The organism is Myxococcales bacterium, from assembly GCA_016716835.1.
Classification (GTDB): Bacteria; Myxococcota_A; Polyangia; order Haliangiales; family Haliangiaceae; genus JADJUW01.
The window spans coordinates 2570001-3031373 of record JADJUW010000001.1 but is presented as its reverse complement, the minus strand read 5'-3'; the positions used below and the strand labels follow the sequence as shown (position 1 = coordinate 3031373).

General features: G+C 63.0%; 431 protein-coding genes, 5 tRNA genes, 1 rRNA gene, 6 pseudogenes and 1 riboswitch (2 of these 444 running past the window's edge). Of the genes and pseudogenes, 249 read left to right on the top strand and 194 right to left on the bottom strand.

Annotated elements, in window-relative coordinates; genetic code table 11:
• Positions 1 to 278, bottom strand: partial view of a hypothetical protein gene (locus IPL79_13510; GenBank protein MBK9072002.1) — the 5' portion only. Its footprint begins 445 nt before the window's first position; the window shows 278 of its 723 coding nt (coding positions 1–278); its start codon is at positions 276 to 278; the stop codon falls past the left edge of the window.
• Between the two features lie 132 nt (positions 279 to 410).
• On the opposite strand from IPL79_13510, the gene IPL79_13505 reads away from it, so the two are divergent.
• A complete protein-coding gene (locus tag IPL79_13505; protein ID MBK9072001.1) occupies positions 411 to 1496 on the top strand; it encodes a radical SAM protein in 1086 nt (361 codons plus the stop codon).
• A gap of 297 nt (positions 1497 to 1793) precedes the next feature.
• Positions 1794 to 2561 (top strand): hypothetical protein, encoded by a 768-nt coding sequence (locus tag IPL79_13500; GenBank protein ID MBK9072000.1) that lies wholly within the window; start codon positions 1794 to 1796, stop codon positions 2559 to 2561.
• 10 nt (positions 2562 to 2571) lie between these two features.
• Here the strand turns inward: IPL79_13500 and IPL79_13495 are convergent, their stop codons facing one another.
• Positions 2572 to 3768, bottom strand: coding sequence for a hypothetical protein (locus tag IPL79_13495; GenBank protein MBK9071999.1), 1197 nt, complete (start codon positions 3766 to 3768; stop codon positions 2572 to 2574).
• Between the two features lie 157 nt (positions 3769 to 3925).
• On the opposite strand from IPL79_13495, the gene IPL79_13490 reads away from it, so the two are divergent.
• Positions 3926 to 4735 (top strand): methyltransferase domain-containing protein, encoded by an 810-nt coding sequence (locus IPL79_13490; protein MBK9071998.1) that lies wholly within the window; start codon positions 3926 to 3928, stop codon positions 4733 to 4735.
• Here IPL79_13490 and IPL79_13485 read toward each other — a convergent pair.
• Entirely contained in the window at positions 4732 to 5106 is a 375-nt protein-coding gene (locus IPL79_13485; protein ID MBK9071997.1) for a hypothetical protein, read from the bottom strand. The genes IPL79_13490 and IPL79_13485 overlap by 4 nt on opposite strands.
• A 213-nt stretch (positions 5107 to 5319) precedes the next feature.
• Between IPL79_13485 and IPL79_13480 the strand changes: the two genes are divergently transcribed.
• From IPL79_13480 to IPL79_13470, 3 genes are read left to right on the top strand one after another with little or no spacing between them, the layout of a single operon-like run.
• Positions 5320 to 6786: a UDP-N-acetylmuramate--L-alanine ligase gene (locus tag IPL79_13480; GenBank protein ID MBK9071996.1), complete on the top strand. Its 1467-nt coding sequence runs from the start codon at positions 5320 to 5322 to the stop codon at positions 6784 to 6786.
• Positions 6787 to 6794: 8 nt separating this feature from the next.
• Entirely contained in the window at positions 6795 to 7823 is a 1029-nt protein-coding gene (gene murB / locus IPL79_13475) for a UDP-N-acetylmuramate dehydrogenase (protein MBK9071995.1), read from the top strand.
• Positions 7820 to 8779: a D-alanine--D-alanine ligase gene (locus tag IPL79_13470; GenBank protein ID MBK9071994.1), complete on the top strand. Its 960-nt coding sequence runs from the start codon at positions 7820 to 7822 to the stop codon at positions 8777 to 8779. The genes murB and IPL79_13470 overlap by 4 nt, the downstream gene beginning before the upstream one ends.
• Before the next feature lie 11 nt (positions 8780 to 8790).
• On the opposite strand, the gene IPL79_13465 is transcribed toward IPL79_13470, so the two are convergent.
• Positions 8791 to 9678 (bottom strand): diguanylate cyclase, encoded by an 888-nt coding sequence (locus tag IPL79_13465; GenBank protein ID MBK9071993.1) that lies wholly within the window; start codon positions 9676 to 9678, stop codon positions 8791 to 8793.
• Between the two features lie 128 nt (positions 9679 to 9806).
• Between IPL79_13465 and glpK the strand changes: the two genes are divergently transcribed.
• The 6 genes and pseudogenes from glpK to ftsA all read left to right on the top strand — a co-directional run bounded on the left by glpK (position 9807) and on the right by ftsA (position 17410).
• Entirely contained in the window at positions 9807 to 11282 is a 1476-nt protein-coding gene (gene glpK, locus IPL79_13460) for a glycerol kinase GlpK (protein ID MBK9071992.1), read from the top strand.
• A gap of 59 nt (positions 11283 to 11341) precedes the next feature.
• Positions 11342 to 11974 (top strand): sigma-70 family RNA polymerase sigma factor, encoded by a 633-nt coding sequence (locus IPL79_13455; protein MBK9071991.1) that lies wholly within the window; start codon positions 11342 to 11344, stop codon positions 11972 to 11974.
• A 176-nt stretch (positions 11975 to 12150) separates the two neighbouring features.
• Positions 12151 to 14697, top strand: coding sequence for a transglycosylase domain-containing protein (locus IPL79_13450; protein ID MBK9071990.1), 2547 nt, complete (start codon positions 12151 to 12153; stop codon positions 14695 to 14697).
• A 91-nt stretch (positions 14698 to 14788) separates the two neighbouring features.
• Positions 14789 to 15067: a hypothetical protein gene (locus IPL79_13445; protein ID MBK9071989.1), complete on the top strand. Its 279-nt coding sequence runs from the start codon at positions 14789 to 14791 to the stop codon at positions 15065 to 15067.
• Positions 15068 to 15411: 344 nt separating this feature from the next.
• Positions 15412 to 16170, top strand: a complete 759-nt coding sequence (locus IPL79_13440; protein ID MBK9071988.1) for an FtsQ-type POTRA domain-containing protein — start codon at positions 15412 to 15414, stop codon at positions 16168 to 16170.
• Between the two features lie 2 nt (positions 16171 to 16172).
• A pseudogene (ftsA, locus tag IPL79_13435) lies at positions 16173 to 17410 on the top strand (cell division protein FtsA).
• Here the strand turns inward: ftsA and IPL79_13430 are convergent.
• On the bottom strand, positions 17373 to 19409 hold the full coding sequence (locus tag IPL79_13430) for a hypothetical protein (GenBank protein ID MBK9071987.1): 2037 nt from the start codon (positions 19407 to 19409) through the stop codon (positions 17373 to 17375). The pseudogene ftsA and the gene IPL79_13430 sit on opposite strands and share 38 nt — an antisense overlap.
• A gap of 43 nt (positions 19410 to 19452) precedes the next feature.
• Positions 19453 to 19905 (bottom strand): single-stranded DNA-binding protein, encoded by a 453-nt coding sequence (locus IPL79_13425; GenBank protein MBK9071986.1) that lies wholly within the window; start codon positions 19903 to 19905, stop codon positions 19453 to 19455.
• A gap of 98 nt (positions 19906 to 20003) precedes the next feature.
• On the opposite strand from IPL79_13425, the gene IPL79_13420 reads away from it, so the two are divergent.
• From IPL79_13420 to uvrC, 5 genes are all read left to right on the top strand, one after another.
• Positions 20004 to 20747 (top strand): glycosyltransferase family 2 protein, encoded by a 744-nt coding sequence (locus IPL79_13420; protein MBK9071985.1) that lies wholly within the window; start codon positions 20004 to 20006, stop codon positions 20745 to 20747.
• An 11-nt stretch (positions 20748 to 20758) separates the two neighbouring features.
• Positions 20759 to 21997, top strand: coding sequence for a glycosyltransferase (locus IPL79_13415; protein MBK9071984.1), 1239 nt, complete (start codon positions 20759 to 20761; stop codon positions 21995 to 21997).
• 80 nt (positions 21998 to 22077) lie between these two features.
• The gene (locus tag IPL79_13410; protein ID MBK9071983.1) at positions 22078 to 22599 is read left to right on the top strand and encodes a hypothetical protein; all 522 of its coding nucleotides are present in this window, start codon (positions 22078 to 22080) and stop codon (positions 22597 to 22599) included.
• A 114-nt stretch (positions 22600 to 22713) separates the two neighbouring features.
• A complete protein-coding gene (locus IPL79_13405; protein ID MBK9071982.1) occupies positions 22714 to 23751 on the top strand; it encodes a site-2 protease family protein in 1038 nt (345 codons plus the stop codon).
• A gap of 18 nt (positions 23752 to 23769) precedes the next feature.
• Positions 23770 to 25704 carry an excinuclease ABC subunit UvrC gene (gene uvrC / locus IPL79_13400; protein ID MBK9071981.1) on the top strand — a complete coding sequence of 645 codons (1935 nt, stop codon included), beginning with the start codon at positions 23770 to 23772 and terminating at the stop codon, positions 25702 to 25704.
• A gap of 11 nt (positions 25705 to 25715) precedes the next feature.
• Here the strand turns inward: uvrC and IPL79_13395 are convergent, their stop codons facing one another.
• The 3 genes from IPL79_13395 to IPL79_13385 form a co-directional block, all read right to left on the bottom strand.
• Positions 25716 to 26678 carry a hypothetical protein gene (locus tag IPL79_13395; protein MBK9071980.1) on the bottom strand — a complete coding sequence of 321 codons (963 nt, stop codon included), beginning with the start codon at positions 26676 to 26678 and terminating at the stop codon, positions 25716 to 25718.
• Between the two features lie 244 nt (positions 26679 to 26922).
• The gene (locus IPL79_13390; GenBank protein MBK9071979.1) at positions 26923 to 28227 is read right to left on the bottom strand and encodes a trypsin-like serine protease; all 1305 of its coding nucleotides are present in this window, start codon (positions 28225 to 28227) and stop codon (positions 26923 to 26925) included.
• A gap of 223 nt (positions 28228 to 28450) precedes the next feature.
• Entirely contained in the window at positions 28451 to 29551 is a 1101-nt protein-coding gene (locus tag IPL79_13385) for a protein kinase (protein MBK9071978.1), read from the bottom strand.
• Between the two features lie 37 nt (positions 29552 to 29588).
• Here IPL79_13385 and IPL79_13380 point away from each other — a divergent pair, with 37 nt between their 5' ends.
• Positions 29589 to 30560: a hypothetical protein gene (locus IPL79_13380; protein ID MBK9071977.1), complete on the top strand. Its 972-nt coding sequence runs from the start codon at positions 29589 to 29591 to the stop codon at positions 30558 to 30560.
• 40 nt (positions 30561 to 30600) lie between these two features.
• On the opposite strand, the gene IPL79_13375 is transcribed toward IPL79_13380, so the two are convergent.
• Positions 30601 to 31662, bottom strand: a complete 1062-nt coding sequence (locus tag IPL79_13375; protein MBK9071976.1) for a hypothetical protein — start codon at positions 31660 to 31662, stop codon at positions 30601 to 30603.
• Between the two features lie 80 nt (positions 31663 to 31742).
• Here IPL79_13375 and IPL79_13370 point away from each other — a divergent pair, with 80 nt between their 5' ends.
• Entirely contained in the window at positions 31743 to 33146 is a 1404-nt protein-coding gene (locus IPL79_13370; protein MBK9071975.1) for an inner membrane CreD family protein, read from the top strand.
• On the opposite strand, the gene IPL79_13365 is transcribed toward IPL79_13370, so the two are convergent.
• Entirely contained in the window at positions 33112 to 33654 is a 543-nt protein-coding gene (locus IPL79_13365; GenBank protein ID MBK9071974.1) for a hypothetical protein, read from the bottom strand. The two genes, IPL79_13370 and IPL79_13365, sit on opposite strands and share 35 nt — an antisense overlap.
• Positions 33655 to 33794: 140 nt before the next feature.
• Here IPL79_13365 and IPL79_13360 point away from each other — a divergent pair, with 140 nt between their 5' ends.
• The 7 genes from IPL79_13360 to IPL79_13330 all read left to right on the top strand — a co-directional run bounded on the left by IPL79_13360 (position 33795) and on the right by IPL79_13330 (position 40861).
• A complete protein-coding gene (locus IPL79_13360; protein ID MBK9071973.1) occupies positions 33795 to 34649 on the top strand; it encodes a hypothetical protein in 855 nt (284 codons plus the stop codon).
• Between the two features lie 187 nt (positions 34650 to 34836).
• Positions 34837 to 35199 (top strand): integration host factor subunit beta, encoded by a 363-nt coding sequence (locus IPL79_13355; protein MBK9071972.1) that lies wholly within the window; start codon positions 34837 to 34839, stop codon positions 35197 to 35199.
• Positions 35200 to 35325: 126 nt separating this feature from the next.
• Positions 35326 to 36210, top strand: a complete 885-nt coding sequence (locus IPL79_13350) for a hypothetical protein (protein ID MBK9071971.1) — start codon at positions 35326 to 35328, stop codon at positions 36208 to 36210.
• Between the two features lie 82 nt (positions 36211 to 36292).
• Positions 36293 to 37024, top strand: a complete 732-nt coding sequence (locus IPL79_13345; GenBank protein MBK9071970.1) for a hypothetical protein — start codon at positions 36293 to 36295, stop codon at positions 37022 to 37024.
• A 124-nt stretch (positions 37025 to 37148) separates the two neighbouring features.
• A complete protein-coding gene (locus tag IPL79_13340; protein MBK9071969.1) occupies positions 37149 to 37871 on the top strand; it encodes an OmpA family protein in 723 nt (240 codons plus the stop codon).
• Between the two features lie 135 nt (positions 37872 to 38006).
• Positions 38007 to 39848, top strand: coding sequence for a 2-oxoacid:acceptor oxidoreductase subunit alpha (locus IPL79_13335; protein MBK9071968.1), 1842 nt, complete (start codon positions 38007 to 38009; stop codon positions 39846 to 39848).
• A 17-nt stretch (positions 39849 to 39865) separates the two neighbouring features.
• Positions 39866 to 40861: a 2-oxoacid:ferredoxin oxidoreductase subunit beta gene (locus tag IPL79_13330; protein MBK9071967.1), complete on the top strand. Its 996-nt coding sequence runs from the start codon at positions 39866 to 39868 to the stop codon at positions 40859 to 40861.
• Positions 40862 to 41090: 229 nt separating this feature from the next.
• On the opposite strand, the gene IPL79_13325 is transcribed toward IPL79_13330, so the two are convergent.
• On the bottom strand, positions 41091 to 41738 hold the full coding sequence (locus tag IPL79_13325; protein ID MBK9071966.1) for a hypothetical protein: 648 nt from the start codon (positions 41736 to 41738) through the stop codon (positions 41091 to 41093).
• On the opposite strand from IPL79_13325, the gene IPL79_13320 reads away from it, so the two are divergent.
• From IPL79_13320 to IPL79_13305, 4 genes are all read left to right on the top strand, one after another.
• Complete coding sequence (locus tag IPL79_13320; GenBank protein MBK9071965.1) at positions 41737 to 42480, top strand: RNA polymerase sigma factor; 744 nt, start codon at positions 41737 to 41739, stop codon at positions 42478 to 42480. The genes IPL79_13325 and IPL79_13320 overlap by 2 nt on opposite strands.
• The gene (locus IPL79_13315) at positions 42477 to 43247 is read left to right on the top strand and encodes a hypothetical protein (protein MBK9071964.1); all 771 of its coding nucleotides are present in this window, start codon (positions 42477 to 42479) and stop codon (positions 43245 to 43247) included. Before IPL79_13320 ends, IPL79_13315 begins: the two co-directional genes overlap by 4 nt.
• A gap of 87 nt (positions 43248 to 43334) precedes the next feature.
• Positions 43335 to 44945 carry a hypothetical protein gene (locus IPL79_13310; protein MBK9071963.1) on the top strand — a complete coding sequence of 537 codons (1611 nt, stop codon included), beginning with the start codon at positions 43335 to 43337 and terminating at the stop codon, positions 44943 to 44945.
• Positions 44946 to 44962: 17 nt separating this feature from the next.
• A complete protein-coding gene (locus tag IPL79_13305) occupies positions 44963 to 45622 on the top strand; it encodes a hypothetical protein (protein ID MBK9071962.1) in 660 nt (219 codons plus the stop codon).
• A 55-nt stretch (positions 45623 to 45677) separates the two neighbouring features.
• On the opposite strand, the gene IPL79_13300 is transcribed toward IPL79_13305, so the two are convergent.
• The 3 genes from IPL79_13300 to IPL79_13290 all read right to left on the bottom strand — a co-directional run bounded on the left by IPL79_13300 (position 45678) and on the right by IPL79_13290 (position 50171).
• A complete protein-coding gene (locus tag IPL79_13300) occupies positions 45678 to 46406 on the bottom strand; it encodes a trypsin-like serine protease (protein MBK9071961.1) in 729 nt (242 codons plus the stop codon).
• A 264-nt stretch (positions 46407 to 46670) separates the two neighbouring features.
• On the bottom strand, positions 46671 to 47678 hold the full coding sequence (gene recA, locus IPL79_13295; GenBank protein ID MBK9071960.1) for a recombinase RecA: 1008 nt from the start codon (positions 47676 to 47678) through the stop codon (positions 46671 to 46673).
• Positions 47679 to 47822: 144 nt separating this feature from the next.
• Positions 47823 to 50171: a rhomboid family intramembrane serine protease gene (locus IPL79_13290; protein ID MBK9071959.1), complete on the bottom strand. Its 2349-nt coding sequence runs from the start codon at positions 50169 to 50171 to the stop codon at positions 47823 to 47825.
• Between the two features lie 75 nt (positions 50172 to 50246).
• Between IPL79_13290 and IPL79_13285 the strand changes: the two genes are divergently transcribed.
• Together IPL79_13285 and IPL79_13280 are read left to right on the top strand one after the other, a co-directional pair.
• Positions 50247 to 50963, top strand: coding sequence for a queuosine precursor transporter (locus tag IPL79_13285; protein MBK9071958.1), 717 nt, complete (start codon positions 50247 to 50249; stop codon positions 50961 to 50963).
• 17 nt (positions 50964 to 50980) lie between these two features.
• Positions 50981 to 51430, top strand: a complete 450-nt coding sequence (locus IPL79_13280) for a hypothetical protein (GenBank protein MBK9071957.1) — start codon at positions 50981 to 50983, stop codon at positions 51428 to 51430.
• Between the two features lie 25 nt (positions 51431 to 51455).
• Here the strand turns inward: IPL79_13280 and IPL79_13275 are convergent, their stop codons facing one another.
• Positions 51456 to 51611 carry a hypothetical protein gene (locus IPL79_13275; protein MBK9071956.1) on the bottom strand — a complete coding sequence of 52 codons (156 nt, stop codon included), beginning with the start codon at positions 51609 to 51611 and terminating at the stop codon, positions 51456 to 51458.
• A gap of 503 nt (positions 51612 to 52114) precedes the next feature.
• Between IPL79_13275 and IPL79_13270 the strand changes: the two genes are divergently transcribed.
• The gene (locus tag IPL79_13270) at positions 52115 to 52387 is read left to right on the top strand and encodes a hypothetical protein (GenBank protein MBK9071955.1); all 273 of its coding nucleotides are present in this window, start codon (positions 52115 to 52117) and stop codon (positions 52385 to 52387) included.
• Between the two features lie 16 nt (positions 52388 to 52403).
• On the opposite strand, the gene IPL79_13265 is transcribed toward IPL79_13270, so the two are convergent.
• On the bottom strand, positions 52404 to 53696 hold the full coding sequence (locus IPL79_13265) for a hypothetical protein (protein MBK9071954.1): 1293 nt from the start codon (positions 53694 to 53696) through the stop codon (positions 52404 to 52406).
• Between the two features lie 269 nt (positions 53697 to 53965).
• Between IPL79_13265 and IPL79_13260 the strand changes: the two genes are divergently transcribed.
• Genes IPL79_13260 through IPL79_13245 form a run of 4 tightly spaced genes read left to right on the top strand, consistent with a single transcriptional unit; the run spans position 53966 to position 56452 of the window.
• Positions 53966 to 54457, top strand: coding sequence for a hypothetical protein (locus IPL79_13260; protein ID MBK9071953.1), 492 nt, complete (start codon positions 53966 to 53968; stop codon positions 54455 to 54457).
• On the top strand, positions 54457 to 55371 hold the full coding sequence (locus tag IPL79_13255; GenBank protein ID MBK9071952.1) for an ATP synthase F0 subunit B: 915 nt from the start codon (positions 54457 to 54459) through the stop codon (positions 55369 to 55371). The genes IPL79_13260 and IPL79_13255 overlap by 1 nt, the downstream gene beginning before the upstream one ends.
• Complete coding sequence (gene atpH, locus IPL79_13250; protein MBK9071951.1) at positions 55368 to 55904, top strand: ATP synthase F1 subunit delta; 537 nt, start codon at positions 55368 to 55370, stop codon at positions 55902 to 55904. Before IPL79_13255 ends, atpH begins: the two co-directional genes overlap by 4 nt.
• A gap of 53 nt (positions 55905 to 55957) precedes the next feature.
• Entirely contained in the window at positions 55958 to 56452 is a 495-nt protein-coding gene (locus tag IPL79_13245; protein MBK9071950.1) for a transcription elongation factor GreAB, read from the top strand.
• A gap of 12 nt (positions 56453 to 56464) precedes the next feature.
• Here the strand turns inward: IPL79_13245 and IPL79_13240 are convergent, their stop codons facing one another.
• Positions 56465 to 56845 (bottom strand): hypothetical protein, encoded by a 381-nt coding sequence (locus IPL79_13240; protein MBK9071949.1) that lies wholly within the window; start codon positions 56843 to 56845, stop codon positions 56465 to 56467.
• Positions 56846 to 56974: 129 nt separating this feature from the next.
• Here IPL79_13240 and IPL79_13235 point away from each other — a divergent pair, with 129 nt between their 5' ends.
• Entirely contained in the window at positions 56975 to 57673 is a 699-nt protein-coding gene (locus IPL79_13235) for a response regulator transcription factor (protein ID MBK9071948.1), read from the top strand.
• Positions 57670 to 59091: a hypothetical protein gene (locus IPL79_13230; GenBank protein MBK9071947.1), complete on the top strand. Its 1422-nt coding sequence runs from the start codon at positions 57670 to 57672 to the stop codon at positions 59089 to 59091. The genes IPL79_13235 and IPL79_13230 overlap by 4 nt, the downstream gene beginning before the upstream one ends.
• Positions 59092 to 59102: 11 nt before the next feature.
• Here the strand turns inward: IPL79_13230 and IPL79_13225 are convergent, their stop codons facing one another.
• A complete protein-coding gene (locus tag IPL79_13225) occupies positions 59103 to 59939 on the bottom strand; it encodes a hypothetical protein (GenBank protein ID MBK9071946.1) in 837 nt (278 codons plus the stop codon).
• A gap of 129 nt (positions 59940 to 60068) precedes the next feature.
• Complete coding sequence (locus IPL79_13220) at positions 60069 to 60923, bottom strand: NAD-dependent epimerase/dehydratase family protein (GenBank protein ID MBK9071945.1); 855 nt, start codon at positions 60921 to 60923, stop codon at positions 60069 to 60071.
• 36 nt (positions 60924 to 60959) lie between these two features.
• Here IPL79_13220 and IPL79_13215 point away from each other — a divergent pair, with 36 nt between their 5' ends.
• The 5 genes from IPL79_13215 (at position 60960) to IPL79_13195 (ending at position 65375) form a co-directional block, all read left to right on the top strand.
• Positions 60960 to 61721 carry an endonuclease/exonuclease/phosphatase family protein gene (locus IPL79_13215; protein ID MBK9071944.1) on the top strand — a complete coding sequence of 254 codons (762 nt, stop codon included), beginning with the start codon at positions 60960 to 60962 and terminating at the stop codon, positions 61719 to 61721.
• A gap of 131 nt (positions 61722 to 61852) precedes the next feature.
• Positions 61853 to 62704, top strand: coding sequence for a prepilin-type N-terminal cleavage/methylation domain-containing protein (locus IPL79_13210; protein MBK9071943.1), 852 nt, complete (start codon positions 61853 to 61855; stop codon positions 62702 to 62704).
• A 57-nt stretch (positions 62705 to 62761) separates the two neighbouring features.
• Positions 62762 to 63763: an SPFH domain-containing protein gene (locus tag IPL79_13205; protein MBK9071942.1), complete on the top strand. Its 1002-nt coding sequence runs from the start codon at positions 62762 to 62764 to the stop codon at positions 63761 to 63763.
• Positions 63760 to 64647 carry an SPFH/Band 7/PHB domain protein gene (locus tag IPL79_13200; GenBank protein ID MBK9071941.1) on the top strand — a complete coding sequence of 296 codons (888 nt, stop codon included), beginning with the start codon at positions 63760 to 63762 and terminating at the stop codon, positions 64645 to 64647. Before IPL79_13205 ends, IPL79_13200 begins: the two co-directional genes overlap by 4 nt.
• A 14-nt stretch (positions 64648 to 64661) precedes the next feature.
• Entirely contained in the window at positions 64662 to 65375 is a 714-nt protein-coding gene (locus tag IPL79_13195; GenBank protein ID MBK9071940.1) for a hypothetical protein, read from the top strand.
• Between the two features lie 7 nt (positions 65376 to 65382).
• Here IPL79_13195 and ggpS read toward each other — a convergent pair whose 3' ends face one another.
• From ggpS to IPL79_13165, 6 genes are all read right to left on the bottom strand, one after another.
• Positions 65383 to 67665, bottom strand: coding sequence for a glucosylglycerol-phosphate synthase (gene ggpS / locus IPL79_13190; protein ID MBK9071939.1), 2283 nt, complete (start codon positions 67663 to 67665; stop codon positions 65383 to 65385).
• 165 nt (positions 67666 to 67830) lie between these two features.
• Positions 67831 to 68334, bottom strand: a complete 504-nt coding sequence (locus tag IPL79_13185) for a hypothetical protein (protein ID MBK9071938.1) — start codon at positions 68332 to 68334, stop codon at positions 67831 to 67833.
• Positions 68331 to 68951: a YceI family protein gene (locus IPL79_13180; protein ID MBK9071937.1), complete on the bottom strand. Its 621-nt coding sequence runs from the start codon at positions 68949 to 68951 to the stop codon at positions 68331 to 68333. Before IPL79_13180 ends, IPL79_13185 begins: the two co-directional genes overlap by 4 nt.
• Positions 68952 to 69008: 57 nt before the next feature.
• On the bottom strand, positions 69009 to 69239 hold the full coding sequence (locus IPL79_13175; protein MBK9071936.1) for a zf-HC2 domain-containing protein: 231 nt from the start codon (positions 69237 to 69239) through the stop codon (positions 69009 to 69011).
• Positions 69240 to 69245: 6 nt separating this feature from the next.
• Positions 69246 to 69863: a sigma-70 family RNA polymerase sigma factor gene (locus tag IPL79_13170; GenBank protein ID MBK9071935.1), complete on the bottom strand. Its 618-nt coding sequence runs from the start codon at positions 69861 to 69863 to the stop codon at positions 69246 to 69248.
• A 49-nt stretch (positions 69864 to 69912) separates the two neighbouring features.
• Positions 69913 to 71301 carry a c-type cytochrome gene (locus IPL79_13165; protein ID MBK9071934.1) on the bottom strand — a complete coding sequence of 463 codons (1389 nt, stop codon included), beginning with the start codon at positions 71299 to 71301 and terminating at the stop codon, positions 69913 to 69915.
• 251 nt (positions 71302 to 71552) lie between these two features.
• On the opposite strand from IPL79_13165, the gene IPL79_13160 reads away from it, so the two are divergent.
• On the top strand, positions 71553 to 72389 hold the full coding sequence (locus IPL79_13160; protein ID MBK9071933.1) for a YXWGXW repeat-containing protein: 837 nt from the start codon (positions 71553 to 71555) through the stop codon (positions 72387 to 72389).
• A gap of 25 nt (positions 72390 to 72414) precedes the next feature.
• Here the strand turns inward: IPL79_13160 and IPL79_13155 are convergent, their stop codons facing one another.
• Positions 72415 to 72699: a hypothetical protein gene (locus IPL79_13155; protein MBK9071932.1), complete on the bottom strand. Its 285-nt coding sequence runs from the start codon at positions 72697 to 72699 to the stop codon at positions 72415 to 72417.
• On the opposite strand from IPL79_13155, the gene IPL79_13150 reads away from it, so the two are divergent.
• The 7 genes from IPL79_13150 to IPL79_13120 all read left to right on the top strand — a co-directional run bounded on the left by IPL79_13150 (position 72698) and on the right by IPL79_13120 (position 79001).
• Positions 72698 to 72874: a hypothetical protein gene (locus IPL79_13150; protein ID MBK9071931.1), complete on the top strand. Its 177-nt coding sequence runs from the start codon at positions 72698 to 72700 to the stop codon at positions 72872 to 72874. The two genes, IPL79_13155 and IPL79_13150, sit on opposite strands and share 2 nt — an antisense overlap.
• A gap of 240 nt (positions 72875 to 73114) precedes the next feature.
• A complete protein-coding gene (locus IPL79_13145) occupies positions 73115 to 74635 on the top strand; it encodes a F0F1 ATP synthase subunit alpha (protein ID MBK9071930.1) in 1521 nt (506 codons plus the stop codon).
• 9 nt (positions 74636 to 74644) lie between these two features.
• Positions 74645 to 75571: an ATP synthase F1 subunit gamma gene (gene atpG / locus IPL79_13140; GenBank protein MBK9071929.1), complete on the top strand. Its 927-nt coding sequence runs from the start codon at positions 74645 to 74647 to the stop codon at positions 75569 to 75571.
• Between the two features lie 3 nt (positions 75572 to 75574).
• The gene (atpD, locus tag IPL79_13135) at positions 75575 to 77023 is read left to right on the top strand and encodes a F0F1 ATP synthase subunit beta (GenBank protein ID MBK9071928.1); all 1449 of its coding nucleotides are present in this window, start codon (positions 75575 to 75577) and stop codon (positions 77021 to 77023) included.
• On the top strand, positions 77024 to 77446 hold the full coding sequence (locus IPL79_13130) for a F0F1 ATP synthase subunit epsilon (GenBank protein ID MBK9071927.1): 423 nt from the start codon (positions 77024 to 77026) through the stop codon (positions 77444 to 77446). It begins immediately after the preceding gene.
• Between the two features lie 93 nt (positions 77447 to 77539).
• Positions 77540 to 78277 (top strand): hypothetical protein, encoded by a 738-nt coding sequence (locus IPL79_13125; protein ID MBK9071926.1) that lies wholly within the window; start codon positions 77540 to 77542, stop codon positions 78275 to 78277.
• A 43-nt stretch (positions 78278 to 78320) separates the two neighbouring features.
• Positions 78321 to 79001 (top strand): hypothetical protein, encoded by a 681-nt coding sequence (locus IPL79_13120; protein MBK9071925.1) that lies wholly within the window; start codon positions 78321 to 78323, stop codon positions 78999 to 79001.
• 9 nt (positions 79002 to 79010) lie between these two features.
• Here the strand turns inward: IPL79_13120 and IPL79_13115 are convergent, their stop codons facing one another.
• The 5 genes from IPL79_13115 to uppS form a co-directional block, all read right to left on the bottom strand.
• Positions 79011 to 80252 carry a hypothetical protein gene (locus tag IPL79_13115; protein MBK9071924.1) on the bottom strand — a complete coding sequence of 414 codons (1242 nt, stop codon included), beginning with the start codon at positions 80250 to 80252 and terminating at the stop codon, positions 79011 to 79013.
• Complete coding sequence (locus tag IPL79_13110) at positions 80240 to 80779, bottom strand: hypothetical protein (protein MBK9071923.1); 540 nt, start codon at positions 80777 to 80779, stop codon at positions 80240 to 80242. Before IPL79_13110 ends, IPL79_13115 begins: the two co-directional genes overlap by 13 nt.
• Positions 80780 to 80821: 42 nt before the next feature.
• On the bottom strand, positions 80822 to 81313 hold the full coding sequence (locus tag IPL79_13105) for a hypothetical protein (GenBank protein ID MBK9071922.1): 492 nt from the start codon (positions 81311 to 81313) through the stop codon (positions 80822 to 80824).
• Positions 81314 to 81457: 144 nt separating this feature from the next.
• Positions 81458 to 81949, bottom strand: a complete 492-nt coding sequence (locus IPL79_13100) for a hypothetical protein (GenBank protein ID MBK9071921.1) — start codon at positions 81947 to 81949, stop codon at positions 81458 to 81460.
• 100 nt (positions 81950 to 82049) lie between these two features.
• Positions 82050 to 82757, bottom strand: coding sequence for a di-trans,poly-cis-decaprenylcistransferase (uppS, locus tag IPL79_13095; GenBank protein MBK9071920.1), 708 nt, complete (start codon positions 82755 to 82757; stop codon positions 82050 to 82052).
• 162 nt (positions 82758 to 82919) lie between these two features.
• On the opposite strand from uppS, the gene IPL79_13090 reads away from it, so the two are divergent.
• Positions 82920 to 83711 carry a PspA/IM30 family protein gene (locus IPL79_13090; protein ID MBK9071919.1) on the top strand — a complete coding sequence of 264 codons (792 nt, stop codon included), beginning with the start codon at positions 82920 to 82922 and terminating at the stop codon, positions 83709 to 83711.
• A 16-nt stretch (positions 83712 to 83727) separates the two neighbouring features.
• On the opposite strand, the gene IPL79_13085 is transcribed toward IPL79_13090, so the two are convergent.
• A complete protein-coding gene (locus IPL79_13085; protein MBK9071918.1) occupies positions 83728 to 84486 on the bottom strand; it encodes an outer membrane lipoprotein carrier protein LolA in 759 nt (252 codons plus the stop codon).
• A gap of 149 nt (positions 84487 to 84635) precedes the next feature.
• Between IPL79_13085 and IPL79_13080 the strand changes: the two genes are divergently transcribed.
• Entirely contained in the window at positions 84636 to 87380 is a 2745-nt protein-coding gene (locus IPL79_13080) for a DNA translocase FtsK 4TM domain-containing protein (GenBank protein ID MBK9071917.1), read from the top strand.
• A 36-nt stretch (positions 87381 to 87416) separates the two neighbouring features.
• Here the strand turns inward: IPL79_13080 and IPL79_13075 are convergent, their stop codons facing one another.
• On the bottom strand, positions 87417 to 89012 hold the full coding sequence (locus IPL79_13075; GenBank protein MBK9071916.1) for a hypothetical protein: 1596 nt from the start codon (positions 89010 to 89012) through the stop codon (positions 87417 to 87419).
• Between the two features lie 124 nt (positions 89013 to 89136).
• Complete coding sequence (locus IPL79_13070) at positions 89137 to 90705, bottom strand: hypothetical protein (GenBank protein MBK9071915.1); 1569 nt, start codon at positions 90703 to 90705, stop codon at positions 89137 to 89139.
• 263 nt (positions 90706 to 90968) lie between these two features.
• Here IPL79_13070 and ftsZ point away from each other — a divergent pair, with 263 nt between their 5' ends.
• Positions 90969 to 92426 (top strand): cell division protein FtsZ, encoded by a 1458-nt coding sequence (ftsZ, locus tag IPL79_13065; GenBank protein MBK9071914.1) that lies wholly within the window; start codon positions 90969 to 90971, stop codon positions 92424 to 92426.
• 36 nt (positions 92427 to 92462) lie between these two features.
• Here ftsZ and IPL79_13060 read toward each other — a convergent pair whose 3' ends face one another.
• Positions 92463 to 93221 (bottom strand): hypothetical protein, encoded by a 759-nt coding sequence (locus tag IPL79_13060; GenBank protein ID MBK9071913.1) that lies wholly within the window; start codon positions 93219 to 93221, stop codon positions 92463 to 92465.
• 126 nt (positions 93222 to 93347) lie between these two features.
• On the opposite strand from IPL79_13060, the gene IPL79_13055 reads away from it, so the two are divergent.
• Together IPL79_13055 and IPL79_13050 are read left to right on the top strand one after the other, a co-directional pair.
• On the top strand, positions 93348 to 93950 hold the full coding sequence (locus IPL79_13055) for a hypothetical protein (protein ID MBK9071912.1): 603 nt from the start codon (positions 93348 to 93350) through the stop codon (positions 93948 to 93950).
• Between the two features lie 100 nt (positions 93951 to 94050).
• A complete protein-coding gene (locus IPL79_13050; GenBank protein MBK9071911.1) occupies positions 94051 to 95322 on the top strand; it encodes a hypothetical protein in 1272 nt (423 codons plus the stop codon).
• 33 nt (positions 95323 to 95355) lie between these two features.
• Here the strand turns inward: IPL79_13050 and IPL79_13045 are convergent, their stop codons facing one another.
• The 6 genes from IPL79_13045 to IPL79_13020 form a co-directional block, all read right to left on the bottom strand.
• Positions 95356 to 96267 carry an ABC transporter permease gene (locus IPL79_13045; GenBank protein MBK9071910.1) on the bottom strand — a complete coding sequence of 304 codons (912 nt, stop codon included), beginning with the start codon at positions 96265 to 96267 and terminating at the stop codon, positions 95356 to 95358.
• Positions 96264 to 96656 carry an ABC transporter permease gene (locus tag IPL79_13040; GenBank protein MBK9071909.1) on the bottom strand — a complete coding sequence of 131 codons (393 nt, stop codon included), beginning with the start codon at positions 96654 to 96656 and terminating at the stop codon, positions 96264 to 96266. Before IPL79_13040 ends, IPL79_13045 begins: the two co-directional genes overlap by 4 nt.
• Before the next feature lie 57 nt (positions 96657 to 96713).
• A complete protein-coding gene (locus IPL79_13035) occupies positions 96714 to 97199 on the bottom strand; it encodes an ABC transporter permease (protein ID MBK9071908.1) in 486 nt (161 codons plus the stop codon).
• The gene (locus tag IPL79_13030; GenBank protein ID MBK9071907.1) at positions 97175 to 99412 is read right to left on the bottom strand and encodes a peptide ABC transporter substrate-binding protein; all 2238 of its coding nucleotides are present in this window, start codon (positions 99410 to 99412) and stop codon (positions 97175 to 97177) included. The genes IPL79_13035 and IPL79_13030 overlap by 25 nt, the downstream gene beginning before the upstream one ends.
• A gap of 47 nt (positions 99413 to 99459) precedes the next feature.
• Positions 99460 to 100827: a hypothetical protein gene (locus IPL79_13025; GenBank protein MBK9071906.1), complete on the bottom strand. Its 1368-nt coding sequence runs from the start codon at positions 100825 to 100827 to the stop codon at positions 99460 to 99462.
• A 124-nt stretch (positions 100828 to 100951) separates the two neighbouring features.
• Entirely contained in the window at positions 100952 to 101914 is a 963-nt protein-coding gene (locus tag IPL79_13020; protein ID MBK9071905.1) for a hypothetical protein, read from the bottom strand.
• Between the two features lie 317 nt (positions 101915 to 102231).
• Here IPL79_13020 and IPL79_13015 point away from each other — a divergent pair, with 317 nt between their 5' ends.
• Both IPL79_13015 and IPL79_13010 read left to right on the top strand, forming a co-directional pair.
• The gene (locus tag IPL79_13015) at positions 102232 to 102621 is read left to right on the top strand and encodes a DUF1801 domain-containing protein (protein MBK9071904.1); all 390 of its coding nucleotides are present in this window, start codon (positions 102232 to 102234) and stop codon (positions 102619 to 102621) included.
• Between the two features lie 106 nt (positions 102622 to 102727).
• Positions 102728 to 104197 (top strand): hypothetical protein, encoded by a 1470-nt coding sequence (locus tag IPL79_13010; GenBank protein ID MBK9071903.1) that lies wholly within the window; start codon positions 102728 to 102730, stop codon positions 104195 to 104197.
• A 3-nt stretch (positions 104198 to 104200) separates the two neighbouring features.
• Here IPL79_13010 and IPL79_13005 read toward each other — a convergent pair whose 3' ends face one another.
• A complete protein-coding gene (locus IPL79_13005; protein ID MBK9071902.1) occupies positions 104201 to 105280 on the bottom strand; it encodes a hypothetical protein in 1080 nt (359 codons plus the stop codon).
• Between the two features lie 259 nt (positions 105281 to 105539).
• On the opposite strand from IPL79_13005, the gene IPL79_13000 reads away from it, so the two are divergent.
• The gene (locus IPL79_13000; GenBank protein MBK9071901.1) at positions 105540 to 107480 is read left to right on the top strand and encodes a Zn-dependent oligopeptidase; all 1941 of its coding nucleotides are present in this window, start codon (positions 105540 to 105542) and stop codon (positions 107478 to 107480) included.
• A gap of 9 nt (positions 107481 to 107489) precedes the next feature.
• The gene (locus IPL79_12995; protein ID MBK9071900.1) at positions 107490 to 107921 is read left to right on the top strand and encodes a hypothetical protein; all 432 of its coding nucleotides are present in this window, start codon (positions 107490 to 107492) and stop codon (positions 107919 to 107921) included.
• 160 nt (positions 107922 to 108081) lie between these two features.
• Here IPL79_12995 and IPL79_12990 read toward each other — a convergent pair whose 3' ends face one another.
• The 4 genes from IPL79_12990 to IPL79_12975 all read right to left on the bottom strand — a co-directional run bounded on the left by IPL79_12990 (position 108082) and on the right by IPL79_12975 (position 112724).
• Positions 108082 to 109101: a hypothetical protein gene (locus tag IPL79_12990; protein MBK9071899.1), complete on the bottom strand. Its 1020-nt coding sequence runs from the start codon at positions 109099 to 109101 to the stop codon at positions 108082 to 108084.
• Between the two features lie 156 nt (positions 109102 to 109257).
• On the bottom strand, positions 109258 to 110268 hold the full coding sequence (locus IPL79_12985) for a hypothetical protein (protein ID MBK9071898.1): 1011 nt from the start codon (positions 110266 to 110268) through the stop codon (positions 109258 to 109260).
• 125 nt (positions 110269 to 110393) lie between these two features.
• Positions 110394 to 111566: a DUF692 family protein gene (locus IPL79_12980; protein ID MBK9071897.1), complete on the bottom strand. Its 1173-nt coding sequence runs from the start codon at positions 111564 to 111566 to the stop codon at positions 110394 to 110396.
• Positions 111567 to 112121: 555 nt separating this feature from the next.
• On the bottom strand, positions 112122 to 112724 hold the full coding sequence (locus tag IPL79_12975; protein ID MBK9071896.1) for a DUF3109 family protein: 603 nt from the start codon (positions 112722 to 112724) through the stop codon (positions 112122 to 112124).
• Between the two features lie 130 nt (positions 112725 to 112854).
• On the opposite strand from IPL79_12975, the gene IPL79_12970 reads away from it, so the two are divergent.
• From IPL79_12970 to IPL79_12955, 4 genes are read left to right on the top strand one after another with little or no spacing between them, the layout of a single operon-like run.
• Positions 112855 to 113226: an S-adenosylmethionine decarboxylase gene (locus tag IPL79_12970; GenBank protein ID MBK9071895.1), complete on the top strand. Its 372-nt coding sequence runs from the start codon at positions 112855 to 112857 to the stop codon at positions 113224 to 113226.
• Entirely contained in the window at positions 113223 to 115166 is a 1944-nt protein-coding gene (locus IPL79_12965; protein MBK9071894.1) for a DUF4178 domain-containing protein, read from the top strand. The genes IPL79_12970 and IPL79_12965 overlap by 4 nt, the downstream gene beginning before the upstream one ends.
• 14 nt (positions 115167 to 115180) lie before the next feature.
• The gene (locus IPL79_12960; GenBank protein MBK9071893.1) at positions 115181 to 115396 is read left to right on the top strand and encodes a hypothetical protein; all 216 of its coding nucleotides are present in this window, start codon (positions 115181 to 115183) and stop codon (positions 115394 to 115396) included.
• Positions 115396 to 115617, top strand: coding sequence for a DUF350 domain-containing protein (locus IPL79_12955; protein ID MBK9071892.1), 222 nt, complete (start codon positions 115396 to 115398; stop codon positions 115615 to 115617). Before IPL79_12960 ends, IPL79_12955 begins: the two co-directional genes overlap by 1 nt.
• 158 nt (positions 115618 to 115775) lie before the next feature.
• Here the strand turns inward: IPL79_12955 and IPL79_12950 are convergent, their stop codons facing one another.
• Genes IPL79_12950 through IPL79_12940 form a run of 3 tightly spaced genes read right to left on the bottom strand, consistent with a single transcriptional unit; the run spans position 115776 to position 117684 of the window.
• On the bottom strand, positions 115776 to 116534 hold the full coding sequence (locus IPL79_12950) for a putative DNA-binding domain-containing protein (GenBank protein ID MBK9071891.1): 759 nt from the start codon (positions 116532 to 116534) through the stop codon (positions 115776 to 115778).
• Positions 116531 to 117343: a DUF692 domain-containing protein gene (locus IPL79_12945; protein ID MBK9071890.1), complete on the bottom strand. Its 813-nt coding sequence runs from the start codon at positions 117341 to 117343 to the stop codon at positions 116531 to 116533. Before IPL79_12945 ends, IPL79_12950 begins: the two co-directional genes overlap by 4 nt.
• Before the next feature lie 17 nt (positions 117344 to 117360).
• Positions 117361 to 117684, bottom strand: coding sequence for a hypothetical protein (locus IPL79_12940; GenBank protein MBK9071889.1), 324 nt, complete (start codon positions 117682 to 117684; stop codon positions 117361 to 117363).
• Positions 117685 to 117841: 157 nt separating this feature from the next.
• Positions 117842 to 118064, top strand: a riboswitch (cobalamin riboswitch).
• Positions 118065 to 118163: 99 nt separating this feature from the next.
• Between IPL79_12940 and IPL79_12935 the strand changes: the two genes are divergently transcribed.
• Together IPL79_12935 and IPL79_12930 are read left to right on the top strand one after the other, a co-directional pair.
• Entirely contained in the window at positions 118164 to 120308 is a 2145-nt protein-coding gene (locus tag IPL79_12935) for a TonB-dependent receptor (GenBank protein ID MBK9071888.1), read from the top strand.
• Between the two features lie 46 nt (positions 120309 to 120354).
• Complete coding sequence (locus IPL79_12930; GenBank protein ID MBK9071887.1) at positions 120355 to 121491, top strand: hypothetical protein; 1137 nt, start codon at positions 120355 to 120357, stop codon at positions 121489 to 121491.
• 3 nt (positions 121492 to 121494) lie between these two features.
• Here IPL79_12930 and IPL79_12925 read toward each other — a convergent pair whose 3' ends face one another.
• Complete coding sequence (locus IPL79_12925; GenBank protein MBK9071886.1) at positions 121495 to 124134, bottom strand: serine/threonine protein kinase; 2640 nt, start codon at positions 124132 to 124134, stop codon at positions 121495 to 121497.
• Positions 124135 to 124172: 38 nt separating this feature from the next.
• On the opposite strand from IPL79_12925, the gene IPL79_12920 reads away from it, so the two are divergent.
• Both IPL79_12920 and IPL79_12915 read left to right on the top strand, forming a co-directional pair.
• Positions 124173 to 124991, top strand: a complete 819-nt coding sequence (locus tag IPL79_12920; GenBank protein ID MBK9071885.1) for an alpha/beta fold hydrolase — start codon at positions 124173 to 124175, stop codon at positions 124989 to 124991.
• 107 nt (positions 124992 to 125098) lie between these two features.
• Positions 125099 to 126031, top strand: a complete 933-nt coding sequence (locus IPL79_12915; GenBank protein MBK9071884.1) for a DUF4388 domain-containing protein — start codon at positions 125099 to 125101, stop codon at positions 126029 to 126031.
• Between the two features lies 1 nt (position 126032).
• Here IPL79_12915 and IPL79_12910 read toward each other — a convergent pair.
• A tRNA-Gln gene (locus IPL79_12910) sits at positions 126033 to 126106 on the bottom strand.
• A gap of 116 nt (positions 126107 to 126222) precedes the next feature.
• Positions 126223 to 126297 (bottom strand) — tRNA-Met (locus tag IPL79_12905).
• A gap of 115 nt (positions 126298 to 126412) precedes the next feature.
• Here IPL79_12905 and IPL79_12900 point away from each other — a divergent pair.
• The 8 genes from IPL79_12900 to IPL79_12865 all read left to right on the top strand — a co-directional run bounded on the left by IPL79_12900 (position 126413) and on the right by IPL79_12865 (position 134458).
• Positions 126413 to 126781, top strand: coding sequence for a hypothetical protein (locus IPL79_12900; GenBank protein MBK9071883.1), 369 nt, complete (start codon positions 126413 to 126415; stop codon positions 126779 to 126781).
• Between the two features lie 146 nt (positions 126782 to 126927).
• On the top strand, positions 126928 to 128268 hold the full coding sequence (locus IPL79_12895) for a TolC family protein (GenBank protein MBK9071882.1): 1341 nt from the start codon (positions 126928 to 126930) through the stop codon (positions 128266 to 128268).
• A 24-nt stretch (positions 128269 to 128292) separates the two neighbouring features.
• Positions 128293 to 129495 (top strand): efflux RND transporter periplasmic adaptor subunit, encoded by a 1203-nt coding sequence (locus tag IPL79_12890; protein MBK9071881.1) that lies wholly within the window; start codon positions 128293 to 128295, stop codon positions 129493 to 129495.
• A 2-nt stretch (positions 129496 to 129497) separates the two neighbouring features.
• Positions 129498 to 130940 (top strand): efflux RND transporter permease subunit, encoded by a 1443-nt coding sequence (locus tag IPL79_12885; protein MBK9071880.1) that lies wholly within the window; start codon positions 129498 to 129500, stop codon positions 130938 to 130940.
• Positions 130834 to 132690: an efflux RND transporter permease subunit gene (locus IPL79_12880; protein ID MBK9071879.1), complete on the top strand. Its 1857-nt coding sequence runs from the start codon at positions 130834 to 130836 to the stop codon at positions 132688 to 132690. Before IPL79_12885 ends, IPL79_12880 begins: the two co-directional genes overlap by 107 nt.
• A 5-nt stretch (positions 132691 to 132695) precedes the next feature.
• The gene (gene tsaA / locus IPL79_12875) at positions 132696 to 133478 is read left to right on the top strand and encodes a tRNA (N6-threonylcarbamoyladenosine(37)-N6)-methyltransferase TrmO (GenBank protein MBK9071878.1); all 783 of its coding nucleotides are present in this window, start codon (positions 132696 to 132698) and stop codon (positions 133476 to 133478) included.
• Between the two features lie 78 nt (positions 133479 to 133556).
• On the top strand, positions 133557 to 133988 hold the full coding sequence (locus tag IPL79_12870; protein ID MBK9071877.1) for a DUF3127 domain-containing protein: 432 nt from the start codon (positions 133557 to 133559) through the stop codon (positions 133986 to 133988).
• Positions 133988 to 134458: a hypothetical protein gene (locus IPL79_12865; GenBank protein ID MBK9071876.1), complete on the top strand. Its 471-nt coding sequence runs from the start codon at positions 133988 to 133990 to the stop codon at positions 134456 to 134458. The genes IPL79_12870 and IPL79_12865 overlap by 1 nt, the downstream gene beginning before the upstream one ends.
• A gap of 18 nt (positions 134459 to 134476) precedes the next feature.
• Here the strand turns inward: IPL79_12865 and IPL79_12860 are convergent, their stop codons facing one another.
• Positions 134477 to 134944, bottom strand: a complete 468-nt coding sequence (locus tag IPL79_12860; GenBank protein ID MBK9071875.1) for a VTT domain-containing protein — start codon at positions 134942 to 134944, stop codon at positions 134477 to 134479.
• Between the two features lie 130 nt (positions 134945 to 135074).
• Here IPL79_12860 and IPL79_12855 point away from each other — a divergent pair, with 130 nt between their 5' ends.
• Positions 135075 to 135545 (top strand): DUF4442 domain-containing protein, encoded by a 471-nt coding sequence (locus IPL79_12855; GenBank protein MBK9071874.1) that lies wholly within the window; start codon positions 135075 to 135077, stop codon positions 135543 to 135545.
• Here IPL79_12855 and IPL79_12850 read toward each other — a convergent pair.
• Entirely contained in the window at positions 135542 to 136450 is a 909-nt protein-coding gene (locus tag IPL79_12850) for a DUF2279 domain-containing protein (GenBank protein MBK9071873.1), read from the bottom strand. The genes IPL79_12855 and IPL79_12850 overlap by 4 nt on opposite strands.
• A 610-nt stretch (positions 136451 to 137060) precedes the next feature.
• Here IPL79_12850 and IPL79_12845 point away from each other — a divergent pair.
• The 4 genes from IPL79_12845 to IPL79_12830 are packed head-to-tail and all read left to right on the top strand — an operon-like array spanning position 137061 to position 141577.
• Positions 137061 to 138422 (top strand): glycosyltransferase, encoded by a 1362-nt coding sequence (locus IPL79_12845; protein MBK9071872.1) that lies wholly within the window; start codon positions 137061 to 137063, stop codon positions 138420 to 138422.
• A 5-nt stretch (positions 138423 to 138427) separates the two neighbouring features.
• The gene (locus IPL79_12840) at positions 138428 to 139273 is read left to right on the top strand and encodes an ABC transporter permease (GenBank protein MBK9071871.1); all 846 of its coding nucleotides are present in this window, start codon (positions 138428 to 138430) and stop codon (positions 139271 to 139273) included.
• Positions 139270 to 140028 carry an ABC transporter ATP-binding protein gene (locus IPL79_12835; GenBank protein MBK9071870.1) on the top strand — a complete coding sequence of 253 codons (759 nt, stop codon included), beginning with the start codon at positions 139270 to 139272 and terminating at the stop codon, positions 140026 to 140028. Before IPL79_12840 ends, IPL79_12835 begins: the two co-directional genes overlap by 4 nt.
• Positions 140029 to 140044: 16 nt before the next feature.
• Positions 140045 to 141577 carry a glycosyltransferase family 2 protein gene (locus tag IPL79_12830; GenBank protein MBK9071869.1) on the top strand — a complete coding sequence of 511 codons (1533 nt, stop codon included), beginning with the start codon at positions 140045 to 140047 and terminating at the stop codon, positions 141575 to 141577.
• Here IPL79_12830 and IPL79_12825 read toward each other — a convergent pair.
• Both IPL79_12825 and IPL79_12820 read right to left on the bottom strand, forming a co-directional pair.
• Complete coding sequence (locus IPL79_12825; GenBank protein ID MBK9071868.1) at positions 141566 to 142090, bottom strand: hypothetical protein; 525 nt, start codon at positions 142088 to 142090, stop codon at positions 141566 to 141568. The two genes, IPL79_12830 and IPL79_12825, sit on opposite strands and share 12 nt — an antisense overlap.
• 110 nt (positions 142091 to 142200) lie before the next feature.
• Positions 142201 to 143898 (bottom strand): glycosyltransferase, encoded by a 1698-nt coding sequence (locus IPL79_12820; protein ID MBK9071867.1) that lies wholly within the window; start codon positions 143896 to 143898, stop codon positions 142201 to 142203.
• Between the two features lie 177 nt (positions 143899 to 144075).
• On the opposite strand from IPL79_12820, the gene IPL79_12815 reads away from it, so the two are divergent.
• Complete coding sequence (locus IPL79_12815; protein ID MBK9071866.1) at positions 144076 to 144843, top strand: hypothetical protein; 768 nt, start codon at positions 144076 to 144078, stop codon at positions 144841 to 144843.
• Between the two features lie 29 nt (positions 144844 to 144872).
• Complete coding sequence (locus IPL79_12810) at positions 144873 to 146297, top strand: AMP-binding protein (GenBank protein ID MBK9071865.1); 1425 nt, start codon at positions 144873 to 144875, stop codon at positions 146295 to 146297.
• Between the two features lie 4 nt (positions 146298 to 146301).
• On the opposite strand, the gene IPL79_12805 is transcribed toward IPL79_12810, so the two are convergent.
• A complete protein-coding gene (locus IPL79_12805) occupies positions 146302 to 146772 on the bottom strand; it encodes a histidine phosphatase family protein (GenBank protein ID MBK9071864.1) in 471 nt (156 codons plus the stop codon).
• A gap of 19 nt (positions 146773 to 146791) precedes the next feature.
• Between IPL79_12805 and IPL79_12800 the strand changes: the two genes are divergently transcribed.
• Positions 146792 to 147277 (top strand): glutathione peroxidase, encoded by a 486-nt coding sequence (locus IPL79_12800; protein MBK9071863.1) that lies wholly within the window; start codon positions 146792 to 146794, stop codon positions 147275 to 147277.
• A 32-nt stretch (positions 147278 to 147309) separates the two neighbouring features.
• Positions 147310 to 147654, top strand: a complete 345-nt coding sequence (locus IPL79_12795) for a hypothetical protein (GenBank protein ID MBK9071862.1) — start codon at positions 147310 to 147312, stop codon at positions 147652 to 147654.
• Here the strand turns inward: IPL79_12795 and IPL79_12790 are convergent.
• From IPL79_12790 to IPL79_12780, 3 genes are read right to left on the bottom strand one after another with little or no spacing between them, the layout of a single operon-like run.
• Entirely contained in the window at positions 147631 to 148566 is a 936-nt protein-coding gene (locus tag IPL79_12790) for a DUF808 domain-containing protein (GenBank protein MBK9071861.1), read from the bottom strand. The genes IPL79_12795 and IPL79_12790 overlap by 24 nt on opposite strands.
• A gap of 18 nt (positions 148567 to 148584) precedes the next feature.
• Positions 148585 to 149625, bottom strand: coding sequence for an ATP-binding cassette domain-containing protein (locus tag IPL79_12785; protein MBK9071860.1), 1041 nt, complete (start codon positions 149623 to 149625; stop codon positions 148585 to 148587).
• Positions 149528 to 150385 carry a hypothetical protein gene (locus IPL79_12780; GenBank protein MBK9071859.1) on the bottom strand — a complete coding sequence of 286 codons (858 nt, stop codon included), beginning with the start codon at positions 150383 to 150385 and terminating at the stop codon, positions 149528 to 149530. The genes IPL79_12785 and IPL79_12780 overlap by 98 nt, the downstream gene beginning before the upstream one ends.
• Before the next feature lie 131 nt (positions 150386 to 150516).
• On the opposite strand from IPL79_12780, the gene IPL79_12775 reads away from it, so the two are divergent.
• Together IPL79_12775 and IPL79_12770 are read left to right on the top strand one after the other, a co-directional pair.
• Positions 150517 to 151830 carry a hypothetical protein gene (locus IPL79_12775; GenBank protein MBK9071858.1) on the top strand — a complete coding sequence of 438 codons (1314 nt, stop codon included), beginning with the start codon at positions 150517 to 150519 and terminating at the stop codon, positions 151828 to 151830.
• A gap of 401 nt (positions 151831 to 152231) precedes the next feature.
• A complete protein-coding gene (locus IPL79_12770) occupies positions 152232 to 153389 on the top strand; it encodes an HD domain-containing protein (protein ID MBK9071857.1) in 1158 nt (385 codons plus the stop codon).
• Between the two features lie 144 nt (positions 153390 to 153533).
• On the opposite strand, the gene IPL79_12765 is transcribed toward IPL79_12770, so the two are convergent.
• Positions 153534 to 154289: a VWA domain-containing protein gene (locus IPL79_12765; protein ID MBK9071856.1), complete on the bottom strand. Its 756-nt coding sequence runs from the start codon at positions 154287 to 154289 to the stop codon at positions 153534 to 153536.
• A 144-nt stretch (positions 154290 to 154433) separates the two neighbouring features.
• On the bottom strand, positions 154434 to 156158 hold the full coding sequence (locus IPL79_12760; protein MBK9071855.1) for an amidohydrolase family protein: 1725 nt from the start codon (positions 156156 to 156158) through the stop codon (positions 154434 to 154436).
• A gap of 107 nt (positions 156159 to 156265) precedes the next feature.
• On the opposite strand from IPL79_12760, the gene xseA reads away from it, so the two are divergent.
• Both xseA and IPL79_12750 read left to right on the top strand, forming a co-directional pair.
• A complete protein-coding gene (gene xseA / locus IPL79_12755; protein MBK9071854.1) occupies positions 156266 to 157621 on the top strand; it encodes an exodeoxyribonuclease VII large subunit in 1356 nt (451 codons plus the stop codon).
• Positions 157605 to 158444: a shikimate dehydrogenase gene (locus IPL79_12750; protein ID MBK9071853.1), complete on the top strand. Its 840-nt coding sequence runs from the start codon at positions 157605 to 157607 to the stop codon at positions 158442 to 158444. Before xseA ends, IPL79_12750 begins: the two co-directional genes overlap by 17 nt.
• On the opposite strand, the gene IPL79_12745 is transcribed toward IPL79_12750, so the two are convergent.
• Complete coding sequence (locus IPL79_12745) at positions 158441 to 159364, bottom strand: TIGR01777 family protein (protein ID MBK9071852.1); 924 nt, start codon at positions 159362 to 159364, stop codon at positions 158441 to 158443. The genes IPL79_12750 and IPL79_12745 overlap by 4 nt on opposite strands.
• A 96-nt stretch (positions 159365 to 159460) precedes the next feature.
• On the opposite strand from IPL79_12745, the gene IPL79_12740 reads away from it, so the two are divergent.
• From IPL79_12740 to IPL79_12720, 5 genes are all read left to right on the top strand, one after another.
• Entirely contained in the window at positions 159461 to 160933 is a 1473-nt protein-coding gene (locus tag IPL79_12740) for a M28 family peptidase (GenBank protein MBK9071851.1), read from the top strand.
• A 210-nt stretch (positions 160934 to 161143) separates the two neighbouring features.
• The gene (locus tag IPL79_12735) at positions 161144 to 161947 is read left to right on the top strand and encodes a hypothetical protein (GenBank protein ID MBK9071850.1); all 804 of its coding nucleotides are present in this window, start codon (positions 161144 to 161146) and stop codon (positions 161945 to 161947) included.
• Between the two features lie 23 nt (positions 161948 to 161970).
• A complete protein-coding gene (locus IPL79_12730) occupies positions 161971 to 162795 on the top strand; it encodes a hypothetical protein (GenBank protein MBK9071849.1) in 825 nt (274 codons plus the stop codon).
• A 117-nt stretch (positions 162796 to 162912) separates the two neighbouring features.
• Entirely contained in the window at positions 162913 to 163803 is an 891-nt protein-coding gene (locus tag IPL79_12725; GenBank protein MBK9071848.1) for a hypothetical protein, read from the top strand.
• Positions 163804 to 163825: 22 nt separating this feature from the next.
• Positions 163826 to 164272, top strand: coding sequence for a hypothetical protein (locus tag IPL79_12720; GenBank protein ID MBK9071847.1), 447 nt, complete (start codon positions 163826 to 163828; stop codon positions 164270 to 164272).
• A gap of 36 nt (positions 164273 to 164308) precedes the next feature.
• On the opposite strand, the pseudogene IPL79_12715 reads toward IPL79_12720, so the two are convergent.
• Positions 164309 to 165596, bottom strand: a pseudogene (locus IPL79_12715) (nucleotide sugar dehydrogenase).
• A gap of 79 nt (positions 165597 to 165675) precedes the next feature.
• Here IPL79_12715 and IPL79_12710 point away from each other — a divergent pair.
• Positions 165676 to 167184, top strand: coding sequence for an oligosaccharide flippase family protein (locus IPL79_12710; GenBank protein ID MBK9071846.1), 1509 nt, complete (start codon positions 165676 to 165678; stop codon positions 167182 to 167184).
• Between the two features lie 17 nt (positions 167185 to 167201).
• Here the strand turns inward: IPL79_12710 and IPL79_12705 are convergent, their stop codons facing one another.
• Together IPL79_12705 and IPL79_12700 are read right to left on the bottom strand one after the other, a co-directional pair.
• Positions 167202 to 168473, bottom strand: coding sequence for a CDP-alcohol phosphatidyltransferase family protein (locus tag IPL79_12705; protein ID MBK9071845.1), 1272 nt, complete (start codon positions 168471 to 168473; stop codon positions 167202 to 167204).
• A 12-nt stretch (positions 168474 to 168485) separates the two neighbouring features.
• A complete protein-coding gene (locus IPL79_12700; GenBank protein ID MBK9071844.1) occupies positions 168486 to 169742 on the bottom strand; it encodes a DegT/DnrJ/EryC1/StrS family aminotransferase in 1257 nt (418 codons plus the stop codon).
• 183 nt (positions 169743 to 169925) lie between these two features.
• Here IPL79_12700 and IPL79_12695 point away from each other — a divergent pair, with 183 nt between their 5' ends.
• Entirely contained in the window at positions 169926 to 170945 is a 1020-nt protein-coding gene (locus tag IPL79_12695; protein ID MBK9071843.1) for a CDP-alcohol phosphatidyltransferase family protein, read from the top strand.
• 177 nt (positions 170946 to 171122) lie between these two features.
• A complete protein-coding gene (locus IPL79_12690; protein ID MBK9071842.1) occupies positions 171123 to 171914 on the top strand; it encodes a phosphocholine cytidylyltransferase family protein in 792 nt (263 codons plus the stop codon).
• A 13-nt stretch (positions 171915 to 171927) separates the two neighbouring features.
• Here the strand turns inward: IPL79_12690 and IPL79_12685 are convergent, their stop codons facing one another.
• Positions 171928 to 174354: a hypothetical protein gene (locus IPL79_12685; protein ID MBK9071841.1), complete on the bottom strand. Its 2427-nt coding sequence runs from the start codon at positions 174352 to 174354 to the stop codon at positions 171928 to 171930.
• Between the two features lie 86 nt (positions 174355 to 174440).
• Between IPL79_12685 and IPL79_12680 the strand changes: the two genes are divergently transcribed.
• The 4 genes from IPL79_12680 (at position 174441) to IPL79_12665 (ending at position 179418) form a co-directional block, all read left to right on the top strand.
• Positions 174441 to 174803: a septum formation initiator family protein gene (locus tag IPL79_12680; GenBank protein ID MBK9071840.1), complete on the top strand. Its 363-nt coding sequence runs from the start codon at positions 174441 to 174443 to the stop codon at positions 174801 to 174803.
• Positions 174800 to 177145, top strand: coding sequence for a sensor domain-containing diguanylate cyclase (locus tag IPL79_12675; protein ID MBK9071839.1), 2346 nt, complete (start codon positions 174800 to 174802; stop codon positions 177143 to 177145). The genes IPL79_12680 and IPL79_12675 overlap by 4 nt, the downstream gene beginning before the upstream one ends.
• Before the next feature lie 175 nt (positions 177146 to 177320).
• Positions 177321 to 178469: an acyl-CoA dehydrogenase family protein gene (locus IPL79_12670; protein MBK9071838.1), complete on the top strand. Its 1149-nt coding sequence runs from the start codon at positions 177321 to 177323 to the stop codon at positions 178467 to 178469.
• A gap of 124 nt (positions 178470 to 178593) precedes the next feature.
• On the top strand, positions 178594 to 179418 hold the full coding sequence (locus tag IPL79_12665; GenBank protein ID MBK9071837.1) for a hypothetical protein: 825 nt from the start codon (positions 178594 to 178596) through the stop codon (positions 179416 to 179418).
• 18 nt (positions 179419 to 179436) lie between these two features.
• On the opposite strand, the gene IPL79_12660 is transcribed toward IPL79_12665, so the two are convergent.
• Entirely contained in the window at positions 179437 to 179736 is a 300-nt protein-coding gene (locus tag IPL79_12660; protein MBK9071836.1) for a GreA/GreB family elongation factor, read from the bottom strand.
• Positions 179737 to 179784: 48 nt separating this feature from the next.
• On the opposite strand from IPL79_12660, the gene argH reads away from it, so the two are divergent.
• The 5 genes from argH to IPL79_12635 all read left to right on the top strand — a co-directional run bounded on the left by argH (position 179785) and on the right by IPL79_12635 (position 187201).
• Complete coding sequence (gene argH / locus IPL79_12655; GenBank protein ID MBK9071835.1) at positions 179785 to 181425, top strand: argininosuccinate lyase; 1641 nt, start codon at positions 179785 to 179787, stop codon at positions 181423 to 181425.
• 148 nt (positions 181426 to 181573) lie between these two features.
• Complete coding sequence (gene lysA / locus IPL79_12650; GenBank protein MBK9071834.1) at positions 181574 to 182854, top strand: diaminopimelate decarboxylase; 1281 nt, start codon at positions 181574 to 181576, stop codon at positions 182852 to 182854.
• Between the two features lie 87 nt (positions 182855 to 182941).
• The gene (locus IPL79_12645; protein ID MBK9071833.1) at positions 182942 to 184456 is read left to right on the top strand and encodes a polyamine aminopropyltransferase; all 1515 of its coding nucleotides are present in this window, start codon (positions 182942 to 182944) and stop codon (positions 184454 to 184456) included.
• A 7-nt stretch (positions 184457 to 184463) separates the two neighbouring features.
• Positions 184464 to 186107 (top strand): FAD-dependent oxidoreductase, encoded by a 1644-nt coding sequence (locus tag IPL79_12640; GenBank protein MBK9071832.1) that lies wholly within the window; start codon positions 184464 to 184466, stop codon positions 186105 to 186107.
• Positions 186104 to 187201, top strand: coding sequence for a hypothetical protein (locus tag IPL79_12635; protein MBK9071831.1), 1098 nt, complete (start codon positions 186104 to 186106; stop codon positions 187199 to 187201). Before IPL79_12640 ends, IPL79_12635 begins: the two co-directional genes overlap by 4 nt.
• On the opposite strand, the gene IPL79_12630 is transcribed toward IPL79_12635, so the two are convergent.
• From IPL79_12630 to IPL79_12595, 8 genes are all read right to left on the bottom strand, one after another.
• Positions 187169 to 187531, bottom strand: coding sequence for a DUF423 domain-containing protein (locus IPL79_12630; GenBank protein ID MBK9071830.1), 363 nt, complete (start codon positions 187529 to 187531; stop codon positions 187169 to 187171). The genes IPL79_12635 and IPL79_12630 overlap by 33 nt on opposite strands.
• Before the next feature lie 26 nt (positions 187532 to 187557).
• Positions 187558 to 187899, bottom strand: coding sequence for a hypothetical protein (locus tag IPL79_12625; GenBank protein ID MBK9071829.1), 342 nt, complete (start codon positions 187897 to 187899; stop codon positions 187558 to 187560).
• A gap of 189 nt (positions 187900 to 188088) precedes the next feature.
• On the bottom strand, positions 188089 to 189378 hold the full coding sequence (locus IPL79_12620; GenBank protein MBK9071828.1) for an NAD(P)/FAD-dependent oxidoreductase: 1290 nt from the start codon (positions 189376 to 189378) through the stop codon (positions 188089 to 188091).
• A gap of 56 nt (positions 189379 to 189434) precedes the next feature.
• A complete protein-coding gene (ppk1, locus tag IPL79_12615) occupies positions 189435 to 191729 on the bottom strand; it encodes a polyphosphate kinase 1 (protein MBK9071827.1) in 2295 nt (764 codons plus the stop codon).
• Between the two features lie 149 nt (positions 191730 to 191878).
• Positions 191879 to 192511 carry a hypothetical protein gene (locus IPL79_12610; GenBank protein MBK9071826.1) on the bottom strand — a complete coding sequence of 211 codons (633 nt, stop codon included), beginning with the start codon at positions 192509 to 192511 and terminating at the stop codon, positions 191879 to 191881.
• A 106-nt stretch (positions 192512 to 192617) separates the two neighbouring features.
• A complete protein-coding gene (locus tag IPL79_12605; protein ID MBK9071825.1) occupies positions 192618 to 194690 on the bottom strand; it encodes a hypothetical protein in 2073 nt (690 codons plus the stop codon).
• Between the two features lie 52 nt (positions 194691 to 194742).
• The gene (locus IPL79_12600) at positions 194743 to 195258 is read right to left on the bottom strand and encodes a hypothetical protein (protein MBK9071824.1); all 516 of its coding nucleotides are present in this window, start codon (positions 195256 to 195258) and stop codon (positions 194743 to 194745) included.
• Between the two features lie 89 nt (positions 195259 to 195347).
• Entirely contained in the window at positions 195348 to 196004 is a 657-nt protein-coding gene (locus IPL79_12595) for an MBL fold metallo-hydrolase (protein MBK9071823.1), read from the bottom strand.
• A gap of 195 nt (positions 196005 to 196199) precedes the next feature.
• On the opposite strand from IPL79_12595, the gene IPL79_12590 reads away from it, so the two are divergent.
• A complete protein-coding gene (locus IPL79_12590; GenBank protein ID MBK9071822.1) occupies positions 196200 to 196853 on the top strand; it encodes a hypothetical protein in 654 nt (217 codons plus the stop codon).
• 41 nt (positions 196854 to 196894) lie between these two features.
• Here the strand turns inward: IPL79_12590 and IPL79_12585 are convergent, their stop codons facing one another.
• The gene (locus tag IPL79_12585; protein ID MBK9071821.1) at positions 196895 to 198010 is read right to left on the bottom strand and encodes a hypothetical protein; all 1116 of its coding nucleotides are present in this window, start codon (positions 198008 to 198010) and stop codon (positions 196895 to 196897) included.
• 58 nt (positions 198011 to 198068) lie between these two features.
• The gene (locus IPL79_12580) at positions 198069 to 199541 is read right to left on the bottom strand and encodes a glutamine synthetase (protein MBK9071820.1); all 1473 of its coding nucleotides are present in this window, start codon (positions 199539 to 199541) and stop codon (positions 198069 to 198071) included.
• Between the two features lie 283 nt (positions 199542 to 199824).
• On the opposite strand from IPL79_12580, the gene IPL79_12575 reads away from it, so the two are divergent.
• From IPL79_12575 to IPL79_12565, 3 genes are read left to right on the top strand one after another with little or no spacing between them, the layout of a single operon-like run.
• The gene (locus IPL79_12575) at positions 199825 to 200307 is read left to right on the top strand and encodes a macro domain-containing protein (GenBank protein ID MBK9071819.1); all 483 of its coding nucleotides are present in this window, start codon (positions 199825 to 199827) and stop codon (positions 200305 to 200307) included.
• A gap of 45 nt (positions 200308 to 200352) precedes the next feature.
• Positions 200353 to 200919, top strand: coding sequence for a universal stress protein (locus tag IPL79_12570; GenBank protein MBK9071818.1), 567 nt, complete (start codon positions 200353 to 200355; stop codon positions 200917 to 200919).
• Positions 200920 to 200952: 33 nt separating this feature from the next.
• Entirely contained in the window at positions 200953 to 201627 is a 675-nt protein-coding gene (locus IPL79_12565; GenBank protein ID MBK9071817.1) for a hypothetical protein, read from the top strand.
• Between the two features lie 16 nt (positions 201628 to 201643).
• Here IPL79_12565 and IPL79_12560 read toward each other — a convergent pair whose 3' ends face one another.
• On the bottom strand, positions 201644 to 203128 hold the full coding sequence (locus IPL79_12560; GenBank protein MBK9071816.1) for a YdiU family protein: 1485 nt from the start codon (positions 203126 to 203128) through the stop codon (positions 201644 to 201646).
• 132 nt (positions 203129 to 203260) lie between these two features.
• Here IPL79_12560 and IPL79_12555 point away from each other — a divergent pair, with 132 nt between their 5' ends.
• Entirely contained in the window at positions 203261 to 203794 is a 534-nt protein-coding gene (locus IPL79_12555) for a hypothetical protein (GenBank protein ID MBK9071815.1), read from the top strand.
• Positions 203795 to 203904: 110 nt separating this feature from the next.
• Entirely contained in the window at positions 203905 to 204591 is a 687-nt protein-coding gene (locus IPL79_12550; protein ID MBK9071814.1) for a hypothetical protein, read from the top strand.
• Here the strand turns inward: IPL79_12550 and IPL79_12545 are convergent.
• Positions 204548 to 207196, bottom strand: a complete 2649-nt coding sequence (locus IPL79_12545; GenBank protein ID MBK9071813.1) for a cation-translocating P-type ATPase — start codon at positions 207194 to 207196, stop codon at positions 204548 to 204550. The two genes, IPL79_12550 and IPL79_12545, sit on opposite strands and share 44 nt — an antisense overlap.
• A gap of 53 nt (positions 207197 to 207249) precedes the next feature.
• Complete coding sequence (locus tag IPL79_12540; GenBank protein MBK9071812.1) at positions 207250 to 207927, bottom strand: hypothetical protein; 678 nt, start codon at positions 207925 to 207927, stop codon at positions 207250 to 207252.
• A gap of 454 nt (positions 207928 to 208381) precedes the next feature.
• Between IPL79_12540 and IPL79_12535 the strand changes: the two genes are divergently transcribed.
• Entirely contained in the window at positions 208382 to 209137 is a 756-nt protein-coding gene (locus IPL79_12535) for a Crp/Fnr family transcriptional regulator (GenBank protein MBK9071811.1), read from the top strand.
• 103 nt (positions 209138 to 209240) lie between these two features.
• The gene (locus tag IPL79_12530) at positions 209241 to 210068 is read left to right on the top strand and encodes a hypothetical protein (protein ID MBK9071810.1); all 828 of its coding nucleotides are present in this window, start codon (positions 209241 to 209243) and stop codon (positions 210066 to 210068) included.
• On the opposite strand, the gene IPL79_12525 is transcribed toward IPL79_12530, so the two are convergent.
• The 3 genes from IPL79_12525 to IPL79_12515 are packed head-to-tail and all read right to left on the bottom strand — an operon-like array spanning position 210042 to position 212704.
• Complete coding sequence (locus IPL79_12525) at positions 210042 to 211088, bottom strand: iron ABC transporter permease (GenBank protein MBK9071809.1); 1047 nt, start codon at positions 211086 to 211088, stop codon at positions 210042 to 210044. The genes IPL79_12530 and IPL79_12525 overlap by 27 nt on opposite strands.
• The gene (locus tag IPL79_12520; GenBank protein MBK9071808.1) at positions 211085 to 211831 is read right to left on the bottom strand and encodes an ABC transporter ATP-binding protein; all 747 of its coding nucleotides are present in this window, start codon (positions 211829 to 211831) and stop codon (positions 211085 to 211087) included. Before IPL79_12520 ends, IPL79_12525 begins: the two co-directional genes overlap by 4 nt.
• Before the next feature lie 9 nt (positions 211832 to 211840).
• Complete coding sequence (locus IPL79_12515) at positions 211841 to 212704, bottom strand: ABC transporter substrate-binding protein (GenBank protein MBK9071807.1); 864 nt, start codon at positions 212702 to 212704, stop codon at positions 211841 to 211843.
• 967 nt (positions 212705 to 213671) lie between these two features.
• Here IPL79_12515 and IPL79_12510 point away from each other — a divergent pair.
• Together IPL79_12510 and IPL79_12505 are read left to right on the top strand one after the other, a co-directional pair.
• Positions 213672 to 216590 carry a vitamin B12-dependent ribonucleotide reductase gene (locus IPL79_12510; GenBank protein MBK9071806.1) on the top strand — a complete coding sequence of 973 codons (2919 nt, stop codon included), beginning with the start codon at positions 213672 to 213674 and terminating at the stop codon, positions 216588 to 216590.
• A gap of 337 nt (positions 216591 to 216927) precedes the next feature.
• Positions 216928 to 219531, top strand: a complete 2604-nt coding sequence (locus tag IPL79_12505; protein MBK9071805.1) for a hypothetical protein — start codon at positions 216928 to 216930, stop codon at positions 219529 to 219531.
• Between the two features lie 332 nt (positions 219532 to 219863).
• On the opposite strand, the gene IPL79_12500 is transcribed toward IPL79_12505, so the two are convergent.
• The 5 genes and pseudogenes from IPL79_12500 to IPL79_12480 all read right to left on the bottom strand — a co-directional run bounded on the left by IPL79_12500 (position 219864) and on the right by IPL79_12480 (position 224271).
• Entirely contained in the window at positions 219864 to 220784 is a 921-nt protein-coding gene (locus tag IPL79_12500) for a hypothetical protein (protein ID MBK9071804.1), read from the bottom strand.
• Between the two features lie 149 nt (positions 220785 to 220933).
• Positions 220934 to 221308, bottom strand: coding sequence for a putative addiction module antidote protein (locus IPL79_12495; GenBank protein MBK9071803.1), 375 nt, complete (start codon positions 221306 to 221308; stop codon positions 220934 to 220936).
• Between the two features lie 2 nt (positions 221309 to 221310).
• A complete protein-coding gene (locus IPL79_12490) occupies positions 221311 to 221598 on the bottom strand; it encodes a type II toxin-antitoxin system RelE/ParE family toxin (GenBank protein MBK9071802.1) in 288 nt (95 codons plus the stop codon).
• 176 nt (positions 221599 to 221774) lie between these two features.
• Positions 221775 to 222862 (bottom strand): annotated as a pseudogene (locus tag IPL79_12485) (IS3 family transposase).
• Between the two features lie 545 nt (positions 222863 to 223407).
• A complete protein-coding gene (locus tag IPL79_12480) occupies positions 223408 to 224271 on the bottom strand; it encodes a ketopantoate reductase family protein (GenBank protein MBK9071801.1) in 864 nt (287 codons plus the stop codon).
• A gap of 211 nt (positions 224272 to 224482) precedes the next feature.
• Here IPL79_12480 and IPL79_12475 point away from each other — a divergent pair, with 211 nt between their 5' ends.
• Entirely contained in the window at positions 224483 to 224794 is a 312-nt protein-coding gene (locus tag IPL79_12475) for a YdeI/OmpD-associated family protein (protein MBK9071800.1), read from the top strand.
• 63 nt (positions 224795 to 224857) lie between these two features.
• Here the strand turns inward: IPL79_12475 and IPL79_12470 are convergent, their stop codons facing one another.
• From IPL79_12470 to IPL79_12460, 3 genes are all read right to left on the bottom strand, one after another.
• Positions 224858 to 225334 (bottom strand): GNAT family N-acetyltransferase, encoded by a 477-nt coding sequence (locus tag IPL79_12470; GenBank protein ID MBK9071799.1) that lies wholly within the window; start codon positions 225332 to 225334, stop codon positions 224858 to 224860.
• A 146-nt stretch (positions 225335 to 225480) separates the two neighbouring features.
• Complete coding sequence (locus IPL79_12465; GenBank protein ID MBK9071798.1) at positions 225481 to 226065, bottom strand: nucleotidyltransferase; 585 nt, start codon at positions 226063 to 226065, stop codon at positions 225481 to 225483.
• A 362-nt stretch (positions 226066 to 226427) separates the two neighbouring features.
• The gene (locus IPL79_12460) at positions 226428 to 226892 is read right to left on the bottom strand and encodes a GNAT family N-acetyltransferase (protein MBK9071797.1); all 465 of its coding nucleotides are present in this window, start codon (positions 226890 to 226892) and stop codon (positions 226428 to 226430) included.
• Between the two features lie 572 nt (positions 226893 to 227464).
• Between IPL79_12460 and IPL79_12455 the strand changes: the two genes are divergently transcribed.
• Entirely contained in the window at positions 227465 to 227998 is a 534-nt protein-coding gene (locus IPL79_12455; GenBank protein MBK9071796.1) for a hypothetical protein, read from the top strand.
• A gap of 33 nt (positions 227999 to 228031) precedes the next feature.
• Here the strand turns inward: IPL79_12455 and IPL79_12450 are convergent, their stop codons facing one another.
• Positions 228032 to 228331, bottom strand: coding sequence for a DUF1905 domain-containing protein (locus IPL79_12450; protein MBK9071795.1), 300 nt, complete (start codon positions 228329 to 228331; stop codon positions 228032 to 228034).
• Positions 228332 to 228426: 95 nt separating this feature from the next.
• On the opposite strand from IPL79_12450, the gene IPL79_12445 reads away from it, so the two are divergent.
• The 3 genes from IPL79_12445 (at position 228427) to IPL79_12435 (ending at position 231491) form a co-directional block, all read left to right on the top strand.
• On the top strand, positions 228427 to 229488 hold the full coding sequence (locus IPL79_12445; GenBank protein ID MBK9071794.1) for a metallophosphoesterase: 1062 nt from the start codon (positions 228427 to 228429) through the stop codon (positions 229486 to 229488).
• Between the two features lie 100 nt (positions 229489 to 229588).
• Positions 229589 to 230557, top strand: coding sequence for a hypothetical protein (locus IPL79_12440; protein ID MBK9071793.1), 969 nt, complete (start codon positions 229589 to 229591; stop codon positions 230555 to 230557).
• Positions 230558 to 230624: 67 nt separating this feature from the next.
• On the top strand, positions 230625 to 231491 hold the full coding sequence (locus IPL79_12435) for a phosphatidate cytidylyltransferase (protein ID MBK9071792.1): 867 nt from the start codon (positions 230625 to 230627) through the stop codon (positions 231489 to 231491).
• Here the strand turns inward: IPL79_12435 and IPL79_12430 are convergent.
• A complete protein-coding gene (locus tag IPL79_12430; GenBank protein MBK9071791.1) occupies positions 231488 to 233425 on the bottom strand; it encodes a DUF885 domain-containing protein in 1938 nt (645 codons plus the stop codon). The two genes, IPL79_12435 and IPL79_12430, sit on opposite strands and share 4 nt — an antisense overlap.
• A 37-nt stretch (positions 233426 to 233462) precedes the next feature.
• Here IPL79_12430 and ung point away from each other — a divergent pair, with 37 nt between their 5' ends.
• From ung to IPL79_12410, 4 genes are all read left to right on the top strand, one after another.
• The gene (ung, locus tag IPL79_12425) at positions 233463 to 234140 is read left to right on the top strand and encodes a uracil-DNA glycosylase (protein MBK9071790.1); all 678 of its coding nucleotides are present in this window, start codon (positions 233463 to 233465) and stop codon (positions 234138 to 234140) included.
• Between the two features lie 144 nt (positions 234141 to 234284).
• Positions 234285 to 235223 (top strand): hypothetical protein, encoded by a 939-nt coding sequence (locus tag IPL79_12420; protein MBK9071789.1) that lies wholly within the window; start codon positions 234285 to 234287, stop codon positions 235221 to 235223.
• 107 nt (positions 235224 to 235330) lie between these two features.
• Positions 235331 to 236158 carry a hypothetical protein gene (locus IPL79_12415; GenBank protein ID MBK9071788.1) on the top strand — a complete coding sequence of 276 codons (828 nt, stop codon included), beginning with the start codon at positions 235331 to 235333 and terminating at the stop codon, positions 236156 to 236158.
• A gap of 310 nt (positions 236159 to 236468) precedes the next feature.
• Complete coding sequence (locus IPL79_12410; GenBank protein ID MBK9071787.1) at positions 236469 to 236831, top strand: DUF1428 domain-containing protein; 363 nt, start codon at positions 236469 to 236471, stop codon at positions 236829 to 236831.
• A gap of 270 nt (positions 236832 to 237101) precedes the next feature.
• On the opposite strand, the gene IPL79_12405 is transcribed toward IPL79_12410, so the two are convergent.
• The 5 genes from IPL79_12405 to IPL79_12385 form a co-directional block, all read right to left on the bottom strand.
• Positions 237102 to 237177: transfer RNA gene (locus IPL79_12405), tRNA-Gly, on the bottom strand.
• A gap of 61 nt (positions 237178 to 237238) precedes the next feature.
• Positions 237239 to 237766: a hypothetical protein gene (locus IPL79_12400; GenBank protein MBK9071786.1), complete on the bottom strand. Its 528-nt coding sequence runs from the start codon at positions 237764 to 237766 to the stop codon at positions 237239 to 237241.
• A gap of 98 nt (positions 237767 to 237864) precedes the next feature.
• Entirely contained in the window at positions 237865 to 238671 is an 807-nt protein-coding gene (tatC, locus tag IPL79_12395) for a twin-arginine translocase subunit TatC (GenBank protein MBK9071785.1), read from the bottom strand.
• A complete protein-coding gene (locus IPL79_12390; protein MBK9071784.1) occupies positions 238668 to 239138 on the bottom strand; it encodes a twin-arginine translocase TatA/TatE family subunit in 471 nt (156 codons plus the stop codon). Before IPL79_12390 ends, tatC begins: the two co-directional genes overlap by 4 nt.
• A 33-nt stretch (positions 239139 to 239171) precedes the next feature.
• Entirely contained in the window at positions 239172 to 239906 is a 735-nt protein-coding gene (locus IPL79_12385) for a sugar transferase (protein MBK9071783.1), read from the bottom strand.
• Between the two features lie 30 nt (positions 239907 to 239936).
• On the opposite strand from IPL79_12385, the gene IPL79_12380 reads away from it, so the two are divergent.
• From IPL79_12380 to IPL79_12355, 6 genes are all read left to right on the top strand, one after another.
• Positions 239937 to 240503, top strand: coding sequence for an ATP-binding protein (locus IPL79_12380; protein ID MBK9071782.1), 567 nt, complete (start codon positions 239937 to 239939; stop codon positions 240501 to 240503).
• 44 nt (positions 240504 to 240547) lie between these two features.
• The gene (locus tag IPL79_12375) at positions 240548 to 240808 is read left to right on the top strand and encodes an STAS domain-containing protein (GenBank protein MBK9071781.1); all 261 of its coding nucleotides are present in this window, start codon (positions 240548 to 240550) and stop codon (positions 240806 to 240808) included.
• Between the two features lie 20 nt (positions 240809 to 240828).
• Positions 240829 to 242004 (top strand): glycosyltransferase, encoded by a 1176-nt coding sequence (locus IPL79_12370; protein MBK9071780.1) that lies wholly within the window; start codon positions 240829 to 240831, stop codon positions 242002 to 242004.
• The gene (locus IPL79_12365; protein ID MBK9071779.1) at positions 242001 to 243032 is read left to right on the top strand and encodes a hypothetical protein; all 1032 of its coding nucleotides are present in this window, start codon (positions 242001 to 242003) and stop codon (positions 243030 to 243032) included. The genes IPL79_12370 and IPL79_12365 overlap by 4 nt, the downstream gene beginning before the upstream one ends.
• A gap of 65 nt (positions 243033 to 243097) precedes the next feature.
• Positions 243098 to 244624: a hypothetical protein gene (locus tag IPL79_12360; protein ID MBK9071778.1), complete on the top strand. Its 1527-nt coding sequence runs from the start codon at positions 243098 to 243100 to the stop codon at positions 244622 to 244624.
• A complete protein-coding gene (locus tag IPL79_12355; GenBank protein MBK9071777.1) occupies positions 244621 to 245538 on the top strand; it encodes a hypothetical protein in 918 nt (305 codons plus the stop codon). Before IPL79_12360 ends, IPL79_12355 begins: the two co-directional genes overlap by 4 nt.
• A 7-nt stretch (positions 245539 to 245545) precedes the next feature.
• Here IPL79_12355 and IPL79_12350 read toward each other — a convergent pair whose 3' ends face one another.
• Positions 245546 to 246190, bottom strand: coding sequence for a polysaccharide deacetylase family protein (locus IPL79_12350; GenBank protein MBK9071776.1), 645 nt, complete (start codon positions 246188 to 246190; stop codon positions 245546 to 245548).
• A gap of 43 nt (positions 246191 to 246233) precedes the next feature.
• Here IPL79_12350 and IPL79_12345 point away from each other — a divergent pair, with 43 nt between their 5' ends.
• The 9 genes from IPL79_12345 (at position 246234) to IPL79_12305 (ending at position 256029) form a co-directional block, all read left to right on the top strand.
• Positions 246234 to 247394: a glycosyltransferase gene (locus IPL79_12345; GenBank protein ID MBK9071775.1), complete on the top strand. Its 1161-nt coding sequence runs from the start codon at positions 246234 to 246236 to the stop codon at positions 247392 to 247394.
• A 27-nt stretch (positions 247395 to 247421) separates the two neighbouring features.
• Positions 247422 to 248324, top strand: a complete 903-nt coding sequence (locus IPL79_12340) for a fatty acid desaturase (GenBank protein ID MBK9071774.1) — start codon at positions 247422 to 247424, stop codon at positions 248322 to 248324.
• A 26-nt stretch (positions 248325 to 248350) separates the two neighbouring features.
• Entirely contained in the window at positions 248351 to 248767 is a 417-nt protein-coding gene (locus IPL79_12335; GenBank protein MBK9071773.1) for a cupin domain-containing protein, read from the top strand.
• Between the two features lie 154 nt (positions 248768 to 248921).
• Positions 248922 to 249551, top strand: a complete 630-nt coding sequence (locus IPL79_12330) for a hypothetical protein (GenBank protein MBK9071772.1) — start codon at positions 248922 to 248924, stop codon at positions 249549 to 249551.
• Between the two features lie 119 nt (positions 249552 to 249670).
• A complete protein-coding gene (locus tag IPL79_12325) occupies positions 249671 to 250558 on the top strand; it encodes a diguanylate cyclase (protein ID MBK9071771.1) in 888 nt (295 codons plus the stop codon).
• A gap of 52 nt (positions 250559 to 250610) precedes the next feature.
• On the top strand, positions 250611 to 251453 hold the full coding sequence (locus IPL79_12320) for an endonuclease/exonuclease/phosphatase family protein (GenBank protein ID MBK9071770.1): 843 nt from the start codon (positions 250611 to 250613) through the stop codon (positions 251451 to 251453).
• A gap of 57 nt (positions 251454 to 251510) precedes the next feature.
• Positions 251511 to 253574: an NAD-dependent epimerase/dehydratase family protein gene (locus tag IPL79_12315; protein MBK9071769.1), complete on the top strand. Its 2064-nt coding sequence runs from the start codon at positions 251511 to 251513 to the stop codon at positions 253572 to 253574.
• A complete protein-coding gene (locus tag IPL79_12310; GenBank protein MBK9071768.1) occupies positions 253567 to 254652 on the top strand; it encodes a hypothetical protein in 1086 nt (361 codons plus the stop codon). Before IPL79_12315 ends, IPL79_12310 begins: the two co-directional genes overlap by 8 nt.
• Before the next feature lie 66 nt (positions 254653 to 254718).
• On the top strand, positions 254719 to 256029 hold the full coding sequence (locus IPL79_12305; GenBank protein ID MBK9071767.1) for a hypothetical protein: 1311 nt from the start codon (positions 254719 to 254721) through the stop codon (positions 256027 to 256029).
• On the opposite strand, the gene IPL79_12300 is transcribed toward IPL79_12305, so the two are convergent.
• A complete protein-coding gene (locus tag IPL79_12300; protein ID MBK9071766.1) occupies positions 256004 to 257119 on the bottom strand; it encodes a GNAT family N-acetyltransferase in 1116 nt (371 codons plus the stop codon). The genes IPL79_12305 and IPL79_12300 overlap by 26 nt on opposite strands.
• 24 nt (positions 257120 to 257143) lie before the next feature.
• Positions 257144 to 257725 carry a hypothetical protein gene (locus tag IPL79_12295; protein MBK9071765.1) on the bottom strand — a complete coding sequence of 194 codons (582 nt, stop codon included), beginning with the start codon at positions 257723 to 257725 and terminating at the stop codon, positions 257144 to 257146.
• Positions 257726 to 257962: 237 nt separating this feature from the next.
• Between IPL79_12295 and IPL79_12290 the strand changes: the two genes are divergently transcribed.
• Together IPL79_12290 and IPL79_12285 are read left to right on the top strand one after the other, a co-directional pair.
• Positions 257963 to 258760 (top strand): NTP transferase domain-containing protein, encoded by a 798-nt coding sequence (locus IPL79_12290; protein MBK9071764.1) that lies wholly within the window; start codon positions 257963 to 257965, stop codon positions 258758 to 258760.
• Complete coding sequence (locus tag IPL79_12285; GenBank protein ID MBK9071763.1) at positions 258735 to 259409, top strand: TrmH family RNA methyltransferase; 675 nt, start codon at positions 258735 to 258737, stop codon at positions 259407 to 259409. The genes IPL79_12290 and IPL79_12285 overlap by 26 nt, the downstream gene beginning before the upstream one ends.
• Here IPL79_12285 and IPL79_12280 read toward each other — a convergent pair.
• The 5 genes from IPL79_12280 to IPL79_12260 are packed head-to-tail and all read right to left on the bottom strand — an operon-like array spanning position 259406 to position 265642.
• On the bottom strand, positions 259406 to 261592 hold the full coding sequence (locus IPL79_12280) for a helix-hairpin-helix domain-containing protein (protein MBK9071762.1): 2187 nt from the start codon (positions 261590 to 261592) through the stop codon (positions 259406 to 259408). The genes IPL79_12285 and IPL79_12280 overlap by 4 nt on opposite strands.
• Positions 261576 to 262040 (bottom strand): thermonuclease family protein, encoded by a 465-nt coding sequence (locus IPL79_12275; protein MBK9071761.1) that lies wholly within the window; start codon positions 262038 to 262040, stop codon positions 261576 to 261578. The genes IPL79_12280 and IPL79_12275 overlap by 17 nt, the downstream gene beginning before the upstream one ends.
• A gap of 27 nt (positions 262041 to 262067) precedes the next feature.
• Positions 262068 to 263804, bottom strand: a complete 1737-nt coding sequence (locus IPL79_12270) for a lamin tail domain-containing protein (GenBank protein MBK9071760.1) — start codon at positions 263802 to 263804, stop codon at positions 262068 to 262070.
• 15 nt (positions 263805 to 263819) lie between these two features.
• On the bottom strand, positions 263820 to 264989 hold the full coding sequence (locus tag IPL79_12265; GenBank protein ID MBK9071759.1) for a thermonuclease family protein: 1170 nt from the start codon (positions 264987 to 264989) through the stop codon (positions 263820 to 263822).
• Positions 264986 to 265642, bottom strand: coding sequence for a hypothetical protein (locus IPL79_12260; protein MBK9071758.1), 657 nt, complete (start codon positions 265640 to 265642; stop codon positions 264986 to 264988). Before IPL79_12260 ends, IPL79_12265 begins: the two co-directional genes overlap by 4 nt.
• 126 nt (positions 265643 to 265768) lie before the next feature.
• Between IPL79_12260 and IPL79_12255 the strand changes: the two genes are divergently transcribed.
• On the top strand, positions 265769 to 266890 hold the full coding sequence (locus IPL79_12255; GenBank protein ID MBK9071757.1) for an FAD-binding oxidoreductase: 1122 nt from the start codon (positions 265769 to 265771) through the stop codon (positions 266888 to 266890).
• A 3-nt stretch (positions 266891 to 266893) separates the two neighbouring features.
• On the opposite strand, the gene IPL79_12250 is transcribed toward IPL79_12255, so the two are convergent.
• From IPL79_12250 to IPL79_12240, 3 genes are all read right to left on the bottom strand, one after another.
• Positions 266894 to 268981 (bottom strand): serine/threonine protein kinase, encoded by a 2088-nt coding sequence (locus IPL79_12250; GenBank protein ID MBK9071756.1) that lies wholly within the window; start codon positions 268979 to 268981, stop codon positions 266894 to 266896.
• Positions 268982 to 269275: 294 nt separating this feature from the next.
• Positions 269276 to 269542 carry a hypothetical protein gene (locus IPL79_12245; protein MBK9071755.1) on the bottom strand — a complete coding sequence of 89 codons (267 nt, stop codon included), beginning with the start codon at positions 269540 to 269542 and terminating at the stop codon, positions 269276 to 269278.
• A 132-nt stretch (positions 269543 to 269674) separates the two neighbouring features.
• Positions 269675 to 270427 (bottom strand): helix-turn-helix domain-containing protein, encoded by a 753-nt coding sequence (locus tag IPL79_12240; protein MBK9071754.1) that lies wholly within the window; start codon positions 270425 to 270427, stop codon positions 269675 to 269677.
• Positions 270428 to 270558: 131 nt separating this feature from the next.
• Between IPL79_12240 and IPL79_12235 the strand changes: the two genes are divergently transcribed.
• The 4 genes from IPL79_12235 (at position 270559) to IPL79_12220 (ending at position 274575) form a co-directional block, all read left to right on the top strand.
• The gene (locus IPL79_12235) at positions 270559 to 272199 is read left to right on the top strand and encodes a benzoyl-CoA-dihydrodiol lyase (protein MBK9071753.1); all 1641 of its coding nucleotides are present in this window, start codon (positions 270559 to 270561) and stop codon (positions 272197 to 272199) included.
• A gap of 21 nt (positions 272200 to 272220) precedes the next feature.
• The gene (gene boxB, locus IPL79_12230; protein MBK9071752.1) at positions 272221 to 273633 is read left to right on the top strand and encodes a benzoyl-CoA 2,3-epoxidase subunit BoxB; all 1413 of its coding nucleotides are present in this window, start codon (positions 272221 to 272223) and stop codon (positions 273631 to 273633) included.
• Positions 273634 to 273642: 9 nt separating this feature from the next.
• Positions 273643 to 273978 carry a hypothetical protein gene (locus IPL79_12225; protein ID MBK9071751.1) on the top strand — a complete coding sequence of 112 codons (336 nt, stop codon included), beginning with the start codon at positions 273643 to 273645 and terminating at the stop codon, positions 273976 to 273978.
• A 291-nt stretch (positions 273979 to 274269) separates the two neighbouring features.
• Positions 274270 to 274575, top strand: a complete 306-nt coding sequence (locus tag IPL79_12220) for a hypothetical protein (protein ID MBK9071750.1) — start codon at positions 274270 to 274272, stop codon at positions 274573 to 274575.
• Positions 274576 to 274625: 50 nt separating this feature from the next.
• Here the strand turns inward: IPL79_12220 and IPL79_12215 are convergent, their stop codons facing one another.
• Complete coding sequence (locus IPL79_12215; protein MBK9071749.1) at positions 274626 to 275528, bottom strand: LysR family transcriptional regulator; 903 nt, start codon at positions 275526 to 275528, stop codon at positions 274626 to 274628.
• A 100-nt stretch (positions 275529 to 275628) separates the two neighbouring features.
• Between IPL79_12215 and IPL79_12210 the strand changes: the two genes are divergently transcribed.
• Positions 275629 to 276549, top strand: a complete 921-nt coding sequence (locus IPL79_12210) for a hypothetical protein (GenBank protein ID MBK9071748.1) — start codon at positions 275629 to 275631, stop codon at positions 276547 to 276549.
• Positions 276550 to 276576: 27 nt separating this feature from the next.
• Here the strand turns inward: IPL79_12210 and xth are convergent, their stop codons facing one another.
• Entirely contained in the window at positions 276577 to 277335 is a 759-nt protein-coding gene (xth, locus tag IPL79_12205; protein MBK9071747.1) for an exodeoxyribonuclease III, read from the bottom strand.
• Between the two features lie 117 nt (positions 277336 to 277452).
• Here xth and IPL79_12200 point away from each other — a divergent pair, with 117 nt between their 5' ends.
• Entirely contained in the window at positions 277453 to 278040 is a 588-nt protein-coding gene (locus IPL79_12200) for a hypothetical protein (protein MBK9071746.1), read from the top strand.
• Here IPL79_12200 and IPL79_12195 read toward each other — a convergent pair.
• The 3 genes from IPL79_12195 to IPL79_12185 all read right to left on the bottom strand — a co-directional run bounded on the left by IPL79_12195 (position 278037) and on the right by IPL79_12185 (position 280321).
• Positions 278037 to 279047, bottom strand: a complete 1011-nt coding sequence (locus IPL79_12195; protein ID MBK9071745.1) for a metallopeptidase family protein — start codon at positions 279045 to 279047, stop codon at positions 278037 to 278039. The two genes, IPL79_12200 and IPL79_12195, sit on opposite strands and share 4 nt — an antisense overlap.
• 134 nt (positions 279048 to 279181) lie before the next feature.
• Positions 279182 to 279343: a hypothetical protein gene (locus IPL79_12190; protein MBK9071744.1), complete on the bottom strand. Its 162-nt coding sequence runs from the start codon at positions 279341 to 279343 to the stop codon at positions 279182 to 279184.
• Between the two features lie 174 nt (positions 279344 to 279517).
• A complete protein-coding gene (locus IPL79_12185; GenBank protein MBK9071743.1) occupies positions 279518 to 280321 on the bottom strand; it encodes a hypothetical protein in 804 nt (267 codons plus the stop codon).
• A 92-nt stretch (positions 280322 to 280413) separates the two neighbouring features.
• Here IPL79_12185 and IPL79_12180 point away from each other — a divergent pair, with 92 nt between their 5' ends.
• Positions 280414 to 281229 (top strand): enoyl-CoA hydratase/isomerase family protein, encoded by an 816-nt coding sequence (locus IPL79_12180; GenBank protein ID MBK9071742.1) that lies wholly within the window; start codon positions 280414 to 280416, stop codon positions 281227 to 281229.
• Between the two features lie 184 nt (positions 281230 to 281413).
• On the opposite strand, the gene IPL79_12175 is transcribed toward IPL79_12180, so the two are convergent.
• From IPL79_12175 to IPL79_12155, 5 genes are all read right to left on the bottom strand, one after another.
• Positions 281414 to 281782, bottom strand: coding sequence for a glutaredoxin (locus IPL79_12175; GenBank protein MBK9071741.1), 369 nt, complete (start codon positions 281780 to 281782; stop codon positions 281414 to 281416).
• Positions 281783 to 281918: 136 nt separating this feature from the next.
• A complete protein-coding gene (locus tag IPL79_12170) occupies positions 281919 to 282200 on the bottom strand; it encodes a heme-binding protein (GenBank protein ID MBK9071740.1) in 282 nt (93 codons plus the stop codon).
• 20 nt (positions 282201 to 282220) lie between these two features.
• Positions 282221 to 282991, bottom strand: a complete 771-nt coding sequence (locus IPL79_12165; protein ID MBK9071739.1) for a hypothetical protein — start codon at positions 282989 to 282991, stop codon at positions 282221 to 282223.
• Positions 282992 to 283183: 192 nt separating this feature from the next.
• The gene (locus tag IPL79_12160; protein MBK9071738.1) at positions 283184 to 283984 is read right to left on the bottom strand and encodes an IS3 family transposase; all 801 of its coding nucleotides are present in this window, start codon (positions 283982 to 283984) and stop codon (positions 283184 to 283186) included.
• A complete protein-coding gene (locus tag IPL79_12155; GenBank protein ID MBK9071737.1) occupies positions 283981 to 284370 on the bottom strand; it encodes a transposase in 390 nt (129 codons plus the stop codon). Before IPL79_12155 ends, IPL79_12160 begins: the two co-directional genes overlap by 4 nt.
• 225 nt (positions 284371 to 284595) lie before the next feature.
• Between IPL79_12155 and IPL79_12150 the strand changes: the two genes are divergently transcribed.
• From IPL79_12150 to IPL79_12130, 5 genes are all read left to right on the top strand, one after another.
• Positions 284596 to 285837: a hypothetical protein gene (locus IPL79_12150; GenBank protein MBK9071736.1), complete on the top strand. Its 1242-nt coding sequence runs from the start codon at positions 284596 to 284598 to the stop codon at positions 285835 to 285837.
• Positions 285838 to 286172: 335 nt separating this feature from the next.
• On the top strand, positions 286173 to 286895 hold the full coding sequence (locus IPL79_12145; protein MBK9071735.1) for a TetR/AcrR family transcriptional regulator: 723 nt from the start codon (positions 286173 to 286175) through the stop codon (positions 286893 to 286895).
• A gap of 18 nt (positions 286896 to 286913) precedes the next feature.
• Entirely contained in the window at positions 286914 to 287216 is a 303-nt protein-coding gene (locus tag IPL79_12140; protein ID MBK9071734.1) for a hypothetical protein, read from the top strand.
• Between the two features lie 99 nt (positions 287217 to 287315).
• On the top strand, positions 287316 to 287705 hold the full coding sequence (locus IPL79_12135) for a hypothetical protein (protein MBK9071733.1): 390 nt from the start codon (positions 287316 to 287318) through the stop codon (positions 287703 to 287705).
• Positions 287706 to 287836: 131 nt separating this feature from the next.
• A complete protein-coding gene (locus IPL79_12130) occupies positions 287837 to 288430 on the top strand; it encodes a lysoplasmalogenase (protein MBK9071732.1) in 594 nt (197 codons plus the stop codon).
• Between the two features lie 34 nt (positions 288431 to 288464).
• Here the strand turns inward: IPL79_12130 and IPL79_12125 are convergent, their stop codons facing one another.
• Both IPL79_12125 and IPL79_12120 read right to left on the bottom strand, forming a co-directional pair.
• Positions 288465 to 288974, bottom strand: a complete 510-nt coding sequence (locus IPL79_12125; protein MBK9071731.1) for a hypothetical protein — start codon at positions 288972 to 288974, stop codon at positions 288465 to 288467.
• 80 nt (positions 288975 to 289054) lie between these two features.
• Positions 289055 to 290065 carry a cysteine synthase A gene (locus IPL79_12120; GenBank protein ID MBK9071730.1) on the bottom strand — a complete coding sequence of 337 codons (1011 nt, stop codon included), beginning with the start codon at positions 290063 to 290065 and terminating at the stop codon, positions 289055 to 289057.
• A gap of 205 nt (positions 290066 to 290270) precedes the next feature.
• Here IPL79_12120 and IPL79_12115 point away from each other — a divergent pair, with 205 nt between their 5' ends.
• Positions 290271 to 291071: a hypothetical protein gene (locus IPL79_12115; protein MBK9071729.1), complete on the top strand. Its 801-nt coding sequence runs from the start codon at positions 290271 to 290273 to the stop codon at positions 291069 to 291071.
• Here IPL79_12115 and IPL79_12110 read toward each other — a convergent pair.
• The 4 genes from IPL79_12110 to IPL79_12095 all read right to left on the bottom strand — a co-directional run bounded on the left by IPL79_12110 (position 291062) and on the right by IPL79_12095 (position 294006).
• On the bottom strand, positions 291062 to 291310 hold the full coding sequence (locus IPL79_12110; GenBank protein ID MBK9071728.1) for a hypothetical protein: 249 nt from the start codon (positions 291308 to 291310) through the stop codon (positions 291062 to 291064). The genes IPL79_12115 and IPL79_12110 overlap by 10 nt on opposite strands.
• A 25-nt stretch (positions 291311 to 291335) precedes the next feature.
• The gene (locus IPL79_12105; protein MBK9071727.1) at positions 291336 to 291764 is read right to left on the bottom strand and encodes a DoxX family protein; all 429 of its coding nucleotides are present in this window, start codon (positions 291762 to 291764) and stop codon (positions 291336 to 291338) included.
• Positions 291765 to 291840: 76 nt separating this feature from the next.
• Positions 291841 to 292668 (bottom strand): DUF1579 family protein, encoded by an 828-nt coding sequence (locus IPL79_12100; protein ID MBK9071726.1) that lies wholly within the window; start codon positions 292666 to 292668, stop codon positions 291841 to 291843.
• A 9-nt stretch (positions 292669 to 292677) separates the two neighbouring features.
• The gene (locus IPL79_12095; GenBank protein MBK9071725.1) at positions 292678 to 294006 is read right to left on the bottom strand and encodes a hypothetical protein; all 1329 of its coding nucleotides are present in this window, start codon (positions 294004 to 294006) and stop codon (positions 292678 to 292680) included.
• Positions 294007 to 294220: 214 nt separating this feature from the next.
• On the opposite strand from IPL79_12095, the gene IPL79_12090 reads away from it, so the two are divergent.
• Genes IPL79_12090 through IPL79_12075 form a run of 4 tightly spaced genes read left to right on the top strand, consistent with a single transcriptional unit; the run spans position 294221 to position 296986 of the window.
• Positions 294221 to 294484 carry a hypothetical protein gene (locus tag IPL79_12090; GenBank protein MBK9071724.1) on the top strand — a complete coding sequence of 88 codons (264 nt, stop codon included), beginning with the start codon at positions 294221 to 294223 and terminating at the stop codon, positions 294482 to 294484.
• A gap of 6 nt (positions 294485 to 294490) precedes the next feature.
• The gene (locus tag IPL79_12085; GenBank protein MBK9071723.1) at positions 294491 to 294991 is read left to right on the top strand and encodes a helix-hairpin-helix domain-containing protein; all 501 of its coding nucleotides are present in this window, start codon (positions 294491 to 294493) and stop codon (positions 294989 to 294991) included.
• Between the two features lie 22 nt (positions 294992 to 295013).
• On the top strand, positions 295014 to 295529 hold the full coding sequence (locus IPL79_12080; protein MBK9071722.1) for a peptidylprolyl isomerase: 516 nt from the start codon (positions 295014 to 295016) through the stop codon (positions 295527 to 295529).
• Positions 295529 to 296986 (top strand): oligosaccharide flippase family protein, encoded by a 1458-nt coding sequence (locus tag IPL79_12075; protein MBK9071721.1) that lies wholly within the window; start codon positions 295529 to 295531, stop codon positions 296984 to 296986. The genes IPL79_12080 and IPL79_12075 overlap by 1 nt, the downstream gene beginning before the upstream one ends.
• Positions 296987 to 297013: 27 nt before the next feature.
• Here the strand turns inward: IPL79_12075 and IPL79_12070 are convergent, their stop codons facing one another.
• A complete protein-coding gene (locus tag IPL79_12070) occupies positions 297014 to 297565 on the bottom strand; it encodes a hypothetical protein (protein ID MBK9071720.1) in 552 nt (183 codons plus the stop codon).
• Between the two features lie 103 nt (positions 297566 to 297668).
• Between IPL79_12070 and IPL79_12065 the strand changes: the two genes are divergently transcribed.
• The 4 genes from IPL79_12065 (at position 297669) to IPL79_12050 (ending at position 301582) form a co-directional block, all read left to right on the top strand.
• Complete coding sequence (locus IPL79_12065) at positions 297669 to 298811, top strand: WYL domain-containing protein (GenBank protein ID MBK9071719.1); 1143 nt, start codon at positions 297669 to 297671, stop codon at positions 298809 to 298811.
• A 28-nt stretch (positions 298812 to 298839) separates the two neighbouring features.
• Positions 298840 to 299811: a WYL domain-containing protein gene (locus IPL79_12060; protein MBK9071718.1), complete on the top strand. Its 972-nt coding sequence runs from the start codon at positions 298840 to 298842 to the stop codon at positions 299809 to 299811.
• Between the two features lie 93 nt (positions 299812 to 299904).
• Positions 299905 to 301005: a hypothetical protein gene (locus tag IPL79_12055; protein ID MBK9071717.1), complete on the top strand. Its 1101-nt coding sequence runs from the start codon at positions 299905 to 299907 to the stop codon at positions 301003 to 301005.
• Between the two features lie 415 nt (positions 301006 to 301420).
• Positions 301421 to 301582: a hypothetical protein gene (locus IPL79_12050; protein ID MBK9071716.1), complete on the top strand. Its 162-nt coding sequence runs from the start codon at positions 301421 to 301423 to the stop codon at positions 301580 to 301582.
• Here IPL79_12050 and IPL79_12045 read toward each other — a convergent pair.
• The 3 genes from IPL79_12045 to IPL79_12035 all read right to left on the bottom strand — a co-directional run bounded on the left by IPL79_12045 (position 301579) and on the right by IPL79_12035 (position 306611).
• On the bottom strand, positions 301579 to 302811 hold the full coding sequence (locus IPL79_12045) for an acetyl-CoA C-acetyltransferase (protein MBK9071715.1): 1233 nt from the start codon (positions 302809 to 302811) through the stop codon (positions 301579 to 301581). The genes IPL79_12050 and IPL79_12045 overlap by 4 nt on opposite strands.
• Positions 302812 to 302888: 77 nt before the next feature.
• Positions 302889 to 305471 (bottom strand): SUMF1/EgtB/PvdO family nonheme iron enzyme, encoded by a 2583-nt coding sequence (locus tag IPL79_12040; protein ID MBK9071714.1) that lies wholly within the window; start codon positions 305469 to 305471, stop codon positions 302889 to 302891.
• A gap of 123 nt (positions 305472 to 305594) precedes the next feature.
• Positions 305595 to 306611: a hypothetical protein gene (locus IPL79_12035; GenBank protein ID MBK9071713.1), complete on the bottom strand. Its 1017-nt coding sequence runs from the start codon at positions 306609 to 306611 to the stop codon at positions 305595 to 305597.
• A 67-nt stretch (positions 306612 to 306678) separates the two neighbouring features.
• Between IPL79_12035 and IPL79_12030 the strand changes: the two genes are divergently transcribed.
• A complete protein-coding gene (locus IPL79_12030) occupies positions 306679 to 307998 on the top strand; it encodes a PhoH family protein (GenBank protein MBK9071712.1) in 1320 nt (439 codons plus the stop codon).
• A gap of 119 nt (positions 307999 to 308117) precedes the next feature.
• Positions 308118 to 310514 (top strand): hypothetical protein, encoded by a 2397-nt coding sequence (locus IPL79_12025; GenBank protein ID MBK9071711.1) that lies wholly within the window; start codon positions 308118 to 308120, stop codon positions 310512 to 310514.
• 39 nt (positions 310515 to 310553) lie between these two features.
• Here the strand turns inward: IPL79_12025 and IPL79_12020 are convergent, their stop codons facing one another.
• Positions 310554 to 312218, bottom strand: a complete 1665-nt coding sequence (locus IPL79_12020; GenBank protein MBK9071710.1) for a metallophosphoesterase — start codon at positions 312216 to 312218, stop codon at positions 310554 to 310556.
• Positions 312219 to 312361: 143 nt separating this feature from the next.
• On the opposite strand from IPL79_12020, the gene IPL79_12015 reads away from it, so the two are divergent.
• Positions 312362 to 313531, top strand: a complete 1170-nt coding sequence (locus IPL79_12015; GenBank protein ID MBK9071709.1) for an ester cyclase — start codon at positions 312362 to 312364, stop codon at positions 313529 to 313531.
• Positions 313532 to 313570: 39 nt separating this feature from the next.
• Here the strand turns inward: IPL79_12015 and IPL79_12010 are convergent, their stop codons facing one another.
• The 3 genes from IPL79_12010 to IPL79_12000 are packed head-to-tail and all read right to left on the bottom strand — an operon-like array spanning position 313571 to position 315975.
• Positions 313571 to 313966 carry a hypothetical protein gene (locus tag IPL79_12010; GenBank protein MBK9071708.1) on the bottom strand — a complete coding sequence of 132 codons (396 nt, stop codon included), beginning with the start codon at positions 313964 to 313966 and terminating at the stop codon, positions 313571 to 313573.
• Complete coding sequence (locus IPL79_12005) at positions 313963 to 314652, bottom strand: hypothetical protein (GenBank protein ID MBK9071707.1); 690 nt, start codon at positions 314650 to 314652, stop codon at positions 313963 to 313965. Before IPL79_12005 ends, IPL79_12010 begins: the two co-directional genes overlap by 4 nt.
• 30 nt (positions 314653 to 314682) lie before the next feature.
• A complete protein-coding gene (locus tag IPL79_12000) occupies positions 314683 to 315975 on the bottom strand; it encodes an insulinase family protein (protein ID MBK9071706.1) in 1293 nt (430 codons plus the stop codon).
• A gap of 52 nt (positions 315976 to 316027) precedes the next feature.
• Between IPL79_12000 and IPL79_11995 the strand changes: the two genes are divergently transcribed.
• The 5 genes from IPL79_11995 to IPL79_11975 are packed head-to-tail and all read left to right on the top strand — an operon-like array spanning position 316028 to position 324262.
• Positions 316028 to 318481, top strand: coding sequence for a protein kinase (locus IPL79_11995; GenBank protein ID MBK9071705.1), 2454 nt, complete (start codon positions 316028 to 316030; stop codon positions 318479 to 318481).
• 60 nt (positions 318482 to 318541) lie between these two features.
• Positions 318542 to 320122, top strand: a complete 1581-nt coding sequence (locus IPL79_11990; GenBank protein MBK9071704.1) for a serine/threonine protein kinase — start codon at positions 318542 to 318544, stop codon at positions 320120 to 320122.
• Between the two features lie 35 nt (positions 320123 to 320157).
• On the top strand, positions 320158 to 321087 hold the full coding sequence (locus IPL79_11985; protein ID MBK9071703.1) for a LysM peptidoglycan-binding domain-containing protein: 930 nt from the start codon (positions 320158 to 320160) through the stop codon (positions 321085 to 321087).
• Complete coding sequence (locus IPL79_11980) at positions 321084 to 322127, top strand: hypothetical protein (protein MBK9071702.1); 1044 nt, start codon at positions 321084 to 321086, stop codon at positions 322125 to 322127. Before IPL79_11985 ends, IPL79_11980 begins: the two co-directional genes overlap by 4 nt.
• Positions 322124 to 324262: a protein kinase gene (locus IPL79_11975; protein MBK9071701.1), complete on the top strand. Its 2139-nt coding sequence runs from the start codon at positions 322124 to 322126 to the stop codon at positions 324260 to 324262. Before IPL79_11980 ends, IPL79_11975 begins: the two co-directional genes overlap by 4 nt.
• A 12-nt stretch (positions 324263 to 324274) precedes the next feature.
• Here the strand turns inward: IPL79_11975 and IPL79_11970 are convergent, their stop codons facing one another.
• The 3 genes from IPL79_11970 to IPL79_11960 are packed head-to-tail and all read right to left on the bottom strand — an operon-like array spanning position 324275 to position 326387.
• Positions 324275 to 324598 (bottom strand): hypothetical protein, encoded by a 324-nt coding sequence (locus IPL79_11970; protein ID MBK9071700.1) that lies wholly within the window; start codon positions 324596 to 324598, stop codon positions 324275 to 324277.
• 4 nt (positions 324599 to 324602) lie between these two features.
• Complete coding sequence (hemB, locus tag IPL79_11965) at positions 324603 to 325580, bottom strand: porphobilinogen synthase (protein ID MBK9071699.1); 978 nt, start codon at positions 325578 to 325580, stop codon at positions 324603 to 324605.
• An 18-nt stretch (positions 325581 to 325598) separates the two neighbouring features.
• Entirely contained in the window at positions 325599 to 326387 is a 789-nt protein-coding gene (locus IPL79_11960) for a uroporphyrinogen-III synthase (GenBank protein MBK9071698.1), read from the bottom strand.
• 119 nt (positions 326388 to 326506) lie between these two features.
• Between IPL79_11960 and IPL79_11955 the strand changes: the two genes are divergently transcribed.
• The 5 genes from IPL79_11955 (at position 326507) to IPL79_11935 (ending at position 331332) form a co-directional block, all read left to right on the top strand.
• Positions 326507 to 327031 (top strand): DUF192 domain-containing protein, encoded by a 525-nt coding sequence (locus IPL79_11955; GenBank protein MBK9071697.1) that lies wholly within the window; start codon positions 326507 to 326509, stop codon positions 327029 to 327031.
• Positions 327032 to 327300: 269 nt separating this feature from the next.
• Positions 327301 to 327374 (top strand) — tRNA-Asp (locus IPL79_11950).
• Positions 327375 to 327577: 203 nt separating this feature from the next.
• Complete coding sequence (locus IPL79_11945) at positions 327578 to 328390, top strand: trypsin-like serine protease (protein ID MBK9071696.1); 813 nt, start codon at positions 327578 to 327580, stop codon at positions 328388 to 328390.
• 61 nt (positions 328391 to 328451) lie between these two features.
• Positions 328452 to 330032, top strand: a complete 1581-nt coding sequence (locus IPL79_11940; protein MBK9071695.1) for a hypothetical protein — start codon at positions 328452 to 328454, stop codon at positions 330030 to 330032.
• 409 nt (positions 330033 to 330441) lie between these two features.
• On the top strand, positions 330442 to 331332 hold the full coding sequence (locus IPL79_11935) for a hypothetical protein (protein ID MBK9071694.1): 891 nt from the start codon (positions 330442 to 330444) through the stop codon (positions 331330 to 331332).
• Here IPL79_11935 and IPL79_11930 read toward each other — a convergent pair.
• Positions 331277 to 332291, bottom strand: a pseudogene (locus IPL79_11930) (IS3 family transposase). The gene IPL79_11935 and the pseudogene IPL79_11930 overlap by 56 nt on opposite strands.
• Positions 332291 to 332677, bottom strand: coding sequence for a transposase (locus IPL79_11925; GenBank protein MBK9071693.1), 387 nt, complete (start codon positions 332675 to 332677; stop codon positions 332291 to 332293). Before IPL79_11925 ends, IPL79_11930 begins: the two are co-directional and overlap by 1 nt.
• 101 nt (positions 332678 to 332778) lie before the next feature.
• On the opposite strand from IPL79_11925, the gene IPL79_11920 reads away from it, so the two are divergent.
• Together IPL79_11920 and IPL79_11915 are read left to right on the top strand one after the other, a co-directional pair.
• Positions 332779 to 333081: a hypothetical protein gene (locus tag IPL79_11920; protein ID MBK9071692.1), complete on the top strand. Its 303-nt coding sequence runs from the start codon at positions 332779 to 332781 to the stop codon at positions 333079 to 333081.
• 47 nt (positions 333082 to 333128) lie between these two features.
• Positions 333129 to 333296 carry a hypothetical protein gene (locus tag IPL79_11915; GenBank protein MBK9071691.1) on the top strand — a complete coding sequence of 56 codons (168 nt, stop codon included), beginning with the start codon at positions 333129 to 333131 and terminating at the stop codon, positions 333294 to 333296.
• 216 nt (positions 333297 to 333512) lie between these two features.
• Here IPL79_11915 and IPL79_11910 read toward each other — a convergent pair whose 3' ends face one another.
• Both IPL79_11910 and IPL79_11905 read right to left on the bottom strand, forming a co-directional pair.
• The gene (locus IPL79_11910; GenBank protein ID MBK9071690.1) at positions 333513 to 335804 is read right to left on the bottom strand and encodes a hypothetical protein; all 2292 of its coding nucleotides are present in this window, start codon (positions 335802 to 335804) and stop codon (positions 333513 to 333515) included.
• 375 nt (positions 335805 to 336179) lie between these two features.
• Positions 336180 to 336863, bottom strand: a complete 684-nt coding sequence (locus tag IPL79_11905; GenBank protein ID MBK9071689.1) for a hypothetical protein — start codon at positions 336861 to 336863, stop codon at positions 336180 to 336182.
• 72 nt (positions 336864 to 336935) lie between these two features.
• Between IPL79_11905 and IPL79_11900 the strand changes: the two genes are divergently transcribed.
• Positions 336936 to 338519: an AarF/ABC1/UbiB kinase family protein gene (locus IPL79_11900; protein MBK9071688.1), complete on the top strand. Its 1584-nt coding sequence runs from the start codon at positions 336936 to 336938 to the stop codon at positions 338517 to 338519.
• 175 nt (positions 338520 to 338694) lie between these two features.
• Here IPL79_11900 and IPL79_11895 read toward each other — a convergent pair whose 3' ends face one another.
• The 5 genes from IPL79_11895 to IPL79_11875 all read right to left on the bottom strand — a co-directional run bounded on the left by IPL79_11895 (position 338695) and on the right by IPL79_11875 (position 345072).
• On the bottom strand, positions 338695 to 339762 hold the full coding sequence (locus tag IPL79_11895; GenBank protein MBK9071687.1) for a TIGR04552 family protein: 1068 nt from the start codon (positions 339760 to 339762) through the stop codon (positions 338695 to 338697).
• A gap of 197 nt (positions 339763 to 339959) precedes the next feature.
• The gene (gene bioA / locus IPL79_11890) at positions 339960 to 341279 is read right to left on the bottom strand and encodes an adenosylmethionine--8-amino-7-oxononanoate transaminase (GenBank protein ID MBK9071686.1); all 1320 of its coding nucleotides are present in this window, start codon (positions 341277 to 341279) and stop codon (positions 339960 to 339962) included.
• Entirely contained in the window at positions 341276 to 342880 is a 1605-nt protein-coding gene (locus IPL79_11885; GenBank protein ID MBK9071685.1) for a hypothetical protein, read from the bottom strand. Before IPL79_11885 ends, bioA begins: the two co-directional genes overlap by 4 nt.
• A gap of 56 nt (positions 342881 to 342936) precedes the next feature.
• Positions 342937 to 343431, bottom strand: coding sequence for a rhodanese-like domain-containing protein (locus IPL79_11880; protein MBK9071684.1), 495 nt, complete (start codon positions 343429 to 343431; stop codon positions 342937 to 342939).
• Positions 343432 to 343521: 90 nt separating this feature from the next.
• Entirely contained in the window at positions 343522 to 345072 is a 1551-nt protein-coding gene (locus IPL79_11875) for a PilZ domain-containing protein (protein MBK9071683.1), read from the bottom strand.
• A gap of 145 nt (positions 345073 to 345217) precedes the next feature.
• Between IPL79_11875 and lon the strand changes: the two genes are divergently transcribed.
• A complete protein-coding gene (lon, locus tag IPL79_11870; GenBank protein MBK9071682.1) occupies positions 345218 to 347650 on the top strand; it encodes an endopeptidase La in 2433 nt (810 codons plus the stop codon).
• A gap of 2 nt (positions 347651 to 347652) precedes the next feature.
• Here lon and IPL79_11865 read toward each other — a convergent pair whose 3' ends face one another.
• From IPL79_11865 to IPL79_11855, 3 genes are all read right to left on the bottom strand, one after another.
• On the bottom strand, positions 347653 to 349107 hold the full coding sequence (locus IPL79_11865) for a hypothetical protein (GenBank protein ID MBK9071681.1): 1455 nt from the start codon (positions 349105 to 349107) through the stop codon (positions 347653 to 347655).
• Between the two features lie 87 nt (positions 349108 to 349194).
• A complete protein-coding gene (locus IPL79_11860) occupies positions 349195 to 350025 on the bottom strand; it encodes an aldo/keto reductase (protein MBK9071680.1) in 831 nt (276 codons plus the stop codon).
• Positions 350026 to 350051: 26 nt separating this feature from the next.
• Positions 350052 to 352040: a TonB-dependent receptor plug domain-containing protein gene (locus IPL79_11855; protein ID MBK9071679.1), complete on the bottom strand. Its 1989-nt coding sequence runs from the start codon at positions 352038 to 352040 to the stop codon at positions 350052 to 350054.
• 114 nt (positions 352041 to 352154) lie between these two features.
• On the opposite strand from IPL79_11855, the gene IPL79_11850 reads away from it, so the two are divergent.
• Entirely contained in the window at positions 352155 to 352979 is an 825-nt protein-coding gene (locus tag IPL79_11850) for a carbon-nitrogen hydrolase family protein (protein ID MBK9071678.1), read from the top strand.
• A gap of 18 nt (positions 352980 to 352997) precedes the next feature.
• Here IPL79_11850 and IPL79_11845 read toward each other — a convergent pair whose 3' ends face one another.
• The 3 genes from IPL79_11845 to IPL79_11835 are packed head-to-tail and all read right to left on the bottom strand — an operon-like array spanning position 352998 to position 355101.
• A complete protein-coding gene (locus IPL79_11845) occupies positions 352998 to 353879 on the bottom strand; it encodes a hypothetical protein (GenBank protein MBK9071677.1) in 882 nt (293 codons plus the stop codon).
• 58 nt (positions 353880 to 353937) lie between these two features.
• A complete protein-coding gene (locus IPL79_11840; GenBank protein ID MBK9071676.1) occupies positions 353938 to 354615 on the bottom strand; it encodes a deoxynucleoside kinase in 678 nt (225 codons plus the stop codon).
• Positions 354616 to 354654: 39 nt separating this feature from the next.
• Positions 354655 to 355101: a hypothetical protein gene (locus IPL79_11835; GenBank protein ID MBK9071675.1), complete on the bottom strand. Its 447-nt coding sequence runs from the start codon at positions 355099 to 355101 to the stop codon at positions 354655 to 354657.
• A gap of 71 nt (positions 355102 to 355172) precedes the next feature.
• Here IPL79_11835 and IPL79_11830 point away from each other — a divergent pair, with 71 nt between their 5' ends.
• The gene (locus tag IPL79_11830) at positions 355173 to 355808 is read left to right on the top strand and encodes an acyltransferase (protein MBK9071674.1); all 636 of its coding nucleotides are present in this window, start codon (positions 355173 to 355175) and stop codon (positions 355806 to 355808) included.
• On the opposite strand, the gene IPL79_11825 is transcribed toward IPL79_11830, so the two are convergent.
• The gene (locus IPL79_11825) at positions 355762 to 356484 is read right to left on the bottom strand and encodes a TetR/AcrR family transcriptional regulator (GenBank protein MBK9071673.1); all 723 of its coding nucleotides are present in this window, start codon (positions 356482 to 356484) and stop codon (positions 355762 to 355764) included. The genes IPL79_11830 and IPL79_11825 overlap by 47 nt on opposite strands.
• Before the next feature lie 226 nt (positions 356485 to 356710).
• Here IPL79_11825 and IPL79_11820 point away from each other — a divergent pair, with 226 nt between their 5' ends.
• The 9 genes from IPL79_11820 to IPL79_11780 all read left to right on the top strand — a co-directional run bounded on the left by IPL79_11820 (position 356711) and on the right by IPL79_11780 (position 363676).
• Positions 356711 to 357271: a MerR family transcriptional regulator gene (locus tag IPL79_11820; protein MBK9071672.1), complete on the top strand. Its 561-nt coding sequence runs from the start codon at positions 356711 to 356713 to the stop codon at positions 357269 to 357271.
• A complete protein-coding gene (locus IPL79_11815; protein ID MBK9071671.1) occupies positions 357255 to 358490 on the top strand; it encodes an IscS subfamily cysteine desulfurase in 1236 nt (411 codons plus the stop codon). The genes IPL79_11820 and IPL79_11815 overlap by 17 nt, the downstream gene beginning before the upstream one ends.
• Positions 358491 to 358544: 54 nt before the next feature.
• Complete coding sequence (gene iscU / locus IPL79_11810) at positions 358545 to 358931, top strand: Fe-S cluster assembly scaffold IscU (GenBank protein MBK9071670.1); 387 nt, start codon at positions 358545 to 358547, stop codon at positions 358929 to 358931.
• Positions 358932 to 359037: 106 nt separating this feature from the next.
• A complete protein-coding gene (locus IPL79_11805; GenBank protein MBK9071669.1) occupies positions 359038 to 359382 on the top strand; it encodes an iron-sulfur cluster assembly accessory protein in 345 nt (114 codons plus the stop codon).
• 12 nt (positions 359383 to 359394) lie between these two features.
• Entirely contained in the window at positions 359395 to 359964 is a 570-nt protein-coding gene (gene hscB / locus IPL79_11800; protein MBK9071668.1) for a Fe-S protein assembly co-chaperone HscB, read from the top strand.
• A gap of 50 nt (positions 359965 to 360014) precedes the next feature.
• Positions 360015 to 361895: a Fe-S protein assembly chaperone HscA gene (gene hscA / locus IPL79_11795; GenBank protein MBK9071667.1), complete on the top strand. Its 1881-nt coding sequence runs from the start codon at positions 360015 to 360017 to the stop codon at positions 361893 to 361895.
• Positions 361873 to 362238 carry a 2Fe-2S iron-sulfur cluster binding domain-containing protein gene (locus IPL79_11790; GenBank protein ID MBK9071666.1) on the top strand — a complete coding sequence of 122 codons (366 nt, stop codon included), beginning with the start codon at positions 361873 to 361875 and terminating at the stop codon, positions 362236 to 362238. The genes hscA and IPL79_11790 overlap by 23 nt, the downstream gene beginning before the upstream one ends.
• A gap of 2 nt (positions 362239 to 362240) precedes the next feature.
• The gene (locus IPL79_11785) at positions 362241 to 362744 is read left to right on the top strand and encodes a hypothetical protein (protein ID MBK9071665.1); all 504 of its coding nucleotides are present in this window, start codon (positions 362241 to 362243) and stop codon (positions 362742 to 362744) included.
• A 41-nt stretch (positions 362745 to 362785) separates the two neighbouring features.
• Positions 362786 to 363676 carry a hypothetical protein gene (locus IPL79_11780; protein MBK9071664.1) on the top strand — a complete coding sequence of 297 codons (891 nt, stop codon included), beginning with the start codon at positions 362786 to 362788 and terminating at the stop codon, positions 363674 to 363676.
• Positions 363677 to 363921: 245 nt separating this feature from the next.
• Here the strand turns inward: IPL79_11780 and IPL79_11775 are convergent, their stop codons facing one another.
• The 3 genes from IPL79_11775 to IPL79_11765 are packed head-to-tail and all read right to left on the bottom strand — an operon-like array spanning position 363922 to position 366500.
• On the bottom strand, positions 363922 to 364308 hold the full coding sequence (locus tag IPL79_11775) for a dihydroneopterin aldolase (protein MBK9071663.1): 387 nt from the start codon (positions 364306 to 364308) through the stop codon (positions 363922 to 363924).
• Between the two features lie 14 nt (positions 364309 to 364322).
• On the bottom strand, positions 364323 to 365369 hold the full coding sequence (locus tag IPL79_11770; GenBank protein MBK9071662.1) for a 2-dehydropantoate 2-reductase: 1047 nt from the start codon (positions 365367 to 365369) through the stop codon (positions 364323 to 364325).
• Between the two features lie 9 nt (positions 365370 to 365378).
• Entirely contained in the window at positions 365379 to 366500 is a 1122-nt protein-coding gene (locus IPL79_11765) for a PTS sugar transporter subunit IIA (protein MBK9071661.1), read from the bottom strand.
• A 66-nt stretch (positions 366501 to 366566) separates the two neighbouring features.
• Here IPL79_11765 and IPL79_11760 point away from each other — a divergent pair, with 66 nt between their 5' ends.
• The 6 genes from IPL79_11760 (at position 366567) to IPL79_11735 (ending at position 374258) form a co-directional block, all read left to right on the top strand.
• Positions 366567 to 367496, top strand: coding sequence for a PrsW family intramembrane metalloprotease (locus tag IPL79_11760; GenBank protein ID MBK9071660.1), 930 nt, complete (start codon positions 366567 to 366569; stop codon positions 367494 to 367496).
• Complete coding sequence (locus IPL79_11755; protein MBK9071659.1) at positions 367493 to 369409, top strand: trypsin-like peptidase domain-containing protein; 1917 nt, start codon at positions 367493 to 367495, stop codon at positions 369407 to 369409. The genes IPL79_11760 and IPL79_11755 overlap by 4 nt, the downstream gene beginning before the upstream one ends.
• Before the next feature lie 302 nt (positions 369410 to 369711).
• Positions 369712 to 371136 (top strand): poly(A) polymerase, encoded by a 1425-nt coding sequence (locus tag IPL79_11750; GenBank protein ID MBK9071658.1) that lies wholly within the window; start codon positions 369712 to 369714, stop codon positions 371134 to 371136.
• Positions 371136 to 371960, top strand: coding sequence for a class I SAM-dependent methyltransferase (locus IPL79_11745; GenBank protein MBK9071657.1), 825 nt, complete (start codon positions 371136 to 371138; stop codon positions 371958 to 371960). Before IPL79_11750 ends, IPL79_11745 begins: the two co-directional genes overlap by 1 nt.
• A gap of 171 nt (positions 371961 to 372131) precedes the next feature.
• Positions 372132 to 372980 carry a hypothetical protein gene (locus IPL79_11740; protein MBK9071656.1) on the top strand — a complete coding sequence of 283 codons (849 nt, stop codon included), beginning with the start codon at positions 372132 to 372134 and terminating at the stop codon, positions 372978 to 372980.
• A 21-nt stretch (positions 372981 to 373001) separates the two neighbouring features.
• The gene (locus tag IPL79_11735; GenBank protein MBK9071655.1) at positions 373002 to 374258 is read left to right on the top strand and encodes a serine/threonine protein kinase; all 1257 of its coding nucleotides are present in this window, start codon (positions 373002 to 373004) and stop codon (positions 374256 to 374258) included.
• An 816-nt stretch (positions 374259 to 375074) separates the two neighbouring features.
• On the opposite strand, the gene IPL79_11730 is transcribed toward IPL79_11735, so the two are convergent.
• The 5 genes from IPL79_11730 to IPL79_11710 all read right to left on the bottom strand — a co-directional run bounded on the left by IPL79_11730 (position 375075) and on the right by IPL79_11710 (position 378828).
• Positions 375075 to 375524 (bottom strand): four helix bundle protein, encoded by a 450-nt coding sequence (locus tag IPL79_11730; GenBank protein MBK9071654.1) that lies wholly within the window; start codon positions 375522 to 375524, stop codon positions 375075 to 375077.
• A gap of 251 nt (positions 375525 to 375775) precedes the next feature.
• The gene (locus tag IPL79_11725) at positions 375776 to 376402 is read right to left on the bottom strand and encodes an NAAT family transporter (GenBank protein ID MBK9071653.1); all 627 of its coding nucleotides are present in this window, start codon (positions 376400 to 376402) and stop codon (positions 375776 to 375778) included.
• A gap of 68 nt (positions 376403 to 376470) precedes the next feature.
• A complete protein-coding gene (locus IPL79_11720) occupies positions 376471 to 377358 on the bottom strand; it encodes a LysR family transcriptional regulator (protein MBK9071652.1) in 888 nt (295 codons plus the stop codon).
• 17 nt (positions 377359 to 377375) lie between these two features.
• Complete coding sequence (locus IPL79_11715) at positions 377376 to 378002, bottom strand: hypothetical protein (GenBank protein MBK9071651.1); 627 nt, start codon at positions 378000 to 378002, stop codon at positions 377376 to 377378.
• 94 nt (positions 378003 to 378096) lie between these two features.
• Positions 378097 to 378828, bottom strand: a complete 732-nt coding sequence (locus IPL79_11710) for a redoxin domain-containing protein (GenBank protein ID MBK9071650.1) — start codon at positions 378826 to 378828, stop codon at positions 378097 to 378099.
• A gap of 99 nt (positions 378829 to 378927) precedes the next feature.
• On the opposite strand from IPL79_11710, the gene uppP reads away from it, so the two are divergent.
• Both uppP and IPL79_11700 read left to right on the top strand, forming a co-directional pair.
• Positions 378928 to 379734, top strand: coding sequence for an undecaprenyl-diphosphatase UppP (gene uppP / locus IPL79_11705; GenBank protein MBK9071649.1), 807 nt, complete (start codon positions 378928 to 378930; stop codon positions 379732 to 379734).
• A 99-nt stretch (positions 379735 to 379833) separates the two neighbouring features.
• On the top strand, positions 379834 to 382089 hold the full coding sequence (locus IPL79_11700; protein ID MBK9071648.1) for a PEGA domain-containing protein: 2256 nt from the start codon (positions 379834 to 379836) through the stop codon (positions 382087 to 382089).
• A gap of 527 nt (positions 382090 to 382616) precedes the next feature.
• Here the strand turns inward: IPL79_11700 and IPL79_11695 are convergent.
• Positions 382617 to 383822, bottom strand: a complete 1206-nt coding sequence (locus IPL79_11695) for a hypothetical protein (GenBank protein MBK9071647.1) — start codon at positions 383820 to 383822, stop codon at positions 382617 to 382619.
• A gap of 106 nt (positions 383823 to 383928) precedes the next feature.
• Here IPL79_11695 and IPL79_11690 point away from each other — a divergent pair, with 106 nt between their 5' ends.
• Positions 383929 to 385557, top strand: a complete 1629-nt coding sequence (locus tag IPL79_11690) for a site-2 protease family protein (protein MBK9071646.1) — start codon at positions 383929 to 383931, stop codon at positions 385555 to 385557.
• A complete protein-coding gene (tsaB, locus tag IPL79_11685; GenBank protein MBK9071645.1) occupies positions 385554 to 386300 on the top strand; it encodes a tRNA (adenosine(37)-N6)-threonylcarbamoyltransferase complex dimerization subunit type 1 TsaB in 747 nt (248 codons plus the stop codon). Before IPL79_11690 ends, tsaB begins: the two co-directional genes overlap by 4 nt.
• On the opposite strand, the gene IPL79_11680 is transcribed toward tsaB, so the two are convergent.
• From IPL79_11680 to IPL79_11665, 4 genes are read right to left on the bottom strand one after another with little or no spacing between them, the layout of a single operon-like run.
• Positions 386242 to 387762 carry a HAMP domain-containing protein gene (locus IPL79_11680; protein MBK9071644.1) on the bottom strand — a complete coding sequence of 507 codons (1521 nt, stop codon included), beginning with the start codon at positions 387760 to 387762 and terminating at the stop codon, positions 386242 to 386244. The genes tsaB and IPL79_11680 overlap by 59 nt on opposite strands.
• Before the next feature lie 3 nt (positions 387763 to 387765).
• Positions 387766 to 388386, bottom strand: a complete 621-nt coding sequence (locus IPL79_11675; protein ID MBK9071643.1) for a DUF4390 domain-containing protein — start codon at positions 388384 to 388386, stop codon at positions 387766 to 387768.
• Positions 388383 to 389849 carry a BamA/TamA family outer membrane protein gene (locus tag IPL79_11670; protein MBK9071642.1) on the bottom strand — a complete coding sequence of 489 codons (1467 nt, stop codon included), beginning with the start codon at positions 389847 to 389849 and terminating at the stop codon, positions 388383 to 388385. The genes IPL79_11675 and IPL79_11670 overlap by 4 nt, the downstream gene beginning before the upstream one ends.
• Before the next feature lie 12 nt (positions 389850 to 389861).
• Positions 389862 to 390644 carry a hypothetical protein gene (locus IPL79_11665; GenBank protein ID MBK9071641.1) on the bottom strand — a complete coding sequence of 261 codons (783 nt, stop codon included), beginning with the start codon at positions 390642 to 390644 and terminating at the stop codon, positions 389862 to 389864.
• A 41-nt stretch (positions 390645 to 390685) separates the two neighbouring features.
• Between IPL79_11665 and IPL79_11660 the strand changes: the two genes are divergently transcribed.
• On the top strand, positions 390686 to 392062 hold the full coding sequence (locus IPL79_11660) for a hypothetical protein (protein ID MBK9071640.1): 1377 nt from the start codon (positions 390686 to 390688) through the stop codon (positions 392060 to 392062).
• A 20-nt stretch (positions 392063 to 392082) separates the two neighbouring features.
• Positions 392083 to 392691, top strand: a complete 609-nt coding sequence (locus IPL79_11655) for a YqgE/AlgH family protein (protein ID MBK9071639.1) — start codon at positions 392083 to 392085, stop codon at positions 392689 to 392691.
• 1 nt (position 392692) lies between these two features.
• Here the strand turns inward: IPL79_11655 and IPL79_11650 are convergent, their stop codons facing one another.
• From IPL79_11650 to IPL79_11620, 7 genes and pseudogenes are all read right to left on the bottom strand, one after another.
• Positions 392693 to 394168 carry a hypothetical protein gene (locus IPL79_11650; protein MBK9071638.1) on the bottom strand — a complete coding sequence of 492 codons (1476 nt, stop codon included), beginning with the start codon at positions 394166 to 394168 and terminating at the stop codon, positions 392693 to 392695.
• 158 nt (positions 394169 to 394326) lie between these two features.
• Positions 394327 to 395100 carry an enoyl-CoA hydratase/isomerase family protein gene (locus tag IPL79_11645; protein MBK9071637.1) on the bottom strand — a complete coding sequence of 258 codons (774 nt, stop codon included), beginning with the start codon at positions 395098 to 395100 and terminating at the stop codon, positions 394327 to 394329.
• Between the two features lie 27 nt (positions 395101 to 395127).
• On the bottom strand, positions 395128 to 395571 hold the full coding sequence (gene trxA / locus IPL79_11640) for a thioredoxin (GenBank protein ID MBK9071636.1): 444 nt from the start codon (positions 395569 to 395571) through the stop codon (positions 395128 to 395130).
• A gap of 66 nt (positions 395572 to 395637) precedes the next feature.
• Positions 395638 to 396566, bottom strand: a pseudogene (locus IPL79_11635) (hydroxymethylglutaryl-CoA lyase).
• 28 nt (positions 396567 to 396594) lie between these two features.
• On the bottom strand, positions 396595 to 397263 hold the full coding sequence (locus IPL79_11630) for an HAD family phosphatase (protein MBK9071635.1): 669 nt from the start codon (positions 397261 to 397263) through the stop codon (positions 396595 to 396597).
• A gap of 1484 nt (positions 397264 to 398747) precedes the next feature.
• Complete coding sequence (locus IPL79_11625) at positions 398748 to 399527, bottom strand: YXWGXW repeat-containing protein (protein MBK9071634.1); 780 nt, start codon at positions 399525 to 399527, stop codon at positions 398748 to 398750.
• A gap of 198 nt (positions 399528 to 399725) precedes the next feature.
• A complete protein-coding gene (locus IPL79_11620) occupies positions 399726 to 400112 on the bottom strand; it encodes a TraR/DksA C4-type zinc finger protein (GenBank protein MBK9071633.1) in 387 nt (128 codons plus the stop codon).
• Between the two features lie 266 nt (positions 400113 to 400378).
• Between IPL79_11620 and IPL79_11615 the strand changes: the two genes are divergently transcribed.
• The 13 genes from IPL79_11615 (at position 400379) to IPL79_11555 (ending at position 412407) form a co-directional block, all read left to right on the top strand.
• Positions 400379 to 400579, top strand: coding sequence for a TIGR04563 family protein (locus IPL79_11615; protein MBK9071632.1), 201 nt, complete (start codon positions 400379 to 400381; stop codon positions 400577 to 400579).
• Between the two features lie 143 nt (positions 400580 to 400722).
• On the top strand, positions 400723 to 401508 hold the full coding sequence (locus IPL79_11610; GenBank protein MBK9071631.1) for an alpha/beta hydrolase: 786 nt from the start codon (positions 400723 to 400725) through the stop codon (positions 401506 to 401508).
• A gap of 328 nt (positions 401509 to 401836) precedes the next feature.
• The gene (locus IPL79_11605; GenBank protein MBK9071630.1) at positions 401837 to 402244 is read left to right on the top strand and encodes a hypothetical protein; all 408 of its coding nucleotides are present in this window, start codon (positions 401837 to 401839) and stop codon (positions 402242 to 402244) included.
• 107 nt (positions 402245 to 402351) lie between these two features.
• Positions 402352 to 402744, top strand: a complete 393-nt coding sequence (locus IPL79_11600) for a PilZ domain-containing protein (protein ID MBK9071629.1) — start codon at positions 402352 to 402354, stop codon at positions 402742 to 402744.
• A 196-nt stretch (positions 402745 to 402940) separates the two neighbouring features.
• Complete coding sequence (locus IPL79_11595) at positions 402941 to 403150, top strand: hypothetical protein (protein MBK9071628.1); 210 nt, start codon at positions 402941 to 402943, stop codon at positions 403148 to 403150.
• A 100-nt stretch (positions 403151 to 403250) separates the two neighbouring features.
• Positions 403251 to 404255 carry a type I glyceraldehyde-3-phosphate dehydrogenase gene (gene gap / locus IPL79_11590; GenBank protein MBK9071627.1) on the top strand — a complete coding sequence of 335 codons (1005 nt, stop codon included), beginning with the start codon at positions 403251 to 403253 and terminating at the stop codon, positions 404253 to 404255.
• 39 nt (positions 404256 to 404294) lie between these two features.
• The gene (locus IPL79_11585) at positions 404295 to 405500 is read left to right on the top strand and encodes a phosphoglycerate kinase (GenBank protein ID MBK9071626.1); all 1206 of its coding nucleotides are present in this window, start codon (positions 404295 to 404297) and stop codon (positions 405498 to 405500) included.
• A 92-nt stretch (positions 405501 to 405592) separates the two neighbouring features.
• On the top strand, positions 405593 to 407365 hold the full coding sequence (locus IPL79_11580; GenBank protein MBK9071625.1) for a diguanylate cyclase: 1773 nt from the start codon (positions 405593 to 405595) through the stop codon (positions 407363 to 407365).
• Positions 407286 to 408638, top strand: a complete 1353-nt coding sequence (locus tag IPL79_11575; protein MBK9071624.1) for a serine/threonine protein kinase — start codon at positions 407286 to 407288, stop codon at positions 408636 to 408638. Before IPL79_11580 ends, IPL79_11575 begins: the two co-directional genes overlap by 80 nt.
• A gap of 94 nt (positions 408639 to 408732) precedes the next feature.
• Positions 408733 to 410013: a prepilin-type N-terminal cleavage/methylation domain-containing protein gene (locus IPL79_11570; protein ID MBK9071623.1), complete on the top strand. Its 1281-nt coding sequence runs from the start codon at positions 408733 to 408735 to the stop codon at positions 410011 to 410013.
• A gap of 23 nt (positions 410014 to 410036) precedes the next feature.
• The gene (locus IPL79_11565; GenBank protein MBK9071622.1) at positions 410037 to 410789 is read left to right on the top strand and encodes a triose-phosphate isomerase; all 753 of its coding nucleotides are present in this window, start codon (positions 410037 to 410039) and stop codon (positions 410787 to 410789) included.
• 113 nt (positions 410790 to 410902) lie between these two features.
• Positions 410903 to 411463 carry a preprotein translocase subunit SecG gene (gene secG, locus IPL79_11560; GenBank protein ID MBK9071621.1) on the top strand — a complete coding sequence of 187 codons (561 nt, stop codon included), beginning with the start codon at positions 410903 to 410905 and terminating at the stop codon, positions 411461 to 411463.
• A gap of 32 nt (positions 411464 to 411495) precedes the next feature.
• The gene (locus IPL79_11555) at positions 411496 to 412407 is read left to right on the top strand and encodes a diaminopimelate epimerase (GenBank protein ID MBK9071620.1); all 912 of its coding nucleotides are present in this window, start codon (positions 411496 to 411498) and stop codon (positions 412405 to 412407) included.
• Here IPL79_11555 and IPL79_11550 read toward each other — a convergent pair.
• Together IPL79_11550 and IPL79_11545 are read right to left on the bottom strand one after the other, a co-directional pair.
• On the bottom strand, positions 412404 to 413357 hold the full coding sequence (locus IPL79_11550) for an RluA family pseudouridine synthase (protein ID MBK9071619.1): 954 nt from the start codon (positions 413355 to 413357) through the stop codon (positions 412404 to 412406). The genes IPL79_11555 and IPL79_11550 overlap by 4 nt on opposite strands.
• Entirely contained in the window at positions 413351 to 413896 is a 546-nt protein-coding gene (locus IPL79_11545) for an RNA-binding protein (GenBank protein ID MBK9071618.1), read from the bottom strand. Before IPL79_11545 ends, IPL79_11550 begins: the two co-directional genes overlap by 7 nt.
• 291 nt (positions 413897 to 414187) lie before the next feature.
• Here IPL79_11545 and IPL79_11540 point away from each other — a divergent pair, with 291 nt between their 5' ends.
• The 12 genes from IPL79_11540 to IPL79_11485 all read left to right on the top strand — a co-directional run bounded on the left by IPL79_11540 (position 414188) and on the right by IPL79_11485 (position 428324).
• Positions 414188 to 417886 carry a hypothetical protein gene (locus IPL79_11540; GenBank protein MBK9071617.1) on the top strand — a complete coding sequence of 1233 codons (3699 nt, stop codon included), beginning with the start codon at positions 414188 to 414190 and terminating at the stop codon, positions 417884 to 417886.
• Complete coding sequence (locus tag IPL79_11535) at positions 417870 to 418613, top strand: YggS family pyridoxal phosphate-dependent enzyme (protein ID MBK9071616.1); 744 nt, start codon at positions 417870 to 417872, stop codon at positions 418611 to 418613. Before IPL79_11540 ends, IPL79_11535 begins: the two co-directional genes overlap by 17 nt.
• A gap of 7 nt (positions 418614 to 418620) precedes the next feature.
• Positions 418621 to 420003: a prolyl oligopeptidase family serine peptidase gene (locus IPL79_11530; protein ID MBK9071615.1), complete on the top strand. Its 1383-nt coding sequence runs from the start codon at positions 418621 to 418623 to the stop codon at positions 420001 to 420003.
• Positions 420004 to 420088: 85 nt separating this feature from the next.
• The gene (locus IPL79_11525) at positions 420089 to 420622 is read left to right on the top strand and encodes a hypothetical protein (protein MBK9071614.1); all 534 of its coding nucleotides are present in this window, start codon (positions 420089 to 420091) and stop codon (positions 420620 to 420622) included.
• Positions 420622 to 421920, top strand: coding sequence for a hypothetical protein (locus IPL79_11520; GenBank protein ID MBK9071613.1), 1299 nt, complete (start codon positions 420622 to 420624; stop codon positions 421918 to 421920). Before IPL79_11525 ends, IPL79_11520 begins: the two co-directional genes overlap by 1 nt.
• A 76-nt stretch (positions 421921 to 421996) precedes the next feature.
• Positions 421997 to 422542, top strand: a complete 546-nt coding sequence (ruvC, locus tag IPL79_11515; protein ID MBK9071612.1) for a crossover junction endodeoxyribonuclease RuvC — start codon at positions 421997 to 421999, stop codon at positions 422540 to 422542.
• Complete coding sequence (gene ruvA, locus IPL79_11510) at positions 422539 to 423165, top strand: Holliday junction branch migration protein RuvA (GenBank protein ID MBK9071611.1); 627 nt, start codon at positions 422539 to 422541, stop codon at positions 423163 to 423165. Before ruvC ends, ruvA begins: the two co-directional genes overlap by 4 nt.
• A gap of 11 nt (positions 423166 to 423176) precedes the next feature.
• Positions 423177 to 424319, top strand: a complete 1143-nt coding sequence (gene ruvB / locus IPL79_11505) for a Holliday junction branch migration DNA helicase RuvB (protein ID MBK9071610.1) — start codon at positions 423177 to 423179, stop codon at positions 424317 to 424319.
• 98 nt (positions 424320 to 424417) lie between these two features.
• Positions 424418 to 425974, top strand: coding sequence for an aldehyde dehydrogenase family protein (locus tag IPL79_11500; protein ID MBK9071609.1), 1557 nt, complete (start codon positions 424418 to 424420; stop codon positions 425972 to 425974).
• Positions 425971 to 427356 (top strand): GMC family oxidoreductase, encoded by a 1386-nt coding sequence (locus tag IPL79_11495; GenBank protein MBK9071608.1) that lies wholly within the window; start codon positions 425971 to 425973, stop codon positions 427354 to 427356. Before IPL79_11500 ends, IPL79_11495 begins: the two co-directional genes overlap by 4 nt.
• A gap of 20 nt (positions 427357 to 427376) precedes the next feature.
• Positions 427377 to 427769, top strand: coding sequence for a hypothetical protein (locus IPL79_11490; GenBank protein MBK9071607.1), 393 nt, complete (start codon positions 427377 to 427379; stop codon positions 427767 to 427769).
• Positions 427770 to 427775: 6 nt separating this feature from the next.
• Positions 427776 to 428324, top strand: a complete 549-nt coding sequence (locus IPL79_11485) for a GNAT family N-acetyltransferase (protein MBK9071606.1) — start codon at positions 427776 to 427778, stop codon at positions 428322 to 428324.
• 23 nt (positions 428325 to 428347) lie between these two features.
• Here the strand turns inward: IPL79_11485 and IPL79_11480 are convergent, their stop codons facing one another.
• The gene (locus IPL79_11480; protein MBK9071605.1) at positions 428348 to 428773 is read right to left on the bottom strand and encodes a VOC family protein; all 426 of its coding nucleotides are present in this window, start codon (positions 428771 to 428773) and stop codon (positions 428348 to 428350) included.
• 104 nt (positions 428774 to 428877) lie between these two features.
• On the opposite strand from IPL79_11480, the gene IPL79_11475 reads away from it, so the two are divergent.
• The gene (locus IPL79_11475; GenBank protein MBK9071604.1) at positions 428878 to 429123 is read left to right on the top strand and encodes a toxin HicA; all 246 of its coding nucleotides are present in this window, start codon (positions 428878 to 428880) and stop codon (positions 429121 to 429123) included.
• Complete coding sequence (locus tag IPL79_11470) at positions 429120 to 429455, top strand: toxin-antitoxin system HicB family antitoxin (protein ID MBK9071603.1); 336 nt, start codon at positions 429120 to 429122, stop codon at positions 429453 to 429455. Before IPL79_11475 ends, IPL79_11470 begins: the two co-directional genes overlap by 4 nt.
• Before the next feature lie 18 nt (positions 429456 to 429473).
• On the opposite strand, the gene IPL79_11465 is transcribed toward IPL79_11470, so the two are convergent.
• Positions 429474 to 430100: a hypothetical protein gene (locus tag IPL79_11465; GenBank protein ID MBK9071602.1), complete on the bottom strand. Its 627-nt coding sequence runs from the start codon at positions 430098 to 430100 to the stop codon at positions 429474 to 429476.
• A 170-nt stretch (positions 430101 to 430270) separates the two neighbouring features.
• Here IPL79_11465 and IPL79_11460 point away from each other — a divergent pair, with 170 nt between their 5' ends.
• Positions 430271 to 430807 (top strand): hypothetical protein, encoded by a 537-nt coding sequence (locus IPL79_11460; protein ID MBK9071601.1) that lies wholly within the window; start codon positions 430271 to 430273, stop codon positions 430805 to 430807.
• Between the two features lie 38 nt (positions 430808 to 430845).
• Here IPL79_11460 and IPL79_11455 read toward each other — a convergent pair whose 3' ends face one another.
• Positions 430846 to 431241 carry a hypothetical protein gene (locus IPL79_11455; GenBank protein MBK9071600.1) on the bottom strand — a complete coding sequence of 132 codons (396 nt, stop codon included), beginning with the start codon at positions 431239 to 431241 and terminating at the stop codon, positions 430846 to 430848.
• A 66-nt stretch (positions 431242 to 431307) separates the two neighbouring features.
• Between IPL79_11455 and IPL79_11450 the strand changes: the two genes are divergently transcribed.
• Positions 431308 to 431712, top strand: a complete 405-nt coding sequence (locus IPL79_11450) for a (deoxy)nucleoside triphosphate pyrophosphohydrolase (GenBank protein MBK9071599.1) — start codon at positions 431308 to 431310, stop codon at positions 431710 to 431712.
• Between the two features lie 161 nt (positions 431713 to 431873).
• Here the strand turns inward: IPL79_11450 and IPL79_11445 are convergent, their stop codons facing one another.
• Positions 431874 to 432923: a hypothetical protein gene (locus IPL79_11445; GenBank protein MBK9071598.1), complete on the bottom strand. Its 1050-nt coding sequence runs from the start codon at positions 432921 to 432923 to the stop codon at positions 431874 to 431876.
• A 119-nt stretch (positions 432924 to 433042) separates the two neighbouring features.
• On the opposite strand from IPL79_11445, the gene IPL79_11440 reads away from it, so the two are divergent.
• Genes IPL79_11440 through IPL79_11430 form a run of 3 tightly spaced genes read left to right on the top strand, consistent with a single transcriptional unit; the run spans position 433043 to position 436004 of the window.
• Positions 433043 to 434686, top strand: coding sequence for a hypothetical protein (locus tag IPL79_11440; protein MBK9071597.1), 1644 nt, complete (start codon positions 433043 to 433045; stop codon positions 434684 to 434686).
• Between the two features lie 18 nt (positions 434687 to 434704).
• Positions 434705 to 435391, top strand: a complete 687-nt coding sequence (locus IPL79_11435; GenBank protein MBK9071596.1) for a molybdopterin-dependent oxidoreductase — start codon at positions 434705 to 434707, stop codon at positions 435389 to 435391.
• Positions 435357 to 436004 (top strand): PepSY-associated TM helix domain-containing protein, encoded by a 648-nt coding sequence (locus IPL79_11430; GenBank protein ID MBK9071595.1) that lies wholly within the window; start codon positions 435357 to 435359, stop codon positions 436002 to 436004. Before IPL79_11435 ends, IPL79_11430 begins: the two co-directional genes overlap by 35 nt.
• Positions 436005 to 436008: 4 nt before the next feature.
• Here the strand turns inward: IPL79_11430 and IPL79_11425 are convergent, their stop codons facing one another.
• Together IPL79_11425 and IPL79_11420 are read right to left on the bottom strand one after the other, a co-directional pair.
• Positions 436009 to 436446, bottom strand: coding sequence for an Hsp20/alpha crystallin family protein (locus IPL79_11425; GenBank protein ID MBK9071594.1), 438 nt, complete (start codon positions 436444 to 436446; stop codon positions 436009 to 436011).
• A gap of 104 nt (positions 436447 to 436550) precedes the next feature.
• Positions 436551 to 438140, bottom strand: a complete 1590-nt coding sequence (locus IPL79_11420; protein MBK9071593.1) for a rhomboid family intramembrane serine protease — start codon at positions 438138 to 438140, stop codon at positions 436551 to 436553.
• A 93-nt stretch (positions 438141 to 438233) separates the two neighbouring features.
• Here IPL79_11420 and IPL79_11415 point away from each other — a divergent pair, with 93 nt between their 5' ends.
• Positions 438234 to 440120 carry a M48 family metallopeptidase gene (locus IPL79_11415; protein ID MBK9071592.1) on the top strand — a complete coding sequence of 629 codons (1887 nt, stop codon included), beginning with the start codon at positions 438234 to 438236 and terminating at the stop codon, positions 440118 to 440120.
• Between the two features lie 17 nt (positions 440121 to 440137).
• Here the strand turns inward: IPL79_11415 and IPL79_11410 are convergent, their stop codons facing one another.
• Together IPL79_11410 and IPL79_11405 are read right to left on the bottom strand one after the other, a co-directional pair.
• A complete protein-coding gene (locus tag IPL79_11410) occupies positions 440138 to 441487 on the bottom strand; it encodes a hypothetical protein (GenBank protein MBK9071591.1) in 1350 nt (449 codons plus the stop codon).
• 61 nt (positions 441488 to 441548) lie between these two features.
• Complete coding sequence (locus IPL79_11405; protein MBK9071590.1) at positions 441549 to 442352, bottom strand: thioesterase family protein; 804 nt, start codon at positions 442350 to 442352, stop codon at positions 441549 to 441551.
• Positions 442353 to 442423: 71 nt separating this feature from the next.
• Here IPL79_11405 and IPL79_11400 point away from each other — a divergent pair, with 71 nt between their 5' ends.
• From IPL79_11400 to IPL79_11385, 4 genes are read left to right on the top strand one after another with little or no spacing between them, the layout of a single operon-like run.
• Entirely contained in the window at positions 442424 to 443626 is a 1203-nt protein-coding gene (locus IPL79_11400; protein ID MBK9071589.1) for a saccharopine dehydrogenase NADP-binding domain-containing protein, read from the top strand.
• A 31-nt stretch (positions 443627 to 443657) separates the two neighbouring features.
• The gene (locus IPL79_11395; GenBank protein ID MBK9071588.1) at positions 443658 to 445481 is read left to right on the top strand and encodes a hypothetical protein; all 1824 of its coding nucleotides are present in this window, start codon (positions 443658 to 443660) and stop codon (positions 445479 to 445481) included.
• A gap of 33 nt (positions 445482 to 445514) precedes the next feature.
• Positions 445515 to 447344, top strand: coding sequence for a hypothetical protein (locus IPL79_11390; protein MBK9071587.1), 1830 nt, complete (start codon positions 445515 to 445517; stop codon positions 447342 to 447344).
• The gene (locus tag IPL79_11385; protein MBK9071586.1) at positions 447341 to 447955 is read left to right on the top strand and encodes a radical SAM protein; all 615 of its coding nucleotides are present in this window, start codon (positions 447341 to 447343) and stop codon (positions 447953 to 447955) included. Before IPL79_11390 ends, IPL79_11385 begins: the two co-directional genes overlap by 4 nt.
• Positions 447956 to 448111: 156 nt before the next feature.
• Here the strand turns inward: IPL79_11385 and IPL79_11380 are convergent, their stop codons facing one another.
• The gene (locus tag IPL79_11380; GenBank protein MBK9071585.1) at positions 448112 to 449764 is read right to left on the bottom strand and encodes a PAS domain S-box protein; all 1653 of its coding nucleotides are present in this window, start codon (positions 449762 to 449764) and stop codon (positions 448112 to 448114) included.
• Between the two features lie 64 nt (positions 449765 to 449828).
• Complete coding sequence (locus tag IPL79_11375) at positions 449829 to 450797, bottom strand: M48 family metallopeptidase (GenBank protein ID MBK9071584.1); 969 nt, start codon at positions 450795 to 450797, stop codon at positions 449829 to 449831.
• Positions 450798 to 450920: 123 nt separating this feature from the next.
• On the opposite strand from IPL79_11375, the gene IPL79_11370 reads away from it, so the two are divergent.
• The 4 genes from IPL79_11370 (at position 450921) to IPL79_11355 (ending at position 453916) form a co-directional block, all read left to right on the top strand.
• On the top strand, positions 450921 to 451610 hold the full coding sequence (locus tag IPL79_11370) for a TIGR00266 family protein (GenBank protein MBK9071583.1): 690 nt from the start codon (positions 450921 to 450923) through the stop codon (positions 451608 to 451610).
• 13 nt (positions 451611 to 451623) lie between these two features.
• Positions 451624 to 452301: a TIGR00266 family protein gene (locus tag IPL79_11365; GenBank protein MBK9071582.1), complete on the top strand. Its 678-nt coding sequence runs from the start codon at positions 451624 to 451626 to the stop codon at positions 452299 to 452301.
• A gap of 21 nt (positions 452302 to 452322) precedes the next feature.
• Positions 452323 to 453009 carry a TIGR00266 family protein gene (locus IPL79_11360; protein ID MBK9071581.1) on the top strand — a complete coding sequence of 229 codons (687 nt, stop codon included), beginning with the start codon at positions 452323 to 452325 and terminating at the stop codon, positions 453007 to 453009.
• Between the two features lie 118 nt (positions 453010 to 453127).
• Positions 453128 to 453916, top strand: coding sequence for a hypothetical protein (locus tag IPL79_11355; protein ID MBK9071580.1), 789 nt, complete (start codon positions 453128 to 453130; stop codon positions 453914 to 453916).
• 32 nt (positions 453917 to 453948) lie between these two features.
• Here the strand turns inward: IPL79_11355 and IPL79_11350 are convergent, their stop codons facing one another.
• Together IPL79_11350 and IPL79_11345 are read right to left on the bottom strand one after the other, a co-directional pair.
• Positions 453949 to 454611 carry a lytic polysaccharide monooxygenase gene (locus IPL79_11350; protein ID MBK9071579.1) on the bottom strand — a complete coding sequence of 221 codons (663 nt, stop codon included), beginning with the start codon at positions 454609 to 454611 and terminating at the stop codon, positions 453949 to 453951.
• A gap of 20 nt (positions 454612 to 454631) precedes the next feature.
• Positions 454632 to 455429, bottom strand: a complete 798-nt coding sequence (locus tag IPL79_11345) for a hypothetical protein (GenBank protein ID MBK9071578.1) — start codon at positions 455427 to 455429, stop codon at positions 454632 to 454634.
• A gap of 342 nt (positions 455430 to 455771) precedes the next feature.
• On the opposite strand from IPL79_11345, the gene IPL79_11340 reads away from it, so the two are divergent.
• Positions 455772 to 456767 (top strand): hypothetical protein, encoded by a 996-nt coding sequence (locus IPL79_11340; protein ID MBK9071577.1) that lies wholly within the window; start codon positions 455772 to 455774, stop codon positions 456765 to 456767.
• A 122-nt stretch (positions 456768 to 456889) separates the two neighbouring features.
• Here the strand turns inward: IPL79_11340 and IPL79_11335 are convergent.
• The 6 genes and pseudogenes from IPL79_11335 to IPL79_11310 form a co-directional block, all read right to left on the bottom strand.
• Positions 456890 to 457697 (bottom strand): annotated as a pseudogene (locus tag IPL79_11335) (IS3 family transposase).
• Positions 457698 to 457717: 20 nt separating this feature from the next.
• Complete coding sequence (locus IPL79_11330) at positions 457718 to 457888, bottom strand: hypothetical protein (protein ID MBK9071576.1); 171 nt, start codon at positions 457886 to 457888, stop codon at positions 457718 to 457720.
• Between the two features lie 55 nt (positions 457889 to 457943).
• A complete protein-coding gene (locus IPL79_11325; GenBank protein MBK9071575.1) occupies positions 457944 to 458960 on the bottom strand; it encodes an IS3 family transposase in 1017 nt (338 codons plus the stop codon).
• The gene (locus tag IPL79_11320; protein ID MBK9071574.1) at positions 458960 to 459130 is read right to left on the bottom strand and encodes a hypothetical protein; all 171 of its coding nucleotides are present in this window, start codon (positions 459128 to 459130) and stop codon (positions 458960 to 458962) included. The genes IPL79_11325 and IPL79_11320 overlap by 1 nt, the downstream gene beginning before the upstream one ends.
• On the bottom strand, positions 459102 to 459350 hold the full coding sequence (locus IPL79_11315; GenBank protein ID MBK9071573.1) for a transposase: 249 nt from the start codon (positions 459348 to 459350) through the stop codon (positions 459102 to 459104). The genes IPL79_11320 and IPL79_11315 overlap by 29 nt, the downstream gene beginning before the upstream one ends.
• A gap of 62 nt (positions 459351 to 459412) precedes the next feature.
• Positions 459413 to 459559, bottom strand: a complete 147-nt coding sequence (locus IPL79_11310; protein MBK9071572.1) for a DUF1153 domain-containing protein — start codon at positions 459557 to 459559, stop codon at positions 459413 to 459415.
• Positions 459560 to 459681: 122 nt separating this feature from the next.
• Between IPL79_11310 and IPL79_11305 the strand changes: the two genes are divergently transcribed.
• Positions 459682 to 459755, top strand: a tRNA-Ile gene (locus IPL79_11305).
• A gap of 720 nt (positions 459756 to 460475) precedes the next feature.
• Positions 460476 to 461373 (top strand): 23S ribosomal RNA (locus IPL79_11300) (it continues 2084 nt past the right edge of the window).

The window sequence follows — 461373 nt, the reverse complement described above, 5'->3', positions numbered from 1 at the left end:
AGGCCGGAGGCGCCGCCGCCCGCAGCCCTGAGATTTGCGGGGTAGCGTTGGCTGGTCACAAACACCCGCAAGTCGCCGCTATCGGGCCCGCAGGCGGCGGTCGGGATGCAGCTTGCATCGTCGCAATCCATCTCCCCGTTACCATCGTTGTCTAGGCCGTCGACGCAGGCACCCGGCGTGCTGGCCTCGGCGTCGGTGGCTGACCCGTCGCCGTCATTGCCGCATCCCGCGACTAGGAAGAAGGACGTGGCAAGGCAGCATCGGGTAGTGGCGCGCATGCCCGGGTTCATCTCACAGGGCCTAGACGGCGGCAATGATAATTATGGGAGGCGCGGGGTCCGCCCCACGCAGCAGATCTAAGCGCTTAGCCGGTCGCGTCGCGGGCGGTTGCGCGCTAGGTTCGCCGCATCGTGACTAAGTATGTTCGAGGCGCGATCACGCCGACGCAATTGGTCGCGCTTACGGGCATGACCATTGCCGAGGCGAGGCATGTAGTGCGCAGTGACTACCTAGGCCGACCGGTCGAAATTGGCGGCCACCTATCGCGCGCGAGCTTTGCGCAATTGCAGGCGCTAACCGCGGACGCGCCAGCAACTGCGGGTGCAACCGATGCGCCGATCGCGCAAGTCGCGGTGGACGGCTTTCGCAAATACCTGCGCGGTGGCGTCGAATGCGTCGCGATTCCGCTCGAAAAGCCGGGGCACTACTCGGCGTGTGTCAGCTCGCAAGGCGGCTGTGCGATGGCGTGTTCGTATTGCGCCACCGGCACCATGGGCCTGATGCGCAACCTGGGCGCGCATGAAATTCTCGATCAAGTAAAAACCATAGCGGCGGATTTGCCTGCGGGCGCGCGCGTCGCGGGCGTGGTGTTTCAAGGCATGGGCGAGCCGATGGCAAATCTCGATGCGGTGTTGCAGGCCATCGCCGTGCTCAACGATTCGTGCGCGTTTGGCATCGATGCGCGCAAGATGACGGTTTCGACATGCGGACTTCCGCGCGGGATTTTGCGCCTCGCGCAGGCCGCGCCAAAGGTTCGCCTCGGCGTTTCGGTAGGCAGCCTGCGCCCGGACATCGCCGAGACGCTATTGCCGATTCGCAAGCAATTCCCGTGGCGAGAGGTGTTTGAAGCCACCGCGTCGTGGGCGCGGCACACCGGGCATGCGCCGATGTGGGCGGTCACGTTGTTGGCTGGCAAAAACGATACGTTGGCAGACGCCGACGCGCTCGCCGCCGAGGCCTTGCGATTTCGCGAGTTGGTTGGGGTCACGCCACGGCTTTCGGTCATCGCCTTTAACCCATGGCAGGGCACGCGCTACGCCCGCAGCAGCCGCGAGGTCGAGCACGCCTTCATCGGGCGCGTCATGGGTCATGGGCTCGCGGTGCATCGCCGCTACTCAGGAGGAGGCGACATTGCCGGCGCGTGCGGGCAGCTCGCGGGCGCTGCGGTTTCCAACTTGGAAATCGGCTTTTCGAAACCACCAACGCCTGCCGGCTAAATTGGCTAGGGGTTGCGCCTTCCTCGACGTTATACGGGCGGTGGAGGAAATTCGATGAACCAACACACGGCGAAAAAAATATTCACGGCGACGCACGCTGCGCGCTCACCATGGCTGGGCACTGGCGCGCTGTTGCTAGCGATGGCTGGCGGTTGCTTGGCGGAGCGCGGGCCAGGTGAACCAGATCCCGCGCAGCCAATGCCAAGTCCAACAGAGCCAACTAGCCCAGCCGTTCCGCAAGATCCGCCTGGTCCAAATCAACCAACTGGCGTTTCTGGCGTAGCCACCGCGCGCCGCGTGCAATGGCAAGTTGACATGCCCAACGTCGAGCCGGGCATTTGGGAGTATGCCGTTCTGTCGGCGAACGTCGATACCTTACCCGCCCCTGGCATCATGCCAACGTGGGGGCCACGCGCCTCTATCGAGCTGCGCTTTCACCAAGTAAATTTTAACACGTCATCGCAAAAGGTTGCGACGTTGATTGAACGCCAGCCCGCAATGGTCACAAATGTGGCCGCCGATGGCTTCATGCTGCGGACGATCGATGGCTCCGCGGTGTGGCTTGGTCAGGAGATGGCATTCTTAAACGAGGCCAGCCCCGCAACGATGGCCGCCTTCGATGACCAAGCGGCATGGGCGCTCACCGGCCTTGGCTGGTGCAGCGCCATGGATGGCGAGGCGTACCAAAACGACGATGTCGCGTTCTACGCCCTCGCCGAGCTGAGCGGCGATGTCTATGACAAGCTAGCCGTGCCGGCGGTCGAAACGACGTATGGTCTGGTAAAAGACTTCCAAGCCGGCAATGCTCGCATCTTGTGTTCGATTGCACACGAAAGCCTGATCCGCAGCTGCCAGCTCACCGTGACGACGACTACCATGGTGTCGGTTGGCGACCTTGGCGTCGAACTGTATGCACGTGCGAGCGCCGAAACCGCGCCGGCGCTACAACACGCCTTGCTCGCGCAAGGCGAGCATGTGGCAATCTTCAACAACTTCATTTTCGCATGTGTGGACGGCGTCTGTGCGTTTAGCTGGTCACTCGACCGCGCCGAGTTGCAGCCGTAGCAACTCCGCGCTAGCGCTGCGCCACCGACCGCCGCGAAAAATACCACGCCGAAAAGGCAAAGCCGACCAGGCATAGCGCGGCGCCGCCATAGGCAAAGGCGCGCATGAACGCGACCTTTTGCATGTCAGCGTGGCCCAGATGCTTATACAGCACCAGGCCCACCGAGCCGCCATAGGCCACCGCATCGGCGACGTAGATGAGAAACACCGAGGTGCCAAGCGTGCCGGTGGCCGCGAACATGCGGTCGAACAAGACGCAGCCAAAGGGCACATAGGCGAGATACATTCCCAGGCCCAGGCCGAGCATCCAGCCATAACCCGAGAGCACGCCGTAATCCCATAGCGCCGTGCTAATAGCGATGATCGCCGCGCCGCCAAACATCATGCCGTGCGTCGCCAGCAGCGCGCCGCGATTGCTCGGGATGAGATAGATGCCGCCAAGCACCGCCATGACGCCAAAGGCGATCCACATCTCGGGCACCGCAAACACGCTGGCGTCGCCGCCATGGCCGAGCTCGCGCCAGATTTCGGCGGCGTAGTTGTCGCGAAAATCGCGCAGCGCGGTGAGCACGAGGTACAGCACTGTCAGCACCACGATGCCGGCAAAAAAGCGCGCGAGAAATTGTCGGCGCGCGGCCGCGGGCATGGGCAGCCGTGTTGTGCGCAGGCGCTGTTCCTCGGCGCTGGGCGGGGGCAGCTGCGCGAGCAACCACACCGCAAACGCAAACAGCGGCAAAAATAGCGCGCCGGTCGCCGCCGGCATCCACGCCTCGGGCACGTGCTGCGTCTGCATCAGCGTCGCGCCGGCACTTTTCACATAGCCGCTGGCGACGATGTACGAGCAGCTCAGGCCCGCGCCGAGCAGCTCGGAGGTCTTGCGACCTTCGAGAAAACTAAACACCAGGCCCCACACCGCGCCGAGCGGCAAGCCGTTGAGGAAGATGGCCGCGACGCGCCACTTCGGAGGCACCACGCCAAATAGCACCAGCGCCACCTCTGCCCACGCGATGAGTAACAGCAGCGCCACCGCGCGCCTTGCGTGTGACAATTCCGAAACAAACCGAATGCCCGCGAGCTTAGAAAGCGCATAGCCGCACACCTGCGCGATGACCAAGGCGTCCTTGAGCGACAGGCCCGCAAACGTATCGCCGGCGTAGGCGCCCGCCGCAAACGGCTTGCGAAACGCATACATCGCGAAATAGGCCATAAAGGCCGCAATCACCCCGTAGAGGCTAAATGCCAACGGCGAGGCGTTGCGCAATTTGGCGCGAATCCACCCCTCGCGCGGCGCTGGCGTGTGCCCTTGCGACATGCGGTCTTTGCTACCACGGCGCGTGCGCGTACGTGCTAACGTCGGGCACCATATGACCGAACGCGACTACGTCTTAGGCACGCACGACGACGAGGTGGAGCGGCTTTCGCTGCAGCATCAAGTGTGGCGGCCGATCGTGCTCGAGACGTGGCGGCAGGCGGGCGTCGCGCGCGGCCACCGCGTGCTCGACGTCGGTTGTGGCCCGGGTTACGCGACGACCGACCTCGCCGAGTTGGTTGGTCCGCAAGGCAGCGTACTTGGCGTCGAACGCTCGGAGCGCTTCGCCAACATCGCGCGGGCGCGTGCCGCGGGGCTTGGTCATCGCAACATCGATGTGCAATTGCTCGATCTGATGATGGACGAGCTGCCCATCGCCGAGTTCGACGCGGTGTGGTGTCGCTGGGTTGGCATCTTTGTCTCATCGCCGGCGACCTTGGTGGCCAAGATCGCGCGTGCGCTAAAGCCCGGCGGCGTCGCAATCTTTCACGAATATTACGACTATGGCACGTGGCGGGTCGCCCCTTCCAAGCCCGCGCTCGAAGAGTTCACCGAAACCGTGATGCGCAATTGGCGCGGCACTGGTGGCGATCCTAACGTCGCGCGGCAGTTGCCGTGCTTGCTGGCTGAGAACGACATGCAAATCGTCGCCGCGACGCCGCGGCTATTTTGCGTCCGCCCGGGCGAGTTGCGCTGGCAGTGGCCCGCGACCTTTGTCCGCGTCAACCTCGCGCGCATCCTCGAACTTGGCCAGATTGATCAGGCCTTCGCCGACCGCGCCAATGCAGAATTCAACGCCGCCGAGCAGGACTCAAATACCGTCCTCATCACGCCGCTGGTGCTCGAAGTCGTCGCGCGGCACTAACGACGCTTATTCCCAAGCGCTTTGAGGCCCATTAATACGAGGGTGCCGCCTTGACCATCGCTTTCTGACGCCATGATGACGCCTTTGTTAAGCGTCCATTGCTTTGACGTAATCAGCGGATCTGCTGATGGTTCTAAGCGGCTAATGATGGACCTCTCGGGATTGACGGTGTCATTGCCCTTGGTTGCGGGCTTGAAGACGAACTTGCCGCCAGGCGCCAGTTTACGGATACGGACGACGATGGGTGGCCCTTTGGCGCCAGCGACGACTTTCCACCGAGCATCACTTTTTTGTGTCGCGCCTGGCTTTCCAGCCACGGCGACCTGCGCCGAGAGGACGAGACTTAGTATGGTGATGTGTATTTTTTTCATGCAGACATGAGAAGCACGAATTGTGCCAATAGCTATTCGCCTCCCGATTCGTCTAACTATCTGAATACACTACAAGCGACAACTGAATCTTAGGCCACTGTACCCTGGTCTCAACCAAGCGAGTCCCCACCGTGACGTCTCCTGCCCCCATCGAGCCGTCGATTTACCGGATGAGTTTGCCGGGCAAACCTGTTAGGTACAGCGGGGATGCCAATGTTTCGCAAAGTAGACACCAAGATTCACTTCGTTGGCATCGGCGGCATGGGCATGTGTGGCATCGCCGAGGTGCTCGCCAACATGGGCTACAAGGTCTCGGGCTCCGACATGAATCAGACCGAAATCACGCGGCACCTCGCGGACATCGGTTGCGACGTTAAATACGGCCACAAATCCGACAACCTCGACGACGCCGACGTGGTGGTCGTCTCGAACGCGATCAAGGGCTACAATCCCGAGGTCGAGGCGGCGCGGGCGCGGCAGATTCCGGTCATCCCGCGCGCCGAGATGCTCGGCGAGCTGATGCGCATGAAATACGGCATTGCCGTGGCTGGCGCGCATGGCAAGACCACCACCACCACCATGGTGCACAGCGTCCTCATGGCCGCCGGGCTCGACCCAACCGCGGTGATCGGCGGCCGCGTCAACTCGCTTGGCCTTGCCAACGCGCGCTGGGGCAAGTCGGACTATTTGGTGGCCGAAGCCGATGAATCGGATGGCTCGTTTTTGTCGCTGACGCCGACGCTCGCGGTGGTGACCAACATCGACGCCGAGCACTTAGATCACTACGGCACCTACGACAACGTGAAGAAGGCGTTTGTCAATTTTTGCAACCGCGTGCCGTTTTACGGGCTGGCGGCGTTGTGTCTCGACAACGCAGGCGTGCAGGAAATACTGCCGCAGCTCACCAAGCGCGTCGCGACGTACGGCATCACGGGGCAGGCGCACTATCGCGCGCGGCATATCCGGCCCGACGGCCTAGTCACCAAATTTGTCGCGTGGCGCGGCGCCGAAGAGCTTGGCGAAGTGGCGCTGCCCATGCCGGGCAATCACAACGTGCTCAACGCGCTGGCGGTGCTCGTGGTCGCCGACTTTTTGGGCATCGATTTTGCGACCTATGCCAAGGCGATTGGCGCGTTCGAGGGCATCCAGCGCCGCTTTACCGTGCGTGGCCAAGTTGCGGACATTACGGTTGTCGACGACTTTGGGCATCATCCATCAGAAGTCAAGGCAACGCTCGCCGGCGCCCGTGCGGCATTTCCAGGCCGTCGCATCATTGCGGCGTTTCAACCCCATCGCTATTCGCGCACGCGCGATCAGTTCGCCGAGTTCACCAAGGCCTTTGGCGATGCCGACACCGTGATCTTGTGCGACGTGTTCCCAGCAGGCGAGAAACCCATCGAGGGCATCTCGTCTGAGACGCTGATCAAGAACATGCGCGACGCCGGCCACAAAGGCGCGCACTACGTTGGCACGCGCGATGACATCGCGCCATGGGTGGCGCAGCACGTGCAAAATGGCGATCTGGTGCTGACGCTCGGCGCCGGCAATATCCAGATGTGCTGCAACGAGATCATCGAGCTGCTCGAAAAGGCCTTCGGCCCCGCGACCAAGAAAAACCTCGTGCGCCCAAGCGCCGACTTTACGGTCGCGTCATTGGCGGCGCGGATCCCGCGCAACTAAACGCCGCGATGACTAGCTCTGGCCACGCCCCGATCGACGACGGCATCGTGCTGGTCGGCGATGAGCGCCCCGATCGCGACGAGCCTGCCTCCGCGACAGTGCCCGCCAACCCATATTCCAAGCTCAACCCCGCACAACGCGAGTCCATCGCGCAGCGGTTTGGCGCCGCCGCGCGCTTTGACGAGCCGATGCGCCGTCACACCACGCTCAAAATTGGCGGCCCGGCCGATGCCTTCGTGGCGCCGGCCAGCATCGCCGACGTGCAATGGCTGGTGGGGTTTGCGCTCGCCGAAACGCTGCCCTTTACCGTGGTCGGTGGCGGCTCCAATTTGCTCGTGCGCGACGGCGGCATTCGCGGCGTCGTGTTGTCTACGGACGGCCTTAGGGCGCTTGAGGTGCGCGAAGGCGGCGTCATGCACGTGCAGGCCGGCGTCTCCACCGGCAAGGTGCTCAGCGTCGCGCTTGCACATGACCTGGGCGGCGTCGAGTTCTTAGGTGGCGTGCCAGGCACGGTCGGCGGCGGCCTCATTATGAACGCGGGCACCTATGTCGGCGAATTCAAAGATGTCGTCGCTAGCGTCGAATCGGTGAACTTGGCCACAGGCGAGCTGGTTTGCCGCGACAACGCGGCGTGCGGCTTTGTCTATCGCAACTCAAAGCTGGGCCGCGGCGAGCTGGTTGTGGGTGCGCAGCTTGCGCTACGGCCGCGGCCTCGCGCCGAAATGGACGCCGAGATTCGTGCGCTGCGTCAGCGCCGCCACGAGCGCGAACCTAAAAAGGTTTCGAGCGCTGGGTCGATCTTTAAGAACCCTCCGGGCGATTTTGCGGGTCGCCTTATTGAGGCCTGTGGGCTCAAGGGCACGCAAATCGGCGACGCCGTGTGCTCACCGGTGCACGCCAATTGGTTGGTCAACATCGGCGGCGCGCGCGCGGCGGACTTGCTCGCGCTCATCGAGCTGGTTCGCCACGAAGTTGCGCAAACCCACGGCGTCGCCTTAGAACTAGAAGTGAAACTCGTCGGCGAGGATGCCCCATGACCAAGACCAGCGCCACTACGTCATCCGCGCCACATCCCTTTGCCGGCAAGCGCATCGGCGTCGTCATGGGCGGGTTGTCATCCGAGCGCGCGGTGTCGCTCAATAGTGGCGCCGGCGTGCTCGCGGGGCTGCAAGAACGCGGCTACGACGCAGTCGGCATCGACTGGCAACAGGGCATGTCGCTCGCCGACGCGCTCGCGGCGCAGCGGATTGAAGTGGTGTGGAACGCGCTGCACGGCACGTATGGCGAAGACGGCGCGGTGCAGGGGCTCTTGCGTTGCCTTGGCATTCCGAGCACCGGCTCGGGCATTCTGGCGAGCGCGCTGGCGATGGACAAGATCATGTCCAAACGCATTTTTGATTCGAATGGTATTCCGACCCCCAAATGGACCGTCTTAAGCGAAACCGCCGACGACGCAGAAATCGCCGACGCGCTCGCGAGTTTCACCTATCCGTTGGTGGTTAAGCCCGCCTACGAAGGCTCGAGCGTCGGTCTAACGATTGTGCAATCGCCGACCGAGTTACGGCCCGCCATCGCGTTGGCTCGTCGCCACCAAGGGCCGCCACTCATCGAAGCCTTTTTGCCGGGCGCCGAGCTGACCGTTGCCATTCTAGGCGAGCGCGCGCTTGGGTCCTGCGAAATTCGTCCGGCCACCGGGCTCTACGACTATGAGGCCAAGTATCAACGCAGCGACACGCAATACCTCGTGCCGCCCGAGGTGGCGCCGGCCATCGTAGCGGCCGCGTCAGCGATCGCGCTGCGCACGCACCAAGCGCTGGGCTGCACCGGCTATAGCCGCGTCGATCTGCGTCTTGATGCCGCCGGCGCGCCGTTTGTGCTTGAGGTCAACACGTTGCCGGGCATGACCAAGACCAGCCTGATCCCCAAGATCGCCAAGGCCGCGGGGATGGATTATCCCAGCCTGTGCGAGGCAATCTTGGCCACGGCGACGTAGCCAGGAACCGATTAGCCTATGACGCGATTTTTGCCGGTGCGCTTGGCCTGTAATAAATTTTCATCTGCCTCACCGACCAACGCCTGAATATCAATTGCCTGGCTTGTCGCCGTCGCGACGCCCACTGAGATGCTCACCGAAAAGTGCTCGCCTTCGTAGTCAAACGCCTCATCCGCGATGAGCCGTCGCACTTGTTCGCCAAAAATTAGTGCACCCTGGTGATCGGTTTCGGGCAGCACGGCGACGAATTCTTCGCCGCCATAGCGAGCTAGCAATTCTTCGCGGCGCACGCGGCCGAGCAGGCGACGCGAGGTCTCCTTAATGACGTAGTCACCGGTGAGGTGGCCAAAGCGATCGTTGACCTGTTTGAAATTGTCGATGTCGCACATGATCACCGAAAGCGGCCGGCGATAGCGCGAACAGCGCGCCGCCTCGCGTTCGAGAAACTCGACGAAGTAGCGCTTGTTGTACGCGCCGGTCAACGCGTCGATGATGGTCATCCGGTAAATTTCTTCGTGGTAGGCGGCCTCGACGCCGACGCCGGTGAGAAACTTAAAAATCACCGAGCCGATCTTGAGGAAATCGCCATCGCGCAGCAGCGCGCGCGTGATCGGCGTGTCGTTGACATATGAGCCGTTGGTGCTGCCGAGGTCCTCGCCCATCCACTGTTCGTTGACGCGAAACACCCGGGCGTGGCGGCGCGACACCGAATCGCGATCGACCTGAATATCGCAATCGGGCCCGCGCCCGAGCGTAATCTCGTCGCGCCCGAGCACGAAGCGGCGGCCCATGTCGGGGCCCGGCGGGTAGATGAGCACTAGGCAGGCCTCGCCGACCTCGGGCGTCGTCTTGACCGGCTGTACCTTCGTAACCCGGGTTTTCCACTCGTTGGCTGCCACGTATCGCTCGTCTAATATGTTGTCGTCGCCGACATGTCGCTGTCAACGCGGCTGCCAACTCGCGTCGCAGATCCGACGAGCTTTTGGCGGACCGGCGCGCCTTGTGTGTGATAAGCACCTACTAAGCTATGAGATATGTACTAGCGATTGATCAAGGCACCACCGGCAGCACCGTGCTCGTCATCGATGAGGCGTTGCAAGTGCGCGGCCGCGGCTACAGCGAGTTCCGGCAGCTCTATCCGCAGCCCGGCTGGGTCGAACACGATCCGGAAGATATTTGGCAGTCGGTGCTGGTCGCGCTTGGGCGCGCGCTCGGCGCGTCGCAGATTGATCCGGGCGCGATCGCGGCGCTTGGGATCACCAACCAACGCGAGACCAGCGTGCTGTGGGAGCGCGCCTCGGGGCGGCCGGTGCACAACGCCATCGTGTGGCAAGACCGGCGCACCACCGCGATGTGCGCGGAGCTCAAGAACGCCGGCCACGAGGCGATGGTGCGACAGCGCACCGGGCTCACGCTCGATCCGTATTTTTCGGCGACCAAGATCGCGTGGATGCTCGATCACGCCGGGCTGCGCGGGCGCGCCGAGGCCGGCGATTTGGCGTTTGGCACGATTGATAGCTTCTTGGTGTCGCGGCTAAGCAAGGGCGCGCTGCACGTCACGGATGTTACCAACGCCTCGCGCACGCTGTTATTTGATCTTCACGCGCAGGCGTTTAGCGACGAGCTGCTCGCGCTCTTTGGCGTGCCGCGCAAGCTGCTGCCAACGGTGTTGCCATCGTCGCACGTTTTCGGCGCCACGGTGGGCCTGCCGGGGTTGCCCGATGGCATCCCCATCGCGGGCATCGCGGGCGATCAACAGGCCGCGCTGTTTGGTCAGGCGTGCTTTGTCCCTGGCGCCGCAAAATGCACGTATGGCACCGGGGCGTTCATTCTGCTCAATACCGGCCATACGGCGGTGGCGTCCAAGGCTGGCCTGCTAACCACGGTGGCGTGGCAGCTTGCGGGCGAGTCGGTCACCTATGCGCTTGAGGGCTCGGCGTTCATTGCGGGTGCCGCCGTGCAATGGCTGCGCGATGGCCTAGGCTTTTTTTCCAGCGCCGCTGAGGTCGAGGCGCTCGCGGCAGCGGTGCCCGATTCGGGGGGCGTTGTCGTGGTGCCGGCTTTTGCTGGACTCGGCGCGCCGCATTGGCGACCCGAGGCACGCGGCCTCATTTCGGGCCTAACGCGCGGCACGACCAGGGCCCACATCGCACGCGCGACGCTCGAGGGCATGGCGCTGCAAAACGTCGATATCCTGCGCGCGATGAGCACGGACGCCGGCCTGGAGCTGTCGCTCTTGCGCGTTGATGGCGGCGCCGCGGCCAACGATTTGCTGATGCAATTTCAGGCCGACGTGCTCGGGGTGACGATTTCTCGCCCAGCCATGCTCGAGACCACCGCGCTTGGCGCCGCGGTCCTCGCCGGACTCGGCGTCGGCCTGTGGAAGAGCAAGGACGAGGTGGCGCATGCTTGGCGCGAGGCGCGGCGCTTTTCGCCGAGCATGCCGGCGCCCGAGGTGGCGAGCCACTTGCGTCGCTGGCACGACGCCATCGCGAAAGCCTAAGCGGCCAGGCGTGATCGAAAAATCGCGCAACACGCCCGCGGCCGCGCCGATACCAGGGCATGCCCGAAAAAATCACAACCACGGCTGCCCTCGTCCAACGCCAACGGCTAACGTCCACCAGCGCCGCCGCGCGCCAACGCGATTATATTTTTGTGACGCGCTTGCTAGCCAATGATGCCGCGGCTTGGCGAGTCCTGTGGCATGACTACCAGGGTCCGCTTAGACGACACATCCGCGCCACCGTTGGCGCGCTATGGGACGACGCCAACGACGAACTCATTGCCGATATTTTCGTCATGCTGTGTGACGATGATTTTCGGCGGCTGCGCCACTACGACCCTGCACGCGCCGCGTTTGCGACCTACCTGGCGGCGATTGCACGCAACGCGGCTAGAGACAGCCAACGCCGCCGTCGCGCGCGCATATCCTTGCGGGGGTGCGACGACGCCAGCGCACTGCCGCCCACGGACTCTTGCCATGACGTCGTAGCCGGGAGACAGGAGCTGCGGCGTCTGCGCGGCTGCCTGTCCCAGGGCGAGGCGCAGGTAATCGAGAGCTTGCTGGTCGCCGACGGCGACAGCGAGTTGGTGGCCGTGACGCTTGGGCTCGACCTGGCGGCGGTTTATTCGCGAAAACACAAGGCGATCAGGAAAATGCAACGGGCCGCTAGTGCCGTGTCCCAGATGTTATGAGCCAGGCTGCGCCGGGATGACGTCCGAGGCCAAGGCGCGAGGAGTGGAGTTTGGTGGTTCCAAACGACCGACGAGCAACGCAGGCATCGGGCGTCAGACCTAGCAGGGTGGCTCATGTTATTTGGGACACGGCACTAGTGCCGTAGGCGCGTAATATTGGCTAGACTACGCCGACCGTGAGCACCGACGCGCCGCCAGGGCCGAAAGCCGATAACGCTGCCGGCGGTGCGGCCGTCCGCGTCGTCGTGGCAAATGTCAGTGACGGTGGCGTGCTGTACTGGCTGCTGCGGTTTTATGTCTTTGCGGCCTGCGCATTGGTAGCGCTGACAATAGGTGGCAGCGCGATCGGCATTCGCCACCTCACGCGCAATGTGCCGCCGATACCTGATTTTACCAAGTACGCCCGCACCGCCGCGGCCGCGACGCGCATCGTCGCCGCCGACGGCACCTTGATCGGCGAATTCTCGCAAGAATGGCGCGAGATCGTGCCGCTGGCGGAGGTGCCGTTGCCGCTCCAGCAAGCCGTGATCGCGATCGAAGACCATCGCTTTTACGAACATGGGGGCCTCTACGTCAAAGGCATTCTGCGCGCGATTGCCGCCAATCTAACCGCCCGCGATTTCTCTCAAGGCGGCTCGACCATCACGCAGCAGGTTGCCAAACAGTTCCTTGGCAGCGAGAAATCTATTTTGCGCAAGGCCAAGGAAGCGATCTGGGCGCGGCAGCTCGAGGCGCGCTACTCCAAAAAAACCATCTTGTCGGTTTATCTCAATCACATCTATTTTGGCGCGGGTGCGTGGGGCGTCGGCGCGGCGGCCAAGCGCTACTTTCAAAAATCGCTCGCCGAGCTGTCGCTGGGCGAGATGGCCTTGCTCGCCGGGCTGCCGCAGGCGCCAAATAAATATTCGCCGCTACGCGACACCAAGCGCGCCCTCGCACGGCGCGCGCAAGTATTGGCGGCGATGGCGCGTTACGGCTATATCACCAAGGAACAGGCCCTAGCCGCCGAAAACGAGCCGTTGGCGTTACGGCCTTTTCGCGACGTTTTTGGCGACAAGCTCCCCTACTATGGCGAGCACCTGCGGCGACATGTCGTCGACACCTATGGCGAGGAGGCCCTCATGAAAGGTGGCCTGCGCGTCGAGGCCGCGGCCGAGCCGGTGTTTGAGGCCGAGGCCTATGACACCGCGGAGTTTGGCGCACGCCGGCAAGATAAGCGCCAAGGTTGGCGTGGGCCCGAGGCGAAGCTGACGCCGGCGGCTACCAAAGAATTTGTTGGGCGGCAGACGGCGCTGTATGGCGAGGGCGAGCTCGAGCTAGGCCGCCGCTATCTCGCGCTGGTCGAGAGCGTCGCGCCGAGTGTGGCGCAGCTGCGTATTGGCCCGCGCGTCGTCACGCTGCCACTGCGCAACATGGCGTGGGCGGCCAAGTGGAGCGAGCGCGAGGCGGTCAACGATCGCGTCATTAGCAGCGTCGCGTCGGCGCTGCGCGTCGGCGACGTGGTGTGGGTGCAGCGCGAGACGCATCAGCGCGGTAAGTATCGCGAGTGGCATGTGCCTGATGGCTCCAATCCGCAGTGGAAGCCGGCGCAGGACGAGGCGGCGTGGGATGCCGCCAACGCGAACGTGGTGACGCTTGAGCAGCCGCCATATCCGCAGACCGCCATCTTTTCGGCCGATCATCAAACCGGTTACGTCGCGGCGATGGTCGGCGGCAGCGACTTTTCGCGTTCGGTGTTTAATCGCGCCTATCAGGCGTGCCGCCAGCCCGGCTCGACCTACAAGCCCATCTACTACTCGCTCGCCATGGAAGAGGGCTACGGCTTTGACACCATGCTCAACGACGTGCCGGTGGCGCAAGTCGACCCGGTGACTGGCGAGGTGTGGATTCCCCTTAACTTGCATGGCACCATCGATCACGAGGTCACGCTCGAATACGCGTTGGTGTTTTCAAAAAACATTCCCTCGGTCGATATTTTTTCCAAGCTCGGTGCCAAAGAGGTCGAGGCCTGGGCGCGCAAGCTGGGCTTTACCTCCGAGATCATCGCCGACAAGGCGCTCGCGCTTGGGGCCTCGTGCACCTATCTGCATGAGATGGTGCACGCGTTCGCGCTGTTTGCGCGCAACGGACGCGCGCTGAAGTGGGTGTTCGCGCGCCGCGTGCTCGACAACCAGGGCAATGCCATCGAGGATCACACGGTGGTCGCGGATCCGTATTTGCGCGGCAGCGAGCGCCTGGATCGCATGGCGGCAGTCGGCGGCGCGCCTGCGGTTCAGGCCATTCCCGCTCGTGCGGCGTATCTAACCAGCAAGCTGCTGGCGCAAGTGGTCAGCCGTGGCTTTTCGACCGTGGTGCGGCAGACCGGCATTCCCGCGGCGGGCAAGACCGGCACCTCGAGCGATACGATGGATGTCTCATTTATTGCGTATACGTCGCGCTTTATCACGGCAGTGTGGGTGGGCGACGATGAGCGCCGGCGGCCGCTTGGCCTCGACGACGCGGCGTATTTAATTGCGGTGCCGCTGTGGGCGCGGTTTACATATGCGACCAGCGCGGGCTTTCCAAACGCAGAAATCCCGTGGCAGGTCCCGCCCGGCGTTAAAGCAACCGACCGCGGTGAGCACAGCAAGGGCCAGCGCGGCGCGCCGAGCAACTTGGTCTACACGCACGGAGTTAAGCTACGGGATTTACAAGTCGATCCGGCGACCCTGCCGCGGCGGTGACGTTGGCGCGAACAGCGGCGCCTAGCCTCACCTACATCGGCTCCTCACTCCCACATATTGGTCGCCGTGGACGTCTGGTATAATTTGCCTGATGTTTTCGAAAACCTTACTCATGGCCTTCGCGGCGGCGGCGCTCCTCTTGGCCGCAACACCCGCCGCGGCGCAAGTAATCAAGCGCAAGCCCACAGCCACCGCCGCGCCCAAGACCACCGCGACTGCGGGCGCAAAAAAGAGCACCAAACGTTCAAAACCGCGCCGCGCAAGCAAGGGCTCGGCAAGCGGCGAGGGCTCAAGCAAAAGCTCTGGGTTCAGCATTACGGTCGCCGATTTCGACGACGACGACCCGCGTGAGAAAGTCTCCAACGAATAGTCGCGCGCCTACCACCCGTGCGCGCGCATCTGCTTACATGCGGCACGCAAACGTGAGGACGTTGCAAGCGCAGCCGCTACAGGTAGTGTGACCCCGCAGGCCGCTGCTGGATGGGCTAAAAACATTTTCCGCCGAAGGCAAAAAGTTTGCGCCAAATTTGCCCGTGTGGATAGTGGCAGATGATGGCTCGCATCACCGCGCAACGGACGGATCCCCAAGTGGGCGCCGGTGCTGCGGTTCGCGCGAGGCGCCGACCGACCACCGGAAGAGCTAATCGCCGCCGGCGTTCGCTGAGGGAATTGCTTGGGGCGGCGTGGCGTCTCGTCGGCGCCGTCGTGGTCCGGATGCTGCCTGCCACGTTGGCAACGCTGGCGTTGGTGGCGCTCGGCGGCGCCCTCTTTAGCGGCTATCGATTCTTGCGCACGTCGCCGCGGTTTGCCATCGCGCGCTTCGAAGTTCACGGCACCAATCACATGGCCGAGGCGGATGTAGTTGCCGTCGCCGGCGTTAGTCTTGGCGGCAACATTTTTGCGCTCGATGTCGAGGGCGTCGAGCAACGGCTGGAGCGCTTGCCGTGGGTACGGCAGGCGTCGGTCAGCCGCCAGCTCCCGGACACGCTCGAGATTGAAGTGACCGAGCGCGTCGCCGTGGCCGCCGTAAACGCCGACGGCCTCTATCTCGTGGACGCCGACGGTCGCCTCTTTAAGCGCGGCGATACCAAGACCGGCGAGCTCATGGGCCTGCCGGTGATCTCCGGCCTCGATCGCGCGGCGTTTGGCGATGATGAAGATGTTGCGGCGGCGGCGATCGCGCGGGCATGTGCGCTCCTTGCGCGGTGGAACCAGCTCGCTTCGGCGCGCGCCGCGCACGCCGTCATAGGCGAAGTGAGGATCGAGCACGACGATGCCTACACGCTGTATACCCGCGCGGGCGGCATCGCGCTCCACGTCGGCGTGATCGACGCCGAACAGGTCGAAGCCATGCTCGCCAAGTTTACCGCTAGCTATGAAGCCGTCGCACCCGGCGAACGCGCCGCGGTGCGCGCGCTTTACCTCGATAACCAAACGCGTACCAACTACGTCACCGTTGCCTTTGCGAAATAACCATGGCGAAACCACAAAACAACCCCATCATCGTCGGCCTGGATATCGGCACCACCAAGATCGCCTGCGTCGTCGGAGAGGTAAGTGATGACGGCGTCGATATCATCGGGGTTGGCACCGCGCCGTCCAAGGGGCTGCGCCGCGGCGTGGTGGTCAATATTGATGCTACGGTGGCGGCGATTCAGCAGGCCGTCGACGAGGCCGAAAATATGGCGGGCTGCGAAATCACGTCGGTCTATGCCGGCATTTCGGGCGCGCACATTCGCGGCATGAACTCGCACGGCATCGTTGCGGTCAAGGACAAAGAGGTCCGCGACTCTGACGTCGCGCGCGTGCTCGAGGCCGCCAAGGCGGTGGCGATTCCGATGGATCGCGAGGTGCTGCACGTCTTGCCGCACCAATACGTGGTCGATGACCAAGATGGCATTCGCGATCCGCTTGGCATGGCTGGCGTGCGCCTTGAGGCGAAGGTACATATCGTCACGACGGCGGTTTCGAGCGCGCAGAACGTCGTTAAATGCGCCAATCGTTGCGGGCTGCAGGTCGCCGAGATCGTGCTCGAGCCTTACGCCTCGGCGCAAGCCGTGCTCGAAGACGACGAAAAGAACTCGGCGTCGCGCTGATCGATATTGGCGGCGGCACCTGCGACATCGTCGTGTTCTCGGATGGCGCCCTGGTGCACTCGGCGGTGCTGCCTCTCGGCGGCGGCCACATCACCAACGACATCGCGACCGTGCTGCGCACGCCGCTCGATTCTGCGGAAAAGATCAAGCGCCGCTACGGTTGCGCCAGCCGTGCGCTGGTTGACGACGGCGAGACCATGGAGGTGCCATCGGTTGGCGGCCGTGGCCCGCGCGTCCTGCCGCGCAGCCAATTGGTCAACGTCATCGAGCCGCGCGTCGAGGAGATCTTCGAACACTGCAAGCGCGAGCTGATGCGCTCGGGCTACTTCGATATTTTGGCCGCGGGCGTCGTGCTCACCGGCGGCACCACCTCGCTCGAGGGCATGTGCGACGTCGCCGAAGCGGTGCTCGGCTTGCCGACGCGCCGCGCGATGCCGACGCGCATTGGCGGGCTCATCGATCTCGTTAAGTCGCCCTCGTTTTCCGCGGGCGTTGGCCTGGTCTGCCACGGCGCCGGCCTCGAGCGCGCACCCCGCGTGCAATATCGCTCGATGTCGTCCGAGCCGCGCAACGGCGCCTTCAAGCGCGTTTGGTCGCGCCTCTCGGAAATGTTTTAAGTGGCGCTAGGCCACCACGGTCACTTCGCCGTCGGCACTGGAGTGCAACAACCGCGCCGTCGGGAATGGTGGTGCAGCCGGCGCAACCGACGATGGTTGGCATGCCGAGCTCGTGCGCGATGGCGGCGCCATGATCGAGCGGGCCGCCGGTGACCGCGACGATCGCGCGGGCGCCGGCGACGGCTAGCGCGGTGGCGGGCGTGATGTTGGCGCAGATGACAATGCGATCGGCGACATCGACAAGTGCAAGGCCATCGCGGTGCGCTAAATTTACGACGACGCCGATGAGGCCACCAGCGGGCAGCGAAATGCCGCCGACGCTGGTGCCGGCAAAGCGGTTGCGGTCCGCCGCGTTTGCCGTGGGCGCGAGGGCTTGACCATTGGCAAAGGCGAGCGGCATAGCCAGACGCGTAGCCTCGGCTTGCGCGGCGCGATGTTGTTGCGCGAGTTCGGTGAGTTCCACCGCCGTTAGCGCCGGACTAGCCAAGACCGCCCACGGCACCCACATGACGTCGGCGCCGATGCCGCGCGCGTGACCCATCGCGAGCAGCGCGCGCCGCACGATCGCTTGCGCCGCATAGAACCAATAGTCGTCGGCCTCTTCCCAATAGGCGAGCTCGGCGGCAAGTCCCTCGGTTGGTGTCTTATCGCGATGATCGCTTTCGCCGCGATAGTGCGCGACCCACGCGGCAACGCGCGCCGGCTCTTCGCCCCACGTTGGCGCCGCGACATCCCACGCCGAGGCTACGTTCGCCAGCAGCGCCATGCCGTCGGCGAGTGTGCGCTGCCCGTGAGCCATTTGCCGCAAGATCGCCGCAGGCGCGTTGGCGCGCGAGGCGCTTGCAATAGCTTGTTGTCCGTCCGCCGCGACATGCGTCCGCGCCGCGCGTAGCAGCGGCACCACGGCGGTTGTCCACCGTTGATAGAACGCGCCATAGACCGCAAGCGCTTCATGCAGTGACGGCGCCGCCGTCGGCACGGCCAAGCCAGCCTCGATGTCGGCGGCCAAGGGCGTCATCGCGGCGCGGAGTTCATCGGCGGTGCGCGGCGTTGGCGTTGCCGCGGGTTCAGCACGTTGGTTCGCATAGTACAAATATCCACCCACCACGCGCAGTGGCGTTGGCGACCATCCCGTGCGCACCACGTGATGAACCAACTCGGTTTGTGCCAGCGAAAGCGGCGCGGGATTGTGGGTGATGTCGAGCTTCCAAATCACCTCAGGCATCTCGCGCGAAAACGCGAAAATCGTTGGCTCTGGTGTGTTCGCAACTCGAACGTGCCGCGGCGGCAAGGGCCGCGCTTGCACCGCAAACACCTTGTCATCTTTCACTACCAGCTCAATATCGGTGCCGTTGGCAAACCCCATGACGTCGTGGATGGCGCGCGCCGCACGCACGGCGCCTTGCGCGTAATTCGGCGCGTTGGAAAACGTCCACGCCAACGGCGACGCCGCGCCCGGTTCGCGCCACTGCAAGACCGAGGTTGCCCCTGGCATGACATGCGCCACCACGCTGGCGCCGGCTTGAAAGCGCTGTACCACCACGCCCATGGGCGCGCCGGCGACGCCATAGGCCTTGGCGACGTCGCCGTGAGCGCTGCGCCAAATCACGGCGATGGCACCCGCCAACTCGTCTAGTCCAAGGATCTCAATGGATTCAAACACCCCGGCGCCTGTGCGCGAGGCACCATCTTCACCGCGCGACGACGACCGCACGATCCATCGCGACCCTGCCGCACCTACCAGTCCACCGGACCTAAGCGCCGCCTGCGACGTTGCCACCAGCACCGCGTCCGCAGCTCCTGGCTCCGCCAACCACGCCGCATGTGCCTCGATTGATATCGCGACACCTCTTGGCACCTCAAACTCACTTGCATGCTCACGCTGCGCGGCGCGCACGAGCCGGGCGAGGCCCGCTGCTTTATTGCCATGCGCATCGCTAGCCGCAGCAAGCGGCACAACCCAAGCGGCTGCCCGCGATGAAATGCCTGATTGACCCATAGCGCGACGCTAATCAGAAGCGTCAGGTCCTAAGCGTAACCGATCAGAACGGAATATCGTCGTCGGGCGTGCCGCCATTGTAGCCGCCAAAGGCGCCCATGTCTTCATTGGCAGGCGGGGCGTCGGTGGCCGCGCCAGCTGGGCGTGCGCCGCCGCCTTCACCCTTGCCGCCGCCAAGAAACTGGACGTCGTTGGCGATGATCTCGGTGGTGTAGCGCTTGTGGCCTTCTTTATCGTCGTAGGAGCGCGTTTGCAGCCGGCCTTCGACAAACACCTGACGACCCTTGTTGAGATATTTCGAGCAAATCTCGGCGCGCTTGCCCCACACCACCACGCGGTGCCATTCGGTGCGCTCTTGCTTTTGCCCGTTCTTGTCGTTCCACGACTCGCTGGTGGCAAGCCGCAATTCGCAGACGCCTTGGCCGCTTGGGGTGTAGCGCAATTCGGGGTCAGCGCCCAAATGCCCGACGAGGATAACTTTGTTGACGCCTGCCATAGGATTCCTTTTGTGCAGGCTGTGTAGCACCGCGCTATGACATCGTTATTGCATCGGGCGCCGCTGGCCCAGGCGCACAAAAATCGCTAGGTTGCGCCGTGTTCTTAGGTGCCAAGATTGCGGTGGTAATGCCGGCCTACAATGAGGCCGACAAGATCGCCGCGGCGATCGCGGCGGTGCCCGCGTTGGTCGACGTGCTCGTCGTCATCGACGATGCCTCGCGCGATGACACGGCATCGTGTGCTGCGATGGCACCACATCAAGTGGGCGTTTGCGAAGTGATTTCGCACGCGCAAAACGGCGGCGTCGGCGCAAGCCTTTCCACCGGCTATGCCCAGGTGTTGGCGCGCCACCCCGACGTCGACGTGATCGCGGTGATGGCCGGCGATGGCCAAATGCATGGCGATGACCTGCCGTCCTTGCTCGCGCCGGTGGTGGAGGGCGTCGCTGACTACGCCAAGGGCAATCGCTTTGAGGGCGATGCGGTGTGGCGCGAGATGCCGCGCACCCGCCAGGTGGGCAACATTGTGCTGTCGCTCGCGACGCGGGCGGCGGTGGGCTATGACGTCTTTGATTCGCAGTGTGGCTACACCGCGATCTCGCGGCGGATGCTTCAGCGCCTGCCGATCGCGCAGCTCTACCCGCGCTACGGCTATCCGGGCGACTTGCTCGGCCTGCTCGCGGCGCGGCGCGCCCGCGTCGTCGATGTGCCGGTTCGTCCGGTTTACGGACAAAACTGGCGCAGCGGCATTTCGCCAAAGGCGGCTTTGCACCCGTTGCCATTTTTACTCGCGCGCGCGGCGGTGCGGGCGCGGGCGCCGTGGCGGCGCGGCGTACGCTAGGGCTACCACGCATGCGCATCGGGGTGATCACGTCGTCGTTTCCGCGGTGGCATGGCGACGTGGCGGGCATGTTCGTGCAAGCACACGTGCGATGGCTAGAGGCGCAGGGGCACGTCGTCGACGTCATCGCGCTGCCGCGCAAAAGCGCCGCAATTGGCATTCCCGACGCGTTTGAGGCCCATCTGGCTTTGCCAGCCGTAGCGCGCGCCGCGTTAATGACTCGTGACGTCGCCGGCCTGGCGCGGGGCACGGCGACGATGATGCGGCAGGCATGGCGCGCCGCACCGCGGTGGGATGCGATATGCGCGCATTGGCTAGTGCCTGCCGCGACCGTTGGGGCGCTGGCGGCGTGGCGGGCGCGCGGAGCGCGGGGTGTACCGTTCTTGGCCATCGCTCATGGTGGCGACGTGGCTTTGCTTGCGCGCAGCGGATTGCTTCCAGCTGCCTTGGCGCGACTGGTTGCGCTTGAGGCGCGAATTGCATGGGTAAGCACGCCGCTGCGCGATCAGGCGCTGGCTGCGTGTGGGCCCGACCTTCGCGCCATCGTCAGCGCGCGATCAATCGTCAGCGCGATGGGCGTCGATGGCGATCGCTTTGCCGCCATCGCCGCGCGGCGGGCCGGCAACGCGGTAGTCGCGGCGCGCGAGCCCCTCGGCGATCGGCCATTTCGCCTGCTCGTCGTCGCGCGCTTGGTCGCGGTAAAGGGAGTCGATCAATTGTTTGCGACGCTCCGCGACGTCGCGCGGCCATGCGAGCTGACCATCGTCGGCGATGGGCCGTTGCGCTCGGCCTTGCAAGGGCAGGCCGATTCCCTTCACGCTTCCGCGCCGCAACACCGCGTGCTGTTTCGCGGCGCGCTTGACGGCGGCGCCCTAGACGACGAATACGCCGTGACCGACGCCGTGGTCTTGCCATCGCGCGTCGCGACCGCGACCTCCCGCGGCGAGGGTATGCCCGTCGTCGCCCTTGAAGCCCTCACCGCCGGCATCCCACTTATCCACAGCGGCAGCGGCGGCCTCGCCGGCTTAAGCGCAGACCCGAAACTCGCCGCCCAAGCCTATCAGGTCGTCCTCCACGATCCTGCGTCGATGTCGCAAGCCATCGAAACTATTGCACACGGCATCGCTGGGCCGCCAGTAACCTCAACCAGGGTCCGATGTTCAGGTGCGGTTGTTCAGGTAGCGACGTTGCGCGCGGACCTGGGCTGGGACGCTGTCGGACCTGCGCTGTGGTCACACTGGCATGCTTAAGTTCGAGCCTGCGACTTGATCGAAACGGCGCGCCGCGTCATTGTTAGCGAACGCCGTCGCGTGCGTCCGCCTTACCCACCATGAACGCCTCGCCGTCTTCCGCTTTGCTCGACGTCAGCGCGCTGCTGCTGTATCGCGACGACGAAGACAGCATCTTGCCGGCGGTTCAGGCGCTGCACGCGGCGTTTGCGCCCGCGGCGATTTCGCTCGAGATCATTCCGATCGATCTCGGCAGCGGCGACAACTGCAATGCGCTGATGACCTTATTGCCGCCGATGCCTGCCACGTGCGAGCTGCGGCCGCCGGTGCACGTTGCCGCCCATTCGCTATTTGCGCCTGCGCTGCAGGCCGCGCACGGCCGCGTGCTGTGCGTGCTCGATACCGCCGCCGCGATCGCCTCGCAAGCCCAGCTCGTAGACGCCTACACCCGCGTCGCCGCGCGCTCGTGCGATGCGATGCGCCTTACCGCCAACTGTCTCATGCTGCGGCGCGACCGCAACGAACGCGCGATGCGCTCGCTATTTGGCGTCGCCACCGCGATTCATCCCCGCCTCGTGCTGGCGATGAAGGCGCGCGGCCGCCACGTCGCCGCTGCCTTGTAACGCACCGCACCTCACTGAGCATGGCCGCCAACCGCAGCGTAGCGGTGTCAGCCCCAGGCTTTCCGCGCCGGCGCCTCGCCGTCCGGCCGCACCATACGTGGTACAGTTCCGCCAATGTATTGGCTCCTGGTCATCCTGGCCCTGGGCGTGCTCATTTTTGTGCACGAGCTCGGTCACTACTTGGTCGCGCGGTGGTGCGGCATGAAAGTGGACAAGTTCAGCATCGGCTTTGGCCCGGCTATCCTTAAATGGAAGGATAAAAACGGCGCGCAGTTTCAGCTGTCGCCCATTCTGTTTGGCGGCTACGTCGCCATCTCCGGCATGAATGTCGGCGACGACATTGATCCGCAAGACAAGTCCGCCTATCCCAACAAGCCGACCTGGCAGCGCATCGCCGCCATCTTCGCCGGCCCGGGCTTTAACTACCTCGGCGCGATGGTCCTGGCGTTTGTTTTATTTTTTTCCATCGGGCAACCTACCGGGCGGCTCCTCGTCGGTGCCACCGAGGCAGGCTTTGACGCTCACGGCAAGGTGTGGGTCGACGAGCCTATTATCGCGGTCAATGGCACGCGCATCGATAAGCCAGAAACGTTGATCGATCAAATCCAGGCCTCAAAGGGCCAGCCCGTCACGCTGACGGTCGAGCGCTTCGGCGCGCCCGTCGATGTTCGCGTCACCCCGCGGGAGACCAAAGACGGCGACCGCACCATCTACCGCATCGGCATGCACATGATGCGCGAGCGCGCGCCCGGCGCGGTGGGGCCGACGTTGCTCGCCGCCGTGCGCGAGCCGTATCGCCTCACCAAGGAGCAGCTCGCCGGGTTTGGCCGGCTGCTATCGGGCAAGGAAAAGCTCGACGTGCGCGGTCCCGTCGGCATTGGCTCGATGATGAAGGAAGCGGCCGAGTCGGGGTGGATCCCGTTCGTCAGCCTCCTCATGGTGCTCAACGTCTATCTCGCGGTGTTTAATCTCCTGCCGCCGCTGCCCGCGCTCGACGGTGGCCGCCTGGCGTTTCTCGGTTATGAACTCATCACGCGGCGCCGCGCCAACCAAAAGATAGAGGCCATGGTGCACATGGTCGGCATCATGTTTTTCCTGGTCGTATTTATCATCGTGATGTTTAAAGACTGCGCGCGCCTGCCTGGCAGGTAGCGCTAGGAACACACCGCGATGACCATCGCCGATAACATTCTCGATGCGCTGCCGGCTGAGCCCGGCGTGTATTTGTTTCGCGACGCCGATGGCGTAGTGATCTACGTCGGCAAGGCCAAGAGCCTGCGCGTGCGCGTGCGGCAGTATTTCCGCGGCCAGGACGAACGCTACGTGGTCGCCGCGGGCTATCTGCCACGCGCCGCCGTAAACGTCGAGACCATCGTCGTCGCCGACGAAAAAGCCGCGCTCTTGCTCGAGAACTCGCTGATTAAGCAGCACCGCCCGCGCTTTAACGTCAAATTGCGCGACGATAAGCAATATCTCGTGCTGCGCGTCGCGCCGACGGCCAAGCCAAGCGCCAGCACCTCGCTCGCGGCTGTGTTCCCGCGCGTCGAAGTCGGCCGCCACATTCGCAACGACGGCGCGCGCTACTTTGGGCCTTATCATTCCGCGAGCTCGGCACGGCACACACTCAAGCTGCTCAATCGCCACTTTCAGCTGCGCACGTGCAGCGACAACGTCTTGCAGACGCGCGGCCGCACCTGCCTGCAATATCAAATCAAGCGCTGTCCCGGACCGTGCGCGTCGTCCCTCGCGGTCGACGCCGCCGCCTACGCCGAGCAAGTCGACGACGTTGTGATGTTTCTGCAAGGCCGCGATCAAGACCTCGTCACCCGCCTGCGCGCGCGCATGGCGCAAAACGCCGAAAACGAGCAATTCGAGCAGGCCGCCGCGCTGCGCGATTCCATCGCCGCCGTCGAGCGTACGCTGGCCAAGCAGCACGTGGTGCAAGATGACTTCGTCGATCAAGACGTGTGGGGCATCGCGCGGCAAGCAGACCATGCCGAGGTGGTGGTGATGTTTATCCGCCATGGCAAGCTGCTCGGCCAACGCGCCTTTGCGCAAAAAAACCAAGAGCTGCCCGACGCCGAGGTGATTCGCGGCTGCATCGGCCAGTATTATCAACTCGACGAAGGCATGTTGGTGCCGAGCGAGGTCATCACGCCTGAGCCACTCGAAGACGCCGAGGCGCTGGGCGAATGGCTGACCGCGAGCGCCGGGCACAAGGTGCGCGTGCTGGCGCCGCAACGAGGCCAAAAAGTTCGCTTGATCGAAATGGCCACACAGAACGCCGCGGCGCAGCTCACCTCGCGTCAGCAGCGCATGCCGGAGGGCGCGGACGCCTTGCCCAAGTTGCAGGAGCGCTTGCGGCTGGCAAATGTGCCTGAACGCATCGAGTGCTACGACATCGCGCACACCCAAGGCACCGGCACCGTGGCGTCCATGGTGACCTTTATCGACGGCCTACCCGAGAAAAGCCTCTACCGCAAATTCACCATCAAGAGCGTCACCAACAACGATTTTGAGGCGATGCGCGAGGTGATCTCGCGCCGGCTCGCGCGCGCGCAAGAGGCCGAAGGCAAAGACGAAGACAAGGCCGATGGCGACCGCAACGGCAAAGCCGATGCCTGGCGCCTGCCCGATCTAATCGTCGTCGACGGCGGCAAGGGCCAACTCGGCATGGCGGTTGCCGCGATGCAGGAGCTCGGCATCGCGGTCGGCGCCGGCGGCATCGACATCGTCTCGCTCGCCAAGGAGCGCGACTTGCAAAGTGGCAACGCACCCGACCGCGTGTATCTCCACGCCGCCAAAGACGCCATCGAGCTGCGCCGCAACACCGCCGAGCTCTATCTCTTGGCACGCCTGCGCGACGAGGCGCATCGCTTTGCCAACGCGTTTCACCGCCAAACCCGCAGCAAGGCCATGCTAGGCAGCGAGCTCGACGGCATCCCAGGCGTTGGGCCGGCGCGTCGCAAGGCGCTGCTGGTGCGCTTCGGCTCCGTGCGCGGCGTCGCCGCGGCCAGCGAAGCCGACATCGCCGCCACCGCAGGTATTGGCCCCGCCTTGGCACATACCATCGCCACCGCCTTAGCCTCGCCGGAAAAAAACTAACGCCACGTTTGCTAACGTCGCCGTGCGAGTGCGGGGCGCATGGTCTTGCGCGCCAACCGTCGCCGCGAAGGGGTGCCCGCGGGTGGGCTGTCGGTGCCTTCGCCATACATGCTGTCGATGCCGCGCGCCGCGCACGCCCACATCGCGACCAAGATGGCGACGTCCGCCACCGCCCGCCTAGTCTGCGACAGCGGAATTACCAGGCCATAGGTCTCGCTGACGAAACGGAAATTTCGCAGCACGCGGGTGAGCTGCTCGCGCTCGATATCGCCATGCCAATACAGCACGCGCGACACGATAAGCTCTTGATGGCGGCGTAAAAACTCCCCCATCGATAGCGGCGACATCATGCGCACCGATGGCGGGCGACAGATCTCGAGCAAATCTTGCAGATACTCGTTCCAAAACTGCGCCAGCGCGCGGTTGGCGGGCCGCCGCAAGAACTTGACGCGTTCAACCGAGAAGTCCGCCTTCACCGCGGTGCGAAACCGCGGCGCCACCGCGAGCAAGTCGTACAAGATCGGCGGCTCGTCCTTGTCGTAGTCGACGTCGAGATAACGCCAGCGCGCGCGCAGCTGCGGCCACGTCAAGATATTGAGCACCGGGTCTTGGTTGGAATCGATGATGACGAAGCGCCCTTCGTCGGCGCGCACCACGGTGATCCAATGCGCCCAGCCATCGACGCACAACAGCACCGGCGTCTGCTCGCGGAGAAACTTGGTCAAGACCTTGCGTGCCGCGACCTCGTCGCGTCGGCGTTCGAGCACCAAGTCGCAGTCAAACTCACGGGCGGCGCGCGCGAGGCGAATCTCGTCAGTGCCCGACCACCAATGCGTGCGCGCGGTCGCAGAAATCTCGGCGGCATCGACGAGCTTGCCGAGCGCGATGAGCGCGTGCTTTAAGGCAAACGGCCCGCAGGTCCAATCGTTGGGCTGGGGATAAAACCCTGGCTTATGCTCCGTCCCCTTGGCCATGCCGGCCTGCAGCCTAACACCCCGCTTAGAGGGGAAGGGGGGCTAGTGTTGTGATTGTAAAGTTTTGAGCCATCAGACTTGGTCTGCTTCCGTGGGGCATCGTTAAAAAATGCTCACTTATTCTAATAAACTCGCATTTTTATGCCTCGCCCCACGAAACCATTCCTGCGTCTGAACGCTGGCGCTTGGCTCAGAACTATCCGATCACAACACTGGTTCGCCAACTTTTATGGCGGGGCGCTTCTTAGCGTTGTGCCCGCGCGAGGACGCTCCGCCGGCCGAGGACGGCCCACGCGAGGGCGCCAAACCCGACCACCGCAAATGGCGCGGCGGGTGCGCGGCGGCCCGCGGCTGGGCTGGCGCTGCAACCCCCGCCGTCGCCGGTATGCCAACACACGCCCTGTGCGCCTTGGCCGGTGTCGACGCATTCAAAGCTGCTTGGGCAGGCATCGGCCGCGGTGGGGCCCGCACCAACCGTGCAGTAGTCGACGCATGCCATGCCGCCGGGGCCCGAGGTGCACAACCCCGACGCGCAGTCGGTGCCAAAGGCGCAGGTGCTGCCCAGGCCGCCCGTCGAGAATGGGCTGGGCTGGCATTGCCCGGCGCCATTGCAATAGCCATCGCCGCATTCGGCGTCGGAGGCACATAGCGGGCAATCGACATCGCCCGGCAGCCCAAATGTGCCGCAGTCGGCGTTGCAGGCCCCGTTGGCGCCACACGACCAAATGCCAATCTCTTCGTCAATAAATGCTAGCTCGGCATCGACGGCGGTGTCGACGCCAAAATAACGACAGCCCTCGCCATCGCCAAACGACGTGATGCCCGCGACGCGCGTCTCGCCGCCGACGTCGATAAACGTGGGGCCGCCGCTGTCGCCTTGGCACTTGCCGGTGCCGACCGTCTGGTCCCAACAGATGTAGCGCGTTTGGTCGAGCGGCATCGAAAAGTTGTAGACATCCTCAATGATCTGTTCGACGTCGTCGCACGCCGAGATCGGCTTGCCCACGGTGTAGAGCACGCCGGCATTGCTGCCGCCGGCGACGTTAATGCCAAAGCCCGTCAGCGTGGTGGCGGTGCCCGGCGCACGCGCGGCGACGTCGCGATTGATGGCGATCGGCGTGCGATCTGTCAGCTGTTCGTCGAGAAACACTAGGGCGACGTCGTGCACCGTGCCTCCCCCGCCATTGCCATTGTAATTGGGATGCACGACGCGCTTCGCGACGCCGACGGAGCGGCCGCCCCCACCGGGCGACTGCAAGTTTTCGCGATCGATGATGACCGACAGCGAGCCTGGAGATTCATTCTGCACGCAATGCGCCGCAGTGAGCACGACGTCGGGCTCGATCAGCGTGCCGGTACACAACGAGCTTTGATTGCCGAGCATGAGCGCGACGACCGCCGGGTACTGGCCATTAGAGGCGGTGGCGCCGCCGATAATGGCGGCGTCTTGGCGCTCTGTCGACAGCGGCGTTGGCGCGTTTTGGCAGGCGGCGGCCAGCAGGGCCGCGCAGGTCGCCAGTGGCAAGGAGAGCTGCATTTTGGCACTCATGAAACGCAACGTAAGGCAGCGCTACGCGCCCGGCAATGGCAAAACGGTAGCCACCCCCTATCTTGCGCTTGCGGGTGGCTTCGACCACGGTCGCGTCGCCACCAAAGCCGCCGCGCTAACAGCCCGGTTTGGCAAAATAACGCGCGCAATTACATGCGCTTAAGCCGCGGCACCGCGGGGGCGTCGCGCAGCCGGTCGTTGTCGATAAGCCAATATCCAATCGTCACGCCGATGACAAACACGAACACCGCGAGCGCCGCGATGCGCAGCGGCGAGTGGCGGACGGCGGCGGCAAAACCGCGCAGGCGAGCCACCGTGGCTTGCGCTTGGGTTGAGGCTGCCCGCGTGCCCCGCTCGTCTTGGACGACGGTAAATTCTGACGAATCGACAGGTTTTGAGGCGATCCGCGTCGAGTCGTCGCTAGCGGGCTCCGCGACGCTTGGCTCTTTCTTTCGTTTGGGCTTAGCCGTGTGTTGCGCCAGCTCGGCAAATGGCAACAAGCGCGCCGCCACCTCGGCAGCGGTCGCGGGCCGATCTGCTGGATCTTTGGCGAGCAACGCGAGTCCGAGTTCTTCGAGGTCGCGAGGATCTTCGGATCGCGCTTGCGCAGACGCGGCGGATGTTGCGTGACGTGTAGCGCCAAGAGTTCGCCACCGCCCTCGGCGACAAACGGCGGGGTGCTGGTGAGCACCTCATACAAGATGCAACCCAGCGCATACAGATCGGCGCGGCCATCGATGGAGCGCAGGCTGCGGCACTGTTCGGGCGCCATATACGCTGGCGTACCGAGCATGACCCCGGTCGCCGTGCGCTCGCTCGACGTGTTGTCCCACATCAGCTTGGCGATGCCAAAATCGAGCAGCTTGACGCGAAAGCCGTGGGGCGCGGCGTCATCGGGTACGATGTGAATATTGTCGGGCTTCAGATCGCGGTGAATGATGCCCTCGCTGTGCGCGGCCTCAAGCGCCTTGGCCATGCACCAGCAAACGTAGGCACCTGCGGCGACCGACAGCGTTTGTTGCTTGTCGAGCAATTCGCCGAGCGTCTGGCCCGCGAGGTACTCCATCGCGATGTAGGCCGTGCCGTCGTCCATGCGGCCGGCGTCGTAGACGGCAACGATGTTGTCGTGGTCGAGCTGCGACGCGGTCTTGGCCTCATTGAAAAAGCGCCACAAAAGTTCCTTGTCGCGCGTGTGTTGGCGCAACAAGATCTTCAGCACCACGGTGAGGCCGGTTTTGCTGTTTTCGGCGCTGTAAACCGCACCCATGCCGCCTTGCCCAAGCTTGGCGATGACGCGGTATGGGCCTACCAGCGAGCCTTCCACCGCACGATCATAACATAATGAGGTAGGGTGGGGCGTCGTGGCCACTCCCCGAAGTCTTGGCGTAAGGCGCGTACGCAGGTGGGGACGCGAGGCGGTGCTCGTGGCGTGCGTCGGGCTCGGCGCGCTCGGCGCGTTGCCACCAGCGCAGGCGCAAACCACCCGCGACGATCATGGGGCCGCGCGCGATGCCGCCAAGACCAAGGCGTCAAAAGCGAAGGCGAAAAAAAGCGCTGCGGTAAAAGCAAAAGGCAAGGCAAAGGCAAAAGCAAAATCGTCGGCTCGGCGCAAGGCTAAGGCAAGGCAAGCGGCCTCGGCTCGGCGTCGTGCGGCGGCGCGTCGCAAGGCGGATCGCCGCCCGGGCGCCAACATGCCCAAGGGTTTTGTGTGGCCGCCCTCAAAGGCGATGCGTGACGCTGGCGAGCGCTGCTTAGCGGCGCTCACCGAGGCCGGCGTCGCGTTTGCCGACGCAGACAAAAAACTCGTCGAGCCCAAGGCTCGCTTGGTGACGCCCGTGGTCGTCGCCGACATGAAATTTGGCGGCGTGGTCTGGGTGCCAACGTTTCGCAAGCCGCCATTTGTCATGGACTGTCACCTCGCGCTGGCCCTGCACGGCGTCGGCCCGGCGTTGGGCCGACTAGGCGTGGATACCGTACATTTCTCGCGCATCTATGAATTTACCCGCGTGCGCACCGGTGGCCGTCAACGCCGCGCGGTATCTCGCCACGCGCTTGGGCTGGCGGTCGATATTCGCAAGTTGCAGGGCGTAATCGCCGAGCCTGCAACGCCCGCAAACGGTGGTGCCGACATCGCGGCCGCGGCTGCCGCCGCGCCACCTGGTGGCACCATCGCGGTCGTCCACACCGACTATGCAACCAGCGCATGGCTAAAAGCGATCGAGACCGCCTTCAACGAAAGCGGCCTTTTTCGCACCGTGCTCAGCCCAGCCAACGATCCGAAATCGCACTACGATCATTTTCACGTCGAGGCCGCGGCGGCGTTCGCGCCGTAAGCCTCACGGCGCGGCAGCCGCGACGGACGCGATCCGCGTGCTAGGAGCGTGTCTTAAGCGCGCGCAGCTTGAAGTAGCTGCGCAGGCCAAAGAAGGCCACCAAGGACACGCTGGCCACGGTGCCCACCACCGGCGCAAACACGCGCAGGACGTCGGCGGCGAGATGCGCCGTCGCCATCAACTTTTGGCCCGTGGTCGACGCGGGATTGGCAAACACCTTTCGCACCCGCCACAACGTATTGGCGGCAAACAGCACGTTGACCACCGGCACCGCGGCGAGCATGGTCTCGGCGATGCGCGTCGCTAGCGCGCCGGCACTGGGCAAGATCTTAGCGACGAGCGGCACCCCGAGCATCGCCAACTCGGCGAGCGTGCGCTCGGACGCCTTGATTTCGGCCGTGTACGAAACCGCCTCGTGTGCTTCCCGATCGACGAAATCGTCGGTCAGCCCCACGCCAAACAAGCGCAGGCCGAGCGGCAGGGGGCTGCTCACGTCGCTATTGAGCGCCGGCCCCTGCAATTCGATGCGGCGCGACTTGCCTTTTTTTAGCGGCCATCGCGCGAGCACGGTCTCAAAGTTCGATCGGCCATCGAGGTTCACGACATGGATCCATTCGACGCCCTTCTTCTCGGGGTCGCGCACCATGCGAAATTCCGACAGCGTCAGGCCGTACTCGAGGCCAAACGCGAACCCGCCGAATTCAAAAAACGGCCGCTCTTCGGTGATCACGGTGTTGCCGGCCGAGGTCTGCGCCTGGCGCAACTGCCCGTGCAGCGGCTTGCGCCAGAATTTGCCATGGCTGATCGCCGGCGAGGCGTCTGGTTGGGCCTCGGCCGCCGTCTCAGGTTCCGCTTTGAACGTCTTGCCAACCTCCAGCAGGCCATCAGCCGTCGGAATCTTGGCGCCCGCAGCTGGGGCCAGTTGTCGCCGCTGCCGGCTCGCCGCCTTGGCACTGCGCTGAGGCTTGTCGACCCGCGCAACCTTTGCGCCGAGAGGTTCCCGCCGCGCCGTGCGCTCGCCAGCACCCGCCACCCCAATGGGCATCAGTAGTTGCGCGATCAACGCAACCACCACCACTATCGAACTCGGTCTCGCGGGCATCGGGCGAGGTAATCTAAAGCAAGGGCCGGGCCAATCCGCGGCCCCGGGAATAATCCACCGCGGCGCGCCTTTGTGCCGCGATGAATCCAACCAATATTGTAAAATGGGCGGTGCTCGCTGGCGTGCTCATTGCCGCGATCTCGGCGCTATCTGCGGTGGGGCGACTTGGCGCCGAGCGCTCAAGCTTGCGCAACGAGGTCGCCACCGAGGTCGAGGTTGCGGCGGGTGGCTCCCACACCGTGACGACGCCTATGCTGGTTGTCGAGTTCACTGAATCGTGGCTTGACGAGGCACAAGTCGCGCAGCAACAGCGCTGGCAGTACGTGCTGATCGCGAGCGAGGTAAACGCTCGCATGACCTCGGCCGTGTCGACGCGGTATCGCGGCATTTTCCCGGCGCGCGTTGCCAACACCCGGCACGACCTGCGCGCGACCTTTGTGGCGCCAGCCGCATGGTTTTCGCCGTGGCGCGACGGCGCCCAACGCGGGCTAACGGCGGCGTACGTCGCCTTTGGCGCGAGCTCGCCGCGTGGCCTGCGCGACATCACGGGCGGCGTGCGGGCCGTAACCGATGCCGACGCGAGCGCCATGCCGCTAGCGTTTGCCGCGCGCGTTGCCAACGAGGCGACGTTGCTAAGCGGCGTAGGCGACGCCCAGCTCATCGCGTCGCTCGCACCGGCCGCGCTCGCCGCGCTGCGCGCCGGACCGCTGCGGCTCGACCTCGGGCTGACGTCTAGCGGTGGCGGGCGCGTCAACTTGGTGCCGCTGGCGCAGGCCATATCGATCGAGCACACCAGCGATTGGAGCCATCTCAAATACGCTGGGCGACTGCCCGCGGATCACGCGCTTGCACGCCGCGGCTCCACCGCGCGTTGGCAGCTCGACGGCCTTAGCGAAGGCCTTGCGGCCACCTACGATGGCAACAGCATTGCGGCGCTTGTCGCGGCGGTGAGCCAGGGCGGGGTGCAGCTTGCCTTCATCGATCCCGTCGACGTGTATGCCTCGCTCGAGCGCGCGGTCAAGCACGGCTGGCTCATCGTTCTCGTCACCCTGGCGCTCGTGCTGCTATTTGAAAGCACGCGCGGCTTGCGGCTGCATCCGGTGCAATACGGCCTCGTCGCCTTTGGCTTGGTCTTGTTCTTCTTGTTGTTGCTCTCGCTCGGGGAGCACGTCGGCTTTGCCGCCGCCTATCTCGTCGCCGCCACCGCAACCTGTGCGCTGTGCGTCGCCTACCTCATGGCGCTGTTTCGCCGCGTCGCGCTCGGCCTTAGCTTCGCGGGGTACTTTGCTGGCGTCTATCTCTCGCTCTACGTGATCTTGCGCTCCGAGGATTTCGCGCTCCTCCTCGGCGCGTGCTTGCTGCTGGTTGGCCTCGCCATCGCGATGTGGCTAACGCGGCGGTTGCACCTAATCGCCGAGATGCTGCCGCCCTCGGCTGCTAACGGCATGTCTACCGACGCGCGACGTGGCGACCCAAGTGCGTAACGAGCTCGTCGGCGATGCCGGTGGTGGCGCCCAAGGCGAGGTCGGCGATGAATTCTGGCATTAGCTTGGGATGGTAATCGGCTCGCCGCACCGGCAGGGTTACGGTCTTGCTATGTACGGAGACGATACGGCCACGCACATCTGAGAGCGAGACTTGCAGCTCCACTTCCAGATCGATCTGGCCTTCGCGAAAATGTTGCTCAAAGCGCGTCACGCCGACGTCGAGCGACCACAGCGGCAGGCGGAGGCGTTTGGCTTCCTTGGGGTTTGACGTGATCAGCGGTTGGGTTTGCAGCGCGGTGGCCATTTCGCGGCGGGCGATCGCGGCGCGGGCGTCAGCGCCAAAAGCTGACGCCGACGCGTCCGTTTTCGATCCCACCGTCGTTGAGGTCGTCGAGGCGGCTTTCGCGTCCGCCGGCGCCATCACCACCGCGACATAAAATTTTGGACGTGTCCCGGCGACAGCTAACGCGCCCCCCCACATCAAGCAACCGGCAGCAAACGCCACGACGGCGCATCGAGCGAGGGTGGTTGCGGCAGGTCGGGCCATTGCCTCAAGCGTCGCGCAGCTCCGATGTAGGGGGCAAGTCTTTGATGCGCAACTTTCGCGCGCGACGATGGTCGTGTATAATCATTTTCGGGAGTTGCGTGGAACCAAGCCGTCTATTTCAAGTGATCTCGGTGGTCATCGCGCTCGCCTTGGCAGGGCTGCTGTTCTCGATGCGCTTTTGTGTTGACCACACAATTCCGCCAAAGCCCCCGCGCCCGGTGGTGGAAATGCAGGACGTGCGCGACATGATCGATCGCAACAACGCGCTGCCGCAGACGTGGCTGACCTTTCTCGACAAAGACGCCGATGCCGCCGGGCTCAAGGCGCCGCTGGCCGCGGGCTTGCGGCCCGCCTTTCCGTATCAAATCGACGAAACCAAGCCCAACCTGACCGTAGGCGGCTCGTTTCAGGCGGCCGGCCTAACCATTTCGCGCGCGAGTCGTCCGGTCAACAATGAGCCGACCGCGGTGCTCGAGATCGCCAACGACGGCCAGGCAGCCAAGGCCTTCCGCATCTTGGCATCGAGCAATTATTCGAGCAACGAATGCAGCCGAAGCTCATCGCTCTTTGAGAGCCGCACCACGGTGCCGGCGGGAGGCAAGGTCGCGCGCAATGAGTGCACGGCGCGGCGCGATCTCGCGCTGGACATCATTAGCGTCGAATCCATGGAGGTGCCTGAGTTGTCGGCGCTTTATATAAGTAGAGTTCCGGCCGGGGTGTTTGGCCTCGATCATCGCGTCGCCCGCGACCATCGAGCGCTGTTTGGTGGCACCATGTGCATGGTGGCGCTCAGCAGCGCGGTCCGCGGCGCCTTTGAAAACGGCAAGATTACCTGGCGCGATCTAGTCGATTTCTACGCGCGCCATCGCTGCGACTCGTACCAGTTTCCGTTCGACTACCGCGCGTTCACCGGCGATGGCGAAATGGAGCTACCGGCCGTGGCGCCGCAGTAGCGCGCCCGGGGGCACCCTCGCAAACGGCCGGCATGCCGGCGTCGGGCGACCGCACGGCTCACCCACACCGCGCCCGATGTCGCACCACATATCCATTGTTTTCGATATCTTACGCTTGCGCTGCGCCGCCCTGACCACGTACGCTTATAAGTGCGAGCCAAAGCCGCGGCAGCGAGGAGCACGCCCCGTGACCAAATCAAAACTAATCGAAAAAATCTCCGAAGCCCTCAATCTCCCTGCCGGTCGCGCAGAAGTTATCGTCAACTGCATCTTCGACTCGATGGTCGAAAAGCTGGTTAGCCGCGAGGGCATTGAAATTCGCGGCTTTGGCAGTTTTACCGTCCGCGACTACAAAGCCTACGAGGGGCGCAACCCGCGGACCGGCGATCCGGTGCACGTCGGCGAAAAGCGCTTGCCGTTCTTTAAGGTCGGCAAGGAAATGCGCGAGCGCGTTAACGCCGCGGCCGCGGACAATCCGATTCGCGACGATGACGACGACGAAGATGATGACACGGGCCCCGATGAGCCCGCTCATCCCGATGATGAATAGCCGCGCGAGGTAGCTCGCTCGAGGCTACATCGACCGCGTAGGTGGTTAAAGAACCACAAAAATTGCGACGCCGTTAAATTGACCGCTCGCCACCCAAGATGGTCCCATTAATAATGGGGGTATTTCGTGAAAGCATTACTGCATAAAGCGGTGGCGGTGGCGGTGCTGGCAGCCAGCAGCGCCGGCGTTGCCGATCGTAGAGTGATCGAGAGCGGTCGGGTGTTGCAAGACGGGATGGCGATCGAGCTCGGCGCGATCAGCCACAGCGGCCTAAGCGAATACTCGACCACCGTCGGCGGCTTTGGGCCGAGCGCGCAGGGCGTGGTGTTGCGCGATCGCAATGGCCTTACGACGCGGGTGTTCTTTGGCGTGCTGGTGACGGTCGCGGGGGCGATGGCGGCCTCGGGACCAAAGTCGGTGGAGAGTAACACCTACGTCTCGGGAAACTACCTCGTCACCGAAACCACGACGACGTATTACTCCGAGGCCGAAAAGCAGGAGATGGCCGAGAATACCTCGAAGACGGTCGATGGCCTCTTCAAGGCCAAGTACACCGACTTCGAGTTGCAAATATTTTCGAAGGATCGCCTTGGCTTTGGCGACAGCAACGGACACAAGGCGACGTTCTTGATCGGCGGGGGCAAGAAGATCGGGTTTGAGATGGGTCTTGGTTGGGGCGACGTCAACTCGGATTTCATTCGCGACGGCCAACGCCAACTCATCGATCACAAGTATCTCGGCATGCCAGTTCGGCTGTCGGGCGCCGCAGGGCCGCTACGCCTCGCGCTGACGTGGGAGTGGAACTGGCTCGCGCACGGGCTCGATGACGCCGAGAAACAACCAGTCGACAACGCCGATGGCTCGCGCTCGTGGACCGTCGCGTACCATCCGCTACATTTCGACGTCCAGGCGGCGTTCTTAGGCCAAATCTACGTCACCGGCGGCGTCACCATGCCGCACGTCAAAGAAGCCGAGTTTGGCTACCACGTCGGCGCGGGATTGAGGTTTTAACATGGGGTCACTCACTACCCGTTTTTCCCGATTCGAATCGAGGGCTTGCGCCCCATACTGCGTGATTACTACGTTTGCGGCGATGGCCGTCGTGACGACGCTAGTCTTGGTATCCCTCGTCTGGGCACGCCGTGCGCATGCCGACAACAACGGCGATTGGTACGGCCGCGCCAATGCCGTCGGCATCTACCACGGCAGTCGCCTTACCCTAGGCGCTTTTCTCGGCAGCAAGCCGCTGCTCGAAAATGAGATCGATAACGGCAAGACCGAATCGGCGATGGGCCTAAACGTGACGTTCGAGGGCGGTTGGCTCGGCGCACCGTCGGCGTATGGCAATTTCCACGGCATCGAATACGGCATGGGTCTGCGGCTGAATCCCAACGATTTGTGGGGCTCGATTGGCTTTCCGGTGACGTTTCTCAACATCGGCCGCGGCGCGCCAGGCTCGTTTCGCCTCGGGGGCTCGTTTGGCACCGGCATCGGGCTGGTGCAGTCCTACGTCTATTTTCGCGGCCGTGCCGCGGCCGTGATTGTGCCCAACCTCATCGATGTCGAGGCGAGCGTGCAATGGACACCGGTCGGAGCCAGCGCCACGTGGGGCAGCGCCCCCGGCGATTTTGAAGATCTCAACGCGCGCGCCTCGCTGTGGTACCGCAAGGGCCGTAGCAAGAGGGCATATGAGGTGTACCTTGAGTACTTCGAGCGCGATCGCCGCGGTTTTGGCGCGCTGCCCGAGGGTGCGCAGCCTAGGCAAAATGAGCGCGATGGCGAGGTAAGCGGCGTTGGCGTTGGCGTCGGCATTTCGCTGAATTGACCCGCTGTGATATAGCTCGCACATGAAAGATCATGTGCCTTCACGCCCTTGGTGCTCAGTTAACTCGCGGGTATTTGCGCTGGCAGGCGTCATCTTCGCTGTGCAACTCGCAATCAGCGGCTGCGTGAAAAAGTCGACGCACGAGGCCACGCTGGCCAAGCTCGATGCAGCCGAGTCCGAGCTGGCGGTGGCGCGTGCCGCGGCGGAAGAAAAGGCCGCGGCGCTCGGCGAAAAAGAAGTGACGCTTAAGACGGTGGCCGGCGAGCTCGAGAAAGTTAAAGTCGAGGGCGGCGAAAAGGAGGCCGAACTCGGGCGCGTGCGCGGCGAGAAGGAGGCAACCGAGGCGGAACTCGCCGAGCTCAAGCGCCAGCGCGACGCGGCCGAAAAAGGCTTGGTGGCCTATCGCTCGCTGCAAGCCAAGCTGGCGCAGCTCGTCGACACCGGCCGCCTCGACGTGTCGTTTCGCAACGGCCAAATGATCATCAACTTGCCCTCGCGCGTGCTGTTTCCCAGTGGCTCGGCAGATCTCAGCGAAGAGGGCCTGGCCGCGCTTGCGGAAATCGCAAGCGTGCTGCATGAATTTCGCGACCGCCGCTTCATGATCGCTGGGCACACCGACAACGTGCCGCTGAGGCACAACAAGAAATACAAAAACAACTGGTACCTCTCCACCGCGCGCGCCATCGCCGTCGTCGAGTTTCTCGTCGACGCCGGCTTTGCGCCGACCAATCTCGCGGCCTCCGGCTACGGTGAATTCGCCCCCGTCGCCCCCAATGACATCGACAGCAACCGCGAGCAAAACCGCCGCATCGAAATCATCATCGTGCCCAACCTCGAAGCGCTATAGGGTCACTCCAGGCCCCTAAAAGATAATTAAATACAAATAGTTGAATGCCGTACTGCGTAGTTTGTCGCAGCGAGGGGGCGCCGACATAGGCCTTTTCATTGCGGGGCCGTGGGAGTAGGGTCGCCGCGTTTAGCCATGACCAAGTCTATTCAAACGCTCGATCGGGTGGTGATTCGTTTCGCGGGCGACTCGGGTGACGGGATGCAGCTCACCGGCACCGAGTTTGCCAAGGCCGCCGCTGAGGCCGGCAACGACATCGCGACGTTCCCGGATTTTCCCGCCGAAATCCGCGCGCCTGCCGGCAGCCTGCCAGGGGTGTCGGGCTTTCAGCTCCACTTTTCGTCGAGCGATATTTTCACCCCTGGCGACGCACCCGACGTCTTAGTCGTGATGAATCCCGCGGCGCTCAAGGTGAACCTCAAAGACCTGCCGGTCGGCGGCATGCTGATCATCAACGGCGGGACATTTATTGAGGCCAATCTCAAGAAGGCCGGTTACGCCGTCAACCCACTGGGAGACGGTAGCCTCGAGCCTTATAAAGTTCATACAGTGGATATCTCGGCGCTCACTACCGCCGCGCTCGATGCCACGGAGTTGTCAAATAAGGAAAAAGGCCGTTCAAAAAACTTTTTTGCGCTTGGCCTCGTGTTTTGGATGTACGGCCGCGACCTCGCGCCGGAGATTGCGCGCATCGAGGCGCAATTCGCCAAGAAGCCGCAATTTGCTGCCGCCAACATCGCGGTGCTCAAGGCCGGCTATCATTACGGCGAAACCGCCGAGCTGTTCCAGCACACGTATCACGTGCCACCGGCCAAATTTACGCCGGGCTTTTATCGCAATATTGCTGGTAACGAGGCGCTCGCGACCGGGCTCATCGCCGGCGCCGAACTAGCCGGCAAAACGCTCTATTTTAGCGGCTATCCGATCACGCCGGCCTCTGCCATCTTGCACGCGCTTGCCAAGAACAAGCACTTTGGCTGCATCACCTTTCAAGCCGAAGACGAAATCGCGGCCATCGGCGCGGCCATCGGCGCGGCATACGGAGGCGCGGTTGCGGTGACGGCGTCGTCGGGGCCGGGCATCGCGCTCAAGATGGAAGCGATGGGCCTGGCGGTGATGACCGAGCTGCCGCTGGTGATTATTAATGTGCAGCGGGGTGGGCCATCGACCGGCTTGCCGACCAAGACCGAGCAATCAGATCTTTGGCAGGCTCTTTGTGGCCGCAACGGCGAAAGCCCGGTGCCCGTATTTGCCGCCAAAACTCCAGGCGATTGCTTCTATGCCGCCATTGAGGCGATCCGCATCGCGATCAAATACATGACCCCGGTGATGTTGTTGTCGGACGGCTATATCGCCAACGGCACCGAGCCGTGGCCGGTGCCGGATGTGAAAGACCTGGCGCCGTTTCCGGTGGTGCATCGCACCGACCCAGCCGGCTACAACGTCTATGCGCGCAACGAAGACCTGGCGCGCGCGTGGGTGATTCCGGGCACGCCGGGCCTTGAGCACCGCATCGGCGGCATCGAAAAAGACGCGCTTACTGGCAACATCAGCTACGACCCCGCCAATCACGAAAAGCAAACGCATACGCGCGCGGCTAAGGTGGCGAAAATTGCGCAAGACATCGCGCCGATGGATGTCTACGGCGAGCGCAGTGGCGACGTGCTGGTAATTGGCTGGGGCGGCACGCACGGCTCGCTGCGCGCTGGCGTCGAATCCTTGCGCGCTCAAGGCAAGCGGGTGACACACGCACACGTGCGGTGGCTCAACCCGATCGAGCCCGAGCTCGCTGGGCTGGTGACCAAGTTTAAGCACGTGCTCGTCGCCGAGCTCAACATGGGCCAGTTGCGCAGCCTGATTCGCAGCGAATACTTAGTCGATGCACAAGGCCTCAACAAGATTCAAGGCCAGCCGTTTAAGGTGGCCGAAGTCGTCGACGCGGTGAACAAGCTGCTCGAAGGCAAGTCAGTCCACTAATCCCGCGAGGAAACCCCATGTCCACGCCACTCATCAAGCTGACCAAAAAAGACTTCGAGAGCAACCAAGACGTGCGCTGGTGCCCCGGCTGCGGCGATTACGCCATCTTGGCGACGGTGCAGCGCACGCTGGCGCAGCTTGGCGTCGCTCGCGAGACCACGACGTTCATCTCGGGCATCGGCTGCTCGAGCCGTTTTCCGTATTACATGAACACCTACGGCTTTCACACCATTCACGGCCGTGCGCCGGCGATCGCGACCGGCCTCAAGATGGCGCGTCCCGAGCTCGACGTGTGGGTCGTAACCGGCGACGGCGATGGTCTCTCGATCGGCGGCAATCACCTGATGCACGCGCTTCGCCGCAACGTCGGCCTGAAGATCATGTTGTTTAACAATCAGATCTACGGCCTGACCAAGGGGCAGTATTCGCCGACCTCGGCGGTGGGCACCAAGGCCGCGAGCACGCCGATGGGCTCGCTGGACTACCCAATTAATCCGCTCGCGCTGGCGCTCGCCGCCGGCGCCACGTTTGTCGCGCGCGTCGCCGACACCGATGCCAAGCTCATGGCGACGGTATTACAAGAGGCCTATCACCACCAAGGCAGCGTGTTTATCGAGATCTTGCAGAATTGCCCGGTGTTTAACGACGGCATCTGGGAGGCCATCACCGACGATGCGCCGGGACGCCAGATCGTGCTACGCGACGGCGAGCCGCTGCTATTTGCCGGTGGCACCAAAGGCGTCGCGATTGGACAAGACTTCCAGGCTGCTGTGGTCGACGCTAAGAATCCCGCTGTATCAATGCATCGCGCGCACGGCACACTCGGCTACGCGCAAATGCTCGCGAGCCTTACCGCTGCCGAGTTTCCCGTACCAGTTGGCGTGCTCTACAAAGTGGAGAAGCCGTCGTACGAAGCGATGGCTAACAGCCAGGTTGCCGACGCGATTGCCGCCAAAGGTCGCGGCAAGCTCGAAGCGTTGCTCGCCGAGGGCATGACCTGGCGCGTGAGCTAAACTGAACGCATTGGGTGGGGCCGGAGACAATAATCGACCGGTGTACGGCTTCGCGAGCCTCGTTACATCCAGACGGATGCGCCTGCCGCATCGCGCGTCCAGGGGATGGCGCGGCCTGGCTCTGACGAAACACAAGCGTACGATTCCAGCATTCGGACACTAGCGTGTCCGCGTTCAGTTCTCCGCCGTTTGGACCTTGAACCGAGCGTTGCTGGTTAGATCGACGCACCTATTGTTGCGGAGGTAGTGGCGGAGGCAGGGCCGGCGCGGCCTCGCCAAACAGTGCAGCGCCAAAGGCGTCGTCTTGGCAGAAGTCGTAGATGACTTTGTCGAGCGCTTCGGAAACAGCCTCGTTAAACACGTCCGGATCGTGGTCTCGCCCCCACTGTGAGCCGGTGCCGAGGTAGATGTGCGTCCAAACTAGTTGTTGACCGTAGAACAGCGAGAGGCGCAACGAGACGCGGGCCTCGAAGCGCTCGCTTTCGGTGACGTTTAGCTCAAGTATTTCGCTGGCGAGGACCAGTTCCTCATCGCCGGCCAACAGCTGCGCGCCAGCGCGGGTGAGGCGATCGAACAAGACGCCCTGCACAAAAGGAGCGACCGGCAGCGATCCGCGTACCACGGTCCCCGACTTCGCGATGACGCCGATTTGAAAACCGTCGGGACGCGACTCGACCGTCGGGGCTAGGCGCAAGCGGCGCTGGGCGAATCCCGCCGCCACCATGGGGGACACGGGCGGTGGAGTGTTTTCGCCGGCCCACATGAGGCGCATGCCTTGCGGATTATGCGCGCGTCCGCAGCCGATATTTGCGGAGGCGAAGAGGGCGACGGCAATCGCGCAGGGCGCGGCAATGACACGGAATTTGGCTAGTAACATGGCGGCACTATCGGGGCAGAGCATGGCCGATGGCAAGGCGAAAACATTGTTTGAACATAATCATCCGCCGCGGGCACTAGCCTATGTGTTACTGAGATTGTCGCTGTTTGAGACCGCCGGGGCGCAACTAGTGACCGACCAAGCCATTGACCAGGCCGCCGAATGCGTGATCGACGCCACAACGAGCGATCTGGTGGAGCGGGTGCGTGCGGGGGATCGCGGCGCGTTGGGCAAGCTTTACGAGGCGCATCACGCCGTGGTCCGCGGCTTTGCTCAGCGCCTCGTCGGCGACGCCGAAGTCGCAGAAGATATGGTTCACGAGACCTTCTTGTCACTTCCCAAGACGTTGAGGCATTTTCGCGGCGACGCTTCGCTGCGCAGCTTTCTAATTGGTGTGGCGCTCAACCATGCGCGTCACTATGTGCGCGCGGCGGCGCGCCGGCGTAAGGCGATGGCCAAGCTGGCGCAGCACGTGAGTGACGGCGTGGAGGGCGAGGTGGTCGCGCCTTCACCCGCGCAAGCGTTACAGCAAGGGCGGCTGGCGGCACATTTGTGGCGCGCGCTGGATGACCTATCGCTCGATCATCGAGCCGTTTTTGTCTTGTCCGAAATCGAGCAGCACAGCTGCGCTGAGGTTGCGGCGCTGGTCGGCGCCAGTGAGGGCACGGTGCGCAGCCGCCTGTTTTACGCCAAGCAGAAGTTGCGCGAACGGTTGCGCGACCTACAAGGAGAGTTGCCGTGAAGCGCGAGCCCGACGATCTTTTGGCACAAGCGATCGATGCCGTGCGAGCCGAGGTTAATCCTGACGATCAGGTGCTCGCGCGGCAAACGCGAATAAAGCTGCTCGAGGAGGTACCTCTACGGTGGTGGAACGCTACGCCGCGATTGGCTTGGGTCGTGGCGGGCGCCTGTTTTGTTATGGCGCCGCTCGGCTGGGCCGCGGCCACGGGCCGTTTGATCCCGGTATGGGATGCGCTTCTCGGGGTGGGTGGAGATGATCGCAACAAGGTGGAGCCGGCGCCGCAGGACGGCGTTCGCCACCACGATACAAGCCGCGAGGTTGCGCCGCTGGCACCGATTGCGCCTGTGGCGCAGCCGACAGTGACGAACGTGCCGGCGAAAACCTCTGCGCTTCTTACGGCGGCGGCCATGGAGGCTCAGGCGCCGCGCGCAAAGCCAGACAAGGCACAACAAATGTTCGCAGCCGCGCATGAGCTACATTTTCGCGGTGGCGAGCCAGCGCGCGCCTTGCAGGCATGGGACACCTACTTAGCATTTGCGCCAACTGGCGCGTTTGCGGTCGAGGCCCGCTACAATCGCGCGCTCGCGCTTATCCGTCTCGAACGCCGCGACGAAGCGGCCGCGGCCTTGGCGCCGTTTGCTTCCAGGCAGGTCTCGCCATCAGGGTATCGCCAACGCGAGGCCGCTGCGCTAATCGAGGCCTTGACCCGCGCTGCACCCGAGCCAGAACGTAAAAAATCGCAACCGCTTGAACAAATCGATCCGTAGCGGGCACTAGTGGTAATGGGCAACTCTCGGAGTCTAGCGATACGCGGGGCGGCGCTGCTGGCAAGCTTGGGCATAGCGGGCCATGCGATGGCTCAGCCGGCAGCGGATCAGGTGCACGCGCGCATCGTTGGGGCAGATGTAGCGGGCATGCCATCGACGACGCAGCTTGCGACGGCACTCGATGTCGAGTTGAAAACGACGATTGCGTTGGTCGCGGCCACCGCGATTTGTCCCGCGCTCTGCATCGAAATTGCGTTTGATGCAGCCGGGAAATCCGTGTTCGTACGAGTCGTCGGCACACGCGGCGAAACTCGAGAACGGCGGCTGCTCTTGCCCGATGACGCCGCGCAATGGTTGCAGGCTACCGTGTTGCTCGCCGGCAATTTGGTGCGCGATGAGGCCGCGGCGCTGATCGCCGGCTTGGCCTCACCGGCGCCCACGCCACCGGCTGTCGCCGAACCGGGCCCGCCGGCGCAGTCGTCTGCTCCAGGTGCACTAAGCCCCGTCGATGCTGCCGCCATGCCACCAGCACCAACGCTTGAGCTTGGCCTAGCCGCCTCGGTGCCGACGGCGCCGCATTCGTCAGATCACTCGCCGTTTTCGATTGGCCTAGTGCCGCCCCTTTCGATGGATTACGGGCGGACGGGCAAACGCTCGCACGATGTCTCGCTCGATCTCCTGGTCGGCGTCTCCGGTGGTTCACGGGCGTTAAGCATAAGCGGCCTGCTTGACTACGAGCGAGGCGATGTCGACGGCCTGCAACTCGCCGGGTTGGCAGCAAGAGCCGACAAACATCACGCTGCGGTTCAAGTGGCTGGGCTTGGTACGCTCGCTCGAACGGCCACGGTTCAAGTTGCGGGCCTGTTCAGCATCGCCGACCAGTCCGCTGGCTGGCAGATTTCAGGCGTTGGCAACATGGCCCGGTACGCAGGCTTGCAGCTTGCGGGCGGAGGAAACTATGCGTGGTCGGCTGATATTCAGATCGCTGGGGTTAGCAACGCTTCGTGGATCGGCTCACCAAAGCTGCAGCTGGCGGGATGGGTCAACGGCACGGCAATTGTACGAGGCGTGCAAATCGCATCGTTCAACGTCGCTGATAAGGTTGAAGGGCTACAGCTCGGTGCCGTAAATATCGCTGTAAAGTCGAACAGTGGCGTTCAAATCGGCGTCATCAATATTGCCGGCCGCGATGACGATGGCGTTTCGATTGGCGCAATCAATTTTGTTCCCGGCGGGCGCACTGAAATCGAAGCCGCCTTCGATAGCGATCAAACAGGCGCTATTATTATTCGCCACGGCTCGCGCAAATGGCACAACATCTATGGCGTCGCCGGCAATAGGGGCACAGACGAGACGACGTCGACACAAGACGATCAGATCTGGATGTACGGCGTTGGCATGGGTCGCGGCGCGCGCCTCGGCGCAGGGCAACTAGACGTTGAGCTCATGACGTGGCATGTCGGGCACGGCACGAGTTTCTCGGGCCAGCTTAGCTTGCTGCCGCAACTGCGCGTGACGTATGCACATCGCTTTGCGAGCGTCGCGCTGATCGGAGGTGTCGTCGGCAACGTCTACATTTCGGACGACGGCACGGATAGTTCATTTTCTATAGGCCGCGGCACTTACCTGTCGCGTGGCGATGGAGACATCGTTCGCGTCAGGGCGTGGCCGAGTGCGTTCTTGGGATTGCGCTTTTAGCGAAAGAGGGGGTTGGCATGTGGCAGCAGCGAGAAATCACCACGACGTTTCGAGTTTCGACGGTTGCGTTATCAATGGCCATAGCGTTTGCGGCGCCGATGGCCATTGATGGAAGCGGCAGACATGCCCATGCCGAGGTCAGCGTCGGCGCACGCCTCGGCGGCTATGGCTTTCGCGACGCGGCGAGTGCGCGCGACGGCCAAACGCAGTGGCGCGCGTGTCGCATGAACGGCATCGGCGTATTTGGCGAGTATGCGTTTAGTGACACGCTGTATGCCGAGGTCGGTCTCGACGCGTATTTTGTTGATAGCTGGCTTGCGACAGACGACGCCGACGCCAATGAATGGGCGATTGACCGGACCTCGATGCTGATCTCCGGGGCGGTGGGCGCCCGCGCGTGGTCGGGCAAACGTATCTCGCCCAACGTGCATGTCGGTCTTGGCGGCGAGTTTACCAAGGTAACCCTTGGCGACATCGTGACTAGCAGCGAGCGCTACACCAAGCCGGTCGCGTTTATTGGCTTCGGGGGTGATTTGAACCTAGGCAAGGTCCTGCTTGGCATGTCGCTGCGTATCCATTCGATGACCCTATTTGCCCCAGATCGGCGCAATGGCGGCGTCTCCGACGAGGCCGACTTTGCCGCTCAGATGCAGTTCTGGGCCAAGTATCGCCTGTAATTGAAATTGCCTGCGGAACAGGTTTGAGGCAAACCTTGCCGACCGCGTTGAACCCTTACTCAACTTCAACGTGCGCCGCGAGCAATTCCATGGCGCTCGCGATCCAAGGTCGCCAGCTTGAAACCGACACCGCGTGCGTCGAGTCACATTCTTTTTTAACGTAGGAGATGACACCGGTCTGAACAATGATGTCGTTCTCTAGCCTCAGCATGGCGCCACCTGAATCGCCGTGGCAAGCGTCAGTCATGCCCTCGGATGACGGCACGACATGTATTAGGTGTTCGTCTACCGACTCGACGATGACGCCCTTCTTGCGCTTGATGCCGCTATCGAGGCTGCCAAACGCGGTGTCGCCATAGCCGATGATTTCGACGAGATCGGCGGGTGCAGGGTTGGCATCGGCGAGGGGCATGAGCTCGACGTCGTCAATGGGTTCATCGAGCTTGACTACCATGATGTCGAATTGAAAGTTTTCAGACGATTTAATATCTGGAACATAGTTCGCATTCGCAACCAAGCTCGTGGCGCCTCGCGTGATGCGCGTGCCATCTTCTTTTTCAATAACGAAGATGCCTGCGGCAGCTTCGCAGTGGGCCGCGCTCAGTACGTAGGTCGGAGCGATGAGCACGCCAGAGCATTGGGAAACCAGCGAGCCGAAGCGACCTACAGAGGGATGTGCCAACGTAGCGGTGCCGCCATTTTTGCTGTCACCATGACCGGCAGCCCCGCGTTCGCCGCCAACCTGGTCGAGACAACCAGCCGAGCCCGCGGCCAGCAGTGCCATTGCGACGCAGCCGTGAACGGTAGAAGATCGTTTGACAGATGGTCGCATCGTTCTGTTACAGCTTTGCAAGCGGAAGGCCATTCGGTCCGGTTTTTAACTAACTGAAAACACTATAGAAAAATCGCTTCAGGCGCCATGCGCTGGCTAGTGCGGTAGCCTGTTTCCGCCGGTGTTTGTAAATCGCAAAGGGGCCAGCTGTACCCTTAATCGGGATGCCACCTCCCTGGATGCTTTGCTTGGACCTCTCCGTGCTGCGTTACGCCGCTACGCCTGCGCCACTGGGGCGCGCGACTGGGTGATGAGCAACTCTCGTAGGCGCAGCGCCAGCTCGGGGTGATCTTCGAGGTGCGCCAATACCTTTTCGCGGCCTTGGGCGAGCTTGGCCCCGTCGTACGAATACCACGTGCCGGATTTTTCGACGATGCCGAGCTTTTCCGCGGTGTCGATAAGCTCAGCGTTGCGGTTGACGCCGGTGCCAAACAAAATTTCAAACTCGGCTTCGCGAAACGGTGGCGCCATCTTGTTCTTGACGACCTTTACCTTGACCTCCGAGCCAATCACCTCGTCGCCCCGCTTGATCGGTTTCTTGCGCCGGATGTCTAAGCGAACCGAGCAATAAAACTTGAGCGCATTGCCGCCTGGCGTGGTTTCCGGATTGCCGTAGACGATGCCGATTTTCTGCCGCAGCTGATTAATAAAAATTACCACGGTCTTGGTCTTGGCGATTACCGCGGTCAGCTTGCGCAAGGCATGGCTCATCAGCCGCGCTTGCAAGGCCATATGCGTATCGCCCATGTCGCCCTCGATTTCGGCCTTAGGCGTTAACGCCGCTACCGAGTCGATGACGATCAAGTCGATTGCGCCGGTGCGCACCAGCGTGTCGGCGATCTCGAGCGCCTGCTCGCCGCAGTCCGGCTGCGACACCAATAAATCATCGAGCTGCACGCCGAGCCGCCGCGCATAGCCGGTATCGAGCGCATGCTCGGCGTCGATAAACGCGCACACGCCGCCGCGCGCTTGCGCCTCGGCAATGGTATGTAACGTCAGCGTGGTCTTGCCCGAAGACTCAGGCCCATAAATTTCAATGATGCGCCCGCGAGGTAGGCCGCCGACGCCGAGCGCGACATCTAAGGCGACCGACCCCGTTGGAATTACGTCGACCTGCACCACCTCGGTGCTATCGAGACGCATCAGCGCGCCGGCGCCAAATTGCTTTTGTACGACCTTGATGGCCTCGCTGATGACTTTGCTTTTCTTATCTGCTGCGGACATGGTGCCTCCTGGGAGCCAAATGCCATTGCACGCGCAGTGCCAGCGCGGCCGCGTAGGCATCACCGCAACTTGCGCGCGAGCGTGGTGCCCAAGTTGTCCAAGTCGGCCATTTGAATTGGCCAACGTGTCCGCTAGCCGCGCGTCCTATTTGCCTTGTGGCACGCCGTGCACAAGCAAATGAGCTGTTAGATCTGCACACGAAGGCTGCGCTGCACCAGGCGGTCGCTCATCTAGACAGATCACTTGCGTTCCATTTGATCCAGTCGCATAGATGCCCTGAACGGTCATGGTTGCGTCTGCGCGATTGACAATAGGCGATGCGGTCGCAGTGCTGTGAGGTGCCGCGAGCACAATCGGCACCGGCGATTTTGCTTCGTAGTCCTCGTCAAGAGCGAGCAGCATCTTGGCAACATTGGCCTCTCGCTCGCTCGAAGACAAAACGACATCGTCACCAGCGGGCGGAATATACTTTAGCCACACGGCACTACAGTCGAGCGCTACTTGCTCACCGAACGCTACCGTCGTCTTACACGCCTTCCAAAAGGCCGCGTCCACTACCACTTCCGCCGGCCGCACCATGGGCGCAACATCCGGCTTTAGGCTCTTGCTGATCTGGACCTTCGCGGCCTCCCATGCCTCCGGCAAATCCGTCGGCGCGTAGACGCGTACCACCAGGTTTTGGTCGCCAATAAACGTAAGCCACGCGTCGACCGTGGCCTCAGCACCAATCGTATAGCGCGCGCGCAGATACGGCCAGCCGGCAATGGTTTCGTCGGTCACCGCGCCAACAAGCTTCATGTTTGCTGGCACCCCTTGCTCAAACTGTTTACGTGAGACCTTCAGCAGCAGCGGCACGTCGTCGGCCGTATAGCTCTCGCCCACCGGCTCGGCCACCACCTCAACCGCCAGCGGAAACCGACCCAAATTGCCAAACGCCGTGATCGTCGCCTCGCCTTTAACTTCGACCACCTTTGCCGTCAAAAGCTCTACAGGGATCTCTACCGTAAGCCGCGCCTCTTTGATGTGGACCGAAGTTAGCCCAGGCTCTTCGCGCAGCGCCCACGGCTTGCCGTTCTGCATCGCGAGGCCAAGCGACGCACATGACAGTACCGCTAGCCCAATGGCGAGCTTGCCAAAAAAATCGTGTGCCGCTCCACCGGGTGCCTCACCCCCTACATCGCTGCCAACATTAGCGACGGTTGTTCCCCACAGCGGCGCAATCCCACGCGTCAACACGCCCGCTGCCATCAGTGCAAAGCCAAGCGCGCCGCCGCCAAAGTGGGCGTGCACGTCGATGCCGGGTTTGAACGAATACATTATGTTTAGCGCGAGCGGAATCATCGCCTGCTGCCGCGCCGTCGAAAGCACCTCTGCCGGCAAGAGCCCACGTGGCCACAAGGTGAGCGCAACGCCGGCGGCCATGAGCCCCCATATGGCTCCTGACGCACCCACCGACATGCCGGCGCTGCTCAGCCACGCGCTGGCGAGCGAACCGGCGAGCGCGGACGCAACATACAACACCACGTAGCGAGGCGCCCCCAGCAGCTTTTCGAGCAAAGGCCCAAACGTCAGCAAGGCAGCCATGTTGAACACTAGGTGCATGAGATTCGCGTGCAAAAACGCCGATGCCATCAGTCGCCACCACTGCCCATGCTCGCGCACGTATTCGCCGCTGTTGGCGCCCATCCGCCACAGCGCCGCCGAATCGAGGCCATCGCCCCAATATTTTCCAAGCGCAAACAGCACGACGCAAATCGCGGCAATCGCGCCCGTCACCCACGGCTTGCGCTTAAAGACCTCATGGTCCAGGTGTGGGGCCTGAGGGACGTCGTGGGCTTCATTACTTGGCGCGATCTCCGCCGCGCCGGTGGCATCACTACTGTCACCTACCGCCGCCAGGCGTTGCTTGGCCGCGTGCCTCGCTAGCACTTCGCGCTCGATCGCTGCGATCATCAGTGCCGGTGCATTCAGTTCAAGGTCAGGCCGCCGCGACCACAAATGCGCGATCGCGGCAATCGCCTCGGGACGCGCCGCGGTCACGCGCACGCCACCGATGCCAGGCGCCACCAGCCGAATCACCCACGAACCCGCGAGCGCACCACCCGCGGCGCTGCCGTCAAACGCGCGCACCTCGAGCTTGCGCAGCTTGTCGTACGACGAGGCAAACATGTGCTTGCCGTTGCCGACGGCGTAGTGATCGTCAAGTAGGTGCAACTCCGATTTGCGCACGCCAAACGGGCGACGCCGCGCCCAGAGAAAGAAAATAATTGTCAGCGCCAGGCTAACTAACATGAATGCATTGCCCACACCGTCAGACATTTTTTTATGGCTTGCGTCGACAACGGCGACGCGAACAATGGCCATGCCGAGAAATAGAAACATCCATAGGAAGAACAGCCCAAACGCGCGCCCCACCCGCGCCAATACGCGGTCGATGAACGAGGCGCGCAGCTTGATAGTTGGGGCGACGGGCTGCGAGCCGAATTCCGACATGCCGCGGTGCTAACACGGTTGCGCCGAGCAACGCCACCCATTGCACACCGTCATGCCCCCACGCTACATTGCCGCATGACCCATCCCCCCGGTCGGCTCGATCTGCGCGAGCTGGTCTTGCTCTACATCACCTGTATTTTTATCACCTGCCTGTTGCTCGGCAACCTCATCGCGAGCAAGGTCGCGGCGACCACGCTTGGCGGCTACACGTTCATCATCTCGATGGGGCAGCTGTCATTTCCGCTGACGTTTGTGATCACGGATTTACTCAACGAGTATTACGGCAAGCTGGTGGCGCGGCGCGTGACCCTCATTGGCTTTGTCATGACCGCGCTGGCCTTTGGCATCATCAGCCTGGCGACGTGGATCGACTGGGCACCCATGGCGCATGCGCCGGATTGGAAGGGCGTCACGCCCGCGGCCTATGACCAAGTGTTTGCCAGCACGCCGCGCTTTCAGATCGCTTCCATGGCGGCGTACCTCATCGCGCAATTTCTCGATATCGGCGTGTTTCACGCCCTGCGCCGGTGGACGCAAGAAAAGCACCTGTGGCTCCGCGCGACCGGAAGCACCGTGGTGTCGCAGCTCGTCGATACCTGCGTCGTGATCGGCATCGCGTTTGGCGCGACCTTGCCGGCGTCGCAGCTCACCTCGATGATCGTGGCGAGTTATATCGTCAAGGTCATCGTCGCCGTCGCCATGACGCCGCTTTTATACGCGCTACACTCGGTGATCGAGCGGCGGTACCACCTTGCGCCGTATCGCCATAAAGAACAGGATCCGGTGTTGTGAGCAAGCCGAAGGACGATATGAGCATTAGAAAATTTCGTGTTGCGCGCGGTCAGGCGATGGCGCTGGTTTTGGGCGGGATGGTTGGCGCTGCGAGTTGCGGGCCGTCATCGACAACGTCACCGCCACATCCCCCAGCGGTAAGCGCACAGCCAACTGCCGCGCCGGCGCCACCGCCGTCCGCGACCAATCAAATGCCCGGCCAAGCGCCCGTGCTCACGCCGCTTGCCGCTGACGTCGACAATATCTGCAATGTGCTTGAGCGCTCGGGCGCCATCAACGCGCCACCGGGCGAGCGCGGCGTGCACACGGCCGTATGGCTCGGAAAAAATGTTCACTCGGCCGAGGGCAAGAAGTTCTTAGAAGACATTCAGCCACTCACCGGCGTCGCCAAAGCCGACGCGCTCGACGGCATGGCGCTCGCCATGGGACTGGTCGATTGCCCGCTGTCGGCACAGTGGCGCAAGTGACGACGCAGGTGGAGCCGTGGGCGCGCTATTGCGGCGCCGCCAGCGTGTAGGCAACCTGGGCCTTCATTTCGGCGCTCGGCGCGCGCGCGGCGTTGCGCGGCGGCTCGGCCTTGAGGTCGAGCGCCGGCTTGAGTGCGGCGGCAAGCGGCGAGCGAACCGAGGACAACGATCGGGATTTCATGCGCATGGCGATAGCTAATGCAGATTCCGGGCCGTCGCTTTGCCTACGTAAAATCAGCCACTTGTCCGCAATGTACGGGCCAAATGGGAACGCGACTCACCACTGGGTGGTCATGCGGTCCCGGCCTACGTCGGGCCAATGAACGGCCGCCGAATCAACCTGCAGCCCCTCAGATTTCTATGCCAGTCGGTGAGCCTTCCGCGGAAATTCGGGATCGCGACGCGGCTGGGCTGAACAAGGCGCGACCCCATTGTTGGACTGCAATCGGTGGAAATTATGTCGGATTTGTTAATCTCAGCCGCATTTGTTGGTCTGCATCCGCAATTTGGTATGGCGCTTGCTCTGCGGCCAGGTATGTCGCGCACCAGATCTCTTGTCCTGCTCACCGCACTCATGCTCGTTCTCGGCGCCTGTGATCCGGCCGACGACACCTCCCCGCCGGGCCAACGCCACCCGGCCCCGCACCGACCGCCCCAACCCGAACCTATGTCGGCTATCGCTACGTGAACACCTTAGCGACGGGTCAGGTATGCGAAGACCTCTTAGAAAACGGCATCAATTGCACCCAATGGTTGCTGCTCGATGAGGCAGGCCGCGCGGAGATCATGGTGACGGATATCATTAATACCGGCACCTGGTTGGATCAAGCGGACACCATGGAAACGACGTGGCCAAACCCCGGGGACGTCGTCCCATCGATCGTCTTCACCAAAGTCGAGGAGACTCCCGATCTGGTCGATATGTTCGGTACGATCTGGCGGCAGAAGACGCCGTAGTCGCCGCGCGAAGACGCTACCAACGCGCGAGCACCCACAACACGCCGAGCGAGGCGGCGAGCGGCCCGACGGTGAGCGCGACGCCAACCTTAATGAACGTCGCAACGCGCACTTCGACTTGGTGTTTGCGCAAGATCTCAAACCATAGCAACGAGGCGAGCGAACCCATTGGCAATAGCCGCGGCCCCAAGTCGCCGCCGATGAGCGCGGCATAGGTGTAAACATGGTGCGCGTCGTCGAGGCCCGTGAGCGCGAGCGCATTTACCACCGACATTGGGTGGTTGTTGAGCAGCGCCGAGCCGAGCGCCGAAACCGTGCCCACCGTGGCGATGGGCGCGTCGCTGGCGGCGTAGAGCTGGCGGATCAGATCGACCGCGCCAACGCGTTCCAGCGCAATGGCGAGTATAAAGACGCCGACCAAAAATGGAAAAATCGACCACGCAACGCCATCGCCGAGCGATTTGAGTGAGCCTCCTGCGCGCAAGCTGACCGCGGCGCACACCAGGCCACCTGCCGCTGCCACCGGCCACAGCGGCGCGCCCGCATACGACATAATAGGGTAGGCGACGAGCACGGCGACGACCGCGGCGAGCACGAGCTTGGCACCCACTGAGAGCGCCGCCGGGGCGTTTGGCCACGCGCCGAGCGCCGGCGAGGTGTCAGCGAGCGCATCGCGAAACACCCAGCGCAAACAATAGTAGCTCGCGACCCAGCTCGCCAGTGCCACCGGAATCATGGTGAGCGCATAGCGATTAAAGCTCAGCCCCATATGCTCGGCAAAGATTAGATTCATCGGATTTGAAACGACCAGCGGCGCAACGCCCGCGGCGGCGAAGATCGCAAACGCAAACGGCACCAAGAACTTTGGATTGCGTTTTGGATACACGGTGCGCAGCAGCGCGATCACGGTGGGCGTCAGCAGCAGGATGGCGGCGTCGTTGGAAAATACGGCGGCGACCAGCGCGGCGATGACGAAGGTGACAAAGTACGCGTGACGTACCGGTCCGCGCGTGCGCGGCTCGATCCACGCGGCGAGGCGTTCGAGCAGGCCCATGCGTTCGGCGGTGGCCGTCATGATCATTACCGACCCCAGCGTGATGAACGCGGGCCACTGCGCGCGCAGCGCGGTCATGACGTCGGCAGCGTGAGTGGCGCCGGCGAGCGCGGCGATGCTAACGGCGGCTAGCGCGCCGAGCGCTGGACCCAGCCCGTGCGGCCGCCACGAGACGGCTGCCACCAGCACGGCGAGCGCAAATAGAACGACGAACATGAGCCGGCGGACCTTGGCACAGGCAGATCGGGTGGACAAGCGACCGTCACAAGGTTAGGCGTCACGAACTAGGTGAAATAACATCTTCATTTCAAGCACATGCGGGCCAAAGTGCTTGCTTGCAGATTTGGCCGGTCAGGCTGGGCTTGCCCAGCGGTCGCTCTAGAGGGTTGAACTGAAATCCACCACTTTCGCGTGTATCGTTTTGTAATCACGGGGTTATTTAACGTAGTACGTGACCCCATGCCGGGCGGATTGACACGTGGTTTGGCGGCGGCGTATAAGCGCGCCAGCATTTCGGAGATCTCATGACTTTACAAGCAGTTACGTCTCTGTCCGCGGCGCTGGCGGCACGCGTCGGCGATGCGCATCCACTGATGGATATCGACTGGACGATTTTCATCCAGTTCGGCATTTTTGTCGCTGTGTTTTTCGTCGCCAAGACCTTTCTGTTTACGCCGTATCTCGCGTTGCGTGCACGGCGGGAAGAGGGCATCGACGGTGCGCGCACGCAAGCGCACAACATGAGCGCCGAGGCCGACGCCAAGCTCGCCGATTACGAAAAGAAGTTGGCTGCGGCTAAGGCCAAGGCCGGCGAGGAGCAGCGCACCATTCGCGCCGCCGCCGCCGCGCACGAACGCGACGTGACGGACACCGCGCGAGCGACCTCGCAAAAAGCGTGGAACGAGGCGCAGGCGCAAGTGAGCAAAAACGTCACTGCCGCGCGCGGAGAGCTAATGACCAGCGCCGATGCGCTTGCCAAGCAAATGGCATCGCGTCTGTTAGGAAGGCAAATCTAATGCGATCGATTTTTGTCGCTGCGTTGCGCACCCCTGCGCATCGTCTTGGGCTTGCGGTTGGCATCGTTTCGCTGCTGATCGCAGGCGTTGCCATCGCGGATGAAACTGCGCCGGCGCCCGCAGCCGCGCAAGTGCGCGTCGGGGGCATCGATGTCACCGAGCCGCCCGTGGTGATCAATCCAAATCGCAAAGTCGGTACTGAACCAAACACGCCGGCACACGCCGTCGCCGCAGATCCTCATGGCGAGGCGGCACACCATGGCCACCATGACCCATCGCAGAATTTCAACTGGGTTACCGGCGGCCTCTTTGGCTACAAAAAACTCGACGCCGCGGGCGGCCCGCTCGGCGACGGCAAGATGGGTGAGGGCGACCACGCAGAGCCGCTCACCGGTGGCGAAAAAGAAACGCCGATGTCGGCGCCGTTTATTTTTGCGCTGGTCAACTTTGCGATCTTGCTGTGGATCCTCGGCGCCAAGGCGTGGCCGGTGGTGCAAAAGCTCGCCGCCGATCGCAGCGATGGCATCAAGAGCGCGCTCGATGAGGCGCGCGTGCTGCGTGAGGCCGCGCAGGCCAAGCTCGCCGAATACGACGCCAAGCTCGCGGCCTCGGCCGCCGACATGGACAAGCTCGTCGCCGACATGAAGGCCGATGCCGAAAACGAAAAACGCCGCATCCTCGCCGCCGCCGATGAACAGGCCGCCGCGATGAAGAAAGATGTCGAGCAGCGCATTGCCGCCGAGATCACGCGGGCGCGCACCGAGCTGCAGCGCGAGGTGGCGGTCGCCGCCGCCGCCGCCGCCGAAACCATGTTGCGCAGCGCCGCGTCGGCCGGTGATCAAACCGCGCTCGTGGCGCAATTTCAAAAAGACCTTGACGCCAAGCTTGGCGCCAGCAGCGGGAGGCCATCATGAGTTCCGGAAGCGTCGCGCGTCGTTATGCCAAGGCCATCGTCGATATCGGCGATGCGCAGCAGATTCTCACCGTGCTTGGCAGCGACCTCGAAAAGATCGCGCAGCTGTTTGCCAGCTCGACCGAGCTGGCGGTCAGCATGTCGAACCCCGCGTTTCCGCGCAGCGATCGCCGCAAAATCTTGACCGCGCTGCTCGAGCGCGTGCAGACCCACGCCATCACGCGCAACGTGATGAACCTTTTGCTCGACAAAGACCGCATCGGCGAGCTGGCCGCCATCGCCCGCGAGCTGCGCGCGCTGATCCAGGCGCGCTCGGGCAAGCTAACCGCGGAGATTATTTCGTTCGCGCCGCTCGCCGCCGATCAGCTTGCCGCGATCACGGCGAGCCTGGAGAAACTCACCGGCAAGCGTCTCGACGTCACCAAGCGCGAAGATGCCAGCCTGCTCGGCGGCGTCGTCGCCAAGGTCGGCGACGTCGTCTACGACGGCAGCCTCAAAACGCAATTGCGCACGCTGCGCGACCAGCTCGCGTAGGTCGGCGCGCCCGTTCACGTCACCTTGCCGTCCAGCTACCAAGGCCCCGCGCGATGAAGACCACGTTGCAGCGCGAGCTCATCGACGCCTTGACGGCGCAGCTGCACGCCTCTAAGGCCGCCTATCAGGCCTCGGTCGACGGCGCTTTTCACGACGAGGCCAAGCCCGAGAACGACAAAGATACGCGAGGCATTGAGCTCTCGTACTTGGCGCGGGGGCAGGCCAAGCGCGTGGAAGAGCTAGAAACCGCGATTGCGAAGGTTTCGCGCATGACGTTGCGCGATTTTGCTGACGATGACCCAATTAGCGCGTCGGCCGTGGTGAGCGTGGCCTTTGCGGGCCGCGTCGCCGCACAGCGCTACTTTATTGCGCCCGCCGGGGGCGGTCTTGAGCTCACCGGCGGCATCGTCGTCGTTACCCCGGGCTCGCCGCTGGGGCGGCGCCTTTGTGGCAAAGCTCGCGGCGACGAAACCGTCGATGAGACCCGCGACGAAGAAGCTAGCGAACGCGAAGCCGCCCAGGTTGGCGAAATTATCGCCGTGGTCTAGCCCGGCACGACGTTAGCGGCAAACTTGACCAGGACCATCGGCGATGGTCTTGCACGTCGGCGCGCTCGTTGGGCATTGGGCATTTGATTTGCAACGCACCTCGCAGCTATACAGCGTGCCGCCCGCCTTGCCTGCAATGCCGTAGTATTCAACGCATTCGGTGCCTTTGGCACACTCCTTGGCGCCGCACGGCGTGGTCGCGGTCGGCGTTTCGTCCGGCATCGGCGGTACGTTTTCCGGTAGCGCCTGCGCCTTGGGAATGCTGGTCGGCGTGTTTGGCTCGGGCTCGGTCACCGGGTGCGCGCCGCTGCGCGACGGCGATGAGGTAGGCGTGCAAGCGCCGACTTGGACAATGAAGGCTAGGGTCAGTGCAAGCCGTAGGATGAGTTTCATAGCAACACCTTTGCGTGGATAGGCCGCAGCGTCAAGCGGCGTGACCAGGGCCCCGGTGCGTCATTTCGCGTGTCGGCACGCGTTGGATGCGCGGAGGCGGCGTGGAATACTGCACGCAGGCCTGCATTCATGAAAATTCTACTAGTTGAAGATGAGCCGCGCTTGCTCGAGCTGCTTGCCGAGGCCTTGCGCGACGCGGGGCATGAGGTGAGGGCATGCGCCAGCGCTGAAACCGCGCTGCTCACGGTGCAGCAAGAAGGGCCATTTGCCTCCATGCTCATCGATTGGGTGCTTCCTGGGATAGACGGGCTAACCTTTTTGTCGATGCGGCGGCAGGGCGGCGACCATACGCCGGCGCTCATCATGACCGCGCGCGGTACGGTAGCCGAACGCGTCCAAGGCCTAACCCTTGGCGCCGATGACTATCTCGTCAAGCCCGTCGCCATCGAAGAATTGCTCGCGCGGATTGATGCGATCACGCGGCGCCACGCCCAACAAAGCGTAGGCGTCGCGACCATCACGACGCTGGGCGATCTGACAATTAAAGGCGAATCGCGCGCCTTGCGCGGGCCACGTGGCGAGCAGCTGCTCTCGTCGCGAGAGTTTGAACTGTTTACCGAGCTGGCGACCAAGCGGCATGAGGTAATTTCGCGGCAAGCGCTGCGCGATGCGGTGTGGGGCAAGTGGATTTCAGGATCGGCCAACGTGGTCGACGTTTATGTTGGATACGTGCGGGCCAAGATCGCATTGACGGGGAGCCGTCGCGTCGTGATTGAAACCGTACGTGGTAGCGGCTACTCCTTGCGCGTGCTCGACGAGGCGCTGTGAACGTCCGCCGACGCTTGTTGCTGTTTGGGGTCATGGTGCCCGCGGCGATGTTTTTGGTTGCCGCATTGGGAGCCGCGCGCGTGTTCGAGCGTCAGCTGCTCGCCGACGTCGACCGCGAGTTGCTCGCCAGCGCGGCCGTCGAGAGCGTGGGCGCCTTCGATGGCGAGCAAGGCAAGCCTCACCTACATCTCGGGCGCTCGTTTCTGCGCGGGCAATTGTCAGACAGCGACCCGCGGGGTGCGCTCTACGATGCCGAGTTGCGGCTGGTCACGAGCGATCCGCCGGGCGAGCCCCCCTTGGCGGTCGGCCGTTTTGCCGCGCGCGACGTCGCGGGGCTTCCGCAGTTTTGGAATAGCGTCGCGAGCACACCGAGCGGTGGCTCCGTGCAACGCCGTGAGCTCGCGATTGCCACCACCGATCTCGCGACCCAAACGCCCTATTTGCTTAGGCTCTCGCGCTCGCTGGCGCCGCGTGACCGCGCCATGGCTGCCTACTGGCGCTCCGTCGGGCTGTTCTTTGCCAGCGCGGTCGCCATCTCGTTGGCGGTGTGGTTGCTGCTAGCGAAATGGTTTAGCCAGCGCCTGCGCCGCATCACCGCGCGCCTACCAGCCCCAGAAACCGCGGCCGCGCAGCTGCCGGAATGGACCCCGCCTGGTGGTGCGCACGACGAGTTTGTCGAGCTCGAGGTGGCGCTTGGCAATGCATTTACGCGAGTGCGCGAGGCGGCACGCGCGCAAGATCAGTTCGTGGCTCATGCCGCGCACGAGCTCAAAACACCCATGGCCTTAATCCGTGGCGAAATCGACGCCGCCCTGCGCCAACCCAATTCGCCCTCAGCAGCCACAGGGGAGCGCACGGCGATGACGCGGATTCGCGACGAGATCGATCGACTGACCGCCTTGTCGCGAGGGCTGCTTGATCTGGCGGCGAGCGAACGCGTCGACATCGCGCGCCAGCCAGTGGATATGAGGCGGATGATTTTCGACGCGCTCGACCATTTTGAGGTTGCGATTGCACGCAAGGGCCTCGCGGTGGCGTTCAATGCGCCCGAGGTGATCGTCGTGAGTGACGAACGGCTCTTGCGCAGCGCGTTTGACAACCTCCTAGACAATGCGGTGGCGCACAGCCCAAACGGCGGCCACATTGAGATCGATGTCAGCCAGCGCGGCGCGAGCTGTGAGGTGCTGGTGCGCGATCATGGGTCGGGCATCGGCCCCGACGCGGCGGCGCGCGTGTTCGAGCCATTTTTTCAGGCAAGTCCTGATCGACGCGGCTCGGGTCTCGGCCTGGCGATCGCCAAGGTAGCGATGAAGCGCCTGGGCGGCGAGGTAAGCCTGCTCGACCCCGGGCTTGGCCACGGGGCGACGTTTGCCTTGCGCGTGCCGCTTAGCCGCGCGACCTTGCCGCCGCAGGCGTAACCCTGCCAAGCCTACGGCGTGGCGGGTTCCTCGGCATCTTCATCGTTGTCGAGGCCATCGCCATCGCTGTCGTCGTCATTCCAATCGGGCGAGCCGTCGTCGTCTTCGTCTTGCTCATCGTCATCGATGTCGTCGCCATTGTCGTCATCGTCGGCGTCGTCCGAGTCGCCGTCGTTGTCGTCATCAGCATCGCCATCATCGCTTACGCCATCGCCGTCTGAGTCCTGGTCGACGTCGTCGTCTTCGCCATCGCCGTCGTCATCATCGTCGGCATCGTCTTCGGTGCCATCGTTGTCGTCGTCTTCGTCGGTCTCGTCACACGAGCCGTCGTCATCCGAGTCAAGGTCTTCCTCGGCGTCGTCGGTGCCATTGCCATCGTCGTCGCTATCGTCGGCATCGTCGACGCCATCGTTGTCGTCGTCGGCATCGTCGAAGTCGCGGGTGCCGTCGTCGTCGCTATCCATCTCGCTATACGCGCTGTCGTCACTTGAGGCCTGGTCGCCATCAACCATGACCTCGCCTACGTCGGCCTCGCCGTCGACGAAGTTGCTGCTTGGCAAGCTCGCCACCGCGGCGCCGGCGGCGGACGTTTTGTGCGTTAACGTGGCGATTGGGCCGTTGGCATCGGTGAAGACCACCACGGCGCGCGAAGATGGCAGCTCAAGCGAAAAGCGGCCACCGGCCACCGTGCCCTTGGTGACGCTGCCGTCTGGCGCGCTGGCGCGAATGCCGGTGGCCCCTTGTGGCAATTGGCCGGTCAGCAGGCGTCCTTGACGCTCGGTGGGTGAGGTTCCGTTACAAGCAGCAAAGAAGAGGGCGGCGCTTAGAATGAGTACGTTTTTTAGCATTTGGCTCCTTGGATTTTTTTATCCTGCGAACACCCTAGCCCAAGCGCTTTCTTATGTTTCACTCATAAACGCGCGCGGTGCGCCAGATCACGACCACATGTGTGCATATCGCGTCAGCGCGTGCCGCCTCTAGCCCAATAGCGCGGTACGCCACGCATCGCGCCAGCTTGGATAATGAGGCGTCCAATGCGCGTCGGCCTTGAGCTTGCTGGCATCAATGCGGCGGTCGGCGAGTAGCATGGCGCTCACCTCGGATGGCACGTCGGCGGCGGCGAGCTCGGGCGGCGCGGGGCAAGGCGTTGCCGCGCAGACCGCGTCCACGACTTCCTTGGCCGATGCCGGATCGTCATCGGCGACGTTGTAGATGCCATTGCCGCCGTGTTGCCCGAGTGCCACGATCGCGCGTGCTAGATCGGTAACGTGAATGCGGCTGACCGCGGTGGTGCCGCCGTCGATCAGGCGGTACTCACCGGCCTTGACCTTGTCCCACGGGGCTCGCCCCGGGCCGTAGATGCCAGCGACCCGCGCAATCGCCAAACGCGGCGGCGGCGCGGTGGTGGCCGCGGCAATATCGCGCACCGTCGCCAAGAGGGCTTGCTCGACCGCGAGGCGCGCTTCGCCCGTGGCTGAGAGGGGCCGCGTTGGCCACGTTTCATCCACCAAGGCCCCGCTGCCCGCCGCATAGACACCGGTTGAAGACACATAGATCAGCTGCTGGGCCCCGGCCGCGACAAAGCGCTGGGCGATCTGGGTTTCCGCCAGCGTCACCGGCTTGCTTGGTGGCACGAAGATCACCGCCACGTCGCATGCGAGCTGCGTATCGAACAAGCGCGACATGTCGCTGGCGATGGCCTGCACGCCGATGTCGCGCCATTGCGAGACGTTGGGGCCGCGACCACACCCTGCGATCTCGACCCCCTTGGTGCGCAATTGGAGCGCCACCTCGCGCGCCGTATAGCCAAGTCCAGCGAGAAACCACCGCATGCGGCGCAGCCTAGCATGCTATGATCGCGTCGCCTTATGCAGCTGCGCGTGCTTTCGTACAATGTCCACAAATGCATTGGCGGCGTCGATCGACGCTATCAGCCCCAGCGGATCGCCGAAACCATTTCGCACTATGCGCCCGACATCGTCATGCTGCAAGAAGTCGACCACGGCGCCAAGCGATCTAACGGCGATCAGCAAACTCATTTGCTAGCCGACCTGTGCGGCCTCCCGCACCACACCTGGTTTCCAAATGTGCAAGTCAGCGGCGGCGGCGAGTATGGCAATGCGGTGCTTTCGCGGTGGCCCATCGTACAGACCGCCAACGTCGACCTCACCGTGCCGCTTAAAAAACGTCGCAGCGTGCTGCACGCGGAAATCCGCCTCCGCAGCGCGCAGGGGCCTGGGCCCGCGGACGATGTAGATCGCACGCTGCATGTCTTCAACATGCATCTCGGGCTCGCGCGGTACGAACGCCATTTGCAGCTCGCGCGCTTTCTCGCGTGCCAACCGTTTGCGGGCCTACATCAGCGCACCCCGCTCATCGTCGGCGGCGACTTTAACGACGTCTATGGCGGCCTCGGCAAGCTGCTAGCACCCGCGGGCTTTGTCGGCCCCGCGCGGCCACCGCGAACCTTTCCGGCGTGGGCGCCGCTGCGCGCCCTCGACAGCCTCTACGTGCGCGGCGATGCCGAGCTGCATCGCGTCTTTCGCGGCGAAATCGAGGTTGCCAAGCGTGCCAGCGATCATCTGCCGATTGTCGCCGAGCTAACGCTTGCGGCCGCCAAGGGCCTCTAGCTTTCGAGGCAGGAGGGGGTGTGCGTCGTTGTACGCTTAAGGAGATGCGTACCCTCCATAAATCTTACTGTCGGTGAAGACAAAGTTTTTTGCTGTACGACCGCCGCACAAATTCGGAGTAAATTGGAGATGTGAAGCCTTCTCATCTGCCGAAACGTCCGTCCAGCCAGGACGGGTTCACTCTTACGGAACTCGTCGTGACGGTTGCCGTCGTTGGCGTCGTAGCGGCGGTCGCCGCGATTAATACTGGCAGGCGAGATGCGCATGCGCGTACCGCCGTCTTAGATGCTGCGGCACCGGCGCTGTCCAAGGCAAGTCGGGTCGTCAACTATTCTGATGCGAGTCCGGCCGATGCCATTGCGCTGTCACTGCCGCCCGAGGTGCGCGGCCGCGTCGTGATCAACCCCGTGTTGTGCTCGGCACTTTCGGCAACCGAACGCGACTCAGCCGACGAACTGTGCGACGTCTCGTTTTCTGGCAACAGCAGCTACTACCTCTTTTATGCCGGGGCGAATCTCAAGGTTCTGGAGATCAAGGTCGAGGTGCTGCGGGCAGGCAATCCGCCCTTCTTCGAAAAGCTTGCCACCTCCTACGTGCCGCTGCTTTGGCCTACGTCAAATGGCCATAGCACGCTGGCGGTGTGCAGAGCCGCCGGCGCCAACGTTACAACGAAGTGTACGGCCGACTGCACGAGCATTCCAAAGGCCTCGCCCATCAACCTCATGAACAACTCAAGCATTGTAACTAAAGTTCAACAGGTAAGCGGCTATGTGGCGGGCGTAACCCCGCTGCCCGAATGTGACACCGTGGGCTCAGGCTGGGCCGGCCAATCGTACTGCTACTACAACGGCACCTGCGACCCGGTGACGTACTGGTTTCTGACGGCGCCGCACTCAAAAACGTGGGTGCGCACCGGCAACATCTCGCTGTCGCGCATTTCGCTCAGCTATACCGGCTCGATTGCACGTTACAACTCCTGGTAGCGTTTGCACCGCGCGGGGCATGCGGCTACCATCCGCACCCGTGAGGAGCAAAAATTCATGATAGCTTTACTGACCCAACTTGGGTCCAAGGGCGTCTTGTTCGGCGCCGCGATCTACCTGTTCGTGCGCTACGGCGTGTTCGGGTTTTTTATTGTCGATCAAAGCCAGCGCGCGGTGAAGACGCGCCTGGGCAAGGCGATTAGGCGTCCGGGATCGGGCGTCAGCCGCGGCACGCCGGGCAGCGCGGCGATGAGGCCCGATGAGCAGGCGCGCTACACCTATCCCATCGTCGACGTCTACCAGCCAGGGTTCTACTTTAAGTGGCCCTGGGAGAAAGTACACAAGGTATCGGTCGCCACGGTAACTATTAATATGGCCGTCGATCCGGAAGATCCGCGCGCCAATCGCGGCGGCCAAGTCTTGGAGGCGGTGACCAAGGATCAGCTCAATATTGGCCTCGTCGGCCAGCTGCGTTTCCGCATCGCCGAGAGCAATTTGTACGCTTATCTGTTCGGCGTCAAACGGCCGGTCGTCCACACCATGGGCTATTTCGTCTCGATCTTGCGCCAACACATCGCCAACTTTCAGGCGCCCATTCACGACGGCAGCGACGCGCAAGACAACGCCGGCGCCTCGGGCGTTTCGATCAACGATCTGCGCAAGCATCTGCGCTCGATCAATGAGACCATGGACCAAGATTGCGCGACGTCGGCGGCGCGCTACGGCATCGAGCTCGACGCCTCGTTAATTACTAGCATCGATCCCCCCGCCGAAGTTGAAAGCGCCTTGGCCGCGATTAACACGGCACACAACCACGTGTCGTCTGAGGTCAGCCTAGCGCAGGCATCGGCCGATCAAAAACTGGTGCAGTCCAAGCGCGCGGTCGAGATCGAAACGCTCAACGCGCACGCCGAGGTCGAGCCGCTGGTGCAGCTTGCCAATCAACTCACCGAGCTCAAGCGCGCGGGTGGCGCGCCGTCGATTGAGGCCTATACGCGCAACGTGCGGCTTTCGCTCTATGCGCGGGCCAAGGAAGCCATTGTGGAGGTGCAACCATGAATTTTGCCGAATCCGTCGTCGTCGGCCTCATCGCCACGCCATTTATCATCAGCGCCGTGTTGTGGTTCTTACGCATCATTGGCTTTTACGACATCGTGCCCGAGCGCACGGCGCATGCCTACGTGCTGTTTGGCAACGTGCTCGGCGTCGTCCGCGAGCCTGGGCTTACCTTGCTGTGGTTTGCGATTGGGCCGCAGGCGCTGCTCGTGCGCTTATTTGGCACGCGCCACGTGGTCGACATGCGCCTCGATCAAGAATATCTACGCAGCCAGCCGGTCAACTCCGAAGAAGGCGCGCCAATGGGCATTGGCATCTGGTACGAGATGTTCGTCAACGATCCGCTGGCATTCTTGTTTAAAAATGCTGATCCCAAGGGCTCGCTGCGCGCCAACGTCAGCAACGCCACGGTGCGCTGCCTATCGAACATGCCACTGGTAAACATGCTGGTGACACGGCACGAGATGAGCATGGCGGTGCGCGACGAGGTCAGCGCCAAGAGCAATGAGTGGGGCTATGCCACCGGCTCGGTGTATATCCGCAAGGTGCATTTTCGCGATGGCGAGATGATCCGGCAGATCGAGGAAAAGGTGGTCAACCGCCTGCGCCAAGTCACCTCAGCGATTCGCCAGGACGGCACCAACCAGGTAAATATTATTCGCAGCACCGCCGAGCGCCAGGCCGCCATCGAGTTTGCGCGCGCGGCGGCGCAGAGGCCGTACATTGTCGGCAGCGCCTTGGCCGCGATTTCGCAAGATCAGCAAATTTCCACCGCTATGTTCGAGCTGCTCGAGCTGCAAAACTTGCTCAACGGTGGCGCCAAGATCACGCTGGTGCCGGGCGGCAAGCCCATGCTGCCACAGCTGCTGGCCTCGGTGCCGCGGTAGCCTTTGACTTAGCCATGGGGTGGCCATATCGCGTCGCGTGGCTAAGTCTCGGCCTTTTCGTGGCCGCGGCGCTGGCCGCCATGCTGACCTACGGTGGCGGCCACTGGCACGACGCGAGCGCGACGCGATTCTCGCTGGCGTATAACTATTTTTGCGATCAATTCGACGCCATCTCGATCGCGGGGCGCAACAATGCCATGTCGCGCGGCTTGGCCCACTTTGCCATTTTTGCGCTTGCCGTGTGCCAAGCCGCCGTTTGGTGGCTAGTGCCTCGAGGGCTAGCCGATGTGGCGACGACGCGCCGTCGTTTGTTGCGCACCTGCCAGGTTGCGGGCGTGGCGTCGGCGGTGGCCTTGCCGTTCATCTTGGTGCCGTGGTGGTCGCTGCATAAGCTTGCGATCTTCGTGGCCGGGCCAGCCGGCGTGGCGGCGCTCATCGGCGTGAATTGGACGTTGTGGGTCATGGCGTCGCCCGCGCAGGCGGCTCTGGCGCGGCGGGCAGCGAACTTCGTGCGGGTTAGCGGGCTCGCCTTGGCGATCATCGCCACGGTAGGCCTAACGGACTATCTTGGCATCGTGTTGCTTGAGGCGCCGCGCACCATGCTGTTGCCAATCATCCAGCGACTTGGGCTGGTCGCCATGACGGCCTGGCTCGGCGGCATGCTCCTCCTAATGAACTCACTTGCGGCTCTGCCGACGACGAATCATCCCACCAACGGCGCGCGCTGACCGTCCGTCAGCTACCCGGCGGCTCATACACGCGCCGCTGCTGCGCCGCCGCGAGAAATCCCTCGCCCCACGCGGCGACGTCGTGCTCGCGCACGATGGAGGCCAGGCGCTCCGCGCGCAACCGGCGGTCGACCGGATCCAAGTGTAGCGCGGCGAATAGGGTGTCGGCGAGGTGCTTGCCATCGTAAGGATTGGTGAGCATGGCGCCGTGTAACTCGACCGCGGCACCGGCAAACTCCGATACCACCAGCACGCCGTGGCTGCCAATCGCCGCCTGCGCCGCGACGAATTCCTTGGCGACCAGGTTAAGCCCATCGCGCAGGGGCGTGACCCAGGCGACGTCGCACGCGGCATAGTAGGCGACCAGCTCCTCAAACGGCAGCGAGCGATAGAAGTAGCGAATTGGCGTCCAGCCAACGGTCGAGAACTCGCCGTTGATTTGGCCTACCAGCTCGTCTACCTGTCGCCGCGTGCCCTGATACACCTCCATGCCGGGCGCGGCGGGCGTGCAGATCGATACCAGCACCACCTTACCGTGCAGCTCGGGGTGCGCTACCAGCATGTCGCGAAATGCTCGAAGCTTTTCAATAGGGCCTTTGACGTAGTCGAGCCGCTCCACCGAAAGCACGCATTGCTTGCCGCGAAACTCCTCGCGCAGCGCCTCGACGCGCGCCTGGACGATTTGTTGTGCCAGCAAGCGTTCGATCTGGTCGACGTCGATGCCGACGGGATGCGCGCCGAGGCGCACGTCGCGTCCGGCAAAGCGCAGGGTGTGGGTCATCTCGGGGACGCCCATCGAGCAGCCGTAGGTCTTAAAGCGCGGCGCGCACGGCTGGCGGCCGATGATCTCGGCACCGGTCATGGCGCGCGCGACGTCGACAAAGTTTTCGATGTAGCGCGGGATGTGAAAACCAAGGTAGTCGCACTGCATGAGGCTAACCACGATGTCGCGCGCCCACGGCAAGATGTTGAAGATATCGGCCGCCGGGAACGCAGTGTGATGGAAAAACGCAAGCGTTAGATCCGGTCGCTGTGGGCGCAGCAGCGCGGGCACCATCCACAGATTGTAGTCGTGCAACCACACCGTGGCGCCAAACTTGGCGGTCGCGGCGGTGCGGTTGGCAAAGAGGCGATTGACCTCGACGAAGTGTGCCCAGTGGTCGTGGTCGATCGTCACCTTGCTGGGAAACGAGAACAGCACCGGCCACAGCGCCTCCTTGGCAAATTTCTTATAGTACAAATCGATGTCGGCCTTGGTCAGCGCAATGCGCTCCAGGCGCAACGGCTTGTCGACGGCGCCCGGCGTGAGATTGCCGTCGGCGTCGATCGCGAGCTCGGTGACGGGGGCGGCGGCCGAGCGGCTGGAGGCCTCGGTCCACGCCACCCATGCGCCGCGTTGGCCCTTGCGAAATAGCCCGAGCAAGGTCGGAATAATGCCGTTGGGGCTGCTATGGCGCGAAAAATGGGTGACGCCGCCGCGCGTGTGCTCTTGAAACGGCAGGCGATGATACAGCATGACTAGCTCGGCCTTGGCATCGGCATCGGTGGCGACGCGCGCGGGCACCTCGGCGAGCTCGGCTTCGCTGACCAAATCAAAATAGCGCAGCGCCTCGAGGATGCCACCGGCGCCCTCGTGCCGCGCATGATACAGCCGTTGTTGGTCCGGCGGCAGCGCCGCGATCAGCGAAGGCTCCGCATTCCCGACCACCACGCCGCGGTACGTGGTCTGCAGCAGCGCCAGGTCGTTGAGCGTATCGCCCGCGGTCAGCACGCGATTGGCGGGCAGGCCCAAATGCGCGACCACCGCATCAAGCGTGGTGCCCTTGTTGATGCCGCGCGGCAAAATATCGAGATAGCGGCCGGCCGAGAACACCAGGTCGCAGTCAAGCTCGTGCGCCCGTGTATACAAGGCCTCGTTGATGTCGGCGGCGTTGGCATAATACGAACACCGCCGCTCTTGCGGCACGTGTTGGCGGTGCAGCCCGGCAAAGGCGTCGAACGCGCGGCGCACCGCATGGGTGCCAGGCCACTGCTGTTCGATTTCGTTTTGGAGGGGCTGCAACGGCTGCAGATCTTTGCCGTACACCACGGTGGCGCCGACGTCGCAGATGATCAAATCCGGCTGCGGTAACTCGGGCATCGCGAGCAGGGGCATGACGCCCTCAAGGCCGCGCCCCGTAATGTAAATAATGACGACCTCGTGGCGATGACGTCGCAGCAAGGCATAGAGACGTTCGCGTTCCGCCGGCGAGCCGCCGAGAAACGTGCCGTCGAGGTCGGTCGCAAGCACGAAGCGCGCGGGGAGCTCGGGCTGATAGCGGCCTCCGCCCTCACTGGGCGCTCGCTGCAAGGAGACGTTAGATGCTGGAGATGCCGAAAACACCTGCTAGGGTTGCACAGGATAGCAGATGGCACAACCCGCCGGGCACGGCAAGGCTCCTAGCGCCTAGGCCGCCTAAGCATGAGCGTGCGGCTGTGCGGTGCTTTTTTTGCGGGGCCACCACGCCAGCAATAACAGCAGCGCGCCCGCAAGTGCAGCGCCGGCCGCGGCGCGCCACGCGATGAACCACACGCTCTTGGTTTGCAGCGCGTGCTCGCCAGCCTGCGCCGACACTGGATATAGCCGTAGCGTTGGATCTTCTTTGGGTACTACGATGTTCTCTTTGTCGGCAAAGGCGACGCGAATTTTTTGATCCGAAATCGTGCCATAGATATCGGCTACCGGATCCCCTGGCAGCCACAGCAAGCGATTGGCGGCAACCGCCTCGGCGGGGGCGGGCGTTAGCAAGTACACGTCGGTGCCAAACGCGCGATCGATGGTGAATGCGGTCACGAGCGCGAGCGCCGCGCCTACGAGCGCCAATACGCCGAGACGCCGCAGCCAACGCCGCCAGCCGGCGCGTGGCGGTTGACCGGCGTGCGCGTCGGCGTGCGCATGCTCCTGCGAGGCGTCGCTCATTTCGTGCTCGCCTTGGCAAACAGGCTGACCTTGACCGTCCAGGTGTTGTTCACCTTGGACGCGGTCATGCCGGGAATTTTGATGCCAAAATCTGAGAGCTGCACGGTGAACGCGCTGCGAATGCGCACCCACTTGCTGTCACCCAGGCCGAGTTTTTTGGCGTCGTCGGCGGCGATCTCGCGCACATCGGCCGTCACCGTCACCGGCTTGCTCTTGCCGCGCATGGTGAAGGTGCCGCTGACTTTATAGCTCGTGCCGCTTTTTACGATCGACGTGCCGGCGAACGAGATGGTCGGGAATTTCGCGGCATCGAGCCACGCATCCGAGCGGATGTTCTCATCGCGCAAGTCAATACCGGTGCGCAGTGAGGCGACCGGCACCTCGAGCTTAAACGCCGCGGCCTTGTCATCCAGCGTCACCGAACCGGTGGCTTGATGCGAGGTGCCGATGATGTCCTCGACCTCCATCTGCGACTCGAATTGCACCGAGATCAGCTTGGCCTCGACGCCTGCCAACGAATAGGTGTCGGCGGCGGCGGGCATAGCCGTGGTCGCCATCAAGATGAAGCTGGCAGCCAGCGTGGTGAGGGTGGAGGAGGCTAAAAATTGCTTGGACATGCCGCCTAGTCGCGGCAGCCGGCGAGACGTTACGACCAAAGTGACGGGCCAGCGGGGCTATTTTTTAAGGTCGCGCAGGCGACGCATCAACTCGGCCTTGACGTCATCGGGCATCGGCTCGGGCGGCAGCGCGCCGAGCGTCTTGACCGTGGTACGCAGCTGGCGCAAGTACGCACGGCAATGCCGACACATGCCGAGATGTAGTTGCACGCTAAACCGCTCGCGCCACGACATGCGGCCTTCGGTGTAGTCGGTGATAATTTCCGTGAGTTGTTGGCAGGTTAGCATCGCGGTTTACCTCCCCTCCACGTGTGGCTCCAAGACGGTCCGCAACGTCGCGCGGGCGCGGTGGAGTAGGACGCGTTGATTGGTCTCGGAAAGCTCGAGGATGTTACAAACTTCTTCGCTGGGCACGCCTTCAACGTCTCGCAACACCACCACGGCGCGTTGGCCGGGCGGCAGCGCATCGAGCGCGCCCTGTAAGTGTTGCATCGCGCGCTGGTTGACCAGCAAGCGCTCGGGGGTGTGGTCGTCCCAGCGTTGGGGTGGTTGTTGCCAATGGCCGCCCGCGGTGAAGCGGCCTTCGTCCACCGCGGCGAATTGATCGTCGCCCTCCGCGCCAAACGCCGAAAATGGCACCGAGCGATGTTCGCGCACGCCGCGCGTCTTGGCCTGATTGCACAGGATGCGGAAGATCCAACTTTTCAGCGAGCTGCGGCCTTCAAACCGCGGCAAGCCCTCGAGCACCGCGAGCCACGTGTCTTGGACAACCTCTTCGGCAACGCCGCGGCTGGAGACAAACGTCTGCGCTAGGCGCAGCAGCGAGCCATGGTGGCGATCGATGAGTGCCGAGAACGCCGCCTCGTCGTTGGCGAGCAGGCGTGCGATCAGCGTCGTTTCATCGGTCGTCATCGCTCACTGCGCGCAGCCTAGCCCATTTGAGAGGGCTTGGCGCCAGCGGTCATAGCGTTTTCAGGTACTCCAGCAACGCCGCGCGATCGGCCGCGCTGAGCTCATCGCCAAACGTATGGCCGCCGTTGCCGTAGCCGGGTAGCGTGGTGTTGTAGGTATTCGTCGACGTACCGTCGCTTTTTGCCTCGTAGCTCCAGCCGAGCCTCGCCTCGTCGTAATTGGAGTTGCTTAGATCGCGTTCAAAGTAGGCTGGGCGCGCGCTGCTTTGCAGCAGATCGGCCAGCGTCGGCACTGAGCCGTTATGCAAATACGGCGCCGTCGCCCAGATGCCATCGAGTGGCGGCGCGACGTAGCCCTCGTTGGGCAAGAGTTGCGCCGCGCCCTCGCCCTGCGCAAACCAGCTCTCATTATACCAAGAGTGGTACTGGGGATACTCTGCATAGAGGCTTGCGAGCAACGCGTCGGTGCCGATGGTCTCAAGCGGGACAAGCAAGTTGGGATACCCTTCGGTAGCATCGTCGTCGCCATACGTGCCGTGGCAGCGCGTGCAGGTGCGTTCAAACACCGCGGCGCCGCGCGTCGCCAACGCGTCATCGATTTCAAACGGGTATGGTGGGGCCTGCAGCGTGCGCATCCACGCCATCAAATCGGGGAACTGCGCATCGGCGGCCGCGGCATCGTCGAGGCCCGCCATGCTGAGGAGGCCCGATGCCGACGACAAGCGGCCAAAGTCGCCGCGCCCTAGGCCATTGTAATAGAGCGCATGCTTCTTCTTCATCACCCACCACGGCGGCACATCGGTTGGTACCACCGCGGTTCGCAGTTCGTAGAGCGGTTCGTCTAGCCAAGCCAGCGTCACCGGGTCGCGATGCGCCGACAGCACGGCGAAGATCTTGTCGGCCGGATTGACGCCCGGCGTCTGCGTGACAATGTAAGGCGCCATCGCCTTGTACGCGCGACTTACGGGCAGGTAGCCGCGCCATTGCGGCGAGTCTTCGCCATAGCGATCGCGCACCAGTCCATCGGCGGCGAAAAACGCGGTGCCCTGGTTTTGCGTAAAATCGCTGCTGTTGTCGCCTAGGCCAATGATTAGCTCGCCGCGCAGGCGCTCGGCGTGACACGTCAGACACGATGGCGCCACGAACTTGGCACCTTCCTTCTCGATTACGTTAAATGCATACGGGATGCCCTCGCTGTCGCCGGTGCGGTCCAAATCTTGCGGAGAGTTGCCGCCGAAGAATTCGGTGAAGACATCGAGGGGAATGCCGCTGCTGACATAGTCGCCGTAGACTAAATAGTCATAGCCCGTCACCGCGTCGCCATCGCGCTGCGGCGAGGCCGTAAGTGGCACCGGCGGCGGCAGGTCGCTGCCACATGCGGACGCCAAGGTCCAAATCAACGCAATGCGCACAACGCCTGATCTCGTCCAATACGACATGGGCGCGAGTATGCATGGAACGGCGTCGACATCAATTGCGATTATGCCGGGCGCGGGGCTGTCGCGGGCGGAATCGCCCGCTTGAGCGCGTGCGCGCATGCTCAAGCCGCCGCGCGGTCCTATGCACGCGAGGCGGCCGCGCGGGCGATGGCCCAGCCGCGCCGCGCGCTAGGTGACCGCCGCGGCACACAAGCTGCATAGAGTCATCTCCGTCGTGAGCACTTGCTCGCATTAAATCAGGAGTGAAACATATGCAGTGGAAAAAAACGTGTCGCCTGCTCATCGCGTCGTCGATGGTCATCGCAAATCTAGTAGGAGTTGCCGCCGCCGATCCCGATGGGGACAAAGGCCGCGACAAGCGTGGAGACCGTGATCGAACTCACACGCCGGGGCAAATCGGTCTTACCGGAAGCGCCCATATTACCTTAGGCACACCCAACTCGGCGCCACCCGCCGCTCGGCAAGAGCGCGCGCGAGCGCGGCGGGGCTCGGTCTGGGTGCCGGGCAGCTGGCAATGGCGCAACTCGCAATGGCGATGGCAGGCCGGCCGCTTCGAGCGCGCGCGTCGCCAGCAGCGCTGGCAGCAAGGCCAGTGGAAACAAGATGGCGCCAATTGGTCGTGGGTCGATCATCGCTGGGAGCCCGCGCCGCTAACGCCAGATCATGCGCCTCCCGCGCCTCGCGTTGAACGCACCCCGCGTGCGCGTTGGGGCAGCGTTTGGGTCGCTGGCGATTGGCGTTGGCAAAATGGCGCCTGGCAATGGCAGGCCGGCCACTTCGAGCGCCAGCGCGCCCGCCAACGCTTTGTGCCGCGGACATGGAAACAGGAAAATTCGACGTGGATCCAAACCGGCGGCTGGACCATCGCGCCGATGCAGCCCGACTTCGCGCCGCCCGCACCTCGCGTCGAAACCGCCGTGGCCGGTCGCGGCCGTATTTGGGTGAACGGCCGCTGGACGTGGAAAAATGGCGATTGGCATTGGCAGGCCGGCTTTCGCCAGCGCGCGCAACGCGACAAGACCTATGTCGCCGGTCGCTGGGAGCAACGCGGCTCCACGTGGATGTGGATCGACGCCAGCTGGCAGTAGCCGGTTTCGTCGCAGGGCCGGGAACTCACGCGTCGCGGTCGTTAAGGCGCCGCAACGTGGCGAGCAGCACGGGCAATTGCGCGTTGTCTTTGTCGCGCGGCTCAATTTGCTTAAGGCGGATAATCTCGCTTAGCTGCAGAATTGCGCATGTCGCGCCACCTACCGCAATCTGCACGGTGTGCGGCATCAGTTCGTCATAGGCCACGCCGCCCTGCAACGCGCCTTGGATGACGCAGGCGAGGCCGCCGACGACGATGAACTCGACGTTGCCCTCAACGAGGCGCTGGAGCGCGGTTAGCAACGGCTTCATGGAACGATTTTCGCAACTCGGCGACGGCATCGATGGCGTCCTGATTGCGCATGACCCGCTCGGTTGGCGAGAGCCGCAAGCACTCGTCAATCAGGGTCAGGTCTTCACCCCTGCTTGGCGTCAAATCGATTGCAATCACACCGCCAGGTTAGCACATACGAGTGATCGCCAATGAGCACAAAGAATGAGGCGAGTTCACTGTGGCGTGGCTTCATTATCCTAGGCGTTAAATGTCGCGCCAGCGGCGGGCGGACGCGTTGACACGGTTTTGGCCGCAGCGTATAAGCGCCTCGACCCGGGGACAATATCAATAAAAAGTGAGCAGAATCGGCCACTTGACTAATTGACGCAGACCCCGCAGGACAACCCCTAGGCCCTGCCTACAACGCAGAATTACGGATCAAAAGGCAACACCATGGATATTAGAGCCGCAGAGATCAGCGACATCATCCGCAAGCAAATCGAAAACTACGACAAGAAAGTCGAAGTCACCGAAACCGGCACCGTGCTCACCGCCGGCGACGGCATCGCCCGCGTTTACGGCCTGTCTAACGCCATGGCCGGTGAGCTGCTCGAACTCGAAGGCGCCGGCGGCGTCAAGGTCTCGGGCATGGTGCTCAATCTCGAGGAAGACAACGTCGGCGTCGCGCTCCTCGGCAAATACGAAGCCATCCGCGAAGGCGATATTGTTCGCCGCACCGGCCGCATCGTCGAAGTCCCGGTTGGCGAAGAACTCGTCGGCCGCGTGGTGAACGCCATTGGCGAGCCCATCGACGGCGGCAAGCCGCTGACCGGCGCCAACAAGCGCCAGGTCGAAATCAAGGCGCCCGGCATCATCGCGCGTAAGAGCGTGCACGAGCCGATGCAAACCGGCATCAAGGCGATCGACTCGATGATTCCGATTGGCCGCGGCCAACGCGAGTTCATCATTGGCGACCGCGGCACCGGCAAGACCGCGGTTGCGATCGACACCATCATCAACCAAAAAGGCCAAGACGTATTTTGCTTCTACGTCGCGATTGGCCAGAAGCAATCCACCGTGGCGACGGTCGTCGACCGCCTGCAAAAGTCGGGCGCGATGGCCTACAGCACGGTCATCGTCGCCGGCGCCTCGGAACCTGCGCCGCTGCAATTTATCGCGCCGTACACCGGCGTCACCATGGCCGAGTACTTCCGCGACACCAAGCGCCACGCGCTGATTGTCTATGATGACTTGTCCAAGCAAGCCGTCGCGTATCGCCAATTGTCGCTGCTCCTTCGCCGCCCACCAGGCCGCGAAGCCTATCCCGGCGACGTGTTCTTCTTGCACAGCCGCCTCCTCGAGCGCGCCGCCAAGCTTTCCGACAAGGAAGGCGCCGGCTCGCTCACCGCGCTGCCGATCATTGAAACCCAGGCCGGCGACGTCTCGGCGTACATTCCGACCAACGTCATTTCCATTACCGACGGCCAGATTTATCTCGAAGCCGACTTGTTCTACTCCGGCATTCGTCCGGCGGTAAACGTCGGCCTCTCGGTCTCCCGCGTCGGTGGCGCCGCGCAAACCAAGGCGATGAAAAAGGTCGCCGGTCGCCTCCGTCTCGAACTGGCGTCGTATCGCGAAAAGGCCGCGTTTGCCCAATTCGGCTCAGATCTCGACCGCGCCACCCAAATGCAGCTCGCGCGCGGCGAGCGCATGACCGAAATGCTCAAGCAGGCGCAGTACTCGCCGGTGCCGATGGAAGAGCAAGTCATCGTGCTCTACGCCGGCACCAACGGCTACGTCGACGACTTGCCGGTGGCCTCGCTTGGCCGCTACGAAGCCGAACTCATGACCTTCATGCGCTCGCGCCACGGCGCCGTCATCGAAGGCGTGCGCACCAGCGGCAAGCTCGAAGGTGACAACGAGAAGGCCCTCAAAGACGCGCTCGTCGCCTTTGGCAAGCAGTTCCAGGCCTAAGGAGCGTCCATGCCCTCATTAAAGTCAATCCGCACGCGTATCGGCTCGGTGAAAAACACCCGCAAGATCACGCGCGCGATGAAGCTGGTCGCGGCGGCGCGCCTGCGTCGTGCGCAGGAAGCGATCACGGCGGCGCGGCCGTACACCATGACGCTGACGCAAGTCGTGTCGGAGTTAGTCGCGGTCGCCGGCGAGGCAGCGCACCCGCTGTTTGTTAAGCCCACCGTCGCCGAAGGCAAAAAAGAGCGCGTCCACATCTTGGTGTTGTCGTCTGACCGCGGCCTCGCCGGCGCGTTTAACACCAACGTCATCAAGCGCGTCGAGCTGCTCATGCGCACCGAACTCGCAAACTGCGACGTCACGCTGCTGGCGATCGGCAAGAAGGCCAACGGCTATTTTGCCCGTCGCAACGCCAACATCGGCAGCTTCGACGCTGCGCCGCAATCGGCCAACGCGCTGCAAGCCTCGCGCGAACTCGCCACGCGCATCTCGGCCGATTTCTTGGCCGGCAACGTCGACCGCGTGATTTTCGTCTACAACGAATTTCACAGCGCCATCTCGCAAGTCGTGCAACACAAACAGCTGTTGCCGATCGTGCCGGAAGTGGTTGCCGCCGCCAAAGGCGATGCGCCAGCCGCACCAGCCCATGGTAGCGACGGTGCCTCGGGCGCCGGCGTCGACTACCTCTACGAACCCGGCAAGACCGAGCTCCTCGCGCGCTTGGCGCCGCTCTACGTACAGATCGTGCTCTATCGCGCCATTTTAGAATCCATCGCGTCGGAATTTGGCTCGCGCATGTCCAGCATGGAAAGCGCGACCAAGAACGCCGGCGAAATGATCAGCAAGCTCACCCTGCAATATAACCGCGCCCGTCAGGCCTCGATTACCAAGGAGCTCTTGGAAATCATTGGCGGCGCAGAAGCACTCAAAGGATAAACCATGGCTACCTCAGCAAACTCAATTGGTCGCGTTGTTCAAGTCATTGGCCCCGTCGTCGACGTGGCGTTCGATTCGGCGCAATTGCCCGAAATCAACACCGCGCTCCTCATCACCAACCCGTCGATCGACAAGCGCGCCGACAACCTCACGGTCGAAGTCGCGCAGCATCTCGGCGAGAAGATGGTGCGCTGCATCGCCATGGACAACACTGACGGCCTCGTCCGTGGCCAGGCCGTGAAAAATTCCGGATCACCCATCTCGGTGCCGGTTGGCAAAGAAGTCCTCGGCCGCATCTTGAACGTCATCGGCGAACCCGTTGACGAGCGTGGCCCCACCGGCGCGACCAAGACCTCGCCAATTCACCGCTCGGCGCCAAAGTTTGTCGACCAATCGGTTAGCGTCGAAATGTTCGAGACCGGAATTAAGGTCATCGACTTGCTCGCGCCATACCGCAAGGGCGGCAAGATCGGCCTCTTCGGCGGCGCCGGCGTCGGCAAGACGGTGCTCATCCAAGAGCTGATCAACAACGTCGCCAAGAAGTCGGGTTCGTATTCGGTGTTCGCCGGCGTCGGCGAGCGCACCCGCGAAGGCAACGACTTGATGCACGAATTGGCGGAAGCCAAGATGTCGAACGGCAACTCGGTGCTCTCCAATACCGCGCTGGTGTTCGGCCAAATGAACGAACCGCCTGGCGCCCGCGCCCGCGTCGCGCTCACCGCGCTGACCATCGCCGAATACTTCCGCGACGTCGAAAAACAAGACTTGCTCCTGTTTGTCGACAACATCTTCCGCTTCACGCAAGCCGGTTCGGAAACCTCGGCGCTCCTCGGCCGGATTCCTTCCGCCGTCGGTTATCAGCCCACGCTGTCGACCGAAATGGGCGGCCTGCAAGAGCGCATCACCTCGACCAAGGACGGTTCGATTACCTCGGTGCAGGCGATTTACGTCCCCGCCGACGACTTGACCGACCCCGCGCCCGCCACCGCGTTTGCCCACCTCGATGCCACCACGGTGCTCAACCGGGCGATTTCGGAAAAAGGCATTTACCCTGCCGTCGATCCGCTCGACTCCACCTCTACCATTCTCACCCCGGCCGTCGTCGGCGACCGCCACTACAAGGTCGCCCGCGAAGTGCAACGGATTCTGCAGCGCTACAAGGATCTACAAGACATCATCGCCATTCTCGGCATGGACGAGCTCTCCGAAGACGACAAGCAAACCGTGTCGCGCGCGCGTAAGATCGAAAAGTTCATGGGCCAGCCGTTCCACGTCGCCGAAACCTTCACCGGTCTGGCCGGCGTGTTCGTCTCCAAGGACGACACCGTGCGCTCGTTCGAGGAAATCCTCTCCGGCAAGTGCGACGACCTCCCCGAGCAAGCGTTTGAAATGGTCGGCACCATCGACGACGTGCGCGCCAAGGCCGTCGAGCTGGCGAAAAAGGCGAACTAAGTGTCTAGCGCCATCACCATCAACATCGTCACGCCACGCGGCGTGCTCGCGCAAACCGACGCGGGCTATGTCACCGCGCCTGGCGAGCTCGGCGAGTTTCAGGTGTTGCCTGGCCACTTGCCGATGCTGGTCGCGATCAAGCCCGGCGTGCTCACCTTGGGCTCGACCGGCGGCATCGTGGTCGCCGCGCGCTACGCGGTTGGCTCGGGCTATCTGCGCATCAACGAAACCGGCACCATCGAGGTGCTCGTCGAAGAGGCCGTGCACGGCAGCAACGTCGACGTCGCCACCGCGCGCGCCGAGCTCGCCGCCGCCGACGCCGAAATCGCCAAGCTGCAAGGCGCCCCGCTCGATGGCGACTGGCACGTGCTGCAAATCCGCCGCGCCTGGGCGCAGGCGCAGCTCGACGCGGTTTCGAACTAGCTCGCGTGCTCGCGGAGGCGGTCGCGTCGGTACAGGCTATAAGCCGGCTGGGGCAAATTCCCATCGGTATCGGCGACGTGATAGCCTGCCGCTATGAGATCAACGCGTTATCTATTCGTCTCGCTAGGCTTGTTCGCTGCGGCGGCCTGCTCGTCGCCTGATAAGTCCGGTGGAGGCAGCCTGACGCCACCTAAGGCGGCGTCGCTAGAGGTTGACCTCACGGTGTCGTCGGTGAATCTGGGCAGCGATTGTCCAGATCCGGTGGCTGCCAAGCCTGCCGCGCCGCCGATGGCGGACTCACCGGCTGCGCGCGCGGCCAATCAAGCGCCCAGTTCGGCGGTGCCGTCGTCGCCGCCGGCGCTTGCCGCGGAAGCCGAGAGCTCTGAGGTTTCGGCCAAGCGACGCGCGGGTTTTGCCGCAAGCGATTGTGCGGGCGAAGGTTGCGGTCGTGGCTTTGGGCCGTGCCAGCAATCGTCGATGCAGCTCGCGCTTGCGGCCAAGGGCACCGGCTCGGCAACCAAAATCGAAATCGTCAAGGTGGAATTGCTCGATGCGAGCGGCGCGGTGATTGGCGAGCTCGCGGCGCGCCGGCCGCAGCTATGGCAAGACGCCAGCGGCAACTACGGGCCATGGGATGGCAACGTAGCGACCGCGGGCGATCTCAAGGCCATGTTTTCGCTGAGCGCGCCCGACTGGTCCAAAGTGCCGGGTGGTCGTTATGGCAGCGCCGCTGGCTTGTCGGTGCGGGTGACGGTCGCAATTGGCGATCAGCGCGTCACCAAGAGCGCGACCGCGGTGTCGGTGATGGTCGACCCGCAAGTGGTGACCTAGAGATCGGTTCGCGCGACGACCGCGCTCGTGCTAAAATGGACGCATGATGCGACGGCTTGCCATGTATGGGGTTGTGATGCTGCCGCTATGGATCGCGTGCTCGTCGTTGGATAAGCCCGGCAGCAGTGGAAAGAGAACGTCAAGCTCAGCAACGCCTGGTGAGGCTATGGACGGCAAGGCAGGCGAAGTCGGCGCAACGCCCCCAGGCCGCCTAGCGACCGAATTTACAATTTCGTCGGTTGCGCTGGGCGAGGACTGCGGGCCGGCAAAAAGCAAGCGTGCTGTTAAGTCCGAGGCGTCCCTCGGCAAGAGCAATTGTGCGGGAGCCAACTGCGACAGAATTGGTCCGTGTCAACCGTCGTCGATGCAGCTCGCGCTGACGACACGCGGTCTTGGCCCGGCGATCAAGATTGAGATCGTCAAGGTCGAACTACTAGACGCCGACGGTGCGCTGCTTAGCGAGCTGGTGGCGCAAGACGCGACGAAATGGGTCGACGCCTCTAGCAGCTATCAAGCCTGGGATGGATTCGTGCCCGAGCCGGGCGAGCTAAAGGTTTCGTATGCTCTTAGCGCGCCAGATTGGGCCAAGGTGCCGGGCGGTCGCTATGGCGCGGGCGCTCGCGGAGGGCTCTCGGTGCGCGTGACAATTGCGGTTGGCGAGCAGCGCGTAACAAAAACGTCGACCGCGGTGTCGATCATTGTTGATCCGCTCGTGAAAACGTAAATGGCGCGGTTACAACCCGCATAAAAATGCGATGAGCGCGGCGCGTTCGGTGGGGCGCAAGTCAAAGCCAAATTCGTGGCCGGCGATGGCGCCAGCACCATGCGCGCCGCCGGTGTACGCGGCAAGCAAGCGACGAGGCGAGAGCAATTCGGCAAGCGAGCGCACCGAGCCATCGTGCAAGTACGGCGCGCCGTCGCAGACGCGGAGGAGCGCTGGCACGCGATAGTAGCCGGTGCCGCGTGCAGTGCCATGGGCGAGCGCGGGGTTGGTGCCGACGCGCGTGGCGGCGATGAGTGAACCGCCGTATGCCTCGTTGCGATGGCAGTGGCGGCACTCGCTTTCAAAGACGGCGGCGCCGCGGGAACGCATAGCGGGGGAGGTCGTTGTGACAGCAACCGGCGGCGGCTCGAGCTCATAGACAAACCTCGCCAAGGCCCACGCCAGCTCGCGCGGCGGGCGAATGCGTTGACGGTTCGCATGCAGCAATTGCGTTTCCTGGCGGATTGCGAGCGCTACAGGGCCAATATTAGCGATAGTGCCCGCCTGGGTAAGCGTTGTTTGGAAGCGTAGGCCCCACAGATCCGGAATGGCCACCGGATCTTCGTCGTTGTCTTCGGTGACATCGGCGCGGCCGGGGCCCCAGGTTGCGAGGCGTTTCGCCAGACCGGGTTCAATCGGTTCGCCTGTAGCGGCACCGTAGGCCAAACGAATCGCGCCGTAGTCGAGCTCGCGGCGGGCGCGGCCGACCACGACGGCACCTTGCGCACCGCGCGCGGTGTGGCAGAGCGCGCAGGTGATGCCCACGCGGGTTGTGCCGTCGACGTCGGTAAAGAGCACGACGCCGAGTGGGTTGCCGTCGCCATCGGCCTGCAGGCCAAGCTGGCGCGCGAGCTCGGGCCGCGTCAGGGCGAATTCAGGCCGCGCGCCGTCCCACAACGGCGTTGTCGCCGCGGACATGCTCGGCATGGTGCCGCGCGCTAGCTCGTCAGACATCGCGCGCGTAAGCGGCACGCTTCGTGGATTCCACACCGGGAGTGCGTCCCAGCCGCGATCGCCGAGCCCATAAAATGCGAGGCGGTGGCGCGAGTAGCTGTTACTAGGATTGGTCAGCGACGCCTCAAGCGATGCGCGCCGGTAGCTGGCGCTATCGAGATAGCAAGCAGCCTGTTCCGCCCACCAAGGCGACGACCAGGGCGCGTGCGTGCTTGCGCCAAGGCCGCACGTTAACAGAAGCGCAATTACGGCGCGCATGCCCCGCTGCGACACGAATTGTCATCAGCGCATTCGAGCGAGACCGCGCAGGCGCCGCCCTGTGCCACCGTGCCGTGGCCGAGCGCGTCGCATCTCGGATCACTGAAATTTAGCGTTATGCGTGTCGCCCACAATTCTTGGCAGGTAGCGGTGGCCGACCAGGCCGCGGCCAGCTCCGCGCAATACTCGGCATCGTCGTTGCTCCAGATGACGCGACCATTTTCGGCTGCGGTGTCGTATTGCCCCATCGCGACGCTACCGCCAATCGAGTTGAGCATGATGGTCTGGCACTCGCTTTGGGTGTCAAACGTAAAGCCCGCCGGCCGATTGGCACAGTCGACGGCGTAGGTACAAAACGAAGCGATTACGCGGCGAAACGCCTCGCTGGGCACGGCCGGTTCAGGCGTGCTTTGGCAGGCGGTAAGCAGTGACGGGTATGCCGCACCTAAGACGCCCGCGATCGCCGCGCGGGCTACCATCCCAGCGCGGTGGCGTGGGACGTCGGAGATGGCTCGATGCGCGCTCATAGTTGCGCGCACTGTAGATCAGGTTGCGCGCGTAACCAAGGCTTACAGTGGTTGGCTGCACACAAGCTCGATACAGAGTGAGCCTTCGGCGGCGCAATCGTCGTCGATGGTACAGGCGTCACCATCGGCGACCAGGCCAGTGCCCAACGCCAGGCAGCGAGGGTCCTCTGACCCCAGCGCCAGGAATGCTTGTTCGAAAAACACGCTGCATGAAAGGTCGTTTAATGCGGCATTTATCTGGACGACGCAATACGCCGCATCGTCTTCATTCCACGAAATACGGCCGGCTGCGATCGAGGCCTCGATCGCGGCTTGCTCGTCGCTTTCAAGCGCAGCCTTAAACCCCACGACGCACTCGGCAACGTTGGCGTACTCAAGCGGTTCTGGCGAATTGGCTTCGCAGTCGAACGAACGCTCGCAAAATGTCTGCGCCACTTTACCCAAGGCTTGTTCTTGAGACAGCCCGTCCTCGTCACCACCACACGCAGCTAGTGAGGAGACCACACCAATTACCAACACGTTGCTTAATTTCATGGCGGCAAACTAGGTCACCCAGGAAAGCCGGCGCAACTTAATAATTTGGCAGGCCGTGGCAGCACGACCTTAAGTAAACGTATCCGCGCGAAAAGCGGCACGGTTTCTATCGCGCGTGCGACAGTGGATCGCTTGTTACAAACATCACTCTGGCGTGCAAACGTCGTCGATGCAATCCGACCCGACGCTGGCGCAATCGTCGTCGATGGTGCAGGCGTCACCATCGGCAACGAGCCCTGCCCCAAGCGTGTCGCAGCGCGGGTCATCGACACCGAGCGCGGCTTCGTTCTCATTCCAATAGTCCTCGCACGAGAGATTGCCCAGTGCCTCGGCGACCAGGCGCGCACAATACTCGGCGTCATCTGCCTCCCAGGAGATGCGGCCGGCTTCGATCGAGGCCTCGATCGCGGCTTGGTTGGCGCCAGTGCCGGCAAGCCATTCGTCGGCGCATTCGGCCACGGTCGCATAATCTAACGGTTCCGGCGCCGAGCCGCTGCATTCGAAAGCACGCTCACATAAGGCTACGGCGATGGTCCTCATCGTCTGGGTAGGCGTCATGCCCTCTTGTTCGTCACGGCCACAAGACACCAGCGATGCAACCAACCCGGCGAGCAAACTTGCCTTAGAAACTTTCATGCGGCCAACCTAGGCCTTGCGCAACCGCTCGCCCATGGCGGGCCCCTTAAGAATGGGCTTTTGCGGCTAAGCTAGCGCCGTCCTTGCCTTGGGCTGCGACTTATGTCACCAAGCCAAAACGTCGATCGCGCCCGGCGGCCTCGTGCAGCGCGGCCAAAAACGCCGGCTTGCGGAAATCAGGCCACGGCGTGTCGACAAAGAGCAGCTCGGCGTACGCCAGCTCCCACAACAAGAAGTTCGAAATGCGAACCTCGCCCGAGGTGCGGATCATTAAATCAACCGGAGGCAAGATAGATGTCGGCAGATAGCGTGAGAGGGCGTCGACCGTGACGTCGCGCGCCGCCAATGTGCCGGCGGCGACGTCGGTGGCGAGCGCCGCAACCGCGCGCGCGATCGATTCGCGGCCGCCATACGACAACGCTAGCGTGAGTACCATGCCGGTGTTGGCTGCCGATTCGGCGCATAAGGCCAGCAGTGGCTCGCGCACGGCGCTCGGCAATAGCTCAACATCTCCGATGGCATGGAGGCGAATTTGGTTGTCCAAGATTTCCTGACGCTCCGAGCGCAGGTAGTTGGCGAGCAGCTCCATCAGCGCGGCGATTTCGGCGGGCGGTCTGCCCCAGTTTTGGCTGGAAAACGCATACAGCGTTAGCGCCGCAAGGCCATGCTCGCGCGCCGCTCGCGTGATGTCGCGAACGCTCTCGGCGCCGACGCGGTGCCCCTCCACCCGTGACATGCCGCGCGCTTCGGCCCACCGGCCATTGCCATCCATAATGATGGCGACGTGGCGGATGGCAGAACTGCTCATGAATTCAGGTGGTTACCATAAGCGCGCCGGGGGTTGTCCAGTGGTGTCGACGCAAAACGCCTGCGCCGGGCGGCGCAGACCGTAACCTCCGTCCGGCACAAGACACGTTGCCTGGCAGTGGCGGCGACGACATTTCAATCGTAGGGTACCGGCGAGGTATTCATGGGCATTTTTGAGCGATTAGGCACCTTAATTAAGAGCAATCTCAATGATCTGATCTCGTCGGCCGAAGAGCCCGAGAAGATGCTAAATCAGGTGTTGCTCGACATGCAGCAACAGCTCGCCAGCGCCAAGCAGGCGGTCGCGATCGCAATCGCGGATGAAAAGAAACTCAACCGGCAACAATTTGCCGAGCAAGAAAAGGCGCAGGACTGGGAAAAGAAAGCCATGGTCGCGGTGCGCGCTGGCGATGACAACCTAGCCAAGCAGGCCCTGGCGCGGCGGCAAGAGCACGAGGCCATTGCCGACCAGTATCAAACGCAATGGGCGCAGCAAAAGGCCGCGGTCGACAAGCTCAAGCTCGCGCTGGGCATGCTCGCCGACAAGATCGAAGAGGCCAAGCGCAAGAAAAATATTCTTATCGCGCGTAGTCGCCGTGCCGAGGCACAGCGCAGCATCGCCAACACCATGGAAGGCATTGGCGATACCTCGGCCTTTGACACCTTTAATCGCATGGCCGACAAGGTCGACGAAATTGAAGCCCAGGCCGAGGCGTCTGCCGAACTGGCGGGCGAACTAAACGGCGGCTCGCTCGATGCCAAGATCAAGCAGCTTGAAGCGCAGGGCTATGGCGGAGGTGGCGCCGATGCGGCGCTACTTGAGCTCAAGGCCAAGATGGGCGTGGCGCTGCCTGCCGGGACCGCGCCCGCCGCGTTACCCGCCGGCGACGAGCACTCGCTGAGCGCGGATGACATGAAGGAATTGGCCGCGCTCGAATTGCCGGCCAAGGCGTAGCTGCGCGCCGCTGGCGTTACTCGGCGTCGCCGCGCGAAATGCGATAGCCCTTGACGCTAGTCGGCTCGAATTCAAACCACGAGGCCTTCACGGCTTTGGTGAAATTAGGCTCGAAAAACGCGAAGCGATTTACGTTGCCGGAGGAATCGATGATGATCGACTCGCGGACGCGAAAGTTGTCTTTGGCCACGAGCAGGTAAAGCTCCTTGTATTGCGCGGACGGCTTCTTGGGCGTCAACCGCAAGACCAAGTCTTGCGCCGTACCGTACTTCTTGTTGTTTTCCAAGGTGGCATCAAACTCGCTGCGCAGGTCACCCTTGCCGTAGAGAAACGTAATCGCCACCGGCAACAAATCGCTTGCCAAGTCTTTCTCATTGACCAGCTTGTTGTCGTGATCGATCACCCACAACGTCTTGCCGTTGGAGAGAAAACTGCGGCGGACGGTAGGCGTCTTGCCTTTCGTCGATTTGCCGTAGTAGTCCCAACGCATCTTGCCGGGCTTGGAAATCCAAACCATGCCGTTGCTATCCTTGGTGTCGCCAAAGGCCGCATTGGTCACGGTCTGCTTGAACTTCGCGGTGACCCGGTCGACGCGGGCGTAAAAGGCTTGCACCTCGCCGATGATTGCGTCGGCGGTGGCCGGCACCGGCTTGACAGTGGCGGCTGCGCCCGCGGACGTTGTTGCAGGTACCGACGAAGCCGGCTTCGCCGTGCCTCCGGGTTGCGTCAGGTTTAGGAGCTGGGTGAAAAAACCAATGGTCAGCAGATTGCTCATGATGGACTCCACGGAATCTATCCGTCTGGTAGGTAGACGCCTAGCCAGACGCGTCATTCATCGCGGCGCAGTCTCTGCCACGGTCAAAAGGGAAAAAATTTGCCGCCTGTGGTCAGATGTAGGACAATTGTGCGGTTGTAGGTGTCACTATGGGGAATCCTCGAAAAACAAAAGATTTTCAAGAGCTTATAGATTCCCAGCCGCGCCGGCGCAATACGCGGGCTGAGGCGGAGCGCAGCGAATCTGGGCGAGAGATTCGCGGCATCGTCGGGCTAGGGGTCTCACTTTTTTTAATGGTAGCGCTGTGGTCGCTGCAGCTCGGCGCCGCCTGGATGGGCCCGTTTGGCACCACCGCTGCCCGCCTCGTTTATGGCTTGGCCGGCGTAGGAGCGCACGCCCTGGTGGTGCTCGCAGTGGTCGCTTCGGTGCGCGCGCTGGTGGAAAAACGACCGCTGATGCCGTGGGAAGTGGGGGTCGGGGTTGGCCTCGGGGTGCTTTGCCTTGGCGTCCTGTTGCAGCTTTTTGTCGGCGACTATCGCGTAGGCGGATTTGGCCCCGGCGGGCTCGTAGGGGAAAATATTGCCGAAGTGCTGCGCGCGGTGATCTCGACCGCCGGCACGGCGCTGCTCGCCGCAACCGGTTTGTTTATTGCGGTGGTCATTGCGACGCCGCTGCGCATGAAGCAGGTGATCTCGGCGATGGGCGACGCCATGGTGTGGCTGGGGCAGGGCACCGCCTCCGTGGCGCTAACCGCATGGTACTGGCTGACCGATGTCGCGCACGCCATGTTTCCAGGGCGCGACGAGGTCTTCGAAGACGAGGCGGCGCCAACAGATGACGAGATCATCGAGCTCTCTGGTGGTAAGCCGCGCGAGCCAGCAATCATTGTCCGAGAATCGGACGCCGACGACGCGCCGACAAAGGCTCGTCGAAGGCGTATGGCGGGCGGCACGGTGACGAGCACCGGCGATGGCGACGCCAACGCGCTTGAGCTAGGTGGCGACGATGAGACCCCGCTGTCGGCGAACGACAATGAGGCCGGCACGCTGGTAAAGGTGCCCAAGAAAAAGGCCGCACGTACCGATCTGGGCCTCGGTGAAGGCGCCATGCCCCACCCCGCGACGGGCCTTGCCGCCGCGGTTCCCCTCGCCGCGCCTGGGTCCGCCTTGGCGTTGGTTGCCAAGGGCGCACCTGCGACTCCGGCCGCGCCACCCCTCATTGTCGAGTCGCGCTTTAGTCACGCCGATCAAGAGGCGATGGCGGCCAAGGAAAAACAGGCCGAAAAAGAACGCAAGGGCTTTATCAAGCTCGGCGACGGCGCCTATCAGCTGCCGTCGATCTCGCTGTTGCACTATGACGGCGGCGGCCACAACCTGCACGACAAGCAGGCCATGCTCGAGCTCTCGGCGCGCCTGACGCAGACGCTGGAGAACTACGGCGTCAAGGGCGACGTCACGGCAATCCGACCAGGCCCGGTTGTCACCATGTATGAGTTTTCGCCAGCGCCCGGCGTGCGCGTCAACAAGATCGTCAACCTGTCCGATGACCTCGCGCTCGCGCTCGCCGCGTTGCGCGTACGGATCGTTGCGCCGATTCCTGGCAAGTCGGTGGTTGGCATCGAGGTGCCTAATAAGGCGCGCGAAAAGGTGTTTCTCAAGGAAATCCTCGCCGACGAGATGTTTCACAAGTCCAAGGCCAAGCTGCCGATGGCGCTCGGTAAAGACATCGAAGGTGGCCCCGCGGTGGTCGACTTGGCTCGCATGCCGCACTTGCTGGTTGCCGGTACCACCGGCTCGGGCAAGTCGGTGGCCGTCAACACCATGATCACCAGCCTGCTCTACAACTGCTCCCCGGACGACGTGCGGATGATCATGGTCGATCCGAAAATGCTCGAGCTGTCGATCTATGAGGGCATTCCGCATCTCTTGCTGCCCGTCGTCACCGATCCGCGCAAGGCGAATCTGGCGCTGCGATGGGCGGTGGAAGAAATGGAACGCCGCTACGACGCGCTCTCTCAAATGGGCGTGCGCGACATCGCGACGTACAATGAAAAACAGGCGCGCCTGCTAGCCAAGCACGAGGCCGACGCCTTGCGCCTGGCCGCCGATGCCGCCGCGCGCGCGCTTCATAAGACGGGGCGCCACGGCGCCGACGACGAGGTTGACGATTTGGAGGCTGGCGATGCGAGCGAGGTCGACGCGTCGTCCAAGTCGACGCCGGTGCCGCAGCGTCTGCCGTACATCGTCATTGTCATCGACGAATTCGCTGATCTGATGATGTGTGCGCCTAAAGAGGTCGAGATGTCGGTGGCGCGCATCGCGCAAAAAGCGCGCGCCGCGGGCATCCATCTCATTTTGGCGACGCAACGACCTTCGGTCGACGTGATCACCGGCCTCATCAAGGCCAACTTCCCGTCGCGCATTGCCTTCCACGTCACGTCGAAAATTGATTCGCGGACTATTCTCGATCAAAATGGCGCCGAGGCGTTGCTGGGCGCCGGCGACATGCTGTTCTCCGATCGCGGCGCGGCACCGCAGCGCCTGCACGGCTGCTATGTCGACGAAGAAGAGATCCATCAGGTGGTCAATTTCCTCAAGACGCAGGCGCGGCCGGTTTACAACCTCGACATCCTCAAGCCGCGTGACGAAGAGGGCGACGGCGGCATAGGCGGCGACGCTGGCGGCGCAGGGGGCGGCAAGGGCGAAGACGAAATGTATGACCGCGCGGTGGCGGTGGTTACGCAATCTCGCAACGCCTCCATTTCGTGGGTGCAGCGGCAACTGCGTATTGGCTACAACCGCGCGGCGCGCATCGTCGAAGAGATGGAAAAGCAAGGCGTGGTCAGCCCGCCTGATCACACCAATAAGCGCGAAGTCTTAGTAGCGGCGGCCTAAGGCAGACGCCGGCGCAGCCAAAGCGCCCCAAACGGCCTATTCCTCGCCGGTCGTATCGTCTTGCGGTAGCGGCGCGCGCAGCACGCGCTCGACGTCCGCGGCGGGCGCCATGGCGGCGGCGGTCTGCCACCTCGCGGGCAGCACCGCCGCGTCGATCAATTCAACATCGTCGTGACTATGACCAAAGTGAACTTCGTACCAATGGCCATAAACGAGAAGCCCCATATGGCCACCCTGTCCGATGACGGCGAAGGGCAGCTCGCGCGCTCGGGCAAGCGACATGCTGTCGCCGTGGGTGATCGCAAGGGCGGGGTCGACTTTGACGTCGTTCCAACTTTCTTCGCCGGCGTAGCTATTGCTAGGGTCGATCAGAAAGCCTTTCCACCCAAGGCCAACGCGTAGGCCATTGAGCACGTCGTCGTCCCACACCGTTGGTGTTTCATTTGGGCCAGCGCCCTCTTTCTTACGCCATACCTGGTGCATCGCGTTCTGAAATGCTTTGTACAACTCGGGCTGGCCAACGGCGTCCGACGTATCTGCTAGCACCTTGAACGGAAAGGTCGTGCAATCGATGGCGCGGCCACCGCGTTGCTTCATGGTCCAGGTTTTGTACTTGCGCTCGGACGTTACGGCGCCTTCGTAACGTCCCTTGCCGGTTGCCAAGATATCGCGCGAGTGTTCGAGATCCATGCGTTCGACATGAGCCGCCGCCACGACGCCGAAATTCGCGGGGGTCTTGGTTGCCCCGCCTCCGTGCGGGCCTGTCGACTCCTGGGCAATCACGGCGTCGAGCGCCGCGATGCGCTTGGTCATGATGGCAATGGCATGGAGCTTGGTTGGCGCCCGCAGGCGATCAGGATCTGAAATATGCTGGTAGGCTTCGACCGCGCGGGAGCCCATCCTCACTCGAATGATGGTGAGAATTTGCTGCACTTCATCTGGATAGGTGGTGACGAGCTCGGCCACGCTGGCATCCAGGGCGGCGTCTTCCTCACGCGGCAACGCCAGCGCGGCGCGTGCTCCCGCCCCTAGGACACGCCAGGTGGTCGCGTCACCCGTGACCGGCGCGAATGAAGCGGGATCGACGTCCGGCTGATCGCCTTCATAGATGTCGATTTCATCCTCTGCTTCTTGGAACGTTTCCTCCAGTGCCGGGTAATCATCGCTCGCAGGACCATCGTAGATCCATGTTTCAGATCTCGTATCATCGTAGACCGTGCGCACGGAGTGGCTTGGTTCCATCTCGCCAGGCAAGGTGAACGAGATGGTCACCACGTTGGGCTGCTCGTCAATTGACAAGTACTGAGCGAGGTTAGGATCGTCCAGCAAGTCGGCTTGACGAACAACGGGGGCTTCCGCCACATACGCGGCTGCCGCGGCGAGGGTGGCGCGGGGTACGTCACCCATCTGCTCAAGTTGACCAATGATCTCCCACTGGGCGTCGTCAGATAGCCGAAACAGCATCACGCAAAAATCAAGCGCCGGCATGCGCTGCATCAGCTCCAGCCGCTGCAGCTCGGCGGCGGCCGATAGGGCAGGGTTGTCGGTTTGGGCCGTGGCGTCGTCGCTAGCGGCCTGGGTTGTCCCCTGGGCCTGGCTCGCGGCGGATGAATGTTGTTGGGTAGTTGCCACGGTGCCTCAGCGAAACAGACGTCCCATCGTATCAGGGTTTTCGCGAGTTCTGCAGCTACTTTGCGACGAGGCATGGCAACCAGCGGATAAGCCGCGGCAAGCCTTAGCGCCCGACGAAAATGCCTTATTCTTCGCCTGGCGTGCGTGGCGCGCGCAGCACGCGCTCGACGTCGGCGGGAGGCGCCATGGCGACGGCATCGGTCGCGCGATTGACGAGGTCGCTTGACTCGATAAGTTCCGGGTCGCTGTGGCTGTGACTCCAATGCACTTCGTACCACTTGCCATAGACCAGCATCCCCATGTGACCGCCTTGGCCGATGACCGCAAACGGTAGCTCGCGGACGCGTTTGAGCGACATGCTATCGCGCTTGAAATCGGAAAGTGCAAGGGCGGGGTCGACCGGGACATTATTCCACTCTCTGCTGTCGGCGGGCGAGGAGTCGTGACGCGAGATAAAAAAGCCTTTCCATCCCAAGGCGACGCGTAGGCCATTGAGGACGTCGTCGTCCCAAACCGTTGGCGTTGCGTTTGGGCCGGCGCCCTCTTTCTCACGCCATACCTGATACATCGCCTTTTTGAAGGCATTGAATAAGCCGGGCTTGCCAACCGCTTCCGCCGTGTCTGCGAGCACCTTTAACGGAAACGTCGTGCAATCGATGGCGCGACCTTTGCGTTGCTGCATCGTCCAGGTTTTATAGATGCGCTCGTCGCGCATCGCACCTTCGTAACGTCCCTTGCCGGTTGCCAAGATATCTCTTGAGTGCTCGAGATCCATGCGTTCGACGTGGGCCGCTGCAACGATGCCGAACGCCGCTGGGGTCTTCTTAGCGCCACCGCCGTGCGGGCCTGCCGACTCCTGGGCAATCACGGCGTCGAGCGCGGCGATGCGCTTGGTCATGATGGAAATGGCATGGAGGTCGGTTGGGACCCGCAGGCGTTCCGGATCGGAAATGTGCTTGTAGGCTTCGACCGCGCGGGTGCCCATCCGAACTCGAACAATCGTGAGAATTTGCTCCACCTCATCTGGGTAGGTGGTGACGAGCTCGGCCACGCTGGCATCAAGGGCGTCGTCCTCTGCACGTGGGAGCTTCAGCGCGGCGCGTGCACCCGGCCCCAGGACGCGCCAGGTGGTGGCATCGCCCGTGACCGGCCCAAACGACGCCGGATCGATGTCGGGCTGCTCGTCTTCATATACATCTTCGGCCGCGGCCTCCTCGGCTTGTTGGGCTGGACTTCCGCGGTACACGCGGATTTCATATCCTTCGCTGAGTGGGGTGGCTCTGAACGAGCGTGAGGGCTCAGTAGCATTAGGCACGGTGAAGACAATCGTAGCCACGGTAGGTTGTTCATCCACGGCCAAACACTGGGCGAAACGCTCGTCGATCAGCTCGATGTTTTGCAGCACCTCCTCGTTTTCCGCCAAAGACGCGGCGGCTATGGCGAGCAGGGCGCGCTTGATATCTCCCATTTGCTCGAATTGGGAGACGAGGTCCCAGCGTTGATCGGCAGGCAAGCGAGCAACAAAGACGCAAAAATCAAGCGCCGGCATGCGCTGCATCAGCTCAAGCCGCTGCAGCTCCGTGGCTGCCGACATAGCTGGGTCGGCGGTTTGCGCGGCGGCGGCCCCGCTGGTGTCGACGCTGGAGCCCTGGGCTTGGGCCGCGACGGGTGAATGTTGTTGCGTGGTCGCCAAAATGCCTCCGCGTGCGTGCGGCTTAAGCTTATCAGATTTTGCCTCTCGCTCCTTAGCTATGGTTCGAGATGCCGGGCCGGGCGGGCTCTGAGGCGGGCCGGCGGGAAAAACAAGCATATCGCGGCGGTGGTTTGAAGATTTTTGGCCCAAAACGGCAAAAAATTTGCCCTCGATCCCAATCACTTTCATAACCAAATGAAGGGGCGGGCATCTAATCGCCGCAATTTCAACCGGCCGTTAGGGCCTTAACGAGGGAATCAACCATGGGACTTATTGAATTCGACGACGTAAGCAACGCCAAAATCCTGGTCATCGGCGTCGGTGGCGGCGGTGGCAATGCGGTGAATACCATGATCAACGGCAACCTCGACGGGGTTGAGTTTGTCGCGGCCAACACCGACATGCAGGCGCTGGAGGCCAACATGGCGCCTCATAAATTGCAGCTCGGCAGCGCGCTCACCCGCGGCCTTGGCGCCGGCGCCAACCCCGACGTTGGCCGCCGCGCCGCCGAAGAGAGCATGCAGCAGATTGCCGACCTCATCTCGGGCGCCGACATGGTGTTTATCACCGCCGGCATGGGCGGCGGCACCGGCACCGGCGCCGCGCCCGTCATCGCGCAGGTCGCGCGCGACTGCGGCGCGCTCACCGTTGGCGTCGTTACCAAGCCCTTTGGCTTTGAAGGCAAGAAGCGGCTTACGCACGCCGCGGCCGGCATCACCGCGCTCGAGCAAGCGGTCGACACGCTGATCGTCATTCCAAATAATCGCTTGCTCGCGCTGGTTGGGCAAAACACCTCGATGGTCGACGCCTTTCGCAAGGCCGATTCCGTGCTCGTCAACGCGGTGCAGGGCATCAGCGACCTCATGACCGTGCCGGGCCTTATTAACGTCGACTTTGCCGACGTCCGCACGATCATGAGCAACATGGGCCGCGCGCTCATGGGCGCCGGCATCGGCAGCGGCAAGCGCCGCGCCATCGAGGCCGCCGAAATGGCGATTAGCTCGCCACTGCTCGAAGACGTCAATATTGAAGGCGCCACCGGCATTCTCATCAACATCACGGGTGGCCCCGATCTCACGCTACATGAAGTCAACGAGGCCTCGTCGTTGGTGCAGCAGGCCGCGCACGAAGACGCCAACATCATCTTTGGCTCGGTCATCGATCCGCGCCTCACCGACGAAGTTCGCATCACGGTCATCGCCACCGGCTTTGATCGCGGTGCGGCACAGGTAGCCGTTCCGTCGCGCACCCCGACCGCCATGTCGATGCCGCCGTCACCCGATATCATCCGTGAAACGCGCAGCTATAACAGCAGCCGCAGCGCGGTCGCGCACGGCACGATCACGATGCCATTTGACTCCTCGGTCTCGGTAACTCGCGAGTATCCGCCACCCGTGCCACCGCGCAAGCCGGTCGCAGAGGTCGTGGCGGCGCCCGTCGACCCTCAAATCGAAGTCGATTGGTCCGATGAATCCGGCGAGGCGCACTATCACGAGGCGCTGGTCGAGCCGGTGCCGCAGGCAACCTCGGTGCGCGTTGCGACCGGCTCCGGCCCCGCGGTTTCATCGGCAATGACAGGCAATATTTCCGCCAGCATGCTGCCCGATCGCAGCAAACGCACGCCGTCGCGCCCCAGCCTCAAGGCCGTGCTCGCCGCTGAGCTCGAGGGCGATGGCGAGCTAGATGTGCCGACGTTTCTACGTCGCAATCATCAACCATAAGACGTCACCCGGGCACGCCCAGAGCCCGCGCCGAGCTTACTGCAGCCCTACCGTGGTGTGCACCGCGGCCTCGATGCCCATCGAAATCTCGCTTTCGATGCCGCCCGCGGTGATGTGAACCGTGCAGTCGTTTGCCATCAGGCACATGCCCATCGCCAGCTGCGACCAACGGACGGTGTAGTTGGTGCCGCTGCCGTCGATGGTTGCTTGATAGACCTCGCCGTCGGCGGCGATATAGGAGGCGACGCTGCCACTTGGGGGCGTATGCGCGGTCACCGCGAGGGTTCCGATAAAGCCACCGGCGCCCCCACCAATTGCAAAGGTGCCGGGCTGCCAGCTGCCTGCCGCAGCGACGGGCACCATCGCCAGATGGAGCGCGCTGGCACCGATATCAAAGCCGAGCTCATCGTAGGCGACCAATTCGAAGTCGCCGTCGTGGAGGGCCAAGGCCTCCAGCGTCGACAAAGGGTCGAGCGCCAACGTGAGCTGGTAAAAATCATAGCCGCCCTCGCTGACGCGCTCATCGTCGTACCACATGATGTCGAGGTCGCCGCCGGCCGTGGTGAGATCAAAGTCCCAGACCTCGCGCAACGTGCGAATCACCAGATCAAGGCTATCGTCCGATTGCCGCAAGACGGCGGAAAACTCCGGGTCCCAAGTCCCCGGAGGCACTCCGGGCTCCGGATCGGTGGGGTCGGTTGACCCCGGAAGCGAGCCGCCGTTTTCGCCTGACGCGCAGCTTTGGGCGCCAAGGGTGAGCAGCGAAACAAAAATTGTAGCGGTAAGGCGCGTCATGCAGCTGATATGTGCAGCTCTCGTGCCAGCCTCGTCTTGGCAACGGTCTTTAAGTGGCGGTGGATTTGTCCAGCCAAATTGCCGCGCGTAGCTTTCGCAACGCGTCGCGACATGTCAGATTGAGGTGTGCTTGCTGATGGCTTGGCGCGCTTTCTGCTCATCGTGCATTTGATCTCGGCGTTCGCGGTCATTGGCCTTACGACTCATTGCGCGATTTGGTTGCGCCGTTACGTGCGGGGTGCACATGGCCTGCGGCGCGCGACGGCAAAATTTGCGGCGTGGGCAGCCATCGCATTTGTCGGCGCATTTGTCGTCGGCAACATCGTGTACCCGACGTACAAGGTGCGCGTGCGGCTCGAATACCTCGACGACAGCATGCACGTGACGCGAGCACGCGAGCTCGCCTTGGCGCGGCGACAGGTCGTGGCGGCGCGGCTCGCACCGGCGTCACCGGACGCACAGCTACCGCCGGGTGGCGTCGTGATCCCGGCAAGCTACGGCGCGCAGGCCTCGGCGATTTCGCGGCTGTTTGACACCAAGGAGCACTGGGTTGCGCTGGGATTATTTCTATCGCTTGCCTGCGCGTGGATCTTGCGGCGCTGGCGGATCGACGAGCCTGGCGGCGAGGTCATCGCGCCGTTCGTGCTGTGGTTTGCGTATGGCGCTGCGGCGACGGCTTGGTACGGCGGCGTGGTAGGCGCGCTTACCAGCATTTGGCGCGCCGTCTAACCCGCCCACGTTTGCCTACACCCAGCGCCGCGCGCAACCGCGCGTGTAGCAATTGTCATGCGAACGCAAATCTTAGTCGTAGTACGATGAGCGCGTGCGCATGATTGGCCAGGCGAAGCAATATAGGTTCTCGATGGTGGTGCGAGGGGCTGCGATTGGCAGGCTAGGCGTCATTGCCATGCTGCTTGCGGGTAGCCCGCATGGTTGCTATCGCGACCCCGACGCAAATAGCCCTTCGCCGGACGCCGGCACTGATGGCAGTAACGATGGTCCTGATGGATCTTGCGAGGATTCGTGCAGCGATGACAATACGTTGCTTACCTGCCCCAATACGCCGGTCGACTGCGACCTTGGCTGCAGCGAGACGGGCGGCGCCCATTGCAAGGAGATGTTGTTTAGCAATCAACTAAACACCGTGATCGTCGCTGGCGTTGGCGATGTAAATCTTACCTGTACGGGGGTGCTAAGCTTTGAAGCCACAGGTCGCATCATGCACGGGGGCCTTGAGCTGCGACCCGCGGGCGACGGACTGGACGTCGTAAGTGGTATTGGTTTTGATAAAAGCTTGGCCGTGCCTGTCTTCTCGATGAATAGCGTCGTGCTAAAGAACTGCACGATCCAGACGGCTGACCTGCGCGCGTTTGGGATCGCGGTGAGACACGATTTCTCCTTCGCAAATGGCGTGGTGCGAGGCGAAGGCAACGGCACGAGCCAGGACAACCCGGCGGGGGGATGTGGGCCTGGCGGGACCCTGGCAGGAGGCGCGGGCGGTGGTGCGGGTGGTGGGACCAACGGCGGAAAGGGCAGCGGAAGTGGCGGCACCGGCGGCGCTGGCGGCCTTACCTGCCCAAGCATGCACGTGCCGCTAATGCCCGGATCGGGGGGTGGCGTCGGCTTGGCCCCGCTTGTCAACGCCGCCTACGGACAGGGTGGCCGCGGAGGGTTGGCGCTGCAAATCTCAGCGTTTGGCAACATGACGATTGAAGACACGCTCTTTCGCTTCGGCGGCGCGGGCGGTGGCAAGGGCAAAGATGGCAACCCGGCGGGTGGTGGCGGCAGCGGCGGCACCGTCTTCTTAGAGGCAAGAAATCTGGTGGTCACGAATAGCGAGTTGTACGCCAACGGTGGCAATGGGGGCTTTCTCGAAAGCGATGGCGCCAGTGGCATAAATTCCGTTGGTCCGTCAGCAAACGTTGGTGGCGAGGGTCGCGGCGGCACGGTGGGCAATGCGCCTGGCGACGGTACGTTTCAAACCGCCTATACCGGTGGCGGCGGCGCCGTTGGGCAATTGCGCTTCCATGGCTTTTCAGTCGACACCACGGGCACGGTCAACAGTCCCGGCATAGTGGCCAGCGAGCCGCCTGTCGAGTAAGCGGCTACCGCTGCACGCAGCCGTAGGCCGGCTTTAGGCTTTAAGCGATTTTGGATCCAGCGCGTCGCGCAGACCATCGCCCAAAAAGTTAAGCGCGAAAATCGTGCTCGACATCGCGACGCCGGGGCCAATGAGCAGCCACGGATACGCGAGCACATAGGCGCTGCCCTCGGTGACGAGCGTGCCCCACGACGATGCGGGCGCCTGAACGCCGAGGCCGATGTAAGAGAGAAAGGCCTCGGTCAGCATAATGTGCGGCATCGACAGCGTGGCGTAGATGATCACCACCCCGAGCACGTTGGGCACGATGTGCAAAAACAAGATGCGCTCATTATTAGCGCCGAGCGAGCGCGCCGCCTCGACGAATTCGCGGTGGCGCAGGCTCAGCACCTGCGCCCGCACGATGCGCGCCATATTGAGCCATGAGATGGCGCCGATGACCGCAAACAACACGAACGTGCCCTTGGCGCCAAAGGTGGCCTGCAGCACGATGACGAAGGCTAGCGTTGGAAAGCCGTAGAGCACGTCGACGATGCGCATCATCACCATATCGACCTTGCCGCCGACGTAGCCCGCGGTGGCGCCCCAGGTGACGCCGATGATGATCGCGATGAAGGTGGCGACAAAGCCAATGGAAAGCGCGATGCGGCCGCCATCGAGCACGCGCACCAGCATGTCGCGGCCGAGCGTGTCAGTGCCGAGCCAGTGCTGCCACGACGGCGGCGCGGCCATGTTGGCGGTGTCCTGGATTTTTGGATCGAGGCCGGCGAGGTGGTACGCCAGCCACGGGCCGACAAAGCAGGCGAGCATCATGAAAATCATGAAGATGCTGCAAATCACGGCCATGCGGTTTTTGCGCAGGCGCTTAAAGCTGTCGGACCACAGCGAATTGCCGGCGATGACGGGCGACGGCGCGGTCGCCCGGGTTGTCGCGGCGGCGCTCATCGCGCGCTCCTGACGCGTGGATCGAGCACGCCATAGAGAATATCGACGATGAGGTTGGCGACGACCACGAGGGAGACGTAAAAGACCAAGAGCCCGCTGAGGACTTCGTAGTCGCGGTCGCCGACGCTAGCGACGAAGTAAAAGCCAAGGCCCGGAATCTGAAAGATCTTTTCGATCACGAAGGAGCCAGTGATAAGCGCTGACAGGGCCGGGGCGATATAGGTCACCACCGGCGTGACGCCAATGCGCAGCGCGTGGCGCACCAACATGGCCGGCGCGCCGACGCCCTTGGCCTTGGCGGTGCGGATGAAGTCTTGGCCTAAGGTTTCGATCATGCCCTCGCGCGCCAAACGCGCCACGGTGCCGGCGTAGATCATGCCGAGCGTCACAGCGGGCAAGATGTAAGAGGTGAAGTCGGTGGCACGTGCCGCCGGCAGCCAGCGCAGCTACAGCGCAAAAACGAGAATAAAGATTGGCGCTAAAACAAACGACGGAATGGAGATGCCAATGAGCGCCGTGGACATCAGCCCGTGGTCGAGCCAGGTGTTGCGCTTCCACGCCGCGATCACGCCGAGCGTGGTGCCAAAAAGCACGGCGAACAGCATGGCGAGGGAGCCAAGGGTGGCGCTGTAGCCAACATGCTCCGTGATCAGCTCGCCCACGGTTTGCGTGCGCTTGTTTGACTGCAGCGTGCCCGTCACGAGCTTGCCGAGGAACATTTTGTATTGCACCGCGAGCGGTTGATCGAGGCCAAAGCGAGCCTCCTGGTTGCGCCTCGCCTCGACGCTTTGCGTGGCCTCGGTATCAAATGGGCCGCCGGGCGCCGCGCGCAAGATAAAAAACGACATGGTCGCGACGACGAAGAGCACCCCGACGCCGCCGAGCAGCCGCATGGCGATGAGGCGCATCATGGCGTCACCGCCGACTGCCAATTAGGATCGAGATAGGCTTTTTGGATTGGCGACTGGTCATTGAACGTAATGGCTAGATCTTTGACGTACGGCATTTGCAGCGTCTTCTGCGTGTAAACGAGGAGCGGAATGATCGCGCCCGCATCGAGCAGCATGGCCTCGGCCTGGCGCGCGAGGAGCAGCCGCTTGGCGCGGTCGGGCTCGCGGCGGGCCTGCCCCATCACGTCTTCGTAGGCGGGGTCGCAGTATTTGAGGCGATTGTCGGGGCTCTTGCACATAAAGTTTGAAAGCATCTGGGGCTCCGGGTCGGCAAAATTCATGATGTTGCCAAAGCGCCCTAGCTCATAGTTGCCTTGCCGCGTATCGGCGATGTAGACCTTCCATTCCTGCGATTCGAGCGTGGTCGCCATGCCGAGATGTTCGCGCCATTGCTCTTGCAGGAATTCGGCAATGAGCTTGTGTTGCTCGACGCCAGAATTGTATTTGTAGACGATCGTTTTGGGGAAGGCGGCGCCCATTTCTTTGCGCGCGAGCTCCAGCTCGAGCTTGGCCTGCGCAGGATTGAAATCGAGCCCCGGCGGCGGCACGTAACAATACTTGCCCGGTTCGATGATGCTGGCGATCCCTGGCGTGTCGGCGGTGACGCCGCAGAGCGCGCGATCGGCCTCGGACATCTGCGAAATCGGTACACCCGGCGTTAGCTGCGCCGAGGGCGTCTCGCCGGCCTTGGTGATGCGCGGCAACTGCGCGCGATCGATGGCCAGCGCGAGCGCGCGGCGCAAATGGCGATTGTTTAGCTTTTCGTTGTTTACCAAGATGAAGTAAATGCCGAGGTAACGCGCGACAAAGTAGTCCTTGTAGGCGCGGCCCCCGCGGCGTTCGCCATTGACGATGGGAATGTACGACGCCGGCACATTGTTGGTCGTGGTCGCGTCGCAGCCACCGCTGATATAGAAGTTGACGCTCGCCACCTGATCGTCGATGGAATACGCGGTGAGCTTGTCGAGCTTGGTGCTCGCATTATCCCAATAGCTCGGCCAGCGCACGAGCTGGACGTAGTCGCGTTCGCGCCAGGAGGCGATGCGCATCGGGCCTGAGCTGACGACATCTTTGGTGTAACGCGGATTGAACCAACGCGTCGGGGCTCGGGAAACGGCGTGGCGCGGCGTCAGGCGAAACGCGCGGTGAACGATCTGGTCGAATAGAAAGGGCGTTGGATCGGGGGTTTCAAGCACCAGCGTGAACGGATCGGGTACGGACATGCCGAGCGTCTCGGGAAGCATGAGCAAGTCGGCACCGCGCACGCGATGAATGGTGTCGCGGGCCACCGCAGCCGGATCGTAGTCACCGGGCAATTGGTTCGGCGCCACCGCCTTGACGCGATACACGACGTCGGCGTTGGGCGCGCCATCGAGGTCGCTCAGCGGCACCCAGCCGTAGATGGCATCGCTGCCGCGCGCCGCGTGCACATAGGCCCAAGGCGTGCCGCCATCGCCAGGCGACGGCAAGGTGGCCCGGCGGCCAGAAATCTCAATGATCGTAATCTTGCTGCCAGGTGCAAGCGTGGCGTACGCCGCGCTCACCGGTGCGCCGAGGTCGCGCAAGGCCAAGCGCGAGCTCCCAGTTCGCGTATTTGGATCAGGGCGATCTTTCGCGGTCGCCCAAGCCGTCGCGGCGGGATCCGCGCCCGCGTCCGCGCCGATGCCTTCGATGGTGACCAGCGCGCCGGCCGCGAGCCCGTCGACGTCGTTCATTACCACCCGCACCGCATTGGCCGCGAAGGCATCTCCGTTTTTGAAATAGGTCGCGGCCTTGGAATTGGGCGAGGCGGTGAGCGGATGCAACACGCGGACAATTGAATACGCGGCGTCGTAGGCGGTAATTGGTGTGCCATCGGTCCAGGTCGCGCCCTGGCGCAAATGAAATGTGAAGCGTCGTTGATCGGCGCTGGCTTCCCACGACGCGGCAAGTCCGGGTGAGACCGGGTTGCCGTGTAGATCATAGTTGATGAGCCCGTCGAACATCGCGAAAACAAGCTTGATCGCGGTGGTGGTCGACGCCATCGCCGGATCGAGCGACTCGGGCTCGCCGCTGTTGCACCAACGCAGATGGCCGGGATCGATATCCGACGGCTTAGGAATTTTTCCGAGGTAGTCGCCCTCGGGAAGTCCGCAGCCGGCCGCGCCACCTAGCAGGCCACCGGCGAGCACCGCCGCCACCAAGCTTTGATTCATCCGCATGCGCGCGGTAGTAGCATAAGTAGGGCTACGCTATTGGACGCCTAGGGCACTTCGATGCCGCAGCTCGTAGCGGCACGGGCACAGGCGCGATGGAACGGACTGATGTCGAGCACCGTCGCCGTTGGCGCCGATGCGGCCGATCCGGAGGGTGCGGTTGGCAAGGGCAAGACATGCTCCGTCGCCCCCGGCATGAACGTAATGACAAAGCGCTGCGCGGTCGTCCCGTCCGAGATTTCGACGATCGCCTCCATCCCGGCACGCGCCACCGCCGCCGCGCGCGTGATCTTAAGTGCGTGTGGCGCAGGCAGACTCGCCTGCGGCCCCGTCGCTTCGGCCGCAACTGGCGCAAAGCTTAGGCACGCGGCATCACCGCACGACGCCAGCTCGCGCCAGCCCCATCGCCGGATGCGGGCCATGGCCTGCGCGGTCGCGATGCCACGCGGCACCAAATACACGCGCTTGCTATCCCAGTTAGCCCACACGATGTAGTCGCGAAACGCGCCCAGGCCGAGCTTGCCATCGGCGACGTTGTGCTCCCAGCGCTTATCGGCATACGGCACGAAGCTGACGCCATAGGCATCGATGCCTGCGAACGACACCTTCGCCGCGATGCCGCCGGTGGTGACGGTGCGCTTGGTGCCAACCTCATCGACCAGCGTTGCTTGCTGCGGCATGTTGGCGAGCTGCGCGGCGGCCCACCGATCTTGCTTGAGCTCGGAAAAAAATTGGCCAAAATCGATATGCAACCCAATCTTGGCGCCGCCGATGGTGGGCTCGATGACGCGGCGCCCAACGGGGCGCACCTCGGTATTGAGCTTATTGCTCACGAGCTCGTACGTAAAGCTCACCGCGTCCTTGGGCGCGACAAAGCCCTCTTGCGTCGATAGCATGGCGACGCCCAGATCGCGGTCAAACCCAAAGGCGAGCGAGTCGGCGATGATGTCGCGGCCCAAGATGCCGTGCACACGCCGCGTCGACGTGTCAAACGTGCCGGCCTTGACCAGCAAGAAGAATTTCTTCTGCACCGTGAGCGTGCCAACCTTCATCACGCGGACGTCGGCCATGTACGTCTGTCGGCCGGTGTCGGTCTCGTCGATGTAGCGAGGCCCCGGTCCCATGGCCAGGCCGCCGGCTTCGGCAATGTCACGCTCCATGGCCGATTGTGGTGCGTCTGGATCGAGGCGAAATAGGTACGGGCCCTGATCGTGAATCAGGACCGGCACCAGGAGCACCTCATTTTCCAAGGGCCCAACTAGGGGCATGGTCCATTGGTCGCCGCTCGAAAAGCCAGGGGGGGCGCCGCGGGCGCAACCCGCGAGCGCTGTGGCCAGACTGGTAAGCACGGCCAAGACGGTGAGGCGGCCGACCAGGTCACGTCGGCGCGACGAAAAATTCTGCATGATTGCCATGCGCTATGGGTACCCGCCGCGCGTGCCGGGCTCAACCAGCAAGGGGTGACATTTGCTGACCGGCCTGCGACTTGGGGCCGCTGTGGAGGCGCCGTATGCGGGCGACCGCAAAGGAAGGTCGCGGTTAACGGCCCGGCGGAGTTAGGCCCGGCGCGCCCCAGGTCGGCGCGCCGACCGGCGTTGCCGTGGCGCCCGCCGTGCTCGCCGGCTCGCGATCGTGGGTGCCCAGGCCTACCGCGAGCTGAAATAAAGCTTGCGGGCCCCAATGCACTGGATCGCCTAGCATCTCGGCGGAGAGGTCGATGCCGACGCGGACGTTTTTCGCCAAGTCGTAGCCTGCGCCCACGCTGAGCACCATCGCGCCGCGTTTAGATATCTCTTCGCCATCGTGCTCGTAGTAGCCGACATAATTCGAGTAGCGCTCAACATAGAATTGCGACGTCATGGTGGCGCTGCCACGCCCTGTTAGCTTGCCGCTGCGATAGGTGGGACCGATGCCAAAGGACCACAGCCCGCGCGTGTTGTAAAATTGTTCCTGACCGTGCGCGACGTACAATTCGTTGTCCCAGCGCTCAAACTCGACGATGGGCACTTCCCAGATCGCAAGCCCCATGCCGACATGCCAACGCCACCCGTCTTTTTCTTTCGAGCGAAACGAAATCATCGGGCCGCAGGCCGTTGCCGACTGCTCGACGTGCGGTTGATGTGGAAATAGTTTCTTCGAGCCACTGCTTGGCGCCACCATGCATTCATGGCGCGTGGCGACGTAGCGGCCAAGCCATTCGATTGAGCCTGCCATTACCTGGGTGGCCGCTTGTAGTCCGGCTGATTCATCGCCGAGCGTGGGTGTGCCCATGATGCTGCGCATGCTGCCCGTCACCTCGACGATGGCATCAGACGGCGAGAACAGCATCGGCTGCGGCGCGGGCACCAGCGCGGTCCGATTGACCTGAATCTGCGACGGCGTGCAGGCGCCCAGGCCGAGCGCGGTGACCGCTGCCACCAGGGCCGCGAGACGGCACGATGCGGCAAACCCGCTCGGCCATGCCGCCTTGATTAGATGAAAGTTGGTCGTTGTGGACGTCATACGTATACCGGCCTGAGCAAATGAGGTGCCATCGCAGCGGGACCGTCGCGCTGTACAACTACCTGAAATCTTTGCAACATAATCCGCCCGTCTGCCCCCTTAAGCCACCGGTGTTCACAAGCACGCGATGGCCGCTGACAGCATTGTCCGGAACCGGGGTCACTCCACCACCTCAGGAGACCAGCTATTTCAATAAGTTGGCCACCGTACTGCGTAATTACTAAATGTGCGGACGAAAGCAGCCACAGCCATCAGCCGCGGACTCGCAGGTTGCCACCGCTACAAAACGTTCTGGGGTAGCGTGTTAAAACCACGCGATGCACAAAGACATCAAGGCGTACAACACCGCCCTGGCTAAGCCTGATCGCGAGATTTGCAACCTGCTCGCGAGTGAGCTTTCGCGCAACTTGCCCGCGGCCGAAAGCAAGGTCTGGCATGGCCACCCCGTGTGGTTCCTGGATGGCAACCCCATCGTTGGCTACGACAAGCTCAAGGACTGCGTGCGCCTCATGTTTTGGAGCGGTCAGTCATTTGATGAGCCAAAGCTAATCGCCACCGGCACCTTTAAGGCCGCGGAGGCGCGCTACACCGCCGTCGATCAAATTAAGCTGACCGTGCTCGCGCGCTGGGTGAAAAAATCCCAGACGATCCAATGGGATTACAAAAACATCGTCAAGCGTAAAGGCAAGCTCGAGCGGTTGAAGTGAGCCCGCGCGACAAATTACCCGCCAAATTAGATCGCCCGGGCGTATCGCGCGTTGCACCATAGCAAGGAGCAAACCGATGAAGATGCCGACGAAATCGCCTATGCCAATGCCCGCCACAACCGCCGTAAAACCTCACGCAACCTACCGCCTGCCACCGCGGTTGGCTGCCTGCGCCCTGGCGCTTGCGTCGATGTTTGCCACCGCCATGCCAAGCGTCGCGCGCGCCGACCGCCCGCTGCGCATCCCACCGTCGCCGCAACCCTCGCACATTGAGGTCGCGCGCCGCGTTGCCGGCATGGTCAACGACGGCGCGCTCGCTGGCTTTGTCAGCAAGCATGGCCTGGGCATGATCAACGTGCTGTGGGAAGACACCGGACGTTGGGAAGGCAGCTCGGTTGGCCCCAACATCAGCGACGTAACGATTGAAGTGGAAGCCGAAGCGCCGCATGGCCCGGCGCGCATTGGCGTGCCCGGCGCGTCCAAGCAAGGTACGCGCACCGAGCGTTTTCTAATGCCGGTGATGCGGGCGCCGAATTTCACCGACAAGACCGCCGACATCAAGATGGACGACATCATGATCCCCGTGGGCAATCAGCGCAGCGGCGCGCCGCAGACCGCCGTGACCTTGCGCGAATTCTTGCGCGACCCCGGCGCGTACATGAGCATGCCGGCGGTTGGCAAGATCAAGGGCGGCAGCCTGTTTGCCGCCGAGCGCGACAGCCATGTCTTGGTCAGCGCGCAGCACACGTTTTTGCCAGTGCCCAAAAGCGGCAAGGCGACGTTTTATCCGGTGATCTTCAACTACCAGTCGACCAAGGGCGCGCCCGCGGTGCTGACGTTGCTCGTCACGCGCCAAGGCACCAGCATGACCATCATCGACAACAGTCGCGATCAAGCCGGCAACTCATGGGGCCAGCGGCTCTACTTTAATAAGGAAGGCGAAAAGGCGCCGTTTATCGCCGAGCGCCTCGCGGATGTGAAGGGCAAGGGCGTCACCGCCAATGGCGAGGCCGCGAGCTCGCTGGGCGAAGACAGCAACTTGTTGCTCCTCATTCAGGTGCCGCTCAAGGTGCCAGAGCGCCGGCGCCAAGTTGCATACGACGAAGGTTTTGCCGGCGTGGGCAATGCGGCCGATATGGTAGCGCCCTCGGCGCCCTCGGCTATGGCCAAGAGTGAGTCGCGCATGGGTGCAGAGCGTCCCGATGTCGATACGGCGGTGCTCGGGCACGGTCCGACCGAGGGTCCGTTTGTTGAATTAGATGGCCTCACCATCGAACGCGACACGCGCTTTCCAGTTCGCGTCACCGTGCAATTCTATCAAGCGACGTCAAACGGCGTGCTCGACCAAGGCATCGTCGATGGCATGGCGGCGCAGATTTCGAAGGTCTACGCGAACGCCGATTATGTGGGTTCGCTGGTGGTGCCCGATGGCCGTAGTAAGCGTCCTTCGTCATGGCAAGGCGCGGGCGACAAGCCCGAGGTCATCAACTTCCAGGACTTTCCGGGCCTTATCCAATTTTTCCGCCGCGGCATCTACACCACCAAGCCCGGCCAAGAGATTCAGATCGCTAAGTAACGCCTACCAGGCGATGATCGCGACGATCTCGCTGCGATGACTGGGCAGTTGCACGTAGCGCACCCAGCGCGCCTCGGCCATGCGCTCGACGCGGTCCATTAGGCGCGGCATGGCCTCGAAGATGCCGTCGTCGTTGATCTTCATCGTGATAAAGGCGCCGCGCCGCTGGCCCTTGCCGAGCGCGACGTAGCGCTCGACATACTTGAGCGCGACCATGGGCGCTAAATTCACGTCGCTCGCCAGCCAATGCATGGGTCGCGGCAGCGCACGCTTGTCTACCTCAGCCGCGGGCATCGCATGGTGCACAAACACATTGCCGCTGGCGCCGTGGTACGTCATCACGAGCGGATCCATCACGCCCGGATCCACGCCGTGCACCGTGAGGCCGCGTTCAAGCAACGCAAAACTCGCACCGCCCGGCGACGAACCAATCTCCACCGCGTTTTCGCCAGCGCGAGGTTCAAGGCCGCTCCAAGCGATTGCTTCTTCGATCTTTGCCCACGCGCGCGACGGCGCCGCCGCGGGTATTGCGATATGCGCGGTGCCGCCTGGCATTCGGCCATGCGACGTGCCGGCAAGCGATCCGCGCGGGCGATCGTGTTTGTGCCAGCCCACAAAGATGCCGTCGTCATCGGCTTCGCTCGGCGCGACGATGACATCGAGCACGACGTCGCCAGGTTGGGCTTCGTCGCCGTCGAGAAGGCGATTACTCGCCGCTGCCGCACGCAACGCTTTCTCTAGTGCCGCTGGTCGCGTGCCGATCACCGCGGCGTCGCGCTCGTCTGCTGGGAGATCTGGATCGCGCTCAAATACATGCAGACGTAGTGGCGCATCGCTGAGCGTGGCCGCCAACGCCAACACGCCCGCGACGTCGCCCGTGTCAACGCGCCCAAGCGACGTGCCCCACGCTCGCGCATACGGGCTGCTAATGCCCTTTGCGTGCCGCGGGTCGTCGACCTTAAACGTGGTCAGCCCGGGCCGCGAAAACGCAAATCGCAGCGCCGGCCTTCGCACCGCCATATCGCGCTTGAGCCACCCGGCCACCGTAGGCTGGTGAACAAACCATACATACCCAGGCCTCACGCGGTGCAAGCTACCGAGCTTGCGCCGAAATTGCCATTGCCAAGAACGTGCCATGTGGCGAGGAACACCGAAGAATCGCTTCCAAATCGAGAAGGCATCCCCGCGCCGATTATGCTATGTCAGCTCCATGCAAACATTAAGACGTACCGCAGGGCCTTTGGCCGTGGCGTCGCTTGGGCTGCTGGCGGCAATCAATTGCGCCAAACCGCATGCCAAGCCAGCCGCTGAAGTCGCAACCACCACATCACCGGAGGCCACCATGGATCCCGCCATCGCATCGCCAACTGCCGCACCCGAAGCCATTCTTGCCACGTGCCGCCAAGGCATCGCCGAGGCGCAGACGGCGCTCGCCGAGGTGCTCGCCACCAAGGCCGCACCGTCGGTGGCAACGACGCTTGAAAAATACAACGACCTCGGCATCGCGCTGGGTAAGTCGATGGCGATGGCGGGGCTGTTTAGCGAGGTGCACCCGAGCGAGGCCGTGCGCGAGGCCGCGCGCACCTGCGAGCAAGAGGGCTCCAAATTCGCCAGCGAGCTCTCGCTCAATCGCGATCTCTATGATGTGCTGGTGGCCATCGACGTCAGCAAGGAAAACGCGGACACGAAACGCTTTGTCGAGTTTACGCTGCGCGATTTTCGCCGCGCCGGCGTTGACAAAGACGCCGCCACCCGCGATCGCCTCAAGGCGATTGACGAGGAAATGACCAAGCTGTCGCAAGATTTTTCCAAGCGCCTCGCCGAGGACACGCGCTCGATCGAAATTGATCCGAAAGAGCTCGCTGGCCTGCCTGCCGACTACGTCGCGGCGCATGCGCCGGGGCCAAGCGGCAAGGTGACGATTACCACCGACTATCCCGACTACCTGCCGTTCATGAGCTATGCCGAGAGCGATAGCGCCAAGAAAGCGATTTATATCAAGGCGCGCACCCGCGGCGGCATGGAGAACGAAGCCACCCTCGCCCAGATTCTGGGGCTGCGCGCCGAGAAAGCCAAGATCTTGGGCTTTGCCAACTGGGCGGACTATATCACCGCCGACAAGATGATTGGCTCGGGCAAAAATGCGCGCGACTTTATCGAGCGCGTGTGGAAGCTCGCCGACAAGCGCGCCGACCGCGATTACAAGGAGCTGCTGGCGCAACTGCAACAAACCGACAAAAAGGCGAAAGCCGTCGGCGATTGGCAAAAGACGCTATTGGAAGAGCAGGTCAAGACCGCCAAATACAAGGTGTCGAGCCAAGATGTCCGCCAATACTTCGCCTACGACACCGTGCTCGCGGGGCTGCTCGACATCACCTCGACCATCTACGACATCGAGTATCTGCCCGTGCCGGGCGCCGTGACGTGGCACGCCGACGTCAAAGTGTTTGACGTCGTCCGCAAGAGCACGCGCCAGGACGTCGGTCGCATCTACCTGGACATGCACCCGCGCGAGGGCAAGTACAAGCACGCCGCGCAGTTCACCGTGCGCGACGGCGTCGCCGGCCGCGTCCGCCCCGAGGGCGTGCTCGTCTGCAACTTTCCACAACCTAAAGGCGACGACGTTGGCCTCATGGAGCACGACGACGTCGTCACCATGTTCCACGAATTTGGTCACCTCATGCATCACGTGCTCGGCGGAGGCCAGCGTTGGGTGCGCCAAAGCGGCGTCGCCACCGAGTGGGATTTTGTCGAGGCGCCATCGCAAATGTTCGAAGAATGGGCGTGGAGCTACCAAACGCTGGCGCGCTTTGCCAAGCACTACAAGACCGGCGAAGTGATTCCCGAGGCGCTGGTTGGCCAAATGCGCAAGGCCAACAAGTTTGGCCTTGGCACGCAAGTGGCGCAGCAGATGTTCTATGCCTCGCTGGCGCTGACGTTTCACAGCGAGGACCCAAGCAAGCTTAAGCAGCTCGACACGGTCAAGCGTCTGCAAGATAAGTACACGCCGTTTCGCTACGTCGAGGGCACGCACTTTCACACCACGTTTGGCCACCTGGTTGGCTATTCGGCGATGTACTACACGTATATGTGGTCGCTGGTGATCGCCAAAGACCTGCTCACGCCGTTTGCGAAAAATGGTCTGCTCGATCCGACCGCCACCGCGGCGTATCGCGACAAGATCTTGGCGCCAGGTGGCACCAAGGACGCGGCCGATTTGGTCAAGGACTTCTTGGGGCGGCCGTACAGCTTCGCCGCGTTCGAGAAATATCTAAGCGAGTAACGCGCCGCCATGTCACCGGCCGTCAACGCCACGTGCTTGCGCGCTATCGACGCGCGCGCTTCAGCTTGCGCGCTGGTGCTAGTGGGTGTGCTCGCGGCGTGTCGGAGCCCCGAGCCGCCGGCCTATGTGCCCCCGCCACCTGATGCAGCGCTGGGCTGCGCCGACGCCGCCGCGGCCTTTGCCTATGGCTTTGGCGCCGCGACGACCGCCGCCAAGGAACGCGGCGTACGCGACAAGGCCTATAAATCGCTCATCGCGGCGATTGAAAAGGCTGCCATGGGTGCTTGCATCGCAGACACCTGGAACGACGACGCCATCACGTGCGTCGCACGCGCGACGAACGATGAGGCGCTGCTCGCATGTCGCGACGTCTTGGGGGCGGCTTGGGCGCAACTGGAAGCGTCGGTGGATGCGGCCTTGTTGGCTCACGCGCAGGACTAGAGCGCATCTCAAAACCACTCCCGTCGCGAGCCAGGGCAGCTTGGCAGCTGGCGGCGTTGCTCAATCGGCCCATACAACGAGTATGGGCCTCTTTCGCGCCTTGCCACCTGGCCAACCTGTCTCTCGCTCGCTCGGTCCGGGGTTATGAGATACGCTCTAGTTAGTTTTCCCCTCCAGGCCCCTCGGGACACGCCTCGAATGGGCACGGCAGATTCGGATCGGTTAGGTTAAACGTCGTGCTGTACTTGTTGCCCGCCAGTTGGCTGTTGCCAGCGCGGTCGGTAAAGCTCGTCGACAAGGTGTAGCTGCGGCACGCGGGCGTGGCGTTGCTGCGATTTACGGTCAGCTTGCCGCTGGTGTTGCCGGCCGAGATGCCGCATGGAACGTTGAGGGTTTGGGCAGTTTCACATTGGGTCCAGGCGAGCGTGCAGGTGCTCGCGCCGGCCGGTTCGCTCACCACATAGTCGAGCTCGTACTTGCCTGCCATGCTGTTCTTGATCTCAGCGGTCTTGGTGAAGATCGGTCGCACCGTATCGACGGTCCATTCATAGCTCGCGTTTTGGTTGCCGATTTCGTTGGCGCCCGTCACGGTAACCTCATAGTCGCCGTCTTGCAGCCCGCTGAATTCACAAGTCGCGGTCTGCGCGGTGATGGCGTTGGCGGTGATAGGTGCCTCGCCATTGAGCTTGCAGGTAAATTCCATTTCTTCATCTGATGAAAATGAAAACCCGGCGGTCGCGGCATTGGTAAAGGCGGCCGGCATGCTGTCGATGATTATGCCCGCCAAGCTTGAGTTGATGTTCCATTGAAAAAGGGTGGGGATGGCTTGCGTGTTTCCCTCGGCGTCGCGCGCCGCCACCGAAAAAACGTGGCTGCCATCGGCCAGCACGGGCGTAACAAACGGCGATGAGCAAGCCTCTGGCGCGCTTGCATCGAGCTTGCATAAAAACGAGGCGGCGCCTTCAGCTTCAAATTCGAACGTCGCGGTCTTAAGGCGCATGAGCGCGGCGGGGGTGCTTTTGAGCACGGCGGTGGGGGGCTCGACCGCCGGCCTGGTCGGTTCAATCACGTCGACCTCGGCGCATCCAGTGGAGGTCACCCCAGCTAAGCTCATTAGCGCAGCGGCGTGGGCAGCGAATATCGCGTTGGCGGATTGGCGGGTGGCTTTGGACTTGCTCATGATGACACCTAGATATGCAGGGATTGTGCCGCACCTCAATTAAAGTAAATTCAAGTAGTTGGGGGTCGTTCCGCCGGCATTCCTACACGTAAGTAGGTGGGGGCCCCCTCCCCAACGCAGGGGTGCGGTCAGCCCGGGCGGACCCCTACGACGCGACTACATTTCTTCTTGGTTATGCGGCGCCTGGGCCGGGCACGACGTGCCATTTTCGTTTTCAAACGTGAAGGTGGTGCTGTAGCGGTTGTTTACGGCCAGCTGATTGCCGGCGCGGTCAAAGAAGTTGGTCGTCAAGGTGTAGGTGCGGCACGCGATAAAACTGCCACCGCGATTGATGGCAAGGACGCCGCTGGTGTTTCCAGCAACCAAGCCGCAATTGACACCTTGAACTTGCTGGCTGCCGCCGACCATCCACGAGACCGAGCACGCGCTGCTCGCAGCGTACTCGCTGACGACGTAATTGAGGGTGTATTTGGCGGCTTGTTTGAGCTCACTGCCTTTGGTGAAGATCGGGATCACGCGGTCGATCACCCACTCGTACGTCGCTGACTGGCTGCCAATCTGGTTGGCGCCGGTGACGACGACTTCGTGTTCGCCATCGGGCAGGTTAGGGAAGGAGCAGGTCGCAACTTGGCCAGAAACGGCATTTGCCGCCAATGGTTGCCCGCCATTGAGCTTACACGTAAACGTCATTTCCTCGTCAGACGAGAAATGAAAGACCGCGCTCGGTGCGTTGGTAAAGGCCGCGGGCGTCGCGCTGAAGATGACGCCTGCCACCGTGGAGTCGATCACCCATTGATAGGTCGAGGGGACGGCCTGCTCATTGCCCTCGGCATCGCGCGCCGCCACTGAAAAGACGTGGCTGCCATCGGCTAGATCTGCGGTCGTGTAGGGCGAGGCGCAATCGAAGGCGGTGCCCGCGTCGATCTTGCACGAAAATGAAGCGGCGCCCTCGGCTTCGAAGGCAAACGTCGCCGACTTAAAACGCATAATAGCGGCCGGCGTGCTTTTTAAGACGGCGGTCGGGGGCGCCACGGCGGACGCTTCGCCCTCTATGACATCGACCTCGGCGCAGCCAGCGGCAACGGCCGCGATCAAGCTGGAGGCGACAACGGCCTGGCGGGTAAACATCAAGAGGCCAGCGGGGGAGGTGCGTAGTTGCTTCATCATGACCAGGAGCAATGCATCTAGCGTGCCGAGGCCGCCGTCAGAGAAATCAAGGACATGGCATGCTGTGCTGTGGCGTGCCCGCGCTGAGATCGGGGCTGAAGTGGGCGCACGTGGGGGGGCAGCCCTCAGGTCTCGCGCTCCCGCGACCATCGCGAGAACGCGGCGTGGGCGATCGCCAACATATTGTCGTCTATCGTTTCGACATACACGGAAAAGCCGGGCGCCTCGGCAGCTAGCGCCGCCCGGACGGCCGCGGCATCGACGGGCGACGCTTGCGGGATGGCTGACAAGGCGCGTACCAAGGCGCGCTGATAGCCCCGCAGCTCGGCGACGTCAGACGGTCCCGGCAATGGGGCGCGCGAGGTCGCGTAGCCATCAAGTTGCGAGCTCGGCAAGGTTGAGCGCGGGTTTGCGCCGCCGTCGACGACGGTTTCGATCACATGTTTCATGCGAAAAAAATCTGCGCTTAGGTCGCCGGGGCAGGCGCTAAGGGTGCCAGCTAAACGTTCCAGCATCACTACTTCGACACGTGGGCAAAAGGGCAGGCTCGCAGCTAAGAGCTCCCACACTTCGTCGGGAACCAAGTGGTCGTGGGTATCTCGCCGCCGCACGAGGCCGTTTGGCAGGGCATGCATGCGCCCTCCGGAGACATGGATTTCGCGCACGCGGTGCAGTGGAAGTGCATGCAAAAGCGAGAGCGGCGGCAGCGCGAAATTGACCGCCTGACAGTACAAATTGTGCACATCGAGCACAAAGGGCGCATCGTCGCTGACGAGCAGTTCCTCGATGAGGTCGCCTTGCAGCGCGACATCTGCGCCCGAGATGGCCATGGCCAAATTTTCCAAGCCGACCGGGCGTCCCACGGCGTCGGCAAGGCGATGCAGCTGGTCGCGCGCCGCGGTGATGGACGCGCGGCACGGCGGCGCGGGCAGTGGGGCGCCGCGCTGCATGCCGACGATGGTCATAAAGCCAACGTGTTCGGTGATGTGGACGGCTAGCGGCAATTGCCGCCAGGCACTCGTCTTGGCCAAGGCCTCGCGCTGCCTGGGTTCAAACTCGGCAGAAAATGGCGAGTACATCACGCCGTGCGCATATAGCGCGCGACGGCCGGCGAAGTAATCGACGAGCTCGAGCGCCCATGGCGCATGTGGCGTCTCGGTATCCCAGCTCCACTCGACGGCATCGACGTGATCGCCTATCAGCAAATCACTCGCAGCGGCTAACCAATCGGCGCTCGACATCAACACGAGGCCCGCCTTGATGCGGGGCGTTGGCGCCAAATTGGCCGAGTCCACCATGTCGTGCCTAACCTAACCTAGTCAAACACGGGTATGGTTCAGCCGAGGCCACAGCCAGGGCAATCTTCCTGCGTCGGATTCACCGGCTCGGTCGGTTCATCTGGCTGTGTTGGCTCGTCTCCGGGAATGCACTGGAGAACTTGAATTTGAAGGCAAACGTCCGCATCTATTGGGCACGGGAATGACACTTCCTCGCAAGTTTGTCCTTCGTCGCAATCTGCGTCGGATTCGCATTCGGCGACTTCTGGTTCTTCTTCGAGGTGACCTCGATGCGTTTCGGAAGACTCCGTAACGCAGGCAGCAGCGAGGGATAGGATGGCAGCAATGGCTAGATTTTTTTTCAACATGCGACTCCCTAGAGCAAGGTCGATGCCAAGTTCGAGTGCGTGCGGCTGCACCAAAGAACCATCAAATATCAGTGACTTATAACGCCAGCAGGAATCGAACGCCTCAGGAATTTGAGTCTGCCGGTGCGAGGTCCGATGGAAATCTACGTCCAAGCTGCGCTTGTTCTGTCGTTCTGTGGGGTGCCGCAGCGTTACTAGAGACGCCCAGCTACGCGATCACCCGCAGCGACGTCTGCTCGTGGCGATCGAGCTCGGCTATGAGCTCAGGGCCAAAGAGTTCGGCGAGCAAGTCGCGGCCGTTGCGGTACAGCGTCGGCGCGTCGGGCAGCACGGCGCACGAATAGTCGACGTAGTCGTCAGAGATGACGATGCCTTCGCTGTCGTAAGAAAGCGGAAACAGGCGGCAGATGTTGGGCTTGACGCCACGGAAATCCCAATTGTTTTCGATTGAGGCGCGGTGAATGGCGCAGCCGCGCGCGTCGTGTTGCAGAAAGACGCAGCCATCGCCCAGCTTCGCGGTGCGCACGTGGCGGCCCGACGGAAAGTCGGCGTCGACGACTTCGCTGGTGGTAAACCACGCCGCGTCGCGCGCCGCGGGGCGCAGGATTTGCTTGAGCTCATCGGCGCGCGCCATGATGCGATCGCGCTCGCCGACATCGACGTCGGCGCCGTACTGACAGCACGCATCGGGCATGTGACGGCCTTCCTCGCGGATATGGCAGGCATGCGTCATGCAATCGGCGACGATGCGGCGCACGAATATATTCTTGTCGACGAAGCGGAAGCGTGAATGGGCAAGGGCGACGCGCACAGGCCGGCACGATCAACGAATGTGCCCACGTCGGCAACCGATCGCGTGCGTAATTCTCACGGCGTGCCCCAGAATTGGACGGGGCCACGGTTGCGGCACCTAGCGCGACCCACTACTGTTGGCTCGGCATATGAACGGCGGCTGGGAGTGGATTGTCGACGGCGAGCACGCCCTAGCCTCACGCCTCGGCGACTTGCCCGCGATGCAGCGGCTGGCGGACGCGGTCGTTGAGGCGCTTGGGCTGCAGGTCATCGGTGTGCCGCAATGGCATCAATTCCCGGGGCCCGGCGGCGTAACCGGTTTGTACTTGTTATCTGAATCCCATTTCACCGTGCATACGTTTCCGGAGAGCGGCGTGATTACGGTCAATCTCTATAGCTGTCGCGAGCGCACCTTGGCCGAGCGTGCCGTGGTCGCGCGCGCGCTGCGCATGTTGGTGGAAGAAGCCGCGGCGGCCAAGACCGTGCGGTTAACCGAACTGCGGCGAGGCGTGTTGCCGTGACCGCGGCCTGTCCGACGTGTGGCGCGCCGGTCGAATTTCGCTACGACGATAGCTTTGTCCGCGTCTGCGGCTCGTGTCGGTCGTCCGTTTTGCGGACAGATCGCGGCGTCGAAACCCTCGGCCAGTTTGCCGATTTGACGCCGCTTGCCTCCCCGTTTTGGCTTTTTGCCGGCGGCGCGATCGAGGGCGTGGCGTTTCAGATCGAAGGGCGCGTGCAAATTCGCCATGCCGCGGGCGGCGTGTGGCAGGAGTGGTTTGCAAAGTTCGCGGATGGTCGGTGGGGTTGGATCGCCGAGGCCCAGGGGCGTTTTTTCGTCACCTTCGAGGCCCACGGTGCCGCCGCGCTGCCGGCGTTCGACCTGCTGCGGCCCGGCGCCTCCGTCGACGTGCTCGTGCCCGTGCGCGGCTCGGCCAAGGCGACGCCCGCCACCTTTTATGTCGCTGAATTCGGCGCCGCTACCTATATCGCCGGACAAGGTGAGCTGCCCTTTCGCGTCGCGGCAGGCGAGAGCTATCGCTTCGCTGACCTTAGCGATGGCACCGGGCGGTTTGCATCGATCGATTACGGCGCCGCCGGCCACGCCAAGCCGACGCTATTTGTCGGGCGCGAGCTGGGGCTGGCAGAGTTTAACCTCCCGGGCAGCGCGCCCGCGGCCGCGCCCGGTTCGCCGACCTTGCGCGCGCGCAAATTGGCGTGCCCACAGTGCCATGGTTCGATCGAGCTGCAAAACCCAGACGCCTCGCTGCGGGTCGGTTGCCCGTATTGTGGCGCGCTGCTCGATTGCGAGGGCGATCTAAAGATTCTCGCCAAGTTCGGCGGCAAGCGCATCAAGCCGTTGCTGCCACTTGGCACCCACGCTCGCTTTGAGGGCGAAAAATTTGCGATCATCGGCTACATGCGGCGCGCGGCCGTGGTCGATCGCACCGAGTACCCATTTGACGAATACCTGCTGCATCATCCGGCCAAGGGCTATCGCTGGCTGGTGTGTGCGGATGGCCATTGGAGCTACGTGTCGCCGCTCGATCCGGGCAGCGTTCGAGGTGATCTCAATCCCTCGGCCTTGGGCGCGACGTTCAAACACTTTTCGACCGCCTTGGTGGCGGTGAAATTTGTCGTCGGCGAGTTCTACTGGAGAGTCGCCGTCGATGACCAGGTACTGGCGTCGGACTACATCGCGCCGCCGTATATGTTGTCAAAAGAAGCCGTCGCCAACGAAGTCACCTGGTCGCTCGGGCGTTATCTCACCGCCGACGAACTGCGCACCGCGCTCGCGCAACCAAAGCTAGTGCTGCCGCGGGCCGATGGCGTCGCGCCGAATCAGCCATTTCGGCATCAGCGCGCTAAGCGCGCCACCGGCGTGGCGGTGCTGATCTTCTTGGTGACCGCGCTGCTGCTTGGCATGGTGGTCTCACGCAGCACGCAGCACGAGGAGTGGCTGACCACGCAGCCCGACCCTGAAGGCCGCGCCGTCGCGTTTAGCAAGCCGTTTACGATCAAGGCCAATCGCAACATTCGGGTTCGCCTCGAAGCCCCGGTAAGCAACTCGTGGTTGGCCATTGGCGGCGATCTGTTAAACGATGCCTCGGGTGAGCTCGATGCGTTTGACGCCGAGGTCGCATACTACAGCGGCGTCGATGGCGGCGAGTCGTGGTCCGAAGGCAGCCGCGCCGCCAATATCTTCATTGGCAGTCGACCGGCGGGCAGCTACGTCTTGCGCGTCGAGACCGAGGGTCCGCCGGGACAACCCGGCCTGCCGGTGCGGGCCATCGTAACGCAGGGCGTATTTCGGACGATCCATTTCTTCCTCGCCTTTTTAGTCGTCGGCGTGCCGTGGCTTATTCTGTGGGTTATGTCGTTGCGCTTTGAGCATCTGCGCAAGGTGGGTTCCGACGCCGGCAGCCCGTGGACCGAATTTTTTGACGACTCGGACGATGAGTAGGTGAGGACAACCCGATGGCACCGTTAGATTTCTCGACACCACCAAGCATCTTGGCCAAGCTGCTGCTCGCCGCGGGCGTAACCGTTTCGGCTGTATATGGCGGCGCGACGTTGCTTGGCAAAGATTTCAAAAACACCCAGCGGCAGGTGGTGCCCGCCAGCGTGCGCAATGCGCCCGGCGGCTATCGTTCATTTCATTTTTGGCATAGTGGCTATTCAGGAGGAAAATAATGTTCTGGGATCAAATTTGGCACGCCGTCGTTCGCACCGCGATCTTTTCGTCGCTTGGCATCATTATGTTTGGCATCTCTTTTGCGCTGCTGGCCAAGGTGCTGCCGTTTTCGTTACACAAAGAACTCGAGGAAGATCAAAACACCGCGATGGGTATCGTCGTCGGCGCGATGATCTTGGGGATAGCGCTCATTATTGGCTTTTGCATCACCGGCGACTAACAGAAACGCATTGAGTGGGTACCGGAGGCAATAGTGCCCGGTGTACGGCTTCGCGAGCCTCGTTACAGCCAGACGGCTGCGCCTGCCGCATCGCTGCAGGCGTGCACCGCAATCTCCGCCACCCACTGCGTTCTGTTTCCTGCTTTTCGGGATTCTGCTTAGGCCGGCGCAACCAGCGAGACAATGCCGCGGGCGACGGCGGCGGTCACAATTTCGAGTAGCGGCTCGTTTGCCAGGCCAGTCTCGGCAGCCGCTTGCGCCAGCGTCAAACGACGCGCCGCGAGCGCGAGCACAAATAGGTCGGCGTCGTCGAGCGGGCGCACGGCGCTGCCTCGCGATTGAGGATGGCGGTACACCGCAACCGTCACCGGTGCACCAGGCTCGCCGGCGATCGTTGGGGCATGACCGGCAGCGCGCTGTGCCAAGGCGAGGTGAGCCCCGTGGCGGATTTCGACAACAGCCAAGGTGGGGTTTGCCGCAAGCGTGGCATCGCGCGCCTGCGCTGGCGACAATTCTTGCGACCTCAGATCGGGCGCCTGGCTGGCGTAGACCTCCCAGTCGAGCCATTCAAGCTCGGCTAGCTCGAGGTGCCCTCCATGCAACCCGAGGCGCTCAGCGTGCGCGCGCAAGAACGCGGGAAACGCGCGGCCGGCCTCATTGAGTTCGTAGTGGGTTGCCGGCACGTCGCGCACATAAGCTGACGCGACGTCTTCCCAGCTCGCGCCGAGCACCGCCGCCAGGCACGAGAAATCCTTATCGAGTACCGTGCGCACGTGGGCGGCGACAAATTGCGCGTAGATGGCGACGCGCTCGGGTGGCACCTGCCACGTCGTCGCGAGCGCGGCAGGCGGTTGCTGACCGCGCAGCACCGCGTGCATTTGCGCTTGCAAGTCGCGCAACCGCGAGTCGTCGCTCATGGGGGTGCCCCCGCGTTAGAAACCAGCGCGCGCAGGCGGCCCACCTCGTCAAGCAACGTCGCCAACGGTGGCACGTTGTTGTCCCATTCAAATAGCGCCCACGCCGGGCCGATCGCGCGCACCGCATGCAAGAACAGGTCGTCGACCGCGCGTGGTTGCGGCCCGCCATGCGTGTCGACAATAAAAGGCCCCGAATCATCGTGGCCGGCGAGGTGATATTGCACCACGCGCCCGGCGGGCATCGCATCGATATACGCGCGCGCGTCGTAGCCGTGGTTGGTCGCATTGACATAGACGTTGTTGACGTCGAGCAAGAGGCCGCAATCGGCGCGCGCCGCCACCTCGCGGACAAATTCCGCTTCGGTCATTTCGGCGTCGGGCATGGCCACGTAGTACGACGGGTTTTCGAGGGCAAACGGTCGCCGCAGGCGATCTTGCACTTGGCGCACCCGCGCCACGACATGCGCCAGCGCGGCCTCGGTGAAGGGCAGGGGCAGCAGATCGTGATACCGCACGCCAAACGCCGACGAATAACAGAGGTGATCCGAGCACCACCGCGCCTCCGTGGCGTCGGCCATCGCCGCCAGGTCGTCGAGATAGGCGGCCGACAGCGGATCGGGCCCGCCAATCGAAAGCGCGGTACCGTGAATCACGACGGGTCGCCTTGCCGCAATCTCGCGCGCGATGTGCGCCGCGTGACCGCCAAAGTGCATGAAATTCTCCGCGAGCAATTCGACAAAGTCGACCGCCGCCGCGATGGCGTCGAGCTGGTCGTGGTGTCGTCGGCGAAGCCCGATGCCGAATTTCATGGCCGCCTACCTACCGCTTAGCCGCAGCTTTTGGCGCCGCACTTCATTTCGGCACCTTTCGCGTCAGGCGCTGGCGTGGTGGCGGGGGCTTCGGCCGCCGTCTTCTTGCACGCCTCCAGCGTGTCGCCGGCGCAGGTGCATTCCGCACCCTTAGGCTCGGCGCCGCAGCTGGCGCCCGCGCCTTTGCCTTCGCCGCACTTGCCAGCGCCGCATTTCATTTCGGCGCCCGCGGCTGACGCGCTGGCGTCGGCGGGCTTGTTTTTCGCGCACGAGGCGGCCCCGGAGGCAAGGCCTACGAGCGACAGGGTGAGGGTCAAGGCTTCTAATGTGGTTCGTTTCATGGTTTTTCCTTAGAGGTTGGTCACTCTACGCCGTAGTCCCCTCCTTGGTTGCAGCATTACAAAAAATAATTGCCGAGCGTCCGTTAGAAGCCATGGTTGACAGGTAATCGGCCGATCTGGTACCCCGGCAGCCGCAGGAGGCGCCCACGACACATTAATGTAACCAAACCCGCTAGGTTTCTGGGAAGCTCGGTGCGCCGCGGCTAGGCCATTGGTTGGCCAAGGCAACTCCGACACAGCCCCCGCTACTGTAACTGGGACAACTGCCAACAGCCGTGCGCGGCTGTCACATCCACTGGGGCTCGCATTGCGCGGCGCTGGGAAGGACGGCGGAAGGATGATCAGGAGTCAGGATACCGGCCTAGCGTTGCGCTCGGGGTGAGGCATGGCCTGCGTTTGCGCGCGCCACGCGTTTACCCCAGCACCGTTACGTGGGGTAACCAATGCGACGCCTTCGTCTAGTTGTTTGGGATTTGCCTGTGTGGGCAGCGCGTGCCGGCGTCGGCGCGATCGCGGCGCTCGTCGTGCTCGCGTCGATGGGCGGGCCAGTGCAAGCCTCGCCCAACGATGAAGCGGCGCCCGACAGCACGATCATCATTTTGGGCGATTACAGCCGCGTCGCCGATAAATTTGGCGTCCGCGGCGAGCACCGCGACCGCGCGCGCGTGCTGGCCGAGACGCCATTCTTGACGGTGGTGCATGCCGATGAGCACGTCGGCGACGCCGTCGCCGATGCGCTCGCGACGGTGGTGAGCGCGCAGGTGCGACGGCTTGGCGGCATGGGCGCGTTTGCGACGCTGTCGCTGCGCGGCCTGGCACCCGGCAATACCTCCGTCATCATCGACCATGTGCCGGCGTCGCGTATTGCGTCGGTGACGGTCGATGTCGCGCAATGGGAGCTGGGACAATTTGAGCGCATCGAGGTCTATCGCGGTGGCGCGCCGGCTCACCTCGGTGGCGGCGGCGGTAGCGGGCTCGGCGGTGCGCTGCATCTCATTTCGCCGGTGGGGCGCAGCGAAGATGGCGATCGCGTGGCGGTGATGACCAGCGTTGGCGCGTGGGGCACGCGGCGGCTGCGCGCCTGGGTCGGTGACGACGCGGCGTGGGGTCGTTATCGCGTTAGCGGTGGCATCGCACGCGCGCGCGGTGACTTCTCGTATTTCGACGATCGAGGCACCATGCTCAATCGCGACGACGACGTGTGGCGCGCGCGCGAAAACAACGGCGTCGCGATGGGCGATCTCTCGCTGCGCGTGGCCTCGCGCGTGGCCGAACCTGCCACGCCGCGCGCGACGTGGCGGGTTGGCTTGCGCGGCGCGACGCGAGCGCAAGGCCTCGCGGGCAACATGTCATCACCCGCGGCCCAGACCCAGCTTGCGACCTCACAGCTCGTCTTCGACGCCACCGCCAGCAAGGAGTTCTCGCCGCGATGGCGTGGTCAGGGCACCGCGTTTGCCAGCGGCGAGCACCAGCGCTATCGCGACCCGGCGGGCGAGGTCGGCGTTGGCGTGCAAGATCGCACCTATCGCACCGGCGCCAGCGGGACGCAGGTGACGGCAACCGCGAGTGGCGCGCGCTATCGCGTCGACGCGTCGCTCGCGCTGCGCGGCGAGCGCTTTACCGATCGCGATAACCTTGACCAGGCCCGCCGCCTCGATGGCTCGCGCCTCGGCGGCAGCGCAACCTTGCAGCTGGCGGCGCAGCTGACGAGCTGGCTCATCATCGAGCCGTCGCTCGGCGTCGAGCGACTGCACACCTCATCGTTGCTCGATCTGGATACCCGCGAGCCCGCCGCCGCCCGCCGCGATACCTTTGCCACGCCGCGCCTCGCGATGCGCGCGCTGGCCACCTCCGAGTTACAGGCCAAGGCCAGCGTGGGCGGCTACGCCCGCACGCCGACGCTGATCGAACTCTTCGGCGATCGCGGCCTGGTCTGGGGCAATCCGGGGCTGAGTCCGGAAACCGGACAAAGTGCCGACGCCGGCATCGTGTGGGCGCCGGCCGCGCCGGCGCGTGGCCTCGATCGCGTCCTCGTCGAGGCCGCCGCCTTTGTCGCCACCGCACACGACACCATCGTGTGGGCGTCGACCAACGGTTACGTCATGCGACCGATCAATCTCGGCGAGGCGCGCCTAAGCGGCCTCGAGCTGAGCTGGCACGCCCGCCTTGCGCGCCGCGTCGTGCTCGCCGGCAACTACACGCATCTCGCCACGCGGCAACGCGACACCGAGCCGAGCTACGAGGGCAAGCCGTTGCCGCAGCGCCCGCGCCATCAGGCTTATGCGCGCGTCGACATCGCCCTGCATCGCGGCGCGCATCCCGTGGTCGCGATGCTCGACGTCGCGCACGCCTCTGGCAGCTATCTCGATGCCGCCGCGGCGCGCGAGGTGCCCGCCCGCACCTTGCTCGGGGCCGCGCTCACCGCGCGCGTGCTCGCGACGCCGGCGCATACGCTCGACGTCGCGCTGCACGGCTACAATCTCACCAACCTGCGCGTCGAGCACCTCGCGCTGGCCTCGCCACCCAGCCCCGAGTTTGCGACGGTGCCGCGCGCCGTCATGGATACCGCGGGCTTTCCGCTGCCAGGTCGCAGCTGGATGTTCAGCGCAAGCTGGCATTACTGAATCTCGAAATGATGAACCCGCCCACACGCCAACGAAAGACCATGTCATGAAATTACACGCAACTCTCCTCCCTAACGCGCGCGCTGTTGCCACGTTCGTGATCAGCGGCACCATGCTCGCCTGCGGCGACAACCGCGAATTCGTGGTCGAGCCGCCGCCGCCGCCGGTCGCAACGCACTATGCCTTTGCGCTGGCCACTGATTACGCCAGCCCCGGCATCCTGTCGCGCGTCGAGTTGATCGGGCACACCGTGTTGCCCGACGTGGTTAGCGGTGTCGCGTCAAGCGATCCTGTGCTAGTGGCGCTTGCCGATCAATTCGTTGTCGTCAATCGCTTTGGCGGCGATAACGTGACCATAATGAATCGCGATCCGCTGCAGCTGCTCGCGCAGGTCTCCACCGGCGCGGGTAGCAACCCGCAAGACGTCGCGCGCCTAGGCGACGCTTACTATGTGCCGGTGTTTGGCGGCACGGGCGTGGCGCTAATCGATGCGGCCGCGGACTACGCCGTGAGCGCCATCGACCTCTCCGCGCTGGATGCCTTTGATGACCTGCCTGAATGCTATGCGGCGCTGCAGACCAGCGACACCGAGGTCATTGTGGTGTGCCAACTGCTCGAGAATTTTGCCGCGGTCAAGCCCGGCGTTGTGGTCAGGCTCAGCGCCGGCGCGGCGCCCGTCACCGAGGCGCTCGCCGCTATCAATCCTAACACCAGCCTGGTCAAGACGCCGGCAGCCTCCTATTTTGACGGCAAGCTGTTAGTTGGCGCCTCTCCCAACTTTCTCGTGCCGACGGAGGGTTGCGGGCGCGCAATTGATCCCAGCACGCTCGCTAACGAATGCGTCATCGACAACGAAGACCTCGGCGGCGCGGCGATCCGCATGATGATTTCTGCCGACGAGCAAACGCTTTGGATGGCCGTGAATCGCACCACCAGCTTCGAGAGTCCTAGCAGCGTCTTGTTGCCAATCGATTTGGCCACTGGTGCCATCGGCGCGGCCATCTCCGACGAGGCCCAAATCATTACGGACGTCGCGACGTGTTCGGATGGCCACGTGCTGGCGACCGACAGCGCCGCCGGCAACAAGGGCGTGCGCGTCTATTTCGGCGGCGCCGAAACCACCACGACGTCGCTCGATCTGGGCCTGCCGCCGGCCTACACCAACGCGTTGGCCTGCCTCTAACGCTCAATCGATGCTGACGCGCGTCGACTTGTCGGGATTGTCGGCGTCCACCGACAGCGTGCGATAGACCTCGCCGACCAGATCGACGATCTCAACGGTGTGCACGCCAATCGGCACGCCCAGTCGTTCGGTCGGACAAAGCTGGCCGGTCTGGCGGCCATCGACGAGGATGTAGTAGCGCTTCTTTTCGTTGCAGCGGACCTTGATGCCGCCCACGCCACCAAAGCGCGGCGCCTTGGTTAGCTCGATCGTATGCTTGCTGGTGCCTGCAAGCTTACCGGAATACAGCGCATAGCCCTCAGCAAACAGCGACACCGTAAATGTGTCGCTAGCCGCCGGCAAGGTCACGGGCGTCTTGCCCTTGTTCGTGCCGTCGACGTAGACCACCGCAGCGGGCACGCTCTCGATCACAAATTGCCCGGCCGATGCCGGCTGGCTGTCGACCTTGGCGCTGGCGCTGACATGCGCCGGCATGGCGCCACCCGTGACCGGCAACGGCGTCGCGGCGACGGCGGCGTCTGGGATCGCGACAGGTCGCGCATCGACGGCGAGTGGTGCGGCATCAACCACCGCAAGCGCGACGGCGTCGGGCGCCGCGGCATCACGCGGCGTGGCGTCAAGAAGCACGGCGTCTGCGAGCGCGGCGTCCGCCACCGCGGTCGCTGCGGCATCGACGTTGGCAAGTGCCACCGTGGCGTCGCCCCCGACCGCATCGACCACCGCCGCGTCGACGATTGCAGCATCGGCGCGAGGTGCCGCTGCGCTTGCTGACTCCGACGACTTGAGGTGTTGTTGCCACGCCAAAACTCCAAGCCCCGCCAACGCGACGCAGGCGGTGGCGACGGTGGCGATTACCAACGTTCGCCGCGGCGACTTGCCTGGTGGAAGCGCCGCGGACGTTGGTGGGGGGCGGCTGATCGAGGCCGATGGGCGCGGCAACATGCGAGGCGCCGACACGTGCGACGGTTGCGATGCCTGCCTCATGGGAGGCGCGGGCAGTGGCGAATTAAGCGAAATCTCGTTAGCAACGGCTTGGTGTTGAAATGGCGCCTCTAGGGGCGCGCCAATCGTCGCACCCGATGCGCTCGGGGCCCGGTAGTTCGTACTCGGCGAGGCCGATGCCGCGGATAGGACGACGGGGATGTCGGCCAATGACACCTGGTCGCCGAATTCTAGATTCAGCAGATCCACGGGCTGATCGAGGCCAATGGGCGTCACCATCACATCGGTTCGATCGCCGGCCGCAAGGTAGTTCGTCGGCGTCTCGGTTCGTGGGCGCTGCACCACCGGAATGGGCGGGAGGTCTTGCCGTGAGCGCGCCGCGGCGCTGCGGCCGCTTTCGACGGGGCGCAACGACGATGACGATGACGACGGCGGCGGTGGCGGTGGTGGCACGCTTTCGCGCGCGGTGCGCGGCGCGCCCTGATGCGTGATGTCGAACAAATTTGCTTCGGCTGCCTCCGCGCGCGTCGTGATCAGGAGGTCGCTCTCGTCAATCGGCGTCGTGTGATCGTTTGGTGGCGGCAGGCGTCTTTCCGCGGGCGCGGTCTTAATGCTCGCGAGCGAATCGAGCGTTGGCATTGGCTTTAGCGCCACGACGCCTTTGGTCTGTACCGTTGGCGCTTGCGGCGCCGGCGGTACATCGCCCGGGCGCAGCGTGCGCGCCATGGCATGCCCAGGCATCGTCGGCTTGGGCGACGACGTGGCTTGTGCCAGCGACTTGAGCGTCAGCAGTCCCGATTGTTCGTCGGGCTTGGTGCCGGCCTCGACGACTTGCGCTTGGCGCACGATCTCGCCGACCTCGGTCGGCGTCGCCGCCACGCCTGCCGAGCGCATTGCGGCCTCGAGGGCCTCGGCAAACAAGATCGCGCTCGAAAAGCGGTGAGACGGGTCGATCGCGGTGGCGCGGTTGAGCACGCTCGCCACGGGTGCGGGTAGCACCGCACGCGCGAGATTCCCGCTGATGATGTTGGCCTCGGCGGCCTCGGGGGAGGTCCCGGCTGCGGGTTGCCCGCTGACCAATTCGATGCACAGGGCGGCAAGCGCCCAAACATCGGTGGCCAAGGTGCAGCTCAGCCGACGCCACTGCTCGGGCGCGACATAGGCCGCGCGCTCACCCAGCGTACATTCGCGTGGCGAGAGCTCGCTGAGCAACGCGGAAAAAATGCCAACGTCGGTGGTCACTACATCACCGGCGGGCGTGAGAATGACGTTGCGTGGCGCGACGCCGAGGTGCATGAGGCCACTAGCATGAACGCCGGCGATGCTGCGTGCGGCGTGGCTGATGATCGTGAGCGCAATGGGCATCGGCACCGTCGTGCCTTGGGCGCGATTGGCCGCGATGAGCCGCGCGACGTCCATGCCGTAGATCCAATCGGTGGCGACGTAGTGCTCGCCCTCGGCACTGCCTATTTCGCGAAACCGCGCGACATACTGATGATCGACGCTGGCGTAGACGCGGGCGCCGCGGGCGAGCGCCGCCAGCAAATCTGGGTTGGCCGCGACATGATCATGTATGCGCTTGACCGCGAACACCACCGCCGAGCCCGCGACGCCAAAAATGGTCGCGCGGTAGACCTCGCCCACGGGGCCGGCACCGAGGCGCTCGTGCAGTTGATATCGACCGAGCCGGCGGGTGCTCATTTACTGAATTTTACCCAGTTTTGCGGTACCATTAAAAGATGGCCGCACCTCGAAAGCCACAACCTGGGTGTTCCTGGGTGGAAAGTCTACCGGAACGGGTGCGGGGTGTAGGCAAAGAGCTGACGCAGGACATCGTCGGCGGCGCAGATACCTTGGCCTATTTAGTCAATCTCGCGCGCGGCAACCGCATCCGTCGCCGAGCCGCGGTGGCCGACACCAGCGAGAAGCGCCCGCTCCTCATCATCCATGGCTTCATGGGCACGCGCGGCTCGATGTATCTGCTCGAACGGCGCCTCGCGGCCGATGGATTTGTCGTCTTCTCGTTCAACATCGGCGCGATCAACACGCGCGACATTCGCCGTTCGGCCTTTATCATTCACCGCAAGATAGAGCGTATTTTGGCGCAATCTGCGGTCAAGGAGGTCGACATCCTCGGCCACTCGATGGGGGGCCTGATCGGCCTCTATTACATCAAAAAGCTAGGTGGCGCGGCGCGCGTGCGGCGTTTGGTCATGATAGGCACGCCGCTCCACGGCACCTGGATCGCGCTTGGCGGCGTCGCGACCTTGGGCCTGTTCTCCACCTCGTCTTGGCAGCTCTTGCCCGGCAGTCGGTTTCTTGCCGAACTACATGAAGGCCCCATCCCACCAGGTGTGGAAGTGTATTCGGTCGGCGCGTTGCGCGATTGGGTGGTGCCATTTAGCAGCACCAAGGGGCAGGGCGTCAAAAGCGTCGCCGTGCCACTAGGTCACTCAAGCCTGGTCATCTCAGAGTCGGTGTATGAGCGCTTGCGCGACTTGCTCACCGCGCCCAATGAGATAGTTATAGAAGACCACCCGCTCGGCGACGCGACATAGCGCGACGTGGCCGCGTCGTCTTAAATGAGCCAATTGCTTGCGCCCATGCGGCGCGCCGCCGTATCCTAATTGTGCAACCGCGCAGCTCGGTTGCAGAGGAACGACGCTTGGATCGCCCGCGCTTTGCATTACGGTTCATTTCGGGGAAGTACCAAGGCGGGGAATTTCCGCTTAGGCCTAACCGCGAGATCGTGATAGGTCGTTCCAGCGACCTCGACATGGTCCTGGTCGAAGACATGGTGTCGCGCCGCCATTCGCGCGTGATTACGACCGCCGATCAAATTTTCATCGAAGACGCCGGTTCGACCAATGGCACCTTCGTCAATGGCGAAAAAATACCGGGCCGCGTGCAATTGCATGAAGGCGACCGCGTGCTCGTGGGGACGTCGATTATCAAGGTCATCGCGCTCGACGCGAACTCGCCGGGCAACGACGCGCCGGCGCCGCAAAAAATTGAACCTGCTGTTAGCCGTCCAACGCATGTCGCAGGTGCGGGCCGCCCCATGTCGGGCGTGATCGAAGAGATTCCGCTACCCGACCTCATTCAATTGTTGTCGACCAGTCGCAAGTCGGGAGCCCTCACGGTAGCCAGCCCAAGCGCGGTTGGCCGTTTGTACTTTCGCAAGGGCCTAATTTATTTTGCGACCATCGACGACGATATGTCGGTGGCGCCGCAAAAAGCCGTGTATCGCATGTTGTCGTGGACCGAGGGCACGTTTGAGCTCGAGCCCAACGCCGAGATCCAAGCACCGGAAGAAATGCAAGATTCTGTCGAAGGCCTGCTCATGGAGGGCATGCGACAGATGGACGAAATCCGCAACATGGAAAACTTCCTGCCGCCGCCGGGTTCACCGCTGGCGGTGCCGACGCCGCTCGCGGGGCGGTTGCGCGAGCTTTCACCCGAAGAGCTCGATGTCTTTCAGCTGGTGCTCGATCACGGCAGCTTGCAAAAAGTACTCGATCATTACCCTGGCTCAGATGTCGACTGCGCGACTCGCCTGGTGGCGCTAATGAAGCGCGAATTTGTTGTCGTGCCGTAACTGGTTCGGGGACTAGGATTCGAACCTAGATAAACGATACCAAAAACCGTTGTCCTACCGTTAGACGATCCCCGAATGAAGGCAGCAGTGTATTCACGAGCCGCCGATTGTCTAGTCTCTCGTTGCCGTAAATAAATCCATCTGCTTACCAAACAGATGATGGTGCAACTTAGTGCGCCAAATCTAAGTGATGGTGGCGGAAGGCAGATTTGAACTGCCGACCAAGGGCTTATGAGACCCCTGCTCTACCCCTGAGCTACCCCGCCTGGAAGGCCGGGAAATTAATCGCTCGGCCGCGTCATGGCAAGCGAAACCCGGCGAAAATGCGGGAAGGCGGCGGGGTCACTATCGAGGCCACGCAAAACCAGGCAAACTCGTGTAATGAAGTCAGATTCCGGCGCGGCACTGTATTTCGCGGTGAAATTGGATAGTCGCCTGCGCGAGGCGTTCGCGATGGCGAGGCCGGCCGACAAGAAGTATCTCGACGCCCCGGAGTTTTTGCAGACGTTTGAGCTTGGCGGCGACAAATGGGTGGGCAAGGTCGTCGCGCCGGGGCCATCGACCGTCGAGGCCGAGGATATTCAACGCAATGTCAGCTCGATCTTACATCGCGTCGCGCCTCAAATTCGCATCCTGCCAACCATGGTGAAGATTTTGGTAGTGCAGCCGACGGTTGCGCCCGAGGTGATCGGCGTCGAGGATGACATTGAAGATGCCGCCGATGCTGGCCCGTATATTGCGGATGCCTAGCCAGGTTAATTCCAGCCGTGGCTTACCCCGTGGCGACAGACAATGTCACCGCGTCGTCGCTGCGCCACATTGACAGGTGCCGCGAAGCCAAGTAGCACTGCGACAAGATGTACGCGCGCACGACCTGGCTTATCTTCGCGAGTTGTTTGCTGATTTCGGGTGTTGCCGCCGCCGATGGCGTGGTGCCGACGATTGATCGGCCAGCTAGCGCAACCTCCGCGCCAAGTGATCCCTCGGCGGCGCCGTTGTCACTCGCCGACGCGCTCAAGGCGGCAATCCCGGCATCGGAGTTAATGGAGGTCGCCGAGGCGGGCGTTGAAGAGAGCAAGGCCTCGCTCACTAGCGCGCGATCGGGGTGGTTGCCTCAGGTGAGCGCAACCGCAGGTTACAGCCGTGACCTAAAAAGTATTTTCGGCATCGCCGGCCGCGATGGCCAGCCACCCAACAGCTGGTCCGTCTCGCTAGGGCTCGATCAAACTATTTTCGATGGGGGGCGCCTCGCTGCGGGTATTGCGGCGTCGAAGGCCGGCGTGCGTCGCGCCGAGATGGGCGTAAAATCGCAACGAGCCCTGACCGTGCTCGAGGCGGCGCAGGCCTACTACGATGCGGCCCTCGCCGAGCGTCGGGTTGAAATCGCCGAAGCCTCGCTGTCGCAATCCGAGCAAACCTTGAAAAGCGCCAAGCTCGGCTTTGAGCAGGGCGCGACGCCAGAATTTGACATGCTGCGCGCCGAGGTCGCGCGCGACAACCAGGCCGCGACGCTCATCCAGTTCAAGGCCACCCGCGACGTTGCCATGGTGACGCTCAAGCGCCGCGTGGGGCTGCCGCTGGGCCAGCCGGTGGTGCTTGTGAGCAAGCTCGACGTCGATGACGCGGCGGGGCAGGTCGCCACCGCACGCGAAGTAGCGCAGATTGGCCCTAGCGACGGCGAAGGCCTCGAAGAGCGATCGGCGGCGGAGGCGTTGAAGATTAGCCAAACCCAGGTCGACAGTGCGGAGGCGGCGTGGTTGCCACAGGTATCCGCAAGCAGTGGCTATTCAAAATCGAATTCGCCCTCAAACTTCCTGCCGGATGGGTTTTGGAGCACTGGGTTTAGCGTGTCCGTAGGCGCCTCGTTTACGCTATTTGACGGCTTTCGCCGCAAGGCCACCATCCACGCCGCCAAGGCCGCCGCCTCGTCGGCGCGCGCGCGCTACGAAGAGACCAAGCGTTCAGGTGAGCTCCGCCGCGTCCGGGCCGCCTCGGCGGTGGAAACCGCGACCGCGACCTCCAAGCAGAGCACGCGCACGGTGGCCCAGGCCAAGCGCGCCTATGAGATCGCGGAGCTGCGCTATAAGCAAGGTTCATCGACTCACCTTGAGCTCGTCGATGCGCGCTTGCAGCTCGAGCAGGCCCTGCTAAACCAGGCGCAATCGTCGCGCGACCTGCGCGTCGCGCTGCTGCGCCAGGCGATGATCGTCGAACTGCCGTTTGGCGCCGGATTCTAGCTACAAACTTTCCTAAGGGGACTTATGTCAAACCGAAGATCGAAATACACCATTGGCTTGGTCGTCGCGTCGTCGCTGTGGGCTGCCTGTGGCAAAGGTGGCAAGGGCGGCGAGGCGACGCAGGCCAAGGCCGCGGCCGAGCCGCTGCTGCAAATCGCCGCCGAAGATGTTGTGACGGTAACGCAAGGCGAAATCCAAACGGGCCCTCGCATCTCGGGCACGCTTGAGGCCAGCCAACGCGCCGTCATCCGCGCCGAGAGCAATGGGGCAGTGGTGCGAGTTGGTCCAGAGCTCGGACAAGTGGTTAAGCGCGGCGAAATGCTGGCGCGCATCGAATCCAAGGCGCTTGGCGACGGCGTGCAGTCGGCGCAAGCCGCGGTGCAGTCAGCGCAGGCCATGGCGGCCATGGCTCAGCGCGAAGTCGAACGCACCAAGGCTATGGTCGAGGGCGGGGCGCTCGCCCAAAGAGATCTCGAACGCGCCGAGAGCGCGGCCAAGTCGGCGAGCGCCGGCCTGGGCCAAGCGCGCGCCATGCTCGCCGCCTCGCGCTCGCAGTTTGGCGATGCCACCGTGCTCTCGCCGATGGCCGGCGTGGTGTCGCAACGGCCGGTCAATCAGGGCGACGTGGTCAGCATGGGCGCGCTGCTCTACGAAATCATTGAGCCGTCGTCGATGCGGCTGTTGGCACAAGTCTCATCGGACGGTATCGCCTCGCTTGGTATTGGCAAAGTCGTAACCTTCGAAGTGCGCGGCTACGAAGGGCAAAAGTTCGAAGGTACCATCCTACGCATCGCGCCGGCGGCCGATCCAAACACGCGTCAATTGCCGATTATTATCGAAATCCCCAACACCAGCGGCAAGCTGGTCGCCGGCCTCTTTGCCGAGGGCCGCGTCTCGAGCGAAGTCCGCAAGGCGTTGGTGGTGCCCGGCAGCGCGATTGACACCAGCGGCGACCAGCCCACGGTGCTGCGCGTAAACCAGGGCGTCGCCGAGCGCGTCGTCGTTGCTACCGGCCTGCGCGATGCCCGCAACGAGGTGGTCGAAATCACCAGCGGCGTCGCGGCAGGTGACGTGCTCATCACGGCGCGTGCCGGGCAAAAAATCAAGGCCGGCACCAAGGTGACGTTGCCGGGTGCCGCCGCCGCCACCACCACGCCACCTTCATCGCAAATTCCGACGCCGGCGGCATCCGCCGCGGCCGCGCCCTCGACGACCGGCGGCAACTAACCATGTGGATCTCAGATTTTGCGATTCGCAAGCCCATCGTCACCATCGTGATGATGATCGTGCTGATGGTGTTTGGCTTGGTGGACCTAACGCAGCGCGAAACCGACGAGTTTCCCGAGGTCGACATGCCGGTGGTGGCCGTTTCCATCCCATATCCGGGCGCCTCCCCAGGCGTGGTCGAGCGCGAGCTCATCGATCCTCTCGAGGAGCAGTTTCAGTCGATCACCGGCGTCGATACGATTAATTCCACGGCGGTCGATGGCTACGCGTCGATCATCGTGATGTTCACCTTCGAAAAAGATCAGCAAGAGGCGATGCAAGACATCCGCGACCGCATCGACCTGGTCCGCAATGATCTGCCGTCGCAGGTCGAAGAGCCGATGCTCTATAAGTTTTCGTTTTCGGATTTTCCGATCGTGTCGCTCACCTTGGCGTCAGCGACGTTGTCGCTCGCCGAACTCACCGCGCTCGCTGATCCAAGTCTTAAACGCGCGCTCACCTCGCTGGCCGGCGTCGCCAGCGTCGACATTCTTGGCGGCATCGAGCGCGAGCTTGCGGTCGAGGTGCGCCCCAACGATTTGCAGGCGCGCAATGTTTCGGTCGGCCAGATCGTGCAGGTCGTGCAGAGCGAAAATCTCGCGGTGCCGGTAGGGCGGCTTAACAGCGAGCTCGATGAGCGGACGATTCGGCTGCGCGGGCGCCTTAGCAGCGTCAACGACTTTGAGCAAATCGTGGTTAGCCGAAGCGGCGACCAAGTGGTGCGCCTCGGCGACGTCGCCGACGTGAAAGATGGCCATCAAGAGGCGCGCTCGGCGTCGTTTTACAACGGCAAGGCCGCGGTCAGCATCGACATCAAGAAGGCCAAGGGCTATAGCACCACCGACGTGAGCGCCCGCGTGCTAGCCAAGGTGGCCGAGCTGCAAAAAACGTTGCCAGAGGGCACCCAGATCGAAGTGGTGCGTGATTCCGGCCAGCGCGTCGCCGAGTCGGTGGAGGGCGTGCAGACCTCGCTCATCGAAGGCGCCTTGCTCACCATTTTGGTGGTCTTTATCTTTCTCAAATCTTGGCGCTCGACGGTCATTACCAGCCTTGCCTTGCCGGTCTCCGTGATTTCAGCCTTCATCGCGGTCTACGCGTTTGGCTTCACGCTAAACACCATGTCGCTGCTTGGGCTGTCGCTCGCGATTGGTATCTTGGTCGACGACGCCATCGTGGTGCGGGAAAATATAGTTCGGCATATGGAGATGGGCAAGGACCACCTACACCGCCGCGCGCGAGGGCACCGCGGAAATCGGCCTTGCGGTCGCCGCGACAACCTTCTCCATCGTCGTCGTCTTCGTGCCCATCGCCTTTATGGGCGGCATGGCCGAACAGTGGTTCGCGCCATTTGCGCTGACCATCGCCTGCTCGGTGCTGGTGTCACTTTTTGTCTCATTCACGCTTGACCCGATGTTGTCAGCCGAATGGGAAGACCCCGATGTCATCGAGGGGCGTCGGAGTTGGCTCTCTAAAAAGCTCGACATCTTTGACCGTTGGTTTCTGCGCCTCACCGCTTGGTACAAAAAAGTCATCGGCTGGGCGCTACGCCACCGGTTCGCCATGGCCGTGATCGCGGTCGTCGCATTCTTTGGCGCCCTCGCCATACCTATGGCTGGGTTGGTCGGCAGCGCCTTCATGCCGCTGCAAGACATTTCGGAGTTCACGGTTAAGATCGAAACCCCGCCAGGCTCGAACCTGGAATACACGCAACGCAAGGTCTTGCAGGCGGTTGAAATTGCCAAAAAGCACAAGGAAGTCGCCTATACGTACGCCACGGTTGGTGGCCAGGGCGGCGCCGTCGATGAGGCGTCGGTTTATGTTCGTCTGGTCCCAAAACATAAGCGAGCGGTCCATCAAGACGAGGTCGCGGCCAAGGTGCGCGCCGAGGTGCGCACAATTTCCGGCGTCACCGCGTACATACAAAATGACAACTTTGGCGGCGGCAAGCAAATCCAGGTCCAGCTCACCGGCCCCAACACCGATGTGCTTGGCGTCATCGCGCAGCAGATGGCTGACAAGATCGCGACGGTGCCAGGCGCCGTCGATATAGGCTTGTCGAGCAAAGGCCAGCGCAGCGAGATCGAAGTGGTACTCAAGCGCGATCTGGCCGGGCAGCTTGGCGTTTCCGCGGGCGCGCTTGCGGGTTCGATCTATCCCGCCTTTGCCGGGGTCGAATCGGGCGACTGGATCGATCCAACCGGGCAAACCCGCGAGGTCGTCGTGCGCCTCGGGCCTCAGTGGCGCCAGCGACCGGCCGATTTGGAAAGCATGCCGGTCACATTACCTTTTTCGTTTGCGCGAGGCGTGCCAGGCGACATCATGATGGGGGCGCCTGGCACGGTTACGTTGGGACAAATCGCCGATATCAACCCGAGCACCGGGCCTGCGCAGATTCAGCACTTGGATGGCGATCGGGTGGTGACCGTCGGTGCCAACGTCGAAGGACGCCCACTCTCGGGGGTGATCGCCGACATCGAAAAGACCATCGCCGGCGTGACGCTGCCTGCGGGCTACGCGCGCAAGCAAGGCGGCGAATCAGAAGACCAAAAGGAAGTCTTTGGCCGCATTCTCTTGGCGCTCGGCGTCGCCGTCATGCTCATGTACTTCATCTTGGTGGTGCAGTTTGGTTCGTTCGTTGAGCCGATTCCCATCATGGCTTCGCTGCCGCTGTCGCTTATTGGCGTCATGCTCGCCATGCTCGTCACCGGCTCCACGCTCAATCTCATGAGCATGATCGGCGTAATCTTGCTGATGGGTATTGTCGCCAAAAATGCGATCTTGCTCATCGATTTTGCCAAGCATCTCGAGGGCACGGGGATGAATCGCCGCGAGGCAATCATCGAAGCCGGCGGCGTTCGCCTGCGGCCGATTCTCATGACCAGCGTCGCAATTATCGCGGGCATGCTGCCGGTGGCAATTGGCGCCGGCGAGGGCGGCGACTTCCGCGCCCCGCTCGGACGCGCCGTCATCGGCGGCGTGATCACGTCGACCGTGCTGACGTTGCTGGTGATTCCGACCTTCTACGACATCGTCACGCGTTGGCGCGACAGCCTGATGAATTGGTTTCGCAAAGGCAAGGCGCCGACGTCGTCGCATGGCGCGGTGCCTGCGCAAGCCGGCGCGGCGCGCGACGCTGTGCCCGACGCCGCGAAGTAACGGCGATGTCAGCGCGCGCATTCACCTTTGCTGCCATCGGCGCGGTGCGCTGCGATCAGGTCGATAAATTTGCAACGCCGCGCCAGCCCTTCGTCGCTGGCGATAAAAAGGGCACCATTGAATTAGCCCCGGGACATCATTTTGAGCATGCCCTGGCCGATTTGGAGCTGTTTACGCATATCTGGGTCCTGTTCGTTTTTGATCGCAACGAGACGTGGCATCCCAAGGTCATGCCGCCCATGGGCAGCGATATCAGACGCGGCGTCTTTGCGACGCGCTCGCCGCATCGGCCCAACCCCATCGGCATGAGCGTGTTGAGGCTGCATCGCGTTGAGGGCCTCTCCTTGCACGTATCGGGGGTAGACATTCTCGACGGCACCCCAGTGCTCGACATCAAGCCGTATGTGCCGGTGGCGGATATCGTGCAGCAGGCAAGCGCCGGGTGGCTGGAGGCAGACGCGGCGCAGGGCGCGCCGGCGTACCACGTCGCGATGTCCGCCGAGGTCGAGACGCGCCTCGCCTGGTGGGAGGCCGCGGGCGGTGAGCCCTTGCGCGATCGCATCGCCGCGGCGTTGCAGGTGGCGCCGCAGCCGCGCGCGTTTGGCCGCATTCGCAAGGGCGAGGCCGGCGCGCTGGTGCTTGGGCTGCCGGGCTGGCGCGTGCATTTTCGCGTCATCGGCGAGGTGGTCGAGGTCATCGATCTGCGCAGCGCCCACAAGCCTTCGCATTGGGCCAAAGATCCCGGGCTTCACCTACACCGCGATTTTATTGCGAAGTTTGGCGCGTGACGCGGCTTCGCGAGATTCTCGCGCGATAGCTGACGATTTTTGTGCCGCGCCAAGGTGTGGCGGCATATGCTCCGCCCCATGGCAATGGAAGCAATTGGCAAGCTACACGCAATCTTTGACACGACGCAGGTCTCCGCGCGATTTACCAAGCGCGAGTTCGTTGTCGAGCTCGCGGATAACCCGAAATACCCGCAGCGCGTGATGTTCCAACTCAGCGGCGATCGCTGCGGCCAGCTCGACAGCTTTCAGATTGGCGACGAGGTGCGCGTCGAGTTTTCGCTGCGCGGTCGCGAGTGGCAGAGCCCCAAGGGCGAGACCAAATTTTTTAACAGCCTCGATGTGTGGAAGGTCGAGCCCGCCCGCGAAGGCGCCTCGCCACCGCGCCGCGCCCGCGACAGTCATAGTGCCGGCCAGGGCGCCGGGTTTGACGGCGACGTACCGCCACCGCGCGACGATGATTTTCGCCAGACCGGTGGCTCGTTTGACGCCGCCGATGATATTCCGTTCTGATGAGGGAAGAGGCCGCAACGCCCGCCGCATCGTGGCGAATTCTTAAAATCTTGTATTGGGCCATCCTCGGCTCGCACCTTATGGCGGGCGCGTCGATTGTGTTTGTCGCGGCAAGTATGCCGCCCATGCTCGACGTTCAGACGATTGCCTATGCGCTCTTGCTGGTGCCGTTGGGCGTCATCGCCGCATCGTTTGCCGTCTCGGGGGCCTTGCTCGGCAAAGCCAAGGCGCAACCTAGCCTAACCTCCAAGCTCGGCGCCTACCGCGGCGCGCTGATCCTGCGCTGGGCCATGCTCGAGGGTGCGTTCCTGACCTCGCTGATGTTTTATCTCATCACCAAGCAGCAGCTATTTTTCGCCACCGCCGGGCTAGCCCTGGTCGTCTATCTGTCGCAAACGCCGTCGCTTGAAAACGCCAGTGGCGACCTTGGCCTCGACACCGACGAACGCAGCCAACTGACCGCCAACTAACGTCTACGCCAGGCCCCGCTAGCGGAATAGATAGGGCGACGCGGCAATCGCGCCATAGTGAATGAGCCGTCCAGCCACCGATACGATAAGAAACGTCCGCAGCGGCATCTTGAGGATGCCGGCGACGATGACTGCCAAGTAATACGGTGGAAAGCCGAAGACGGCGGCGATAAACAAGATCCATTTTGGCTTGTCTTGCCATTTCTCCACCTTTTTGCGCGCCCGCTCGAGCCGATCGCGCCAGCGCTTGCTCGGCACATGATCGGCGCGCGTGCCGGCATAGAACATCGGCACGCGGATCGCGGTCTGGATGGCGACCACGATGAGGATCGAACCCTGCAACGCCCACCACGACACGCGCGCCTCGCTGGAAAGCGCGAGCAAAAACGACTCGCCGACTGGCAGTGGCAGCAGGCCCGACAAGATGCCGACGATGACGCTGGCGCCATAAACCCCGAAGGTGGCGAGCATCTCCTCAAAATTCATGCGACCCATAATGTGGGCGGCCCGCCGGAGCCACGCAACGCACGGCGGGGGGTTTCTTGCCGGATTGTGCGAGTCCTAAGGCCGGACCTGCGCTTGCAACGCCGGCGCCAAAGCGTTACGACGGCGCGCGATGAACCGCCTCGCCACCAATGTTGCCAAGCTTAAGCGCTACCCCGCATGGGCCTTGTCGTGGTCAATCGGGCGTTTCGTGAAGTTTACCGGCACCGCGGGGGTGCGCTACGAAGACGTCACCTGCGAGCGCGTCGTCGTCAGCCTGGCCAACGCACCGCGCGTGCGCAATCACATCGGCCAAATTCATGCCGCCGCCATGGCGCTGCTCGCCGAGACCGCCACCGGCATTGTCGTCGGCATGAACGTGCCGGACGACAAGATCCCGCTGATTAAGTACATGAACGTCAAGTTCGTGCGGCGCTCGCAAGGCGCGATGCGCGCCGAGGCGACGCTGACCGCCGAGCAACGAGAACTTATTACCACCACGCCCAAGGGCGACGTCATCGTCGCGGTGGTCGTTACCGACGAAACCGGCAATCAACCCATCGAATGCGAGATGTGCTGGGCGTGGATTCCGAAGAAGCGCTAATCATCTGGGGATCGCGTCGCCTTGACCAAGGGCAGCGACGTATACGGCAGGTTGGCCACCTCGAAAATGCCATGGCCGATGCGGCGAAGCTTGCGCTGCCGCGCGAACACGTCGTCCCACACAGCCTGCGCGTTGAGCGACAACCCGAGAAACAAGGTCTGGCGCCGCTGCTTGCCAAGCTCAGGGTCCGGGTCTGGCTTATAGTTGCGCGTCTTAAAGCCCACGACGACGTCGACGTAGCGGAGATACTTCGCCGAGGGCTGGGCGCGCAGCCACGGCATTTCGCCGATGTGCGCGGCGAGCATAAAGGATTGGCCGGAATAATCTTCGGCGATGTTGATGTCGCCATCGAGGAAGGTGCGGCGATATTCGGGCGATGATACATACTCGACGCGCAAGTCGAACATGCGGTCGAGCGTAGGCGAGCGTTCCATCACCCATGACAGCAGACACCCCGTGGCATCGCCGGCGAGATCGCCAGGGGACATTTGGTAATAAAAGCCATCGTGAATCTCGACGTAGGTGAATAGTGCGCAGGAAAGACTGCTGCCCAAGATGCTCGCGGCACCGGGGCTCCATCCGCCCCGCCTAAGCAGGGTTGTCGTCAGGCGGCCGAGCGCATAGCCCGACCACATGTGTCCGAGCTTGTCGGCACCACCTGCGTACGTTGAGTCTTGAAACCAACGATCGCCGCCAAACGTAAAATTGGGCAGCTCGGGTTTGTCGTAGAACCACGCGAAGTACATCCAGGTCGTTATGGCCGCATAAGTCCCGCCGACCGCCAAGAGCGATCGACGCTTGCGCCGCTTCAACACCCCCGCGTCCTCGGCAGGGGAAATGGCAGGCTGGGAGTTCGGCGCGCTCGCCACCTCAGCCCCGGGGCCCAATGCGGCATTTGGCCGCATTAGTTGTGAATTTAATTCTTGAGTCTCAGTCACCGGCGTATCGGCGCGAGCACCTGCCGCTGAACATGTCATCAAGGCAGCGACAAGCGCGAGACGGGGCCAAAGCAATGATGCGCGCGACATGGCTCGGGGTCGGCACCCTAACACCAAGCCCCACGGGAATTTCGCTTTTCGAGGAAAACTTGCCGGACAGTTCAACATCGACGAATGTTCAGAGTGTGTCGACTGTCACGCATGCTTGTTTAAGTGGCGCTGCATTGTAATACCCTGTTTACGATTGCGTTTTGGCGACAGCTACATGTGGGCAACGCGCGGACCTGCCGGCAAGCTCATCAGCCGCCGCACTTAATAAACTTCCAGGTGCGGCCCGTCACTTGCGGGTTGCGTTTATGGCGCCGTACCATTATGAGAAGTGGCCGAAATCGTTTGGGTGCTGTAGTGTGACGGCGGCTGGCTTGCTTAGAAGAAAAGAACCTATGGCTAAGTTCGGGACGCGGTGTGAAAAGCAAGAAATGCAGGCTTCCAGCATGTGCGACCGTTACGCAAAGGGCGTCATGGCTAAGGGCCTAACCGTTGCCATAGCTGGCGCACGGAGGCAGTCGTGAGTGGCATGCTTGGCGTCGTTGCGTTGACGCTCGGCGCGGTGGTGGTTTGCGCCCCCTTGCTGGTGCTGCTCATCTGGCACCGACGCGGCGCGGGGGTCGCTTACGACAATGCGTATCAACCCCACGTCACGGTCATCACGCCCATGTTCAATGAGGGCGCCAATATCAGGCGCACGCTGCAAAGCATCCTCGCGCAAAACTACCCCGCCGATAAGCTCGAAATCATCGTCGTCGATGATTGCTCCACCGACGATAGCTTTGCCCACGCCCAGGCGGTGTTAAAGGGCGTGCCCAATGCGCGGGTGATTCGCAACGCCACCAATCTCGGCAAGCGACATTCGATCAATCGCGCCGTGAACCTCAGCAGCGCGGAGATCATTGTGTCGGTGGACTCCGACGTCGTGGTCGATCCGGACGCAATCCGCCAAATGATCCGCTGCTTCTCGAGCCCACGGGTTGGCGCTGTCGGTGGCCGCGTCGCCATTCTCAACGACCGCGACAACTGGTTGTCGCGCATGCAGACGGTTAAGTATTATTACAGCTACTTTCTCATCAAGCGCATCGAATTGCGCTTCCGCTCGGTGCTGTGCCTCTCGGGGTGCCTCACCGCCTACCGCCGCCACGTGCTGCAAGAGCTGCTGCCGGTGCTCGAGTCGCGCAATATCCTCGGGGTCGACATCAAGTATGGCGAGGACCGCTTCCTGACCCGCATGATCGTCAAGGCCGGCTATCAGACCATCATGAACGTGCACGCCGTGTGCCGTACCACCGCGCCGACCTCGCTGTCGGACTACCTTTCGCAACAGTTGCGCTGGCGTCGCTCGAATATGGTCGACTACTTCGGCGGCCTGTCGCACGTCTGGCGCACGCACCCGCTGGTGGCGATGTACTTTTATTCGCTGTTTGCGCTCATCCTCATCTATCCCTTGCTCTTGCTCTCCGCGGCGATGAGCGGAAATTTTATCGAGCTGATGGTGTCGCACGTCGTCGTCGCCTTCTTGCTTGGCGTGGCGTATCGCCTCCACGCGTACAAAGACCCCAACGCCTCGGCGTGGCATGCGCTGCCGCTCGCGCTCACCATCCCGCTGACGTACGGCATTCTGACCCCGCTGGCCCTGCTGACCCTAGACTCGGGCACGTGGGAAACGCGCGGTCACCAAGAGGCAACGCCGCAACCCGCCAAGGCTGCCGCTGGTGGGCGCCTTCCAACGAGCGGCGAGGCCGTGGCCGATGGCCTCGGGCTGACCATGACGGCGCCTTCGCGCCCAACCCGCGCCGACCTGATCGCCGTCGCCTCGGCGGTGGCGTTTCCCGCCGCGGCCAGCGAGCTGCCGTCTATCGAGCTTCGCGGTCGAGCTGGTAAATAGGTCCCGTGCGCGCGTCCGTCACGCTTGCCGAGCCCAATCCCCGCGTCGGCTACTGGCGGGGCGGCATCGTGGCGCTGCGCAATATTTGGGCGCATCGCGGGCTGATTCGCGAGTTTACGGCGCGTGACGTTCGCCTCAAGTACCGAAACTCTTCGTTCGGCTATTTATGGTCGCTGCTCGAACCGCTGCTCTTGGCGGTGGTCTACGTGGTGCTCTTCACCCTGATCGCGCATCGCCCGGATCGGACCTTTCCGCTGGCGGTGGTCCTCGGCGTAATTAGTTGGGGTTTTTTTGGTCAGGCGCTCAACAAGGGGCAGGTGTCCCTAACCAACAACGCTAGCCTAATTCAGAATATCTACTTCCCGCGGGAGGTGTTCGCGATCGCAGGGGTGTTGGCGCAACTCGTGATCTCGAGCCTCTCCTTGTTGGTCGCCATTCCCTTCATGATCTACCTCGGGATCCACCCGACGTGGCATCTATTATATGTCCCCATCGGCATGACCATGATCACGCTGCTAGCGACCGGGCTGGGCATGGGCACGGCGGGCTACAACGTTCTGAACCGAGATATCGAGCATTTCTCGCGCTTCGTGATCCGCGCCGGAATGTACGTCTCGCCCGTGATGTGGACGGTGCACACGCTGGCGGAAACGCGCGCAGGCGCCCTAAAATACCTGTTGCTCAATCCAGTTGCGGTGCCGATGACGCTGATTGGCGATGGGGTCATGGGGCGCACACCTGCCATAGGGTGGGGGCACTACGCATACGCCAGCGCGTTTGCGGTGCTCGCCTTGATCTGGGGGCTGGCGACGTTTCGGCGCATGGAGGGCGTGGTGGTCAAGAAGCTATGACGACGACCATTGAGGTGGAGCGCGTCACGCTCGAGTTCCCGCGGAGCAAGGTCTACATCGGCCCCATCCTCGAGTCCTTGCGCAACATGTTTTCGGGGGGCGCGACGACGCGGCGAGACACCTATGTGGCGCTGCGAGACGTGTCGCTTCGCGCCGGCAGCGGCGACATCATTGGGGTGCTTGGTCATAATGGTGCGGGCAAGAGCACGCTGCTGCGGCTCATCGCGGGCATCTACCGCCCCGATCAAGGCACGGTGCGGACGGCGGCCAGCGTGTTGCTCCTGGCAGGGCTATCGGCGGGCTTCAACGTGCAGCTATCGGGTCGCGAGAATATTTTTCTTTATGGCGCCATCCTCGGCCTCTCGCGCGGCGAGATCCTGCAGTTACAAGACGAGAGCATCGAGTTCGCCGAGTTAGCCGATTTCATTGATCAGCCGCTGCGTACCTACTCCAACGGGATGCGCTCGCGGCTTGGCTTCTCCATCGCCTCGGCCGTGGTGCCAGATGTGCTCCTCATTGATGAGACGCTCTCGGCGGGCGACGCGGCGTTTCGGGAAAAATCCGCGGCCCGCATTAAGACCATGATCTCCAGCGTCCACACCGTGCTGCTGGCGTCCCACAACATGAACCTAATCCGCGATGTCTGCACGCGCGCGATCTTGATAGATCGAGGCCAGCTCGTCGCCGAAGGCGAGGTCGAACAGATCATTGCCTACCATCTCAAGAAGGCGCCGTTGCCCACGGGCCCGGCATGAGCACACGAGCGAGCCGATGACGCTTCACCTGGCTAAGCCGGCGCTCGACGCGGAGGAGGTCGCCGGGCTGGTGGCCGAGACCAGGCGCTACGGCCCGGCAATTGGGTCGCCGTGGCTCTCCGTGGTCGTCGTGGCTTACCAAGAGCAGGCGCCGTTATTGGCGCTTTTAGACCAACTCTCCGCGCAAATTGCAGCAGGCGCGGGACCCGCAGGTTGCGAATTAATTCTGGTTGACAACGGACTCTCGCCAGAGATTCGCGCGCAGGTTGCGGCGCGTTTCGCGGCGGGCGACCATGCCGTTTGCTATGTGCTTGCCGCAGGTAATCTCGGCTGCTCACAAGGGCGCAACGTGGGTGTCGCCCACGCACGCGCGGCGTGGGTGGCCTTTATCGATGCCGACGGCGCGATCGACGCGACGTATCTTGCGGCCTGCGAGGCAGCAAGCTCGGCACCCGATGTGGTCGCGGTGCGAGGGCGAGTGCGCCCCCTGGTGCCCACCCGGGGTTTGCCGTCGCACTATGACTTAGGCGAGGCGCGCCGCGTCGCACCCATTTCGGCAGAAGGCATCTCCTTGTGGCGACGCGCGGAGTTTGTTGCCGCGGGCGGTTTCGAGGCGGCGCTCGCAGGCGGCGAGGGGCCGGTGCTGTGCTACCGCATGACGGAGCGCCTCGGTATTGCGCCCGCCGCCTTCGTCTACGAACCATCACTTTGGCTGTGGCACGATTATTATGCGGACGAACGCCACCTGCGCGCGAAGCTGAGCCGTTACGCGGCCGCACGGCTTGCGATTGACCGGCGCTATCCCCTATTTACAACCTACCTCGCGCAGTTCGCGCGACTCAACGCGGCGCGTGGGTTGCCCAAGGCCTCCTCGCGCGCGAGTGCCCGTGTCATGGTCGCGTGGGTGCGGGCGAGGCTTGAGGCCGAGGTCGCGCGCGAAGGCGAAGGTGATGATGGCAATGACCTCGCCGCGCACAACACGGTCGAGGTGGTTTCATGGGGGCGCGGTGGCACCTATGCGACGCTGCCCGAGGTGCTAGGCGCGTTGCGAGGCGAAGCTGCCAAGGCGCACGCTAGCGGCGCGAGCCCAACCCCCGCCGTGCGCCAGGCAGCCGACTTCATCCTTGTGGTGCCTACCGCTACCGCCCTCGCGCGCGCAACGCTGGCGAGCGTGGTGAACATCTTCGAGATCGCACCGGAGACGGATCTCGTGTTGCCGTGGATCGAAGCGCCCGCCGGGGCAGCGGGCGACGCCTCGCGTCTGCCGGGTGAGGTCCGCGATGCGGCGTGGTTGGCGCGCAGCGTGCCCACAGGGCCATGGGCCGTGAGGCGTTCCGCGCTGGCTAGCCCCGCATTTTTCGAACTTTGGCGCGAGGGCGGAGATGTCGCCTCGGCGTGGGAGCGTTGGTTGACGCGGCGTGGGCGCGTGCGCGCGCTGCGCTTGGTAGATAGCATGGTGCCGCCACGCGTGCGACGAGGGGTGTGGCCGTCGCGGTGGGCGTTGCTTGGGTTGCGCGCGGCAGATCGGTTGCTGGCGCTACGGCGATGACGTGTCGGTGTTTTTGCTTATGCGTTCGCCCGCCAGGGTACGCTGGATGGCGTAGACATTGCGCAGCGTGCGCGCCCCGACGCGTCGCACCTGGTCGATGACGATGATATTGGTCGCGACGAGTCCCGCCGCCATGAGGATAAGCAGCGAGTTCGTTGGCGTATAGTCGACACGGTGCAGCGCCCACGCAGCCCCCGCGACGACCGCACCAAGCAGCACGAGTGCGAGCCGCGGGCCGCGCCGGCGGCTCGCCGGTGGCTGGCTGCCTCCACCCAGGACAACGTCGCGATTGCGCGGCGCGAGCGCGAGCGAGGTGCGTTGCTCGAGCAATAGCAAGTTTTGCAGCACCGGATCGAGCGCGTCGAGCGCCTCGCGCGCGAACGCGCCCTCTCCACCAAAATAGCGCGTGAGCTCGCGGTGGTGCGCCAGCCAAATGCGGTGTTGCGCCGCGGCTGGAAGCTCCTCAATGAGGGGGCGAAACTTCGCGAGAAACTGCCGCTTGAGGGCAAGCAACCTCGGGCCGTCCAGCAGATGGATCCCTTTGCCGCGTGCGGGGCGAATTCTAACCAGCCACGCCTCGACGCAACCGATCTGGTAGTGCTCGAAGAACCGCGCGTTGAGGTCTAGGTCTTGGTGCCGCGCGAGCGTCTCGTCAAAGCCCCCAACCGCGCGAGCGCTCGACGCCGATAAAGCGCGGTGTCCATGTTGAGGTAGTGGGAGGCATAATCCAGCGCCAAGACCTCGAGCTGTAGGTTGCCAGCGCGAAATCGTTTCGGATCGCGGCGCGAGGCATTTCCACCGATAAAGCCGCAATACACCGCGCCAAAGCTGGGCCCTAGCGCGCGCAACTTGGCGAGGCTCGTCGCAATCTTCTGAGGCTCGTACGTATCGTCGTCGTCGAGAAAGGAGACATACGCGCCTTGGCTTGCCATGAGCGCCGTGTTGCGTGCCGCGGCGCCCCCTCGATTATCCGCGTGGTGCAGCCAGCGCAGCCGGGCATCGCGCAGGCCCTGCTTGAGCGAGGCAATGTTTTCGGCCTCCGGCGAGCCGGGCGGATTGTCGTCGACAACAAGCACTTCGATCGCCGGATGGGTCTGCGCGAGGGCGGAGTCGATGGCGGCCTCAAGCGAATCCGATCGGCCATGCGTCGGGATGATGATCGACACCAACTCGCTTTGGTCGGTTGGCCGCGTGGGGCGACGAACAAAGCATCCGGGGCCATCGGCGTAGGTGCCAGCCAGCCCGGCTTCGACGGCGGCGAGAAACGCGTCCCCGTCGACCTGATCTGCCTCGGTCCCAAACCAGATGCAGAGGTCGGCGTCGCGCACGAATGCCGGCAGGTCCGCCTCGGGGAGAGGCGTGGATAATTTGGTCGTTGCGGCCAACGTCGGCGCAAGGGGCGATGAATCCACGCCCGTAGGTGGCCGGGGGCGTGGCCTTAGTTCGTCGCCTTCTCGTACGAACACGCGAACGTCAACCGCCTGCGCGACCGGCGCCTTAACGAGCGCCTCGGCTAAGCCGGGCGGTGGATCGATCACCGAGACGAGTGGGCGCTTGGGGGGATAGTCGAAGCGATCAACGTCCCAGCGCATCTTGGTGGCGTGGGCGCGTTGGTCTCGCCCGCCGCGAATTCTGCTCTGGGCCACGTCGGGCATGGCCAGCGCGGGATAAGCGACGAGGCAGCGCGCTGGATGCGCCGCATAGAGCTCAGCGAGCGCGTGGAAGTCAAATGGCGCAAGCATTCGGGCGGTGGCCTCGATCAGAGGCCCCAGCGCGTCGGCGCGCAGTCCAAGGGCGAATGAGCCACAAGTCTCATTAGGGCGCGCCTCATAGTACCCACGGCCTCTTGCCGCGGCGTCATCGATGCCCTCCCAACCGTATTGCGATGCCCCGAGCAGCAGCGCCATCCACTCGGAGGGCAAGGCCTTCGCGAGCGCAGCGAACCGGACCGCAAAATCTTGGTCTAGCAAGACGTCGTCCTCAAGCACCAGCACCGACCCGACGCCGCGTGCCTGCAGGTGCCGCAGCAGCCCTAGATAGGTCTGCATATACCCCCACGCCCCTGGGGAATGGATGAGCTTGGTGCCGCGCTTGCGCTCGATTTGCGCGTATTTTGGATCGTCGATCTGACCGATTGGCTGCTGTGCGTAGGCCTCGTAGCCGGCTAGGTGGGGGGCTTGACCTCCGTCGGTGGCCTCCCACAGCTTGAAGTCAATGCCAAGCCGGTGCAGCTGCGCGCGCATCTGCAGCCGCTGCGGCAAATCTCGTTTGAGATTGACGACATACACCTCGTCGAAGAAGCCATTGATCGTGGGGGACACGATGGCCGGAAACTATGCGGTTTCACGCAGTGGCGCAAGGGATCTTGCTTCCTCCCGCCCTGAGCCAAGCGGCCTTTCACCCCGACCGCGCGAATGCTCGATTCGGCCCTCAAGCACTTGATTACAATGCCATGCAACCGTACGTTGGCGCCCCCGTAGAGGGGTGGCCTGGGGCATATGGCATTCAATTTGCGACAGTCGATCGTCAGGCTCTACCGATACGTGGGCATCGTGCTGCTGGTCGTCGTGCTGTTTGGGCTGATCTCGTATCTGACCGTAAACGTGTATTACACCGCGAGCCGGTCGTGGGTCATGCCCGAGCTGCTTACGACGAATGATACGCGCGTCGTCGCCGCTGTCACGGCGCTGGGCGACGCCGAAAATCGGCTCGATGAGATGACGCGCGAACGCAACGACGCCGCGCTCGCAATCAAGCGCCTCGAGCGCGAGATTGGCGAGGCGGAGACCTTCCTCGCGGCCTATGGCTCGGCACTGCCGGGCGTCGCCAACGTCGCGGATCGCGCCATGCTCCAGCGCGCGATCTCGCAGGCGCGCATCGAGGCCGACACCGGCCAAGAGCGCGTCGTTCACATGGAGGCAGGCAAGGCGGCGCTCGACGCGCGCATCGCGCGGCAGACGGCGATCGTTGGTCAGATGCAGCTCTCGCCGTATCTGCGCGTGGCCAAGGGCAACGTCGCGGTGGTGTTTGTGCCGTACACCAATCTCGCCCAGGCAACCGCGGGGGCGTCGCTGTATAGCTGTTGGGCAACGCTGATGTTTTGTTCGCGCGTTGGTGCCATCAAGGTGGTGTTGCCGGGCGAGGCCATTGGGCGCTCGCCGCAAGATGCCGATGTCCAGCGCGGCGTGCTCGCCGAGGTCGAGGTCTCAGAGACCGGCATGCGCGAGCGCGTGTTATTTGTTGGCGGCGCGCCGCTGCTGTTTTAGGCGTTGCCACCCATGTTACAATGGGCGAGGTGATGGAGCCTGGCTTGCTTGCGCTGTGGCGCGCCGCGTATTCCGATCGCGTCCACGCGGCGGCGCTGATCGACAGCGCGCGCGGCATCGCGGTAAGCCACGGCGAGCTCGACGCCTTGGTGGTGGCGCGCGCGGCGCAATTACACGCGCATGGCGGGCTCTTGCTACTGGTGGGCGCGGGTAGCGTTGACGCGATCGCTTGGTATCTCGCGGCCCTCGACGCGCGCGTGCCCGTGATCTTGGCCGACGCGACGCCGCATGCCGTGGGCAATCTTGTGGGCGCGTATGCGCCAACGATGGTCGCGGCAGGACCCGGCATGAACGCCACGCTTGGCGAGGCCGGGTATCGCGCCGCGACGGCTCGCGGGGATGAGGCGTTGACGTTGTGGGTCGGTGCAGACGGCACCGCCGACGCAGCCATCGCGCCGGCCTTGGCGGTAATGCTGCAGACCTCGGGCTCCACGGGCAATCCCAAGTTGGTGCGCCTCTCGCCACAAAATCTCGCCAGCAATGCGCTGGCTATTGCGGCGTATCTCGGGCTCGATGCCAACGAGCGCTCGGTGCAGGCGCTGCCCATGCAATACAGCTACGGGCTTTCGCTGCTGCATAGCCATCTGGTTGTCGCCGCGACCTCCGTGCTACCCGCGCATTCATTCTTGCGCGCCGAGTTTTGGGGCGAGATGCAGGCGCATGCGGTGACGTCGTTTGCCGGCGTGCCGTTCATGTACGAGGCGCTGCTGCGCGTGCGCTGGTCGCCGACCAAGACGGCAAGCTTGCGCACCTTGACCCAGGCGGGCGGCCGCTTGGCCCCGGAATTTGTCGCCAAGTTGCACGCGGGCATGGAAGCCAGCGGCGGGCGCGTGTTCGTAATGTATGGCCAAACCGAGGCCACCGCGCGCATGGCCTATGTGCCGCCCGATCGCCTGCTGGGCAAGCCGGGCTCAATTGGCGTTGCGATTCCTGGCGGCACCTTGACAATCGTCGATAGCGAACTTGAGTATCGCGGGCCCGGCGTCATGCTCGGCTACGCGAGCGGCCGCGCGGACCTAGCGCTCGGCGATGTTTGTGAGGGCGTGCTTGCAACCGGCGATTTGGGCCACGTCGATGACGATGGCTTTTTTTATGTCACCGCGCGCAAGAGCCGCTTTGCCAAGCTTTTTGGCAAGCGCGTCAGCCTCGATGATGTCGAGGTGATCGCCGAAGCGCAGGCGCGCGCGGCGGTGGCGGCCGTCGAGCACAACGGCAAGCTGCGCTTGGCGGTCGAAGACGATGCCGGGGAGGTCGCCCTCGGCGATTTGTGCCAAGCGGTCTGTCAGCACCTTGGAGTTGCGGCCAGCGCGGTGGACGCGATCGCCATGCCGGTGCTCCCGCGCAACGCGCGCGGCAAGAAAGACTACGCCGCGTTGCTTTCCGCGCTGGCGTAGCGGCTCACGGCGTGGCGTCACGAGCGGTGAGGTTCCACAGCAACGCGCCGGCGTCAAAGGCAAGGGCCTCGCCGCGGCCAAGCGCGCGATGATGCGAGCTGCCCATCGCCAACGCGGCCAAGGCCGACATGCTTGGTTCGTGTCCGACCGCGATGACGTAATCGGCGGCGGCGAGATGGGCGGTGAGTTCGGCAAAGGCGGCGCGAGGCGAGTTATCCGGGCGCAACGCTTCGCTGGTGGTTATCAGCATGCCGAGTGGAGCCAGCGCGAGTTCCGCGGTTTGCACGGCGCGCACCAGCGGGCTGCTCACGATGTGGACCCGGCCTTGCAATCTCGTCCGCAACGCCTCGCCGACGGCCAACGCCGTCGTCCGGCCGCCTGCCGTCAAGTAACGCGCGTCGTCGGAGAGATCGCGGCGCTCGTCGACCGCGGTTGCGTGGCGCAACAAGATGAGTGCCATGCCGCTTTTTACCACGCCGTGCTAGCCTTGCCTCATGAGCAACGCCTCCATCTATGACTTCGTGGTGAAAGACGCCAGCGGTGCCGACGTGTCGCTAAGCCAATACCGCGGCAGACCCTTGTTGATCGTCAACGTCGCGAGCAAGTGCGGTTTCACCCCGCAATACGATGGCCTCGAAAAATTGCATCAGGCCATGGGGCCCAAGGGCCTAGCGGTCTTGGGCTTTCCCTGCAATCAATTTGGCGGCCAAGAGCCGGGCGGGAACGAAGAGATCCAGACGTTCTGCCGCATGAACTACGGCGTCACGTTTCCGGTGCTTGGCAAGGTCGACGTCAATGGTGCGGCCGCGGCGCCGCTATTTGAACACCTCAAGGCGGAGGCTCCGGGGCTGCTGGGCTCGAAATTTATCAAGTGGAACTTCGCAAAATTTTTGATCGACAAAGACGGCAAGGTGATCGAACGCTTTGCGCCAAATACGCCGCCCGAGGCGCTGACGCCGGCGATCGAGGCGTTGCTCTAAGAGCCCGCGCCGCGGCTATGGTAGGCTTGTGCATGGCCTCTTCAACGATCAGAATAATCGTCGCGTGCGCCTTGCTGACTGGCTGCGGTGAAACCAAAACCGCGCCCCCGCCGCCTACGGCGGACGTCACCGCTCCCGACGGCGATATAACCACCGCCGTCGAGGCCATGGCCGAGCGCGCGTGTAAATGCGACAGCCGCGCTTGCGCGCGAACCTCCATCGCCGAGTTTGTCGCCTTTACCAAGGCCAACTGGAACGCCAAAAACGATGCCGCGCGCACGCAGGCCGCAGGCGCTCGCTTTGCCGAATGCGTAATTGCGACCGGCGTTTCGCAGGCCGAGCTGAGCAACGCGCTAACCGCGCTGACGCCGCAATAGCTGGCCGCCAGCCGCGAGCAAGGCAACGATCGCCAAGCCTGCGAGCAAACCAAACAAGCCATTTCCGATCGGCGCCGTAAGCCACGCCAACGCACCCCCGACGGAGGGCATGGCGCTCAGTTGAGTCTCAACCGCGTGCAGCAACGACGCCACCGGCGCCAGGCCATGCACCAAGATGCCACCGCCGACCATGAACATCGCCGCCGTGCCGGCGATCGACAAAAAGCGCATCAGCCGAGGGGCAAAGGCCAAGATAAACGCGCCCAAGCGCTGCGCGCCACGGCCGGGCTTGCTGGCAAGATGTAGCCCCGCGTCGTCGAGCTTGACGATGCCAGCGACTAGGCCATAGACGCCGACGGTCATCAGCGCCGCAATGACCACGAGCACGCCGACCCGGGTTACGAGCGGCGAGGCGGCAACGGTGCCTAGCGTGATCGCAACGATTTCGGCTGAGAGCACAAAGTCAGTGCGAATGGCGGCCTTGATTTTATCGCGCTCGAGCGCAACTAGATCGATCTCGGGGTTGGCGACGGCCGCAATCAATTCGCGGTGTTCGGCCTGGGCTTGGGTGCGGCTCTTGCTCCAGCTTTCGACCAGCTTGTGGGCGCCCTCGTAGCAGAGAAAGGCGCCGCCAAACATCAGCAGCGGCGTGACTAGCCATGGCGCGATCGCGCTGATTAGCAGGGCGAGCGGCACTAAGATGAGCTTGTTGAGCGCTGAGCCTTTGGCCACGGCCCACACCACGGGCAGCTCGCGTTTGGCATCCACGCCTGCGACTTGTTGCGCGTTGAGCGCGAGATCGTCGCCGAGCACGCCGGCCGTCTTTTTGGTCGCGACCTTGGCTAGGACGCTGACGTCGTCGAGAATCGTCGCGATATCGTCGAGCAGCGCGAAGAGGCTTCCACCGGGCATGTGGCGCTTACCCTAGCATCAGATGGCCGTTTGCCGCTCGACGAGGCGCTGATAGACGCCGCCTTTTTCCATCAGCGCGCCGTGCGTGCCTTGCTCGACGAGCTGGCCGTGTTCGAGGACCAAGATGACGTCGGCGTCGCGGATGGTGCTAAGGCGATGTGCCACGATCACCGTGGTGCGGCCGCGCATCACGCGCGAGATGGCGGCCTGCACCACGGCCTCACTCTCGGCATCCAAGTTCGAGGTGGCCTCGTCGAGCACCAGCACGCGTGGATTGGTGACGAGCGCGCGCGCCAAGGCGAGGCGCTGCTTTTGCCCGCCCGAAAGCTTTACGCCGCGCTCGCCGACGACGGTTTCGTAGCCGTCGGGAAACCCGGCGATGAACTCGTGGGCGTTGGCGTCGCGCGCGGCGCGCTCCATGGCGCCGGCGTCGCCCGAGCCTTTGTTGCCGCCTTCGAGCCCGTAGCAGATGTTCTCCGCGATGGTACCCGAAAACAAAACAGGGTCTTGCGCGACCAAGGCCAGCGCGCGCCGCAGCTCGGGCAGGGCGAGCTGACGGACGTCGACGCCCTCGAATGTTACGCGGCCTGCGTTGGCATCGAAGAAGCGAAACAGGAGTTGCAGGATCGTCGACTTGCCGCCACCTGAGGCGCCGACGATGGCGATGACCTGGCCGGGCTTCACTTCAAACGATACGTCGCGCAGCACCTCGACATCGGCGCGCGCGGGGTAGCGAAACGTGACGCCCTCAAAGGCGAGGTGGCCACCGCCCTCAGGCAGCGGCGTCGGCTTGGCGGGCGACGCGACCTCGGGCGAGGTATCGACGATTTCAAACAATCGCTGCGCCGCGCCCGCCGCGCGCTTAAGCGAGCCCCACAGCCCCGCGAGCTCGGCAAAACCGCCCGCGACCATGAACGTGTAAAGAAAAAACGAGGTCAAATCGCCCGCGGTCATCTCGCCGCTAATCAGCGCGCGGCCGCCCATCCAGATCATCCCCGTGATCGCGATGTAGCCCGCCATCATGGTGGTGGCGAAGAACCATGAGCGCTTCTTTACCAACTCGATCTGCTTGGAAAAACGCGGCCGACGCCAGCGCCATAGCGCGTGTTTCGGCGTCTTCGCGGCCAAAGGCCTGCACCGTCTGCATCGCGCCGAGCACCTCCTGCGCTTGGCCCGACACCGCGGCCAGCTCGTCGTGCACCTCGCGCGAGATGCGCTGAATGCGGCTGCCAAACCATACCGCGCCGATCGAAATCGGCGGCACGATGGCGAGCATGATTAGCGTGAGCTGCCAGTTGATGGCGAGCAAAAAAATGAGACCGCCGGTGAGCTGGATCGCATTGCGCAGCGCCAGGCTAAGCTCGCTGCCCACCACGCCTTCGATGACGGTGGCGTCTGAGGAAAGGCGGCCGACGAGCTCGCCGGTGCGGCGTTCGTGAAACCACGCCAACGGCAAGGTGAGCAGCCGATCGTAGACCGAGATGCGCAAATCCGCGACGACGCGATCACCGAGCCAGCTCATGCTGTAATGGCGCAGCCATACCAACGCCGCATGCAGCACGAAGATCGCCATGAGGCCAAACACAATTTGATCGAGCTTGGCCGCCGACCCGCTCGACATGCCAATATCGATGGCGTACTTGGCCGCCAGCGGATAAATCAGCGAGACGCCCGAGGCCACCACGAGGGTGCTAAACGCCAAGACAAACCGCCAGCGGTGTGGTGCCACCAAGGCCCAAATACGACCAAGCACGCGCACGCTGGTGGCAGGCTCCGCGGTGTTCGAGGTTTCCGTCGGGCGCTTATCGCGTTCGCTCACCCTCGCAACGTGTCGGAGGCGCGCGGTCTCGTCAACGCCGCCTCGGCGCTTTTAACGTTTTAGCGTCCCGGTGCCGCCCTCCGCTGCGCCCGCGACTAGGAGCGTGCTACGCTTCGGGCACGCCCGTGTTGATGAGAAAACGCCTCAGTGCCGCGTCGCTGACCATCCTCCGCCCAATTCGCCGACAACTGGTGGGTTGGCTAGTTTGCCTGATCGCCCTCGGGGGCGGCGGCCCGAACGTGGCAGCCGCCGCCGCAAAGGGGTTGCCCCTAAGCATTCACATCGAGTGCCAAGCGCCCGGGCGGACCAAGGTGTGCCCTGATTTCCTGCGCGGCCTGCTCGACAAGCATCCCCACCTGCGTTGGTCGCCGCGCGCTGGCGCCGATCTGGTCTTGTACGTCAACGCGGTGGAAGTCGAAAGCCATGACGAACTGCAGCTGCGGTTTGTGAGTTCGCTGCGGCAAACGCCGTCCACGCTTGAGGTCTATGCGCAGGTGGACATTCGCGCGACCGACGATGCGCAGATCGGGGCGGTGTCGGCACCCTTTGATCGCGCCATCGCGATCTATGTGGGAGCCGTCAGAACCGAGGCCGTCGAGGTTGCGTTTCAGGAGGTTGAGACCGACGCCAAGGCAGCGCCCGCGACCTCGCCGTGGAGCCAAGCGCTCACGCTTTCGGGGTGGGGCAACTACACCAAAGACTACAAATCGGGTGGAGGCTTTGGCGAGCTCGACGTGACGCGCGTCAGCGAACGCTCGCGGTTTCGCGCCAACGTGGGGGGCAGCCTTAACGTCTCGTATCAACCGCCGCTGATCGTCGAAGGCACCGAGGTCTCGCTCGATACGTCGTCCTATTCAATGTGGTCTAATCTCGGCCTCGTCTGGGATCTAGCGCCAAAATGGGCGGTCGCGACCTTGCTCTCGGCGTATCGCGACGATCCCAACGGTCAGTTTCGCTACAGCTATAACTTTCGCACCGGGATCGAGTGGAATCGCTATATGTCAAACGATCCGCGCGGCAACAAGTTCGCCGTTCGATACATGGTCGGTTGGCAAGTCGACGGCTACACCGTGCGCAACGAAATCGGCGAGCGCTTCGCGCAGTTCCCGGTGCATGAATTCGCGATCGAGAGTTCGGTTCGCCACGACCAGCAAACCTTCGGCCTCGAACTTTCTGGCGAGGCCGAGCTGCTACATCCGACGCGGCGTTACTCGTTTTCTATTTCGCCCGAAACCACGCTCCATCTCGGCAAGCACGTCGACCTCTCGTTGGGATTTGGGGCCACGGTCCGCGAGTTCCCCGAGCCGGATCCCGCGGCGATCGATCCGAGCAACTACGAGCAGCAATCACGCCTTTCGTATGCGCAACGCTTCTCGGCCTGGGGCAACGTGTCGCTGCGCCTGTATTGGGATGCCACCAACGGCGCGCGCTACGACCGCTTTTAGGCGGTGGCAGGCAGGGCTCTGGACATTTGTTGCGTGACGGCAGGTCCCGGCGACTACTGCAGTAGCCACCCAAAATGCCACAATAAGTGACGCCTCTAGCCAGCGTGGCGGGTTTTGACGGCGGCGTCTTCGGCCACCTCGACGGCGGGCTCGCCGCGACGCGCACCTTCGTATAGCCACAAAAGATCTAAGAAGGTCTCGGGCTTACGGCGCATAGTCCGGTACATTTGGGTGATGCCAGGACAGCAGGTTTCGGCCAGGGGCAGTTGCGCTTCTGTAATCCGTCCCTTCACAGCTTAATATTACAGCAAACCGTGTGCCAGGTCTGTGGGCTGGGCCACACCCGAATGGACGGGTTTTCTTGACGCTTCACCCACATGCCGGTAACACGCAGGCCCTTCATGGACCGCCCCTCGCTTTTGGCGCTGCCCAATGATGCGGACACCTTTGCCAAGGTGGGCGCATGGTGCGAGGCCGATCCAACGTGGATCTTCGCGTTTGCCGCGGCCATCGCCACCGAGGGCGGCGCCTGGCCCTCAGAGGCGGCGACGCGGGCGGCGCAGCAAACCGTCGCCAGGCTGGCGAGCCTGCCCGGCGAGGGCGTGCGGGCCGGGCTCGAGCCCGTCATCATGGGGCGCGACGTCGACAACGCGCTTGAGTGGCTCAAAGAAATTGGTGCGATCGCGCTGCTCTTTCCCGAGCTACAGGCCACGGTCGACCTGACGCAAGAGACAGATCGGCAGCACAAAGACGTGTGGGCGCACACCAAACAGGTGGTCAAGCAGTCGGTGCGTCGGCCGCTCGTGCGCTGGGCAGCGCTGCTCCACGACATCGGCAAGGTGCCGACGCGGACCTTCACCGCGCAAGGCGTGCACTTTCACGGGCATGCGCATGTTGGGGCGCGCCTATTCGATAAGATCAGCCGCCGCATTATCTGGGATCGAGACGAACGCCACACCATTCGTTTCTTGGTCAACAATCATCTGCGCACCAACTCATACTCGCATGATGGTTGGAGCGATAGCGCGGTGCGCCGCTTCACCCGCGAGATGGGGCCGTATGTGCCCGACCTGCTCGATCTGTCGCGCGCCGATATTACGTCCAAGCGCCCCGGCCAGCGTCAGCGCATATTGGCGGGCATCAGCGATCTGTCCGATCGGGCCGACGAACTCGCGCGGCAAGACGCCATCTTGCCGCCGCTGCCAACTGGCGTCGGCAATGCGATCATGGCGGCATTTCAACTCGCGCCATCGCGTCTGATCGGCGATCTGAAAAAACACCTCGAGGAAAAGGTTGCTGCCGGCGAGCTGCAGGCGCGCCGCGAAGACGAATACTATGTCGCGTATCTCGCGCGGACGGCGATGGTGCCCGGCGCCTCGCCCGAGCTCAACGCGACGCTCGCGGCCGCGGGAGGTCTTATCGACCAAGACGACGCCGACGCTAGCGCGCGCGAGGCCGCCGGCGATCTCGAGGGCAAGCACCGCTGCCCGATTCACGATGACGATGCGCACGACGATCCCAACGCGCCGACACCGGGCGTGCTCGTCTGTTCTTGTTAGTAAGGGTCACTCCAGGCCCGAAATACCATCGCAAATTCAGATGGTTAGCCACGCTACTGCGTGATCACGTTCAAGCAAACGTGGTTACGCAGCACCGGATCTAACATCTGGTAATTATGGGTTAATCGGAGGGCGAGAGTGACCCTACTCTCTGTCGGTGGCGACGCCGATGGTGTGGATGGCGACGCGCAGGGGTTCGGCGAGCGCGATCACGGCATGGAAGGTGCGCGGATCGTCGGCGTAGTCGTCGTGCGGTGGGGCGTCGCCCATTAGGATAATGTGGTGCGCGGCGTGCGGCCGCCATGCGCTCTCGCGCAGCGCCGTGTCGAGGCCGGCATAGACATGCTCGGGCGTGTCGCCGCCGCCGTCGACGGTCAGCGCGTGGATGGCGGCGTCGATGGCGCGCTCGTCGTAGACCAGCGGCAACATGGTGCGGCTGACGTAGTCGTCGCCGCGGTCGCGATACGCCGTGAGGCCAATCGTATGGTCGGGGTTGCGCCGGCGCAAGTGGGCGATGATGGCGCGCATGTCTTTTTTGACCGCGTCGATGTCGTCGCGCATTGAGCCGGTGGTGTCGATGACAAACACCACGTCGACCGGCGCGCCGGGCGCCAGCCCGCGATCAAAAATATCGCGAATGAGCACCGGCACGTCGGCCGCGCCCTGCGACACCACGGCGATGCCGCCGGTGGAGGTCGAAAAACGCGCCCACGCGTCCACGGTGATCCTCATCTGCCCGGTCAGCGCGACGGTCGCCACGGTGTGCGCGACCGCGCCGACCGCTATCGCCGTTGCCACTGCAGGCGGCGGCCGCACGACCACGCGCGCGACGCCGACGCAACCGCCGAGCGCTAGTAACATCACGGCGCAAGCAATTTGGACATGTCGACGTTGCCTCATGCCTAATGGTAGCTAGCAATCAGCATGCCGAACCACGGCAAGGCGCGCAAACCGACACAATTCAAGGGGGGCCTGGCCAAGGCTTACATTACACGATAAACGGCGGTTCACGGCGCTACGCGAGGTGCCGTGGCGCCGCGCGGCTTAGCGGCCGCGCCGCACAAGCTTTCCTGGCAGCGCGCCGGTAAACTGGTCGTGGTCGACGATCTGCACGCCCGCGACAAACGTCGCATCGTAGCCTTTGGCGTTTTGCATGAGGCGACGGCCGCCGGCGGGAAGATCGTAGGCCATAAACGGCGTCATCACCTTGAGTTCCTCATAGTTGATGAGGTTGAGGTCGGCGCGCTTGCCGGGCGCTACCACGCCGCGATCGTGAAAGCCAAACATCGCGGCGGTCTCAGACGTTTGCCGCTTGACGACAAACTCGAGCGGCATCTTGGCACCGCGCGTGCGATCTCGCGCCCAATGGGTAAGCATGAACGTCGGCATGCCGCCGTCGCATATCGAACCGCAGTGCGCGCCGGCGTCGGACAGCCCAAGCCGCGTGCGCGGATGTTGGTGCAAGGCGCGCGTTGGCTCGAGGATGCTGTCCGCGTAATTAAACACGGGGAAGTAGATTAGCCCGCCCTTACACATATGATCATAGGCGAGCTCGTAAACCGACTTGCTGGTGGCGGCCGCCATCGCTGTGAGCGTGTGCTCGGCGGTGGGCTCGTAGTCGATGGCACCTTCGACCAAGTACATCTTGTGAAAGCTCTGCAGCACAAACGAGGCAAACTCGGGCGTGATCCACGCCGGCAGCATGGACAGCGGCGCCTGTTGCTCACCGAGCATCTGCGCCCGCACCTCAGGCTTTTTAAGCTCGGCAAGACGCTGCGCTGGCGTAAGGCCCGCCATCTTCAAAAATGTCGGATGAATCGCAAACGGGTGCGCCGTGCCCTCCCACGACATCAAGATGCCAATGCCGCGGCCGGCGACCTGCGCGTAGATCGGCAGGTTTTCGGCCTCAATGGCGTCGAGCTCGGTGAGCACCTGCCGCCACATCTGCGGCACCTGATCAAACTGTTGCAAGTTAAAGCTCACCGGCAGCCCGGTCTCGCGCGCTAGCTCCTTCATCCATGTTAGCTCGTCGAGCAGGTTGGGGTGCCAGATGACGGTCTGGTACATGCCGCCGCCGGCCTTCGCCATGGCGCGCGCGATGCCAAACAATTCGTCGTGTTTTGCAAAGGTGCCCGGCGCGTATTCGCCATCCATAGATTTATGAATCGGCGTGCGCGAGGTCGAAAAACCGAAGGCACCCGCGGCAATCCCTTCGCCGACGATCGCCGCCATGCGGGCGATATCCTCGGGCGTGGCATCTTCGTTCTTGGCGCCGCGATCGCCCATGACGTAGCCACGCACCGCCGAATGGGCGACGAGCGCCGCGTAATCGATGGTGTGGTCGCGCCTTGAGATCACGTCGAGATATTCGGGAAAGGTCTCCCAGCCCCAGGTAATGCCCTCGGAGAGCGCCGCGCCCGGGATGTCTTCGACGCCCTCCATGAGACGAATCAGCCAGGCATGGCGCGCCGGGTCGGCGGGCGCAAAGCCAACGCCGCAATTGCCCATCACCACGGTTGTGCAGCCGTGTTGCGACGACGGCGTGAGGTAAGGATCCCACGAGGCTTGCGCGTCGTAATGGGTATGGATATCGACAAAACCCGGCGTGAGCAGGCGTCCCGCGGCATCGAGCTCGCGCTTACCATTTCCGGCCTTGCCCGCCACCGTGACCTCAGAGATAAATGGACCGTTAACGGCGACGTCGGCTAGACGTGCCGGCGCACCAGTGCCATCGACCAAGTTGGCATTTCGAATGACTAGGTCATGCATGAATGGAAATTTGCCATAGTTTTGACGGTTCGTCAGGCAGCCTGCGTGGGCGTTGGCGTCAAGGCGTGCGATAGTCACAGCTGATGGCGGGGCAGATGCAATTGGGCTTGAAAGCGGCGTCGCCGGCGGCGCTCTCCGTGCGCGAGGTGGTGGCCAAGGCCGGCCGCGCGCTCGAAACCTCGCTCGGCACGCTCCATGTCGAAGGCGAAATCTCTCAGCTCTCGCGACCAACGAGTGGGCATATCTATTTTTCGCTGCGCGACGGCGAGGCGGTGTTGCCGGTAGTGATGTGGCGCAGCGACGCGCAACGGCTGCGCTTTGAGCTCGTTATGGGCGCCAAGGTGGAGGTGCGCGGCAAGCTCGGTATTTATGCAGCCAGCGGCAAGTTTCAGCTCTATGCCACCACCGCCGCCCCGGCGGGCGCGGGCGAAGCGGCCTTGGCCTTTGAGGCCTTGCGGCAAAAGCTGACCGCTGAGGGCCTGTTTGATCCGGCGCGCAAGCGGCTATTGCCGGCCTTGCCCAAACGCATAGGCATTGTCACGTCGAAACACGGCGCGGCGCTGCACGATATCTTGCGCACGCTTGAGCGCCGCTTTCCGATGGCGGTGCTGATTGCCGATTGCATGGTGCAGGGCGAGGCCGCGCCGGCGCAGATCGTGGCGGCGATAACGGCGATTGGCCATACCGACGTCGACGTGGTGATCATTGGCCGCGGCGGCGGTTCGGCGCAAGATCTGGCGGCGTTCAACCACGAGGCGGTGGTGCGCGCGGTGGCGGCCTGTCCGAAGCCGACGATCGTTGCGGTCGGGCACGAAGTTGACGTCACGCTTGCCGAGCTGGCCGCCGACCTCCGCGCCTCGACGCCGACCGCGGCGGCCGAGCACGCGGTGCCGGTCTACGACGACTTACTGTTTTCGCTTGAGCAATTGGAACAACGCCTGGTGCGTGAGTGGAACCGCGTGATGCGCACCGCGCGCGAAGACTTGGACCGTGCCGAGGACGCCGCGAGCCATGCGATGCGCCATAGGTTGCATCAATTTGAACGCAAGCTCGGCGCGGCCGCACAGGCCTTGAGTGCGCACGCGCCGCGCGCAAAATTGGCGGCACGGCGCGGCGAGTTTGAAGCCTTGGCCTCGCGGCTCGGCGCGCTTCATCCCGCGGCGCGCTTGGCCAGGCTGCATGGCGAGGTGGCCGCCCTCGGCACGCGCGGTGAGCAAGCCGCCGCAAAATTACTGCAGCAGCGTCGAGCCGACTATCGCGTGTGCGTCGGCAAGCTCGAGGCGTTTAGCCCGTTGCGCGTGCTGCAGCGCGGGTATGCCATTGCCTCGCATCGTGGGCAGCCGCTCACCAACGTCGCCACGATTGTGGTTGGTGATCGGGTCGACGTCCGATTGGCACACGGCACGCTTGTCTGCGACGTCGCCTCTCTTGCTACAATACCAGACGATGGCGCCACTTCCTAAACTGGTGCCCACCGCGCAAAACTCGCCGCTGCGCTTTGCGGTGATTGGCGCCCCCGTCGCGCATTCGCTTAGCCCGCAGATGCACGCTGCGGCGTTCTTGTCGCGCCGGGTCAATGCCACCTTTGAGCGCTGCGAAGTGGCGCCAAGCGAACTAGCTGCGACCTTGACCGAGTTGCGACAAACCATGCGAGGGCTGTCGGTGACGGTGCCGCACAAGGAAGCAATCATGCCGCTGTGCGACGAGGTGTCGATGATGGCCAAGCGGGTTGGCGCGGTCAATTGCGTTTCGATTACCGAGGCCGGCCTCGTGGGTCACAACACCGACGCCCCGGGCTTTGTCACCGCGTTGCTTGCCGACGGCGTTGGCGTCGAAAACAAAAATGTGGTGTTGCTTGGCGCCGGTGGAGCGGCGCGCGCGGTTGAACTCGGCTTGTCACAGGCCGGCGCGAATGTCGAAGTGGTGGCGCGGCAACCCGCCAACGTGACGTGGGTCGACGCGCATAAATGGGCGATTCTCGACGATTTGCTGCCGTGGGCCGACGTCGTCGTCGACTGCACGCCCACGGGCTTGCGGGCTGGCGACGATCAGGTGTTCGCGGCGATTGTGCCACTTTCCAAGCTCAAGGCGAGCGCGGTCGTGGTGTCGCTGGTCTATCACCGCACGCCGGCCTTGCTCGTACAGGCGTCGGCGCGAGGCCACCGCACGATCGACGGCGTCGGCATGCTGGCCTATCAAGGCGCGCTCGCATGGCCGTTGTGGGGGCTGCCTCATCCCGACGTGCGCGAGATGTTGGCGGCGGTTCGCACCAGCATCGACAATTAAACGGCGCTAGCGTTGGCGTTGATTAGGTCTGCCAACGCCGCGCGCACGTCGGTAAAGGCAAAGCGAAATCCTTGCGCCGTCAGCGCGACGGGCATCGCCTTGGTTGACGCCAACACCAAGCCCGCGGCCTCGCCGAGCGCACCTCGCAAGACCCAGCGCGGCGCGCCAAGTCGGGCGCGCTTCCCGTAGCGGGCGGCGAGCGCCTCGGAGAATTCACGATTCGTCACGGGGTTGGGCGCCGTGGCATTGTAGACGCCCGCAAACCCCGAGTCGGCGACCGCGCGCGCAAAGATCTCGACGAGGTCATTCAAATGAATCCACGCCTGCCACGCCTCACCGCCAGCGAGCACCGCGCCCAGCCCTAACTTAAACGTTGGCGTCATGGTCGCTAGCAGCCCGCCGTCCGCGCCAAGCACGAGGCCGACGCGCGTGATGACATGGCGCCGCGCGGGAATGTCGAGGCTGGCCTGCTCCCAGTCCGCGCATAACTTGGCGGCAAAGTCATCGCTTGGGCCGGCCGCGGAGGTTTCGCTGAGCGTCTCGTCGCCGCGATCGCCGTAGTAACCAATCGCGCTGGCACCTATTACCACGTGCAAGGGAGCCTCGCGCCGCGCGGCATAAAGCGCGAGCGTCTTGGCGGTGTCTAAGCGGCTGTGGCGCAGCGCCTCCTTGCGCGCCGCATGCCACCGCTTGCCGACAATGGGTTCGCCGGCGAGATGGATCACGCCATCGCACGCCGCCACCATCGCCGCGAGCCCATCGCCGTCTCGCCAGGCCACGAGGCGCACGTCCTCGCCGAGCACCGCGCGTGCCGCTGCAACATCGCGCACCACCGCATGCAGCTCGTGGCCATCGCGCAACAGCCGCAGGCAAAGCGCGCGTCCAACAAATCCCGTGGCGCCAGTTAGCAAGAGCTTCATCTTGTCGCCACTGTACCGCGGTCCGCAACTTTGACCAGCCGTGCCGCGACACCGGAGGCATTGTGTATGGCGGCCGCGGGTGGTACCGCCACGCGCATGACCAGCGACGCAGGCGCACTAAGCTCCGAGGTTATGATGACCTGGATCCGCGACATGGCGGCCTTGGGGGCACGCCGCGCTGGCAGCCCCGCGGGACATGCTTGTGAAAGCTATCTCGCTGACAAGTTGGCTTCGTTTGACCTTGCTAACGTGCGGCGCGAAGCCATGGAGGTCGAGGTCTACGTGCCAACCCAGGCCAACGTCTCCGTGCGCGAAGGCGACGCGTGGCACGAGCTCGCGGCGCAGTGGATTCCCCACGCCGCCTTCACGCCCGAAGGCGGCCTTGAGGCGCCGATGGTGTGGGCGACCCCAAGCGGCGAGGCCCGTGCCGGGCAATGGCAAGGCAAGATCGTCGTCGCCGAAATTCGATTTCCGATGTTGCAAGCGAGCCTGCTGCGCAAGCTGAGCCTTGGCATGCACGACCCCGACAACGACGTTGCCGACGTCAACCATCCCGCGACGTGGGTGCGCCTTAATTGGCATTTGTATCAGCAGGCCGCCGCGCGCGGCGCGGTAGGGTTTATCGGCATCTTGGTCGATCAGCCGGGCGGCTCGCATCGCATGTATGCGCCCTATGGGTTTAAGGAGCGCGACATTCTCGACAAGCCGCTGCCAGGGTTTTGGGTCGGGCGCGACGACGGCGCCCGCCTGCGGCAGCTAGCTGGCGCGGGCGCGACGGCGCGCTTGGTGCTCTCCGGTACGCGCGGTCCCGGCGTCACCCACAACATTGTAGGCGAGCTGCCCGGCGCCGCTGCCGACGCCGAAGCCGTGGTGATCCATTGCCACCACGATTCACCGTTTGAATCGCCGGTCGAAGATGCCTCGGGATGCGCGGTCGTGCTGGCCGTGGCGAGGGCGCTCGCCGAAGCTGGGCCGTTGCGACGCCGCGTGATCGTGCTTTTTACCGCGGGCCATTTCTACGGGTCGATTGGCACGCGCACGTTTATCTCGCGCCATCGCGACACCTTGCTGCCGCAAATTGCGCTCGAAATTACAACCGAGCATGTGGCCAAAGAGGCTGTCGAAGACGCCAGTGGCAAATTAGTCCCCAACGGCAGAACCGAAGCTACCGGCTGTTTTGTGCCATTTCAGCGCGCGCTGGCCGATCGCATTCTGGGGCATATCAAGGCCAATGCCCTCCAGCGCACGCTGCTGTTGCCGCCCGAGGGCCCGCTTGGCGACTACCCACCGACCGATGGCGGCGATTGGCACGAGGCGGGCATTCCGATCATCAACTTCATCAGCAACCCGGTCTATCTGCTCACCGCCGACGACGCCTTGCCCTGGGTCGACGAGCCGCGCCTGCCACGCCTAGCGCAAACCGTGCTCGACATCGTGCGCGACGTCGATACCCTCAGCAAGGCTGAGCTCGGGCGCACCGACATGCCGATGCGCAGGCTGCTGATGCGCGGCCTCATGCACCTCGCGCGCGCCAAGACCACGCGGCTGGGCACGCGGCCAGTATATTGAAAATACGAGGAAATTCCGTGCCGGCCGGAACCGCCGACGGGGCAGGTGACAGCCACGTGACAATCCCAGCGATTAGCGGTCGGCGCTGTGGATTATGGTAGTCGCGGCAAATTTGGCGTGATAGCAGCGCTCAACTTTATGACGACACACACCAATCGCAATCAACGTTCCTTGCTAGCCGCGCTCTGCGCAATGCTAGCGCTCCTTTCAATGCCATCGGTCGCGCACGCCCAAAGCGTCGACGTCGCCGCGACGCAAACCTGGGATGTCCTCGAAATCGCCGATGGCAGCATCTACAAGGGCGTGATCGTCGAGCAGACGCCCGGCGCCACGTACAAGCTCGCGATGCTCGATGGCAGCGTGCGCGTATTTGCGGCCGATCAAATCGTAAAAATCTCCAAGGAAGCCAATCCAAAGTGGACGGCGCCAACCGCGGCAGCATCGTCCACCGGATCTCCCCAGCAGCAGCGCACCGGCGGCGGGATGCCCAAGGCGTTTGCGCAAAGCGGCATGCGCTTTGGGCTCGATGCCATCGTCGTGTTTCCGACGGGTGACTGGGGCGATAAGGACGAGGGCGGCATTGTCGAGACCTCGTTCGCGCCTTCGTTGCGCTTTGGCTACGAGGCGATCATGGGCAACTTTGGCATTGGCGGCGGTCTGCACACGCGGTTTGTGCCGTGGATTCTAATTGGCGATGCCGCCGACGCCGATATCTCGACGTGGTTGCTTGAGGCCCACGCCTATGGACGCGCCAGCCTGCATATCGGCAAGGTGGCGCCGTACGCGGGGATGTCGATGGGCGTCACGACCGCACAGTTTTCTGGTCCGGGCAGCGACGATGATCTCAGCGAGACCGGCTTTGGCCTCGGCATCGACTTTGGCCTCGACGCCTTCGTCAGCAATTCCATCGCGCTGGGCATTGGCGGCACGCTCAACGCGGTCGCGCCTGAATTTGGTGATGTCGTGGCGCCTAGCTACTTCGGCCTGCGCCTCGGCATGACGGCATCTTTCTAAAATAGCAACCCGAGGGAGGCGTCATGAAAACAACAGTGAATCGATTCGCGTGTGTGGGAGCGCTTAGCGCACTACTGGCCAGTGCCTGCGGCAACGACGCCGCAACGTTAGAACGCCCGTGCGCCGCGACGTTCTACGACAACGATGTCTTGGCAGACACCGCAACCTACACGTGGGACGGATCCAAGTTGCTGTCGGTCGACTACATCACCGTTGGCGGCGTGGCCTCGAGCGAGCAGTTTGACTATGAGGGCAACAAGTTGACCAAGCGCATCTATACCGAAGGCTCAACCGTATCGACCTCGCTACGTGCCTATGATGTAAGAGGGCGCCTTATCTCCGACGCGTTCTCGTCGTCTGATGATCCATCGGGTGCGTCGACGTCGACCTATACCTACGATGATCAACCTATTCCAGCGGTCGAACTTGTTGAGAACGCCACTGGAGACACCGACGTCTTCACCCGCACGTTTGTCAGCAAAGATGGCGGGCTTGAGGCGACGGTCGATCGTTGCCAAGATCGTTCCGGTGGCGGCGAATACTGCGATGATTATCAAGAAACCTGGGGCCTCGGTTTAGCCGAGGAATTTATGCCCTCACTTGAATCAGACTACGCCACGCGCTTTGGGGTCCAACGCATCGCCTTTTTTGCCCCAACGTTTCAATCGATTTATACGTGGCATGATCGCCTCATGGTGTCGCAGACGACGACTAGCTATCCCGGCGGCGGCACCAGCAACGTGGTGTATGCCCACAGCAAAACCCTAGAAGGAGCACGCGTTGTCGCGGAGGAACGCGACGTCGGCGACATGAACTACAAAGTAAACTACAGCTACGATTGTCCGTAGCTCAGCAGGATTAATCGGCTCTGAATTTCAGTCACTCGACGATCCCTGACACGAAACCACCGTTAAAAAGATAACGGTTGTTGCGGCTTCGGCGGCGTGATAGGTGCGGTCAACAATATGTCAACAAACGCTAAACATCATTTTTTATCCTATCTAGCCGCCGCTTGCTTATCACTGGGCGTTCTCGCAGCGCCGTCGGTGGCCCACGCCCAAAGCGTCGACGTCGCCGCGACGCAAACGTGGGATGTCCTCGAAATCGCCGATGGCAGCATCTACAAGGGCGTGATCGTCGAGCAAACGCCTGGCGCCACCTACAAGCTCGCGATGCTCGATGGCAGCGTGCGCGTGTTTGCGGCCGATCAAATCGTAAAAATCTCCAAGGAACCCAATCCCAACTGGACCGCGCCAACCGCGGCCGCACCGCAAGGCGGCCCCGCCTGGACGGGCGGCGCTCAGCAGCAGCGCACCGGTGGCGGCATGCCCAAGGCGTTCGCGCAAAGCGGCATGCGCTTTGGGCTCGATGCCATCGTCGTGTTTCCGACCGGTGACTGGGGCGATAAGGACGAGGGCGGCATTGTCGAGACCTCGTTCGCGCCATCGTTGCGCTTTGGCTACGAGGCGGTCATGGGGAACTTTGGCATCGGCGGCGGTCTGCACACGCGGTTTGTGCCGTGGATTCTAATTGGCGATGCGGCGGACGCCGATATCTCGACGTGGTTGCTCGAGGCCCACGCCTATGGACGCGCCAGCCTGCATATCGGCAAGGTGGCGCCGTACGCGGGGATGTCGATGGGCGTGACGACCGCACAGTTTTCTGGTCCGGGCAGCGACGATGATCTCAGCGAGACCGGCTTTGGCCTCGGCATCGACTTTGGCCTCGACGCCTTCGTCAGCAATTCCATCGCGCTGGGCATTGGCGGCACGCTCAACGCGGTCGCGCCTGAATTTGGTGATGTCGTGGCGCCTAGCTACTTCGGCCTGCGCCTCGGCATGACCACAACCTTCTAAATCATCATCTAAGGAGTCCCATATGAAAAACTATTCAACTATTTCAATCGCGATCCTCGTGTCACTCGGCGCGCTAGTCTCAGGTTCCCTTGGCTGCGGCAATGACGGCGGGTCGGACGACCAAGATTGTCCGATTTTCCAGCCGAACTGTGAGGGACAAACGCCGTCGCCGTCGCCGTCTCCATCGCCGACCCCAACCCCTCCTGGCCAAGGCAGTCCTCAACTAGACGATGCGCGGCAGACCCTGCGCGCGACTTGCTACACCATGGAAGATTGCGGCATGGATGTCGCCGCCTGCCTGACGGATGTTGATCAATGGGTAGCCGCCGTCACGCCGTATCCAGAGTGCTACGATGAATTCTCCTCCGTGGCTTATTGTGTAGGTCAATGGGAGTGCTACGAGGATGGCACAACCTACGTCGTGGATTGTGACAGTGCTGAAGCCGATCTCAATGCCTGCCTACCGTAGCGGCTTGCTTTTGTAGTCGGCCGCACGGCCGCGGAGTTACAGGCTCCAGTATTTCAAATGCGCCGGCACATCGCTCGGCGAGAGCGTCGACTTGACGTCAATGATAGCGCCACCCTTTTTAAGCAGCGCAAACACGTCGGCGACCTTGTCGGTGTACTGCTTGTGGTTGACCGCCCAGATCACGACGTCAGCGCCGCCAAGTGCGGACCAGTCCGACAACGCGACGCCGTATTCGTGCATCGCCTCGGCGGCGTCGCCCATCGGGTCGTGAATGAGCGGCTTAATGCCATAGGTTTGCAGCTCCGTGGCGATATCGGGCACCTTGGAGTTGCGGAGGTCGGGCACGTTTTCTTTGAACGTCAGGCCCAGGATCACAACCTTGGCGCGCGATAGCGGCTGATCGGCGCCGGCCAAAAACTTCACGCACTTCTCGGCCAGAAACGCCGAGATGTGGTTGTTGATGCGGCGGCCGGCCAAGATCACCTCGGGCAGGTAGCCGAGCTGTTGCGCCTTGGTGGTGAGGTAGTACGGGTCAACCCCAATGCAGTGGCCGCCGACCAGGCCCGGGCTGAACTTTAGAAAGTTCCATTTGGTGCCGGCCGCGGCAAGCACGTCGGCGGTGCGAATGTCCATGCGATCAAAAATCAGCGCAAGCTCGTTCATCAGCGCGATGTTGAGATCGCGCTGGGTGTTCTCGATGACCTTGGCCGCCTCGGCGACCTTGATGGTGGCGGCGCGGTGCACGCCCGCGGTGACAACGGCGCTGTACATCGCCGCGACGCGATCGAGGGTCTCGGGGGTTTGCCCGGCGACGACCTTGGTGATGCGCTCAAACGTATGTTCCTTGTCACCGGGATTGATGCGCTCGGGCGAGTAGCCCAAGAAAAAATCGACGCCGCACTTGAGCCCGGAGACTTGCTCCAAGATAGGGCCGCAGACGTCTTCGGTGACGCCAGGATAGACGGTGGACTCGTAACACACGACGTCGCCGCGCTTGAGCACCGCGCCGACCGACTTCGAGGCGCCCACCAGTGGCGATAGGTCGGGGCGATTGTCGGCATCGATTGGCGTTGGCACCGCGACGATAAAAAATGTGCAGGCCGCCATGTCTTTCGGATCGGCGGTGAGCTTGAGCATCGTGGCGCCCTTGAGATCGTCGGGCGAGACTTCGAGCGTCTCATCGCGGCCCTCGCGCAGCTCGGCGACGCGCTTTTTGGCGGATGTCAAACCCAACGGTTGGCAGCTTGCGGCCAAACGAGATGGCCACCGGCAGGCCGACGTATCCAAGCCCAATGATTGCTACGCTTTTATCGGTAAGTGTCACCGACGAACCAAACCACAAACGCCCTGTTTCTTCAACGTAGCAAACTGGCAATTGTGGTACCAAGCCGGCACCTAACACCGTGTCCGCCGACCCGCCTTCTGAGCCGCCGCCGCCGGGCCAAGCGCCCGGTGATGGTCACGACGTCGCCGCGACCAAGGGCAAGGTAAGCCGCGGCATCGCGTGGGTCGGCGTCGCCAGCGCGATGGTCGGCGTGCTCGATTTCGTCGCCATCTTCATCATCCTGGCGTATTGGATCCCGGCCGAGCAATATGGCATCGCGACCAAGGCGGTGTGGATGTTCCCCTTGCTCGATTTGCTCGCCGACCTTGGCATGTCGGCGGCGGTAATTCGCGAAAAGCTCGAGCGCCCGGTGGTGTCGACCATTTTTTGGCTCAACCTGATTACCGCGGTGGTGCTGTTTGGCCTCTTGCTGGTGTTTGCGCCCATCCTGGCGCTTGGCTTCTACGGCCATGTCGTCGTCGGGCAGATGTTGATCGCGTATGGCTTCAAGCTGCTGTGGCGACACGTCTATTTTATCCCGCTCGCCAACCTCAAGCGAGAGCTGCGCTTCAAGGAAATCTCCATCGCGCGCATCCTGGGAAATCTCGCGGAATTTGGCGTCAAGCTCGCGACGGCAGCGATGGGCTTTGGCGTGTGGTGCTTCGTCACCGGCGGCCTGGCGCGCGTCTTGGTGTTCGGCCTGGTGGCGCAATGGTACTATCCTTGGCGCCCCTCGTTTTCGTTTCAGCCTCGGCTCGTGTGGCGGCATCTCAAGTTTGGCCTGCAAACCGCGGGCAGCGCGCTCTTGGCGCAGCTGTTTGGCAATATCGACTATCCCGTGGTCGGCTATTTCTTTGGCGACAAGGTGCTAGGCATGTATAAGCTCGCGCACGAAATCATCTTCGAACCCGTAAAAATGATCGCTGGCGTCGTGGTCGATGTCGCCTTTTCGGCTTTTGCGCGGGTGCGCGACTCAAGGCCGCAATTGGTTGATCAGTTTTTGTCGTTTACCACGCTGAATCTCATCACCGTGAATACGTACATCGGCATCGTCTTCGTGGCCGCGGACGACATCGTCGGCCTCTTTGACGCTTCATTCGCGGGCGCGGGCGCGGCGGTGCGCTTGCTGTGCGCGGTCGCCATCCTGCGCTCGCTGGGCTACGTCATGCCGCCGCTGCTGGATGGCACCGGGCGTGCGGGCCAGACGCTGACGTATATGGTGACGGCGTCGATCATCATGCCGGTGCTGTTCGTGCTATTTGCCGCCGGCCTGCCGCAGCTAGGCCTGCTCGCGGTGCCGCTGGCGTGGATCGTCGGCTATCCGCTCGCCTTTGCCGTCTTGCTCGGCATGAGCCTGCGTGCGCTCGAGCTGCCGCTGGGTACCTATTTGCGCGAGCAACGGCTGGTCTGGGTCTGCACGCTGGCGCCCGTGCTCGTCAGCTTTGCCGTGCATCTGCTGTATCCGTGGCAAAGCCCAGTGACGCGCATCTTATTGGTGAGCGCCATCGCTATCATGCTCACCATGTTTCTGCTGCACCGGCTCTTAAACCTTAGCTTTGTCACCGCCTGGCGCGCGTTGCAGGCATGAGGCCCGCGCGCGAGACACTAGGGTGCGTATCGGATCGGCGCGCCCAGCGCGGCAAACCGCGCCAGCAGGCGCCGCAGCTTCAGGTGCTCGGGCACGATGATGATGGTCATCACCGTGGTCGCTAGCGCCATGATGGCAAAGTTAAAACGGAAGACATCCGCGATCGCCATGGCCAGGCACGCCAGATTGACGAAATCGCGGCGCACCACGGCATAAATCAGCGGCATGGCGCGCGCGGCTAGTGGCGACGTCGTAACGCTGGGTCGCACCGGCGTTAGGCGCAGGCTGGCTGCGTCATCGCCGAGCAGCGCCAGGTTGCCGACATAATTTTGCGAGTTGCCGGTTTTCGCGACCCGCAGGTCGAAGTAGTAAATTATGTACAGCGACAGCGCCGAGCCGATGATGCCAGTCCACAACGTTGGCAGCACCCAGGCCTCCGGCTGACGGTTGTGGCAATGCAGGCCTAGCGCGACGATATAGCCCACCGACGTAAATTCGTCGATGAGGGTGTCGAGCCACGCGCCGAGCTTGGAACTGAGATGTCGCAGCCGCGCCACCTCGCCATCGCAGCAGTCGATGAAGCCCGCGATGACCACGAGCGCCGAGCCGAGCACCAGGTCGGCGTGGTTGCCGCGCGCGACCAGCACGCAGCCAATGACGCCAAGAATGCCAACCAGCGCCGAAATTTGATTGGGCGTAATCGGCGTCATCAGAAAAAACTTGGTGAGCGGCCGCGACACCGGGCGATAGAGATAGCGCGTGATGGCGTTGTCGGTGGACTTGTGCACCAGGCGGAGCAACATGTCGAGCGCGGCCTTGCGTTCGACGCGCGTTGTCGCCGGGTGGCGCGCGATGTCGCCGTGGACAAAGGCTTCAGCCATGTCGCCCCAGCTGGCCGCAAGCTTGGCATGGTCACCGTCGTACTCCGCAAGCTTGCTGATCGCGTCGACGGCGGTGGCGCGATCGACGCAATAAAGGGCACCCGCATACGTTCCGTCAGGGGCGATGGCCTTGCGGTGCGGCCTCGACGCCGACTCGTCCAACATCGGCAGGACCAGCGGCATGTGGACGACCTGCGTCGCGCCATCAATAATCAGCAAGCCATGACGTACCGCTTTGGCGCCAAACGCTTGACTGATCGGTTGGAGCTGACTTGCGCTGGTAACAATATGGACTACGTCTGCACCAGCTTTTTCCGCAACCCGGCGGGCGCGGTCGACTAGCGACATGCCGCCAACCCGGCGGTTGGCGTTCGGTCCGATGGCCAAGACAAGCGCGTCAAAGGTCATAGCGGCGCCGCTTTAGGCCAAGGCGAAGGCGACCTTGCGAATCGCTAACACGACGTCGGCGAGGTCGCGCTTGGTCAGCTTGGTGGAAAGCGCGAGAAACACGCTGCGCCCTACCAGGTCTTCGCTGCGTGGGCATTGGCCGGCGCCGCCCAAGCCCGCGGTGACGACCGCAGCCTGCTGATAGAGCGTCTTGCCGCCATATTGGCGTTGCGCGCGGATGCCCTCGGCCTCGAGCGCGGCGACAAAGGCCGCGGCCTTCTCGGCGCTGCTGACAAAAAACGCGAGGCCAAGCCCTGCGTCGCCGGCGAGGTCGTTGGAGGGCGCGAGCTCGATGCCCTTCACCTTGGCCAACTTGCTCACCAAATATTGTTTCGCGCCGCGCAGGCGGGCCAGAATGTCGTCGAGGCGTTCGAGCTGCGCCACCAACACCGCGCCAGAGAGCTCGCTTAAGCGAAACCCTTCGCCGATGGTGGTCTCGCCGCCGGCCTTGCCGCGGAAGTTGCCGTGGTCGTGCAAGCGCACCGCGCGATCAAACACCGCCTCGTCGCGCGCATACACCGCGCCGCCTTCGCCGCACGTAATAACCTTGTTGAGTTGAAAGCTGGTGATGCTGATCTTGCCAAAGGTGCCGACGAGCTGGCCGTCGTAGCTTGCGCCGAGGGCCTGCGCGCAGTCTTCGACTACGGCAATGCCGTGACGGTCGGCGATCTCCATGATCGCGCGCATCGCGCACGGCACGCCAAACAAGTGCACTGGCGTGATGGCCTTGGTCCGCGGCGTGATCTTGGCCTCGAGGTCGCTTGGGTCCATTGTCATCGATTTGTCGATTTCAACGAACACCGGCGTCGCGCCGAGCGAGATTACGACGTCAGCGCTGGCGACATACGAATACGCTGGCACGAGCACTTCATCACCGGGACCAACGCCTACGGCGTGCAGCGCGCATTTCAGCGCCGAGGTGCCAGAGTTAGTCGCGAGCACGGACAGGCGGCCGAGCCGCATCGACAGCGCGCGCTCAAACGACGTCACCTTGCCGAGCACGTCGGGGCCGTAATAGCGAAACAGCGACTTCGAGCGCAGCACATCGAGCACGTGCTTTTCCTCGGCCTTGCCGATCAGCAGCGCGCCAGGGTACGGTCCGGGCAGCGCCGTGGCGCGCACCGCGGGGCCGCCGTTGATCGCTAGCGCTTCTTTATGCTTGGCGATTTTTTTAGCGCCGGTGCCTTCGGTGGCGACGTTTGCATCGATGAGTTGTGGGGCAGAATTCATAAATACCTCGGCTACGCGTTAACCCATCTCTCGCTGCCGCGTCAACGACCAAACCCGCCTTGGCGCAGATTGCCGCGGTGTCAGAATTTCACCGCCTTGGAGGCCCTACGCGCCCTGCAACGCACACCCCGCATGTGTTCAATCGCGTGCACGCCGTGCGGCGAGTGTGCTAGGCATGCGGCGATGAGTGGGCAACCTCGTGGCGACATCGCCTATATCACCGCGGCGGCTAATTCTAGCAATCCCAGCGCGCGGGTCGGTGGCATCACGGTGCTGCATCGCTGTCTGTGGCTAGCGGCGCGTGGCGGTGCTACGCGCGCGATCGTCACCTTTGAAGGCGAACTGCCCACGGTACCTGGCCTGGTGGCCGAGCGTCAGCTGGGTGCGCCGATCCCCGCAGGCGCGTGGATCTTCTCGGCCGACGAGGTCGCGGGCATTGCCCTGCATAGCGCCGCCGATCACCGGCGCGCGGAGTGGCAACTGCTGCGCTCGCTGCCCAAGACGTTTCAGGGACCCATTGACGCCTTGGTGAATCACCACGTCTCGTTGCGTATTACGCGGCTGATCGCCAATTCCCCACTGACGCCAAATCACGTCACCGTGGTCGCGCTATTGGTTGGGTTCTTCGCCGCGGGCCTGTTGCTCGCGACGCGCAGCAACCCTGCTGCCTGGTTGTGGCCCGTCGCCGGCCTCGCGCTGTTTTTTCAATCGGTGCTCGATTCGTGCGATGGCGAGTTGGCGCGGTTGCGCTACCAATTTAGCAAGCTCGGTCAGTGGCTCGACAACATCGCCGACGATCTAGTCGACGGGTCCGCGATGGCGGCGCTTGGCGTCGCCGCGGGTGGCATGTGGGAAACCCTTGGCCTGCTCGCCGCCGGCGGACGTGTCTTCTCGCAGCTCGCGCTGTACGCGCAGGTGAAGCAGCGGGGCGGTGATTTTTACGATTTCCGTTGGTGGTTCGAGCGCTCCGCGGCCACCATGGACGAGGTCTACGACAAGGCCTCGCCGCTGACCCACCTGCGCTCGTTGGGCCGCCGCGATGTCTACGTGTTTGCTTGGGCGGTGCTAGTTGCTGTAACGCCGTGGTGGCCAATCGCCATCAAGCTGGCGGCCGGGTATGGCGTCGCCATCTCGCTTGGCTACGTCGTTTTGACGGTGCTCCACCTCGCGCTTTCTCGGCGCGCTGCGTCTTCAAACGGGTAGCTAACCGCCTGCAAACGTTGCGATAGGTGGTGAATCGAGCGGCCACCCTGGCGACTTTGCCTGTCAGCACTCTAACGATCTGGTGGATTTTCACCACACGAGGCCCATTCATCAGCGTGTAAGCGCTTGATCGTCCTATGTGACAGCCTGGCAACAAACTTGCAACACCCTGAAACCATGTCGACACCCGCCGTCATCTTGGCCGCTGGCCGTTCCACCCGGCTGCACCCGCTGACCGAACGCACGCCCAAGAGCCTGCTGGCCATCGGCAACACCTCGATGATGAAGCGCCAGCTCGACGCGCTCGCGGCATGTGGCGTCGGCGAGGTCATCATCGTGACCGGGTTTGAACACGAACAACTCGAGTTCGCGGTGCGCGCCTTTGCGCCAACCATGAAACTCGTCTTCATCCACAACCCAGACTTTGCCACCACCAACAACGCCTACTCGCTGATGCTCGCGGAACAGGCGATTGGTGGCCGTCGCTTTTTGCTGCTCGACAGCGATCTGCTCTACGACTTCGAGGTGCTGCATCGCATGCTCGAGACCACCGGCAGCAGCATCGCGCTGCGCCGCGCGGACGACCTCGGCGTCGAAGAGGTCAAGCTCGCCATGGACGCGTCGCTTGGCGTGACCGGCATTGGCAAGGAAGTCGCCATCGACGCCGCCGCGGGCGAGTCGGTCGGCATCGAGGTGTTCGAGCCGCATCACACCGTGGAATTGTTCGCCACCATTCGCCATCGCATGCTTACGCTTGGCTTGGTCAACGAATACTACGAGGCCTCGTTTCAACAAATGGTTGAGGGCGGCGCGCAATTTGTCGCCGTCGACATCGCGCCATTTCGCGCCATGGAAGTCGATACACCCGCCGATCTGGCCGCGGCCGAGCTTGCGTTTGGCAACCGTCCAGCCCGCGCCACCACGCGCCGTCCGTCGCAATCCTTTGCGGTCGCCGAGCGCGCGGCGTAGCGGCACACGCCGCCTATGGCGTAAACGTAACTTCTTCGGGCGCCTTGGTGCGGTAGTTCGCGTCGATGTAGTCGAGCAGCTCGAGCATGGCATCTTCCATTTGCCCGGGCCCGCCGATCGCGAGGTTCATGAAAAAGTTGCCGCTCTCGCAAAGATCGCCCTCGAGGCTGACCGGCACGCCATCACGCTGCGGCCGGCAGCGGCCATCGGCGTAGACGATGATGAATTTTTGAAAGCGCTGGTCCTTGGTGAGGCCGGTCGGCTGCATGTACGACTCAAACACCGCGGAGAGCGCGACCATGTCCTTGGGCTGTTGGCCATAGCCGTGGAGAAACACGATGACCGGATATCGGACATTCGCATTGGCGGGATTGTCGTAGCCAGGGGGCAAGAACAGCGCAAACGGGGTGTCGCGGCCTAGCGTGGTCTCAAACGAGAGGTCTTCGAACAGCTGGCCGCTGGTGTATTCGTCCTCGCGATCGCCATTCGGCCAATGCGCGTTCATCCACGCAAAGGCCGTGGTGACGCGGGCGACGATTTGCAGCACCGTGCCGACATGGCGCCCGTCGCCATTTAAGATTTGCGCCTCGCTGGCGTCGGGATCGCCATAGCGCACGTACACGTTGCGACCGACGCTCGGCCAGTCAACGAGGCCAAAGTCATAGGGTTGACCCGTGGGCGTCTGCGCGACAGAGTTGTAGCTCGTGAACACGCGCCCGGTGCGATCGAAGAGGTTCATCAGCTGCGAAAAACCGCGATTGGCGGAGACCGACGCGTTGAAGAAGTCGCGGATGCCGGCGTCGTGCCAAAAATCGAGGCGATCGCGCTCGGCGGGCGTTAGCGCGCCCATCGCCTCGGCGAGGTCGTTGCGCAGCCAGCCCTGGGCGCTTGGCGTGAGGCTCCATTGCCCGTCGCCCTCGCCCACATCGTAGCATCGCGCCACGCCTTTGGGCGGCGCGTCGCCTTGTTGGCAGGTTGTCGCTACGCCATCAACGCCGACATCGTCAAACGGCTCGCCTGGCTCATGCCAGCGGCTGTCTTCGGTGCCGCGCGGATTGCGCAGGTAGTGATAATTGTCGCCGGCGGGGTCTGAGTTGGTTGTCGCATCATAGCCTGGTTCGTCGGCGTCGGCGAGGCCGTCGATGCCGACGTCGAGGAAGGGCTCATGCATTTGCATCAGCACCGGCTCGCCAAGATCGCGCTTGCCGTTTTCGTTGAGATCAACGGTGAGCAAGATCTCCATGGGCTCGTCGTGAATTTCGTCGTCGTTCCACACCCCAAAACCCGTGGCCTCGTTGTCACCGCCGTCGCAAAACGTAATGACGGGCAGGGCGCCCTCAGGATTAAAGCGCGCGTCGAAGTAGTTGGCGAGCGTCACCGGCGCCGGGCATCGGGTTTCGGCTGGCTCCTGGAAGTAGGCCGGATCGACGCCTGGCGGCGCATAGGCGTCGGCCACATTATAGACGGTGAGGTTGCCAAAGGCGCGCGCCATATCGCGCAAGGCCATGGCGTAGAAGCCGCGGCGTAGCTTAAGGCCCACGCCTTCGCCTTCTTGATAGGTGAAGTGGTCAAAGTCGGACGCGATCTCGTGCTGATCAAGCAGCGCGGGGCGCGCGCTGCAGGCGGGCACGCGGCGGCTAGCAAGCGAGCCAGGCTCGGGCTCTGGGCCCGCGTCACCGGCGCACGCCGAGCCAAGGATGTAGTCGCGGATTACGCTGAGCGTGTAGGGCATGCTGGGGCCGGGCTCGCCGCCAAGGTCTGCGATCATGTCGAAGCGTTCGTGATGGCGCAGGCCGACCGAAAGCGCGGCGTTGCCGCCCATAGACACCCCGAGAATGGCTTTATACGTAAAACGCCGGGTAATCGGCGTGCCCGCGGTTTTGGGCGCCACGACCTGATACGTCGCGAAAAAGTCGGCGCTAAAGGTAACCGTGGAGGCGTACGGGTCGGTGGTGTCGAACACGGCGTCGGCGACGGGCGGGTAAAACACCTCGCCATCGCCGGTGACCGCGGCAATTCGCAAGTGGCGTACGCCGGCATTTTTTGCCAAGCGCGCCGCCTTAAAGGGCAACGTGAAGCGCAGCGGCCGCTCGCTGGTGCGCGCGTCGGTGGGGGCGGGCTCAAACGCCACGGCGAGGCCGATCGCATCGAGATCGGATGCGGCAATATCGTCGCGACACGAAATAGCTAAGGTCCACGTCGAGGTGGTTTTTTCGTCGGCCGTGGCAGCGGCGCCGCGTAGGTCCTTGGCGTCGCCAGTCTCAACCTGGACCGTGCCACCGGCCGCGAGCGGGGCCGCGACGCCCTCGCCGCACGTAAGTTGTGTCGAGGGCTTATCATTGCACGCCGCGGCAACCGTGCAAGCTAGCGCAACTGTTAGCACATGGCGCGCCGAGGCCAAGCGCGTTGCACGGGGCGGCGTGGTCGAAACGGGCTTCATTGCGCGGACCATAGCACAACCATTTGCGGTGGAGTTTGGCCAAAAAATTGCCCCGCCCGGCAAGGGGTGGCTATTTAAGAGCTAAGGTGCAACGAGTCCTCGCAGATATGCACGTGCCTCCTGTGTGGCGGCGCTGGTTATTGCGCATGGGCCTGGCCGCGGTGATCGCGGTGTGCTTCGCGATCGTGCCGGCGCGTTTTTTGGCGGACGGTGGCCCCGCGGCTCAGCTCGAGCGCGAGACCGATGGCTTGCGCCGCGAAATCGGGGCGTTGCGCGAACAAAAGCGTCAGCTGGCGCGTGAGGTGCATGCGCTATCGACCGACGTGCGGGCGATCGAAGCCATCGCGCGCGATGAGCTTGGGCTGGCCTTTGTCGGCGATCGCATCATTAGATTGGTGCCCGTTGCGCCCGGCGCGCAAGAAACGCCCACCCCAGGCGGTACGCCATGAAACGCAATTTGGAACTGGCAATGCATGTGGCCGGCGGCACGATCATGGCCACGCTCGCCTGCATTGCGCTGATGGCGGGTGTGATGGCTGGTGCCAGCTTGCGTGGCGAGATCACCGCGGTGCAGCTGCTGTTTGCGACGACGGTCACCCTATTGCTCGTGTACGCCCTCTTGCGGCGGCTTGGCTTTGCCCCCGCATCGTCGCGGGTGCAGCAAGCCTCGTGGTGGTATCGCGCCGAGGCGATCTTTCGCGATCTCGAGCTTTGCCTGGCCTTGATCGCGGCGCTCTACACCTCCTTGTTCGCCACCGGCGGGCTCCACTCGCCGCTGTACCCCTTGCTCTATGCGGCCATCGCGTTTGCGATCACGGTCTTGTCGCGCGCCGCGGCGATCGCGGTGCTTGGCGCGGCGCTCGCGATCGAGGGCGCGACGGTGGCGCGCGCGCTGGCGGCCGGGCCCGTGAGCGCGAGCCTGCTCGTCACGGTGGCGCTGCACGCCCTGTTCATTATTGGCGCGGCGTTGCTACACTATGTCTTGCTGCGCGCGCTCGTGGTGCGATATCGGGTGCGCCAGGCGCGGCGGTTGCACGACGTGCTGGTCGAGAAAGAGCAGGCGGCGCGCGATTTGCGTTTTCTCTCGGCCGCCCTGGGCCCGACCAGCCGCGCGGCGCGGCCGCGACCCGAAGAAGAAGCCATGCTTTCGGCCGCGGGCACCGATGCGATCCACGACTCCGCGGTCTGGGTCTTGCGCGCGGTCAAGCGGCTGCTTGGTGCACGCTCGGTGGTGTGGATGTGGCCAACGCCCGACGGCTCGATGCGCGTGGGCGAGGCCGTCTCAGATTCACCTGACCTCGCGCCCGCTTCGACGAGCCTGGGGCTGCTGGCGGCGGTCATGCGTGAGGCGGCTCCGGTGCTGGCGAGCGCGACCAAGCTCGGGCAAATACCCTATTACGAGCGCGAGCATGCGGGCAGCGCCTTTGCGGCCGTCCCCGTGCTCGAGCATGGGCATGTACGTGGTGCCGTTTGCGCCGATCGCGATAAGCCGTTTACCGAGGCCGAGGCGGCCTTGTTGTCGAGCGCGGCGGTCCAGCTCGGGCGCGCGGTTCAGATCGAACAGGTATTTCGATCGGTCGAGCGTTCGAAGTATGAATACGAACGATTTTACCAAGCCGCGGCGCTGCTTGGCCAGGCGCTGACGCCCGAGCAGGTGCATGAGACGGCGTTCGATGCGGCGGCGGCGATCGCAGACTACGACGTGGCGATCATTACGCTCTACGACCGCGAGCGCGGCAAGCACCGCGTTGCGGCGGTGCGGATTCGCCGCGGCGGCGAGGGCCTGATTGAGGAAGAAGATCTGGCGGGGATCGAGTTTCGCGACAATGCCGGGCTGGCGTCGATGGTGGTCAAGAACCGCCACTACTTGCCGGCTAGTGGCGATTTGCGTGAGCTGTCGGCGCCTGTGTTCACGAAAAAGCACACCTTTGCCGAGGCGCGCTCGTTGCTAGTCGTGCCGCTGCTCTGCGTCGACGATGCGGTCGGCACCATGACGTTTCTCGCGCGCGAGGAGAAGCGCTTTGGCAAAGACGTGCGCGAAATGTTGACCGTCATCGCCAACCAGGTCGCGGTGTCGATGGTCAATGGCCTCTTGTACAAGCGCATGGAAACCATGGCCACCACCGATGGCCTGACCGGGCTGACCAATCATCGCGCGTTCCAAGAACGCTTTGGCGACCTCATCGAGCGCGCGACGCGCCATGGCCACAAGGCCGCCATGCTGCTATGCGACGTCGACTTCTTCAAGAAGGTCAACGACAACTACGGCCATCCGGTGGGCGATGAGGTGTTGCGCCGCGTCGCCCGCGTGCTGCAAGAGGTCGCGCGCAAGATCGATATTTCGGCGCGCTACGGCGGCGAGGAATTTGCCGTGGTGCTTGAGGCCACCGATGCCGAAACCGCGCGCGCCGTGGCCGAGCGCTTGCGCACGGAGGTCGCCAAGCTCGTCATCGAGACCGAGAAGGGGCCGCTGCAAGTGACCATGTCGATTGGTATTGCGTCGTATCCCGACGACGCCGCGAACCGCGCCGAAATGATCGAGCGCTCCGATCTCGCCCTCTATCACGCCAAACACAGCGGTCGCAACCGCGTCATTACGTACGGCCAATACGTTCGCGAGCGCAACGAATCTGCCGCCGGGCGAATTTCTGCCGCGCACGCCGCCGCCACGTCGGCTGGCCTAGCGGCATCCGTCGTAATCTCCGCGGCCAATGCCGCCAGCAAGCAAGGCACGCCGCTCGCCGAAATGCCAATCGGCTCCAGCCGCAGCCGCCGCGCCCGCGCCGAGTAGGGTCACTCTCGGCGCCGTTTTTCGGTGTAATTTCGATGAGCTAGCATGGCTGCTGCGTAGTCACCTCTGGTGTTGGTAATCACGCACCACATACCATAACTAATTGTAATTTATAATATATTTCAGGGCGAGAGTGACCCCGCCGTCACCGCCGGCAGTGTGCTATCTAGCGGGCATGATGTCTTCGCTCGATAAGCGCCTCTGGGAACCATCTGACGACCACGCCATGGTGCGTGAGACGATCCGCCGCTTTGCGCGCGATCATGTCGAGCCGCAGGCGAGCGAGTACGACCAAAAGGGCGAGTTCAACGTCGGGCTGCTGCGTAAGCTCGGCGAGCTCGGCTTTATTGGCATCACCATTCCTGAGGCCGATGGCGGCGCTGGGCTTGATGCCGTGGCCTCGGTCATCGTGCACGAAGAGTTGGCCTATGCCGATCCAGGGTTTTGCCTGGCGTATCTCGCGCACGCGCTGTTGTTTGTGAACAATGTGTATTTCCCCGGCAACGCCGTGCAACGCCAACGCTACCTGCCAAAGACCATGAGCGGCGCGCAGGTTGGCGCGATGGGCATGACCGAGCCTGGCGCGGGCACCGATGTGCTCGGCATGCAGACGGTGGCCGTGCGCACCGCCGACGGCTATCTGCTCACGGGGCGCAAGACGTTCATCACCAACGGGCCCGAGGCCGACGTGTTTTGCGTCTACGCCAAGCTCGAGGGCAAGATCACGACCTTTCTCGTTGAGCGCGGCTTTGCCGGGTTTAGCAACAGCCCCAAGATCGACAAGATGGGCATGCGCGCGTCGACCATGTGCGAGCTCATCTTTGACAACTGCTTCGTGCCGGCGGCCAACCTGCTCGGCACGGAGGGCGGCGGCATCACCAACATGATGCGAAATCTCGAGATCGAGCGCCTGGGCCTGGCGGCGATGAGCCTGGGCATGGCGCAACGGTGCCTGGACGTCATGACCAAGTACGCCGTCGACCGCAGCGCGTTCGGCAAGCCCATCGCTGAATTTGGCCAGATTCAGCGCTACATCGGCGATAGTTTCGCCAAGGTCGAGGCCATGCGCGCGCTGGTCTACGGCGTCGCCGCGACGGTAAATCCTGCGTCACGCAATCGCCTCGGCACCGACGCCGCCAAGCTATTTTGCGCGACCGCGGCCAAAGAGGTGTGCGACGCCGCGGTGCAGGTCCTCGGCGGCTGGGGCTATTGCAGCGAGTATCGCGTCGAGCAATTCTTGCGCGACGCCAAGCTCATCGAAATTGGCGGTGGCACCATCGAGGCCCATCAGAAGAACATCTGCCGCGATCTGACGCGGGCGTAGCCGCGATCCTGCTGGCTCAGGTTGGCCTACATCGGCGATAGCGACACACCTTGGCGCCACACCAATTGGCGCCGAAGCTCGAAATTGCGTGGTATCCGGCGCGGGCGCTGGCTACAATATGGCGATGCTACGCAGTTGGATCTTGGTAGCTTTCCTTTGCGCGCTGGCGGCGATGGGCGGCTGTTTTACTACCGGTCAATCGCAACCTGACGAACCCGATCGTCCCAAAAATCCCGACGCCCCACCCATAGAGGTCGTGCACGCATTTTACGCGCATAGCAGCAACGTGCTCTACAAGATCGATCCCTTGACCAATGAGCTGACCGAGGTCGGACCCTTCAGCGGCGCTTTTAACCCCGCCGCCGACCAGGCCACGGATCTGGCGCTTAATGCGGCCGGCGAACTCTATATCGCGACCTTCTCCAAGATTATGCGCGTCAACCCAGAAACCGCCGAGGCAGAGTTGTTGTCGCCACAGTTAAGTTTTTCCGCGAATGCGCTGACGTTCATGCCCGTCGATGTCGGCAATCCGACCGGCGCGGAACGCCTCATCGCCGGCGGCTCGAATCAACTGGCGGAGATCAACCAAACCACCGGAGAAGCAACGTCAGTCGGATCGTTGGGACCAAGCACTGGTTTCTCGGGCGATTTGTTCTATGTGCGCGACGTCGGCATTTATGCCATGTTAGATGCGGGCCAGAGTTCAACCAGCCTGGCGCGGCTCGACGAAACCACGTTTGAGGCGACGCTCATTGGCCCGACCGGGTTCAACGGCGTGTGGGGCATGGCGTTCTACGCCGGCACGTTCTACGGTTTTTCAGCGGCTGGCGAGATGTTCACGATCGATGTCAACACCGGGGTGGGTACCCTCGTAGTGGGACCGCTGCCAAACGTCAGTTTTTGGGGTGCGGGCGTCAGCACGACGGCACCGTCCGAACCGATCTCGTAACGCTTAATTGGCGCGGCGCTATTCGACGTAGCTTATCTGCCACTCGCGCAGCTCGCCTTGCACGGCGACATCGACGACATCGCCGACCTTGCGACCCATGACCGCGCGGCCGACGGGTGATGCAGGCGTGACGACGGTAAGAAAGCCATCCCCGCCCGGCCCGGTGAGCGTGACCCCGGCGCCCACCGGCGCGAGAAACAGCGTGCGGCCATCGCCCGATTCTGCATCTTCGATCTCGACCAGTGCGCCTAGCAAGATATTCGAGCCCGCGGCGAGGCGCGGGGGCGCAAACCCTCGCAGCTCGTCGATCTCGGCCAAGGCCTGCCGCGCGCGGCGATCTTGCGCTTGGCCAAGATTGGCGACCTGATGGGCGGCGCGAGCGTCCTCGCGTTTTTCGTCAGGCGTCGCGCCATCGCGCGCCTCGGTGGCGAGCGCCTCGCTAGCGGTCAGCGCCGTGCGCGCGGACCTGTCGAGATTGGCCATGAGTTGGTCGATGAGGAAGCGTTTGTCCATACGCGGCCATTGTCGAAAATAACCGGGCCGGGCGCAAGAAAACGGCGTTTCTGGCACACTGCGGACGTGAGCAAGACCCCTCATGTAAAATCTAAGGCGGCCAAGAAAACGCACACCGGCGCGCGTGGCGGCCGTTTCGCCAAGGCGCTCGATCCGACGGCGGCCCGGCTAAACGCGTCGATTGGCTTTGACTATCGGTTGCTCGCCGTCGATGTCGCCGGTTCGCGCGCCCACGCCGCCATGCTGGCCAAGCAAGGCATCCTGAGCGCGCGAGATGCGGCGGCAATCGCAGGGGGCCTGACCGAGGTAGAGGCGGAATTTGCGGCAGGCAAGTTGAAATTCCGCGCCGACCTCGAAGACATCCATATGAACGTCGAAGCGCGGCTCGCCGATAAAATTGGCGACGCCGGACGCCGCCTGCACAGCGGTCGCAGCCGCAACGACCAAGTCGCGACCGACCTGCGCCTGTGGTCGGTGATGGCGGGCGGTCGGCTGCTATCCGCGATCAAGGCGCTGCGCCTGGTGTTGGTTGCCAAGGCCGAGCAAGAGCTCGATACCCTGATGCCCGGCTATACGCATTTGCAGCGGGCCCAACCGGTTTCGGTGGCGCATCACCTGCTCGCTTATGACGCCATGTTGGCGCGTGATGCCGGCCGCATTGCCGACGCGCTGCTACGTGCCAACGTCTCGCCACTGGGTTCGGGCGCGCTCGCCGGGACGACATTGCCCATTGATCGCGAGGAAACCGCGGCGCAACTGGGATTTTCCGCGTTATCGCGCAACAGTCTTGATGCGGTCGGAGATCGCGATTTTGCCATTGAGCTGGTCGCGGCGGCGGCCTTGTGCCAGGTCCACCTGTCGCGGCTTGGCGAAGAACTCGTCTTGTGGGTGTCGCAGGAGTTCGGCTTTGCGTCGATTGGCGAGGCGTATTGCTCGGGCTCGAGCCTGATGCCGCAGAAGATGAACCCCGACATTGCCGAGTTGGTGCGCGGCAAGGCGGGGCGGGTCATCGGCGCGTGGGTGACACTCATGACCGTGGTCAAGGGGTTGCCCCTGGCTTACAACAAAGATCTGCAAGAAACGCAGGAGCCGCTCTATGACGCCGTGGAGACGCTTGAGGCCTCGCTTACCGTCGCCGCGGGCATGATGGCGTCGGTGGTGTTTCACCGCGACGTGCTGCGCGCGGCCGTCGACAAGGGGCATCTCGTAGCCACCGAGGTCGCGGACTACCTGGTCGCCAAGGGCGTCGCCTTTCGAGATGCGCACGACGCCGCGGGCACCTTGGTGCGGCGCGCGCTTGCCAAGAATTGCGAGCTGGCGGCGCTGAACCTGGCGGACTATCGCGACGTCAACGCCAAATTTGATCGGGACATTTACAAGTGGCTCGACGTAAACCGTGCGCTCGCCCGCCGCGATTTGGTCGGCGCGCCGGCGCGCAAACAAGTAACCGCCGAACTACGTCGGATTCGCAAGGAGTTAGAGCGTATCTCATAACCTCTCCTGTCGCGAGCGAGGCCAACTTGGTAGCTGGCGGCGTTGCTCAATCGGCCCATACCACCAGTATGAGCCTCTTTCGCGCCTTGCCAGTTAGCCAACCTGCCTCTCGCTCGCTCGGTCCGAGATTATGAGATACGCTCTGCAAATGAGCTTTACCTACAAAAATGATGTGCTCACCTGCGAGGGCGTGCCGCTGCCGACCATCGCCAGCGCGGTCGGCACGCCGACGTATGTCTATAGCCGAGCGCTCATCGAACAGGCCTATCGCGGCTATGTCGACGCGTTCGCCGCCTGGCCGCCGCTTATTTGCTACAGCGTCAAAGCCAACGGCAATCTCGGCGTGCTCAGTGTTTTGGTGCGGCTCGGCGCCGGCGCAGATATCGTGTCAATTGGCGAATTGCGGCGCTGGCTGGCCGCGGGTGGCGTTGCAAGCAACGTCGTATTCTCTGGCGTCGGCAAGCGCGGCGACGAAATTGCCGAGGCGCTCGCGGCGGGCATCATGGCGTTTAATGTCGAATCGATCGAAGAAATCGAGCTTGTCGGCGCGGTCGCGGCGACCGCGGGTAGCACCGCCAACATCATGTTGCGGGTCAATCCCGACGTCGACGCGCAGACGCATCCATACATTTCCACCGGGCTGCGGCAAAATAAATTTGGCATCGCGCGTGAAGCGGTCGCGGCGGCGGTCGCCACGGCGGCGCGCGTCGGCCACGTCAATATCATTGGCATCGACTGCCACATCGGCTCGCAATTGCTCGATACGGCGCCGTTTAGCGAGGCGGTCGGCCGCTTGGCCGAATTGGTTGTTGCCTTACGCGCGCAGGGCGTGCCCATAAAGTATCTCGACATTGGCGGCGGCCTCGGCGTGCAATATCGTAAACCCGGCGAAGCCGTGGGCCCAACGCAGCAAGCGTATGCCGCGGCGGTCATGGCCGCGAGTGGCAGCCTGCGTGAGCTAGGCGTTCAGCTCGTGCTCGAGCCAGGTCGATCAATGGTCGCCCCCGCGGGCGTGCTGCTAAGCAAGGTGCTGTTTCGCAAGGCCGGCGAGGAAAAACACTTCACCATCGTCGACGCGGCGTTCACGGATCTGATGCGGCCCGCGCTCTATAGCGCCTACCATCCCATCGATCCCGTGGTGCGGCCGCCCGTCGATCGCGCGATGCGAGTGACCGACGTCGTCGGGCCGGTGTGCGAGTCGAGCGACTTTCTCGCCAAGGACCGTGAGCTGCCCGCACTGGCGCAAGGTGAGCTGATCGCCATTGGCGTCGCCGGCGCGTACGGCGCCTCGATGGCGTCGAACTACAATGCGCGGCCTCGCCCCGCCGAAGTCATCGTCGATGGCGAGCAGTTCCATATCGTGCGCCGCCGCGAGGCCATTGAAGAGCTCTATCAAGCTGAAGCCGTGCTGCCGGCGCAGGGCCGCTGACCCAGCCGCCGGGCAAACCATGCTATAAGCGCCGCCATGGCTGGGGCCGATTCCGCGAGCGATTCACCCGTGCAGCCGGCCGTGCACATTTCGGCGCCCTTGCTATTTGTCAATGTGGTGATCGTCGCGATGTGCGGCCTGATCTACGAGTTGCTCGCGGGCACGCTCGGCAGCTACCTCATGGGCGATTCGGTGACGCAGTTCTCGCTGGTCATTGGCCTGTATTTATCCGCGATGGGGCTTGGTGCGTGGCTTTCGCGTTTTGTCAACAACCGGCTCGCCGAGCGCTTTCTCGACCTTGAGCTCGCCGTAGCCATCGTTGGCGGGCTGTCGGTGCCGGTGCTGTTCTATCTGTTCGCGGAGGTCCGCCATTTTCAATTCGCGCTGCTGGGCTTTGTCATCGCGACGGGGACCATTTGCGGCCTCGAGTTGCCGCTGCTGATGCGGATCTTGCAGGGGAACCTATCGTTTAGCGATCTAGTCTCACGCGTGCTGACGTTTGACTATATTGGCGCGCTCGCGGCGTCGCTGCTGTTTCCCATCGTGTTCATGCCTCACCTTGGGCTGATCAAGACCTCGCTCTTGGTCGGCATGCTCAATGCCGTGGTGGCGCTGTGGGGCACGTGGATCTTGCGGCCCCTCATTGGCAAGCGCGTGCTCGGGGTGCGCCTGCGCGCGGTGGCGGTGCTGCTGGGCCTGGGCTATGCGCTGTTGCGATCCAACGACATCACCGCGCTCGCCGAAGACGCCATGTATGCCGACGACGTGGTGTTTGCCAAGAACACCAAGCACCAACGGTTGGTGGTGACGCATGGCCGCACGGGCTTTAACCTGTTCATCAACGGCAATCTGCAATTCGCCAGCGCCGACGAGTATCGCTATCACGAGTCCCTGGTGCACCCAGCGATGAGCGCGATCGCGCGGCCACCCAAAAATGTCCTAGTGCTGGGCGGTGGCGATGGCCTCGCGCTGCGCGAGATTCGCAAATACGATGCCGTCGAGCACATTACGCTGGTCGATCTAGATCCAGGGATGACCAGCCTGTCGCGCGTGTTTAAGCCGCTGGGCGAGCTGAACGACCACTCGTTCGACGACCCGCGGTTGACCGTGGTGAACCAAGACGCCATGGTGTGGATCGAGACAACGCCCATCGCGTGGGACGTGGTCATTATCGATTTTCCAGATCCGAACAATTTTTCGCTCGGCAAGCTCTACACCAAACGCTTCTATCGCCTGCTTGCGCGCAAGCTCGCGCAAGGCGGCGTGGTGGCGGTGCAGGCCACCTCACCGCTGTTCGCGCGCTATGCCTATTGGTGCATCGTCGAGACCATGCGGGCGGCGGGCCTGGGCGTTGCGCCGTATCACGTCACGGTCCCGTCGTTTGGCGAATGGGGCTACGTATTGGCGCAAGCGGGCGAGGTGACGCTGCCGACAAAGTTGGCGCCAGCCGTCACAGGGCGCTTACGATTTCTAACCAGCGACCTGCTCGCGTCATTGTTTGTCTTTCCCGCCGATATGGGCCCGGTGCAGGTGGAAATCAACCAACTCGATAATCAGGCGCTGGTCCGCTACTACGAGGACGAATGGCGGCGTTGGCAGTAAACGCATCATGACCTCGCGCCGCGATTTTTTGGCGTACTTGCTCGGTGGTAGCTTTGCCGCCGCCTGCGATCGACGCGGCAGCGCGCTGGGCGCCGGTGGACTGCACATCCCCGGGGAAATCATCGATACAGGTGCGGCGCGCGGTCATCAGTTTGTCCGCGACTATCGCGCGCTCGGCACAGCGCCGCTGGCCCCGGCAACGTGGGAACAGGTCGACGTCGCGATTATCGGCGGAGGGCCTTCCGGGCTATCCGCGGCGTGGGAGTTGGGACGGCAAGGCAAGCGCTGCGTGGTGCTAGAGCTCATGCCCGAGGTTGGTGGCACCGCGCGCGCTGGCCTTGGCGCGGTTACCGCGTTTCCGTGGGGCGCGCACTATATTGTCGCGCCCGACGCTGAAAACAGCGACCTCACCTCGTTGCTCGACGAGATGGGCGCGATCGATGAAATCGCCGACGACGGCACGCCGGTGGTACACGAGCATTTGCGCTGCCGAGAACCCGACGAACGCCTGTTCTATCGCGGTCGCTGGTATCCCGGGCTATTCTTGCACGCCGGTGCCAGCGCCGACGACGTCGCGCAGCTGGCGCGCTTTGAGCAAGCGCTCAAGATGTGGGCGCGCTTTCGCGATGGCCGCGGCCGACGTGCCTTCGCCGTGCCGTCGACGCGCCTTTCCGACGACGCCGAGGTGATTGCGCTAGATGATCTATCGTTCGCGCAGTGGCTGGACGCGCAAGGCATCGCGTCATCGCGCGTGCGATGGCTTTGCGACTACGCCTGCCGCGACGACTACGGCATGCTTCCCGAACACACCAGCGCGTGGGCAGGGCTCTACTATTTCGCATCCCGCTTTGACGCGGCGGTAAACGATGCAAGGCCGGTCGTGACGTGGCCGGGTGGCAATGGCGCGCTGGTCTCGCACTTGGCAATGGCGGCGGGCGAGGCGCTGCGCCCAAATTCCGCGGTCTTGTCGGTGACGCGCGTCGGCGCCGGCTTTGAGCTGCTCGCGATGCAGGGCGAGGCGCTGCGCGGCTTTCGCGCCGGCGCGGTGATCAGCGCGGTGCCGAGCTTTGTCGCGTCGCGCATTATTGCGCCGAGCTCGGTCCTGCCGCCGCCGCCCGCCGCGCCAACGTCGCCAACGTCGCGCAGCGTTGGCCCGTGGGTGGTTGCCAACCTGCATCTGCGCAGCCGGCCGCCCGAGCGCCGCGGCAACTTTCCACCGAGCTGGGACAACGTGCTCTACGACAGCAAGAGCCTAGGCTACGTCGTGGCGACGCATCAGGCCGGCGCCGACAGCGGCGAGACGGTGTGGACTTGGTATTATCCAATTACCGACGTCGACGTCGCCACGGCGCGTGCCTCGTTGCTCGCGGCGACGCATGAGGCGTGGTCGCATGTGATCTTGGCCGACCTACAGCGCGCGCACCCCGATATCGCGACCCGCGTGCAGCGCCTCGATGTCGCGTTCTGGGGCCATGCGATGGCGCGGCCGGTGGTTGGGTCCAGGCGTGCGCAATTGGCTGGATGGGGCGCTGCGGCGCAACCAGGCGTCTTCCATGCCCACGTCGATCGCTCGGTGGTGCCGGTATTTGAAGAGGCCTTTGCGCAAGGCGTCGCGGCGGCACGCGCGGCGGCGCACGAGGTTGGCGGATGAGCGTGCCGATGGAGGGCACGCCGCGCACGGCGTGGATTTTCTCGCGCGACGCAGATCTGCTGCTTTTTGGCGGCACAGCGGTCGTGGCGCTGCTATGGCTTTGGTTCGCGCAGGCGCAATCGCACGCGAGCGGCGAGGAGCCAGCCATGCTCGCCGAGGCGACGTGGATCGCCACGGTGCTCTTGGTCGATGTCGCCCACGTGTGGTCGACGGGCCTCATCGTCTACCTAGACCGCAGCGAGCTCGCGCGCCGTCGATGGCTCTACACGCTGACGCCAATCGCTTGTTTTGGCGTCGGCGCGGCGCTTTATGGCTGGGCGGGCGCGGCGTGGTTTTGGCGCGTGCTCGCCTATCTCGCGGTGCTGCACTTCGTTCGCCAGCAGTTTGGCTGGGTCATGATGTATCGCGGGCGCGCGGGCGAGCACACGCGGTGGGGCCGGCTCATCGACGGCGCCGCCATCTACGCCGCGACGGTGGTTCCCCTCATCTGGTGGCATGCCCACTTGCCGCGCTCCTTTGATTGGTTTGTTGACGGCGATTTTGCAAACGGGCTCGCGCCCTGGGTAGCCGACGCCGCGCTCGTGCTTGGCGCAATCATTGCCGTCCTCTATGTCGCCCGCGCGCTCATCGTCGCTGGCTCGCGCGCCAACCTGGGCAAGCACTTGGTCATCGCGACCACGGCGGCTTGTTGGTTTGGCGGCATTGTGCTCACAAATAGCGATATCGCGTTTACCGTCACCAATGTGCTTATTCACGGTGTTCCGTATCTGGCATTGGTTTATCTCTACGCGCGGCAGATTAGCGCGCCGCGCAGCGTCACGGTCGCCTCGGTGGTGCGCCTGGGACCGTGGTTTTTGCTCATTACGCTGTGGGCCATCGCATTTGCCGAGGAGTTGCTATGGGACCGCGCGGTTTGGCACGAGCGCAGCTATCTCTTTGGCGATCTTCGCCTCCCAGGTGGCGCCGCCTTGTGGGTGGCGCTGCTCGCCACGCCGCAAGCTACCCACTACGTGCTCGACGCATTTTTGTGGCGCCGCGCGAGCAATCCGCAGCTAGCGCGGCTAGCTGCGCAGCCACGCAATGCCGAGCCATAGCCAGCTCGCGAGAAAGAGCACGCCACCAATTGGCGTCACCGGTCCAAGCTTCAGCGGCGTCAGCGCCATGAGGTAGAGGCTGCCACAAAATAGCGCAATGCCGCCGTGCATGAGCCAGGCCGCCGGGGCTGCGCTCGGCACGCGCGCAAGCATTAGGCCGGCGAGCACTAACCCGAGTGCGTGATACATATGATACTTGGCTGCGGTTTCGAAAATCTCGAGGCCGCGCGCGTCGAGGCGATCTTTAAGCCCATGCGCACCAAACGCGCCCGCGCCAATAGCTAACGCAGCATGAAAACAACCGAGGGCGACGTGAGGGCTGGCGTTCATGTAGCGCTTATAGCACGCAGGCGCGGTTACGGCACAATACGCCATTGCAGGCGGTACACGCCGGTTTGCTCGACAACCGCGGGTTCTTTCCGCAGCGACGCGAGCGTGGCCTTAAGCCGAGCCGCCATGGGAACGGTTGGCGCGTCGACCTCAAGCGTCATGACATCTTCGGTGCGGCGAAAGTAGATATTGGCGTCTTGTGATCGAGCGGTACCATCTGCCATCGGCAACTCGGGCATGGGCATGGTCCACGTCCTGATAATGGGCGGCAGCTTTTTCTGATGAATGGAGAGCTCGATGATCATTTTTTCGGCGTGCGCCTCCCGAGGCGCGGTGGCCAGCGTCGGCAAGGCGAGGGCGAGTGACATGGCGGTCGCACGCAGGAAACGTTGACGGGTCGAAGGGGCGATTTGTAAATTAGACATGCCTGCGCAATTAGCAACGAGCGTGCCAGGTAGCGCGCGTTATAGTTTCCAAGGCTTATGCCTACGCAACGCCCGCCGCATGCTACCCACCGCCGCGAATGACATTTAGCTCGCGCGCCTTGTGCCAAACTGTCAATGAGGCGGCGTCGACGGCTTGGGCGTTGCCAGCGTTTGCGCGGGCAGCTGGCTAATCGACTCGCCCGTAATCAGCCGTGCGCCGCGCTGATACGTCACGTACGACCAAAACCACGTCAGCAGCGCCGCGACCCGATTGCGAAAGCCAATCAGGAAATACAAGTGCACCGCCAACCAGGCAAGCCAGGCCAGCGTGCCGCTTAGTACGCGCCCACCCATTTGCGCCACCGCACGATTGCGGCCAATGGTCGCCATGCTGCCCTTGTCCGTGTAGTGAAACCCTTCGCCGGCGTGGCCCGCCAGCGCGAGCTGGATATTGCTGGCGACGAGGCGGGCCATTTGCATCGCCACCGGGCTGACCCCGGGCAGCGGCGCGCCGTCTTGTTCAAAGCGAGCGATATCGCCAATCGCAAACGCGTTGCGCGTGCCCGGGATCGTCAGATCTGGATTGACGATGACGCGCCCGCTTGGATCGAGCGGCACACCAAGCGTCGCCGCGAGGTCATTACCGCGCACGCCGGCGCCCCAAATGATGGTGGCGGCCGGCAGCACGTCGCCCGCCAAATGCACGCCGCCTTCGTCGATCGCCGTAACGCGGGTGTTTACGCGAACCCGCACCCCGAGCTCGGCCAATTGCGACACCGCGAGCTGCGAGACGCGGGGGTCAAAGCTCGGCAAAATGCGCGCGCCGCCCTCGAGCAAGACAACTTCGGCCTCCCCGGGCGAAATGGAGCGGAAATCGCGACCGAGAACAAACCGCGTTAGCTCGCCGATGGCGCCCGCCAACTCCACGCCGGTCGGGCCGCCGCCGACGACCACGAACGTTAGCAGTTCTTTGCGCCGCGACGCATCTTGTTCCCATTCCGCCGCTTCGAAGGCCTTGAGCACACGCCGCCGAATTTCAAGGGCGTCATCTATGCTCTTGAGCCCCGGCGCAAACCGCGCCCATTCGTCGTGGCCAAAGTAGCTGGTCTTTCCCCCGGCGGCCACAATGACATAGTCATAGGCCAGTTCGCCAATATCGAGCCGCAGCGTGCCCCCTGCGAGGTCGACACTCGCCACTTCGGCCATGATGACTTGCACGTTGGCTTGGTCGCGCAGAATCGAGCGAATCGGCGCCGCGATATCGGCCGGTGATAGGCCCGCCATAGCCACCTGGTAGAGCAGGGGCTGAAATAGGTGATGGTTGCTGCGATCGATCAGTGTGATCCGCACCGGCGCTTCGGCCAGCGCCTTGGCCGCGGTGAGCCCACCAAACCCACCGCCGATGATGACTACATGCGGCAGCAATGATTCCATACCCCGGTGTAGCAACTCCGCGCCTCGCGCGCTGCCACGTGCCGCTATTTCTGCATTTTGCGATTGGCGCGGGTCGCCTCTTTGAGGCGTTGCTCGGCGCGTTCGGTGCTGCGCACCTGCGCGTGGGGCAGCGCCGAATCGGTGCGGTGGTAACTGCCGTCGCTCTGCATGTGCCAGGCCCCCGGGTGTTCGGCAAGCTGCATCTCAATGAGCGCGCGCAGCTCGGCCTGCAGCCGTGCCTCTTCGATTGGCACGAGTACCTCGACGCGCCGCTCGAGATTGCGGTGCATAGCGTCGGCCGAGCCAATATAGTATTCGCCGCGGCCATTGTTGCCAAAATGGTAGATGCGCGCGTGCTCGAGGAAGCGCCCGACGACGCTGACGACGCGAATGGATGCTGAGAGGCCCGCAATGCCCGGGCGCAGCCGGCAGCTATCGCGAATGATCAGATCGATCTGCACGCCCTGCTGCGAGGCGGCATACAGCGCGCGCACGATATCGACGTCTTCAAGCGCGTTGATCTTCCATTGGATCTTGCCGTTGCCATTGGCTTTTTGGTGCGCAATTTCACGCTCGATTTTTTTGAGCAGCGCCGCCTTCATCAAATTTGGCGCCACGAGCAGCTTGCTGTAACGACGCCGTGGCTCGTATCCGGTGGTCAGGTAGTTAAACAGCTCGGTTAGATCGCGGCCGATGGCGTCGACACACGTCAGCAGGCTAAAGTCCGTATAGAGCCGCGCCGTACCGCTGTGGTAATTGCCGGTCCCAATGTGCGCGTAACGGCGAAGGCCATCGTAGTCGCGCCGCACGACAAGCACTGACTTGCAGTGCGTTTTTAAACCAACCACGCCATAGGTGACGTGGATGCCGGCACGCTCCATACGCGTCGCCCAGCGGATATTCGCCTCTTCGTCAAAGCGCGCCTTGATCTCGAGCACGACGGCAACTTGCTTGCCACCCATCGCAGCCTTGATCAGCGACTTGATCACGTCAGAATCGCGGCTGGTGCGGTATAGCGTCATCTTGATCGCGAGCACCTTGAGATCGGTGGCCGCCTCCTTGAGGAAGCGCTCGACGGATTGCTGAAACGATTCATACGGGTGGTGCACCAGCAGCGATTTTTGATCGCGAATGGTGTGAAAAATATTGCGCTTGGCGGTGAGGTCCGCGGGCTGCACCGGCGAGTGCGGCGCATCGCGCAGCTCGGGACGCTCCGGGATCTCGAGCATGGCGAGCTCCATGACGTCGCGTTGGCGCAGCATGCCCTCGGCCTCAAACACGTCACTGTGCTCGTCAAGGCCAAGCTCAGCCGCGAGGTGGCCGCGCAGCACGGTGGGCATGCCGCCGGCGACTTGCATCCGCACCACGGGCGCAAACTTGCGCTCACGCAGCTCGATCTCGATGAGCTCGACCAGGTCGTCGGCCTCTTCTTCGGCGCGCTCGGTGTTGGCGTTGCGCGTAACGCGAAACTGATGGCAGGACTCGACGACCATGCCCGGAAACAAGAGGTCGAGCGTCTTGGCCATGACATCTTCGAGCCGAACATACTTATGGGCGCCGCCGCCAACGCGAACAAAGCGCGAGATGCCATTGCCAATGGGCACCTTGACCCGCGCCAGGCGCATGTCTTGGTCTTTAGGGAAATGCAGCGTGACGAGCAGGTTAAGCGAAAGGTTCGAAATAAACGGAAAGGGATGGGCAGGGTCGATCGACTGCGGCGTCACCAGCGGGAAAATATTGTTGACGTAGTGCTCGCGCACGCTGGCTTGCTCGTCGGCCGACAGCTCATCAAACGCCACCACGGCGATGCCTTGCGTGCGCATATCGGCGAGCGTCGTCTCTAAGACCTCGCTGCGCCTGCGCTCAAGCTGAGCCACCGCGGCGAGACACTCGGCAACCTGGGTTTGCGGCGAGCGGCCGTCAGCGGTCGCCACTTGCAGCCCGGCCATCGCCTGTTGCTTCAGGCCGCCGATGCGCTTCATAAAAAATTCGTCGATGTTGCTCGCGACGATCGAGACAAATTTTAAACGCTCCAGCAAGGGCGTACGCGCTTCCGTCGCCTCATGCAGTACGCGCCAACAAAAATTGAGATACGTCAGTTCGCGATTGAGAAATGCGGTGGGTGGCAAGGCGTCGACATTGGCGACGTCGTCGACCGTCAGCGCGTTGGCACCTGGATGCGGCGGCGTGCAGTTTGGCGCGGCGGGCACGGCGCTAGCATCAATGCTGGCGGCCACGTCTTGCACGGGTGGTTCGACTATTTTTTTAAACCCCGTCGAAGACGCGCCGGCGTCGATGGGGTCGGCGGCATCGCTGGGCAGTGGCAGGCCCAGGCGCATGCCTGTCTCGGTGTGCTCTTCGCCGCCGAAATCGTCAGGCGGAGGCGGTTGGCGCGCAGAAACCATCTTTTAATTATACGCTGGCGGCGCGCCGTCGCAAAGGCAGTATTTGCCCGTAAATGATTGTAACTAAAAGCAATTATTAAATGTCACAAACCAGCGAGGCCGGTCGCGGCGGCGAGGACGACTTCCCGCGCCCCGTCGTGGAGTGTCAGGCCGCGCGGGCCCGCCACCGGAGGCTTGGCAAACAACGCTGGCGCGAGGTCAACCTTCCAAAACGCCTTGCCCGTTTGGAGGTTGAACGCGCTCATCGCGACGCCGTTAGGCCCGCTCGGCACCAAGTGATACGCGGTGTCGCCGAACGTCCAAACCCTGCCGCCAAGTTGTTTGGCAGCCGCGCGCATCGCACCCGTTGATGGCCCCAGCGAGATCGTGCCCAGCCGCGAGTCGTGTGGCCGCGCAAACGAGAAGATTTGTTCGTTGCCGTTGCGCAGCACCCTCACCATGATCGCCTTGTCATTGGCAGCGACCGCGGTGCCGCCGTCGAGGCCGGCATACGGCGGGATGAGCCCCTGCCACGTATACGCCCTGTCGCGATACTCGATGAAATTTCGATCGCCACCGAGTTCGCTGCGCACGCGCAACGTCGCCTCACCCGGCAGCGCGATCGTCATCACCACCGCGCCCGCCTTGGGCTGAGCCTTCACCATGAACACCATCGCGCCCACCGCGATGCCGACGCCTAACACCAAAATCGCAATCGCTACCTGCTTGCCGTTCATGAGGGTCACGTACCTACCCCAGGACTATAGCAATTTTAAAGGGTTGGCCACCAAAGTGGTGGATTTTGCTTTTCGGTCGCCGCCGTGCTGCGCGGGCCAGGCGGAGTTACTTCGCTTCGGCAACGGGAATCAACGCGCCCAGGCCCGCGTCAAATTGCCACTCGCGGACGAGGTAGGCGGGTTGTCGAATCGTTTCGCGCACGCGCAACTCTCCCTTGTCGCTGAAGTAGACGCCGTTCAGCTCGCCCTCAAGGCGCAGGCCTCGCATGGCGCGGACCTCAGCGCCGGCGGGCGTGCGTTCCACGACATCGAACAACGTGTGGTACTGGCGAAAGAAGATCGTGTTGTCGCCGGGCGGCAGGCTCCCCGGAAAACGCCCGAGCACCTTATGTGCGCATTGCTCGATGACCGTGTTGGTCCCCGTGAACGTCGTCTTGGTGCCGTCCCAGGCCACCTTAACCTCGCCCGCCACCCGCGCCGTGCCAGATTCCTTGAAACAGTCGGCGAGCTTGCTCAGGCGGTCGGTGAGGTGGGCGGGGCGGCGCGGCTTGTCGCGTGCCTTGGCGTCGGCGGTCCAGCCCTCATTGCGCTCGAGGAAGATCCACGTTCGGTCGTCGGCTTGTGGCACGGCGATCGTAATCAGCACATTGCCATTGGCTAGTGGCATCGCATCGCGGAGATACTGCCCGCGCACCGACGGGGTAAGCGCTAACCCGTCTCGCGTCGCCGGCAGGGTTGCGACATAGCCACACGATGCGCCATTGGCATAGCAATCGTCGCGCAGCACGATGGCGCCGGTGGGCCCGACTTCGGCGGTCCGTATCGGAAAGTCGAGGAGGCCAAGCACACGCCACTGGCCGTCGCTACCAAGGGCCTGCACCTCGTGATTGGCGGCGCATTGTGCCAACCCCACGCCGCCTTCAAGCAGAATCTTGTGACGCATACCCTCGCACGGCGGCGTTGCCAACGCGATCGTCTTGCGCCCCTGATCGACGGCGTAGATCGTCGCCGGGCGCTTGATTGTGCCTTGGCACATGCCATCTTTGATTTGGCCAAGACATTCGCCATCGCCGAGCGTGTCAAAGCGCAACCGGATGCTGCGATGGCTAGGATAGCGATTTGCAACACAGTCGATGCCGACGCAGCCAGCCGGCGCGCTCGGCGACCCAATAAAGCCAATACTGCCAATTCCGAAGCCACCGCCGCCGCGCTGCCTGCATGCCGCGGTTAGTTCCGCATGTTCAACCTCGTGCTTTGGCTGCAGCGGCGTCGCGGCAAGCGCGCTCGGCCATGATGTGAACTCGGCGGCCCAGCTCGAGAACTTGTCGTCCCAGTCATCAAGCTGGCTATCCTCGGTTCCCCCCGGAATATCCCGCTTGGCATCGGCCTTTGGCGCGGTGTGCTCCCAGCTCTTGGTCCAGCCCTTCCACGTCATGCCATCGGCGGCGAGCACGCCGTTGCGACAGGCGGCCCGCACGCCTTCGCCGGTGTCCAGCGCCTGCCCAATCAGGTTGCCTTCGCGCACCAACTTCAGATCGCGCAACGCCGCGGGCGCCACCTGCCAGGTCTTGCCGCCATCGCGAGAGGACTGCGGTGGCGCGCCCTTGAGGTCGACCGCGATCACGCCATCGGCGCGCACGAACACGCCCTCGATGCGCCGCTTAAGCTTGAATGGCGTAAACGCGCCGCCGCCATCATGCGAAACATAGAGCGTCTTGCCCGCGCCCGCGACGACGATGTTCGTCGCGGCATTTGCGTCCCACGTGGTTGCCCTAGAGATATTGGCCACCTTCACAAATGTCGCTGCGGCGGCCGCATTCACGTCGACTGCGCGCCACAGCGTGCCGTCTTTTGTGGCAACTAGTACCGCGTCGCCGTTGCCGATGCCCGACCAGATCGTTTTCTTGGGCCACGTTATCAGCGCGCGCTGGCTGCGCTGGTGATCGACGCCGAGCGTGGCCAATCGCTCGACGATCGGCTTGGCGCGGCGTTTGGCGCGCCAAGGCATTCGCAATTCGACGTTGATAAGCGCGCTATGATTGCCGGTCGCGTACGTGGAAAACGTTACGTAGTCATCGTGATCGCGGGCCCAATCGCCTGGCTCCTCGGCCGCGACGCTGCCGCCCAAGACCATCAAACCAACCACGCCAACAACCCCTGCCCACATGTGCTTCGACATGAGGCGTTGCTATCAAACAAGCCGGCTCGCGCCAAGCCGAATCTAAGCTGCCCTACGCGCCAAACATCGTTGCAGGCGTCACCGTGTTGCCCGATACAAGCAGCTTGCGGCCACTTGGAAAAAATACTTGAATCTTGCCTGCGGCGGGCACCAGCTCGACGACGCCGAGGCCAAACGTTGGGTGTTCAATGCGCTCGCCGACGGCAAACGGTTCGCGTGGCTTGTAGGCGCGCGTCGGCTTGCTGGTATCGGCTTGCACCATGGGCGCATTGGCCAGCAGCTTGCTGGCGCCGGTAGCAGACTTTGCCCGTGACGTTTTTGCCTTGGCCACCTTGGCGATGGGTACGATATTACCTTCTGCATCGACCTCGGTGCGCCGGTTGGTCGGGCCCATCGTCCCGCGTTCGGCGGCCTTGAGCGGCTTGTAGCGATGCTGGCCGCCGCACTGCTTGCACTGGACCTTGACGACCTTGGTTTTTTCCATCGCGACGACGACGTGCCAGACGTCGCCGCACTTGCTGCACAAAGCTTCTATATCAGCCGCGACCTTAGGCACCGTAGTTGTCATCGCCGACTATCATACGCTGCTTTTGCCCCCGCTGGCGTGCTCCTACCGGGCGGCAAAGAAGAAAATTAATTCAAGCCAAAAGTGCGCGTTTACCGCGCGGTGACAAACGGGTTTTTGCGCGCTTCCTCGCCAAGCGTGGTGCTATCGCCATGGCCCGGTATCACGATCGTATCTAAATCACGCACATACAACTTGTTTTTGATCGAGCGCTCAAGTAGGCGCGCATCGCCGCCAGGCAGGTCGGTGCGCCCAACGCTGCGCTTAAACAGCGTATCCCCAGAAAACAGCAAGGTCGGCTCGCCGGCCTCGGTGACCTCAAAACAAACCGACCCCGGCGTATGCCCCGGCGTATAGATCACCAGCGCCGCGTGCGCGCCAAACGCGACCCGATCGCCATCTTTCATGTAGACGTCTACCGGCAGCACCGGCCGCGGCTGCCAGCCAAACATCGCGGCCTGTTGTGCGATGCCGTCGTAAAGAAACAAGTCGCCCTTGTGCAGCCAGATGTCGCCGCCGTGCGCTTCCTTGACGTCGCGCGTGCAGTAGATGTGGTCCAGATGAGCGTGCGTGTGAATGATTGCCTTCACGGTGAGGTCGTTGCTGCGCACGATGTCGGCGATGCGGTCGACCTCGCCGCCCGGATCGATGACTACCGCCTCGCGCGTGGCCTCGCACGCGATCACCGAGCAATTGCAGGCAAACGGCCCGGCCTCAAAGGTCTCTAGCAGCATGCGCATTCGTAGCATGGCCCCTGGCCTGGGAACTAGAGCGCCTTTCATAACCCCGGACCGCGCGAGTAAGAGGCAGGTTGGCTAGCTGGCAAGGCGCGAAAGAGGCTCATACTGGTTGTATGGGCCGACCACGCAACGCCGCCAGCTGCCAAGCTGGACTTACTCGAAATGGGAGGGGTTTTGAGAGGCGCTCTAGGGTAAGGTGGCCGCGTGCGCCAGCCCGTCATCTCACTAGTAGTTCTCGTTTTTGCCAGTGCGTGGGGTGCGTGCGGCGTCAATAGCGAGCCGGCGAGCAAGCCCGACGCCGCGGTATCGGCAGGGCTGACGCCTACCGCGCGCAAGCCTGACCTCGCTGATAAGGCCGCTGCACCGCGCGTTGCTAACGCGATGGATCGAGCGGCGACGGGCGGCGGCAATCGCTGCCTGGCGCAATTCGCGACTAAGCTCGACCAGTTGCTTCCGCTCGAAGAGGCCGCGGCGTTAGCTGGCCTTCCCGCCCCGCAGGGCAAGATGGCCTACACGCGCGCCGCTAACTCGCCGGCGCAAGATTTCAATTTGTACACCTGGCCGCGCGACAAGGCCGCCAAGGGCAAAGCCGCCGGTGCACGGCTGGTTGGAGTTGGGCTGGTGAGCGAGCAAACCTCGGCGCAATTCGCCACCGCGTATGGCCTGGGTGCCGCCGGCATGCAGGCCGTGGCCGATGTCGGCGAGGCTGCGAGCTGGGAGGCCGGGGCCGATACGCTCCATATTTGGGCAGGCGGCACGGCGTTCGCGGTCAAGGTTACGGTGGCCGATGATGATGCGCTCAATCTCGCGCGGGCAGTCGACGTCGCGACGTCGGTTCTCCTAAAATGTAATTTGTAGGCACCTGCGCGGCGGCGGCGCGCGCTTCGTCGCTTAGTTGCTTAGTCACAAATCGTGCCCGACGGATTGTCCACGCAATGATATCCGATCGCGGTTTGGACGTTGCCAGCGGTATCGGTGCCGGTCACCGTGATCGAGTGATTCCCCACGCCCGTTGGCAGCGTGCCCCACGATTTGACCTGATTCGCCGCGATCGTCGCGTTGAGGCCGGTTGCCACCACATGCGTGCTCTCGTTTGACGTGACCGACCATTTGCCGTTCAACGGTTCGACCGCGAGCACCGGTTTGGTTTTGTCGGTACGCCAGGCGACGGTCTTGCTCGCGGCATTGCCGGCGAGATCGTGCACGTTCAAGACCAGGCTGTGCTGCCCTTCGGGGACGTTGCTGCGGCTGTAAGTCAGGGCCGTGCATGCGGCCGCGGCGCCGCCATCGTAGCTGCACGTCGCATCGGCTAGCGGCTCGTTGCTGGCAAAGGTAATTGAAATGCTAGAGAGGTTGTTGACGGCGGCTGGGGCGGTGGGCGCGGTGAGCACGGGCTCCGTGGCGTCGACGACCCATGCATACGTTGCCGTGGCCGTGTAGCCGACCGCATCGTCGGCCTCGACTCGCAACGCGAACGCGCCATCAGGGGTGGCTTCAAATTCATACTGCGCCGAGGTCGACGAGATGGCAACGCACGGCGCCAGCGCCGCGTCGCCAACCGCGCACACAAAGCTCTCGACAGGTTTGCTCGCGGTAATGGTAAGCAGCGTCGCCCGGATAGTGGTGAGCGCGGGTGGCCCGACGATCTCAAGGCGCGGCAAGTTGCTGTCGACGACCCAGGCGTGGGTGGCCGGCGAAGGATCTTCGTTGCCGGCGACGTCGACGGCCTTGACCTTAAACGTATGCTCGCCGTCGCTCAAGGTCGCCGTGGTGAACGGCGACGTGCAGGCGGCAAACGCTAGCTCATCGACGGCGCACAAGAAGGTCGCCAACGGCTCGTCGGATTCAAACGTAAAGGTCGCCTCGAGATCGCCGGTCAGCGTTGCCACCGTGGTTTCGACAAAGGTCTCTGGCGTGCTCGCATCGCGGACCACGCAACCGTTGCCAACCGCGAGCATCAGGCCACACGCGATTCCTTTTTGCGCTAAGGGCCAAACGCTTGCGAGCCGCTTCATGCGGACGACCATAACAAAGCCTCCGTGGGCGCAATATAGGCGCGCCCCTTCGACGTGGCTAAAACTGGTTCCAAAGGTACTGATTTGTCACTTCGTGGTGAAACTGAATTTCATTTGTCTTCACCGTCGCGCCCAGCGCCTTGGGGCAGCGCTCGGCCGAGGCGTTCTTGAGCTCGGCATATTTGGTGTGGACCACGTCGCCATAGAGCTTCTTGGCAAACACGCTGCCCTTAAACAGGCGAATGGCGTCGTAGATGTTGTCTGGCAAGAAACGGGTGCGCGACTTCTTGCTGTCGTCGTCCGATTCCTTGGGGCCCTCGAGCCCGGTGCGCAGCACGGTGTAGACCGACATATACGGGTTGGCATCCGGCGCAACGCTGCGCACCTCGACGCGCGCCGAGCGCTCGTTGCCAAGCGGAATGCGCACCATCGAGCCGCGGTCGATCGCCGAGGCCTTGATTTGGTTGGGCGCTTCGTAGTGTGGGTCGAGACGACGATACGAGTTGACGCTGGCATTGAGGGCGAGGCAAATATCGGGGGCCGACGCCAAGATGCGGCCGATAAATTCCCAGCCCATTTTTGACAGGCCGTCCTTGCCCTTCTTGTCGTGGAATAGGTTTACGCCCTTGCGCGACAGCGAGATATTGGTGTGCATGCCGTTGCCGTTGACGCCGGTCACGGGCTTGGGCAAGAACGACGCCGTCATGTCGAGTTGGCTCGCGACCTGGCGCGCCAGCAGCTTGTAGAGCTGGACCTGATCGGCGCCAATGAGCGCATCGGCATACTTAAAGTTCATCTCAAATTGCGACGGCGCGACTTCGGGGTGATCTTTTTCGTTTTCAAAGCCCATGGCGCGCTGGGCCTCGGCGCAGTGATCGATGAAGGTGCGCAGCGCATCGCCGGGCAGCGAATGGTAGTAGCCGCCGGTCGAGATAAAGTTAAACTCACGCGTCTCGTGAAACGCGCGCTCGGCGTCGCGGCCCTTAAAGAGAAAGCCCTCGATCTCGTGGGCGACGTGGCAGACCGTGCCGTCCTTGGCGAAGAGCTTTTCGCTATAGGCCTTGAGCTGGCCGCGTAGATCCCCGACGTACGGCGAGCCGTCTTTTTCGCGGACCTCGCTAAAGACGAGGACTTTGCCGGGGCCAAACACGTCGGACGGCAGCCAGTAAAATGCCGGCCAATCGATCGCGAGGCGGAGGTCGGACTCTTGTTGCGCCGAGAAGCCGCGGATGGAGCTGCCATCAAAGGTGAGGTTGTCCGCGCTGCTGAGCAAGAACTTCTTGTCGTAGTCGAGCATGTGCAAACGACCTTCGAGGTCGGTGAAACACACGGTGACGGCCTTGATGCGCTTCTCGTCGCGAAGATACTTCATGCGCTCATCGCGAATTTTGGTGGGGGATACCCGCGCGATGCGCTGGGCTTTCGCGGCTAGGTTTAGTTCCTCCAGCTCGTCATACGGAATTTCGAGGAAGGAGCGCAGCGAAGCGCCGACAGCAGCTGAGGTGGGTGCGGTGTGAGTTGTGCGAGCCATGAGTGTTCCCCTTTGAGATAATTGGCGCCACTTTAGACCTTATTGTTGCGGAAATAAGCTCAAAAAATACAAAAATAGTAATTCAAGTGTGTTTCGAATAATTCGATCGCCATCGTTGACAGAGGCCCGCAGCCACACGACCCGGCAGCGGACGCGCCGCTAAGGCGCAAAAGCTGCGTAGGCTGGCGCTCGGCGGCGCAGCCCTTGCGCTGTCACAAGGCCGGTCACAAATAGTTTCAGGCACTTGGACTTAGCATGCGCTTTGCACATACACCTCGGTCTTATGATCAAAGAAGTAACCGGCGATATCCTACTTTCCAAAGCCCAAGCCATCGCACACGGGGTCGCGCCTGACGACCACTTCGCGACGGGGCTGGCCTCGCAGCTGCGCGAGCAATGGCCCTCGATGTCGAAGGATTTTCGTCATTGGTGCCACACGCACAACCCGCAGCCGGGCGCCGCTTGGACCTGGCCGAGCCCGGATGGCCGTCGCATCGTCAACTTGTTGACGCAAGAGGCCGCGCCCCACGAGAAGACGCATCCCGGCAAGGCGCAGCTCACCCATGTCAACCACGCGCTGCGCGAGCTACGCAGCGAGATCGAAAAGGAAAAGCTAACCAGCGTCGCCTTGCCGCGCCTGGCGACGGGCGTTGGTGGCCTGCAGTGGAGCGACGTCAAACCGCTGGTGGAGAAGCACCTCGGCGATCTGAAGATTCCTGTTTACGTCTATACCAATTATCAAAAGGGCACGGCCGCGGCCGAATAGGCGGGGGCGCGGCGAGAGGAGCAACAAGAGATGGGGAGAAGTTCCATGCAACCGAATCAGGTCTTGGTTGGTTATGATTGGTCGGACGTCGGCGAACACGCCTTAACGTGGGCGCTACGCTATGCCAACACCACCGCGTCGCAGCTGCACGTGCTCGTCGCGGTCGATGAGCAGCATCGCGTCGAGGCGGCGGGCGCCGGTCCGGTGGATTTTGCGTATACCGAACGGCTGCACGATCTCTTGGCGAGCAAGCTCGCGGGGGCCTGCGCGGCGCTCGGCGACGCCGCGGCGATCGACTATGCCGTGCACGTGCGCATCGGCAAGCCCGCGCATGAGGTGCTTATGGTGGCCGGTGAAATCGGCGCCGACTTAATCGTCGTGGGCTCGCACGGCAAGACCGGCCTGCGCCGCATGGTGCAAGGCTCGGTGTCAGAAGCCGTGGTTCGCGGCGCCGAATGTCCCGTTATGGTCGTGCGACCCAAGACCTATAGCGACGTGCAGCGTCTAGACGTGGCCGCGACGCCGCATGGGCATCACCACCGCAAGCCGCATATTTATTCGTATCAAAACGCCTCGGTCACCAAGCGACCGAGCGACTGGCCGCTTTGGTAGCGGGCCCAGGCCCTGCGCGGTAAGCTAACCGCGATGAAAGCTAGCGTTTGGTTCCGCCTCGTCCTCCTGACCGTGGCGCTAGGTAGTTTGGCAACGTGCGTAATTGACCGCCGCGCGCAGCCGGCACCGACGTCGCAGCCGGCGACTGCGCCAACAGCGTCGCCGTCCTATGGCGGTGGTGGCTATGTTTCGCCGACGTCAACGCCAACGCCGTACGTCACGCCGGAGCCAGCGCCGACGTCAACGCCAACGCCGACGCCGGCCGCGGACGGTGCCACCTCGGCGTTTGCGCGTGAATTTCTCACCGCCCACAACACCTATCGCGCGCGCCATTGTGCCTCGCCGCTGACGTGGTCCGACGAGCTCGCACGCTATGCGGCGCGTTGGGCCGAGCATTTGCGCGGGCAAGGCTGCGGCCTCACGCACAGCTCAGGATCGTATGGCGAAAACCTAGCGGGCGGCACCGCGAGCGCGCTGTCACCGCAGCGCGTGACGACCATGTGGTACGACGAGGTCGCCGGCTACAGCTACGGCTCGGGTTTCTCGATGAGCACCGGCCATTTCACGCAGGTGGTGTGGCGCGGCACGCAGCGCCTCGGCTGCGCTATGGCAACCTGCGGCGGCAATGCGGTCTACGTCTGCTCGTACGATCCGCCGGGAAACTACAGCGGCGACTTTCCGCGCAACGTCGTGGCGAGTTGCCCGTAGGCACGCGCAGCGCCCGTTACGTGCCGCAGAAGGTCTGATAGCCGGCAAACGTCGCGGGCGCTGGCACGCGAAGATCCGCAAACTCTGGCGCCTCATCAAACGGGCGGGCGAGCGCGGCCAAGAGCCGGTGGGTGACGCTTAGGTCGCCGTCGTGGGCTGCCGCAAGCGCCGCCTCGACGACATGATTGCGCGCAATGAGCGCCGGGTTGCTGGCCCGCATGCGGCGTGCGACTGTGTCGGGGGGCAAGCCTTGCCGCGCAAGCCGCGCGGCCCATCGCGCATGCCACGGCGCTAGGCTGGCGTCCGGGCTATCGGTGGCGCCCGTCGCTGCGGCCGCGCTCGCCAGCGCGCGAAACGTGCCTGTGAAGTCGGCTTTATGCGCGTGCATCCACGCCAGCAAATCAGCAATGAGCGCGCCGTCGCCGTCGTCGCGCTCGCCCGCGGCGAGCCCGAGCTTCTGCTGCATCGTCGCCAGCCAATGCGCCGCAAACTGCGCCGAGAAGCCGTCGAGCGCATCTTGCGCGGCGGTGATGGCGCGCGCAGGTTCAGGGTGAAGTAAGGGCAACAGCGTTTCGGCGAAGCGCGCCAGGTTCCACCGCGCGATGGTCGGTTGCTCGCCGTAGGCGTAGCGCCCATGATGGTCGATGGAGCTAAACACCGTCGCCGGATCGTAGGCGTCCATAAAGGCGCACGGGCCATAGTCAATGGTTTCGCCGCTGATGGTCATGTTGTCGGTATTCATGACCCCGTGGATGAAGCCCACGCTCTGCCACGCGGCGAGCAGGCGCGCCTGCCGCGAAATCACGTCGTGCAGCAGCGCAAGCGCGAGGTCGGCCGTCGAGGCCTCCGGCACAGACGTCACCGTTGAACTCGCGACGGGCGCGACGTGACGTTGCCATGCATAGCGCACCAACGTTGCTAACAACTGGTCGTCACCCTGCGCGGCCGCAAACTCAAACGTGCCGACGCGCAAGTGGCTGGCCGCCACGCGGGTCAACACCGCGCCAGGCAGCATGCGCTCGCGCGCCACGAGTTCCCCGGTGGCCACCACGGCGAGGCTGCGCGTGGACGGAATGCCGAGCGCGTGCATGGCCTCGCTGATGATGTACTCGCGCAGCATAGGGCCGAGCGCGGCGCGACCGTCACCGCGTCGCGAGTACGGCGTGCGCCCCGACCCCTTGAGTTGGATGTCGACGCGCTCGCCCGCTGGCGTTAGGTGTTCGCCAAGCAAGATCGCGCGGCCATCGCCGAGGATGTTGAAATGGCCAAATTGATGGCCAGCGTACGCTTGCGCCAACGGCTCGGCACCGACGGGCAACGCGTTGCCTGCCAGCCACGCGAGGCCTTGCGTTGTTTTAAGGTCGACGACGCTAAGCCCCAGCGCGCCCACCAACGCCTCGTTGAGCAAGAGCAGGCTTGGGGCCTTTACCGGTGTGGGCGCGACGTGCGCAAACAAAGCGCCTGGCAGACGGCCGTAGCTATTGTCAAATCGCCAACCCATCTCCAGGTCGTAGCATCCCGTGGCGGCGCTCGCTCGCGATGATGTGTGCAATCGCTAATCAACCGTAAACGCTAGCTCTACGGCGCAGCCAGCGATAGGATCGAGCGGCAATCGCGACGAAACGAGCAAACCATGGCAAAAAAAGCAAAATCGAAATCAAAGCTCCGCAAGGCAAAAAAATTGGCAAAGGCTAGCGCCCGCAAGCCTAAGGGCAAGGCGAAGGCGAAGGTGAAAGCAGCGCCCAAGACCAAGGCGAAAATCAAAACCAAGGCCAAGGCAAAAACGGCTAAGCCCAAGGTCGTTCGCGCAAAGCCCGCGGCGCGCAAGATCGCCAAGAAGGCTAAGCAAGCCGCACCGAAATCGTTTGCCAAACCGACCAAAGCAGCGGCATCCAAGGCAAGCAAAGCGACCCCTAAAACCGTCACCAAGCGCGATGCGCGCACGCATACACGCATTGCCGCCGCCGCGGCGCGCACCTTGCGAGACGGCAAGGCAGACGCCGCGAGCAAGATCGCAGCCGGCAGCACCTTGGCCCAAACCGGGCGCGCCGCGCAGACGAGCGCCGCCGCCTCGAGCGCGGCCGGCCATGTCCTTGCCGCAAGCGATGCCAGCCCCGCTGCGCGTCAAGCTGCCGCCAGCGCGCTCGCGCAAGCGGCGCAAAGCTAGCGGCGGCCTGCAAAGGCGCCAGCTGCGGCAACTGTGCGCTTCGTCGCAAGTGCTGGCGCCGCCGCACGAACGGCGATTGTGTTTGCTACGCGCCGTGCGTATGGTGGCGCATGGCGTGGCGCATTTGTATGATGTGGGTGTTGCTGACCGCGGCGCAGGGCCAGGCCTTGGCGCAGCCAAGCGCGCAACAACCACAATTGCCGCCGCCGCTGCCTTCGGTCGCTGCGCCGCTGCATAGCGATTGGCGCCACGATGCGCTGGGCAGCTACGAAATTGGCGCCGACTTCATGATGTTTGGCAACATGCTCGCGCCGGCATCTCCGGCGATCGACCCAGGTTCCGAAGCGCCCGAATTTATGGTCGGCGCGCGCGTCGCCGCGGCAAGGCCCTTGCTCTCGTATTTTGTGCGCTTGGCAACCGAGCAGCGCAATCGCACGACGCCGCGCGCGATAGCCTTGCTCATCGACGGCACGGCATCGCTTGGCGTTGGCGCGAGCGCCGATGGCGATGAGGCGCTGTTTTTCTCAGGTGGGCCCCGACTTGGTTCGAACATGTATTGGCGCCGGGTTGCCTACGAGGTGCGCATGGGTCCTGAGCTGCTCGTGCAGAGTGGCGACCAGGGCTCGGTGGCGGCGCTGGGGTTTTCGATTTCGATGGCGTTTGCCTTTCCCGGCCGCGAAGGCTGGCGGAGGCAACATAAATTTGTCATCAGCGAAACCCTCACACCAACGACGGCGGCCGGCGAGGGCGACGTCACGATTTGGCTCGGGCTGGGCTATCGCCTGCAGCTGAAGTAGGCGCGCGCCCGCGTGCAAGCGCGTGCCGCCCGATGGCGAGCAAGGCAATTGGGCCGGCGCCTAGCAGCGCGACGGTGGCCGCCTGCAGCAGCGACAGCGGGCCAAACGCGAACACCTCGCGCACAGGCGGCACCAGCAGCATGATCGCCAGCGCCGCGCTGGTCGCGCCGATCAGGATGGCCACGGCCGGGTTGCGCGACGATGCGGGCCGCGCTGGCGCGCTGGGCGCGTTGGGTGCGCGGCGATTCGCGATCAAGATGGCCACATTACCAAAGGCGACGCACGCAAATGCCATGGCGCGCAAGCTGCCCTCCGCGACGCCGGCGCCGCGAAACATCGCGACGATGAGGATCGCGCTCAGCAGGACCAGCGCACCCTGGGCAAGGCTCCATCCCAGGCGGCGCCAGCCAAACAGCTTGGCCTGGCGCGCGCGCGGCGGGCGATCCATGACATTGGCGTCGGCCGGCTCCATCTCGAACCCCACCGAAGAGGCGGGATCGATGATCAGCTCGAAGATGACCACGTGCAGCGGCATGAGCAATGGCGGCCAACCTAGCAGCGCCGGCACCAGCGCCATGCCCGCGATTGGCACGTGCACCGCGATAATGTAACCGATCGCCTTTTGGATATTGTCGTAGATTCGCCGCCCGAGCGCGACCGCCTGCACGATGGCGGCAAAATCATCTTGCACCAGCACCAGCGACGCCGCCTCGCGCGCCACCTCGGTGCCTCGCGCGCCCATGGCGATGCCAACATCCGCGGCCTTGAGCGCGGGCGCGTCGTTGACGCCATCGCCGGTCATGCCAACCACCTCGCCTCGCGCCTGCAGCACGCGCACGATGCGTAGCTTTTGTGCCGGCACGGCGCGCGCCACGATGTGCACCGTGGCCAGGCGCGCGGCGAGCTCGTCGTCTGCGAGTTGGTCGAGGTCGCTGCCAAGCAAGACGTCGTCGGCGTTGGCGTTGGCGTCAGCGGAGGCCTTGCCCGGCGTCGCGACGATGCCCGCGGCCGCCGCGATCGCGCGCGCGGTGTCGGGATGATCGCCCGTGATCATGACGACGCGAATCTTGGCGCGGTGGCATAAGGCGACCGCGGCGGGCACGTCCTCGCGCAACGGATCGGCCAGCCCGACCAGGCCGAGCAAGGCAAAATCGACATCGTGCGGCTGCGCCGGCTCGCTGGCCAGGGTGCCCTTGCTGCGCGCCACCGCGAGCACTCGCAGGCCGCTTTTCGCCATGGCCTCGACGCGCGCGCGCCACCGCGCGGCCTCGGCCTCCGGCAAATGGCAAAGATCAAAAATTGCTTCCGGCGCGCCCTTGGTGGCTACGAGCAGCGCCGGTTCATCGCTAGCGCGCCACGCATGCGTCACCGCGAGCAGCTGCGGCGATAGCGGGTATTCGCGCATCAAGCGCCAGCTTGGATGCAGGTGTTCGGTGCGCGCCAAGGCCGCCGCGCCGAGCGCGAGGAACGCCTTCTCCATGGGGTCGAACGGATCGCGCGGGCAGGCCAAGATGCCGTGCTCGGCCAATTCGTGCACCGACTCGGGTAGGCTGCTCGGCAGCGCCTCTGCCGCGAGCGTCAGCTCCGCGTCGTCCGTCCACAGCTTGCGAATGGTCATGCGGTTTTGCGTCAGCGTGCCGGTCTTGTCGGTGCACAAGACGTGCATGGCCCCCAGCGTTTCGATGGCCATCACGTGGCGCGTGAGGACGCGATGCTTGGCGATGCGCCACGCCCCTAGCGCCAAGAACACCGTGAGCACCACGGGAAATTCTTCGGGCAGCAGCGCCATCGCGAGCGTGATGCCCGAGAGCGTGGCTTGCAGCCAATCGCCTTGCGTCGCGCCGAGCAGGATGACGAGCAAGGTTGAGGCCACCACGCCCGCGATGGCCATGGTGCGGACCAGCGCGCTGATCTGGCGCTGCAACGGGGTGCGTTCGCGCGCCACGTCCGCAAGCGACGTGCCGATGCGTCCGAGCTCGGTGCGGGCGCCGGTGGCGACGATTTCGGCGAGGCCTCGGCCGGCCACCACCATGGTGCCCGCATACATCGCGGCGGCGCTGCTCCCGATGGCGGCAGGGGCCGCGGCGAGGTGCGCGTCGGCCGTCTTGTCTACCGACACCGATTCGCCGGTAAGCATCGATTCGTCGACCGCCATCGCGCTGCCCTCGCGCAGCAAGACATCGGCCGGCACCCGATCGCCCTCGGCGAGGCGGATGATATCGCCAACAACCAGCTCGCGCGCCGGCAGCGCAATCACCTCGCCATTGCGCAGGACTTGTGCCCGCGGGCTGCTCAGATCGGCAAGGGCGTGCAGCGCGCGATCGGAGCGCCCCTGCTGAATGACGGTGATCGAAATCACCACCACCACGGCGCCCAGCAGCGTCAGGCCTTCGGTGACATCGCCAAGCAGCAAATAGATCAACGCCGCGGCGAGCAGCAACAAAAACATCGGCTCCCGCGCAACCTCGGCGATGAGCCGCCACGGCGTGCGCGCCGCCTCGCGCGCCAACACGTTGGCGCCGTCGGCTGCCAGGCGCGTCGCCGCCTCGGCACTGCTCAGGCCAGGCCAGCTGGGGCGCGTAACATGAGGCGAGCGATTCGGCATAGGTGTGCCAACGGTACGCTCGTCGCCACGCGCGCGCGACCGCCGTGCGTCTATCAATGCGTTGGCGTCATGGCTTGGGCGTGCCGCGCGGCGGCCTCATAGGCTTCTAGGTCGTGCGGGGTCCACGTCGGCGCCAGCGCGCTCGCGGCGGCGTGCAGCTCGCGCAGCGCCTTGACATAGGCGGCGCGCGCGACATCGCCGCGGACCATGCGGGCCAGGCGATCGCGGCCGGTGGCGAGCAGTCTTAGGTGCTTGCTCACCGCCGCCGCATCGCGCGCATCGATCGAGGCGTCGAGGTGTAGGCGCGCCAGCGCGATCGTGGCGTCGTGGTAGGCGATCGTCTTGGTTTTTTTCTGCCGCCCGAGCACCGCGATCTCGCGCGTCAGCGTCGCGGCCTGCGCCAGCTTGCCGGCGGCGGTGGCCGCGGTGCGCGCCGCCAGCAGCAACCGCAGCGCCTCGGAGACGCTGGTTGCCGCCGCGACGATGGCTTGGGCGTTGGCATCTGTCGCCGCGCCGACGACGAGCGCCTCATTGAGCGCATCGACCGCCGCGGCCAACGCCTCCATGCGATCGTGCAACGCGCTGATCTGCTCGCGCTCGCCGGCCATCACCTGCGAGGTCAACGCCGCGAAGGCCCCAGCGCACGCGCGCGTGGTCCACGTGCGCGGGGTGGGGGCAGGCCGCGTCAGCTCAATGCTATCGATTAGCGCGACGCTTTGCGCGGCGGCCATCGTCGTGCTGCGCGTGCAGGCCGCGGCGTCGTCGATCGGCGCAACCGGAACGGGGGCAGGCAGGGCAGGCGCGTCGGATGCTGGTTGAGCTAGGGCACCCTCGGGCCATGATAGTGTCAGCGCAACCCAAGCCGCAATTGAGGCAGCCGACAGCACTCGCGTAACGGCGCAAGGCTGCGAACAACCGTCCTTATTATTCTTCCAGATCACCATAAATTGTTCGCCGCGAAGGTTCGCCAAACTTCGAAGAACGCACCTGTTAAGTCATACATAATAAGCGGTGTTCTTCACGCGCGTCGCGCGCGCGATTGTCGCAAATCTGACGATCAGGTGAAATAGGCGTCTCGGTACCGCGCGTTAACTTTCTGAAATTACGTCCGTAACAAGCGGTACCTGGGCGCGCGTTTCGTTTTTCACTGTCAACCCGCCAACATTTCGCTAGCCTCGCTAGGCTATGCCAACCGCCTCACAATACTACCCGTTTCTTTGCAGCTGCAGCTGGTTTCGCCAACTCGACGCCGAGATCCAGCGCGCCCTGCTCGGCGCCGCCGAGTTGCGCGACTATCCACGCCACGAGCGCGTGCTGCGCAGCGGCGAGGCGTGCGACGGCTTGTCCGTCATCGTCGAAGGCAGCGTCCGGGTCACACAAAAGGTCAACGGCAAAGACGCCCTGCTGGGCATTTTTGCTGCGCCGTTTTGGATGGGCGACATCGCGATCATCGATGGCGACGGCTGGCAACACGACGTGTTCGCGGATCAGCCGTTGCGCCTGCTGCATGTCCCCATGGCCGATATCAAGGCCTTGCTTGCGCGTCGGCCGGATTTTTATCGCCACCTCGGCTTGCTCATCAGCGCCAAGCTGCGGCTCGCGATTCAAGCCTTACACGACACCTCGGTTGAGCCAATGCCGGTGCGCGTTGCGCGCCGCCTGCTGATCATGGCTAGCGCGTATGGCGCGTGGACGGATCGCACCGCGCTCACGCTGCAAGTTAGTCAAGAGCAACTCGCGGCCATGCTGGGGACCTCGCGCCAGACCATCAGCGTCATCTTGCGCGACCTCGAAGCCCGCGGCACGATTCGCATTGCATATGGACGCATTGAGCTGGTCGAGCTGACGGCGCTCAAGCAGCTCGCCGGCCAGCGCGACGAAGATACGTCGACGCTTCAAGCGTCGGGCGAAGGCGCGCCGCGCGCGCAAACCGCGGCCTAGCTGGCGACGTGCCGTCAGCAACCGCAACGTGCCATCGGTCACGTCGCGCGCGACCGCCTGCGCTTTGTTTGTGATTTAAAGTGAAACTTGTTACTTTGGTGGCATGCATGTTCGCCTTGTTGTCGCAGGTTCCCTCGCCATAACGACACTGAGTGGCCTGATCGCGCTTGAACGCGCCGAGGCGTGCTCGCCGCCGCTCGAATGCCCGCAGATGCGGTATCCGCTCGACGGCGCGACGGGCGTGCCCACCAACACCAAATTGTGGACGCGCTATAATGGCACGTTGAGCCTCAGCTACGGCAAGGCAACGCCGATCGATTTGGCGATGGCGCCAATCACGACGCTGCCGGAGGCCTTGCTGCCAAACACCATCTACACGGTGACGCTGACCGCCGATCCAGAAATCTCATTTGGCTGCGACGAACCAACGGTGTTGTCTTTTACCACCGGCAGTGGCCCCGATGCCGCGCCGGTACCTCCAGCCATTAACGAGGTGACCTCAACTTATTATCCCTACGACGATACCAATTCGTGTGGGCCCACCGAGGAACGTTTTATTGTCGAGGTGAGCGTGTCGCCGCCGCTCGTCGCCGACGCCGTTGCCTATCGGCTGTATCAGGTTGAGCATGGCGATCGCGTCGGCACCGGCACCGACACGATGCTCCCGGCGATGCCGTTGTTTTATGTCAACGGCACCTCGGTCGACAACGATTATGAAATGGTGGCCGTGTCGGCGAGCGGACTCGAAAGCAGCGCTAGCGCCTTTGACGTGATCGCGAACACGCCCTATCGGGATGGTAGTGGCCTTGGTGTATGCAGCGCGCATGGCGAGCAAGCCAACGCCAATAATTTTGCATCCATGTTGCTGGTGGTGCTTTGCGCGATCGGGGCCACGCGCCGCAAGTCACAGCCGCCGCATCAACAGCAGTAAAAACGGCCCGCCGACCAACGCGGTTAAGATGCCCACCGGCAGCGGATTGGGCGTAAACGCAGTGCGTGCAATGGTATCGGCTACAACTAGCAACACGCCGCCCCATAGCGCCGACAGCGGCACGCAGCTGCGGTGATCGCTGCCAACGAGCGCCCGTACGCCATGCGGTACCAGCAAGCCGACAAAGCCAATCGGGCCCGAGATCGCAATCGCAACGCCGACCATCAGCGCGCACAGCAGAAAGGTCCGCCGCGATAGCGCGCGCACGTTAACGCCGAGCGAGGTCGCAACCTCGGTGCCCGCGGCCAAGGCGTTGTAGGCGTGGCTGTGACGCACCAAGAGCAATATCGACGGCACCACCACCGCGGCCGCAATTAGCACGGGCCGCAGCTCGAGCGCCGAAAAGCCGCCCAGCATCCAGCGGTAGATGCGCACCTCGTCGCTGAACTCGCCGCTAAATTGGACGAACAAGCTCGCCGACGAGCAAATGGTTGTGACCGTGATACCGGCGAGCAGCAACGTCGCGGGCGAGCGCAGGGTCGCGACCCGCGCGAGGCGCAGTACCAATAAGGTCGCCGCAATGGCCCCGGCAAGCGCGCACAGTGATATCGCCGCCATGCCAAGGCCGAAATACTGATCGAGGCCGAGGCGGATCCCGATGACCGCGGCCAGTGTTGCGCCGGCCGAGACGCCGAGTGTGTACGGCTCTGCCAGCGGATTGCGCAAGGTGGCTTGCGCCGCCGCGCCAGCGGTGCCGAGCGCGGCGCCCACGACGGCAGCGGCCAGCACGCGCGGCACGCGCAGATGCCACAAGAGCCAATGATCCGTCGTCGCCGCGTCCCACCAGGTTGAGGGCGCGTTGACGATGACCGCAAACGCGCCGCCCTCTTGCGCCACGCCGAGCAGCGGCGCCAGCGCGCAAATGAGCAGGAGCGCGAACATGCCAAGGCCAAGCTGCGTCGCGAGACGACGCCACGTCAACGTAGGCACCGCGGTGAAGGCGTGCGCGCTGCGGCTCATGGCAGGGCCGCCTCACCCACCACGGGAACCACATGCTTGCGGCCTTCGATCTCAGCGAGCACAAAGCGCACGCCATACGCCGCGCTGGCCGCCGCGCTGGTCAGCACGTCATCGACCTCACCGCAGCGAACGGCGCCATCGTGCACCAACCACGCCTGCGTCGCAAATTGGCGCGCCGCGGTTAGGTCGTGCGTCGCGACGACGATCGTGCGCCCCGCAAGCGCCTGCGCCGCCATGAGCGACCACAGGCGATGCGCATGCAAAGGGTCGAGGCCACTGGTCGGCTCATCGAGCAGCCAGATCGGCGCGTCCTGACAAAGCATCTGCGCAAAAAGCACGCGTTGCCGTTCGCCGCCGGATAGCTCGCCAAAGCGGCGCGCCGCCAACTCGCTGGCCTGGCACGTCGCGAGCGCCGTCTGCGCCAACGCTAGCTCGTGCGCGCTAGCAAGCCCCAGCCCGGCGCTTTTTGCGAACCGTCCAAGCAGCACCACATCGAGCACGCTGGGGCCAAACGCATAGTCCACTTGCTGCGGCAAATAACCAGTGGCGCCGCCACCCGCGCTCGGCGCAACCGTGCCCGAGCGCAGCGGCAACAGCCCCGCGGCCGCGGCAAGCAAGCTCGATTTTCCCGCGCCATTGGGCCCAACGAGGGCAACCACGTCGCCCGCCCTCGCGCTGGCGGTGACGCCTGCCAGCACGACCTTGGCGCCGCGCGCGATCGCCACCTGGTGCAGCCGCAACATGACGTCGGTTTACTCGCGATTGGCCGCGATTGGCATCAACTCGGCGCGCAATTTCGCGATCGCTTCGATCACGCGCGGCGACGGCGCGCTCAGCGCCTGATGGCGCAAAAACACTAAAATGGGGCGGCGCGCAAACGGCAGCGCCTCGAGCCGCGCACGCACCGCGGCCTCGTCGATATCCATCGTTACGTCTAAGATCACATCCGGCGCGGCCGCGAGCAGCTCTTCGGCGCCCAGCGGTACGTAGCGCTTGGTGTCATCGCCCAAGGCATTGGCCGCGCCGACGTTTCTCAATAATTCATCAAGCCAACTTCCTGGTCCCGCGGCAACGGCGCCCTCAAGACTGTTCTTGCCGTGATCGATCAGCGCCAAGATGCGCAGCGACGGCGTGTGCGTCAGGCGCGCCCCATCAAGCGCGGCGTCGAGTTCGGCAATACGTTGGCTCGCCAGCGCGGCCTTACCCAGCGCATCGCCCAGTTGCCGCATGCAGTGCTTAACATCGACGATGGCATGCATTGGGCAGCGCACGACCTTGATGTTAGCGCCGGTCAGCGGCGGGATTAGCTTAGTCTGCACGTCATCGAGCACGACGAGGGTTGGGCCCAGGCGAAGCATGGCCTCAAGGTCGGGCTCGAGAAACGAGCCCACGGATACCGCATTGGGCAACGCCGCGGACTTAGAGTAATTGTCGACGCCGACGATTAGCGACCCGGCGTCGAGCGCCAGCAGAGACTCGGTTGCCGAAGGTGCCAATGAGACGATGCGCATCGCGCCCATTGCCGGTGGCGTAGGCGCCGGCGCGCAAGCCAGCGTTGTAAGCGTTGTCAGCGCAAGTGACAAATAGACGACAAAGGCAGGAGCAAGCCGCGGCACGTGGACGTCGTGTCACAAACTGCGCCCTCATGTCCATAGCGCCCTGGGTTATGCGCGCGCCGACGTGTGGTCGGCCGAAATGGTGGGCCCATTTGTCCGGTTTTCGGTCATACCCCCAACCCATGGGTGCCGCGTTCCCCCGCTGGCACACCATCTGGTAGCCAATGCAGTAGCCAGAAACAAAAAATTTTTCGTCCGAGATCTGCCAGTTTACGCCGCAGAGCGTCATTCATTTCCTTGTTTCGCAACATGTTTTCCACATAGGTTTTAAGTGGTTGCCATCGTTAAATTTTTGGCAAGTTGTCCACTGTTATCCACAGGTACACAGGATTGCCATCAACAGGATATCCTCCCTTTGGTCACACTATACGTGGTAGTAGTTAAGGTCTCTACCGCTAAATCTAGTGGAGGAAAACCTTGCCCACACTGCATGGCGCAGATACAACTGTGGATGTCAGCACAATCCAAGTTCTAAGCGGCATCGCTTCATTTTTGTTTCAGGACGGCAACAAACTCGCAACCAGCTTTATCACTTACATAACGGCAAAATAGACCATCTCATTTTGCGGCGACTTCCGCCCTTCAGGTCGGGCAGGGCACCGCAGGGCAAGCAGGTCACACTATTCAGCTATACTGAATTAGTGAGCAGTACAAGTGATGAATCGCTGGGTGCTAGTGGGTTTCTGCGCGCTGAAGCAGGGTGGGGAAATGTCGCACATAGGCAGCAACGCACCAACGACAACCAACAGGCACTAAGGGGGAAGAAGACATGCTCACAAACAATCCAGGCAAGACTCAGGCAACGGCGGGGACAGCAGCGGCGAGCGCAAACGGCGCCAGCGGTGCAAGCGGCGAAACCATGGCGGCGGCGCCAATTAGCCCGCCACACACCGCGCCGCGTGGCACTATTCCACCACCCATTGGGGGCTTTAACGCCACCGGCACAGGCTCACACAATATTAGCGATATGCCGGGCACCAACAAATCGACCAAGGTCAAGGCCAGCGGCAATGGCGCCGGCAAAGAGCCCGTGCTCGATCACAAGGACAGCCGCGTCGTGAGCAAAACCGAAAAGCCTGGCCTGGTATTTGAGCGCTACTTCACCCACGAAGGCATCGACCCCCTCGATGAAGTGCAATGGGAACTCCGCGACGCCGTCATTTCCGGCGCCGACGGCAAGGTGTTTTTTGAGCAACGCGGCGTCGAATTTCCCACCGCGTGGTCGCAAACCGCCACTAACGTCGTCGTGCAAAAATATTTCCGCGGCACCATTGGCACCCCAGAGCGCGAGCGCTCGGTTCGCCAAATGATCAGCCGCGTCGCCGACACCATTTATGCGTGGGGCAAAAAAGACGGCTACTTCGCCACCGCGAGCGATGCCAAGGCGTTTCGCGACGAGCTCACCCACTTGCTCGTCTACCAAAAGATGGCGTTTAACTCGCCGGTTTGGTTCAACGTGGGCGTTGAAGCGGCGCCGCAATGCTCGGCCTGCTTCATCAATTCGGTGGAAGACTCGATGTCGTCGATTCTCGGTCTCGCCAAAACCGAAGGCATGCTGTTTAAGTTTAGTTCGGGCGCGGGCAGCAACCTCTCGGCGCTGCGTTCCTCCAAAGAGCTGCTAAACGGCGGCGGCGGCGCCTCGGGCCCGGTGTCGTTTATGCGCGGCTTTGACTCGTTTGCCGGCGCCATCAAGTCGGGCGGCAAGACGCGCCGCGCGGCCAAGATGGTTATCTTGAACGTCACGCACCCCGACATCGTCGAATTCATCGATTGCAAGGCGATCGAAGAAAAGAAGGCATGGGCGCTCATCGACGCCGGCTACGACGGCGGCTTCAATGTCGTCGGCGGCGCCTACGACTCGGTCGGCTACCAAAACGCCAACCACTCGGTCCGCGTTACGGACGACTTCATGAACGCCGTGCTCAAAGACGGCGAATGGCACACCACCGGCGTGGTCAAGCCTGAGCGCATGGGCACCTACAAGGCGCGCGACATCATGCGCAAGATGGCCGATGCGGCGCACGTCTGCGGCGACCCAGGCATCCAATACGACACCACGATCAACGACTGGCACCCGTGCATCAACACCGCGCGCATCAACGCCAGCAACCCTTGCTCGGAATACATGTTCCTCGACGACTCGGCGTGCAACCTGGCGTCGCTCAACCTCCGCAAGTTCCAGCGCGAAAACAACGAATTCGACGTCGAGTCGTTCCGCCGCGCGGTGCGCACCACGCTGACCGCGATGGAAATCATCGTCGACAACAGCAGCTACCCAACGGAAAAAATCGCGCGCAACAGCTACGATTATCGTCCGCTGGGCCTGGGCTACGCCAACCTCGGCGCCTTGCTCATGTCGCGTGGCTTGCCGTACGACTCCGCCGAAGGCCGCGCCTATGCCGCCGCCATCACCGCCATTATGTGTGGCGAATCGTATGGCCAAAGCGCCAAGATCTCGGAAGAGGCGACCGGGCCATTTAAGGGCTATGCCGTCAACGAGCAACCGTTCTTGCGCGTCATGCGCAAGCATCGCAATGCGGTGGAAAACATCGAGTCCAAGTTCGTGCCGGAAGAAATGATGACCGCCGCGCGCAGCTCGTGGGACAACGCGATTGCCACCGGCGAAAAAGCCGGCTTCCGCAACGGCCAAACCACCGTGCTCGCGCCAACCGGCACCATCGCCTTCCTCATGGATTGCGACACCACCGGCGTTGAGCCAGACATCGCGCTGGTTAAATACAAGCGCCTCGTCGGCGGCGGCGTGCTCAAGATTGTCAACGGCACGGTGCCCGAAGCGCTGTCGCGCATGGGCTATAGCGCCAAAGAAGTCGAAGGCATCATCGACTACATCAGCAAGCAAGACACCATCGAAGGCGCGCCAGGCCTTAAGCCTGAGCACGTCGCGGTGTTCGATTGCGCCTTCCGTTCGGCCAATGGCACGCGTTCCATTCACTATATGGGCCACTTGCGCATGATGGCGGCGGCGCAGCCGTTCCTCTCGGGCGCCATCTCCAAGACGGTCAACTTACCAACGGATTGCACCGTGCAAGACATCGAAGACGCTTACATCGAAGCGTGGAAGATGGGCCTCAAGGCCATCGCGGTCTATCGCGACGGCTGCAAGCGCACGCAACCGCTGTCAACTTCTATGAAGCAGGCCACGTCAGATGGCAGCCAGCAAGTGGCCATCGTCTCCGACGAAATGGCGCTGAGCATGCTGTCGCCTGAAGAGCGCCGCCTGGTCGAAGACCTCCGCGCACGCAAATTGCGCCCAGCTGGCCCGCCAATGGCCAACCGCTACAAGCTGCCTTCGGAGCGCGCGTCGTTCACGCACAAGTTCTCCATCGGCGGCCACGAGGGCTACATCACGGTGGGCTTGTACGACGACGGCAGCCCGGGCGAAATTTTTGTCCGCATGGCCAAAGAAGGCTCGGTCATCGCTGGCCTCATGGACAGCTTTGCCACCTCGGTGTCGCTGTCGCTGCAACACGGCGTACCCATCCACGTGCTGTGCGAGAAGTTCAAGGGCACGCGCTTTGAGCCGTCGGGCTTCACCGGCAACCAGGAAATCCCGATCGCCACGTCGATCATGGACTACCTGTTCCGCTGGCTCTCGCTGCGCTTCCCCGTGGACGGCCAGCCAACGCTGCGCCACCCCGCCGCGCGCGAGGCGCAACTAGATCTTCCTAAGATCTCCGTTGCGGCGACGTCGTCACAAACTGTCATCGGCGACAAGCCTGTCGCTGGCGTGCAAGTCGAAGTCCGCGCCCAAGCCTGGGTGCAAGAAACCGACGCACCGCCCTGCCACGAATGCGGCACGCTGATGGTGCGCAATGGCGCTTGTCATAAGTGCCCGAACTGCGGCTCGACGTCGGGTTGCTCGTAATCTACGAGCGCTGTCGTAACTGATAACGCTGGTCGCACGCTGTTGCGACTGGCGTTTTTTGCGTCTGCCGAATGTAGAGCGCCGCCCGCCGTCGGCTCGCTTCAGAATTCACGGCTGCTCGCAGGGCTCGCGACGCCTGACACTCGGTTGGGTCTTCGCGAAACAACAGCTCCGACGTAGAACCTCGTGACGAATTCTTACGCGAGCAGACGGCGTGCGGCGCTTGAAAGTCTCTTAGGCACAGATCTCGATAGCGTCCGCGATACGATCGGTGGCGTGCAGATCCCTTGTGAAACAAATTCATGGCTCGGCCATAGCGCATCGTTATAATGGAAGTGTGAACTTAACATCTGGCGGCCATGAAACGAACCTGCCCCACGGACGGCGCGAAAAACCACCTGGTATTGCAAAGCGCGTTGCCACCCTTGTCTTCACCAAGTGGCGGAATGCAATCAAGGTGTTCCTAATAGTCTTCGGTGCGGCCACCGTCGCCCTGTGGATCTATCCTACGTTCTTTAGCGCTTTTAGTGGCATACCCAACACAATTGCGTGGACCGTCACAGCACTCGTTGCGGTCTTGGTGTTGCCGAGAACATTAAAAATACTTTTGGCAAAGCGCACTTGGTCCTACTCACCGCTAGCGGGTGTACCGGTCGGCATTGCGGCCGTTGTTATTCTGGTATCAACTACAAGTCTCGTCCCTAACCTCGACCCAGAACCAGCGCTGACGGACGTACCCATCATCTTGCTCTTGGCGTTTCTTGCAGTCATGTTAATCAATGCATTGTTCCGCCGATCTCGGACCTCACCAGCGCTAAATCCATCATCTGCAGAACCTATAGAAACATATAAGCCTCTTACCGCCATCTTTGACCTCGAAACAATTTTGAAATGGCTCAAAGATGATGCTGCTATTACAAACTCCAGCCAAGATTTGTTTGGTCACCACATCGTGGCCAAACGAATCGCCGAACGCCTCTTGGAAGGCACACCATCACAAGCTGTCCTTGGCGGCTTGGGCTCAGGAAAAACCAGCTTGGCTTCGCTAGTTCAATCAGAACTCGACACACGTCCTCATCCCCTTCAGTTTGTGCGCGTAGAACTCTGGCCTTATGAGACGACGCACGCGGCCGTGAAGGGGATACTATCGGCGCTCATCGATAAGCTCTCAGAGCACACCGACACATTTGCGCTGCGCGGCGTTCCCGCCAAATACATTCAGATCATCTCTGCGAAGAACCAAGTTGCCGGCGCATTGGTCGATTTGTTTCAGCCACCATCCGATTTAACCTCCATACTCAGCTCGATTGATGAGCTCTGCAAAAAGATAAGCATCACGGTTGTTTTATGGGTTGATGACCTCGAACGGTTCGCGGTCGGCAATCCGCAAGTAAAGAATCCCGAGACGCACGAGGAAGCGGAAAAACTGGCGCCGGTGCGAGCTCTTTTGTACGGCCTTGATCAACAGCAGTCCATCGCTGTCATAACTGCGACAACCACTCTCTATCGGCGCTTTGATTTGGAGAAAACGGCCAGATTTATTGAGGAACTGCCGAGCGTAACGCGCCAGGAGGCAAAAAGAGTCATGTCATTGGTTCGAGCGTCTTGGTATTCACAAGATGAAATCGATCCAACACCTGCTGACCGACGTAACGATCTGGGATGGGATGCACAAGAAGATCTGCCTTGGGTTACGGCTGTGGCCCCTGGCCCTCACACCCTGGCCGATGCATGCGCGGACTTGTGTCGGACGCCAAGAGGACTCAAGCAGGTTTTACGGCGCGCCAATGAAACCTGTCTAGCCCTCAGGGGGGAAATCGACTACGACGCCGTCATCGCGATGGAGTGTATAAGAGCTTTTTCTCCAGACGCATTCGCCGCCATCCAAAACCACAGAATGGAAATACTATCTCGCGAGTACCGGAATGGAGGTATCTCTGCGCCTGAGCCCATTGCTCAACTGCGAGCCGAATTGTCCGATGTAGGCATTGACGACTCCGACAGCGAGGCAATCATGAAGATTGTCGACAGCGTCTTCGGCCAACCAGGATTCGCCCAAGGTTTCTCGCATATAGACTCGCCTTATTGGCAGCGATTCCTGACCGTCCAAACATTGCAGGATGATGATAAAGACCAGCCCGTTCTTAGGGCAATCCGAGACAATGACAGCGAAGCGATATTTGCATGCCTACTAGATCACAGATCAACAATCGTTGAGCGCTTTGGGGAAAGCATACCAACCCAGTTGCTCATCGAATTATTGCTTCCAATAGCAATGCATAGTAGCGCTGACAGTCCGGATAAGTGGGAAGATCCACTTCACCCCCCTGGGGTGCATGCGCTTTGGCGAATGCTTCGCACGAGAGATGACGTTGAACCGAGATGTCTCTCCGAACAAATTGAGAGCGTCTACAGAATCCTGATGCCGCTTAACCCCTCGATTGTCGCAATAGTTGAAAATTACTACACATACTCAGATGAACACAGCGATTTCTTATCCACCATGCCAGATAGGCAGCAAGAACTTGAAACTCTCCTGCGAAATCTTCTACAAGAAGTTTTCGGTAAAAACCCCGGTTTGTTGGCAGACAAACTGGTCAATGCGGATCGACGCATTCTTATATGGCTCTGTTGGGGTGAAAAGACAGTGAGATTGCAAGGGACGCTAGACCAACAACCATTCGATGGATGGCTCTCGTTTGCAGCGACCACAATAGAGGCCGCCAAGATCAATCCAATTGCGCTACTCCCTCAACTCGCTACCCTCCTTACTGAGGAGGCAGACCCCTTACAAAGAAGGTGGGCTTTTCTAGAAAAAAGATGCATTAACCTGTTTGGCGAGAAAGCTGCGGTTCTAGACCTCTTTCGACATATACCTTCTGAACTGAATAACAACCCAATGGTTCTCGGCATTCGCGATGCAGCGGACGAGGCGCACTAGCCCGCCACAACGGAAGCTGCAGAACGAGCGAGTGAACCTCGAACTTGAAGCAGTTTTCGCCCGCAGGTCACGGCTGATCCGGACGATAAAACGGACCCTGTTTATTGAGATCCTGAAACGTGGGGGGCACGTACTATGGTTTTTTTTTAATTGGTTTCCGTTACTTGCGATGCGAAATGCTGGATTTGTCCGAGATTACAAATCCAGCGTTTAGGCATTTATCTATTTGTAACTGTAGTGGAGTTAAGGCCGGTGCGTGTCCACATCAACAGTATCCTCCGTTTCGGGTTGCGACCTGTCGAGTCCTAGAAGGGCCAGCCGTACTCGCTTGTTCACTTTTTGTCCGGAGACGTAGAGATGCCTTTGCGCGAAATCGCCATAGGAGCAAGGTGACCACTGGATCTCGCAGCCTGAGTGGATGTGTCCTGAAATTTCTCCAGCACAGAAAAGTAGACTGAGTTAATTAGATGCGTTAATGCGTGCGCAGCGCGATGCACTTCCAGCTTTGTGACGGAAATTCGTGTTCCTACTTTCCTTTTTGAGCCAGTTTTTGCCAGATAGCGTTTGTCCACAACTCCACTGTTGTGGACAATTAAGTGACGATTTTGCTCCATTAGAGAGATAAAGTCGCTGTCATCTGGTAGTTGCTGAATATTCGCACCGAACTTGGTGTTGATCGTTTCTATTCTTGACTGAATGGTTCCGGACCCTAGTTCGTATGTGTATAGCTCGATTAGGTGTTCGATAATTCCACCATTGCGACTTTCGTTTACTGCGTCCTCCCAGCTGATTTTCTTTTGATTTGAGAGCAAGGCTTTGGGCTGAACCCTAAGTATATGCGCCGTGCTTTCTGTCAGAAATGCATCGAGTGTTGCAAAAATTGACGTGATCGCTTGGTACGGGATTCTCGTGTTTAAGTGTGAATCGATATGCTTTCCGGGGTCCTTTCCTTGAAGAAACGCGTTCAAAAACATAGTGAACGAAAGTCTGACTGCATTCTTTTGTTTTATCGTGATGGTTTGGCCTTCGGGAATTTTACCATTGGCTGCAACCAGCAGAGATTCCCCGATCCTTCGAAACCCTTTGAGAATTGAGGATTTGTGTGCCTTGGGTAGGTTTCGCGGAAATTCTTTAAAGCATTCGGCTGTGACGACGTAAGAAAGTTCCGCGCTTGCAATTGTGGACAGTGACTCTAGGTAGAATCGTTTGTACCGCTCCCACAGATCTTTGCTTGAGATTTTGCTGCGACTCATGGTTTCGTTGATCCTTAGGGTTGAGGGTCACGTGCTTCGTTTTTAAATTGATAACAAATGGTTGCGAGTCAAAGTGTTGGATTTCGCAACGGGGCGAAATGCCTAGCCCTGTTTGTCGTTCAAGCGTGCATCAAGAATCCGCGGCGCGCCTACGCCGCCTGCGCATTCAAGCGGATGCCCAGGGCATGCGCAACTTTGAGCACGGTTTCGAAACTGGGGTTGCCGTCTTTGCTGAGGGCGCGATAGAGGCTCTCGCGCGAAAGGCCAGCGTCTTTGGCGACTTGGGTCATACCTTTGGCGCGTGCAATGTCGCCGAGAGCGCGCGCGATGCCCGCGGCGTCTTCTGGCGCAGCCTCTAGCCATGCTGCCAAGTAGGCAGCCATCTCTTTGGGTGTGCGCAAGTGTTGTGCGACATCGTACGCGGTAGTTGCGGTACTGCCGGCCTTCTTAGTCGGTGCATTTATGATCTTTTTTGAGGGCGCCTGCGCGACCTTCTTGGTGGCTTTAATTGTGGGTTTGCGCATGGTTACTCCTTGAAGTTGGCCGCGAGTAGAATGGCCTTCTGAATATCTTTTTGTTGTGTCGATTTGTCGCCACCAGCCAGCAGCAAAATTAGGCGATTGCCGCGTTTGGTGAAGTACACGCGATACCCCGGTCCAACATCAATTCGCAGTTCGGTAACGCCGTGAGTGAGATTGCGGTGGTCTCCTGGGTTGCCATAGATCATGCGATCGACCCGCATGAGTATCCGTGCCCGACCGGTGGTGTCCTTGAGGCCGTCTAGCCAACGGCGGTACTCTAAAGTGGACCCCATCGGTTGGACAAAAAACTGGTCGAACTAAGGTTGGGGTTCCTGGCTGGTTTTGTTCTGTGTCTTTGTAGTTGAAGTAAAAGTTACTGGCAAGATATTGCGGTGGCCTTGGTTGATGGCCACCGCGTCACGTCCGGTAGCCTAGCGACATCTTCCATTTTTTGGCTTCGGTAAAAAGCATCGGGCGTTTGGTAGCCGAGAGCTTGGTGCGGGCGCTCGGTGTTGTAATAGTCGATGTACGCGCCGATGCGGGCGCGCGCCTCGGCGATGGTGTCGTAGGCATGCAGGTAGACCTCTTCGTGCTTGAGGGACCGCCACAGGCGCTCGATGAAGACGTTGTCCATCCAGCGCCCCTTGCCGTCCATGCTGACCTTGATCCCCTGCGCGAGCAGCGGAGCAGTGAACGCGTCATCGGTAAATTGGCTGCCCTGATCGGTATTGAAAATCGTGGGCGCGCCGAAGGCGGCGATGGCGTCCGCTACCGCGGCGACGCAAAAGCCTGAGTCCATCGTGTTGGATAGACGCCAGGCCACCACCCGCCGCGAATACCAGTCCATCACGGCGACCAAATAGAGAAATCCGTGCCGCATTGGGATGTACGTGATGTCCGCCGCGAACACCTGGTTCGGACGGTCGATCGTGCGATACCGCAGCAAATAGGGGTATTTCGTGTGTTCTGGCGCAGCCTCGCTGGTCCGGGGTTTTGGATACACCGCCTCTAAGCCCATCAAGCGCATGAGCCGCTGGACGCGCTTGCGGTTCGCCATGATGCCCTGCAACCGCAACGCTTGGCTGAGGCGGCGGCTGCCGAGAAACGGCCTGGCGAGGTAGAGCTCGTCGATGCGCCGCATCAGCGCCAGGTCCTCGGCGGGCTCGCCGACCGGTTCGTAATAGCAGCTCGAGCGGCTGATGCGCAGCAGCTCGCATTGCCGGGTCAACGACACAGGCGCTGCGGTATCCACCATCGCTCGCCGCGCCGTCATCGGATGCGCCCGAGCCCCCGCGATAAAAAATCGCGTTCCATCGTGAGTTCTCCAATCTTCTTAAGCAGCTCGCTTTCACGGGTCGAGTCGCCCTCGACGGGCTTGGGCGCGCCGTCAAACGCGCTGGCGAGCTGCGCGAGCGCCTCGGCTTTCCACTTCGAGATTTGGCTGGGGTGCACCCCGAACTTTTTGCAAAGCTCGGCGGTCGTTCCCTCCTCGCGGATGGCCGCGAGGGCGACCTTGGCTTTCAATGTGGCACTATGTTTCTGGCGAATCTTCTTCATTTCTGGCTCCTTGGATGGTGCCAGGACGCCCCGATCTTTTCTTAACTAGCTGTCCAGTTTTTGGGGTCCACTTCTCTCTTCCGTTTGCTCGACCCTCACAGATTGAGTGTAGCCTATAGGCTACACTGGCGTCAACGGGAATGTCATAGATGCCTTGTAATGAAGGGGCATGCGCGTGAGCCGCCCGGCGGGCACGCGAACGCAGTGAGCGCGGTTTGAGGGCGGGCGGGGCGAAGCGGTGGGCGGCCGCGCGAAAACGCAGCGAGCGAATGCGAGCGAACCCCACAGGGTGGCGACTGGGCGACGGGCGCTAGCCCAAGCCCGGGCACGCCCAAAAGTGAAAGCCAAACTGCGGCCGCAACGTAGCGGTTGAGGGTCACTCTCGCCTTCAATTCAACTCGTAATTACTAATAGTTGAGGTGTTTACAGCGTTGTCACTGAGGTGCGATGGTGATCACGCAGTACACCATCTAAGCAGTTAGTATTGCTTTTGAGATTTGGTGCCAGAGTACCCCTTCTCATCAATGGGCACGCACCAAGAGTCACTATAGGTTCGCGAGCAATCGGCTATTGATCGGCGTTGGAACGCCTAGTTGAGCGCCAAGTTGTACAATATACCCGTTGAGGTGCTCGACCTCAGAGGTCGTCCCACGCGCCTTGCTCTGCCAAAGGCTGCCACCGGGGCGCTCGACGCCGTCGATAGCGGCATGCCCAGCTCCTAGCATACGCGTCGCGAAGATTTCCAAGTCCGTGTATGGCAACTCGGCCTTCTTGAACACAGCCTGCCCCTCTGCGATCAGCGCGTCGATGAGGGCCGCATCCGCGTGGGCGGAACTGATCTGGAGGATGCCAGGCAAGTTGCTGACTAACTTGGCACGCTTCCAACTCATGATATCGACGCGGCATTGCGAGTCGAAACCGGCAACGCTCAGCAGCTCGGCGAGCTCCGCGACATGCCCCGCATCCGACGAGATGGAGCCGACATCCAAGATGCCAGGGCTGCCCGTCGCATAAAGCGAGACGCTGCCCGGCTCGAGATGCACCGCAAGAATCCACACCAACATCGCGATGGTCGGGTGCGACTGTGCCGCCATGGCTTCGTTAGCAACGCCGTTTTGCGCACAAACCACAGCTACGTGCGAGGGAATGAAACGCAACGCGGCGGCTGTGTCTTGACTGTTCACGCATAGCAGCGCGATGTCGCCTGCTCGCCACTCGGGTCGTTCACCGACGGCCAGCTTCAGCACGCGCGTCTCGCCAGGCGTGCGCAACGTCAAGCCCTTCGCCTGCAGCGCTTGCAAGTGCGCGCCTCTTGCCACCAGAAATACGGGAATCTCAGCAAGGTGTAAGAGCGCGCCAATGCTGGCGCCAACCGCCCCAGCTCCGATGATGACAATCCTCTGAATCATGTTGTGCTGCCGCGTCGGCGTGTGTTTCGAGTAGCAGAAGCACTCTAGGATTGTGATCCCACGTTGTAAAGGCGCGTTTTCAGCTACCGGATGTGTGACCAAATACGGTGATTTCCGAGAGCCCCCGCTAATCTTAGTGATCTGCGGCTTCAATTTCCCCGAATTTCGGGGCGAGCGTGACCCTCCTCATCATTGCTGTTAGAATTGCGATATGAGTACGAAGCTTTCGGGTGGCCTCGTCCACGAGCTGCCGGCGGACTTGGTCACGGCGCTGACTAAGTCAAAAACGATATCGGGTATTTGGGAAAGCCTGACGCCGATTGCACGCAACGAATTTATTTGTTGGGTGGAAGATGCCAAGCAAGCCAAGACCCGAGCAAAGCGAATCGCGCGCGCCATCGAGGAGCTGCTTGAAGGGCAAAAACGCCCATGCTGTTGGGTCGGATGCATTCACCGCACCGACAAGAAACCCAGCAGGTGGCAGCAAGATGTGCTGATCGACAAAAAAAAGGCCAAAAAGTAGTCAGCGTTTGAACGTTTCACGTGAGCGCTATCCATCGCGCGCGCTCAAGACATGGCGCTCGTGTCAGGCGAGCGGCAGCTCGTAGTTGTGCTGCGTTTTGACCCAAGCAAAGCCAAGCGCCGGATAGAACTGATGCGCCTCCTGACGGTTGATGTTGGAGCGAACACGTAGGCGCGCAAGCCCTTGCGTACGCGCCCAGCGCTGTGCCTCTAACACCAAGGCTCGACCCGCGCCCCTTCGCCGCGCGTCTTTGCTCACGACGAGCCCGCCTATTTCGGCATAAGGCTCGGATTCGAGGAGCCACTGGGGATGGATATGGATCCACCCCGCCACACGACCGTCGATCGCGGCGACGAACAACGCTTGTGCCGCATTTTCGACGATGCGAGCGAATCGGCGCTCGAGAACTTCCACCGCAACGGGATAGCCGAGCTCCGCGGAGAGCTCGCTGACTCGGCTTACGTCTTCGATACGCATCGGGCGTACTTTCACGCTCATCTCGTCATTGCTTTCCGGCGAGTCATCGCTGCGATGTTCCATCTTTCATCTCCGCTGTATTGCGAGCCTCGAGGACGATAAGAACTCTAGGCGGAAGCGGCGCCGGGTGGCAAGCGCTGTTCAAGCGACCGGGCGCCAGTAACAGAAAGAAGTGAGCGGCGCGCGTCGAAGCACCGACGCAAGACCTTTCAGCGAATTGGGGCGTTTCGCTTGTGCAGAGATTGCATTTGGTTAATGTACATTGTTTCAGCTGCTTGCCGTGCAAAGTGCTGGATTTTGCAACGGTGCGAAATGCCTAGCCGCTTTTTTTGGTTTATGCGCGCTTCAAGTTCGGCGGCGTCGACGAGGTCTTGGGGGCGACCGCTGGCACGCTTGTTTTTAAGGAGCTCGGCAAGGCCAATGACGGGCAGGGCGTGGCCATCGATAACGTGGGTTTGCCGTGAATTCCAGGCGTCGGCAAACTCGACGCCCGAGATGGAGGTCAGAAAATCTATACGGCATGGCGCGACGCCGATTTGAAAACCAACGTCTGCTTGCTGCAGTGTTTGTTCGTCCAGGCCGCGAAGCGGAGCGCCGAAAGTTTTTAACGCGCGCAAAACGCGTGTGGCGTTGTCGGCGCTACGGCGAATAAAAAAATCAATATCTTTGGTCGCCCGCGGGTAACCATAAAGCGAAACGGCATAGCCTCCAACGAGGAGAAACTCAACGCCTTCGGATTGTAAGGCGGAGATCATGTCGAGGAAGTCCTCGTTCAGCACAAAGGCGTTCCTCATCGGTGCCTCCCAGCATATAGGCGGTGCGCGAGGCTTGCCATGCCTCGGCTAGCCGTTCTGCAGGGGTGAGACGCTGCCAATCGGCGCGGGTTGTCTGCGCTTGCTCTTCGTGAGAGTGCGTGATGACGACGCGCATGCCTTGCCGCGCAAGGGCACGTTCCCGGCGAGCCGTTTCGGCATCGGCGTCGATCGACATGGGAATAGCTTAGCACGGTGGAGGACTGGCGGTCGTTAGGAAATTGGGCAGCCGCGTGAGCCGCCCGGCGGGCGCGCGAAGGCGAGCGAACCCCACAGGATGGCGACTCGGGGAGGGGCGCTGTCCCGACCCCGGTCACGCCCAAATTAAGATGTAAAGTGACTAGTCAGACGACGGGCACAAACGCCAGCGTCGCGCGCGGCAACGTCTTAAACCCAAGCGATTCGTAGAGGCTTTGTGCCCGCGGGTTGGCGTGTTCGGTTTGCAGGTGCAGGGCACATAAGCCGAGCGATGGCATGCGATGTTGGAGTTCTCGCACAACGTCGCCGCCAAGGCCTTGGCCGCGAAACGCGGGCAAGATAAACAGCTCGTCAATTAGGCCGACGCGGCCGCCAAATTCAAACGTGAAAACGTTGCTAAGCGCGACATAGCCGACGTATGCGCTGCCATGCGCAATTAGCCACAGGGCGCCAATGGCCGCATCGCCAGCAAACGCATCGATCATCGCCCGATGGTGCGCCTCGCTATAGTCGTACTCGAACAGGGCGTAAAATGCAGCGGCCATAGGCATCAGCTGCTCGACGAGCTCGCAATAGTCAGCGTTGCTTTTGCGCACGGGTACCAAGTTCACGGGCCGCAGTGTAAGTCAGCAACTCGAGCCGCGCCATGAGGCGGCGCGTGTGAAAGCGCATGGGGTCACGTACGACCTTTTATTGGCAATCGATATCAGATGGTAGCGAGGCAAAGTGCTGGATTTGTCAGCAAGCCCGCAATGCCTTGCATGTGCAAGCGGTGGCGCCAATGGCGCGACGTCTCTGGGTGGCGAGGCAGCGCTAGCGTGGGCGAGGGGCGACGCGCTTCTGCCAAAGCGTCATTTCATGATGTGAAGCTGCGCAAGTTGGAGCAGGCCCACGGTGGCCAGCAAGGCATCGTCGCCGGCTTGCGACCACCGACGACCAGCTGGCAAAGTTAGGAAGCGGTGGGCAACGTGCGTTGACGCACAGCTGTGACACACGCAGAAGGCATAGAGAGCGGCATGCATAAATTCGTTGCGGCGCTGCTGGCGCCTCTCAGCCCCAGGGTGAGCTGGGTTGGCGGGGTCGGTGCGCCGCACGTGGCGCGTCGAGCCGCCGCCTTCGCGCCGTACAACCAGGTACTTAGGCTGCCAAGGCTCCTGGTATGGGCGTTGCATAAGTAGGACTTATGAAAATTAATCAAGCAAGCCGAACATCCCGCACCTTCGTCGCCGCCGCCGCCCTCGTCGCGGTGCTTGGCGCCATGCCGATTGCCGGCGCGCAGGCCGCCAACACGCGCGTCAAGCAAGCCACGCGCGTGGCGCCTGCCGCATCGTCTGTCACCGTTGGCAAGCGCACGCCGCTGCGCCTGGGACGCGGGACGCGCCTGGCTGCCAAGACCGCCGCGACCAAGCGCGCCGAGACCGTACGCATCGCCGACTTCGCCGCGACGCAGCAACGTCGTAATGAAGGCGATGGCCTGTTCTTGCGGGGCGCGGCGGGGAGTTTGCTAGGCTTCGCCGTATCGATTGGTTTGATCAGCATCGCCGATCGCATTGGGCTTGATGCCGCCTATTTGAACTCGCTCTCGCCCAACACTGCGTTGGTGGCGAGTATTGTCACGAAGATCTTCTTTGGCGCCATGATCATGGTCCCGGGTGCCTTGGCGTACGAATCCGGCGCGCGCAAGCTAGAAGCCCGGGATCGCGCCGCCAAGCAATAACGACGCGACCTCGTGCGCTCACGTTGAATCGCCTTACGCGTCGAGGATGGTTAGCTTGAATTGTACGGTTTGATCGATCTCGACGCCGGCGGCCTTACGCACGCTGGCCTTGATAGGCAGCAGATACGAGCCCGACTTGCGGTCGGGAAAAATTGAGGTGGCCCAGGTCTCTTGCTTAAGCGTTGCCTCGACCCGCAGCGAGCCCCAGCCGCGCCGCAGGTGCGAGGTCATTTCCTTGAGCTTGGCGCCGTGCACCTTGGGCAACGTGACAAAACACCACGCGCTCTTGCCCGGGTAAAGCCACAGCTTGGCGCGAAACGAAAACGAGATCATGCCAGGGGAGTCTAGCTCGCCTCGATGACGGCCTGCGCGGCGAGCGGGCGCGGATTTAGCTTGTCCGGGCGCGGCGCCTGTGCAATGTCAGACTTATGGCTAAATACCGACATAGTGCCGCCGCCGCCGGCTTGACCACCCTGCTCTTAGGCTGGGCCGGCTGCGCTGACCCGACCGACACCACCTCCGGCGGGCCGTCGCCGTCGCCCTCGCCATCTCCCTCCCCAGACGCGCCACCGCCACCAACGCCGCGCGTGCGTTTCGTCGCGGTCGGCGACACCGGCAAAGGCAATCTAGGGCAAGCCGAGGTGGCTGCGGGCATCGAGAAGATCTGTGCGGCACAAGGCTGCGATTTTGTCGTGCTGCTCGGCGACAACATCTACGAGCGCGGCGTCGATGGCGTCGACGACCCCAAATGGCAGACGCACTTTGAGCAGCCCTACGCGAACATCGACCTGCCGTTCTATGCGGTGCTAGGCAACCACGACTATGGCGGCCTGGTGGCCGGCTTCATTCCCGTGGCGGGCCTTGGCAATGAATGGGAGAAAGGCCAATACGAGGTCGACTACACCCAGGTCTCGAGCAAGTGGCGCATGCCCGCGGCGCACTATACGTTTGCGATGGCGCATGTCGGCTTCATCGTCCTCGATACCAATTCGCTGATGTGGGACAACACCAGCGCCGGAGACCAGGCCGCGTGGCTGCCATCGGCCATCGCCGAGGTGGCCGACCGCGAGTGGAAGATCGTGCTCGGGCACCATCCATATCGCTCCAACGGCAACCACGGCAATGCCGGCACCTATGATGCGGTCGAGGTGGCGGGCCTCGATCTGCCAATTCCGGTGGATCAGCTCAATGGCGCCGATCTCAAAGACTTTCTCGACGACAACGTGTGCGGCATCGGCGATGTCTATCTCGCGGGGCACGATCACGCGCGGCAATGGCTCGACATGCCGACGCAGCTCTGCGGCATGGAGTTGGTAGTCTCGGGCGCCGGGGCCTCGGCGACGTCGCTGCATGACCATGGCAATGCGGCGCATTTTCAAGATGTCAGCGAGCTTGGCTTTTTCTATGCCGACATCGAGGGCGACACCATGCGCGGCCGCTTTTACAACGCCGCCGGCGAGCTCAGCTTTGAGCGCGTGCTGACCCATTAGGCACGCGGTGGCGCCGTCGTCCGCGACGTGACCTCGGCCCGCGCCGTGTGCGCGCATGTGGGCCTTGCGGCGCTGACGCGAGCTTGCGACAATCGCCGCAATGAAGTGGCAAACCAATGGCCTGGCGGCGACCGCAGTGATCAGCGCCTTGGCCCAGGCGGCTTGTCTGGCCGACGTGGGCGATCCGCACGCGCATGAGGGTGGCGACAAGATGGCGTGGGATGGCGCGGTCGTCGACATTATTCCGCAGGCGCCGTTTGATTACATGGTGCAGCATGGCTGGCCGACCATGCACTACGAGTGGCATGGCGCGCGGCAGTGGTACGTCATTGTCGATGAACCGTATATCCGGGCGCTGGCGGCGGCTGGCGTAGCACCGGCCGCGCTGCAAGAGGGCGATCCGGCGAGCGCCATTGAGGCCGCCGCGATGCACCGAGCCATGATTGAATTTTTGCGCGACCGGTTTGGCACCGTTGCGGTCGACTATCTCGAGACCGCGACCTTTGGCGAGGTCCTTGATGGCTGGCAGGATTTTGCGGCGCCGCTCTTCATGGCCGACAACCTCGAGGGCGAAATTTTTGTTCGCTCCTTGCGCGACGAGCTTTTGCCCGCGAGCGAATTTTCGTCGCTCGACTCGTACACGCAGTATCTTTGGACGCGCCTGCGCCGCCGAAGCGAAGAGCCCGAGGCCTTCAAGTACCGCCTCGACAACACGACCGGCGTCGGCTTTCATAACGAAATTCACAGCCTACTGGCGGACCCAAGCTCGCGCGTAAACCTCGGCCGCCCGCACACGAATATCTTTAATATGACGTTCTGGAGCCTGCATGGCTACATTGATGCGCTCGTCGCGAGCTATCTTAGCAACCACGCTACGCCTGAGGAGCTAGCCCTGTTTGAGCTCTATCGCGCACAGTTCGCGGCGCACCTTGTCGACATGGAAACCTCGCATCAGCACGACAGCCGCGATGACAAGGCGTATCCGACTGATCCCACCAATGGGTTTTTCCCAACCTGGGACGATTGCGATACCTTGCCCGAAAACGTCGAATCTAGCGCATGTCCGTAGGCCGGACCGACGCTTGCTCACAACCCGAGGTTGACGCCGCCCCAGCGGTGCGCTAGCACGGGCCACCATGGCACTAGGCAACTTGGCATCCCGGTTCTTGGTGGCCGTCATCGCGGCGCCCGCGCTCATTTATCTGATGTACCGGCCCGAGTCGGTACTGATCGCGGGCGTGGTGACCATCGCGTCAATCCTTGCCATGCGCGAATTTTTCAACATGACGCTCACCGAGCCTGGCCATAAGCGCGCGATGCTTATGATGGGCGCCGCGGCGATCTCGATCTTTTATTGGATGAATCCTGACGCGCTTGGCGTGACGGGGATTTCGGGCGGCCTGCTGCTTGCGACCGGGCCAATCCTCGCCATCGCGGTGGCGGTGCTCGGGCCCGCGATTTACTTTCTGTTTCGCTTTCGCGACGTCGAGACCTCGGCGATCAACATGGCATTTTCGACCATGGGCATTGTTTACGCCGGGCTGCTGTTCATGACCGTCGCCATGGCCAAGCGCGACTTTGGCCCGCATGGCGGCGACGCCGTCTTGCTCGTGCTGACCATCGCGTGGTTCGGTGATACCGCCGCGTACTTTGGTGGCCGGTTCTTTGGCAACAAAAAGCTCTACGAGGCCGTCAGCCCCAAAAAAACGTGGGCGGGCGCTTACGGCGGCGTGCTTGGCTCTTTGCTCGCCGTCGCGCTCATGAAGCTAATCCGCTGGGACGCGCTTTCATGGGTCGACGTCGCAATCCTCGGCATTGTCGGCAACGTGCTTGGTCAAGTGGGCGATCTGGCAGAGTCCCTGGTCAAGCGCGCACGCGGCATCAAGGATTCCGGATCGCTGCTGCCGGGACACGGCGGCATGCTGGACCGTGTCGACGCCGTGCTGTTTATTGCGCCATTTGTCTATCTGTATTTTTTGCTGCGGCCTGTATTTTTTAGCTAGCGGTCGCGCGACGTCTTTAGCCACGCGTCGATCTGCGCCTCGAGCACCGGCAGCGTTACGGCGCCTTGCCGCAGCACTTGATCGTGGAATGCGGCCAAGTCAAAGCGACTGCCGAGTGTCGCCTGCGCCCGGGCACGCAGTTGCAAGATGTGCAGCTGCCCTGCCTTGTAAGCTAGCGCTTGAGCCGGCCAGCTAATGTAACGATCTACTTCGTTGGCGATGTTGTTGTCGGCGAGCAACGTGTGCTCGCGCATGTAAGCGACGGCCTGCGCGCGGGTCCAGCCAAAGGCGTGGATGCCGGTGTCGACGACGAGGCGCGCGGCGCGCCACGCCTCCATGCTCGCGGCACCAAGACGTTGCAAGTCGTTTTCATAAAGCCCCATCTCGTGCGCCAGGTGCTCGGCGTAGAGCGCCCAGCCCTCGACAAAGGCCGTCGAGCCCATGTGCTTGCGGAACGCCGGCATGTCGCCAAGTTCTTGCGCAATCGCGATCTGCAGGTGATGCCCCGGCACCGCCTCGTGAAACGATAACGCGGCGAATTCAAACTTGGGGCGCGTTGTCGGTTGGTAGACGTTGATAAAGTATTCGCCAGGCTTGCTGCCATCGATGCGCGCCTCGCGGTAGTAGGCAATTGTTTGATAAGGCGCCTCGTGCGCCGGGACCTCGCGGACCACGCATGGCGCCTTGGGCGTGACGCCGAAAAACGTTGGTACCGCGGCATTTGCGCGATCGAGCATTTGCTGCCCCGTGGCCAGCAGCTCCTCCGCCGAGCTGAAGTAATTTGAAGGATCGTCGCGCAGCGCCCCTGCGATCACGGCGACAGTTGGTGACATCGACGTCATGGTACGCGGCGTGACGCCCGCGACCTTGAGTTGCTTCGCGCGCACCAGGCGCTCCGCCAGGGTTACGATCTCGGCGTCGATCCGTCGCCCCTCGGCGAGGCCTAGCTCATGTAACTCTTTGGCCGTTGTGGCCGTGCCGAGATGCTTGCGCATCAGCGCGAGATAACATGCGTCGCCGCCAACGATTGCTCCGATGCCTTCTTGCTCGCCGCGCGCCGCCGGCAGCAACGTGGTGCGAATGAAGTGGCGATAATCGGAAAACGCTTTAAAGATCTGCGGCCCGACCTTGTCGTCGAGGGCGTCTGCCAGGGTCAGCCATCGCGCGCGCTCGGCGGCGCGGGCCGGTTCATCACCGCGGGCGCGCACCTTTCGGCTGGCGTCGGCAAACCCCGAGGCGCGGTAGTCCTTGGCAAGTTCAGCGTCGAGTTGCGCCAGCGTCAGCTCGAGCGTGGCGCGCGACGCCACCGCGCCCCGATCGTAGCCGCGCCGCAACGCCGCCGTGGCTTGCGCAACTGCCTCTGGGATCGCCGCCAGCCGAGTCGCGAAATGCTCGGCGTCTTCAAGCGTTTCAAAGCTATGCAGCTCGGGGAGGTACGCCCACTGCACCAATTCGTTATCACGGGGCGAAATCACCCATTCTTCAAGATGGCAGGCCGTGACGTCGATCGATGCCTGCAAATCCTCAACGAACAAACGGTGCGTGATGGCGTCCTGCGCGCTTAGGGCCGTCACATCAATGCGCTTTGCGGCGGCAAGCGCGGCGCGATCGATCTCGTCGTCGTAGCTCAGCGCCTTGGTGCTGCGATCGGGCAGGCGGTCGTCAAAGCGGTGATCGCCGAGCATGGTGGCCCAAATCGGCTCTCGGTGCATACGCGCATCCCAGTGCAAGGCCAGCACGTCGGCAAGCGCCTTGCTGGTAACGCCCGCCGTTGCCGCCGCGCGTACATCAGCTGGTATCGAGGTTAGCGCGACCGAGCCGTGGTCCGCGGCCTCAACCTGGCCACGTTCGCCGCGGCCCGCCGGCTTGGCACACCCCGTTATCACGCAAAGCACCACGGCTAGCGAACGCAGCCATCTTGTAGGGTTCGACATGGCCCGCGTTGTACTATAAATCGTAGTATGAACGAGCATGAGCGACGCGCAGATCGAGGCTAGCTGGAAGGCGGCGCTTCACGACGAGTTTGCCAAGCCGTATATGCGGCAGCTCAGCGCGCACCTCAAGGCCGAAAAAGCCGCGGGCAAGGTGGTCTATCCCCCAGGGCCGCTAATCTTCAATGCCTTTGCGTCCACGCCGATCGCCGCGGTCAAGGTGGTGATCCTAGGGCAAGACCCGTACCACAACCCCGGCGAAGCCATGGGCCTTTCGTTCTCGGTGCCGCGCGGCAAGCGCATCCCGCCGTCGTTGCTCAATATCTACAAAGAACTCGGGCGCGACCTCGGCGTGCCGATGCCAACGCACGGCGATCTAACCGCGTGGGCGCAGCAGGGCGTGTTCTTGCTCAACGCCATGCTGACGGTGCAGCACAACGCGCCGCAGTCGCATCAAAAAATTGGCTGGCAGACCTTTACCGACGAAGTCATCGCCACTATTTCTCGCCAGCGCGAGCACGTGGTGTTTATGCTATGGGGCGGCTTTGCGCGCAAGAAGCGCGAGCTCATCGACGCGCGCAAGCACCTGGTGCTCGAGGCGGCGCACCCATCGCCCCTCGCCGGGGGCGCGTTCTCTGGCTGCCTCCACTTCTCGCAGGCCAACGCCTATCTCGCCGCGCACGGCGCGACGCCAATTGACTGGGCGCTGCCAGCCTAGGCCAGGCAATTGCCAGCGGCCAGCCATGGGCGCTGCCAGGCGATAATGCACCGCGTTTGGCAACCCTAATTCTAAGGGCCCTAGCGCCGGCTAAGGCGCATTTGGGTTGTCTCGACCAAGCCAATCTGTCCTAATTGAAGCGCAGTGCGCCGACACCTTGCCACGGACTACGTCGCTGCGCCGGATGCGCTAGATGCGCGGCCGACCGCCGCCGCCAGCGACCAAGCTGCCCAGGGCAACATGAGCCCCATTGCAGAGCTCGCGCGGCTCGATGTACGCGAGCAAGCTGCGGCCAGCGAGGGTGGCACCGGCGAGGCCCCACCCACGCCGCGCAAGGTGGTCTCGCGCCGCGCGCTCGAGTATTTGCGGCTCGCGCAGCAGGCGATCGATCACACCCGGCGCGTCATCGAGTTTCAGGGCAATCAGCTCGACGCCATTCGCAGCAGCGATGGCAACGCCTACTATCGCACTGACGTCATTCGCACCCGCGCGTGGTGGAAGCTCACGCCCGAGGCCCAGGCCATCGCCGACGCCGACCCCGAGGCCGCGGTCGCGGCCAAGGCTGAGTACTTGAGCGGCGGCAATTGCTTCGAGTACGCCGCGGTGGCCTACACCTATTTGAATAGCGTCGCCAAGGGCGTCGCGGTGCAACGCGCAATGTATGCCGACGTCGACCACGTGTTCGTCGTCTTGGGCGACATCTGCGATCCACAAGAATTTCCGGATAACGAACTTGTCGTTGCCGACGCCTGGCCCTATTCACCGCAAGCGTGTCTGTGGGAGGACCACTTCGTTTACAACCCCGATCGGGCGGGGCTGGAAATCAAGGCGGCGCGCTGGGGCGATCACCTCGGCGACGGCCTAGCCAACAAGGCGCTGATCCTGGCCGGCTTGTCGCTAACGCCGGTTGGCCTCGAGCAGGCCACGTCGTCGCTAACGCCTGAGCTGCTCGCCGACATGGAGGCCGACCAGCAAGGTTGGGGCCTCTGGCACCAAGAAGACGCCGCCGCCGAAACCGAGTTCGACTACCAAAACTCGGAAGTCGACCGCCTGCCGATGCGCCCGTCGAAGGTGTCGCGGTAGCCTTGGCGCTTGGCTGCGTTGGCGACCCCAGCCGACGTGACAAGGGCCACGACCTGACCAGCCACCACAGATTGACTGCGAGCCCGGGCTGCCCGTACGTTTGGTAAATGAAGCACGTCCGCATCCGTTCCGTCGCGTGCACGCTTGGCGCTTTCGCCGCGGGCGCATGGGCAGCGTCACCCACACCGGCCGAGGCATGCCTCCCCAATCCACATTGTGCGGAAGTTTTTTTTCCCCGTGATGGTGCCAGCGGAATTCCCACCAACACGGCGCTGTGGTCGCTTTACGAAGGCGCCCTCGAACTCTCGACCGAAGGCGCCTCTCCGCTCGCGCTTAGTTTCGACGGGTCAGCGCGGTTCACGGCGCTGCCAGAGGTGCTCGCGCCAAACACGCTCTATTCGCTAAACGTCACCACGACTGGCAACCTGCCAGGTTCCTCGGGTTGCCCCGACCAAACCATCACCTTTACGACAGGTGATGGCCCCGATCAGCGGCCCACGCCGCCCGTGATCGACGAAGTCGACACCACGTTTTTCGAAAACGAAAATGGGTGTTCCAGCGCGATCGAGGCGCGATACTACGTAGACATTTCCTTCGAAGGTCCCTTCGATCCCAACACCATCGGTTATCGCCTCTACATAACCACCGATCCGTCGAACCCCGCCTTGCGTGCGGAGTCGTTGGACCAAAGCGGCGTAGCCATCGCAGGCGTGGGTACCTCGGTGCAAGACGACTTCGCGGTCGTGGCGATCTCGGCCAGCGGGCTCGAGAGCGAGCCGGCACAATTTTCAATCGACAAAAGCGCCGATGACCGCACCGGCGCCGGCTGCAGCATTGCGCCGGCCACCTTTCCCGGTGGCGCCTCGATCGTCGCCATGCTCGTCATCCTCGCCGCCCTCGCGCCGCGCCGACGGCAGCACACCCGGCAAGCCTGAGACCAAGCGTATACCTCTGGGTATACCTATTTGAGGCGCGCTAGTGTTGTGATCGTAAAGTTCTGAGCCAAGCGCCAGCGGTTCAGACGCCGGTATGGTTTCGTGGGGCGAGGCATAAAAATGCGAGTTTATTGGAATAAGTGAGCATTTTTTAACGACGCCCCACGGAAGCAGACCAAGTCTGATGGCTCAAAATTTTACGATCACAACACTAGGGGGTGTCCGATGACTGGCATATTGCGCACGGCGACAGCCACGCATAATGTAAATTTGCTTAACTACGGTTCAACACCCTCATGAAAGGCATCTTATGAGCAGATACGTCGATGGTTTCATCATGCCCCTAGAAAAGCGCAAGCTGAAAGCATATAAAAAAATGGCCACGATTGGGCGCAACGTTTGGATGAAGCACGGGGCGCTCGACTACTACGAGTGTGTGGGGGCCAAGCTTGATAGCGAGTGGGGCGTGCCGTTTACGAAGCTCTGCAAGCTAAAACCAGACGAAACAGTTATTTTCGCCTTTGTGGTTTACAAATCAAAAGCTCATCGAAACCAAGTAACCGCCAAGGTTCATAAAGACCCGCTCATGCAGCCAGAAAATTTCAAAGGCGCTATGCCCTTTGATATGAAACGCTTAACCACGGGAGAGTTTAACGTCATCGTTAAGTCCTAATCCCAGACGCCGAACGATTGGCTACGTCACCCGAATCAGCCGAACGAAGTGAGGTGGAGCGGGGTACGGATTCGCAGCCGAAGGTGTCGCAATCCCGTGGTCGGTGTTTGCACCGACCAGCTGTTCGAAGAACAGCACCCTGATCCGCGGAGCGCAGCGAAGTGGAGCGGGGTACGGGTTCGCAGCCGAAGGTGTCGCAATCCCGTGGTCGGTGTTTGCACCGACCAGCTGTTCGAAGAACAGCACGCCGGTCCGCCGAACGAAGTGAGGTGGAGCGGGGTACGGGATTCGAACCCGCGACTTTCAGCTTGGGAAGCTGACGCTCTACCAACTGAGCTAACCCCGCGACGAGGCGAAACTAGCGCAATGGGGGCAGGAGTCAAGCGCGGGGCGACAACTGCGCGCGGCTACGAAGCGGGTTCGCACGCGGCGGGGTGGAATTCGGGGTCGATATAGACGGTGGCCTCGCCGGCGGCGATGGTCGCAAACGCAAAGGTAAGCGCGCGCGCCGGTGAGTCTGGCGTTAGCGTGATCCACGCCTCCCCGATAGAGGTGGCGGTGAGATCAAGCGTCCAGGCGTCACGATCCCACTTGGTATCAGCCACCCGCGCTGAGGTTTGGATGGCCAGCGTCGGCGCGACGTCGACAACCTCGACGTCGGCAAACTTGTAGCTATGCTCGCCGGTGTCGTCGAACCAATAGAGAAACATCTGCGTGCTTTCGCCGACCGGCAAGGTGGCGAGGCAGCCAAGATCGTACATGCTCGGCTCGCCGGTGGCAGCCGTGACCTCGGCGGCAAGCCATGGCTCGCTGCAGCGTTTGCCGCCATAGCCACATAGATCGCAACCCGCGCTAAGGTGGCTGGCGACCAACGCTAAGGTTGCGACAAGCGCGCTGGTGAACCCGGCAGTCATCGCAAAGCGGCGAGCATTCATGTCGTCACGCTAAGCGACCGGCGCGGCGTTGGCGAGGCGCCTCGGCTAACAAGCAATAACGTTTTACTCGACCGCCAGCCGCGATGCGCCGCGCCTGCTTAGTCGTCGGCGAGCTCGGCGGCGGCCTTGCGCTCGCGGCCCTTGGTGATGAAGTAGGCGCCGATGATAGCGACGTTGTAGAGCGCGATCATGGGGAAGGCCATGAGGCACTGCGTGACCACGTCGGGTGACGGCGTCAGGATGGCGCCGATGATGAACGCCAAGATGACGAACCAGCGATTGAATTTCCACAGGCTGCGGTGGGTGACCAGGCCGAGCGCGGCGAGCACCATGATGAAGATGGGCAGCTCGAAGATGGCGCCAAAGCCGAGCATCATGTTGCGCGTCAGATCGAGGTACTGCGTCATGAACAACGTCGGCGTTCGGCCGGGTACGGCAAAGCTGAGGAAATAACCGTACATAGGATCGAGCACGAGGTAGTAGCAAAACGCGGCGCCTGCGCAAAAGAAGCCCGCGGACGCGATCGCAAATGCGATGCCGATGTTGCGCTCGCGCTTGTAGAGCCCCGGCGCAATAAAGCTCCATAGCTGATAAAACGTAAAAGGCGACGACACGAAGATGCCGGCCCAGAGCGCCACGGACATGTAGACCCAAAACGGCTCGAGCAGCGCCGCAAAATGCATTTCCATCGGCTCGGTAAGGTTAGGGCTAGCGGCCCACGCGTTCTGCAGCGGCACCATCAGCCAGGCATAGATCTCTTCGGAGAAGTACCAGCACGCGCCAAAGGCGAGGAGGAACGCGATCATGGCATTGCGCAGCCGGCCCGACAGTTCACGCAGGTGCTCCAAAAACGGCATGCCGCCGTCGGCGAGCTCGTCTGTGGCTTTAGGCGTCGCTTGCGTCATGATGGTTTGGTTTGTGGATCGCTCGCATCGTCGAGCGGCGCGCCCTTGGCGAGCGTATCGGCGGGAGGGCGAAAGACCGGCTCGGCGTCACCAGGCTTGGCGTCGTCGGGCGGGGCGGCTAGGTCGCTACGCACCCCTGGCGGTTGCGCCTCATCGGAGGTGGAAACGGGGGTCGTCGCCGCCGCGTTCGGCGTTCCCGCACCGCTGATCGCTGAGTTTACCTGCCGCCGCATGTCTTCAAACGGTGCCCGCATCTCGTCGCCGCGCAACGCGCTCTTGAGATCTCGAATCGCGCCACCGACCTGCGTGTCGTTTTCGATCGAGTCTTGGATCTGCCGCGTATGCTTGCGCAGATCGCGCAGCCCCTTGCTAATTTTCTTGGCGGCATCGGGCAATTTGTCCGGCCCCAGGAAAATGAGGGCGACGATTAGGATCACAAGGATCTCGCTGCCGCCCATGCCAAACATGAGCAAACCCTAGCACGCTGCGGCGCGCCGACCTTACCGTCCGCGAGTCATTTTGAGCATCACCAGCGGCGTCTTGAGCAGGATCTCTGCCTCCAGCCGCGCATACGTCGAGAACTTCTCGAGCGACGCGGTATAGGCGATGTCGTAGAGCAGCTTCATGCGCATGTCGTCCGCTAGATTGCCCTTGGTCTCGGCGAGGTCAAAGGGGTTTTGGATGGTGGCGGCGTGCTGCGCGATGTCGCTGCCCTCGGGCACCTCGCCGGTATAGCCGAGCGAAATTTGCGCCAAGCCAGTGATGCCCGGCTTGACGTCACGCATGCGCTCTTCAAAATATGGAATCGCGTAGGACAGGTCCGTCAGCAATTCCGGACGTTCTGGCCGCGGGCCGACGATGCTCATGTCGCCGCGTAGCACATTGATAAACTGTGGCAGCTCATCGAGGCGCGACTTGCGCAGAAACGCCCCGACGCGCGTGATCCGCGGATCGCCGTTGGCCGAGATCACCGCGCCTGTGCCTGCCTCGGCATCGGGGCGCATGGTGCGAAATTTGTACATCGAAAAGGTCTCGAACTCGGAGCGCCGACCGTTGGGCGAGCGCCACGTCCGTCGCAGCCGGCCGGCCCGTACCTGCTTGTAAAAAATGGGCCCCGGTGAATCGAGGTAGATCGCGGCCGCAATCGCCGGCGTCACGGCGGCCGTAAGGCCAAGGCCAACCGCGGCGCCTACTAGATCGAGGGCTCGTTTAGCTAAACGGACGCTCGCTCTCACCGATTCATGGTACCATCAGAGGCGAAAATTATGGACGCCGCGGCGAGTTTTCGCCTTACCATCGATAAGCCGTCACTGCTGCGTTACGCCGCCGTGCAATCGGTGATCGAGCTATGCCGCGCCGCCCGCATCGTGCACCAATCGCCGCGCGATACGGCCGATCCTCACGTAGGGCGTGCCAAGCGCATTTCATATCCCGTGCATCCCGCTCAAGCTGTCGATTTAACACATAAATTCGATCAAGACTTCGTCTCGGCATTTCTCGAAGTGCTCAACAATATTGTGCTTCATGCGTATCGCCGGGCCGAGGCGCCAATTGATGTGGTGGGAAAATTTTACGCCGACGAAGTGCGGGTTGAAATCAGCCACTTCGGCCTGCGCTTTGACATCGACGCTATCCCTGCGCCCGATCTTGAATCGTTGCCCGAGGGCGGCATGGGCCTGTTCATCGCGCGCTCGCTCCTCGACGAGCTGCACTATTACCCAAGCCATGATGCGGCCGAATTTGTGGTCGATACCGCGCCTAATGCCACGCCGCATCGCTGGAGCCTAAGCAAAAAACTAACCGAGCCAAACGCGCAGGAGATTTCATCGTGACTACGAGTGTGTATTCCATCGAGACCGAGGCGACCACGACCCGCATGTTGGTGCGCGGCATCCTCGACTTCCAAACCGCACCGGCCTTGGCCGATCCTATTGATACGATCATTAAGAGCCGCGCCACGGCGGTGGTCGTCGATGCCTCGCAGCTCGACATCATCGATAGCTCCGGGGTGGCGGCGCTGGTCAAGCTCTACAAGGGCGTGCGCGCGTATGGCGGTTCGATGGTGGTGGTGGGTGCCAAGGACCAACCGCTCACCATTTTTAAGTTGCTGCGCATGGATAAAGTGTTTCTGCAATAACGCAGGGCGAAGGCGGGCGTTTGCGAGTCGCGGCGATCACAAAGCTTTTTCCCAATGCCGCCGAGCCGCTGTCGGCGCCGTTTAATCGCCAGCAGTTTGCCGCGTTAGGCAAGCGGTGCGAGCTAGAGGTATACGCGACGATTCCGTGGCATCCGCTGCGAGGCACCGCAGGCGTGCCGTGGCGTGAGGCAATTGGAGATTTACGCGTGGTGCATCCGCGCACGCTCTATGTGCCGCGCGCGCTGCATGGCCAGTGGGGGCGCCTGTACGCCGCGTCGTTGGCACCGTGGTCCGCCGCGCTTAAGCGTGCGGATGTGCTGCTTGCGGCGTGGGCCTATCCCGATGCGGTGGGCGTCTTGCGGCTGGCACGATGGTTAGGTCGCCCCGTGGTGGTGAAGGTGCATGGCAGCGATATCAACCAGATTGCGCAGATGCCAGGGCCCCGCCGCGAGCTGACGTCATGGCTTGGGCGCGCCGCCGCGGTCGTTTGTGTCAATCACGCGCTGGTGCCGGAGATCGCCGCGCTTGGCGTGGAGGCGTCGCGCATTCACGTGGTCGAAAATGGCGTCGACGACACGGTGTTTCACATGCGCTCTGGGGAAGCGGCTCAAACCGAGGCGGCGGCGCTGCGTCGCGCGGCGGGCGTTGCCGACAACTCGCCGGTGATTTTATATGTTGGCAATCTCAAGCGCGAAAAAGGTGTGCTTGATCTGTGCGAGGCGGCTCGCGATGCGGCGCTTGCGGGCACGACGGTGGTGATCGTTGGGGACGGGCCGGTGCGGCGCGAGGTGGCCGCGCTGGCCGAGCGCAGCTTGGCGTCGACGTGGCCCGGCGCGCGCATCTTGCTGCTTGGGCCACAACCCGCGCCCATCGTCAGCGCGTGGATGAATGCGGCGCGCCTGCTCTGTTTGCCGAGCTGGATGGAGGGCACGCCCAACGTAGTGCGCGAGGCGTTGGCGTGCGGCACGCGCGTGGTTGCAACGAACGTTGGCGGCATCCCCGCGCTGGTGCATGCCGGCAACGGGCACTTGGTTGCGCCGCGGCAGCCGCGCGAGCTAGCGCGGGCACTCGCCGCGGAAATCGCGCAAGCGCATCGCAAGCAAGACGTTGTGGCGACCTCCCCGACGACAAGTTGGTCCGCCAGCGCGGATGCCTTGCTTGCGGTGCTTGCGGCGGCCGTGAGGCGGGCGGCATGAGCGGGGCCCGTGCGGCGCGCGGCAAGCCGGAAGACGCGCCTAGTTGGCTCGACGATGAGGTGCCACTGACGGCGGCGATGGTCAGCGAGGTCCGTCGTTTGGCCCGGCGGGCGAGGCGGCGGCTGTGGCAGACCACCTTGCTCGCGGCCTTGTTCTTCGCCTTGCCCGCGTATGCCATTTGGCTGCGCAAGCCGCCGCAGCGCGCGGTCATCTCGTTGTCCTTTGTGCCGCGCAACGGCCTTGGCTATGCCAATCGTGAGGTGCGCGCCTATGTCGAGTCCGTCCTGCTGTCGCGCGAGAATATGTACGGCCTGATCAAGCGCCTTGAGCTGGTTACCAATCTCGAGCGACGCGACCTCGACACCGTGGTTGATATGGTGCGCGGCCGCATTGAGGTGGAGGCCTATCAACAGATGGCGCTGGCGGATTCGCTCGGGGTACAAGCGCCCGGCTCGCGCGTGCGTATCTCGATCGTCCACGCCGATGCCGCCGCGGCGACGAGGCTGGCCGAAGGCATCTTGCAGCTTATCACCGAAACCGAGCACGCGCGGCGCAGCGAGCAGGCGCGCCAAACCAGCCAAAGCGTTGCGGCGCAGCAGGGGATCCTTACCGCCCAACGCGCCGATCTGGTCGCGCGCCTTGCCGCCATCGAACAGCGTCGCGCGGCCACCTCCGCGACCAGCGTCGAGGGGCGGCACGTCGTGCTCGACGAAGCCATGCTGCGCGAACAACTGGAGCGGATCGATGCGATGGCCGACGACATGGCGAGGGTGGCCTCGATGCGCGCCTTTGCGACACGCATCGCCGCTGACACGGCGTCTGACCTTGAGGTGCTCGACGTTCAACGTCCGAATGTCGGACACAAAACCCGCCTGGGGCTACAGGTAGGGTTGAGTATGATAGCGCTGCTGGCATGCCTGGGCATCGCGGGCGCGCTGGTGGCCGCCTTTGACCGTCGCATCGACGAACCCGACGATTTGCTCCGCCTGGGCACCTTGGGCCTTGGCACGTGGAAGCCGCCGGCATAGCCGTCTGCATAGGGGGCGTCGTGGCCAACAAAGCGCGCGGCGATGCGATATCATTAAGGTCGCTTATGGTGCGCGATAGCGTCGAATTGATCGTTGGTTTCGTCGAGCGCCTGGCGCGACGGTGGCCCATTGTTTTTAGCGCCTTCGTCGTCGGCGCCGGCCTGGCGGTGGCGTTTGCGCTGATTCGCGCTCCGGAATATCGCTCAAGCGCGACCCTGTTTTTTCAGGAACGCATCCAGACGTCGGTGCTGCAAGGGCGGGAAGCCGGGACCCAGCGCAATATCGTCGATCGCTATCGCGAGCTCATCTTCGCCCGCGAAAACCTCGGCGCAATTATCGACGCCGCCGAGATAAATCCATATCGCGAGTTGGTTGCCAGGCGCGGGCGTGGCGTGGCAATCGAAGAGCTGCGCGCGGGCGTGCGATTTGAAGATCGCGGCAGCGGGGCGTTCCGCATCTCGTTTCAACATACGGATAAAAAAGTAGCCAAGGCGGTGGTGGAAACCCTCGCGAACAGCCTGATCGAAAAAGACTCGTTGCTGCGCAAAGAGCAAGCGCAGTCAACCGCCAAGTTTGCCGAAGGCCAAAAGGATGCGGCCGAGAAAGACTTGCGCGACCGACAGCGTGCTCTCGCGGAGTTTCTCCAAGCCCACCCCGAATTTGCCGCGGAAACCACCGGTGGCAATAACGCCGGCGCCGCGATTCGCGCGGCGAGACGTCCCACGGGCGTCATTGATGGTGGCGGCGGTGGTCGCGTAGGCGCCATCGAACGGCAGCTTGAGCGCCTGCGCGCGCGCCGCGATGGCACCTCGACGGCGGCTACGCGGGCCGAATCCTCGGCGGAGCAAGTCGCCGCGGAACAGGCCCAGGGCCGCGCGGAAGGCGATTTGCGCGCGAGGCAGGCCGAGCTTGAAGATGCGCAGGCGCGCTTTACCGAGCGTCATCCAAATGTGCTCAAGGCGCGCGATGCGGTGGCCACGGCGCAGGCTCGCGTCACCTCAGCTAAGGCCGCCGTAACCAGCGCCAAGATGCTCGCGCCGCCGCCGGCCTCAGCCGCCGAACGAACCGCCATCGAGCAACAGATTTCGGACTTGGAAGGCCAGCTCGCAACGGAGCGCGCGCGGGCGCGTCAAGTGGAGGCCGCGGGCGGCACGACGGTGGCCACTGCGGCCGCGACGACCACCCCGTCGACCGAGGGGCCGACGTGGGTGGTTCAGCTCGAAACCCAGTACTCCGAGCTGCGCCGACGGGTCGACGAGCAACAGGAAAATGTGGAGGGCTTGGCGGAGCAGTTGTCGCGTGCCCAGCTCTTTGCCAGCCAACAGATGGCCGAGAACGGCGAAAACATCACGATCTTAGATCCCGCTTATGAACCCAGCGCACCTGCCACCAAGGGCAAGCGCCTGATCGTCATGGTGGGCGCGATGGGCGGCCTCTTGATCGGCCTTGTGCTCGCGTTGTTGTTATCGATGCTCGATGATCGCATTTACCGTCGCGGTGAGTTGGAAGCGCTAACGTTAGGACCCTTGCTGGGCACGATTCCGCAAAGCAAGCGCCGACGCGGCACCAAGCCAGCTGGAGGTAAGGCGTGAGCAAGTCTCGCGATCCACGCGTTGGCCGCACGCAAACGGTGCTCGGCGCCGTGCCGCAAGCAGCCGCGGTGGCTGCCGCCGCCGAAGAGGCCGCCGCCGCCCATGACGATGCGTTTAGCGCATTTAACAACGTTCCCACCATGGAGCTCGGTAGCCATGCCGGCGTTGGTCAGACCCTAATGGCGGGCAGTGGCCCGATCACGGAGCGGACCATGCTGGCGGCGGAAGCGGCGGGGGGCAAGCCGACCGCATCGATCGAAGTTATTCCGACGATCATTAATGTCGTGGCGTATCAGCCGCAGCTCGAACTCGCGACGGCCGTCGATTCCAAGCGCGCGTCGGCCTATCGCGTCACGCGCCATCAAATCTTGGCGCAAAAGCCCGGCACGGTCATGTTGGTGACAAGCGCCGAGCCAGGTGAGGGAAAATCGATGACGGCGCTCAATTTGGCGCTCGCGTTCTCCGAGCTATCGCCTGGTCGCACGCTATTGGTCGAGGCAAATTTTCGCCGCCCGTCGTTGGTTAACGCGCTCGACCTGACTAAGTACCGGTGTTTTCGTGCGCAGATGGTGGCGCAGCGCAGCCACCCCGCCATGCCGCTGGGCGTCGTGCATATCGCGCCGACGGCGCTGCACGTGCTGCCCGTCCGCCCGTGGGGCCCGGGCGAAAACGTCACGCCGTTTCTCGACGCCATCGCCATGACGCGCGCCATCTACGCGCTGCGAAGCTCAGGCTACGAACGCATCATCGTCGACGCCGCCTCGACGCTAGAGGCCGCCGACGTCAATCTCTTGCAAGACGCTTGCGATGGCATTATCACCGTGGTGCGCACGCGCCACACCAGCGCGGGTAGGCTGCGCGAGGTGGTGGAGCGCCTGTCGCCGGCGCGATTCTTGGGCACCATCTTGGTGTGATGCCGAGCTAGGCTAGTTGCATCAAATCGGCCATGGTCACGAACTCGTAACCCTGCGCGCGCCAATGCGCGACGATGGCGGGTAGCGCGGCGAGCGTGCCCGGCAGGCCTTCGTGGAACATGAAAATATCGCCCGGCCCGATGGTATCGCGGGTGCACGCCGCGACGATGTCGGAGGCCGCCGTGTCGCCGTAGTCGCGTGAATCAACCGATGACAACGCGATCGTGACGCCGAGGCGCGCCAGCGAAATGAGCGTTTTGGGCGTGAGTTTTTGATAGGGTGGCCTGACCCACGGCCTGGGCGTTGGTTGCGCCCCGAGCGCGGCGTTGGTCTTCTCTAGTTGCAGGCGCAGCTGGTCAAAGGAAAGGCTCGGAAAGGCGCTGTGGTCATAGCCGTGGCTGGCCACTTGATGCCCGCGCTCAATATAGCGCTTCAGCATGTGCGGTGCTTGCTCTAGCAAATCGCCCATCAGAAAAAACGTCGCGGGGACGTCGAGCTCGTCGAGCACGCGCAGATACTCGCCGGTGAGTTCGTGCGGCCCGTCGTCAAAACTGAGTGCCAGGCGCTTGGCGGTGCGGGGCCCGCGAAAAAACACGAGCCTCGCTGGCAGCAGCGCGAGCGCGCGTCGCTTGAGAGCGCGAGAGGTTGGCACCTTTACACCTTACTATGCCACATGAGACAATCAAGCGGCCTGCATGCGCAATCCCTCTGTCGTCGCACTTAGCAAAGACTACAGCGAAGACCCCACCAGCAATCATCATGTGCTGCGCGAGATGGCCAAGACGCGCCGCGTGCTGTGGCTCAATTCGCTCGGCACGCGCACGCCCAAGCTGGGCAACGCGCGCGACCTCGGCAAGCTGCGCCGCAAGCTGACGGAATTTGCAAAGGGACCGATCGAGGTCGAGCCCAACCTGTGGGTGATGACGCCACTAGTCTTGCCGCTGCCGCACGTGCCCGCGGCGCAACGCGCCAACCGCGCCGCGCTTGCCGCCATGGTGAGATGGTGGACGCATCGGCTGTCGTTTGGCGCGTACGATCTATGGACGTTTCTGCCGACGACGGCGCCGTATGTCGGCCACCTCGGCGAAACGTTTTCTGCCTATTACTGCGTCGACGAGTGGTCGCTGTTTAGCAATGTCGACGGCGCGCACGTCGCGGCCGCCGAGCGCGAACTCCTTGGCCGCGTCGACGCGACGTTTGCGATCAATTCCGCGCTAGCCGACAACAAGCGTGCGCATTGCCCGCACACCTTTGAGGCGCCGCATGGCGTGGCGTACGACGTCTTTCGCGCCGCGCTCGAACCGTCACTTGCCACGCCCGCAGACATTGCGCACGTGCCGCGGCCGCACCTCGGTTTTTACGGCACGTTGCAAGATTGGGTGGATTACGAGCTGCTTGCGCACGTTGCGCGCGCCATGCCGCACGCGTCGATCATCTTGCTGGGCCAGGTGCTCGCAGATGTCGGGCCAATTGCCAATTTGCCTAACGTGCATATCCTCGGGCAACGTCCGCATGCTGCGCTGCCGGCCTATTGCAAGAGCTTTGACGTCGGGCTAATTCCGTACAAGCAAATCGAGCGCATGAAGTACGTCAACCCAATCAAGCTGCGCGAATATCTCGCGGCGGGCTTGCCGGTGGTGACGACGCCGCTCACCAGCGCGGCGGCGTACCCGCTAGACGTGACAATTGCCAACACGCCGACACTTTTTGTATCGGCGATAGCGGCCGCACTTGATGCGGCACGTCAAAATAACGCACGCAGTCGCGTCGAGCGCTCGCTGCCGATGGCGCGCGAGTCGTGGAGCGCGCGCGTTGCCACGGTGCTTGCACAGGCTGATTCCGTGCGGTCGCGCTGACGGTCTTACCTGTGCTAAAGCTGCCTTATGGGGGCCAAAGGGTTTAATTGGACGGCGGGCAGCTTCTTCATCGCGTACCACGCGGTGCTGCTGCTGACGTTGCCATTTTATTTGTGGTTCGCGATGCCGAGCCTGACGCTGACGCTAGCGACGGTCGTGATCATCGGTCTTTGCGGTGTTTCGCTGACCACGCTGTACCATAGATATTATTCGCACAAGACGTTTGTCTTGCGGCCTGCCGCCGAAGTCGTGCTCCTGTTTTTTGCAACGCTCATCGGCCAAGGCAGCGCGTGGGAGTGGGCCTTTGATCATCGCCGCCACCATAAGCACACTGACACCGATGACGACCCGCACGATATGGGCAAGGGCTTTTGGTATGCGCACGTGCTGTGGATCTTTGACCAGCGCCAGCCACTCGATATGCACACAATCAATGACCTAAAGCGCAGCCGCTTGCTCGCGTGGCAGCATCGCCACTATGTCGCCGCGTTTCTTGGCAGCAGCCTGCTCGCATGCGTGGTGCTAGGCGCCATCAGCGGCGATTGGCTCGGTGCATTTTACATGGGCTTTCTGGTGCGGCTTTTTATTTCGCATCACGCGACGTTTTGCATCAACTCGCTCGCTCACAGCTGGGGCACGCGCCCGTTTGACCCTGCGCAATCCGCGACCAACAGCCATTTTTGCTCGTTTCTGACCTTTGGCGAGGGCCAGCACAACTACCATCATGTGTTTCCGCACGACTATCGCATCGGCGATCGTTGGTATTATTGGGATCCAGGCAAGTGGCTCATTCGGTCGCTAGCCATGGTGCGATTGGCGACGCGCCTAAAGCGTGCGGCCGCCGACAAGATTGCCGCCAAGCGCGCCGAAGTGGCTGCCTGGCGGCTCGCGCCAGAGGGCGAAACGCCGCCCACGACCGCAAGCGAGTAGGACGATATTTCGTTAAGCTACGCGGCATGAACGAAACCTCGCCGCTTCACTTGGCTGACGGCCAAGACGCCGTACACCTGCCATCGAGCCCCGCCGACGCCCCTGCGATCATCGCCGTGCGCGCCTTTGGGCACAATTATGACGGCTACGTCGAGAAGTACTGCACGCCCGCCGATGTGGGGCGCCTCGTCTCTTTCGGCACCAGCCATGAATCATGGCGCGTTTGGGAAATCCATCCAGGCGGAGACGAGCTCGTCATCGTTACGCGCGGCCAAGCCGAATTCGTGCAACGCTTGGGTGATCGCGAGGTAACCGTGATGGTGGGGGCTGGGCAGGCCATCGTCAATCCAGCTGGCGTGCCCCATACTGCCAACGTCGTGGAGCCGTTCGATGCGGTGTACATCACGGCCGCGCCGGGCACGTACCACGAGCCGCGGGCGTAGCCTGGCTGCCGTGGTCGAACCGTTCATGGTCCAGCCACGGGGAGACTCACCCCAGTTTTGGGGAGGTGCGGCCCCACGGGCGAGTAGGCCCCGGCGATAGCACCTAGGGCAAGTAGGCGGAAGCCTGGCATGCCGATTGCTTTATTGTCTTAACATGACAAAATCAAAAACCGCGTCAGCACTTTTTGCCTCAACGGTCGCTTTGGTTGGGTTTGGCCAGGCTGCCTGTATGAGCGACGACAATGTGAGCGGACCGCCAACGTTTGATCAGCCAGGTTGGGTAACGGATAAATCGAAATTTATGGAAGAGTGGGTCGTGAGCGGGTACGCACGTCCCTACGACTACTGCCGCGATGGAAAGGCCAAATCACCTCGCATCGTTCAGATCGTAACAACAGGTCAGAGCGGCCTAAACACTCAGTTATATGCCGAAATCGCCGGATGTACGAGCGACAACGTCGTGAACTATAGGGGCTACATTTCTGGAGAGGTCATCGAGGATCCAAGCGAGCCCAACACCTGGTTCGTCTCGGGAGATGGTGGCGCCTGGGCCATTTTGGCTGACGGAACCACTGCCCAAGCAGAAGACCATAACGCCGTATGGGCCATAGAATTTACGGAACGCAATACCGTTTGTCTCGGGGAGCACAACGGGGACTCAGTAGAAACCGCAACGCGGGACGTCACGCTATTGCCGCCCGGCATTAATTACAGCAGCGAGCGCCTACTGCGCCAATTGCGCCCATCCACCCTCGACGGCACTCGCTACACCTCGTGCGACTAGCCCGCTTTGCCTGGAAACGGCAAACCGCCACTTGCCACGAACCACGGGCGTAGCTGGCTAAGGCATAAGCCGAAGCGGGGTGCGTGACCGCCACTTCGCCAATCTGGTACCATCAAGAGATGTCGATGGATTGGTCTAAGCTGTGCGCTGCACTCTTGGAGGTAGCGCCAGATGCGATCGTGGTCGCGAATCAGGCTGGTCAGATGATTCTCGTCAATGAGCAGGCCGAGCGGCTCTTTGGCATATCGCGCGCCGAACTTGTCGGTTCCGCGATCGAGACGTTACTCCCGGCAAGGCTGCGCGAACGTCACGTTCAGCTAAGGCAGCAGTACGGCGAAGCGCCGCGGCTGAGGCAGATGGGTTCGGGTATCGAAGTAACCGCCCAACATCGTGACGGGCGGGAATTTCCGGCCGAAATCAGCCTAAGTCCGCTCGAAATCGACAACGAGCGCTTTGTCATTGCGATCGTTCGCGACGTCTCCGATCGTTATGAAGCCACGACCAAACTGCGATTTCTCAGCACCCACGACCGACTGACTGGGTTGCCGAATCGCGTGTTTTTTGACGAAGAAATTCGTCGCGTTGGTGAGGCTGGACGGTTTCCGGTCGGCACCATGATGATCGACATCGACGGCCTCAAAGCGGCCAACGACAGTCGCGGTCACGAAGCCGGCGATGCCCTGTTGGTGCGGGCGGGGCAGTTGTTCCGCACGGTTTTCCGCGGCAGCGATACCATCGCTCGGGTCGGTGGCGACGAGTTTGCGGCGATTTTACCCGAGGCCAACGAGGCGGCGTGCACGCAAATCGTGGGGAGACTGCGAGCTCAGGCCGACGCACACAATAGCAAGCATGAATTGACCGAGCAGGTATGGTTTTCGGTCGGCTGGGCGGTTGCCACCAGCGTGTCCGAACTAAGTGGTAGCCTGCGGGCAGCCGACGAGGCGATGTACCAAGATAAGCGCGCAAGGCGGCCATCCCTGCCGCCTGAGATGGTGCGGAAAATGTAGGGCGCCTCTTTTGGGCCTTCCCTGGGTTTGCAAGAACGTATTATTGTCACTCATGTGGTCGCTTCCAGGTCGGCTTGTATTGGGATGCCTAATCCTGGTTGCTTCGGCGCATGGTGCGCCCGAGTCGCATTCGGCTAAGCCGCCGCGTTTACCGACGCTTACGGTCGCAACGTTCAACATCCTTTTTCAAAATTTCGACCTCGCCGCAGTGCACGAGCTTATCGAGCAGAGCGAAGCTGACATTGTTTTTCTGCAAGAAACCAACAGCGAGTCACTAGACTACTTGCAGCGTCGGCTGCGCGCGCGCTATCCCCACCAATCGTGGACCGATGACGAAGATTGGGCGGCAGGTGGATTTGCCTTGTTGTCAAAGCTTCCGATCATCTCCTCGCGCTATGTGCCGCGGCGCCATGGAGGGATTTTTGGCACCCAGGTGGCCGAGCTCTCGCTGAGCCCTGCGAAATGGGGTCATGCGCGGTTGACCGCGGTCAATGTTCACCTAGCGCCGGTTAATTATCATCGTCTAGCGCGCGCTGGCAGCATGGCGGCAATTTCAAAGGAGTTCGCCAGGCTGCAGGCTATCCACGCCAAAGAGATGCCCGCCATTCTAGCCGAGGTCGCGGGCAAGGAGCTCGCGGTCGTCGGCGGCGACTTCAACAGCGTGGAGGGGCAGGTTGCGTGGCGTGAACTCGCAGGCGCTGGTTTCGCGGAGGGGCCGAGGACCATGGCCAGGCCAACCTGGCACTGGCGAGCTGGAGGCATTTTCCCGATCTCATTGCGCATCGACGCGGTTTTTGCGAATGCTGCGTTGCGGCCGGTATCAAGTGTGACTACGCCCACCGCTGCGTCTGACCACAGCCTGGTTGTCACGACGCTGGAACTAGTCAGGAACTAGCTATCAATAATAGGAATTTCGCCGGGTGCGTGACCCCGACCTTTGCTACCATGGCGCATGACTGTTTCGTGGCGAGTTGGCGTCGTAGGCGCTGGCAATATTTCAGAATTTCACTTGGCGGCGCTGGCGGCGGTGCCTGGGGTCGAAGTCGTAGGCGTCGCGGATCTTGCGCGCGATCGCGCTGAGGCGCGCGCGGCGCAGGCGGGAGTGCCTGCGTTTAACAACATGGCTGAGATGGTGGCGGCGGGTGCCAACGTCATGCACATCTGCACCCCGCCGAGCTCGCATGCGGCGTTGGCAATTGAGGCGATGCGGCTTGGGTGCCACGTGCTGGTAGAAAAGCCGCTTGCCGAGGACGAAGGCGATTGCGCCAAGGTCGCCGCCGCCGCCGCGCAGTATGGCCGCGTCGCGACGGTGAATCACTCGTTGCTGTTTGATCCACAATTGGCTCGCGCGCTGGCACGGGTGCGCGCTGGCGAATTCGGCGAGATCGTTTCGGTCGATATTTTGCGCGGTTCGGAGTACCCGCCCTACGAAGGCGGCCCGCTGCCGCCGCACTATCGCGATGCGGGCTATCCGTTTCGCGATTTAGGCGTGCATTGTTTCTACCTGCTCGAAGCCTTTCTTGGCCCGATCAAGAAATGCGAAGGCGAATGGCTTTCGCTTGGCGGCGATCCAAATCTCGCCTACGACGAATGGCGCGCCATGGTGCAATGCGAGCGCGGCCTCGGGCAATTTCAGCTGTCGTGGAACACCAAGCCGCTGCAAAGCCAGCTCATCATCCACGGCACCAAGGGTATCTTGCGCGTCGATTTATTCGCGATGTTTCACGGCGCGCGACGATCGACGCCGCTGCCTAAGGCCGCCGAGCGCATCGTCAATGCGTTTGCCGAATCAATGGGGCCCATGATCGACGTGCCGCAAGGGGTTTGGAACTACGCGCGCAAGGTGGTGCGGCCATATCAGGGCCTGCGCGAGTTTGTCGCCGATTTTTATGCGCGGCTAAGCGCAGGGCAACCGCCGGCCGTAACGGTCGCCGATGCGACGCGCGTGGTGGCGCATTGCGAGGCGATCGCTCGTGCCGCCGAGGCGGACTACGCCAAGACGTTGGCCGCGGTGCCGCGCGCCGCCAAGGTGGACGTTGCGGTTACCGGCGCTTCGGGCGCGCTTGGCTCCGCAATTGTGCAGCGGTTGCTTGGTGACGGCCACAGCGTGCGCGCGTTTGTCCGCCGCCTGCCGCGCAAGGTGGTGCCTGGGCTGGTCTATGAAATTGGCAATCTCGGCGATCCGGTGGCGGTTGATCGCGCCATCGCCGGTGCTGACGTCGTCGTGCATTGCGGCGCGGCGATGAAGGGCGGGTGGCCCGAGCATCTGGGCGGTACCGTGGTCGGCACGCAGAACGTGATCGCCGCATGCAAGCAGCACGGCGTAAGGCAGCTCGTCCATATCAGCTCGATGTCGGTGGTCGATTGGGCAGGGTCCGAAAATCGGACAGTTGATGAGACGGCGGCGCTAGAGCCTAATCCCGGCAAGCGTGGCGCCTATACCCGCGCCAAGCTCGAGGCCGAGCAAGCGGTGAGTGCGGCGGCGTTAGGCGGCTTGCCGTGCGTCATCTTGCGTCCTGGCCAAATTTTTGGCCAGCGCATTCCGCTCGTCAACGGCGCGGTGGCGCGGCGCGCGTTTGGCAAGTGGCTGGTGCTTGGCGATGGCACGCTCGAGTTGCCTTTGATCTATATCGACGACGTCGTCGAGGCGGTAGCACTTGCAATGGCCAAGGGCCTCTGCGCCGGCGAGATCTTGCAACTCGTCGATCCGGCCGGGCTGACCCAAGCCGAGGTGTTGGCTGCCGTCGATGGCCAAAGCGGTGGCGGTAACCGCAAGGGCGTGCTGCACGTGCCGCGCGGCCTGCTGTTTGCGATCGGCCGTTTCTCAGAATGGCCGCTCGGCATGATCGGGCGCGAGTCGCCGGTGTCAAAATATCGCCTCAAGAGCGCGCTCTCGCGCATGCACTATGAATCGAGGCGTGCGCAGCAATTGCTCGGGTGGCAACCCGTGGTCGGTGTTGCCGAGGGTATGCGCCGCGTCGCCGCGGTTCAACAAGCAGGAGTAAACCATGGGTAAGCGAAACACGATGCTCTTTTCCGTCAAGCTGATTGCCTTGGCCACGCTCCTCGGCGCAACGCTGACGCGACCAAGCGTGGCGGTGGCTAAGCCGAGCATGATCATCGACGACGGCATCATCGTCGTTTGGCGTGCCGCCGCCAAAGATCGCAATAGCGCGATTGGGCGCGCAGTGGCTCGGTGCACCGATATTGCGGCGCGGCCGAATGAATTCGAGCGCGATGCCTATATGGGGCTGGATTGGGCTCAGTATCTGCAAGCATGCCTGGTGGCTTGGGTGGCTACCGGCGACGAGCGCTTTGCCAAGACGTCGGTTCGCTTTGCGACCGCACTTATTGATGACCTGCAAAAAGTTGGTGACAAGCTGGGCGGCAATGAGGCGGCGCGCCGCGACAGCGGCTTTTCCATTCGTGCCCTCGGGCCAAATACCGCGCTGGCATACGATTGGCTCTACGATCATCCGCTGCTCACCAAGGAGCTCAAGGCACGCATGCGAGAGCGTTTGTGGGCATGGGTCGATTGGTATCGCAAGAGCGGGTATCGCGCGCGCGCGCCTGGCAACAACTACCACGCCGGCTATGTTGCCGCGGCTACGCTGGGCTACGCCGCTATTGAGCGCGACCTAACCGCCGCGGAAAAAGCGCAATGGGCGTTCGTGCGCAGCGAGATCTGGGATACCGACATGAAGGCCGCCTTGGCGCCCGGTGGCGTGCTCGAAGGTGGCGATTGGCCCGAGGGTTGGCAGTACGGTCCCCTGGCGGTGGCGAACTACGCGCTTGCCGGTCGCGCCTTGGCACATCGCGGTTATGAAATGCCCGGCTTCACGGCATGGGCGCAGGCGCTGCTGCCTCGCTTTCTGCACGGCCTCGCGCCTAACGGCATGATGTTCGCCGGCGGCGATACGCAATCAGAAACGCCAAGTTTGGCGGCCAATCTCTTGGTGCCCGCGGCACTTATGATCGCCGCGCCAAACGGCGATCCGGCGCAACAGGCGCGCAACGTCATAATTGGCAAGAAGCTAGTTTTTCGCGAGTTCCCGCTGTTTGAGGCGCTCACCGAAGGTATCGTTGCAGACTAAAGCAAGGTCGCGACCATTGGCTGCAACTACTACGCGCGCGGCTCAGGCACCTACTATGCGCGGACCTTGGTCGGGCGCCAAGAGAGCGAGGCGGTGTGGATGGCGATGCAGTGTTCGCGCACGCTCGACGTCGATCACCGGCCGCCCAATGCTGGCAACTTGGTGATCTCGCGCGGTCGCGACGAGGTGCTGATTGATCCGACGCCGTACGGCTCCTTGTCATCGCTCACCAGCAACGCGCCCACCTTGGAGTCGCCGCAATTGCCAGATAACTATCGTCCCAGCCAGGCGTTTTGGGGCAAGGCCTCGGGGCTACGCACCATCATGCAAACTGCCTCGGGCGCGGTGGCGTTGCGCTGCGAATATGCCGACCAATATGCGTTTCAGGAGCGACCAAGCGACGTCAGGGTGGCGACGCGCGAGGTGGCGCTAATACCCTACGATGGCGGCAAGAGCGCGGCGGTGTTTGTGTTTGATGAGGCGCAGGCGCCGACCTCGCGTGAATTCCATCTCCGCTTTCGTTCGCTCGGGCGCTTTGCGCAAATGGGCTCGTCGTATGCGGCCACGGTAGGTTCGTCGCAACTTGGCGTGTATCCGGTCGGCTTTGTCAGCGCTAAACCCGCCAAGACCGACGCGCGCAGCCTGCCCAAGGGTGACTGCTTTCAAGATGGCGTCGCGCGCGGGGCCTGCGATGCGTCGCGTTTTCCAGCGCACGAGTATCGCACGCAGCTAAGCGGCACCCGCATGTTGGCCGGGCACGTGCTCGACGTCACCGCCGCGGCGACGCGCCCAGGCGTGCCGACCGCGCTGATGATCACGGGCGGCGGTGGCAGCGGGGATGCCGAAGGTTGGGCACTAGCGCGCGGCAGCGAAACGCTGTTTGCGGCGCGTTCACGCGGCAAGTCTAGCTTTTCGCTGGTCTTGCCCAAGGGCTTAGCCCGTGGTGCCTTGCTGCTCGCAAGCCCGATGGCCGTCGAAGTGGGCGGTAGCCTCAAAGGCGAAAATTGCCACGTAGACGTTAAGCTGAGCCCCGGCAACGCAAAGACCAATCGGCTGGCCGCAGTGATCAATGTCGATCGCGCCTGCCTGGCACTCATCGAACATCCCGATGCCGCGAGCGAATTGGTTGCGGCGGCAGCGGCTGATCCAACCGCCGAGGTGCCCGCGCCTGGCGGCGTGACGCTCGATCCAGAAGTTCACCGCATGGATCGCGAGCTGCAAGAGCTGCCGCAAGGTGTGACGCACCAAGGCGGTCCCGATCCGATACCGACCGTCATGCCTAAGCGTGGGTGCGCGGCGTCGGTTGGTGCCGGCGAGGTCTCGCTGCTGGCGATGTCGCTCGTGCTGCTCGCTATGTATCTTCGTCGATATCGGTGAGGTGCCAGTTGGCGGTGAGCGCCAGGCTTTGGTCCTCGGTGCCAAAGACGGCCGCCACGCTGCGCGTTTCGCCGCGCAACGAAAAGCCTGCGGCCTCGAGCGCGCCAGCCAGCCAAGGCGCGCCGAGATAGCGGAACGACGCGCTGACAGCCCCGCGGTCGTACAGCAGCGAAGGCAGCTGCGCGACCAACCCCGTCATGCCCGTGATTGTCCCGAACAGATCGCGAATGTGCGCGACGCCGTCTTCGTCTGAGGTCAGGGCGTACGCGCAGGGCCCTTCGGCGTCTCGCAAGACAAATAGCCGCGGGTGTTGCCAGTTGGCGATGCGCCATTGCACGTTTGTGAGCGAGCGCTGCGAGGCCACCGCGACCTCGCGTGCACCACGCTGCCATGCTTGGTCGATTGCCTCGCCGAGCGCGGTTTCGTCGACGTCGGTTAAATCGTCAAATGCCTGCACCTCGCCACGCCCGACGTTGTGTCGCGTCGTTGTGGCGCGAAGGGCCATCGAGGCCCAGTCCGCGGCGGTGCCGAGCACGCGTTGCACGGCGGGCGTGCGCGTCTGCTCTTCGATCCAACGCGACAACGATGGCGGCAGGTGCACGCCGACGGCGGCGGCGGCACGTGGCACATACGACTCATGGCGTAAGATCACCGCGTAGCGCTGCGTTTGGCCCAGCACGGCAAAGCCCGCGCGCTTGAACATCGGCAGCGCCTTGGCGTTGGGAAACCCGATGGCAAAGGGTCCGTGCGCCTTGGCATCCGCGGCAAGTCGGCGCAGCAGCTGCAGCGCGGCCGCGCCGGTGCGGTGCGCCTTGTCGACGGCGAGGTCGGCAAACAAGCCCGTGTCGCAAATCGCGCCATGGTACGAAAACGCGCGCGCTTGCAGCGCACACGTGCCGATGGGCTGATTGGAGGTGGTTTCGTGCGCCAGGTAGGCGACCGCGCCGCCGTGAGGCGACGTCTCATAGAGCCATTCAAACTTGTGCTCGGCGGCCTCATCGCTGCCGACGTCTTGCAGGTTGTCGCGCCACAGTTGGCACAGCGTGGCCTTAATCTCTTTTGGTGCGTGCGCGCTAAGGGTGTACGACATGGCGTGGCGCTTAGGCTGTCGCGCTTACGGCGCGAGTTGTTTGACGGCGGCGAAGGCGCGTTGCACGCCGCCCGCATTGGGATGTAACGAGACGATGAGATAATCGCCATCTGTCGACAGGCCAGACACTTGCAACACCGGGCTGAGAATCGCCAAGGTACGGCGCACGGTCTCGTTGGCGCGGATGCGTGGGTTTTTAAATAGATCAAGCACGATCACATTGTCGTGGGCGTCGACGAGGACGTCGGGGCGCTTGGGCATAAATTTGAGCAGATTGCCGGGCTTTGATAAGTCGAGCATGCCCGATCGCAAAAGTCCCGCGATTGCCGACGACGATTCGCCCAGGACCTTGAGCTCGGTGTCGTTGAGCGCGATCGAAACTTGCAGCCGCTCGCTTGAGACCTCGATGGCTTCGACCGTGATCTTGGTGTTGGCGCGCAGCGGCGTGCCCATGAGTTCGACGGTCATGCCGATCGCCACGGCGGGCGGGCGTGAGGTGATCGTAATGTCTTGCGGCGCCTTTTGGCTGGGCGGTGTGTTGGCGATAAACCAGCGCACGGCGTCGAGCGGAATAGCGATCTTCATGCCGATGGCGTGCTTGGCCATAGCGAACAACGTCGACGGGTTGCGAAACGCAAATCCAGCGGCAGATCGCAGCGCCGCGCGCAGGGAGGGCCATCGGCGCACTCTAGCGGATCTGGGGCGATTCTGGCCGAAAAGGGGGCAAGACCGCGTTTGGAAATGGGCTAACGGAGGGCTGACAGCATTTCATCGCACCTGGTGGGAGTCCGCGGAAAGCGGTGAAAATCTGACGTTTTGTTTGGCGTAACTACTTGAAATCATATGAGCACAAGAATTGCATTTAGTACCGTCAAGATGAAGGCGGTCATTCTCGTTGCCGGACACGCAAAGCACTTGCGGCCGTTCTTAGCCGACCGGCCCAAAGCCCTGCTTACCGTTGCGGGCATCCCAATCTTGCGTCGCGCCGTGACCAATCTGCTCGACACCGGCGTCACCGAATTTGTCATCTGCACCGGCTACCTAGACCACATGATCCGCGAGGCGATGGCGGAATGGTTCGTCGGCGTGCCGGTGACCTACGTCCATAACCCCGATGCCGCGACGACGAATAATGCGCACACGTTGGCGTTGGCTGCCCCTCACGTGCAGGGCAAGGCATTTTTTCTCGTCGACGGCGACGTCGTATTTGACGTCGCGGTGAGCAGGCGGCTCTTGCGCAGCGGGACCGATAGCCTGGCCATCCGCCTCGGCGGCAACCTCGCGCCACAGGATATGAAGGTTTCGCTTGGGCGCAGTGGTGCGCTGACCGCGATCAGCAAGCAATTGCCGCCGCCCCAAGCCGACGCGGAATCGGTCGGCATCGCGTGGCTTGGCGGAGCTACGAGTGCGACGCTGTTTCAGACGCTGGCGTCGCGGCTGGCGGCCCCAGCGGGCCGAGAAGAGTGCTACGAGGCTTCGTTCGAGGCGATGTTGGCGCGTGGCGCAGTCTTGCGTGGCATTGATATCAGCGACCTGTTTGCCTCAGAGATCGACACGTTCGAGGACTTGTGCGCTGCCACCAGCCAGTGTATCGCCGACGAGCTTGGCACCAGCGTTGAAGAATACGGCATCGCGCTCTAGCGGCGCGCAGGCACTGGCAGCGCAAGCGCCTGCGCCGCGCGGCGACGAATTCTTGCAATGTATCGACGTGCCGTGCGGCCTGCGATTCCCAGCGCCGCCCGGCACGGCATGTCCTTCATGCGGTCAGGGTACCGCTGTGGTCGCGACCCGCTACGTCAATGTACCGTTGCGCCGCGAGCCTAGGCGGCGCCTCGCCGTGTTGTTTGACAACGTGCGCAGCGCACACAATGTTGGCGTCATGTTGCGCACGGCGGAGTCGGTGGGCGCGGTGCACGCGTACCACGTTGGTATAACCCCGCCGGGGTCACACGCGAAGGTCGCCAAGGCCGCGCTTGGCAGCGAGCAGCGCGTGCCGCACAGCTACCATCGCGATGGCGTGGCGCTCGCCGCGTCGCTTGTGCAAGCTGGCACCACGCTGTGGGCGCTCGAATCCGCGCCAGGCGCGATCGCGCTAGCCGACGCCATACCCGCGCCAGACACATCGACACTCGTGCTGGTCGTCGGCAACGAAATCGCGGGCGTCGACCCTGGCATCTTGTCGCTTTGCCACGGCGTCGTCGCGCTTCCCATGGCCGGCGAAAAAAACTCGCTCAACGTCGGCCACGCCTTCGCCATCGCCGCCTACGGGGTTGACGAACGATCGCGCTAGATGGCGTGCTGGTAGGTGAGCCACGCGCGCAATTCGGGGTTGGGCGTGCGTTCGAGCGTGGAGTCGCGGCTGTCGAGCCAGTGCACGTAGTCGAGGCGCAGCTTGAGGTGTTGACGCGGCTTGACGGCCTGGCTTACCTCCACGGTGCCGGTGAGCGACTCTTCGAGATAGGTATCGTCTTTGACATCCTTGCTGAGGTAGCGCAGCCGCGCCGCCAAGCGTTCGCGCCGCCCGATTTTCATGCGCATCGCGGCGGTGCCGGTGAGGTCGTGCCGCTTGCTGTCGTCATAGCGCGGATCGTCGACCATCGCGTGTTGGCCGTGGAATGACAGCGCCATATCTTTTTTGGGTGAAAAGGAGCCGCGCAGCGCATAGAGGAAGCGTTGACCGGTGCAGCTAAGCGTCTCGCCAAACTCGTCGGTATCGAATTCGGTTTCGTAGCATTCGCCACCGCCGCTGGCGCTTAGGTCCTTGTCGGTCCAGTCGAGCCAGAGCCCGACCTTACTGAATTTGTCGATGAAATAATCTGAGTGCAGCGAGAGCGCGGCCTTGGGCGTGTTGTCGATGGTGGTCTGCCACATATCGGCGACCGCGCGTATGCCGTATTGCTTGGTGGTGATCAGGTAGCGCACGCGGGTGCCAACCTCGTCGCGAGCTCGCTGGCCTTCGAATTCGTCCGATGCCGCGATGGGGCGCGCGTAAGGGTTAACAAAGTCGACATGGTAATAGCGCAGCGACACCTCAAGCTCGCGGTGCTTTTGGCTGTGCGTGCCGCGCACCACGATCGCGGGCCCGCCGCCACCATGCGCATCTCCGCTAGTTGGCGTCATGTCATCAAACGAGAAAGCAGCCTCCGCCCCGAGGTCCCACGCGCCTCGACCATAGCCGAGGTTGAGGCCCGCCGCGCCGTAGCTGCCATTGGTTGGTTGGCCCGCCCACTCTTGATAACCCAGCGTCACGCCCTCGAGTAAATCGCTCGAGCGAGCGCCATACGCCGTCACGCCGATGTAGCGCCGTGGCGCGGCAAAGTACGTCACGTTGCCGCCAATGACCGTTTCCGCGAACACGCCCGGGAGCGTGACAAATTTTTGCCCGTTGGTTGGTGTCAGGCGATCGTCGCCACTTGGCCGCACGAACACGGGCAAAGACCCGCAGTTCGGGTCGTCGTCGTTGCGCGGATCGTCACAACGAGTCTGATCGTAGATCTCGCTGATGTAGGCGTTGTTAGTTTGGTACGAGCCCCAGGCATAGGCCTGCAGATAGCCGTCGCCAACGGCGAGATGCTTGATGCCGGCCGCGACGCCGCGCAGCGCGCGACTCCACGTGTAGTCCGGCGAGACATAGGCAACGTCGTCTTTGGCGCAAATGGCTTCAGGCAGCTCGCCGGGTGAGTTGCGACAGGCGCTGGTCAGGTAGGTCGACGTGTAGAGGCCATCGTCGAGGTAGAGGCCATTAGGCGTATAATCGCTCGAATTGTCAAAGGTGAGCCGTTGGCCAAAGCCGACGCGGTACGTGCCGGCGATCACCGCGACCGTATCTGTCTCGTGGCGGAGGTAGAGCTTGGGAACGTGAACACCGATCTCGTGGGTGTCAGCCAAGAGCCCCTGACGATTAGGATCATAGGCGAGGTTGGTCAGCGCCAGGCGGCTCATGGTCGCCGCTACGCCGGCGGTGATCGTGCGCCGATACTGCACGCGGGCACGCAGCGAAAAGGGCGGCAGCCGCTTGTCGGCCAACGCATAGCGAGTTTGGCCGCGGACCCAACCGCGCAGCGGCAGCGGCACGCGCTCCACCGAAATCAAGAACGCTGCAATGCCAAACAGCTGATCCTGGGTGAGCACGCCGGCGGCTACGAGGTCTTCGGGCGAGGCGATGCGCCCCTGTTCTTTGCGATAGCGCAGGATGGCATCGACGTCGGTGTACGAGAGGTTTGGCAAGCTATAAATTTGATCACGCGAGGCGGTGTTGATGTCGACGCCGCGCTCGAGCAAGTCGGTCAAGACCGCGTAGGTATCTTCATCGATCTGGCCGGACGCGTAGAGGTCTTCGAGCTCTTCTTGCGACTCTATGTCGATGTAGGACTCGTAGGGGTAGGCGAGCGCCTCAGGCGCCGCGAGCACGCCCACGGCGGCGATCGCGACGACCCAGATGATGGTTGCAAGGTTGCTAGCACGGGTTTTCATCACACGCTCCCCACAGCCCGGCGCTCACCGCGCGCGCGCTATTCTCTACCGCGTTGTAGTCGCTCACCACGTCGTCGCCATTGGGCGAAATGTGCAGCACGCACGCATAGCCCTCGGCGATCATGGTGCGATTCAGGTTTTCGCCATCGACCTCGACGAACGCGAGCAAGCGGCCGTAACGGTCGGTACATTGCTGGTCGTAGCGCAGCTCGATGGTCTTGCCGAGCACGCGATCGATGTTGTACTGCTTGGCCTCGGGCCCCCAGCATTCGATCTCGCTCGTCGTCTCGGGCGTGTCGATCATGAGGTAACGCACGCGCTCGCCACTGTCGAGCTCCACCGTGTCGCCGTCGATGACCTTGGCCACCACGCCGCGGCTCGGGCCGCAGGTGTCATGGCCCTCACACGCGACAAGGCCTACCGAGGCGAGGACCGCCACGGCCAGCATACGCGCGAGGTAGGCCGACGGCGTCATCTACGATCCGCACGAAAGGTTATCAGCGGCGGGCGTGCCAAAGTTGCCGCCGTCGCCGTACGACGACGTCGCCGGGCACCAGTTGGTCGGGATATCGTTGGCCTCGGCGGTTAGCGCATTGCTGCTAAGTTGCCTGGACTTGTCGTCCGCGGCGCCGGTCCACGAGACGGCGTCGATAATGGTGGTGACTTCCTCGTCCTCATTGGTGCGTAGGCGCAAGGCGTCGCTCACCAAGAGCCCCAGGCCATAACTGGTGAGGGCGGCAGGCAAGCCGCCGTTTACTTCGGGGTCAAGGTTGCGCGCGATGATGGCAAACTCGCCGCCGACCATGCGCAGGCACTCGGGCGAGCTAAAGACCTTCTTGGTCGTGCCGGCGCCCTTGTCGAGCGCGAGGCCGTTGAGATCAACCGGCGCTGTCGCATAAAATTCGATCCACTCCTCGTTGGCGTCGGTGCCCGCCGGGCTAGGCATCACCTCGGAAATAATTAGCTCGCCAACGCCGGGCGTTACGATGTCGCGGATCGCATCGTTTTCGATGCATTCGCCAACGCCAGGTGAGAGCGGACATTCATTGTTGGGCTCGCCCGGCGTGCCGAGATCGCTTGTGGCGCCAAACAAATCGCTGCCGTCGCACCAAGCCGAAATCGAGTCGTTGCCATCGGTCGATTCAAAATCTGGATCGACCTGGAGCGACTGGCCGGTGTCCGAGCCCAACCACGTAACGCCGTCGAGCAGCGCGTCGCCGCGCGCGAGCACCAGCCCACCGTTGCCGTCATTTACCAGGGACGAATCAAACGTGAAGTCCACGCGCGGCAAGTCGTGGGCTTCGGTATTGGTCGAGCGCGCAAAAATCAGCCGCGTGCCCGCCGTCGCCTCAAGACAATTGGCGTCGGTGAGCACGGTGCGGGTTGACGTCGCGAGGTCTTTGGCGATCACGACGCCATTTAAGTCAACGTCGCGCGTCACCAGCACCTCGAACCATTCGGCTTGGTCGTCGTCGCCATCTTCTGGATCTGGCAAGATCTCGGTGATGATGAGGTCGCCGGTTTGCGGCGCATTGATCGCGACGGTGGCGCCGTCGCGCTGGCACGTCGTGGCGGTCTCGAGCACGCAGGCCTCGTTGGCCTCCCCTGGCGTGCCGTAATTGCCCGCGGCAAATTCGGTGGAGCCATCGTTGGTGGCAATGCACCAGCCCTCGCCGTCGTCGTTGGCGGTGCTGACGGGGGCGGTGGCGCCGCTGAGCTGTTGCGAGTACCCCGACGCCGTGACGCCGTAGATCGCTTCGTCGATGAGGGCGCTGCCACAAGCCAGCGCGACGCGGCCACCCCCGCTATTGCCAAATTCTCCCAGATCGGCGCCGTAGCCATAATGCGCGTAGGCCGGGAGGAGGTCGCTCGCGACGCTGGCGAGGACGGCGTATTGCCCTGGCTGCAGCAAAAAATCTCCAACGACGTGCCGCTTGGCGCTAGAGCCGTCGAGGCGCGACGACACCAAATCAAGATCTTTAAGGTTTTGCGCCGCTGCGCCGGCGTTGTAGACCTCGATCCATTCGCGGCCGGCATCGGCGCCGCTCTGGCCGTCGACGCCCTGAGCATCGTTAAAGACCTCGGAAATAACGATCGAGCCGGGCAACATTGTGTCACACAGCTTGGGGTCGCTCCCGCCGTCGCAAGCGAGCAAGCCGCCGCACAGCGATGGCAACATCAGGCGAAACAAAGACGCGCTACGTGAGGTCATGATGGTCCTTGATCCTTAAGGGGTCGGGGTGGGCGCAGGGATGGTCGAGAGCCTCGCGAGGGCCTCATCGAGGAAGGTCGCGGGGGTGGAGCCCTCGAGGCCTGGAATGGGGGATAGCTCGATCTGGTCCGGCGAATTGACGGCGATCTGCAGCTGGCGCGAGCCGGTGTGCTTATTCTGATACTCGGTGACGACGCCACGCACCGCGACAAACTCGCCGCGCCATTGCGAGAGCTTGGTGCTGGTGAAAACATCGCGGTCAAAAAAGATGAGGGGAAAATCCGACTTCTTGCGTCGCGACAACAGGACGCGGGTTGGCCCGGTATCGCCGAGATAGATATTGCCAACCAGGCCCAAGACGACGACCTCCTTACCCTTGTGCGCGGCGAGCTGCTCGGGGGCATCCCAGTTGGTCAACACCACGAAATTGGGTAATTTGGCAAACGCACGTTCCACCGTCGCCAAGAATTCGGCGCGCGCGTGCCACCAAGGCATGCGCTCTTCGTAGTCGTTATAGCCGGCGAGCCGCGTGTCCCAGATGCCGCGCTTGGCGTCGCGCGCTTCTTTCTCGGCGGCGACGAAGTCGGCATGGAAGCGGCGCGAATAGCCGTATTTCATAAAATACGGGCTCATGCCAGCGCGCACCGACTCGACATTAAAATTCAGCTCTTTGCCACCGCGGTCGACAATCACGTAGGCGAGGTAGCGATCGTAGAGGTCGCGAATCTCGGTGGCGTTATCGCGTTCGAGCCGAACCGTCTTGACGCCCTTGAAAAATGCCACCGCAAATTTTTTGGCTTCCTCGCCAAGTGGCGTCGCCGCTTTGGTCGGGCGGGCACGGTCGCCGCGTTTGGCCTTGAGGTACTTTTCGAAATCGGCATCGGCATCGCGCGCATCCTGGGCATTCTTGAACGTCTCCTCGGTATCCATCGCGAGCAGGCGAAGCGTGCTGTCAAGGCCGGCCACCGCGATGGTGTCGCCGTCGATAATCCTGGAAATCGGAAACTCGCCGATGACCATGCCGGCGGCATCGAGCTGCTTGAGCGTTGCCTTGGCTTGGGCAGGCGAATAACGGTGGGTCTCGGTCGCGCAGCCAAGCCAAAGCGAGGCCAGCGCACCAAGCACCAAGCTAAAGGTGGCAAGCCGCGAAGCGCGCGGCAGGATGGCGGTGGATGTGGGTTTCATAAAATTGGTTCCTCGCACGATTCGTTCGCCGCACCGGGCGAGCCAAATTCGTCGTTGGCGGTCTCCGCTTGCACGCACCAAGCCGTTTCAAGGTCATTGTCGGCCGCGGTCGGGGGCTTGCCGCCTACCGCGCCAAACGCCAGGCTGCCGCTGGTGGGCAGCACGCGATACAAGATGCGATCGAGCTCGACGCCGCACGCGCTCACGATGAGCTGGGCGTTGCCTGGAACGTCTTCGTCGAGGTCGTAGCCAAAGGTTGGCGCAAGCGGCGCTGCGTCGGCGCGAGCCGCGTCGCTCGGCGATAAGGCGAGATAGGCGCCAGCTGCCACTTCGAGATGATCGCGCACGATGGCGCGCGTGAGGTCGCCGCCGTCGACGCTGCGAAATGAAAACACCAAGCCGCGCAAGTCGACCTCGGCATCGCTGGCATTGAAAACCTCGACAAAGGCGGCAATGGGCAGCGGATCGTCGTCGGGCTGCGCCTTGCTTTGCGCGGCGCGCAGCTCGGTGACGACGAGCTCGCCCGGCGCGAGCGCGGGACAGATGTCCTCCTCGGCGGCGCGCTCGCACCCTGGCACCAGGCTGACCGCCACCAAGAGACAAGATGCCGCAGCTGCGCAGGTAGGAATGATACAAACCGCTGGCTTGCTCATGGGGCGCGACCTTACGCGAAAACGCGTGGCTTGCGAACCAAGAACGTGTGGCTAACCGGGTTGCCGGTGCGTCGCAAGTGCGCAGGGACAATGGCACCTGGTGGCTTTTTGCGATAAATCGACGACGTGCAACAGATTGACGTCGCGGTGATTGGCGCGGGTTACGCCGGCGCCGCGACGGCGTGGGGGTTGGCACAAAATAGCGTCATGGGCGATAGGCGTCCACGCGTCGTCATTTTTGAGCGCGAGACACGCGCGGGCAATTACGCCAGCGGCCGCAACGCCGGCATCATGCGCACCGTCGTCAGCGACCCGGCGTGGGGCATGGCGTGCACCGAGGCGCTGGCGGTTTTGCGGGGCAGCGAGCTGGCGGCGCTCTTTGCGCCCATTGGCTGCGTCTTGACCAGCACGGATCCGTTGCGGTTGGCGACGTTGGCGCGCCATGCCGAGGCGCAAGGCGCGGCCGCGCGTTTCGTGGGGCTTGAGTTGATCGACGAAGAATGGGGCGTTGGCGCCGAGGCGCGCGCGACGCTGGCGCCACAGGCGTTGCTCGTCGAGGTCGATGGCGTGGTGAATCCACACGACTTGCTCTCGGTCATGTTAGCGCGCGCGCAGGCCGCAGGCACCACGCTCGCGCTAGGCCACGGGGTAACCGGGCTGGCCCGCGAGACGCATGGCGGCGTGGAAGGCTGGCAGTTGCAAACCGCGCAAGGCGCTTGGTTTGCCCGCGTGGTGGTGAATGCCGCGGGATCGTGGTGCGACGAGCTGATCGCCGCGGCGACGTTGCCCACGCTGGGCTTTGTGCCGATCAAACGCCACATCATGCGCATCGAGATGCCCGTCACCTCGGCGCCGCTGGCACCAACCGTGGCGCCGTCGCGTCGCCGCGTGTGGTGGCATGTCGATGCGAGCGAGCACTACATTCGCGCGGCGTCGCCGGGGCGCTTCGTCGCCTCAACGTGTGACGCCACGCCGACCACGGCGGCTGACTATGAGCCCAGCTCCAATATCGCGGCGGCGCATCGCGCCCATGTCGAACAGTGGTGGCCGTGGCTAAGTGGCGGGAAAATCGACTCAGTGGCGTGTTTGCGCACGTTTGGGCCGGCTAGCGGCAACGGCCCGGCGGCGATGGTGCAGACCTTGGCGCCGGGATTTATTACCGTCGGTGGCCTAGGTGGGCACGGCGCCACCGTGGCGACGCTCGTTGGCATGCGCGCCAGCGCGCGCGTCGCTGAGATGTTGGGGTAAGAGCTAAAGTGCCGCGACCGTGCGTTCGAGAAACTGCGCGACTTGTTGGGCGGATTTAGGTCGTTCCGCCGGTGATTTTGCCAGACAGGCCGCGACGAATTCATCGACCTTGGGCGGCATCGCGGGCACGAACTCGGCGAGGCGTGAGGCCGGCGCGTACACATGGTCGCGCGCGGCAGAGATTGAGGGAAAGGGTGGCCGACCCGCCAACATGGCGTAGACGACGCAGCCGAGGCTATACAGATCGCTACGCGCCTCGAAGCTGTGCCCGCCGCCGAGCAGCTCGGGCGAGAGATACTCGACATTGCCGCGGACCGCGACGGAGCCGTGTGAGACAACTTCCATGAGTTGTTGCAACCCGACGTCGGCGATGAGCACCTCTTGCTTGTGCGTTATAAATATATCGTGCGGCGATAGGTTGCGGTGAAAGAGGTTTTGCGCGTGCAGCGCGACCAGGCCATTGGCGAGCTGGCGCGCGATCTCGAGCGCTTGTGGCACGGGCAGGGCCCCGCGCTTGTCGAGAAACGACTGCAGCGGCGTGCCATCGATCTTGGCCGAAATGACAAATACGCGCTCGCCTTCGCTCGCGACCTGATAGACGCGCGCGACGTTGGGATGGCGGAGCTGTGCCAAGATTTCGATGCTCTCAACATACGCGCCATAGGCATACGGATCGTTGCGCGCCGAGCGCGGCAGGACGCGCAGCACGACCTCCTTTTGGCTGCGCTCGTCGGTAGCGGCGTAGACCGGGCCACCAAGCCCATGGCCGAGCAGCTTGGCGATCTCAAAGCGATCAAATAAGAGATCGCCGGGCTGCGGCAGATCCGCGTGGCGCGCCGCCGACGGCGCCATGATGCGCGCCTCGACCGGCCCGAGCCCGGCGCTAGCCAATGGTCGGCTGCTGGCACCAAGCAACGTGCTGCGCGCCAGCGTGCGTTCGCGATCGATATTGATCGCGAGTTCTTGGTCGCGTCCGGTGGTCATGACAACGCCGCGTCGGACGACGACGCCATCGCTTTCAATGCTCAGCTCATGATTGCCTGCGGGCGCGCACAGCGTCGCCTTGCCGCTCGCGTTGGTGATCGCGGCGCGGTCGCGCTCGCGTCCAAGCCACACCGGGATGCCGTCGACCTTGGTGCCGTCGAGGCGCAGGTGGAGCAACACCACACCGGGCGCTAGGTCAAAGGCAATCGTCGCGGTAGCGCCACCCTGCAGCGTAACGACCTGCTGCAGCGATTCGTCGAGTATCACGTCGACGCCGTCGATCGCGATGACGCCGTAAACCTGCACAAACCACGTGCCTGGGCGCAATTGCAAGGGGGGCCAGGGCGCGTCACCAAGGGGCAGGCGCGTGATGCCGGCGCTTGAGGTGAGTTGCCGAAACTGGCGGCGAAACACCGTGACGTCGCCGACATTGGCATTGATTGGCTGATTGGCGACCGCCAGCACGAGCGCGCTTTGGCTTGCGCGCGGGTGTTGCCGCAGCTCGATCTTGATAACGCCGCGGGCACGCCACAGGCGAAACGCCGCGAGCCCGAGCATGACTAACGGCGTACTGAGAAAAATCAGTATGGCGATGGGGTTGAGATACGTGAGTTGAGAAGGATCGATCGGGAAGCGTCCAATTACCACCTCCGGGGTTGCGCCTCGCAAGCCGATATCGATCTCGACGGCGTTGCCGCTTTGGGTGACGCGCAGAAAAACCGCGCGTTCGGCGCCAGCCTCACGCATGGCCGTATCGACGCCGCCGAGCATTTCGATGGGCGTAATTTCGCGGCGCACCACCACGACGTCGCTGTTGTAGGGCGGCGCCGCCAAGGCTTCTTTGAGCGCGCGATGAAGCGGGCCAAGGTGCATCCGGCGCAGGGAATACCAACTGCCGACATCCGGTTCGACGACAAAAAGGGCGACCCGTTGCCCAACCAGGTCGACCTGCTTGTGTTCTTGCAACAGCTTATGAGCGAGCCCAAGCGCGCTGTTAACCGCGCTTGTCGCCTCGCGGCGCTGCTCCCCAGCGGAGCCGCTGCAACCGCTGCCGCTAAGCAAGCAAATCAGCAAAGCTCCGGTAACGTATCGCGGCGTTGTCGTCATGGCGTGAAGCGAGGGCTTACGTCAAGTATCACATACAAATCGTCAGAACAGCCCAGCTGCGAGCCCAATCCGCACCGTCAAAGGTTGTGGCGCTTCGCTTAAATAAATACACTTGGTGACGATGAATCGCCCGCGCACATCGTTTGTTCTGGGTTGTGCATTTGGGTGGCTATTGCTCGCCTGTGGCGACAACGAAGGTAGTGGCACACCCGACGCGGCCAATGATGCCGGGCCGGATGGTCCGTTAGGGCTTATCGAAGGCCAATGTAGGGAGAGCGCCGATTGCGCGTTTAATCAGTCGGCGTGCTTCGTGCCGGGCGAGTCGATCGGCTGCGGCGCATGCGAGAACGTTAAGAGCAACTGCGACGGCGACGCCATTTGCGATCCGGTCGGGACCGGCAACATTTGCGCTGACGTAGCGTGCGCCTGCTCACCCGCAGCAATTTGCGTCGCAGGTTGCGGCGAAACGGGCTGCGGCGAGGGCGAGGCGTGCAATGCCACCACGGCGCGATGCAGCGCCGCGGCGTGTGACGCGAATACGCCGTGCCCAAATTCGTTCACGTGTAGCAACGGCGAATGCGGCCGCACCACGTGCAGCGATGATGCGCCATGCGGTGGTGGCTATTGCGTCAAGGGTAGCTGCTACGCGATGCCTGGCACCTGTTCGTTGCCGCCTCCGTAAGCGCGAGCTCCTTACGCCGCGGTCGCGGTCGCCAGCTGCTTGACCATCGCCGGCACACCGCGCGCCGTTTGCAAATGGATGCGGGCGCGCGCGTACGCCGGCTCGCGCCGCGCGAGCATGTCGCGCAGCTCGGCAAAGGCGTGGGGGTTGTTCTGCATCGGCCGCAAGTCACCTTGCTGCACCACGCGCTCCCAGTGCTGCTTAGGCGTCGCTTTGAGCCAAACCGTGGTGCAGCGCTGAAGCACCAGCTCGTAGTTGGCGTCATCGGTGACGATGGAGCCGCCCGTAGCGAACACGCACGGCGACCCATCGATGATCGCGCGTAGCGCTTGGTGTTCGAGGCGGCGGTAATAAGCCTCGCCATGCAGCTCGAAGATCTGCGCGAGGCGCAGGCCAGCAAGGCGCTCAATTTCGCGATCGAGCTCGAAGAAGCGCCAGCCGCGTTGCTTGGCGAGCAACGGGCCAAGGGTGGATTTGCCGGCGCCGCGCATGCCGAGCAGGGCGATGGGCAACTCGCTCGCGGTGGCGCGCAAGAGCTCGTCGGGCGCGAGCTCAAGCGCCGCGGCAACCTCGGCAAAGCGCGTAAGCGAAATGTTACCGGTGCCCGCTTCGAGCAGCGCGAGAAAACGTTCCGAGAGGCCGGCCCGGGCGGCCAACTCGCGCCGCGACCAGCCTCGCTGCTGGCGACGGGCGAGCACCTGCGCGCCAACGCGGGCCAGGAAGGCCTCGGCGGTAGGATGCGCGGCGGCGCGTGGCTCGACCATGACGCGAAATATATTTCATGTTTTCTTTGCGCAATCAAGCAGTAAATTGCTTGTCAGAAGCCTCGCAAAATCGGTACACCATGCGACGGCGCGCCGCAGGGCTGCCGCCCGCAAGGAACCCGATGAATCCAATGGAATGGACCCAATTCGAACCTGGCCCCGCGAGCTATCGCCACTGGCAGCTCGAGGTGGCGGGCCCAGTTGCCAAGCTGACCATGAAGGTCGATGCGGCGCATCCGCATAAGCCAGGCTATGAGCTCAAGCTTAACTCCTACGATCTATCGGTCGACATCGAGCTCGCCGACATTACGCAGCGCCTGCGCTTTGAGCACCCCGAGGTGCGGGTATGCGTGGTTGGCGCCGACCTCGATCGGGTGTTTTGCTCGGGCGCCAACATCTACATGCTCGGCGCGTCGTCACATTCGTTTAAGGTGAACTTTTGCAAGTTCACCAACGAGACGCGGCGGTATCTCGAAGACGCCTCGGCCCACAGCGCGCTTAAGTTTTTGTCGGCGTGCAAGGGCACCACGGCCGGTGGCGGCTATGAGCTGGCGCTCGCCTGCGACGAGATCATGCTGGTTGAAGACGGCAACTCGGCGGTGTCGTTTCCCGAAACGCCATTGCTTGCCGTGCTGCCTGGCACTGGCGGCCTCACCCGCTTGGTCGACAAGCGCAAGGTGCGGCGTGATCGCGCCGACGTGTTCTGCACCCTCGCCGAGGGCATCAAGGGCAAGCGCGCCAAGGAGTGGAATCTCGTCGACGACGTGGTGCCGCGCAGCAAGTGGGACGAGGCGGTTAGCGCCCGTACGCAGGCGTTGGTGGCTAAGGCCAGCGGCGAAGGACGCGCGGTTGGCCCCGCGGTTAAATTGCCGGCGCTTGCCGCCACGGTCAAAGACACTTCGCGCGCGTATTGCTACGTCTCGCTCGATATTGACAACAAGCAACGCACCGCCACGCTTACCGTGCGCGCGCCATCGCAGGCGCCGCAAGGCAGCATCACCGCCGAGGGCGTGGACACGTGGTCGCTGCGCGCCTTTCGCGAGCTCGACAATGCGCTGCTGCACCTGCGCTTCGATCTGCCGCAGATTGGCACCGTGCTGGTGCGTACCATTGGCGATCGCTCGCTGGTGTTGGCGCACGACGAGGCCTTGCGCGCCGATGCCAGCGGTTTTGCGCGCGAGGTGCGGCTCTTGCAAGCGCGCGTGCTGCGCCGCCTAGACAACACCGCCAAGTCGCTGTTTGCCGTCGCCGATTCGCCCGAGTCGTGTTTTGCCGGCGTGTTGCTCGAAGTGGCGCTCGCCTGCGATCGCGCCTATGGCCTCATTGACGCCAAAGAAGCCATTGCCCTGCAAACCGGCGTCGCCAATCGCGGCGACTTGCTCACCGCCAGTGGCCTCTCTCGCCTCGCTGTGCGCTTCTATGGCACACCTGCGCAAGTGGAAAAAGTCTTGGCCGAAGGCGCCAAGGGCCCGTTGTCCGTCGAGGCCGCCGAAGCGCTGGGGCTCGTTACCATCGCCGCCGACGACATCGACTTTGCCGATGAGCTGCGCATTGCGGTGGAAGAGCGCGCGTCGCTGTCGCCCGATGCGCTTACCGGCATGGAGGCATCGCTGCGCTTCCTTGGCCCGGAAACCATGGAGACCAAGATCTTCGGCCGTCTCTCGGCGTGGCAAAACTGGATCTTCACTCGCGCCAACGCCACGGGCGAACAGGGCGCGCTGACGCTGTACGGCCGCCCCGAGCGCCCCGCCTTTCAATTTAACCGCACCTAGCCGCGATTTAAGGAGTCCACCATGACCGCCGTTCTCACCGACGAAAAAATCCCCAACAACGTCCACCTCGCCGACGACAAGCGCCTGCAACGCGCGCTCGAAGAATGGCAACCCAAGTTCATTGAGTGGTGGAAAGACATGGGCCCGGTTGGCTTTCAGGCGAGCGACGTCTACCTGCGCACCGCGGTTTCTGTGGAGTCCGACGGCTGGGCGCATTTCGACCACGTCAAGATGCCAGACTATCGCTGGGGCATTTTCCTTGAGCCGAAAGTCGAAGGCCGGCTGCAAGGCTTTGGCGATTTTCAAGGCCAGCCGGTGTGGGACGAAGTGCCAGGGGAATTTCGCAACGTGCTGCGCCGCCTGATTGTCACGCAGGGCGACACCGAGCCGGCCTCGGTTGAGCAACAGCGCATGCTCGGCAAGACCGCGCCGTCGCTGTACGACATGCGCAACCTGTTTCAGGTCAACGTCGAAGAAGGCCGCCATCTTTGGGCCATGGTCTATTTGCTGCACACTTACTTTGGCCGCGACGGCCGCGAGGAGGCCGAAGAACTGCTGATGCGCCGCTCGGGCGACAGCGACCGCCCGCGCATCTTGGGCGCCTTTAACGAACCCAATAACCATTGGTTGTCGTTTTTTATGTTCACCATGTTCACCGACCGCGACGGCAAGTACCAACTCGCGTCGCTCGCCGAGAGCGGCTTTGATCCGCTGGCGCGCACCTGCCGCTTCATGCTTACCGAAGAGGCGCATCACATGTTTGTCGGCGAGACCGGCGTGCAGCGCGTGATCAAGCGCGCCTGCGAGCTAATGAAAGAATCGAGCAACGGCGATGTGCGCGCGCTCGGCGGCATTGACCTGCCGACGGTGCAGAAATACCTCAACCTTTGGTACACGTTGTCGCTCGATCTGTTTGGCGGCGAGATTTCGTCCAATGCGGCCGACGCCTTTGCCTCGGGCCTCAAGGGTCGCTTCAAAGAAGACAAATACGAAGACCACAAGCTGCTCACCGGCACCCACCGCATGGACGTGCTCGAGAACGGCCAGGTCGTCGGCAAGGACGTGCCGATGCGCACCGCGCTCAACGAGGTGCTGCGCGAGGAATACATCAAAGACTGTCAACGCGGCGTCGACCGCTGGAACAAGACCATCGCCGACTCGGGCATTGCCTTCGAGATGAAATTGCCATCGCACAAGTTCCACCGCCAAATCGGCATGTGGTCGACGGTTCATTTTACGCCGACCGGCGAGCTGATCAGCGCCGACGAATTCGCCAAGCACAAACACGCCTGGCTGCCCACCGAGGAAGACGAGACCTACGTCAAGAGCCTCATGGTCTCCGTTACCGAGCCCGGCAAGATGGCCGGCTGGATCGCACCGCCTCTGCGCGGCATCAACGGCCTGCCCGAGCAGTTTGAATACGTCCGGTTTTAGGAGTTATTCGTGGACCCAATTGTTGGCCTCGTTATCCTTTTGATCGTGATTGTTTTGGTGGGGCGCTTCATAAGTAAGAAAAATACTCCTGCGCGATTTCTAGCGATATGGATAACAGGGTGTGCATTTTTGGTGGCTGCGACGTCATTTCTAATTGATGTGACCAAGGCGCCTGAAGGCAGCGACGGTGATTGGGGCGATTTAGCGATAATGTTCCTGGGCGGATGCGCGTTTTGTTTGTGGTTTGTTGGTGTTCCTATAGTTTCCTACATACTTTCGCGAAGCAGAAAGAGGCGCGATGCCAATGACGCAATGAGGGCCGAATCTGACGGTCATCAGCCTTAAAAACGATGCCAGCAGCGATCTGCGCTGGGACACAACACCACGGAAGATAGCCATACTTCGGCTGTGTCCCGTCGTAAGCGGGGTCACGTACTACGCCAAAAAAATTTATAAAATCGGCTGGTTGCCCACCAAAGTGCTGGATTTCGGATTTGTTGGGCGTGTGCGCTGCCGCAGCATCGTGCGCCTGCGCGCAGCGTTTGAGGCAAACCGCGTTCGGCCGAGCGCCAGAAGGCACTAGGCGCGGGCGTTCGATTTGGCGCGATTGATGCAGTGCCTGATCGGGAGGCAATTATGACCAAGAAACCAAACGAAACCCTAGATGAGCTATTCCCTGATGGCGGCGTGCGCAATGCGGAGGAGGCAACCCTCGATGAGGATGAAGAACTCGATGCCGCCTCGCGTGGGGAAAACCTCACGGAGGAAGACGCACCGATAGGTACCGGCGAAATCGACGCCATGGGACGCGCGGCCGGCATCCCCCCCAATAGCGAGCGCCCCTTCACAGGCATCGCGGCGGTTGACTGGCGAGACAAGTCGCGCTGGGAGCTCGATCCTGAATCGGATGGGCGCGGTCCAGCGCACGCTGCCGCGAAATAGGCGCCTGACGTACAACGGGGACTGGCGGCACAATGTGCCAGACCGGCGCGCTAGTGCCGATGCTCCAAATGCCTAGTCGCCTGCCGCAGGATGGCCGAAATGGGCTCGTCGTGTGATTTTCGTTCCGCGGTGACGGCGTAGTAGGTCTCGCGTACGCCAACGCATTCGCCGAGCAGGCGAAGGCCGTGGAGCCCTTCTACTTCTTTACGGACAATACCTCGCACCGGCAAGATGCACGTCCCTAGGGTTCCCAAGGCGCGCATGATGCCAGCGTCGTTGGTCTCGGCAACGACCTCGACGCTGAGTTCATGCTCAAGCAGCCAATGGTCAAGCGCCTTGCGTAACGGGCCGCCCGCCATAGGCATCACGAGCTTTTTCCCGTTAATGCCGGCGGGAAAGTCTTTCTTTAGACCGCGCGCGAGGCGATCGTGGGCGTAAAGGGAGATGCCGGTATTCCCAAGAATTTGCACGTGGAGCCGCGATGCGCGCGGCAGCTGCGGTGGGTCGTTAGTAATCACCATGCCGCAACGTCCCAGCATTAGGCGCTCTAGCAGCACCGGCGGATCATCTTGCCGAATCTGCACGGAAACATTCTCTGACGCCAGCGTGGTTTCCATCACCCATGCAATGAGCGATTTTGGAATTGAGGGCGCGACGCCAACCACCACCATCTTTCGTCGGCCCCGTAAGCGCCCTTGCGCCGATTCGTTGAGTTCACGGCCTAGCCGAAAAATGTCGACGGCATAGCTTAGGGCTTCTTGGCCAAACGAGGTTAGCCACAGCCGCTTGCCGCGGCGGTCAAACAACAGCGTGCCTAGGTGGGCCTCGAGCGACTTGAGTTGCGCGCTGAGGGTTGAGTGCGTCAATTTCAGCTTGCGGGCCGCGGGCGCGATGCCACCTTCCGACGCGATCACTGAGAAGTAGTACAGGTGCTGATAGTTTAGCCAGTTCATATTTTGAATGTCGATTAAAACGACATCGCATGTCAATCGTTCGTTATAGACGAATAGCAAAGCGGGGCGCATCCTGACCTTTCCGAGAAAGGGACAGAATATGAGGGCAACCGATACACGCTTTACTCCTCGAATCCCGTCAACCGCAGATGAGGCGCGCCGCCATGCGGCCATCGTCGTTTTGGCGCTGGACCAAATCGAAGGCGAAGCGGAGACGCTACATCGCGCGTACGCGGCCTCTCGCCTGCTCGGGGCAACCCTCGAAGTTATGCGCGTTGTCGATCATCGGCCGAGAGGCTCGCCGCATTTTGCCGAGGGCACCATAACGGAGCTGCCAGGAGGCACAGAAGCCAAGAGCGCGACCACCGCGCACCGGCGCGCTACCGAGGCGTGGGTGCGAGATGTCTTGGGGCAACGAAGAGGCGTCAACGTTACGACCCGCGATGGCGACTTGGCCGAAGAGGTCACCCGCATCATACGATCGCTCGAGGGCGCCGACCTCATCGTGTTAGGCGGACAAACCGGTCGCAATGCCGAGCTGGTAACAAGCCTCGTCATCGAGACCAAGACCGCGGTCCTCATCGGCCGCGGCGCCACGTCAACCGAGACAATTCTTGCGGCGACTAATTTGGAGCGCAAAGAGTGTCCCGAGCTGCGGTCGGCCGCGCGGTTGACGCCGCAGATTGATGGCGAGCTGATGGCGATCCACAACGTGCCACCGGCCTATTTCACGCCGGAGCGCATGTGGACGCTTGGCGTAACGCCCGACGTCGTCAAGCAAGCCTGCGCGTCCAAGCTTGAACATGCGGCGGCACGAATCGGGGTGCCCATTGAGGCCGTTGTTTGCTCAGAATCGGAAACCAAGGTGGCCATCCTCAGCCGCGCGCGAACGCGATGTCGACGTGATCGTCATAGGGCTTCGATGCGACCACTCGACCGACGCGGAACATCACCACGCCCTGGTCAAGGAAATCTTAGAAGAGGCCCAGCGGTCTGTGCTGGTGACGCCTGTTTTTCCTAGCCGCGCATTGGCTGCCGATCGCCTAGCCTAGCCGCGCAGCTCAATCAGCACCGGGCAATGGTCGCTGCCCATGACGTGCGGCAAGATCGCCGCGCGCTTGAGGCGTGGGCGGAGCGCCGGCGAGATTAGAAAGTAGTCGATGCGCCATCCCACGTTGCGGGCGCGCGCGCCGGACATCGGGCTCCACCACGTGTAGTGATTTGGCCCCTTTTCGAATTCGCGAAACGTATCGATGAACCCGGCGGCCAGAAACGCCTCAAAGCCGGCGCGCTCTTGCGGCGTAAAGCCGTGGTTCTTCACATTGGCCTTGGGGTTGGCCAGATCGATTTCCGTGTGCGCCACGTTAAGGTCGCCGCACCAGATGACGGGCTTCTTGCGCTCGAGCTTTTTTAGATACTTCAAAAACGCCACATCCCATTGCTGGCGATAGGGCAGGCGGGTGAGCTCGCGCTGCGAGTTGGGCACGTAAACATTCACCAAGTAGAAGTCTTCATACTCGGCGGTGAGCACGCGGCCCTCGCGGTCGTGCTCGGCCACGCCGATGTGCGGCTTGACCGCAAGCGGCGCTTTCTTCGAGAAAATCGCGGTGCCCGAATAGCCCTTCTTCTCCGCGCTGTTCCAATGCGCGCCGTAGCGCTTAGGCCAACACGGCTCGACCTGGTCTGGCGAGCACTTGGTTTCTTGCAGGCACAAGATGTCGGGCTTTTCGGCGTCGAGAAACTCGAGGAAATTTTGTTTCTTGATCACGGCGCGCAGGCCGTTGACGTTCCAAGAGATGAGCTTCATGGGTCAGCTTCACTCTAGGACAACACGGGCATGGCGGGCAAACTGATGCGCCGGCTCTTCTTCGTCGTGTCGCCACCCAATTGAGCGTGTCGGCACAGAGATGTTACAGTGGGCTTCATGCGCCAACCTCGATCGCTCCACCCTGCGGTTCTCCTGGTTATCGCGATATCGGCGGGTTGCTCGAACGTGGCGTGCAGGCATGACAGCCCCGCAGGCCCAGCGGCCTCCACAGCAGGCGTCGCCGTCGCCCCCATCAACATCATTGTCGAGCTCGCCATCTCCGACCCCAGCGCCATGCCGGCCGGTTTTGAGCCCCGCCTGCGCGAGGCGCTCGCGGGCATTGCGTCGCGGCGCTTCGCACAAGCCATTCCATTTTTTGAGGCGTCAAACTATGAAACGCAGCGCCAGCTTGGCGTTGGCGAAAGTTCCTACATCATGGAAGGCCTCGGCCTCTCATTAAGTTCACATGTCGCAGGGCCGGTCATCTACGGCGCCGGTGGGCTGCCGAACGACGAGCTTTGGGCCAGGCTTGGCAAGATCACGGTTACCGGCGTGCAGCCCAGCCGCGACGCCGACGGTCGCGCCATCACCGGTTTGCTCGAGGTCACCGGCGACGTGCTGTTCTTAGGTGGCAGTCTCTACGCGTTGCGCCTGCAGTTTCGTGAGACCGCGGCGGGATGGGTTATTGCTCCGCCACTTGGCTAGCCCAAGCCAAGCTGGTCAAGCTGGTCGTCGTCGAGGCCAAAATAGTGCGCCGTCTCGTGCAGCACGGTGATGCGCACCTGCTCGCGCATGTCGTCTTCGTCGAGTGAGGCGGCGGCGATGTTGGCGCGGAACAGGCGAATCACGGTCGGCTCGTTGGCGTTCAGGCGATCCGCGGTGGGGGCGCCTTGAAACAGGCCAAGCGCGCGCGGATCGACGCCCTCGCGCACGTGGGCCTCGCTGGGCGCTTCTTCGATGAGCAGCGGTACGGTTTCCAGATCGCGTTTGGCGGCCTCACAGAGCAGCTCAAACGCGGCTTCCGCTTCTTGATTAAAAGCGTCTTCGTCGAGATCCCAGTCGGGCTTTTCGGCACCGGCATCAAGCCTTGCCACCTCCAGCCAAGCGGCCGTGCGGCTCGCGGCGTCGCCGGCTTCATCGTAGATGGCGCCCATCGCGTGCAGCGCATCGGCGCGCATTTCGTCATCCTCGGAGGCCCGGAACAACCAGGCAAGGGCTTGCTTGCTATCGCCGGCCTCTAGCCACAATTCGCCGAGCTGCATAAAATCGGCGGGGTCGTCGAGCTCGAGGTCGGCGAGCTGGCCGAGCATCTCGCGCACGGTGGCCTGTTGCTTAGTCGGCGAGCCGGGCGAGGCCAAGATGATTTCGGCCTTCAGCGTCATCGCCGCGAACATCATGCCGTCTTCCTCAATGTTTTCGATCGCGGCATCGACGTGGCGACTCGCCGCATCGAGATTGCCTTCGCTCAAATGAATCGCCGCGGCGGCCAATGCCGCATCGGGATACGTTGGCTCGGCGGCGGCAAGTGCCTCGAAGGCCGCAAGGCCATCGCCGTCGGTGGCCTCGGTAATCTCGGCGGCGAGGAAGCGCACCTCGGGCGCCGTTGGCGCCAGCTTTTCGGCCTTGCCGAGCAGGCGCTTGGCCTGCGTGAGGTCGCCCTCGGCGAGGCATTCGGTCGCGTCGTTGAGAAGTGCTTCGAGTTCTGGGGTCATGGCGATGGCGCGGAGCATACGCGATCTGGCGCGCAAAATATGCCCGCGGTTGCGCGGCGCGAATTCGCCTGGCCTACCCGAAAACAAAAAACGCCAGGTCGTAAGACCCAGCGCGGTTTGGCTTGAGATTAGAATTATGGGGTGGTTGGGGCCGCTTCGGCAGGCGCCGCTTCGGCTGGAGCAGCTTCGCCGCCTTCAGCAGCTGGCGCGGTTTCTTCCGCCGCTGGTTCGGTGGCGGCTGGCGTGGTGGCCTTGTCTTTCTTCTTGCAAGCGCCAAAAGAAGCGACGAGGGCCATAGCAACGAGAACGATACGTAGAGTTTTCATGTTCAATAATCTCCTTAGGTAAACCTTCTAAAGCAGAAGCATTAAAATGCTACCGGAAGGGCAAATGACCGCGCTATGGCCGCGTGCGGAAAACACGCGGGAAAGGCATTTCAATTGTAAAGGACCGCTTACGCTGAACCCGCTTTATGGGGTGGCAGGGGCGGGTGATGGCGTATTTGGTGTGGCAGGTGCTTGCGTTGACGCGGCTGGGTCGGTTGTGGCTGATGGCGCTGCGGTCGGCGGTGCCGTTGCTGGAGTCGCGGCCTCGCCGGTCACCGCGATCGATTCAGGCGTAATGGTGTCGCGGGCGACCTTGGCGCATTCGGCGATGGCGTCGTTGTTGGTCTGGCTCGCCCCCCCGCGCACCCACATCTCGCACTTTGTGTCCTCGTCGTAGAAGCGGAATGATTTCACGTCGTAGACGCCTGAGGCCACCACCTGCACGCAGGTAGGAAACCCCAGCGATTCGTCGAGCTCGAAGCCGTTTTGTTTGCATTTGTCTTTTACGCGTTGCTCGGTCTGGATGGTCCAGCAGAAGGCGGTCACAACGCACACGTCATCCCCGGCGAGCACGCCGAGGCGGCCTTCCTTCTTGATGATTTTTTGTTGCTGAGCCTCGGTGGGCGGCGTCCCTCCACGCACCAGGGCGCAACTTGCCGCGGCATCGGCGACGGGCGATGAGGCATTTTCAACCGACATCGGCTCTACTTCATTAAGCGCGCGTCCATAAGACGCGACGTCGATGAGCTGATCGCACGGAATCTGTTTGCGGTTGGGTACGGGTGGGCGAATGGTCTGGCCCGCCGACTGCTCGGCCTTAATTTTCATCTGTGTATCGTATTCTTGGCGCGCTGCCTTGCGGCCATCTTCGGCGCTCGGGCCACATGCGACCAGCGCGGTGATCATCAGCGAAATAAAAGCAAACTGGTGCACGCAACGAGTCATCATGGGGCGGTGGTATCACGGGCAATTCGCCCTGGAAAGCCCGTTGTCGCGCCTAGGGGATTGCATGGTCCACGGGGGCCTGGCAAGACAGCGGCATGTCGCAAAGCTCGCCCCAAACATCGGGCCCAACCTTGGTCACCTACGCCTACGCCGACGGCATCGCCACGCTCACGCTGCATAATCCGCCGGCGAATGCCTACTCCTACGAGATGTTCCGCCAGCTTGACGACGCGGTCCTGCGCGCGCGCATGGATACGTCTGTGCACGTGATCGTGATTACAGGTCATGGCGAAAAGGTTTTTTGCGCCGGCGCCGACATCGCGATGCTACGCGCGGCGACGCCAGAATTTAAGTATTACTTTTGCCTGCATGCCAATGAAACGCTGCTGCGACTTGAGCACACGCCCAAGCTCGTGATCGCGGCGATCAACGGACATTGCGTTGGCGGCGGCCTTGAGATCGCGATGGCGTGTGACTTGCGGATCGCGCGCCGCAATGCCGGCAAGCTCGGGTTGCCAGAAGTTGCGCTCGGCGTCTTGCCGGGGACGGGCGGCACGCAGCGACTATCGCGCTTAGTCGGGCGCGCTAAGGCGATGGAGCTCATGGTGAAAGGTTCAACGTTTACCTGCGAGGCCGCGCGCGACATGGGCCTCATCACCGATATCTGCGATGTCAGCGCGGCGGATTTTCCCGCGGCGGTTACGGCGTATGCGCGCGACTATTGCCCTCCAGGCAAAGCCGCAGGCGCGGTTGGCCACATCAAGCGCGCGGTGCAGACCGGCAGCGATTTGTCGATGGAGGCGGGCCTGGCGCTCGAGCGCGAGCTGCAGCAACGCCTCTTTGCCGCCCCCGATGCCAAGGAAGGCCTTGCCGCCTATACCGAAAAACGCGCGCCGCAGTTTCGCGGCTAGGTTGAGTCACGGCCTGCCACCCTTAGGGCCCGCGCATGGCTTATTCGATCGCTCTCGCGGCGGATGCATCCCGTATCGCCTCGTTGCTCCTCGGTCTCGTACCTACGGGTACGCTCCCTCGTCGCGCCTTGCGCTCCGGGCGCCTCCACCACGAGTTTCGACCGAATAATTCATGCGCCGGCCCTTACGCCGCGAGCAAGCGATCGAACTCCCCTGAGTCCATGAGCTTCGCAAGGTCATCGGCGCCGCCGATGAGGGTGCCGCGGACAAAAATCATCGGAAAGGTTGGCCAACCGGTCCACATCTTGAGGGCATTGCGGCGCCGCCACGTGTTGAGATAGCTACCGTACTCAAGGTAGTGAAACGGCGTGCCATGGGCCGCGAGCAGGCTGCGGGCTCGCTTGGGCACCGGGTTTTGCTTCATCCCCACCACCACCACGGGGTGCGCCGCGACCGCCGCCTGAACTTCCGTTACGATATCTCGATGATGCGCCGCGATTTTCTCGCGTATGGCGGGATGGATCGAGGCGTCGCTTAAAATGTTGCGGGACATGGCCTCAACCTACCTTAAGCGCGAGCGCGATGCATGGCGTGCCGCCACGCCGTGGCGAAAAGATATCTTGGCCCGCGCGCGTGCTAGCGCCACGGCGGCGCACGTCACGGCACGTCGGTGCGTGGCGCTGTGTGGCTCAAGCGACTTCGATCGAAATTTCGTTGGTGCGGAGAAACCATGGTTTGTACGGCGGGTCGTATCGGGCCCACGACGGTTCGCCGACCGCGTGCAGCCCTTCGCGCGTTAGGCCCTTTTGCAAGATGGCGAGATGCTCATTGTAGTTGCGCATCGACCAGGTTCCCGAATAGCGGACGACCGCTACTTTCTTGGCAGCAATCTCTCGCAAATGCACGCGAGGATCGGTGGGCTCAGGTAGCGACGCAAGCACGTACTGCGAAGGGGTAGGTCGCCGCTTGATTGTGCGTCGGGTGCAGCGATCTATCGTCGGCTGAAGACATACCCGCAGGTTGGTGTCGTAGGCTCGTCGCTGTCTTGGCTGCCAAACCACACGCTGCTAATCTGTATCGTATGGTCGTCGAGGAATTCAATGCTCCCCGATTCGCCTTCAAAATCGTTCGGTACGTTGTTCCCCGATGACGGAGGTGCCAATGCCAGCGTTGCCGTCTTCGCATCAAACGTGAATGTCGAAAAGTAATCGTAGTAGACTTCAAATGGCGTCCACGTGACCGAAAATTCGCCGTTAACATAGAAAACAAGCTCTGGAATACCGCTTGGCGCGTTTTCAATACGCGACCCATCCGCACACGAGATCTGAGCTTCCTCGCGCCAGCTGTGCCTTAGCGGCGCAGCATCGTCGCTATCTGAATAGACATAGACGGTCTTCCCAACGGTGGGCGGTTCGGACGAACCGTCGCGAAGCGTTCCAACGACGCGATACTCAGCACCGGATATCGCATCAGGGGCAACGTGCAAGACCCCGTCAGGTAGTGCCTGCAATGAACCTTGGTACGTCGCGGTCCAGGACGCACACTGCGAAGGGAAATCGTGTCGGGCAAAAGAACCGTCGTAGTTGCCAGCAGAAAGCGAAAACGGCAGTGACTCTCCTGGCTTTGCGCCGAGAATTTGCACCCAGGTATAATTGGTACCTACATAATCAAAATCATCATAGTTGCATGGTGAGTCGCTATCGCCGCAACAAGCTAGAAATCCCAGAATGACGGCGATCGCCGTAATTGTAGACTGCGCCACGCACCGGTGATAACGCGGTTGCCCAATCCAGGCAATCGCTGTCTTAAGCCACCTGCATTGCAAGCTTACAGTGTGACGAGCACGACAAAATAAGATGGCGAAGCGATAGGCGTACTAACAACAGATCTTGGCCGCTCCTATTAGTGCCATCATAGCCCCTGCTGCTGGAAAGCACCCCAATTGAGTTGTCACTTAGCTGATTTGGTTGGCTAGGTACTCCGATGGGCTTTGGTAGGCAAGCGCGGAGTGTGGCGCTTGGCCGTAGTCGTCAAACCAGGCTGGCAAAAGGGCCAGCACGGTTTCAGGCGTATCGCAGTCATGATTGTAAACGTAGTCGCGCTTGAAGGTTTTAACGAAGGCCTCAGCCATGCCATTGCTCTCTGGGCTGTAGGCGCGTGTGGCGCACGGCAGAAGGCCGAGAGCCTTGCCAAGGTCGGTGGTGTCTTTTGCGCGAAAAATGCCGCCGCGGTCTGTGAGCCATTGAATGGAGCGCGGCGTTCGCAAGCTATCAAATCTCCCAGCCACCGCGGCGACCATCAAGTCTTGGATGTCGGTGGCGAGCAAGGGTCTGGTGTGCGCGACAAACGCCAGCGCGCCACGGTCGCAGCAGTCAAGCGCGAAGGCGACGTAGACCTTCTCTCGGTTGAAACATTTGATTTCAAATGCGTCGCTGCACCATCGCGTATTTGGCGTCGTCACCATGACCTTGCCGGTGTGCGGCCGCTTGGGCCCGTACACGCCGGTGGGCAGCACGAGGCCGTGCATGCGCATGAGGCGATATACGCGCTTGCGGTTGATCCGAGGCCAATCCTGGCGGTTTAGCATCACCGTGATGCGCTTGTAGCCATACGTCGGTCGCACGGCCAGCATGTCGCGGATCCGCGCCACGATCGCCGCGTCGTCTTGCCGGTGGTAGAACACGCGCGTCTTGCCGGTCTTGTTGCGATACAAGGCTTGCCGCGAGATGCCAAATTCGCGCGCCACCTGGCTCACCGGATGCCTCGCTTCTTTGTCGAGGACGGCTTTGGCGAGCCAGACGCTGGTGTCGCCAGTTTTTTTTGGAGAATCTCCACGGCGTCTTCCAAGATCGCCTTGCCCACGGCCATGTCGGCGATGGCGCGCTTAAGCTGCTGATTTTCTCGGCGTACTTTTTCGAGCTCCGCGAAGAGGTCGACGGGCGGGTCAATGAGTCGGTGTGGTTTGGCCATAAGCTCTCGCCGCCAAAGATACAACGTCCCCACCGCCACCCGGTGCTTGCGCGCCACCAGCGCCAGCGGCACGCCGCCGGCCGTGTGCTCCAGCAACATCTGCCAGCGGGCGGCTGGGCTAAACCTGGTTTTCCTGTGATTTCCTACGCTTGTCTGTGATTCGATCTGCATGTGTCATCTCCTTGAGGGAGTGACAACTTCAAATGGGGGTTACGAACACTGCCCGTATCGGCGCCGGCCACTAGCCCTGTCTGCCGACGACTTGTCATCCAGCCGCCAATCCCATTAGTGGGGTATACATGCCTCACTTGGAGCAATATGTATGACTTAAGTTGTTGAATCGTCATCGCCTGAATTGACGCTCCATATGGCACAAATGTTGAATATTGCGATTGCATGATGTCTGCGTTTAAGTTTGGGGTGCTGATCAACATACTGGCTGCGACGGCGGCGTTGGCCGAAACGCGCGGGCCGGTCAAAATGAGAAACGCGCCCAGCGATGTGGGCGTCGCAGCGAATTCCGCACGCGTTGGGCAGCGTTCTGTTCGGGCAAAGCGGAAAGCCACCCAAAAGCTCACGACGGCGAGGCTGCAGCCTGCTAGCAAGCGGGCCGCTAAACGGAGTGACGAGGCCACGCTGACAACCATCGCCAAGTTGGAGCAGCGGCTTGCCGAGCTGACCGCCGATCTGACCACCCACAAGGTTGCCGGCATCAAGGCGCAGCGCAAAGGCCAGGCGGTGGCTCATCGTGCATTTTTTGACTTAAACGGTCGTGCGACCATCAACTTACTCGATGCTGAAGACGGCGACATCTTTAGCGTCGATGGTGAATGGCATACCGTCGATTATCGAACGGCAAAGCTCTTGCGAAAAAACCCAGGTCAATACGTGCGGAATGGTAACGGCAGTAACCCTGTATTCGTCGAGGTCCTAGGTGCAGATAATGCCATTTCCCCGGAAGGCACCAAGCACCTCCGCCTACACCACAAATTTGCTACGCATCCTATGCAAAAATTCTTAGCCGAGAAGCTAGTCGGACTTTCTGTAGCATTTGCAAACGAAGACGTGTCTAACACCGGCGAAGTGCGGAGAGCGACCGAACAGTATGCTCATCCATCGTTGCGAGTCTTTAGCGCTGAGACCGGCAGCAAGCAGGTGTCGATTAAACGCGTCGGGAAAGTCGTTGCAGAGCGGATCATGGAAGAGAGCACCGGATGGGCCCCTTATGTGCTGCCAGTGGTGAAGGGGGCTACGTTCAAGTTTATGCCCTTATTTGCCTCGAAGACTGGATCCTATGATTCAGCGTCCGATTTATGGCTAGACATCTCGTTTGTTAGCAATGCAACCCGCGAAGAAACCAAGCTTGGCAGAATGGACTACAAATCAGTGAGCTCGTTGGTGCATACCGCCAGCGAAACAGGCGTCTACATGGCGCGTTCGAATGCGCCGAGTGTTCCAAAGAAAACATCGCCTGACGCGCCCGACGTATCTATTCTGTTACGTGTTGAGGAAGCATACGAAGCCCAGACGCCAGCGGCGTTGAAACGCGAATACGGCGAGTTCAAAGAAGTCAGCACCGGCCTCTACGGCCGAGGCATCTTGTGGATTACTTCCATGATGTCTTCCGTGCTTCGTTAGTGGGTGCGGTGGCTGAGCGCAAGCGGACTACAACGCCGGAGAGGATGTGAAATTTCAGGGAGGCCGACATGCGAGAGAATCTTGGTGGTGACGTCGGGCTTGAAGATTTAGGCAACAGCGTCACCGGGTCACGTACTAGGCAAAATACGTAAATAATTACAGGTGGATGCCGACCAAAGTGCTTGATTTTAAGGTTTGGAAATCAAGCACTTTGGTCGCCAACTAATTAAAAATTAAGCTGTTTTTGGGGCCGAACGTGACCCTTGATCCGACCCTTGACCCGATTTGGGACCGAAGGCATTGTAAATGTGAACGTGTTCAAATACAAATTGAACATGTTCGAAAAGGGGTTGGCGACCAGGCAGAAGCTGCTCGATATCTCGCTGCAGCTGTTTCGCGAGCGCGGGTTTGATCAAACCACCATGCGCGATATTGCCAAGGCGGCGGGGATGGCGACGGGCGCGGCCTACTATCACTTCCCCAGCAAGGACGCGATCGTCGCGGCCTATTACCACACGGTGCAGGAGACGCACCTCGCGGCGATGCAGGCGAGTTTTGCGGCGGCGAGCGGCGGCGGTCCCGGCGGCAATGCGACGCTGCGCGATCGCCTCGTCATTGCGTATCGCACCGCGATCGACGTCATCGCCAAAGACCGCATGATGCTGCACGTGGTGATGCGCACCATGGGCGATCGCGATCATCCGTTGTCGGTGCTAGGGCCTGGCACCCATGAGGTGCGCGAGATGAGCCGCGAAATTTATGTCACCGCACTGCGCGGCACCGAAGTGCCAGAGGAATTCATACCAGTGGTATCGCGCGCGGCCATGGCGCTGCAGATGGCGCTGGTGTTGTACTTTTTTTACGACACGAGCACTGGCTTTGCGCGCACCTACCGCCTCGCCGAGCAAGCCGCCGCGCTCGTTGCCGAACTCTTGGCAGCGGTGAGCTCGCCCATGGGGCAAATGTTCGCCAAGCCGCTGCTGGCGCGCATCGAGCGCGTATTGCAAGAGGCCGACATCTTGCCGGAGGCGTCCACGCCTGAGGCTGCGAGTAGATAAATCACCAAGGAGCATGTCATGCAACAAGAACTGACCGTCGACGCGATGAATTGCCGGCCCTCGCTTGCCAGCCAGGTGTGGAAGTACGCGCGCTTGATCGTCTTGCCGTGGATTTTCAATGCGGTGTCGTTCGTGCTTATAGCCGGCGCTTTCACAGTCGCAAATGGGTATCTCGACGACGGGCCGTTTTTGTATTTTTGGTACGTAGCGCTGGCAGGCATAGCTGTCCCGCCTGTTAGCTGGCTCAATCCCTTGGTTGTTATTGCAATGGTTGCGCTTAGCTGGCGGAAGCGAGAGAAGGTTGTAAGGGCAGGGCAATAGCCACCAGCTGCCGCCAGGCTGGCCCGCACTTCCCGCGAAGAGTTTTGTCATCAGCGGCAATCCCGCCGCTTGCACACACGCTAATGCAAAGGAGTCCGTATGAACCCGCAATTAATTTCCACCATTGCCCAGCTTTCTTATCTCGTGCTCACCATCTCGCTTGCGATTTGGGTGTGCGAGACCCTGCACAAAAACGGCCGCCTCTTTGTCGTTGACGCCTTCCACGGCGATGAGGCGCGCGGCGCCGCGGTCAACCAGCTGCTGCGCGTCGGCTTTTACCTGGTGAACCTAGGGTTCATCATGTTCTTTCTCTCCACGGGCACGTATCCAGAAGCCGCCGGCGACATCATTCCGTACCTCGCGCAAAAGCTCGGTATCGTCAGCATCGTGCTCGGCGGCATGCACTACTTCAATATGCGCAATATTGCCAAGATGCGCAGCCGCGCGACCAAGCCCGACGCGCTGCCACCAACGTATCGAATGGCGTAGCCTCGCGACGAACCTAAAAAGAAGCTGGCCGGGGCGCCCTCGCGGTGGCGGCGCGCTTGTTCCTTTTGCTACTCTCTCGGAGAGCCATGGCTGCCCAGGTTTGGATAATTGCGGCATGCGGCTTATGCGCCGTGGCGGTGGCCGTTGCGTTAGTTGCGTATCGCCGTGGCGCGCGCGCAATCGAGGTCGCTGGAAAGTGCGTTGCGAGCAGCTGCTTCGTCGCGATCTGGTGGTTGCGCGCCGACGCGCCGTCGGCGTGGTTGCTCGCGGCGTTGCTCGGTTGCTTCGTTGGCGACGTCTGTTTGCTCGGGCGCAGCAGCCGCATGTTTGCCGCAGGCCTCGCCGCATTTTTGATCGCCCATCTGTGTTACGGCGCGGTCCTGCTGATCAACGCGCCTATCGACCTAAGGGTGCTCGGCGGTAGCTCGCTGTTGTTGGTGGCGCTCGGCGGCGCGACGTTTGGCAGGCTGCGGCCGCGCGTGCCGGCGCGGTTGCAAGTTGCGGTGGCGGGCTACTTTGTCGTCTTGCTCGGCATGTGCGCGCTTGCGGCGGGCGCCGTGGCGACGACGCGTCAGTGGCCATGGCTTGTGGGCGCCTTCGCGTTCGCGGCGTCCGACCTGGCCGTCGCGCTGCATCGCTTCGTCAACAACACCGGCGTGCATCGGATGTGGGGGCTGCCGTTGTATTATGCCGCGCAATTAACGCTGGGGTGGACGATGCCGTAGGTGCTGGCGCGCTACGAAATAGTTGCGTTGCGGCTTAGTTGTCGCCGCCGCCTTCTTCTTCCGGGAAGAGCCCGTTGAGCAGCGTCTCGCACTCCGCGACGGGGGGGGCTTCTGAGTCGAGAAACTCTTGGCAGCTTTGCGCTTCGAGTGCGGCGGGCAAATCTTCGAGACATGTGGCTGCGACGGCAGGATCAAATTCGAGCTCACCCGCGTCGACGCCGGCGGCGAGGTCTAGCTCATCAAGCGCTTCCTCATACATGGCGATGCACTGTTCAACGGTTTCAAACGGCAAATCATCGTCTGGCGCTGGACAAGCGACGATCTTTTCGCACGCAATACTCATCATCTCAAAAAAGGCAGCTTCTGCGGCGGCGCCGTCACCGACTGGCGTGGGGGTCGGTTCTGGTTCTGGCGCCGGGGCTGGCGTCGGTGTTGGTGCTGGAGGCTCGACGGTGTCGTTCGACTCACCGCAACCTGGCAGTTGGACCGCAAACAAGGCGGCGAGAAGCAGCGTCGGAATTAGAAATGGAGGTCGATTAGACATGGGCACGACATATCACAGGTGGCCCTGTGGAAACGTGGCAAATTTCGGCAAGGAATAGATGGCGTGGGGGAGGTCACAGGTTACGGCGCGCTCGGGAGGCCGGGCTCGCCGACCAGGCCCTTGCTCGCCAGCCACTCGCGATTCCATTGCCGGCTGCGATAGCGCTCGCCGACGTCGCACAAAATGGTGACGACGCGCGCGCCGGGCGGCAGCTGCAAGGCAACCGTCGCCGCCGCCCACACGTTGAGCGCGCCCGAGGTGCCGACGCACAGGCTCTCGTGTTCGATCAGCCAATAGGCCATCTTAATAAGCTGCTGGTCGTGCACGCTCATCGCGTCGTCGATGCGCGCGCGCGCGTAGTTCGCGGTGATGCGCATGATGCCGATGCCCTCGGTGATCGATTCGCCGCTCGACTTGATGACGCCGGTTTGCACGTACGAGCACAGGCCCGAGCCGCCCGGATCGGCGAGCGTCACGCGCACGGTAGGCGCCTGCTCCTTGAGATACGCCGAGACGCCTCCGATGGTGCCGCCTGTGCCGCTTGAGGTAACAAAGGCATCGAGCTTGCCGCCGACTTGCCGCCAAATTTCTGGGCCGGTGGTGCGATAGTGCACGTCGCTGTTGGCGAGGTTTTCGAACTGGTTGGCCCAAAACGCGCCGGGGCGCTCGGCGGCGACGCGCTTAGCGGTGTGGTAAAAATGCCCTTCGTTGGCAAACGCGGTGGGCGGTACGGTGATGAGTTCGGCGCCGAGGAGTCGCAGCAACTCGTATTTTTCCGCCGCCTGATTGTCCGGCATGACGATCACGACCTTGTAGCCGCGCGCGCGCCCAAGCAGCGTCAGGCCAATGCCCGTGTTGCCGGCGGTACCTTCGACGATGGTGCCGCCGGGTGGCAAGGCGCCGCTTTGCTCCGCGGCCTCAATCATGCCGAGCGCTGCGCGGTCTTTCACCGAGCCGCCTGGGTTCATGTGTTCGGCCTTGCCGAAGATGTCGCGCCCTAGCGCCTTCGAAAGTTTTACCAGATGCAGCAGGGGCGTATCGCCGACGGCACCCCACACCCCGCTCACCGCGCTCGTTGCTCGATTACTCATGGACCATATTTGTAGTGCGGTTGGATGACAAATGAAACGCAGCGTGCAGGTGATTGTATGCCCACATGTGATCGCGGTGGGTGTTGCGTGCCGGCGCCCGCAACGTCTTGCCCGCGACTCCAGTCGCATTGGGCCAGGGCTTGTTAGCAAGCCGCCCGCCAAGTTGTAGCGGGGCGGCGTTAGCGTTGATCCATGGAGTACAAGCATGTTTGAAGCCTACGACCATCGCCTCGCCGCTCACCGACCCAAGGCCTTTGCCGTGCCCGGCGTCGCGCTGCTAGTCGCGGTGTTTGCGACGATTCAAGTACGCTCGGTTTGGACGATCTCGGCGTTTTCGATGCCGCGCGAGCCCATTTCGATGGCGATCGCCTTGCCCGCGGAAACACCACCCCCACCGCCAAAACTTGGAGGTGGAGCGGTGCGGCCGGCACCTGTCAAGCCATCGATCAAGTCGAAGGTCAATTCACAAGTGCAACCGGTTAAACCGGCACCAGATGCGGAGCCGAAAAGCGCTCAGCTGCTCCCCGACGCACCGCCTGGCGAAGGGCTTCCCGACGGCGACCCCGACGGAGATCCGAAAGGCAAGCTGGGCGGCATTGGCAGCGGCACGAACTGCGACAACGGCTTAGGCGCAGATCCTAAACGATGCGGCACCGGCTCCGACGAAAAGATGGATGTGCGCGGCGAGATACCGCCGTCGCTGCTTCCGCCCACCGCCTTTCGCGCCAATCGGGTTTCCGGCAATGAGCAAATTCAGCCCGACGACCTCACCAAGCTCGAAATTTCGCGCGCCGGCAAAAACCGTTTGGTGATGAGCGTCAAAGTGTGCGTCGGCAGCGCCGGCGACGTTGCGGCCGCCACGCAAATTGGCGGCGGCACCGGCTTTGCCGCGTATGACGCCAAGATTCTGCGCGCGGTCGCCTCGTGGCGCTACAATCCATTTGTCATCAATGGCCGCGCAACGCCCGCCTGCTCGGTGGTGCAGTTTGTCTACGTTCAGCGCTGACGCCGCGCCGCTAGTTGCGCGCGCCAATCGGCGATATGCGCGGCCGTGATCCAAAAGCCGCAGATCGCGGTTGCGACCAAGGCAAACACCAGCGTCTTGCCGACAAATGCATTGAGCCACCATGCGATCGCGGCGACGAGCGTGCCAAGGCACAACCCGACCGCGAGGCGTTTTTGATTGCGCCTTGTCTGGGCGATCCATGCCTCCAGCTGCGCGTCGTTGCGATAGGGCTCCGCCATGGCGTATGCATTCCCTCCGGCGCGGTTACGAGCGCTTGCCGCGGGCGCCGGCGATCAGCTGGTCGATCGAAAAACGACCGGGGCCAAAGACGCCGATGGTGCCAAACACCACCAGGTACATCGCCGCCAGCTCGCGCTTGGCAAACGGGTCGCCACCATGCACGATGAAAAACGCGACGGCCATCGTAATTAGCAGCGGCAGCGCGGCGAGCCGCGTCGCCAGGCCTATCACCAGCAGCGCGGCGCACACGGCCTCGGCAAACACCGCCAAGCTGAGGCTCGCCGTGGCACCCAAGCCAATGGGATCGGGGAACTTGGCGGCGCCACCATTGATTAGCATTTGCAATTTTGGCCAGCCGTGGGTCAGCATGGCCGCGCCCGCCGCGACGCGCGCGATCAAGAGCCACACGCTGGTCAGCGTGGTGGCGTAGGGGATACTAAAAAATTGCAGCATCGCCGGCACTATAGCGTCAAATCGCCAAAATGCGTCGCGCAGGCCCGACGTTTGCTGTGGCAGGGCCAGGGGCGCGCTAGCTGCGCGTCCACAGCGTTTCGAGCGCCGGCCACAACTCACCGGCGGGCGAGATATTCGTCGCCGTCATGATAAACGAATCAGCCGAGGCGAGGCGCAGCTCGGTGCGCCACCCCCAACGCTCGGGACCGGCCGCATAGCTTCCCAGGACACTGATCGCGCCATCGTCTTGCGCTTTGCCGGTGCAAAACATCATCGCGCTGCCGGTGTGAAAGCTGTCGGCCCAGCACAATTCGAATTGCGCCTCGTCGATGTTATAGCCGAGCAACATTTCGCCCGCGTGAGGCTTGCCGATCACGGTGCCGACTTGTTCCAGGCGCAACCATCTGCCACCAAACAACGGTTGCACGTGCAGCTCGCCGCTCGTGATTTCTGGCGGCTGGCTAGGATCCATCCAAGTCTTGGTTTCACCGCGAAAATACCCGACAAAATTTGAGAGCTGCGCGTGATGCGCCGTCGCGCGGTCAAATGCTGGCTGCAAGTTCGGACGCTGCGGGCGCACGACGCAAAACCGCTGGCCCGTCGGAGCGCTCATCACCACCCACGTCTGAACGCGTTCAATGAGCTCCGCGCCGAGTGCTTGCAGCCGCGCGACCTCAGCCTCGATGTCGTCGGCCTCGATATCGAGATGCACGCGGCCTTCGTGCGCGACGCGCTGGACCATTAACACGGGCTCCGAAGGGCCGGTTGCCAAGTCGCGATAGCGGTCGCCTTGGGTCGGTTGCTTGACGCCGCGGCGCAGCGCCTTGGACCAAAACGTGGCGGCGTGATCTAGCTGGTCTGTTTGGCAATCGATTACGAAGGTCGAGAGTCGGCTTGTCGACATGCGCGTAAGCTATTCGATTACGTCGACATAGGGCAAGGCGTCGCCCATTTCGTCTGCATTGTCGCCGCGATTATTGAGGTCGCCCAGCCCAAGTTGGGCCTCGGCATTGTGGCCCCAACATTTTAGTTGAAAGCTATCGAGCAACGCACACGCCGCACCGCCACCAGAAACGGCGATGAGCTGCGCCGGCTCGCCGAGGGCGACCGCAGGCAAGCCGAGCCCGGTTTCGCCGTCGTCATCGCCCAGCGTTTCGGAATTGCCCTGACCATTGATCCCGCTTGCGCCGTAGCCCCAACATTTTACCTGGCCTGATTGCAGGATGGCGCAGACGCTCGTGAATGAAGGCGCCACCGACTTCACCGGTTCGCCAAGTTCAGTTTCGCTTGAGGACGCGCCAACTTCGCCAGGATCATCGCCGCGATTTTGCGTATCGCCCAAGCCGAGCGCGCCTTCACCGCCAAAGCCGTAGCAAAACAAACGGCCATCGGTGGTCACGACGCACGTATGATCTCCACCCGCCGCAACCTTCGAAATAGGCGCCGCAACCTCAATGGATGGCGCCACCGCGATGGTCTCGCCCGCTTGGCCGCCATAACTGAGGCTATCGCCTTGCACGAGGTTGCCATAAAAGCCGCCGCCCACGCAGATGGGGTCGCCGACGCCGAGCGTAAAGCAACTGTGAAGGTAGCCCAGCGTGACCTTTGTGATCGAGGCACCGGCCGAGGCGCCTTGGATCGCGGTAACGCCATCCCCGCGCGGCAATTCGTCGCCCAGCCCAAATTGGCCTAGCGAGTTAGCGCCCCAACAAAATACCTGCACGCCGACCACCGCGCAGGTGCCAGTACCGCCCGCGGAAATCGAATCAGCCGGCGCGATGTCAACGGTGGCGAGGTTCGAGATATCCCCAGACACGGCGCCGCGCGGCACCGTGTCGCCAAGGCCAAGCTCGCCTTGGTCATTGTTGCCCCAACATCCCACCGATTTGTCCTCAAAGCGAACACACGTGTGATACTCGCCGGCGGTGAGTTGAATGACTTTTTGCGATAGCGGCAAAAATGGGAGGCCGCCGCCCATCTCGGCTGGGTCGTCGCCGCGGAGGCTTTCGTCGGCGGACTCAAGGCCCAGCATGCCGCTCGCATTGCTGCCCCAACACTTAACCTGGCCGGTGCTGATCAAGACGCACGTATGTTCGCGGCCCATGGCGACCGAGGTGATGTGATCGCCAGCGGGGGGCACCGGGGCACATTCCTCTACATCATCGTCGCACGCCGAAATCGTCTCGACCGTCTCGCAATTGGCCGCGAGCAGCGAAAATAAACCCACGGCGAGTCGCTTCATATAAGGTGAGCTTAACAGGCCGAGCCGCGCTCCGCGATGTGGGTGGCGATATAGAGCCGGCCGGCGCAGGCGTGTGGCCGGGGTCACCTGGGACATACGCCTGTCCCAGGCGGACGGGGCATCAGCGCGCGGTAGGCGTAAACGCTTGGTTTGTTGCAGCACGCCCCGTGGCACACGCCTTGCTCTGCGTGGGGCACCCAATAAGGAGGGTGTCATGAGTGAAGCAAAGAAACGGTTTAATGTCGTAAGCCCCGTAGAGCGCAAAGACGGGAAAACATTCTGGGTGCGGATTGGGGTTGGCTATGCCAATCGCGACAACTCCATCAACATGTATCTCGACGCGTTGCCGGTCAACCAACGCTTGCAGCTGCGGGTGGCCGACGATGACGAAAAACTCGCCAGTGACGGCTCGCGCCGCCCGCCGAGCGTGCGTGCCCCCAGCCAAGCAGATGGCAGCTCTGCGGTCGCACCGTTTTAAGGAGCTATGATGATGAATACATTTTTCCAGCATAAAGCCGTACGCGCGGCGGGCATGGTCATCGTGGTGGCGGCAGGGTTTTTTATGTGGCTGCTGGCGCACGATGCGATCGCGAAGCCGGCGCGCGATCATGTTATTGCGTCGCAGGCGCGATCGCCGGGTGGGGTGCGCGTCACGCGAGTTGATCGTGGCAAGCTCGCCACGCGTATCGAGGTGGTGCGCAACATGGCCATGGCGATGGCGTCGGCTCAGCGCGCGACAACGCCGGAACCCGCCGCAGGCGCGTCCCGTGGCACGGTGAATCTCAACACCGCGACCATCGATGAGTTGCAGCGCTTGCCCGGCATTGGGCCATCTAAGGCGGCGATGATCATTGCGTGGCGGCAGCGGCATCGCGAGTTCCGCCGCATCGTCGACCTGCGGCGGGTAAAGGGCATTGGCTACAAAACGTTCAAAAAGTTGGAGCCGTTTCTCGCGGTGAGCGGGGCTACCACCTTGCGCCGCTGATGAACATTCGCTACGAATGGGCATGGCAAATCCAACCGCAACGTTTGATACCTCGCTCGGAAGCTTTACGGCCGAAATTTATCTTGAGCAAATGCCGGTCACGGCTGGCAACTTCATCAAGCTCGCGCAGAGCGGGTTTTATGACGGCCTGCATTTTCATCGCGTCATCCAAAATTTCATGATTCAGTTTGGTTGTGAGTTTTCAAAGGATCCAGCCAGCCCACGCGCGGGCACGGGCAACTCGCCGTTTGGCCGCATCCAAGACGAGCACCCACCAGCCCACAAGTTTTCCAACGAGCCAGGCACGTTGTCGATGGCCAATACGGGCCAGCCAAATAGTGGCGGCGGGCAGTTCTTCGTCAACACCGTGCATAACGCGTTTCTCGACTGGTTTTCACCGGGCGCGAGCAAGCATCCGGTGTTTGGCAAGGTCACCTCTGGCATGGACGTCGTTAAGAAAATTGAGACCACGCCGACCAAGCAAGACCGCCCAACCACGCCGGTCAAGATGAACAAAGTCACCATCTCCGGCATGTAATGTCGGTTGGGCGAGCCGCGGCGTCGGGCGCCATCTGGACGGTCGGCGCGGGGCTGCTGTCGCGCGGCGTCGGCGTCCTCGGCACGGTCGCGCTCACCCATTTTTTGCATCCCGACGATCTGGGCCCGGTCGCGATCGCCAGCATCATCGCGATGACCGCGAACTGGCTCACCACGTGGGGCTTTGGCCAATACCTCATCGTCAAGGGGCAAGATGCCCAGCGGGCCATCGTCATCTTTCACGTCACGATCGCGTATGCCGTGCTTGGCCTCATTGGGCTCGGCGCGGTGGCGGCGCTCGGCGGTGTGCTGGCGCCGCTGGTTAGCGCGCCTGAGGCGGCGGCGTTTGTGCCGGGCATGGCGCTGGCGTGGGGCATTCGGCGCATGGCTGCGGTGCCGGAGAAAGTGCTGGCGCTGGATCTGCGATTTCGCCCGATTGCACTCAGCAGCGCGCTGGGCGAGACGGTGTATGCCGTGGTCACGATTGGCGCGGCGATGCGCGGCCACGGCGCGATGTCGGTGATTATTGGCAACCTCGCGCAATCGGCGGTGATGTTGTTTGCCATGTCACATGCCGCGGGGCACCGCGCGTGGCTAACGCCGCAACCCTTGTCGCGGGCGCGGTTTGCCGAGATGACTCGCTATGGCATTCCGCTGTGTCTGGAGGGCCTCGCCCACAATGGCGCGCGCTATTGGGATCGCCTGCTGATGTCGAAGCTATTCATGCCGGGGCCGATGGCGCTCTACAACATGGCCTACAATTTGGCCGATATACCGGCGACGCATGTCGGTGAGCAAATTGGCGCGGTGTTGCTGCCGTCGTTTGCGCGGCTGTCGCATGAGGCCAGGCCGGCGGCATTTGCGCGCGCATGCGGCCTGCTTGGCCTCATTATTTTTCCGATGGCGATGGGCCTGGGCGCGATCGCGTATCCGCTGATCGAGGCGGTGATGGCGCCGGAGTGGCATGAGGTCGCGCCCTTGCTTATGATTTTGGCGGCGCTCTCGGTGGTGCGCCCGCTATCGTGGATGATTTCGACGTATCTCGAGGCGCAGCTGGCCACGCGCGCTCTGATCATTGTCGAGTTTGGCAAGCTCGTGCTCCTGCTCGGCGGCATCATCTTGCTATCGCGGTGGGGGCTTGAAGCCGCGGCGGCCTCGGTCGGCATTACCTACGCCTTGGCGAGCGTGCTTGGGCTGCGCGTCTTGCAGCAACGTGGCGTCTCGACCGCGGCGGTGTTGGCGCGGTTGGGGCGGCCGTTTTTGGCGGCGTCAATTATGTTCGTGGTGGTGTTTGGCGTCGAGCAGGCCTTGCGCCAGGCCATGGGACCGTGGGCGCAGCTCGCGATTTGCCTCGTGCTCGGCGTCGTTAGCTATGTCGCGATGGCCTTTTCGTTGTGCCGCGACCAGGTCGACGATTTGCTTGCGATCTTGCGTGACGTCCGCAAGCGGCGCGCTTAAACCGCGCCTGACCGCGATCAACCGCGGCTAAAAATAGTAGCGCGCGCCGAGCCCAATATTGAGGCCAAGGCCAGCGTGCACGCCATCTCCGAGCTCGAGTTCGGCGACGCCCGCGGCCTCGACAAAAGCATCGAGCGGCAGCTCGCGAAAATCGAACAAGAGGCCGGCGACGGCGCGGGCGCCCACCGCAAACGTGCGCACCTCTGCGTCGGCGTCGCCGCGATCGCGGTATTGAATGACGCGTGCGCCAAAGCCGACATACGCGGGCAGCACAAAGCTGGCGTGGTTCTCCAGCACCCACGGGTGGATGACGTAGTCCAGGGTTGCCTGCACGCCGCGGCCGACGAAGGCGGCGCCGACACTGGCCTGCAAGGCGGCGTCGTTGGCGAGGTAGAGGCGCGCCGAGAGGCCCGTTGGCTCGCCAAGGATGAGGCCGACGCCAAATGCGCCCTTCTCGTCGCTGCCAGGCGCGGCCGCGACCGGCGCGCGCGTGCGATCGAGCTCCTCGGCCGTCGCCGGAGGTGCGAGGCCCAGCATCACCACGCCAAGGGTCAACACGGTTGCGCGTATCTGCTTCACCTTGCAGTGGTAGCAAGGTCGAGGCGGTGTGCGCAAGAAAACGCCCGGCAATGGTCGTGGTGAGCAGTTGTCGCGGCGACACCTTCCGCGCTACTAATGGTGCGTGGGGAGCGCAAGCACTAAGCGTGGCAAGCCGGCGGCTGGCAAGGCCGCAGTCAAGCCGACTGCCAAAGCGGGCGGCAAGCCGACGGGGGGCGGCGATGACCCGAGGCGTTCAGATCGCTCCAAGCGCCTGCTCGATCTTGTGATGATGCTCATGCGGTCGCGCTTGCCGGTGGCGTATCGCGAAATTCGCGAGCAATTTGTCGCGTATCAGACCGCAAACGTCGAGGCCGGGCTGCGCGCGTTTGAGCGCGACAAGGCCGAGTTGCTCGAGCTCGGCGTGCCAATTCGCTACATCTCGGCCGAGGAAGATGACTCGCTCGAAGATGGCGGTTATGTCATCGACTTGCGCCGCATGCGACAACCAGAGGTGCACCTGACGCCAGATGAAGTGTCGGCCCTCGTGCTCGCGGCCTCGATGGCGCGCTCGATGCCAGGCGGCGCGTACCCGCAAATCGTCGACCTGGCGCTGCGCAAGCTGGCGTTTGACGTCCCCGATTCACCGGACACGCCGACCGCATTTTTGCAGCAAAGCGGGGCGCAGGTCTTGGTGCACGTGCCCGCTGCCAAGCTGCGCGCCACGGCGCAGCTCGATGAAACCTTTGCCACGTTCGAGGCGGCGACGCGGCTGCGCAAGCGCGTCAGCTTTACGTATCACAATGCGGGCAGCGGCATGACCTCGCGCCGCGAGCTCGATCCGTATGCCTTGGTGCATCGTGAGGGCGCGTGGCTCGCCATCGGCATGTGCCAGCTACGCAAGGACTTGCGCTCGTTTCGCATCGATCGCATGCGCGACGTCGCCATGGCGCCAAAGCCAAAATCACCCGACTTTGAACGCCCGGCGGGGCTCGATATCCGCGCCTATGCCAACCGATCGCCGTGGACGTTTGACGTCGAACCAGCCGAAGACGTCGAGCTGCGCTTTGGTCCGGCGGCGGCAGACGCTGCGGCCGAAGACTTTGGGCCTCACGCGGTGCGAACCGCCAGTGGCGATGCCGCCGTGGTGGCGTTTCCCTGTGGCAACCTCGATTTTGCCGTCCACAAGGTGCTCGCGGCCAAAGGCGCGATTGTGGTGGCCCGGGGCGACCGGCTGCGCGCGCGCCTAGCTGCCGAGGTGGCGTCTGTAGCTGCCTTATATAGTTGAACGTCGCGCGCAAAGGAGTCGACCAGACATGCGAGACATCGGACAAAAACTGCGGCGGCTGCTCTACATGGTGCCGTACGTCGCCAAACACGCCGATGGTGTCGAGGTCGGCAAGCTCGCCAAGTTGCTCGACCTCGATCGCGACGAGCTGCTCGGCGAGCTTGAGCTGCTATCGCAGGTGGGGCCGCCCGATGGCGATCCAGGTGAGTACCTCGCGGTCTCGGTGGAAGAGGGCCGGGTTTATGTCGACCTCGCACATCGCTTGACGCGGCCGCTGCGCCTGACGCCCGCCGAAGGCTGCTCGCTGTTGGTTGGCATCCGCGCGCTGCGCCAAAGCGGGGTCGCGCCGTACGATGAAGCCATGGCCTCGGCCGAGCGCAAGCTGCTCGGCGCGCTCGGCGGCGACGCGGCTGCGGTGGAAGACCTAGCCACCGGCACCGTGGTCGCCGAACCCGAGAGCGTGGGCGCGGCGCAGTTGCGCCAGCTCATGTTGGCGGCGCGCACGAAAAAGCGCGTCGAGGTCGAGGATGTCAGCGCCTCTCGGCATCAGGGGCAGTGGCGCACCATCGATCCGTACGGCCTCGTCTATCACACCGGCGAATGGTACGTGGTGGGCTATTGCCACAAGCGCGGCGATATTCGCACGTTTCGCGTCGACCGCATCGCCGCCATGCGCGCGGGCGACGCCAGCTTTGTCATCCCACGCGAGTTTGACCTCGATACCTATCGCCGCGAGCAGCTCTATGTGCCGTCGGCCGATGCGGTCGAGGTGCGGGTGCATCTCGATCCGCTGGCGGTGACGCGCATCGGCAGCAATTGGCCTGTCGGCGAGGTCTCCTATGGCGACGATGGCTCCGCCGACATCGCAATGGATTGCGAGGGCCTAGAGTGGGTTACCGGCTGGGTGCTCGGTTTTGGTCGCCATGCCCGCATCGTCTCGCCACCCGAGGCGCGCCAAGCATTGGTCGCCAAGCTTGGCGCCATCACGGCGCACCCGTAACTACATTGGCGCACGTTCGGGTGGATAGCGTCGTGACATTTGTGTGTCGCGCACCGCGACGACCCTTTGACGCACGCTTTATGATTAACAACGATGTGGAACGCGTTGGCGCCAGGGCAGCAGAGATTTATCAAGTTTTGGGTTGGTGGCATCGTCGCGATCTACGTCGCGATCATCGTCGTTGCGCTGTTTGTGATTTCTAACGAGAAGCAGCAGTCCAAGCGAAACCATGCCCTCCGCATGGATCCAGCCAAGGCCGAGCCCGGGCAGACGGCGCCCGATCCGCTGCCCGCGACGGGCAATTTTGTCACCGTGCACACCGGCATGTACGTCGAAAATATCGAAACGTTTTCGATTCGAGACTTAAACTGGAGCGCAAATTTTTACGTGTGGTTTCGCTGGCAGGGTTCGCCCGAGCTCAACCCCGCCGGCACCATGCAGCTAGTCGATGCAACCATCGACAAGCGCGAGCTCGTGGAGTCGTATGCCGGTCCCGACGGCACCAATTATCAGCGCGTACGCATCACCGCGCGCATGTTCAAGCATTTTAACACCACGCGCGTGCCGCTCGACGATCACCTCATGACGATTGGCATGGAAGATAGCGTCCACGACGCGTCGCAACTGCGTTATGTCGCGGACACGGCGTCTAATATTAGCTCGCGCGCCAAGATTCCCGGCTACGACGTCACCGGCTTCGAGACCGTCGTGAAAGGCCATACCTACAAAACCAGCTATGGCGATCCGCGCTTTACCAATAGCTCGCGCAAGACCTTCACCAAGTTTGTGGTTGGCATCTCGGTTAAGCGCGCCTCGATGGGCCTTTACTTCAAGCTGCTCCTTGGCCTCTTCGCCGGCATCTTGCTGACGTTTGCTAGCTTCTTTGTCCGCCCATCGGAGGGCTCACGCTTTTCGTTTCCAACCGCTGCCTACTTCGGCGCCGTCGCCAATTCGTATCTCACTGGCCAGCTCCTGCCGCCATCGGGCACGTTTGGCCTGATCGACTACGTCCAAGGCCTTGGCCTCTTCACTATTTCCATCTGCCTCGCCGCGTCGCTCTATTCAGGCATCATCTACAACATTCGCAAGGACGAGACCTTCTCCAAGATGCTCGATCGGGCGACTCGCGCAACCATCTTGATTGTCTACGTTGCCGCCAACATCGCGCTGCCGTTCGCCGCCTTCAGCAGGTAGCGCCGCTTCGCGAGCGCAATCGCCAATTCCCGGCGCCTGCGTTGAAGGCGTTGCCGACACGTGCGAAATTGCGGCAATGGCCTACATCTTAGCTGCGCAGCGCGAGGACGATGTAGCGGCCGCATTTGGTCGTTACCAAGCCTACTTGCGGGCCAATGCCGCTCGATTTCCCGTTTCCGCGCACGCGTTGGCGACGTCAGATTGGTATTTCGATTTTAGGGACCATCGGTGCCCTCACGATGCCTGGCTTGGGTCGGCCACTTTTGATGAGTCAGAGCAACGCGCTCGTAGCGAACGGCGATCGCTTTCGCTTGTGGTGCGGCTGCTTGGCGCATTTCACGACGGCCTCATAGAGCTTCGCTACCCAAACGTTTTCAGCTACCAAATGGCAGGGGCGGAGCTCTCAGGCGGCCATATGGATTGGCGTTATGATGAGTTTCGCGTGGACGCTCACGGCCGCGTGGAGCACGAAATCGAGTGGAGCGGCGCCAACGAAACCGCCCGCTGGCTCATTGTCGCATCGGACGTGATTTACAGTTGGAAAGACGTGACCGCGGTAGCCAGCGACGCGATCTAAACGCGCTCAATGATCGTCGCGATGCCCATGCCGCCGCCGATGCACAGCGTGATGAGCGCGGTGGCCTTGCCGGTGCGCTCGAGCTCGTCGAGCGCGGTGCCGAGCAAGATGGCGCCGGTGGCGCCGAGCGGGTGGCCGAGTGCGATGGCGCCGCCGTTGACGTTAACCCGGCCGAGGTCGATCTTGAGTGCTTGCGCGGTTTGCAATGGCACCACGGCAAAGGCCTCGTTGATCTCCCACAGGTCGATGTCGGAGGCCTTCATGCCAGCCTGCGCCAGCGCGCGCTCAGACGCCGGTGCGGGCGCGGTGAGCATGATGATCGGCTCGGCGCCAATGGTGGCCATGGCGCGAATCTTGGCGCGTGGCTTAATGCCAGCCTTCTTACCCCATGCCTCGCTGCCGAGCAGTGCGAGCGCGGCGCCGTCGACGATGCCCGACGAGTTGCCGGCGGTGTGCACGTGATTGATCTTGGCGATGTCGCCGTAGCGCTGCAGCGCGAGCTGGTCGAGGGTTTCGCCCTTAGGGCCAACCGCGGTTGCGCCCATCTGTTCGAACACGGCCTTGAGCTCGCCAAGCGAGGCTACCGTGGTGTCGGCGCGCGGGTGCTCATCGCGCTCCAGCGCGACGCTGCCGTCGTCGTTCTTTACCGCGAACATGCCCTTGGCGAAGCGTTTTTCTTCGATCGCGGTGGCGGCCTTTTGCTGGCTGCTGGCGGCAAACGCGTCGACATCGGCGCGCGAGAAGCCGTACTTGGTGGCGATGAGGTCGGCCGAGATGCCTTGCGGCACCATAAACAAGCGCTCGCGCAGCTTCATGTTGTTGCCATCGAGGCTCATGACGTCGGTGCCCATCGGCACGCGCGACATGGATTCGACGCCGCCGGCAATCACGCAGTCTTGAAAGCCCGAGCCAATGCCCATGGCGGAAAAATTAATCGCCTGCAGGCCCGAACCGCAAAAGCGATTTACCGTGGTGCCGGTGACGTTTTCCGGCCACTGCGCCGCAATCACCGCGTTGCGCGCGATGCAGGCGCCTTGCTCCTGGGCTTGCGTGACGCAGCCAATGACGACGTCTTGCACGTCGCTTTTGGTTAGCCCTGTGCGCGCCGCCATGGCGTTGAGAGTTTGCGCTAGCAGCTCCTGCGGATGATGATTTGCCAGCCCGCCTTTGCCGGCCTTGCCGCGGCCGCGCGGCGTGCGAAGAGTGTCATAGATAAATACGTCTGCCATGGTGGGTCTCCTTGCCGGGAATGTGCGGCAAAGACGCCGCGAAATCAACCGGCGCCCCCGTATCGCGTTGTAATTCGCTACACCGTGCGCGCGAGCCGCATGCCGATGCGCGCCGAGCGCTCGCCGGGGTGATACGTGCGCGTGTGGCCGATGCAGCACTCGGTGTTGCCGTCGCACCAGGCGCCGCCCTTGGTGCCGTAGCGCGTCTGGCCGTCGCGATACACGACCACCCAGTCGGCGACGCCGCCGGCGCAGTCGAGCACGCCATAGGGCGAGGTGTCGGCGGCAAAGGCGCCGCTGATTTCGGGTTGGGCGCGCTGCGGCCGCGAATCGCGAATCTTGCAGAAGGCAGGGTCAAAGTGATTGCCCCATGGGTAGTTGCGGCCATCGACCCCGCGCGCCGCTTTTTCCCATTCTTCCTCACTGGGCAGGCGAAACTGCAGCCCGGTTCGGCTCGACATGTAGCGCGCGTAGGCCTCGCAACAGGTGATATCGACGCCAAACACCGGCAGGTCGAGCGGATCGACTTGATCGACCATGCGGCGAATGCCATCGGGCACGAAATCGTGGCCGTTCCATTCCCACAGGCTCGCGCCGATCGGGGTGCGAGGGCTAAGCACCGCAACCTGGTCTGGCGTCGTGCGCGCGACGGCGGTGAGAAATTCCAGGTATTCGCGAAACGTCACCGGCACGCGGCCGATCGCAAATGAAGGGATATCAACCAGATATTTGCGATCGGTCGGCGTGGCGCCGCCGAGCAGCGCGGGGCCACCTGGAATCAGCACCTCCGAAGGCTCGAGATGAATGTGGTCGAGCATCACCAACTCCATCGCTTGCTGGCCTGAACCGGAGGCAAAGATCGGGTAGGTCAGGCGCCGCGCGCCGTCCTCGACCACGATGCTATACGCACCCGGGGTGAGCTGCAGCGAGGTGGGTAGGGTGAGGGCTTGTTCGCGCACCGGCACCATGCGGCGATCGCGTTCCTTGAACACGACGAGCTTGGCGCGCACGTCGCCGACGATGCCGAGCAAGAGGCCGCTTGATGCCGACTCGACGTCGACGATGTCGGAGAGCTGTTCGAGCTGGAGATGAATAAAGCGCTCGGCGTAGGCATCGCCGCGTTCGCGGGCGTTGCTGAGCTCCTTGAGATAGACCGCCGCTAGCGCGGTGCGCGCCTCGGTGTTGCCGGGGGCCAAGTCGAGCACGGCCTCCATCTCGGCGACGGCCGACTGCAGGGTCTTGGCCGCGAGCAGGTCCATTACGCCAAGCCGGTCTTCGGCGTCCCACAGGGTGCGCTTGGCCTCGGGGCCATCCCACGGCTTGAGCTTGTGCGCGAGCTCGCCGATTTGCGCGACCTGTGACGGGCGGGCATTGCAAAGCTCGAGGTAGCGATCGACGAGGTCCTTGCCCATCTTGAGCCGGGTTTCGGCGTCGCGGGCGCGGCGATCCATTTCCTTGCGGCCCTCGATCGCGGCCTCGACGTCGGCGAGCAAGTGGCTGACGGTTTGGTAGCGCTCGTGCGGCTGCAGCGCGATCGCCTTCATGCAGGCATCCGAGATATCTTCGGGGACCTCCGGGCGCACCTGCCGTGGCGAGGGCGGCGACTGCAGCATCGGCGTGCCGCCCTTGACGCGGTTTTTCTGGATCGAGCTGCTGTTGGCAGGAAACGCCTGACGAAACGTCAAGATCTCGTAGAGGATGGCGCCGAGCGCAAAGATGTCGGTCTGCGCGCTGGCGGCGCCCGATACCAATTGCTCCATCGGCATATAGCCAAACGTGCCGCCACGCACCGAGCGATTGCTGCCGCCCACCGACATGCCCCAGTCCGCGACCAAAACCTCGCCGAAGTTACCGACGAGGACGTTGCTCGGCTTGAGATCGCAGTGAATGACGTCGCGCGAGTGGGCAAAGCGCACGGCTTCGCACACTTGCAGAAAGCAGCGCAAGAGGCGCGCGAGCGACCAGCCGCCCACCGAGGTGCGGTCGGCAAAGGGCGTCGGCGAGATCTCGCGCAGGGTGTCGAGCACATCGGCCAGGGTTGGCTGTTGCGCCAGGCGCATCACATAGAACGGTATGCCGTTGGGCGTGGTGCCGGCGTCGTACACCGGCACGATGTTGGGATGCTCGAGATGGCAGGTCGTCTTGGCCTCGGCGGTTAAGACCGAAACAACGTCGGTGCCGATTAGCTCGGGCCGTAGCGCCTTGATCGCAACATGGCGATCGAGCTCGGCGTCAAAGGCCTCGTACACCACGCCCATGCCGCCCACTGCGAGCACGCGGGTCGACGAGTAACGCGTGGTCGCGGCAAACGCCGGTGGCGGTTCCTTGGCTTCTTTAGTCAACGGAATCTGTCCGCTGATGCGCGTCTGCGTGCGGCGCCGCTCGTTGGGGTTTTCCACCGAAAGCTCGCGTGGCGCGGGCGCCTTGGCATCGCTGGCAAACCACATCAGGTGGGTGTGGCGATCGGTGTGTGGCGCCTGCGACGCGGCCATCGAGATGCGCAGCTCGGCCTCGGTCATGCCACCCGCGATGATCCAAAGCGACGGATCGAGCGTGGTCGATTCGCCGATCAGGCGCTCAACGTGCAGCACCTTGGCGAGCGAGAGAAATCCTAGTTCGAGTGCAGTTCGGCCGATTCGCCGAAGATCATCCGCTGTCATGTCCTTGCCCCCAAGCCCTATTATTGTAAGCCGAATTACCAAGCCTTCGGCTACGCGCGGTGCCAGCTTTGCGCCGGTTTGCGATGTGCGCAAAGGAGCACAAAACCACACCGCGGCGTCGGCCTACGAGGTCGGCGCCACGATATGCAGCGCCCGCGGCAGATTTTCGATGTGGTAGCGCGCTCCATCGGGAATCTCTTCGCCATCGACCTGCGCCTTGATGCGCCGCCCGGCATTGCCGTACACGTCTAGTTCGAAGCGCTGGCCCGTCCGTGACGGCTCGCGCTCGACGCCGAGCGCACGCAGGCGATCTTCGGTAAGGGGACTTAGGCGAAACGTTGTTACCAGCTTGGTTAGAAAATCGCGACGACCTAAGATCGGCGTCATCTCGAAGAGGCCGTCGTCAGAGCGTGTCGCGGCGTCGAGCACCCAATCCCCGGAGAACACGCGCGTGTTCTTAATGACCAGGTCGAGCAGCGCTTCGTAGTGCCAGACGTGATCGTCGACCTTGGCAACCAGATCGAATTTGGTGTCGATGAGATAGGTTTGCAGCATGCGCCGCAGCAGCGCCCCGGCGTATACCGCCTGGCTGTGATAGATCGCCGAGAGCCCGGGCAGCCGCGACACCAGCGCGCGGTCGCGGTTGCGGGCGCGCAGGGTGGCACCCGAGAGGCCGACCGAAAACGAATCAAAGAACATGTCGCGATGGATGACGTCGCCCGCCGCATCAAAGACGGTGAGCCGGCCCGCATCCATGCTGACCACGCCGTTGCCGCACAAGATCTTGACGTTCGCCTTGATCGCGCGCGCGCCGGCGCGAATCCCCACGGACTTGCCCTGATCGTTGGCGGTGCCGATGGGCAAAAGGCCGAGCTTGACCGAGTCCGGCTGCCGCGCGCTCAGAATACCCTTGGCGACCTCGGCAAAGGTGCCGTCGCCGCCCATTGCGATGACGAGTGTCGTGCCGTGTGTGTCAATGTGCCGCGACACATTGGCCACGGTTTTTCCTGCCGGCTCGGTCGCCATGAACTCGCAGGCGATGCCGACCGCTGCAAGCTCCTCTTGCGCGCGCTTGATCCATCGCGCCGCGCGTCCAGTCTGCGCGGTGGGATTGCCAACAAGAAGCGCAGGCTTCGGCATTTTTACCGGTATAGCCCAGGTTGATTTCTGCCACAAGTAATCGAAAACCCGATCGGTTCCGGCAACAATGCCGGCAATGGCCGTCAAGAATTATGTGCTCGACACCAACGTCTTGCTGCACGATCCGCAGGCGTTATATTCCTTCGAAGACAACCACGTCGTAATTCCGATCTACGTGATCGAGGAGATCGACACCTTCAAGAAAGACCTCTCTGAGCTCGGGCGCAACGCGCGGCAAATCGCACGCATGCTCGACAAGCATCGTGCCAGCGGCGGCCTGGCCAAGCCACAGCCGCTCGAGCATGGCGGCACCGTGCGCGTCGCGATGTCCAAGGAACAACACAAGAACCCCAGCTACGACTCGCGCACGATGGATCAGCGCATCCTCGAGACCGCGCTCGATATCGCCGCCGAAAAACCGCCGCTGCCAACCATCCTGGTCACCAAAGACGTCAACATGCGCATCCGCGGCGATGCGCTCGGGCTGGCGACGGCGGACTATGAGGCCGATAGCATCTCGATGGATGAGCTCTATCCCGGCAATCGCGAGCTCGTGGTGCCTGCCGCCACGGTTGATGCCTTGTTTGCCGATGGCTCGGCGGCGGTCGCCGCGACAGATCTCGCCGCAAATGAATACGTGCTGCTGCGCGACGAATCGGGCGCTAAGTCGGCGCTCGGCAAATTCGACAAGACCTCACAAAAGGTCCACGCGATCAAGAAGCTGCGCGAGGGTGTGTGGGGCATTCGCCCGCGCAACAAGGAGCAGCACTTTGCCCTCGATTTGCTGCTCAACGACGACGTCAAGCTGGTGACATTAGTCGGTAAGGCCGGCACCGGCAAGACCTTGCTGGCGCTCGCCGCGGGCCTGCAAAAGGTCACCGAAGACCAAGCGTACTCCAAGCTGTTGGTATCGCGTCCCATCTTCCCGCTTGGACGCGACATTGGCTTTCTCCCTGGTGACATCGAAGAAAAGCTCAATCCGTGGATGCAGCCGATCTATGACAATCTGGAGTTTCTGCTCGGCCTCAACCGCAACGACACGCGCGATGGCCGTAGCTATGCTGAATTGATGGAGCTGGGCTTTGTCGAGATCGAGCCGCTAACGTATATCCGCGGCCGCTCGCTGCCCAACGTCTACATGATCGTCGACGAGGCGCAAAATCTGACGCCGCACGAGGTCAAGACCATCGTCACGCGCGCCGGCGAAGGCACCAAGATCATTCTCACCGGCGATCCGTATCAGATCGATAATCCCTATATCGATTCGTCCAACAATGGGCTTACGACGGTCGCCGAGCGCTTCAAGCAAGAAATGCTTGCGGGCCACGTGACGCTTTCCAAGGGCGAACGCTCGGCGTTGGCGGAACTCGCAACGCAGATTCTGTAGCGCCGTCGCGGCTAAGCGTCGCCAATTACATATATAGGCTTCGCCCGCACATGTAGGTCTCGCTCGAATTGAGCCGACGCTACCTTGGTCTCGGCGTGGGCGCGTGTTCAAATTTGCCCATGAAACACCTAGCGACTCGATTTGTCATGGTTTGCGCGCTCGCGCTGATGGCGGTCATCGCAACCGCACCTGATGCAGAGGCCGTGTCTCAGATCTACTACGGCAGGACGCCGCCGGCTGCGACGAATCTGCGTCTCATCGGCTATATCGATGGCACGACGTACACGGTGACGGAGCTGCCCTCGCAGACCCTGATCACGAGCGGCACGGTCAATCGGTTGCAGCGCGTGACCATCGACATGGGCGGCTCGGCGCGACGTTTTCGCGTCGACGTCTCCGAGCCGATGCTAATCCAGATGGAGCGCGATTGCTGTTCGTTTACGGGCGACTATTTCTACCCCGCGCTTGACGGCAAGAAGTTCTATTCGACGGCGTTTATTATTTCGCCGATCGTCGTCGATAGCATGCCGGCAACTGTGGTGCATGCGCGCGATGCCGCGACGGTCGAGATTCGCGATAGCGTGGGCACCCTGGTGACATCACAGGTTATGACGGCCGATTCGTCGTGGACCGTACCAAGCCTCACCTCCGGCGCCGTATATACCGTGGCCTCCACCGGGGTCATCGCCATCCAGAGCACGACGGGCAATGGGTACACGCAAGTGCCGCCCGTGCCGGACGCCGGCGGCGCGCAGGGCGAAGACTGCGATAACGACGACGGTAAGACGTTTTTCTTTGCAACCAATGGATGGCAGCGCGGCGCGTTTGCCGTGTTCAATCCCGACACAACGGCGGCGGTATTTACCCTCTACGATCTAAGCACCGGCCTTGCCGTGCCGGCGCTGACTGACGTCAACGTCGCCGGGGGCGCGGTCTACTACAATGGCGACCGCAGCACCGGCCGGTGGAAGCTTGTAGTTTCGAGCGGATCGGTCTCGGTGTGGTCGGGCGACACGGAGGGTGGCAACGCGGTCGAGCACATGGGCGACGATCTAACCAGCGCGATTGGGCGGGCCAGCCGATCATTTCTGATTCACTCGCAAACTCAAGGCGCCATCATCTTTGCGGTGGAAGACGCGACGGCGGTGACATATAGCAACGGTGGCGCGCCGACCGTCACGACGATCGACGAAGATGGCTTCATCGTGCTGGCCTCCGGCAGTCTATGGACGATCAACGCCGACAAACCAATTAATATTCAGGTCACCGGCGGCAACGGGCTTAACGACTGGGCGATGGTGCTGCGGCCGATGCCGCGCTTTGACCGCGATGGCGATGGCCTGCCCGATATCCAAGAAGGCGCGTGTGACCTCACGGCGCCCGATACCGACGGCGACGGCCTCGCTGATTACCTCGATGCCGACGACAACGACGGGCCGCTCGGCGATCTCGACGACGACGGCGTCAACAACGTGACCGACATCAATGACGCCAACCCCAACGTGTGCCGCGACGTCGACACCGATGGCTGCGATGACTGCACCAACACCGGCGTGGGTGGCTCGGGCGGCGCGGTGGGCAACGACGGCGACGATTTCGATGGCGATGGCCAGTGCGACGCCGGCGACGGCGACGATGATGATGACGGCGCGCTCGACGGCGACGACAGCGACGACGCCAATCCGCTGGTCTGCTCCGACAGCGACAGCGACGGCTGCGAGGACTGCAGCAATGGGACCTTTAGCCTGGCGCTCGACGGCACCGACTTCGACGGCGACGGGCAGTGCGATGACGGCGATGGCGACGATGATGATGACGGCGCGCTCGATGACGACGACAGCGACGACGGCAACCCGCTCGTGTGCTCCGACAGCGACGGCGATGGCTGCGAAGATTGCAGCAACGGCACGTTTAACCTCGGCGACGACGGCAGCGACTTTGACGGCGATGGCGCCTGCGATGCCGGCGACGCCGACGACGATGATGACGGCGCGCTCGACGGCGACGACAGCGACGACGCCAATCCGTTCGTGTGCTCGGACAATGACACCGATAGCTGTGAAGACTGCAGCGGCGGGTCGTTCAGCCTCGCGCTCGACGGCGCCGACTTCGACAGCGACGGTCAGTGCGATGCCGGCGATGACGACGACGACAACGATGGCGTCGATGATGTCGACGACAACTGCCCGCTGGACGCCAACACCGACCAGGCCGACGTTGACGACGACGGCATCGGCAACGCGTGTGACGATGACTTCATCGACGGCGACGACGACGGCATCGAAGACGCGCTGGATAATTGCCCGAGCGACGCCAATGCCGACCAGGCCGATGAAGACGGCGATGGCCTCGGGGACGCATGCGACGATACGGCGCCGCCCGGCGAGGTCACCGTCGGGGGGGGCGGTGGCTGTGCCTGCCGCACGACCGGTGGGCCTAGCGCCAGCGCGCCGGTGTTGCTCGTGGCGATGGCGCTGCTGTGGCGGCGGCGCGCCTCACCGAGACGGCTGGTCTAAGCCTCGGCCTCGGCCCCCGCGACGAACCGTCGGCGTTGGTTACTCGGAAACGCCGCGCAGCGTGGTTTCGCTTTCGATCTGCTCATCGCCCACCGCCGAAGCCACCGCGGCGGCGGTGCCAGGCGGCACGTTGATGACGAGCTCAACGTTTTGATCGGCAGGGTCAACACTTATCTCATCGCCCCAGCCGGAGAGATAGTCCATGAGTGCGAGCCGGCGAAACCGCTGTTCGGCGCACGACATTTCGTCAAAATCGATGGTGGTCGCAAAGATGGAGATCGTGCCGTTGCCGTTATCGACCAGCTCGAGCGCGCGCGCTTGTTGGGGCCAATCGACCAAGGAGCTGCTTGCGATCTCCCAATAGCCCGGATGCGCCTGAGCGGGGCCTGCGATCGCGCGAATTCGATTGTTGTGGATGTGGCCGACCAACCACGCGATGACGTTGCGATGCGCGGCAACTAATTCGGTCACTTGCGTTGGGGAAAGCGCGCCTGGCAGTGGCTCGCCAGCCTCTGCCTCCAGCGTATCGATCATATCGGCGCTGTGATGCGACGCTAGCATGACCAGCACGCCGTCGGTTTCGGCGCGCGCCAATGCTGGCAACAAGAAATGGTCGACCGCATCTTGAGTCACCATGCCGATCGAGCCTCCACTGCGATCGGTGGTGTCGAGGTGGATCACGCGCAGCAGGCCAGGGATGGCGTCAAATTCATAGTTAGCGCCAAATTCCGTATCTGCATTGTCGGCGGGGCCGTGGCCAATGGGACCTGGCGCGCTGGGGCTGGTCCATAATTCATCGATGATTTCATCGCGTGACAACAGGCGCCGGTCCGGATCGGCAGGCGTCGTAAAATTGGTCTCCACTGGCGCAAAGAACTGCGTGTAGTCGCGGGTGCCGTATTCGGCAAAATCGCCCACCGCGGTGGTCTGATAATAGTCTGGCAGGATGATCCCGAGCACCATCGTATCGTGATTGCCCATCACCATGTACCACGGCGCAGGAAACGCAACTGGCGTGAATGGATCTTTGGGATCATTGCTAACGCCCGGCGTCGGGTCATTGTCGTCGCCTGAGTCGACATGTACTGGGCTTCCATCCATGATGTCGGTAAACCACCGCAACTCGTTGTATTGGGCGTTGTCGGCGCAATCTCCGGTGACAATGCCAAAATCAAACGGACGCGTTAGCGCTTCGATACGCGCCAGCGTACGGTTCATCGCCGACATGCCGTGCGGTACGTAGGCTTCCTGCGGGCGGATCGCGCCCCCCACCGCGCTGGTATCTAAACCGGCGAGCCTCACGGGCGACTCATCGTCGACGAGCTGTGTGTCGGAGGTAATGGCGAAATATGCGAGCGAGCGTCGCGTCGAAAAAATAGTGCTGCCGCCGAGATCTGTCCGTTGCACCCGCTCCAGCGCAGGACCGTGCGCGTATAGGCCAAGTCCTTGCTCTGTATAGGCCAACTCGCCGTCGTACTTGACGGGATTGATCGCACCGACGGGCGACATCGGAGCGTCGATCTCTCCTACGGGTACAATGGTGTGCACCAACGTCGATGGCACGGGCGGCAACAACGACCGAGCGGGCTCGAGGTCGCCGCACGGCGGCAACAGCACGGGCGCAGCGGGCCCGCCGCAGCTCGCGCCCAGTCCCAATAGGCTAAGTGCTGGGAGGCAGATCCAACGAGGCGGTAAGGTTTTCATTGCGCTGTCTCGTAAAGTTTTCGATACATTTGTAAGGGCCGACGACGACCGCACGTCCCTACAGGCTAGCACTTAAAATTATTGGCCAGGGTGATTTAGATCGCGCGCGGTGTGGCTATAAACGCGTTGGAGGAACACAACGCATGACTAAATTAAGCACACTTTTTGTTATTGGCGCGCTCGCGCTCACCGGCTGCAAGAAAGAGCAGGCGAACGAAGCGCCAGCCAATAAGGCCGCGACCAACGCGACGCCTACCCCCGTCAAAGCTGAGCCCAAGCCGTTCGAAGGCACCGAGCTAGCGAACTTCTACTTGGAATGCCACAAACACTTCAGCGCCGGCAACATGGACGGACTCAAGGCTTGCTACGCGCCCGACGCCAAGAGCACCTTCGTCGATTCGGTCGCGTTTACCGCGCCGCTGATGGGCCTGCAAGCCATCATGGCCAACACCACCGAATTTCGCACCGCGTTTCCCGACGTAACGTCCACGCCGCAACTGATTTTGGTCAATGGCCGTAACATCGCCGCCATTGTCTTGGTCGCGGGTACGAACACCGGCGCCATGAAATCGCCTAAAGGCGAAATGCCGGCAACCGGCAAAAAGTTTGGCCAGCTTCAATTGCACCTGGTGACGGTCAACGCCGCCAACCAAGTGACCGAAGAATCGTGGATTGCCGATGAAGGCGCCATGATGGCCCAACTCGGCTTGTTCGAAAATCATGGCCGCCCGTTGATGGAAAAAGGCATGGACGGCGCGCCGATCATCGCCGTGGCCGCAAACAACGAAACCGAAACCGCGAACGTCGCGGTGGCCCGTCAAGGCAATGAGCTATTCAACAAGCGCGACCTAACCGCCGCGTTGGCGACGGTCGCGGACGACGTGGTCGAATCCGATCAAGGCTCGCCGGCTGACATGGTCGGCAAGCCCGCGATGGAAGCCGGCTGGAAAATGTTCACCGGCGCGTTTCCTGACGGCAAGATGACCGAAAAGACGTTGTGGGCGGCTGGCGACTACGTGCTGTCGATGACCGAATTCACCGGCACGATGACCGGCGACATGGGCCCGATGAAGAAAACCGGCAAGCCTGCGAAGTTCATCGCCGCCGAGCTGGTCAAGTACGAGGGTGGCAAGGTCAAGCACCTGACGCGCTTCTACAACGGCGCGCAAATGGCGTTGCAAATGGGCTGGATGCCAGCGCATGAAGCGGCGCCAGCAGCTGCGGCACCAGCCGCGGCGGCGCCCGAAGCCGCGAAAGCGACCGCTACCACGACGAAGACCGTAACGACGACCGAAACCAAGTCGTCGAACTAGGTCGCAGTCGACGACTGGCGGCTACCTACGGCCACGTAGCTACTCTACGGTGACCGAGTAAATCTGGGTCGCGCACGCATTGCGCACCTCAAGCTGCGTGGCGCCGATCGTGTGTGCCACCAGCACGTAGTGCGGTGATGACAGCGCCGGATCGGCGTCGAGGATCGACAAGATCGCGTCGTCGTTTGACGTCACCACCGCGCCATCGCAAGCATATGAGCAGCTGTCCCAGCAGCGCACGCCAATGGCAACGCCGGGCGAGATATTGAGATAGTAGCCCGTGCCGTCTTCATCGTTGTTGAGATAGGCCGTCTTGGTGGCCGGGGCGGCGGTCGTCTGGCCAAGCGCGATCTCATCGGTGGTGGGGCAGCCGGCCAGCGCCAGCACCACGCTACCAGCCACAAGGTTCATCACGGGCGTCACGCGTCGATTCATGGCAGCACCTCGATATTCCAAATTACTTGCTGATCCAGCGCGCTAAATGTCACCACGGCGCTACCCGCCGCCTGCGCGATGACGCGATAGCGCGCCTGGGTGAGGTCAGGGATGATGCGCACGCTGTCGCCGACGATGTCGATGGCGAGCGGGAAATTTCCCGCCAGGGGCGCGCCGCTCGCATACGGGGCGACCGCAAAATACGCCTGGTCGCCTATCAGCAATTGGCTGTCATCGCCGGCAAACCCGAGTAAATCGCCTTGTTGCGAAAAGATTACGATGCGCATGGCATCAAGCGCCTGGGTGTAAACAAACAGCCAGTCGAGCACGATGTCATCGGCGGTAAAGAGGATGGCGGTGCCACCCTCAGCGAGCGCGCTTAGCGTGAGCCCCGAGGCCTCGACGATCGAGGGGGCGGCACTTTGCAGATCGATGGCTAAGCCTGCGCCGCCTGCCGTGGCGACCTCGATGCGGAATTCTGTCGTGCCGCCAATCGCGAGCGGCGCGTCGAGGGGATTGGCGAGGCAGACCCGGCCCAGGGCGCCGCATGTTGGCAATGCGGCGTTGTCGTTGCCCCACGTCCCAGGCAGCCCGCCGGCTGCCTCATCGCCGCAGGCACTTGCGAACGCGCCTGCCGCGGCGAGCGCGATGGCGCCGTGGGCGCGTGCGCGAATAGATTTTGTCATGGCGGCACGCTAGCACGCGCCTTGTTGCGATTACCAAGCGGCCAGCGCGGCTTCGATTTCGCGCTGTCGCTTTTCTGTGATCTTGCCAACAAACGCCGCCGCGAGCCGATGCGGTTGCAGCAGCTCGCGCGCAACAGCGGTGATCTGCGCCGCGGTTAGCTGTTCGATCGCATGCAGGCGACTGCCGAGCGAGGGTGGGTCGGCGTATAGGCGCGTGCCACCAAACCACGAGGCCATGGCCGAGCCATCGTCAAAAGACGCCAAGAGCTCGTAGCGATAGCGGGTTCGGATGCGATCGAGCTCGGCATCGGTGACGGGCGTTTCGCGCAGCGAGGCCAAGATCTTGGCAAGCGCCTCGATGAGCGCCACGACCTTGTGGTGTGCCGTGGCACCGCTAATCTCAAACAAGGAGATATCGGTGAGCGCATCGACGCCGGCATTGATCGAATACGCTAGGCCTTTCTGATCGCACAATTCATAGTGCAGCCGCGTCGACATGCCGTCATCCAGGCAGCGCAAGAGCCCGACCATAGGCAGATACTGTGGCGACGCTTCGGCAAAGCCTTGCAGCACCAAGGTCATGTTGGTCTGCGAGCCCGCATCTTCGACAAAGGTGATGCGCGGGTGGGCGGCAGTTTGTGGCGCGACCACGCCGGGCACGACCGCGGCGATGCCCTTCGGCACCTTGGCCATGGGCGCGGTCGCGGCGGTCACCTCGGCCATGGTGTGAGGCCCGGCGACGCATAAGATGGAATTTGCGGCGCCGTAGTAGCGCCGGAAAAAATCCATGACTTCGTCGCGGGTAAACCGTTGCACGTTGGCGCGGCTGCCGGCGATGCGTTGGCCGAGTGGGTGGTCGCCAAATAAGAGGCCGCGCGCGAGGTCGCCATCGTTGATCTCGGCGCCGTCGTCGTTATAATCTTCGTTGAGCTCTTCGAGCACCAGCTCGCGCTCGAGGTCGATGTCTTCAAAGCGGGGCGAGCTCATGAGATCTGCAATGATGTCGAGGCCCTCGGCTAGTCGCTCTGGCGGCAGGCCCATCTGAAACAGCGTGTAGTCGCGGCCCGTCTCTGCATGCAGCATGCTCCCGAGGCGTTCGACCGCGGTGTTGAGCAACAGCGACGACGCGTAGCGCTCGGTGCCACGAAAAAGCATGTGCTCGACAAAGTGAGATAGGCCATTTTCGTGCGCGGTTTCGAACCGCGAGCCGACCTTGATAAATAAGGAGACTGTCGTCGTATGTAGGTGAGCCAGCTCGACGAGCACGACTCGTAACCCATTTGTTTGGGTCAGCATCTGCACGGGTGGGTCGTATGTCCTCATGTCGCGAGCCAAGTCGGTTGTATGGCGAGAAGGGGCTGGTTACCATAGTAGCGTGAAGCAGCCGATGAACTTTGGCAACTATGCGTTGCTAGACAGGGTCAGCATCGGGGGCATGGCGGAGGTGTATCGCGCCAAGCGCGCCAGCGGCGGCAATCAAGTGCTTGCGATTAAACGCATCCTGCCGGCGCTGGTCGAAGACCAAGAATTCACCAAGATGTTTATCGATGAGGCGACCATTGCGGGTCAGCTCGACCACCCCAACATCGCGAAGATCATTGAGCTGGGTGAGCAAGACGGCACGCTATTTATTGCGATGGAATACGTCTGGGGCAAAGACCTGCTCCAGATCGTCAATCGCTTTCGCAAGCTGCGACAGCCGATGCCGATCGAGATGGCCTGCTATGTCATCATGCGCATGCTGGACGGGCTCGACTATGCGCACCGGCAGGTCGATAAAGAGGGCAAACCGATGGAGATCGTCCATCGCGATTGTTCGCCGCAAAACGTCTTGGTCGCCTACAACGGCGAGGTCAAGGTCATCGACTTCGGTATTGCCAAGGCCGCGTCCAGGGCCTCACAAACGGTCGCAGGGGTGCTTAAAGGCAAGTTTAGCTATATGGCGCCGGAGCAGGTGCGCGGCGAGGCGCTCGATCGGCGGACCGATATTTTTGCCTGTGGCACGGTATTTTATGAGCTGCTAATCAGCGATCGCTTGTTCACGGGTGCGTCAGATCTCGACATCCTCGAAAAGGTGCGAGAGGTCAAGATTCCCATGCCAAGCAAGGCCGATCCTCGCATCGATAGCAAGCTCGAGGCCATCATCATGCGCGCCTTGCACAAAGACGCCGAGGCGCGCTTTCAATGGTGCAGCGAGTATCGTGCGGCGCTTGATGAGTACTTGCGTGAAAAATCATTGACGTTTACGGCGGCGGATATGTCGGCTTGGCTGCGCAAGGCGTTTTCGCAAGAGATCGAAAAAGAGCTGCAGGATATCGGCGCGCTGCGCAACGCGAGCGGCCATATGGAGGTGCCGGTGGCGGCGATCGCGGCGGCCGCCGACCTCGTCACTGACGATCCCGATGGCGCGACGGTGGCGGGCACGGCGCCAGATGTCGGCGCATCCGAGGATCCAGACGGCGCCACGGTTTTTAACCCAGGCGCGGTCGAAGTGGCTAGGGCGGCATCGGCGGCGGGCGCGGCCGCTCCTGCCACCGAGGCACCGGCGATCAATGACGACGAAACGCGCGCGGTCTTCGATGAACCCGTTGCCGCGTCCGCCCCAAGTTTGCCGGCGGAGGAGAGCGATCCGCTCGATGAGTTAAACACAGGCGCCGTCGCGCGTCCGGCACAGTTTCCTGCCGCTCAAACCGCGCAACCGGTCGCGCTGTCCGCTAAAGCGCTTGATGACGACGAGACTGCGTTCATGCCGAACGTGCCACCGGTAGGAGGCAAGCTTGAAGCGGTGAAGAGTCCTGTCGCGAGCGCCGAGGCGATTGCAATTTACGGGCCCGACGTCGCCGCTGAGACCGATCCACTTGAATCGCAACCAACGGGCGCGACGGGCGATGCAGCGGTAACCGGCGAAACTGGCACATCCGGGAGACCGCGGCAAATAGGCCAGACGGGGCCTACGGGCCCTACCGGGCAAACCGGGCAAACCGGGCAAACTGGGCAAACCGGAGCTTCACGCGGTCGGCCGTCGATGGAACCCGTGCGGCGTTCGACGCGCATGAGCGCCGCGGACGGCATCGGCAAAGAGCCAACCGGAACTGGCGCGAGGCCTACGCCACGGACGTCGCGCGAAATGCGGGCGGCGACCGCGGCAGGCGTTCGGCGGCGCAGTCAGGCGGTTTCGCTTGGCCTGTCACATGATGAGCTATTCGGTGACACTGCCGAACCGGCACCTGCCGCCTCGGCACCGGTTGTCGAGGCGGCACCACCGCCGGCCGTGCTAACCCCGGCGGCGGAGATTTCTGGCGTCGTGCCGGCTGGCCAGCTCGGCGAGCGTGCGCGCGCGGCGACGTCGATGGGCACCGCCGTTTCAGAGAAGTCGGGGACGCCCACGTCCGTGATTGCCGCCGCTGTTGCTGGCGGCCTAGTCTTTGTCGCGGCGGCATTTTATTGGTTCGTCATTCGCGACGCTAGTCCGGTCGCGTCCGCACCCTCGGCCGAGGTGGTTGAGGTCAAGGGCCGGGTACTGATCCAAACCAAAGAGCTCGATCCCGCCGAGGTCTATATCGACGGCACTCGCCGCGGCACGACCGCCAAAGGCGAGCTCGTGGTGTCGTTGCCCATGGGCGCGCACGAGGTGCGGGTCATGATTGGCGAACGCCAGCTTTGTGCTGAAACGGTGCAGGTCGTCGACCCGGCAAAACTGGCGGCGGTGCTGTGTCACCTGCCGGTTGCCCCCGCCGCAGGCGTGGATGCGGCGATCGACGCAACGCCTGATGCGTTGGGTAGCGATGCCAAGGCAGGCGCGCCCCCACCGGCGCCCAAGCCACTGTAGGTCTTAAACCCACGCAATCGCGGATTGCGACTTGCGCGGTTCTGCTGCGATAATATGGCGGTGTTAACCCGCGTCGGAAGCTGCCGGATTGTCGGGGAGGTCGCATCGGGCGGGATGGCGGTCGTCTACAAGGCGGTGCAAGACCATCTCGAGCGCGTGGTTGCGGTCAAGGCGCTCAAGCCACACGCCGCGCAAGAAGAACATATTGCGACGCGCTTTGAGCGTGAGGCCCGCGCGCTCGCGGCCTTGCAACACGAAAACCTAATTCAGGTCTACGACTTTCACGTCGAGAAGGGAGCGCTGTACATGATCATGGAGTACGTCGAGGGCCAAGACCTCTACGACCTCCTCGATCGTTGCGGTCGCTTGCCGTATGACGTGGCGGCGATCATCGCGATGCAGGTGGCGCGCGCGCTCGACTACGTCCACTACCGCAGCATTATCCATCGCGACATCAAGCCCGCGAACGTCATGCTATCGCGGCAAGGTGGCGTCAAGCTGATGGACTTCGGCATCGCGCGCGACCAGAGCCTCGAAGACCTAACCGAGCTGGGCACCGGGCTCGGCACGCCGGCGTATATGTCGCCTGAGCAGATCATTGGTGACAAGCCAGACGCGCGCTCGGATATTTTTTCGCTTGGCATCTTGCTCTACCAAATGGTGACGGGACGCAAGCCCTTCGTGGAAGACGAGCTGCGCTCGGTCATGCACAAGATTCGCCTCGAGCCGCACGTGCGCGCCCGCAAGCTCAATCCCGACGTGCCGCGCGAGCTCGAGAAGATCATTGATCGTTGTCTGGAAAAGAGCCCCAAGAATCGCTGGCCGAGCGCGCAGGCGATGGTGATGGCGATCGAGCGCTTTGTCGCCAAACACGTCGACATGAACTATCAGGCGAGGCTGGTGCTGTTTCTGCGCAGCCAAAACGTCATCTCCGAGATCGAGATGTCGCAATACATTAGCGCCGCGATGGTGCCCGGCGGCGCGGTGGGGATGGTCCCGACGACGCCGCACACGCGCAGCGCCGTGCGCCGGGGCCTGGTCGTGCAATCGACGTTGGCGGCGGTGACGACGCTCATGCTCGGGCTCATTCACATCGCGCCCGTGGGCAAGAACGCCAATGCCGAGCTCTTGGTGCGGTCGTCCGATATTGGCCATATTCAGCTGGTCGCCAATCCGTGGGCCACCATCGCCGTTGATGGGCGGCCGTCGGGGGAGACGCCGCTGGGGCAGCCGCTCGCGCTCGCCACCGGGCGACACACGGTGGTGCTCTCGCACCCTTGGTACGAACCGTATGAAGTAAATGTCGACCTCGTTGCCACGTCGGCTAGCAACGCCAAGTTGATTCGCTTCGATTTTGTCGCCGACGGCGTGCTGCGCGCCGGGCGAGACGTACCCCCCTTGGCCTACGAGACAAGCCCAGGCTCGGCGGGCTTTAGCGAGCGCGCGCTGGGGCTGCCACCGGACGCGCCATCGTCGGCCAATGAGGTGCGTGAGCAGCTGGTGCCTGACGTCGAGGTCGAGCCCACGGTGCCGGCGACGACCACCACGTTGCCAAAAGTTCGCGGCACCAAGGGCAAGCCCCTTAAGGGCGATGGCTCCAAGCTGGACGTGCGCAACAAGACGAAGGGCACGGGACGATGAGGGCGGGTTACTCATTGTGGCGGTTGGCCGTCGTCGTGGCGATCTGCTTGGCGTGGCAAGATCATGGCGTGTTAGCGCAACCGGCGACGGGCGCGGGCGCTGTGACCGAAAACGTTTCGGTCGCCGCGGTTTTTTACGAGGTACGCAAGGGCGACACGTTAGACAGCGTGGCGACCGGCGTCTATGGCGATAAGAAATATGCGCCCTTCGTGGCTGTAGCCAACGGCATCGGCACGCGCCGCGCCCTGGTGCCAGGGGAACGCTTGACGATCTTGGTCGATCGCGAACTGGTCGTCTCGGTGGGCGATACGTTTGCATCGCTGGCGGCGGTGCACCTAGGTTCGGCGATGCGCGCCGGATTTTTGGCGAAAGCCAATGAGCTTGATCAAGGCGCGGATTTGGTCGCGGGAGCCGCCGTGCGGGTGCCCTTGCAGGCGAGCCTCACCGCACAGGGCGGCGAAACGCTTGAAGAGCTCGCGCTGCGGTTCTACGGCGATGCCACGGGCGCGCTCTTGCTGCGTAACTACAATGCCCTAAGCCAAGACGTGTTGCGGGCCGGTGAAGTCGTGCTAATTCCAGGCCTGGAGATGCGTGTGCGCGCCGCGTATGCGCCCGCGCTCGATGAAGAGGCGCGTCGCCGCCTGGCCCATCGCGAAACGATGGCCGCCTTGGTGAAGAAATCACTGCCCAGCGCGCGCGCGGCGTGGCGCGATGGCAACATGGCGCAGGTGAAGCGCGATCTCGTAACGCTCGACCTCGACTATCTCGCGTTGCCTAATGCGCTTGAGGTGGCGCTGCTGCTTGGTGGTTCTTATGTCGCCAGCGAAGACGCTGATTCCGCGAGCGCCGTGTTTCGCCGTATCATTAGCCGCGCGCCTGGCGCCGCGATCAGCGCGTACCACTACCCGCCGAAGATCTGCGCGGTGTGGCGCGACGCCGGCGGGATGGTGCGCGATCAGCCATGAAGGGCGCGACGCCACGCGTACCCAGGTGGCCATCGCAATGGGTGGTGATGGTCGCCTCGGCGACGTTGGCTTGCGGCAGCTCGCCTACCGAGCCGTCGGCCCGGACCCAGCAGGCGCACGCCGTTGACGGACGCAGCCTAACCGCGGCACTCGACGTCGCCGTTGCGGCCGGGCTCGCAAGCCTGACGCCCCATCGCTGCACGGCCCTGGTTGGGTCGCCGCAGGTGGTCACGTTAACGCCGCAAGATGGTCGGGTGCGCGTGGCGGTGTTCGCCGAACTGCGCGAAGTGACGCCGGCGAGCCTCGCGCAAGTAAAGGCGTTTCTTGCCGATGCGACCGTGGCGCCGCTTAGCGCGTTGGTCCTCCTTGGCAGCAATGCCGCGACGGTTGCCGAGGCAAGGAGCTTGCTCGATGCCGTTGCCTCGCCGGCCTACCCAACCGTGGTCGTGCCTGGCGATCGCGAGCCAGTCAGCGGCCTGCGCGATCTGATCGCGACACATCCCCAACGCGCGACCCTCATCGATGCGACGCGGCCCACCGCGATCGACGCAGGGGTGGCGCGGCTAATCTTGGTCGGGGGCATGCCCACCGCGGCACAACTCGCATGGCGCGTCGATGGGTGCGTGTATGAGCCGGCCGATGTCGAGGCCTTGCGGCGCGAGGTTGAGGCGTGGCCGATAGCCGACCACGCAATAACGCCTTGGCTCGCCGCGCTGGTGGCGGCGCCCGTGCGCGGTGAGGTCGATGTGGGCGCCACGGCAATCCACGTGGGCGATGCGCGGCTGGCCTCGGCGCTCGCCGCCGTACCGATCGTCGTGTTTGCCGGTGCCGAGCACGCAACGCGCGATGGCGCCTGGTCGTCGGAGCCGCAAAAGGGTGCGCCGCCACGACATATCGCGCTTGGCCATATGTCGGCGCAAAGGCGTTATGACAGCGAGAAACAGCCACAGGCGGGCAAGGCGCTGCTGCTTACGGTGTCGGCAGGCGGCGCCAAGTGGCAGGTTTGGGCGGCCGATGCCGGCACCTGGGAGCAACCGTGAGCGACGCCAACGATAGTTCAGGGCTAGCCGCGACGGGACGCCTCGAGGCCTTTTGCACCGGCTGTGGCGCCGCGCTAATGACGCACGCCAATTTCTGCGCGCAATGCGGGCAGCACGCGACCGGCCCGACCAGGCCTTCGCGCTCGCGGCTCGACCTCGCCGCGCCGGCGCTCGGTTCGACAGGCGCTGGCGGCTTCGACGGCGGCGGTTCGCGCGCCCTCGATGACCGCATGGCGAGCTCGCGGCGCGCGTGGCTTGGGCGCATCGTCGATGGTCGCTATCGCGTCTTGGAATGCATCGGGCAGGGTGGCATGGGCGTCATCTATCGCGTCGAACATGTGCGGCTGGGCAAGCATGCGGCGATGAAGGTGCTCCACAGCGACCTCGCCGATCGGCGTGAGGTGGTGGCGCGGTTTGAGCGCGAGGCCCACGCCGTGTCGCGCCTGACTCATCCCAATTCGATCGGCGTCTTTGACTTTGGTAGCGAACGTGGCCAACTGTATTTGGTTATGGAGTTGGTGCGAGGCGTCGACTTGGCGCGCCTCATCGAGCGCGACGGCCCGATGCCATGGCTGCGCGCGTTGCCCTTGCTCGTGCAAATTTGTGCCTCCTTGACCGAGGCGCACGGCATGAACATCGTGCATCGCGATCTCAAGCCAGACAATATTCTGCTCACGCGAGATGCAAGCCATCGCGATTTTGTCAAGGTCCTCGATTTCGGCCTCGCGGCGCTGCTCGAACGCGACGGGGGGGGGCCCGCACCGCTTGCGATCCAGGCGGAGGCTACCTCGGCTTCCGCCTCGGCCCCGCCCTCGCTCACGATGGGCGAAGGCGGCGAGATCGTTGGCACGCCGTACTTTATGGCCCCCGAACAAATTCGCGGCCAGGCGATCAGCGCGCGCACCGACCTCTATTCGCTCGGCGCCTTGATGTATCAGCTGCTGACCGGACACGTCGCCTTTGGCGGTGATAGCGCGCTCGATGTGCTCTCGGCGCATCTTCATCAGGCGCCGGTACCACCCGCTGAGCGCGCGCCGTTGCCGCGGCCGCTCAGCGACCTCATCTTGCATTGCATGGCGAAGGAAGCAAGCGACCGACCAGCCAGCGCGCAGGAGGTGGCGGAGACGCTGACGCGCATCTTCGAGACTCATCAAGAATCCGCGCGGCATAGGCCGCAGGTGCGAAGCATGGTGCATCAACTGCCAACGACGGCGTTGTCCAACTCGAGCTGGCAATTGCAGCGTTCGGACCTTGATGCCTTCGAGCAGGCGCTAGGGCGACGCAAGTGGCATCTGCGCGTGGCGGCCGGCGCGGTGGCCGTCGGCGCGATCGCGGCGGCCGTGTGGTTTATGCTCGGGCGCGGGTCGTCGGATGCGCCGCGGCGCCTTGAGCGCGAGCCCAACAATGTTGCTGCCAACGCCACGCCGATCGCGGTTGGCACCGATGTCCAAGGCTTGCTCGGCAAACGCCATAGTGAACAGCAAGGCGATCGCGATCTCTTTGTCGCTCAGCTAGGCGAGGAGCCCAGCGCCTATGCGGTCTCAGTGATCGCCCCGCCCAACATCGATGTCGCCTTGCGCTTTCGCCTCGCCGATGGCTTATTGCTCGCGGAAACGAATCTCGGCACTGTTGGCGATGCCGAGCACCTTGGCGCTCGCCGCTTGCGCGGCACGGTGCTGATCGAGGTCGAGGCGGTGACCGCACCCGGCGCGGTGCCGAGCGAAAATGTCAGCGATCTTTATACTCTTACCTTGCAGAGGGTAAGCGAGCGCGAGGGCGAGCTCGCCGTGGCCGTCGAACCCAATGAAGGCATCGCCGACGCCGTGGCCGTGACGTCGATGGGCGCGCGCGGTTCGTTCGATGCCGACGATGACGTCGAGACCTTGCGCTTTGCCAGCGCCGCCGCCCGCTATCGCATTCGTCTCGAGGCGTCCGCGGTGGTGACGCTTAAGGTCGATAACAAAGAGCATGCGTTGGTCAAGGGCGAGGCCACGGTCGACCTGCAGACCGGCTCGCTCATCCAGCTCGTGCCGGCGGCCATGGCCAGGCGAGGCCGCGATGGCGTCGGCGCCTGGCCCACCGTTGCGCAGCGAACGGCGCATACGGCGTGGCAGCTAACGTTTTTACCGCCGTGACCCCCTGCGGCGTTACCCGCGGCGTCGGCGCTTTTGCGCGACATCCAGCTCAAGATGACGAACGTCGGGGTGTTCGCCCCAATCTAGCTCGCCGAGGTCGATCAATTTATGGCCGGGTCGGCGCTTGTTTTTTTCCGCCGTCGCCGAGGCTGCTGCCGATGCCAACGCCTCGGCGTTATGGGTGAGCGTGACCAAGCCATAACTCGGTTTTTTGGCCGTCGCCGGTGCGATCAGATCGACGCGTTCAACCCGCCAGCCGCTCTCGGCAAAGGGCGCCACCGCGGCGCCGAGCGCCTTGGCGCTAAACGGCGTGACCTCGAGAAAGTGGTATTTCATGGCGCTACGCTTGCCTCAGCCACGTTGCCGCCTCGATCGCATGATAGGTGATGATCATGTCGGCGCCCGCGCGTCGTATAGAGGTGAGCGTCTCCATGATCATGCGCTGACGATCGATCCAGCCGTTGGCGGCCGCGGCCTCGATCATCGCGTACTCGCCGCTTACGGCGTAGGCGCACAGCGGCGTGTCGACCTCATCGGCAGCGGCGCGGATGACATCGAGATACGACAGCGCCGGCTTGACCATGACGATATCGGCGCCCTCGCTGACGTCGATGGCGATCTCGCGCATCGCCTCGCGCACGTTGGCCGGATCCATTTGATAGGCCTTGCGATCGCCAGCCTGTGGCGCCGAATGGGCAGCGTCGCGAAACGGCCCGTAAAAGGCCGACGCATATTTCGCGGAATACGCCATGATGATGGTGTCGGCGGAGCCCGCCTCATCGAGCGCGTCCCGGCACACCCCAACAAAGCCATCGAGCATGCCCGACGGCGCGACGATGTCGGCGCCGGCCCCCGCATAGCTGACGACGGCGCGGCCAAGGTTTTCGAGCGAGGCATCGTTGTCGAGCGCGCCCGCCGTGAGCACGCCGCAATGGCCATGGTCGGTGTATTCGCAAAAACACGCATCCGCGATGACGGTCATCTCAGGCACCCGCCTCTTGATGGCGCGGATCGCTTGGTGCACCACGCCCTCGCTGTTCCACGCCTCCGAGCCGACGGCGTCTTTGCGCTCGGGGATGCCAAACAAGATCACGGCAGTGATGCCGAGCTGCCACGCCTTGGCTGCCTGGTCGGTCGCCTTGTCGACAGAGAATTGAAACTGCCCCGGCATAGACGAAATGGGGTTGGCAACGCCGCTGCCGCCGATGACAAAGAGCGGCAAGATAAAATTGTCGGGCGCCAGGCGCGTTTCGCGCACGAGCCGCCGCAGCGCCTCGGTTCGCCGCACGCGCCGGGGGCGATACTCAGGAAAATTCATGGCCTCAAGCTACAACGTCTATCGCCAGTTCGCCACTGCCTGTGCGACCCCTTGCGGCGTCGGCGTGGGTGCGGCGCGCACCGCGTCGGAGGCTACGTCGGCCGCGATCAGCGCATCGCGCGTCGTCTCGCCAATGGCGAGCCAACGGCAGGTAAGGTCGGCCAGGGCGACGGGCGCGAGGGCCGACGCGAGCGCCGCCACCGCCGACGGCGCCATGACCACCACGAGCGCTACCTGTCCCGCGCGCAGCGCGTCGAGGTGGTGACGCAGCGTGGGGTCGATCGGAGCAGGGCAGGTCTCGTAGCAGTCAATTGCCGCGTGCGCGAGCTGCCTCGCCGACAGCTCATTGACAATATCCGCTCGCCCATTCGCGGCGCGCGGCACCAACACATGCGGCACGTGTTTCGACGCAAAGTAAGCCGCTGCGCTCGCACCAATCGAGGCTTCAGCAGTGGCCACCATCGCGACCACGCTTGCCACGTGCCGGCCGAGCGTCAGATTCGTGGCCGCCTCGGCGGTTAGAGCGTCGCGCGTCGCTTCACCCGCCGTCACGACATGCCAGCGCGCACCGCTTGGCGGGGTGGCGGAGACCATGGCCTGGCAAAAGGCCGCCACGCCGTTGTGGCTGGCCAAGAACACGCCGCCGCCATCGCCGAGCTCGGCGACCGCGCGTCGCAGCTCCTCGATGCCATCAGCGAGCCACTTGGTGGTCGTGACTTCGCATGCGTCGCTGTTCACGCCGAGCTCCCGCAAGACCTCAAGGTACGGTTGTGCCGACGCGGGCGAGCGAAGGATAAGTGCGTTCATACCAAGGGCGACAACGCCGCGACTCAATCTTACCTGAAACGGCGCCTGGCGCGCCAAATTGTGCTACCCATGCCGGCGTGATGCGCCTTGCCCTCATCACCGTCTGTGCGGTTACCGCTATGCTCGCGTGCAAGCAGCATCTCGAGCCTGTGCCCGGCCCCGCCAATCACGGCGCCGAGGATGTCGCTGATGCCGCGGCCAAGCGCGCGGCAGCCACCCCCACCGCGGTCGTCCCCAGCGCGTCCGCCACCCTCGCAGAGGTCCGATTCCCGGACATAAAAGCCAACGGCGAGCCCCTGCGGGTCAAGGTTGAGGTGGTCGCCAGCGAGGCGCGCATTATCCGCGGCCTCATGCATCGCACGTTCATGCCGGCCGATCAGGGGATGTTGTTCTTGATGGGCACGACCGCCGTGCACAGCTTCTGGATGCACAACACGCTCATTCCTCTCGACATGATTTTCATCGACAAGGATTTCACCATCGTTGGCATCGTCGCCAACGCCGTGCCCAAGACCGATACGTCTCGCTATGTCGACAAGCCGTCGCTTTATGTGCTTGAGGTCAACGGCGGGTGGGCCGCGCAGCACGGCGTCGCCGCGGGCAGCAAGGTCGAGTTCTTCGACGTCGAACGCCTCGCGAAGTAGGCGTTAGGTCCCTCAGCTTGTCGACTTCCGCGCGGCTGGGCGCGTTGGGCGCCACTCTATTCACGAAATGCATGGCACGCTGCCGTCGAATATTTTTCCAGAACTCTTCATCGACTGGTCGACAACGAAGCCTGGTTAGAGGCTAGGAAATCGTAGGCGGAAATTGCCGTGGGTGACAGGGCCGAGCAGGGCTGGCGGGTTACAAGAGGCCAGATTACGGGGGATTCAAAGCCTTCAGATCACTGAGATTGGTGAAACCTGAATACGTTGGAGCGGTAGTTACGTCGGTTATAACGCCGGCCTGTCACGCCAGAGGCCGCGGGTTCGCGTCCCGTCCGCTCCGCGACGTAACAAATTTGGCACTGGGGAGACCCGGTGCCTTTTTTGTTTTCGGCAGCTGACCCGCCCAAGATGGCGGCATTGCACCAGGGTCGAGGCACGCCCCGTAGGGGCTTTTCGATTTCAGTTGAAGTCAGACTTATTCGAATATATTGACGTTTGCGAGGCACAATGCGCAACACATTCTTCACAACCTTTATTTGCGTCGTGGGCACGTATCTGGTCGCATGCATCGATCCTCTCGCGACCGTCGATCCCTCGGACGAGCAAGACGACAAAATTGCGGGTGGACGCCTGGCGAGAGTCAATGAGTTTCCGAGCGTGGTCGCGTTCATCTCCAAGAACTATCGAGGTCCCAATTGCACCGGTACGCTGATTGCACCAAAGACCGTGCTTACGGCGGCACATTGCGTTGACCTCGCCGAAGTGGCATCGATACTAATCGCTACTCAAAGCGTTGATCCGTTCCGCTCCGAGTCGATAGACTACGAAGTGAGCGACATCTTGCTCCATCCCGACTACGATTTGGCGACGGTAGAAGGCGAGCGCTATGATCTGGCGCTGGTCTATCTCAAAGAGCCTGTTGTAGGCGTGAAGCCGATGAAGCTCAACCGGTCGCGCTCTGTCGCCAAGACCGGAACCAAAATTATCCACGCCGGGTTTGGCACCGTGCTTCCTGAGGACGCGGCGAGCGCGGGCGCCTTGCGAACCATTACGCAAAAAGCAAAGACCTGCGAGCTGGCCGAGGAGTCGATGTTTGGCGACGTGCCAGGCACCGAGGAAATCGATGAAATTCCGGATTCATTCTATGTGTGCCATGGCGAGTCGCAAGACCTTGGGGTGCGTCAAGGCGACAGCGGTGGCCCAGGAATGATTCGAAACGCTTCGCGTCAATTAGTGCAGGTAAGTGTTCATCACGCCATAGCGATGCCTGACGGCACCGGGTACTACACTTACGATGTGCGCGTGAGTAAGCATATTAAATGGATCGACGCAAATATCGATACGCCGGCTGAGTAGAGGCACAATCGACTCGGCGCGTTCGATTTTGGATGGCAGGTTGCTATACAATGAGAGAGGTATGGCAGGGGCGAAACTGAGGGCCGTGGGCGCCGCAATCAGTGCGGACGATGGCGTTGACCGCCAGTCAAGGGAGATGGCCGACGACACCATGTGGGCGTCACTTGCATTGCAGTCGATGGCGCTTGCCGGCACGCCGCCATTGTGGACCAAGCAAGAAGTGATCTTGATTCAGACTGCGCTCGTTGCGCTAGGCTACGAAATCACTATTGATGGCGCGTGGGGCAAGCGAACCGGAAAAGCTCTTGCGACGGCAATTGGCGCTGCTGACGCGGACGCCCCCACGTGGGAAACCGACGCAATAGACTGGACTGAGTGGGAATTTGCCGACGTCAATGAAATCCTAAACGACAACGTTGCGTATTTCCGCCAGGAGCAAGAGTTCAGCCGGCAAGTGCAACGTCGCCAGGAAGCATCGTTGGCATATGTCGCCGTCTACGGTAGGCCAGGGTGGAGCGATGAAGATGTCGCCACCTTACAGGCAGCATTGCGGCGATTTGGCCATGAGATAGCGGTTGATGGGCTTTGGTCGCAGGAAACGGTTGCCGCATTGACCGCAATTATTGGCAGCACGTTTAACAATTCGTGGACGCTCGAAGCGGCCCTGCTCGAGCTGGAGCAGCACGAGACGTATTTTGACGTGGCCTCCATGCTAGCCGACGGCGTGATCGATCTTACGATTGCGCTTGGCCACTTAGAATTTCCCGTGCAATCGACGGCAGATGGCAAACCGTACGCTGAAGAAGCGGATCGGGTACGCGACGAGGTGCGCAAGGCATTTGGCGGCACTGAGAATCTCACTGAAGCGCAGGAGCTCGCGTTGATGGATCTCGAGGACAAGTTGGTATTGGACCGACTGGGAGCGCCAATCGAAGGCATTTGGTGGGAACGCACCGTAGCAAGTTGGCGAAACGAAATGCTCGCCATGGGGTTTGAGCGCAATGACCAACATGGCGCCAAGCTGATCGGCGATCTCGGCGCACCCGCGCCTGGTGATGGGGTCGAGTTATATGTCGGTACTGCGATCGAAGATGGACATACGCATCAAGTGGTCTTGCGCTTCATCACCCCGGGCATGGGGGCAGCGGCTCCAGATGCGTTCTTGCGTGGCGCCGCTCATAGCGATGGCACGCTGTATTATGGCCACGGCCGATCAGGCTATGGCCCTGATTTTGACGAAATCGGCAGTGGCGCAGGCAATGTGCTGGTGAATCGCGAGACGCCGCAAACCGGCGCGCATGTCGATGACGCCGCTAAGGGCACGCAAGGGTTGTCGCTAGCACGCAATCTGATCGCCGCCTACAACCCGCCCGCCAAGCCGCGTGCAGTGATGCTGATGGCGTGTACCAGCGTGCTCTACATTGAAGAGATGAAGCAGTGGCAAGGGTTTGCCGACACGGATTTTGTCGCAAACATTTCCGTGACGGGCGCCGATGATAGCGTCCTTGCGACCTATCTCGCCACCATCTTTGGAGGCGCCTCGCTGCAAGACATCTCCAAGCGCGAATTGCGGCCGTTCGGCTCGACGGACAATCCAACGAAGGACGCCCAGCGCAAGCAGCCAAAGCTGGTAAACCGGTAAGGGCGCAGGAGACAATATCGGCGGCGCACTATAGTCCCGCATGCCCAGTATTGTCGGTGGCATGCGGCGGCTTTTCAACGCAGTTCCTGTGCTCGAACGGTGGGTAATCGTTGGCGGGGGGATAGGAAACTTCGGGCGGAAATTGCCGTGGGTGGCAAGGGCCGTGCGGGGCTGGCGGGTTACAAGAGGCCAGATTGCGGGGGAATTAAAGCCCTCAGATCACTGCAATTACGCAGATCCGGAATTGACTCGTGGGATGACTGGCTGACATGGAATGGCAGCCCGCGACCGCGGTCGCATCCCTTGCGCGTAACCTTAAACGAGCTGATCAAGGCTTAATTCATTGTCCACCGTATATGCGCGTTGCTTTGGTATGGCGTTGTCGCGCTTGGGGGCGGTAGAAAGCCTGATGTCGTTGCGTCTGCAAAGGGCACTCGCGTTGTCGGGCGCGGTCATGCTAACCGCAGCCGTGCTTGGTGGTTGCCTCGGAAGCAACGTGCAATCGCACACGACAATGGAGGTCAGCGGGGGCCGCTTGTTACCAGAGGACATGGTGGAGCTTCGCGTTCGCACCGCGCTGGTTCAGAGCCGGGAAGAAAAGCCCTGGTTCGCCAATGCCAATACCGGTGCGCATCACTTTAGCTATACCGAAGTCGGCGCGCACGAGGTGCTTATGCAGCTTTCGCTGGGCGATGGGCGCTGCAAGCCGTCGAAGGCCGCCACCGCTAGTCGCAAGTCAAACCAGTCGCTGGTGTCGGAACCGCTGGTGTGGTTCAAGGTTGGCGCGATAGAGGCGTGGTGGCGTCTCTACGATCGATCGTTTCGCATCCGCAGCCCAGGTGGCAAGATCGATACCATCGAAGTCGGCTGGGATCTACGGCAGCTATGGGCCCTGCCGGGTAGTTCCATTGTTTTCACAGGATCCGAACTCATCGACGTCGTCAGCAAGGTACGCATCCCCACGTCGTCCTACGCTCGCCACGCAGACTTCATCATTGCGGTAGACAACCATGAAAACGAGCTCATCATTGCGCGCGCTAGCGATTTGCAGGTGGTTAGCAGAGCGCGCGTACCGGTAGAGCTGGTTGGGATCGAGGGGCCCGACGCAGCCAAGCCTCGGACATTTTCGCCCGGCGCTATCTTTGTAGGCCCAACGCCCAGCGATATTTGGCAATTTTGGCGCGGACGTTGGCGTCCTCTCGCCTCCGCGGAGCCTGTCAACGCATTTGAGAGACCGAGGTGGCTTAATTTAGTGAATGGTTCTGGCTTGGAATCACCTCTCCTGTCTTTGGTTTGTTGATCCATACGGCGGTCGGCAGTGGTGGCGGACACGGCGTGCCGTTGACGAAACGCTCAGGGTGGGCTCGCTGTGCGGCGGCCAATACGACGGCCCGTTTCGCGGTACGGGCCTGCGCGCGACCGTAGTGGACGTCATCCGGCGTCTGGAGGCCGATGCCGCTGTGGTAGTGCTCCTCGTTGTACCAAGCAAAAAATCGGCGCAGTAGGCGCGTGCGTCTTCTAGGCAGCCAAACCGCGCCGGGAAATCGGGACGGTATTTCAGCGTCTTAAAGCCAGCCTCAGAGTACGGATTATCGTTTGAGACGTGCGGCCGCGAATGGGTCTTTGTGATCCCCAAGTCGGCGAGCAGCTCGGCGACCAGCTTGGAGCGCATCGAGCTGCCACGATCTGCATGGATGGTGAGGTGATCGCGGTCGATGCCTTGACGCACGCAGGTCGCGCCGATCAGCTTCTTTGCCAGCTCGGCGCTCTCGCGCGGCGCCACCATCCAGCCCACCGCGCACCGGCTAAACACGTCGAGAATGACGTATAAGTAGTAGTAGGACCACGTTGCCGGCCCTTAAGCTTGGTGATGTCCCACGACCACAATTGGTTTGGCCCGGTTGCCAGCAGCTCGGGCGCGGCGTACGCGGGGTGGCGCCGTTGCGCGCGGCGCTCGCGCACCTCGTGGTGCGCCGCGAGCACGCGATACATGGTGCGCTCTGAGCAAATAAAGCGCTCTTCATCGAGCAGCGTCGCATACACCTGCGCGGGCGCTAGATCCGCAAAGCGGTCTTCGTGCAAGATCGATAGCAGATCGGCCGCTTCCGCAGCGCTGAGCGCACGGGGTGATCGCCGCGGCCGTCGCGGCCCATGCACCCGCGGACGACGCGCGCGATAGTAGCTGGCCACGCTTACGCCCAGACTGGCACACGTGCAGGCTACGCCGTCGACGCCCGAGGTGTCGGCAACAATCGCCATCAAGGCTTGGGCTCGCTCTCGGGATCCGGCAGCGGTATCCCGAACAGCTCCGAGACTTTTTTGAGCGCGCACAACCGCTCGGCGCGATCGGCCCGCGCCTCCGCCCGTGCGGCGCGCCGCTCAAGGTCAGCGATTTGCTTATCCCGCGCATCTGGTGGCACCGCCACGGGGCCCCGCTTCTTCGGCGCAGCGCCGAACTGGCCAGCCAGGCGCTGCCGACGCCACATACTCAGATGCGACGAGTAAATCCCTTCCCGGCGCAACAGGGCCGTGACCCCACCGCGCTCTTTGCCGCAGGCATCGGCCTCCCGCAGAATTCGCAACTTTTCGTTAACCGAGAACCGGCGCCGCTGTGCTACCGACGACACCTCGGTCGCTTTTTTCATGCCTTGAATCATCTTGCATACCTCGACTGCCCTCAACACTAATCTTTGGGTAAGTCGGCCTCTCAGCTACGTTGGCAGAGAGGGCCGTACCAAAAGGGCTGTTGGCTCCAAGCTGGCGCCCCGCACTTGCGAGCGATCAGTTCACTGATTGGGACGTTGTCATTGGAGAGCTGGTGCCTCTAGAGGATGACGTTTTGGCGAGAATGACGGATGGCTCTTATCTTTACATCGCTGACGAGCAGCGCTATCCGGTGTCACATCATCTGGGCAATGTTGCGGATTTTGACGGCAAGACGGCGCTGCTCGTTGGTGTCGACAAGAATTTTTTGTGGCTGTATGACGTCAAGAAAGACGCATGGCGCTCCAAAACCTACGCAAGCTGTCTCCCCGCCGCCAAAAGGTAGGCATACGAGGTAGTGCGAGAGGCAATAGCCTTGTGGTATGGCAGGGCATTAAACTTCTAGTTCTCGGCGGCGGCGGCCGCGAACATGCGCTGGGTTGGAATTTTATGGGCGATGGACACCAAGATGTGTGCGTGCCGGGAAACCAGGGGATTGCGCAGACCGGCGCCGTTTGCCAAGCGATCGACTTTTGTGACGCCGCTGCCATTGTGACCTGAGGCTAGGAAATTTTAGGCGGACATGGCGGAGGGGGCAGGCGTCGTGCAGGGCTGGCGGGTTACAAGAGGCCAGATTGCGGGGGATTTAAAGCCGCAGATCACTAAGACTGTCAACGACACTTCGACCGCGCCTGCCACTGAAAGCACAGACAACAAAACACCAGAGTGCTCGCCGCTTGGGGACATGCCGCTGGTGGCTAACACAGCTTGCGCTGGTTAACGCGGCGTGAGCTCCATGCGGGGGTAATCGGGAGCGGCCTCACCGGCTCCAGTCAAATAAGTAGAGTACTCAGAAAACCATGCATCCGCAGGCCACGGATAAGGGGTGTCAATCGGCGCTCCCGGAAAATCTTCGGTTCCGTACTCCGTGGCACCAACATCGCAGGCTGCTCCTTGGGGACGGGATTTGTGCCGCTGATCGAGTGGGCCCAAGCACGGGTAGTAGTCAACGATGGGGCTGCTGTACATACGCAACGTCTGGGTAAAACCGCCGTAGTTTCCGAAGTTCCCGAACTGCGCAGGAATCCCGTTGGCTGTGTTGTGAAATGGCAGTGAGTTTGCCCAACATGTTGCATCGGTCGCGTAATTGTTTCGGCCGGTCGTAAAGGTCTCGGCCGTTGCCCCTGAGAAATAGCAATCCGCGTCTGAGCCTGCGTCCTCCCCCACATAGGTGTGTTTGAAAAGGTAGCGCCCCTGAACCCGCACTTGTTCCCCACCTTGTACAGCGTCAATCCCATTTCTGGTCACCGTCGTATTGAAGAAATGCCCTTTACCGCCCGAAGGAATGTAGACAGCTGAACCCAGATTGTCTTTCGCGGTATTGTAAGCGACCGTCACATTGTTGGTCGCAACCCTGCCGAACAAACCCCCTCCGCCAAACAGTCCACCATTCGTTCCGTAGACATGGTTGTGATCGACTGTGGACGAAGCCAGTGAAACGCCGACACCTTGAACGAAGAAATAATAGCCATAAACACCTCCTCCGCGGCCGGCGGCAGTGTTCTGCGTAATGGTGCTGTCGACCACGAATAGGTTGGTGCCCCATACGCCGCCGCCTTCGTCGGACGTGTTTTGTTCAACCGTGGTTCTGGAAAGTTCAGTGTAAATAGACGTGTATTCGTGCACACCACCTCCTTGCATAGTGCCTTTGTTGCCTTTGATGAGCGCCTGAGACACGTACACTCTAGCGTCTTCCCCAACCATCAAACCACCTCCGTACTGCGCCTCATTTCCTTCGAAGTTCCCGCCGGTAATCCAAGCAAGGCTCCCTCCTCCGATGAAAAATCCTCCAGCTCCCACGCCAGCTGTATTGTGTGTAAAGGAGTTATTTGTGGCCGCGTTGAGGTAGCCGTTCAAATCGAAATAAACACCGCCCCCAGCCTCTCCGGCAGAATTGGAGTGAAATAGGGCATTATTAATTGGACCGTGGGAACGGTAATAATAGGCACCCCCTCCGTAACCGTCGGTATGGTTTCCGAGAAACTGGCCACCTTCGATGCTGGCAACCATCTGGTCCACCCAAAGCCCTCCGCCTTGGTCGGATGCCACGTTGACTGAAAAGTCAGTGTCGGTAAGTGCCAGGGCACAGTCTGGCGTGAACAACGGGTGCAGTTTTTCATCCCGAGGATCTGCCCAGGGCGTCACTGTGCTGCACCCAGCCCTCACGCCACCTCCCACGCCAGCGGCACCTGTAACGCCCTGCGCCAAGTTGTACCTGAATTCGCTTTGTCCCACAGTCGCATCCACATCGAGGAGGTGGAGTGCTCCACCTGCGATTGCTACGTTGCCTTCAAACCAGCTCGAGGTGATATCCAAAGAGCCAGATTCACCCAAGATCGCACCGCCGTTGCTGCTGGCCGAGTTGTGGTTGAATTGGGTGTTGGAAATGGTCACCAGGCTGTTCGAAAAATAAACCGCGCCACCGGAAGAATATTGATAACTTGGGCTGGCGACGGTCGCGTTGTTCTCGAACAGGCTGTTGGTAATGCTCAATGGGTAGTTCTTAAGAGACACGGCGCCGCCGCCCCAATCGGCAACGTTGTTTTTCAGCGTCACCCGATCCAACGTCAAAGGTGCTGACAAGGATCGAATCGCTCCGCCCTCAGTCAAAGCATGCCCACCACTGAGGATGATTCCACGAATGATGAGCGGCCCAGGCCCACGGTTGTCTATCAACCGCTGCGTACATTTGGTGGTCAGTGTCACTGGAGCGACGTCTCCGCCCCAATTCAACGGCTGGAGGGTCAGCGAGCCACCAGAGGGGTCGTTGACATCGAGGTCCCCGTTGAGGTTGTTGTCGTGGTAGTCGTCGTCGTTCGGCCCAGGACACTGGGACAACGTTGAAATGCTGCCTACGAGGAGGATGGTGTCGTTCCCAGGATGGGCATTGGCGAGATCAACCGCCTGCCGCAACGTCGTTCCGGGACCCACGTAATACGTCGCCGCCGAAGCTGGGACACCTACTGCCAAACTCACTGCCAAACCTGCTGCCATTAAGATGCGTTTCACGGATGCTCCTCTATCTGCTGTTTTTAGCGCTGCGTTAATTCGATTCGGGGGTAGTCCGGGGCGGACATTGCGGTCGGTGGTAAGCGCGTGGCCGGGGCTGGCAGGGTGCAAACCGCCGGATCACGGGGGATTTAAAGCCTTCAGAACACTGATATGTCGCCGGCTGAAACCGCACCCAGTTGTTGAAGCGCGGTTGCCTTGAGGCTCGGCTGCTTAATCGAATTTTGTTCTCATCGGCGCAGTGGTTACAGCTACCCTCGCTCCTCGGCAACCTGGAAAGAAAGCCGGCCGAATAGCTAAGGCGAACGACTCGCGGCGCTAAGGCTACACGGCGCGCCAACTACAGGCAGCTGCCGCAAGGACACCTACTGGCGGCTACGTCGGCTCGGGCTCGTCGTCCGGTGGCAGGGTGATGCCAGCCGGGCGCGGCGCGAGTGGCGACGTTTCGGGCGCGGCGTGGCCCACGACACTGGGGCCGGCCGCGCGACCCAGCGCCACCGATTCGCCCTTGCGGCGTGCCCATAGGCGCTTGGCCACCGCGACGCCGCGCTCGCGCGCCGACGGGCGCACGCGCACCGACGATTTGACCTCGGGCTCGACGCGCGCCGCGCGCGAGTCGTTGGGAATAAAGCGGATCTCGGTGCGCACCTCGAGCGAGAGCGTGGTGAGAATGTGGGCTATTTCCTCGGCGAGGTTCATCGACGCCAAGGCGTCGCGCACCTCGCGCGCCACGATCTCCATCACCTTGTCCTTGGTGGTGTTGGTCGTATTGGAGATCATGCCGGGGATGTCGGCGATGTTCATTTCCTTGGCTAGCTTGCGCAGGCCCTCTTCGGAGGCAAACATCGCGCTAAGCCCCGCCGAAAACGTGCGCTTGATGACGTCGGGTAGCGCGGCCTCGAGCTTGGCTCGCACGAACTCTGGTAGTTCGCGCGTCGCCTCGCGCAAGTAGGGCGGCACCGTTGCGCCGCCGCCTTCGCCTTCACCAACCTCGCTTGGCGCGCCGCCCAAGCGGTCTTGCGAGCCGGCGCCTTGGTCGTCTGATTGCCCGTCTGCCATGGCTCTTATTGTATCCCACTTGCTAGGCACCACGGCGGCAAAACGGCGCCGAGCATGGTGTACAGTGGCGGCGTGACGGCGTCAGCACAGCGGCGGGCGGTGGTCTATAAAACGATGGGACGCGCGTTGGCGCGCTATCGCTGGCTTGCCGCCACGGTGTGGCTACGAGGTGAGGCGCGGCAAACCGCCGCCCTGGCCAAGGCGCATGCCCGCACCGCGCGCGAGATGGCGGCGGCCATTGCGGAGGTCGGTGGCTTATATATCAAGGTCGGCCAACTCGTCAGCGTGGTTGGCGCCTGGCTGCCTTCGCCGTTTCGCGATGAGCTGGCCTCGCTGCAAGATCAGGTGCCGGGCCGCCCATTGCACGAGATCAAGGCGCGCGTTGAGGCCGAACTTGCGGCGCCCCTTGCCGATCGCTTCGCCAGCTTCGCCGATGTGCCCTTGGCCGCGGCGTCGATTGGGCAGGTGCATCGCGCCACCTTGCACGATGGCACTGAGGTCGTGGTCAAGGTGCAGTATCCGGGGCTTGAACAAACGGTGGCCGATGATTTGGTCACCTTGGCCTGGGTATTCGACACGCTGACCAAACACTACCCCTACGCCGGCTTCCGCGAGATGTTTGCCGAGATTTCGGCCTTGGTGATGCAAGAGCTCGACTTTGCCGCCGAGGCCGCCAACGTCGGCGCGTTCGAACGGGCGTTCGCCGGGCGGCGCGACATCGCCGTGCCGCAAGTGATCGCGTCGCACTCGACGTCGCGCGTTTTGACCATGACGTATCAAGCCGGCTCGCCGCTAAGCGAAGGCGACCCCGACGGCCTAGGTGGCGAGATGCTAGCGCGCCAACTCATGGGGCTCTATTGCGAACAGGTATTCGCGCACGGTTTGTATCATGCGGATCCGCATCCAGGAAATTTGCGCGTGCGCCGCGGCGCGGATGAGGTAGCGCCGCAGCTCGTAATGCTCGATTTTGGCGCCGTCGCGCGGGTGGCGCCTCAGACCCGGCAAGGCATCTTGCGCCTCTTGCATGGCGTGTTGACCCACGACACGGCGCAAGTGGTGGCGTCGTTGCGGGCCCTTGGCTTCGTTGCTAAGCGCAGCGGTGACGACGACGCGATGGATGACGCCTTTCATCGCATTGTCTCGCGCCTGCACCAGCATTTTGCAGCGCAAGTCGAGCTCAATCCAGCCACGGTGCAGCAGCTGGTTCAAGATCCGGCGCGGCTGTTTGCGCGGGTGGGGCAGGGACCCATGCTTGGCTTGGCCTGGCGTGAGGTGGCGGCGGTGTTTCATGTGCCGGGGGAATTCATCGCGTTGCAGCGCACCATGCTGCTGCTGTTTGGCGTTTGCCGTGGCCTAGCGCCATCCCTCGATCCGATGACGCTCGTCGCGCCGCACGTGCAGCGCTACATGACCGCCAATGCGGGCGAGTGGACGGCCTCGCTTGGCGAGATCACCAAGGACTATGTCGTAGGCATGTTGGCAATGCCGGGTCAGCTAAAGGCCCTCGCCGAGCAAATGCAGCAGCTCAAGGAGGCACAACGCGCGGCGCTGGTGGCGACGACGCGCGCGCACCGCCTGCTACGACGCGCGCTAATCGGGGCGTGTTTGCTCGCCGTGGCCGCCGCGGTGGCGCTGTACGTCGCCTGGCCTGGCTAAGCGTACGCGTGAAATAGAAACGCAATCTAAGATCCAAAATAGCGTAGAACAGAACGCAGTGGGTGGAGGAAATTTCGGTGCACGCCTGCAGCGATGCCGAGGCGCAGCCGTCTGGCTGTAACGAGGCTCGCGAAGCCGTACACCGAAATTTACCCACTCAATGCGATTCTGTTGGCTATTCGGGCAGGGCGTCGTGTTCGCCGCGCAAGAGGCGCCGCCGCACGCGGTCGTGTTGGCGCGCCTTGTAGAGATCGTGGCTGGCATCGCCCTGCTCATTGCGGCGTGCGGTCTCGCGATCGCAGATCTGAAACTCGGTCAGCGCAAACACGACGTGCGACAGCTCTGGCGTGATCTCATCGGCCGCCAGCATGCCGTCGAGGCGCAAGGGCAGGTCGGCGACAAAGTTGATGATGCGATACTCGGCGCCAGAAAACTCGTTGAAGCGGCGCTCGGCCGCGCCCTCGTCGTCCATCTGCATCTTGGCCGCCAACGGCAAGAGATCACCAGTGTGCTCGACGACGTGCCTCAGATCGATCAACTGGTTGAGCGACTCGCCAGGCACGACATAGTTAAACGGCACGAGATACCGCGTCAACGCGACCAAGGTTGGCAGCAGGTCGTCGGCATTGGGCACGATGAGGCGAAACCGCAGCTTGTCATAGATATTCGCCGCGATCGTCGAGCGCTTGGCGAGTAGCTTGGTCACCTGCGAATCGCGCGACTTGCGGCTCCACTGAAATTCGCTAATCGGCGCGCCGGCCGCGCGCAACTCTTCGACCACCTTAAGCACTTTGAGCTCGATCTCGCGGAAAATGGCATCGTCGGAGATCGAGACGCTGAGCAACGTCTCGCGGCCGGCGATGTGGTGCATGATGTGCATGGTCTTGAGGACGACGCAGGCCCACTTTTGGTCAGGCCCCTGGCGCGAGGCTACGAGCAATAAGTCGCGCGCGGCGACGTCGTCCGAGACTTGCTCGGGCAGCGAGAAGCCGTGCACCCGCATGAGGTACTCAACCGCCTGGTGGCGAATTTCCTCGAGCCGCACCATCTCGTCCTCGGCCTGCGGGTTGAACTCGTTTAGCCGCAAGAAGCGGTCGACGTGCTCATGGTGTTCAAACGAGAGCCGATGCCAGTCGACGACGGAGTGGCCGCGGAGCAAGAGGCGCACCGCTTCGAGGTCGCAAAGCTCTAATTCGGCAAGCGTCGGCGGGCGCGAGACCAGCGGCAGGACGGTTGCGCGCACTCACGGCCTCACTTTGGCGTGCGCTTCAGCCGTAGCGTCGCGAAAAAAATCCCACCGGCGATGGCCGCTACAAACGCGTTTCCTAACACAACCATCATATGGACCTCATCTTAGCCAACGTTGTTCACGGTGTCTAATTCCCGGCAGTGGGGCGATTGGTAGGGGATCGGTTAAGGTGGCGCAAGGCAAAATTAGGGTTATTTCGCGCAAACCGTGGCTACCGCATCGGCCACCGCGGCTAGCAGCTCGCGCAGCACGGAGAGCTCGATATTGAGCGGCGGCGTCAGATAGACGGTATCGCCAAGCGGGCGCAGGTACACGCCGCGTTGGCGCGCCGCTTGCGCCACCTGCCAACCAAGACCGCCGCCATAGCCAGCCGCGCCGAGATCGATGGCGGCGATCATGCCAAGCGCGCGCGGGTTACGGCCAAGGCCTTGCGCGGCAAGCGTGTTCATGGCGTCGGCCAGAAGGGCCGCCCGAGGCGCCACGCCGGCGATGATCTCTTCATCGCGATAGATCGCCAACGTCTCGCGCGCCACCGCCGCGCCGAGCGCGTGGCCGCAAAAGGTGTGACCGTGCATCAGCGCCCGCGCAAGCCCGCCATCAAAGCCATCATAGATGCGTGCGGTGGTCATGGTCGCGGCCATCGGCAACATGCCACCGGTGAACCCCTTGCCGAGGCACATGATATCCGGCGCAACGCCCGCGTGATCGCACCCCCACATGGCGCCGGTGCGGCCATACCCTACGAACACTTCATCCGCGATCATCAGTACGTCGTGCTGGCGCGTTAGCTCGTACGCCGCGCGCAAAGCGGCCGCGGGATACAAGTGCATGCCAGCGGAGCCTTGGCACATTGGCTCGACGACGAGCGCTGCCACCCGATCGGCGTGGTCGCGCAGATAGGCCGCAAGCGCCTCAATGGCCGGCTCCCAGTCCGTTTCGATCCTGGGCAGCTGCTTGGTCTTAAACAGCAGCGGCGCGAAGGGGCCGCGAAAGGCCGCGATCGAGGCCAGGCTCATCGCGCCCATCGTGTCGCCATGATACGCGCCGCTTAGCGCGACAAACTCCGTGCGCGCAGGACGCCCGGCCTGATGCCAGTACTGCACCGCGATCTTGACCGCCGCCTCTACCGCGGTCGAGCCATCGTCGGAAAAGTGGGTGCGCACGAGGCCAGGAGGGGCGACCTTTGCGAGCTCGGCGGCGAGCTGCGCGATCTGCGGATGTGTCGCACCGCCCGCCGATACGTGATCGAGCGCCCCAAGCTGCGCGGTGAGCGCGGCGACCAAGCGCGGATGCCGATGCCCGAGCGCCATCGTCCACCACGACGAATTCGCGTCGATGTAGCGCGCGCCGTCAACATCGATCAGGTGCGAGCCCTCGCCCTGGGCAATGACCAACGGGTCTTGTCCCTCATGACGGTCGCGCGGCGTATAAGGCGGCCAAACATGGCGGCGTTCGAGTTCGACTAGCTCCGCGCGCGTGAGCGTCGCCTGCGTGGTAGGCGCGCCGCTCATGGCTCGGCGACCCACGGGCCTTGGTGCATCCGCTTGATGCCATTGCGGTCGATGACTAGTTGCACCAACCGTGTCGCGCGCACGTGCGACGTGCCGTCGTTGACCGCGAAACGAAACGCGACGTCGACACGATAGCTCTTGGCGGCGCGCAGGCGTTCCACGGTCAATTCTTCCATGTCGACATAGTCAATAATATATTCGGGGTCATCCATGTCGTAGAGCAGGCGATCGACATTGAGGCGGATGATGTCGGTGATGCCGGTGGTCATGCCATCGCCCAGGCGAGGCAGAATCTCCGAGTTGAGCTTGATGACCTTGCGGTAGCGGATCACCGATTCCTCAAGCTCGGCCTGCACCGCGAGCACCAGGGCATCTTGGCTGCGCAGCTTGCGGACCACGGGCGGCACCTTGACGTCGGCGCCATAGTCGACGCGCTCTTGGCACGCGCCCACCACCTCGTGGGTAAGCGGATCGAGGATGCGCGTGCTGCGCTCGTAGAGGTACTTGCCCGCGTGGCGATAGAGAAAGTTCCGCAGGCCGTCCTTAATGCGATCGCGCAAGATGTAAGCCACGATCGCCACCAAGAAGAAGTTGAAGGAGACCTGCTGAAACTGCGCATGCGCCGCCAGCGTGATGCTTAGCGCCACGGCCATCGCGGCGCCCGCGGCGACCGCAAAAAACACCTCTTCCCACGCCTTACGGTGCTGGGTGCGCTGGACGCGGAGGAATAGAATGTTTTGGCAGAATTTTTTAAGCAGCGAAAGACGATGCGTATATTCCTCGTTGTCGCCCAAGGGTTCGATGATCGAGGTGAGGTCTTGGGCTTTGCGATGCGCCTCGTCGGCTACGATCATGTCCATGAGCTTGCGCCGCTGGTCGTCGATAGTTGCCTGCGTCGGCAGATTTGCGAGATGAACCACCATGCGCCGCAAGTACTCCTCGATGTTGAGGCTCATGTATTCGTCGACGAGGCGCAGCGCGGTGGCGACGCGTTGCTGCGAATGGGCGAACCGCTCGCTCGCTGCGCCCTCGCCCGCGGGCACGGCCTGTGCGGCGACCAACGCGCGAAAACGGCGCGAGACGTCGTCGACCGCCGCCATGGTTTGGTCGACGATGCGTCCTGCGGCCTCGGCATCGGCGGCGCGCACCGCGCGCTTGAGGCTGCGCGACGCCCCGCGCAAGGCGCCGCGAAACACGCAGCCAAGCATCTTGGCGTCATAGATCATTTCGGCGACCTGAGCCTCAAAGAGCTTGTCGGGATGCTGCGCATCGAAATCGTCGCGGCGATGCGGCAGGTCGCCAAAGTAAGGATTAGCCTCGAGCTGTCGCAGCGGCGACGCGGGCTTGCTGATAATCTCGTCCATCGCCATCGACGGCGTCTTGAGCCGCACATAGTTGTGCAGGTCGCGATAAAACATTTCGCGCGGCCAGGTAATCTCGTCGACGTTCAGGCTGCGCGGGATGAACAGCGTCGTATCGATCTGATACTCGGTCTGCGGCCCGGTGCCACTGGGGTGGTAGTCGAGCTCGATCTCGAGCTGGCGTTGGTCGTGAACCTCAAGCTGCGTCGAAATGAGCTGCGTCTGACCCGTAACGTCCACCGCCTAGAATGGTAACGCGCCTGATCGGCGTTGGGGCGCCCAGCGCCCCAAATCAACTATTTGGCAGCGGGCGCCAGTTTTTCAACCGGCATGCCAGCGTCGACCCAACCCTTGATGCCGCCCGAGTAGACGACGACATTGGTGTAGCCAAGCTCGACGGCTTTCTTCGCCGCGGTGGGGGCAGCGCTGCACATTGGGCTGCCGCAATAAAACGCCAGCGTGGCGTTCTTGTCGGTTGGCAGCTCGGAGGCCTCGAATGCCTCGGAGTTGGTGAGCAGCACCGCGCCGGGGATATAGCCGGTTTCGGTGCGCGTTTCGGTGCCGTTGGCGTCGACGACGGTGACCTTCTTCTCGCTCATCCACGTGTTGAGTTCAGTGGTCGAGACGATCTTAAAGCCCGCGGTTTCCCCGGCCGACATCATGGCTGGCTCGGTGGTCGCGACGTCGCCCGCAGGGGCGGTCGTCGAGTCAGCCTTGTTTTTGCAGCCGGCAAGGCTGACCGAGGCGACGAGGGAAGCAACCAGAAAAGACGATTTAATAAAGTTCAACATGGCGGCAGTGTAGTGGGCCTTGCTCAGGGCGCAAGCGGCGGATCGTGACAATTGCCGCTATCAGGCGGAATTAGGCGCCCACAACCACGTTCAGCCCACGCCGAGCAGTTGATCCACAACAAGGCGCGTCCGCTTCGCATCCCCGCGCACCGTCACGCAGGGCACATTGCGCGAGGCAAACACGTGCTCGAGCCACTGGCCGGGGCCTTGCACCGAAAGGCTAATATCGATAATCGCGGCATCGGGTGGCCTCGCCTCGGACTCGGCCAGCCGTACCAACGTCCCGGGATCCGACCCCGTGGTGACCGAATAACCGGCCGACGTCAGGCCCAGCACGATCTCGTCAAGCCGCGCGGCCGTCGCGCCAACTAGCAGTCGGCGTTCGGTGCGTTTCTGAACGCGCTCGAGAAACCCATCCCAGCGCTCGCGGTCTTGTTCGGTCATGCGCATGATCTCCGCGCCGTACCCTTCGCGGATGCCGCGCTGCCTGGCCTCTTGCGGCGTGATCGTGCGCACCACGCGCGCCAGCCCTGAAATCGGCGCCTGGTCTTCATCCGTTGGCATGCAAAACGCGACCTCATTGGTACCGAGCATTTCGCTAGTTGCTAAGAACATGCCGCCGCTCGAGATGTCCGTGGCCTCAATAGGATGTGCCGCGAGCTGGCCGCCATCGAGGGCATTGAGGGCAATCGGCCAGTTGACCGGAAAGCGCACCGAGCTACGCGTCGGGGGCGGCTTAATCGTAACGCCCGCCGCGCGCGCCTTGGTGAGCAGCGCGATGAGCTGGGAGCGGGTTGGGCTGGGCTCAAGCGGGAAGCGCACGGCAAAGCCAACCGAGCCACCGGCTTGGGTGTCCTGCGCCGAGGTCACGTGATAGACCGAACCACGCACGAGCGCGCCGGCATCGCCGTAGCTGAGCACCATGTCGACCAGGTCGCCAACGCGCGGTGGCGCGCCGGTGACGAGATAGGCGCCACGCAGGCTCAGCGCCCGCAGGCGCGCCGACGTCCACGCGCCGCCGCGTACGAAACGAACATCGATTTCTGCCGGCGGTGATTCGGAGCGCTGCGGGAGCAAGGCGCTTAGCTCATGGGCTGATAAACGATCAGAAGGGGTGGGTGGTTGCGCAGGAGTTGCCATAGTTACGATCGTTGAAGGCTTGTCATGGAGATGGGCCTGGGCGTCGGCGCCGCTCGCGGTGGGGCGACGGAGTTCTTCGATCTGGCTGACGTCGACGATCTCCGAGGTGCCTGACAGGCGATTTAGCAGCGCTCCTACCGCGGCTCGCGCCCCCGGTAGGTTTTCAAGCTTGGTCTCATAGTTGTGGAGATAGCCCTGATAAAACGATCGGCGATCGTTTTCGGACATGCGCGTCGGGTCGATGATCGCCGCGCCGATGCGGCGGCACGTATCGGCAAGCCACGCCATCCCAGCGCCGCTTAACGCGGGCGCCGAGTATTGCAAGGCCAGCAGGGCGACGTCGCTCGAGCGGCGATAAAACATGTTCGCGCCGGCAAGCGCGGGTGCCTGTAGCGAATCAAACACCGCGGCGGTGTCGACTAATTCCTCGAGGCGCAGGCTCGCAACCTCAAGCACCACAAAGGCTTCGCGAGGTGTCGGCTGCTTGCGCAATTCGGCCACGGGCTAAAGGGTACCGAGCTTACAATTCGGTGGTCAATGTATATGCCGATCAATGCGCGTGTGTAGCCTGACGTCCTTCACTTACATAGGCGAGGTTTACCTACGTTTAAGTTGCCCTACGCGGTGCGTTGCTTACCATTATTAAATGGACGAACCCAATCCGCTCGCGCCCGGAGCCCTGCCAGTGCTGCCCCTCTTGCCGCTGCGCGACATCGTGGTGTTTCCCAACATGGTTGTGCCCCTGTTTGTTGGCCGCGAAAAATCGATCTTGGCGCTGGAGCAGGCCGTCGCCGGCGATAAGCAGCTAGTGCTTTCGGCGCAAAAACGCGGCAAGAGCAATGATCCGGCCATCGAGGATATTTTTGAAACCGGCGTGCTCGGGCACATCGTGCAGATCTTGCGCCTGGGCGACGGCACCGTAAAGGTGCTTGTCGAAGGGCGTGCGCGCGTGCACATCTCGGCGTTTACGCAAAGCCAGCCGTACTTTGCTTGTGAGGCCACCGTATTGGTTGATGCGCCGGCGGTGCCCGTTGATCGCAGCGAGCCGGCGTGGCGCGACGTTGTACGCCCGCTAATGGACTCGGTGCTCGGGCTGTTTGAGGCCTACGTGAAGCTTACGCGCCGCATCCAGGCCGAAATGCTCACCAGCCTGCATACGGTAGATGATCCGGGCCGGCTGGCGGACACCGTCGTCGCCCACGTCGCGCTTAAGTTGAAGGACAAGCAAGATCTGCTCGAGATGATCGATCCGATCGCGCGCTTGGCGCGGCTTCAGGCCATGCTGCAAAGCGAGACCGAACAGCTCACGACCGAACGCAAGCTCAAGGGCAAGAGCAAAAAAGCGGAGCGCGTGCGCGAGGTCTTGGCTGGGGAGGGCCCACCGACGATGGGGCGCGACGCCCGCGACGGCGGCGAACGCGACGAGTTCAAGCAGGAGCTGCTCGACCTCGAGGGAAAGATCCGCGGCAAGGGCCTGCCCGAGGCCGCCGCCGAGCGCGCGCTCAAGGAGTTCAAGAAGCTGAGGCAGATGACGCCCATGAGCGCCGAGGCGACGGTAATTCGCAACTACCTCGATTGGATCTTGGCGTTGCCGTGGCAGCACAAAGATGAGGAACGGGGCGACATCGCGGCTGCCGAGGCGATCTTGGAGGCCGAGCATTACGGCATGGGTAAGGTCAAGGAACGGATTCTTGAATACCTTGCGGTCAAGAGCTTGGTCGGTGGCTTGCGCGGGCCCATCTTGTGCTTGGTTGGGCCGCCGGGCGTTGGCAAGACGTCGCTGGCGCGCTCGATTGCGCATGCGACCGGCCGCAAGTTTGGTCGCGTCTCGCTAGGCGGCGTGCGCGACGAGGCCGAGATACGCGGCCATCGCCGCACCTATATCGGCGCCATGCCGGGGAAGATCTTGCAAACCTTGCGCAAGGTCGGCGCCGGCAACGCGGTGATCTTGCTCGACGAGCTCGACAAGATGGCAATGGACTTTCGCGGCGACCCGGCGGCCGCGTTGCTCGAAGTGCTCGACCCCGAACAGAACAGCGCCTTTGGCGATCACTACCTCGACCTAGACTACGACTTATCGGACGTATTGTTTGTCGCCACCGCCAACGTGCAGTCGCAGATCCCGCTGCCCTTGCAAGATCGCCTCGAAATCATCGAGGTGCCCGGCTACACCGAATGGGAAAAGATGGCGATCGCGCGGCAATACTTGCTGCCCAAGCAACGCACCGCCAATGGCATCGATGGCCTCGATCTCGAGCTGGGCGATGAAGCGCTGCGCTTTTTGCTGCACCGCTACACCAAGGAGGCCGGCGTGCGCAATCTCGAGCGCGAGCTCGCCACGTTGTGCCGTAAGCTCGCCAAGAGCTGGCTCGCCGGCGGCAAACAGGCCGAGGCGTCGTTTCACTTAGATGAAGCCGGCGTCGAGAAGTTACTCGGCGTGACGAAGTATCGCGAGCGCGTCGCCGAAGAGCTCGACGAGGTCGGCGTATGCAATGGCCTCGCGGTCACCATGGTCGGCGGCGACTTGCTTCCAGCCGAGGCCATGGTGGTGCCGGGTAAGGGGCAGCTCCTGCTCACCGGCAAGCTGGGCGAGGTGATGCGCGAGAGCGCGCAGGCCGCGATGAGCTATATCCGTTCGCGCGCCGATAGCTTTGGCCTCGCGCGTGACTTTCACCAAAAGGTCGATGTGCACGTGCATTGCCCTGAGGGCGCGATTCCCAAGGATGGGCCGAGCGCGGGGATCACCATGGCCACCGCGATGGTCTCGGCGTTGTTGCGCGTACCGGTGAAGGCCAGCGTCGCGATGACCGGCGAGATCACCCTGCGCGGCCGCGTCTTGCCGATTGGCGGCCTCAAAGAGAAAGTGCTCGCGGCGCACCGTGCCGGCATTACCACCGTGATCATCCCCGCCGAAAACCGCAAGGATCTAGCCGACGTGCCGGCTAGCGTGCTTGAGCAGCTGACGATCGTTCCGGTGTCACACGTCGACGAAGTCCTCGCGGTGGCGCTCGCGCTACCAAACGCCGAGGGGCTCTTCGCGTCGCCGTCCAATCTCATCGACTGGCGCGTCGATCATTAAGGTCAGGGCAGTGGCCACGTCCACACGTCGTGGCTGAGCGACAGCGTGGCCATGATGCTGACAGAGGTCCCGATGAAGGGGTCATCAGCCGGCGCATGGTTTGAACGCGCGTGCAGCGCCTCGGCGCGCAAGCCAAGCCAGAGCGCGTCGCGCGCGTTGTAGTCAACCGTGAGGTAGCCGCCGCCAAAGCGTTCATCCCGCGCGAGGTCGTCGACGTAGCGTCTCGCGGTGCCGGCGAACACTTCGCCGCGGCCGCTAAATCGGCCTTGTGCGTGCTGACCCCAAAGCGTGGCGCGGTTTTCTAGCACCAGCTGTAGGTCTGTATTGGTTGCCATTGAACGCACGAACGCGATGCCAAGCGCCTGCGCGCGGTCACCGAACGAGACACCACTGCGCGTGCTCCAGGTCGTCACGTCGGGTAGTTCAGAGACAATGACCTCATCGGGGCCGGCGCTCTCGTCGTTACCCGAGCTCACCGTGATCGTGCCGCCAGAAAAAGCTATGCCTAGACTGGCATCGAGCAAAAGCCGGTCGCTGCCAAGCGCAACGCCCGTCATGCGCAGTGGGAACACCTCGCCTAGGGCCGCATCTTTGGAGCCTCGCGTCCCGTGTAGGTTGAAGGCGAGGATATCGAACTCGCGGTCAGCCATTGCGGTGCGGGGTCTGTCGCGATACAGCCGAAAGAAGCCAAAATCAGCGGTCACCTCATACAAGGCGCGGGCCTCACTGGGCAGGCCGTCCCATTGCGTGCGCTCGCCGATGGTGGCAAAAACAAATTCTACGCCCTTCGCCGCGTCGCCTCGTGAAAACCGCAAGCCGTCCATGGAGAACTCGTAGCCCGTCTCCGAGTATCTGGACGGCCGATGCGCGCGGGCCGCGGTCAGTGACGGCGCGGCGTTGAACGCACCTTCGATTTTGGCTCGCATGGGCAGGATGGTGAGGCGAAAGCCTTCGCCGCCTTCGACAAACGGCTCCGTTCGCGTCGTGATAAGGCCATTGGCGAGGCAGGCAGAGCCCCAGCCCCGCAGCTCGAGCCCGCCGGTGCTCGCCCGGGTAATCCCGCTGCCGTTGCCGCGGACTGCCACGCCGACCTCGGCGAGGTCGCAACGTTCGCCGCGCAATGCAATACTCGTGAGCGCCGTGATTTCTCCCACCGCGGCGTCATTTGTGGCGCCCGCGCCCAGCAGGCCGGTCGCGGTGAGTTCGACGCGACTCGGCTTATTTGCCCGCAAAATTTGTTCGACAAGCTGCGCGGCCGCAAGCGCCTCGTCGATCGTTTCGTCTGGCGCCGAGGCTTTCCAGATCAGATCCTGCGCAAGTCGCAACAGCGCCGAGCGCTCGGCCCCATCGCGAGCACGTCGCGACGAATCTGCCGCGGCGCTCGCCGACCACGCAACCAAGCTCACGGCAAGCAGCCGCGCGGCCGACCAGTTACTAGCAGCGTTGGCGAGTTTCATCTGGGCACCCGTCGCAAGCGTAGGCTTCCCTTGGCGTTCGACGGCTGGCAAAGAACGGCAGAGGTGGGTAGTGCTAGTGCCACGGCACTAGAACGCCGCGGTATACGGATTGGGACCGATGCGGCCTTCAGGCGAATCCATCGCATCTAGCGCCGCCATGTCGCCGGCGTCGAGCGAGAAATTAAATATCTCGATGTTATCGGCGATGCGCTGCGGATGCACCGACTTGGGAATGGCGACGAGGCCATGCTCCATATGCCAGCGCAAGATGATCTGCGCCGGCGATTTCCCGAGCTTGCCGGCAATGGCGACGATCGCCGGCTCGTCGAGCAACTTGCCTTGCCCAATCGGGCTCCACGATTCGGTGACGATGCCTTGCTTAGCGTGAAACGCGCGTAGCTCGCGTTGCGCAAAGCGCGGATGCAGCTCGATCTGATTAACGCTTGGCACCTCACCGGACTCGTCGATGATGCGTTGTAAATGATCGATGCCAAAATTGGAGACGCCAATCGATTTGACCCGGCCGTCGGCCTTGAGCCGCTGCAAGGCCTTCCAGCTCGCGGCATACTGATCGCGCGAGGGCGCCGGCCAGTGAATGAGGTAGAGATCGACATAGGCGACGCCGAGCCGCGCCGCGCTGGCGTCAAACGCGCGCAACGTCTCGTCAAAGCCTTGGTCGGTGTTCCACAGCTTGGTGGTGAGAAAGATGTCTTCGCGGGCGACGGTGCCGCAAGCGAGCGCTCGCCCTACCGGCTCTTCATTTTCGTAGATCTTGGCGGTGTCGATCAGGCGGTAGCCCGCGGCGAGCGCAGTTTTCACCGAGGCCTCGGCCACGTCATCGGCGACGCGCCACAACCCATAGCCGAGCTGGGGCATGTGCAAACCAACGTTGAGGGTTAGGCGTGGCGTGCTGATCATGTGCCACCATACCATTTGCCGACGGTTTAGCGCGGCGTGTAGGTGGCACCAAGCAGCGGCAGAAATGGCAGGCCGGTGATTTTCGTTGTTGTCAGCGTGGCGTTGGCCGGGTCGTCGGCGCTTCGAACCGCGTCGCGCACCGATTCGACGTTGGTGCGTGCGGTGGCGTTTTGAATTTCGAGATAAACGCCCCAATCGCCCCCGGCGCGTCGCCACCGCCGCTCCGCGCGTAAATCCAGCTGCATAAAATTGGGCACGCGCCGACCCCACAGATCTTGCGTAAACACGCCGTCTTCGCTCAACGTCACCGGGCTATACGGAATGCCGGTGGCGAAATGAAAGCCGGCGCCCCAAATCCAACGCGGCGTCGCATACTGCCAAACCGCGTGCAGGCGATGCGGTTGATCAAGCACATAGGGGTGAAAGCCCTCGTACAGCGCCGGGTCTTCGGTGCGCTTAGATCTGGACCACGTGTATGCGACGTGCAAGCGCTGGGCGCCGCGCTCATACGTGAGCAAGGTCTCTAGCCCGTAGGCCTTGCCGCGGCCAAGGCTGCCGCGTGGCGTGCCTTCGCCGAGATACTGCTGCACGATCTCGAGCACGAGCGGGCTAAACGAATTGCGCGACACGCTGGTAAAGACGGTCGGATCCGTAACAACCGGCAAGTGCTTGGTCACATGGTAGTAGCCCGCCAACGTGACCGTCAGGCCCTCGTAGAGCAAGGCCGATATGCCCAACGAGTATTGCATCGCCTTGCTGCTTTGATGGCCATCGGCTGGTGCAGACGTGCCAAGGTCGGCCGCGAGCGGCGGCTCCACGTAGCGGCCAGCGGCGGCGACGAGCTCAAGGTCGGTGGCGAGATGCAGCGTGGCGTTGACCCGCGGCGAAATAGTTGTTTCGTCGATAAGCCCCAAGCGGTCGACGCGCAGCGACGGCTCCAGCGAGCCGTGAGTGCCGTGCCACGCCGCGGCTGCCCACCCCCCGATATGACTCCACGAGATAGGCGTCAGCGACAGGCCCGCGCCGCCCACCTCGCGCGTGGTGCCGCTGAGGGCGCCCCCAGTGGCATCTAGGCCGAGCCGCGCCTCGCCAAATCCCGTCGATCGCGAAGCTTGCGCGCGCACGCCCCATTCGTCAACATGGCGCACAACGTCGACATCTTTGGCGCGGTCGTCGGGCGTCATGTCGCCGAGAAAGCGGACGTCGGTGGCACCTATCCACGCGGTTGCGCGCAATTCGGTCTGCTCGGCCGTGAGGCGCCAAGGCAGCGCGATGCGCCAGAATCCGAGGGTTAGGGCCAGATCGGGGCTTTGGGTTTCATCACGGCTAATTAGCGCCATGGGCGCGAGCCGTCCCAGGCGCCGATCTTCGCCCGATGACAACAAGAGCTGCGCGTCGGTGTAGACCGGCAGCGGGGTCGTCTCCGCCACGAACGGCGAAAGCACAAGATCAAGAAACGAGCGGCGCGCGCTGGCGAGGTATCGCCATGAGTTGTGTGAGACGTCGGGCCCTTTACGCGCGGGTCCCACGGGCCCTTCCGCCCACATTGAGGCGTGCAAGATCGATAGATCGAGGCCAAGGCGATGGCGCTGCGGCCGAGGCGTCCTCGAGGCAATGGCAACTACGCCGCCGAGCACGCGCCCGAACTGCACGGGGGCGTTGCCTGCGTGCAGCGTGAGCGTCTCAAGGGCGTACGTTGGAAAAATCGACGTGATGCCGCCAAAGTGAAACGGCAAGGGAATCGCGACCTCGTCGACGTAGACCGCGGTATTGCGAATCGACGCCCCGCGCAGCGCAAGGCCGCCAAACGAAAACGGTAGGCGCGACACTGAAGGCGTGGAGGCCAGCGCGCGCATGGCATCGTTGCTCGCACCCGGGAGCGTTCGAATCTCTTCGGCGCTTAGATCTTGTTGCGGGGATCCCAAGGCGCGCGGCACCTCACCTGCGATGACGATCACCTCATCAGCGGCGGGGCCCTCGACCGCAGCTTCGTCGGCGTAAGCGCGCCCGGCCATGCATATCAGCCCACCTACCACCACGCGCCATCGCACGGCCGCAGCCTAACATTGAGGCCACGCCGAATTCGCCGCACGGCGCACGCCTTTGCGCAGTTGTGTTAACTTCATCACATGCCAGATCTTCGCGTCGCTGCGGTGCAGCTGTGTTCGTCAGCCGATGTCTCGCGAAATCTGCAGACCATCGGCGAGCTCGTGTTGCGCGCCGCGGCAGATGGCGCGCGGCTCGTGGTGTTGCCCGAATGCAGCACCTTTCTCGGCCACCGCGAGGATGAGAAATTCGCCATTGCGGAAGACCTTGGCGGCGACGGCATCGCGATGACGGAGCTGCGGACCTTGGCGCAGCGGCACGGGGTTCACCTCGTCACGGGCGGCCTTCCCGAGCGCATCGCGGGCGACCCCGCGCATACCTACAACGCCTCGACGGTGATTGGCCCGAACGGCGACCTCGTTGCCACGTATCGCAAGTGGCACCTCTTTGATATCGATATTCCCGGCGGCGCCACCTTGCAAGAATCGGCGACGACCCGCGCGGGGTCCGACATCGTCTGCGTCGAGATAGGCGGCGTGCGAGTTGGCGTGTCAATTTGCTATGATCTGCGCTTTCCCGAGCTTTACCGCGCGCTCACGCTGCAGCATGGCGCACAGGTGCTGCTGGTCACCGCGGCGTTTACCGCCCACACCGGCCAAGCTCACTGGCACACGCTGCTGCGCGCGCGCGCGATTGAGAATCAAGCGTATGTCGTCGCCGCGGCGCAATGGGGGCAACACAACCCCAAGCGGGTGAGCTACGGCCATTCGCTCATCGTCTCGCCGTGGGGCGAGGTGCTCGGCGAAAAGGCCGCGGGCGACGGGCTCGTGACGGCCACGCTTTCGGCGGCGGCACAGGCGCAGGTGCGGGCCCAGCTGCCGTGCCTGCAACACGTGCATAAGAGCTAGCGCGCGATGTCTTTGCGCTTAGGCGCGCGCCAAAAACTCGAGCAAGGCGGCGATCCAAACGTCGGCCTTCAGCGTCGGCACGTGGGCACCACCAACGATGCTCCACAGCTCAACCATTGTCGCCTCATCGCACCCCGAGCTGGTTGCGATCGTGGTTTCGTCGCCAAGCAGTAGCGCGTCTAAATCCAACGCGCCGTCCATCGCCAGGGCGTCGGGGCAGCCGTTGCGCGCAAGCCATCGATTCGCGGTTTCGATGGCGCCGGGATACGTCGCGCCACCCGCGTACCACACGATGGCATCGGCGGTGCCGTGGATCTGCAGCACGCTCACGGGCGGCCCCGCAGGACAGTCGGCCGCATCGAGCCACTGCCCGCCAGCGAGGCTGACGATACCGGTAAGCAGCTCGCCTCGTTCACACGCCAGGCGATGCGCCATGAACGCGCCACTGGAATGGCCAATCACAAACACCCGCGCCGCATCGACGTCGTAGCGCGCTTGCATCTGCGCAATCACCGCGGCGAGGTACCCAACGTCGTCGACATGCTCGCCGTCGATGAGGCAACAATCCGTGCCATTCCAAAATCGCTTGCCGCTAGCGTCGGGCACGCCATTGGGCAGCACCAGCAACATGCCGGCCGCATCCGCGACCTCATGCAAAAGCAAATAGTCGGCCTCCCACGCCGCATCAAGGCCGTAGCCGTGCAGCACGACGAGCAGCGGTGCGGCCTCGCCCTCAGCAAGCCCCTGCGGCAAATAGACCTCGTAGGGTCGATCTTGTGGCGGCGGCCACGAATCGACCGGCGCATCAGGCGACGGGGTCGAGCCCGTCGTGGTTTCGCCATGACACGCTATTGCCACGACAGCTAGCACGGTCAGCAGGCTCGCTGGCACCCAACGCACGGGCCGAACATACACGCCGCGCAGCGAAAATGGTCGCAAAAATCGCCAGCGTGCGGCCTTACGCCCGCGTCGGGTCAAAGCGCGTGATATTGCGCAGAAAGCTGACGCTTAGGTACTCGCGCTTGATCATTTCGGCCATTTCTTCGGCGGTGGCAAAACGCTCGTAGTCGACGCGAATGACCGGAATGGTCTTCGAAATGTTTTCGACAAATTCGGCGTACGCCGCGTGCAGCGCGCGCAGATAATCGAGCCCAATGGTCGATTCCACGTCGCGGCTGCGCTGCTTGATGCGCGCCAGCGACGACTCGGGCGAGACGTCGAGGTAGACGATCACGCTGGGGCGACACATGAAGTTGCTCATGTGCTTGAACAATTGCACGTAGGTGCGGTAGTCGCGCTCGTCCATCAGGCCGGTGCTGGCGAGCATGCGCGCGAAAATAGAATCTTCGTAGATCGTGCGGTCCTGCACCGCCGAGCGGCCGCGCCAGATGATTTCTTGATGCTGCTGGAAGCGCCTGTTGAGCAAGTACACCTGCATCGCGAACGAATGCTTCTTGGTGTCGGCGTAAAAGTCCCCGAGATACTCATTGTCGGCGACGGGTTCGTAGTGCACGTCGATGTCGAGGTGTTGCCCCAGCGCCGTCGCGAGCGTGGACTTGCCGGCGCCGATCATCCCGGCGATGCCGATAAAGATGTTGCCGAACACGTCGGGCGCGTTCACCGGAGTGGCTTGCATGGCCGCACCGTAAACGAGCGCTATGACACTCCCACCGCGCTACGGCGCCGGCGCCAGGAGCCCGCTAAACGTCATGGCACAAGAGTCTGGCGCGGCAAACTCCTTAACCAAGGTCATCCGGCTTGGGCGCTCGTAGCTAAGGTCGATCCAGACGTCAACGTGATAGCTCACGCTGCTACCGATCATTTCACAGCCGATGCGGCTCGGGGCAGCCTGCAGATCGGTTTCGTCGTCACAAGGCATCGCCATGCCATCAATGAGCACGTCGAGGCTCTCGTTTTCACCGAGCGAGATTACGACGACGTCATCGACATCTTCATAGCCGCTCGGCACCGGCGAACAATTCGTCTCAAAGGCGCTGCTCGCAAACGCAAAGCTTCCGACAAAGGCGTCGCGTGAATTGTCTGCGGTTGTGCACGCGGCCGCGCCACACGTCGCCATCATGGTCATGGCGAGGGCCCGTATTCGTTGTGATTTCGTATTCATCGTTGGTGCCTTGGCGAAACTATACACGCCGGTGGTGGTGCAGCCTCCTTAGATTGTGCAACACTGACCTTATGGACGGCGCCGCCGCGCATCGCGAGCAACACAAACGCCGCCTGGCGTGGATGCCGTGGCTGTATTACACGCTCTCGCCTGAAAATCGCGTGTGGGCCACCGCGTGGCAGGCCGAGGTGCAGGCGGCCTTGCGCTTTCACGAAACCGTTGAGCTAGGCGACGATTGCTTTATCGCGCCGAGCGCGGCGATCTTTGCCGAGCCGCGGCGTCGCCTCGTCATCGGCCCTGGCAGCTATATCGCGGCCGATGCCTTCGTGCACGGGCCCGCGACCCTCGGCGCGCAGGTCAGCATCAACCCGCGCTGCGCCATCGACGGCGGCACGGCGGGCATCACAATTGGCGACCAGACGCGTATCGCCACTGGCGTGTGCATCTACGCCTTCGACCACGGGATGAGCGACGCCGCGCCGATCATGGCGCAAAAGACCGTTTCGCGCGGCATCGCCATTGGCCGCGACGTATGGCTTGGCGCCAATGCCTGCATCACCGACGGCGTGACCATTGGCGATCACGCGGTGGTCGCGATGGGCGCGGTGGTCACGCGCGACGTGCCCGCCTGGGCCGTCGTCGGTGGCAGCCCGGCGCGCATCATCCGCGCGCATCGCGCACACGGCGCGTCGACCCCGACCCCGTAGCGCGTTTTGACTGGGACGTGGCTTTACCCTTGGGCTGCGGCGCCGGCCGTGGCGTCCGAGATGACCTGGCGAGTTTCGCGGGATGCGGCTCAAGGCGCAGCGGGGCCAGCACCGACGACCACAATAGTTCATAGACGGCGGAGGCATCCGTCTTGGTCGCGACCCTTTGAATGAGCGTGCCGTCGTTGATTGCGCGCACCATCATGACGATCGCCGACGGATTGCAAGGCGCCACCGTGCCGGCCGCGATGCCCTCTTGCAACGATTTGACCATCGAGGCGCGATGCAGTTCAAAATACATCGCCGTGGCCTGCACGACTTGTCGCATGCGACGGCCCGCAGTCGAGGCCACGACCTGCGTTAAGAACGCAAACCGCGCCTCCTTGCCGCGCTGAAAATCCGTGACCGCCAGCAGATGCTGGAAGACGCGGTCGATCGGGTGGCTCACTGGCGCCAAGCGTTTGGCGATGAAGGCGCTCGCCTCGGCGAGGTAGTGCTTGATCGCCTCCTCGGCAATGCTGCCATAGCTTGGAAAATGATAGAGCAACGTCGGCCGCTTGATGCCCATCTTGCCGGCGAGCTGTTCAACCGAGATTTCGACGCCTTCGCGTTCCAAAATCTCAATAGCTTGCAACGCCAGCCCGATGCGCTTGCCTGGGTCTTTGGGGCGTGCCATTTCGGCCTACCATTGGCACGCAGCCGGCAGCAGCGCAACATAAGAATTTCCAACCATTTGTAAATACTCATAATTCAATGGTTGTAGGGGAGTGTATACCCTTCCGTTAACGTGAGTTTGGCCTTGACGCGTTCCCCTGTTGCCAACATAGTGGCTCAAAGCCTCTTACTCTTACCTTTACGTTAGGGTATGAGTCGGGCCACCTCCCACCCGCGTCCCCTTCATTATGTTGCAAGCCTCACCTCCCAAACTCATCCGCGTCGGCGAGCTCGCCCGCGCCGTGGGCAAGACCGTGCGCGCCTTGCATCTATATGAGGAGATGGAGCTGCTCGAGCCGGCCGCGCGCTCTGAGGGCGGCTTTCGGCTCTACGGTCCCGAGGCCGTCGATCGCATCAATTGGATCGGCAAGCTGCAGGCCATTGGCTTTTCGCTGACCGAAATCCAAGGCTTTGTCCGAGACTTCCACGATGCCGAAAATGGCAAGGCCGCCACCTCGCAGGTGCGAGCCGTCTTTCAAGAGCGCCTGCAAACCACGCGCGCGCAAATCGCCGAGCTCCGCGGCATCGAGCGCGACTTGCTCGACGCGGTGGCCTACCTGGATTCGTGCCAAACCTGTTCGACTGGCGAAAAGCCGCACGAATGCGCCGCGTGCAACCAACATCACCATGGCCGTAGCGACGCGCCCAACCTTTTTGTCGGCCTGTCGCGTTCGCGCCACGATCACACCAACCTCGTCCAACCCAACCTCGTCGAAGCCGTCAAGGAAGCACATGTCGCCAAGCCCTAAGCTGCCCATTTTCATGGACAACCACTCCACCACGCCGATGGATCCGCGCGCGCTGGAGACCATGCTGCCGTATTTCACCGAGCATTTCGGCAATGCCGCGAGCCGCAACCACGTGTTTGGCTGGAAGGCCGAGTCCGCGGTTGAGCATGCGCGCAGCCAAATCGGCGCGCTGATCGGTGGCGAGGGCAAAGAAATCGTCCTTACGTCGGGCGCCACTGAAGCCATCAATCTCGCGATTAAGGGCGTAGCGTCGTTCTATCGCAAGCAAGGCAATCACATCATCACGGTCGAGACCGAGCACAAGGCCACGCTCGACACCTGCAAGCGCCTTGAGCGCGAGGGCTGCGAGGTCACGTATCTCCGCCCGGCTAAAGACGGCCTAGTGACGCCGGAACAGGTCGCCGCGGCGGTTACCGACAAGACCATCTTGGTCAGCATCATGCTCGCCAATAACGAAATCGGCGTCGTGCAGCCGATCAAGGCGATCGTCGCCGCGGTCAAGGCCAAGAACCCCAAGACGCTGTTTCATACCGACGCGGTGCAAGGCGTTGGCAAGATTCCGTTCGACGTCGTCGATACCAACGTCGACCTGGTGTCGATCTCGGCGCATAAGATGTACGGTCCCAAGGGCGTCGGCGCGCTGTGGGTACGCCGCAAGCCACGCGTTCGCATCGATCCGATCATCGACGGCGGCGGCCATGAGCGCGGCATGCGTTCGGGCACGCTCGCGGTGCCGCTCATCGTTGGCTTTGGCAAGGCGGCCGAGCTAGCGAAAGCGGAAATGGAAGCCGAAGCGATCAAGGTTGGCGTCTTGCGCGATCGCTTGCACAAGAGCTTGGCGTCGCGCCTTGAACACACCTTTATCAATGGCTCCATGGCGCCAGGTTCGCTCCTGCCCGGCAATCTCAACATCTCGTTTGCCTACGTCGAAGGCGAATCGCTGCTCATGGCCCTCAAGGACGTCGCGGTGTCATCCGGGTCGGCCTGCACCTCGGCCTCGCTTGAGCCCAGCTACGTGTTGCGCGCGCTTGGCGTCGGCGATGAGCTGGCGCATACGTCCATTCGCTTCGGCCTTGGACGCTTTAATACCGAAGCCGAGGTCGATTACGTCGCCGATCTGGTGGTGAATGCCGTCAATCGCCTGCGCACGCTGTCTCCTTTGTGGGAGCTGGTGCAAGAGGGCGTCGACCTCAACTCCATCGCCTGGACGCCGCACTGATTAGCTAACGCCGATTTATTTTAACCACCCTTCACGACCACCACGGAGACCACCATGGCCTACTCAGAAAAACTGCTCGACCATTACGAAAACCCACGCAACGTTGGCTCGCTCGATAAGGGCGAGGACGACGTCGGCACCGGCCTCGTCGGCGCGCCGGCGTGCGGCGACGTCATGAAGCTGCAAATCCGCGTCAAGGACGGCATCATCGAAGAGGCCAAGTTCAAGACCTTTGGCTGCGGCTCGGCGATTGCCTCGTCGTCGCTTGCCACCGAAATGGTTAAGGGCATGACGCTTGAGCAAGCCGCCAGCATCAAGAACACGCAGCTGGTCGAAGAGCTCAGCTTGCCGCCGGTAAAGATCCACTGCTCGGTGCTCGCGGAAGACGCGATCAAGGCCGCCATCGAGGACTACAAGCAAAAACAAGCCGCCAAGGCCTAAGTGCCCTATGTCCGCAACGCCCCCTAACGATACGCCCGCAACCGAGGTCAGCATGAATATGCAAGCAACACCTACCAGCTCGGCTACCGTGCCGCCACCCGCGGCCATGACGGCTGCGTCTGCGGCGACCATCGATATTACGGCGTCGGCGGCGCAAGAAATCACGCGTCAGCGCGACAAGCGCGAGACGCCAAGCGCGTCGATTCGCATCGGCGTGCGCGGCGGCGGCTGCACCGGTTTTTCGTATGTCTTTGAGTGGGCGGAGACGCCACGCGCGACCGATCACGTGATTGAGCAGCATGGCGTGTCGGTGGTCATCGATCCCAAGAGCATGGTGTACCTGCGCGGGCTGCAGCTCGATTTCGTGCGCAGCATGATGGGGCATGGCTTTAAGTTCAATAATCCCAACGCCAAGGGCAGCTGCGGTTGCGGCGAGTCGGTGCAGTTCTAAATGAGCACCGCCATGGCAGGAACAGGCCCCAAAGACCCGTTTGCGGCGCTTGGGCTGCCACCGTCGTTTGCCCTCGCGAGCGAGGTGCTCGACGCCAAGTATCACGAGCTGGCGCGGCAGACGCATCCCGACCGCTTTGCGCAGGCCCCGGCGGCGCAGCGCGTCGCGGCACTGCAAACTTCTATGACGTACAACGAGGCGTATAAGACGCTGCGCAAGCCGGCGTCGCGCGCCGAGGCCTTGCTCGCCAGCGTCGGCATCGTTATCGGCGAGCACGAGCGGCTTGATGCCACCATGCTGACCGAGGTGCTGAGTTGGCGTGAAGAGCTCGCCGAGGCGACGGCGGCTAAGGCGCTGGGCGCGGTTACCGCGCTCGAACGCGGCATGAAGGAAAAAGAAGCCGCGCTGCTCGCGGCATTGGCCACGGCGATGGAGGCCGGCGAGGCGGCCGCGACGGCGGGCAACGTCGGCTCGCGCGATGTGCATTTCGCCGCCGCCAAGCAGCAGCTCATCGTCTTGCGCTACGTCGCGCGCTACCTCGAAGAATGCGACGCGGCGATCACCGCGCTCGACGATGCCTAAGTCATAGAAGACGCCCTAGCAGCCACAAGAGAAGCCGTAGGAACTGTCGTATGTTGATGCAAATCGCCGAACCAGGGCAATCGCAAATTAAAGAGGCGTGCAAGACGCGCGTGGTTGGCATCGACCTCGGCACCACCAATTCGCTGGTGGCGTACGTCCGCGATGGCGCCCCGGTGGCAATTGGTGAAGGGCAAGATGCGCTGGTGCCGTCGGTGGTGCGCTATGACGTAGATGGCCGCGTGGTGGTCGGCCGCGCGGCGATGGCGAGCGCGAATGGGGCGAGCGGCGCCGCGGGTAGCACCACGATCAGCTCGGTCAAGCGACTGGTCGGGCGCTCCACGGGCGATATTTCCGCCATCCGCGGCATGCTGCCCTACAAGCTGATCGATGACGATCGCATGGTCAAGGTTGCGGTCGGCGAGCGGCAGCTCACACCGGTTGAGATTTCGGCGGAGATCCTCCGCGAGCTAAAACGCCGCGCCGAGGCATTTTTTGGTGAACCCGTGGATTCGGCTGTGATCACGGTGCCGGCCTATTTCGACGACGCGCAACGCCAGGCCACCCGCGATGCCGGCCGCCTCGCTGGCCTTGAAGTGCTGCGCTTGCTCGCCGAGCCCACCGCGGCCGCGCTTGCGTATGGCATCGATAAACAAATCGCCGGAACCTATGCCGTCTACGATCTCGGCGGCGGCACGTTTGATATTTCGATCTTAAAGCTCGTCGATGGCGTGTTCGAGGTGAAGGCCACCGGCGGTGACTCGGCGCTTGGCGGCGACGATATCGATCGCGCGCTGGCCGCCTATTTGCTCGCGCAGGCCGGCGGCGGCGACATTAACCACGCAGTCAACGTGGCGCGCGCGGCGAAAGAGGCCCTCAGCGCGGCCGACAGCACGAGCGTGACCGTGCAATCGGCAGCTGGTGCGACGACAACGCTAACCCTCACCCGTGCTCAATTGGCCGACGTCGCCGCGCCATTGCTCGCCACCACCGCTAAGGCCTGCCGCCGGGCGCTGCGCGACGCGGAGACCACGGCTGACGCACTCGACGGCGTGATCTTGGTTGGCGGCTCGACGCGCTCACCCGTGGTGCGCGCCGCCGTCGCGGACATCTTCGGCCGCGAGCCGCTCGCCGATGTCGATCCGGATCAAGTTGTCGCGCTCGGCGCCGCGCTTCAGGCCGAAATGCTGGCCGGCCATAGCGAAGGCGTCGTGCTGCTCGACGTCATTCCGCTTTCGCTGGGGATCGAGACCATGGGGGGCGTGGTGGAAAAACTCATCCACCGCAACACCACCATGCCCGCGGGCGCCACCCAGCAGTTCACCACCTACGCCGACAACCAAACCGGCTTTGACCTCCACGTCTTGCAAGGCGAACGCGAGACCGTCGATGGCTGCCGCTCGCTGGCGCGTTTTAAATTGAGCGGCGTGCCGCCGATGGTCGCGGGCATGGCGCGCGTCGACATTACCTTTCAGGTCGATGCCAACGGCATCCTCACCGTCAAGGCGCACGAGCAAACCAGCGGCGTTGAGGCATCCGTCGACGTCAAGCCGACCTATGGCCTGACCGACGAAGAGGTCGAGCGCATGCTGGTCGAGTCGTTCGAGTTTGCCGAAGACGATCTGCGCCGCCGCAACCTCGCCACCGAGCGCATCGAGGCGAAGCGCATTCTGGCCGCGACGCAAACCGCGATGGTCGGGGATGCCGCCTTGCTCACCGCCGAGGTCAAGGTTGCCACCGATGCGGCCATCGCCGCGCTGCAAGCGACCTTGGCCGGCGACAACTATCTCGCGATTCGCGCCGCCATCGAGGCGCTCGATCACGCATCAAAACCATTTGCAGAAATCCGCATGAACCTCGCGATTGCCAAGGCCATGGCCGGCAAGCGCGTCGAGGAAGTAGAAGAGGGCTATGCCGAAGGTCACATTCGTTAATCCGCTCGGCAAGGCGAGCGCCGCGCCGGTTACCATCGAGGTCGCCTCTGGCACCTCATTGCTAGACGCCGCCGAGGCGTGCGACGCGCGCGTCGGCCATGCGTGTGGGGGCAACTTGGCGTGCTCGACGTGTCACGTATGGGTCGAGCAAGGCATCGCTACGCTCGGCGAGGTCAGCGACGCCGAAAACGACATCATGGACAAGGCGTTCGATGTTCGCGCCGAGTCACGGCTTGCGTGTCAGGCCTGCGTCGCGCAGCAGGACATCGTGGTTGAGATCACGCCCGAGAGCCTGCGCGCGTGGCTCGACGAACATCCCGAGCATCGCAAGGCCGCGGTCTAGCCGTGGCCGACGCCGACTCGCACGCTAACGCCAACGAACGCGCACCGCTCGTGGACGTCCTCGCCGACGCCGGCCTTGTCACGAGCGGACCGCACGCCGCGGCCGCGCTCGCCGCCATCGGCGCCGCCGTGCAACAGGCGCGCGGTTTTCCGCAAGGTTTTTGGCACCCCGAGGAGGTGGACGACGCGATCGACACGATGCGCGCGTGCCTTGATGACCTCGAGCTCGAATCAGCATTTGTCGAAAAAGCGCAAGCAGAGCTAGCCGCGGCCACGACGCAATGGCTCGAAGAACACGACGAAGAAGACGCACGCCGTTTGCAAATTACCGCGGTGATGGCGATGGCTAATGCGCGGTTATTGGCGGTGGCTAGTCCACTAGCCTTTGTCGAATTTGACGAGCCCGTGCCGGGTTGGGAGAGCGATGAGCCGGTGTGGGTGCTGGTGAGCGCAGAAGAGCGCGCGTGGCTCGCAACGCTGGGTTGGCGCGAGGTCGTTTCCCAATGAATTGTCTTGCCTGGCCCTGCGCGATCGCATAGTAACTCGGCATGACGCGCGATGATGGTCACCCATCTTTCGACGAGGTAGTGGCCGCGTTCATCGAACACGGTATCGCGCGATCGTTGCAGCTCGTGGAAGACGCGATGGCCCAATGGCATCGCCGCGACGCCACCGCGCTTCATACGCACAGTATCGTCATGCGTCACGCCGCGCGGACGTCGGTGTTTCTCGAAGAAGTTGCGCTCCACAGCGTCCGCGATCGCGCGGGCTTTCTCCGCGAGGCGGCGATCGAACGCTTGATCACCCCGTCGCAAGAGCAGGTCTTGCTTGCGCAAACACGTTCGCCCGATGACGAGCCTCGACCGGCGGCCGCCGTTATGGGCAGCGCGCGCGTGACCGTTCCGCCCTCAACCACGCGTGACGGTGGAGAGGCCATGCCGACCGCCATTATGAACATCGCGCGCGGATTGACCAACCCAGACAAGTCACGCGTCGTTGGCGGCCTTATGGCCGAGGGCGCCGTGCTCGTGCATATCGATGCCCGCCGCGAAGGCGTCCTTGTTCCCAGCCATTTGCACGGCCAAAGCAAGCTCGTCCTGCGCTTCGGCTTTGGCCTTTCGCCCGCCATCGCAGATCTTGTCGTCGACGACCAAGAACTCAGCGGCACCCTAACTTTTGGCGGGCAGCCGTTTCACTGCGTCCTGCCGTGGCACGCCGTCTACGCCGCGGTCGTAGAAGGCGCCGACAAGGGCCACGTATGGCCCGAAGACGTCCCCGAACTTTCCTTCACCAGCGATCCGATCGAGGCCGCCTCGCGCGACGGCGCGTCCGATCGCAACGGCGACCGCGGCAACGCCGTGCCCATCTCGCCCATGTCGCCGGGCTCGTCGCAAACTGGCCCCAAGAAGCGCCCGTCGCACTTGCGCCTCGTCGACTAACGGGCGTCCCCCGAGGGTCTCGGTCGCGCTGACCGGCAGCTGAGCGCACGTGTCTTCCTGCTCGCAGATAAATTGTGGACCGGCAGGTCGGCGCACGTGTCTTCCTGCTCGCAGATAGCACCCCTCCGGGGCGCAGCGAGACTGCTGTGGTATCCACAGCCCTAGGTGCTAGCCAAACCGCCCTGCAATCTATGCTCGCGGAAGAAACGTGCGCCACCTGCCGGTAGGCTCGCGCGACGCTGACATTATGATCGTATTGGCGCCACCACCAGCGTTACGCCACAGCTGGCGGGTATGCCGGGGCAGGGTGGCGCGAGTTTTTCGAGCGTGATCTCTATTTCGACGTCGGCGTAGAGCGCGTGGATTTCGGCGGCCATGGCCCCGGCCAGCGCCTCGAGCAACTTAAACGTCGCCTCGGTGCCCAGCTTCACCGCGATCGCGCAAATCTTAAAATAGTCGACGGTGTCGGCAAGCTTGTCGCTGCGCGCGGGCGCGCGCAACGAGCGCCGCAAGGCAATATCGACGCGAAAGCGCCGAATGCCTTTGCGCTCGGCCGCTGAATAGCCGTGGTTGCCAACAAATTCCAGGCCTCGGATAAAGACGCAATCAGATGCTTCGTTTGCGATGGCCACGGCGGCACTATAGCCTAAAGCTGCCGCAACAACGCAGGCGAGGGCGTCACCTCGCGCCGCGCCAGCCGCCACACCAACTCGACGATGGCGGCATTCTTCGGCGTCGGCACGCCAACGCGCGCACCCGCCTCCACCACCTCGCCATTTAGATAATCCACCGACGGCGGCTTGCCGCGTTCGATCGCTGAGAGCATCGACGAACGCATGCGGCGATATTTCTGCCCAACGGCCCAGAGCAAGGCATGCTTGGCCGCGAGGGCCGGGGTGCGCGCGCCCGCCTGTTCCCGCGGCGTAAGCGCCAGCCACGGCAAATTCAGCGTGCCGGCGACGAGTTCGAGCCGGACGCCGCTGGCCACCGCCACCTGCACCACTTCGCTCATCACCTCGAGCGCCAGGCGGCGGTTGGCGCGGCTGGCAATCAACGTCCCCAGGCGCTGGCCGGCAAGCGTGCCTAGCGAGCTGATCGCGCAATTAAGCGCCAGCTTGCTCCACCGCACGCCGAGCAGATTGTCCGTATATCGGACAGGTGCCATGTGCGCGAGCATGCCGCCAACCTCGCGACACGCCGCATCGACCGGCCCATCCAAACGACCAAGCGTAAAGCCGCCCTTGGCGGTTTGCTCATAAACCCCTGGCGCGTGCATGCTGGCGCCCCATGCCACCACCGCGCCGATCACCCGCGGCGCGCCGACGATGGTGGCAACCCGAGCCTCGCACAGGCCGTTTTGCACCACGACGACATTTCCGCTTGCCGCCAAATACGGCGCGACCTCGGCGACCGCGGCCTCAACTTGTGGCGGCTGCGTCGCGACGACGATGACGTCAAATTCACCTTCCGGCGGATACGCCGTTGCGCGTGCGGTCGCCGTGGGATCCGGCGCACGCGGCGGCAAGACGACGGCGCGGCCCTTAGCATCAATTAAGCGGTAGCCCTCGCCATTGATCGCCGCCACGATCGCCGCATTCTTACTCAGCGCCGTGACGTCGACGCCGGCATGCCACAGCCTAGCGGCGATGAGGCCGCCGATGCCTCCGGCGCCAACGACCAAAACGCGCGCCATGGGCCGCGCCTACTTGGCTTTCGCGGCGAGCTTGCCAGTGGGCTTGCCGCTCGGTTTTTTGCTTGCGGTCGGTTTCGCGGCCGGCGGTTTGGTGGTTGAGGGTTTTGCGACCACCTTGACCGTTGCCTTAGCGGCGACCTTTGCGGGTGGTTTGCTAGCCGTGCCCTTGGCGGGCACCTTGCCCGCAGCCATCGGCTTGCCGATGCCTGTGAGCACGACCACCGGCTGCGCGCTAGCGGCGGCCAACAAAGCCGCCTTAGCTAGTGCCGCCTTGCTTGGCTTCTTGCGCCGACTCGCCTTTGCGGCGGCTTTCTCATCGGCGACAATTTTGTTCTTGCGCAGCGATTCGAGGCGACGAATGGCGCGCAGCCGCATGCTGCGATCGAGCTGAGGGGTAAACGTTTGCGAGGGCTGATCCGGAATCAGGCCGCCCCGGACCGCCTCGTCTTCGCGCAACAAGAGCGCGCGAATTTGGTACGGCGACGACAGCGAACGCAACCTCGCGATGGTCGCCGGCACGCGCAGCGAACGCGCCAAACGGCCCAGAATCGGCAAATGCAGCTTGTCGTAACGTAGCCCGAGCAAGAAAAAGATGAACGTCGGCTTGCCATCTGGCGCGCCAAAGGAAATGCCTTCCCAGGATCGCCCGATAATAATAAAAGGCCGATTAATGCGGCCTTGATCGCGCGCGCGGGTGTGCAGGAACGCGACGCCGCCGTCCATGGCGGTGGATGCCAACGATTCGCGTTCGACCACCGCGCCAACGAACCACGGCTTATCGGCCAGCCAGCCATTGCTGTAGGCGCGGGCGGCTAGCTCTTCGATCACGCCAATGCCATCACGCGCCTTGAGCTGCGGAATGATCGCTGATTCTGGCATCAGGTCATCGAGCGGCGCCTGCATGCCATCGGGAATGCTGGTGAAGGCCTCCTCTTCACCGACAAGCTGGTCGGCGACCCATTGCTCGATTTCCGCGCGGCGAAATCGCCACGTCGAATCGATCGCCAGTCCAGGTATGTTTCCGGCCAGCGCCATCCGCACCACCACATGCTCATCGATGCGGAGAAAGTGGGCCAGCTCGACGAGCGTCATCATCGCGTCGCTGGCATTGTCTGCTTTTCGTTTAGCCATGAAATTTCCCTGTAAGTTTACGTGCGTAGACGGTATGAAACAACCCGAAACAGGTATGATCTAACCGTGCAACGTCGATGGTCGCTGCGCTCGGTGCAGGTAGCGGTGCAAACCAAGCTCGGAGTGGTCTTCGCGCTCCTGTGCTTTGTGGCGCTCGCGTGGATGGTCGAGTTGATCGCCGGGCCGCGCACGCCCATTGCGTTTGGGCCCCTTGGCGCGCTCGTGCTTGCGGCGGTGCCGTGTCTCGTGTGGCTTGGGTATTTCCATTGGCAAGATCGCGCCGAGCCAAAGCCTAAGCATTTTGTCGCGGGCGTCGCGGTGCTAGGCGGCCTCGTTGCGGCACCGGTCTCCGAATTTGTCCTCGCCCAGCTCGCGCCCCCAGTCGCCTTGGCCCAGCACGGCGGCGTCTTCGCCCTCGATCGGATCGTCGAGGCCATCTTCATGGTGGGCCTCGCGCAAGAGATGTGCAAGTACGCGGTCGTTCGCTATTCGATCTACATGTCAACCGAGTTCGAACAGCCGCTCGATGGCATCGTCTACATGATGTCCGTGGGCACTGGGTTTGCGTTGTGGCTCAACTATCACCACATGGTCGCACCGGGCCGCGCGATGGGGCTTGCCGAGGCGGCCTCGCGCGCCGCCGCGATTACCTTGGCCCACGCCTCGTTTGCGGGTGTGCTTGGCTATGTGCTCGGGCGCGCCAAGTTTTCGAACCGGCCCACCGCGGTGCGCAGCCTCTTGCTCTGGCTTGGCCTGGGCGCCGCGGCCCTGATCAACGGCCACTTTGCCTTGGTGCAAGCGTATTTCGATCGAAGTGGCCGCGCGAGCCCGTGGAGCGTTGGCTATGCCGCGCTGCTCGCGGTCGTCGTCTTTGCGGGGCTACGCGCCATTTTGCAGCGCGACGCGCATGCGCGCGCCGCCGCCGACGATAGGGAAGCGGCCGTCGTGCCCACGGTTGCAAGCTCGGCCTCAACCGCGACGGGGGAGGCACCTTGAAGCGCACGCCGCCGCCCTCGACATCGGTTGCGCCGACGTCACCGCCGCCCCCAAGCGAAACGCCCGAGCCGCCGCTCGATGATCTCGATGAAGAATCTGCGGTGTCGGTCGCCTTCGAACGCGTCTGGGTGCGCGCCAAGACCGAAGTGGCGGGGCTTGGCGAAGAGTTGCGCAGCCAATACGCGCGCCTCGATGCCTTGGTGATCGTGCTGGCGCTTTGCATGATCTGGCTCGCCTCTCGGTGGCATCGCGCGCTCGTCACGCCGCCGCTCATCGCAACGACGGTGCATGGGCTGACGTTTGCCCGCACCGCCGCCTGGCACGACGTCGCGCCCATGCCGCTGCAGCCGCCACGGCTCGTGCGCGACACGCCTGCGCCATCGCGGCGGGGTGAGTTTCCCTATCACGTGGTGTTCACGTCGACGCTCGATCCAACCGTGCGCATGGAGCTGTTTGTCGATGAGCGCCCCGCGTGGAGTAATCTGGCGGCCGTGCTTGCGCTGCAGCGGCGCGTGCGGTTTGGCACCATGTACCACGCCAGCGATAGCGGGCTGCGCACCGTCGCAGGCCACGATTGGCTCCGCACCGAATATCGCTTTGGCGAGAGCGGCACACAAGCCGACGCCCCGCGGCTGGGCCGCGCGCTTGAGTATGCGACCATCGATCGCGAGCATGTCTATGTCGTGACGTGGATGGGCACATCGGCGCAACTGGCGCGACTCGAAAGCCTCATCGCGCCCACGTTGCGCGTCGCGAGCCACACCGGCATGCCGCTTTTGCCGCAGATTCGCCACATCTTGGGCACTGAGCCGCCGCCCGCTGTCGTGGCGCGCTACCCCTCGATTGTCATGGTCGTGGTCGCCGACGTCGTGCGTGGCCAATTGCGCGCGGTGGGCGGTGGCTCAGGCGTCATCGTCGGCGACGATGGCTCCGTGCTGACAAATTTTCACGTCGTCCATGACAAGGGCAGCCGCCTGCACGATCTCTTCGTTATCGCGCGCTATGTCCCCGGTCGCTTGATGCCGCAAATGGCCTGCATCGGCAGGCCAAACCGAAGCAAGCTCCTGCAGGATGCCGATCTCGCCCTCATCAAGTGCGATGCCGACTTGGACGGCCGCGCGTGGTGGGCCGGCCAGCGGGGAGAGGCTTGGCCCGCGCTGCCCGCCAATGCACCTGAGCTGGTGACCGAACTCGGGCAATCGCTGTGGGTGCTAGGTTATCCCGACGTTGGTGGCGGCACGATTTCGATAAATCCCGGCGCCATCACCGGTTATACGGGCGAGGCCGCAAACGAATACATCAAGACTGATGCCGCCATCACGCAAGGCAATTCGGGTGGCCCGGTGTTTAACGAGAAAGGTGCCTTGCTCGGGCTCGCGACCGCGTACCGCACCGTCATCGCCAGCGACGGCGTCGTCAGCGAGACGACGAAGGTTGGCCTCGTGCGCCCAATTGCGGCCGCGCTCGATTTGCTTTTTATCGCGCAGACGGGGTGGACGCCGCGAGAAGGTCGCACGGCCCTGTCGTTCGCACCTGAAGGCGTCGAAGTGCCCGCTGAGGGCGCGTATCTGCAGACCACGGTGATAAACAAAGCCGACAATCGCCCGGTCGGCGGCGCCATCGTCATGGTGCTGCGCCCCGGCGTGACCAAGTCGTCGCTCGATATGAATCGCTTGGAAGAATCGATCACGGCGTGGGGGCAAGCAGGTGAAGATGGCTCGGTGGTTTTTCGCCAACCCGTGCCGGCGCCTGGCACCTACTCGGTGCTGGTGCTGGCAACCGGCTACACGCCGCGGTTTACCCACAACGAGATCACGTTGCCGCCTGATGCGCCGGCCGCATTTAATCCCTGGGGAACGATCGAAATAGTGCCGTTTACCGCTGCGTCCGGGCCGCAAAATCTTCGTAAGTAGTTGTTATTTTATAAAAAATAGCCAAAGTACTGTAACTTCATACATAAGTCCTTGCGCGGTGCGTAGTTTGAAGGTAAGACATGTAGTAGCTGTTCGCACCACGCTAACAGTCAGCCGCAGCAGGCCGCAGTCCCCCCCAAAAACAGCCGCTGCGGCGCTTCTATTTTCGGGGTTCAACATCGCCGCTGAGCGCCGCACGTTGGCTAGCCTCAGCGTCGGGGCGCTGTGGTATGTAGCTCGCCAAATCTCCCAACAGGCCACCACATGCGCGCTGCATTGGTGGCGGCAGTGACGTCAGCCCTATGCGAAAATTGAACGCACACTTAATCGATGCCGACGCGCTGCGCGTGGTGCAAAAGCTGCTCAAAAATGGCCATCAAGCCTATCTCGTTGGTGGTTGCGTGCGCGACCTGCTGCTCGGCCGTTCGCCGAAAGATTTTGACGTCGCGACCAGCGCGACGCCCAACGAGATCCGCGCCATCTTTCGCAACAGCCGCATTATCGGCCGACGCTTTCGGCTGGCGCATGTTGTCTTTGGCCGCAAAATCATCGAGACGTCGACCTTTCGCGCCAATCCTCGCGACGCCATGAATGAGGGTGGCGACGCCGATCTGCTGATCACGCGCGATAACGTTTTCGGCAACGAAGTCGAGGACGCGATGCGCCGCGACTTCACCATCAACGGCATGTTCTATGACGTCGAGCGCAGCGCCGTCATCGATCACGTCGATGGGCTGGTCGACCTCGACGCGCGGCTGGTCCGTACCATCGATGACCCTGGCGTGCGCTTTCAGGAAGACCCCGTGCGGATGCTGCGCGCGATTAAGTTCGCGGCCCGCCTTGATCTAAAGATCGAGCCTGATACGTACGAGGCGATCGTGGCGTGGCGTGGCGAGATTCGTCGCGCCGCGGCGCCGCGGGTGCTCGAAGAGCTGTATCGCCTCTTGCGCGGCGGCGCGGCCTATCGCTCGATGGAGCTCTTGCTCGAGACCGGCATGCTGGCGGAGATTTCGCAGCAGCTCGTCGCGATGTTTTTGGGCGACGGCGGGCCGGCCAGCGTCGCGGTGCGCGTCGGCGCCAGCGTCATGCCGCAGGTGGCGCGCGTGCTCGATCCAGAAGAGGCGCGTTGGCACGCCACTTGGAGCGACGATCCACGTCAGGTGCTACCGGCCTTTGCGTTGCCGCATCTAGACGCCGGCCAAACCGTGACCGCCCGTGCCCAGGCGTGGGACATGTTGCGCGCCTTCGACGACATGCCGCTGGCTGCCGATCCACTGGACATTCCAAACTGCACCTATCTAGCGGCGGCGTTGTTGCCGTTTGTCGCGCCGCTCTTGCACGGCAGCTTGCGCGGGCACGAATTGCTGTCGGCGCTCGACGAACACGTGACGCCGCTTGCGCTCGACCTCACCCTGCCACGGCGCGAACGCGATGAAATGCGCCAGCTGCTCGTGATGCAACGCGGCGCGGGCCCGAAGGTCAAGACGCGCTATCGGCCGGGCTCCGCGGTCGAACTGCAGGCCGCCGCGCAGGCAATTGCGCGTTGGGCTGGTGAGATACCGATGGCCTCCGACGACGCGCTCGACGCCGATGATGACGCCACAGAACTTGGCGCCGAGGGCAGCGAAGAGGAGGCTGGCGACGGCGATGGGGGCCTGCGCAAGCGCCGCCGTCGGCGCCGCGGTGGCAAGCGCCGGCGCGATTCGGCGCCCATGGGTGCCGCGTAGTGCCAAAAAAATCGACGCCCGAGGCCGCGCTGCTGGCGCAAATCGCCGCGGGGGCGCATGAACACTACCGCGAGCCGTTGCGGTACGACTACGAGTATCGCGCGCGCCGCGATGACGTCGAGTTCTATCGCGGGTTAGCCACGCGGTTTGCCGCAAAGCGGGTGCTGGAGCTCGGATGTGGCTCGGGCCGCATTACGATTCCCTTGCTTGCTGACGGCGTGCGCGTGACCGGCATCGATCACGCCGCGCCCATGTTGGCGCGCCTGCACGAAAAGGCTGCGCGCTGGCCGGCCGAGGTCGCGCAGCGCCTGACCAGCCATCAAGGCGATATCCGCTCGTTCGCGGTGACCGGCCGCTTTGAGCTGGCGATCGCCGCGTTCAACGTGTTTGAGCACTTGTACACCCGCGAAGAGTTCGCGCAATGCCTCGCTGGGATCGCGGCGCGTCTCGCCCCGGGCGGGCACCTGGCCTTTGACGTGCAGCTGCCAGATCTAAAGTGGTTGTCGTTGCCGGCGACCCGTCGCTATAGCCGCATGCGCATGCGCGATCCGGTCAGCGGACGCCCCATGATCTATTCGACCAATCACGACTACGATCCCGTGCGCCAGATCTCGCTCATCCGCATGTACTACGATCCGGCGGATCGGGGCGGCGGCGGCTTTGTTGTGCAGCTTTCGCAGCGCAAGTTTTTCCCCGTCGAATTATTGCTGCTCGTCGAAAACGCGGGCTTTGAGATCGTCGAGCGCTGGGGCGGGTTTGCAGGACAACCGCTTGGACCTGGTTGCGAAAACCAAGTGATCGTCGCCAAAAAACGCCGTCGCTGAGCCGGCGGGCCTCGGTGCATCTGCGGTTGTGGGTGGCTGCGCACATGGCCCCAGCCCGATCGCGCGGGAATCTCCCCGGTCGCGCTTGCGCCGCGATTCTTGGCCCGGCTAGCATGGTGGGTGATGAGGGTGCGAGGCGTCTCTGCCTGCGGGTTAACAGGCACACTTGGCGTGGCGATTCGCACCGCCGTGGCGTTGCTCGTGCTTGGCGGCGCCACCGCCGCGCATGCTCAAGACGAAGAAGAGGATGACTCGGGCGTCGCCGGTGGAGGCGAAGTCGAAGAAGAAGAGGGCGAGGATGGCAAGCCCAAACAGCCACCGGTGACCTCAGGAGGCCTTTTTAGCAAGGCCAACTACCCCAGCTCCGAGCTCGCGCGCCCGTTAACAATTAGCAAGGGCGTGGTCGAAGTGCGCGCCGGCCTCGGGACCGACGTCAGCTCCAAGACGGCCTTTGAATCGTTCTCGGGCCTGCTTGAGGCGCGTTATGGCGTGCAAGATAATTTTGAGGTATCGGCGTCGTTTGCGCTCGGCGAGACGCTAGTGCGCGGTGGCGCGGCTATCGAGGGTTCGCTGGCGTATGACCTCTTAAATATTCGGCTAGGCGCGGTCGGCAGCCGCAGCAAAACCGCGCTGCCTGGCGGCGACACGGCAGTGCGCAAGGCCTTCGAGGTTGAGCTCGGCTTTCCGCTGCGCTATGCCTTCAAGCCCCAGTTTGGCCTGGTCGCGCTCGAGACGCTGCTGACCTTTGGCGACGGCAAGCCCGACCTCACGCCAGCGGTGGCTGTGGTCGGCCAGCCCGTGCCGTCGGTCTCGGTCTTGCTGCGCGCCAAGATGATCATCCCCGATCTAGACGTCGATGCCGAGGGCTTCGTGGTGCCGGGCACGCTCGCGGTGCAGACCGCGGCCGGCGCCGCAATGGATGTAGGCCTTGAGTTTACGTTCACGAACATGAAGCCACCTGAAGGCGTAAAGTTTTACGATCAACGCGAGCTGGTGCTCTACGTCAAGGCGCGGATGTGACACAATGAAATCCGAGGGCGTGTGAGAATTTGTCCGAAGTGCCGCAACAAGTACCCGCCTGGGGAACGTTTTTGCCTGCAAGACAGCTCGGTGCTCGTCGAGCCCGAAGACATGGCGCGCCTCGGCCAGACGGTCGGCAATTATCGCCTTAACTCGATCTTGGGCCGCGGCGGCATGGGCACCGTCTATGCCGGCGAACACGTCTACATTCGCAAGCCCGTCGCGCTCAAGGTGCTGCATCCGCAATTTGCAAAATATCCTGAGGCGGTGAATCGATTCTTGCGCGAGGCGCGCGCGGCCTCGCTGATCAACCACGCCAACATCGTCGACGTCACCGACTTTGGCCTGTTGCCCGATGGCGTCGTCTATTTCGTGATGGAGTATCTTGAGGGCGAGAGCCTCGAAGACATCATCGAGCGCGATGGCGCGGTCGAACTCTATCGCGCCATCAACATCGCCAACCAAATTGCTTTGGCGCTCGACGCGGCGCACGCGCAAAAAATTATCCATCGCGATCTCAAGCCCGACAACATCATGTTGCTGCGCTTGCCCGGTCGCCGCGATCTGGTCCGCATGGGGCCAGATCACACCTGGGTCAGCGAACGCGAAAAAACCTTCGACTTCGTCAAGGTCCTAGATTTTGGCATCGCCAAGATGGTTGATCCCGACGACCTCACCGCCGAAACCATCAAGGGCGCGGTCTTTGGCACGCCGGAATACATGTCGCCCGAGGCGGCGCGCGGCGAAGAGGTCGATCACCGCAGCGACATCTACAGCCTTGGCGTGATCTTGTTTGACATGCTGGTGGGCCGCCCGCCGTTTGAAGCCGAGCAGGGCAGCGACGTGCTCAAGATGCACATTAGCAAGGCGCCGCCGCGGCCGCGCGAATACGCCGCGCACCGAGAGATCACGGAGCACGCCGAGCGCTGCATCCTCAAGGCGCTCGAGAAAGATCGCAACAAGCGCTACCAAACCATGCGCGAGTTTCGCGACGACTTGCAGAACGCCTATGGCTCGGTGCACTACCGCCGCCATGCGCGCGAGAAGGGGCTTATCCCCTCGGAAGAGGCGATGGCCGCCAGCGCCGCCGCGCGACCCAAGCGCCTCACCGACGAAATTCACGAATGGTTCGAGTCCGATCAAAAGCGCTTGAGCGTGGAAGAGGCGCGGCAGCTGGCGCTAGTTGGCGACGGCGACGCCATGCGTTCAACCGGCAAGCGCTCGCCCGAAGAGGCCGCCCGCCTCGCCGACGAACTCGAAAAGCATTTCGAAGAGTAGCGCGGCGTCTGGCGCAACGTCGTCGCTGCCTAAACCTCATTCTGCTATCCACTGCCATGAAATTGGCAAGCTCAAATTGTGCATTTAGAATTCTCTGGCTAACCTCACATGCGAGTCTTTGCGCGATGGCAGGAGCGGAGTCAAGTGAGCAGTTCGACCACCTCGATTTCTGTTCCTCTAAACACGTCAACCGTGATGTACGGCGTGTTTGGTTCACTAATCGTGCTCGCCTCGATTGTCATCTGGAGCATCGCGTTTGCGTCACCGGGGTTTTCTTTGCCAGCGCGTCAGTTCTCTAGTCACGAAGCGACAATGATGCACCTCACCATTCTTGCAATTGGAGTAAACGTTTGGGCGGTGTATTTTCTATCCGCCGCACTGTCCTTCGGGAAAATTCAACCGTTTGCTATTGCAGCCACACGCGAGGCGCTATCGTTTCCTCAGCGGTCGCTTCTTAAGGGTTTTAGGCGGCACGAGGTTAGGCGAACGGATATTGCCGCTATCGTCGCGCGTCTTGGTAAGGGCCGAGAGTTTTGGCGATTTACATGCGCGATGGTCGGCAATTTAGAATTCCCGAGCAGCTCTTCGACAACGGCGAGATTTTGTCCGACGTGGCGACCCTCCTCGAGGCCTGGCGAACGTCTCCGAGCGATGAAGGGGCACTCACCGGCTGAAATAGCCATTTTGTTTCAAGCAGATACTGACCAAACTGCGTGATTTCCTTTGCTGATCTTAAATTGCACGTCGGTGGCCAAGCGGCGAAAATTGATAGTGGCTTGGGGGAGTCCAAAAATGTGCCGCGAAGCGACACGACGCTCAACGGCGAATAAGCCCGGTGAGCAGCGCGATCAACCGGTCTGCGCTGGCGAGGCAGCGCGCGGCATGATGCTGCGTGGTGTCGCGCGCCATGGCCGCGATTTCAACCGCGGCAGCTGCTTCACCGGCCTCACCACGCGCGATGCCAAAGACACGTGCGCGGTCTGCGGGTGACACTCGCGATGCGGCCTCCGCAATGTTCAGGCAGGCGCTCTTGGAAGCGCGCATGGCCTGATCTCGCAAGTTGGTATCTCTAATCGCCGCCGCGCGCACCGCGGTAACAAGTTCGAGCGCTACCTCATATGCGACGAGACGGTGATGTGGCAGACGTGGCGTAGGCATGGTTGGTTTGGTCATCTGCCATACGGCGCGCAGGCGGCGTGACAGCGCCTCCGTGCTGGCGCGAATTGCTACGGCGCTGGCCACGACGGTTGCGCGGGTTTGTGGCAATGACCAAGCCAATCATGTCGCGCATCTGCAAGGTGCGAGTGCGAGGCCAGGGTTCGGGGTGAGCGTGCGGGCGCGGGGTAAAAGATACGATGTGAGCCCATGCCGGGTCTAAGCTCCAGTAGGAATTTCACCCGACGAGAGTCACGGTAGTGACGTCACCCCCGCACCCGCACGCTCGCCCCGCACCCGCACCTTCTCGTAACCCGCACGCTCGCCCCGCACCTCGATCGGCGGCGCCCAGATTTTATTGTCTAGTGCAGCGAGTCGACCAAACCGACAATGCCGCTGACGGTAAATTCAACGCCAATCGCAATGACTAAAAATCCCATGATGCGGGTGATCGCGGTGAGGCCACCCTTGCCGAAGAAGCGAAATAGGTTCGGGCCAAGTCGCAGCGTGAGAAACACCAGCGCGGCGCAGGCGACAATCGCGATCAAAATCCATCCCTTATCGGCCCAGTTGGGATGCGCCATGTACTGCGTGATGAGCAAGGAAATCGCGCCCGGGCCCGACAGCACCGGCATGCACAGCGGCGCGAACGCAATGTCACGCGGATTGCGTCCCTCCTCTTGGGCATCTTGTTCGTAGCTGGGTGCCTTGCCGGTATGGTCGCTCATCAGCGAGAAGCCCGAGAACAACATGACGAAGCCGCCGGCGATGCGCATGGCGTGCACGGAAATGCCGAAGAACGACAAGATGTAAACGCCGGCCAAGAAGAACGCCAACATGATGCCGAGGAAGTAGAGGCTAGCCTCGAGCGAAATGCGCGCGCGCTGCGCCGGTGTGGCATCTGGCGTCAGCGCCATAAAGATGGGCACCGCGCCGATCGGATCGACGATCGAAAATAGCGACACCAGCGTGGCGAGCAGCAGCTCCATCGGCGCAGTATGTCACAAATGCGCCGGAGCGGGCGGCGTGTCCGAGATCGCGTGCACGGCCCGGAGCCTCAGCTCAGCGGTCGTGTGCGTAGCTCGGCCGCGAGCTGTCGCAGCTCGTGCGCGCGAGGGTGCCCGGTTTTCCACACCAAGCGGAAGTAGTCATGGCCGAGCTTGGCAGGCGGCGCCAAGACGACGAGCTTGCGTTGCGCCAATTCGCGCGTGACATAGTAATGAGGCAACACCGCCACCCCGCGTCCTGCCAAGACCCAGTCTTTAATCGGGGCAATCGATCCGAAGTAGCGCATGCTGGCAAAGGTCCACGGCGCGGTGCCGGTGGTCTCCGCGAGATAGCGAAACAGCGGCAGGCTAGGCGCGGTGTCGAGCAGACACCACTGTTCAGTTGGTGGACGGACGCGGCGACGGGCAGGCGGCCAAAGCTTAGCGGCGGCGACGAACGCGTAGTTCTCGCGATGCAGCGCCTCGTATTCAAATTTTGTTGTCGAGACGGAGCTGCTCGTAATAAAGGCGTCGAGCTCGCCGTTGTTCACCTGGCGCGTCAGATCGGCGCCGGAGCTGAAGTGCACGTGCAGCGTGCGATGGGGCCGTGCGGCATCGAGGCTTGGCATGGCGGGCATGAGCCACGACATGCCGAGCTCGAACCGGGTGCCGATGGTGAGTTCAAAAGGCAAGGCGTCGGTCGACGCGACGATGCGCGTGCACGCCTCGGCTGCCTGCAGCAGGGATTTGGCGTGCGGCAAGAGGCGCTTGCCGCTATCGGTAAGCGCGACGCTGCGGGTGGTGCGCACAAAAAGTTCTTGGCCTAAGTGGTCCTCAAGCTGGCGAATGCGGCCGCTTAGCGCCGCCGGCGAGAGATGGACGTCGGCGGCGGCGTTGCGGAAATTGAGCCGCGTCGCGGCGCTGACGAAGCAACGCAGCGATTCGAGGTCGGGCGTCATGAGTGCTTAGCTTACCGCTAAAAGATGTCGCAGATCGACGCGGCATAGCCGGTTAGATGGGGTTGACCGGCAAAAGCGGGGTTCGCCTCCTCAAACGTCGACCAGCCAAAATCGAAGTGTTCGTCGTTGGGATCGTGGTCCGCGTTGATCTCGTACACCTCATCAAAGCCCATGCCCCAGCCGTAGCGGTGCTGGTAAGCAAATAGATCGCCTTCATCGCAAGCGCCGTTGTAGTTGGCGTCGACGACGAAGACCGACCAAGGATACGCGAGATTATCGAACAGGCCGTTAGGGCAGGCGGCCTCGAAGACGCCATTGGTTGCCTGTGCAATCAAAAAGATATCCGTCGGCGTCTGCGGCCAGTGGAGGGCGCCCGGACCTACGGCTCGGATCCAGATCGTGGTGCCATTTGGCGGGACGCTTTCGGGCAAGGTGCCGCTGACGTACAAGCCTTGCGGCGCGTTTTGGCCGCAGTGCTCCACGGTTGGTACGAGCGTAGGGCCTGGGGGCGTCACGGGAGGCAGCGGCGCGGCCGGCGGAGGCGAGGGCTCCACTGCTTCCGAGTCATCGGCGGGCACGAGCAGACAGGCCGAGCTGGGCAGCCCGATGGCCAGCATCAGGGTGAAAAGGCTTAGGTGCTTCATCCGGCAACCCTAGCAAACTCCTGCGTTCGCCCGAATCTATATAATTAGAACAACATTGTTTAGATAAACAGAACAATGCGTTGCGCGGCGGCGCTTAACGCTTGCGGTTAGCGGCTGACTTCTTAGCGGCTGACTTCTTAGCGGCTGACTTCTTAGCGACCGGCTTCTTAGCGACCGGCTTCTTAGCGACCGGCTTCTTAGCGACCGGCTTCTTAGCGACCGGCTTCTTGGCGACCGGCTTCTTGGCGACCGGCTTCTTAGCGACCGGCTTCTTAGCGACTGGCTTCTTGGCGACCGGCTTCTTAGCGACTGGTTTGCCTGGCAGCTTGCTCGGTACCTGGGCGATCGCAACGATTTCCCGAACGCTGGCCCCGTTGACCGCATCGAGCACGGCTTCAACGTGCCCGGCCACCTTCACGCCCCGCCATTCCTTGATCACGGTGCCGATTTCGTCGATCAAAAATGTTGATCGAATAATACCCTCGCTGATATTGCCGTAGAGATTCTTTTTGCCCCACGCGCCATAGGCCGCAATGGTGGCGCCGCTCTCATCGGAGAGCAAGGGAACCGTAAGACCGTACTTGTCGCGAAACTTGCAGTGCGACGCAATGGAATCCTTGCTGATGCCGAGGACCACGGCATTTTGCGCGGCAAAGGCATAGCGCGCCTGGGTGAAGCCTTGCGCCTCTAGCGTGCAGCCAGGGGTGTTGTCCTTGGGGTACATAAAGAGCACCACCTTTTTGCCGCGCAGGCCGGTCAACGCGACGATGCCACCATCGGATGAGGGGAGCTTAAAGTGGGGAGCCGCATTTCCAAGTAAAGTCATATAGCCTCGCTATCACATCCGCGATCCACCGCTAAGGGCCTACGGAACGATTGTGACAAATCACTGGCGCAATCAGGGCCGCGCTGGCAGCATGGACGCGTGCCGTATTGGTTTGCGTTCGTGATGGGGCTGGTGCAGGGCGCCAGCGAATTTCTCCCCATTTCGTCGACCGCGCATCTGCGGCTGGCGCCGGCGCTGCTTGGCCAGCCCGATCCAGGCGCCGCGTTCACCGCGGTGGTTCAACTCGGCACGCTGGCGGCGGTGCTGATCTATTACGCTCGCGACGTGTTTTGGACGCTGCCGCGCGGTGTGCTCGCCGCGGGCTATCCAGCTGAGCGTAGGTTGGCGGGGCAGCTGGTGCTGGCCACGCTGCCCATCGTCGCGGCAGGGCTTGTGCTCAAGCCGTTCATCGTCGGCGATGCGCGATCGCTATGGGTGGTGGCAAGCGCGCTGATCGCGGTGGCGCTGGTCATGATCTATGCCGAACGCGCGACCGAGAAAAAGTCCGAAAAGCGGACGATTAGCCAATTAGGCTATCAGCACGCGCTCCTCATCGGCTGCGCGCAGGCGTGCGCCTTGGTGCCCGGCGTCTCGAGGTCAGGGGCAACCATCGCCATCGCGCTGCTCCTGGGCTTGGCGCGGCCCGAGGCGGCGCGCTTTTCCTTTTTGCTCAGCATCCCGGCCATCGCGGGTGCGGGCCTCTTCGAGCTGGGGGACGCCCTGCGCGCCATGCCCTCGCTGGGGCCGATCGTGCTCGCCACGGTGGTGGCGGCGGTGAGCGGCTATCTCTCCATCCACTGGCTGCTGCGCTTCTTGTCGCGCGCGTCGCTGCGATCGTTTGCCTACTATCGTCTGGCACTTGGCGCGGTGATTTTTGTGCTGTTAGTGACCCATCGCGTGGCATAGCCGCGGTGTGACATTCTCGGCATCTGCGCGTCACTTTTCGCGGCGCGAGATCCCCCTGCAGCCCATTCCTTGCTAGATTCGGCCCAAAGTAGGATGACTATGACTGCAACAAAATACTCGGTATCGCTCGTTGGCCTCGTGGCCCGCTTCTTGGTTGCCTTGGTGTTGGTCGCGTTGGCTGCGGAGTCCGCCAGCGCGCAAACCTGTCCGATGGATAAGCCCAGCCGCCGTTACAAGGTGAAGATCGAGTCGGCACCTGCCGGCGCGGTCGTCTATCTCGATCGCAAAGAGTGCGGCCCGGTTGGCGTGACCCCTTGGCAGGGCACCATGGCCTCGGGCGACTACAAGGTCATCCTCGAGCTCGAAGGCTACAATCTCGGCGAGAAACAGATCAAAATCGCGCGCAAGAGCGCGTTGCAATCCTTCTTTCACCCGCTGGATAAGCGCATCGATCCGCCCAAGCTCGACATCCGCGCCGACTCAGACCAGAACATTTTTGGCGCCGCCATTTCCGTTGATGGCCAGGTTCAGGGCACCGTGCCGGCCATCGTCATCACGACGCCAGGCCGCCATCTCGTCGAAATCCGCAAGGATGGCTATGAGCCGTTTACGAGCTGGGTCGAGGCCTACGAAAACAAGACCGTGCTGGTCACTCCGGTGCTGCGCGCGGTGCAAGCCAAGGTAGGCACCATCATCGTCGAGGCGGACGTGCTCGACGCCGAGGTCTATATCAACGGCGTTAAAAACCCCGATAACACGCCGACCATCGTCGCCGGCATCATCGAAGGCGTTCACGTCGTCGAGGTCCGTAAGGGCGGCGGCGAGCCGTGGAAGCAAAGCGTGCAGGTGATCGCGGGTCAACAGGCCAAGGTGCGGGCACAGCTCGCGTCGACGCTGAGCGGCACGATTTCCGTGCAATCCAACATCTCGGGTGCGCAGGTCTACGTCGACGGCAAAGAGGCCGGTCGAGCGCCGGTCAACGTGAGCGTGCCGGCGGGAGACCACTTGGTTTCAGTACGCGCGGATGGCTACAGCGCCGCCGAAGAAACCGTGAAGGTCGCCAACAACTCGACGGCGACGATCAAGCTCGATCTGTCGCCCGCGGTCGGTGGCCCCATCGGCACGCTGAGCGTGGTGTCACCCGTGCCCGGCGCCGAGGTATTTGTCGACGGCGCGCGCCTGGGCACCGTGCCACAAGAGCAGCAAATCGCTTCTGGCGAGCACTATGTGGTCGTCAAGCTCGCGGGCTACAAGTCGTTCGAAGCCAAAGTGCTGGTCGAGGGCGGCAAGGTCACCCAGGTCAGCGCCGAGCTCAAGGCCAGCGGCAAGCTGCGCGTATTATCGAGCCCAAGCGGGGCACAGGTGACGATCAATGGCTTGGTCAAGGGCACCACGCCCGTCGACATCGACGTCGAAGCCGGGGCCAACATTATCAGTGTCGAGGCGCCAGGACGCACCGCCTATGAATGCTCGGTCGTGGTGACAGATCCGGCGAATCCCGCGCCGGCCGGCGGCGGAGGCTGCCTCGTCACGGTGGCCAGCGGCGGCGATGCGATGATCAACGCCGAGCTGCCAATTGCCAAGCTCAGCGTCGAAGAACAAGAAGTCGAGCGTCGCAGCCGTTCTTCGTGGGGCGCGCGCACCTTGGAGAAGGGCAGCGCGATGGCTGACATTTCGGTTGGCTATCCGTACTACCTGTATGGTCGCGCGACTTTCGGCTTTGGCAAGCTCGGCCCCGTCGGCTTTGACGCCGCCCTGCTCTATAAGACGAACCTTGCGCGCGGCAACCTTGGGATAGGGGCGCGGGCGCTCATCTACGATCGCTCCCCCATCGCCGTGGGCGCCTTCACCGAGTTCTCGGGTGGGGGCAGTCGCCTCGATCAGTCGGGGCGCAGCGGCCTTGATTGGAATCTGGGCGGCACCGTGTCGCTGACGGCCATCAATGCCATCACGATCAGCGCGCGGCTCTATCTCAATGTCTACGGCGACAAACACTGTCCCGAAATCGAAAACGGCCAGTTCCTCGAAGATAGCCCGATCGATGCCTGCGTCGGCTACCAAAAACGCCTCAACGGCGAAAATCCTGCGGACTTCACCTTGGCGGATCAGTTGCGCTTGGAAGAGCTCACGGGCATGTCCGGCAACGAGATGTTTGGCGGGCGTGATTGGGGCGGGCGGTTCATGGGCAGCCTCATCGCCGAGGCCGCAGTGCAAGAACGCTGGAGCCTGTTCGTCGTGCTCGACTCGGCGTTGGCGCAAAAAGAGCGCGCCTTTTATACCAACCTGGTTTCGAAATCGATGCTCGAAAAAGACTACGGCATGTACATCCAGGCCGGCGCCTCCTTTAAGTTCTAGGCAGAAACGCATTGGGTGGGCAGCTTGCGGTGTACGGCTTCGCGAGCCTCGTTACATCCAGACGGATGCGCCTCGGCATCGCTGCAGGCGTGCACCGCAATCTTCTCCACCCACTGCATTTCTGTGCTTCGCTCTGATCCGAACATGTCTCGCGCACCGCTTCTGCGCTGTACTTCCACGGCGCACTAGCCTACCGGCAGGTGGCGCACCGTTTCTTCCGCGAGCATAGATTGCAGGGCGGTGGTGCTGTCACCACGCAAACCTACCGGCAGGTGGCGCACGTTTCTTCCGCGAGCATAGATTGCAGGGCGGTGGTGTTTGCACCGAGCGCGGTGGATACCACAGCCGTCTCGCGCTACCCCGGAGGGGTGCTATCTGCGAGCAGGAAGACATGTGCGCGCACCTGCCGGTCCACCATCTATCTGCGAGCAGGAAGACACGTGCGCCCACCTGCCGGTCCACCATCTATCTGCGAGCAGGAAGACACGTGCGCGCACCTGCCACTCCCCACTGGCGCGATCCTGGGCCTAGGACTTTGGCTTGGCCTTGATCACGATCTTGTTGTCCTTGATCACGATGCCAAACTCGACGCCGCTCGATTTGTGCGCCTCCATGATCTTGGGCGCTTGCTGGCGCAGGTGACGCACCAGGAGATCGTAGCTCATGGTTTCGCTGCCATCGCGTACGACCTCGCGCGCCTTGACGTATTTGGCGTAGAGCGCCCGCGTTTCTGATTCGGACATGCCCGGTGGCGGTGGCGCCGCCGGTGCGGGCGCGGCAATCGGGCGCGCCGCCGGTGGCGACGACGTTGAGGCGCGCGGTGGCATCGGTGGTGGCGAGGTCCGAAACGGGGGCGACGCTGTTGGCGCGCGAGGCGCCGTTGGCGGCGGGGCGGCGGTGGGCGCACGTCGGCTTGGTGGCGCGCTCACGATGTCGTCGTCATCGGTAAGATAGAGCGGCGCGGCGGCGCGGGAAGCGGCTGAGGTCAAGGGGGGAGGTATCGTGCTGGGTGCCCCCATGCGCGCGGGGTTGCCGGTGCGCGTGCGCGGGAACATTAGGTCTGAGTTGGAGGTCGGGCGCTTGCGCTGGCCGGTGCGGGTGCGCGGCGTCGCGAGCGGCGGTGGGATCGTCGTCGACGCGACATTCTTGAACATGGCGTCGATATCAAAGTCGTCTCCGAGCAGCGCCTCGTCTAAGGCATGCGTTGTCGAGCGAGGCTTTGCCGCGACGGCGGGGGCGTTGGCGGCATTTGCAGGCGGTGGTGTGGACGTGCCTGAGGAAGTCGCGGCCCGTCGGCCTGCCGCCGCATTGGCGGCCTTGCGATCGCGCTCGATCATTTGCCGCATCCGCTTGGGCATGGCCGCGAGGACCTCCTCGGGGATTTCTTCGCCCGAGGTGGCCGCTTGCCGCTGAATGCGCGATAGGTCGCGAATGTAGCGGCCCGCCTCGATATCGCGCACGGTGCGCTTCCAGTACGAGTTGTACGAGCCAAATTTTTGCGTCAGGGTGGCCAGGCGATAGCGTTGGCCGGTATTACGGATCTGCAAGATCGTGAGGTCGCGAATGCGGCGCTCAGCGTCGGAATGCATATGTGACGGCGCCGCCTTTTGGATGCCGAGAAAATACTGCTCGTACATGACGCGCAGCCGGTCGACCAATTTTTCGAGGTCGCCTAGCAGCTCGTCGGCGTCGACGGTGCCATCCTTGGCTTGGTTCGAGCTTTTCAGCGCCACAAGGGTTTATCATAGCAAGACTTACGCCAGGCCACTAGGCTGGATCGCCCCGGCGCGAGATATTGGCAGCTGTGTGCTAGTCTGCGACACCTAGGTCTTCGGGGCGATGTTCGTACTCTATTTTTTGATGGCCCTTGGGCTGCTGGTGTTTATCCACGAGCTGGGGCACTTCGCGGCGGCCAAGCTGCTTGGCGTGGATGTCGCGCGCGTATCGATCGGCTACGGGCCGGCGCTATGGCGTGTCCGCTTGCGTGGCACGCAATACCAGATGGGCATTCTGCCGCTTGGCGGTTACGTGCGCCTGCGCGACGAAGAGGGCGAGCACCCGCGTAGCTTGCGCGCACAGCCCTTGTGGCGGCAGGCGTTGGTGATTTTCGCCGGGCCTTTGGCAAATTTTCTGGTGGCGATTGCGCTCTACGCGATGTTGTTCGTCGGGCATCGACAGCTGCCGGCCCCGGTGCTTGGCGACGTGGTGCCCGAAGGTCCCGCCGAACGCGCCGGGCTCTTGCCGGGCGATCGCATCGTCGCGGTCAATGGTGAGCCAACCATCTATTGGGACGACATGGCCTCGGTGGTCGCCGGCGCGATCGGGCGAGATCTTCGGCTTACGATTGCGCGCGGCGGGAAGGTGTTTGAACGCGTGCTGGCGCCGGTGGCCACGGTCGAGCGCCATCGCGATGGGTCACAGACCAGGCATGGCTATCTCGGCATCGCCCAGGTGCCGTTTGCGCCGGTGGTCGGAATTCTCGATCGCGCGTCGCCGGCGGCCCAAGCCGGCATGGCTACCGGCGATATCATCGCCAGCATCGACGGCGTCAACGTCGCGACGTGGGCCGACATCGATCGTCGGCTGCGCCATGTCGCTTCGCGCGCTAACATCGTCTATTTGCGCCGCACCAACGTCGCCGGCTTGCCGGTCGATCTGCTAACCGCCGAGCTCGCCGATATCGTGCCGCGCGTAGCCATGGATGAGCAATTGCGACGCAGCACCTATACCGGCATCGAACGTTCGGATCTGGTAATCGCCACCGTCAAGCCCGGCTCGCCAGCTGATCTCGCAGGCCTGCGCGCAGGCGATCTCGTAGTCGCCTTAAATGGCACGCCGCTGCGACAGTGGATGGACCTCGAGTCGCGCCTGCTTGCCGCGCCCGAGGCCACGCATCTCGTGGCATGGCGACGGACCAATGCCGCCGGCGCCTCGGTCGCCATGTCATCCGAGATGCGCCAGGCGTGGCAGTCATTTCGCGACGACTATGGCCATGTCGGGCGGCGCCTGGTGTTTGGTGCCCGCAACGTCGAACACCGCGGGGAACCAATCATGGCGCCGATCCAAAATCGCATCAGCTACGCGCTTGGCAAATCGGTGGCCAAGACCGTTGAGGCGTTGGCCGTGATGGGCGCTGGGTTCTCCGCAATCGCCACCGGCTCGTCACCTCGCGCCTCGCTGGGAGGGCCGATTACGATGTTTCAGGCCGCGTCGGTATCCGCGGCGCGCGGCTGGGAGAGCTTTCTGCTGCTCGCCGCGCTGGTCTCGGTCAACCTGTGTTTCTTAAATCTGCTGCCCATCCCCATGCTCGATGGCGGCCAATTCGCCTTTCTCGTCGTCGAGCGCGTGCTGCGGCGGCGCATCCTGCCGCAGACGCGCGAGCGCGCGCAATTGGTCGGCCTGGTGATTCTGCTGGGATTCTCGGTTTTTGCCTTGCGCAATGATATCGCGCGGCTTATGGGTGGATGATGCTAGCTCTCGGGCTCGATACGGCCACCAACACCGCGAGCGTGGCGGTGGTCGACATGGCGTCGGGCGACGTGCGTGCCGAGGCGGTCACCGAGGTCGCGGCGCACAGCACAAATCTGCTGGCGCTCATCGCCGACGCGCTGGCGCAGGCCTCGGTCTCACTTGCTGAGATCCAAGCCTTTGTTGCCGGCGCGGGGCCAGGGTCATTCACGGGGCTTCGCATTGGGCTCGCCACCGTCAAGGGCCTGGCCTATGTCCATCGCCGACCGCTATGGCTGACCTCCTCCCTCGCGGCAACGCTGCCGCGCGCCGGCGCCATGCTGGGTGGGCATGACACGGCGGTGGTGGTGCTCGATGCGAGGCGAGCGGAAGTGTACGTCGGTTGGTTTGCGCGCGTCGGCGATGGTTGGCAGCCGCTGCGCGATGAAAGCGTAACCTCGGCCGCAGCGCTGACGGATCAGTTGGTGGCCTTTGGCCGGCCGGTGACCTTGGTAGGCGACGGCGCGTTGCTGTATCGCGATGCGCTGACGCCTGCGTTGGCGGTGGGGCATGTGATCGACTCGCGTTTTGTCACGCCCTCGGCAGCCGCCGCGATCGCCGCCATCGCGCGGCTCGAGCACGGCGCGCGCGTCGACGCCTTATTCGCCGGCGCGCCGACCTATATTCGCCTCGCCGAGGCGCAGGTTAAGTTTCCCCACGGGTTGGTGCCGGTGGCACCGCCGCCGTCGCCAGTGGAATCGTAACGACAAAGCGCGCCCCACCGAGTGGCGAGGGTGAGGCCGAGGCGACCAAATCGCCGCCATGATCGATCGCGATGGTTTTCGCGATGGAGAGGCCAAGCCCGGTGCCCGATTTTTTCGTCGTGAAGTAGGGTTCAAAAATCGCCGCGGCATTGCCAGGTTTTACGCCAGGGCCTTCGTCATCGATGAAGCAGGTGATGGCGCCTGCGTCCAGCGACGTCGATACTTGCACGCGCCCGGCGCGGCCGTGCCCTTGGCCGGCCTGCATGCCATTATCGATGAGATTGGCAAGCAGGCGACGCAGCATGAGGCGGTCGGCCATCGCGATGATATCGTCGTGGGCGCGATCGATCGTGACCAGCTCGGAAAATTCTGGCATGTGGCTCAGATCGTCGAGCACGAGGGCTAAGCGCATGGGGGTGGCCTGTACCCGCGGCAATTGGCCCAGCGTGCGAAATGTATCGACGAGGCGGCGCAGGCTGCGAATCTCGTCCTCGACGATTTCTTGCGCCGTGTGCAGCGTCTTGCCAAACGCCGCGTCGTCGCCGCGATACGCAGAGACACACTGTTGCACCGCGAGCTGAATTGGGGTGAGCGGATTTTTGATCTCGTGCGCAAGGCGGCGCGCGACGTCCTGCCACGTGTTAACCCGCTGCAGGTACGTCACGTGACGTTGGCTTTCTTGCAGCGCATCGAGCATGGTGTCGACGCCCTCGGCAAGCTCGGCGAATTCATCGTCGCCAAGTAGCCTGCTGCGCGCGGCCATGTCGCCCTGCGCAACCGCTCGCGTGGTGGCGAGCACGGCTTCCGCACGGCGCGCGACGCGCCGCGAAGCGAACGCGCCGATCGTGGCGGCGAGTAACACGGCACCACCCACGGTCAACCAAAAGGCAATCAGATAGCTGCGTGGCATGGCACTGCGGACGCGCGTTGCCGAGCGAGCTTGGTCGAGGGCGACGTGGATTTGTTGCGCCTCCACCTGCCAATCGCGCACCACAAATCGCGCGCGCAGCACGTTTGCCGCACCAAGCGGTGCGTCGACGTCGTAGTAGCGATATCCAACCGGCAGGGCGGCGGCGGATGACACAGGCGACGGCTCAGCTGCGGCCTGGGCCGCGAGCACGGTCAGCGCATGCAGCTCGGGGTACGTAAGCTTGGCGTTCTGCACGGCGGCGTCACTTGGCGCGGCGCCCGGGGGCAACCCGGTTGCGATGGCTTTGGTTGCGCTGGCGCACGCCTGTTTCTTGGTCGCGATCAACTCGGTATAGGCGGCGAGCGCGCCTTCAAGCGCGGTCAGCCGCGCCGTGGCCTCGTTGCGGCCAAAACCCGACGTCACCGCGCCGATTTGCGTCACCAACCACCACGATACCAACGTCGGCGTGATGAGCAGGCCAATAAAAACCAACGTTAGCTTGGCCTGCAAGCTGACGCTGCGGCGCCGAGGCGCGGGGAGGGCCGGCGTCACCAGTTATCGCCTCACCCGATAAAACGGCCGCGTACGCACGCGCAAAACGCGCTCCGCATCGGCGAGATCGTGATTAATAAAGACCGAGAGAAACGACGCCGACGCGCCTTGCCGCAACCAACGCCGCACCTCTGCCAGCGCCTCCGCTGAGACCGGGTTGAGCTCGACCACAAACACCACATGGTGGTGGTCTGTGTATTCAATGGCGGCCAGCGGGCCAACCGGCAGGTTTTCAAGCGTCACCATGCGACGCAGCGCCTCAGCCTTGCTCTTGACGCGCACCGCAAAGCCGCCGCCGGCAGCGTCAAATTGCAAGACATACACCTCATCCCACAGATCGTAGACGATGCGGCGCTTGAGCACGCCCGTCGCCACGACCTTGTCGTCGCGGTCGCGGTAGAGCGCGTAGCGAATAACCACCGTGGTGGGCAGCCCGCTGTCAAGTTCGGCGTACGTGCGGCCGTCGAAGATGCTCGTGACGTCGCCATTGACTCGCATGGTGGGCGGCGTCTCGACAAATTTCATGCGCGACACGCGCGTGATCACGTCCGCCGAGGCGTGCCCCGCGACGTCCAACAAGGCGGCAACGAGCGCGACCGTGGCTAAGCAGCGCCTGGTGTTCAAGGCAGGCGACTCCCTAGATTGGCGAGCGAAAGCTCAACGATACCGAACCTGGTCTCGAAGCGAACCCCCACATCGGCCAGAATGCCAAGGGGCAGCGCGGCGTGTGGCACGCCAGCGTATTCTTTGGTGTCGCGCAACGTAAACAGCCCGGCGCTCACAAAAAAATCGCCGCGTACCAGCCAGCTGCGGCGCCCCGCGATGCGTTGCACAAATTGGATCGCCACCGATGCGGCTTGGTTGCCAGCCGGCGCGCGATCGATGCCCGTACCGAGCAGGTCGCTCGGGGCGCGGGTGGCGAGCGCCATGCCAAGTGATCGCATTGGCAGCCACGGATATAGATCGTTGACATAGATTCGATCCGAGCGTGGCGGATCGCCAAAGACAACCTGCCCCTGCGCCAGCACGCCCAGCGCGCGGCGGCCCTGGCTCAGCGGCAACCAATGTTCTAGGCTGGCGCGCAGCTTGACCGCGGCGTAGTCGCTGCCTAGCCCGCTGATCAGCACGTCGGCGTCGAGATCGCCAAAGAAGCCACGGCGGGGATTTCGTGGATGGTCGCGCACGTCGTACTCAATGCCGACATTGGCCGAGGCGCGCACACTCGTGCCTGGGAGCAGCCCGACATCGATCGCTTGCGTTGCGCCCTCGTGCGTGCGCGTCAGCGCGGGGACCTGCCCACCGCGCAAGATGCCAATGCGAGGGCCGGCACGCAGACGGGTCGGGCGGTCGAGATCCCACAGCCCTCGCACCGCGAGTTCACCATATCGATAGGCCAGCGAAGTGAAGTCGGCGTCGGCGTGGCTGCCAGGCGCGCCCGAGATTTGGATGGGCTCGTGATAGTTGGCGAGGCGGAGCACGAGTTGCCCGCCAAACGGCGTCGAGACATACGGCGCGCGCGTCGCCCTCAACTCGATGGCAGATTGCGCCCCATCGCCGGCAATATCGCCGGCCATGGCGCCCAAGATGGAGCCGGCGACGTCGAGGCGACGCCACACGTTCTTGCGCTCGACCTCACCGCCGAGCCAGGCCGAGCTCGCATGGCTGGTGCCAAGCCACAGGCGATTAAGGCTCCACCCCGGGCGGGGCCACACCGTGATCGCGATGATGATCGACCCTCGTTCGCTGCCCTTGCTGATGGCAAACGCGGCATCGCGATACGTGCCGAGCGACAAGACGCGGAGCTTGGCGTCGCGCAGCGCGCTGTCGCCCGCGGCAAGGGTATCGCCCACGGCAAACGGCAGCACGGCGACAATTTCGCGGACCTCATGGGCGGGGGCGCCGCGCACCGAGATGTGCTCAATGTGGCGCGGCGGGCCAAACGGGGCGTCGAGATCCGCGGCCTCTATGTACGGTGAGCCGTCGGTCGCAGGCGACGTAGGCGGGGGCGTGGGATCAGCGCGCAGCGCGGTCATCGGCGATAACACGAGGGCCACCAGCAACATCGTGCACGCGCCACGAACCGTCATGCTGGCACGCTATCATAGCCGCGCAAGCTTTTCGAGTAAGGCCTCGATTTGCGCTGCGGCGCCCGGGTCGCCATCGCGTACCGTCGCGAGGGCGTCCACGAGGCCTTCGACGTCGTCGCGTCGCGCACCGCAGGCGATGATCGTGTGGGCGCCAAGCGCGTGCGACAGCCCCGCCCGGCGAACGGTCGCGGCGGCCGCATCAGCCGGATTTGCCGTGCCGCGGTCGTGGCGCCGCAGCCATTGCCTCACGCTCCGCATGGCGCCAAGCCGCACGCGCGACATGTCATCGCGGGCGATCCACCACGCAATCAGCACGGCCGGCAACGCGAAAAGATCCGTCGCGTCGACGACGATCCGTGGCGCCGGCAGCCCCGCAACATCTGTCACCAAGGCCAAGGCTGACTCCATGGCCCGCGCCGCCGGCGGCGAGAGCTTAATCGCCGCGAACATCGCCGCCACGCTCGCGATGCTTATCACCACGAGACGCCGCGTTAACGTCGTCATCATCCCAAGCAAGGTGGCCAGCCACAGCGGCGCAACGATCAGGCCAGCGACGTCGCTGAGCTTGCCCGTAATCGCAGCGCTCAGCGCGCTTGATTTGAGCAGCCAATCATTGGCTGCCAGCACCGCGGTGGCTGCGAGGCAACCTGGATGCAGCGCCGGCGACAACGGCCACGCCGGGGCGTGCCATCGGTCATGGCCGCGCGGTGCCCACGCCATGCGGCGCAGCCCTCTCCATGCGCGCAGCCACGGCCGCGGGCCATCCTGGGCTTTGTCGTCAGATGTGGCGCGCATGGCTTAGGATTTGCCGACCTAGTCGATATACTCTGCGCGTTGTGGCAAAGCCGAGCAAGACATCAGAAGGTGCAAAACAACTGGCCGAGGCGGAAGCCAAGGCGCGCGACCGCTTTGAGAAGGCGACCAATGATATTCGCGAAGGCGCCTATCAGTTTGCGCAGCGTGTGCGCGCCGAGACCGAGCTGGTTTTAGAAGAATTCATCGACCCTGCGGGTGAGGTGGTGCGTTCGGTCGCCGACGTCGAGGGCGATAGCGGCGCGATTGCGTTGGCGCTGCCCCTGGAGATGCTCACGTTCGATACGTGGCTCTTTGGCCAGGTAGGCGACAAGGACGAGCTCGATCTCAAAGACTCAACTCACTTCACGATCTGGTTTCAATTTGGCGCGTGGCTTGGCGAGACCTTGCGCCGTCGCCACGGCGGGCACTGGCTCTTGCTCGGTGAAGATCCTCACCTGTGGCGGCTTGGCTTTTCTAAGGTGTTTCTCGAGATCGCCCCCTTTGTCTTTGCCGAGCAACTCATTCGCAGCGGCTCGGGCGCCTTGCAAAAGATGATCACCGAAATCGAGCGCCTGCGGCTGCAGCACGAAGAGGCCGCGGCGGCCGAGCAGGGCAAGGCGGTCGATCGCTTCGCGGCGCAGCACTACATTCGCATGCACAGCGTGCCGCTTGGGCAATGGCTCTCCATGGATTTCGCGACGCTAACCCGCATGTGGAATACCGCGCCGGTGAGCGAACTCATCGCCGCGGTCAAGGCCGGCGGGGCGCGCCTGCCACCGCAAAACGCGCCGGTGGTGGCACGCGTGCTCGAAGCGCTCGGCAAGGCCAAGCAAGCCGAGCCGATCGCGAAACAAACTGGTGATCGCGGCCTGTTCGAGGCGGTGGCGCAGATGATTTCGCTGCGTCGCGCGACGCCGCCCATCGCCGTCGACATTTTGGAGCGTGTGGTTATTCCCGCGTTGCACGTCGGCTTGCCCCAGGCATTTCCGCCGCTCGATGAAGACGACATCAGCGAGCTGCATAAGGGCAAAGAGCTCTTCGCCTTTTTTGTCGATGTCGTGCCGCACAAATTTAACGCCGATGATGAGGGCTTTCTCGGCTCGATTCCGCGCGAGGATCTGGCCTCGCCGTACGCAGATCGCACCACGCTTGAGGTCGGCAAGGGCGACTGGATCATCGTCAACCCGCGGCACTTTTTGCCCATGCTCGGCGAGTTCGACGCCGGCAAGCTGCTGGGGAAATATGATGAATTCGTCGCCTATGTAGGCAGCCAACCCGAGGCGCCGCGGCGCCGCGACGATGGCCGCATGCTGGCCGAAACGGCGGTGCGAGCGCTCACCGAGCTCAAGGCCTGCGTGCAAGCCGCGGCGCAGCACAAGGACGCTTTGGTGTTTCGCATGTTGCCACCTCCGGGGTGAAACGAAGATAATATGTAGAGATGGAGCCCGCGCGTGAGCGCCTGGCTCAAAAACATATGATCACGACACTTGCCCCCGGTTTGCTCGTCGCCATGCCGCGCATGGGCGATCCTAATTTTCAGCGCTCGGTCGTGTTACTGCTGGCCCATGGCGACGACGGGTCGATGGGGCTAGTCCTCAACCAGCCAACCGAGCTGCTCACCCACAAGCTACTCGAAAACCTTGAGGTGCCATGGCAGGGCGAGCGCACCGCGCGCGTGCACAAAGGTGGCCCGGTTGAGATGCGCGTTGGCTGGGTGCTGCATTCCCCTGTGGCGGCGCCGTGGGAGCTTGTTACGACCGACGGCTCGCGCCCAGTGCCAATCATGGCCGGCATGGCGCTCTCGACATCGCCCGATCTTCTTAAGGCCCTGGCGCAGCGCCCGCCCGAGCATATCCGCGTGTTGCTAGGCCATAGCGGCTGGGGGCCTGGGCAGCTCGCCAACGAGATCAGCAGCGGCGCATGGTTGTTCGCTGATGCAACGCCCGAGCTCGTTTTCGAGACCGCGCCGAGCTTGCTCTGGGAGCGCTCGCTATCGACGCTTGGCATTGCCGCTGGTTCGTTAATCAGCGGGCAGGGCGTTAATTAGCTCAGGATGCCGTCGCGAGGCGACGAGTTTGTTGTGGCTGGCGGTGACCTTCGCTCGCGGCGCGACGAGGCGCCTGCGAAATTGACGTTATGCCGGGAACTTGCGCCGAGAGGCGCGTCACTCGCGGCACAGGCCGCAGCGGGGCTAGCGAATTTGTCTGTGGCCGCGCAAACGATTTGCCAGGCAACGGGGGCAGTGGACGCAGCAGGCGAGGTGCCGAGGTTTCGGTTTGTAAGCGGGGCGGCGCGATGACCGGATCGTTGTCGGCATCGTTGCTGCTCGATGCGATCGTCACCGTGGACCGGGTACGCCGGGTTGCATCCGTCGGCATGGGTGGGATTGCGCCGAGGTAAAGCCTCGCGGTGTGGCCGTATAGTTGGACCGGCTGCGACGCCGTGGCGGCGCGAAGATGTGGTGGCTCGCCGCGCATGGCGGGCGCGGGCAGGGGCGCGGTGACGGCTGGCATCGGTATCGTCGTTGCGGCGTACGGTGCCGGCTGCGTGCCAGCGGCGGCGCGCGGACGCTGCACGGGGACAGGCACAGGAGCGGGTATGCTTGCGGCGACGGCGGGCACTGGCGCAATGGGTTGCGCCTCGGTGGCTCCGCGCAAAGAAGGTAGGGCTGCCACGTCACTGACGGCAGGCACGACCACGGCGGCCATGGCAAAGACGGGCGTCGCAACGAAGATTGGAATTTCAATGTCGCGATCGGTGACGGGGCCTGAGGCGATCGGTTGGCTCGCGATGATGGGCGCAGCTACGGGCGCCACGATGGCTGCAGGCGCGACGACCGCCGTGCGTGCACGTTCCATCGCGACTTGCCATTGTTGCGCCTCATCTTCATCGTTGCTTGCGGCGACTTGAACCGGCAGCTTGGTGGTAGTGGCAACTTGGTCGGCGGCGCGTGCCCGTGCCATCATCCATTCCCATTCCTCGTCATCGAGGCCTTCATCGCCAGCAACGTTTAAGTCTACGTGGGTCTCGGCAGCCGCCATAACAGTCGGCAGGCTAGTGGTCTTGGGCGCGATCGACGCAGGCGTGGCTGCCACGAGCTGAGCCGTCGAAGGCGTCATCGCCATCGTCTCGCCGGCGTCTTGGCTCTCTGCCTCGACGGGTTCGCTTTGCATGACAATCAACGCCTCGGTCTGCACGATGCCCTGGCCTTCTTCGGCGGAAGGCGCGCGCACGTTTTGCGGCAGCCTCAGCGCGGAGCCAAATTCTTGGCGCGCGGTTTGTGCACGGGCAGGCGATGCGGTGGTGGCCGACAAGGCGGCGCGCGTTGCTAGCTGAGCGTCGAAATTAACTAACGTACCGGTGACGATGCTGTCCTCAACCCGCCACCCTACGACCCAGTCGCCCGCCATGGCCAAGGCCTTGCGGTTGTGGGAAATGACGCGGTCGTTTGCAGCTAACGAAAGCCCAAACTTGTCCAGTTTGGCGTAGCCAAGGCGGCGCATAAGGGATTCGAGTAGTGTCATGCCATTGGGATATGCACGCGGTGTGCCACGCTAAGCGGTTGAAAGTACGCGCACAAACCCCGCATACCCGAATGTCGCATGGGGAAAATCACCCAAGATCTGGGGCGCGCTGTCCCAGATCTAGGCGCAGACACCGCCCTACGCGCAGCTGCCGCGCACTACTTGCCAGAGAACCGCGGCGGCCGCTTCTCGGCAAACGCGGCCAGCCCCTCGTTGCGATCCTCGCTAAACAGCGTCACCTCGTAACTCGCGCGCTCCACGGCCAGCGCTTCAGCTAGCGGCAGATGCAGCCCGCGCTCGATCGCGGCCTTGGCCATCTTCACCGACAAAGGTGCACACGCCAACAGGTCGTCGACGTAGCGCTGAACCAAAGCGGCAAATTCGCCGCGAGGGGCCACCTCGTTGAGCACGCCCATGGCCGCGGCGCGCTCGTTAGAAATGCGTCGCCCGAGCATGATGAGCTCCTTGGCCGCCGCCACCCCGACAATGCGGGGCAAGCGTTGGGTGCCGCCGGCGCCCGGCATAATGCCGAGGCGGACCTCGGTCAGGCCGACCTCACTGCCGACCACGCCGAGGCGAAAATCGCAAGCCAACGCGAGCTCGAGCCCGCCGCCATACGCCGAGCCATTCATCGCCGCGATCGTCGGTTTCGCTAAGCCAGCCCACGCATTGCACGCGCCCGCGATGGCCTCGAGATAGGGAGCGGTTTGCGCCGCCGTCACGCCCTTGCGTTCCTTAAGATCCGCGCCGGCGCAAAATGCCTGCTCGCCGGCTCCCGTGATGATGCAAACGCGAACGTCGTCATCTGCCGCCAGCTCCGCCGCAATCGCGATCAGGCGCTCATTGACGTCACGCGACAGCGCGTTGCGCGCATCAGGGCGATTTAGCGTGACGGTGGCGACGTGATCTTGCTTGGCAACGAGGACGCTCATGGCTCCCCAGCGTAGGCCAAGGCGACCCTAGGCGCGACCAAGTTCGTGGGATTCCGCTTGCAGCCAACGCTGCATTTCGGCGGCTGGCACCAGCCCGGCCTGTTGCTTCACCGGGCGGCCGTGGGAAAACACCATGAAATAGGGAATGCTTGAAATGTTGTATTGCCGCGCCAGGCCGGTCTCGACTTCGGTATTTACCTTGACCACCAGCGCGCGGCCGGCCATGGCCCCAGCTACTTGCTCAAGCTGCGGGGCCGCCATGCGACATGGACCGCACCACTCCGCCCAGAAATCGACCAAGACGGGCACCGTGGCATGGGCTACAATGTCGCGAAACTCCGCCTCATTTACATTCAGCGGCCACGCGGTAGCGCCCAACGCCGCCTTGCACGCGCCGCACACCCCCACGTTCGCCAGATGCTTGGCGGGAATGCGATTTTTTTGGCCACACGCGGTGCACGCTCGGATCATCGCTTCTATGTAGTCACGACGTAGCGCCGTCGCAAGGGCCATGCCCAACGGCCCGCGGCCGCAACGTCAGCCGTTTTTTTCTTGCTGCCGCCGCGCCCGCGCTTGCTTGCCGAGATGGGCCTTCATGTACTTAGACGGCAATTCGTGATCGACAAATGCCGCGACCATGCGCGAGGTTTCAACCAATTTGTCGAGATCAATGCCGGTGGCGATGCCCATCCCGTGCAGCATTGCGACCACATCATCGGTGGCTAAATTGCCCGCGGCACCCGGCGCATAGGGGCAGCCGCCGAGGCCGCCGGCGCTGGCATCAATCGTCGTAATGCCCATCTGCAACGCAACCAAACAGTTGGCAAGCGCGGTGCCTTGCGTGTCGTGGAAATGCACCGCAAGCGCCTCTGGCGCGACGTCGGCCAGCAGCCGTGTTAGCACGCGCGCGACTTGCGCAGGATTGGCGACGCCGATCGTGTCGCCGAGCGAGATTTGATAACACCCCATGGCGAGCAACTCGCGACACAGCCGCTGCGTCGTCGCCACGTCAACCTCGCCCTCAGGGGGCAACCAAACACCGTCGAAATATAGGCGCGCACGCGCATGCCGTGCGCCAGCGCGGGCGGCACGACCTCGGCGAATGTTGTCAACGCCTCGGCGATCGACTTGTTGATATTTTTTTGGCTATGCGTCTCTGACGCCGAGAGAAACACCGCAATCTCGCCGAGCCCCGCCGCCATCGCCGCCTCTAGCCCGCGTTTATTTGGCACCAGCGCCGAAAACACCACGCCGGGCGTCTTGGGCAACGCCGCGAGCACTGCCGGCCCGTCGGCGAGCTGGGGAATCCACTTGGGGCTGACAAAGCTCGTCGCCTCTATATACCGCACGCCCGCCGCGACCAGGCCCTCGATAAACCGCACCTTATCGGCGGTTGGCACCTGCCGCGATTCATTTTGCAACCCGTCGCGAGGCCCGACCTCATAGATGGTTACGTTGGTCGGCAGAGACAGCTGCACAGGGCAAGCCTACCCGCTAAATCGTCCATTGTCCCGCCCATTGGCGCAGGGCCTCTGGCGTGAGGTCATCAAGCGACGTCAACTGAATGTGGGCCGCGTCGTGACGATGGCTGGGATGGGCGCCGGCGCGCACGGCGACGACAAAGCACCCCGCGGCGCGTCCCGCGGCAATGCCGGGCTCAGAATCTTCCACCACGATCGCGGCGCTTGGCTTGATGCGCATTTCATGCAGGGCCTTGAGATAGCCCTCGGGCGACGGCTTGCTCGTGGCCACATCGTCGGCGGTAACCACGGCATCAAACGCCGCCACAAGATCTAGCAGGCGCAAGGCCTGGATGGCCTCCACCCGCGAGCTGCCGGTCACCAGCGCGCGCTTGAGGCCCGCGCATCTGGCAACCGCGGCCGCCGCGCCGGGGATTCCTGCCAGATTGGCCTCGGCGAAAACGCGCTCGCGCTCCGCGGCGGTAGCGGCAATCATTTGTGCGCGGCTCCAGGTCAACGCAGGATGCTTGGCGCGAAGATGCACGTCGATGGCGGCCCATGAATGGCCGACGATCTGCGCCCGATCCGCCTCATCGAGCGCGACGCCTTGATCGCGCCAGAACACGCGCGCCATAGCCTCGGCGGTAAGCGACTCGCTATCGATTAAGGTGCCGTCGAGATCAAAACAAACCGCCGCAAACATGTCCCATCACCGTAGCATGGCGCGGTAACGTTGGGGCATGAGGCATCTGAGCGGATCTTCGCGTCGCGCGCGCATGGCGATGTGCGGCCTCCTAACGCTTGGCCTGGCGCATGCATCCGGCTGCGCGAGTCGCCAGGTACGCCATGCGGAAATCTTGCTCGCACAAGGTGATCCAGACGCCGCCGCGACCGCGGCTGAGGCGCATCTCTTGCGGCAGCCCGGCGACCGCGCGATGCAACGCATTTTAGTCACGGCCTTGGCCGACGCGGAGCGCCGCCCAGAGGCGGTGGCGGCCTACACAACCTGGCACGCCGCGCATGGCCACGATCGCGTCATGCTCGATGACCTCGCGATGTTGACCGTGCGTTCGCGCCTCGGCGCCGCGTCACCCGAGGTGCGCATCGCGGCGATCAAGGTGGTGGAGGCGCTTGCGCTCGATGCCTTTGCCGACGACGTCGCCTTGCGCATGAACGATGGCGACGACGAGGTGGCGGCCTACGCCGCTATCGCCGTGCTGCGCGGGTATAGCGACAGCATCGCGGCCTTGCGGCATCTAATTACCTCAAGCAATGCGCGCGCCCGCGCGGTCGTCGTCGCCGGCATGGCGCGCAAGCTCGGCGCGCAGGCGGCGCCTTTGGTATTCGAGCGTGTCGCCGACGCGTCGCCGTTGGTGCGCGTCGAAGTCGCGCGCGCCCTGGGCCTAGTGCGCGACGCCACCTTCCGCGCGGCGTTGGTGAAGCTGACCGCCGATGCCGAAGCATCGGTCGCTGCGGCCGCTATCAGCTCGCTTGGCAAGCTCAATGCCTGCGCCGAAATCGAGCGCCTGCGCGGCGCAATGTTGCCGCGCTTGGCCACGACGCCAGACATCGTGATTCGCGCGTTTTTAGCGTTGCCATGCCCCAAAGACCCGCTCGCGGCCTCGTGGCTAACCACCGCATCAACTGACCCCCGCCTCGCGATTCGCCTCGCCGCGGCGCGTGCACCCTACGCGCCACCCTCGCTTGCGGTCGCCCTCGCGACGAGTTTGCTCGCATCCCCAGCGCCTAGCGAACAGCGTCACGGCCTTGCGCTGCGCGACCGCCTGCCATCGGCGCAGCAAGCTATGGTGCTGCAGGCCGCGCGCCGCCTCATCGACTCGTCCGATCCGTGGGTGTCGCTCGTCGCCGCCGACACCTTAGCGTGGGGCCGCCAGCCAACCGACGCCGCGCTTGTTGCCACCGCTTACGCGCGCGCGCTCGCTAGCGAGGGCGACGTCGCGATCGCCGCCGCGTCCGCGTTGGTGCCCCGCGGCGACGCCAACGCCATCGCCAAGCTCGAACGCTTTGCAAGCTCCGATGATATTGCCATCGCCACCCGCGCCATCAAGGCGCTGTCTTTGGCGCCAAAACTTTCGCTCGCGTTGCCAAGAGCGCTCGCGACCGACGACGAGCGATCCGTCGCCGCCGCACAATGGCATCTTGCGCTATCTAGCGCGTTAGCGCGGCTTAATTCCAGGAGCCGTCGATCCAGATGTACACGCTACCACGCAGCTCCCAGCGACCAGGCGACCACGTCTTTGAGGCTTGGGCCTTCTGCCAGCTGCCAGCGCGCCACGAATACTTGCCGTCTTGCCACACCCAGCGACCGGGTTGCCAGAAATAGCCCCTGCGCGCAGTGCCAACGCGTTCCGCTTGCGGCGCAGGCGGTGGCTGCGTTGGCCAGTTGCCCGGTGGCACGACAACGGTGCTCGGCCTTCCAGGTCGGTCAGAGACAACTACGGTTGCGGGCGCCGGTGGTGGGACGTACGTTGGAGGTGCCGCTACGGGCGCGCAGCGCGCCGTCGTGATCGAACCATCGGGACAACGGACCGTGGGGCTAGTGGTCGTACTGCTCACGCCTGGCCGATCCGATACGATGACCGTACCGCCGCCGCTGTGACCACCGCCATGGCTCGCGGCGCCGACGACCCAGCGACCTTCAACCCAATGCCAATTGCGGCCGCGGCGTTCCCATCGGCCTGCCTCCCAGGCGTAGCCGCCGCGTTCAGCTTCCCATCGACCAGCAACCCACACCCATTGGCCGCCGCGCCAATCCCAGCGGCCCTTGATCCATACATAGCCGCGGCGATGTGAGACTACTTCTTCTTGTGGAGGAGGCGGCTCGCTGTACGCGATCGACCCCGACGTGCTCAGGCGCGCGCTGCCAGAGACGAGGCAGCCGCTGAGGCCAGCGGCTAGGGCGAGGGCTAATGCAGAGAACTGAACGAATCTTGGTGCATGTTTCATATGTAGCTTCCTTTACGTAAGTCAGACGGACGGTGGCACGTGCGGCGCTAGGCCTTACGTGCATGTGAGATAACGTTGTGACGTCGCCTCGTGTCGCCGTATTCAATGACGAAGTATTCCGAAGCCTTGCAGGCGTGTCAATTGCGCCAGCCGTGATGTTGCGCACAACGGCGCGTCGCGCGCTCAGCGCCTATAAGCTTAGCCGAACGTGCGTTCTTCGCGCTCTTGCTCCTCTTTACAACGGATGCAGAGCGTGGTTTCCGGGCGAGCCTCGAGGCGCTTTTTGCCAATCGCTTCCTCGCATAACTCGCAAATGCCAAAGGTGCCTTGGTCAATCTTGCGCAGCGCCAGCTCGACTTTGGTCAGCAAGGACTTGTCGCGCCCGCGCAAACGAAATTCAAACGATTGCAGCGACTCGCTAGAGGCGAGATCCATCTCATCCGCGAGGTCGTTGGGGTCAAGCGTCATATCCTCCGTAAGCGTCTTGCGTGCCCGTTCCAGCACGCCCTCTCGCTTTTCTACGAGGAGATCCTGGAACTGCTTGAGTTCCTTCTTTGAGAGTCCTTTAGTCGCTGTTGTGGTCACTTAACGCGTCCTTCCGGCAAATTGCCGAGAAAATCGATGCGGCACGATAGTGACGAATTGTCACCGTGGCAACCCGCGCGCGCATGCGGGCTCACCATTTCGCAAAGAAATTCAACATTCGCCTTCCGACGCGCTGCGACGTAAGGGGTGGGGCCTAGGACCCTAAGGTGCGAGGTCCAAAACTTCTGTAAGTGGAACGAATTTCGTGGAGTACAGTGTCGGATAGCTTGACACAGTGAGGTCTGGATCGCGAAACTACTGCGGATATGGCAGGATCTGACAAACGCAAGCAATCCCTCTACTTCCCCGAAGACATGCTCAAGGAAATCCAGGAAGAAGCGAATCGCCAAGATCGCTCGCTTTCGTGGATCGTGCAAAAAGCATGGAAGATCGCGCGGAAAGAAATCATGAAATACCCGTCGGTGAATGAATTTCCCGGCGAGGAAGACGAGAAGGAAATCGCCTGAGCCAAGCGCGATACGTTGCGGCCGCTGACGGCACCGCAATTTATTGTGAAACGCTTGGAAATTTAGGAGCGGCCACGCCTCGCGGTGCGGTTGCGGCGTCGGCCGCGGCAGTTGCCCCAGGTGATCGCGCCACCCCAGCCATCTTGTTGCTCGATGGCATTGGCTGTGATGGCTTTATCTGGCGCCACCTAAAGGCCCATTTCGCGCCGCGCTTCGTCTTGCACCCGCATTATCGCGGGCATGGTAGATCCGGTCGGCCCAGCGACCTCGCCAGCGCGAGCGTGTCGCAGCTGGCCGCCGACGCCGAGCTCATGCTCGACAACTTCGGGGTCACCAAGGTCGTCGTGCTTGGCCATTCGATGGGCGTGCAGGTGGCGCTTGAGCTGGCGCGCCGCGCGCCGCACCGCGTGGTTGGCCTTGGCCTCTTGTGCGGGGCACCGGGGCACATGCTCGACGGCATGTTTGGCCGCCATGATTGGGATGAACGCACCAAGCAGTTGCAGGGCGTGGTGCAAAGGCATGCGGGCCTGGTGAAGTTGGCGTCGCGGTTGGTGGTGCCGACGCGACTGACGTTCGAACTCGCAAGGCGGCTGGAGATTCACCCCGAGCTCGTCGATTACGAGGATTTTTTGCCGTATCTCATCGGCATCACGCACACCGATATGGAGTTTTTTTTCGCGCTCTTGCGGGAGGCCATGGCGCACGATGCGACGGACGTGCTGCCAACGCTGCACGACGTCCCGACCGTGGTCATCGCAGGCCTGCGCGATCGCATGATCCACGCGGCGCGCAGCGAAGCGATGGCGGCACAAATCCCAAGCGCGCACTATGTCGCGATCGAAGACGGCTCGCACGTGACGCCCATCGAGCGCGCCGAGCGAGTGAATGACGCGATCGCGGCGCTGCTGTCGCGGGTCGAGCAAAACTAAGCTTGGACCACGTAAAATTTGTTCGCCCTTACTGAACTGGCGTCTTGAGCAGAATTCACGTAACTGCGCAAACGTATTGCTGTAATGCGTCGAAGTCGCAAATGCGCATGGGTGCGTCGCGAAGGGGCTTCAAGCCAAAAAATTGCCGCGCCGCGGTCGATGTATGATCATGTGAGAGTTCACTGCTAAGTTCAGTCTATGTCAGGAAAAAGGGGATCCGGAACATTGCGAATTTCCCAAAATATTTCTCGCAATCACCACCCAATTCATGCAACTTGCAGTTCGGCGCGGCTGCTCGCGCTGGGGAACAATAAGGAAAAAATCCGCTATGGAAACGCCATTGAATCGAACCTTTTTGCGACGTCCTGAAGACGAGACCGACGGACTAGTCGCGCTGCCACCAATCCATATCGTGCGCCAACGCTTGCGCACCACGGTCAAAGAATTTGCCGTTTCGCAACCCGGCCGTCGCGCTGCGGCCCTCGCCGCGGTGTGGATCGCAGCCACCGGTTGCGAAGCCGATCTAAACTACTATGACGCCGAAGAGGCGCTACGCACGTATCGACTCATCGAGTCGGAGTTGCGCGCGGAGCTACGCATCGGCCTAGGCCGCGCCATCACCAATGAGCCGCACCCGCCAACGCGCGCGACCATGATTCAGATGCTCGAGCATCTCGAAGAGCTTGAAGCTGCCGCCGTGGCGCCACGCCCAGCGCGCCGCCGCCGCCGCCGATAATCGTCTTTCAAAGCCCAGCATTCGGCGGCCATCTTGGCCCCGCAGGAGGCTCGCCGCGGCTAGCCAAGAACTGGCCCGCGCATAAACTCCTGCAGTAGGATGTCGTGGTGCAGCAACGGCAGCATCCGCGATTTTCCGTTCACTTGCCGCTGGTGATTGGTACCACCGGGCCGGGTACCGCACGGCATGCGGTGCGGACCAAGGACATTTCGCTCGGTGGCGCGTGCCTCCATGCAGATAGCGATTTTCCCGTCGGCACGGCCTTGACGTTGTATGTGCCTTGGCTAGGGCCAGACGGCCAGCCAACCGCGCATACCGAAGCGGTCACGGGGCGCGTGGTATGGATGACAAGAATTGAGCAAGAGTACCAGCTCGGTGTTGTCTTTGATGCGCATCCAGCAGCGGCGTCAAGGCGGTGTCTGGAGGAGCTATGCGGCACGCTCGAACGCAGCACTCCGGGACTTGCGCCGTTGCCCAAGCAAACCTTTGATTTGTCATAATGGCGCCTCGGTGTTGTGGGGCGTGGACCATTTCGTAAGGCGTAAGGATACTGCTCAGTCGTGTAGGTGCGCAGGAGGTTACGCAGCGGGTGCTACGTGGGCTCGCCATCGATCGCCCCGGACGCTGAACGGCGTCCATAAGTGGCTAGAATAATAGTCTTGGTCTTTGGCACGCGGCGTGCTTTAAGGCAGCTACATGACCGCGTCCACGCAAGAGCGAGCGAAAGCGATGAGCATTCTCGCACGCTCGCTCTACAAAGATCTTGCGGCCCAAGGCTACACGGATCGCGACGTCGTCTCGCTTGCCACCGCCCTGCTTGGTGAGGTGACGGATCGCGACGCACGCGCGCAACGCGCGCTGGACGACGCGGCAATTGCCGCCCCGCCGCGCCTCGCCGCGGTTTGATTTGCCGCCGTGCAAAGCGCGCGCTCGGTCCGTATTTGCCCGCGATGAAGGTGGCCCGGCGTGGGGCGATCGACTAGGCTGCGCTCGCTTGGAGGCAGACATGGCAAAGGTGAAAATTGGCATCAACGGATTTGGTCGAATCGGGCGCGGCTTTGCGCGTTGTTTGGCGGATCAACGCGACGCCTTTGACCTCGTGCTGATCAACGACCTGACCGACGTCGCGACGCTGCGGCACTTGCTGCAGCACGACTCGGTGCACGGCAAATACCCCGGGGTGGTTGCGGTGGATGGCGAAGGGCTGTCGATCAACGGCGATCGCGTGGCGATTTCGGCAGAAAGAGACCCCGCCAACATTCCGTGGGCGAAGCACGGCGTCGACGTCGTGATCGAGGCGACGGGCCATTTTACCGATCGCGAGAAGGCCGCCAAGCACCTCGGGGGCGCCAAAAAAGTCATCATCAGCGCGCCGGCCAAGTCGCCCGACGTGACCCTGTGTTGTGGCATCAATCTTGAGGCGTATGTGCCTGCGTCGCATCACGTAATTTCCAACGCCTCGTGCACCACCAATTGCCTGGCGCCGGTCACCAAGGTGCTCCACGAGGCCTTTGGCATCGTCTCGGGCATCATGACCACGGTGCATTCCTATACCAACGATCAACAAATCCTCGATTTGCCGCACAAAGATCTGCGGCGCGCGCGAGCCGCAGCGTTGTCGATGATTCCCACCACCACCGGCGCCGCCAAGGCGCTCAAAGAGGTGTTGCCGGTGATGGCCGGCAAGCTTGACGGTTTCGCGGTGCGGGTGCCGACGCCGAACGTCTCGATGATCGACTTGACGGTGCGCCTTGAGAAAGCCGCGACAGTCGCGCAAGTCACCGCCGCCTTCACGGCGGCCGCGGCGGGGCCGCTTAAGGGCATCTTGGCGGTAACCGAGGAGCCGCTGGTGTCGTGCGATTACAATGGCAACCGCCACTCGGCGACGGTGGATCTGCCGCTGACGATCGCGATGGGCGATCAGGTCAAGGTGATTGCCTGGTATGACAATGAGATGGGCTATTCACAGCGCCTCTTTGATCTCACGCGCTTTGTCGCGTCACGCCTGTAAGACGTTACGTCGGGCATCACGGTTAGGGAGCACGCGCGCATGGCACTACCCAACGGCATCAAGAACCTCAGCGAATTGCCCGTCGAAGGGCAGCGCGTCTTTGTGCGCGTTGACTACAACGTGCCGCTGACGCCAGGTGGCGAGGTGGCCGACGACGCGCGGATTCTTGCGACGCTGCCGACCCTGCAAGCGCTGCGTCAGCGGGGTGCGCGCATCTTGCTAGGCTCGCATCTCGGGCGGCCGGGGGGCAAGGCGACGCCGAAGTACTCGCTCGAGCCGGTGGCGGCCCGGCTCGCGGCCTTGCTCGGCGCCGAGGTGACGTTGGCTGATGAGCCGGTGGGCGATGGGGCGCGCAAGGTGGCGGCCGACGTGCGCGATGGCGAAATTTCGATGCTCGAGAACTTGCGGTTTGACGCGCGCGAAGAGGCCAACGACGACGATTTTTCCCGCGAGCTAGCCTCCTATTGCGACGTGTACGTAAACGATGCCTTTGGCACCGCTCACCGCGCCCATGCCTCGACGGCGGGGATGGTTAAGTACGTGCGCGAGTTTGGCGCGGGCCTGGTGATGGCCAAGGAGATCGAGGTGTTGTCGCACCTGCTCGGCAAGGTCGAGGAGCCGTATGTGGCGGTGGTCGGCGGCGCCAAAGTTTCCGATAAGGTCGAGGTGCTTGAGGCCTTGCTCGGCAAGATCGCGAGTTTGGTGATTGGCGGCGCGATGGCCAATACGTTTCTCGCCGCGCAAGGCCACGCGCTCGGCAAGAGCCGCGTCGAAGAAGATAAGCTTGCGCTCGCGCGCAATCTGCTGCGCAAGGCCGGCGAGCGCAAGGTCAAGGTCTATCTCCCCACCGACGTGACCGCGGCCGCGTCGCTCGACGCCACGAGCGGGCAAGTCGTAACCGTCGCTAAGTTTCCGGACCAGCTGATGGCGCTCGATATTGGCCCCGCGACGATTGCGACCTATTGCGACGTCTTGCGCGGCGCACGCACCATTTTTTGGAACGGGCCGATGGGCCGGTTTGAAACGCCAGCGTTCGCCGATGGCACCCTGGCGGTGGCGCGCGCGATGGCGGCGCACAAGCTTGCCTATACCGTGGTGGGTGGTGGCGACAGCGCCGCGGCGGTGGCGCAGGCGGGGCTGGCCGAGGGCATGACCCATGTCTCTACGGGCGGCGGCGCGTCGCTCGAGTTTATTCAGGGACTTGCCTTGCCGGGCATTGAGGCGCTGCGCCGACTCGACACGTAGTTGGTACCGACACTTATGTAGGTGGATTCGCGCACCCGAATTCGCGGCGACTCCGCGCACCAAGCCGAGGCGCGCGGGTTACAATTTTCGACGTGCCTCGCTTGATCGTGCTCGACCCAAGCCAAGCGGTCGCCGTCATCGCCGAGGAGCTTGCGGAACGGTTTCGCTATACCTTGCTGCACAACGTCTCGGTCAGCGATCAGCAACCCGGTGATGTCGTGTTGCTGACGGCGTCCGCCGTCGCAGGGCAGTCGCCGGTGGCCGCCTCGCTAGACGTCTTGGTGGACGCGCGCAAGGTGTTGCTCGGTGACCCAGAGCACGCCGCCAAGATTGCGTCGGCGAGCTCGCAGGTCGGGGCACACACGGTGGTGTTGTCGCCGTACTGGGTCGAATCATTTGCCGAGATCTTGGCCCCGGCGCCCGCCAACTGTGGCACCGATGTCGCGCGGGCACGCGCGCTGATGAGCGTTTCGGTCATGGACGTGACCGATGAGGCCACCCGCGAGGGCCTGGCGCGCGTCGCGCATGCGTTTCTCAGCGAGGATGCGATCGTGTGGTGGCGCGAGCAGGAGACCATGCGGCCCCGCACCGCGCGGCAACCCCCAGAGTCCGGTTATCGGACATCTATTGCGACCGCCGCGCGCATCGCCGCGGCGGCCGACTGCACCGTGGTGCTGGTTGTGGGCAGCGAGGTCCGCTCCGTGGCGGCGATCGCGCTGTCGGTCGGCAACAACGAGGTGAATGGGTTGTTCGCGGTGGTGGCAGATCGGGCGCGCCAATTTTCGCTGCAAGAGCGCGAGGATTTGCGGGCGTTTGCGCCGCGCGTCGCACGTGAGTTTTCATGGCGCGCGGGCTACCTGCGGCTCGTCGCCGAAGGTGACGGCCTGCGGACCAGCATCTTACATGACCCCCTCACCGGCATGCTGACGCGCGTGGCGCTGGAGCAGGCGTCGACGCAGGAAGTGGCCGCGGCGCAACGCCGGGGCGAGTCGCTTTCGTTACTGGTTTTTGACATCGTCGGGATGCGGCGGCTCAACCTTCGGCTCGGGCATAGCGTTGGCGATGAATTGTTGGCGCGGTTAGCCGCGCGCCTTCGCACCAATGTGCGCAGCAATGACCAAGTTGGGCGCTATGGCGGCGATGAGCTCGCCGTGTTGTTGGCGGGGGCCAACATGACCCAGGCCAAGGTCGTGGCCGAGAAGCTCTTGGCGGCGTTGGTGAGCCCGCCGTTCGAAATCGACGGCAACGTTATCGATCTCCAACTTCGCGCGGTCGTCGCGCCGATTGCCGCGGGCGAACGCAGCGGCGAGGCGGCCTTTGCGCGCGCGGCCGCGCACCTCAAGCAGGCGACGCCCGGCGTCGTGGTGGCGGAGATCGGCGACGAGCGCCAGAGCGGCGATGTCGGCCAGGCAGCGCTCTCGATTGGGGCGACGTTAGGCGGCACGTATCGCGTGCGCCACGAGTTGTCACGCGGCGCCATGGGCGTGGTGTATCGCGGCGAAGACATTGGCCTTGGCCGCGCGGTGGCGATCAAGGTCTTGCGTTCCGATCTTGCCAGCGACCTCGAGCTGGTCGAACGATTTCGCGCCGAGGCGGCCATGCTCGCGTCGCTGCGGCACAACAACCTCGTGCAAGTTTACGCGCTTGGCGAGCATGGGGGCGACGTCTACTTTGTGATGGAGTTGGTCGAGGGCCAGCCACTTTCCGACGTCTTGCGGAGCTTGGTCGATCGAGGTGAGTGGTTTCCGCCGGCCGCCATCGCCCAAATTGCGCTGGAAATTGGCGATGCGCCTCGACGCGATGCACGCCGTCGGGCTCATCCATCGCGACGTCAAGCCCGCCAATATTCTGCTCGATCGCGATAGCGATCGCGCCGTCCTCGTTGACGTCGGCGTCGCCGCGCGCGCGGGTGATCGCAGCGAAGCCGCCGGTACGCCAGGGTTCTCAGCGCCGGAATCATTTCTCGATGGCGCCGAATCACCGGCAACCGATGTCTATGGGCTTGGCGCCACCGTGTACTGCATGCTGACCTGCCAGCCGCCGTTTGGTATCGGCAACCTCGCCCAGATCATCACGCGGCAGCTGCACGAAGACTTGCCGCGGCCCTCGAGCGTTCGCACCCAGCTCAGCCCCGCCGTCGACAAGGTGATTGCCAAGGCGCTCGATCCGGAGCCCTCGCGACGTTGGGCATCGGCATCGGCCTTTGCGATCGCGTTGTCGACCGCGCTCGAGCGCCTCATCGCCGAAGAGACGCGCAGCCAATCAGCCTCTCAGCCTCCCGTTGTCGGCTTGCCACGCGATCCTGGCGCCCCTCGCGGCCACCGTGAATCCTCGGTGCGGCGCATCGGCGTCACCGGTGAAATTATCGGCGAAGCGACCGAGGTGACACCGCCCGTGCGTACCGGCCATATCGCCGCGGCCGCTACCATGCCCCCGCCGCTGGACGCCGCGCAACGGCTCGCGCATCGCGGGCGTATCACCGCGCCGGACAACCCATCGCCGCCCTCAGCCGGTGCGCCGGGCGAAGTGATGCTCGCGAAGGGCTTTGAGGAGACGGGGGCGTTTCGCAGCGCCCATCTTCGCAGCATTCACTTCCGCGTCGCGGCACGCGTGATCAGCCACAAATACGGCAGCGGCGTGCTGCGGCGCGTCTCGGATCGCGATGCCGGCATGGCCGCCTCGCTGCTGCCCAACGTCTCGCCCTTGGGCTGGGATGTGGTTGTCTTATTTGTCGGTTTGCTGCATGCGGCGGTCCCAGAGGCGGATCTTGATGAGGTATGTGAACTCATCGGGCGCGCCTCCGTGAGCGCGACCTTTGCCCAATTCTTGGGCGCCGAGCCCACCTCGGTGGCGCCCGAAACCGCGATGCGCGCGCTGCCGACATTTTGGAATCGCTATCATGACTGGGCTAAACCAACGGTGCTCGTGGGCCCGTGCCATGCGCAGATCGCCCTGGTCACCGATGCGATGGATCCGGTGATCGCCAAGATGGTCAGCGGCCAATTGCGGCGCATGTTAGAGCTATGCGGCGCGCGCCAGGTCGACGTCTCCCACCATAGCGACGCCACGCGCGCGGTGTATGAGGCCGCGTGGCTTGAAAACGGCGAACCTGCCGCAAACGCCGCCTCTACAACCTGATGTGCGGCGGCTTCGCACATGTCGTACCAAGCGCGACCTGGCACCGCCTCGCGGCGAAATCACCGCATGTCGCAACGGCACATGATACAATTAAATGATGTTTGAGCAGGCCTCGCACCCCGCGCCACACCGTAGCGGTTTTACGCTGATCGAGGTCATGATCGCTGTTGCGATCGCCTCGGTCGTGATGCTGTTTGTATTCAACATTCAATTTCGCATGACCGATTCGTTCGGCATTCAATCACGCGTCTCCGATCTGCAATTTACCCTACAATCAGTCCAAGCGATGATCGACCGCGATGCCAAGCAGGCAGGGGTTGGCATGCCCAACGGGTTTCGCACCGATTTTAACGGCGATCTCGACGGCGATGGGTCGCTCGAATTCCCCATCGGCTTGGAGACCAACGGCCAGCTAAATTCGGCCGTGCAGATCATCGACGGTGGCGCAGATGACGTCGATCAAGTTCGTTTCTTTGCCGCCGACCTCGCGCGGTCGCAGCGCGTCATTGACCCGTTATGCCCAACCCCTGGCGACTCCACGTTTGTGACGGTCGCCAACGATGGGGTCACCGCGCAGCCCGCCATCTTTACGGCCAATGAATTGGTCGTGGTCGCAAACACCGAATTCGATCCCGACGACGACCCTGGCACGTTGCCCATGGCCATCACCGAGGCCTGTGTGGGTCGAGTAACGATTACCACGACGGGATTTAGTTTCACCACGGATTCGACGCCCGCGTGCGCGCGCGTCTGCTTCAATCACATCGAAGCCGGCGCAGGCGCCGTGACGCGGGCCTATCGGCTAAACGTTTCGGCCTACCGCATCTCCACCGTAACGGTCGGCACCAACGTCGAAGGCGTGCTGCAACGCAGCGCGATGGGCGGCCTCATCGACGACTGGCAAGACATCGCGCTGGGGTTCATCGACCTGCAGGTGCAGGCGAGCTACGTCCGCACCAATAATTTCCCGGCGGCGGGCTTTGTGCCGATCGCGCCGGCATACCAGCCCAGTGGCTATGCCACCGTGGTGACCCCGTTTTTCAGCGAAGACATTGTTGACGTCACCTGTGACATCAACCAGGTGGGTTGCAACAACATTAATTTTCGCGTCGGTGGCCCCGTCAAAACCTTGCTCGCCGCCAATCCCTCTCCGGCCGGGGGTAACGACATCCAGGCGACGGATATTACCTTTCACCTCTTCGCGCAATCGATACGTGAGGTCGGCGGCATCACCGCGACCGAGCTGGTGCCGGTCGCCAATCGCAGCGCAAAGACCGCGTCGTATCTCGGAGGTGCCTGGCTCCCAACGAAGTCGCGCGCCATTCGCTATCTGCAGTGGAAATCTGATTTGCGTAATCTCGGCGTTGGGTACTAGCGGTTATTGGATACACTGGGGCCATGCGGCGGCCTTTGCTCATCGGAAACTGGAAAATGAACCACGGCGTCGCGCAGACGAGGAAGTGGTTTGAACAAGCCTTGAGCCAAACCTGGCCGCAGGAGGTTGAGCTGGCCGTGGCACCGGCGTTTACGTCGCTACCAGCCGCTGCAACGGCCATCGGCGAGGCGTCACGGAAGCACTTTGCGCTCGCCGCGCAAGCCTGTCATTTTGCCGCGGACGGCGCGTACACCGGCGAGATTGCGGTCGCGATGTTGGCCGAGCTCGGCGTGCGGTATGTATTGGTGGGCCACAGCGAGCGACGCCAGCTGTTTGGTGAGACCGATGAACTAGTTGCCCGCAAGACCGCGGCGATTTTGGCGGCGGACTTAGTACCCGTGGTGTGCGTTGGGGAAACCCTGGCGCAGCGAGACGGCGATCAAACCTTCGGCGTGATCGAGGCGCAGCTTGCGGCGGCGTTGCAAGGCGTTGCCGACATGAGCGCCGTCGTGATCGCTTACGAACCGGTGTGGGCGATCGGCACTGGCCGCACTGCGACGCCTGCGCAAGCCCAGGACGTGCACGCCCACATTCGCGGGCTCTTGGCAGCGGCGCAACCAACAGCGGCGGCGGCAACGCGCGTGCTTTACGGCGGCTCCGTCAAAGCGGCAAATACCTCGGCCTTAATGGCGGGGCCCGACATCGACGGCGCCTTGGTTGGCGGCGCGTCGTTAGTGGCGGCCGATTTTGCTGCGATTGCAGCCGCAATGACCTGACCATCATGTACTCAGGATTGGCCTATCTATTTATAATTACTGTTGAATATTTGTAGGGGCCGGGGGCGGCGAGGCTTGCACCCCTAGGGCGCTTGGGGTACAAACCGAGCCCTATGGAGACGCTGCTCATCGTTCTGCACGTGATCGTGTGCTTGTTCCTCATGCTGACCGTGCTGTTGCAATCAGGCAAATCAGGTGGCATGGGTTCGGCGTTCGGTGGCGGCGGCAATACCGCGAGCGTCTTTGGCGGCTCGGGCGCCAATCCATTTCTGCAAAAGCTAACAACATGGGCTGCGTGCATCTTTATGCTGACGTCGATCACGCTCGCGTATGTCGCCAGCAAGGCGAACAAGAATTTAAAAGATCTCGGCGCCGAGGCAGCCGCCAAGGTTTCCGCTGAAGATGAAGCGCTTAAAAAAGCCATGCAAGGCATCCAGCCCACAGCGCCGACCGAAGTACCTGTGGTCGATCCGGCGACCGCGCCGACAGTGACTGATCCGGCGGCGCCAGCGACCGCCCCCGCGGCCGACCCATCGGTACCGGCACCCGTCGCGCCTGCCGCGGCAACGCCTACCCCAGTTGTTCCCGCACCAGTGGCGGCACCGGCTGCAGCACCAGCACCAGCACCAGCGACGGCGGCACCGGCACCTACACCTGCACCAGTCGCTCAGTAGCGTCGCGGCGCGAAGTGCGCTACGCCTGATCCGTGAAAACTGCCTTCGTTAAGTATCACGGCCTCGGCAACGATTTTATCGTCGTCGATCTTCGAGCCGCCGCAGACGATTTGCGCGCCGCCGTGCAGACGCCAGCATTTGTTACAGCCGTTTGCGATCGCCAATTTGGCGTCGGCGGCGACGGCGTCTTGGCGATCTTGCCGCCAACGTCCAGCGGCTCGGTGGCGCGCATGCGCGTGCTCAATAGCGACGGCAGCGAGGCCGAAATGTGCGGCAACGGCATTCGCTGCGTCGCTCGCTACCTGCGCGAGGAGGCGGGCGTCACCGCCAACCCGATGGCGATCGATACTGGGGCGGGCCTGCTCACGTGTGACGTGACCACCGTCGCCGACGGCGCCGTGATGGTGAGCGTCGACATGGGCCGGCCGCGTTGGCTGCGCGGCGAGGTACCGGTGGCGGGGCCGAGCGCGGACGTTGCCGACAACCTCGTCGTTGATGTCGCCGGCCTACCACCGTCAACAACATTTGCCGCGGTCTCAATGGGCAACCCGCATGCGATTGCCTTCGTGGCCTCGCGCGCGCAGGCGATGGAACTCGCGCAGCGTGTCGGGCCCGCCATCGAAACCCATCCCATGTTTCCGGCGCGCACCAACGTCGAGTTTGCCCACGTGCGCGGCGCCCAGGCGCTCGACCTCGTGGTGTGGGAGCGCGGCTGCGGCATCACGCTCGCATGCGGCACGGGCGCGTGCGCCACCGCCGTTGCCGCTTGTCGCGCCGGCCTCACCGCCCCCGGGCTCCCGATCGCCGTGCATCTCCCCGGCGGCACGCTGCAGATTCTTGTCGAGGCCGACTATAGCCGCGTCACGATGACGGGTCCCGCGCAACGCGTCGCGCGAGGTACGCTCGAGGTTGCCGACATTCTTGCGTCGCGTCGCCCGGGCTAGGTTGCCGTCGACGCAAGCTCGCGCGCGTACGACGCGAAGTCATCAGGCGGCGGGCAGACGAGGCGCAGCGCCTCGCCGGTGGCGGGGTGCACAAAGCCGAGCACGGCGGCGTGCAACATGAGGCGCGGCGCGCGCGGCAGAAATGCCAAGGCGGCCGGCGAACCATACTTTTTGTCGCCCAAGACGGGCAGGCCTTCGCGTGCCAGGTGGATGCGAATTTGGTGGGTACGGCCGGTAAACAGCGTTAGCCGAAAGTGCGTTGCCTCTCCAACGCGCGCGATTACCTCGGCGTGCGTGCGCGCGGCGCGGCCTTCGATCGGGCTCTCGACCGTGAAGTCGCTGCGCGCGGAATGCCCGAGCGCCAAGGCTTCATATTGGCGCTCGATATCGTGGTCGGAAAAGCGATCGGCGAGCGCGCGATTGGCGGCGTCGGTCTTCGCAAAGACGAGCAACCCAGACGTGCCCATGTCGAGGCGATGCACCAACATGATGCGCGCGCCTCCCGCTGCGGTGCGCGCATTGACCTCGCCGGCCTGCGCCGCGGCCTGCTGCTGGCGCTGCCGCGCGCCCAAAAACCACAGCAGATTGCCGCGGTCACTTTCGGGCGTGGGCGCCGTGATCATCCTCGCGGGCTTGTTGACGACGATCAGATGTTCGTCTTCGAACGCGATATCGAATTCGGGCAGCTCGGCTTGGTGGGCCGCACCGCGCGTTACCGTGGCCTCGGCCGAGCCGAGATGAAGCTCCACCCGATCGCCGCGCGCGAGCACCCGGCTTGATTGCTTCACGCGCGTGCGATTGACGAAGACACCGCCTATCCCGATTAGATCTTTGGCGCGGCGTCGCGAGATATCGGGAAAATGGCGCGCGATCGCCTGATCAAGCCGCACGCCGACATCGCTGTCATCGGCAATAAACCGCATCGGTGCGGCTGCTGAATTGGCTACCACTCGCCGTCGTCTTCGTGACCGCGGCGCTTACCGCCGCCACCGCCACGTCGATCATCTTCTGGCTTAGGTCGACCGCCACCGCGAGGCTTCTTGTCGCCCCCACGTGGCCCGCCGGCATCGCGAAAGCCGCCGCTGGGTGGGCCGCCAAAGCCGCCGCCGCCCGCAGGCCGTGGCGCGCCGAACCCGCCGCTGCTAGGCGCACGTGGCGGCCCAAAACCGCCGCCGCCCGCGCCACCACCTGGCGCGCCGCCACCAAAGGTGCGCGGAGGCGGCCGCGGCGCGTTGGGATCGCGCTCGCGTGCTTCATTGATGCGCAGCGCGCGGCCGTCGAGGTCGGCGCCTTCGAGTTCCTGCATCGCCGACGCGGCGTCTTCGGGCGTGGCCATCTCAACAAACGCAAAACCTCGGGAGCGCCCAGTTTCACGGTCAATGACCAAGGAAACTTTGGCTACCTGTCGTCCATTGCTGGAAAACATCAGGCGAAGCGATTCCTCATTGGTGTTGTAGTTGAGATTGCCCACGTAGAGCTTCGTACCCATAACCTCGTAGTTCTCCTATTTGCCCCGTTGCCGTTGGTTGCCGCAAGCGCGACGAAGGTCCGCCGCTTAAGCAGCGTATCACAACGTATCTGGGCCAAATGCTAGCCAAAATGCACTTTCGTCGACCCAGCCATGTCCCGCCATTGTCTCGACGGACGAGCGCTGGGCCACAGGCACGCGGCAAGCTGAAGCAGGGTGGGATGGTGTGGCACGAGCGCGGGTTTATTCAAGAAAAACCCGCCCCTCAAGTAGCACGTGGCTGGCGCGGGTCTGTATCCTTATGGCTCGTCCATGCCTCCAGCGCCATATCCTCACCGCGTGTGCGTGCTGCCGAGCTTAATAGTCGGGACCGACGGCACGAGCAAGCTCGAAGGACCCATCGCCGAATTCGCGGCGCGCGTGCTCGGCCATTTGATGTGCAATGCGCTCGTGGCGCACCCGGTCTGCGCGGTGTTTGACGCCAGCGACGAGCCGTGGACCGACCCCTCGGGGCAGTTGCTCAACGCGCGCCATGCGGATTTTGATGACGTCGGGCAGTGGCACTTTCAGGTCAATCGGCGGCACGAGCTGCTTTGGCTTGAGTGGCCCTTAGGTAGCGACGCGGTGCGGCTGCATAGCCGAAGGCCGGTCGCCGGCAAACAAGTATTCGCGGGCGAGGCGCCCTCGCTAGCGGCATCGCTCAACTTGGCCCTGAGCGCATGGCTCGATGCGCGCCATCTCAGCGAAACGCCCCAGCTTCACGAGTTTTCCGGCAAGCAGCTCGTCGATGCCACGACCGAGCTAGCGACGGCAAAATCCGCCAGCTCGCTGCCGTCCCAACTCCAGGCGGTGACGCCGTATAGCGCGTTGGCAACGCCCCTAGCGACGGCGTGCTTGCAGGCGCTCGCCCAGCTACGCGCTGATTGGCGCGACGCATGCTTCGCCGCCACGTTGCGTCGCGATCCGACCCATGTCGCTGCGCGCTACCACGATTTTTTGCTAGGCCTGCGGACGGGCGCCACCAACCGCCGGGAAATCTTCTCGGTCATCGAGGACGCGCCGATGTACGGCAAGGCGCATCTCGCCGTGTGGGGCGAGGCCTTTGCGGCGGCCAATAAGCATGGCCTATCGCTTGGCCTTAGGCATCAAGGCGTCGCCGCCAGCTTGCTGCCAGCTAATCCCGTGGCGCTGCACAATTATGCCACTGAGCTGGCCCGCCAAGGTCGCTACGAAGAGGCCTTCCGATGGGCTCAGCGCGCGGCCGAGGTGTCGCCGACCTATTTCGCCGCGCACCTGGACTGCGTGCGCTTTGCGCTGCGGAGCGGCCGCCCTGGGCACGCGCTCGCCGAGGCGCAGTTTCGCTACGGCGACGTGCTCGAAGGCTTACAAAGCGCCGCCGGCAAACAGTTCGATGCGCAAGCCAAGTTTCGCGCGGGGATGTTGCTCGCCGAAGCCATGATGGGTGCCGGTCGTTACGACGAGGCCGTTGCGCGGGCACGGAGCGTCCTGGCCGACATGCCCGCCGACTTGCAGCCACAGTTTGCCGAGGAGAGCGCCATGGTGACGCGGTGGACGAGCGACCTCGCCGTCGTCGCGCACGCCGATTTGCGCGCGGCGCATGTGCGCGGAGACCTCGCGATGGCGGTGCGGATTCATTCGATCGCCGCCGCGACCAATGCACGTGATGCGGCCATCGCGGTGGAAGCCTTGTTGCTCGTGGGCCGCGAAGATCAAGCCCTGGTTTGCGGCGAGGTGTTTCTGGCGAAGTTTGGCAGCGAAGACGAGGCCTTGGCGCTCATCGTCGCCAAGCTACACCTGCTGCGCGGCGAATTGGCACGCGCCGTTGATCTGATCCAGGCCGTGGAATTGCGGCGGCCCAACAGCCGGCGCGATGCGGAGATCAATCGCTTGTGGCGCCTCGCGGCCATCCGCGACCCCAAAGAATGGGACGACGTCTTGCGTCGGCTGCTTGGCACGGCGGCGCTGCGGCGCGCCCAAATGTTGGCGCGCGATTTGGCCGATTTTGTGCCCGGCGTCGATGCCGCGCTTATTGAGACGGCCCTCGGCGCACGCCCGATGTTTAGCGTCGATCCGGCGTGGTTTGCCGGCCTGCGCGTCGCGATGCCAGATGCCGCGCAGCACATCGCCGCCATCGATGAACGCCTGGCCTTGCCAGTCGACGTCTCGCTCGCCGCGGCCGATCGCTTGGTGCAGGATTGGTGGAAGGCCTTGCCCTCGCGATCGCTCGGCCCCGCTCACGCGGCGGCGACGCTGTATGCGCTAGCGATTTCGTTGGCGCGCTATCTATCGCTTACCTCAGGCAAGCCAACGCCGCTGGCGGGCGCATATCGTCATATCGCGACCGAGGCGTTGCATTTGCTGCGGCGGGCGCGCTTTGAACTCGACGACTGGGGCGCACGTGGCTTGCTCGAGCTCATCGAGGCGTGCAAGCCGACGCAGGAATGGTTGCTCGATACGTGGCTCTTGCGCATCGAGCGCACGCTTGATCTAGAGGCCGCGCGGGGCGCGTTGCTCATCGAGCTCACGGCGGGCTTGCCTACGGTGGCATCGCTCTTGCGCGGCGATGAGCGCGCGGGCTGGGAGCTGCGCATGGCCGATGACTTGCGCACCGATGCTAGTGCGGGCGAGCCGGCCGCTTTCATGCTTGCGCGCTGCGCCCGTTCGCTCGAGGGTGGGTACTCGCTCGCCGCTTGGTCCGACATGCTTGGGTCACGCAATGACGCCGCCGCGCTTGATGTGCATTGGTTGGCCGCGACCGCGAGCAATGCGCCGGGCCCGTGGCTGCACCTAATGCGGGCGCTGTCGCGCTCGGGGCTGCCCAAGATTCATACCGCGGTCGTGAGCGCCGCGATCAACGCGCTTGAGTTAGTGCCGGTTGTCGCGCGCGAAGCGCTCGCGGCCGACATTGCCGAGGCGTGGCCAGCAACCGGCGTGCCGCATCACCGCGACGCGGCGACGACGTTTGCGCGCGAGGCCGAAACGGCCGGCGACGCCGCCTCGGCCATCTTGGCCTTGCGTTGGGTCCTCGCCTGCGATCCCACCGACAAGATCGCGCGGCAAACGCTGACGGCGCTCTATTTGCGCGAGGGCCAGCTCATCCGCGCGGCGCGGCATGCCATCGCGATCTGCGAAGCCGATGCGCCGTGGGTGATCGATTTGTATCGCGAGCTTGGCCACCACGCCGAGCTCGTGGCCTTGCTATGGGCGCGGTTGCCGGCGGCGACGACGGTGGCCGACGTCATGCCGTTGATTGAGGCCGCTCAGCTCGCGGGCGACCCCGACGTGGCGATCATCGCGTGCGAGCGCGCGTTGGCGCTCGGTGGCGAAGCCGACGTCGCCGTGCTCTTCGCGCATGCACGCGCCCTCATCGACGTCGGCGAGTGGCAGCGCGCGCACGTGGCAACCACGCGCCTCATCGCAAGCCTTGGCAGCGGCCAGAGCGAGGCGCTCCGCCGGGCGCAACGCCTGTTGGCCCACGCGCTCGCTGGGCTATCGCGATTTGAGGACGCGCAGGAGCCAATCGAGGCGGCGATCGAAAACTGTCCGCCAGGCGATGCCTTGCCAGATTACCTCGAAGTCTTGCGCCTGGTGCAGTCGCGGCAGGTTCCGGAATCGGCGTCGACTAAGTGGGTGATCGAACGTCGCGCCTATTCTAACTTGCTTCGCGGCGGGCGCAAGCGCGTGCAAGATTTGGCCGCCTCGGGTAATTCGTGGGCGCTGTTTCGCGCGGCCTTGGCGGCGACCCTGTATCGCAGCCCGGAGGAAGGCAGCCTGCCGGTGACCTCGGCGGCCTTGCATGCCGCCAAGATGGTGCTCGAACGCTCGGCGGGCACGACGCATCGCGATGGCGTGTTGTGTCGGCTCGATGCGCTGCTGCTACGCGATCAGGCCTATCTTCATATCGACGTCGCGCCGCCGGTGGCTGCGTCGGTGGACGACGCGGTGGTGCATCACCGACTTGGAACCGGTTTGCATGTCGGCCATCGCTGAGCGCTTGGTGGCGATCGAAGCGCGCATCGTAAACGCGTGCGTGCGGGCGGGGCGGCCACGGCAAAGCGTTACCTGCATCGCGGTGTCTAAGCTGCAGCCGATCGCGGCGCTGGCCGAGGTCGCCCTGGCGGGGCAGCGTGACTTCGGCGAAAACTACGCACAAGAGCTCGCGGAAAAACAGGTAAGCCTCGCGGCGCTCGCGGGCGCGGAAGCGGCCGAGCGTGTGCGCTGGCACTATATTGGCAGCCTGCAGCGAAACAAGGCGGGCCTCATCGCGGGCAAGGTGGCATTGGTGCATGCGGTGGATTCGCTGGCCTTGGCCCAGGCGCTCGACCGCAGGGCGGCGATCGTCGGCGCGACGCAGCCCATCTTGATCGCGGTGAACCTCGGCGGTGAGACGAGCAAATCCGGCGTGGCGGCAGAGGCGCTCGCGGCCTTGCTAGAGGCCGTGCAAGAGTTGGCGCACGTGCGCGTCGATGGCCTCATGACCATGCCGCCACCCGCGCCGCTCCCCGAGGCCAACCGCGCGTATTTCGCACAATTGCGCCAACTGCGCGACGCCCATGCCTCGGCGGCGAGGCCGCTGCCCGCCCTGTCGATGGGGATGAGCGATGACTTTGAGGTTGCCATCGAAGAGGGCGCCACCCACGTTCGCATTGGCTCCGCCATCTTTGGCGCCCGGCCCCAGCAAATCACGATTGCGCCAACCTCGCCAACGCTGGCATAGTGCCGCCATGCGCGCGAGCTTGTTGGTGCTGCCTTGGCTCGTAACCGTTGCCGCCTGTTCGTCCTGCGCACCGGCCGACGGGGGCGCACCTAGCGATGCCGCGCCCACGCCCGACGCGCCCCCGGTCAATCTCGATCCTGAACGCCTCATCTCGGATGTGGATGAGTGCCCGGCTGGCTACGTCGATACGGCGCCAGTCGCGGGTCTTAACAGTAATTTCCTCGTCGCGGGGCAGGAGCGATCATTCGTTATGATGGCGCCGCCAACGACCTATGCCGGGCCGCGGCCCTTGTTTGTTGGGTTTAACGGGACGAGCGAAAACGGCACCAAATTCGCCAATCGCGCGGATTTGGCGGATTTCGCCGCGGCCGGCTTTTTCGTGCTCGCGCCGTCAAGCATCGGCAATGGCATGTTCTGGCCGATTTGGGATGGTATGCGGCCACCAGGCGCTGAGGGCGGCGCCAACAAAGATTTGGCCTACTTCGATACGTTGGTCGCATGCGTCGCCGCTCACTATGAGGTCGACAAAAAGCGCATCTTTGTCGGGGGCCATTCGGCGGGCGGCATTTTTACTAATAAGGTGCTGCGCGCGCGCTCGTCGCTGATCGCGGGGGCCATCGTCGGTTCGGGCGTGTTTGACCTAACCAGCGACGGCACCGACGCGACGCCATCACCGCTGCTCGCAATCGTCACGTGGGGTGGCGACAACGATCGCTATGCCGGCACCACCCCTGGCGGTATCACGGTACCGGATTTTACGTTTGTTGAGCAGGCGGCGCGCGCGTCGCAATACTATGCGAGTGCGCCTGGCATGACGCACGTCGCTTGCCGCGGCGATGATCTTGGTCACGCATGGTTGCCTGTCAACGCTTGGTTCATCGAGGCCTTGCTGTCGCATCCAAAGGGCGCGCCGGCCCAAACGCCGCTGCCCGAATTACCGTCGGGCGGGGCCGTGACATGCTCGCAGGCGCCATACGAGCTGGCGCCCTTGCCCAATGTGGCGTGTGGCACGTCGTCGGTGGCGGGTTGCCAAGCAGCCTGTCAATTGATGGCCGATTGCGTCGTCGAGAACGTCACGGTTGGCACCGTCATGAAAGATCAATGGCTTGACCTTGGGTTTACGTCGACGACTTGTGGAGGCTGCATCGCGCAGTGCGGTCAGGTCGCGGCGACGAACGCCAACGCCGAGGTGCTGGCCTGTTTTGCGCAAGCCGAGGCGAGCGCTCAGTGCGGCCCGGGCATTGAAGGCGCGCTGCCCTTCATGGGCGCCGTCGATGCTTGCTGTGACGGGCGCGGTGATTCTTCGTTTTGCGTAAGCATCTGCGCGGAATTTAGTGAAAACGAGGCAGCCTCAGGCTTCTTTCCCGTGTGCGCCGAAATTGCGCCTTAGGGCGGGTGGGCTGCATGGCTACCGCGGTAGCCGGCGCGCAAAAAATTCGCGCTGACAAGCTGCTGGGTTCATGGCATAACGCGCCATGCAAAAAATTGCTCCAAGCCTGACCTCTCCGTGGCTGGCGTTGGCGGTTGGCGTGGCCGCATGTGCTTCGCCTGCCGCACCGCCGCCGCATCCAAATGCCACGGCGGTAACCGCGCCAGCGCCAGCGACGCCCACGTCCGGCGCGGTGGCTGCGCACCCGTCGCATGCTAGCGCACCCAAAATGGCTGCGCCGATTTCGTTGGCGATCGCACAGCGTGAGCTTGCCGCGGCGTCCTACGAACTCACGTTAACCGCGACGCTGAGCGCAGATGTCGATGACCTGTCGCTGCGCCTCGACAAAAAGACCCAGACCTTCGGCGCGCACCGCAAGGGCGACGTTTTAACAATGACGACCACGGTCGATGTTGCGCCTGGACAGGGCATGGACGCCATCGGCGGCGCGACGCTCATGCTGGGCGCACGTAAGCTTACCGCCGCGATCGCGCAGCGTGTTGGCACGCCGGCCAAGCAGCCCGCGGCCACGGTTGTCGACGTACCCGGCATTGGCCAAGTCAGTGGAGGCAAACAGTGATGCGCGCCCTCTCGGTGGTTGGTTTCGCAGGCCTCATCGCCTTGTCTTCCGCGTGCGGAAACGACACCGATGCCCAGACATGCGCCTCGCTCGGCGTGCCGCAGACCGGCACCTGCTGGGACGATTTGCTCTACACGTGCTCGGAGAGCGGCATCGTGAGCACCCAGGAGTGCGCCGACGCGTGCCTCATTCGCGACAACGCCACCGCGGCCTGTTATGAGTTGCCGGACGGCACCTCGTTGGTTAAGGGCACGGTCTCTTACGAAGATCGCGCGCCGTTGGTGAGCGGCGGGCTGGGCGCAGTGCAACTGCTACCCGTCCGCGGCGCAACCGTATCGGTGGTTACGACCAACGGCAACCAGGTGTTGTCGACGCGCTCGGTAAGCGAGATTGGCAGCTTCGCGATCGACTACGTGCCAACTCCAGGGCAGTCCGTCTACGTCTTGGTGGCTACCGCCTCGAGCAGCCCCACACGCACCGGCAGGGTGGTGAATTCCTCCGGCCAAGTGCATGGGCTGCAGTCCGATCCAATCGTCGATCAAGGCGTCGCCGAAATAACGATGGTCGCAACGCAGGCAGGTTCGGGACGGGCGTTTAACGTGTTCGACCAAGCCGTCGCGGCCGCCGATTTTATCCATGGGACGATGAACGAGCCGACGATCAAGCCGTTTTCGATCCGGTGGTACATCGGCTCTAATGACGGCTCGTACTACGACGGCAGCAGCATTCACTTGCTCGGCAACTCGGGCGACGACGACGGCTACGACGACACGGTGATCATGCATGAGATTGGGCACTACATGTCCGATAACTACGCGGTCGACGATTCGCCTGGCGGCGCGCATGACGGCTCACCCACCACGCCATCGCTCGCCTGGGGCGAGGGGTTTGCGACCTACTTTAATATGGCGGTGCGCGGCGAGCCGATTTACACCGATTCCAACGCGCAGGGCGGCTTTGGCGACGATCTCGACAGCAGCGTGACCAAGGTGCCGGCAGGCGGCGTCAACACGCAAAATGTGTCAGAGAATATGATCGCGGAAATCCTCTGGGACGCCGGCGATGCCGACCGGCAGGATGCCAGCGATGACGATCCCGTGAAGAGCTTGGGCCATGCCGCGGTGTTGGCCGTGGCGCAGGGCTTTCGCATTAGTAATCCTGGCGCCGGCCGCTCTGGGATCGACTTGGCCGATTGGATCGCCACGGTGTTCACCTCGGGCGTGAGCAATTCTCATTGCTCGGGCCTGGCAGACATCATTCTCGGCGAGCGCTTGTTTCCGTTTCCGTACCAGTGCTAGCCAGCCGACCCGCGGCCTGCGAGGGAAGGATGCCGCCGCCGCGGCAAACGTCACAGCGCTGCGGTATGATGGCCAGGTGCGCATTTTGGGCATCGACCCGGGCAGCCGGTTTTGCGGCTATGGCGTAATAGAGCTCCATGGCAGCGCCTTGCGCTACGTCGAATGCGGCGTGCTCACGGCGCCAGTGCATTTAGCGATGGAGGTGCGCATAGGCCTCATCGCATCGCAACTAAATGAGCTGCTTGGTGAATTGCGCCCCGCGGTGGCGGCGATGGAGGATGTCTTTGCCAAGGTCAATGTGCGCAGCGCGCTGGCCTTAGCACAGGCCCGCGGCATGGCGCTGGCGGCGCTCGGCATCGCGCAGATATCCGTGACGGCCTATGCGCCGGCGTTGGTGAAAAAAACGGTAACCGGGTCCGGGCGCGCGGACAAAGATCAGGTTGGCAAAATGGTGCAGATGTTGCTCGGCATGAAGCGGGTGCCATCGGCGGATGCGGCTGATGCCCTGGCAGTGGCGATAGCCCACGCGCGCGTCGCAATGCCTGCCAGTCAAGGCACGGGTCGCGCCAAACTCGCCAGCGCGGTGGTCGCGCCCGTGGCCGCCAGAGGAGGCGTAAGGTGATTGGTAGACTCGCAGGCACCTTGATTGAGCGCGATGGCATGGAAGTCATCGTGGATTGCGGTGGCGTCGGCTACGAGGTGACGTGCTCGGCCTACACGTTGGCGTCATTGCCGGCGGTCGGCGAACGCGTCGTGTTGCGGGTGTTTACGCAGGCTACGGAAAACAAGGTGGCCTTGTTTGGCTTCGGCGACGCGGGCGAGCGCACGCTGTTTGATTTGCTGATCACGGTCAAAAACGTCGGCCCGAGCTCGGCGATGGCGATTTTGTCGGGCGGACATTCGCCAAGCGGCATTGCGGATCTCATCGCGCGGGGCGATTTGGCGGGGCTTACGCGCATTAAGGGCGTCGGCAAAAAGACCGCGGAAATGCTGATTGTGGAGTTGCGCGAGAAATGTGAGCAGCTCGGGCTGGCGCTCACAGCGGGCGGGGCGATGCGCATGGTGGTGTCGCCGGCGGTGGTGCGGCCACATCGGCACCCGCTGTTGCAGGAAGTGGCCGATGCCTTGGGCAATCTGGGTTGGCGCCCGGTTGAGGTGGATAAGGCCGTGGCGGAGCTGCAGGTTGGCGAGAGTTCGCGCCTAGAAGAGCTGCTAAAGCAAGCGCTGCGATCGATGTCGCGGTAGGGTAGTGCACGATGGGCCGACGCAAACATAATGACGATGAAGGCAGCGGCACGGGCGTGCCTGCCGCAGCGTTGCCCGTGCAGCCAAGTGGTTCGCTAGGCGCCTTGGGTGCGGGCACGCGCGAAATCGCGCCGATCGAGAAATCCGGCGAGAAGGCGTGGCAGTCGGCGCTGCGGCCCAAGACGTTTGACGACTACATCGGCCAGCGCGACCTCATGGAAAACCTCAAGGTGTCGGTGCGGGCGGCGCGCGAGAACGGTTGGCCGCTCGATCACTTTTTGTTTGCCGGGCCGCCGGGCCTGGGCAAGACCACGTTGGCGCATGTCATCGCCAATGAAATGGGCGTCAACCTGCACGTCACCAGTGGGCCGGCCATCGACCACAAGGGCATGCTCGCGAGCTTGCTGACGTCGCTGGGCGAGGGCGATGCGCTGTTTATCGACGAGATTCATCGCCTTAATCCGATTGTCGAAGAAAATCTCTATCCCGCGATGGAGGATTTCAAGTTCGATTTGTTTATCGGCGATGGGCCGCATGCGAAGGCGGTGACGATGCATTTGCCACGCTTTACGCTGCTCGGCGCCACCACGCGCATGGGGCTCTTGTCGGCGCCGCTGCTCGACCGCTTCGGTTTTCACTGGCAGCTCCGTTATTATGACTTGGCCGACATGACGGCGATCGTGCGGCGGTCGGCGGCGCTGATTTCGATCGATATCAACGCCGAGGGGGCGGGGGAAATTGCGCGGCGCTCGCGCGGCACGCCGCGGATTGCCAATCGGCTGCTACGCCGGGTGCGCGATTTCGCCGCGGTTGCGGGCCAAGCGCAGATCGACGGCGAGCGCGCGGCCTATGCGCTCGACAAGCTGGCGGTCGACCACGCCGGCCTTGATACGCTTGATCGGTCGTACCTCGGCACCATCTGCGAGCGCTTTGACGGCGGTCCTGTTGGCGTTGAGGCGATTGCGGCGTCGCTGTCCGAGGAGCGCGGCACGCTGGAAGACGTGATCGAGCCATTTCTGCTCCAAGTGGGTTTTATTACCCGCACGCCGCGCGGCCGCATGGCGACCGTGGCCGGGTTTAACCACCTAGGCATTACCGCGCCGGCCTCGGTGCCGACCGGTGGCGCCTCGGCTGGCCAGCGCAAGCTATTCTAGGCTCTCCGCGCTGATCTGACATATTGCACGCCGGCGCCGAGTGGCGTAGATCGTGGGCTCGGGCGGCGCGGTAAGGCGGCGGCCCAGCAAAGGCGCCCATGAAGTTTGACGTGAAAAACCCCATCACCGGCGCGTCGATCTACCAGATCGAGGACGCCAGCGAGGCACAAGTCAGGGAGGCGTTTGCCAACGCCCGGCGGGCGCAGCCGACCATCGCGGCAATGAGCGTCGCGCAGCGGATCGAGGCGGTGATGGCGATCAATCGCTACGTGCTCGACAACCGCGAATCGATTTTAGATCGCATCATCGCCGAGACCGGCAAGAGCCGCTTTGATGCGTTTACCGCCGAAGTGTTCGAGGTATGCGACGTCATCGATCATTTTAAGAATGTTGCGCCCAAGGTGCTGGCGGACCAAAAAGTCCACACGCCCATTTTCTTGATGGGCAAAAAGTCGATGGTATGGCACGAGCCACTCGGCACGGTGCTGGTGATCGCGCCGTGGAACTTTCCGTTCTATCAGGGCATGGTGCCGGCGATCTTGGCTTTTTTGGCCGGCAATGCGGTCATCTTTAAGCCGTCGGAACTCACGCCGCTGCAAGGTCTGTGGGAAGACCTGATAGAAAAAACCAAGTTTCCCAAGCATGCGCTGCAGGTGGTCTACGGCGGCCGCGCCACCGGCGCCGCGCTGATTGCCGAGAAGCCAGGCAAGGTCCACTTCACGGGCAGCGTGCGGGCGGGACGCGAGATTGGCGTCGCCTGCGCCAAGGAATTGATTCCCGTCGATCTTGAGCTCGGCGGCAAAGACCCCGGCATCGTTTTTGACGACGTCGATGTCACGCGCACCGCCAATGGCATCATGTGGGGCGCGTTTACCAACGCCGGGCAATCGTGCACGTCGCTTGAGCGGCTGTACGTGCAAGATACGATTTATGACCGCCTGGTGCCGGAGCTGGTGCGGTTAACTAAGCAGCTGCGCACATCGCATGCAGATAGGCACACGCGCGACCCCGGCGATTGCGATATTGGCGCGATTACCTCGCCGGCGCAGATTTCGATCATCGAAGAACACATTGACGATGCCGTCGCGCGCGGCGCCAAGGTGCTTTGCGGCGGCGTGGCGCAGCGCGGCTCGGCGCACATGCTGCCAACAATTGTGGCGGATTGCGATCACAGCATGAAAATCGCCAGCGAAGAGACCTTTGGCCCGGTGCTCGCGGTGATGAAGTTCACCTCCGAAAATCAGGCCATCGCGCTCGCCAACGATTCGCCGTATGGCCTGGGCGCCTCGGTGTGGAGCCGGGATCTAGATCGCGCGGTGCGCGTGGCGCGGCAAATTGTCACCGGCAACGTCTCGATTAACAACCATATGATCACTGAGGCCAACCCGGCGCTGCCGTTTGGCGGCACTAAGCACAGCGGTATTGGCCGCTATAAGGGCGACTGGGGCCTCACCACGTTTTGCAACGTGAAGTCCGTGGTCATCGACAAGCAAAGCGAGACCATCGAGCCACACTGGTATCCCTTTACCAAGGCCAAGTACGCGCTGCTCACGAACGTCATGCTCAGCTATTTTGCCAAGCATCGCGACTGGGTGCGCTTTGCCGCCAGCGGGCTTAAGCTCGACAGCATCGGCAAGAAGGAGAAGTTGCCATGACGTACGACGTAATCGTGGTTGGCTCGGGCCCCGGTGGCGGGCCGCTCGCGCATCACCTGCACGCCAGCGGCGCCAAGGTGCTGCTGATCGAGGCCGGCAAGTTCTTTAAGAAAGACACCTTTCCTCGCACCGAGGCCGAAGGCTCGGCGCAGCTGTATTGGGGCGGCGGCATCGAGTTCGACAAGGACGCGCGCATGGGCTTTCTGCGTACGCGCATGGTCGGCGGCTCGTCGATTGTCTACCAAGCGCTCATGGATCGCTTCGACGACGTGGCATTCGACGATTGGCGCGCCCAGTCAGGCGTGCCGTGGTTTACCAGCCAGCACATGTCGCCCTACTACGACAAGGTCGAGGCGCGGCTCAAGTTGCACACCTTTAGCGCGGAGGAGCGCAATGACAATGCGCGCAAGTTTGTCGAGGCCTGCGACAAGCTCGGTTACAAGTGGAGCGCGCTGCGCCGCGGCCAGGGCGACTGCGCGCGCGAGCGCGGCAACGATTGCATCGCTTGCCTGAATGGCTGTCATCGCGACAGCAAGCAAAGCAGCAGTGTTGGCTGGGTGCAGGATGCGGTGGCGCGCGGCATGGCGATCGCCACCGAGACCGAGGTGGTGCAGGTGGTGCCGACGAAGGGCGACGTGACCGTGCATGCGCGGCGCCCGGACGGCAGCAAGATCGCGTATACGGGCAAGCGCGTGGTGCTCGCTGGCGGCGCCTTTGGCAGCACCAAGATGATGTTGCAAAGTGGCTTTAAGGCGGCGTTGCCAGCCGTGGGCAAATACTTCGCCTCGCACCCGCAGTTCATGTGGTTTGGTGTGTTTGACCATCCCGTCGACGCACACAAGGGCTACTTTCAGACCGTTGCCAGCAAGGACCCGAGCTTTCGCAAGCAGGGCTTTAAGCTCGAGAACGTGTTTGCTGGGCCCATCTCGATCGCCATGTTGTTTAAGGGCTATGGCCAGGCCCACATGGATTTTATGAAAAACTATCGCAACATGACCTGCATCGAGGTCGCGGTGCGCGACGAGAACGTCGGCGAGATTCGCTTGGCGCGCGGTGGCAAGCTCGAAGTTGAGAAGCCGCTGACTGATCAGGACAAGGCGCGGCGCGATAAGGGCCTTGAGGCCATTACCAATATCCTTACGCATGGCGGCGCCAAGCAGGTGGTCAAGGCGCCGATGTATTTCGGCCTGCACCTCATGGGCGGTTGCGTCATGGGCACAGATCCAAATACCTCGGTGGTCGGGCCCGATTTTCGCGTCCACGGCCACGATAATTTATTTATCTGCGACTCCAGCATTTACCCCAATGCGCCGGGCATCAACCCGTCGCTCACCATTTGCTCGTTGTCGCAAAAACTCGGCGAGCAGCTCGCGGCCAATTAGGGCGCTCAGGAGAAACCACCATGGCCAATAAATTCAGTGCCGCTGCCAAAAAAACATTGTGCCGGCTGGGCGACCTGATCATCCCAGGCGACCGCGATTTACACTCGTTCTCAGCCGCAGGCGGGATCGCCTACGTCGATCAGTACATCGCCGGCGCCCCCAAAGACGACATCATGGCGCTTAATGCCGCGCTGTCGGTGTTGTCGCTGGCGCCCAATATTGTGCTGGTGAAATTCATGGACGCCCTGGCAAGCTCGGACGCCAACGACACCCCGCTCGGCACGCCGCTGCGCCAGCTAAATCTCGCCATCCGCGGCCTGATTTTCTCGTGCTACTACAACGACAACGTCGGCGTGCCGGGCGCCCGCCCCATCGATGCCATTGGCTTCAACATCAAACGCGTCTATGATTAGCCGCTGATGGTCGAGGTTCCAGAGTCGCTTGAAACCCGCCGCTTTCACCTGCGCCCGCCGATGGGGGGCGACGAGCCCGGTTGGCTCGAGGCCATTAACGAAACGTGGGACGACCTCCACATGTGGATTCCGTGGGCGCGCACTCGGCCAACACTCGAGTGGCTCGCCGAGCGCGGCCGCACCGCACGCGACAACTTCGCGGCGCGCACCGACTTGGCATACCAAATTCGCGAAAAGGTCAGCGGCCGCATCGCCGGCGGTATTGGGCTGCATCGCCTCGACTGGGACGTGCCGCGCTTTGAAATCGGCTACTGGGTGCGCAAGTCGTTTCACCGCCAAGGCGTCGCGGCTGAGGTGACTGCGCACATGCGCGACGTGTGCTTCAATACCTTAGGCGCTCGCCGCGTCGAGATTCGCTGCAGCCACAACAATCTTGCCAGCCAACGCGTCGCGCTCGCCGCCGGCTTTCCCCTCGAGGCCACCCTGCGCAACCACATGCGCGAGTATTATAGTGGCGAGCTATGCGACACGCTGGTTTACGCCATCGTGAGGTGAACCGACCCGCTGATGTGCGGTACCTACCAGCTACCCGTATTGGGCATCAACGCCCACGGCTCGGTGGGTGGCAGGGCGTCGCCGGCCTGCAGCAGCTCGACGGAGATGTTGTCCGGACTACGGACAAATGCCATGTGGCCGTCGCGTGGCGGGCGGGCGATGATGACGCCCATGCCCTGCAGGCGTGCGCACACCGCATAGATATCGGGCACGGCAAACGCGACGTGGCCAAAGTTACGGCCTTCGCTGTAAGCCTCGGCCTGGTCCCAATTGTGCGTCAGCTCTAGCTGCGGCAAATCCGGCGCTGCCGATTCAGCGAGAAAGACCAGCGTAAACCGTCCCGCTGGCACGTCCCTGCGCCTCACCTCAACCAGCCCCAGGCCTTCGCAGAAAAACTGCAGCGCGGCGTCCAAATCGCGGACGCGAATCATGGTGTGAAGAAATTTCATGGCGCCGGAACGCTACCACGGTCCGCAGCCCCGCATGCGCCCGCGCTGGGGGCCGGCTACTATCGGGGCTTGGCAAGTGATATTAATAGTGATATCATAATGAGGTGAGCGACTATGCGCGAATTTTGGCCGCCATGCGCGAAGGCGCTGAGGTGTCATTTGCAGATCTGAAGAAAGTCTGCGATGCCTATTTCGGACAGAGTCGCGTGGTCGGGAGCCACCACATCTACAAGATGCCGTGGCCCGGTGATCCGCGGATCAACATTCAAAAAGACGGCAAGGCCGCCAAGCGCTACCAAGTTAAACAGGCGTTGCGCGCCATCGAAAAGCTAGAAGGAGAACGCAAATGAAGAAGGCTCTACAACAACTACCGTACGCGTATCGCGTGCACTGGTCCGAAGATGATCAAGCATGGGTTGGCACATGTCTAGAGTTCCCGTCGCTCAGCCATCTGGCCGCCAATGAAGACGCGGCGTTTGGCGGCATCCGCGCGCTGGTGCGGGCCATTGTTGCCGATATGCGCAAGCAAGGCGAGGCGCCGCCCTCGGGCCTCGCGACCCAAACCTACAAAGGGCATGTCAGCCTGCGCGTCACGCCCGACCGTCATCGCCAGCTCGCCATGGAGGCAGCGGAAAAACACGTGAGCCTCAACCGCCTCATCAACGATAAGCTAGCTGGCTAATTTTTGAGAGCCACGGTCCTACCGCTTGCGCCGGCGAAGCGCGGTGAGCTCTTCGCGCAACGCCGCGAGCTCGGCGCGCATGGCCACGAGCTCCGCCTGCTGAGATTGCAGCGCGGCCAGCATCATCGAGCTATAACCGTAGAGATCGACCTGGTCGGCCTCGCTGCGGACCGCGGCGCTTGGTTCAATGTCTTCGATAATGAAGCCCAGGTGGGTGCGCGCGTCTGTCTGCGTCTTGTAACGATACGTCGCGAGCGGGATGGCGAGCGCTTGCTGCGCCAGCGCCGCGCGTTCGCCTTCGGTGACGTAGTGAATGTCGCGCTTGTAGGCTGCGCGCGAGATGGGGCAGGGCAACGCGAGCGGATCTTCGTCGGTGCAAAGCAATCGCACATTGCAGTCATTGTCGACGATCGCGCAGGTGTCGCCGTCCGTGGCGCAAGCCGCGGCCTGTGCCTCGGTGTCGCATACACGTGTGCCTTGCGGGTTGTAACCGCTGCATACCGGGTCGCCGCAGGTATTAAACCACTGCAGATCGGACATCGGCGCCGGTGTGTCGCCGTCGCCGCCGCAGCCTAGGCTTAAGGCGCCAAGCAGCATCAGGATTAGATCGCGAGCACGAGTGCGGTTCGGCGTTATTGATCGCATGTGGTTTCGTATCATGCGACGGGCTTGCGCAACTGTCGATCCACAATGAAATCTGCGCGAATCTGAGGCCCAGGGCGCTTGCGGAGCGTGCGGGCTACGGCAAGGTGCCGGCCGACGTCGCATCAAGTGCCAACAATAGGCCGGGAATATCGCGGTGAGCTTGGCGTTCCATGACCGTGAAGTCCTTGCTGCGTCATGTTCTAGCCATTGCCGTCATGGGCGCTGCTTTGAGCGCGAGCCGCGCGGCATCCTCCGCGGCTGCAGCGCCCGCGTGTGTGGTGCGGTTTGCGCTTGATGAAAAGCATGGCGACGTCGACGCCACTCCATCCGGCAAGCGAACCTTCGCCCCAGGTCTGCGCGCAAAGCAGCTGCTTGCGTGGGCGGCGGGCCTTGACCCCGCGGCGACCGACACGTTGCTTAACGGCAAGCAGGGCGGGCCGCTGGGTGCGGTATGGAACGGCAACAATGATCTGGTGGTGCTGTGTGCGGCCAGGGCCAGGCGCGTCCGTTTTGGCGCGGCGCGCGCGACGTATATGGGCACGGCCGGCGCCTGGTTTGTCTATCTTGTGCCGTACGCGATGTGGCGCGAGGCGTTGCGCACCAAGCGCGTGCGGTGGGGCGATCGCACCCAGCTTCGCCTCGGCGTTGCGACGCTGCGCATCGACGGCCGACGCCTCGGTGAGTTCCGCGAAACCGGCGGCGAGTAAGTCGGCCCAAAAAACCAAGGCCTGTGGCGTGGGCGACGTTACGCCTTAACGCCGCCGGGCGCCGCGGCGTCGAACTCGGCCTTGCCGACCGGCAGGCTGCGCAGCACGATGGTGAGGATGTTGCCGGGCTTATCCAAGTACGACCGGTTGAGCAACAAGAAGTAATTCTTCAGCTCAGTCTCGGGCGGCGGCTCGCCATGCGCCTTGGTGCCGGGGGCGCCGGTACACATGCGAATTTTCTCGCCGGGCTGCAGCAAAAAACCGGGGTCGATGACGCCCAAAATGTTCTTCTTGGTGAGGCCACGGCGGCTGACCGTCATCGCGCATCCACGGGTGTGAAATGGCAGTTTGCCGGTGTTTTCGAGCACGACCCACTCTTGATTGAGGGTCTCGCCGTCGGGGCTAGGATGGATTTCAACGAATCGAAGGGCCATGGGGCGGCAACATATCGGTAGCGGGCGGCAGTTGCAATCTCTGGTGAACCGTCGATAATGCCGCCCATGGCCAAGGAGTTGATTCAGGTGGTGGCGGCGGTGATCGACCAGGACGGGCGATACCTGCTCACCCAGCGCACGACGACCGCGGTGCTGCCGCTTTTGTGGGAGTTCCCTGGCGGCAAGGTTGAGCCTGGCGAGACGCCCGAGGACTGCTTGCGGCGCGAGGTGAAGGGCCGCATTGGCGTCGACGTCGAGGTGCGCCAAAAGCTCGGTGAGCACATCCACGAATACAGCAATTACAGCGTGCAGATGACGATGTTTGCCTGCGAGCTACGTCCGGGCGCGCACCCACGGGCGCTCACGGTAAACGATTTGCGATGGGTCGCCTCGCGTGACTTCTTTGACTACGATTTCCCGCCGGCTGATGAGGGCACCATGACCAAGCTGCTCGGCCTGATGCGCAACTAAACAGAAACGCATTGAGTGGGGATCTTGCGGTGTACGGCTTCGCGAGCCTCGTTACATCCAGACGGATGCGCCTCGGCATCGCTGCAGGCGTGCACCGCAATATCCTCCACCCACTGCGTTCCTTTCTCTGTCCTTTTGGGTCTTAAACTTAGCGTTTTTGATTAGAACGTCACCGTCAGCGCCGCGCCGCGGGCGCCTGGCGAGAGCACTGGCACAATCGACCAAGCGGTTGCGGAGGGCCGGGATTCGCCTACCGGGCCGCGCTTGCGAAAGCCGACATAGCCAAAGATGGCGGTCGAAACCGCCGCCACACCGGCGACAGCCCAGCCGACGTTGGCGCGCGTCGCGGCAACGTCGCCATCGGCACATGCCCGCGCCACTGCGGCCGCATCGCTTGGCAGACTGACGCAGGCATTCTGCGCCGGCGGAAACGCCGAGGCATTGCCGGGCGTATCGCGATACGCGAAGATGGCGTCGCGTAGCGCCGTCTCTTGCTTGCCGATTTCGAGGCTGTAGTAAACGGCGCCGGTGGCGGCGGCGGCGGTCACGCCCAGGGAAATAAAAAACATGGCGCGCGCGGTCTTGCCGGGGCGCCGGGACTTAGCGCTGGCCACAGGTGGCGGCAGCGTGACGACGACGGCCGGTGGCGGCGCGCTAACCGCCGTGTCGTCGGGACTTGGCGTCGTCACCGTCGACGGTGCGTTATCTTGGCCAGGGGCTTCGGTCAGCTGCTCGTAAAGCCGTCCGCCCCAACGACTCAGTGCCGCCCCCTCCATGTCCTCGGGCGGGATCGAATCGGCAAACGCGCGCTCCACCGACTTGTCGCTAACGGCGAAGAGCTTGACCGTGACGACGTAGGAAGCCCCGCGCTTGGCAATGCTGCCGTACATAATGTAGTCCGCCGCGACCTGGCCGCCGATACGCGCCAGACAATCCTTGTTTTCTTGGTCGCAACCAAACAGCAGCTTGAGCTCAACAAAGTCTTTGCTGCCGCCGGGCGCCAACATGTACGGGCCGCGGCCGCTGCGTGGCGCAGCGCGCATTGCCTCGGTGAGGTCCTTGGCAAATTGCGTCGACGTTGCGTTGACGCTGCTGCCGTCGTCGAGCACCTCTAGACCGAGCACGGCTACGGTGGGCTTGGCGGCTGCCGTGACAGGCGCCAGCAGTGCCACGGCGATGACGATCAGGCTCCACAGACATGCCGGTTTCACCCGGGAACTATAACCGCAGCGCCCTGGAGGCGCTAGGGCGCGGCTCACAACCTGCCTGCAAACAAAGTCGGATCGCACGGCACCGCAAATAGGGCTATGCTGGCGGCCAGGAGGGCTACATGAGGCGACATCAGCTACATTCAAGCACGCGGCACGCGCTGGGCGGCGGCATGCTCGCAACCCTGCTCGTTTTGGCCGCGGCGGCCTGCGGACCCGACCAGACCGCCACGCCCATCGGAGGCGCGCCTGATGGTTCGACGTCAGGTGACACCGATGGCGATGGCATCTCGGACACCCTCGAGGGCGCCAGCGGCAATGTCGATACGGATGGCGACGGCACACCGGACTACGAAGACCTGGACAGCGATAACGACTGTCGCGGCGATGCACTGGAAGCGGGCGAGCCGCCGGCGGTCGATACCGACGGCGACGGTGTTGCCGATTTTCGCGATGTCGATAGCGATGACGATGGTCTCGCCGACGCCGCCGAAGATGCCAACTGCAATGGCGTGCGCGACGGCGCCGAGACCGACCCTCGGCTGCAAGACAGCGATGGCGATGGCGTGACGGATCTCGTCGAGTCAGCGGCGGGCACAAATCCCACCGACGCCGCCGATAATCCCCAGGCCAACGGCAATTTCGTCTTTATCGTGCCGTATCAAGCGCCGCCCTCGCCAAGCGATGACAACTTGGACTTCACGACCGCGCTGAGCAACGTCGACTTGTACGTCATGGTCGATCGCTCGGGATCAATGTTGGCCGAAATCACCACCGTGCGCGACAACCTCGCCACCGTGGTCGACAATCTGCAATGTCCGCCGCTTGGGAATGGCGATCCGGCGACCTGCATCGCCAATCTGTGGGCAGGCGTTGGATCGATCGGCTATCAAAATGGCGATCCGTATCGTCACCACGTCGACATGTCGAACAATCCATCGTTTTCCAGCCTGCCGGTCGCCGAGCCGAGCAATACAAGCAGCATTAACGAACCGATGACGTTTGCGTTGTGGTCGGCAATTACCGGCAGCGGCAGCGCGGCCTCGGGTTGTAGCGTGGCAACCGTAGCGGCGCGCACCGGCTGCCCGGCTGGCCGCTTTGGCTATCCGTGTTTTCGCGCTGATGCGTTGCCGGTGATCATGCTCGCCACCGACGAGCCGCCGCTGACCACGTACAACTGCCCCAATTGGAGCTCCACGGTGCGGCCGGCGATGCAGGCGCGGGGGGCCAAGGTGGTGGGCATTTTGGGATCAACGACCGACGGCAGCGTGACGACTCAACTAAATCAACTCGCGACCGATACAGGCGCGGTGGACGCCAATAATGCCAATGCGCCGTTGGTATTCGCGGGCGCCAATACGGACTCGGCGGCCGCCATCGAGCAGGGCCTGCGCACGCTTGCGCTCGGGGTGCCGCTGGACATGAGCGCGCGGGCCGTCGACGTGGTGCAGGGCGGCGAGTCGGTCGACGCGGCGGCGGCCTTCGTGCAGCGCCTGCAAACACTGCAGCTCGGCACCGCGCTGTGCAGCAGCGGCATAGCCGACGTCGACAGCAACGGCGATACCTACAAGGACCGATATGTCAACGTCACGCCCGGCACGCCCCTGTGTTGGAAGCTGGTGCCCAAGCCAAACACCACGGTGCCAGCTACCAGCCAGCCTCAGCTTTTTAAGGCCACGATTGAGGTCTGGGGCGAAGATACGACGCTCCTCGATACGCGCGAGGTGTTTTTTCTGGTGCCACCGGTTGGTGTAACTATTAGCTAGGCGCGACGTAGAACCCGCATGGATTCCTCCCGACGAGATTTTATACGCAATGCAGCCGTGGGCAGCGTGATCGTTGGCCTGGGCGGCCTTTTGTATCGGGTGGTCGGAGACGACATTAATCGTGAGGCGAGGGCGCAAAAACGCGGCGATGGCCGCGCTCGTTTGCCGCCGGGCCAGCGCCTAATCAAGGCGCTCAAACCCATGGGTGGGGAAGCCAGCGATGGAGGTATCGCCAATTTTCGCTTGCGGGTGCATGGCGCGGTCGGCAAGCCGTTTACGCTCGATTATGCGGGGCTGCTCAAGTTGCCGCAGGTCGAGCGCGCGACGGATGTGCATTGCGTGACTGGCTGGACGGTGCTCGATGCCGTTTTCAAAGGCGTCTCGATTGCCACCCTGGCCGAGGCCGCGGGCGTCAAAGCGACGGCGCGCCACGTGATTTTTGAGGCCGCGCATTTCTACACCGCCAACGTGCCATTGGCGGAGGCGACGGCGCCGAGCTGCATGGTGACGTATCGCCTCAACGGCAAGCCGCTGACCCGCGAGCATGGTGCGCCGGTGCGTGGCCTCATTCCCGATTTGTACTTTTGGAAGAGCGCCAAATGGATCTCGGGCATTCGCTTTGTCGCCGACGATGAGCCGGGCTATTGGGAAACGCGTGGCTATCATAATCATGCCGATCCGTGGAAAGAAGAGCGTTACTCGTGAGCCAAGACGAAGGCCCAATCAGCGCCAATGTAAAATCGGCGGGTACACCGAAAAATGGGGCGCCAAGGCGCGAGCATGGTTGCGCGCTTGGCATCGCGACGTCGGATATTTGTTAGTAGGACTCACCGTCGTTTACGCCGTATCAGGGATTGCCATCAACCACATCGACGACTGGGATCCGAATTTTAAGGCCTACGAGAAGACGCGGCGGATCGCGCCGATTGCCGCCGACGTGCCTGACCCAATTGCCATCGCCACGGCGCAGGTTGCGCTCGGGCAAAAAAACGCGCCGCGGGCGTCGCTTCGCGCCGGCGACGAGATTCACCTTGAGTACGACAATTTCAAATACGTCGTGTACGGCGAAACCGGCGAGGTGTTTGAGCAAGGCCGCGAGCCTCGCTTTTTCCTGCGCGTCGCAAATTGGCTGCACCTCAACCGCGGCAAGGCGGCGTGGACCTACATCGCCGATGGCTATGCCGTGCTGCTCTTGTTCCTGGCCGGCTCGGGACTTTTTATGATCAAGGGCCGCCAAGGCATTTGGGGCCGCGGCATGGTGCTTGCCGCCGTCGGCGCGGCGGTGCCAATCATCTACGTAACAATGTCGTCGCCGTAGAGGCTTACTTAAACTCGACCTTGCGCGGCTTGGCCTGAGATTTCTTGCCAATGGTCACGGTGAGCACGCCGGCGTTGAGTTTGGCCTCGACCTTGTCGGAGTCGGCGGTTTCCGGGAGCGAGAAGCGGCGCTCAAAGCTGCCGTAGTAGCGCTCGGTCATGTGCCACGACTCGGTGTCTTTCTTTTCCTCCGCCGTGCGCGTGCCCTTGATGGTCACGATGCCGCCATGCACGGTGACGTCGAGGTCGTCCTGCTTGATGCCGGGCACATCAGCGGCTAGCACGAAGCTGTCCTGGGTTTCCTTGATATCAAAGCGCGGGACAAAGTCTTCCTGGTTGCGGCCGGCCGGCACCGCGTCGAACAGTTGGCGCGTCCACGAAAATGGGTCGTAGGTGAGCTGAGCGAGGGGGTTACGGGCAAAGGTTCGGGTAGGTAATGACATGGTGTTTCTCCTTGGTTGACATCCAAGAAATTAAGCACGGGCGCGCGCCGCGCAAGGTCTTGACAGGTGGCGCAGGCGTGGTTAGCGGCCCGCAAAAACCCTCCTTAAGGCAGCTGCGCCTGCAAGGCGGCGAGCGCCGCGGCTTGCTCGGCAGAAATGTCGCCACCGGGACGAGCGCTTACATAGTTGAGCACGTGCTGGCGCAAGTCGGGCTCGGTGTCGGCGCGCTTCAATAAATATGCCAGCCCCTCGGCGAATGGGCAGGGCGCGGAAAAACTGACGCCCTGGCGCGCGCCGCCACACCAGACGTCTTTGGTGGTCAAATCAAAATGCGTGAAGCCAAGGTCGCGCGCGGGCAGGGTGACGAGCAAAGCCTCTAGCGATTGCACGGCTTGCCATACGCCCGGTGGGTACATGGCTTCAACGTAAGCTTGGTAGTCATCGGGCTCGAGCTGCATGCTTTGCTTGCGTCCTCTTGCCACCAGCGCTTCCACCTTTGCCTCGCGGCTCGCGATCTCGGCAGCGGTCTCGCGAACCAGCGAAGGCGAGCGCCCAGGATCGTAGCGGCCTCCGCAATGATAGACGGTCTGATAGTTGTCGCTGCGCACCTGCAGCAGGGCTCCGCTTGGCTTGTGCCACAGCAAAGGGCCCTCCGTTGTCGTAAAATTGGCCAAGCCCGCGAGCCTTGCCCAAAACAAGGCGCGCATAGCTGGCGTTTCGGGAAGCGCGGCCCCGGCTGCGTGATCGCCTACGAGTTCGGGGCGCGGAATGCATGGCTCGAACTCAAGACGCTCGTCCAAGGCGACAAACTCGAAGTCGGACGTGCTCGGTTGCGGATAGTTAAAGTCTGGCGCCGTGCCATCGCGCCGGGCATGCTCAAGGTCGCGTTGCGTACGCCATCCTGCCGCGAGTTGGCTCGGCACCAGCGTCGCGAGACTTAGCAGCAGCAGCCCCGTGCCCGCGGTCATCCACGCAATCGGCGCGTTGCGGCTGCTTTTTACGAGCCAGCGCGAATAGCCGAGCGCGGCGCCTAGCGCAAGGCCACCGAGGTGTGCCGCCTGATTGGTGTGCAGCGCGAAGTACATGATGAAGGAGTAGAGCATTGTGCGAATCAGCACGTCCTTCCACTGCGGATCCTTGGTGCGGATCGCGACGCCGAGCATAAAGCCGGCGAGGCCAAATACCGCGCCGCTGGCACCGGAGCTGATATAGGGCTGGTTGCCGTACCACGCCACGCTCGCGACGCCGCCGGCAATACCGGTTGCGAGAAACGTCGTGAGCACCACGCCGGCGCCTGCCTCCGCTTCGCAGCGCCGTCCGAGATCCCACAACCCCATTAAGTTAAAAATGATGTGGAGATACCCCATATGGCTAAACATGTAGGAGGCCACGGTCCACGGCTGATCCGCGACGTTGTTGGTCAGGGCGCCAAAGCGCAGCAGCGTCGACATCGGCATGCCGCCGAGTCCAAACGACAACCCGCCAACATTATTTGCGTCGACCAGTTGCGCAAAAAACACCAAGACGCAGACGCCGATGAGCAGCGTGGTAACCGGGTTAGGGCCAAGCGGCGAATTGCGCAGCAGCTGCGCCACCCAACGCGGCGGCAGGTACCGCTTACAGCGCGCACAGGTCTTGTCGCCATTGGCGTTGTAGTTTCGACAATAGGGGCAATTAAAGCCGCCGAGCGCCATGGCGTGTGCTTAGCATTGAAGGCGCAGGCGGCGCCGGCCTGCGTGACCCAATTTGGGGTTGCCTTCGGAAACGCTGGTTGATACTCACCGCGCATGGACGAAGCCGCGCCGACGCAAACCGAACCCTCGTTCGCGAAGACCTTTCTGCGACCCGCCTTGGGCTTGCTGGTGGTGCCGTTGCTGGGGCTGTGGTTCTCGACGCACTACCTTGGCAAGTGGTCGGCGGCGGCGCAAACCGAGGTGTTCGCCAACATCGACCAAGCGGTAGCCGAGGCAAGCGAGCCGGTTGCGGCGGCGGACATTGCGGCGGCCAAGGCGGCGGCTTCCGGCATCGATCTTGGCGACGTTGCCCTTGAGGAATGTGGCGCTTTTGGCTTTACGCGAGCGCCTGCGAACGTGGCCGCCGAGGTCTGCAGCACGGTCCTCCAGTTTTCGTGGGTACGCGCCGCCTCGAAGGTTTTGTTGGGCCTTGCGCTGGTGGTCGCCGCCATCTTGGCGCTGGCACTGTTATGGGCCAGGCGCGCCCCGCGCAGGCAACACCAGGCGTTTGCGCTGGGATGGACCACGTTGCGGGCGTTTTCCATTCCGCACTTGCTTGGCCAAGGGGCCATCATCATTTTTCTCTCATTCTGGGTGACCGCGATGTGGTTTGAATTCTACTCGATCAAGCTCATCGGGATCGCAGGCGTGCTCGCGGTCGTCGGCGTTTTTGTGGCGTTCAAAGCCATCTTCGCCAAGTCGGAGTACGTGCCGCAAGAGCACGCCCTTATGCTGCGCGAGACCGACGCCCCCGCGTTTTTTGAGAACTTGCGCTCGCTGGCGGCCAAGGTAGGCACCAAACCGCCCGAAACCGTGCTCGTCGGCATCGATGATAACTTTTTCGTCACCGAGTCGCCGCTTGCGATCTTCGACCGCTACGAAATCGCGGGGCAACCCGCGCCGCGGCTGACGCAGGTCCACGGACGCACGCTCTTCGTTAGCTTAGCGCTCCTGCGAACCTTAGAGAAAGACGAAGCCAATGCGGTATTGGCGCACGAACTCGGCCATTTCGCAGCGGACGACACCGGCCAGTCCCGGAAGTTAGCGCCCTTGCTGCGCCGATTTGGAACGTACCTGGAGACTACGAGCGACACCTTGACGTTTGGCGTCACGTCCTGGATGGTGGCCTTTCGCGCGCTCTTCGAACGGGTTGCCGCCGCGCATTCGCGCATCGCGGAATTCGCCGCGGATGGGGTCGCCGCATCCGTGGTCGGCAAAGAGGCCGCCGCGCGGGCACTGGTCAAGATCGTCGCGTACGCCACCTACCGCAGCCAAACCGAGCAACAGCTGCTCGACGAAAAGCAAGAACTCAAGGAGATTGGCATCGCCCAGCGCGTCAGTCGCGGCTTCTCGCATTTCGTCGCCGCCAATGATGCGACGGCCAGCCTGCTCACCAAGGCGACGCCGCACCCATTTGACTCGCATCCGCCGCTGCACGAGCGGGTGGCGCGCTTGGCCTCTTGGCAGATTACCGGCGACCTCGTGGGGCAACTCGCGAACACGCCGACGCAAACGCTATACGCCGAGATTGCTAGCGCGCAGGCCAAGGAGCAGGCGCTGTGGCAGGCCTATGAGGCGCGGTTTGCCGAGGCGCACGATTTCAAGTTGGCCGTTAGCGTGATGCCAACCACGCCCGAAGAGATTGCGCGCGTCGAGCGACACTTCCCGCCGGTGGAAATTGCGGCCGACATCGGGGTGATTGGTCTCACCTATCGCGGCCTCACCTTGCCAGGCGACGACGAAATTCCGTTTGATGCCATGACCGACGTCGAGCGCAAAGACGTGACCTTCAAGGGCAATTGCCTGGTTTTCAAGGCCAATGGCGTGACGCATACGATTCGCCTCGACAAGATGGCGAACCAGGGCGCGGCGTTGCTAGAGCCCTTTGGCAACTATTACGCCCGCCACCAACACAGCCACGCGCAAGTCGCGGGGGCTTGACCGCGACATTGCCACGGTTACGGCGCGAAGAAAAACCGCATCGGCCGCCACGCGCGTGCGCGCCATGCGCTTTCGCTGTGTGACGCGCCGAGCTCGTGGTGATAGCAAAGCGCGCGGGGATCGGGGCTGCACGTTGGCGACACCTGCCGCGCGTAGCCTAGCCCCTCAAGCGCCTCCGCGACGTCGACGCTGTCTTCCATGCCGTCGTTGTCGTTGGCGACGCTGCCGCCGTGATCGAGATAGATGGCTACGTCCGGGCCATCGCCCGGCGCCAGCGTCGCCAGCAGGTCGAGCATGCCGGTTTGCGTGTCGAGCCCGGGCCAGAACGCGCCCGACATGGCGCCCGCACCGATATAGACGTCGGGATAGGCAAACGCCAGGCGATACGAAATAAGGCCACCGAGCGACGATCCCAGCACAAATCGCCGCGCTCCGTCGATGTCCCAGCGCGCTTCGGCGTCGGGTTGAATCGACTGGACCTGAAAGGCCATGAACGCAGCTTGCTTGCCGCCAGCGCTCTCGACCCAGCCATATTCGTCGCCGCGGCCGAGGCCGCCGTGATCGGCGGCAACAATAATGAACGGTGCGGCGCGCCCGGCGGCAATTTCTTCGTCGGCCGTGAGATTCAGCTCCCAGCCGCTGCCGTTAAAACAGCACGTCGCGTCGTCAAAGACGTTTTGCCCGTCGTGCACGTACAGCACGGGATAGCGGCCCTTGCGCGTCGGCGCCGCATAGCCCGCCGGCACATACGCCTTGACCTCGCGACAATTGCTGAGCGCCTCCGAACACAAGGGTGCTGGCGACGCCTCGAGATGGCCGCGACCGGAGTCGTACGTGTTAAGCACCGAGTTGCGACCATCCGCGTTGCCTTCAAAGGCATCGTAGGCAAAGGCCCAATTGTTGCTGTCGAGCTCGTAGTCGTCGCCGCGCACGATCTTATACTGATGCGTGCCCGAGGTGAGTGCGACGTCGGCGACGTACAAGGCCGAATCGCAAAATTGCGTCAGCGCCAGCGTGGGCTGCCAATCGTTAAAGCTGCCGGCGATGTCGCCCGCCTCTTCGGCGACGAACATCGCGGTTTGGTCATGCCACATCGCCCAGTGGCCGCGACGCGCCTGCAGATCTTCGACCAAGTCCGCGACGCGTTCGGCGTCGCACGCGAAGGTCGCCTCGCGCATGGCCGCCATGAGGCACGGCACGCCGGCAAAGCCTAGCTTGCAGCCCGATGGTCCAAGCTTTGGGTCCTCGCCAGGGACAGGGGGGGGCGTATCCTCGCCGCGGTCGCAAGCGGCCGCCGACATCGCCAGCGACGACAACAGCGTGAGCAGCAGGCGAGATCGTGGCGACCGGGGCGCAGCGGCTTTCATGGCCTCGCGGTAGCAAGCCGGGCGCGCCAACTCAAGCCAAAACGCCTTGGCCCCGGCGACACTAGGCAATAATCGCAATCACCTGCTGGTTGGTCGCGACCAGCTCCCCGCTGGCGGTCCACAGCTCGCGAAACTCGGTGACATACCCCCCGGCCGCATAGGGCGTGTGCGCACGCAGATATAGCGGCTGCGCCACGCGAGAGGCGCCGCAATGGCCATACTGCAGCGCAAACGACACCGTGGCCGCCGGGCGCGGCGCCTGCATTTTTACCATCGCGGCCGTCCAATAAGCGTCGGCATACGCCAGCACAAGCTCGTCGCTAATCGCCGCTTCGCCATCAGCGGCACCCGCCTTGCGCACCGCGATCCAGCCTTCGCATCGCGCCGAGGTGCCGCCTGAAAACGGCAACGGGCCGGTTGGTCGATAATCGAAATGTTGCGTAAACACGGGCGCAAATGGCACGCCGCGCGGCATCGCGGCGCAGGCGTCGAACGGCTTCATCACGGGCGGCGCCAGTTCGTTCCACGTCAGCGGAGTGGCGCGCTCGCCGCCGCGGACAATCGTGGCATTCGCCACCGCGGCGCCAGCTTGCATCATCACGACGCTCGCCACCGCTACGTTGCTACCAACTTTTTGCACCGTCACTAGCAGTTCGGCCGCGCCGACCATCGCGGGCGCAAAAAATTGCGCCGTCACCGATCGCACGGGCGTGGGCGGCATGTGCGCATGCGTCGCGCGCAGCAAAAGCGCGCCGACTAGCCCGCCAAACGCGCCGCGACCTTGTTGCCACGCATCGGGGATTTGCGCGCGATACTGGCCAGGCGCTACTGGCTGCAGGGCCAAGAGTTGCTCAAAACCGCTCATGCCGCGGTTTGCGGCACAAACGCCGCGGCGTCAAGCATGAGTTCGCGCGATCTGATGTGCTACGACGAGCCATGGAGTTCGAACTCATTCTGTGGGGTGCCACGGGCTATACTGGCCAGCTCGTCGCGTCGTACCTCGCCGCGCATGCACCCGCCGATTTGCGGTGGGCCATCGCAGGGCGCGATGCCAGCAAGCTCGCGCGCGTGCGCGACGCGCTGCCGCCGCAGCGCGACATCCCTTTCATCATCGCCGACAGCCACGATGAGGCCTCGCTGCGGGCGATGGTCGCGCGCACGCGGCTCGTCATCTCAACCGTTGGGCCATATGCGCTGCACGGCACGCCGCTGGTCGCCGCCTGCGCCGAGCTCGGGCGCGATTATGTCGACCTCACCGGCGAGCCGCAGTGGATCCGCCGCAACGTGCAGGCCTTTCACGCTACCGCCGTCGCCTCGCGCGCGCGCGTCGTGCATTGCTGCGGCTTTGACTGCATCCCGGCCGATCTCGGCTTGTGGCTGCTACATCAAACGCTGGCGGCGCCCTTGCGCACGGCACACCTGCGCGTCCGCCGCATGCGGGGCGGGGTCAGCGGCGGCACGCTCGCGAGCATGTTGCAGCTGATGGACGAGCGCGGCCGCGATCCCGCGGCGGCGGCGTGGGCCAACAATAGTAACGCGTTGCTGCCCGACGCCGCGGTCACGCCGATGCCGCCGCGGCGCGTCGCCTATGACGCCACGCTGGCGTCGTGGACGGCACCCTTTGTCATGGATGCGATCGACGTGCCCGTGGTCCATCGCACCAACGCCTTGCTAGGCCATGCCTATGGCACCGCGTTTGCCTATGATGAGGCGATGTGCGCGCCAAGTCGTCTCAAGGCCGAGCTGATCGCGGCCGGCATGAAAACGGCATTGGCGGCAACCGCACTGTCACCTCTTCGCGCGGTGTTGCGCCGTATAGCGACGCCACCGGGACAGGGCCCATCCACCGCGGCACGCCGCGCTGGACGCTACGAAATCGTCATCCACGGCGAGGCCATGGATGGCCGTCGCGCGCAAGTCGTCGTTGCCGATGATCGCGACCCGGGCTATGGTGGCACGAGCGTGATGCTTGCCGAGGCCGCGCTGTGCCTGCTGCGCGATGTGCCACGCGCCCAGGAAAGACCAAACGCGCACCCCGGCGGCATTCGCACGCCGGCCTCGACCATGGCGGCACCGCTTATCGAACGCCTGCGTCGCACCGGCATGCGATTTTCCACAGAACCCCTCGCCTCGATTTGATCTCGCCCCGGGTTCCCCATACCCTAGCGACATGTCTAATATTCGTACGGCCAGCCTGGCGGCCGTGATCGTCGCCGGGGCCCTGGTTGCCTCCGCTAGTTGTGGCCCCAAGCAAGGCAAAGCCCCCGTCGCGGAGCCCGCAACCATGCATGTGGCGCTGCCAGATGTCGCGTCCAAGCTTGAACTTGCGACGTCCGAGCCCATGGAGGGCCACAAGCCCTCCGAAGCCGACCCCATCCTGACCGTCATGGCGAGCGAAATGACGCGTTGGCTGGCGGCGCGGCCTACCACTAGCAAACCGCCTTATTATCTGAGCTATCAAATCACGGAGCGACGCGTGGTCAGCCTTGAGGCTGAGGGCGGCGCCATCGTCAGCGATGAGGACGATACCGACCGCCTGCTCGACATCGACGTGCGCGTCGGCAGCCCCACGCTCGACAACAGCCGCACGCTGGCCGTCGATGGTGACAATCTCAATGAACCCTTGGCGCGCCAGGCGCCTGTGCCGGCGTGGAGCACCGGCAACACGATCGCGGCCTCACAGCTCTTATGGCTCGAAACCGATCGCCGGTATCGCGAAGCTGCCCAGGCCTTAACCTATGTCGAACAAGATCAAATGACCTTGTCCAAGCCCGCCAAGGCGGCCGATTTCTCGTCGCAGCCGCCTGAGAACTTTGTCGAGCCGCGCAGGCGCTTGGCGTTTGATAAGGCGCAGTGGCTTGAACGCCTCAAGCTCTGCTCATCGCGCACCTATCGCGGCGTCGTCACCCGCGGCGGCTGCGGCGTGATGCTGCAAGAAACCACGGTATGGTACGTCAACAGCGAGGGCAGCAAGATTCAACAATCTAACACCTGGGCGCAGATGAGCGTCTCGGTTGGAGTCAAGGCCGACGATGGCATGGGCCTGTCTCGGCTCGAGCAACGCTACGCCGAGACGCCGGCTGGCCTGCCCGACGATGTCGCCGTCGAAACGATCATCAAGACCGTCACCGACGAATTGCAAGCGCTCAGCGACGCGCCGCTGGCCGAACCGTATGTCGGGCCGGCCATTTTGGAAGGCCGTGCCGCCGGCGTATTTTTCCACGAGGTGTTTGGCCATCGTATTGAGGGCCATCGTCAAAAGGGCGACACCAGCGGCAAGACGTTTTCCGCCTACGTCGGCAAAGAAATCATGCCCACCTGGCTGACCGTCTACGACGATCCGCGCGTGCGCTCGCTCAACGGCACGTGGCTCAACGGCTTTTACCGTTTCGACAACCAGGGCGTAAGGGCCCAGCATACGCCGCTGGTTACCAACGGCGTGCTCAAGGGCTTTTTGATGGGGCGCATCCCCATTGATGGCTTCGCCGGATCAAATGGCCATGGTCGCCATTCGCCGGGCCTGCCGCCGGTGTCGCGGCAGGGCAATCTCGTCGTTTCGGTCTCCAAATCCGTCGAGCGCAGCGAGCTCGAGCGCTTGCTCCTCGAAGAAATCAAAAAACAGGGCCGGCCGTACGGCATGATCTTCACCGATATTAGTGGTGGCTTCACTAACACCGACGTCTTCGCGCCGCAGGCGTTCAAGGTAAATCCCAACATGGCGTATCGCCTCTATCCGGATGGCCGCCGCGAATTGGTCCGCGGCATCGACATCAGCGGCACGCCGCTGGTCGCGCTGCAATCCATTCGCGCCGCCAGCCGTGACGTCGAGACCTTCAATGGCGTCTGTGGCGCGGAAAGCGGTTGGGTCCCGGTATCGGCGTCCGCCCCGAGTCTGCTCATCGAGCGGCTTGAAATTGAGAAGAGCTTCACGCCGCCTGATCGGCCGCCGGTGCTCTCGCCGCCGAGCATACGCGCGTCCCAGGGGAGCCGTTAATCCATGAACAAGCTACACCGCAAGGCTTCGCCTATGCTTTCCTCCATCACAAGCTTGGCCTTGGCCGTCGGCGCCATCGTCGCGCGCGTTCCGGCAACCGTTGCCGCGCCGGCGCCTGCCGCCAAGGCGCCGCCCTCGCGCGCCATCAATGAAGCCATCCTAGATGCCATCGCCGAGGAGATGAATCGCGCCATCGAGCGCCTGCAAATTCCAGGCGCACCCAAGCCGTACCATATCTCCTACAAGATCACCGAGGTGGAGGTGATTAACGTCTCATCAACCATGGGCTCGACGCTGCTGTCGCGCGATCGCCACTTCGTTAGCATCGAGGCACGCGTTCGCGTCGGATCATTTGCCTTTGACAACGGCAACTTTATCGTCCCACGCGCCGAGCACATTGACGGCGTCGCCTCCACGAGCCTGCCGCTCGAGGCTACGCCGCGGATGGCCCGCCGCGCCGCGTGGCTGGTCACCGACGCCGCCTACAAGGAAGCGCTTATCCAATTGCGCGCCAAGACCGAGGCTCGCGACAGCGGCGCGCTCAAGCGCGATATCCCAAGCTGGGAGGCGGCCAAGGCCTTTGTCAGCGAGGAGCAGGTGCTACCGCCGGCGATGGAATCGCTCGCGTCGCTGACGACGCGCGCCAACGCGCTCTCAAAGCTATTTGCCGGCCATACCGGCATTCGCGATTCGCGCGTCGCGTTCACCACGTACATCGAGCGGCGCTGGTATCTCAACAGCGAAGGCACCTCGGCGACCGATGCGCGGCGTGCCACCGGCGTCAGCATCGTCGCCAACGGCCAGGCGAGCGATGGCCAAGACATTGCGCAGTACTATATTCGCTATGGCACCACCGAGCAGCAGCTGCCAACGGATGCGCAGCTGGCGAGCGCCATCGACGGCCTGATCAGGCAGCTGCAAGCGCAAAGCGAGGCGCCTAGCATCGACCGCTACACCGGCCCCATCTTATTTGAGGGCGAGGCCGCCACGGCCATCGCGCGCCATACGCTGACGCCACACCTGGGCGGCACGCCGCTCGCCGAGGGCCTCTCGCCGCAGCAGGCCAAGCGCTTTGGCGGCGCGCTCTCGGACAAGGTTGGCCTCCGGGTCTTCCCCGCCGGCATGTCAGTCAGCGACGATCCGTCGGTGCATGCCATAAACGGCGTCGCGGTCATCGGTGGCTACAAGTTTGACGACGAGGGCATCGTCGCGCAGCGCGTCGAGGTTGCCAAAAATGGCGTGCTGACGGCCTTGCTCAAGAGCCGCACCCCGGCCGCCAAGGGCGACACGTCCAACGGGCACGCGCGTCGCGTCGCGCCGGGTGGCATGTTTTTTGGCACCGCCACCAATACGGTGATTGCATTTAGGGGTGGGCTCGCGCGCGCCGCGTTGCGCGCCAAACTGCTCGCCATCGTCAAAGAAGAAGGGCTTCCGTTCGGGCTTATCATTCGCCAGCTCGATGACGCCGCCATTACCGGCGCGCCGGAGTTCACGCGTCGCGAAATCCTCGCGGTGTTGCAAAATGCGGATCTCGATCTGCCGCCGCCCGCCACGCTGGCGTATCGCCTCTATCCTAACGGCCGCGAAGAGCTGCTACGCGGCGTGCAGCTCGCCGCGGTGCCGATTCGCGCATGGAAGGACATCGTCGCGGGCGGCAACACGAGCACAGTGAGCAACTTCTTGGCGTCGCCTGATCCGTACCTCGAACACAAGCTTGGCGGTGGTGCCGAAAGCGGCTTCGTCCCGACCAACGGCATCGAGAGCTCGGTGTCGTCGCCGGATCTGCTTTTTCGCGAGCTCGATGTCTTGCGCGTCACGGGCGGCCAGCGGCCGCGTCCGATCGTTGCGCCGCCTGCGCCATGAATCACCTCGGCGAGGCCGCGTTCGTCCACGCGGTGGTGCCTCGCAGCCGCGCCAATGGCCCAGGCGAGCGCACCGTCATCTGGTTTCAGGGCTGCACCCTCGCTTGTCCGGGTTGTTTTAATCCAAGCACGCACGCGGCCGGCGTCGGCACGCCGGTGGCTATCGCGACCTTGCTTGAAGGCATCGCGCAGCGATTTACCGCCGGCGAGATCGAGGGCGTGACGATTTCCGGCGGTGAGCCATTTGAACAGCCCCTGGCGCTAACCGCGTTGGTGGGCGGTATTGGGCACATTCAACACAAAGACCGCACCCCGAGCATCGTCGTTTTCTCCGGCTACACCCTGGCCGAGCTGCGGCAAAGGCCTGACGCCGCGCCGATCCTAGCTGGCATCGACGTACTCATTGACGGCAGGTACGTCGCCGGAGATCGCCTCGCCACCGAGTTGCGCGGCTCGCGCAACCAAGTGCCACACCTGCTGACCTCGCGTTATACGGCGGCGCAGCTTGCGGCGACGCCCGAGCTCGAGTTCCGCATTGCCGCCGACGGCAGCATGTCAGTCACCGGGGTGGCGCCGATCGCGGCGGGGCACCTTACCCGCCGTCGCGGCTAGTGCCGTGTCCCAGATAACATGAGCCACTCTGCTAGGTCTGACGCCCGATGCCTGCGTTGCTCGTCGGTCGTTTGGAACCACCAAACTCCACTCCTCGCGCCTTGGCCTCGGACGTCATCCCGGCGCAGCCTGGCTCATAACATCTGGGGCACGGCACTAGTCGCGCTCGCTGCGTTCGATACGGTCATCGGAGATTTCGATCGCGGCGTCGGACAGGCCATTGCGCGTGGCCAGGCGCGTGATCTTGGTGGCGATATCGATGTCGGGGTAGCTCGGCGGCGGGAGGTTGATCGGCCTGGTCGTGTCCTCTGCCAGCACGACCGGCTCGGCCGCCAAGCGGACCGAGAACAGGTTAATCGGCGACAGCCGGCCCTTGAGCCGCACCGGCCCTAGCGAATCAATCGACGCAAGCTCCGTCACGTGCGTCCGCGTCGCCTCGGACAATAGAATTTCGCGCGGACCGGCCATTGCTTGCAGCCGCGCCGCCACGTTGACGGTGTCGCCGATCGCCGTATAGCTGGCGCGGGCACGCGCGCCCAGCACGCCCAGCCGCGCTAAACCGGTTGAAATGCCAATGCCGATATCGAGCGCCGGCTGGCCCGCGCGGGCGCGCAGGACGTTGAGCTGATCGACCTTGCGAATGATCGCCAAGGCGGCACGCATCGCCGCATTGGCGCCGCAGTCCTCGCCGGTCGCGAAGATGGCCATGATGTTGTCGCCGATGAACTTGTCGATGGTGCCATTGTGCTCGGCAATGGCGTCGGTCGCGGCGCTAAAGTAGCTATTGAGCATCGTGTGCAGCTCGATCAGCGGCATGGCCTCGGACATCGAAGTGAAGCCGCGAATGTCGGCAAACAGCACCGTAATGTCGCGCTCTTCGGCCTCGCCGAAATCGCTCTGCTTGCCCTCGAGCAGGCGCGCGGCGAAGGCGGGCGACACAAAGCGCGAGATCGACTGCAATAAGACCTCACGCTCGCTGATATCGTCGACGATAATAATCGAGCCGCGCACGTCATCGTTGCCACCACGCAAGCGCTCGACCCTGAGCAAGACGGTCAGCGGTTCCCCGGCGGGCGTGGTGAAGGTGAGCTTGGTGCCGGGCAGGCGGTCGGTGGCGCGCACCCGCTCGATCATCTGGTCGATCGGAATGCCTTGATACTGCGCAAAGACCTCGTTAATTCGCTTGCCGTTGAGCGAGCTCGTCGGCAGCCGCATGATCTCGCAGAAGCGCCGATTGTGCAGCGCAATCATATTGCTCCCCGTCTCGACGAAGCAGACACCGGCCGAAAGGCTGCCCACCACCTTTTCATGTAGCGCCTGAAGCTGAGAGTGTTCCTTGGTGAGTTGTTGTTTTTGTTGAGAGACCTCGCGCGCTTGGAACTCAATCTTCTCGAGCGCAAGTTGTTGGCCATCGCTGACATGGCGGAGGACATCGCTCACAACGCCGAGCACGAACTCCTCGGTGGCGTTGGCGGCGGCGGTCTCGTCGGTGCGGGCTTGGCGCGCGATGCCAACCGCGATGCGGCGGGTGATGGGAACGGCCGCGAGCAGCGCCTCGACGACGTCGAGCGGCGCAAACCCGGTATTGATGCGTTCTTGCATGACGGCCAAGATGGCGTCCACGACGACCGTGCGATCACCTCGCCGCATGCCATCGGCCAGGGCGCGCGAAGGAAACTCAATGTTGCGCCGCAAGGCCGGCAGCTCATTGAAGCCATAGCGCGAGGCCTTGCCGACGATGGCCTGCACGAAGTCGTCACGTGACAGCGAGAGGTCTGCGAGCAGTCGTTCGGCAACCATGGCGAGCATGGCGCAATTGTAACCAGATTTGCATAGCGCGCGGCGCGCCTCGACACGTAATTTGGCGGCGTCGCTACTTACACGCGATGGCGCGCGGTGGCACCGGCAACGTCTGGGTCGGCACAAAGCCAAGCGCGTCGCGCTCGGCGGCTACGATGCGTTCGTCGTGATCGGGGTGGGTCGATAAGATAGGAGGCGGTTGCGCGCCGCCTTCCGCCTTGAGTCGCGCAAAAAATTTAGCCAGCCCGCGGGGATCCATGCCGGCTTTCTTCATGATCGCCCGACCGGCGCTATCTGCATCGCGCTCGTGGTCGCGGCTGTACGCCAGGTCCATCAAGTCGCCGGCATAAGAGAACAACACGCCGACGTCGGTCCATCCCAGCGCGATGCCGATGATGATCTTGCCGCCCGCTTGCCGCAAAATATTGACCATGCCATGGCGCCCCAGCACATGCTGAATCTCGTGTGCCAACACGCCGGCGACCTCTTCGCCGGTTTCGGCCTTTTCGAGCAGCCCGCGGTTGACCACGACGATGCCGCCGGGCGCCGCAAAGGCATTGATCGCATCGTCGTCCGCGATGGAAAGCGTAAACGTAAAGCGCGTGTCGCCGGACGCGGCCAGCAGCTGGTCGAGAATGTCTTGCACGTATTGCTTGGCTTCGACATTTTCACACGTGCTACCTGAGACGGCGAGCGCGGCGAGTTCGCCTAGCTGGCGGTCGACCGATACCGGCACAAAACGGACCATCGAGCCCGCCGCGCACGATGCCAGCCGCATCGACAACACCAAGATCAGCAAGAGGCCGCCGATCGCCGCGACGATCTCGATGATCAGCCGCCGATGCGTATGGCCAAACCCCTGATGTGTGGGGGCGCCGGCGATGGCCATGGGTTGATCCATGACGGGCGGCGGGGATGCGTGTTGCGGCGGGGCGTCCGCGCGGCCCGCCTCGCTTGATGGTGGCGTCGACGGAGCCTGACCCCAACTGCCTTGGCTCGCGGTCTCGCTCGAACGCGGGCCATCTTTGTGATCGGTGCTCACGCCCACACCCTAGCACATCAATAAGCTCGATATTTGTGCCGGCGGTCGTAGCAAATCGCGAAGCGGGTGTGATGCAATCTCGCGCGAGTGTTTGCGGTTGCAGACCAAGGGAGCGGGGACATTATGCAATATCAAATTGAACATGCACCATCATATGCGTGGTTGCGGGTGCAACTTGCCGCCGGCGACGAGATCGACGCCGAGGCGGGCGCCATGGTGTCGATGACGCCAGGTGTCGCCATCGCGACGCGCCTCAATGCCGGCAAGGGCGTCGGCTTTTTTCACAAGTTCCTTTCATTTTTTCGCGCGCTGGCCCGCAAATTTTTTGGCGGCGAAACGGTATTTATCAATAATTTCTCGACGGCCAGCGGCGGCGAGGTCGTGCTCGCGCCTTCGCTTTCGGGCTCCATCACGCCGCAAGTCATATCGGCAGGGCGCAGCCTGTTCGTGCAACGGGGCAGCTACCTCGCCAGCACGGGCAACATCAACGCCGTGGTGCGTTGGGGGGGCCTGCGCTCCTTCTTTGGCGGCGAGGGCTTGACGCTGCTTGAATGTAAGGGCGATGGCGAGGTATTTGTAAACTCGTACGGCGACGTAGTCGAGGTGCCCGTGAACGGCACGTATATCGTAGATACGGGCCATATCGTGGCATTTGAGAACTCGCTCAATTTTTCGGTGCGCAAGGCCGGCAGCATGAAGTCATTCTTGTTCTCCGGCGAAGGTTTTGTTTGTGAATTTCGCGGCCAGGGCCGGTTGTGGATTCAATCGCGCAATCTCTCGGCCTCCGTTAGCTGGATTCGCCGCCTGCTGTAGAAAGGGCATGACCATGAATATCGATATCCAACATCGTCCCGGCGCCGCGGTTGCGGTGTGCGCCATGGGCCCCGGTGATGCTATTCGCGCCGAGGCCGATGCCATGATCAGCATGGCCGGTCCCATTTCGGTTAAGACGCAGGCGCGTAAGGCGGGCGGCCTGCTCAAGAGCCTCAAGCGCTCGATGCTGGGTGGCGAATCGTTTTTTACCAACGAGTTCACCGCGCAGGGCCCTTCGGAGCTGTGCCTGGCGCCGCGCCTACCCGGCGACATGATCGTGCATCCCCTCGCGCCCGATCACCAATTGTTTATCCAGGGCGGCAGCTACGTCGCGGCGCCCGATTCGGTGCATCTCGACACCAAGTGGCAGGGCTTCACGCGCGGCTTGTTTTCGGGCGAGTCGTTCTTCTTCTTACATGCCACGGGGCAAGGTCCCGTCATCCTCAACGCGTTTGGCGCGATTTCGTGGGCCGACATCGACGGCGAGCTGATCGTCGATACGGGGCATGTCGTCGCCTTTACCAATGGGCTGCAATACGACATTACCAAGGCGTCTTCGGGGTGGATCGCTTCGTTACTCTCCGGCGAAGGCTTTGTCCTTCGGTTTCGCGGCCGCGGTCGCGTCTATCTGCAAACTCGCAATCCAACCGTGTTTGGCCAAACCATTGGTCCCAAGCTTCCTCCTCGCTAACCCGCCGCAAAGGATAATCACATGCGTTTTGATATTCTAGGACGACCAGATTTTTCATTGCTCCGCGTGTACTACGATGCGACGGGCGAGCAGACGTTCGCCGAGGCCGGCGCCATGGTGAGCATGAGCTCCGGCATCGAGCTTCAGACCAAGGCTCGGGGTGGCTTGTTGTCGGCGGCAAAGCGCGCCGTGCTCGGGGGCGAAAGTTTTTTTCAAAACACCTATACCGCCAGCGCCGCCAATCAAGAGCTGTGGCTCGCGCCCGGCAACGAGGGCGATATCGCGACCAAGGAGCTCGCACCGGGCGAAGTCTTCTTTCTGCAAAGCGGCTCGTATCTCGCGCATTTTGGCAATGAGCTCGCCATTGACACCAAGTGGGGCGGCGTCAAAGGCTTCTTCTCCGGCGCCGGCCTCTTTATGTTGCGCATGACCGGTCCCGGCCTGGTCTTCTATTCCACCTATGGCGCGATTAGGCAAATCTCGCTGCCTGCCGGCGGGCCGCTCACCGTGGACACCGGCCACATCGTCGGCTTTACGCAAAACGTGCAATACAAGGTTCGCGCCTTCGGCGGCCTCAAGGGCTTCTTCTTCTCCGGCGAAGGCCTCGTCGCCGATTTTACCGGCGAGGGCACCGTCTATCTGCAGACGCGCAACCCGAGTGCCCTGGCAACATTTTTGTATCCGTTTAGGCCTGTTCAAAATAACTAGCTCGTATCTCTGCCGATATGGCGAGTCGAGGCGCTTAAGCGCCTTGCCGACCCCTTAGCAATTGCGCCACCAAAATTATCCACTCCTTGGTCTTCCGCGATTGGACTAGGTTGTCGTCATGCTGATCTCTGTAGCCGCAATGCTTGCCTCGGTGCTGCTAACGGGATGCCTCGGTAGCAGCGTGCAATCGCGCACAACAACTGAAGTGAGCGGCGGTCGCTTGTTGCCACCCGACATGGTGGAACTTCGCGTTCGCACCGCGCTGGTGCATGAGAGCGAACAAAAACCCTGGTTCGCCAACGCCGGCTCTGGCAAGTACGGCTATGAGTCTCGCGAAGTTCGCGCCCGCGAAGTGTTGATGCAGCTCTCGCGGCGAGATGGGCGCTGCGAGCCCTCGAAGGCGCCCGACGCCCGTCGCAAGGCCAGCGCTCCACAACTGCTGGAGCCGATGGTGTGGCACCAGGTTGGCGCGATGGAGGTATGGTGGCGCCTCTATGACAAATCGTTTCGCGTGCGCAGCCTCGGCGGCGCCCCTGAAACCATCGAGGTGCGCTGGGATCTAAGGCAACTCTGGGCGCTGCCGAATAGTTCCATTGTCTTTACCGACATGGAGCTCATCGACCTCGTCAGCAAACAGCGACGGCTCGCGAACTCGATGGCGTACCACGCTGACACCATCGTCGCGGCCGAAAGGCATAAGTTGACCATCTTGCAGCTCAGTGATCTCCGGGAGGTAAGCCTGCATGAACTAGCGGACGATCTGGGCAAAATCGTCGATTTCGATGGAGCCACTGTAATGATGGTTAATGAGGTTAGCGGGTTTGTCTGGCTCTACGACCTGGCGCTTGGCTCTTGGCGGTCCGTCTCGTTCGGCGCATGTCTCGCAAGCGGCGACCGACGGCGCTGACGCTCAACCCGGGCAGCTTGTGAATGTTTACGTTAGCGCCGTCGCCGCAGCCATAGCGACGCGAGGCCAAGCATCGCAAGTCCTCCGCTTGCACCGCCGGCGTTGCAGCCTCCGTCGGCGGTGCCGGGCGTCATCGGCGCGGGCTCGTCACTGCAGCTGCTTTGCGCGGGCGTAACATCGGGCGCCGCGTCGGTCAGCTCGATGTCGGCACAATTGAAGTAGATGTCGTCGCTATCGACATCTGTGGTGTAGGGCGGCTTGTCGTACATGAGCTGGATAAACTGCAGCGTGCAGTTGTCGCACGGCGCCTCGGGCAAGGTGACCTCAAGGCAATTGGTGCCATCGGCGATGAGATCGTGCAGCACCAAGGGGTCGGTGCCTTGCGTGGTCGTCGTCGCATCGGGCGGAATCGAAAACGTGTCGCCATCGGGATTGAACGAGATGCGAAAATGGCCGGTGTGATTGATCGTCTCGTCCCAGCGCACGGCAATGGTGGCTCCTGGCTTAAACTGCGTCACGCGGCTCTCGTTGCGCGCCACCGCGCCACAATGCTGCGCCTTTTGGTCGCCAAGGCCATCGTCGGTGCGAGACAGCGGATACGTCAGGTGAATATGCGCGCTGGCCGGGGCCGCCGCACAAAGCGCAAGCAACAGGCTCGCAAGGGCAAAGGAGCGCAAGCGCGCGGTTAAGGACATCGTCCTACTGTAAGCCAAGATCACTTGTCGGGCATTAATTTTTCGCCAAACACAAACGCGACGCCAGCAGTTAGTTGCCATTCGCGCACCGACTCTGCCGCACCGAGGTTAGGCGCGCGGCGCAGCATCGCATCGGCATAGACGCCAAACCACTTCAGCGGCCGATAGTCGATGCGGCCGCCAAGCTCCAAGTAGAGCCAATCGCCGCCTAACAAGCCAGCCATCGCGCCAATCAGCGGATCGGTCACGACTCGGCCATTGACCGTCGTGTCCTTGCGCAGCGTGTAGCCGACGTCGACGCCGGCCGGCATGCCAATCCACGTAAAGTCCGCGTCGCCTCCGTACTCAAGCCACAGCACGCCGAGCGGAATCCCGATGCGCCCGCGGCCGCCAAGAATTTTCCAATTGCCTAGCTTGGTCCGCAGATCAAATTCGCTGTAAGCAACCTCGCGGTCGTTGATCGTGCCCTTGCCGCGGTCGTAGCTTAGGTAGGTCCAGTTGCCAGGCACCGGCGCATACACGTTGTGCGAGTATGAATAGCTATAGGTATCGCCGGGGCGCGCGCCGCTGGCGATGGCTTGCCGCTGTGCGCTCTCCTTGGCGGCTTGCTGTTGCGTGTAGGCGTCGCCTGCCGAGGCCGCCCCGGCGAGCAAGATGCCGGTCTTGTCGTAGATGGTAAAGCCGGTCGACGTAAAACTCATGTTCGGGTCATCTGGCAGGTTCTCGACATTCAAGAATTTTGCGTTATGCGCCGCGCCTTGTACGCCGACGCCACATGCGGTGAGCATGCCGACGATTGCGATTAGTCCACGTTTCATCCATCCCCCTTTTGAATTTGTATCTATTAGTTTCGCGACCAAGCAGGGCGCCTGTCAACGCGGTGGCTGGTAGACATTTGGCGACGGTGTAGGACGGCGGCCGGGAATCAGCAATGTCGGGCGGGACGGTCGCGGCCCATTTAATTGACGAATCGTCAGTTATTTAAGTGGGCGCCGTGCGCCAGCGCGCCGGCTCACGCCGTGGACCACGTGCCCCGCGGACCCGCGCCGCTGGGGTTCGATGACCTCAGGATGCCGGCTGCTTGGGAACTGGGGCATGAAATTCCCCCAGTTGCGAGGTCTCGCCCGTGGCACGCCGTTTGCTCTTACCTAAGGGATTCCATGATTTTGTCGGGGCGTTCCTTTGCGAGTGGGTGTCGATCGGCAGCCTTGTTGCTGCTGGTCGCCATAATGGCGTTTGCGCCCGCCCACGCACAGGCCCGCTCTCGACTCTATCGCGCCGGGAACATCGAGCGGCTAACCGATGGAGCACGGGGCGACAAGCGCGCGCTTCATGCGTTGCGCGCGTCGCGCAAGGCCACCGCGGCCACGACCACGGCGCGATCCGCTACCATCGCCGCGCCGGTCGTCGCCAAAAAACAAAACCGCGCCGATCGCTTTGCGGCGAGCTTGCGCGCCAACGCGATGCGCGCGACGTCACCAAAGCGCGCGGCGCGACTTGGGCGCCTTGCCGACATGATTGAATATCTCTTTGGCTATGAAACCATGGACACCGCCTCGCTCGAATTCGCCGTTGCGGCAACGCTGCAGATTCCGGGCTGGCCTGTGATCGGCAATCTCGCGCTACAGGTGCGTAAGTGGTTTCCAAGCCGTGAGTATCGCCGCGAGGCCAAGCAACGGGGCTGGAAAGAACCACAATGGGGGATCGCGGCTGGGCCGGCGACGCCGTTTGCTGGCTCGTGGGGCTACGATTCGGTGGTCGGCTGGTACATGCCCGGCATTAGCAAGCGCGGTTTTGGCCAAGGCATCGGCATTCCCAACTTCGCCTCGGCAGGGTTTGGCTACGTTGGTGCCACCAAGCCCACGGAGTACGCGCGAGGCTCGTACGTCACAGGGACGGCACAGGTTTTTTCAGTTGGCATCTTCGGCCTCGCGCTCGACTTCACCGCGTATTATCGCCCCGCGGTGGCCGTCACGCGCTACATGAAACCTCTGGCAGATAAGCTGCGCGCGTTAGTTAAGCGTGTGGGATCATTCTTCACTGGCAAGCCAGTTTCGCCTCCGCTCGATTTGGCTCCCGCCGACGAACCTGCCGCAGGGCCGACGGGCCAGGCCAACCGCGTCCACCGAGCAGCGCACGAAGCGACGGCCACGTAAAAGGACCAGATCCGCGCTGGCTTTATGGTGGACATAGACGCCCCAAGCCAGGCAGCACGGTGTCAGCGCCTGCACCAGCAGCGCGGTGTCGTTGTGTAGTTGGCCCCTGAAATCAAGACAGGTCACGCTGCTAATTTCATGATGTACTCAGCCGGCGACTGGTAGCCCAGCGCCGAGTGCGGTCTCCGTTGATTGTAGTGGTCGATATAGTTCGCGATGGCCACGAAGGCCTCGTCCTGGCTGGCAAAGCGATGATGCCAGATGCATTCCTCCTTGAGCGTGCGAAAAAAAGCGCTCGATCATCCCGTTTTGCTCCGGCGTGTATGGCGTGATGTATTCCTGGGCCAGGCCGTACTGCTTAACGACGCGCACGAAGTCAGCGGCGCCAAAGACCAGCCCATTGTCGCTGCGCACGGTCAGCGGCCTCGTCGGCCGCCGTGCTCGCAGCGCGTCCTCTAGCGCGCCGGCGGCGACCGTCGCCTTGCCCGACTTCGACAGTCGCCAGCCAACAATGCTGCGGTCATGGCAGTCAATCACGGCCGTTAAGTGACACCACCCGTCGCGTCCACAGATGAGGTGGGTGGTGTCTATCGCCCAGCGCTCGTCGCGGCGCGAGGCTTGCGATCGCCAGGCTTTGGTCCGCGGACGCTGCCCCTTGGGCCGCTTGCATACCTGCCAACCGTGTAGTTGGACGATGCGCCGGATGGCCTTGTGGTTGATGCAAAGGCCGGTTTCCCGGCGAATCGCTGCAGTCAGCATCGGCACGCCGTGGCTGGGCTCGCGGGCAATCCCCGCGCGCACCAGCTCGACCAACGCCGGATTCAGTGGTCTCGTTTGGCGACACCGTTCGCGGTAATAGAACGACGAACGCGCCACACCAAACCAGCGGCACAACTGCGCCACGCTCACCGTGTGACCATCTTCCTGCATCGCGCTCTGCACCGCCAAGACTAGCTCTCGTCCTGTTCGAGCAGAGCTTGCAGCTTTTTTCGAGCTTCAAGCTCCAGCACCAATTCGCCGACCTTGGCCCGAAGGTCTTTGACCTCCCGCGCGTGCTCATCTTGCAGGTCCTTGGCGTTGGTCTTAAGCCCTGATTCCCCGCTCTTGAGGAAGGTTTGCATCCACCCCTCCACCTCGCTCCGGAGCCTGTCAACGCATTTGAGAGACCGAGGTGGCTTAATTTAGTGAATGGTTCTGGCTTGGAATCACCTCTCCTGTCTTTGGTTTGTTGATCCATACGGCGGTCGGCAGTGGTGGCGGACACGGCGTGCCGTTGACGAAACGCTCAGGGTGGGCTCGCTGTGCGGCGGCCAATACGACGGCCCGTTTCGCGGTACGGGCCTGCGCGCGACCGTAGTGGACGTCATCCGGCGTGTGGAGGCCGATGCCGCTGTGGTAGTGCTCACCGTTGTACCAAGCAAAAAAATCGGCGCAGTAGGCGCGTGCGTCTTCTAGGCAGCCAAACCGCGCCGGGAAATCGGGACGGTATTTCAGCGTCTTAAAGCCAGCCTCAGAGTACGGATTATCGTTTGAGACGTGCGGCCGCGAATGGGTCTTTGTGATCCCCAAGTCGGCGAGCAGCTCGGCGACCAGCTTGGAGCGCATCGAGCTGCCACGATCTGCATGGATGGTGAGGTGATCGCGGTCGATGCCTTGACGCACGCAGGTCGCGCCGATCAGCTTCTTTGCCAGCTCGGCGCTCTCGCGCGGCGCCACCATCCAGCCCACCGCGCACCGGCTAAACACGTCGAGAATGACGTATAAGTAGTAGTAGGACCACGTTGCCGGCCCTTTAAGCTTGGTGATGTCCCACGACCACAATTGGTTTGGCCCGGTTGCCAGCAGCTCGGGCGCGGCGTACGCGGGGTGGCGCCGTTGCGCGCGGCGCTCGCGCACCTCGTGGTGCGCCGCGAGCACGCGATACATGGTGCGCTCTGAGCAAATAAAGCGCTCTTCATCGAGCAGCGTCGCATACACCTGCGCGGGCGCTAGATCCGCAAAGCGGTCTTCATGCAAGATCGATAGCAGATCGGCCGCTTCCGCAGCGCTGAGCGCACGGGGTGATCGCCGCGGCCGTCGCGGCCCATGCACCCGCGGACGACGCGCGCGATAGTAGCTGGCCACGCTTACGCCCAGACTGGCACACGTGCAGGCTACGCCGTCGACGCCCGAGGTGTCGGCAACAATCGCCATCAAGGCTTGGGCTCGCTCTCGGGATCCGGCAGCGGTATCCCGAACAGCTCCGAGACTTTTTTTTGGAGCGCGCACAACCGCTCGGCGCGATCGGCCCGCGCCTCCGCCCGTGCGGCGCGCCGCTCAAGGTCAGCGATTTGCTTATCCCGCGCATCTGGTGGCACCGCCACGGGGCCCCCGCTTCTTCGGCGCAGCGCCGAACTGGCCAGCCAGGCGCTGCCGACGCCACATACTCAGATGCGACGAGTAAATCCCTTCCCGGCGCAACAGGGCCGTGACCCCACCGCGCTCTTTGCCGCAGGCATCGGCCTCCCGCAGAATTCGCAACTTTTCGTTAACCGAGAACCGGCGCCGCTGTGCTACCGACGACACCTCGGTCGCTTTTTTCATGCCTTGAATCATCTTGCATACCTCGACTGCCCTCAACACTAATCTTTGGGTAAGTCGGCCTCTCAGCTACGTTGGCAGAGAGGGCTCTGGGTCAGGTCGTGCTTACGACACGCCTCCACCAGCGTGGTCTCGCCTTTGATCACGGCCAAGATGAGTTCCACCTTGCGCCTGGCCGTCCAGCGGCCCACTACTTCCTCTGTCTGTTTCACATTCACCATCGTATCCTCCGTTTTGGGTTACGACCTGTCCAGTCCTAGAGGGGCCAGCTATAGTTGTGCCCTTCGGCCGCTTGACACAAACGCGGTTTCTGCCGTAAGAGGCATACCCTTAGGGGCCAGTAGCTCAGTTGGTTAGAGCACACGCTTGATAAGCGTGGGGTCGCAAGTTCAAGTCTTGCTTGGCCCACAATTTAGTCGAAATTGTGGTGAAAAATTGGGCGGCATTCGCAGTTGTGAATGCCGCGCGTAAAAAGTTCTAAGCAATCGAAAGTACGCTGGAAAAAGTTGTTTTGGGTGTGCTCGATATTGAGGCACCGAAGAAAAGGCGAAAATAAATGAGTTTTCGTTGACACCTCATCGGCGGATCGAGTATTGATCGTTCCCCGCCAAAAGCGGACTGTTCTTTTACAATTGAATAGCGAAACGAGAGAGAGCACGATAATTTATAGAAGTGCGAAATCCTTTGGGATTTTGCACGTGTAGATGAAATGTGCGAAACGCAAAAGTCCATGAAAGAGACAACAGTTTCAGCTTGCCGCAAGGCCAGCTGAACCCGGTGTTCTCATCATGTGTCTGGAATATTTGAAACGACTAAGGATTACGGTGAAAGTAAGTACGCTTAGCATGTTCCGAAACGTCACGAGCGACGGCGCAAGCCGAAGGTTGTGAGTAAAAGTTAGCGAGAAAGTTTGAGTGATTTGATTCGAAAGACGTGAAGTTGCCTTCCCGGCAGTGACGCGTTTACGGACCGCAGCCTCAACCTAAGACGTCTCCGCGCGAGCGAAGGCAGATTGGGTGAGGTCAAGGAAGCAAGGTGAGGATGCGAGGAGTTACCGTCTGGTAATGACGAGCAGCCGAGCCGCAGCTGACGCGGAGATCGCCCAATCTGCCGAGCGACCGTTTTGGTGGCTAAGCTAGTAAGAGCATTCGGTGGATGCCTTGGCACCAAGAAGCGAAGAAGGACGTGGCAAAACTGCGAAAAGCGACGGGGAATTGTAAGCAAGTATCGAGCCGTCGATATCCGAGATCGGGAAACCGACACAGAGTAATATCTGTGTGGCGTGAGGCTGAATACATAGGCCACACGTAGCGAACGAGGGGAACTGAAACATCTTAGTACCCTCAGGAAAAGAAATCAAAAATGAGACTCCGCTAGTAGTGGCGAGCGAACGCGGAAGAGGCCAAACCAGTTGATTATTCAGCTGGGGTTGTAGGGCTGGTTCGGTTTAGAGCCGATGGATTGCGTATAGGTAGTTGAGCGGCATGGAAAGGCCGGCCACAGAGGGTGAGAGCCCCGTAAGCGAAACCTAGACGGACCATAATCAGTACCTGAGTACAGCGGGACACGGGAAACCCTGCTGGAATCTGGGAGGACCATCTTCCAAGCCTAAGTATTACTTGGTGACCGATAGTGAACCAGTACCGTGAGGGAAAGGTGAAAAGAACCCCGGCGAGGGGAGTGAAAAGAATCTGAAACCGAATGTTTACAAGCCGTGGAAGCACTATGCCGCAAGGAATGTGCGACCGCGTGCCTTTGCATAATGAGCCTGCGAGTTGTGGTGACCGGCAAGGTTAAGCCGATAGGTGAAGCCGAAGCGAAAGCGAGTCTGATAAGGGCGTCTAGTCGGTTGCTGCAGACCCGAAACCCTGTGATCTATCCATGGCCAGGCTGAAGGGGAGGTAACACTCTCTGGAGGGCCGAACTCACAACAGTTGAAAATGTTGGGGATGAGCTGTGGATCGGAGTGAAAGGCTAATCAAACTGGGTTATAGCTGGTTCTCGCCGAAACATATTTAGGTATGGC

Coding starts and splice junctions, on each gene's coding strand:
- IPL79_12200 (MBK9071746.1), top strand. CDS start 277,453: ATGCGCCAACCTCGATCGCTCCACCCTGCGGTTCTCCTGGTTATCGCG.
- IPL79_12745 (MBK9071852.1), bottom strand. CDS start 159,364: ATGAAGCTCTTGCTAACTGGCGCCACGGGATTTGTTGGACGCGCGCTT.
- IPL79_11750 (MBK9071658.1), top strand. CDS start 369,712: ATGCGAAAATTGAACGCACACTTAATCGATGCCGACGCGCTGCGCGTG.
- IPL79_12865 (MBK9071876.1), top strand. CDS start 133,988: ATGAGGGAAGAGGCCGCAACGCCCGCCGCATCGTGGCGAATTCTTAAA.
- IPL79_11615 (MBK9071632.1), top strand. CDS start 400,379: ATGGCAGGATCTGACAAACGCAAGCAATCCCTCTACTTCCCCGAAGAC.
- ftsZ (MBK9071914.1), top strand. CDS start 90,969: ATGGGACTTATTGAATTCGACGACGTAAGCAACGCCAAAATCCTGGTC.
- IPL79_12010 (MBK9071708.1), bottom strand. CDS start 313,966: ATGAATCGACGCGTGACGCCCGTGATGAACCTTGTGGCTGGTAGCGTG.
- IPL79_13345 (MBK9071970.1), top strand. CDS start 36,293: ATGGCCGTCGTGACGACGCTAGTCTTGGTATCCCTCGTCTGGGCACGC.
- IPL79_13195 (MBK9071940.1), top strand. CDS start 64,662: ATGGGGTGGCCATATCGCGTCGCGTGGCTAAGTCTCGGCCTTTTCGTG.
- IPL79_12595 (MBK9071823.1), bottom strand. CDS start 196,004: ATGCTACGAATGCGCATGCTGCTAGAGACCTTTGAGGCCGGGCCGTTT.
- IPL79_12990 (MBK9071899.1), bottom strand. CDS start 109,101: ATGAGCAAGTCCAAAGCCACCCGCCAATCCGCCAACGCGATATTCGCT.
- bioA (MBK9071686.1), bottom strand. CDS start 341,279: ATGAGCGGCGCGCCTACCACGCAGGCGACGCTCACGCGCGCGGAGCTA.
- IPL79_12765 (MBK9071856.1), bottom strand. CDS start 154,289: ATGAGGCAACGTCGACATGTCCAAATTGCTTGCGCCGTGATGTTACTA.
- IPL79_12320 (MBK9071770.1), top strand. CDS start 250,611: ATGTGGTCGCTTCCAGGTCGGCTTGTATTGGGATGCCTAATCCTGGTT.
- IPL79_11665 (MBK9071641.1), bottom strand. CDS start 390,644: ATGCGCGCCACATCTGACGACAAAGCCCAGGATGGCCCGCGGCCGTGG.
- tsaB (MBK9071645.1), top strand. CDS start 385,554: ATGATGCTAGCTCTCGGGCTCGATACGGCCACCAACACCGCGAGCGTG.
- IPL79_12265 (MBK9071759.1), bottom strand. CDS start 264,989: ATGAAACCCACATCCACCGCCATCCTGCCGCGCGCTTCGCGGCTTGCC.
- IPL79_12580 (MBK9071820.1), bottom strand. CDS start 199,541: ATGGCTCGCACAACTCACACCGCACCCACCTCAGCTGCTGTCGGCGCT.
- IPL79_11715 (MBK9071651.1), bottom strand. CDS start 378,002: ATGAAGCACCTAAGCCTTTTCACCCTGATGCTGGCCATCGGGCTGCCC.
- IPL79_11980 (MBK9071702.1), top strand. CDS start 321,084: ATGAAGGGCGCGACGCCACGCGTACCCAGGTGGCCATCGCAATGGGTG.
- IPL79_12695 (MBK9071843.1), top strand. CDS start 169,926: ATGAGTGGGCAACCTCGTGGCGACATCGCCTATATCACCGCGGCGGCT.
- hscB (MBK9071668.1), top strand. CDS start 359,395: ATGGCAGGAACAGGCCCCAAAGACCCGTTTGCGGCGCTTGGGCTGCCA.
- ruvB (MBK9071610.1), top strand. CDS start 423,177: ATGGGCCGACGCAAACATAATGACGATGAAGGCAGCGGCACGGGCGTG.
- IPL79_11500 (MBK9071609.1), top strand. CDS start 424,418: ATGAAGTTTGACGTGAAAAACCCCATCACCGGCGCGTCGATCTACCAG.
- IPL79_13145 (MBK9071930.1), top strand. CDS start 73,115: ATGGATATTAGAGCCGCAGAGATCAGCGACATCATCCGCAAGCAAATC.
- IPL79_12685 (MBK9071841.1), bottom strand. CDS start 174,354: ATGAAGCCCGTTTCGACCACGCCGCCCCGTGCAACGCGCTTGGCCTCG.
- IPL79_11935 (MBK9071694.1), top strand. CDS start 330,442: ATGTCGTTGCGTCTGCAAAGGGCACTCGCGTTGTCGGGCGCGGTCATG.
- IPL79_13090 (MBK9071919.1), top strand. CDS start 82,920: ATGGGCATTTTTGAGCGATTAGGCACCTTAATTAAGAGCAATCTCAAT.
- IPL79_11415 (MBK9071592.1), top strand. CDS start 438,234: ATGGACGAAGCCGCGCCGACGCAAACCGAACCCTCGTTCGCGAAGACC.
- IPL79_11400 (MBK9071589.1), top strand. CDS start 442,424: ATGGAGTTCGAACTCATTCTGTGGGGTGCCACGGGCTATACTGGCCAG.
- IPL79_11720 (MBK9071652.1), bottom strand. CDS start 377,358: ATGACGCCCGACCTCGAATCGCTGCGTTGCTTCGTCAGCGCCGCGACG.
- IPL79_11370 (MBK9071583.1), top strand. CDS start 450,921: ATGCAATATCAAATTGAACATGCACCATCATATGCGTGGTTGCGGGTG.
- IPL79_12380 (MBK9071782.1), top strand. CDS start 239,937: ATGGACGCCGCGGCGAGTTTTCGCCTTACCATCGATAAGCCGTCACTG.
- ung (MBK9071790.1), top strand. CDS start 233,463: ATGAGCGACGCGCAGATCGAGGCTAGCTGGAAGGCGGCGCTTCACGAC.
- IPL79_12885 (MBK9071880.1), top strand. CDS start 129,498: ATGTGGATCTCAGATTTTGCGATTCGCAAGCCCATCGTCACCATCGTG.
- IPL79_11380 (MBK9071585.1), bottom strand. CDS start 449,764: ATGCTCGCCATGGTTGCCGAACGACTGCTCGCAGACCTCTCGCTGTCA.
- IPL79_13205 (MBK9071942.1), top strand. CDS start 62,762: ATGATAGCTTTACTGACCCAACTTGGGTCCAAGGGCGTCTTGTTCGGC.
- IPL79_12435 (MBK9071792.1), top strand. CDS start 230,625: ATGGCACTAGGCAACTTGGCATCCCGGTTCTTGGTGGCCGTCATCGCG.
- IPL79_12835 (MBK9071870.1), top strand. CDS start 139,270: ATGACGACGACCATTGAGGTGGAGCGCGTCACGCTCGAGTTCCCGCGG.
- uvrC (MBK9071981.1), top strand. CDS start 23,770: ATGACCATCGCCGATAACATTCTCGATGCGCTGCCGGCTGAGCCCGGC.
- IPL79_12100 (MBK9071726.1), bottom strand. CDS start 292,668: ATGTCGACAAGCCGACTCTCGACCTTCGTAATCGATTGCCAAACAGAC.
- IPL79_12600 (MBK9071824.1), bottom strand. CDS start 195,258: ATGACAACTACGGTGCCTAAGGTCGCGGCTGATATAGAAGCTTTGTGC.
- IPL79_12060 (MBK9071718.1), top strand. CDS start 298,840: ATGCGAGACATCGGACAAAAACTGCGGCGGCTGCTCTACATGGTGCCG.
- IPL79_13300 (MBK9071961.1), bottom strand. CDS start 46,406: ATGGCACTGCTGGCCGCGGGCTCGGCTGGTTGTCTCGACCAGGTTGGC.
- IPL79_11940 (MBK9071695.1), top strand. CDS start 328,452: ATGGCAGGGGCGAAACTGAGGGCCGTGGGCGCCGCAATCAGTGCGGAC.
- IPL79_11385 (MBK9071586.1), top strand. CDS start 447,341: ATGAATCACCTCGGCGAGGCCGCGTTCGTCCACGCGGTGGTGCCTCGC.
- IPL79_13285 (MBK9071958.1), top strand. CDS start 50,247: ATGACCCATCCCCCCGGTCGGCTCGATCTGCGCGAGCTGGTCTTGCTC.
- IPL79_12315 (MBK9071769.1), top strand. CDS start 251,511: ATGACTGTTTCGTGGCGAGTTGGCGTCGTAGGCGCTGGCAATATTTCA.
- IPL79_13440 (MBK9071988.1), top strand. CDS start 15,412: ATGCTGCCTGCCACGTTGGCAACGCTGGCGTTGGTGGCGCTCGGCGGC.
- IPL79_11535 (MBK9071616.1), top strand. CDS start 417,870: ATGTCGGCCATCGCTGAGCGCTTGGTGGCGATCGAAGCGCGCATCGTA.
- IPL79_12800 (MBK9071863.1), top strand. CDS start 146,792: ATGAGCAACGCCTCCATCTATGACTTCGTGGTGAAAGACGCCAGCGGT.
- IPL79_12145 (MBK9071735.1), top strand. CDS start 286,173: ATGTTCGAAAAGGGGTTGGCGACCAGGCAGAAGCTGCTCGATATCTCG.
- IPL79_11765 (MBK9071661.1), bottom strand. CDS start 366,500: ATGGCTAAACGAAAAGCAGACAATGCCAGCGACGCGATGATGACGCTC.
- IPL79_13110 (MBK9071923.1), bottom strand. CDS start 80,779: ATGAGCGCGCATCGAGCCATCTCCGACGTCCCACGCCACCGCGCTGGG.
- IPL79_12530 (MBK9071810.1), top strand. CDS start 209,241: ATGCATGTTCGCCTTGTTGTCGCAGGTTCCCTCGCCATAACGACACTG.
- IPL79_12120 (MBK9071730.1), bottom strand. CDS start 290,065: ATGAGTAATCGAGCAACGAGCGCGGTGAGCGGGGTGTGGGGTGCCGTC.
- IPL79_13150 (MBK9071931.1), top strand. CDS start 72,698: ATGGAACGATTTTCGCAACTCGGCGACGGCATCGATGGCGTCCTGATT.
- IPL79_12330 (MBK9071772.1), top strand. CDS start 248,922: ATGACAAAATCAAAAACCGCGTCAGCACTTTTTGCCTCAACGGTCGCT.
- IPL79_13020 (MBK9071905.1), bottom strand. CDS start 101,914: ATGACGTCCACAACGACCAACTTTCATCTAATCAAGGCGGCATGGCCG.
- IPL79_12930 (MBK9071887.1), top strand. CDS start 120,355: ATGAAATTACACGCAACTCTCCTCCCTAACGCGCGCGCTGTTGCCACG.
- IPL79_11480 (MBK9071605.1), bottom strand. CDS start 428,773: ATGAAATTTCTTCACACCATGATTCGCGTCCGCGATTTGGACGCCGCG.
- IPL79_13100 (MBK9071921.1), bottom strand. CDS start 81,949: ATGAAAGTTTCTAAGGCAAGTTTGCTCGCCGGGTTGGTTGCATCGCTG.
- IPL79_12490 (MBK9071802.1), bottom strand. CDS start 221,598: ATGGGGTCCACTTTAGAGTACCGCCGTTGGCTAGACGGCCTCAAGGAC.
- IPL79_11805 (MBK9071669.1), top strand. CDS start 359,038: ATGACGGCTGCGTCTGCGGCGACCATCGATATTACGGCGTCGGCGGCG.
- IPL79_12940 (MBK9071889.1), bottom strand. CDS start 117,684: ATGAAACGAACCACATTAGAAGCCTTGACCCTCACCCTGTCGCTCGTA.
- IPL79_11655 (MBK9071639.1), top strand. CDS start 392,083: ATGGAGCCCGCGCGTGAGCGCCTGGCTCAAAAACATATGATCACGACA.
- IPL79_12795 (MBK9071862.1), top strand. CDS start 147,310: ATGGCCTCTTCAACGATCAGAATAATCGTCGCGTGCGCCTTGCTGACT.
- IPL79_11390 (MBK9071587.1), top strand. CDS start 445,515: ATGCTTTCCTCCATCACAAGCTTGGCCTTGGCCGTCGGCGCCATCGTC.
- IPL79_13180 (MBK9071937.1), bottom strand. CDS start 68,951: ATGTCCAAGCAATTTTTAGCCTCCTCCACCCTCACCACGCTGGCTGCC.
- IPL79_13305 (MBK9071962.1), top strand. CDS start 44,963: ATGTGGCAGCAGCGAGAAATCACCACGACGTTTCGAGTTTCGACGGTT.
- IPL79_12290 (MBK9071764.1), top strand. CDS start 257,963: ATGAGCACAAGAATTGCATTTAGTACCGTCAAGATGAAGGCGGTCATT.
- IPL79_11700 (MBK9071648.1), top strand. CDS start 379,834: ATGACTGCAACAAAATACTCGGTATCGCTCGTTGGCCTCGTGGCCCGC.
- xth (MBK9071747.1), bottom strand. CDS start 277,335: ATGAAGCTCATCTCTTGGAACGTCAACGGCCTGCGCGCCGTGATCAAG.
- IPL79_11520 (MBK9071613.1), top strand. CDS start 420,622: ATGCGCGCCCTCTCGGTGGTTGGTTTCGCAGGCCTCATCGCCTTGTCT.
- IPL79_12995 (MBK9071900.1), top strand. CDS start 107,490: ATGTCACCGGCCGTCAACGCCACGTGCTTGCGCGCTATCGACGCGCGC.
- IPL79_11570 (MBK9071623.1), top strand. CDS start 408,733: ATGATGTTTGAGCAGGCCTCGCACCCCGCGCCACACCGTAGCGGTTTT.
- hscA (MBK9071667.1), top strand. CDS start 360,015: ATGTTGATGCAAATCGCCGAACCAGGGCAATCGCAAATTAAAGAGGCG.
- IPL79_13335 (MBK9071968.1), top strand. CDS start 38,007: ATGACCAAGTCTATTCAAACGCTCGATCGGGTGGTGATTCGTTTCGCG.
- IPL79_13235 (MBK9071948.1), top strand. CDS start 56,975: ATGAAAATTCTACTAGTTGAAGATGAGCCGCGCTTGCTCGAGCTGCTT.
- IPL79_12480 (MBK9071801.1), bottom strand. CDS start 224,271: ATGATTCAGAGGATTGTCATCATCGGAGCTGGGGCGGTTGGCGCCAGC.
- IPL79_12890 (MBK9071881.1), top strand. CDS start 128,293: ATGTCAAACCGAAGATCGAAATACACCATTGGCTTGGTCGTCGCGTCG.
- IPL79_12870 (MBK9071877.1), top strand. CDS start 133,557: ATGGCAATGGAAGCAATTGGCAAGCTACACGCAATCTTTGACACGACG.
- IPL79_12030 (MBK9071712.1), top strand. CDS start 306,679: ATGCCGGCAATGGCCGTCAAGAATTATGTGCTCGACACCAACGTCTTG.
- IPL79_12570 (MBK9071818.1), top strand. CDS start 200,353: ATGCAACCGAATCAGGTCTTGGTTGGTTATGATTGGTCGGACGTCGGC.
- IPL79_11780 (MBK9071664.1), top strand. CDS start 362,786: ATGACGCGCGATGATGGTCACCCATCTTTCGACGAGGTAGTGGCCGCG.
- IPL79_11325 (MBK9071575.1), bottom strand. CDS start 458,960: ATGGCGATTGTTGCCGACACCTCGGGCGTCGACGGCGTAGCCTGCACG.
- IPL79_12545 (MBK9071813.1), bottom strand. CDS start 207,196: ATGCCGAATCGCTCGCCTCATGTTACGCGCCCCAGCTGGCCTGGCCTG.
- IPL79_13415 (MBK9071984.1), top strand. CDS start 20,759: ATGCGCATCGGGGTGATCACGTCGTCGTTTCCGCGGTGGCATGGCGAC.
- IPL79_13080 (MBK9071917.1), top strand. CDS start 84,636: ATGGGGAATCCTCGAAAAACAAAAGATTTTCAAGAGCTTATAGATTCC.
- IPL79_12565 (MBK9071817.1), top strand. CDS start 200,953: ATGAAAGCTAGCGTTTGGTTCCGCCTCGTCCTCCTGACCGTGGCGCTA.
- IPL79_11840 (MBK9071676.1), bottom strand. CDS start 354,615: ATGCAAGCCACTCCGGTGAACGCGCCCGACGTGTTCGGCAACATCTTT.
- IPL79_13060 (MBK9071913.1), bottom strand. CDS start 93,221: ATGACGCGCCTTACCGCTACAATTTTTGTTTCGCTGCTCACCCTTGGC.
- IPL79_13330 (MBK9071967.1), top strand. CDS start 39,866: ATGTCCACGCCACTCATCAAGCTGACCAAAAAAGACTTCGAGAGCAAC.
- IPL79_12635 (MBK9071831.1), top strand. CDS start 186,104: ATGAGCGTGCCGATGGAGGGCACGCCGCGCACGGCGTGGATTTTCTCG.
- IPL79_12625 (MBK9071829.1), bottom strand. CDS start 187,899: ATGTCACTCGCCCTCGCCTTGCCGACGCTGGCCACCGCGCCTCGGGAG.
- IPL79_12360 (MBK9071778.1), top strand. CDS start 243,098: ATGGTGCGCGATAGCGTCGAATTGATCGTTGGTTTCGTCGAGCGCCTG.
- IPL79_12210 (MBK9071748.1), top strand. CDS start 275,629: ATGAGGGCAACCGATACACGCTTTACTCCTCGAATCCCGTCAACCGCA.
- IPL79_12675 (MBK9071839.1), top strand. CDS start 174,800: ATGAAACGCAATTTGGAACTGGCAATGCATGTGGCCGGCGGCACGATC.
- IPL79_12465 (MBK9071798.1), bottom strand. CDS start 226,065: ATGAGGAACGCCTTTGTGCTGAACGAGGACTTCCTCGACATGATCTCC.
- IPL79_12080 (MBK9071722.1), top strand. CDS start 295,014: ATGGCAAATCCAACCGCAACGTTTGATACCTCGCTCGGAAGCTTTACG.
- IPL79_12845 (MBK9071872.1), top strand. CDS start 137,061: ATGCTTGGCGTCGTTGCGTTGACGCTCGGCGCGGTGGTGGTTTGCGCC.
- IPL79_13280 (MBK9071957.1), top strand. CDS start 50,981: ATGAGCATTAGAAAATTTCGTGTTGCGCGCGGTCAGGCGATGGCGCTG.
- IPL79_12260 (MBK9071758.1), bottom strand. CDS start 265,642: ATGAGCAAGCCAGCGGTTTGTATCATTCCTACCTGCGCAGCTGCGGCA.
- IPL79_12125 (MBK9071731.1), bottom strand. CDS start 288,974: ATGTCTAATCGACCTCCATTTCTAATTCCGACGCTGCTTCTCGCCGCC.
- IPL79_12235 (MBK9071753.1), top strand. CDS start 270,559: ATGGAATGGACCCAATTCGAACCTGGCCCCGCGAGCTATCGCCACTGG.
- IPL79_11925 (MBK9071693.1), bottom strand. CDS start 332,677: ATGAAAAAAGCGACCGAGGTGTCGTCGGTAGCACAGCGGCGCCGGTTC.
- IPL79_13050 (MBK9071911.1), top strand. CDS start 94,051: ATGATTGGCCAGGCGAAGCAATATAGGTTCTCGATGGTGGTGCGAGGG.
- IPL79_11350 (MBK9071579.1), bottom strand. CDS start 454,611: ATGTCCTTAACCGCGCGCTTGCGCTCCTTTGCCCTTGCGAGCCTGTTG.
- IPL79_13120 (MBK9071925.1), top strand. CDS start 78,321: ATGATGCGACGGCTTGCCATGTATGGGGTTGTGATGCTGCCGCTATGG.
- boxB (MBK9071752.1), top strand. CDS start 272,221: ATGACCGCCGTTCTCACCGACGAAAAAATCCCCAACAACGTCCACCTC.
- IPL79_12280 (MBK9071762.1), bottom strand. CDS start 261,592: ATGAAAACCCGTGCTAGCAACCTTGCAACCATCATCTGGGTCGTCGCG.
- IPL79_11460 (MBK9071601.1), top strand. CDS start 430,271: ATGACCGTGAAGTCCTTGCTGCGTCATGTTCTAGCCATTGCCGTCATG.
- IPL79_12815 (MBK9071866.1), top strand. CDS start 144,076: ATGGCATTCAATTTGCGACAGTCGATCGTCAGGCTCTACCGATACGTG.
- IPL79_11360 (MBK9071581.1), top strand. CDS start 452,323: ATGCGTTTTGATATTCTAGGACGACCAGATTTTTCATTGCTCCGCGTG.
- IPL79_13255 (MBK9071952.1), top strand. CDS start 54,457: ATGCGATCGATTTTTGTCGCTGCGTTGCGCACCCCTGCGCATCGTCTT.
- IPL79_11565 (MBK9071622.1), top strand. CDS start 410,037: ATGCGGCGGCCTTTGCTCATCGGAAACTGGAAAATGAACCACGGCGTC.
- IPL79_12770 (MBK9071857.1), top strand. CDS start 152,232: ATGGACCGCCCCTCGCTTTTGGCGCTGCCCAATGATGCGGACACCTTT.
- IPL79_12390 (MBK9071784.1), bottom strand. CDS start 239,138: ATGTTTGGCATGGGCGGCAGCGAGATCCTTGTGATCCTAATCGTCGCC.
- IPL79_13260 (MBK9071953.1), top strand. CDS start 53,966: ATGACTTTACAAGCAGTTACGTCTCTGTCCGCGGCGCTGGCGGCACGC.
- IPL79_11420 (MBK9071593.1), bottom strand. CDS start 438,140: ATGGCGCTCGGCGGCTTTAATTGCCCCTATTGTCGAAACTACAACGCC.
- IPL79_12430 (MBK9071791.1), bottom strand. CDS start 233,425: ATGTCGAACCCTACAAGATGGCTGCGTTCGCTAGCCGTGGTGCTTTGC.
- secG (MBK9071621.1), top strand. CDS start 410,903: ATGGAGACGCTGCTCATCGTTCTGCACGTGATCGTGTGCTTGTTCCTC.
- IPL79_12155 (MBK9071737.1), bottom strand. CDS start 284,370: ATGCAGATCGAATCACAGACAAGCGTAGGAAATCACAGGAAAACCAGG.
- IPL79_13220 (MBK9071945.1), bottom strand. CDS start 60,923: ATGCGGTGGTTTCTCGCTGGACTTGGCTATACGGCGCGCGAGGTGGCG.
- IPL79_12090 (MBK9071724.1), top strand. CDS start 294,221: ATGAGTGAAGCAAAGAAACGGTTTAATGTCGTAAGCCCCGTAGAGCGC.
- IPL79_12345 (MBK9071775.1), top strand. CDS start 246,234: ATGCGCAATCCCTCTGTCGTCGCACTTAGCAAAGACTACAGCGAAGAC.
- IPL79_12135 (MBK9071733.1), top strand. CDS start 287,316: ATGAACCCGCAATTAATTTCCACCATTGCCCAGCTTTCTTATCTCGTG.
- tatC (MBK9071785.1), bottom strand. CDS start 238,671: ATGACGCAAGCGACGCCTAAAGCCACAGACGAGCTCGCCGACGGCGGC.
- IPL79_11850 (MBK9071678.1), top strand. CDS start 352,155: ATGCCAGATCTTCGCGTCGCTGCGGTGCAGCTGTGTTCGTCAGCCGAT.
- IPL79_12955 (MBK9071892.1), top strand. CDS start 115,396: ATGTTCTGGGATCAAATTTGGCACGCCGTCGTTCGCACCGCGATCTTT.
- IPL79_12025 (MBK9071711.1), top strand. CDS start 308,118: ATGAAACACCTAGCGACTCGATTTGTCATGGTTTGCGCGCTCGCGCTG.
- IPL79_13470 (MBK9071994.1), top strand. CDS start 7,820: ATGACCAAGACCAGCGCCACTACGTCATCCGCGCCACATCCCTTTGCC.
- IPL79_13045 (MBK9071910.1), bottom strand. CDS start 96,267: ATGAGCGCCGCCGCGACAACCCGGGCGACCGCGCCGTCGCCCGTCATC.
- IPL79_11960 (MBK9071698.1), bottom strand. CDS start 326,387: ATGAACGCACTTATCCTTCGCTCGCCCGCGTCGGCACAACCGTACCTT.
- IPL79_12110 (MBK9071728.1), bottom strand. CDS start 291,310: ATGGCGGAGCCCTATCGCAACGACGCGCAGCTGGAGGCATGGATCGCC.
- IPL79_11490 (MBK9071607.1), top strand. CDS start 427,377: ATGGCCAATAAATTCAGTGCCGCTGCCAAAAAAACATTGTGCCGGCTG.
- atpG (MBK9071929.1), top strand. CDS start 74,645: ATGCCCTCATTAAAGTCAATCCGCACGCGTATCGGCTCGGTGAAAAAC.
- IPL79_11650 (MBK9071638.1), bottom strand. CDS start 394,168: ATGACACTACTCGAATCCCTTATGCGCCGCCTTGGCTACGCCAAACTG.
- IPL79_13245 (MBK9071950.1), top strand. CDS start 55,958: ATGAAGACCACGTTGCAGCGCGAGCTCATCGACGCCTTGACGGCGCAG.
- IPL79_12510 (MBK9071806.1), top strand. CDS start 213,672: ATGCCGGGCACCAACAAATCGACCAAGGTCAAGGCCAGCGGCAATGGC.
- IPL79_12610 (MBK9071826.1), bottom strand. CDS start 192,511: ATGAACGGCAAGCAGGTAGCGATTGCGATTTTGGTGTTAGGCGTCGGC.
- IPL79_12855 (MBK9071874.1), top strand. CDS start 135,075: ATGAACCGCCTCGCCACCAATGTTGCCAAGCTTAAGCGCTACCCCGCA.
- IPL79_13030 (MBK9071907.1), bottom strand. CDS start 99,412: ATGAATCAAAGCTTGGTGGCGGCGGTGCTCGCCGGTGGCCTGCTAGGT.
- IPL79_13025 (MBK9071906.1), bottom strand. CDS start 100,827: ATGGCAATCATGCAGAATTTTTCGTCGCGCCGACGTGACCTGGTCGGC.
- IPL79_13170 (MBK9071935.1), bottom strand. CDS start 69,863: ATGACGACCGATGAAACGACGCTGATCGCACGCCTGCTCGCCAACGAC.
- IPL79_12550 (MBK9071814.1), top strand. CDS start 203,905: ATGGCGTGGCGCATTTGTATGATGTGGGTGTTGCTGACCGCGGCGCAG.
- IPL79_12520 (MBK9071808.1), bottom strand. CDS start 211,831: ATGTTGCGGCTGCACCAGGTGGCGATCGCGCGCGGCGCCAAGGTCGTG.
- trxA (MBK9071636.1), bottom strand. CDS start 395,571: ATGATCCGAGCGTGCACCGCGTGTGGCCAAAAAAATCGCATTCCCGCC.
- IPL79_12920 (MBK9071885.1), top strand. CDS start 124,173: ATGGCCGCACCTCGAAAGCCACAACCTGGGTGTTCCTGGGTGGAAAGT.
- IPL79_11545 (MBK9071618.1), bottom strand. CDS start 413,896: ATGGGTACGAAGCTCTACGTGGGCAATCTCAACTACAACACCAATGAG.
- IPL79_12180 (MBK9071742.1), top strand. CDS start 280,414: ATGTCGCAAAGCTCGCCCCAAACATCGGGCCCAACCTTGGTCACCTAC.
- IPL79_12310 (MBK9071768.1), top strand. CDS start 253,567: ATGGGTAAGCGAAACACGATGCTCTTTTCCGTCAAGCTGATTGCCTTG.
- IPL79_11410 (MBK9071591.1), bottom strand. CDS start 441,487: ATGAAAGCCGCTGCGCCCCGGTCGCCACGATCTCGCCTGCTGCTCACG.
- IPL79_12925 (MBK9071886.1), bottom strand. CDS start 124,134: ATGAGCACCCGCCGGCTCGGTCGATATCAACTGCACGAGCGCCTCGGT.
- IPL79_13275 (MBK9071956.1), bottom strand. CDS start 51,611: ATGAAATCCCGATCGTTGTCCTCGGTTCGCTCGCCGCTTGCCGCCGCA.
- IPL79_12250 (MBK9071756.1), bottom strand. CDS start 268,981: ATGACGACAACGCCGCGATACGTTACCGGAGCTTTGCTGATTTGCTTG.
- IPL79_12475 (MBK9071800.1), top strand. CDS start 224,483: ATGAGTACGAAGCTTTCGGGTGGCCTCGTCCACGAGCTGCCGGCGGAC.
- IPL79_13000 (MBK9071901.1), top strand. CDS start 105,540: ATGGATCCCGCCATCGCATCGCCAACTGCCGCACCCGAAGCCATTCTT.
- IPL79_11455 (MBK9071600.1), bottom strand. CDS start 431,241: ATGGCCCTTCGATTCGTTGAAATCCATCCTAGCCCCGACGGCGAGACC.
- IPL79_13160 (MBK9071933.1), top strand. CDS start 71,553: ATGCAGTGGAAAAAAACGTGTCGCCTGCTCATCGCGTCGTCGATGGTC.
- IPL79_12045 (MBK9071715.1), bottom strand. CDS start 302,811: ATGGCAGACGTATTTATCTATGACACTCTTCGCACGCCGCGCGGCCGC.
- IPL79_12415 (MBK9071788.1), top strand. CDS start 235,331: ATGAAGCACGTCCGCATCCGTTCCGTCGCGTGCACGCTTGGCGCTTTC.
- IPL79_12340 (MBK9071774.1), top strand. CDS start 247,422: ATGGGGGCCAAAGGGTTTAATTGGACGGCGGGCAGCTTCTTCATCGCG.
- IPL79_12215 (MBK9071749.1), bottom strand. CDS start 275,528: ATGAACTGGCTAAACTATCAGCACCTGTACTACTTCTCAGTGATCGCG.
- IPL79_11330 (MBK9071576.1), bottom strand. CDS start 457,888: ATGCAAACCTTCCTCAAGAGCGGGGAATCAGGGCTTAAGACCAACGCC.
- IPL79_11440 (MBK9071597.1), top strand. CDS start 433,043: ATGAGGCGACATCAGCTACATTCAAGCACGCGGCACGCGCTGGGCGGC.
- IPL79_12970 (MBK9071895.1), top strand. CDS start 112,855: ATGAACGGCGGCTGGGAGTGGATTGTCGACGGCGAGCACGCCCTAGCC.
- IPL79_12790 (MBK9071861.1), bottom strand. CDS start 148,566: ATGCCCGGTGGAAGCCTCTTCGCGCTGCTCGACGATATCGCGACGATT.
- hemB (MBK9071699.1), bottom strand. CDS start 325,580: ATGAATTTTCCTGAGTATCGCCCCCGGCGCGTGCGGCGAACCGAGGCG.
- IPL79_11865 (MBK9071681.1), bottom strand. CDS start 349,107: ATGAAACTCGCCAACGCTGCTAGTAACTGGTCGGCCGCGCGGCTGCTT.
- glpK (MBK9071992.1), top strand. CDS start 9,807: ATGAGATATGTACTAGCGATTGATCAAGGCACCACCGGCAGCACCGTG.
- IPL79_11530 (MBK9071615.1), top strand. CDS start 418,621: ATGCGCGCGAGCTTGTTGGTGCTGCCTTGGCTCGTAACCGTTGCCGCC.
- IPL79_13390 (MBK9071979.1), bottom strand. CDS start 28,227: ATGAGTGCCAAAATGCAGCTCTCCTTGCCACTGGCGACCTGCGCGGCC.
- IPL79_12750 (MBK9071853.1), top strand. CDS start 157,605: ATGGCGCCACTTCCTAAACTGGTGCCCACCGCGCAAAACTCGCCGCTG.
- IPL79_12015 (MBK9071709.1), top strand. CDS start 312,362: ATGACTAAATTAAGCACACTTTTTGTTATTGGCGCGCTCGCGCTCACC.
- IPL79_12325 (MBK9071771.1), top strand. CDS start 249,671: ATGTCGATGGATTGGTCTAAGCTGTGCGCTGCACTCTTGGAGGTAGCG.
- IPL79_12270 (MBK9071760.1), bottom strand. CDS start 263,804: ATGACCTCACGTAGCGCGTCTTTGTTTCGCCTGATGTTGCCATCGCTG.
- IPL79_11605 (MBK9071630.1), top strand. CDS start 401,837: ATGGAAACGCCATTGAATCGAACCTTTTTGCGACGTCCTGAAGACGAG.
- IPL79_11345 (MBK9071578.1), bottom strand. CDS start 455,429: ATGAAACGTGGACTAATCGCAATCGTCGGCATGCTCACCGCATGTGGC.
- IPL79_11820 (MBK9071672.1), top strand. CDS start 356,711: ATGTTGCAAGCCTCACCTCCCAAACTCATCCGCGTCGGCGAGCTCGCC.
- argH (MBK9071835.1), top strand. CDS start 179,785: ATGGGCGGCGCGAGCGTCCTCGCGTTTTTCGTCAGGCGTCGCGCCATC.
- IPL79_11540 (MBK9071617.1), top strand. CDS start 414,188: ATGCCTCCAGCGCCATATCCTCACCGCGTGTGCGTGCTGCCGAGCTTA.
- atpH (MBK9071951.1), top strand. CDS start 55,368: ATGAGTTCCGGAAGCGTCGCGCGTCGTTATGCCAAGGCCATCGTCGAT.
- IPL79_11525 (MBK9071614.1), top strand. CDS start 420,089: ATGCAAAAAATTGCTCCAAGCCTGACCTCTCCGTGGCTGGCGTTGGCG.
- IPL79_12300 (MBK9071766.1), bottom strand. CDS start 257,119: ATGTCGTACACCCTTAGCGCGCACGCACCAAAAGAGATTAAGGCCACG.
- IPL79_12575 (MBK9071819.1), top strand. CDS start 199,825: ATGATCAAAGAAGTAACCGGCGATATCCTACTTTCCAAAGCCCAAGCC.
- IPL79_13455 (MBK9071991.1), top strand. CDS start 11,342: ATGCCCGAAAAAATCACAACCACGGCTGCCCTCGTCCAACGCCAACGG.
- IPL79_11670 (MBK9071642.1), bottom strand. CDS start 389,849: ATGACGGTTCGTGGCGCGTGCACGATGTTGCTGGTGGCCCTCGTGTTA.
- IPL79_12500 (MBK9071804.1), bottom strand. CDS start 220,784: ATGAGTCGCAGCAAAATCTCAAGCAAAGATCTGTGGGAGCGGTACAAA.
- lysA (MBK9071834.1), top strand. CDS start 181,574: ATGAGCTTTACCTACAAAAATGATGTGCTCACCTGCGAGGGCGTGCCG.
- IPL79_11465 (MBK9071602.1), bottom strand. CDS start 430,100: ATGCGATCAATAACGCCGAACCGCACTCGTGCTCGCGATCTAATCCTG.
- IPL79_12375 (MBK9071781.1), top strand. CDS start 240,548: ATGTTGGTGCGCGGCATCCTCGACTTCCAAACCGCACCGGCCTTGGCC.
- IPL79_13240 (MBK9071949.1), bottom strand. CDS start 56,845: ATGAAACTCATCCTACGGCTTGCACTGACCCTAGCCTTCATTGTCCAA.
- IPL79_12410 (MBK9071787.1), top strand. CDS start 236,469: ATGAGCAGATACGTCGATGGTTTCATCATGCCCCTAGAAAAGCGCAAG.
- IPL79_12640 (MBK9071832.1), top strand. CDS start 184,464: ATGACCTCGCGCCGCGATTTTTTGGCGTACTTGCTCGGTGGTAGCTTT.
- IPL79_12670 (MBK9071838.1), top strand. CDS start 177,321: ATGATGTCTTCGCTCGATAAGCGCCTCTGGGAACCATCTGACGACCAC.
- IPL79_12005 (MBK9071707.1), bottom strand. CDS start 314,652: ATGACAAAATCTATTCGCGCACGCGCCCACGGCGCCATCGCGCTCGCC.
- IPL79_12035 (MBK9071713.1), bottom strand. CDS start 306,611: ATGCCGAAGCCTGCGCTTCTTGTTGGCAATCCCACCGCGCAGACTGGA.
- IPL79_12665 (MBK9071837.1), top strand. CDS start 178,594: ATGCTACGCAGTTGGATCTTGGTAGCTTTCCTTTGCGCGCTGGCGGCG.
- ppk1 (MBK9071827.1), bottom strand. CDS start 191,729: ATGCGCCTGGGCCTGCCACTGCCCAGCGATGCCGCCGACCCCATCGAC.
- IPL79_11405 (MBK9071590.1), bottom strand. CDS start 442,352: ATGAGCGGTTTTGAGCAACTCTTGGCCCTGCAGCCAGTAGCGCCTGGC.
- IPL79_11365 (MBK9071582.1), top strand. CDS start 451,624: ATGAATATCGATATCCAACATCGTCCCGGCGCCGCGGTTGCGGTGTGC.
- IPL79_11495 (MBK9071608.1), top strand. CDS start 425,971: ATGACGTACGACGTAATCGTGGTTGGCTCGGGCCCCGGTGGCGGGCCG.
- IPL79_12275 (MBK9071761.1), bottom strand. CDS start 262,040: ATGCTGGCCGTGGCGGTCCTCGCCTCGGTAGGCCTTGTCGCGTGTGAG.
- IPL79_12945 (MBK9071890.1), bottom strand. CDS start 117,343: ATGAAATTCGGCATCGGGCTTCGCCGACGACACCACGACCAGCTCGAC.
- IPL79_12040 (MBK9071714.1), bottom strand. CDS start 305,471: ATGACAGCGGATGATCTTCGGCGAATCGGCCGAACTGCACTCGAACTA.
- IPL79_11425 (MBK9071594.1), bottom strand. CDS start 436,446: ATGTCATTACCTACCCGAACCTTTGCCCGTAACCCCCTCGCTCAGCTC.
- IPL79_12020 (MBK9071710.1), bottom strand. CDS start 312,218: ATGAAAACCTTACCGCCTCGTTGGATCTGCCTCCCAGCACTTAGCCTA.
- IPL79_11725 (MBK9071653.1), bottom strand. CDS start 376,402: ATGGAGCTGCTGCTCGCCACGCTGGTGTCGCTATTTTCGATCGTCGAT.
- IPL79_12950 (MBK9071891.1), bottom strand. CDS start 116,534: ATGAGCGACGACTCGCGGTTGCGCGACTTGCAAGCGCAAATGCACGCG.
- IPL79_12000 (MBK9071706.1), bottom strand. CDS start 315,975: ATGAGGACATACGACCCACCCGTGCAGATGCTGACCCAAACAAATGGG.
- IPL79_11470 (MBK9071603.1), top strand. CDS start 429,120: ATGAAGAAGGCTCTACAACAACTACCGTACGCGTATCGCGTGCACTGG.
- IPL79_12740 (MBK9071851.1), top strand. CDS start 159,461: ATGACCAGCGACGCAGGCGCACTAAGCTCCGAGGTTATGATGACCTGG.
- IPL79_11955 (MBK9071697.1), top strand. CDS start 326,507: ATGCTCGCGTGCAAGCAGCATCTCGAGCCTGTGCCCGGCCCCGCCAAT.
- IPL79_11630 (MBK9071635.1), bottom strand. CDS start 397,263: ATGTTTGCGGCGGTTTGTTTTGATCTCGACGGCACCTTAATCGATAGC.
- IPL79_13010 (MBK9071903.1), top strand. CDS start 102,728: ATGCCCGCCACAACCGCCGTAAAACCTCACGCAACCTACCGCCTGCCA.
- IPL79_11485 (MBK9071606.1), top strand. CDS start 427,776: ATGGTCGAGGTTCCAGAGTCGCTTGAAACCCGCCGCTTTCACCTGCGC.
- iscU (MBK9071670.1), top strand. CDS start 358,545: ATGGCCTACTCAGAAAAACTGCTCGACCATTACGAAAACCCACGCAAC.
- IPL79_13410 (MBK9071983.1), top strand. CDS start 22,078: ATGAACGCCTCGCCGTCTTCCGCTTTGCTCGACGTCAGCGCGCTGCTG.
- IPL79_11690 (MBK9071646.1), top strand. CDS start 383,929: ATGTTCGTACTCTATTTTTTGATGGCCCTTGGGCTGCTGGTGTTTATC.
- IPL79_11340 (MBK9071577.1), top strand. CDS start 455,772: ATGATTTTGTCGGGGCGTTCCTTTGCGAGTGGGTGTCGATCGGCAGCC.
- IPL79_12700 (MBK9071844.1), bottom strand. CDS start 169,742: ATGAATTCTGCCCCACAACTCATCGATGCAAACGTCGCCACCGAAGGC.
- IPL79_12980 (MBK9071897.1), bottom strand. CDS start 111,566: ATGGTGGACTCGGCCAATTTGGCGCCAACGCCCCGCATCAAGGCGGGC.
- IPL79_12555 (MBK9071815.1), top strand. CDS start 203,261: ATGGCAAAAAAAGCAAAATCGAAATCAAAGCTCCGCAAGGCAAAAAAA.
- gap (MBK9071627.1), top strand. CDS start 403,251: ATGGCAAAGGTGAAAATTGGCATCAACGGATTTGGTCGAATCGGGCGC.
- IPL79_11430 (MBK9071595.1), top strand. CDS start 435,357: ATGCCGATCCGTGGAAAGAAGAGCGTTACTCGTGAGCCAAGACGAAGG.
- IPL79_12900 (MBK9071883.1), top strand. CDS start 126,413: ATGAAGTCAGATTCCGGCGCGGCACTGTATTTCGCGGTGAAATTGGAT.
- IPL79_12295 (MBK9071765.1), bottom strand. CDS start 257,725: ATGGCCAAGCACGCCATCGGCATGAAGATCGCTATTCCGCTCGACGCC.
- IPL79_11435 (MBK9071596.1), top strand. CDS start 434,705: ATGGATTCCTCCCGACGAGATTTTATACGCAATGCAGCCGTGGGCAGC.
- IPL79_12050 (MBK9071716.1), top strand. CDS start 301,421: ATGGATTGGCGTTATGATGAGTTTCGCGTGGACGCTCACGGCCGCGTG.
- IPL79_13015 (MBK9071904.1), top strand. CDS start 102,232: ATGCACAAAGACATCAAGGCGTACAACACCGCCCTGGCTAAGCCTGAT.
- IPL79_13155 (MBK9071932.1), bottom strand. CDS start 72,699: ATGAAGCCGTTGCTAACCGCGCTCCAGCGCCTCGTTGAGGGCAACGTC.
- IPL79_12830 (MBK9071869.1), top strand. CDS start 140,045: ATGACGCTTCACCTGGCTAAGCCGGCGCTCGACGCGGAGGAGGTCGCC.
- IPL79_12445 (MBK9071794.1), top strand. CDS start 228,427: ATGGCTAAATACCGACATAGTGCCGCCGCCGCCGGCTTGACCACCCTG.
- IPL79_11315 (MBK9071573.1), bottom strand. CDS start 459,350: ATGAAAAAAGCGACCGAGGTGTCGTCGGTAGCACAGCGGCGCCGGTTC.
- atpD (MBK9071928.1), top strand. CDS start 75,575: ATGGCTACCTCAGCAAACTCAATTGGTCGCGTTGTTCAAGTCATTGGC.
- IPL79_12535 (MBK9071811.1), top strand. CDS start 208,382: ATGCCAACCGCCTCACAATACTACCCGTTTCTTTGCAGCTGCAGCTGG.
- IPL79_13425 (MBK9071986.1), bottom strand. CDS start 19,905: ATGGCAGGCGTCAACAAAGTTATCCTCGTCGGGCATTTGGGCGCTGAC.
- IPL79_13310 (MBK9071963.1), top strand. CDS start 43,335: ATGGCTCAGCCGGCAGCGGATCAGGTGCACGCGCGCATCGTTGGGGCA.
- IPL79_13405 (MBK9071982.1), top strand. CDS start 22,714: ATGTATTGGCTCCTGGTCATCCTGGCCCTGGGCGTGCTCATTTTTGTG.
- IPL79_11830 (MBK9071674.1), top strand. CDS start 355,173: ATGGACGGCGCCGCCGCGCATCGCGAGCAACACAAACGCCGCCTGGCG.
- IPL79_12085 (MBK9071723.1), top strand. CDS start 294,491: ATGATGATGAATACATTTTTCCAGCATAAAGCCGTACGCGCGGCGGGC.
- IPL79_11585 (MBK9071626.1), top strand. CDS start 404,295: ATGGCACTACCCAACGGCATCAAGAACCTCAGCGAATTGCCCGTCGAA.
- IPL79_13490 (MBK9071998.1), top strand. CDS start 3,926: ATGACCGAACGCGACTACGTCTTAGGCACGCACGACGACGAGGTGGAG.
- IPL79_13105 (MBK9071922.1), bottom strand. CDS start 81,313: ATGAAATTAAGCAACGTGTTGGTAATTGGTGTGGTCTCCTCACTAGCT.
- IPL79_12985 (MBK9071898.1), bottom strand. CDS start 110,268: ATGATGAAGCAACTACGCACCTCCCCCGCTGGCCTCTTGATGTTTACC.
- IPL79_12365 (MBK9071779.1), top strand. CDS start 242,001: ATGAGCGGGGCCCGTGCGGCGCGCGGCAAGCCGGAAGACGCGCCTAGT.
- IPL79_13395 (MBK9071980.1), bottom strand. CDS start 26,678: ATGGCCAAGGGGACGGAGCATAAGCCAGGGTTTTATCCCCAGCCCAAC.
- IPL79_12115 (MBK9071729.1), top strand. CDS start 290,271: ATGTTTGAAGCCTACGACCATCGCCTCGCCGCTCACCGACCCAAGGCC.
- IPL79_12400 (MBK9071786.1), bottom strand. CDS start 237,766: ATGAATGCTCGCCGCTTTGCGATGACTGCCGGGTTCACCAGCGCGCTT.
- IPL79_11825 (MBK9071673.1), bottom strand. CDS start 356,484: ATGGCACGCCCCAAAGACCCAGGCAAGCGCATCGGGCTGGCGTTGCAA.
- IPL79_12705 (MBK9071845.1), bottom strand. CDS start 168,473: ATGACCTTTGACGCGCTTGTCTTGGCCATCGGACCGAACGCCAACCGC.
- IPL79_11905 (MBK9071689.1), bottom strand. CDS start 336,863: ATGGCAGACGGGCAATCAGACGACCAAGGCGCCGGCTCGCAAGACCGC.
- IPL79_12730 (MBK9071849.1), top strand. CDS start 161,971: ATGAAAACAACAGTGAATCGATTCGCGTGTGTGGGAGCGCTTAGCGCA.
- IPL79_12335 (MBK9071773.1), top strand. CDS start 248,351: ATGAACGAAACCTCGCCGCTTCACTTGGCTGACGGCCAAGACGCCGTA.
- IPL79_12735 (MBK9071850.1), top strand. CDS start 161,144: ATGCCATCGGTCGCGCACGCCCAAAGCGTCGACGTCGCCGCGACGCAA.
- IPL79_12775 (MBK9071858.1), top strand. CDS start 150,517: ATGAGAAAACGCCTCAGTGCCGCGTCGCTGACCATCCTCCGCCCAATT.
- lon (MBK9071682.1), top strand. CDS start 345,218: ATGGACGAACCCAATCCGCTCGCGCCCGGAGCCCTGCCAGTGCTGCCC.
- IPL79_12630 (MBK9071830.1), bottom strand. CDS start 187,531: ATGAACGCCAGCCCTCACGTCGCCCTCGGTTGTTTTCATGCTGCGTTA.
- recA (MBK9071960.1), bottom strand. CDS start 47,678: ATGTCCGCAGCAGATAAGAAAAGCAAAGTCATCAGCGAGGCCATCAAG.
- IPL79_11790 (MBK9071666.1), top strand. CDS start 361,873: ATGCCGAAGGTCACATTCGTTAATCCGCTCGGCAAGGCGAGCGCCGCG.
- IPL79_12495 (MBK9071803.1), bottom strand. CDS start 221,308: ATGCGCAAACCCACAATTAAAGCCACCAAGAAGGTCGCGCAGGCGCCC.
- IPL79_13225 (MBK9071946.1), bottom strand. CDS start 59,939: ATGCTAAAAAACGTACTCATTCTAAGCGCCGCCCTCTTCTTTGCTGCT.
- IPL79_11815 (MBK9071671.1), top strand. CDS start 357,255: ATGTCGCCAAGCCCTAAGCTGCCCATTTTCATGGACAACCACTCCACC.
- IPL79_12690 (MBK9071842.1), top strand. CDS start 171,123: ATGTCGACACCCGCCGTCATCTTGGCCGCTGGCCGTTCCACCCGGCTG.
- IPL79_13290 (MBK9071959.1), bottom strand. CDS start 50,171: ATGTCGGAATTCGGCTCGCAGCCCGTCGCCCCAACTATCAAGCTGCGC.
- IPL79_11970 (MBK9071700.1), bottom strand. CDS start 324,598: ATGAAATACCACTTTCTCGAGGTCACGCCGTTTAGCGCCAAGGCGCTC.
- IPL79_13085 (MBK9071918.1), bottom strand. CDS start 84,486: ATGAGCAATCTGCTGACCATTGGTTTTTTCACCCAGCTCCTAAACCTG.
- IPL79_13165 (MBK9071934.1), bottom strand. CDS start 71,301: ATGTCGTATTGGACGAGATCAGGCGTTGTGCGCATTGCGTTGATTTGG.
- IPL79_12525 (MBK9071809.1), bottom strand. CDS start 211,088: ATGAGCCGCAGCGCGCACGCCTTCACCGCGGTGCCTACGTTGACGTGG.
- IPL79_13115 (MBK9071924.1), bottom strand. CDS start 80,252: ATGCGCGCCGTAATTGCGCTTCTGTTAACGTGCGGCCTTGGCGCAAGC.
- IPL79_13200 (MBK9071941.1), top strand. CDS start 63,760: ATGAATTTTGCCGAATCCGTCGTCGTCGGCCTCATCGCCACGCCATTT.
- IPL79_13370 (MBK9071975.1), top strand. CDS start 31,743: ATGAATCCAACCAATATTGTAAAATGGGCGGTGCTCGCTGGCGTGCTC.
- IPL79_13185 (MBK9071938.1), bottom strand. CDS start 68,334: ATGAGCGACGCCTCGCAGGAGCATGCGCACGCCGACGCGCACGCCGGT.
- IPL79_11880 (MBK9071684.1), bottom strand. CDS start 343,431: ATGTTGAACTTTATTAAATCGTCTTTTCTGGTTGCTTCCCTCGTCGCC.
- IPL79_11645 (MBK9071637.1), bottom strand. CDS start 395,100: ATGAGCGTCCTCGTTGCCAAGCAAGATCACGTCGCCACCGTCACGCTA.
- IPL79_11855 (MBK9071679.1), bottom strand. CDS start 352,040: ATGGCCGGGCGCGCTTACGCCGACGAAGCTGCGGTCGAGGGCCCCGCC.
- IPL79_13320 (MBK9071965.1), top strand. CDS start 41,737: ATGGCGGCACTATCGGGGCAGAGCATGGCCGATGGCAAGGCGAAAACA.
- tsaA (MBK9071878.1), top strand. CDS start 132,696: ATGTCAGCGCGCGCATTCACCTTTGCTGCCATCGGCGCGGTGCGCTGC.
- IPL79_12450 (MBK9071795.1), bottom strand. CDS start 228,331: ATGATCTCGTTTTCGTTTCGCGCCAAGCTGTGGCTTTACCCGGGCAAG.
- IPL79_12860 (MBK9071875.1), bottom strand. CDS start 134,944: ATGAATTTTGAGGAGATGCTCGCCACCTTCGGGGTTTATGGCGCCAGC.
- IPL79_12560 (MBK9071816.1), bottom strand. CDS start 203,128: ATGGGTTGGCGATTTGACAATAGCTACGGCCGTCTGCCAGGCGCTTTG.
- IPL79_12605 (MBK9071825.1), bottom strand. CDS start 194,690: ATGTCGAAGCACATGTGGGCAGGGGTTGTTGGCGTGGTTGGTTTGATG.
- IPL79_11355 (MBK9071580.1), top strand. CDS start 453,128: ATGCTGATCTCTGTAGCCGCAATGCTTGCCTCGGTGCTGCTAACGGGA.
- uppS (MBK9071920.1), bottom strand. CDS start 82,757: ATGAGCAGTTCTGCCATCCGCCACGTCGCCATCATTATGGATGGCAAT.
- IPL79_13215 (MBK9071944.1), top strand. CDS start 60,960: ATGCAGCTGCGCGTGCTTTCGTACAATGTCCACAAATGCATTGGCGGC.
- IPL79_12105 (MBK9071727.1), bottom strand. CDS start 291,764: ATGCTGCAATTTTTTAGTATCCCCTACGCCACCACGCTGACCAGCGTG.
- IPL79_12540 (MBK9071812.1), bottom strand. CDS start 207,927: ATGGCCGCCGCGCAAAGCGTCGCGCTAATCGATAGCATTGAGCTGACG.
- IPL79_13430 (MBK9071987.1), bottom strand. CDS start 19,409: ATGGGTCAATCAGGCATTTCATCGCGGGCAGCCGCTTGGGTTGTGCCG.
- IPL79_12760 (MBK9071855.1), bottom strand. CDS start 156,158: ATGCATGACCTAGTCATTCGAAATGCCAACTTGGTCGATGGCACTGGT.
- IPL79_12720 (MBK9071847.1), top strand. CDS start 163,826: ATGAAAAACTATTCAACTATTTCAATCGCGATCCTCGTGTCACTCGGC.
- IPL79_12455 (MBK9071796.1), top strand. CDS start 227,465: ATGAAAATTAATCAAGCAAGCCGAACATCCCGCACCTTCGTCGCCGCC.
- IPL79_11710 (MBK9071650.1), bottom strand. CDS start 378,828: ATGACTTTACTTGGAAATGCGGCTCCCCACTTTAAGCTCCCCTCATCC.
- IPL79_13375 (MBK9071976.1), bottom strand. CDS start 31,662: ATGCCCGCGAGACCGAGTTCGATAGTGGTGGTGGTTGCGTTGATCGCG.
- IPL79_11625 (MBK9071634.1), bottom strand. CDS start 399,527: ATGAAACATGCACCAAGATTCGTTCAGTTCTCTGCATTAGCCCTCGCC.
- IPL79_11575 (MBK9071624.1), top strand. CDS start 407,286: ATGCGCCTCGACGCGATGCACGCCGTCGGGCTCATCCATCGCGACGTC.
- IPL79_11770 (MBK9071662.1), bottom strand. CDS start 365,369: ATGGCGCGCGTTTTGGTCGTTGGCGCCGGAGGCATCGGCGGCCTCATC.
- IPL79_12075 (MBK9071721.1), top strand. CDS start 295,529: ATGTCGGTTGGGCGAGCCGCGGCGTCGGGCGCCATCTGGACGGTCGGC.
- IPL79_11450 (MBK9071599.1), top strand. CDS start 431,308: ATGGCCAAGGAGTTGATTCAGGTGGTGGCGGCGGTGATCGACCAGGAC.
- IPL79_13175 (MBK9071936.1), bottom strand. CDS start 69,239: ATGCTAACCTGCCAACAACTCACGGAAATTATCACCGACTACACCGAA.
- IPL79_12850 (MBK9071873.1), bottom strand. CDS start 136,450: ATGCGGCCAAATGCCGCATTGGGCCCCGGGGCTGAGGTGGCGAGCGCG.
- IPL79_11835 (MBK9071675.1), bottom strand. CDS start 355,101: ATGAATACGAAATCACAACGAATACGGGCCCTCGCCATGACCATGATG.
- murB (MBK9071995.1), top strand. CDS start 6,795: ATGACTAGCTCTGGCCACGCCCCGATCGACGACGGCATCGTGCTGGTC.
- IPL79_13495 (MBK9071999.1), bottom strand. CDS start 3,768: ATGGCCTATTTCGCGATGTATGCGTTTCGCAAGCCGTTTGCGGCGGGC.
- IPL79_12140 (MBK9071734.1), top strand. CDS start 286,914: ATGCAACAAGAACTGACCGTCGACGCGATGAATTGCCGGCCCTCGCTT.
- IPL79_13485 (MBK9071997.1), bottom strand. CDS start 5,106: ATGAAAAAAATACACATCACCATACTAAGTCTCGTCCTCTCGGCGCAG.
- IPL79_12240 (MBK9071754.1), bottom strand. CDS start 270,427: ATGGTCGAGCCACGCGCCGCCGCGCATCCTACCGCCGAGGCCTTCCTG.
- IPL79_13125 (MBK9071926.1), top strand. CDS start 77,540: ATGAGATCAACGCGTTATCTATTCGTCTCGCTAGGCTTGTTCGCTGCG.
- IPL79_12055 (MBK9071717.1), top strand. CDS start 299,905: ATGTGGAACGCGTTGGCGCCAGGGCAGCAGAGATTTATCAAGTTTTGG.
- IPL79_12195 (MBK9071745.1), bottom strand. CDS start 279,047: ATGACCCCAGAACTCGAAGCACTTCTCAACGACGCGACCGAATGCCTC.
- IPL79_13325 (MBK9071966.1), bottom strand. CDS start 41,738: ATGTTACTAGCCAAATTCCGTGTCATTGCCGCGCCCTGCGCGATTGCC.
- IPL79_12585 (MBK9071821.1), bottom strand. CDS start 198,010: ATGAAGCGGCTCGCAAGCGTTTGGCCCTTAGCGCAAAAAGGAATCGCG.
- IPL79_13445 (MBK9071989.1), top strand. CDS start 14,789: ATGTTTTCGAAAACCTTACTCATGGCCTTCGCGGCGGCGGCGCTCCTC.
- IPL79_12150 (MBK9071736.1), top strand. CDS start 284,596: ATGATGTCTGCGTTTAAGTTTGGGGTGCTGATCAACATACTGGCTGCG.
- IPL79_12220 (MBK9071750.1), top strand. CDS start 274,270: ATGACCAAGAAACCAAACGAAACCCTAGATGAGCTATTCCCTGATGGC.
- IPL79_12470 (MBK9071799.1), bottom strand. CDS start 225,334: ATGGAACATCGCAGCGATGACTCGCCGGAAAGCAATGACGAGATGAGC.
- IPL79_12960 (MBK9071893.1), top strand. CDS start 115,181: ATGGCACCGTTAGATTTCTCGACACCACCAAGCATCTTGGCCAAGCTG.
- IPL79_12175 (MBK9071741.1), bottom strand. CDS start 281,782: ATGTCCCGCAACATTTTAAGCGACGCCTCGATCCATCCCGCCATACGC.
- IPL79_12440 (MBK9071793.1), top strand. CDS start 229,589: ATGAAGTGGCAAACCAATGGCCTGGCGGCGACCGCAGTGATCAGCGCC.
- IPL79_13480 (MBK9071996.1), top strand. CDS start 5,320: ATGTTTCGCAAAGTAGACACCAAGATTCACTTCGTTGGCATCGGCGGC.
- IPL79_11595 (MBK9071628.1), top strand. CDS start 402,941: ATGACCGCGTCCACGCAAGAGCGAGCGAAAGCGATGAGCATTCTCGCA.
- IPL79_12095 (MBK9071725.1), bottom strand. CDS start 294,006: ATGAAGCGACTCGCCGTGGGTTTATTTTCGCTGCTCGCGGCCAATTGC.
- IPL79_12190 (MBK9071744.1), bottom strand. CDS start 279,343: ATGGCCCTCGTCGCTTCTTTTGGCGCTTGCAAGAAGAAAGACAAGGCC.
- IPL79_11395 (MBK9071588.1), top strand. CDS start 443,658: ATGTCTAATATTCGTACGGCCAGCCTGGCGGCCGTGATCGTCGCCGGG.
- IPL79_11860 (MBK9071680.1), bottom strand. CDS start 350,025: ATGATCAGCACGCCACGCCTAACCCTCAACGTTGGTTTGCACATGCCC.
- IPL79_12185 (MBK9071743.1), bottom strand. CDS start 280,321: ATGATGACTCGTTGCGTGCACCAGTTTGCTTTTATTTCGCTGATGATC.
- IPL79_12725 (MBK9071848.1), top strand. CDS start 162,913: ATGTCAACAAACGCTAAACATCATTTTTTATCCTATCTAGCCGCCGCT.